The following is a 352,489-nucleotide window of genomic DNA, read 5'->3' on the forward strand; positions in this document are numbered from 1 at the left end:
GCTGCGCTTCATGCTCTGGTCCTCGTTGGGCCAGAACGAACTTCAAACTGGATTAAGCCCCAGGGGCAAGGTCACCGGCGATGACTCGCGGCGCGACCGAGGGCAGGCTGCGATGCTAGGATGACCACGCCGCATCGGTTCGCCTGTGCGGCCAACGTGATTGAATTGATCGAACGCGGTTGAATCGATCGAGAGGCGCGGATGGAAACGACCTCGGCAGCGCAGCCGCATCGCCTGAGCGCAATTGCGAGCTTTCATGCCCACATCTATTTCGATGATGCCACTCGAGCCGAAGCGGCACAGCTGCGGCAGTGGATGGCCGACCGCTTCCTCGTGACGCTCGGGCGTTGGCATGACGCGCTGGTCGGGCCTCACGAGCGGCCGATGTATCAAGTTGCCTTCGCGGTCGACGTGTTTCCAGCGCTGGTGCCATGGCTGATGCTCAATCATGGCCGCCCCAGCGTGCTCGTGCATCCGAATACGACGGAGCCGTTGGCCGATCACACCGCGCACGCGTTGTGGATCGGACCGCCGCTCGGCATCCGCGGTGAGAATCTTCCTTCGCACGGCGAGGCAGAGCTGCCGCGCGAACCGAACAGCACGCCGACGATCGCCGCCTGAGCTCGCGTGCCCACTGGTGACCGCTCCGTCTCGGCACGCTCGGAGCCTTCAGACTTGCCGGACTACAGCGTGCGCGCGAGATCGAACGCGCGGAGAATGACCTCGGCGGCATCGATGTCGAAATTGCTCGGGCCGAGCAGGCGCGGCGCCAGCGGGCGGCGGCCGGGCAGGGCATGTCCGCCACCTTCGACGCGATACAGCGACACGCCGCCGATCACCTGACAATCGCGCCAGCTGAGTTGCGTGACGGAGGTGTCGCCGGCGAGATCCCGATGCGGCAGCGCCACGGCCTGCCGTGCGCTGCAACCGTCGCGCCGCGCAAAGAACTCCGCCGTCTTTTCAGCGCTCCACACCCGCCCGCGCCCGCCGCGCAGCCCGACCTCGCCGCCGCGATAGGGCACCATGGGATCAGCCGTGCCGTTGATCATCACCACCGGCACCGGCCGCGCGGTGCAGGGCTCGATGCCTTCAGGCATGTTGGCGATCACCGTGCCGATGCCGGCAAACAGCTCCGGCGCCTTGCAGGCCAGGGTGAAGCTCATCATGCCGCCATTCGAGATGCCGGCGAGATAGATGCGCCGGGAATCGGCCGTGCCGTCGGCGACGAGCTGCCGGACCAAGTTGCGGATGAAGCCGATATCATCGGGACCGCCGGAGCGGCCGTCGCGGCCGTCATTCCATTGCCGGTCGACGCCGTCGGGAAAGACCGCGGCGAAGCCATGGGCTCTCGCGGCTTCGGCAAAGCCTGTCGTGCGGGCGGTGCCGGCGCCGCTGCCGAGCGCGCCATGGAGCACGATCACGGTCGGCTGTGGCGTCCTGCCCGTGGTCATCACCAGCGCATGACGCGGGCCGTCGCTTGTATCGAGGATGATGCCGCGCTCGGCGGCGAGCGCCGTGGTCGACACGAGCAGAGCGGCCGCCATGGCGGCCATGAACGATCGGCGATGTGACATCATGAGCATCCTTCTCGGCTGGCGGGGGACTCCCCTTGGTGGAGCTTCTCTCCGGGCGCGGCGGTGAGCACGCGCAGCCGCATGGCCCAGCTCCGGGCTGCCGCGAGATCGCGGGCGATCGCAAGCCATTCGCCAAATGCGATCCGCAACGGATTGACGCTCGGCGCAACGCCGACGAGGCCGTAGCGCAAGGTCTCGCCGGCCGGGGCCTCGGCGAAACTACCGAACAGCCGGTCGAAAATGATGAGCATGCCGCCATAATTGCGATCGAGACAGGACGCGTTGGCCGCGTGGTGAACGCGGTGATGTCGCGGCGTGTTCAGCACATATTCGAGCGGACCGAGACGCGGTGCGAGCTCGGTATGGATGAAGAATTGGTAGAGCAGATTGACGCCGAGCATGGCGATGATCGCGAGCGGATGGAAGCCGAGCAGCGCCAGCGGCAGATAGAACAGAAAATGTCCGGAGATCTCGCTTGTCCAGCCGAGACGAATGGCCGCCGTCAGGTTCAGATGCGTCGAAGAGTGATGCACGGCATGCGTGGCCCACAGCCAGCGAACCCGATGCGAGGCGCGATGGTGCCAATAATAGACGAACTCACTGGCGAGAAACAATGCGAGCAGGGCCAGCGGCCGGCTCGGATCGAAATCGAACATCCTGTGGCGATAGGCGATGATGAAGGGAACGGCTGCGACGAGCGCGACCATTGCGCGGATGAGGTGCTGTCCGACCGCGATGGCGAACGAGGCTGCGGTCTCGCGCAGGTCGTGAGTCTCGCGACCGGCGAGCCGGCCGAGCCCATATTCCAGCGTCATGAAGCCGACCGCCGTCAGCAGCACGATCATGCGGGTCGATGGGGGCAGGGACGGGAGGATGGGCATGGCGCGTGTCCGGCGTCATCGGATGGAGACGGCGTGCCGGTCCGCTCCGGAACAGCAAGCGGACCGGCGATGTCAATTGCTTCGGGAGGACCACGGCCAGCGGCGCCGCGGCGTCCGCTCAGCGCGTGACGGTGCGGCTGTAGCTGTAGGAATTGCCGCGCGGTCCCGTGCCCTGGCCCTGCCGGGTGCAGCTGCCGTCGCTGCAGCTCGCGGAGCCAGAGCGCGACCAGCTGCGGCCGGCGGGACCCGTGCCGCCACCCTGCCAGGCGCAGGCACCCCCGGAGCAACTGCCGGAGCCGCCAAATGAGGTGGTGCCGCGCGGTCCGGTGACCGAGCCGCTGCGGGTCCAGGCATTCGCGTCGACCGCCGCTGCCGCCGAAAGGACTGCCACGAGCAGAAATGTCGCGATGGATGTCTTCACGTCAGTCTCCCAATTCGTTCGCGCGGGCGATCGTGTCGCCTGCAGAGGGATACTGCGCGTTCGATGTCGCGGCCGGATGCACCGCCGGTGTCGTTTGGTCGCGGCGATTGGCTGGATTGTCACGGCTTGTCACACGACGGCCGTCCGATGCCGCAACCTTGAGCGGGGCGGACTCCGGCCCGCCGCTCCCGTTCAGGCCGCTACCGGCCCGCCGTTGCGCTTCACCACCGGGTCTTCGTCGCCGTGTTGACGTTGATCACCGCGGTGGCCGTGTTGGACGTCGTCGTTGCCGTGTTGTTGATCAGGGTCAGAAGCTTGTAGTAGTCGACGACCTTGGCATTGGCGACGTACATCACGTCCTTGCTGCGCATCTGGAAGCCCGAAGCCAGCAGCATGCCGGAGGGATCGCGCAGGTTGACGTGGTAGATGGTCGGAATGCGGTCGTAGATGAAGCGGCTGGTATCGATGCCGAGCTTCTGCAGCAGCGGGCGCTCCTCGTAGCGATAGAGGAAGACCTCGGCGGGATCCGATTGCTGGTCGTTCAGGCCGCCCGCCTTGCCGATCGCCTGGGCCAGCGTCAGCGTCTCCGTATCGAACGCAATCTCGGAATTGAAGCCGAAGACGTTCTGGTTGAGGGCGCCGAGGGCCGTAAACGTCGGGGATTCCCGCGTGATGTAGATGACGTCGTTCGGGCGGATGAAGATGTTCTCGCGCGGATCCTGCACCACGCGGCTGAGCAGCACGCGCACGCGCTTGCCGTCCCGCTGCAGCGTCACGTAGCTTTCGATCGCCTCGTGCCTCGGGCCGCCCGCACGCGCGATCACCGCCAGCAGGCGTTCACCCACGCTGTTGAGGGCCAGCACGCCCGGCGTGTTGACGTCGCCGAGCACGCTGACCACGCTGGAATGCTGCTGGTTCAGGCTGACCACGACCTGCGGCTCGAGGGCGCGCTTCTGCAGCCGGAGGACGATCTCCTGCTCGATCTGCGGCAGCGTCCGGCCGGCGGCGGCGATCTCGCCCGCATAGGGAACGCGGATATTGCCTTGCTGGTCCACCGCCTGCGCCGGCAGATCCACGAAGTTGCCAGGTCGGGCGCCGGCGGCGGTGGCCGGCGTGAACAGCCCGCCTGGGGCGGCTTCGAAAATGGACACGTTCAGCACGTCACCGATGCCGGCGAGCTGCACCGGCTTCGGCCGCTTGTCGGGAAACACGCCCTGGAACGTGACCATGTTGGGCTGCGACAGGAAGCCGATCGTCTCGGGGCTGACGTCGACCAGCGCATAGGGGAGCGCCGTATTCGACCGCACGCTGGCCGTGGCATTGTCGCTCACTGCGTCGCTGGTCGGCCCCGTCCCGGGAAGCAGGGAGCAGGCTGGCAGAAGCGCCAGGATCGCCAGAGTTAAGAGCGCGCGCGAGCCACGGCGAAGGCCACGAAAGCCCTTCGGGCCCGCTGCGCTCTTGCGCACAGCAGCCCCGCCACCGGTCGACCCGGGCGGCTTGAGCAAGGCTTTCAAACGCTTCCCCAAATACAGCAAAAATACGTTCCCCACGCTGCTCCCTCACCAAGAAGGGAGAACGTCCCACTTGTTTCAACCTACCCGGCGGCCATACCGGACGAAAGCGCACCGCCATTCCGGTTGGTCCGCTTTTGCCCGGCCGTGCCAATTAGGCCACAGTCTGACATTACCATATTACCACTCAAGGCTGTCAACGCCGCCGGAGGGTCCCGCGGTGGAGGGATGATCCATTCGACCTAACAGAACCCGAGCAATTTTAAGCACAAAGCCGTTGCGCAACGGTTAGCCTGAGTCGCTTCGCTCGAGCAGGCGCGACGACCTCGCAGTCCGCGCAGCGCGTCGGTGAGCCGAGGCAGCCGGACAGCCGAGGGAGGCGAACCCGCGCCGCCCAGGCGCCTCTGTAATCGGCGAGATTCGAAGGCCGTGCGGGCGGCGGGACCGCATGCGGGCGGCCGGTTGTCCTAGGCCGCCGATCAAGTCTATGCTGCTGCGCCAGCCTTTGAGGCTGTTTGCAACGGAGCACGCAATTGTCGAACGTGATCAGGATCGCCGCAGGCGCTTTCGCGATCGCCCTCACGGGCCTATCCGATCCCGCGTCGGCGCGCGGCCTCTATCCGCTGACGGAGTGCGGGCCGGATCTCAGCCGACTCTGCCGGCTGCACGGGGCATTCGAGGCCACTCCGTTTCATTACAATCTCGCGATTCATCCCGGATGCATTCGGCGCGTCGCCGTCGAGACGCCCCGGGGCGTGCTGTACCGCCGCGCGCTGGTGTGCGGGGCGCCGGCGCGGCCCATGTTGTGGTAACCTGGGCCCCTTCCTCGACGTCTCCGAACGGCGCTGGACGCTCCGCTCGGCCGAGTCATGGTCAAGCTCGGCGCAAGATGGCGGCCGCGATGGCCGATAAGGGCGGTGCTCGGCCGGTCCCGCCGCGTTCGGGGAGCGTCGATCATCGCGCAGACGATTAAATGGGCAGCTCCGCACCGTATTCTTACGTAATCTAGAATTAAATTAATTGTGTAGAGACGATTCTGCACGGTCGGAGACATAAAAGGGTAGACTGAACAAACTAAAGCTTCAATTGTACCGGACGAAAGGTACTTAAAAATACCTTTCTGGCAATGCGGTAGCATTTTACTGCAAACCGCAGCGAGCGCTAGAAGTATTTAATGTCTTGATGTCAAATGGTAAATTAACTTGTCGCGAGTGGTTAATTTAATGCCGAAAATCGAATTCGTGCATCGTTGCGATGACGGTTCGGCGGCATTCGGCGAAGAAGCCCTCGAAACTCGCCAACGAGTGGGGTCCGTCCTTGTGTGACGAGCTTGGTGCCGCGTTGATTGAGGATATTGAGATGGGTGGCGGCGGTAGCGCTTTGAAGGCCGTCCTGAAATCGCTGAATAAAATACGCCTTGCCAAATTACGTTTCGGCCGGCCAACGTCGGGCCGTTCGCAGCAATCCGCGCTGCGGTCGCAGATCGAGCTTTGTGATGCCTTGCTCGATGAGATCCAATCCATCAGCAGCAGCCTCGGCAAACGCGCGAAGAAGTCCACGGCTTCCAGGCGTCGCCCGATGGCCACGCGGCACGGCCGCGGGACGGCGCACTTGATTCCGCCCCGGCCGGCGGTGCCGGGTCGAACCAGGCAGCAGAAATAATCGCATCGGAATTTGATCGCCGCGCCGGCCGGCCGTCATGGCCGCGCCGGTTGCCGGCGCGAGGCGACAGCCGCTCGGCATTGACCCCTGATGACGCATCAGGTCGCCCAGTGCGGCTGTCGGTGGCGCTCGACGGCCGGATGTCATCTGGACGTTCTTCAGCCGTCGTGTCCCGCAAGACGGCGCTCCGAGACGGGCCGGAAACCATATCGCGGCGAACCATGCGATGCTGCCGCTTCACCTGGCGCACGGGCCTCTGACGTAGCCCCCACGAGCGATGACTTTGGACAACGGGTGCCGGGATCGGCCGCCGGGTGTCCGCAGCCGTCCTCAACCTCACGGCCGATCGCAGCGGCAGTTAGTTCCGCTGCCGATGGTGTGCCCGTCTGACGCCGCGCGCCCCCCGGATGCTGTCGGCGCGACGTGAGCGAGTCTGATTCGCGCGAACGCTCCTGAAGGGTTCAATATTTGGGGAAGGCGTTTGATTCGCCGGAACAATGTCGGCGGCTTTGCGGCATATTCACGATGGCGTGCTCAATTAAACTCGCTCGCGACATTTTGTGCGCATGCAAAAATATCTCGGTCCGGGTTATCAGGGTGCTCGCTCGAATAGGTTGTAAGTCCGCCGCGGCAGCTTTGAAAACCATGGCGTGGGGAGAATATCAGCTATCAAATACGCGCAAGTTCGATCATCGAAACTACGTCACTTTGACGCGGTCTTGCCGTAATATGCTGCGAATTCGTCGCAGAATCGTGTTGATTCGGCGACTTCTTCCGGTGTGCAGACGAATGCTGCCGCAATCTCGAAGGCGGCGCGACATCGTTTCGGAAACGGGGTTGCAGGTTGTACTTTATTTGAGTTACAACCATTTGGCTTGGCCGGGGTGGTATAACTCAAATATTCAGTTTTTCCGACCACGAGCCACTTGCGGAACGAAATACCGAATTATATGACGTTAATCCGGCAGGATAGAGATCACAGACAAAGGTCGCTGTATGTCCACCAAGAAGATCGATTTCGAGGCGATGTCCTTCGATGACCTCTGGTCTCTCCACGAGCAGATCAGTCAGATCCTCGCCGTGAGGATCACGTCGGAGAAGCGCGAGCTCGAACGTCGACTGGCGGTTCTCAACCGCAGCCGCGGTGCCATCGAAGGTGCCGGCAGCGAGAGTGGGCAGTCCTACACCACGAGCGGCAAGGCGCGGCGCAAATATCCCCGCGTGCTGCCGAAGTATCGCAATCCGCAGACCTCCGAGACCTGGTCCGGCCGAGGCAAGCAGCCGCGTTGGCTGGTGGCGGCGATCAAGACCGGGCATCGGATCGAGGAGTTTGCGATCAATGGGGCTGCCGCTTCGAAAAGTCGCCGTCAGCGCGCCTGATCGAGGTAGCTTCAGTCAGGCCCGTTCAGAGTTTGAGCGACGTGCCGCGTCGATGCGGCACCTGATTCGCACTGTCTGCATTGGGGAGCGACATGTGAGCGGTCTGACGCCCATGTTGCGATCCGCCGGCCAAAACCCTGAAATCGGTCCGATCTGCCCGCACGGCTCCGCCGATGGGCTCGCGATCATCATCCGTTGCGAATGCGCCTAATAGGCATTGTTGCCGCGGATCAGCTCGATCGGCGTCCTCAGCAGGATCGCGATGTCGAGCGACAGGCTCCAATTGTCGATGTACCAGAGATCGAATTCGACGCGCTGTTCGATCGACGCACGCGTGGGCGTCGGGCCGCGGCAGCCATGCACCTGCGCCCAGCCGGTCAGTCCGGGCTTGACGCGGCGACGGAACGCGTAGTTGCGCACGAGCTTGTCGAATTCGTTGTCGTGCGCCAATGCGTGGGGGCGGGGACCGACCAGGGACATGCTGCCGTCCAGGACGTTGAGCAGCTGCGGCAGCTCATCGATGCTGGTCCGGCGCAGCCAGGTCCCGAGCCGGGTGAACCGGCTGTCGCCGATCTGGGCCTGGACGATCGAAGGCCCGTCCTCGAGAACGGACATCGTGCGAAACTTGTAGATCTGAAAAGATCGGCCGTTGAATCCACAGCGCTGCTGCCGGAACAGCACTGGCCCGGCCGAGTCGAGCTTGATGGCGATCGCCACCAGCAGCAGCAGCGGCGACATCAATGCCAGCGCGATGCCCGCCAGCATGACATCCATGAGCCGCTTGGTGGCGTGTTCGAGCGGGCTCAGCAGGCCGCGCTGCAGCTCGATGCAGACCGCATTGCCGAGCTCGCGGCACGGCCGCTTGAAGAGGTCCGACGCCGTTCCGAGCGGCACGAAACTCACTGGAAACGGCAGGACTCTCAGCTCGGCGCCGAGCGTGCGCAGGTCGGACAAGGGTTCGGGATTGGCGCCGACGACGATCTCTTCGATGTCGGAGCCGCGCACATAGTCGATCACGCTGGAGACGATCCGCTGTCGCTGATCCGGATCCGCGTCGGGCTCGGGAAGCAGGAAGTGTCGCTGGACGCGAAAGCCGGTGTCGGTGAGCACCTGGGTCAGTCCAGGGTTGTCCTTGCTGGCTTCATCGGTGATCAGAACGATGTTGCGGCCCGAAAACCGTCTCTCCGCCAGCCCCTTTGCCAGCAGATAGGCGGTGGTCCGGCGATGCAGGATCAGCGCCACGAGCCCGAGCATCGCGAATACGATGCTGCTGCCGCGTGAGAATTCGCTCCCGATCTTGAGCGCGAACAGCGCGCCGGCCAACACGAGGAACGCCGTGACCCAGGTCAGGCAGGCCGCGCGGATCTGGCGCGGCAGGATCAGCAGCTCGGCCGGCCGGTACATCCCGCGGATCTTCATCAGCGAGACGAACAGTGCCGACACGAGGATCGCCAGGCCGAGCGATTTACTGACGTCGTTGGCGCCCGCCGCATCCTGCAGGTGATACAGAAACCCGGACAGGACGCTCGACATGGTGATCGTTGCGATGTCCGCCACGATCGCGAAGGGCTCCACCGAGTCGTAGTGGACGGGCCATTTGCGCCCTTGGAATTGCCGTTCCACGAGGACGGTCGGCATTCCGTTTCGGTCGAGAGTCTCGGGCTGATCCACGTAATGCATGGGATGTCGGTGTTCGAAACTCGGTTAAATAGCGGTTAGCCGTCATTATATGTTTTGGTATTTAATTTAAACAGTTAAAAATTGCCATTGGGATTTATTCGCGCCGCCGGATTATCTCCCGATACCGCGGATCATCTCCCGATACCGCGACGAGGTCGATGACACCGGAATGGCGGTTCTTGAAGCGCGGAAACGATGCCGAGCGCGCGCCCTCCAGGCGGTCCCGGCAAATGCCGGTGTGGCGGATTAATGTTCGTGCGGCGGATATTTCAATGCCGGACGCCAAGAACGGCATTTAAAAATAAATATAATTGGATTATTAATCCGGAGCCGGGCGCCCGCGACGCGGGTGACGTCCGCAGCAGACCGAATGCAGGGGAGGTTTTCCTCGCGCAGTCGGGAGGGCGAAACGGGGGCACGGCGAGCCGTCTCCGAGGCCGGCCGGCGAGATTGGAAGATAATGATGCTCATTTCAACGATCGAGAACCCGAAGGACGTCGCGCCATGAAGGTCGTATTGTTCTGTGGAGGACTCGGGACGCGGATCCGGGAATACTCCGACAGCATTCCGAAGCCGATGATCCCGATCGGCCATCAGCCGATCCTCTGGCATGTCATGCAGTATTACAGCCAGTACGGGCACCGGGATTTCGTTCTGTGCCTGGGCTACAAGGCCAATGTGGTGAAGGAGTATTTCCTGAACTACAATCAGGCGTCCACCACCGACTGTACGATCTCGCAGTTCGGCAGGAAGGTCGAGCTGCTGGGCGATCGCCCACCGGATTGGCGGGTCTCGCTGGTGGACACCGGCATCTGGCGCAACATCGGCCAGCGACTGCGGGCCGTCCGGCACATGGTCGAGGGCGAGGAGATCTTTCTCGCCAACTACAGCGACGGCCTGACGGACGCGCCGCTGCCGGAGATGATCGATCGTTTCAAGCGCAGCGGGAAGATCGGCTGCTTCATCGCCATCCATCCGCCGATCAGCTTCCACCTCGCCGAATTCGACGCCGACGGCACCGTGGGCCGCATGGCGGCGAGCAATGATTCCAACATCTGGATCAACGGCGGCTACTTCATCTTCCGCAAGGAGATCTTCGACTATATCGAGGAGGGGGATGAGCTGGTCGTGCAGCCGTTCAAGCGGCTGATCGACCGCGGCGAGCTGATGGCCTACCGCTACGAAGGGTTCTGGCGGGCCATGGACACGCTCCGCGACCGCCAGGTGCTCGAGGAGATGATCGAGCGCGGCGACACGCCTTGGCATCTCGGCTCCAGCCTTCCGGCTGTGGTGAACGGATGAGGGCGCTGCAGCTCGCCGGTCGCGGCGACCGGCTGTCGGTCCTGTGCCTCGGTGCGCATTCCGACGACATCGAGATCGGCGCCGGAGGCACGCTGCTGTCCTGGCTCGACCAGGGCATCCGCCTGGATGTTCATTGGTGCGTGCTCAGCGGCAATGGCGAGCGCGGCGTCGAGGCGCGGGCGTCTGCCGAGGATTTCCTCGCCGAGGCCGCCGGCCGCAATCTCGAGATCATGCAGTTCCGCGACGGCTTCTTCCCCGAGCAGGGCGAGGAGATCAAGGCCTGGTTCGAGCAGCTCAAGGGCCGCATCAATCCCGACGTCATCCTCGCCCACCGCCGCGACGACGCCCATCAGGACCATCGGCAGGTCAACCGCCTGGTCTGGAACACGTTCCGCGATCATCTCGTCCTGGAGTACGAGATTCCGAAATGGGATGGCGATCTCGGACGGCCCAATGTCTACATGCCCGTCTCCGAGCGGATCATGAAGCGGAAGGTCGCGCTGCTGATGGCGCATTTCGGCAGCCAGCGCTCCAAGCAATGGTTCGACCCGGAAACGTTCATGGGACTGGCGCGGTTGCGGGGCATGGAATGCCGCGCCGCCGAGCGCTATGCCGAGGCATTCGTCGCGCGCAAGCTGTCACTGGGGTGAACGGCGGCCGAAGGCGCTCGCCGCGAAGGGCGCATCGATATCCGATCGGCGAGGAGATGATCGGCGCTTGGCCGCGATGCGTCGCTGCGCCCGGCGGTCAGCCGGCCGCCCGTCGGGGAAGTTCGACGATCTCCTCTGCCGGCGGGCGCTCGATTGCGGTGGACGGCACCTTCTCCAGCCAGACCTCGCGCCACCACGCATAGATGCCGCGTGGGCAGAACAACCGGTTCTCGCTGTAGCGCGACTGGCAATAGACGCCGTCGAGGATGACGGCCGGCGTCTTCATCCGCCGGATGTAGCCGGTGCGTTCGTCGATGAACTTCTCGACCCGCGTTCGCACCCGGAACACCTTGCCGCAATAGGGCACCATCTCGGCGTCGAAGCCCATGCCGCGGTTGTTGGTCTGTTTGTCGATGGTGGCCAGGATGTCCTGGTGCGGGCGCACGCGGACAAGATCACCGGGCTGCAGCCCGAGATCGGCGATCGGCGCGTCCTTGTCCGTTAGGAGATCGCCGCGCTTGCGCGGAAACGGTACGCCGCCCCACAGCGACTGGACGCGGTCGTAGATCCAACGCGCGGGCCGGCCGAGCCGGGGACGACGCGCCATGGTGGCGCCGACATAGGCGAAGTAGAGGAAGCCCCGGAACATCTTCGCGAGCGAGACATTGCCGGACGCGATGTCCTCGGCGTATTGCCGGGCGTCCCACCATTTGAGCGGCTGGGTGTAGGTCGGCAGCTCGGTCGCCTGGCAGGCGTAGCGCGGGCCCTTTCCCGGCTGCTGGTCCGGCGACTTGGTCGCATCCCACACCGCGCGCACCGTGCAGCCGCCGGGCGGCGGAAGGGGAGCCGCGCGATCCGGGCCGGCCGACGCTGGTTTGGCCGGATCGACCGGGGTGAGCCACGCCTCCTTCCAGAAGATCAGGCAGGCCGCCTGGCAGCCGCCATAGGCCTCGCCGTCGCAGCGATGCTCGAGATGCACCGCGTCGGGGAGGCGCCGTCCGAGCCACTCTCCGGTGTTGTATCCGGTGACCGTGTCGCAGGTCTTGTGGGCGCGCTTGTAGACCTGGAAGCGCTGGCCGCACCATTTGAACATCTGCGGCATGAACGGCAACCCTTCGAGGCGTCCGTTGGCATCGAGCGTCGCCAGGATCTCTTCCTTGCTGCGCACTTCGACCCAGTCGCCGGCGGATAGTGTCATGCTCTGTCTTTCAATGCTTCAATCAATGCGTCATCGAGGCGGGCGGGGCATCCCGCGCGGGACGCCTCATTTGCAGGGATCGAATTAAAGCTGCCGAGGTCTGCGATCAACATTTGTTCGTTTTGCGGCATTATTTAATTGAGCGAATTAATTAAATCAAGAGGGGGCCTGATGCCGCGCCGGCCGGATGATCGCAACATCAGGCGGGTCGGGGTAAATACACGGGTTTTCCCGGAGTTTTGTGCGTCGTGCCGGAGAAATCGGCGGGCGGCGTCGCTTGCCGACGGATTCACTGGACGCTGGCTAGAATATTAAATTATAATCCACTACAGGATGATTTAAATTCTTGTTTTGGCTTGTGGCATAGAGGGTGCGATTTTGAAGGTACTGATCACCGGAAACATGGGCTATGTGGGTCCGGTCGTCGCGCGGCATCTGCGGGCGCAGCGCCCGGATGCGACGCTGCACGGCTTCGACAACGCCTATTTCGCGCACTGCCTGACCGGAGCGCCGGTTGTTCCGGAGCGATGTCTCGACGAGCAGATCCATGGCGACGTCCGCGACATGTCGCTCGACCTCCGCGGTTATGACGCCGTGGTCCAGTTGGCGGCGATCTCCAACGATCCGATGGGCAATCGCTTCCAGGATGTGACGCTCGACGTCAACCAGAATGCCACCGTATCGCTCGCCAGGAGGGCTGCGGCGGCCGGCGTGAAGAATTTCGTGTTCGCGTCGAGCTGCAGCGTCTACGGCATCGCCGACGGACCGCCGCGCAAGGAGAGCGATCCGCTCAATCCCATCACGGCCTACGCCAAGTCGAAGATCGGATCGGAGCAGGAACTCGCCGCGATCGACACCGGCATGACCATCACCTGTCTGCGCTTTGCGACGGCCTGCGGCATGTCGGATCGGCTGCGGCTCGACCTCGTCCTCAACGATTTCGTGGCCTGCGCGCTCACCCGTCGCCAGATCAGCGTGCTCTCCGACGGCACCCCGTGGCGTCCTCTGATCGACGTCGCCGACATGGCGCGGGCGATCGACTGGGCCATCGACAGGCCGGCGGCGACGGGCGGCCGCTTCCTCACCGTCAATGCCGGCTCGGACGACCGCAACTACCAGGTCAAGGATCTCGCCAACGCGGTGGCTGCGCGCGTGCCGGGGACCAGCGTGTCGATCAACACCTCCGCGCCGGTGGACAGCCGCTCCTACAAGGTCGATTTCGGCCTGTACCGCTCCCTCGCCCCTGATCATCAGCCGCAGGTCACCCTCGACCAGTCGATCCAGAACCTGGTCGATGGTCTCAAGAGAATGCAGTTCAAGGATGCCGAGTTTCGCTCGTCCGATCTGATCCGTCTCAAGGTCCTGCAGGAACACATGGAGACGGCCAGGATCAACGACAGGTTGCAATGGACGTGATCGCGCCGGGGCAGACGCTTCGCCTCAGCCGGCAAAGACAGTAGTGACGGAGACATCATGGAACTGACCCTTCCCACCGCCGTCGGCGTCGCGCCCAAGTGCCGGCACTGCGGCGACGACCTGACCCTCAAGCTGATCGACCTCGGCGCCTCGCCGGTTGCGAACGACTACATCGATCCGGCCAACTATATGCGCGCGGAGCCGTTCTATCCGCTGGAGACCTTCGTCTGCCGCGAGTGCCGTCTGGCGCAGACACGCGACCTCCTGGCCGCGTCCGAGATCTTCCGCGCCGACTATGCCTATTTCTCCTCGCACTCCACCTCGTGGCTCGAGCACGCGCGGTGCTACGTCGAAGCCATGGCCGATCGCTTCAAGCTCGGTCCGGCCTCGCGGCATGTCGAGATCGCGTCAAATGACGGGTATCTGCTGCAATACTCCCTCCAGAAGGGGATCGACTGCCTCGGCGTCGAACCCTGCGAAAGCGTTGCGCTGGCCGCGCGCGCCAAGGGCATCGAGACCCGGGTCGAGTTCTTCGGCCGCGACTATGCGGCCCGCCTCCGGGAGGAGGGCTGGTCGGCCGATCTCCTCACGGCCAACAACGTGCTCGCACATGTTCCCGACATCAACGACTTCGTCGGCGGCGTCAAAATCCTGCTGGCCCCCGAGGGCGTCGCGACCTTCGAGGTTCAGCACCTGCTGACCTTGATGCAGCGGCATCAGTTCGACACCATCTATCACGAGCATTTCTCCTATCTGTCGCTGATCGCGGGCCTGCGCATCTTCGCCCAAGCGGGCTTGCGGGTGTTCGACGTCGAGCTCCCGGAAACGCATGGCGGCTCGATCCGGTTCTTCGTCTGCCACGCGGGCGCCGCTCATGCGGAGAGCCCGAACGTCGCCGATGTTCTGGCACGAGAGCGGGCCTATGGGCTGCATGACGACGCGATCTACATGGCCTGGAACGAGCAGGTCAAAGAGACGAAGCGGGCGCTGCTCGAGCTGCTGACGGCGCTGAAGCGCGACAACAAGAAGATCGTCGGTTACGGAGCCCCGGCGAAGGGCGTGACGCTGCTCAATTATTGCGGGATCCGCACCGATTTTCTCGACTTCACGGTCGATCGCGCCCCGTCCAAGCAGGGCCGCTACATGCCGGGCGTGCGCATTCCGATCCTGCCGCCGGAAGCGATCTTCGAAGCCAGGCCCGACTACGTCCTGATCCTGCCGTGGAACATCAAGAGCGAGATCAAGGCGCAGATGGCGGCCATTCGCGATTGGGGCGGCCGCTTCATCGTGCCGGTCCCCAAGGCCACCATCGAGGAGTAGAGCAAGGCATTGCCGCACGATTGCGCGAAGAGTTTTGAGCCATGAGGTTTGTCCAGCTGGGACGTTCGGATGCGCGGCTGATCGAGCTGACCGTTCGGTCCGACGAGCGCGGCAGCTTCACGCGAACCTGGTGCGCGAAGACCTTTGCGGAGCAGGGCATCGCGTTTGTCCCGGTGCAGGGCAACAGCTCGGTGACCCGACGCCGCGGCACCGTCCGCGGAATGCATTTCCAGCGTGCGCCGAAGCCTGACGCCAAGATCGTCCGCTGCAGCGCCGGCTTGATCCACGACGTCATCGTCGACATCAGGCCGGAGTCTGCGACGCGCGGCGAGGTCTATGCTTGTGAGCTCGGTCCCTCGACGGCGCGGATGCTCTACGTCCCCGCGGGCTTTGCCCACGGATTCCAGACGCTGACCGACGACGTGACGGTCGAGTATCTGATGGGCGAGGATTATGTCGAGGAGCTCTCGGACGGTTTCCGGCACGACGATCCGATGATCGGCATCCGATGGCCGCAGCCGGTGACGGTGTTGTCGGCCAAGGATGCTGCCTGGCCTTCGCTTGCCGAACGGGGGCTGTGGTGAAGCAGCATGGCGGCGGCGCGGTGTCTTGGGGGAGGAATCTGGCGGCTCCGGAGCGGCCCGATCGCCTCGAAGGTTCTGACGATTTGTCGAGGAGGATCACGGAATGACGAACATTTTCGTTGATGCCATCATGCCCGATGACGAGCGGCGCCAGAAACTGTACGAGGGTGCGCTGTTCCTGTACTCGCCGACGCCTTCGCTCGATGCGCTGGTGGCGTTCGCCAGGGAGCTGATCGAGGAGGCGTTTCATCCTTACGATCCGCGGACGGCGCAATTCGAGCTTCCTGTCGAGCGCTACGTCGAGATTCTCGTCAGGCTGAAGCCATTCTTCATTCATCACGCCCGGTCGAAGGAGCTGGTGCAGGGAGCGCTCCGCGAGCTTGGCTGCGACCCCGAGCTGACCTATTTCGACGTGCCGCGGCTGCGGTCGGCAACGAGCGACGACTATCTCACCACCGGGATCGCATTCGCATTCCACCCTCATCGCGACACCTGGTACTCGGCGCCGCCGTGCCAGCTCAATTGGTGGCTGCCGGTGTATGACATTGCGCCGGACAACGGCCTTGCATTCCACCCGCGCTATTTCGACGAAGCGATCAAGAACGGCTCCAGAAACTATAACTATTACGAGTGGAACCGGACCTCACGCGCATCGGCGGCGCGGCACATCAAGACTGATACACGGGTGCAGCCGAAGCCGGAGCAGGAGATTGCACTGGATCCACAGATACGGGTGATCGCGCCGAGCGGCGGCGTCACGATCTTCTCCGGAGCGCATCTGCATTCGTCGGTGCCGAACACCTCGGGCGTGACGCGGTTCAGCATCGATTTCCGCACCGTGCATTTTGCCGACGTCAGCGGCCGGCGCGGCGCCATCAACGTCGATTCGGAGTCGACAGGCACGAGCCTGCGCGACTTCCTGCGGGTGACCGATCTTGCGCGGCTGCCTGAGGAGGTCGTCGCGCCATACGATCAGGTGGAAGCTCCCGCGGAGTATCTGGTCTACCAGCCGACGATCGTGCCGCTGCCGACCGGCGATCTCGCAGCCGATGCCGCCCAGGCGTCGGCCTGAATGATGGTGTAGGGTCGACGCGCCATGTTGGACATCCTCAAATCCACGGCTGGTCCGAGAATGCCGGCGATCGATCTCCACGATCTGGTCGCTGAGCTGTTTCCGATCAATCGCAGCCTCACCGGGGCGGGTGTCCGGCAGACGCTCGGCATTGTCGCGCGTCATGTGGGTCTTACGATTCACGAGGTACCCTCCGGGACGCCCGTCCTGGACTGGCATGTGCCGGCGGAGTGGAACATTCGTCGCGCGACGATCTCGACCCTGTCGGGTCGCGTTCTCGTCGACTTCGCCGACAACAATCTGCACGTGATGGGCTACAGCAAGCCGGTCCAGGCAGTGCTCAGCCGTGCCGAGCTTGCCAAGCACGTCCATAGCTTGCCGGATCAGCCTGATCTCATTCCATACCGGACCGGCTACTATGCCGACGATTGGGGCTTCTGCCTGCCGGACCGTCTGTGGCGGGAAATGACGGAGGACAGCTACCGCGTCGAGATCGACAGCGAGCTCTCGCAGGGATCGTTGACCTATGGCGAATTCGTCGTCCCTGGACGGACGGACAAGGAAGTCCTGATCACCTGTCACATCTGTCACCCGAGTCTCGCCAACGACAATCTCTCAGGGATTGCCGTCATGACGGCGCTGGCGATGCGGCAGGCGCAGCGGACACACCGGCTCGGGTACCGATTTCTGTTCCTGCCGGCAACGATCGGCGCGCTCGCATGGCTCGACCGCAACGAGCGGAATCTCGGCCATGTCGAACACGGCCTCGTCCTCACCTGTCTCGGCGATCCCAGTGGATTTCACTACAAGCAGAGCCGGAGCGGAGCGAGCATCGATCGCGCCGTCGCCCATGTCCTGAAGCACGCCGGCCATCCGCATGAGATTCTGCCATTCAGCCCCTATGGATATGACGAGCGGCAGTTCTGCTCACCGGGATTCGATCTGCCGGTCGGGTGCCTGATGCGCGGCGTGCACGGCACGTTCCCCGAATATCACACCTCGGCCGACAATCTGAATTTCGTCAAGCCGGACTGTCTCGACCAATCCTACGCGGTCATCGAGGAGGTGCTGGATCTGCTCGATCGCGACTGCATCTATGAGCGCGTCGATGGGCGAGGGGAGCCGCAACTGGGACGGCGCGGCCTGTATCGCGCGATTGCCGGCCAGCGCGAGGCAGGCGGTGCGACGCAGATGGACCTCCTGTGGGTCCTCAACCTTGCGGATGGCAAGCATAGCCTGCTCGACATGGCGGTCCGGGCCGACGTTCCGTTCGCGCGCATCGATGCCGCCGCACGGATCGCGCTGGACGCGGGTCTCATCCAAACGCCGGTTTCATCGTCGTGACGTCGCCGCCTTCTCCGCACAGCACCGTGCAAGTGATCCAACAACACCAGAGCGAGGCGTCATGAGTTCGCAGCCGGCCAAGCCCCGCATCGCCGTCTTCTCACTCCGAAACATCTTCGGCAAAGCCCTCAATCGCGGTCCTCACGTCGAGTTCGAGGACATCATCTGCGAGGTCGATTCAGCCGAGATGTTTGCACCCGTGCTCGACCCGTCGAGCCGACGGGCGAGCTTCGCCACCCGGCTGGGCTACCACGCGCCCGTGCTGTTGAATCCCGGGCTGGCGCGGATCGAGCCGCAACAGCAATACGACGTTCTGTTCGCGATCTGCGGATTCCCGCAGGACCTGATCATGTTCAATGCGATCGAGGATCTGAGAGGCGCGTGCAGGACCTCGGTGTGTCTGCTGGACGAGCTCTGGGTGAAGGAGATCGCCAAGCACCGGCATTTCCTGAAGATCCTCGCCAAGTTCGACGTCGTGATGCCGTTCCAGATCAGTACGGTGAAGCCGCTCAGCGAGGAGATCGGCAAGGCATGCGTGCATCTTCCGCTCGCCATCGATGCGATCCGGTTTTGTCCCTATCCCGATCCGCCCGCAAGGGTCATCGACGTCTTCAGCATGGGGCGCCGCTCCCGTGTCACGCACCAATCACTGCTCGCGATGGCGCGGGACAGCGGCCTGTTCTATCTCCACGACACGATCGGCGGCAGCCAGGCCATCGATCTCCGGGAGCACCGGACGCAGATGGCAAACCTCGCCAAGAGGAGCAGGTATTTTCTGGTCAATCCCGGCAAGTTCGACGAGCCGCAGGAGACCGGGCGGCAGGTCGAGTTCGGCTATCGGTATTTCGAGGGCGCGGCGGCGGGAGCCATCATGCTCGGCGAGCGTCCCGACAACGAGCTGTTTCCGCGGCTGTTCGATTGGCCCGAGGTGATGATCGACGTGCCGCATACATCGCCCGACATCGACCGGGTCATCAGGGAGCTGGACGACGATCCGGTCCGCCAGGACCGGATGCGGCGAACCGGCATGGCCCAGACGTTGATGCGGCATGACTGGGTGTATCGGTGGGAGACGATCTTGGAGGCCACGGGTCTGCAGCCGATGCCGGGCCTCGCTGCCCGCAAGGATCGGCTGAAGAGGCTGGCCGCGATGGCGGCCGGTCCGGCGATCACGCGCGAGCAGGAGTTAAATCGCAAGCCGGTATTGTTGGCGCAGTGACGTTTCAATCCTTTTCTCCGCCACAAGGAGACGTCATCGCTCCCCGCGGCCTCCGATCTCGGCCGCGAACGATTCTATACCGGCTGCATTTTCGATGGTCGGATTTTCATGGCCCTGGACGGATCTGTTTGGCCCGTGACTGGGAATCGGAAGGTTGGTTACGATGATTGAAAGCGATTGAACGGATGTCGGAAGCCGTCGCCGCCTATTTCGAGGAACATCGGGAGTCGAGCGATCTCGGACGCCGCGCGCTGCGCGGCGGCCTGATTTCCATCGTCATCCAATACGGCAATTCCGTGCTTCAGATCGGAGCGGCCATCGTTCTGGCCCGGCTGCTTGCGCCGGAGGATTTCGGGCTCGTCGCCATCGTCACCGTGCTGACGAGCTTCGCGCCGCTGCTGATCGACTTCGGCCTGCTCGATGCCACCGCCCAGCGCAGCAGGATCACTCCGGCCCAGGTCAGCGGTCTGTTCTGGGTCAGCACCGGCATCGGCGTTGCGGTGGCGATCGTCGTCGCGGCATCCAGCCCACTGATTGCCTGGATCTACGGTGATCCGCGACTGGAGCCGATCGCGCTCTGCGTCGCGATCACCTTCGTGCTGTCCGGGCTGACCAACCAGCACATGGCGCTGCTCCGGCGCACGCTGCAGTTCGGCCGCATCGGCCGGATCCAGCTGTTCGGCACGCTGGCCGGGACGGTTGCCGCCGTGGCCATGGCGTTCGAGGGCTACGGCTATTGGGCGCTGGTCATTCGCCCCGTCGTGACATCGATTTGCGTCGTGGTCGCCGCGTGGTCGGCCTGCCGTTGGCGGCCCAGCGCGCCGGTGTTCGACGCCGAGGTGCGATCGATGGTGCGTTTTGGCCTCCACGTCGTCGGATTCACGGTGGCCTATACGTTGTCGCGGGCGGTGGACCGGATCGCGCTCGGTCTGCTCTACCGGCCCGATCAGGTCGGGTACTACCAGAATGCGATGAACCTCTACGACAACTCGATCTATGCGGCGCTCAATCAGACGCATGCGGTGGGAAGCTCGGCGCTGAGCAAGTTCCAGGCAAATCCGGCCGCGCTTCGGCAGAAGTATGAGGCGGCACTGTCGATCCTGGCCTTCTTCCTGATGCCGGCGGCGGCGATCCTCTCCGTCACGGCGGAGGACCTCACCGTCGTGCTGTTGGGGCAGAAGTGGCAGGCTGCGGGAGCGCTGCTCAGCATCATCGCGCTGCGCGGCATTTCGCACGTCGTCGAGGGCTCGCAGGGCTGGCTGCATCTGTCGCTCGGGAGGGCGGACCGCTGGCAGACCTGGGGCATCATCTCTCTGGTCGCGCAGGTCGTCGCGGTGCTGGCCGGGCTGCCGTTTGGTCCGGTCGGCGTGGCCTGGGGCGTCGTGGCCGGATACTCGCTGATCGCTTTGCCGTCGGTGATGTATGCCGGACGTCCGATCGGGATCGGTGCGGAGCTCGTGGTCCGGGCCGTCGGAGCGCAGACCATCGGCGCCGTCGCGACCGCAGCGACCGGCTGGTGGCTGCAAGCGACGTTTCTCGGAGCCTACCCCGCGCTCGTGCGCATGATCCTGTCCGGCTGCTTCTGCGGCTGTCTCTATCTCGCGATCGTCGTCGGCGTGTTCCGGGTCCGCGAGCCGCTCAGGATCGCAGGTACGATCGTCCGGGACTTCATCGGCAAGCGTTGAGAGGGAGCGAAAGGAGCCCGGAACCCCGCCCTCGTGCCGCGATTAACTATCGCGATCGTTAAATGTTACATATAAAATATCCCGTGATTTAAATGTTTTAAATGGTCATGACCAGCGACAACCACCCAGGCTTGGATGTGATGGAGGCGGAGCCTGCGCCGTCGGCGCAGCGCGACCCCGAATGGTCCGCGTCCGGTTTCGCCGATCGCCGGCGGCTCAGCATCCTCAGCGTCTCGCACATGCCGGCGAGCCCGCCGCGGTTCGGGGCACAGGCGCGCATGCACGGGCTGATGACCCAGCTCGCGCGCCGCCACGACCTCACGGCGGTGATGATGGTCGATGACGCCTTCGACATCGAGGAGTGCCGGCGGGCCATGCAGGCCTATTGCCGCGACGTGGTGCTCGTGCCGAACCCTTACGGCCGTGACGGTCTTGCGAAGCGGCTGCTGCAACTGCGCTCGCTGGTCTCGGTGCGGAGCTTCGACCGGCTGCGCGTGGCCCTGCCGGAATTGCAGCGGGTGCTGGATCGGGTGCTGCGGACCACGCGGTTCGACGTCGTCAATCTCGAATTTCCCTATCTGGGCCACTGCCTGTTCCGTCAGGCGCCGGCCGGCGCGATGCCGCCGCGGCTGATCATCGACTCGCATGAGATCGCCTACGATCTGGCGCGGCAGTTCGCCGCCACGGGCGCAAGCCTGGGCCGTCGGCTCTACGCCGGTGCGAACTGGCGCAAGCTGCGCCGCGAGGAGATCGCGGCCTATCGAAAAGCCGATGGCGTCTATCTCTGCAGCGCGGACGACGAGAAGCGTCTGCATGACGACATTCCGAACGCCCGCACTGCGGTCATCCCCAACGCCGCCGATGTCGAGTTCTATCAGCCGCGCAGCACCGACCCCGCGCCCGACGGCCGTACGCTGGTCTATTTCGGCCTGCTGTCGACGGTGCCCAACATCGATGCGGTCACGCATTTCGTACACGACATCTGGCCTCGTATCGCCGCCCGGCACCCGGATGCGCGCTGCAAGATCATCGGCGGCCGGCCGCCGCCGGCGTTGACGGCGCTGGCCGGGCCGCGGATCGAACTGACCGGCTTCGTGCCGGACCTGCGGCCGCACCTCGCCGCGGCAGCGGCGGTGATCGTCCCGCTGCGGCTCGGTGGCGGCACGCGGCTGAAGATCGTCGAGGCCATGGCGATGGGCAAGGCGATCGTCTCGACCAGCCTGGGTGCCGAGGGCATCGAGGCGATGCCCGGACGCGACATCCTCATCGCAGACGAGCCCGACGCCTTTGCAGATGCGGTCAACGGGCTGCTCGCCGAGCCCGATCTTGCGGTGCGGATCGGCGGCGCGGCGCGGCAGGTCGCGGTCGAGAAATATGCCTGGAGCGCGGCCGCACAAGCGCTCGAAGACTTCTATTGCGAGATCCTGGAGACCCGTTCGTGATGAAGGCCGTGCTCATCGGGGCAGGGCAGATCGCCCGCCAGCATCTCGCCTGCCTCAACACCTTGCCGGGCGTTCAACTGGCCGGCATCTGCGACCTGTCGCCGGCAACGGCGGAGGCCGCGGCCGAGCGTTACGCGATCCCGTCCTGGTTCACCGATCATCGCACGATGCTGCAGACGGTGCGGCCCGATGTGGTGCACGTGACGACGCCACCGACCTCGCATTTTCGACTCGCGATGGACGCGCTCGAGGCCGGCGCGCATGTGATCGTCGAGAAGCCCGCGACCTCGACCTTCGACGAGCTGCAGACCCTGACCTTGCGCGCCAAGCAGACCGGCCGCCATGTCGTCGAGGACTACAACTACGTCTTCAACCGGGCGCCGCAGGAGATACTCCGTCGCATCGAGACCGGCGAGTTCGGTGCCGTGACCCATGTCGACGTGCTGATCTGCCTCGACATCCTCGGCCCCGACGGCTTTGCCGATCCGAATTCGCCGCATCCGGCGCTCAAATTGGCGGGTGGTGCGATCGCCGACTTCCTGCCGCATCTCGCCTCGCTGTCGCATGCCTTCGTCGGCCCACACCGCAAGGCGGAGACGGTCTGGAGCAAGCGCAAGGCCTCGCCGCTGCCGTTCGACGAGTTTCGCTGTGTGGTCGAGGCCGAGCGCGGCACGGCGACGCTCGGCTTCAGCGCGAGCGCGCAGCCCGATGCGTTCTGGCTGCGGGTCTATGGCGAGCGGATGCAGGCGACCGCCAATCTGTTCGAAACGCGGTTGACCTTCGATGGCCCGCGCAACGTGCCGAAGCCGCTGCGCCCGTTCTTCAGCGGACTGGAGGAGGGCCGCGACATCCGCCGCGCGGCGCTTTCGACCTTGCTGCGCAAGTTCAAGGGCCCAGGCGCCTATGAGGGGCTGTGGGAGTGCCTGGCGCGCACCTATCAGGCGCTCGGCTCGGGAACGGCCTTGCCGATCACGATCGAGGACGTCCTGGCCGTCAATCGGATGGTCGAAGCGATGAAGCCGACGGAGCAGGCGGACATGAGGAAGCTGGCGATATGAAAGCCCTGGTCACTGGCGCCAACGGGTTTCTCGGCCGGCATGTCGTCGATGCGCTGCTGGCCCGCGGCATCGAGGTTCGCGCCATGGTGCGTCCGGCGACGCGCGTTGACGCCCTTGGCTGGCCGTCGTCGGTCGACATCGTCAGGGCCGACCTGCGCACCTCGCGCGACCTTGCTCGCGCGTTCGAGAATGTGGATGTGCTGATCCATCTGGCGGCCGTGGTCGCCGGCGGCGAGGACGCGCAATTCGCCGGCACGGTAGGCGGCACCGAGCGGCTGCTCGAGGCGATGGCAGGCAGCGCCTGTCGCAGGCTCGTGCTGTGCAGCAGCTTCTCGGTCTACGACTACACTGCGACCCGCGACGTCCTCGACGAAAGCGCGCCGCTGCAGCAGACGCCCGACGTCTACACCCGTGGCGGCTACACCGTCGCCAAATGGTGGCAGGAGCGGGTGACGCGCCGCTACGTCGAGAAGAACGGCTGGGATCTCACCGTGCTGCGTCCCGGCTTCATCTGGGGACGCGGCCACGGCTATCTCGCCGCGCTCGGCCAGCAGATCGGACGCCACCACGTCGTCATCGGGCCGCTGACCCGCATCCCCATGACCCATGTCGAGAACTGCGCCGACGTCTTCGCGCTGGCGGCGACGGATTCGCGGGCGATCGGCCAGACGCTGAACATCGTCGACGGTCCCGGCGAGCGGGTCTGGACTTATCTGTCGGACTACATGCGCGGCACCGGCGAGCGCGGCCTCCGGTTGCCCATCCCGCATTGGCTCGCCAGCAGCATCGTACGGCTGGCGTTTGCGACCGTGTTCAGGCGGGCGACCAAAGTGCCGGCGATCCTGACGCCCAAGAAGTTCGACGCGATGCTCAAGCCGCTGCGCTTCGACAACCGCAAGCTGAGGGAGACGCTTGGCTGGACGCCGCCGCTCGACTACGAACAATGCCTGGCGCGGACCTACGGTCCGCTGCCGGCTGCGGCGCCAGCGCCGGCGTCCTGGTCGTCCGGAACGGCTGCTTCCATTTGAGGGCCGAGATGGTCCTGCGATGCCCGAGGTCTGGTCGCACGCGATCTCGCGCGCGAGGCCGTTCCGTGTCGTCGGTCATTTTGACGTCGCGCGTCTCAAACGGAATGTTCTGATGTGTGGCATCGCTGGGATCATCGGACGGGTTGACGACCACAACCGCGCAGCGCTGCAGCGGATGAACGATGCCATGCTCCATCGCGGTCCGGATGCCGGGGGAGTCTGGACCTCGCCCGCGGACGAGCGTGGCTGGGGCGCGCTGCTGGCGCACCGCCGGCTCGCGATCCTCGATCTGTCGCCCGCCGGTGTGCAGCCGATGACCGATCCGGTCACCGGGCATGTCATCGTCTTCAACGGCGAGATCTACAATTTTGCCGACCTGCGGCAGCGCCTCGTCGCCGGCGGCCAGCAGTTCAGCTCGACCGGCGATACGGCGGTGATGCTGCGCGCGCTCGGCCTGCATGGGCCGGAGGCGGTGGCATGGTTGCGCGGCATGTTCGCGTTCGCCTGCTGGGATCCGAAGGAGCGCCGGCTGCTGCTGGCGCGCGATCCCCTCGGCATCAAGCCGCTGTACGTCGCCCGCGCGTCGAAACCCGACGCGGGCTGGTCGGTGGCCTTCGCATCCGAGCTGCGTGCTCTCCTGGCATCCGGCCTTCTGGGCAGGGCCCAGCTCGATCCGCAGGCCGTCGCCAGCGGCGTCTGGAACGGCTTCGTGGTCGGTCCCGGCACGGCGGTGAAGGGCGTCGAACTGCTGCCTCCAGGCCATCTCACCACGTTCGACGGCGTCGGCAACATCATCCGCGATGAGGATTTCTGGTCGATCCCGGAGCGGGCTCCGGACCCGACGATGGACGAGGATCATCTTGCCGAGATCCTCGAGGAGGGGCTGAGGCTGCATCTCGCCAGCGACGTGCCGCTCGCAGTGTTTCTCTCGGGCGGCATCGATTCCTCGGTCATGGCCAATCTGGCGCAGCGCGCGGCCACGGGTCCGATCCACACCTTCACGCTTGCTTTCGAGGAGCAGGAGCTGAACGAGGGGCCGATCGCGCGCCAGATCGCCGCCGCCATCGGCACCGAGCATCACGAGGTGGTGCTGACGGAGCAGCACTTCGTCGACAACCTCGATGCCGCGCTCGACAGCCTGGACCAGCCGACCTTCGACGGCCTGAACTCATACTTCATGTCGCACGCCATCCGCGGCGCAGGCTTCACGGTGGCACTGTCGGGGACCGGCGGCGACGAGCTGTTCGGCGGCTATACGTCGTTTCGCGACCTGCCGATCCTGCAGCGATGGTCGGAGCGCACGGCCTGGGTGCCGGCCGGCGTCAAAGCCGCTGCGGCGAAGCTGGCCGCGCAGATGCTGTCGCCGTCGCGCGGAACGGTGGCGCCGCAGACGCGCTGGGCCAAGCTTCCGGAGATGGTTCGACGCGGCGACGATCTTCTGGCGCTCTACCAGATGGCCTATGCGCTGTTCCTGCCCGGTTTTCAGCGCGAGCTGCTCGCGCCTGATCTCGTCGATACGCTGACAGATGGGCTGCCGGCCGCGATGAGAGCGAAGATCACCGCGGAGACGCGCGCGCGCACTCCGCTGTCGGCGATCAGCGTCATGGAGCAGCGCCTGTTTCTCGGCGAGCGCCTGCTGCGCGACAATGACGTGGCGAGCATGGCGGCCTCGCTGGAGCAGCGGGTGCCGCTGGTCGATCAGGTGCTGTTCGAAAGCGTCGACCGGCTGCCCGATGCGACGCGCTACGCGCCGCTGCGAAGCAAGGCGATGCTCAGGCGGATCGGCCTGCGTGGCCTCGATCCGTCGCTGTTCGACCGGCCGAAGAGCGGCTTCGTGCTGCCGCTCGATCGCTGGATTCGGCGCGGCCTGCAGGATGCAATGGACCGGACCCTGCGGGACCCGCAGGCCGTTGCGCCGGTGGGGCTGGACCCCACGGCCGTGGAGCGCCTCTGGCGCGCCTTCCTCGATGGGGCGCCGGGGATCTATTGGTCGCGCATATGGTCGATCTACGTGTTCGTGCGTTGGTGCCACCGTCATCGCGTCTTCCGCTGACGCGCGATCGACATCACGAGAATCGGCCGCATCGAGGCGCGCGTGCTCAGGCCTCCGGCATGACGACTCCGCCGCACACCGGCACGCGAACGCCGGTCACGAAACCGGCGAGGTCCGAGGCCAGAAACGCGATCATGTTGGCGACGTCCTGATCGTAGCCGCGCCGTCCGAGCGGCACGGACCGCTCGTAGAGCGGCTGCACCTCGTCACGGTCACGACGGTCCTTGTCGGAGACGACCCAGCCCGGGGCGACCTGATTGACCGTGATGCCATGCGGTCCGAGCTCCCGCGCCAGGGACCGCAGCATGCCGTCCATGGCGCATTTGGCCGCCGTGTAGGGCGCGCGATTGGGCAAGGCCAGGCTCGTCATCTCCGTGCCGAGAGAAATCAGGCGTCCCCATTTTCGCTCGATCATCGGGCCGGAAAACACCCGCGCGGTCGCCCAGGCCTGCAGGACCGAGGAGCGAAACACCTTGTCGAACTGGTCGGGCGTCTGCTCGACGACGGGACGTTCGTCGTACCATGTCACCGCATTGTTCACGACGATGTCGACGGGGCCGAGCACACCCTCGGTGACGCGGCGCATGGCCTGCACATCCTCGAGCTCGGCAACGTCACCCGAAATGGTGCAGGCGTGCTGCGGCTGGAGCTCGTTCAGCTCCTCGCACAGCCTCTCCGCAGCAGCGCGCGCCGTCAGATAATGGATGGCGACCTTTGCACCACAGGCCGCCAGTGTCCGGGCGATCGGGCGGCCGAGCTCTCCCGCCGCTCCCGTGACCAGCGCGACCTTGCCCGAGAGATTGATCTGGAGCGGGGACCTCAACGGTCGCAGTGCCGGATCGTCCGGCAGGGGACCGAGCGTATGTCGTCGAATTCGTCGTGCAACTGCGCTCGCGATCCGCATCCACCCGTCCCCGAAAGTATTCATTGGTCGGGGTCGCAGTATTAAATGCGGGACTAATTATTTAAACTGCACAATTTGACGCATTTGTGCAGCAGGCGATGGAGCGGTGAAGGGGTGCCGATGCGCTCAGGATGCGCGCGGCGTCGGACTCTCGGCGAGACGGTTGCCGAGCCGCCAGTCTGCGCCGGACGCGTCCTGCGCTGCTCTCGCAGCAGGCGCCGGCCTGAACTTGCGCCGGAGCTGTCTGAAATACGGCTCGATGAAGCGCTCGATCGCCGCCGCGTAGATGACAGAGATCAGGAGCGCGAGCGGAAACAGCAGATAGGGCTTGGCAGCGATCGCGGGCAGGTTCTTGTCGATCGTCCGGATCACGACGTTGTGGATCAGATAGATCGCATAGGAATAGGTGCCGAGCGTCATCACCCAGGAGCGGTTGAGATGACGAAACAGCGGCGCGTCGGCGAAGCGGACTGCGAAGTAGAACAACGGCATCAGCGCCAGCCCCTGAAGGCTGTAGCGGGCGGTCTCCCGGAACACCGCATCACGGTAGACGAGCGAGACCAGCAGCGCCGCCGCGGCGACGGCCAGCAGCGCCCATTGCGCCGCCGACATCCGCCCCGAGGCAGAGCGCTGCCGCACCGGGTTCATGACCAGCGCCAGAATGCAGCCATAGGCGATCGAGTCGATGCGGGTGTCCGAGGCGTAATAGGTGCGGTCGGAGAAGAACCCAGGGGCATGCACGAGATGGATGCGCCAGGCGAGGACGCCGAGGCAGACGAGCCCGAGCAGCGCGCCGATGGTGCGCGGCCGCAGCGCCGATCCGAGCAGCAGCGTCATCAGCAGGGGATAGACGATGTAGAAGTGCTCCTCGACCGCGAGCGACCAGAGAATGCCGGTGCCGTCGGGCACCGTATTGCCGGGATCGAAGAACAGACCGTAATAGTTGGCGAAATACAGCACCTGGGCCGCCAGGCCCTTGACGGTCATTCCGCCGTCCAGCAGGCCGGCGGCGGTGAGGCCGTAGGCGATCGCCAACGACAGCAGCAGAGGCGGCATCAGCCGGAACACGCGCCGCGCATAGAAGCTGGGAACGTCGAGCGCGCCGGTGCGCTGATGCTCGGCCAGCATCAGCGTGGAGATCAGGAAGCCGCTCAGGAAGAAGAAGATGGTGACGCCGAAGCCGCCGGGGACCATGGCCTGAAGCCCGGAATGGCCCAGGACCACGATCAGCACCGACAGCGCGCGGATGCCGTCGAGTGATGGAATGAGCGGGGATGCGCTGCCATGGGCGTTCGTGCTGCGGGACGCTGCCGGCGCGGTCGCCTCGCCGCCAGGCGCCGTTATCGGCGGCACGGCGGAAGCGGCACGAAAGCGGCTGAGCTCGAGAATCTTGGCCATGTTGTCCAGACGGGGTCGGAGAAACACGTAGCTTCGTCGTCGTCGTGTCAATGCCGCGGCGATCGGCCGCCGAGCGTCATCGCGTGTCGGCCGCGGCGTGGCTGGCGCGCCAGAGTTGGGCCCGCTCCGCGTTGATCCGGGCCGTGGCGGCGCGCTTGCCCAGGCGCAGGCAGGCATGCTGATAGGCGCGGAGGAAGCGGCGGAATTCGAGATCGTCGTAGCGCGGCAGGCCCGTCAGCCAGCTCCGGAAATAGCCCCACAGCATCGCGGTGCTGCCGATCAGGGCGGGATAGGCCGGCAGGTGATAGACCGCCACCGCGAGCTGATACAGCGGCGACGTTCCCATGAAGTACTGGCCGAAACCCTTGCGCAGCCGTCCGGTCCAGATGCCCTTGTGACTGGCGCCCTGCGGCCGCAAATGGATGAAGCGCAGCGCTTCGGTGTCGATGCTCTCGGCGATCCAGCCGAGCATGCGGCAGCGGTGGCAGTCGATGCCGTCCCACATGACCTGGCGCACGAAGCCGCCGATCTCCTGGAAGCAGGCGACGCGGTAGAACTTGGTCATCCCGACCGACATCTCGTCGCCGCAGACCTCCGGCTCCAAGGCGCCGGTCTGCGGGTGGACGAACCACGGCTTGCCCGAGGTGGTCCCGACCCGCGGATCGCTCTCCATCCGCTCCATCAGCAGCTCGAAGTAGCGCGCGGGCAGATCGAGGTCCATGTCGAGCTTGCAGAGATAGTCGAAATCCTCCAGCCGCACGCTCTCCAGGCCGGCATAGAATGCCTCGATCACGCCGGGTCCGACCTTGCGTCCGCCGCGGTCGGCGCGGCGGATCACGCGCAGATAGGGCAGGCGCTGGGCGTACTCGTCGAGAATGGCCGGGGTGTCATCGGTCGATCCGTCATCCACCACGATCCACAGCGCCGGCGGCACCGATTGCGCAGCGACGCTGTCGAGAGTCCGGCGGAGATATTGGGCCTCGTCCCGGCAGGGCGAGATGAGCAGGTAGCGGCGCGATGGCGTCACGTATCAAATCCCTTGCCGAAGGCGGAAGATTGGGACGAAGCTCTGCCGAGCAGGGCGTCGCCGGCCGCCTTTCAATAAATTAAATCGTGATTTAATATTATGTCATGGCGCGTGTCAAAGTCATGGTGTTTTTAAATCGGCGCCCGTTTTGGCTGTGTGACCGGTCCTGCGAGAGGTTCTCATGGATGACATCGGCCTCGTGATCCCCGGCTGCACCCAGGCTTCGTCCCGGCCGGTCGCGCGCGTGACGCGCCGGATCGACGCCGCCTGCATCCGTGCGCTGTTCACGGCAGCGCTTGCCCTGCTGTTCCTTCGCGGCGTTGCCGCGGCCGCCGAGCCGACCGCGTCCACCGGGCCGTCACTGGCCGGCAATCTGCTGCCGGTGGAGCGTCTCGCCGCCTGGAATCCCGGGCTGATGTCAGCCGGCGGTATTCCGAACCGGACCATCATTTACCGCACGCTGTCTCCGAGTGGGAGAGACGACAGCAGCGCGATTCAGGCTGCCTTGACCGCTGCACCCGCCGGCCAGGTGGTGATGCTCGGCCCCGGGACGTTCATCGTCAACGAGCCGCTCCTGATCAGCCGGCCAGTGACGCTGCGCGGCGCCGGCGCAGGCGCGACCAGGCTGGTGAAAACCAACGGTGCGCGGGCACGAACGCCGGTCGTGATTGCCGGCACCAAGGGAATCCTGACGCCGGTCGACCCGAGCTCGTACAGCTACGACGCCAAGCCTGTCATCATCGTCGGACCTTCGCGCTGGAACAATGGCCCCGACAGCAGCGCGTCGCAGGACCTGTTGGCGGACGGCGATCAGGGGACGTCGACCGTCGCCCTCGCCAGTGCCGCGGCCTTGAAGCCGGGCGATTTCGTTCTGCTCGACGAGGTCTCAGGCGCATCGTGGCAGGCGACGCCGGCGGGTTTTCCAGCGGGAGCGAAGGTCTGGCAAGGCGACCGCGTCGCCTGGAACATGCACTATCCGGTTCAGCCGGGCGACGACAATGCCGGTGCCAATGCCGGAGGTCCCTATGACCAGGCTCCCGGCGTGTTGCCGAAGTCGATGTCGTGGTTTGCCCGGACCGACCGGGCGACCGCCGAGATCAAGGAGATCGCCTCGGTGACCGGCAGCACGGTGACATTCACCTCGCCGCTCACGATCAGCTATCGCCGGGATCACCAAGCGCAGCTCACGCCTTATAGCACCGACCCGAACAGCGGTCGCCACGCCGCCAACAATCGCGACATCCACGTTGCCAAGGTGGGCGTCGAAGATCTGAGCATCGTCGGCGGGGCGGACGGCGCGTTGCGGTTCGAAGCCGCTGCTTATTCCTGGGCCAGATCCGTCGAGGTGACGCAATGGCTCGGCGAGGGCGTGGCGATCGACAATTCGTTCCGGGTCGAGCTCCGCGACTCCTACATCCACGCCGGCTCGTGGCCGCAGCCGGGCGGCGCCGGATACGCGATCAGCCTGGCGACGGGCTCCTCGGAGGTCCTGATCGAGAACAACATCCTCGTCGACGTCTGCAAGAACATGGTGTTCCGGTCGTCCGGCGCCGGCAGCGTCGTCGGCTATAACTATGCCGACGACTCGTTCGATTTCGACAATCCCGGCTGGGTCGAGGTCGGCATCAACGCGTCGCACATGGCCGGCGCCCATCACGTCCTGTTCGAAGGCAATCTGTCCCACAATGCCGACAGCGACTACACCCATGGCAACGCGATCTATCTGACCTTTTTCCGCAACCATCTCACCGGCCAGCGCCAGCGCTTCGTCGATCGTTCGGGCGTTCGAGCCGTCGGTCTCGCCTATGGCTCGTGGTGGGATTCGTTCGCCGGCAATGTGCTGGGCCGACCTGGACGCATGAGCGGTTGGAGCTACGACGATCCATCGATGCGGGCCGGAACGGCGGTTTGGGGGCAGGGCGGTGTCGGCAACGTCTGGGTGCTTGGCTACGACCCGGAGCGATGGACCATGGCGCCTGATCCGAAGACGCTGGCCACGGTGATCCGCGGCGGCAATTTCGACTATCTCACCGGCAAGGTGGTCTGGACGGACGCTCTCGCGGCGCAGCCGCTGCCGGCGTCGCTGTATCTGAGAGCCAAGCCCGGCTTTTTCGGCAGTCATCCGTGGCCCTGGGTGGACCCAACCGGGGATACCAAGCTGCATACGTTACCGGCCAAGGCGAGATTCGATGCGGGCGCGCCATTCGCGGCGGCGCCGGGATCAACGCAATAGCGCTGGCGTGACGCTTCAACGGGCCTCCCGTCAGGTGCGGACGCCGAGCCGTGGCCGCCAAGCCGGCCGTGTACGGCTCCAACGAGCCGACCGCCTGTTCGCCGGCTGAGCGGCGGGCATGCTCTGTTGCGACCTCCGCCAGTATCGCGCGGCCTCGACCGTGACGAGCACGAATACCACCCAGGTCACGTCGAACGCGCGCAGCCACAGGGTTTCGAGCAGGTTATAGAGCATGACGAACAGCGCGACGGACAGCAGGATCCACGCCCGCTTGTAGTCGTGCTTCATCACGCGGCCGATGACGTGAACGGTGGCCGCCAGAAACACGAGGAGAAAGGCAAAACCGACATAGCCAAGTTCCAGCATCGCATCGTAGTAGCCGTTGTGGGAGTTCGGCATGGCCTTCACCCAGCCGGGTGCATCGGTGATGCTTGGTGCGTCGGCACCGACCAGCCAGAAGCTCTGATAGCCCCATCCCAGGAGCGGCCTCTTCGCGATCTCCAAGTTAGAGAAGGCCCATATGGTGGTTCGGCCGGTGAAGCTGGAATCACCCGTCAGCAGATAGGCGATGCGGCTGGTCGTGAAGCCCGCGAGCTCGCCGACCACGAAGTAGCCGAGGATGATCGCCACCAGGATCAGAAGCGGTGCAACCCGCAGCGTTCTCGCAAGCGCCAGCGTCAGGATGGCCAGGATCGGGGCGACCAGAGCGAGGCCGAGCGCGGTCTTCGAGCTCGAGAAGAAGATCAGGACGATGGCACCGACGGCAACGACGATCCCGAGCGCGCGGCGCGTTCCGGGATAGAGCAACTCGTGAACCGAGAGCAGGAACGCAATGGCGGCAAACTCGCCCAGCAGGTTCTTGCCCGAGAAGTAGCCCTGGTAACCGATGTCGACCAGCGCGTTGCCGTACTGCGCGTAGGTCGCGTAACCGCCGGGGATCAGCAGAACATTGAGGATCACCCCTGCTGCAAAGCAGAGGAACACGCCGCGCAGGATGTCGGCGCTCGGCCTCGATAGCAGGGCGGGCAGCACGATGGCGGTGAGGACCATCGCTTCCTGGACGAAACGGACGAAGGCGAATTCGGGTTTGAATGCCCACGCGATGCTGGCGCCGGCCAATCCAAAATAGACGCAGAGACTGATGATGTTGGGCGCAGCGGCAAGCCGCTCGCCGCGGGCGAGGCGTTGCATCGCAACGACGATGGCGATGGCCGCGAGGACAGGCCAGAAGATCCGGTTCTCGATCCGGCTCTCGAGCAGGCCCTGGAGCCCGGGCGACGGCGGGAAGCCAAAATAGATCAGCGGCTGAATGAGGGACGAGTAGGCGAAGGCGAGGACCGGAATCAGCGCGCAGACATCGAACGTCCCCGCGGAGGCGCGCGGCCCGGCCGACATCGACGTCGTCGCTGAAATTCTCGGCATCGATCTCACCAGGATATTCGAACGGCGCGGCCCCGGCAGCCGCCGGGAATACCGTCCGTGAACATTATCCGGAGATGCAATTAAATAAAAGGACTTCGACGTGCGCCGGGAAGATATTGCTGCAGCCGCGCCGCAAATCTGCCCTGGCATTTACAAATAAACCGTATTAAATAAATGGTATGATTTAAAATTAAATGGTGGCTTTTGGGTCGCACGTTATTCGGTCGGGGAGGTGCGGCAGGGATCCGCAACCCGGAATCCTCGTGCGGCGGGCAGATTGAGGGAGAGCGGCGGATGCTGACCACGCATGAATTGCAGGAGCCGGGATCCCCCCTTTATCGCGTGGGGCGCTCCGGGGCGGGTCGCGATCGGCCGGAGGTCGATGCTGCCGCCCTGGCCGACGCCGCGATTCCCGACGACCTCGCGCGCGACGTCTATTGCGTCCTCGGAATACCGGTCGATGCCATCGGCATGCGCGGCGTACTGCGCCGCATCCGCGACGCTGCCCGACGCAGGAGCCGGCTTCTCATCTCGACTCCCAATCTCAACTTCCTGGTCGCCAGCCAGTCGAACAGGAGCTTCAGGGAGTCGCTGATCCTGAGCGATCTTTGCACGGTGGACGGCATGCCGGTGGTCTGGATCGCTAGGCTGCTTGGGATTCCGATCAAGAGCCGGACGGCCGGCGCCGATATCTTCGACGCGCTGAAGTCGGAGGCCGCGCCGGCAAACGCGCTGAAGCTCTTTCTTTTCGGTGGCCCGGAGGGGGCCGCCGAACGGGCCGCCCGGACGCTGAACGGCCAGTCGGCGGGATTGCAGTGCGTGGGCTGGTTGAACCCCGGCTATTTGTCGGCCGAGGAGTTGAGCCGGGATCACATCATCGACGAGATCAATGCCAGCGGGGCGGACTTCCTGGTTGCCTCGCTCAGCAGCGTGAAGGGACAATCATGGCTGCAGCGCAATCATGAGTGCCTCGAGATTCCAGTTCGCGCCCACCTCGGCGCCGCGCTCAACTTCCAGGCCGGGACGGTGAAGCGCGCACCGGCGATCCTGCGCCAATCAGGCTTCGAGTGGCTGTGGCGCATCAAGGAGGAGCCCTATCTCTGGCGCCGCTATTGGAACGATGGCACGGCGATGCTCGGCCTCATGCTCACCCACGTGTTGCCGTTCGTGGTGTGGACCTGGTGGATGCGCCGCACGCATGAGCGGGGTGAGGCGCTGACCATCACGCAGGACTATGGGACGCGCGCGGTCACGCTCAGCCTGTCGGGGCCCGCCGATGCGCGCCACGTAGACCGGGCCATTCCGGTGTTCCGCGCCGCTTCGGCGTCCCGCAAGCCGGTCACGATCGATTTCTCGAACGTCTGCGCCATGGATGCGCGCTTCCTCGGATTGCTGCTGATGCTGAGGAAGCAATTGGAAGCCCAGGGCTGTACCGCGACCTTCGTGGGCGTTTCGCCGCTGATGGCCCGCATCTTCCGCTTCGGCGGTCTGGACCAGCAATGAGAGGGGGAGGCCTGTCATCGGTCGCATCACGGCTTCAGCAGTCGGTGGTTCGATGATCGCCGCCGCGACGCTTGCCCGCGTTGCGAAGGATTGCCTGAGCCGTCAGTCCGACCGGCGCCCATCGGCTGACCGTCGCCCATGGAGCGACGTGTATTCGGAGATTGAGCGGTGAGCGCAGCAGGCCAGAAGAGGCGCGAGCTTCTGATCGACTTCTATCGAAGCTGCGCGATGTTGTTCGTATTCTATCATCACACGGCCAACGTCTTTCCGGACTCCGTCGATCTGTTCACGAAATTCAACCCCTTCGCCGAACTGTTCGTCGTGATCTCGGGGTTCATGGTCGGGTACGTCTATCTGCACAAGGAGAGGCACGGAGAGCTCCTCGCCCGCGGCTTGAAGGTGCTCGCCGCCTATTTCGTCATCTCGGTGCCGGTCGCGGTCGGCATGGCTGTTCTGGGGAACAAGCGAGAGCCGGTGGGGCAGGCGATTTTCGACGTGCTGACGTTTCAGTCCGAGCCGACCGCCATCACAATCCTCAAGTTCTACGGGCTGATGTTCCTGCTGCTGCCGGTGATCCTGCCGATGTTCAAGCGCGGCAGGCTCCTGGTGCTCGCGTCGTCGGCTGCGATCTTCGTGGCCTCCACCTGGTTCAGCAACACGAGCACGGCAGCCAAGCTCGAGAGTCCCGCCATCATTCTGTTGCTGTTCTCGCTCCAAGCGCAGATGTTCTTCGTGATCGGTATCTGGCTCGGAGATCTCCATCGGTCCAACCGCTTGATCGGACCCGCGTTCTATACGGCGCTGGCGGGGATCTTCACCTTCGGGCTGCTGCTCGATTACAGCCTCGGCTTTCCCAGCAACGGCGAAAAATACCCCTATCGGTTCGACAAGCTCCTCAACCTGCTTTGGACATTGCCGCTGCTGTTGGCGCTGCTGTGGGCGGTGTTCGCGCGCACCCGGCGATCGCCGGCGGTCTCGCTCATCCTCAACGTCGGCCAGAACTCGCTGATCGCGTTCCTCGGGTCGGAGGTGGTGCGGCAATCGGTCAAGCTCGCGCTCCTCCTGGGCGGCGTCCACCCGCAGGTTTACGGCCAGACCGTGATGGGCCTGTTCGATGTCGTCCTGGTCACCGCGGTGCTTTGGCTCTACCGGGCGCACTGGCTGAACCGCCAGACAATGCTGCACCCGCTCAGCGGGCCGTAGCCGCATCTTTCGCCTGAAAGTGTTGCCCTGATGCGCTTGTTCGAATCCTCCCGGGCGGCTTAGCTCATCGCTAACCAATGGCCGCTAGCCTCTCGAAACGCCCGAGGAGGCATGAACTGATGTGGGTGATCGCGCTTCATTTTACAGCCGGGGTGGTTGCCGGGACGATGTTCACGGTTCGCACGCTGCTGGCGCTCGCCGCGATCGTCTTCATGGAGTGCATCGCGGCGTCGATCATCAGCGGGCTGCCGGCCGTGCTCTATGCCGGCGCCGGTCTGATTGCAGTCCAGGTGGGCTATCTCTCGGGCGTCTATGTCCGCAGCGCTCTGGAGCGTGCCGGCATCGCCCATCCCTCCATTCGCCCCGAGCACCAGCGCTGACCGTCGATCGATTTCCGTTGCCGGCCGCGGCCCATGGCGCGCACCGGCCGGCGCGCGCTGATCGACCTACTCGGCCATCACGCTCCCGTAACGGGCGTAATATTTGTGGTTGTAGTAGTCGCCGAAATGATTGGCGTAGCGCTTCAGCGCCTTCATGTTCGTCTTGTTGAGCACGACGCCGAACAGAGCATCGTAGACGTTGGGAGCCGTGTTCAGCGCGTGCTCGACCACCTCGGCCGGCGTGCGCCCCCATTCCACGACGAGGACGAAGCTGTCGAGCAGCGCGGAGATGGCGCGCGCGTCGACAACGGGCGCGAGCGGCGGAAGATCGACGATGACGTAGTCATAGGCTGCCCGCAGCTGCTCGAACAGCTTGCGCATCTGCTCGTTGCCGAGGATGTCGCTGGTGTCGCGCTGCATGGCACCCGTTCCCGGCAGGAAATCCAGGCGCGTCAGCGGGTCGGTCCAGACTGCGTCTGCGAGCTGGCATCCTCCCAGGACGATGTCGGCGATCCCAGTGCTGGCATCGGGGGCCAGCATGGCGGAAAGCGACGGATTCCTGAGGTCGCAATCGACCACGATCACACGCTTGCCTGAATTTGCGATGAGCTGAGCCAGCGACGCGGCGATGATCGACTTGCCTTCGTTGGGCAGGGCGGACGTCAGTCCGAAGACCTTCCGCGACGTCGGGCTTGGATCCTGGTCGATGGCGACTTTCAACGAGCGGATGGATTCGGCGAAGCGCGATGTGGGCATGGCGGATGCGGCCCAGCAGGTTCCGGGGCCTCTCGTCACCATTCGCGGGCTGGAATCGGGTTCGACCTTGGAAACGGCGTTGACTGTCGCCTTCTTGGTGAACCGGTCGACCTCGCCTCGTTTGAGCAGAGGGACGACCGAGAGGCAGGGCAGGCGCAGGCGATCCTCGACCTGGTCGGTCGTCCGAAAGCTGCGGTCCTTGACTTCTGCGAGCAGGCCGAGGCCGCCGCCGAGCGCCAGGCCCCCGAACAGGCCGAGCGCCATCAGCACGATGGACTTCGGCTTGATCTTCTTCTTCGGCGGCGTGGCCGCTGAGATCACCCGCGCCTTCGCAATCGGGAAGGAGCCCTGCTGGACTGAGCCCATGTAGCGCTGAAGAAAGGTGTCGTAGAGCGTGCGATAGCTCTTGGCGCTGGTCTCCAGCTCGCGGAGGCTGAGCTCGGCCGCCCTGGTATCCTGCGACCGGACAACGGCCTGTGCAAGCTGCTTCTCGATCTCCTGCTGCTGCTGCTTGGACTCCTCGTAATCGTGCTTGGCGACGTCGGCAAGGCGCCGCACCTCGTCGACGATAGCCTGGCGGATGCTCTTCATCGTCGCGCGAATATTGACGACCGCGATATGATCCTTGCCATATTTGGCGGAATACTCGTACTCGCGCTTGGCGTTATCGAGGTATTGCTGACGCAAGCTGTTGATGATGAGCGTGCTGTTCGAATTGCTCAAGGAGAGACCGTCGGGCGGATTGACATTGCCGCTGAGCTCTGCCGGGGAGAAGTCGGAGACCGCGGCTACGCGGTCGATCGTCATATCGGCACTGCTCGTCGCGAGCATGTCGTCGAACCGATTGAGCCGGGTCATCAGCGAGGCGGTACGCGTGCGCACTGCCACCAGACGGTTGGTGAGCTCGGTGACCTGCTGCTGGTCCATGAACCTGCCGTCGGCCGAGACGATGTTGTACCGGCTTTTCAGCTCGTTCACGGAACGTTCGGTCGCGGTCGCGTCGTTGCCGAGATCCTGCAGGCGGTCGTGAAGCCAGGCGGTGATTGTGCGGTGCTCGTTCGCGTCCGCCTTCAACTGCTGATCGAAATACTCCTTGACGATGGCGTTGGCGATCATCGCCGCCCGATTGGGGTCGCTGGCGCTGAAATCGACCTCGACGACCGTGCTCGTGCCAATTCTGAAGGCGTTCATTCTGCGCTGGAATTCGTCGAGGAGATCGTCCATCGAGGGCGCGTTCGGCTGCGGCGCCGAACCCACGAGACGGCGAACCGCATCAACCGCACCATGCAGCGGGCTGGCTTTGCCGTTGAAGTCGGGATCGTCCGCCAGATTGAGCTTGTCGATGACCGCTGTCGCGATCGACTTCGATTTGAGAATCTCGATCTGCGATTCCATGTCGAGCGGCGGCTCGTCCTGAACGGGCGGTTGCGGCTGGACGACTGCGGCCTTCGAGGTGGTGCCCAGCATGATCTTGACGTCGGCCGAGTAGGTGGGCGGCAGGATTTTCAGCAGGGCGAAGCTCGCCAGGAGCGAAAGCACGGTGGTGATCGCAATCACCAGATAGTGCCGGCGCAGGAATCCCAGCGCCATGTCGAACGGTCCGGGTCCGCTACGTTCCCAACCTTGCTCCTGTGGGGAGGGGTAGGTAACCGTGCTCGCGTTGGGATTGTGCAGCATGTTTGTGGGGCTTTTCAGTTGCGCTTCGGACGTCAGAGCCGCCCGGTTTGCCTGCGAGAACGAGGATCTTGTTTTATAACCATTAAATGATCTGGGAGTGCCGCGCGATTTAATTTATATTAAATCTGATTTTGCTCAGCAAGTGGCTCTGCAAAATTAAATGTCGCCGGCGTGCAGGACATGCCTTGCGCCTGCGGCGGCCTTCTCGGCCGGCCAATGCCGGCGCCGCGGTCGGCCGCATACCGGTATTTAGCTGCCGCGTAACGGCTTGTAACAGTCGCTCCCGGCCCATTGCCAAGCTACGGGTTTTGGGCATCAGTCCTGGCGATGAGCATGCCTGCGGCCACGCTTTTGATGGTGGAGGACGACCCGGAGATCAGCCGGCTCGTCAGCGATTTCATGCGCCGGGAAGGGTTCGAGATCGAGGTCGCCGCCACGGCGCCGGCGATGGATGCCGTGCTGCGGCGGCTGCGGCCCGATCTCATCATTCTCGACCTGATGCTGCCGGGAGAGGACGGGCTTTCGATCTGCCGCCGGCTGCGGCAGAGCGACGACATTCCCATCCTGATGCTGTCGGCCAAGAGCGACGAGATCGATCGCGTGGTCGGGCTGGAGCTCGGCGCCGATGATTACATGGTCAAGCCGTTCGGGCCGCGCGAGCTATTGGCCCGCGTTCGGGCGCTGCTGCGGCGCACCCAGGCGAGCCCACCGCGTGACGCGAGCCGGCGTTTCGGTTTCGACCGGTTCGTACTCGACGTCGATGCCCGCAGCATCGAGATCGTGGATGCGCAGGCCGCGCCGGTCCAGCTGACCTCGGCGGAGTTCGACCTGCTCGCCTGCTTCGTGCAGCGGCCACGGCGGGTGTTGAGCCGCGACCAGATCCTGGACTGGACGCGCGGCCGCTCCGCCGAGCCGTTCGACCGCACCGTCGACATGCTGATCTCGCGGCTGCGGCGCAAGCTCGATGCCGCAAGCCCGGGAACGAACCTGATCACCACCGTCCGCAACGGCGGATACCTGTTCACGGCGACGGTGAGGCCGGTGGCGTGATGATGCGGCTGACGCTTGCGATGCGTATCGGCCTCATCGTCATCATTGGTCTGCTCGCGATCTGGATCGTCACCCTGGCGCGATTCTACCGCGCCCGGACCGCGGACCTCGAAGGCGCGACGCCGCCGCCGACGCGGCTGGCCGCGCTCGCCGAACTGATCGAACGAACACCCGGGGCTGAGCGGGGCAGGGTCGTCGATGCCGTGTCCTCTGACCGCTTCGAGGTCCGGCTGGTCGGACCCGACGCGGCGGTCCGCCTTCCGCGCACCGAGCCCGCGCCGGTCCGGTCCGGATTGCGCGACGCCTATGCCGGTGCGCTCGGTGCGCGCCCGCTGACAATCACCTTCGTGCCGGAGCCGGAGGGACGGTGGTTGCCCAGGCTCGCGCGGACGCCGCAGAATGCCCTGGAGTTTCGCATTGGCCTGAACGGCGGCGATGTTCTCGTCGTGGACTCGCGCGCGTCGCTGGTGCTGACCCAGCAGGGGCTGCCGATCGGCTTCGGCGCGGGCCTGTTCGGTACGCTGGTCGCGCTGTTTGCGCTCCTGATCATGCAGCGTGAGACGCGGCCGCTGGCGCGCTTGGCGGCCGCCGTCGACCGGGTCGACCCCGGCGGGGCGGCGGTGCCGCTGCCGGACGTTCGCCGCAATGCGCCCGAGGTTCGCGCCGTGGTGACGGCGTTCGGGCGACTGCAGGACCGGCTTGCCGATCTGATGCAGGCGCGCATGGCGCTGGTCGGCGGCATTGCTCACGACGTTCGCACCTTTGCCACGCGGCTGCGGCTGCGCGTCGACCAGATCCCGGATGACGCCGAGCGGCAGCGCGCCGTGATCGATATCTCCGACATGATCCGCCTGCTCGACGACGCGCTGCTTGCGAGCCGGGCGGGTGCCGGCGAACTGCCGCAGGAGCTCGTTGCCTTCGACGAACTGGTGCGCGCGGAGGTCGAGGATCGCCGCGCGCATCAGGCGCGGGTGCGCTTCGACCATGCAGGCGACGGGCGCGAGCAGCTGATGCTGGGCGACCGCGTCGCGCTGCGTCGTATCGTCGCCAACATCATCGACAACGCGCTCAAATATGGCGAGGCGGCGCATGTCTCGCTGCAACGCCAGCCGGAGCACGCCGTGCTGACGGTCGACGACGAAGGGCCGGGGATTCCCCGCGACCAGCGCAAGGCCATGCTGGAGCCGTTCACGCGCCTGGACACGTCGCGCAATCGCGGCACCGGCGGAGCCGGGCTCGGACTGGCGGTGGTGCGGACGCTGGTGGAGGCCCATCGCGGCAGCATCGCGATCACCGACGCGCCGCGCGGCGCCCGCATCGTCGTGCGGCTGCCGCTGTTTCTCGACGGGCCCGGCGACGTGCATTCCGATCTGACGTGATCGACGGCAGCGTCGCGATCGGGGCGCTGTCTTTAAGCGGTGGCAGCCCGTCGTTCTTCTCGTAAAAGTTGAGACGACGACGTAGCCGGTGGGAACGATGCGGCGGCCTCGTCTTCGCCTGACGCGATGTCGACGATGCGCCCGCTTGATGATCGCGTGGAGATTGTGATAGGTATTCGATGCATCCTCATTCCATCGCCACGCGGATTGAACTGGGCGTGGCGCCGATTTTGTAAACCCATAGTACCGAATGTCATTCAACCGCACGGGCCGCGCGGATCGCGGACCCGTGCGCCGATGGACGACGTCGTTCCGGCTCGCCCGGGCGAGAACGTCCGAGGTCAGGGGATCATCGACATGGCAGCAACAAAGACCCGCGTGGCGATATTGGGCGGCGGCATCGGCGCGTTGAGCGCGGCCTTCGCCTTGAGCGAGATCGATCCGCGCGGCGAGCGCTACGAGATCACTCTCTATCAGCTCGGTTGGCGTCTCGGGGGCAAGACCGCCAGCGGACGCAACGCCAAGCAGGGCCAGCGCATCGAGGAGCACGGACTGCATATCTGGGCCGGCTTCTACGAGAATGCCTTCACCATCCTGCGTGCCGCGCTGAAGGCACTCGATGCACCGCCGAGCGATCCGATCAGGACGATCGATGATGCGTTCAAGCGGCAGAACGAGATCTTCTACGCCGAGTATACCGACGGCCAATGGCTGCCCTGGCCGTTCTGGTTTCAGCCGGATGTCGATGAATCGGTCTATCCCGGCAGGGATAGCCTGTGGGCGCCCGCCGACAACATCGTGCCACCGCTCTCGACCCTGCTGCTGCGGACCATCGCGAGCATCATCTTCAACCTGAACTACTATCTCGAGGACTGGCCGGGCGACCAGAATGCCGAACTGGCGAAGGCGATCGCCGCCATGCCCGCCGAGCGGCGGGCCCGGCTGGCGGCCGTCTCGCCTGATGGCAAGGGCCATCCGCTGCTGCTGCTGGCCCACCGCGTCGGCGAGAAGCTGCACAGTGACGTCGAAGCGATCCGCCGCGATGCCCAGGGCGACATGGCGGCGCTGCTCCATGCGTTCCGCGGCATCGTCAAGGAGCACCAGACGATCGACGGCCTCGAGGAAGGCCTGCGCCGGCTGTTGATCCTCGCCAATCTTGGCATCTGCATGCTGCTCGGCATCATCGAGAACGACTGCCTGACGGACGGGCTGGAGGTTCTCGACAGATACGAATTCCGCAGCTTTCTGGCGCAGCAGGATGAAGAGGCCGCCAACAACGCCATCGTGACCGCTCTCTATGAATACATCTTCGCCTTTCGCAACGGCTCCCGCGAGCCGTCGCAGCAGCAGGTGTCGGCCTGCTCGGCCGTTCAGGGACTGCTGCGGCTGTTCTTCACCTACAAGGGGGCGTTCTTCTATAAATCCGTCGTTGGAATGGGGGATACGATCTGCACGCCGATCTACCAGCTCCTGGCGCGGCGCGGCGTGAACTTCAAGTTCTTTCACAAGGTCACGAGTCTCGAGCCGACCGAGGACGGCAGCAACATCGCGACCATCCACATCGACAAGCAGGTCGAGTTCGTCGATGGCAGATATGATCCGCTGGTCCTGGTGAAGGACTACTGGTGCTGGCCGTCCGAGCCCAAATGGCAGGAGATCGAGAATGGCGAGTACTACGCGCTGAAGGGCTACAATTTCGAGAACGCCTATGGTCCCCCCAACCCGCCGCAGCCGCCCCCGGCGGCCCGGCTCAGCCTGCAGCTCGGCGAGGATTTCGACCAGGTGGTCCTCGGCATCTCGGTCGGCGCGCTCGATGAGATCTGCCGGCCATTGATGCAGCAGAAGCCGGCCTGGGCCGACATGGTCGGCAATCTCCCCACCGTGCGCACGATGGCGCTGCAGCTCTGGCTCGACTGCGCGGTCGGAGATCTCGGAGGTCCCTATGTGGCGCCTGGACCGTCGCTCGAGACGATGGGACCGATCGTCACCACCTGCAAGCCGCCGCTCGACACCTATTCCGACATGTCGCAATTGCTGCCGGCCGAGGACTGGCCGGCGCCGGGGCCACGTTCGATCGCTTATTACTGCGCCATCATGAGTGACGACAGCGCGCCGAACGACGAGCAGCTTGCCGCGGACTATGTGAAGAACGCATCCAAGGACTGGATGACGTCCTGGCTCGATACGCTGTGGACCAACATCGGCAGCGGCAGCACGTTCCGCTGGGATCTCCTGCACGCGCCGAGCGACATCAGCGGATCGGCGCGGCTCGACTTCCAGTTCTGGCGTGCCAACATCAATCCGAGCGAGCGCTATGTGCTGAGCCTGCCGGGCACGCTGCGGCATCGCATGGAGCCCGGCAAGTCCGGCTACGACAATCTCTTCCTCGCCGGCGACTGGACCCGTGTGCCCGAGATCAACGCCGGATGCGTGGAGGTCGCGGCGATGTCCGGCCTTGCCGCCGCCTCGGCGCTGTCCGGCGTCTACATTCCGATCGTCTCGACCAGCCCCGAGCCGTACATCACCAACGCCTACGTCAACTACGCCGGATGGATCACGCTTCCGCCAGCGCCCTATATCTGCAACGACTCCACCTTTTACGGCTTCGCCGTGCCGGCCGACCTCGGCGCCTGCCAGCGATTCCTCGACCGCTCCTTCAACCGCGTCGCGGGCCGCGACCAGTTCCGCGTGATGCTGGACATGGCCTTCGTCAACGTCATCCAGGTGCGCAAGAGCCAGGCGGCCACGCCGCCGTTCGCGGAGCAGGGCACCATGTCCGAGACCGATGTCGGGCTGTGGCTCCTGGTCGGCAGCTATGAGCGCGGCGCGGTGCTGCCGAAAACGATCGGCTTCGTGCCGGCCTATCTGTTCGTCGACAATGCCTGGTCGGTCGTTGCGGGGCAGGAGGTCTGGGGCTTTCCCAAATATCACGCGACGATCGCCCAGCCCGGCAGCGCGCCATCGAACGATCCGTTCGACGTCTCGGGACTGGCGATTGCCTGCTACGGGCCGGAGGCCCATGCCTCCCAGCAGCGCATCATCCGAATCGAAGGCACGGCGGGATCGACCCCCACCGCGGCGGGCTCTCCGGCGGATGCATTCCGGCAGCTCTGTGCCGGGGCCGACCAAGAGCGAATGAAGCAGCTCACGACCGGGCCGGGCATGGCGTCGTTCCTGGGCGGCGTCTGGGGCCTGCCGATCCCCGTGTTCTATCTCAAGCAGGCGCGGTCGGCGGACAGTCTCACCGCGGCGAGCTACAAGACGCTGTTGAACGGCGCGCTCGACCTGACGGGGCTGCGCAGCTGGCAATTGCAGTCGGGCAACTGGTCGATCGAGATGAGCGCGCTCGATAGCCTGCCGTTCATTCGCGATCTCGGGCTCGGCACGCCCGTCGACGGCAAGCTCGTCCTGACCGCGACCACGCGCATCTGGGCCGAGATCGATTTCACCGTCGCCAGGGCCTGCCCCATGGCCTGAGCAGGTCGTCACGCCGATTGTCGCCTCGGCGCGTCATCGTCGATGGCGGCGAGCCGCGCCGCCGCGCGGCGCAGGAACGCCGACGCGCCCTGCGCCTCGGCGACCGCGACGGCCTCGCGTAGCGCGGCCGTCACCTGGCCCGGTGCGGTGTCGGGGAGGGCGGCCAGGATCTCGGCGCGCCGCCGATGCAGCGGCGACAGGAAATAGCCGTCGCCATAGCGCCGCGCGGCGTCGATCGCCGCGTCGATCGTCTGCATCGCTTCGGCCGTCTTGCCGACGATCAGTTGCAGACCGGCGACCTCGCCGAGATAGAAGCAGGAGAAATGCATCATGCCGAGCGTCTGGAACGCCGGCAACGCCTCAGATGCCGCCGCCAGCGCCTCGTCTGGAGTCCTGCCGAGATGGCCGCGGGCATGCGCCTGCAGGCTGCCCGCCACCAGCTGATAGAGCGGATAGCCATGGTCACGGCAGATGCGCAGGGCCTCCTCGGTGGCGAGGAGGACATCCTCGTAGTCGCCGCGTGCGAGCTGATAGAAGGCGAGCCACGACAGCGCCCAGGCGAGGTCGAACGGACGTCCGAGCCGGCGCGCATGTGCGATGAGATCGCTGGCGACGGCGGCCGCGCCGGCATCGTCGCCCATCGCATGCAGCACCTGCAGCAGCGAGGCCTGGCCGGCGACCAGCGGATCCTGAGAGGACAGTTGCGGCAGCCGCGCGCCGTCCGATGCCTGATAGAGCTGCACCGCGGCGGCCAGCAGCCGGCGCGCGGCGGGGAGGTCGCCTCTGGCGAAGAGAATGTAGCCCAACGCAACGCCGCTCTCGATGCGATGCTCGGGAAGGCCGGTCTGCTCGCCGATTCCCAGGCACAGATGCGCCATCTCCTCGGCACCATCGAGATCGCCCGCGATGATCAGGAAACTGCAGATGCCGCGCAGCACGGCGAACAGGCCGGCGGTGTTGCCGAGTGCGTCGCAAATCGCCCGTGCCTCGGACAGCGCCTTGCCGACCTCGGGCACGGTGTAGCCGCGCGAGGCGGCGAGGCTGACGGCAAGCCCGATCAGGAGCTCGAGCTCCAAGTCGGCGCGCTCGCCGTCGGCGGATTGATGACGCAGCAGGTCGAGCGCCGTTTGCAGATGTCGCGCCGCTTCGACATGCGCGGCGCGCGAGGCGGCACGCCGGCCCGCGTCCGCCCATAGCGGGATGGCTTCGGCGATCGCGCCACTCTCGGTGAAATGGTAGGCCAGCAACTCCGGCTCGGTGTCCCGCGTCTCGGGAAAGCGATCGCGCAGCACCGCGGCGATCCTGCCGTGCAATGTCTGGCGTTCGCGCCGGAGCAGGGACTCGTAGGCGGCGTCGCGGATCAACGCGTGCTTGAACGTGTAGAGGCTGTCGGGCGGTGCGCCGCTGCTCTCCACGAGGCCGGACTTGACGAGCTGATCCAGGCTCTCGCCGAGCCTGGCTTCGGGCTCCGCCACGATGGCCGACAACAGATCGTAGCTGAAGCGGCGGCCGATGGCGGCACCGAGATTGGCAATCCGGCGTGCCGGCCCCAACCGGTCGAGCCGCGCAACCAGGGAGTCCTGCAGCGAGGCAGGAATGGCCACGCTCGCATGGCCGTCCCGTGCGGGCGCCGCGGAGGCTTCGACGACGTACTTCGCCAGCTCTTCCAGGAACAGCGGAATGCCTTCGCCCCGGTTGACGATCTGGCGTAGCGTCGCTGCCGGCAGCGCGGCCGAGGCGGCCACATGGGTGCAGATCCGCTCGGCGTCGCCGTGACTCAATCGCCCGAGCGGGAGCCGCGTGACCTTCGGGCTCGCGGCCCAGGGCGGCTCATATTCGAGCCGGGCCGTGACCACGATCAGCCAGCGGCGTTGCGCGGCGCGCTGGATCGCCCGATCGAGCAGCTCGAGCGTGGTCGTGTCGCTCCAATGCGCGTCTTCCAGCACCAGCAGCGCAGGCCCGGTCGGCACCATCATGTCGATCAGCCGGAGCAGCGTCTCCCGCGTGACCTCCGAGCGCTTCTCGACGGTCATCGTCTGCAGCGGATTGTCCGGTTCGGGCGCGACGCCAAGGACGTCGGCGAGCACGGCGCGCGCGGTGGTGTCGGTGACGCCGTGCGCGTTCATGAAGCGATCGAGCTTGTCGCGGCGCGTCGCCGCGCCGTCGGTGCGGTCGAAGCCGGCGATGAGCGCGAGCTGTTCCGAGATCGGATACAGCACGCTGTCACAACGGGTGGGGCTGCAGTGCCAGATCATCTGCAGCTGGGAGACGTCGGCCACGCGCCGCCGCAGCTCCTCGACCAGCCGCGACTTGCCGATGCCCGGCTCGCCATGGAGCAGCACCACCTGTCCGCTGCCGAACCGCGCCGCCGCCCAGCAATCGAACAGACGCGCCAGCTCCTGGTCGCGCCCGACCAGGGGGGAGCTTTCGCCGCGGATGCGGGCGTGGAAACGGCTCGCGACGGCGGCTTCTTCCAGCACCTCGAACGCCTCGACCGGTGCGGCGAAGCCCTTCAGCGCGAACGTGCCGAGATCGCGGAAGTCGAACATGCCGCGCGCGATGCGCTCGGTCGTCCGGGCCACGACGATGCTGTCGGGGGCGGCGATCGATTGCAGCCGCGCCGCGAGATTCGGCGTCTCGCCGACGATGTCGACCGGGCGGCCGTCGGCGCGGGGCATGAGGTCGCTGACCACGACGAGGCCGGTGGCAATGCCGATGCGCAGACGCAGTGGCTGGCCTTGCGGGGCATCGAGCCGGCCGACGGCGTCGCGCAGCGCGATGGCGGCGCGGATCGCGGTGGCCGCATCGTCTTCCCCCGCACGCGGATAGCCGAAATAAGCGAGCACGCCGTCGCCGGCATATTGCGTGATGGCGCCGCCATGCCGGCCGATGACGTTTTCGCAGGTCGTCAGGAAGGCGTCGATGACGCTGGTCATATCTTCCGGATCGAGCCTGACGGTGAGCGAGACGGAGCCGACGAGATCGCAGATCAGCGCCGTCACCTGCCGCCGCTCGGCGCGATGCATGCCGAGCAGGCGCGAACTCGTCGTCGTATCGGATGACGGTTGTCGCAACACCCCGCCACACCCGCCGCAGACATCCGAGCCCGGTGGATTGGGCCGGCCACAGGTTTCACAATCCATCTGCGTTCGGGCTCCCGGACACGGCTACGGAATGCGAATGAGCGCGAAGCGCGGAGCTGGCGATGCGGGCGCGATCGCGGCGCCCGTATCGACCGACGTCGCGCGCCGAGCGCGAAGCATCGGTTTGCGGTACTGGCATTTCGCGTGCGACCAGGACCGGCTGATCATACTCAACTCATAGCGCATTCGTGGCAGGGTAGCAACGGTGCCGCCATACTCGCGATGGCTCCGGGGAGCGGGGACGATATCGGACGGCTCCCCCGGGTGTCCTCGATGCTGGCGGGACCGTTCAAGCCTGCGACGATTTGACATCAATGTGAAACATCAGGTTGCCTCCCCTGCGGACAGGCGCGCGTGATCGCGCCATCCCGCGGCGGGCGACCCGTCCGGGTGATGCATCGTGAAGCCCTCGCGAAGCGTGAGGGCGCAGGGAGAGCCGGACCTCGACTGAGGCCCGTGGCCCGCCTGCGAAAAAAATGCAGGCGGCAGGTACCACAGGTCAGCCGGAAACCCGGCCCTCCCTGCGCGATGGCTTTAACGGCTGCTTCGCGTTCTCCCTGGTGCGCCGGGCTTTCTGGCCACCATCCCCACGCGAAGCGAAGCCTCAACGTGAGTTGATATCAGCATCGGGATATCAGGACCGCGCGACTTGACCGTGCGTGGCGAATTGTTCGTCGGCGCGAGCAACCCGCGCTGCAATCCACCACGCCCACCGCTCCCCGCCTCGCGTCTCGTGACGACCGCGATACGCCCCTCATCTCGAGACGGGATGCGGGAATAGAACCATGATTTCCGAAAAAACGAAAGAGAAATATTTTCGGCGCGGGGACTGGACAGGCCAAATCAGCTTGATCGCGCAGCGGAAATCAGTTTCCCGGCGCATTGAGCATCCAGGGTTGCGCCGCCCGTGCGAACTCGGGATTTGCTGGTCCGACGCTGACACGTCGTCCTGGACTGACAAAGAGGACGACCGAGGCATTTGGCTGCGCCGCGCCGTCACGGCCAGTCGGCGAAGTTGAGCATGGTCCGTGACTGGCCTTTGGTCCGCTGCGACGAAACACCCTTGCGCCAGGCGCCCGGTGATTGACCGGTGTGCCTGACGAAGAAGCGGTTGAAATAGGCGCTGTCCTTGAAGCCGAGCGCGAAGGCGATCTGCTTGATCGTCGCGGTGGTGGTTTCGAGCCGGGTCGCCGCCTCCTGAATGACGCGCTGCTGAATCAGCGCGCTCGGTGACCGTTGCAGCACCCGGGTGCACAGCGCGTGCAGGCGATCCGGCGTGACGCCGAGCAACGCAGCATAGTCGGCGACCCGCAACTGCTGATGCAAGCGTTCCTCGACGAGCCGGCGAAAGCGGCTCAGGATCTCGGCGCTGGAGCCTTGTGCCTCGCCGGCGCTCTCGTCGGCAAACAGCCGCCAGAAGCGCAGCACGCACAGGGTCAGCTCCGATGACATGATCGAGGCCGCGCCGCGCCGTGAGGGATTTTCGATCTCCGCTGCAATCGCCGCCATCGAGCGCGCGATGACCGCGGCGAACTCAGCCGTGACGGAGAAGGCCAGGACGGCCTCGGTGCCTGCGAGGTCGAGATAGGCGGGCTCGGCCGAGGAGGGCAGGTGGCGGTGCCAGAGCCCGGAGCGCAGCCGCAGGAGATGCCCGGCGGAACCTGCCGCGACGTCGAGATGCTCGGCCCCTCCCGCCGGTACCCAGACCAGCGCCGCACCGGCCCAGATCTGGATTTCGTCTTCGGCGAAGCGCACCGAGGCCGTTCCGGCGGTCAGGCAGAGCAGGTGGACGAACGGCCGCGCGGCATCCGAGCGCAGGGCCCAGCGCCGTGCCTCGAAATGCGAGGGAATGGCTTCGGCCCCGAGCGCTGCCGGGGTGGCACGGGCCGCCGGCGGCAGCGTTCGAGGCGCGGCATTACGCGCGGTCGTCGCCCCAGAAAAGTGCACTCTTTTACCGGAACTGTCCATTGCGCCACCCAAGCCTGCGGTGTTTCCCTCGTCAAGTCCCGACGACCGCAAACAAAAAACCGCGGACGACGCCGGGGCAGAGGAACGTCACCGATTCACCCGCGCGGTCCGCGCGCGTGAACATGGGAGGAGGACAGAGAGATGACTTCGACCAACCGTCGTCAGGTGTTGCGGATCGCGGGGGCGGCGATCGCAGCCGGCTTTGCCGTATCGGCCGCCCAGGCCCAGCAGGACAAGATCCGCATCGGTTATGCGATCTCGAAGACCGGCCCCTATGCCGGCGGCGCCGGCATCACGACGCTGCCCAACTATCAGCTCTGGGTGAAGGACGTGAACGCGGCCGGTGGCATCAAGCTCGGCGACAAGCGGCTGCCGATCGAGATCGTCGAATATGACGACCGCAGCTCGTCGGAAGAGGCGGTGAAGGCGATCGAGCGCCTCGCCAACCAGGACAAGGTCGACTTCATCCTGCCGCCCTGGGGCACCGGTCTCAACCTTGCGGTCGGTCCGACCTTGAACCGGCTCGGCTATCCGCATCTCGCGGTGACGTCGGTGACCGACAAGGCGCCAGAACTCGCCAAGCGCTGGGCCAATGCCACCTTCTGGCTCGGCACGTCGGCGCAGATCTCCAATGGGCTCGCCGAACTGCTCGGCAAGCTGAAGAGCGAAGGCAAGATCGGCGGCACCGTCGCGATGGTCAGCGTGGCCGACCAGTTCGGCATCGAGCTGGCCGCCGCCGGGCGCGAGGCTTTCAAGAAGGCCGGACTGACCGTCGCCTACGACAAGACCTATCCGATGGGCTCGCAGGACCTGCAGCCGCTGCTCAAGGATGCGATCGCGAGCAAAGCCGATGCCTTCGTCGCCTTCAGCTATCCGCCGGATACGATCGGGCTGACCGAGCAGGCGCAACTGCTCAAGTACAATCCGAAGGTCTTCTATGTCGGCGTCGGCACGGCGTTCCCGCTGTTCAAGGGCAAGTTCGGCGCAGGCAGCGACGGCGTGATGGGCATCGGCGGCTGGAACGCCGACTCGCCCGCGCTCAAGGACTATCTCGCCCGCCACATGGCGGCGACCGGGCAGGAGCCGGATCGCTGGGCGAGCCCGATCACCTATGCCAGCCTGCAGGTGCTGCAGCAGGCGATCGAGAAGGTCGGCAAGGTCGACCGTGCCGCGGTCGCCAAGGAGATCCGCGAGGGCTCTTTCGACACCATCATCGGCAAGGTGAAGCTGAAGGACGGCCTGCTGCAGGAGGTCTGGAGCGTCGGCCAGTGGCAGAACGGCGAGTTCTATGCCGTGGCGCCGGCCTCGCTGCCCGGCGCACGCGCCGCGGTCGTGCCGAAGCCCGAGTGGAAATAGCCGGAACGAGGTCGTGAGCTTGCGGACGCGCGTCAAGGCGCGCGCGTCCGCGGGCCTCGCGCAAGAGGCACCATCCCATGCTGCTGTTCGACATCCTGCTGCCCGGTCTGGTGCTGGGGGGCATGTATGCCCTGATCGCGCTCGGCCTGACGCTGCAATATGGCGTGGCGCGCATCATGAACCTGTCCTATGGCGAGTCGCTGGTCGCGGCCGCGTTCGGCACGCTGTCGCTCTATTCCGGGCTTCAACTGAGTCCGCTGCTGGCGCTGCTGCTCGCGATGCCCGCCGCGGGACTGCTGAACTGGCTGCTCTACAGGCTGTTGCTGCAGCGCCTGATCCGCCGCGGCAAGGACGCCGGCGCCCAGGAGGTCGACAGCATACTCGTCACCTTCGGCGTGCTGTTCGTGATCCAGGGCATCATGCTGGTCGCTTTCGGCGGGCAGTATTACAGCTACAGCTATCTCTCCATTCCCGTGACAGTGCTCGGCTCGACGCTCGCGGTGAACCGGCTGGTCGCGCTTGGTTTCGCCGCACTGATCGGCACCGGCGTCTATCTCGCGCTGACGCGGACAAGGATCGGCACGGCCGTGCGCGCCGTCGCGGTCGATGCCAATGCCGCGCGGCTGGTCGGCATCGATGTCGCTTGGCTCGCAGGACTGGCGTTTGCGTTCGGCGGCGGCCTGGTCGCGGCCGGCGGCGTGCTCGTCAGCATGTTCCTCACCTTCAACGCCTCGATGGGCGTCGTATTCACGATGAAGGCGCTGGTGGTCGTGATCATGGGGGGCGTCGGCAACGTCATGGGCGCGCTCGCCGCAGGGCTGCTGCTCGGCGTCGTCGAGACCGCGGTGGCGCGGCTGGTCGATCCCGGGCTGACCTTGGCCGCGACGTTTGCGATGTTTCTCGCCGTGCTGCTGATCCGGCCGACCGGACTGTTCGGAAAGGCGGCGTCGTGATCAGCCCCGGCAAGATTCTCGCCTGGTGCATCGGGCTCGTCGGCGTTGCCGCGGCGGTCACGCTGCCGCTCTATGCCAACGGCTACTATCTCGCGCTCGGCATCAGCATTCTCTATTTCACCGTGCTGGCAACCGCCTGGGCCATGTTCTCCGGGCCGACCCGCTACGTCTCGCTGGCGACGGCTGCGTTCTTCGGCATCGGCGCCTATACGGCGGCGGTGACCGGCGAGACGCTGAGCTGGCCGCTGCAACTGATGACCGCTGCGGGTGTCGGCGCTGTCGTCGCGGCCATCACCGGCCTGTCGACGCTGCGGCTGTCCGGCATCTACTTCATCATCTTCTCGTTCGGCCTGGCCGAGCTGATCCGCCAGCTCGTGATCTGGTACGAGGTCAACATCCACAAATCGGTCGGCCGCTATCTGTTCAGCGACATCACCCAGGAGATGCTGTACTGGCAACTCTGCGCGCTGACGGCGCTGGTCTTCCTCGCCGGCTTTCTGCTGACGCGCTCGCGCTATGGCCTCGCGCTGCGCGCGATCGGCGCCGACGAGACCGCCGCGCGCCATTCCGGCATCGATGCGACCGCGGTGAAGCTCGGGGTCTTCATCCTCAGCGCGGTGTTCATGTCGGTGACCGGCGCGATCATGGCGCCGCGCTGGACCTATATCGATCCGGCGATCGCGTTCAACCCGATGATCTCGTTCCAGGTCGTGATCATGGCGCTGCTCGGCGGTGCCGGCTCGCTGATCGGCCCGGTGCTCGGCGTCATCCCGCTTGTGCTGCTGTTCGAGGTGCTGACAGCCGCGCTGCCCAACCATTTCAGCATCGTGCTCGGCCTCATCTTCATCGGCATCGTGATGGTGCTGCCGAGGGGCGTGATCGGGTTGGTCGATCGGGTCTGGCGGCGCGAGCCCAAGGTGGTCGGCGCCAAACCGGAGCAGGGCGGAACGCTGCTCACGGCCGAGACCGTCGGCAAATCCTTCGGCGGCCTGCGCGCCGTCGACAAGGTCAGCCTGGACGTCCGCGCCGGCGAGATCCTCGGCGTCATCGGCCCCAACGGCTCCGGCAAGACGACGCTGCTCAACATGCTCTCGGGCGCGCTCGTGCCCTCGGCCGGCACGATCCGCTTCGGCGGCACCGTCATCAGCGGCCTCGCGGCGCACCGGATCGCGCGGCTCGGGCTTGCCCGCACCTTCCAGTTGGTGCGGGTGATGCCGGACCTGACGGTTGCCGAGAATGTCGCGGCGGCGGCGTTGTTCCGCATGCGCCAGACCGGTGCGGCCGCAGAAACGATCCATGAGCTGCTCGCCCTGGTCGGCCTCGATGGCATGGCGGAGATGCCGGCGGGCGATCTCACTTACATCGACCAGAAGCGGCTGGAGCTCGCCCGCGCGCTGGCGCTGCATCCGCGGCTTGTGCTGCTCGACGAATGGCTGGCTGGGCTCAATCCGACCGAGCTGGAGACCGGCATCAGGCTGATCGCCTCGCTGCGCGACCGCGGCATCACCATCGTGATGGTCGAGCATGTGATGGATGCGATCCGCGCGCTGTGCGACCGCTGCGTGGTCATGAGCGCGGGCGTCGTGATCGCGCGCGGCACGCCGGACGAGGTGCTCGCCGATCCCGCGGTGATCACAGCCTATCTCGGAGAGCCCGATGCTTGAGATCAAGCGGCTGTCGCACGCCTATGGCAAGCACCAGGCGCTCACCGATGTCGCGCTCGAGGTCGCGCGCGGCGAGATCGTCGCCATCCTCGGCGCCAATGGCGCCGGCAAGTCGACGTTGCTGAAGGCGATCGCGGGACTGATCCAGCCGTCGCCCGGAGCCGTGATCCGGCTCGGCGGGACGGACATCGGCTCGCTCGCGCCGCATCTGATCGTCGAGCGCGGCATCGCGCTGGTGCCAGAAGGCCGCGGCGTGTTCGGCGATCTCACCGTCGCCGAGAACCTCCAGCTCGGCGCCTATCCTTCGCGCGCCCGCGACGGCGAGGCCGCGCGGCTGGCGCACGTGCTCGCGCTGTTTCCGCGTCTCACCGAGCGCATGGGGCAGGCGGTGCGCACCATGAGCGGCGGCGAGCAGCAGATGGTCGCGATCGGCCGCGCGCTGATGTCGCGGCCCGACCTGCTGCTGCTCGACGAGCCGTCGCTCGGCCTGTCGCCGCTCTTGAGCCGCGAGGTGTTCCGGGCGCTGAGGACGATCCGCGGCGACGGCGTCGGCATCCTGATGGTCGAGCAGAACGCCCGCGCCAGCCTCGACATCGCCGACCGCGTCTACCTGATCGAGCAGGGACGCAATGCCGGCGAGGGGCCGGCGCCCGAGATGAAGAACAATCCCGACATCCAGCGCGCCTATCTCGGCCAGTCGCGCGCCCCGGCTTCCGCAACCGCAACAACCCCATCGACCTAGGAGCGCCCATGAACGCGATCAATCTCCTGATTGGCGGCAAGGACCAGTCCGCCACCAATCAGCGCACCTTCCAGCGGCTCAATCCGATCAGCGGCGAGATCGCAACCATCGTTGCGGCGGCGTCGATCGACGACGCGCTGCGCGCCGCCGATGCCGCCGCGGCGGCGTTTCCGGCGTGGTCCCGGCTCGGCCCGGGCGAGCGCCGCAAGCGGCTCAATGCGGCTGCGGATGCGCTGGCGCGCAACGCCCCGGAGTTCATCGCGCTGATGATGGCCGAGACCGGCGCCACCGCGGGCTGGGCCGGCTTCAACGTGCATCTCGCCGAGGGCATGCTGCGCGAGGCCGCGGCGATGACGACGCAGATCGCGGGCGAGGTGATCCCGACCGACGTGCCCGACAACATTGCGCTGGCGCATCGCCAGCCGGTCGGCGTCGTGCTCGGCATCGCGCCGTGGAATGCGCCGGTCATCCTCGGTGTCCGCTCGGTGGCGATGCCGCTCGCCTGCGGCAACACCGTGGTGCTGAAGGCCTCGGAGATGAGCCCTGGGGTGCACCGGCTGATCGGCGCGTGCCTGGCCGAAGGCGGTCTCGGTGACGGCGTCGTCAATGTCGTGACCAACGCGCCCGAGGATGCGCAGGCCGTGGTCGAGGCGCTGATCGCCCATCCCGCGATCCGGCGCGTCAACTTCACCGGCTCGACCCGCGTCGGCCGTCTCATCGCCATGGCCTGTGCCAGGCAATTGAAGCGCGCGCTGCTCGAGCTCGGCGGCAAGGCGCCGCTGGTCATTCTCGACGATGCCGATCTCGACGCCGCGGTGAATGCCGCCGCGTTCGGCGCCTTCATGAACCAGGGCCAGATCTGCATGTCGACCGAGCGCATCGTGGTCGACGACAAGGTGGCGGATGAATTCGTCGCAAAGTTCGCGGCCAAGGCCAACAGCCTGCCTTACGGAGATCCGCGCAAGGGCGATGTGGTGCTGGGCTCGCTGGTCAGCGCCGCCGCCTGCGACCGTGTCGGCGGCCTGATCGAGGACGCGGTGGCCAAGGGTGCCGTGTTGGCCGCCGGCGGCCGCGGCAGCGGGACGATCATGCCCGCGACCATCGTCGATCACGTCACGCCGGCGATGCGCATCTATGGCGAGGAGAGCTTCGGTCCCGTCGTCACCATCGTGCGCGTCAGCGGCGTCGACGAAGCCGTGCGCGTCGCCAACGACACCGAATATGGCCTGTCGTCGGCGGTGTTCGGCCGCGACATCGCCCGCGCGCTCGCTGTCGCCAAGCGAATCGAGTCCGGCATCTGCCACGTCAACGCGCCGACGGTGCATGATGAGCCGCAGATGCCGTTCGGCGGCGTCAAGGCCTCGGGCTATGGCCGCTTCGGCGGCAAGGCCGCGATCGACGAGTTCACCGAGCTGCGCTGGATCACGGTGCAGACCGGCGAACGGCACTATCCATTCTGAGACGGCGTTTGCGGCCCGGCACTGGCGCATCGTCGGATGCAGCCAGAGCCGGTCGTATTCCGCGCGGCCACGCGGAAGCGATTCCATATGTATCCGGAGCATCGCGCAAGGGCGACTTCGGCGCGCGCCCTCACGGCGGCGACACGCGCCGTCCGTGAGCACCGACGGTGCGAGGTGCGATCGAAATTCACGTTGCAGCTCCGCTGGTTGCGGCGGACAGGCGCGCTACCTTAAAGAAATTCCAACGGCTTTAGATCGATTCAGTTTGCTGCGGCCCTTCTCTTGCCGGACGTTCGGCTCATCACGTGCAACGTCGATGACGAAGGGTGGGTTCGGGCGCATGCGGCTGTGGGTTCAGGTTCACACGTGGACGTCGCTGATCAGCATGATCTTTCTGCTGATGCTGTGCCTGACCGGGCTTCCGCTGATCTTCCATGAGGAGATCGATCATCTCTTCGAGGATGAGATCGCCGCGCCGGCGATGCCGGCCGACACGCCGCTGCTGCCGCTCGACCGCCTGATCGCGGCGGCCAGGCAGCAATTGCCGGAGCAGCATGCGCTGTTCGTGAGCCTGAAGCAGGCGGAGCCGCTGATCGTGGTCGCGATGTCGCCGACCGCCATTCCGGTGCCTGGGCAGTTTCATCGGCTCACCGTGGATGCGCGCACCGGCGTCGTTCTCGGCGAGGAAGCGCCGCATCAGGACGTCATGGACGTGATCCTGCGCATCCACCGCGACATGTTCACCGGCCTGCCGGGCGAGCTCTTTCTCGGACTGATGGGACTGGTGTTCGCAGCGTCCATCGTCTCGGGCGTCGTCGTATACTGGCCGTTCATGCGTCGCCTGCAGTTCGGCACGGTGCGGGATCGCTCGGCGCGGCTCAAATGGCTCGACCTGCACAATCTGCTCGGTATCGTCACGGTGAGCTGGGCGCTCGCGGTCGGCTTGACCGGCACCATCAACACGCTGGCGGTGCCGCTGTTCGACCTTTGGCGCGCGAAGACCATGCCGGCACTGCTCGCGCCCTATCAGGGCAAGCCGCTGGCGGAAGCGAAATCGGTCGAGGCCGCCGTCGGCGCCGTCCGCACCGCGTTTCCGGACCGGCTGGTGACGTCCATCACCCTGCCGACGACGACGCGGTTCGGCAGCCCGCAGCATTTGATGATCTGGACCAAGGGCCGCACGCCGTTTACTGCGCGCATGTTCAAGCCGGTCCTGGTCGATGCCCAGGACAGCAGCAAGATGGTCGCGCCCGAGCTCGCCTGGTATCTCACCGCATTGCAGGTATCGCGGCCGCTGCATTTCGGTGACTACGGCGGGTTGCCGCTGAAGATCATCTGGGCCGTTCTCGATCTCATCACGATCGTCGTGCTGTGCAGCGGACTCTATCTGTGGGCCGCCAAGCGCTGGGGCGTCCGCAGGAAGGTGTCCGGCGTCGTGACATCGGCAGCGCCTGCGGTGGTGTCGCCATGAGCTCCTCGGCCGCATCGGCGACGCCATCTGCCCGCGTCGCGCAACTCTCGACCTGGCAGGTGTTTCGTGCGCCGCTGCTGATCGGCCTGGTTGCCGCAGCCGGGCTCGCCTTCGGACTGTTCGGCGACGGGCTCTGGGACGGCCTGTGCTGGCTCGGGCTGTCGATTCCGATTCTGCTGTCGCTCGCCTACGGGACGAGACGGAGCCGCGGCGCGAAGGCCGAAGCGCAAGGCGCTCGGGCCGGGACGCAGGATAGGCCGCTCTGAGCGCTGACGTCCGCCGCCGGTGGGCGGAAGATAGCCCGCATCATTGATCTCGATCCGCGCTGCTGGACTACGCGCTCGGCGCGATGACCCTGATGCGCTCGGCCGGCCAACGATCCCACATCTCTTGTCTTACGTGTCTTCTCTCGCGCGACGCGTCATCGCGATGGCAGCACGCTGCGTCGGCGGCGCGTGATCGGTCTCGCGCAGCGAGCGCCGACGCGAGCGGCGTTGCTCCGGCCTGGAAACAAGCAGATACAAATGTCTCGATGCCTTCTCCGATCTGCGCGTGGCGCGGCGGAGATGTGGCGCATTTGAAAGCAAAGATTGATTCAAAAGTGGCAATGTGATTAGTTATCATCGTACGATTGATCGAAATTGTTTCGATGAGTTCGAGACGATCGGTGTCGTGAGTTGTATCAGCCGACGCGATCGCATCGCTCTTCCCCGCGACATGCGCTTCTTTTGAAGGCTTCAAAGAAGCGGAGGGAAAAGAATCTCGTAGTAGCGACAATCTGTTGAGTCGATCGATTCGGCGAAGCTGTCGCTCGTTAGACGAGTTCTACGTCGCGCGGCGCCATCCTCAAATACCTGTGTGTTAGGACCACCGACGAGCCGAGTTGGAACTTGGAATGATCGGGGTGTCAGGATGGTCTGTCGCATTTGGGATAAAGACGTTGGATTGACGATGTCGTTGGGACTTGTGAGCTCATTGGCGCTCACGCTGAATGTCGGAGGCGTTCAATCGGCCTTTGCGCAGACCAAGCTCCCCGATGTGACCGTCGACGCGCCGAAGCCGAAAGTCCGGCAGACCGCCTCGAGACCGCAGACGACCGCGACGCGGACCGCTCAGCAGCGCCGCGTCGCTCCGCGCAACCTGCCGCCGACCGCCCCGGTGGCCTATGTGACGCCGTCGACGGGAACGGTCGGTGCGCCGCCGTCGCCCTATGCCGGCGGCCAGGTCGCGAGCGGCGGCGGCCTCGGACTCCTCGGCAACCGCGGCGTCATGAACACGCCCTTCAACCAGACGAGCTTCACCTCGCAGCTGATCCAGAACCAGCAGGCGCGCACGATCCGCGACGTGCTGATCAATGATCCCTCGGTGCGCACGATCCAAGCCGCCGGCGGCGGCGCCGACAGCCTGTTCATCCGCGGCTTCTACTACGACAGCGGCGACTACGCCCTGAACGGGCTGGCCGGAATCGCGCCATATTATTCGACGGGCGCCAATTTCATCGAACGGGTCGAATTGCTGAAGGGGCCGGCGGCTCTGCTCAACGGCATGACGGTCGGCGGCACTGGCGCCTCAAGCGGCGGCGCGGTCGGCGGCAGCGTCAATCTCGTCACCAAGCACGCGCTCGACACCGACATCACGCAGCTAACGGCGACCTATGCGTCCAAGACGCAATTCGGCGAGCAGATCGACGTCGGCCGCCGCTATGGCGAGCACAAGGAGTGGGGCGTACGGCTGAACAGCAAGTATTCGAACGGCGATACACCCTGGAACCGGCAGACCGACGAGTTCGGCAACGCCCATCTCGCCGTCGACTATCATGGCGAGAATGTCCGAATCGACGCCGATGTCGGCTATCAGGCGGACAAGCTGAATCCGCCGCTGCGATTCTTCGGCGTGGGTACTGCTGTCACCAGCATTCCGTCGCCACCGTCGTCCGGCACCAATTTCCAGGTGCCGTGGGCGTATTATGCGCCGACCGATTTCTTCTCGACGGTGAAAGGCGAAGTCGATCTCAACGATCGTATCACCGCCTATGCCGGATTCGGCTATCACGACAGCAACATCAACTACCGTTATCCGTCGCCGGTGCTCTCGAGCAACGCCGGCCTGTTGTCCGGGACTCCTGGAACGGGAAGCGAGACGTACAAGACGTACGCCGGGGAGGCTGGCCTGCGCATGACCGCCGATACCGGCCCGATCAACCATGCCGTCAATGTCGGCTATTCCATCACCGACCGCACCTATACCCAGCAGGTGGTCTCCGGCAAGATGCCCAACTGGAGCCTTTACAGCGAGCCGACCAACATCGCGTTGCCAAGCTTTCCGACGCTCCAGGCCAATCAGACCGTCGGCGCAAATCTCTGGAGCATCGGCGTCTCCGACACGATGTCGCTGCTGAACAAGCGGATTCAACTGACCGTCGGTGTGCGCAGACAAACGGCGGGAACGGAAGTCACGAATCTCGTTACTCCAGCATCGAGCCGCCCGTTCGAGGACACCTCGGTGTGGACGCCAGCCTATGCGCTCGTGGTCAAGCCCGTCGAGTTTGTGTCGCTGTATGCCAATTACATCGAGGGCCTGCAGACCCCGACCGTCGTTGCCGCCGGCTATGCCAACAGCGGCACGGTCTTCCCGCCAGGGCAGACCAAGCAGGTCGAGACCGGCATCAAGGTCGACTTCGGCCGAATCACGACCACGGTCAGCGCATTCGATATCTCACGCCCAAGCGTGATTACCACGAGTTCAGGGGGAGTGCTGACTCAAGAGCTGAATGGCCGGCAGCGCAATACGGGCGCCGAGTTCAACGTATTCGGCGAGGTCACGCCGACGCTGCGGCTGTTGGGGGGCGCGGCGTATATTCACGGCGTACAGGAGAAGACTTCGGGCGGCCTGACGGACGGCAAGCGGGCGATCGGCGTGCCCGAGCTCACCGTGAATCTCGGCGCCGAGTGGGATACACCCTTCGTGCGGGATCTGACGCTCACGGGGCGAGTCGTCTACACCGGTGCACAATATGTCGACGCGGCCAACAAACTCTCGCTGCCGGATTGGACGCGCGTCGATCTGGGCGCCCGCTACACCTTCACCTCGCCCTGGAACGGCAAGCCGATCGTGCTGCGGGCGAGCGTCGAGAATGTATTCGACAAGGCCTATTGGGCGTCGGCCTATAGCGGTGTGATCACCCTGGGGGCGCCGCGCACCTATCTCGTGTCCACGACGTTCAATTTCTAGGACGTCGATACGCGTTGGCGATGATGAGGCCGCCGCACGGCCATTGTGCGGCGGCCTTGTTAGTCTGCGCGATGCGGACGGCGTTCAATTCCAATCTGATAAAGATTTGCGTAACTCATCGATCGCGTTGAGGCGTGATCATCTCCGCGGTGACAACGCGATCGGGTCAGCAAATCATCTCGTTGGAGCCGATGCATCCTGATGTTGAATCGTCACCTACGTGTCACCTTGGAGAGATTAAAAACTTCGATCGGCGGTATCCTTTTGACTGTCATTATCAACTGCATTACTCGTAGTTCATCAACGTCGTTTGTTAGTAGGAGTAGCCGGGCATGATGGTCTTCGACAGAGATGACGTCACCTTCACCGTCGTCGTGAATCACGAAGAACAATATTCGATCTGGCCGACGTTCAAGGACATCCCGAACGGGTGGACGGCCGTCGGCGTGACCGGGAGCAAGAAGGAGTGTCTGGACCATATCGAACAGGTGTGGACCGACATGCGGCCGCTCTCGCTGCGGAAATTCATGCAGGAGAACGCCCAGGCCTCTGCCGAATCCTGAAGCGAAGGAGGCTGGCTGCCATGCGGCTGATCTGTTTGCCATATGCCGGCGGCAGCGCCATGGTCTATGCGCGCTGGAGGAGAGCTCTTCCGTCCTGGATCGAAATCGTGCCGCTGGAGCTGCCCGGACGGGGCGCGCGGATGGACGAGCCGCTGCAAACGGACGCGGCAGCATTGGCCGATCAGCTCGCGTCCGAACTGATCGGGACGCCGTTGGCGGAGCCTTACGTCCTGTTCGGGCACAGCCTCGGCGGCTTGCTCGCCTTCGAGCTGGCGCACAGGCTGCTCGCGCTCGGCGCGCCAAAGCCGCAGATGCTGCTCGTGTCCGGAACGGAGGCGCCGGCCGTGCGCGACGGCAGCCGCTGGCGCGAGCCGCTCGGTGACGACGCATTGCGCGAGGAGCTTCTCAGGCTGAACGGCACGCCGCCGGAGGCGTTGCAGAGCATGGAGATCATGCGCGGCACGCTGCCGATCCTGCGAGCCGATTTCCTGATGTGCGGAAACTACGTCTATCGGCGGCGCCGGCCCTTGCCGTGTCCGCTGCACGTGTTCGGCGGAGATCTCGACGAGACGCGTGCCGAGGCACTGGAGGCGTGGCGGGCCGAGACCTCCGGCGCGTTCGGTCGCGACATGCTGCCGGGCGACCACTTCTTCATCCATAGCCGACAGGCGGATCTGCTGAAGCTCGTTGCCGCATTGCTGGCACGTGGGGCATGGCCGGGACTCGCCGTTGCTCGCGCGGGGCCTTGAGCGGCGTGCCGAAAGCAGGACCCAGCCGGGAAGCCGGCTGGTGAAGAGACTTCGATGCTGAAATCGACGGAAGAGGGGGAGGAGTCATGTTCGCGACGCAATCTAAAATAGAACAGGAATCGCTGCCGTTCCTTCTGCGGGCCAGCCGCACGCAGCAGCCGCTGATGGAGGCCGTGAGCGAGGTCCGCGACATGATCGAGCGCCAGCTATATGCGTGCGGCGGAATTCTCTTCCGTGGCTTCCATCTCGACGGCGCCGAGGCGTTCAGGAGCTTCGCCGCGAGCTTCGGCCATCCGCTGCTGTCCTATGAATTCGGCTCGACGCCCCGATCGCAGGTCAGCGCCGGCGTCTACACCTCGACCGAATATCCGCCGCACCAGAGCATCCCGCTGCACAACGAGCAGGCCTATACGCGCGACTGGCCGATGAAGATCTGGTTCTATTGCCAGCAGGCGGCACAGCAGGGCGGTGAGACGCCGGTCGCCGACAGCCGGTCGATCCATCGCGACATGCCGGCCGCGATCCGTAACCGCTTCGCCGAGCGGGGCGTCATGTATGTCCGCAACTACGGCAGTGGACTCGATGTCGACTGGCGACAGGTGTTCGGCACGGAGTCGAAGGCCGAGGTCGAGGCCTATTGCGCCTCCCATGCAATCGCCTGCGAATGGAAGGATGGCGACGAGCTACGGACGCGGCAGGTCTGCCAGGGGACGGCGGTGCATCCCGTGACCGGGGACATGGTGTGGTTCAATCAGGCGCATCTGTTCCACGTCTCCAGCCTCGCGCCCGAGGTTCGGGAAAGTCTTCTCGACATCGTCGGCGATCCGCTCGAGCTGCCGCGCAATGCGTTCTACGGCGACGGCGCGCCGATCGAGGACGAGACGCTGGCCACGGTCAGAGCCGTGCTCGACCGGCACAAGATCGTCTTTCCCTGGCAGACCGGCGACGTCGTCATGCTCGACAACATGCTGACGGCGCACGCGCGCGAGCCGTTCAAGGGGCCGCGCAGGGTGATCGTCGCGATGGCGCAAGCCCATCGCGTCAATTGAATCCGCGCAGTCGACCAGCAGCCGCTATCGGACCCTTCGCAAGATGCCGACACAGACCCTCGTCGAACAACTCCGTGAACATGCCGCCTCGCGCGCCGGCCATCCGGCACTGCGCTTCATCGAAGGCGACGATGTCGTCGACGAACTGACATTCGCTGCGCTGGACCGGCGCATCCGCGCGCTTGCGGCGCATCTGCAGGAGCTCGCGCGTGCCGGCGAGCGTGCCGTGATCCTGCTGCCGAACGGGCCCGATTATGCGGTTGCGTTCTACGCCTGCCTCTATGCCGGGGTCATTGCCGTGCCGGCCTATCCGCCGGAGACCGGCAAGGAGCGCTACGCCAGCCGCCTCGATGGCATCCTGCGCGATGCGGCGCCACGACTCATTCTCACCCAGGCGCGGCTTCGCGACGCCGTCGTCGCTTCGGTCGGCGAGACCGATGCTCATGTTGTTGCCGTCGACGAGGTGCCGGTCGATGCCGCCGCATCCTGGCGCGAGACGGACTTGCACGGCGATGCGATCGCCTTCCTCCAGTATACGTCGGGTTCGACGTCGCAGCCGAAGGGGGTCTGCGTCACTCACCGGAACCTGGTCGCCAATGAGATCGCAATCGAAGCGGCGCTCGGCGGGACCAGGGACGACGTCTTCGTCAGCTGGCTGCCGCTCTATCACGACATGGGATTGATGGGCGGATTGCTGAATCCGCTGTTCACGGGCTTCACGGCGGTGCTGATGTCGCCGCGCAATTTCCTCGAGCAGCCGCGACGCTGGCTCGACGCCATCGATCGCCACGGCGGCACCTGCAGCGGCGGGCCGGACTTCGCGTTCGCGCTCTGTGCGGACCGGATCTCGGACGAAGCGATCGCGCGCCTGGACCTCAGCCGATGGCGGTTCGCGTTCTCCGGCTCGGAGTTCGTGCGCCGCGCGACGCTGGATCGATTTGCCGCGCGCTTCCGGCCGGCGGGCCTCGATCCTCGCGCACTGACGCCGTGCTACGGCCTTGCCGAGGCGACCTTGCTGGTGACGGCAGGCGACCGCGCGAGCCGGGCGGTTTGTCACACGCTCGATCCCGCGGCGCTCGCGGGTGGCCGCGTTGCGGAGGCCGGCGAGGGCACGGACCTGATGGCGTGCGGCGCCGTGGCTGACGGCCATGCCGTGCGCATCATGAGGGTCGATGCGTCCGCCGACGCCGGGATGAACGAGGTCGGCGAAATCTGGGTCGCAGGTCCGAGCGTCGCGCAGAGCTATTGGAACAATCCCGAGGCGACTCAGCAGACGTTCGTCCTTCGCGATGGCGCGCGCTGGCTGCGGACGGGCGATCTCGGCTTCGTCCGCGAAGGCGATCTCGTCGTCACCGGCAGGCTCAAGGATCTGCTGATCGTCCGCGGCCAGAACATCTATCCGTTCGATCTGGAGCAGGCCGTCGAGACCGAGGTGGCCTCGGTGCGGAAGGGACGTGTCGCGGCCTTCCCGGTCGAGATCGATGGCGTCGAAGGCATCGGCGTCGCTGCCGAGTTCAGCAGGGCGGTACTGCGGCGAACGCCGGCCGACGTGCTGATCAAGGCGATCGGCGATTCGGTCATGCGGCAGACGCAGGAATATCCGGCAGTGGTCGTGCTGCTGAACCCGCAAGGCATGCCGCTGACCACCAGCGGCAAGCTGCAGCGGTCCGCCTGTCGCGCCAGGTGGGCGCAGGGCACGCTCGACAGCTTCATGGTGTTCGAACGGCGACGTGAGGCGGCGGACCCCTCGCCGTCACCGGAGCTTGCGACGGCGACCGAACGCCGTCTTGCGCTGATCTGGCGGAATGTGCTGCGGCGCGCGACCGTCGACCGTGACGACGACTTTTTCATGCTCGGCGGCAATTCGGTCGCGGCCGCCCAGATCGCGGCGATGGTGCGCGAGCAGTTCGGGGTCGAGCTCGCGCTGCGCGGCTTCTTCGATGCGCCGACGCTCGCCGCGCTCGCAGCGCTCATCGATGCGGCCGGCGCGGACGCGACAATGCTCCCGCCGCTGCAGTCCGCACCGGCGGGGCTGCGCGAGCTGCTGTCGCCCGCGCAGGAGCGGCTGTGGTTTCTCTGGAGCATGGATCCGGCCGGCACGGCCTACACTATCGCTTGCACGGTTCATTTCGACGGCCCGCTCGATCAAGCACGGCTGGTGCAGGCGCTGACCGAAATCGTCGCCCGCCACGAGACGCTGCGCACCACCTTCTCTGCCCCGGATGGCCGCGTCGTGCAGGTCATCCATGCGTCGCCGGACATTCCCGTCGCGGTCGAGGATCTGCGGCGCAGCCCGGCGGCGGAGCGCGCGTCGCGCGTCGCGGCGCGGACACGCGAGGAGCTGGCGCGGCCGTTCGATCTCGTCAATGGCCCGCTGCTGCGCGCCGTGCTGATGCAGCTCGCGGACGACCGCCACGAACTGCTGGTGTCGGCGCATCACATCGTCGCCGACGGGCTCTCGCTCGACGTGCTGCTGGCCGAGATCGCCGCGCTCTATGACGGGCTCCGGCGCGGGGCAGGGGCGCTGCCGCCGCCGTCCGCGATCCAATATGCCGACTACGCCGCATGGCAGCGGGATTGGCTCTCCGGCCCCGAGGCCGCGCAGCAGCTCTCCTACTGGCGCGAGCGGCTCGGTGATGCGGATACGCCGCTTGCATTGCCGTTCGACCGGCCGCGGCCGCCCATACAGAGCTATCGCGGCGACACCATCCACGTGGAGATCGCGCCAGATCTGGTGCTGAGGCTCCGCGCGCTCGCCAGGGAGCATCGCGTCAGCATGTTCATGCTGCTGCTCGCCGCCTATCAGCTGCTGCTGTTCCGCTACTCCGGCCGCTCCGACCTGCGCGTCGGCGTGCCCGTCGCCGGGCGCCGCCAGGCCGAGCTGGCGTCGCTGATCGGCTGCTTCGTCAATACGCTGGTGCTGCGGGCCGACGTGACCGACGGCATGAGCTTCGCCGAGCTGCTGGCGCGGGCGAAGGAGGAGGTCATTTCCGGGCTGGCGCATCAGGATCTGCCGTTCGACCGTCTCGTCGACGCGCTGAAGCCGACTCGCTCCGGCGGCCACAATCCGCTGTTCCAGGTCAAGTTCAACTACATGGCCGCGCCTGACGGACTTGCGCTCGGCGATGGCCTGCACGCCCAGCCACGCATCGTCGATCTCGCCGGCTCGCATTTCGATCTCGCGCTCGACATCGTCGACGGCCCGACGGGCATGAATGCGAGCCTGAATTTCGCAACCGATCTGTTCGACGTGACGACGGTCGAGCGGATCGGGAACCAGCTCGTCGATTTCCTGCGGCAGATCGCGGCCGCCACCGACCGGCCGCTGCGCGACTTCGCGATCGCGCGCGGCGTCGAGCAGACCGTCGTGGCGGAGGCGACGAGCTTCCCCGCGACCGACATCCTCGATCTGATCGGTGTTGCGCTCGCGCGCCGCGATGATCGGATCGCGCTGCGCCAGGGACGGGACACCGTCAGCGCAGCCGAGCTCGTGCGCTGGTCGGACCACATCGCGGGTGTGCTCGTCGCGGCCGGCATCACGCGCGAGACGCCGGTGGCGCTGTGGATCGAGCGGTCGCCGGCCTTCGTCGCGGCGCTGCTCGGCGTCCTCAAGGCGGGCGGCTCCGCAGTGCCGCTCGATCCGGCATGGCCGGTGGCGCGCGTCGATCGCATCCTTCGCGGCGGCGGCATCGGCACGCTGGTCGCAACCGGCGAGCACTTGGCTGCGGCGAGGGCGCTGGAGTGTCATACGCTCGACGGTGAACTGCGCGGCGATGCGTCCTCCGGCGCGTTCGATGCCTCGCGGCCGCATCCGGCGCAGACCGCCTACATCATCTACACGTCGGGCTCGACCGGTGCGCCCAAGGGCGTCGCCGTGTCGCACGGCGCGCTCGCCAACTACGTTCAGGCGCTGTTGTCCCGGCTGCAGCCGCGCGCCGGCGCCGGCATGGCGATGGTCTCGACGGTCGCCGCCGATCTCGGCCATACCGTGCTGTTTGGCGCGCTTGCGAGCGGCGTGACCTTGAATCTGCTGCCGGCCGATGCCGCCTTCGATGCGGATGCGTTTGCGCAAGCGATGCGCGACGGCGAGGTCGGCGTCCTCAAGATCGTGCCGAGCCATCTGCGCGGCCTGTTGCGGGCGCGGCGCTCGGCCGACGTTCTGCCGCGCGACGTGCTGATCCTTGGCGGCGACGCCTGCGATCCCGGCTTGATCGAAGAGGTCCGCCGGCTGCGGCCGCACTGCCGGATCGTCAATCACTACGGCCCGACCGAGACGACAGTCGGCGTGACGACCCATGAGTGGACGGACGCCGAAGCCAAAGGTGTGCTGCCGGTCGGATTGCCGCTTGCGAACCTGCGCGCCTACGTTCTCGACGATGCGTTGAATATCGTCCCGGCCGGAGTGGCCGGTGAACTCTATGTGGGCGGCGCCGGGGTGGCGCGCGGCTATCGCGGTGCGCCTGGACAGACGGCCGAGCGCTTCATTCCCGATCCGTTCGGACCTGCAGGCGAACGCCTCTACCGGACCGGCGATTTGGTGCGCTGTGATCGAGCGGGCCGGATCGTGTTCCTGGGCCGACGCGATGATCAGGTGAAGCTGCGCGGCTACCGCGTCGAACCCGCCGAGATCAGCCGCGCCGTCTCCTCGTTGAACGGCGTCGCCGATGCCGCCGTCGTGGCCCGCGCCGTCGACGCCGAGCAGGAACGCCAGGAGCTCGTGGCTTATTGCGTCGCCGCGGCCGGCGTCGTGTTGCAGCCGGAGGCGCTGCGGCAGCAACTCTCGGCGATGCTGCCGGACTACATGGTGCCGTCGCGCATCGTCGTGCTCGAGCGGCTGCCGCTGACCGCCAATGGCAAGCTCGACCGCGCGGCGCTGCCGCAGCCGGACGAGGACGCCGTGCTGTCGTATGTCGCCCCGGTCGGCGCGGTGGAGCAGGCCATCGCCGCCGTCTGGCAGGACGTGCTGGGCCGCGAGCGGATCGGCCGCAATGACAATTTCTTCGAGCTCGGCGGCGACTCCATCCTCAGCCTGCAGATCATTGCACGGCTGCGCAAGCGCGGCGTCATGCTGACGCCGAAGCAGATGTTCGCGCAGCAGACGATAGCGGCGCTGGCCGGCGTGGTTGCGACCACCTCCGCGCCGGCCATGACGCCGCCGGCAGCAGCACGCAACGCAATGAACGCCTGCGCTGCGGAGCTGCTGCCGATCCAATTGCGCTTCTTTGCCGAGGAAATCTCCAACCGCGATCACTTCAACCAGGCGGTGCTGCTGATCCCGCGGGACCGGATCGACTGGAGCGTGCTGCAGCGGGCGCTCGCTGCCGTCGTGAGGCATCACGATGCGCTTCGCATGACGTATCGGCGGATCGCGGGTGAATGGCAGGCGGTGCCGGCCGACCTGCCTGCTGCGCCTGAGCTGCTTTGGCTCCGCACGGCAGTCGAGCCGGCCGACGTCAGCGCGATCGCGTCGGCGGCGCAGGCGAGCCTGTCATTGGCATCGGGATCTCTGCTGCGCGCCGTCGGATTCGACATGCGCGACGGCAGCCAGCGGCTGCTGGTCGCCATCCATCATCTCGCCGTCGATGGCGTGTCATGGCGGATCCTGCTCGAGGACATCGCGTCGGCCTACGAACAGGTGGCGGGGCAGGCGGCCGCCGTCAGCCTGCCGCCCACGAGCTCCGCGCCGTCTTCCTGGGCGCAGCGACTGCGCGCGCATGCGGCCTCCGATCGGCTCGCAGGCGAACTGCCGTTCTGGCTCGCGTCCTCCCGCGGCAGCGAGTTGCCCTGTGACGACGATCATGGTGGCACCGACGCCGAGGCCGACGCCGAGGAGGTCGTGCTGAACCTCGAGGCGGAGCTGACTGAACGGCTGCTCGATGCCGCGCCTGCGGCCTATCGCACGCAGGTCAACGACCTGCTGCTGGCCGCGCTGGCACGCGCGCTCTGGAGCTGGAGCGGGATCGAAGGCGTCGTGATCGAGCTGGAGGGCCACGGCCGCGAGGATGTCTTCGCGGACATCGATCTCACGCGGACGGTGGGCTGGTTCACGAGCGCATTCCCGGTGCGTCTCGACGGCGGCAGCGAGACCGATCGTGCGCTCATCACCCGCGTCAAGGAGACGCTGCGCGCCATGCCCGATCGCGGGCTCGGCTATGGCGTCCTGCGTTATCTCGGCGCGAAAGAACATCGCGACGCGCTGGCAGCGACGCCGAACCCCCGTATCGTCTTCAACTATCTCGGCCGCTTCGACGGCCAGCTCGGTGCGGCCGCGCCGTACCGGATCGCGGCGGAGAATCCGGGACCGATGCGGGCCGCCGACACGCCGTTGCGGGCCTGGCTCAGCATCAACGGCGAGGTGCGTGACGGGCGGTTGCGCCTCGGCTTCCGCTATGGAAGCCGGCGGTATCGGCGCGCGACCGTGGAACGGCTCGCCGAGCTCTATCGCGCGGCGCTGCATGGTCTCGTCGATCATTGCCTCGGCGGCGCCGGCGGTCTCACGCCGTCCGACGTTCCGCTCGCGGGGCTCGATCAGGCGGCGCTCGACCGGCTCTGCGCGACCATCGACTGTCGCTCCATCGAGGACATCTACCCGCTGTCGCCGATGCAGCAGGGCTTGCTGTTCCATGCGCTGCGCGACGGCGCTGATGACGTCTATGTCAACCAGCTCTCGATCGAGCTTCGAGGTGTGACGCCGGCGCGGTTGCGTGCGGCATGGCAGACGGCGAGTGCGCGGCATGCGGTGCTGCGGACCGGGTTCGCCTGGCAACAATTGTCCGGAGCAGCCCAGCAGATCGTCTACCGGCAGCTCGACGTGCCCGTCGTCGACGAGGATTGGCGCAGCCGTATCACGGGCGGGGCTGCGGCGGCGGAGATCGATGCGGCGCTTGCGCAGGCGGCACGGCGCGAGCGCGAACTCGGCTTCGACATTACCCGGCCGCCGCTGCAGCGGCTGCGGCTGATCCGGCTCGGCGAAGACAGGCTGTGGCTGATCTGGACGCATCATCACATCGTGATCGATGGCTGGAGCTCGGCGCGGCTGCTCGCCGATGTGCTGCAGCAGATCGGCGGCGCCGCGCCGTCGGCGGCGCAAGGCGGCTACCGCGACTACATCGCCTGGCTGCAGACGCGCGACCAGGCGGCAGCCGCTGATTTCTGGCGCGAGACGCTGCGCGATTTCGAGCCCACGCCGCTCGCCGACGCCTTGCGTGCGAGCCGCGCGATCGACGCTGCGAGCGGCCATGGCCGGCTGACGCTGCGCGTGGACGGTGATCTCGCGGCTCGCCTGCGGCGGTTCGCGACGCAGCAGCGCATCACGATGAATACGCTGCTGCAGGGGACCTGGGCCCAATTGCTGCGGCAATATACCGGGCAAAGCGCGGTCTGCTTTGGCGTCACGGTCTCGGGCCGTCCGGCCGAGCTTGCCGGCGCCGAGAACATGGTCGGCCTCTTCATCAACACGCTGCCGCTGATCGATCGCGCGCATCCGCAGACCGCGACCGGCGACTGGCTGCGCACCCTTCAGGCGCAGAGCGTCGCGGCGCGCGACTATGAGTGGCTGCCGCTGCACGAGATCCAGCGCCTGGCCGGCAGGGCCGGGCAGCCGCTGTTCGACAGCCTGATGGTGTTCGAGAACTATCCGATCGATCAGTCGCTCACCGCGCGCGACGGTGCCGGGCCGCAGATCGGGCGGGTCGAACACGTGACGCCGACCAACTATCCGATCGCGGTCATCGTGTTCGATGGACCCGAGGGCCTGCGCCTCGACTTCAACTACGATCGCGCGCAACTGGACGACCATGCGGTTCGCCGGGTGAGCGCGTCGTTGCGAGACTGGCTGACGCGGATTTCGGCGGATGCCACCCGTCCGACCGGCAGCCTTCGCACGGTCGACGGAGAGGCGCTGGCGTGCGTCCTGCGCTGGAGCGGAGCTGCGATCGGCGAGACGTCACCCCGACCGTTGTCGATCGGCGCGGCGCCTGGCCTCGTGGCGCAGATCGAGGCGCGGGCGAAGGCCGTCCCGGACGCGGTTGCGATCGTCTGCGGCGACCGCCGGATCAGCTACGGCGAACTCAACGCGCGGGCAAACCGGCTGGCGCGGCGACTGCGCGCGCGCGGGATCGGCGCCGATGTCGTGGTTGGACTGGCGCTGGAGCGCGATGCCGAGATGATTGTGGCGCTGCTCGCCGTGCTGAAGGCCGGCGCCGCCTACCTGCCGCTCGATCCGGACTATCCGGCCGAGCGTCTTGCCCACATGCTCGGCGACAGCGGCGCAAGACTGCTGCTCACGCAAGCCGAGCTGCAAGATCGGTTCACGCCCGCGCTGGCCGACAGCGGAGCCGAAGCCTGGCTGCTCGATCGCATCGACGATGGAGGCGACGCCGGCAACCTCGACCTCGCCATTCATCCGGAGAGCCTCGCCTACGTCATCTATACCTCGGGCTCGACCGGCCTGCCCAAGGGCGTGATGGTGCGTCACGGCGCAGTGACGAATTTCCTGGCGACGATGGCCGAGCAGCCGGGGATCGCATCGGACGACCGCGTGCTGGCATTGACCTCGCTGTCGTTCGACATCGCGGTGCTGGAGCTGTGGCTGCCGCTGACCCGGGGAGGCCGGATCGTGCTGGCCGACCGCGCCTCCGCGCACGATCCGACGGCGCTGAAGGCGATCGTGGCCAGGCACGGCGTGACCTTGATCCAGGCGACACCGTCGAGCTGGCGCATGCTGCTCGATCATGACGAGGCCGCCGCGCTGCCTCGTCGCTGTCGCGTGCTCAGCGGCGGCGAGGCGCTGGCTCCCGATCTGGCACGGCGGCTCGTCGCGCTGAGCGGCGAGGCCTGGAACATGTATGGGCCGACCGAGACCACGGTGTGGTCTGCGCGCCACCGGCTCGATGCCAATGATCCCATGCCGGTGCTCGGCGGTCCGATCGGCAATACCACGCTCTACGTGCTCGACGCCAATCTCAATCTGGCGCCGCCCGGCGTGGCCGGCGAACTGTTCATCGGCGGCGAGGGACTGGCGCGCGGCTATTGGAAGCGGCCCGGGCTCAGCGCGGAACGGTTCATCCCGGATCCGTTCGGCGGCCCCGGTGCACGGCTGTACCGGACCGGCGACCTGGCGCGCTGGCGTGCCGATGGCGCGCTCGACTATGTCGGCCGCGCCGATCACCAGGTCAAGATACGGGGGCATCGCATCGAGCTCGGCGAGATCGAGGCGCGGCTGCGCGCGCTGCCCGGCGTCCGCGACAGCGTCGTGGTCGCGCAGGATGTCGGTGGCGGTAGCAACCTGATCGGCTATGTCGGCAGTGAGTGCGCGCTCGATGGCGGCGAGCTGCGCGCGGCGCTCGCGACGGCGCTGCCGGACTACATGGTGCCGTTGCGCGTCATCGTGCTGCCGCGGCTGCCGCTGACGCCGAACGGCAAGGTCGACCGCAAGGCGCTGCCGCTGGCCTCACAAGGCGAAGCGGGGGCCGACTATCAAGCTCCGGTCGGCGAGATCGAGATCACGCTGGCCGGCATCTGGGCGGAGCTGCTCGGCCTCGACCGCGTCGGGCGGGGCGATCACTTCTTCAATCTCGGCGGCCACTCTCTGCTGGCGGTACGGCTGCTCAGCCGTGTCGCGCAGGAGTTCGGCACATCGATGCGATTGTCCGAGCTGTTCGCTCATCCGGAATTGGCGGAGTTCGCGCGCGTCCTCTCCATCAGCCTGATCGAGCAGCAGTTCGCCGAAGGTGAACTTGAGGACCTGATGACAGCGGAGCTATCATGAGCGGACAATCAGGACAGCCTCTTCTGCACAACCTCGATCCGGAGGCGCTGCGCCGGTTGGCATCGCGCGCGCGACAGCGCGGCCGCAATGTCCCCAGACGCGATACAAACACGATCCCGATCGCCGATCGCGGGGGCTCGCTGCCGCTCTCCTTCGCGCAGCAGCAGCTCTGGCTGCTGGCCCAGCTCGAGAATGGAAGTACCAACTATCACATCGATGTGGCGCTGCGGCTGCGCGGCCGGCTCGACATCGGCGCATGGCGCCGCAGCCTCGACCGGCTGTTCTCCCGCCACGAGGCGCTGCGGACGGTCTTCGTCGCCGAGCAGGGCGAGCCGCGGGTCGCGCTGTTGCCGCCGGACACCAGCCTGCCGCTGGAGGTGCACGATCTTCGCGGGCGGCCGGACCGCGAAACGCGGCTGGCCGATCTGCTGAATGAGTGTACGCGCGCGCCGTTCGATCTTGCGCGGGGTCCATTGATCCGCAGCCATTTGATCGACCTGGGCGATGATGATCATGTCCTTCTGCTCAGCCAGCATCACATCATCTCCGACGGATGGTCGATGGGCGTCATCGTCCGCGAGCTCTCGGCGCTGTATGCCGCCTTCGTTGCAGGCGGCAATGATCCGTTGCCGCCGCTGGCGATTCAGTATCCGGACTATGCAGCATGGCAGCGCCATTCGCTGACGGCAGATCGGCTGCAGCGGCAGCTCGATCATTGGACCGCCGTGCTGCGCGACGCGCCGTCCTTGCTGGCACTGCCGACGGACCGGGCGCGATCTGCACCGCGATCCAACGCCGGCGCCGCGGTGCCTGTCGAGATCGACGACGGTCTTTCGGCCGATATCAGGCAATTGAGCATCGCGCTCGGCGCCACCCCGTTCGTCATCGTGCTGGCCGCCTGGGCCCTCGTGCTGTCGCGGTTGGCCGGCCAGCAGGATCTCGTCATCGGCACGCCGACCGCCAATCGGATGCGTTCGGAGCTCGAAGGCCTGGCCGGCTTCTTCGTCAACATGCTGGCGCTGCGGCTCGACCTCTCGGGCGGTCCTGCTGTGGCCGAGTTGATCGAGCGGGTGAAGACGGCCGTCCTTGCGGCGCAGGATCATCAGGACCTGCCGTTCGAGCATCTTGTCGAGGCGCTCCAGCCCCCGCGGCATCCGGAATACACGCCCGTGTTCCAGGTGGTGTTCGCATGGCAGAGCGATGATATCGGCTCATTGGCGCTGCCCGGCCTGGCGGTCGAGCGCCTTGCGACCGAGCAGCACAAGATCAAGTTCGATCTCGAGCTCGATCTCAGTGAGAGCGGTGGACGCATCTCCGGCAAGATCAACTACGCGACGGCGCTGTTCGACGCCGAGACCGTGCAGCGCTATCGCACCTATCTGCTGGCGGTGCTGCGCGCCATGGTCGCCGACACCAGCCAGCCGGTCGATCGCATCGAGCTGCTGCCAGCCGAGGAACGTGCGCTGCTGCTGGATGACTGGAATCGCACGCGCTCGTTCACGCCGCCTGACTGCTGCATTCAGGATCTCGTTGCCGAGCAGGCGCGCCGCCGGCCGTCGGCGGTGGCGCTGGTCCATGACGAGGTCAACCTGACCTATCGCGAGCTCGAGCTGCGCGCCAATCGCCTCGCGCATCATCTCGTCGCGCTGGGCGCTGGTCCGGACCGGCTGATCGCGATCTGCCAGCAGCGCGGCATCGATGCGATCGTCAGCGTGCTCGCGGTCCTCAAAGCGGGAGCGGCCTATCTGCCGCTGGATCCCACCTATCCGCCGCAGCGGCTGCGCGAGACCGTGGCCGATGCCCGGCCGACGCTGCTGCTCTGTGACGGCGCGAGCGCCAGTACGCTCGGCAGCGTGGCATGTCCGGTCGTGGATGTGGAGAGCGATGCGCCGGCCTGGAGCGGGCTGCCGGAGGGCGCACCGGATGTTGTTGCCCGTGGCCTGACGCCGCGCAGCCTCGCCTATGTCATCTATACCTCGGGCTCGACCGGACAGCCGAAGGGCGTGATGATCGAGCACCACGGCCTGGTCAATCTCGCGCAGGCCCAGATCGGGCTGTTCGACACCGGTCCGCACAGCCGGATCGCCCAATTCGCCTCCTTCAGCTTCGACGCGAGCGTGTGGGACATCGTCATGGCGCTTTGCGCCGGCGCCGAACTGCATCTGCTCGGAAGCCGCGAGCACCGCGATGCGGCGGAGCTGGTGAACTATCTCGCCGAACATCGCATCACCCATGCCACGTTGCCGCCGGCGATGCTGCAGGGCCGCTCGGACCTCGCGCGGCTCTCCGGGCTCGACGTGCTCGTTCTCGCTGGCGAGTTGCCAAAGCCGGAGCTGTTCGAGGCCCTGCCGTCGGAGATCGCGGTCTTCAACGCCTACGGCCCGACGGAAACAACCGTCTGCGCCACCGCATGGCGCCGTCCGCCCGGCTTCGCCGGCGGTGTCGTCCCAATCGGTCGCCCGATCGCCAACGCGCGGATCTATCTGCTCGACGCCCAGGGCATGCCGGTGCCGCGCGGTGCCGTCGGCGAGATCTGGATCGGCGGGGCAGGGGTTGCCCGCGGCTATCTCAACCGTCCCGATTTGTCGGCGCAGCGCTTTGCCGTGGATCCGTTCGGGCTGTCGTCCGACGCGCGGATGTATCGAACCGGTGACCTCGGCCGCCATCTCGCCGACGGCAACATCGAATTCCTGGGCCGCAACGACCATCAGGTGAAGATCCGCGGCTTCCGCATCGAGCTCGGCGAGATCGAGCATCGGCTGAATGCGCAGGCCGGAGTGCGGGACTCGGCGGTGCTGGCGCGGCGCGATGCGCAGGGCGATCTCACGCTCGTCGCCTATGTGGTGCCGGCGGACGATGCAGGTGATCCCAGCGCATGGGCTGCGCGCCTGCGCACGCATTTGCAGGCGTGTCTTCCGGACTACATGGTTCCCTCGGCGATCGTTCGCCTCGATGCGTTTCCGCTGACACCCAACGGCAAGGTCGACCGGCAGGCGCTGCCGGCGCCGGACGACGAGGCGTTCGGCCGTGGCGCCTATGATCCGCCCCACGGCGAGATCGAGCAGGTCCTCGCTGCTATCTGGCGCGAGCTGCTGGGCATCGAGCGCGTCGGTCGCAACGATCATTTCTTCGAGCTCGGCGGCCATTCGCTGCTCGTCGTCCGCATGCTGGACCGGCTGAAGCGCCATGCGCTGACGATCGATGCGCAGATGGTGTTCGCCAAGCCGGTGCTGCGCGATCTCGCGGCCAGCCTGCGGCAAAGCGAGGAGACCGCAATTCCTGACAACCCGATCACGGCGCAGAGCCCGGTCATCACGCCGGACATGCTGCCGCTGATCGCGCTGAGCCAGGGCGAGATCGACCGCGTGGTGGGCCGTGTGCCGGGCGGCGTCGCCAACGTCCAGGACATCTACGCGCTGTCGCCGTTGCAGGAGGGAATCCTGTTCCATCATCTGCTCGCGACCGAGGGCGACCCCTACGTGCTGGTCGCGCAGATGGCATTTGCGGGCCGTGATCTGCTGGATCGCTATCTTGCGGCCGTTCAGGACGTGATCGACCGGCATGACGTCCTGCGGACGTCGTTCCTCTGGGATGGGCTGTCGGTGCCGGCGCAGGTGGTCTGGCGCCAGGCACCGCTAAGCGTCACCGAAGTTGAGCTCGAAGGCAACGAGCCGGCCCAGGTCGAGCTGGCGCGCCGCTTCGATCCGAGGTCCTGCCGGCTCGACCTGACCCAGGCGCCATTGCTGCGTCTCATTGTCGCCCGCGACCCACGAAATGATCGCCTGCTGCTGCTGGTCCTGCTGCATCACATGGTCGGCGACCATACCACTCTGCAGGCGCTGCACGAGGAAGTGCAACTGATCCTGGCGGGCCGCCGCAGCGCTCTCCCTCCACCGATTCCGTTCCGTAACCTCGTGGCCGAGACCCGCAAGGCCGGCGGGCAGGATGCGCAGCAGCGCTTCTTCCGCAGCATGCTCGCCGACATCGATGCGCCGACGGCACCATTCGGATTGATGGAGGTGCGCAGCAACGGCGACGGCGCGAGCGAGGCGAGGCTGCCCGTGCCGGCTACGCTCGACGCGCGGCTGCGCGCGCAGGCGCGGCGCCTTGGCGCGAGCCTCGCCAGCCTCTGTCATGTCGCCTGGGGCCAGGTGCTGGCGCGCAGCAGCGGACGTGATCAGGTCGTGTTCGGCACCGTGCTGCTCGGCCGCATGCAGGCCGGCCACGATACCGGCCGCAGCCTGGGCCTGTTCATCAACACGCTGCCGTTGCGGCTCGATCTCGACGGCACGTCGGTTGAGGACAGCGTTCGCGCAGCGCATGGGCGGCTGGCGGAGCTGATGGCGCATGAGCATGCCTCGCTGGCAATGGCCCAGCGCTGCAGCGGCGTCGCGCCGCCGACGCCGCTGTTCTCCGCGATCCTGAACTATCGGCACGGCCGGAGGCAGGATGCGCGGACAGATGCAGAGTCCCTGCAAGGCGTCGAATGGCTCGGTGGCGAGGAGCGCACCAACTATCCGCTGATGCTGGCGGTAGACGACGACGGCCATGGGCTTCACCTGACGGTCCAGGCCGTGGCGCCGGTCGCGCCCGAGCGGGTCGGCGCGATGATGCAGCACTCGCTCGAGCAGCTGGCGCTGGCGCTGGAAGCGGCGCCGCATACGCCGGTGCGCAGGATCGACGTCGTTCCGGACGAAGATCGCGCGCGGCTGCCGCAGGCCTGGAACGCGACGGCGACCAACGATGCAAATGCGCTCTGCGTGCACCGGCAGTTCGAGGTCCATGCGGCGCGAGCTCCCGATGCGGTCGCACTGGTGCATGGGCAGGAGATGATCAGCTACGGTGCGCTCAATGCGCGGGCGAACCGGCTGGCGCGGCGGCTCCGGGATCGCGGCGTCGGGCCGGATGTGGTGGTCGGGCTGGCGCTGGAGCGCGGCGTCACGATGATGGTGGCGCTGCTCGCGGTGCTCAAGGCTGGCGCGGCCTATCTGCCGCTCGATCCGGACTATCCGTCCGAGCGTCTCACGCACATGCTGAACGACAGCGGTGCCAAGCTGCTGTTGACACAGGCGACGCTGCACGACCGGTTCGCGCCGGCGCTGGACCGGAGCGAGGTGGAGACCTGGCTGCTCGACGTGGCGGCCGGCGATGGCCTCGGCCAGACCGACAATCTTTCCGTCGACGTGCACCCCGAGAACCTCGCCTACGTCATCTACACCTCCGGCTCGACCGGGCTCCCCAAGGGCGTGATGGTGCGCCACGCCGCGGTGACGAACTTCCTGGCGACGATGGCCGAACAGCCGGGCATCGCGGCCGACGACCGCGTGCTGGCGCTGACCTCGTTGTCCTTCGACATCGCCGTGCTGGAGCTGTGGCTGCCGCTGGCCCATGGCGCCCGGATCGTGCTCGCCGACCGCGCCGCGGCCCATGATCCGGCGGCGCTCAAGGCGCTGGTCGCACGGCACGGCGTGACCATGATCCAGGCGACGCCGTCGAGCTGGCGCATGCTGCTCGATCACGATGCGGCCAATACCAGCGAAACCGCTCCATGGCTTCCGAAAGGCTGCCGCCTGCTGTGCGGCGGGGAGGCGCTGGCCTCGGATCTGGCGCGGCGGCTCAGCGCGCTGAGCAGCGAGGTCTGGAACCTGTATGGGCCGACCGAGACCACGGTATGGTCGGCGCGTCGCCGCCTCGATGCGACGAATCCGGTGCCGTTGCTCGGCAGCCCGATCGGCAACACCCGGCTGTACGTGCTCGACGGCGAACTCAACCTGGCGCCGGTCGGCGTCACCGGCGAGCTCTTCATCGGCGGTGACGGACTCGCGCGCGGCTATTGGAAACGCGTTGCGCTGAGTGCCGAGCGCTTCATTCCGGATCCGTTCGGCAGCGACGGTGCGCGGCTGTACCGGACCGGCGACCTCGCGCGCTGGCGAGCCGACGGTGTGCTCGACTATGTCGGCCGCGCCGATCATCAGGTGAAGATCCGCGGACATCGGATCGAGCTCGGCGAGATCGAGGTGCGGCTGCGGGAGCTGCCGGGCGTGCGCGACAGCGTCGTCGTCGCGCAGGAGCTCGGCGGCGGCCGTCAGTTGGTCGGTTATGTCAGCGGCGAGGCATCGCTCGATGGCAGTGACCTCCGCGCCGCGCTCGCAACGGCGCTGCCGGACTACATGGTGCCGTCGCGCGTGATCGTGCTGCCGGAACTGCCGCTGAACCCGAACGGCAAGATCGACCGCAAGGCGCTGCCGCGGCCGGACGCGAAGCCGCCGGGGGCGCACCGAGTCGGCCCGCGCAATCCGACCGAGGCGGCGCTCGCGACGATCTGGGCCGAGCTGCTGCACAGGCCGGAGGTCGGCGTCACCGACAACTTCTTCGAGCTCGGCGGCGACTCGCTGGTGGCCGTCCAGCTCGTCGGCCGCATCAAGCGCGATCTTGCGCGGGAGCTGCCGCTGAAGCGGTTGTTCGAGCTGACCACGGTCGAGGCCATGGCGTCCGCGCTCGCCGCGGAACCGCCGACGAGCAGGCGCAGCGACGACATCGCCGCCATGTTCGATCTGCTTGAGGAAGTCGAGTTCGCCAATGAATGATCAGTCGGGACTTCAGACCCAGCAGCTCAGCGAGATCGCGCGCCGGTTGGCGCGTCTCGATGCGCCGAAGCAGCGCGCCTTCCTCACGCAGTTGGCGGCCAAGGGCATCGATCTGTCGATTTTGCCGATCGCGCGCCAGCATCTGCAGCGCGCGCCGTTGTCGTTCGCGCAGGCCCGCCTCTGGTTCCTGTGGCGGATGGATCCGGGCGGCTCCGCCTACAACATGCCGGTCGCGATCCGCCTGCGGGGTCGTCTCGACGCCGCTGCGCTCCACAAGGCGCTCGACGGACTCGTCATGCGCCATGCCGCGCTCCGCACCACGTTCCGGCAGGACGGCGGCGAGCCGGAGCAGATCGTAGGCAAGCCGGCGCCGGTCGCGCTTCGCCGTATCGAGATTGCGGGCGACGATCGCGAGCAGCAGGCGCGCCGGCTGCTGCGTGAGGAAGCGGCGCTGCCGTTCGATCTCGAATCCGGACCGCTGCTGCGCGCGGCGCTGCTCGGGCTCGGCGAGCACGAGCATATCCTCTCGGTCACGCTGCACCACATCGTCGCCGATGGCTGGTCGATGCAGGTTCTCACCGAGGAGTTCTGGCAGCTCTATCGCGCTGCCGTCCGCGGCGAGACCGCCTCACTGCCGGCGCTCGAGATCGACTACGCCGATTTCGCCGCCTGGCAGCGACTGCGGCTCGGTGCCGTCGAGGAGGAGCGGCAACTCCGGTACTGGACCGACCGGCTGCACGACACGGCCATGCTACAACTGCCGTTCGATCGCCCCCGATCGGCCCAGACCGACCAATCCGGCGATGCCATACGCCAGTCGCTCGGCGCCGAGCTTTCCGATCGTCTGCGCGGGCTCGCCCGACAGCATCACACGACGCTGTTCGTCGTGCTGCTCGCGGCGCTGAAGCTGGTGCTCTATCGTTACAGTGGGCAGGGCGACATCTGCGTCGGCGTTCCGCTCGCCAATCGCGACCGGTCGGAAACGCGGCGGCTGATCGGGCTGCTGGTCAACACCCAGGTGCTGCGCACGCGCATCGACAGCCGGAGCACGATCGCCGACGTCATTCACGCCCTGCGCGAGGCCTCGCTCGAGGCCCAGGATCACCGGGATCTTCCGTTCGAGCGGCTGCTGGACGTGCTGCAGCCGCAGCGCAGCCAGAGCCAGACGCCCCTGTTCCAGGTGCTCTACAACCATCAGCATCGGCGCGAGGCGGCACATGCGCCGGCTGCGTCCGAACTGCAGATCGAGACGATCGCGGCAGAGATCGAGACGGTGAAATTCGACCTCGCGCTCGATAGCGAGGAAGCGCCGTCGGGAGACGTCTCGGCGCTGTTCTCCTTTGCCACCGCGCTGTTCGACCGATCGACCATCGCACGGCTCGCCGGGCATTGGCTGACGATCCTGCGGGAAACGGTCGCGGATCCCATGCAGCGGATCGCGGCGCTGGAGCTGTTGTCGGACCGGCAGCGCGACGACGTCAGGCAGTGGAATGCCTGCGCGCCCGCACTCGCGGGGTTCCAGCCGGTGCACCGGATGCTCGCGCGGCACGCAAAGGAGAGGCCGGGCGTGACAGCCCTGGTGTTCGGGGCCGAGACGATCAGCTATCAGGCGCTCGATCGCCGCGCCAATGCCATCGCGCAGCATCTGTTGGCGCTCGACGTGCGACCCGGCGAGCTCGTCGGGCTCTCGATGCAGCGCTCGCCCGATCTCGTCGCAAGTCTTGTTGCCGTCCTGAAGGCCGGCGCGGCCTATCTGCCGCTCGATCCCGATCATCCGCCGGCGCGGCTCGCCGCCACCGTTCGGGATGCCGGCGCGCGCGTCGTGCTGGTCGATGCGGCGGGACGATCGCAATGGCCGCCGATGCCGGGCATCGCGGTCGTCGATCTCGGCGCGATGGCGGCTGAGACGACGGAGAGCGACCCGGCGGTCGATGTCCATCCCTCGAGCCTCGCCTACGTGATCTATACGTCCGGCTCCACCGGCGTGCCGAAGGGCGTCGCGGTCGCGCATGGACCGTTCGCGATGCATTGCGACGCCACCGCCGGTCTCTACGAGATGGACCGGCAGTCGCGCGAGCTGCACTTCCTCTCCTTCACCTTCGACGGCGCGCATGAGCGGTTGTGGACCGCGCTGAGCTGCGGCGCGACCTTGGTGATGCGTGACGCCGATCTCTGGTCGGCGGAGAAGACGCTCGACGTGATGGGCGCGGAGCGCGTGACCAATGCCGGCTTTCCGCCGGCCTATCTGCAGCAACTCGCCGACTTCGCGGCGTGGCGCGGCGATCCGCCGCCCGTGTCGTTGTATTCGTTCGGCGGCGAGGCCATGCCCAAATCGGGCTTCGACAAGGTCAGGCAGGCGCTGCGGCCGCGCAAGCTGATCAACGGCTATGGTCCGACGGAGACAGTGGTCACGCCGCTGGTCTGGAAGGTCGACGTCGATGCCGAGATCGACTGCGCCTATGCGCCGATCGGCCGCCCGGTCGGCCGGCGCTCGGCCTATGTTCTCGACGGCGATCTCAACATCGTTCCGGTCGGCGTCACCGGCGAGCTTCATATCGGCGGCGAGGGGCTCGCGGCCGGCTATTGGAATCGGCCGGCGTTGACGGCGGAGCGCTTCATCCCCGATCCGTTCGGCGCACCGGGCACGCGGCTGTATCGCACCGGCGATCTGGCGCGCTGGCGCGCCGATGGCGTCATCGACTATGTCGGCCGGTCCGACCACCAGCTCAAGATCCGCGGCTTCCGCATCGAGCCGGGCGAGGTCGAGGCGCGGCTGACGCGGCAGGCGGGTGTTCAGTCGGCGGTGGTGGTGGCACGCGAGATCGGCGGACGCCAGCAGCTCATCGGCTACGCCTGCGGCGAGGATGGCCTCGACGAGACCGGGCTGCGCGCGGCGTTGTCCGAGGAACTGCCGGACTACATGGTTCCGGCGCGCATCGTACTGATGTCGCGGATGCCGCTCACGGCGCATGGCAAGGTCGATCGCGACGCCTTGCCGGCGCCCGAGCAGTTGTCTGCTGAGGCCGACTACGTCGCACCGCAATCCCCGGCTGAACTGGAGCTGGCGGCGATCTGGGCTGAATTGCTCGGCCATTCGCGGGTCGGGCTGACCGACAACTTCTTCGAGCTCGGCGGCGATTCCATCATTTCATTGCAGGTGGTCGGACGTGCGCGCCAGCGCGGGCTTGCCATCGAGCCGCGCGACCTGTTCCGGCATCAGACGCTGCAAGGGCTGGCGCGGGTCGCGCGCCGCGATCGGGCGGCGGTCGTCTCCGCCGAGCCGCTCGCGCGCGATGGCGATCCGGTGCCGCTGTTGCCGATCCAGCGCCGCTTCTTTGCCGAGGACGCCGGCGAACGGCATCACTGGAATCAGGCGTTGATGCTGGTGCCGTCGGCACGGCTCGACTGGCGGGTGTTGGCGCCGGCGGTCGAGGCCGTGGTGGCGCATCACGAGTCCCTGCGACTGCAATTCCTCCAGAGCGACGGCGCGTGGCACGCGAGATATGGCGCGATGCCGGCGAGCGCCGATCTGCTCTGGACCCGCGCTGTTCAGGATGCGGCGGAGATCACCTCGGTTGCCGCCGCCGCGCAGGCAAGCCTGTCCCTGCAGGGGCCGTTGCTGCGCTTCGTCGGCATGGACGTCGCGGACGGCAGCCAGAGGCTTCTCATCGTCGTGCATCACCTCGTCGTCGACGGCGTATCCTGGCGTGTGCTGCTCGAAGACATCATGTCGGCGCATCGACAGGCGGCGCAGGGCGCGGTTGCGATTGCGTTGCCCCCCAAGAGCCAGTCCATGGCGTCGTGGAGCAGGAGGCTTGAAGACTACGCGGCGAGCGAGGAGCTGGCCGATCAGCTCGACTATTGGAGACAGCGCAGTGCCGCCGGCGGCCTGCCATGCGACGACGATCACGATGAGACCGACCGCGTCGCCGATGGCGAAGACGTCGCCGTGTCGTTCGATGCCGACATGACCGGGCAGCTGCTCAAGCAGGCACCCGCTGCCTACAGGACCCAGGTCAATGATCTGCTGTTGGCGGCGCTGGCCCGCGCCGTCAACCGCTGGTGCGGACTCGATGAATGCCTGGTCGAGCTCGAAGGCCATGGCCGTGAGGATCTGTTCGAAGGCATCGACCTGTCGCGCACGGTCGGCTGGTTCACGACCGCATTTCCGCTTCGCCTCTCCGGTGGCGCGAGCGACGATGCCACGCTCATCAAGTCGATCAAGGAGGAACTAAGGGCCATCCCGGCGCGTGGGCTCGGCTATGGCGTGCTGCGCTACTGCGGCAGCCCTGAGCAGCGCGCCGCCCTGGCGGGCGGCGCCGAGCCGCGGATCGTGTTCAACTATCTCGGCCAGTTCGGCGCCGGCCCTGACCCTGCCTTCGCGCTCGCGCCGGAAGGCGCGGGTCCGTCACGCAGCGCCGGCGCACCGCTTGGCCGCTGGCTCAGCATCAACGGCCAGGTGCTCGACGGCCAGCTGAGGCTGACATTCAGCTTCGGCCGCCGACGCTATCGCCGCGCGACGATCGAGCGGCTGGCCGCGTGCTATTCCGCGGCGCTGCGCGAACTCCTCGCGCATTGCACGAGCGGCGTATACGGCCTCACGCCGTCGGACGTTCCGCTGTCAGGCCTCAGCCAGCCGGAGCTCGACCTGCTCGGAGCCTCGCGCGATTGGCGCGATATCGAGGATATCTATCCGCTGTCACCGATGCAGCAGGGCATGCTGTTCCACGCGCTGCGCGACGGCGACAGCGGCAACTATGTCAGTCAGATCGCCGTCGACGTCAGCGGCGCCGATGCGGCGCGCTTGCGCGCGGCGTGGCAGGCGGTGACGGCTAGACACGCGGTGCTGCGGACCGCGTTCGTGTGGAAAGAATTATCGGGCGCACCGCAGCAGATCGTCCATCGGCAGGCTCCTGTCCCCTTCGTCGAAGAGGATTGGCGCGACCGTGTGGACTCGATGGATCAGGCCGCGCGTGACGCGGCGCTGGCCGAGGTGGCGGCAGCCGAATGGCGCGCCGGTTTCGACCTGTCACGGCTGCCGCTGCAGCGGGTCCGTCTCATCGATCTCGACGGCGGCGTTTTCCGCCTGATCTGGACCCATCATCACATCCTGCTCGACGGCTGGAGCGCAGCAAGGCTCATCGGCGAGATCATGCAGCATGTCGGCGGCGCATCGCTGGGCGCACCGCGCGGCCGCTATCGCGATTACATTGCCTGGCTGCAGCGGCAGGATCGAGAGGCGTCGAGCATGTTCTGGTCGCGCTCGCTCTCGACGGTCGGCGAGCCGAGCCTGCTGGCCGATGCGCTGGGCGGGCCGGCCGCACCTGCCGACGGCCATGCCGCGATCGATCTCGTGATCGATGCGGTGAAGACCGAGCGGCTGCAGGTCGTGGCACGGCGCGAGCGGGTGACGTTGAACACGCTTCTGCAGGGGGCGTGGGGCCAGCTGCTGCGACGCCTGACCGGCCAGGATGTCGTCTGCTTCGGCGCCACGATCTCCGGCCGGCCGCCCGAGATCGCAGGCGTGGAAGAGGCGGTCGGCCTGTTCATCAACACCGTGCCCGCGCTCGAGGACGCGAGACCTCAAACGCCGGTCGGCGAGTGGCTGCGCAGCCTGCAGGATCGCAACGTCGACCTGCGCGAGCAGGGCTGGATGCCGCTCCACGAGATCCAGCGCCTTGCCGGCCGCGCCGGCCGGCCGCTGTTCGACACCATCTTCGTGTTCGAGAACTATCCGGTCGACGCGGCGCTGCGCGATCAGGCCGGCGGGGGGCCGCGCGCCAGCCGCGCCGAGCAGATCTCGATCACCAACTATGCGCTGACGGTCGCGGTGTTCGTGACCGACGCCGGCATCCGGCTCGGCTTCCGTTACGATCGCAGCCGGTTCGACCAGGTGCAGATCGAGCGGATACAGGCGGCGTTCGCCTGTCTGCTCGGGCGCATCGCCGACGACAGCAGCCGCCCGGTCGCGGAGCTGCATGGCTTGGACGCCGCCGCTTTGCAACGGGTGCTCGGCTGGAGCTCGGGACCCACCGCGCCGACGGTGAAAGACGGCTTCGTCGACGTCGTGACGCAGATCGAACAGCAGGTCGCACGGGCGCCTGCGGCCATGGCCGTGATCTCCGATCAGGAGGGGATCAGCTACGCGGAACTGAATGCGCAGGCGAACCGCCTGGCGCGACAGATCATGCAGGCCGGCGTCGCTCTGGATGCTCCGGTCGGCTTGGCATTCGAGCGCAGCGCCGACCTGGTCGTGGCTGTGTTGGCCGTTCTGAAGGCCGGGGCCGGCTACCTGCCGCTCGATCCGGATTATCCCAGCCAGCGGCTCGCGGCGATGCTGGGCGACAGCGGCGCGCGGCTGGTGCTGACGCAGCCGCAGTTGCGTGATCGGCTGATGGAGATCACGGCAGGGGCGGGCGCCGAGTTGATCGCCGTCGGCGACAGACGCGCCTCGCAGGACACGGACACCGGCAGCTCGGATCTCCAGAGTCCGACCCACGCCGAGAGCCTCGCCTTTGTGATCTACACGTCCGGCTCGACCGGCGTGCCGAAGGGCGTGGCCTGCACGCGTGGCGCGCTGGCAGCGCGGCTCGCCTGGATGCAGCGGGAGTACGGGCTCGATCCCGGCGAAACCCTGTTGCAGAAGACGCCGTTCAGCTTCGACGTCGCGGTGTGGGAAATCCTGTGGCCGTTGACGGTCGGTGCGCGGCTTGCGATCGCGGCGCCGGGGGCCCATCGCGAGCCGAAGCGGCTGGTCGATGCGGTCACTGCGCATGGTGTGACCACGCTGCATTTCGTGCCGCAGATGCTCGCGCAATTCGTGGCTGAGCCGGAGGCTCGCCGATGCGTGAGCTTGAAGCGGCTGTTCTCCGGTGGCGAGGCCCTGCCGGTCCCGCTGAAGGACCAAGTCTACGCGGTATTCCCAGCAATCCGGTTCGACAACCGCTATGGGCCCACCGAAGCGCTGATCAATGCCAGCTTCTGGAACTGCCGCGCGGCGAGCGGGGCGCGCGTGCCGATCGGCTTTCCGATTCCAGGCACGATCCTGCGCATTCTCGACACCGACCTCAATCCGGTCGCCGAGGGCACGACGGGCGAGCTCCATATCGGCGGAGACGGGCTGGCGCGCGGCTATCTCGGGCGCGCGGCGCTGACGGCCGAGCGCTTCATTCCCGATCCTTTCGGACCTCCCGGCGCGCGGCTCTATCGAAGCGGCGATCTGGCGCGCTGGCGCAGCGACGGCGCCATCGACTATGTCGGCCGGGCCGATCACCAGGTGAAGGTTCGCGGCTTCCGCATCGAGCTCGGCGAGATCGAGGCGCGGCTGCTGCAGCAGCCATCGGTCACTGCGGCCGTCGTCATCGCGAGGGAGTTCGGGGCTGGCCGGCAACTGGTCGGCTATGTCTGCGGTGACGGCACGCTCGATGGCGAGGTGCTGCGCGACGCGTTGTCCGCGACGTTGCCGGACTACATGGTGCCGGCGCGGATCGTGGTCCTCGACCGCCTGCCGCTGATGGTGAATGGCAAGGTCGATCGCAACGCGCTGCCCGCGCCGGAGGCGCCCGCTGCAACGATGCGGATTGCGCCGCGGACGACGGCCGAGGCTGCGTTGGCAACCATCTGGGCCGAGCTGCTGCATCAGCCCGATGTCGGCATGACCGACAATTTCTTCGAGCTCGGCGGCGATTCGATCATCTCGCTGCAGATGGTCAGTCGTGCGCGGCGGGCCGGCCTTCTGATCGAGCCACGAGACGTCTTCAAGCATCAGACGCTGGAAGCCCTGGCGCGCGACGCGCGGCAGGTCGTCCGGTTGGAGACGACGGCGGAGCAGGGTCTCGTCTCCGGGCCACTCCCGTTGCTGCCGATTCAGCTCCGTTTCTTCGAGCAGGAGCTGGAGGCGCCCGATCACTGGAACCAGGCCTTGCTGCTGCGGCCGCAGCAGCGGCTCGACTGGGACGTGCTGCAGCGCGCGGCAGTGGCCGTCGTCACTCATCACGATGCGCTGAGACTGCGCTTCGAACGCATCGACGGCATCTGGCGCGCCGAGCACGGGCCGGCGCCGGCGGTCTCCGACCTGTTTCGGTCGTGCGAGCTGGCCGATGGCGAGGCGGTCACCGCGCTCGCCGCTGAGGTCCAGGCGAGCCTTTCGCTCGCGGAGGGACGTCTGGTGCGGCTGGTCGGCATCGATCTGCCGGAGGGCGGGCAGCGCCTCCTGATCGTGATTCATCACCTCGTGACCGACGGCGTGTCGTGGCGTGTGCTGCTGGAGGATCTCGCGGCTGCCTATGAGCAGCTCATGCGTAGACAAGAGGCGACGCTGCCGCCCAAGACGCACGCCTATGCCCAATGGGGCGCAGCGCTGCGCGCGCACGCGGCCTCGGATGTGCCGGCTGCAGAGTGGGATCATTGGTCCGGTCTCCGGCAGACGGAGGACGTGCCGTGCGATTTCGATCATGCGGATCGGGATACGATTGCAGACGCCGACGACGTGCCGCTCGCGATCGACGCTGAGCTGACCGCGCGTCTGCTGGGCACGGCGCACGGGGCGTACAGAACCCAGGTCAATGATCTGCTGCTGTCGGCGCTCGCGCGTGCGCTGTGGCTGTGGTCGGGCCGGGAGATCATGGCGATCGAACTCGAGGGTCACGGCCGCGAGGATCTCGGCGGCGGGCTCGACCTGTCGCGAACCATCGGCTGGTTCACGACCGCGTTCCCGGTACGACTGGCGGCTGGATCGCAGCCGCCCGCGGTGCTGATCAAGGCGACCAAGGAGATGCTGCGGTCCGTCCCCAGCCGGGGACTTGGCTACGGTGTCCTGCGCTACCTGGGTTCTGATGCCCAGCGCGCGGCGCTGACGACGGGCGTGCAGCCGCGCATCGGGTTCAATTATCTCGGACAGGTCGATGGCAGCGCGGACGAGACGGCGCTGTTCTCGATCGCGCCCGAGAGCGCCGGCCCGTCGCGCGCCGCATCGAGCCCGTTGCGCCACCATATCGCGATCAATGCGAGGGTGCTCGACGGTCGTCTGGAGCTGTCGTTCGGCTTCAGCGGGAAGCGTCAACGCCGCGAAACGATTGCGCGCCTGGCGGACTGTTTTGAGGCGGCGCTGCGTGAGCTGGTCGATCACTGCACGAGCGGCGTCCATGGCGTGACGCCGTCCGATGTGCCGTTGTCGAAGCTGAGCCAGGCCGAGCTCGATGCGCTGGCGCTGGATTGGCGCGAGGTCGAGGACATCTATCCGCTGTCGCCGATGCAGCAGGGCATGCTGTTCCACGCGTTGCACGACGACGGCACCGGGGTCTACGTCAACCAGGTTGCCGCCGAGACCCGCGGTCTCGACGCCGGCAAGCTGCAAGCCGCGTGGCAGGCGGTCAGCAATCGCCATACCGTGCTTCGCACCGGTTTCCTGTGGCGTGAATTGCCGGGACCACCGCAGCAGGTCGTCCATCGCAGTGCCGACGTTCCCTTCGTCGCGGAAGATTGGCGGGAACGTGCGGCGCAGCTCGCTCCGGCCGCTTTGGATGCTGCGCTCATGGCGGCGGCAGACCGCGAGCGCGCCGACGGCTTCGATCTCTCGCGGCCGCCGCTGCAGCGCGTAAGGCTGATCCGGATCGCCGACGACCGGCATTGGCTGATCTGGACTCATCATCACATTCTGATGGACGGCTGGAGCTCGGCCCGATTCATCGCCGAGGTGATGCAGCACGAGGGGCAGGGGGCGCTGCAAGGACAGCCGCCGCGCTACCGCGACTACATCGCATGGCTGCAGGCGCAGGACCACGGTGCTGCGGCCGAGTTCTGGCGAGCGGCGTTGGCCCGCCTCGACGAGCCGAGCCTGCTGTCGCGGCCTGCGGTCGACGCTCGCGTCGGCCATGGCTCGCTCACCATGGCGGTGGACGCCGATCTCAGCGAGCGGCTGCAACGCTTCGCGACCCGCGAACGGGTAACGCTGAATACGGTGGTGCAGGCGGCATGGGCGCAATTGCTCCGTCGGTTCACCGGGCAGGATACGGTCTGCTTCGGCGTGACGGTGTCGGACCGGCCCGCTGGGCTCGCTGGCGCCGAGGAGATGGTCGGCCTGTTCATCAACACCTTGCCCGTGGTCGATGCCGAGGATCCGCAGCGGCGGGTTGGTGCGTGGCTGCGCGACCTGCAGGATCGCAATCTCGCCCTGCGGGATCATGGCTGGATGCCGCTGGCCGACATTCAGCGGATCGCGGGTCAGGCAGGGCGTCCGCTGTTCGACAGCATCCTGGTGTTCGAGAACTATCCGGTGGACGAAGCCTTGAAGACCCGAGACGGCCGCGTGAGCGTCAGCCGGACGAGGATCCTCGAAACGAGCAACTACCCGCTGTTCGTGAGCGTCGGTCTCGAAGCAGAGCTGCGGCTGGTGTTCAATTTCCAGCAGCAACATTTCGACGAAGCCCAGATTCGGCGGCTGCAGAGGGCGTTCGTGCAACTGCTCGCGGCCATCACTGGCGATGCCGAGCAGGCGGTCGGCTGCCTTGCGGCTGATGATCCCGCGGACATCGCGCTGCTGGCGCGGGTCAACGCAACGGCCGGGGCCGTGATAGCGCCGGGTGTCGTCGCTCAGTTCGAGGCCCAAGCAGGGCGCGCGCCCGATGCGATTGCGCTCGTGCACAATGAGGAGACGATCAGTTACGGAGCGCTGAATGCGCGCGCGAACCGGCTGGGCCATAGGCTCAGGGAGCACGGCGTCGGTCCCGATGTGGTGGTGGGACTGGCGCTGGAGCGCAGTGTCACGATGATGGTGGCGCTGCTCGCGGTGCTCAAGGCGGGCGGAGCCTATCTGCCGCTCGATCCGGACTATCCGGCCGAGCGTCTCGCGCACATGCTGTCCGACAGCGGCGCGAAGCTGCTGCTGACGCAGGCGACGCTCCACGACCAGCTCGCGCCTGTGCTGGCGGACGGCCACGCCCAGGCCTGGCTGCTGGACGAGGAGTTTGGAGAAGATTCGGTCGGCGTCGGCAATCTCGACGTCGCCATCCATCCAGACAACCTGGCTTACGTCATCTACACCTCCGGTTCCACCGGCCTTCCCAAGGGCGTGATGGTGCGCCATGGCGCCGTGACGAATTTCCTGGCGACGATGGCTGAGCAACCGGGCATCGCGCGCGATGACCGCGTGCTCGCTTTGACCTCGCTGTCATTCGACATCGCGGTGCTTGAGCTCTGGCTACCGCTCATTCATGGCGCGCGGATCGTGCTGGCGGATCGCGCCTCGGCCCATGATCCGGCGAGATTGAAGGCGATCGTCGCCCGTCATGGCGTGACCATGATCCAGGCCACGCCGTCGAGCTGGCGCATGCTGCTCGATCATGACGATGGTGCGCGCGGCTGGCTGCCTCAAGGCTGCCGCTTGCTGAGCGGCGGCGAGGCGCTGGCGCCCGACCTGGCGCTTCGGCTGCTCGCGCTCGGAGGCGAGGCCTGGAACCTGTTCGGGCCGACCGAAACCACGGTGTGGTCGGCGCGCCATCGGCTCGACGCACGCGATCCCGCACCCGTCCTGGGCGGCCCGATCGGCAGCACCACGCTGCATGTGCTCGACGGCAATCTCAAACCCGCCCCCGTCGGCGTGACAGGCGAGCTCTTCATCGGCGGCGAGGGCCTGGCCCGCGGCTATTGGCGGCGAGCGGCGCTCAGCGCCGAGCGCTTCATTCCCGATCCATTCGGCGATCCCGGTGCGCGGCTGTACCGCACCGGCGATCTGGCGCGGTGGCGCGCCGACGGTTTGCTCGACTATGTCGGCCGTGCCGACCATCAGGTGAAGATCCGCGGCCACCGCATCGAGCTCGGCGAGATCGAGGCGCGGCTGCGCACGCAGACCGGCGTGCGCGACAGCGTCGTGGTGGCGCAAGAGCTCGGCGGCGGCCGGCAGCTCGTCGGCTATGTCAGCGGCGACGATGCGCTCGACGGAGCCGAGCTGCGCGCGACTCTCGCGTCAACGCTGCCGGACTACATGGTGCCGTCGCGCGTGATGGTGCTGCCGCGGCTGCCGCTGACACCGAACGGCAAGATCGATCGCAAGGCGTTGCCGTTGCCCGATACGCGGCTTGGGCAGGGACAGCGCGTCGCGCCACGCAATCCGACCGAGGCCGCACTTGCTGCGATCTGGGCCGAGCTGCTGCACCAGCCGGACGTCGGCGTCACCGACAATTTCTTCGAGCTCGGCGGCGACTCGATCATCTCGCTGCAGATGGTCAGTCGCGCACGCCGGGCTGGTCTCGAGCTGGAGCCGAGAGACGTGTTCCGGCTGCAGACGATCGAGCTGCTCGCGCCGGCCTGCGTGGCGGCGCGGAACGACCAGCCCGCAATCACTCGCGCGCGCGGCGCATTGTCCGGGCTGACGAGCGAGGAGCTCGCGCGGCTCGGTGTCGACTGGGACCGCATCGAGGACGTCTACCCGCTCTCGCCGATGCAGCAGGGCATGCTGTTCCATAGCCTGCGCGATGCCGGAAGTGGCGTCTATGTCAACCAAGTCAGCGTCGAGATCCGCGGGCTGGACGTCGAGCGGCTGCGCACCGCGTGGCAGGAGGTCTCTGCCTGTCATCCGATGCTGCGTACCGGATTTCTCTGGCGCGAGCTGTCCGGCGCACCGCTGCAGGCCGTCCATCGCGCGGCCAGTGTGCCGTTCGCAACGGAAGACTGGTGTGGGCAAGCTGTCGATGAGGCGCGGCTGTCGTCAGCGCTGGCCGCGGAGCGTGATGCCGAGTTCGATCTCGCGGTGCCGCCACTGCAGCGTGTCCGCTTGTTGCAGCTCGACCACGATCGTCATCGCCTGATCTGGACCTACCATCATATCCTGATGGATGGCTGGAGCTCGGCCCGCTTCATCGGCGAAATCCTAGGGTGCTATGCCGGGCGGGCGCTCCCGGCTCTTTCGGCGCACTATCGCGATTATGTTGCCTGGCTGCTGGCCCAGGACGCGCAGGCCGCCGAGCGCTTCTGGCGAGGACAACTCACGGCCTTCGACCAGCCGACGCAACTGGCCGATGCCTTCGGCGCGCGGCGCTACGACGCGCACGGACACCGGCGCTGCTACACCCGGCTCGACAAGGATGCGACCGCGGCATTGAAGGCGTTCGCCCGGCACGAGCGCATCACCCTGAACACGCTCATCCAGGGCGTCTGGGCGCTGCTGCTGCAACGCTACACCGGCCAGCAGACCGTTACATTTGGAGTCACCGTCGCCGGCCGTCCGGCTGGTCTCGACGGGGCCGAGCAGATGATCGGCCTGTTCATCAATACGCTGCCCGTGATCGAGACGCCTTCGCCGGCCGCAACGGTCGGTGACTGGCTGCGCGCCATGCAGGACCGCAACGCGGCGATGCGCAACTTCGAGCAGACGCCGCTCTACGACATCCAGAGCTGGGCCGGGCGTGCCGGCGAGACCATGTTCGACAGCATCATCGTGTTCGAGAACTATCCCGTCGACCGAGGCCTGCTGCAGGGGGACGGCTCGCTTCAATTCGGCGAGCTGCGCAACGTCGACGTCACGAACTATCCGATGGACCTGTCCGTCATGGTTGAGGATACGCTGCAGGTCGAATTCACCTATATGCCGAGCCACTTCACGCCGGAACAGGCGGAGCAGGTGAGGGCGCAATTCGAACATCTGCTCGCGGCCATGCTACGAGGTCCGGAAGCCAGGCTTGGCGCGATCGATGCGTCCACCGCTCAGGATGTGCAGCGCGCTGATGCCTGCAATGGCCGAGCGGCGTTTGCCGCGATGCGTCCACTCGTCCACGAGATGATCCGCGATCATGCAAAGCGCGATCCGGAACGTGTCGCCCTGACGATCGGCGGCCGGAACCTGTCCTACGGTGAGCTCGATCGTCGCGCCAACCGGATCGCGCACCACCTCGTCGAGGCCGGGCTCGGGCCCGACCAGCGCGTCGGCGTCGTCGTCGAGCGCAATGAAGCGACGATGGCCGCGCTGCTTGCCGTGCTGAAGGCGGGCGGAGCCTATGTCCCGCTCGATCCCGAGCTGCCGCCGGACCGCGTTGCTCATGTGATGCGCGATTCCGGGATGAGGATGCTGCTGTCCGGCGCGCGTGACATCTCTGTTATCGAAGGCGTTCAGGCGATCGATCTGGCCTCGTTCGATTTCGCCAGCGGTCCGAACCATGCGCCGGATCCACGCCTGCATCCGGAGAGTCTCGCTTATGTGATCTACACGTCCGGTTCGACCGGGCGGCCGAAAGGCGTCGCCGTCGCGCATGGACCGCTGGCGATGCATTGCCGAGCGACCGCTGCGCTCTACGAGCTCGACGAGCACGCAAGCGAGCTGCATTTCCTGTCGCTGGCCTTCGACGGCGCGCATGAACGGTGGCTCACGGTGCTGTCGCAGGGCGCTCGGCTGGTCATGCGCGATGCGGAGCTGTGGACGCCCGAACAGACCGTCGCCGAGCTTCATGCGCAGCGGATCACGCATATCGGCCTGCCGCCGGCCTATCTGCAGCAGGTCGCAGAGTGGGTGGAGCAGGCTGGCAATCCGCCGCCCGTTAGGCTGTATTCGTTCGGCGGCGAGGCGATGCCCAAGGCCGGCTTCGACAAGGTCAGGCGGACGCTGAAGCCGCAAATCCTGATCAACGGCTATGGACCGACCGAGACCGTCGTGACACCGCTCGTGTGGAAGGTCGACGGCAACACGGCGTGCGACAAGGCCTATGCGCCGATCGGGATTCCCGTCGGCCGCCGCACCGCCTACATCCTCGATGGCTCGCTGAATCTCGTTCCGGCAGGCGCAGCCGGCGAGCTCTACATCGGCGGGTTCGGGCTTGCGCGCGGGTACCACGCCAAGCCAGGCATGACGGCGGAACGCTTCGTGCCGGATCCATTTTCGGCGGACGAGGGCGCACGCCTCTACCGCACCGGCGACCTTGCGCGATGGGATGCGAGCGGCACGATCGAATATCTCGGACGCAGCGACGATCAGGTCAAGGTCAGCGGCTTCCGGATCGAGCTTGGCGAAATCCAATCGGCTCTGCTGAGCGACCCAGCGGTCGCGCAGGCTGCCGTGCTCGCCGTGGTGGGTGCGGGAGGAAATCAGCTCGTGGCCTATGTGGCGCCACGGGCGCCAGGCGACGCCGCCGCAGCTGCGGCCGAGCGGCTGTCTGCAACGCTGACTGCCGCGCTGCGCCGGACTTTGCCGGCCTACATGATTCCATCCCGCATCATCGTGCTCGAGCGTCTGCCGACGCTGTCGAGCGGCAAGGTCGATCGCAAGGCGTTGCCCGCACCTGATATCGCAGCCGGGCGCGCGTTCATCGCCCCGGAAAGTCCCGCCGAGGTCGCGATGGCGAAGCTGTGGGCGGAGATCCTCGGTGTTGCGCAAGTCGGCGTCACCGACAACTTCTTCGAGCTCGGCGGCAACTCGATCCTGAGCCTCAATGTGATCGCGCGCCTTCGCCGTGCCCCGATCCTCGATGGCGAGATCAAGCTGCGGGATCTTCTCCAGAAGCCGACCATTCGCGCCTTGCTCGGCACGCCCGCAGCATCATCCATGCGGCCGTCGGCGCTGCTGCCCCTGAGTTCGCCGATCGATGGCACGCCGCCGGTGTTCTGTCTTCACGGCGGCTTCGGCACGGTGTTCGACTACGCGCCGCTGGCGCGGCGTCTGGAGGGACGGAGGCAACTGATCGGACTGCAGTGCCGGACGCTGATCGAACCGTCCTTCACCGACGAGTCGCTGACGGCAATGGCCGTGGACTATGTTGATGAGATCGCGCGGAAGCAAAGCAAGGGACCCTATCATCTGATTGGCTGGTCGCTTGGCGGACTGGTCGCGTGCCTGGTTGCTGCCGAACTTGAGCGGCGCGGTGAGCGGGTCGAGCGCCTGGCGCTGATCGACAGCTTCGTTCCGCATGGTGACGAGCAGCCGTCGCCCGGGCGGCATTGGACCGACGACTTGCTGGCGCTGCTGTCGGTCGCGGCGCCGGGCGTGCAGCCTTCAGCCATTGCGTCGCAGGTGACGGCGATTCGTTCGGGCGATGCGCCGGTGACGGACGAGGTGATCCGGCGCCTGGTCGTCGATGCAATCGGCACGGCGCCGCTGCAGCCGCGCGACGGTCTTCTCGGCGTCGACGACATCGTCTCGGCCTTCAGGGTCGGGCGCCACCTCGCGCAACTGGCTCGGGCGGCCGAATGGCCGGCCGATCTCGTTGCAGCGCCCGGCTGCTGGTGGACCTCCGGCCGGCTTCGACAGCGCGATCGGCTCGCGGCGGGACTGCCGCAGGCGGCAGATTTGGGCGTGGTCGGCGACGACCACTTCTCGATCCTTGGCAACGAATCCTTCCTGGCGGCGCTCGGCGTGTGGCTGGAGCCGGACCAGGCGGCGCAGACATCACCGGCTCTGCAGCCGGAACCGGCTGAATGAGGTGACCATGGGCCTTCATCCTGATATCGCGGCACTGCTCGAGATGATCCAGCTCGGAACGGAATCGGGCGCGCGCATTCCGTTTCCGCAACTGACGCCAGCGCAGGCGCGTGCCGATTTCGACGCCTCCTCGCCGCTGCTGGATGTCGATCCGCCGCCGCTCGCCTTCGAGAGGCAGCTTGCGCTGCCGATGCGCGACGCGACGGAGATCGCCGGGCGCCTCTATGCAGCGCGGCCGTTGGACGTCGCCGATCCGATGCCCGTGCTGCTCTACATGCATGGCGGCGGCTTCGTCGTCGGCAGCCTCGACTCGCACCAGCCGTTGTGCCGGGGCCTTGCCGATGACAGCGGCGCGGCAGTGCTGTCGATCGCCTACCGGCTGGCGCCGGAGCACCGGTTTCCGACGGCATTCGAGGACTGCGTCGATGCCCTCGCCTGGATCGGGCGCGAGGGGCCTGCACTTGGCCTCGACCCGCGGCGGGTCGCGATCGGCGGCGACAGTGCGGGGGGCACGCTGGCCGCGGCGCTGGCGATCGCCGCGCGCGACGACCGGGCCTTACCGCAGCCTGTCCTTCAGGTCCTCGCCTATCCCGGGCTCAGCCCGCAGCAGGTCTCGGACTCCTACGAGAAATACGGTTCGGGTTATCTGCTTGAGCGCGAGACCGTGGACTGGTTCTTCGACCACTATCTCCGCCATGACGCCGATCGCCACGACTGGCGATTTGCGCCGCTGGCCGCGTCCGATCTCACGCGCGTCGCGCCCGCGCTGATCGTGCTCCCCGAGTTCGATCCGCTGGCGGACGAGGGAAGGGCCTATGCCGCACGCTTGCGCGCGGCCGGCGCCGCCGTGGATCTGAAGGTCTATCCCGGCATGATCCACGAGTTCCTGCGCATGGGCAACGTCGTTCCGGACGCTTTGCACGCCCGCGCCGACATCGGCGCCAAGCTCGCCGCTGTCTTCGCCACGCGAATGGGAGCCGGCAATCCATGATGACGCCATCCAATCCAGGCGTTGCCAGCGTCGGAAGCCTGCTGCGGCCCTATTGGCTGCTGCTCGCCGCAGCCATTCTGCTCGGTCTCCTCGGCGGCGCCAGCGTTGCGGGCCTGCTCGCCGTGGTGAACCGCGGCCTCTACGCAGGGGCAGGCGACGTCGGTGGCCTCGTCGCCTCGTTCGCGGGTCTCTGCATTCTGATCGTGATCGGGTCGGTCGGCTCTGACATCAGCGCGAATGTCGTCGGCCAGCGGATCGTGGCCTCGTTGCGCAAGTCGCTGGCCGCCAAGATACTGATGGCGCCGATCGACCAGCTCGAATCCTATCGGTCGCACCGCCTCATCCCGGTCTTGACCAAGGATGTCGACGCCATCAGCGATTTCGCGTTCTTCTTTCCGGCCTTCCTGGTGTCGGGCGTCATCGTCGCCGGCTGCCTGATCTACTTGGCGGTGCTATCGTGGCCGCTGTTCCTGGTCACGGCAGCCTTGATCGCGCTCGGGTCGTTCGTCCATTATCTCGCCCGCAAGCGCGGAATGATGGGCTTCACTCTCGCGCGCCAATACGAAGACGACCTGCAGAAGCATTACCGCGCGATCTCCGAAGGCGCCAAGGAGTTGCGCCTGCATCGCCCGCGCCGGCGCCACGTCCATGTCGATCTGATCGGGCGGACGGTCGACCGGATCGGCAACGTGCAGATCAAGGCCATCAATCTGCTCGTGACGGCGCGTGCGCTCGGGACGGTTCTCCTGTTCCTGGTGATCGGGACCGCTCTGGTGCTGCGTCCACTGCTGTGGCCCGACAGCCCGGCCTCGGTGTCCAGCGGCTTCGTTCTGGTGCTGCTGTTCATGCGCGGACCGATCGACCAGTTGATCGGCATGCTGCCGTCGCTCGGCCGCGCGCAGGTCGCGATGCGCCGGATCGCCGAGCTGTCGGACCGTTTCACCGCCGCAGAGGCGGGCCTGCTCGATGATCCGCAGGATCGAACCGCCGACCAGATCGAATCGATCGAACTGCGCGGCGTCTCCTACGCCTTCCCGGCGTCGTCGTCCGAACGCCCCTTCACCATCGGACCGATCGACCTTCGCATTCGCCGCGGCGAGATCGTCTTCATCGTCGGTGAAAACGGCAGCGGCAAGACGACGCTGATCAAGCTGCTGCTCGGCCTCTATGTGCCCGACCGCGGCGTGCTGCTGCGCGACGGCAGCCCGGTCGTCAACGAGACCCGCGACGACTATCGGCAGCTCTTCACCACAATATTCTCGGACTATTTCCTGTTCGACACCTTGGCGCAGCAGAGCAGTCAGCGGCCGGAGCTCGCGCAGCGCTATCTCGACCGTCTCGAGCTCGCCCACAAGGTCTCGATCGATGGCGGCGCATTCTCAACCACCGACCTGTCGACGGGCCAGCGCAAGCGGCTCGCCCTGATCAATGCCTGGATCGAGGGACGCCCGGTGCTGGTGTTCGACGAATGGGCGGCCGATCAGGACCCGGCGTTCCGTCAAATCTTCTACACCGAGCTGCTCGCCGACCTCAAACGTCTGGGCAAGACGATCATCGTGATCTCACACGACGATCGCTACTTCCACTGCGCCGATCGGATCGTGCGCCTGCGCGACGGTCGGATTGACGCCAGCGACGCCGCTGAACGCCGCGAGCCGGCACAAAGGCCACGCACGCTCACGACCGTTATGCAGGAGCCCGCTCCGTCGCTTGGAGCATCGAATCCGTGAGCCGCATCTTTGTAGTTAATCTAAAGACAGCGCTACAGACTTTGTTGTCTTCGTCGTGCCGGCCGATCTACATCCTGAGCGGGAGTGGACAGAGATGGCGCCCGTGCAGATCAATGAGAGGGAAGGAGTTCGCATGAGCGCGACTGCGAGCGCTAGGGGTAGTGTCCGGACATTCCCCGTCGCAACCGATGCGACAATGTCGGTCGTTCGCGACGATGACGGGCTCCGGGTGATCGCGGACGGCGCGCCGTTGCTGTCGCTTCGGCCGGATGGCGAACTGACGCGTCTGATCGTGCACGACGGGATCGATGATTGGCGCCGGGTGTCGCGCGGAGTGGCGGCAATGGCCGAAGCGGTCTTCGGCTGGGCGCCGTCGCTCGAGAGGCTCGTCATCACGCCTGACGACAACCCGGCAGCAGCATCGGCGTTGGCGAAAGACGGCGTTGCGGTCGTGACCGACGGCAGGCTGACGCTGTATCCGGACATGGTGATGCAGCTTCGCGAGAACTGGCTGACGGGCGCCGCGCGCCCGGCGTTTCCGCTGTCCTACGCGATGACCGACGGCAGGCGGCATCCGCGGCGGCCGCCCAAGCCGGTCGGCACCGTCTACGCCCGCTTCATTCCCTGGCTGTCCGACGTCGTCAGTTTTCGCGTCGTCGACATCGCTCACGATCTCCTGCTGGTCCACCGCTGGCTCAACGATCCGCGGGTGGACTCGTTCTGGAACGAAGCGGGGGACATCGACAAGCACCGACAGTATCTGTCGCGGATCATGTCGGACCCGCACATGGTGCCGCTGATCGGCTCCTTCGGTGATCAGCCGTTCGGCTATTTCGAGCTCTATTGGGCGAAGGAAAATCGCATCGCGCCGTTCTACGATGCGGCGGACTATGATCGCGGCTGGCACGTGATCGTTGGCGAGGACGGCTTCCGGGGCCGCCGCTTCATCACGGCCTGGCTTCCCTCGCTCATGCACTACATGTTCCTCGACGATTGCCGCACCGAGCGTATCGTCGGCGAGCCGGCGGCGGCGCATTCGCAGCAGCTGCGCAACCTGGATCTGGCTGGGTTTGCCCGGCTCAAGAACTTCGATTTCCCACACAAGCGGGCAACCCTGGTCATGTTGCTGCGCGAGCGCTTCTTCGGCGACCGGCTGTGGCAGCCGGCGACCAAGGAAGCACCCACAGAAGCCTAGCGCGGACGGAGCATCACCATGTCGTATCATCCTGCCCCTGACTATGATGTCGTCGGCATTGGCTTCGGGCCATCGAACCTCGCACTGGCGATCGCGCTCGACGATTGCGCGAGACAGCAGCGCTTGAAATGTCGGTCCCTGTTCCTGGAGAAGCAGCAGGACTTCAAGTGGCATGGCGGCATGCTGCTGCCCGGCAGCAACATGCAGATCTCCTTCCTCAAGGACCTCGTATCGCTTCGCGATCCGACCAGTCCGTTCACCTTCGTCAACTACCTGCACAAATCCGGGCGGCTGCTCGACTTCACCAACTGCAAGACGTTCTATCCGAGCCGGATCGAGTTCAACGACTACCTCCGTTGGGTCGCCGGTCAGTTCAGCGGCATGGTTGCGTATGGAGAGACGGTCGAGGCTGTCGAGCCCGTGCACGCCGGCCAGTCCGTCACCGCGCTCCGCGTGCTCACGCGCATGGCTGACGGGAAAGAACGGTCACGCGTCACGCGGCACCTCGTGGCCGCCGTCGGCGGCGTGCCGCACATCCCGTCGGTATTTCGAGCGGTCGCGATCGATCCGCGGGTCGTGCACACCAGCGGCTATCTCGGCTCGTCGCTTGCGGCAGGATCGAACAGCCGGTCGCCGCGGGTGGCGGTCGTCGGCGGCGGGCAAAGTGCGGCTGAAGTCACGCTCGATCTCAGCGAACGGGTTCCCGACGCCCACATCGATCTGGTCTTCCGCGGGCACGCCCTCAAGCCGGCCGATAGCAGCCCGTTCGTGAACGAGATCTTCAACCCGGACTACACCGATTATTTCCATTCGCGGTCCGACAGCCAGCGCGAGAAAATCGTCCGCAGCTTCCGCAATACCAATTATGCGGTGGTCGACCCCGACCTGCTCGATCAGCTCTACCGGATGACGTACCAACAGCGTGTCGCCGGGGCTCGGAAGCTGACGCTCCATCCGCGTAGCGAGATCGTCGCAGCTCATGCCGTCCCGGAGGGGATAGAGCTCGAGTTCGTCAACAAGGACGAGGAGGTCCGCCGCCGGGCAGTGTACGATGCCGTCGTGCTCGCCACCGGCTACGAGCGATCTCCGGTCCCGGCGTGTCTCGATCCGATCAGCCGCTACATCGAGTCGGCGTCGCTCGATCGCGACTATCGTCTGCGGACAAGCCCGGCGTTTTGTCCACAAGTCTATGTCCAAGGCTGCGCCGAAACCTCGCACGGCCTGAGCGACACGCTGCTCTCGGTGTTGCCGATGCGGGCTCAGGAGATCACGAAGTCGCTCGTGTCGACAACGGGGAGAGACCAGGATGCAGCGCCGTCTCGCGACCGGGCGGAGCGCGTGTACTCGTGATGGAAAGTCGAGTGCAGAGCGACGATGAGCGCGCCGCGCGCGGCGTCGTGGAATGAGGCGAAAGGATATCGTCGCGGCGACCGGGCCGTCCCTGGCGTGTCACGGTCGAATTGTGATCGGGGGGCGCCGTGCCTGCATTTGCCGGATTGCCGACCTTTCGGGTCGGCCGGCGGGCACGGTGGAGTGCAGGATTGGAAATGGGTGAGCCGCATCTGCCTGAGCGGGTCGTAACCTTGCTGGTATCGAGTGAATACGCGCGGCTCGTCGGCCGGACCATGTCGGAGCGGCTCGACTACATCGTCGACATCGCCTCGCTGCATACGCGTGAAGAGCTGGTGCGGCGGCTGGACCTCGGCCGCGTGGTCGTGCGGCAGGTCGAGAAATGGCTCGCGTTCCACGGGCGCCGCGTTCGGCGCCCGAATGAAAGCATCGATATCGTCATGTGCGGGTTGGAATTCCGGAAGCGGCGCGTCCGTCGCTCCCGGGTGACGGTACGATCGCGACGACTGAACGCCAAGACGAATCCGAGGGAGCCGGGCCGAGGCAGTTGAGTTGCTCGGGCTCTGCAGCGGGGCGAGGTCGCCGACCGCGCCTGCCGGGGACTGACGGGACCGCGACGCACGCGGAATGCATCACGCCCTTATCGCGTCGCATCATGGAAAATGAGACTCGTCGTCAAGGTCGAGGCCAGGCGGGTTGCACGCGCGCTCGGCTCATCCGGTAGCCTCCGCGGTCGATGGGGACTGACCGTCGCTCGTCAGAGATGACGCGAGGCGCCGGGAAGGTCCGCTGCCAACATGGCCAGAAAAACAGTGGCCGGCACACGCTCGTGTGCCCCGGCAATGGGCGACAAGGGAGGAGTTCGATGCACATGCGAAGTGTAGGTATCGCCGTGTTCACGGCGCTTTTGCTGTCCGGCACGGCATTCGCGCAGGAAAAGATCAAGGTCGGCGTCACGGCGACGCTGGAGGGCACCTATACCGTGCTCGGTGAGGACGGGATGCGCGGACACGTCACCGCGCTGAACGTGCTCGGCAAGAAGGTCGGCGACAAGGAGCTGGAATTCGTCGTCGCGTCGACCGACGCCACGCCGGACTCGGCCGTCCGTGCCGTGCGCAAGCTGATCGAGCAGGACAAGGTACAGATCCTGCTGTCGCCGCTGTCGGGCGACGAGGGCATCGCCGTCAAGAACTTCGCCAAGACACACCCTGAGCTGACCTTCGTGAACGCCGCGTCCGGCGCACAGGAGACGACCTATGTCGATCCCGCGCCGAACTTCTTCCGCTTCAACATGGACGGCGCCCAATGGCAGGTCGGCCTCGGCAAATATGCCTACGAGACCAAGGGCTATCGCAAGATCGCGACCGTCGGCGAAGACTATTCCTTCATCTACACCCAGGTGTTCGGCCTGGCGCTGGAGTTCTGCGGCCTGGGCGGCAAGATCACCAGCCGGCAATGGGTCCCGCTCGGCACCAAGGATTTCGCGTCGGTGATTGCGGCGCTGCCCGATGACGTCGATGCGATCTATCTCGGTCTCGGCGGCGCCGATGCCGTCAACTTCCTCAACCAGTATCAGCAGGCCGGCGGCAAGGCGCACCTGATGGGCGGCTCGATCATGATCGACCAGACCATCCTGTCGTCCAAGGGAAATGCCAAGAACGCCCTGATCGGTACGATTGCGGCGTCGGGTCAGGCCGATACCTGGGAGGATCCGCGCTGGCAGAAGTTCGTGAAGGCCTATCAGGACTCGTTCCCGCCGGAGAAGCGCTTCCCGAGCCCGTCGCTGCTCGCCACCAACTACTATGGCTCGACCATGGCGTTGATCCTGGCGCTGCGCGAGGTCAATGGCGATCTGTCGAACAACCAGGCCAAGCTCAAGGCGGCGCTGGCGAAGATCGAGATCGATGCCCCCAACGGCAAGATCAAGCTCGACGCCAACCGCCAAGCCATCGGCACCAACTTCGTCACCGAGGTCGTCGACGACGGCAAGGGCGCGCTGTTCAGCAAGGTGGTGAAGGTGATTCCCGACGTCAACCAGACGCTGGGATATGATGCCGCCACCTTCGCCAAGATCGGCCTGCCGAGCCGCACCGTGCCTGAATGTAAGAAGTACTGACCTTTCTGCAGAGGGCGACGCGGCTCGAGCGGGCTCGGGCCGCGTCGTCGCGTCCCTTGCTTTCTGCCAAGCGATGATCGACGCTGACGAATAATAAGAACCATTTCGGTGAGGAAGTGATGAGTAGGGCGCTCGCCGTCTTTCATGCTCGCTTCGGCCGTGCGACGGTTTATCAGCTCAATCGGCCATTCAATGTGCATGCCCATCGCGAGGGACATCTGATCTTTCACGTTGGCGGGACGCCGGCCGATATTGACGTCTGCGATCAGCATTATCAGATCGGCGAGAACTGGATCGTCGCGGTCAATCCGTGGGAACCGCATAATTTCCTGCCGAACGATGTCGGCAACGGCGCCATCTTCTTCGTGCTCTACGTCAATGCGGAGTGGTTCACGCCATCGGCCGCGCGCGAGCAGGGCTTGCGGTTTGGTCGTACCTGCTTCCGGCGGACCGCCGCGCTCGATCGCTGCATTCGCCGCGCCGCAGCGTTGGTATGTGGCGCGCCATCGCTCGGTTGCCTCGACGGCGAGCTGCGGCAGCTGATCGACAGTTGCTACGAGGAAAGCTGGCGCGTTTCGGAGCAGATGCCCGAACGGCCATGCGCGGAAGTGACGGATTTTCGTGTTCGCAAGTGCATCAAGCTGATGTCGGACAGTCCATGCGCCGAGATCGAGCTCGATCAGATCGCCCGCGAATCCGGACTATCGCGGCCGCATTTCTATCGGCTGTTCCGCAGCCAGACCGGAGTGACGCCCAATCTCTATCTGAATACGCTGCTGATGGAGCGGGCGCTCGATGCCGTCGTGGCAACGGAAGCACCGATTGCCGACATTGGGTTCGATCTCGGATTCACCTCCCAGAGCGGCTTCACGCGCTTCTTCGCCGGCAATGTCGGCATGGCGCCGACCGACTATCGCCGCGCTGCAAAGGTGCTGCGCGCCTGATGTGCTGCTGCGCGTCGCGCGAAAAGAGACTGTCGATCAAGTGCGCACTCTCGTCTGCCGCTACACTCTGGGCAACGTGATCCGCAAAAGGATCCGACGAGGGAGGACGAGCGATGGCCGGCAGACCCGGCGATCTTCGGCTGAATGCGCCTTTCCGCTGTGACGACGGATCCGTCCCTCTTGTCGTGAGGGAGGGACGATGAGCCGCTTCATCGAGCGTCACCCGATCTGGTCCCTCATCATTCTTCTCGTCTTGGCGCTGCTGGCGTGGCTGATTTTCGCCGTCTGGCCGCCGGGGCTCGAGGAGGCGATCGGCCGCAAGAAGGTGTTCCTGAGTGCGGTGTTCAACGGCATCACGCTGGGCGGGCTGTATTTCCTGGTCGCGAGCGGGTTCACGTTGATCTTCGGCCTGATGCGAAACGTCAACCTTGCGCACGGCTCGCTCTATCTGCTCGGCGGCTATGTGGGCTACGGCGTGTCCGCCGCGACCGGGTCATGGATCCTCGCCTTCGTCGCCGCCTTCATTGTCGTCGCGGCCATCGGCGTTCTCCTGCAGCTGCTCGTCTTTCGCCGCATGGAGGGCCAGGACCTGCGCCAGACCATGGTGACGATCGGCCTCTCGATCGTGTTCGCCGATCTGATGCTGTGGGCGTTCGGCGGCGACTTCTATCAGATCCAGACGCCAGCCTGGCTGATCGGGCCGGTACAGCTGCCGCTGATGACGGCGATGAAATCGTCGGGCGAGGCTGTGTTCCTGCAGTATCCGCTGGTGCGGCTGGTGATCTTCTGCGGCTCCGTCGTGATCGGCGTCGCGATGTGGCTCGCGCTCAACCGCACCCGCGTCGGCATGATCGTGCGCGCCGGCGTGGATGATCGCGAGATCCTGGCGGCGACCGGTGTGCAGATTCAGCTCGTCTTCGTGCTGGTGTTCGCACTGGGCGCGGGGCTGGCCGGCATTGCCGGCGTGGTCGGCGGAACCTTCCAGTCGATCTCACCCGGCGAGGACACGCGCTTTTTGCTGGCCTCGCTGGTCGTCGTCATCGTCGGCGGCATGGGATCGATCCCGGGAGCCGCGCTCGGCGCGCTGATCATTGGGCTTGCCGAGCAGCTCGGCTCGGTCTACATCCCGACCTATGCGATCGTCGTGACCTTCCTGATCATGGTGCTGGTGCTCGCGCTGCGGCCCCAGGGCCTCCTGGCGAGGCGATGAGATGTCGCTGATCCAGGAGGCACGTGCGCGGGAGAGCATGCTGGCAGGCGGCGCCGCACGGCAGCCGGCCGCATGGTCGGCCACCGAGCAGCCCTGGGCCTGGGCGGTCTCCGCGCTGCTGCTGATCATGCCGCTGATCGCCAACGGCTTCTTCCTGATCGAGATCTTCGGCACGACCCTGATCCTCGGAACCATCGCGTTGAGCCTGATGTTCCTCGCCGGCTATGGCGGCATGGTCAGCCTGATGCAGCTGACGATCGCGGGCTTTGCCGGCTACATGGTCGCCGTGTTCGGCGTCAGCGGCAACGCCAATATCAGCCTCGGATGGCCGTGGTGGTTGGCGCCGCCGATGGCCCTGGTGCTCGCGGTGCTGTTCGGCACGCTGGGCGGCGCGCTGGCGGTACGCACCGAGGGCATCTACACCATCATGATCACGCTCGCGATCGGCGCGGCGTTCTATTATTTCACCAATCAGAACTGGGCGATATTCAACGGCCACACCGGCATCAACACGATCGCCACGCCACATTTTCTCGGCGTCGATTGGCGCATGGACGTCGCGTTCTATTACCTGACGCTGGCGGTGGCCGCACTGTGCTATTTCGCTGTGCTCTATCTGTCGCGCGCGCCGTTCGGCCTGGCGCTGCAGGGCGTGCGCGACAATCCCAGGCGCATGGCCGCGCTCGGCTTCAACGTCAATGCACATCGCATCGCCGCCTATGCGTTCGCGGCCCTGATCGCCGGCATGGGCGGTGTGCTCCAGGTCTGGAACTATCGGCAGATCTCGCCCGGATCTGTCGCGGTCGAGCGCTGCATCGACATTCTCATCGTCGCCGTCGTCGGCGGCATCACCCGGCCGGTTGGGCCCTATATCGGCGCCTTCATCTTCGTCATCCTGCGCACTTTCGCGCTCGACTTCCTGGTGAAGGTCGGGCTCGACGGCAACCGGTTCCGGCTGCTGATCGGGCTCGGCTTTCTCGCTATCGTGTTCTGGTCCTCCGACGGAGTCATCGGCCTCTATGAGCGGTGGCGCCGTCGCAGCGAGGCTTCGGAGCCGCGGTCGCGCCCCGGAGGTCACGGCCATGGATAGGGTCGCTGACCGGCTCTCGGCGCTCGGCTCGACTGCAGCCCTCGAATTGCGCGGTGTCACGCGGATGTTCGGTGCGCTCGCCGCGCTGACCGACATCACGATCACGGTGCGGCCCGGCGAGCGGCGCGCGGTGCTCGGCTCGAACGGCGCCGGCAAGACCACCCTGTTCAACTGCGTGACCGGCGACTTCCTGCCGACCTCAGGCACGATCCGCTTCTTCGGCGAGGACATCACCGCCTTTCCGCCCTACGAGCGGATCCGCCGCGGGCTGCGCCGCACCTACCAGATCTCGGCGCTGTTCCTCGGCCTGTCGGTGCGCGACAATGTCTATCTGGCATGCCGTGGCGTCTCGCGAGCGCGCTTCTCGATGCTGCGTCCCAGCGCCAATGACGCCCTGATGCAGGCGGCCGAGCGCCTGATCGAGGCCGTGCATCTGACGTCCGTGCGTGATCAACTGGTTTCGGAGCTCGCCCATGGCCAGCAGCGGCAGCTCGAGATCGCGCTGGCGCTGGCCGGCGCGCCCCGATTCATCCTGTTCGACGAGCCGGCGGCGGGTCTGTCGCCGACCGAGCGGCGCGAGCTGGTCGAGATCCTGACGTCGCTGCCGCCGCACATCGGTTACATCATCATCGAGCACGACATGGACGTGGCGCTGCGCGTCGTCGAGAGCGTGACGATGATGCACAACGGCCGCATCTTCAAGGAAGGCGCACCGCAGGAGATCGAATCCGATCCGGAGGTGCAGGAGCTCTATCTCGGAGGCGGCCATGAATGACGTCCGCCGCTCCGCGCCTGCGCTCGAGGTCCGCGGCCTCGACGTGTACTACGGCCATTCGCATGCGCTGCAGGGCGTCGATCTCCGGCTCGACAGCGGCGTCTTCTCGCTGGTCGGCCGCAACGGCATGGGCAAGACGACGCTGTGCAAGGCCATCATGGGCCTGCTGCGGCCGTCCGCCGGCACGGTGCGTCTGCGCGGCAATGATATCACCGGGCTCAATCCGGCGCGCATCGCGCGGCTCGGCGTCGGCTATGTGCCGCAGGGGCGGCGTCTGTGGCGCTCGCTCAGCGTCGACGAGCATCTGCGACTCGCCGCCGGCCTGCGCCGCGGCGCCTGGACCGTCGAGCGCGTCTACGAAACATTTCCGCGGCTCGCCGAGCGCCGCAACAATGGCGGCGGCCAGTTGTCGGGCGGCGAGCAGCAGATGCTGGCGATCTCGCGCGCGCTGCTGACCAATCCGCAGCTCCTGATCATGGATGAGCCGACAGAGGGCTTGGCGCCGGTCATCGTCGCCCAGGTCGAGGAGATGCTGATCCGGCTCAGCCAGGACGGCGACATGGCGGTGCTCGTGATCGAGCAGAACATCGGCGTTGCGACCGCGATCTCGTCCCGCGTCGCGATCATGGTCAATGGCCGCATCAACCGTATCATCGACTCGGCCCGGCTCGCCGCCGACCGCGAACTGCAGCAGCGCCTGCTCGGTGTCGGCCAGCATGCCGGCGACGAGACCGATCTCGGGACGGGCGAAGTTCAGGAGAGGCCCGCCGCACGTGCGGCGGTGTCAACGACGCCGAAAGCTGCGCCCGTCAAGGTTTACGTCTCTAATCCCGTGCTGCCGACGCGCTGGTCGCAGCCGGTGCCGATCGCGCAGATCGAGGCCAAGGCGCGCACGCTCTCCACCAGCGTCAGCCGACTTGACGAGGCCGCGCGCCAGGGCCGCGAGCGCGCCGCGCCGATCACGTCAGGTCCGCCCGCGGTGATCGTCGCCGGCACGCTCGACACCAAGGGTGACGAACTGCGCTTCATCCGCGATCTCGTCGCGAGCCACGGGCTGCGCACCCGGCTGGTCGACCTCTCCACCAGCGGACGCCATACGAGCTGCGACGTCTCGGCCCAGGAGATCGCGCTCAATCATCCGCGCGGCGGTCCCGCCGTGTTCGGTGCCGACCGCGGCGCATCCGTCACCGCGATGGCGGAGGCGTTCGGGCGCTGGCTGCGCCGGCAGGACAATGTCGCAGGTATCATCTCGGCGGGCGGCTCCGGCGGAACGTCGCTGGTCGCGCCGGGCATGCGCGAGCTCCCCGTCGGCGTGCCCAAGCTGATCATCTCCTCTGTCGCATCCGGCGACGTCGGCGCCTATGTCGGGCCGGCCGACATCGCGATGATGTACTCGGTCACCGACGTCCAAGGACTCAATTCGATTTCGCGCGCGGTGCTGAGCAATGGCGCGCATGCGCTTGCCGGCATGGTGATGGCCCGCCAGCGGAAGCCCGCTATCGCTGACAGCACCCGACCGCAACGTCCCGCGATCGGCATCACCATGTTCGGCGTGACCACGCCGGCGGTGCAGAAGCTCACGGCCGAGCTGCGCGACGACTACGAGTGCCTCGTCTTCCACGCCACCGGCGTCGGCGGCCGCTCGATGGAGAAGCTGGTCGATTCCGGCATGCTCGCCGGCGTGATCGATCTCACCACGACCGAGGTCTGCGACCTGCTGATGGGCGGTGTGTTTCCGGCAACCGAGGATCGCTTCGGCGCGATCATCCGCAGCCGCGTGCCCTATGTCGGCTCGGTCGGCGCGCTCGACATGGTGAATTTCGGCGCGCCCGAGACCATTCCCGAGCGCTACCGCGGCCGCAAATTCCACGTGCACAATCCGCAGGTCACGCTGATGCGGACGACGGCCGCGGAGAACGCGCAGATGGGGCGCTGGATCGGCGAGCGGCTCAATCGCATGGATGGATCGGTCCGGTTTCTCCTGCCGGAAAAGGGCGTCTCCGCGCTCGATGCGCCCGGGCAGCCGTTCTTCGATCGCGAGGCGGATGAGGCGCTGTTCCGCAGTCTCGAGCAGACCGTACGGCAGACCTCGAGCCGGCGCCTGATCCGCGTGCCGCATCACATCAACGACAATGAGTTCGCAGCAGTGGTCGTCGGCGCCATCCGGCCGATGCTTGGGCGGCTGCCGGCGCGGCGCAGACAGGCGAGGTGATGGTCATGCCGAGATATGAGCGCGCACCGCTGCTGAAGAAGTTTCGCGACATGGTGCGCCGTGGCGTGCCGATCATCGGCGGCGGCGCCGGCACCGGCCTGTCGGCCAAATGCGAGGAGGCCGGCGGCATCGACCTGATCGTGATCTACAATTCCGGCCGTTATCGCATGGCCGGCCGCGGCTCGCTCGCCGGACTGATGGCCTATGGCGACGCCAATGCCATCGTGGTCGAGATGGCCAGCGAGGTGCTGCCGGTGGTGAAGTCGACCCCGGTGCTCGCGGGCGTCAACGGCACCGACCCGTTCCGCGACATGGATGTGTTCCTCGATGAGCTGAAGGCGCTCGGCTTCTCCGGTGTGCAGAACTTCCCGACCGTCGGCCTGATCGACGGCACTTTCCGCGCCAATCTCGAGGAGACGGGCATTTCCTACGCGCTGGAGATCGACATGATCGGGCGCGCGCATGACAAGGACCTGCTGACGACGCCTTACGTCTTCAATGAAGCCCAGGCCGCGGGCATGGCGATCGCGGGTGCGGACATCATCGTCTGCCATCTCGGTCTGACAACCGGCGGCTCGATCGGCGCGCAGACCGCGCCCAAGCTCGAAGACTGTCCCGGCCTGATCGACAGCTGGGCCTCGGCCGCGCTCAGTGTCAACCCCGAGATTCTAGTTCTGGCGCATGGCGGCCCGATCGCGGAGCCGTCCGACGCCGACTTCATCATGAAGCACACCAAGAACTGCCATGGCTTCTACGGCGCCTCCTCGATGGAGCGGCTGCCGGTGGAGCGCGCACTGACGGAGCAGGTACGACATTTCAAGGCAATCAGCGCGCGGCCACGCCGCGTCTGAGGCGACAACACGAGATCCGGCAGCAGCGGCGCTGAGGCGCCGCATTCGCCGGACGAGAGACTGAGGGAGAAATGAGATGTCCGGGGCTCTGATCGGTGAGCTGATTCTTTGGCTGATCATTGCGATCATCGTCATCGTGGTCGCGGTCTACATCGTCAACTGGCTGTATCACCGCTCCTCGAAGGAGGTGTCCTTCGTCCGCACGGGCTTCCTCGGGGAGCGCGTCGTGATCAATGGCGGCGCCTTCGTGCTGCCCTTCATTCACGACTATACGCCGGTGAACATGAACGTGCTGCCGATGGGTATCACGCGCGCGCGGCAGGACGCCGTCATCACGCGCGACCGCATGCGGGTCGACGTCGAGGCCGACTTCTACGTTCGTGTCCAGCCGACGCGCGAGGCGGTGTCGATCGCGGCGGCGACGCTCGGCCGTCGCACCCTCGAGCCGGAGCGGCTGCATGCGCTGCTGTCCGGCAAGTTCATCTCGGCCATGCGCTCGGTTGCCGCTGAAATGACCATGGAGCAGATGCACGAGCAGCGCGGTGACTACGTGTCCCGTCTCAAGGCGGCCGCGGCCGAGGCGCTGGCCCAGAACGGCCTGGAGCTGGAATCGGTGGCGATCACCGATTTGGACCAGACAGATCTCGAATTTTTCAACCCCTCGAACCGGTTCGATGCCGAGGGCCTGACGCGGCTGATGGAGGACATCGAGAGCAAGCGCAAGCTGCGCAACGATATCGAGCAGGACTCGATGATCAAGATTCGGACCCGCAACCTCGAAGCCGAGCGCGAGGCGCTCGATATCGAGCGCGAGAGCGAGACGGCGCGGCTGGAGCAGGAGCGCGACATCGAGATGCGCCGCGCCCTGCAGCGGACGGAGGTGGCGCGCGAGCGGGCGCTGCGCGAGACCGAGGCCGAGCAGGCACAGATCATGGCGCGCGAGGCGATCGAGAAGGCGCGGATCGCGAACGAACTGACGATTGCCGAGGCCCGAATCGCTGCCGAGCGCGACACGCGGCAGCGCGAGATCGAGCGGACGCGTGCCGTCGAAGAGAGGGAGCTGCTGGCGCGCGAGGACATCGAGAAGGCGCGGATCGCCAACCAGCGCGCGATCGACGCCGCGCGCATCGAATCTGAGCGCGAGGTGCGCCAACGCGATATCGAGCGGACCCGCACCATCGAGGAAGCCGAGATCGCCGCGCGCGAGGCGGTGGAGAAGGCCAGGATTCAGCAGGACCGCGTCGTCTCCGATGCGCGCATCGCCAATGACGAGGAGACACGCCGCCGCGAGATCGAACGCACCCGCGCGATCGAGCAGGCGGAGATCGCCGCGCGCGAGGCGACAGAGAAGGCGCGCATCGCGCAGACCATGATCGTCAATCTGGAGCGCATCAGCTCCGACGAGCGCACCCGCGCCACCGAGATTGCCCAAGTGCGCAACATCCAGGAGGCTGAGATCGAGGCGCAGAAAGCGGTCGAGGCCGCCCGGATCGCGCGCGAGCAGGCATTGTCGGCGGAACGGATCGCCGCCGAGCACGCCACGCGCAGGCTGGAGATTGAGCGCAACCAGGGCATCGAGATCGCCGGCATCGCCGCGCGCGAGGCCACCGAGGCCAGCCGCATCGCCCAGGAGGAACGCGTGCGTGCACTGGAGATCGCGCGCGTCAGGACCATCGAGGAGGCCGATATCGCCTCGCGCGAGGCGATCGAAGCGGCCCGCATCGCCCAGGAGCTGGCTGTAGCAGCCAAGCGGATCCAGTCGGAGAAGGAGACGCGTAGCCTGGAGATCGAGCGCACGGAGGCCGTCGAGGCCGCCGATCTGAAGCGTCGGGAGGCGGTCGAGCGGCGCCGCATCGAGGTCGAGCTGGCGCTGGAGGCCGAGCGCATTGCTTCGTCGCGGACGCGCGAGGTGCTCAACATCGACCACAAGAAGGCGATCGAGCTCGCCGACGAAACCCGCGTCATCGAGCTCGCCGCCAAGCGAGCCGAGCGCATCGATGCGGATCGTCAGGTCAAGGAAGCCGAGATCGTCGCGCGCAGGCAGGTCGAGACCGCCGATGTCTCGCGCGAGCAGGCGCTGGAGGCCGTCCGGTTGGAGCGTCGCCGGGCGATCGAGCAGCTCGAGGTCGCGCGCGTCCAGTCGCTGCAGGAGGCCGAGATCGCGGCCCGTGAGGAGGTCGAACGCGCCCGCATCGCCTCGGATCGTGGTCTCGACGAGGCCCGCATCGGCCGCGAGCGCGAGCTGCGTAAGCTCGAAGTGAACCGCGAGAAGGACGTCGAGACTGCGCTGATGGAGAAGGCCATCGCGCTGTATCAAAAATCGCTGGAGGAATCCGCGGCCAAGGTCGCGGCCGAAGAGGCGCGCTCGCGTGCAACGGAAGCGGCGGAGAAAGTCGTCACGGCGCGCGAGAGCGAGATTGCCCGCCGCCGTAAGACGGTCGAGGTGCTGCTGGCCGAGAAGCAGGCCGAGGAGACGCGGATCGCCGCAGAGGCCGAGCGGGTTCGTGCCGCGGTCGAAGCGGAGGCGCAGAAGCTGCTCAACGAGGCCGAGAACGTCCTGACCGACCAGGCACGCTACTCGCTGTTCCGGCGCAAGCTGCTCGACCGCATCGAGGGCATCGTGCGCGAGAGCGTCAAGCCGATGGAGAAGATCGAGGGCATCCGCATCCTGCAGGTCGACGGCTTGAACGGAAATGGCGGCAACGGCAATGGCGGCCGCAGCGCGACCGACGAGGTGATCGACTCCGCGCTGCGCTACCGCGTCCAGGCGCCGCTGATCGACTCCATTCTCTCCGATATCGGCGTCGAGGGCGGCAGCCTTGCCAAGATGCCGGGCCTGATCCGCGAGGCCAGGGACATGCAGGGAATCCGGAAAGAAACCTCGGCGCGCAAGGAGACAGGCGGCGGCGCCGGATCGGGCGAGGGCAGCCCGTCCGAGCCGCCGACCGATCGCGGTCCGCGCAAGAAGGGTTGATGCGAGATGGCGAGGGTTTACGTCTCCACCGTCGTGAGTGCCCGCAACGATCGGGTGTGGGCGCGCGTCCGCGACTTCAACGGCCTGCCGAACTGGCATCCGGCGATCGCCGAAAGCCGGATCGAGGGCGGCGAGCCCGCCGACAAGATCGGCTGCGTCAGGGATTTCCGGCTTCGCAACGGCGACCGCATTCGCGAGAAGCTGCTCGGCCTGTCGGACTACGACATGTTCTGCACCTACTCGATCCTGGAATCGCCGATGGGCGTATCGAACTACGTCGCGACCCTCAGGCTGACACCGGTCACGGACGGCGACAAGACGTTTCTGGAGTGGACCGCCGAGTTCGACTGCGCGCCGGAGCGCGAGGCTGATCTGGTGGCTTCGATCGGCGGCGGCGTGTTCCAGGGCGGCTTCGATGCGCTCAAGCGCGCGTTTGGGGGCTGACGCCGTGCCGCACGTGGTCAAGAGCACCATCATCGATGCGCCGACCGAGGCCGTGTGGGAGGTGCTGCGCGACTTCAACGGTCATGATCGCTGGCACCCGGCGGTGGCGACCTCTGCGATCGAGCGTTCGCAGACGTCCGACAAGATCGGTTGTGTCAGGCGCTTTCGTCTGAAGGACGGCTCCGAGCTGCGCGAGCAGTTGCTGGCGCTGTCCGATCTCGAGCAGAGCTTCAGCTACTGTCTGCTCGATACGCCGGTCCAGCTGTTCAACTACGTCGCCCATGTCCGGCTGCTGCCGGTCACCGATGGTGATCGCACCTTCTGGCACTGGGAGAGCCGCTTCACGACGCGGCCCGAGCTGGCCGAGGCGCTGTCGCGCATGGTGGCAGAAGACATCTACCAGGCCGGCTTTGAGGCGATCCGATCGCATCTGAAGCAGGCGGCATGAGGACGAGGTGAATCGATGCCAGTCACGGTGAAGACGTTTCAGGCCGCGAGCGAAGCTGCGTCTGCGCTGTCGTCGGACCGCGCGGCGCGCTACCTGGGCGGCGGCACGCTGGTCATGCGCGATCTCAATGAGGGCGACGTCTCGATTGCGACGGTCATCCGCGCCACCGACCGGACCTTGCAGGGCATCGATGCGGCAGGCGCGCGCATCAGGATCGGCGCCGGCGTCACCTTCGCCCGCGTGCTGGCCGAGCGCGATCTCGCCTTCCTGCATCCGGCGGCGCGCTCGATCGGCGGCCCGGCGGTGCGCAACATGGGGACCGTCGGTGGCAATCTGTTCGCTCCGGCGCCGTTCGGCGACTTCACGGTGGCGCTGCTGGCGCTCGACGGCATCGTCTCGCTGCAGGGCAGCTTCGGCGTCAGGGACATGCCGATCGAGGAGTTCCTGCAATCGCGCGACCGCCAGGCCGGTGCGCTGGTGGTCGGCGTGTCGTGCATCCGTCCTGCGTCGGCGGATGCGTTCCGCTATCGCAAGATCGCCCGGATCAAGCCGAAGGGCGGATCGGTGATCACGCTTGCGGCGCATCTTCCACAGAGTGGCGGCCGCGTGACCGGCGCGCGGATCGCGCTGGGATCGATGGCCCCGACCGCCATCCGCGCCAAGGCGGCCGAGCGCGCGCTCGAAGGGCGGCCGTTCGACGCCGGCGCGATCAGTGCCGCCGCTGCTGCGGCGGCCGAGGGAACGGCACCCACCGACAATTCGCTGGCCAGCGCGTGGTATCGCCGCGAAGTGGTCGGCGTCCATCTGCGGCGGCTGTTGTCGGGACAGGAGAGCTAGAGCATGGCCAAGACCCCACTTCAGTTCCGGCACAATGGTCGCGATGTCGCGCTGTTCGTCGACGGCGGCACCAATCTGCTGGTCGTGCTGCGCGAGATGATCGGCGACCTCACGCCGAAATTCGGTTGCGGCCAGGGCGGCTGCGGCGCGTGCACGGTCCTCATCGATGGCGACGCGCACCTGTCTTGTCTGACGCTCGCCGAAGCCGTCGAGGGCCGCGCGGTCGAGACGCTCGACGGCATCAAGAGCGGTCCGAATTTGCATCCGCTGCAGCGCGCCTTCGCCGAGGGTTTTGCCGCGCAATGCGGCTATTGCACGCCGGGCATGCTGATGGCGGCGAAGGCGCTGCTCGACAAGATCCCGCAGCCAAGCCGCGAGCAGGTGGTAGAGGCGATTTCGGGCAACATCTGCCGGTGTACCGGCTACGAGCCGATCATCAATGCGGTGCTGGCGGCGGCCGCGTCGCTGCGCGCGAGTGCGTGAGGAGAGATCGCCATGCTGGAACTGCGCAAGGACATCTTCGCCGACGAGCGCGACGACAATCTCAACGAGGTCGGCAAGGGCACCCAACGCCAGGACATGCTCGGCCATGTCACGGGGACCTCGACCTATTTCAACGATCACAAGCTGCAGGGCATGCTGCATCTGAAGGTCGTGAGGTCGACGCAGCCGCATGCCCGGCTGCGCCGCATCGAGACCAGCGAGGCCGAACGGAGCGAGGGCGTGCGGCGGATCATCCGCGGCAGCGACGTGCCGCGCAATCTCAACACGCTGCTCAGCCTGATCAATTTTGGCAAGGACGATGAGCCGACGCTTGCCGTCGACAAGGTACGCTACCGCGGCGAGCCGATCGTCGCCGTCGTCGCCGAGACGCCGCGCGCGGCGGCCGAGGCGGCGGCCAGGGTACGCGTCGACTATGAGATCTTGCCGGCGGTGTTCGACGTCGAGGAGGCGCTGAAGCCGGGCGCGCCCACCGTCAACGAGACCTATCCGAAGAATACGTTCACCTATCACGACCGCTACGACCACCAGAAGTTGCGCTTTGGCGACGTCGAGCGCGGCTTTGCCGGCGCCGATCATGTCTTGGAACAGCGCTACCAGATGTCGCCGATCGAGCACGCGCCGGTCGAAACCAACGGCTCGATCGCCGCGCCCGACACCAACGGCCGCTACGTGGTCTATACCTCGACCCAGGCGCTGTTCTTCTCGCTCGACACCTGCGCCAAGATCCTCGATCTGCCGTCGAACACATTCCACTTCATCGGCGGCACGGTCGGCGGCGGCTTCGGCGGCAAGGTCGACACGCTGACCGAGCCGCTCGCCATTCTCGCTGCGATGTTGACGGGGCGCCCGGTGCGCTACGTGCTCGGACGAGAGGAGGAGATGCAGTTCGGGCCGCCCCGCGGTGCCGAGCGCATCTACATCAAGGACGGAGTCATGCGTGACGGCCGCATCGTGGCGCGCCAGATCCGCGGCTATTTCGACTCTGGCGCTTATACGCGGCTGTCGAGCTACGCGGTGGTCAAATGCGCCGCGCACCTGCCGGGGCCCTACACGATCCCGAACGTCCATGGCGACATCTACTGCATCTTCACCAACCGCACGCCGGCCACCGCGATGCGCGGCTTCGGCATCACCGGCATGGACTTCGCGCTCGAATGCCAGATGGACAAGCTCGCGCATCTGATCGGCATGGACCCGATGGAGTTTCGTATCCTCAACGCCTATCGCGACGGCGACATGAAGGCGCATCGCCGCGAGGCCAAGAACACCGCGCTGATCGAATGCGTCCAGGTCGCGGCCGAGAAGGCCAAATGGCCGATCCGCGAGGAGTTCCGGCGCATGTCCTCGCGCAAGGATGGCGGCGGGGCGCGGGCGGCTGTTCCCTCCACGCCACGAGAGCCGGTGAGCGCGCGGCCTGCGCCGGCGCAGCAACGCACCAGCTACGATCGTGGTCTCTCGGCGCCGCCACAACCCGAGCCGCCACCACCTCCGCCAACGAGCCCGGCGCCTTCGCCGGGGCACGGCGCGACGCGGTTCTCGTCGGTGTTCGGCACGAGGAGGCGCTGACATGACGAGGCACCGCGGCCGCGGCATGGCGGCGATCAACTATCCCATCGGCATGAATCTCGGCGGCGATCCGAGCCAGGCGCTGGTGCATTCCAACCCCAGCGGCAAGTTCACGGTGGCGCTGTCGTCGATCGATCTCGGGCAGGGCATGAAGTCGGTGACGCGGCAGATCTGTGCCGAGACGCTCGGCGTGCCGGTCGAGGACGTCTATGTCGACACCGCCGATTCCGACACCGGCCCGCATTGCATGGGCTCGTTCGCTTCGCGCGGCACCCATCGCGTCGGCAATGCCGTGATGGCGGCGGCCAAGGAGGCGCGTGGCGTCATGATGGAGGCCGCGGCCGAGGAGCTCGAGGTCAACGCCAGCGATCTCGAAACGGATGGTCGCGGCAACATCCACGTCAAGGGCGCGCCGCATCGCTCGATCTCGGTGAAGGACGTCGCCATCGCCGCGCAGTTCCGCCAGGGCAAGACCATCTCCGGCCGTGGCATCTTCCTGGTGCCGCTGTCGGAGGTGGATCCCGAGACTGGCGAAATGTCCCCGGCGACCTGCTACGCGCATGCCTGTCTCGTCGCCGAGGTCGAGGTCGATGACGAGACCGGCGAGGTCGGCGTGGTCAGGATGGACAGCGCCTATGAGCTGGGACGCGCGCTCAATCCCCGCCTCGTCGAGCAGCAGCTGGTCGGCGGCGCCTGGATGGGCATGAGCCACGCGCTCTACGAGACGACGGAGCCGTACTACCCGGACCCGAAGCAAGGACCGCGCGACTTCGTGGAATACCTGATGCCGGGACCTGGCGACATCTGTCCGCACGACATCGCCGTGCTGGAGCGGCCGGCGCCCGACGGACCGTTCGGCGGCAAGGGCCCTGGCGAGATGTGCGCCAATCCTGTGCTTCCTGCCATCGCGAATGCGATTTTCAACGCCGTCGGCGTGCGCCTCGACGAACTGCCGATCACGCCAGAGAAAGTGCTGCGCGCGATCAAGGCCCAGGGCGGCGCCCGGCCGCAGACGCGGCGGTGACGCAGCATGGTGGTCCGCAGCAACATCGTCGGCATCGACTCGCCGCAGGCGCTGGAAAAGGCACTGCGCGCGGCGTACTATCTCGCCGATGACGGGCTCTCCACCGCGGCCTATCTCGCGCTCGCGCTGGGCAAGCCATTGCTCTTGGAAGGCGCGCCCGGCGTCGGAAAAACCGAGGCGGCGAAGGCAATCGCCGCGGTGCTCGGCCGCAAGCTGATCCGCCTGCAATGCTACGAAGGTATCGACGCTGCTGCGGCGCTCTACGAGTGGAACTATCCGCGCCAGATGCTCGCGATCCGCCAAGCCGGCGAGGAGAGCATCGACATCTATGGCGAGAGCTTTCTGATCGAGCGGCCGATGCTGGCCTGCCTGCGCGCGCCCGATGCGACCGTGCTGCTGATCGACGAGATCGATCGGGCCGACCAGGAGTTCGAGGCGTTCCTGCTCGAATTTCTCTCCGATTTCCAGATATCGATCCCCGAGCGCGGCACGGTGCGCGCCGCGGAGCGGCCGATCGTGGTGCTGACCTCGAATCGGACCCGTGACCTGCACGAAGCGCTGCGCCGACGCTGTGTCTATCATTGGATCGACTATCCCGATGCGGAGCGCGAGGCGCGCATCGTGATGATGCGGGCCTCCAGTGTTGCCGAAGCGACCGCGCGGGCCGTGGTGGCTGCAGTGGCGAAGCTGCGGCGCGAGCCGCTGAGCAAGGCGCCCGGGATTGCCGAGGCGGTCGATTGGGCGGAGGCGGCGACGCTGCTCAACCAGACCGGCGCGCGCTGGCCCGATGCGTTCAAGCGCGCGATTGGCGTCGCGCTGAAGGATGAGGAGGATCTGTCCTTCATCGCGCCGCGGCTCGACGCGCTGCTCGCGGAGGCGATGACATGAGCGAGCCCCGCCTGCCGCAGGCGACCGAGATCTTCGTGACATTCGCTGCGCTGTTGCGGCGAAACGGCTTCGCAATTGCGCCGGAGCAGACCACCGCCTTCCTCGCTGCGATCGAACTGCTGGGGCCTGTCAGCATCGAGGATATCCGTCGTGCCGGGACGGCGACCCTCGCGCCGCCTCCGGAGCGGCTCGCGACCTACAATCTGCTGTTCGACGTCCATTTTGGTGTCGCCGAGGCAACGGCCTTCAGCGAGAGCGACAGGCAGGACGATGTCGTGCGTCTCCAGGAGGAAGGGGACGGCGCTGTCGGTCCCGATCTCGCCGAGGAGCAGAACGAGTCAGGTCTGGCTGCGACGCGCGTTGAAGCGCTGGTCGCCCGCCGCTTGGCTGCGACGACGGGCGGCCATGCCCTGCAGCGCCTCGCGCGTCAGGCGCGTGCAAAACTGCCGAAACGGCGTGGCCACCGGCGCATGCGCGCGCGGCGCGGCAGCTTCGTGGACCTGCGCCGGACCCTGCGCGAGAGCATAAGGCGCGACGGTGAGGTGCTGTCGCTGCGGCGGCTGAAGCGGCGACCTCGATTGCGACGATTGCTGCTGCTGATCGACGTCTCCGGCTCGATGAAGGCGCGGACCGAGGATAACATGCGGCTCGCCCACGTGCTGGTGCAGGCCGTACCCCAGGCCGAGGTGTTCACGCTTGGCACACGGCTGACACGCGTGACGCGGCCCTTGCGGCTGAAGCGGCGCGAACAGGCGCTGCTCGCTGCCTCGCATCTCGTCAGCGACTGGGACGGTGGCACGCGCATCGGCGAGGCGCTGCAGGCCTTCCTCGCGGTGCCGCGGTTCTCGACCTACGCGCGGGGCGCCGTCGTGCTGGTCATCTCGGATGGGCTCGAGCGTGGTGACCATCATGTGCTCCGTGACGCCGTGTGGAGGCTGTCGCTGCGCGCCTGGCGCCTGAGCTGGCTGACGCCGCTCGCGACGGGGCCCGGCTTCAAGCCGCAGACCGAGGCGTTGCAGGCGATCGCGCCATTCGTCGACGACATCGCAGCCGGCGGGTCGGACGAGACCATCGTCGCGCATGTTCTGTCGCTGGCACAGAGGAGGGCGGCATGACCGGTTATGTCGATGCGCATCACCACATCTGGCGTCAGGCCGATCTGCCCTGGCTGGTCGGGCCGATGCAGCCGCGGATTTTCGGCCCCTATGAGCCGATCAGGCGCGACTACACGATCGAGGAGTATCTCGACGACATCGCCGGCAGCGGCGTCACGCAATCGGTCTACGTCCAGACCAACTGGGCCAAGGACGGCTTCGAGGACGAAGCCGCCTGGGTGCAGCGAACTTCTGAGCAGCACGGCTTTCCGCACGGGATCGTCGCCTATGCCGATCTGAGCGTCGAAGATGCGCGGCCGCAGTTCAACCGGCTGGCGCGCTATCCCCTGCTGCGCGGGGTCCGGATGCAGCTGCACTGGCATGAGAACCCGCTCTATCGTTTCGCTTCGTCCCCAGACCTTTGCAGAGATACCCATATCCGCGCCAACATCGCGCGGCTCGCCGACTACGGCTGGTCCTTCGACCTGCAGGTCTTCGGGCCGCAGATGGCGGGCGCCGCAGCGCTCGCCGAGAGCTGTCCGTCCGTGACCTTCATCCTCCAGCATGCCGGCATGCTGGAGGATCTGTCCACGCGCGGTCGCGATCGATGGCGAGCCGGCATGCAGCGGCTGGCGAGCTGCAGCAATGTCGTCAGCAAGCTCTCGGGCCTCGGCACCTTCATTCGCCGCAACGATCCGGCGCATGTCGCCGACGTGGTGCGGGAGACGGTCGGAATGTTCGGCCCCGAGCGCTGCCTGTTCGGCTCGAACTTTCCGATCGAGAAGCTCTGGACCGACTACCGCGTACTGGTGGGGGCCTATGAGGCTGCCATCCGGGACCTCGACGAGCATGCGCGCGCGCAGGTCATGGGAGGGACGGCGCAGCGCGTCTATCGGCTGGGATGATACCGCCTGCAACGACAACAAAAGCAACAGGGAACGCTCATGGCGCTGGAAATCAAGGTTCTCGACTATGGTGATATCGAATTGGAATCGAGCTTCCTTGTGCTCGGCCGTGATTGCGGCCGCACCCGCCGGGTGCTGACGCTCGGCTTCCTGATCCTGGGCGGGCCGTATCCGGTCGTGGTCGATACCGGCTACCGCTCCAACCAGATCATGGAGACGCTGGGCATGCGCGGGCTGCAGTACCATGAGAACATGATCGAGAACCAATTGGCGCGGCACGGCGTGCGCATGGGCGATGTCCGCTACGTCTGCCACACCCATCTGCACATCGATCACGCCGGGAAGGACGATCTGTTCCCGATGAACACGACGGTCGTGCTCAACCGCCGCGAGCTCGAATACTCGGTTTCCGGGCTGATGCATCCGCAATATCCGGCGCCCGACATCAAGCATCTGATCGACCGGCTGCACACCAAGAGTGCGCTGCGTTTCCTCGACCTCGAGCTCACCGGCCCGGTCGAGCTGATGCCGGGCGTCTATTGCGACGCTGCGAATGCCCATACCGAAGGCTCGATGAACATCCACGTCCACACTGCCGATGGCATCGCTACCATCTGCGGCGACGTCATCTACGACTTCAACGACCAGATCGTGACGCCGTTCAACGAGATCCAGGATGGCGAGCCGCGCACCACCGGCAATCACGGCACGACAAAACGCGCCGAGAAGGCAGCGATCAAGAAGCTGCTGTCAAGTTCGCGCTATCTGCTGCCGGTGCACGATCGTCCCGCCAAGATCGAAGGCGGTGTGGTGGTGGGACGGCTGCACGACCAAGTGCCGGGGCCGCTGGTGCAGTCGCTGCCGCAGCGGCACTGGTTTCCGGCGTGAGCAGCACAAGGTGCCCCCATGACCCACGTGACGTTGCGCAGTGAGTTCGAAACTCTGATCGATCCGTATGCGCCGGTGGCGCAGGTCGCGACCGGCTTCGAGTTCACCGAGGGGCCGATCTGGCATCCCGTCGAGCAGTTCCTGCTGTTCTCCGACATGCCGGCTGATGTCCGCCGCCGCTGGGACGCGAAGCGCGGCGTGGTGGAGATGCGGCGGCCGTCGAACAAGTGCAACGGCATGACCTATGATGCCGAGCTCAATCTGATCGTCTGCGAACACGCGACGTCGTCGCTGGTGCGCGAGCGTCCCGACGGCCGCCGCGAGATCCTGGCATCGCATTTCGAGAACCAGGAGCTGAACAGCCCCAACGACGTGTGCGTCCATTCCAGCGGGACGATCTACTTCTCCGACCCGTGGTATGGCCGCATGCCGGTCTACGGCGTGGAGCGGCCGCGCCAGCTCGGCTTCCAGGGCGTGTACCGGGTGCCGCCGGGCGGCGGTCCGCCGCGGCTGCTGGTTGACCGCCATCTGTTCGACCAGCCCAACGGGCTGTGCTTTTCCCCGGACGAGAAGCTGCTTTACGTCAACGATACGGTGCAGGCGGTGATCCGCGTGTTCGACGTCGGCGGCGATGGTGCGCTGGCGAACGGGCGCGTCTTTGCCAGCGGCATCCGCTCCGAGCTCGAGCCAGGCGTGCCCGACGGCATGAAATGCGACCAGCGCGGCAATGTCTGGGTCACCGCACCCGGTGGCGTCTGGGTCTATGCGCCTACGGGCGAACTGCTCGGCAAGGTGCGCGTGCCGGAGCTCGTCGCCAATCTCGCCTGGGGCGGTCCCGAGTTTCGCACGCTCTATCTCACCGCGACCCATTCGGTCTATGCGATCGCGACCAAGGTCGGTCCGCGCCACGAGCCGTATATGAGCGCGCGAAGTCGAGGGGCGTCAACGGCAGGTCTGGCGATGTCCAGCGCGACGTCCGCGCCATCGGCGCCGCAGCTGGCATCTGGTGACATGCAGCTCGATCCGCGCCGCTGCGCGATGATCATCCAGGATCTGCAGAACGACGTCATCATGGACGGTGGCGCCTTCGCGGATTCCGGCGCGCCCGGTCATGCCAAGCAGCAGCGCGTGGTCGACAATGTCCGGCGGCTCGCCGAGGTCGCGCGTGCGCGCGGCGTCGTCATCATTCATGTCTGGTTCGTGGTCGAGCCGGGCGCGCCCGGCGTGACCTTGAACGCACCGCTGTTCGAGGGGCTGGTCGACAGCAAGGCGATGGTGCGCGGCAGCTGGGGCGCGGCGCCTGTCGCCGGCCTGGAGCCGCGCAGCGGCGACTTCGTGGTCGAGAAGATGCGCATGAGCGCGTGGGAAGGCACGCGGCTCGAGACGATTCTCAAGGCCACCGGGCGCGACGTCCTCATCAATACCGGCGCCTGGACGAACATGTCGGTGGAGCACACCGCGCGCACCGGGGCCGACAAGGGCTATTTCATCGTGGTGCCGGAGGATTGCTGCTCGACCATGAACGCGGACTGGCACAATGCGTCGATCAACTTCGCCATGCAGAATGTTGCTGTCGTGACCACGGCCGACGCGGTGATCAGGGCGCTGGGGTGAGGCATGCCAAAGCTGCTGCATCTCGTCGCCTCGCCGCGGGCAGATTCGGAATCCAGCGCCGGCGCGCGCGCCTTCCTGGACCGCTTCAGGCAGGCGCGGCCGGGTTGGGACGTCGACGAGATGAATCTGTGGCGCGAGAGTCTGCCCGAGTTCGACGGCGAGATCCTGCAGGCGAAATATGCCCGCATGGGCGGCCGCGCCTTCACCGACGGCCAGCGCCGGGCGTTCGCTGTGGCCGAGCGCATGGCGGTGCGGCTCGATCTGGCCGAGCGCGTCGTGATCTCGACGCCGATGTGGAATTTCGGCGTTCCCTACAAACTCAAGCACTGGCTCGACATCATCAATCAGCCGGGCCTCACCTTTCGCTTCGATCCGTCGCGTGGCTACCTGCCGCTTCTGAAGGATCGTCCGACGCTGGTGATCCTCGCCAGCGGCGGCGACTTCACCACCGGCATCAGCCGGGGGCGTACTGACCTCGCGACGCCCTATTTGCGCGAGGCGCTGCGCTTCATGGGCCTTCGCGACCTGCACTTCGTGGCGATCGGGCCGACCAGCGGGCCGGCGGCGCACACCGGCGTGGCGCGTGAGCGGGCGCACAGGCGGCTCGTCGAGATGGCCGCGCGATTTTGACGAGGCAGCCGCGCGGCGCGCATCAGGTCCTAGCAGCAAGCGGTGCGGCCTTCGACCGGCGACCGTCGTCCTCTAGCCGCGCTCTCGACTGATTCGGCCGCGAATTCAAGCGACAAGCTCGACTGTCGCTCCGGTCGCGTCGATCAGGTGAACACGTTCGACCTCGGTGCGGGGCAGCAGGGCACGAATCTCAGGCTCCGACATCAGGCTGAAGGCGGTCGAGAGCGCGTCTGCCGCCGTTGCATTGCCGGCGACCGTGGTCACGCTGCGATAGCGCTGCGCACAGCCGCCGTCGTGCGGATCGAACAGATGATTGAAGCGGCCTCGCGGATCGAAGCGGAAGCCATAGGCGCCCGATGTCGATACGGCGCGATCGATGATCGGAAGCAGTGCAGCGGTCCGGTCGGGAATGTCCGGATCGGCGATTGCGATCTCCCAGGGCCGTGCATCCGGCCGTGCGCCGATGGCGCGGGCTTCGCCCATGTCGACCAGGCTGTGCTGCACGCCCTCGCTGCGCAGGAGCTCGACGATCCGGTCCGTGACATAGCCCTGCGCGATGCCATTGAGGGTGAGCGCCATGCCGCGCGGCATGACGATGCGATCGCGGCTGACGCTGAGCCGCTGATGGCCGACCCGCGCCAGCGCCTCTTGCACGGCCGCTTGCGGCGGCCCGTCGGGATTGGCATGCGGGCGCGAAAAATGATCGGCATAGAGCGTCCACAGCGGTTGCACCGTCGGGTCGAAGCGGCCGTCGGTCATCGCGGCGTAGCGCTGCGAGCGTGTGAGGATGTCGACCAGCTCGGGCGCGGGGTCCACCAGCACACCGGTGCGGTTCAGCGTCACCAGCGCCGATTGCTCCAGATACAGGCTGAACAGGCGCTCGAGCCGCCGGGCTTCGCCGATCGACACCGTGATCAGCCGTTCGGCTTCCTGCCGGTCGCGGTGATGAAGCTTGATCGTGGCGACGGCGCCGAGCAGCGTGCCGCGCCATTCGACCGATCCGCTTGTGCTGTCGGCCGCCTGCGCCCAGGAAGGAGCAACCGCGAGACCCGCCAATGCGGCGCTGATGCGGATGAAGCGCCGGCGCGAGAGGTAAAGTGTCATCGCTGGACTCCCGTGGTTTGCTTCGAACCCGGCTCGGCCAGACCGGCGTTGTCGTCGGCGGAGCTCAGCACGTAGTCGCGGGGCACCTCGGTGAAGCCGACGATGCGGCCGCCGTGCTCGGCAGCGAACCGCTCGGCCGCGGTCCGATCCGAGAACGGCACCGCCTCGTCGCTGCCCATGCCGCTCCTGACCCGGCTGCCGATCACGAACACCGCCTTGCGCGCCTCGACCCAATTGTCGGCGCCCGGATTGTCCCAGCTCGCGGCTTTGCCCATGTCGGAGACGTAGATCGCCTGGATGTCCTTGGGCTCGTCGGGCAGCATCGTGAAGGCGATGGCGTCACGCGCGGAGGAGAACCAGACCGGTTCGATCAGGCTGGCGGCGAAGATCTGTCCCTTGGGGCCAGAATGCTCGAGCAGATTCATGCCGCAATAATGCCCGATCGCCTCCGCCGTCAGCTTGATCGGCGGCGGCGGCGCGGCCGCCTGCCTGTCGTTGCAGGCGGCAAGCGCAAAGGCGGCGATGAGCAAGCCGGCGAAAGCGAGGCGTTTCATAGCTCCCTCCGGGAGAAGGCCAGCGCGGCGCCGGCGAGCGGCACCAACGTCCAAAGCACCAGCGCTGTGAGCAACACCTGCACCGACAGCGTGCTGCTGCCGGCGAGCCCGGCCATGCCGGAGAACAGGCTGACATTGGCGAAGCCGGTCAGGTTGAACAGCCGGTAGGCGTCGGTCGGGTTGAGCAGCAGCAGCGCGCTGAGCACGCCGCCGGAAACGTTGCGGCCCTGATCGATCACGAGAAGGCCGAGCAGCGCCATGTCGTAGATCAGGACGAGCACGAGCCACAGGCCGATGCTGACCCCCGCTGCGGTGCCGCGGTCGCGCACCACTGCACTGACGAGATAGCCGATCGCGACGAACACCGCGCCAAGCAGAACGGAGGAGCCGATCATCGCGGCGAAGGCCGCGAGCCCGTCACTGTCGAAGTGACTGCCGGCGATCAGCAGCGCTACGGCAGCGGCGCCATAGCCGAGGCAGGTCGCGAAGGCGAGCACCGCGAGATGACCGAGGAACTTGCCGAGCAGCACCTGCCAGCGCGCCACGGGATAGCTGAGCAGCAGCAGCATGGTGCCGCGCTCCATGTCTCCGACGATGGCGTCGTGCGAGATCAGAAGCGCGATCAGCGGGATCAGGAAGATGGTCAGGCTCGACAGGCTGACGATGACGACGTCGAGCGCGCGCGCGCCCACGGTGCCGGTCGGTGCGCTGCCGAGAAAGGTCAGCGACAGCGCGAGCCCCGCCAGCAGCAGGGTCGACGCCAGCACCCAGCGATTGCGGATCGCCTGCTGGATTTCCTTCGCGGCGATGGTGATCACGGCATTCATTGCGAACGCTCCGCGTGGCGCAGGAAATGCGCGTAGAGCTCGTCGAGATTGGGCGGGATGAGCTCGAGATCCTGCACGGCGGTGCCGTCGGCCGTCGCACGGCGCAGCAGAGCGATCTTCTCGTCCTGCGCTGCGTCGATCTCGACGATGTGGCCATTGACCCGACGATAGGAGGTCGCCTCCGGCAGCCAGGAGGGCCGGCCGGATGGCGGCAGCTCAGCGACCTTTACCCGGATCCGGGTCGGCAGTCGCGCGAGGCGGCGCAACTCGTCGAGCGTGCCGTCGGCGACCTTGAGTCCCTTGTTCATGATGATGACACGGCCGGCCCGCTCCTCCAGCTCGGTCAGCGCATGCGATGACAGCAGCACCGTCGTGCCCTCGGCGGCGAGCTTCTGGATCACCTCGTAGAACGTCTGGCGCAGCTCGGGATCGAGACCGGTGGTCGGCTCGTCCAGCAGCAGCACGCGTGGCCGGCCGATCAGCGCCTGTGCCAAGCCGAGGCGCTGGCGCATGCCCTTCGAGTAGGTATTGACGCGGCGTCCGGCAGCGTCGCCCAGCCCGACGACATCGAGCAGCGCCAGCGCGCCCTTCACAGGCTCGCGCTTGAGGCGGGCGTAGAAGCTCTGCGTCTCGCGGCCGGTGAGCGCGGCATCGAAGGCGACGTTCTCCGGCAGATAGCCGAGCCGACGCCGCGAGGAGAACTCGCCCGCGGCCGGGTTTTCGCCGAGCAGCGCGATCGCGCCCTTGGTCGGTCGGATCAGGCCGAGCATCATCTTCATCAGCGTGGTCTTGCCGGCGCCGTTGTGGCCGATCAGGGCCACCATCTCCCCGGCCGCGAGATCGAACGACACGCCCTTGACGGCTTCGACCTTGCCGTAGTGCTTGATCACGTCGGCGATATGGACGGTCGCGCTCATCGGGCGCTGCTCCTAGCGGCAGTGCGGCGCGCCGGCGGTGGCGACATCAGCGGATGGCTGTCGACCACGCCGCCGGGCAGGATCGCCGGGAACTGCGCCTGTGCCCAGCGGATCACCTGCACGGCCGGACTGTTGATCAGGACCTTGGCGGCCGGCGCGGTCCACAGCACGCGGTCGATCAGATCATTCGGCCGGTAGGCGGTGTCGGCAACGCCGTCGCCGTTGAGGTCGAAGCCCGGGTTGTCGCTCCAATAATTGCCGCGGCCGTCTTTCGACCAGTCGAGATGGCGGGTGCCGACATACTTGATCTGGCTGGCATTGTTGACGAAGGCATTGCCCCTGATGTCGTTGCCCTCGGAGCCGGCGGTAAAGTGAACGCCGATCTCGCACCCTTCGAACCAGTTGTCAGTGATATGGTTGTTGTTGGTGTTGTAGATGAACACGCATTTCTCGGGACCGGGACGGGCGCCGGCGGTCGGCGTGGCCGTGCTCGCATCGGCCTGCGGCACGCCTTCGTCGGTGCCGCGGTTCTCCGCGGTGGCCCAGCGCTCTGCCGGCTGCAGCCCACCGATCACGCTGTTGCCGGCGATCTGCGAGCCGTTGGCCGCGTTGAACAGCAAGCCGCGGTCGCGGTCGTGATCCGAGACGTTATCCCTCACGACGAGCGCCTTGGAGAACATCATCGCATAGCCGATGATGTTGCGGGTCGAGACGTTGCCGGAGATTTCGCTGTCGTTGGTGTACATGAAGTGGACCGCGAAGCGCAGGTCGCTGAAGCGATTGCCGCTGAAGACGTTGTTGCGGCTGGTGATGGCGAACACGCCATCGCGGCCGTACCGGAATTGGTTGTCGATCACCTTGGCGCCCGGCGCGTTCCAGACGGAGACGCCGTTGCCGGTGACGCCGCCGCGCGTCGCGCGCAGGCCGATGATGCTGTTGTGACGGACCATGGCGTTGGCTGATCCGTGCAGATAGACGCCGAACAGATTGCCCTCCATCTGGTTGTTCTCGATCAGCGTGTCGTGCGCGCCCTGGTCGACGAAGATGCCGGAATCCATCTGCTCAAGCGAGCGGCCGGAGCCTTTGATGACGAAACCTCGAATGACGGTACCCGGTGCCATGACGGTGATGACGCTCCCACGGCCGTCGCCGGTGATCACGGCGCCATGCGCGCCGGTCAGTGTCAGGCGACGGGTGATCCGCAGCGGCCCGTGATAGGTGCCTGCGGCCAGCGCGATCTCATCGCCCTCGGCCGCGCGATCGAGCACGTCCTGCAAGTCGGCAATGTCGGCCGCGACCGCTCGTGTCGCCGCTGTTGCGCGGAAGGGCAGGCTGGCGACGACGAGCGCCGCCAGCCCCAGAGTCTTGATATGGCGCATGCGCCGCATCGCTCACGCGTTCCGCGGCGAGACCAGCATGCGTCCGCGCATTTCCATGTGCATGGCGTGGCAGAACCATGTGCAGAAATACCAGTACACGCCGGGCTTGTCGGCGATGAACGTCACCGACGAGGTCTGCTGCGGATCGATCTCCATGTTGACGCCGTAGTTGACGATGCAGAAGCCGTGCACCAGATCCTCGACGTCGTCGATGTTGGTGACATAGACCGTCACCTCGTCGCCCTGCTTGACCTCGAACTTTTCGAGCGCGTAGGCGGGCGCGCTGGACCACATGTAGACGCGCACCTTGTTGCCGTCGCGGATCACCTTGGCGTCGCTCTCCAGCGTGACGCCGTCGGCTGCGGCCTGCTTGCGGGCGTCGGCGAAGAACGGGTCGTCGCGTTTCCAGATCGAGGTCACGCGGCCCTCGAGCTTGGAGCGGTGCACGATCACGGCGTCATGCGGCTCAGCGAAGCTCGGGCCGTCATGCACCAGCTCCATCTTGTCGCCGGAGATGTCGATCAGCTGGTCGTTCTCCGGCTTGAGCGGGCCGACATTCAGGAAGCGATCCTTGGAGAACTTGTTCAGCGACAGCAGCCATTTGCCGTCGGCTTCCTTGGTCTCGCCCATCGAGGCGTGGTTGTGGCCCGGCTGATAGTGGACGTCGAGCTTCTGGATGATGGGGTTGACCTTCTCGCCCTTGAAGGCGCGCTTGGCGAGATCGAGGCTCCATTTGCAGACCTGGCTGTCAAGGAACAGCGTGGTGTAGGCGTTGCCCCGGCCGTCGAAGGCGGTGTGCAGCGGCCCGAGGCCGAGCTCCGGCTCGGCCACGACGACGTCGCGCGGCTTGATCTTGTCGTCGAACAGGTTGTCGATCAGGCGGACGTCGATCACCGTGACCGTCGGCGCCAGCTTGCCATTGGCGACGACGTGGATGCCATCGGGGGCCGTGTTGAGGCCATGCGGACTGTTGGAGACCGGCACGTAGCGCGTGTAAGGCGATCCTTTGCGGCCGTCGATCACGGGAACGCCGTTCATCTCCTTGAAGTCGCCCTTCTTGACGGCCTCCTCGATGCGCTTGATGTTGAAGATCGTGACCCAGTCCTGTTCGCTTGCCGTCATCTCGGCCAGGGTGACGCCCTTCTCCGAGTTGTAGCAGGTCGAGAACGCATATTTGCCCTGGTAGTCGCAGTCGGTGTTGTCGAGATTGCCGTCGACGATCACCTGCCAGGCGACCTTCATGGTGTCGCCGTCGACGGCCGAGAACATCGACCAGTATTTCGACTTGTCGTCGAGCACCTTGCCGTCGTTCGGCAGCGGCACCTCATATTCGCCGTTGCAGAAAACGTAACCGGTGCGCGGGAACTTCTGCGGACGCATGCCGTGGATGGTGTACTGGTTCGGCAGCTCGATGATCTTGTCGCATTTCATCACGTCGGTGCGAATGCGGGCGAGCCGGGTGTTGGCCTTGTCGTTGATGAAGATGTAGCGGCCGTCATATGTGCCGTTGGTGAACGACATGTGCGGATGGTGGCAGTCGCCGTTCATCCAGATGCCGAGCCGGTCCTTGAGCCGTTCGCGCGTCTCGGGCAGCAGCCCCTCGGTCATGATCTTGCGGCTCTCGTTGGTCTGGCCCCAGCCGGTGGCGCTGCACCGGTTGAAGACCGGAATGCGCATCAGCTCGCGCATCGAGGGCATGCCAACGATCCGCAACTCGCCGGTCTGGCCGCTGGAGAAGAATACATAGTACTCGTCGAGCTGGCCGGGCGCGACCTCCGCCTTGCCGGCGCCTTGCGCCGGTCGCGACTGTGCGGCGGCCGGCGTGGTCTCGACGCTCTTGCCGAGGCCGATGCTGCCGGCAACGCCGGCCGCGCCGAGCGCGGCGGTGCCGACGATTTGTCGGCGGCTGAGTTTCGTCTGGTCGTCGTCGTGCGCCATCGTCGTCTCCTTATGATGGATGAGTGAGATCGTTGGATTGAGCCGGCGCCGTCGTCGGCCGACCGGCATGGGTGATCACGGTCTTTGGACCGGATTTGGCGGCGCGCATCGACGGCGATGACATCGCCTCGAACTTCTCGCGCTTGAGCCGGACCTGGATCATGTGCGGACAGCGCTGATCGTCGTAGTAGAGCTCCTGGCAATGCATGCAGTAGATGCATTCATTGACATTGATGTGTCCCTCGGGATGGATCGACTGCACCGGACATTCCTTGGCGCAGCGCTGGCAGGGCGAGCCGCACTCCTTCCAGCGACGCAGCCATTCGAAGGTGCGGATGCGTCCGGGAATCGCCAGCGCGGCGCCCAGCGGGCAGAGATAGCGGCAGAAGAAGCGTTCGATGAACAGGCCGATGCCGAGCAGCGCCGCGGCATACAGCACGAACGGCCAGCTGCGCGAGAATTTCAGGATGATCGCGGTCTTGAACGGCTCGACCTCCGCGACCTGCTCGGCGAGCGCGACCGAATACAGCGACAGCCCGAACAGGCCGAGGAAGATGATGTATTTGATCGGCCACAGCCGCTCATGCAGCCCCCAGGGCACCGTGATCTGCGGCACCTTGAGCCATTTTGCCACTGTGTTGGTCAGCTCCTGCAGCGCGCCGAACGGACAGAGCCAGCCGCAGAACGGCCCGCGGCCCCAGAACAGCAGTCCAGCCGCCGTTGCCGCCCACAGGATGAAGATCAAGGGCGCCGCGAGGAAGAACTCCCAATGGAAGCCGGTCAGCAGCGCGTTGACGAAGGTGACGACGTTGACGACCGAGAGCTGGGCGTTGGCGTACCAGCCGAGCCAGACCAGCACGAACAGCAGATAGGTGCGGCGCACCCAGGTGTAGAGCCGGGGACGGCGCACCAGAACGTTCTGGAAGAAGAAGATCCCTGTGAGCGCGGCCAGCGCCAGCGCGGTGATGCCGATGGAGACCGTCTGCGAGCGCCAGATGCGCATCCATAACGGCTCCTCGGTGTCGTCGGCGACCGGTTGCGCCGTGGTCGGGGCGGGACGTGCGGACGTCGCCTTCGCTGCCGACACAGCGGGGCGCGTCTGCTGCTTCAAGTAGGCGTCGGGCACCGTGTAGTCGACATCGAATGTCAGGAACGCCTTGTCGTGGCTGCCTGTGCTTCGTTGCACCAGGAGCTGGAGCTGCCATGGCTCGGTCGGGTCGAGCGTGAATTCGGGCGGCGTGACGAACAGTCCGATCTCGCGCAGGGCAGGGGCGCCGGCGGCGGCCAGCGCACCGAGTCGCATGTGGTTCTTGTCGCGGAACCGCGTGCTTCCGCCCTCCTGCAGCACCTCGATACGGTCGAAGATGCCGCCTCGGACATAAGCGGAGCCCTTGAACGAGTAGACGCCGTCGCCGGCGACGACGATCGCCTGCTGTCCGGGCTGCAATCGCTGCTTGAGTCGCTGATAGCCCTCGTCGCCGAGCAGGCTGCGGCCGATCGTGGGCACGCTGGCCATGGCCACATAGAGATCGATGAAGGTGTCGCCGGCATCGCCGGGCTCCGGATTTTGCGCGGCCGCCGCATTGCCCGACTTGGCGAACGCGTCGTTGACGTCGCCGATGCTGAGATGCAGGCGCCGCACCGAGCCGTCGCCGAGCAGGCTGCTCCAGTCGCGGATCTCGCTCTTGTCGGGATCGACCGTCTTGGTCACGCCGGGCTGCGCTGCGGCGGCGCTCGCCGCTGAGCCGGCGCCGATGCGGCCGCTGCGGATCAGGCGCGTGGCGGCGCGCACGATGCTGTCGTGCATCACCAGCACGGTGACCGTGGCACCTGAGACGATGTCGGCCTGCGGCGCATGTTCCGCGCCTTGCGCAATCGGCATCATGTCCTTGCCGAGCAGGCCGTTGAGTGCGGCAACGATGCGTGGCTGGGGAATGCCGATCAGCACGATGGGCTCTTTGTGATCGACCAGCTTCAGCCCGGTGATGACGCCCTTGGGATCGATGCCGACGAGGATGTGGATCGGCTTGCCCGAATAGCCGACGGAATTGGCGAAATCGGAGTTGAGATAGACGTAACCCTTGAGCTGATCGCCGCGATACACCGGCATGATCGGCGGCTCGCCTTGCGGCTCGCCGAAACGATCCGCATCCGGGAACAGCTCACCCGGCGTGATCTTCGAGAGGTAGGTTGCGAGATCGCCGGCCGCATGTGCTGCGCGCGGGGCCGCGATCGCGCAGAACCCGATGAGGATTGCTACCAGGATAGCAGGCATGCGCCACCGATTGGTGGCGACATCACTCGCAACCATGATCACCTCAAGCGGAACGGACGGCCCGCGAAGGGGCCGTATTCCAGTCAGGACTGTTTCGGGGAAGGAAGGATCGTCGCCATTGACAATCCCTGAGCAAATAGAGTCGGGTTAAATTGACTCCTTATCGTGCCGGTTGTCTAGTGGGTCGCAATCCGACGGACGTTGCGCTGGATCAAACAAGCCAGGACAATCAGGCGGACCATCATATGTTGTTGACACGCACGCTCTCGCTCAAGTCGGAACCGGCCGGGAACCTGCATTCGATCGACGAGCTGTTCGCGCTCGCCAATGCGATGGAGCAGGAGGCGGCCGATCGCTACGACGAGCTGTCCGGAGAGATGCAGCGTCAAGGCCGGCTCGATCTGGCCGCTGTCTTCGCGAGGCTGGCCGCGGCCGAGCGCGAGCATGTCGACAGTGTCGCGCAATGGTCGCAAGCGCGAACGGGGCGTGCCCCCGATGCGTCGCTGGTGCGCTGGCAACCACCGGAGACCTTTGAGCCTGGCGTGGCACGCGAAATCCAGGACTCGCGGCTGATGACGCCGTACCGCGCGCTGTCGATGGCGGTGCGCAACGAGGAGCGGGCCTTCGCGTTCTGGTCCTATCTTGCGGCATTTGCCGATGATCCCGAGGTCAAGAGGGCGTCCGAGGCGATGGCGCGAGAGGAACTCGGTCATGTCGCGACGCTGCGCAAGGAGCGGCGCCGTGCCTATCATCTTGAGACCGACGCCAGGCGCGCGGCGTCGGTGGCGTCGGACGCCGGCACGATCGACGCCGGCCGGCTGGAGCGTCGACTCGCCGAGTTGCTCGACGCGATGGCTGCGCGCGCCGCTGGCCGCCCGGCGGATCGCGTGCGCGAGCTTGCGCAGGAAGCCGCGGCAATGGCATCGGAGGTTGCGGACCTGTTGCGCCTGCCGGCTGGGCTCGCGCAAGCCGATGCAGCCGTGCTGGCGGAGGCGCTCGCGGACGCGTATCTGGAGCATGCGGAGCGAGCGACCGAACCGGACCGGCTCGATCTGATGCAGCGGCTGGCGTCGCAGGCGATCGCCCGGCTGGCCTGGCTGCGGTCGCTCGGTTGAGTCCGACTCCAGAACTCCGCGAAAGAGGCGAAAGACAAGGGTCGCCCAGCCAAGCTGGACGACCCGATCATCATGAGGCTCAGTTGCGGGTCGGCGCCGGCACGGCGGTGCGGTTCGCTGGCACCGTGACGGGCTGGAAGGAGAACACGTCGCGACTGAGCGGATCGACGGTCACCTTGAGCCAGCGCACGTCGTTGTTGCCGTTGCCCTGATTGTCGCCGAACGTTTCGACGCGAACGAAGTTCTCAAGCCGCTGGCCGGCACTGTTGAGGAAGGGCTGGTCGATCCGGAAGTAATGGGAATCGCCGTGGACGTAGGCGACCGGCTTGCGGAACGCCTCGACTTCGGTGCGCAAGGCGGTCAGAAAGCTGACGAAGCCATCGGGCTGCCCGTCGGCTTCGGCGAGCGTCCTGGGATCGCGGAGCGGCGCGCGCGTCGGATCGGCCTGGTCCCAGCCCGGGTTGCCCTGGGTGATGAACATCACCGCGGCGGAGTTGCGCCTCTTGGCTTCCGCGAAGGTCTGTTGCATCCACAGAATCACGGCCGCGTTGCGCGCGTTGTATTCGTCCGGATCGGGATTTGTGTCGCAGAGATTGTTGCAGGATCCCTGGATGTTGAGGGTCGCGTAGGTGACCCGGCCAACGGTCCAGCGGCGATTCTCGACGCAGCCGACCTTGGTGCCGTTGGCGCTCAGACACAGCGGATCGGTCTGCACCTCCTGGCGCAGCTTGCGCTGGCCGAGCGAAAACGGCGTCGAGAAGAACACCTTGCGCTCGTAATCGAGCCGGTCGCGCGAGTTGAAGCCGCCATTCGAGGGGCGATCGCAATCGACCCAGTCGTTGTCGCCCGGCGTGAACATCGCGGGCGCCTCGAGGCTGTTGAAGAAGGCGAGCGCCTGGGCGTAGAGGCCGGCGTCGCAGGCGGAATTGGAGCCCTGCTTCAGGTCGCCATCGTGCGCCGTAAATTTCAGCCGATGGGCGTTCATGTCGGCGATCAGGTTGGGGACGCCGACGGTGGCCTGCAGCGTGGAGTAGGGCAGGTCGCCCCACAGGCCGATGGCGTAGCTGTCGTCATCGTCGTCGAAGCCATGGTCGTGCGCGAGGCTCGGCGCGGCAGCGGAAAACGCCAGCAAAGACACCGTGACGGACAATGCGAGCAATTCATGAAAGGCAGATTTGAAAGATGATCGAAGTGACATTCTGCAAGATCCCCCAAGACCTCGGTTGCAACGCGCCGCTTCGTTCAAGCGGCGGCGGGATGATGCGGAGGCTCGATAACGGGGGCGTGACGATCGGCTGACAATCCGCTGACGGCGTCACGATGTTGCAAATCGGTGCACGATCAATCTCGTCGCCGCGCACAATGCGCAGATGGCCCGCCGCAACGTGTGCGGCGGGCTGTTCTTGACAGCGGCAGACTCCCGGTCGATCAGCGGTCGTCGCCGTATCCGTGCTCACCGTGGTCGTGATGATGCCAGCCGCCGTCGTGATCGTGATCGCCATCGTTATCGCCGAAGGCGAACAGATTCATCAGGTCGCCGATCGCAGGACGGTTCTTCGGCACATAGCGGTTGTCGTCCCGGTCATGGATCGGATTGGGGAGTCGGTCGCGGCTGACGGCGGAGATCGTGGGCAGCCGCCAGTTGCGCTCGATGAATTTCAGCAGCGAGACGTGATCGTAATAGGTGTGGTCGACATGACCCTTCTTGGCCAGCGGCGAGACCAGGATGAAGGGAATGCGGGTGCCGTCGCCGAGGAAGTCCACCGGCTGGACATAGCCGGAGTCATAGTAGCCACCGCCCTCGTCCGTCGTGATGAAGATCGCGGTCTTGGCCCAGAGCTGCGGGTTGGCCTTGACGCGATTGATCAGGGCCTCGAGGAATTTTTCGTAGAGGTCGGTGGTCGAATCGGCGGGATGCCCGGCGAGCGCCTCGAACGGACGCACGAATGACACTGCGGGCAGCGTGTTGTTCTGCACGTCCTTCACGAAGGCGCCGTAGTTCTGCAGCTTGGCTTCCTCGGCGGGGTTCTTCATGATGTTGTTGAAGCCGGTGAGCGGGTCGCAGATGCCGCAATAGGAGTGGAACAGCAGCGGCACGCCGTCGACGCTCTTGGCGAAGGTGGTGGCATCGTCACCGCGGTCGGCGCTGTAGTATTTCCAGGACACGCCTTTTGCGGTCATCACGTCGGCGATGGTCGGCGCGCTCTGCGGCGGCAGCACGAACTTGTCCGAGCCGAGGGCATTCGGCTTGGCGCTGGTCTGGTTCCAGAACATGCTGTAGTTGTTGACGAGATAATAGTGGTTCGGCGCGCAGTTGTTGCTATAGACGCCGTTCTTGAAAAGCTGCTCGTTGACGGCGGCGACGCCGGGCGCGCTGGGGTCCGAGCAATTGACGTAGGAGCCGCCGCTGTAACCGTCCTGCTTGTAGTAGTTGTTGGTGCCGGGAACCGGATCCGGGTTCTCGATCTGGTTGGCGTAGGGCACGGCGGGGGCGCCGTTCAGCGTCTCGGGATTGGTGAAGAACGCGGCGTGGCCGGTCACGAGCGCCTGGAAGTTGGCTCCGGTGCCGCCCATGATCGCCTGATGATAGTTGTCGCTGATCGCATACTCGTCGGCGAGCTGCTTGAAGAACGCTGCGTCACCGGGCTGGGCCTTGCCGGCGGCGTCGGTGAACGGGTTCATATTGTAGAAGCCCATCGAGATGGCGCCTTCCATCGGGTTGAACCCGCCGGCCGGATAGGGCTGACCGTTCGAGCCGGTGCCGATGGTCTGCTCGACCCACACGAATTTGTCGTGCTTGCCGCCGTCGATGTCCTGCCACATCTGGAAGAAGCGGTGCACCGGATCTCCGGTGTAGGCGGCATAGGAGACGTATTTCGAAATCTGGTACGGGCCGTTGGGAAGATTGGCCGGGAAGCGGGTGTCGAGGACGTTCTGCGGCAGGCCGATCCCGTAGGTGGTGTAGGGCTGCGGAAGTGTCGCATAGGCGCCGGTGGACGCGGTCTCGGCAGTGTAGCGAACCTCGTCGCGGCCGATCCGTTGCTCCGCTTTCTTGAAATGCCGGCCCGGCGTGCCGTCTTCGTTGACGATTCCCTTGCTGAGCAGATTGTCGATCGTCTGACCCGCCTTCGGCTTGTAGGTGCCGAACAGATTGTCGAAGGTGTGGTTCTCGCCGACGATGATGATGACGTGCTCGATCGGTGTGCTCGTCGCCGGTTCGGCGAGGGCTGGCGCGACGCTGGTCGCGGTGAAGACGGCGGTGGTCGCAAGGGCGAGCGCCTTGGACCGTGTGACTGTTCTGGTCATGAGATCTCCGGACGGAGGAGGGTGGTGGCGCGCGCATGCTGATGGCCGCTTGCCTGCGACGATCTATCGCGGCAACAAATTGCAACGTGGTGTCGGTCTTGCTTCGGTTTTGTGAAATGCGCCGAGCAGCGCGGATACTGGACACGCACGTCACAGCACCAGCTTGGCAGCGCGTGTGCCGCCAGGAGCTTGACTCCATTGCTGTCGGGAGCCAGCGCTCGCCGGGCTATGGACCGGTGATACTGGTCAGAGCTGGCCGGGCACCCAGCTCAGCGCGAGGGCTTGGCCTTGCGCGATCTGGCTGGCCGACATTTTGGATGCGACGGCGTTGCGAAGCCGCAGGAAGTAGCTGCGCTGGGTCGACTTGGCATGTCCGGCAGCAAGGTTCAGCCATTTGTAGGCGAGCACGACGTCCTGTGGAACGCCATGACCCTTGTCGTACATCAGGCCGAGCATCGCTTGGCCGAACGGATTGCCGGCTGCGGCGGCCTGACAATAGAGATCGCTCGCGACCTCGTAGGCCTGCGGGGTTCCAAAGCCGTTTTCATACATGAAGCCGAGCATCGCCTGAGCGCGTGGATCGCCGCGCAGGGCAGGCGGGGTCAGCACGCGCACGGCGCGGACGAAGTCGCCGCGCGCATAGGCGATGCGTGCGGTGCTGACCGAATCGGCGCGAACGGGCGAGGCGAGTGCTCCCAGCAGCAGGATGGCTGCGGTGCAGGCGATGGTGAGGCGCCCCATCGTCGGCCGGATCACGTGGCTGGGGTCAACGGGTGGTGCGGACACGCAAATCATCCGTGATGCTCGCTCCGACTGATCCGCGGAGCTTGGAACGGAGTTCTTCTGCCACCTGATGCGCATCGCTGCCGTCGCGAATGATCTGCGGCCGGATGAAGATGATGAGCTCGGTGCGTGTGCCCTTCTTGCCCTGATGCGAGAACGCATCGCCAAGAACCGGAATCTCGTCGAAGCCCGGAATGCCGTTGCGATTGCCGGTCTGCTGCTCGCTGATCAGGCCCGCCAGCAGCACGGTCTGGCCGTTGGCGACCGAGATGGCGCTCTTGACCTTGCGCTGCGACACCGTCGGCGTGAGACTCGTGGCGGTCTGGGCCGCGACGTTGCTGATCTCCTGCTCGACCTCGAGCCGCACATTGCCGTTGGCGGCGATGCGCGGCACGACGCGCAGGATGATGCCGGTGTTGCGATAGTCGATGGTGTTGACGACAGTATTGCTCGACGACAGTACGGTCGCGCTGCCGGTCGATACCGGCACGACGTCGCCGACCTGCAGGGTGGCGGTCTGGTTGTTGATCACGACCAGCGAGGGATTGGAGAGCACCTTGACGCTGGTGACAGTATGGAGTGCGTCGAGGATCATGTTGGGCGAGGCTTCGTGTCCGATCAGGAAGTTGAAGCCGGGCAGAGCGCGGTTGATCAAGGCCGTCGTCGCCGCGGATGTCGTCGCTGTGGCGACCGACGTGGCTTGCGTATTGGTGATCGATCCTTTGTCGGTCCCGAGGCCGAGCACCTTGCTCGAAAGATAGGCCTGCACGCCGTAGGACAGCTCGTTGGTGAGCGTCACTTCGGCAATCGTGGCGTCGATCCCGACCTGCAGCACCGGCTGGTCGAGCTGCTGCAGCGTGCTGGAGATGATGCGGTAGTTCTCGCGGTCGGCATAGATGAGCAGCGAGTTGTTCACCGTGTCCGGGGTGATCCGGACATTCGGCATGATGGCCTGGCCTCCGCCAGCACCACTGCTGCGTGGCTCCAGCCCGGTCGAGGACGGCGTACTGCTGGAGGACGATGTGCTCGAAGATGACATGCTCGAGAGACCACCGGCTTGGGACCGGCTCGTCGGATTGGCGCTCGAACCCGATGATCCCGCTGCATTTGTGTTGAAGGAGAGCCGATCGGCGACCGATGTCGTCGTGCCGTCGGACCCCGGCGCGGTCTGGCCGTCGGCGCCGTCGGTGGAGGACGAGCCGGCGCCGCCGAACATGTCGGTGAGCACCTTGGCGAGCTGGCGCGCGTCGCCGTAGCGGACCCGGTAGACGTGGACGCTGGTGCGCCCGGAGTCGGCCTGATCGAGCCGGCGGATCCAGGTTGCCGCGCTCTGCAGCAGCGCTGGCTTGCGCGTCACGACCATGATCGCGTTCAGGCGATTGACGACCTGCAGCTTGACGAGATTCTGGCTCAATCCGTTCTCACCGGAGTCCATGATCTTCTCCAGCTCCGCCATCAAAGGCTCTGGCGCCGAATTGCTGACCGGGAAGATGCCGACGGACTGGCCGCGCATCCAGTCGACGTCGAAGCTCATCACCGTTTCGATCGCGGAGCGTCGCTCGGCTCCTGTGCCCTGGATCAGAAGCAAGTTCCGGGTAGTGTCGGCGCGCACGCTGCCGGCGCGAGTCGCGAAGCTGTCCATCAGCTTGAGGATCGTCTGCGCACCGACATATTGCAGCGGCACGACGGAGACGCCGTAGCCGGGCTCGGCGCGGCCGGCCTCGCCGTCGACGCGTCCGGCGCCGATGGCGTCGCCGAGCGGGGTCAGCTTGTAGCCGCCGCCTTCGCGGACTAGCACGACGCCGGACAGGCGCAGCGCGCTCTCCAGCACGAACAGGATGTCGGATTTCGGCACCGGCCGCGCCGACACCAGGCTGACGCTGCCCTGCACGCGGGGATCGATCGAGTAGCCCGCGCCGAGGATGTCGCCGATCACGACCTTCGCAACCACTGCGATCGGCGTGTTCTCGAAATTGAGGTCATAGCCCTTGCCATCGGCCGCCGGAAGCGGCCTGACCTCGGCGACCTCCTGAACCGTGGTCCCCTGATATGTCCGCGCGCTCGCGCGCTCGACCTCGGGGCGTCCCTGGATCGATGCGACCGGTCCACTGTCGCGCGGCAGGATATCGAGCGAGCGCACCTTGTCGATGACGTCGACATCGGCCGGCGCGCTGGCCTGGGAATTGAGCGTTGCCATGTTGCAGGAGGCGAGCAGCACCGCAATCGCCAGCAGCGAGGCAGGTCTGACAACCGCAGCGGACTGGCTTCGATTGCCGATACGAAACATGGACTTACCGATCTACTCGTGTTGACCGGCCGAAACGCAGCAGCGCCTCGTTTAGACCGCGCAGCCTGCATAGCGGTCCAATATGACACTTATGTATAATTGGCGGCTGCCGCCCGACCTTTGCGCCGCATGTGTGTCGGAAATGTCGGCGCCTCCGGCATTCGTACAGCCGTCATGTTCGCGATCAATAACGTGGGTCACCAGTAGCGGCGTGCCGAGACGTTGGGCCCGGCACGGGCGCCACCCGGATCACGCCATGAGCGGTACACTGTCGACCCAATTTCATGCCTATCTTCGCGAGCGCCATCCCCAGCTGGCGGGCGAAGGCGGAGCTGCGGGCGAAACGCAGATCGCGCTCTGGGACAGGTTCGGCCTGACCGCTGACGTTTTCGCGGAGGAGGTCGCCGGCTTCACCGGACTGGAGCGCGTCGCGCTGCGCGAACTGATGGCGGCACTGCCCGCGGTGAGCGAGTTCTCCGACCGCTTCCTCCGCGAGGTGCTCGGCTATCCATACAAAGATTCTGACGGCGCCGCCGTGTTCGCGATGGCCGATCCGACCGATCAGGCGGTGCGGCGGGCCGCCGAACTGGTGCTCGGCCCGCAGACTCTCTTCAAGGTCGCCTCGCATGAGGATATCGCCGTCGTCCTCGACCAGCGGCTTGGCGATTCCGACGACGCCGAGATCTCGCCGGCACAGGAGATCCGTGACGACGACATCGAAAGTCTGCGCGATCTCGCCAGCGGCGCGCCGGTCGTCCGCGCGGTGAACGATCTGATCGAGAAGGCGGTGGAGATGCGCGCCAGCGACATCCACATCGAGCCGTTCTCGACCGGCCTCGTGGTCAGGCTGCGTGTCGACGGCCTGTTGCGTCCGATCGCGGCGCCCTCAGGCGTGCTGCCGCAGGCAGTGATCTCGCGCATCAAGATCGTCGCCGGTCTGAACATCGCCGAGCGGCGCCTGCCGCAGGACGGCGCGGCGCGCATTCGCGCCGGCCGGGCCGAGATCGACGTCCGCGTCGCGGTCATGCCGACCCAGCACGGGGAATCGGCGGTGCTGCGCATCCTGCCGAAGGATCGCTCGCAGCTGGTTGCGAGCCGCCTCGGCCTCGCGACCCGCGACGACGCTGCACTCCGGCGCCTGATCACGCTGCCGCACGGCATGATCGTGATCACGGGGCCCACCGGCAGCGGCAAGACCACGACCCTGGCGACGATCCTGTCCATGCTCAACACGCCGGAGCGCAAGATCCTCACTGTCGAGGATCCGGTGGAATATGAGATCCCCGGCATCAATCAGTCACAGATCAAGCCGGCGATCGGGCTGACATTTGCGAGCGCGCTGCGCTCCTTCGTGCGTCAGGATCCCGACGTCATCATGGTCGGCGAAATCCGAGACAGCGAGACGGCGCATGTCGCCGTCCATGCTGCGCTGACCGGCCATCTGGTGCTGACGACGCTGCACACGGAAACCGCCGCGGCGGCGGTGCCGCGCCTGCTCGACCTCGGCGTCGAAGGCTTCTTGTTGCGGTCGACCCTGCGCGCGGTGATCGCGCAGCGGTTGGTGCGCCAGCTCTGCGATCACTGCAAGACGCCGAAGCCGCTCGATGACGAGGCGTGTCGCGATGACCCGCGCTTCGGTCATCTCGGCCTCGTCCCCGGCGACATCACCTGGCACCCGAGGGGATGCGAGCGATGCGGCCAGAGCGGCTATCGCGGCCGGGTCGGCGTATTCGAGCTGCTCGAGCTGACAAGCAGCCTGCGCGAGCTGATCGCTGACAGTGCCGACGGCCTCGCGATCGATCGGCTGGCGATCCGGGAAGGCATGACGACCATGCTCGATGACGGTGTCGCCAAGTGCCGTGCGGGTGTCACGTCGGCCTCCGAGCTGCTTCGTGTCCTCGTGGCGCGGTGAGGTGGATCGTGCCGAGCTACCGCTATCGCGCCCTGACGCAGTCCGGTGAGATCGTCGTCGGCTCCCTCGTCGCGCCGTCGCGCGGCGAGGTCGAGCGGCGCATCTCCTATCTGCAACTGCTGCCGATCGAAACCGTGGAGGAGAAGGAGCGGACGGGGGCTGCGTCCGGGCTCTCGTTCGGCGCTCCGTCCGCGGCTGAAGTGACCACGTTCACGCGCGACCTGGCCCTGCTGCTCAAGGCCGGCGCGCGGCTCGACGACGCGCTCGACCTGCTGTCCGGCGACTCCGACGTCGGCCGCCTCCGTCCCGTGGTGGCGCGGCTGCGCGCGGCGATCATGGCCGGCGAAAGCTTCGCGGACGCGGCGGCTGCCCAGCCGCGGCTGTTCTCGCCGATGTATGTCGCGCTGATGCGCGTCGGCGAAGCGTCGGGAACGCTCGACCACGTGCTGACTGCGCTGGCCGGCGAACGCGAGCGTTCCGAGGCGACGCGACGCAAACTGACCGACGCGATGCAATACCCCGCCTTCGTCTTCCTCGCGGCGATCGGCGTGATGCTGTTCTTTCTCGTGGCCGTGCTGCCGAACTTCTCTGCCGTGCTGCGCGACTTCGGCGGCCGTGCCGATACCGCGCTCGGCTTCTTCATGACGATGTCGGATCTGCTGCGCGCCAATGCAGTTGCGATCACGCTCGGCTGTGCGGCGCTGCTTGCGGCAGGCTGGTGGCTGTTGCGTCAGCCCGCGGTTCGCGCCGGCCTGACCAGTGTGCTGGCGGTGACGCCCGGCATCGGCAGCCTCCTGCTGTTCTATCGGACCAGCCTGTTCTGTCGCAATCTCGGCCTGCTGCTCGGCTGCGGCGTCAATCTGAGCGCGGCCCTGCGCATCCTCGTTGACGTGATGGCGGTGACGTCGTCGCGCGCGCCATGGTCGGCGGCGGCGGATCGCGTCCGTCACGGTGGCAAGCTGTCCCAGGCGCTGTCGGCCGACAACATGCTGCCGCCGATGGCGCTGCGCATGCTGCGGCTCGGCGAGGAGACCGGCCAGTTGCCGACGCTGTCGACCCGGATCGCCGAATTCTACGAAGCCAAGCTGCAGCGGGGACTCGACCGTGTCGTCGGCATCGTCGGTCCCGCCGCCATTCTGCTGATCAGCGTGGTCGTCGGTGGCCTGATCGTCTCGATCATGACGGCCCTGCTTTCGGTGACGCAACTGGTCGGCTGACCGACATCAAGGAGAACGATATGAGATCAGATACGCAGATCGAGCCGGCCACGAGGGCCGGGCGCGAGCAGGAGCGCGGCTTCACGCTGGTCGAGATGCTGGTCGTGATCACGATCATCGGACTGATCATGGGGCTGATCGGTCCGCGCGTTCTGAACTATCTCAGTGAATCCAAGACCAAGGCGGCGCGGATCCAACTGCAGAGCTTCTCGGCGGCGCTCGATCTGTTCTATCTCGATGCCGGCCGCTACCCCTCGACCTCGGAAGGTCTCGGTGCGCTGGCGCAACGGCCGGCCGGACTGAGCGCCTGGAACGGCCCCTATCTCAAGGGCGGTGCCGTGCCGAAGGATCCGTGGAATACGGCCTATGTCTACCGCGCGCCGGGCGACCACGGCCCGTATGACATCCTGTCCTACGGTGCCGATGGCCAGGAGGGCGGCAGCGGAACGGCGGCGGACATCGTCCTGGGAACGCCGACGCAGACGAGCGCGCGCAGTGAGTGACGACGGCCAGCGCGGCTTCACGCTGCTCGAGATGGTCTGCGTGCTCGCGATCGTCGCGCTGCTGGCGTCCGTCGCGCTGCCTTATCTGCCGCGACAGACGTCGCGACCGCGGCTGCAGGCCTATGCGCTGCAGGCGGCGACGCTGTTGAAGTCGGATCGTGCCTCGTCGATGCGGACAGGTACGCGCGTCGACACTGAGATCGACACGTCGCGCCGCTTGATCCGCTCCGGTAGCGGCGCGGCTGCGTTGAAGCTGCCCGACGACGTCGCGTTCCTGGCGACGTTGCCGCGCAGCTGCCAGCATCGGCCGGTGCTGGCGACGATCAGCTTCTTTCCTGATGGCCTGTCCTGCGGCGGCGCGATTACCTTGTCGCGCGCCGATCTGAGCCTGGAGATCAGGGTGAACTGGCTGACGGGGAGGATCGACATTGTCTCGCGCGCGCTTGCCAATGGTTGATATAGGCGACCGGAGTGACGCAGGCTTCACGCTGATCGAGGTGCTCGTCGCGCTTGCCATCGTCAGCGTGTCGATCATCGCCATCGGCGCCGTGGTGTCGCGCAACGCGGCCAGTGTTCGCAAGCTCGAACAGCATGTCACCCTGGTCACCGACATGAGGCTGGCATTGGCAACGGTGCTGGCTGATCGCAGCCGGCTGCAGCCGGGCAGGATCGATCAGCGCTCCGGCTCTGGGGCGGTGGTGCTGCAAGTCAGGCCGCTCGGTGGTGATTGGAATGAGCCGGCCGGGCAGACCGGGTGGATTCCGGAGGCAGTGACCTTGCGTGTGAAGACCGGCTCGGGCGCGGTCGCCGATGTGCAGACGGTTCGCCTCGCGCGAGGAGCGCGCTGATGCGCGTCCCACCCGATCGACCGAAACAGCAGGGCTTTGCGCTGATCGAGGCGCTGGGCGCGCTCGCGATTGCCGGAATCGTGTTGTCGGCGCTGGCTGCGGTGACGTCGCAATGGCTGCCGGCATGGAAGCGCGGACTGGATCGCGTGCAGCGCGCCGAGATGGTGGCCGCCGCGCTGCGGCGGGTCGGCGATGATTTCGCTGCCGTGCAGTTTGTTTCGGCCAATCGCGAGCAGAAGGGACCGCTGTTCGTGGGCGACGAGGTCTCGGCGATGTTCGTGCGCGCCGAGTTTGGTCCGAATGCGGGACATGGCCTCGATATCGTGCGCATCGGCGAGGAAGGGGGCAGGGGCGAGCGCGCTCTGCGGCGATCGCGTGCCGCGTTCGAGCCCGTGTCGGTCGGCCAGCCCGTGACCGAGCATTTCAAATTCGTCGATCCCGTGGTGCTGCTGTCGGCGCCGTTCCGGATGTCGTTCGCCTATGCCGACAGGACGATGGCCTGGACGACGGAATGGCGCGATGCGACCAAGCTGCCGTCCGCCGTCCGCATGACGATCTACGACGACAGCCGTGGCGGCGCGGCCGTACTCGTCAGCGCAGTCCGTATTCAGGTCGATGCGCCGGGGGGCGGTTTTGCCGATACGGGAGCGGGCGGCACCGCGAACCAGCCAGCCGTGGCCGAGCCGGCCCAACCGAACAAGAGCGAGCCGGTCGACTGATGCCCGTTCGCTTCTTCAGCAATGGCTCTGCCGACCGGCGCGGCGCGCAGGATGGCTTCATCCTGATCGCGGCGCTGTGGATGCTCGCGGCGCTGGCGGCCCTCGTCGTGGTCGTCTCGCAGCAGCTGGGCAGCTCGGCGCGGTTGCTGCGGCTCGAAGACGAGGCGGTCGAGGCCGATGCGCTGATCTCGGCGGCCATCGAACTGTCGGCCTATCGCCTGCTGCTGTCCAAGGATGAGGAGCGGCCGCGGCAGGGCGGTTTCCGCCTGGCCCTTGCAGGCAACGACATCGCAGTCTCGTTCGTCAACGAAGCGGCGCGGATCGATCTCAACACGGCCTCGAAGGACATGCTCGAAAACCTCTTCGTCACGCTGGGCGTCGACCGGGATGCTGCCAAGGATCATGCTGAGCGGGTGGTCGCGTGGCGCTCCAAGCCGTCCGATGCAGCCAGGGCCCAGGCGGAGGAGGCGCGCTATGCGGTGGCCGGTCTCAAGCGTGTCCCGCGCCTGGCGCCGTTCGCACATGTCGGCGAGCTGTCGCTCGTCCTCGGCATTCCCGCATCGCTCGTCGATCGGGTCCTTCCGCTGGTGACCGTCTTCAACGGCTCTCCCGGAATCGATCCGACGATCGCTGCGCCGGAGGTCGTTGCAGCGTTGCCGGGAATGACGCCGCTGATCTTGAAGGATTTCCTCAACGCAAGGGCGTCGCTGTCACAGGATGCCGATACGCTGGCCAAGACGCTCGGTCCTGTTGCGAAGGATGCCGCCAAGGGCAAGAGCAAGGCCTATCGGCTGCGCATCGTCGTCAGTCCGGCGGGCGGGCTTCGTCATGCGGCGACGGCGGTGATCGTTCCCGGCGAAGGCGAGGAGCCTTATCGGGTGCTGGCGCGCCAGGACGAGGGGCCGCAACCGAGGGGAGCGCTTCAGGCGCGGGGAATGCCATGAAGCTGACCGAAGCGATCGAGCGCGGACTGACGGCGTGGACGGCCAGCGTCGCGACAGCGATCGAAGCCGTGGCCGATCGGCAGCTCAGACGTCCGCAGGTCCTGGTCCGCCATGACCGAACAGACAGCGTCGTCTTGACGATTCAGGCGCGACCGAAGGCGAAGCCGATGCCGGCGCCGGCAAGGGTGAATCCGGCGGCCGGCGCTGCGCAGGCCGGGCTCTCGCCGGAGTGGCTGCGAACGTTGCGCGGCGCCGCGCTGGAAATCCATCTGGCCGCCGAGAGCGTCCTGGTCCGCCCGCTCGACTTTCCGAAGCAGGCCGAGCCGTTTCTCGACGGCATGATCCGGACGCAGATCGGCAGGTTGACGCCGTGGAATCTCGATCAGGTCCTCTACGGTTGCAGCGCCCCGCGCGCAGTCGGGGATCGGATCGCGCTGACGCTCGCGGCGACGCCGCGCGCTCTGGTCCAGCCCTTGCTTGCCTTGGCCGATCAGGTCGGCGCCGCCAGGCTCGTCATCACCGCCGATGTCGACTCAGCCGATGGCGGCCAGATCCAGATCTTCAAGACGTCGCTGCGCTCGTCGCTTGCCGGCGGGCGCGATCTCGGGCGCGTGCTCAAGCTCGGCTGGCTGTCGGTTGCTGCGACCACGGCCGTGCTGCTGATCGCGACGACATTGATCGGCGGATATCTCGATGGCGAGCTCGAAGATGCGCAGGCGCAGGTCACGCGGCTGCGCGCGGCGCTGCGGCCCGCGATGGGCGCCACCGCCGCCGACGGGCTGCTCGCCAAGCGCAAGCAGACCAGTCCCGCCAGCGTCATCGTGCTCGACACGCTGTCGAAGATCCTGCCCGACGGGACGTATGTCGTCGAGATGCATGTCGAGAACGATCGGCTGCAGATCTCCGGCCTGACCCAGGACGCCCCCGCGCTGATCCGGCTGATCGAGCAGTCGCCGCAGTTCAGCCGCGCCACCTTCTATGCGCCGACGACGCGCACCGCGGGGGAAGCGGGCGAGCGTTTCCATATCGAGGCGCGCATCAACGCCTATTTCGGGGACCGGGCATGAACTGGTCGACATCGCTGCGCCGGATCTTCGTGAACTCGCCGGCCGCTTCTGCGATCCTCTATGCGGTGACCATCGTCGCACTGCTCTGGCTTGGTGCTGCAGCGGTCGCCGATCTCGTCGCCAAGCACGACCAGCTCAATGACACCAATGCGCAGCTGGCGCAGTTCTCCGGACGCAAACGGCCGGCCGGCAGTTCCTCCCCAGGCCACGCGACGGCTCCGGGCGGATCGGTGTTCGTCGAGGGACGAACGGTCACCATCGCGGGCGCGGCGCTGGTGCAGCGCCTCACGGAGGCGATCAGCAAGGCCGGCGGCAGCGTGCTGTCGACCCAGGTCGAGCTACCGGCGGCGCGCGGCAACGAGAACCTGATCAGCGTCGTCGCCAGCTGCGAGCTCGAACAGCCGGCGCTGCAGCAGTTGCTCTATGATCTCGAAGCGGGATTGCCGTTTCTCTTCGTCGATCAGCTGCACGTGCAGCAACCGCTGGCGGCCGCGGCCGGCGGTGTGGGGCGGCTGACGGTGCTGGTCACCGTGTCGGGCCAATGGCAGGGAAAAATGTGATGCGATCGTTCGTCGGTTCAGGTCTCGTCACCGTTGCTACCGTATGCGTGCTTGCAGCTTCGCTCGGCCGTGCCTGGGGTGAGACGGCGGATGGTCTCGAGCCCGCTGCGCCCGCGCAGGCCGCGCCCGGCGCCTCCGACCCGCCGGCCGTTTCCGAGGCGCCCAGCGCGCAAGTCCCGGGGCGCAGGAGTGCCAACCCGCTGTGGGATGTTCCGATCAGTGCTCTCTCGGCGACGCGCGACCGTCCGATCTTCTCGGCCTCGCGCCGGCCGCCACCGGTTGCCGCACCCGTCATGGTCATGCGAGCGCCGCCGCCTCCGCCGCAGCAAGAGCCGGAACGACCAAACCTGCAGCTCGTCGGCACGGTGATCGGCGACGAGGAGAGCTTCGGCATCTTCGTCGATGCCTCGTCGCAGGCGTCGCTGCGCTTGCGGGTCGGCGCCTCGCATGAGGGATGGGTGCTGCAGTCGCTGCGACCGCGTGAGGCCTCGCTGCTGAAGGCGCCGGAGACCGTCACGCTGCAAATGCCGCAGCTCGGCACAGCCGGCAGCGGCGACGTGCAGGCGGGACCGATGACCCCGCCTGCGCCGCCGGGCGGACGCGAGCGGATGGCGCGGCGGGCGCGTTGAGGTCACGGCTTACCGCATTCAGAAGGTCACGAGCAATTCGCTCCCGGTGGCCTGCAGAGCGAGTACGGCAAGCAGGCCGAGGACGAGGAACGGGCCGAACGGCAGCGCCGTTTGGCCTGTCAGCCGGCGGCCCATGATGAAGAGGACGAGCGCTGCGGCGAGTGCCGTCGTCGCGGCGATGAGCAGCAGGATCGGCATATTTGGCAGGCCGGCCCAAAGCGTCGCAGCCATCAGAAACTTGACGTCGCCGAGGCCCAATCCTTGGCGGCCGCGGGCCATTGCGTAGAGCAGCCGCAGCAGCAGCAGCGCCGAGCCGAGGGCGAGGGCTGCGGCGCAATTCCACAGTGCCTCGGGGAGATCGACAAGCGTCGCCAGTCTTGCGAAGCCGCTGGCGGCGACCAGCGCATTCATCCAGTCCGGCAGCAGCCCGCTGCGCAGATCTGTCCAGATCAGTCCGGCGCAGGTCAGCAGCAGCACGATGATCGTAACGATGTTGATGGCGTCGGTCACGCAGCCCTGGAATTTGCGGGGTCGGATCGCCCGAGCATAGGCCAGCTCAGGCTGCGAGCGATAGTCCCGCCATCATCATGCCGATTGCGGCGACCCAGCCACCGACTGCGCGCACCGCGATCCCGCGCCAGCTCGACACCGGCTCGGTCTCAGGACGCCTGAAGGTGACCGCCAGCGCCATCACGAGGGTGATGGTGACGTAGCCCGCACTGGCGAGACCGGCGGCGTAGAGGAGGCGGTCGGTCTGCGGCACGAACTCGCCGGCATTGGCGGCGCCGCGCATCACGCCGAGCACGAATGCAATCATGCTCAGCACGACCACGGGAATGCGCAAGGCCGCCGCCAGCAGCAGCCCGAGAATCAGAATGGTCGCGGCATCGCCGAGTGGAGACACCGCCGTTGCGCCAGAGCCGGCGGCGAGTGCAAGCCCCGTGCACAAGCCGAGCGGGAACACCACGACGAGCCAGCGTCCGCTCGCCGTACCGAGCGAGCCGGCCAGCAACCCGAGGGCGACCCAGACCACGACGTCCTGCAGCGCGAGCAGCGGGTGCAGGGCGCCGGCGTAGAAGTCGCCGAGCCGGGCCGACACGATATGGGCATCAGCGAGCTGCGCTTGCGTCAGCAGCAGCGCCGATGCGAGCAGGGCGGTCCGGCGGTACGTGCTCATGCCGCGACTCCGAGGCTCGCGACCAGGAAGTAGCCGCCGAGCGCGGCGATGGCTGCTCCGACGCCTTGGATGATGCGCTCGCCGCCGGGCCAGCGCGCGAGCGCGCCGATGGTGATGCCGCAGGCGTGGAGAAGACCGGTCGCGACCACGAAGCCGCAGCCATAGGCCAGGGGATTTGCCGCCGTCGGAAGCTCGACGCCGTGCGCGTGGCCGTGAAAGATGGCGAAGATCGCAACGATGATGGCCGCAACTGCAAACGGGACACGGATGCGGATCGCGACCGCGAGCCCGAGCACCAGCGCCGACAGCGCGATGATGAGCTCCGGGACGGGCAATCCGACCTTCAGGATTCCCAGGACGGCCCCGAACGCCATCACCAGCGGGAAGACGACCGGCAGGATCCAGATCGCCGCGCCGCCGAGCTGCGCGCCCCAGATGCCGACTGCAACCATCGCGATCAGATGATCCAGCCCCGTCAAGGGATGCAGCAGGCCGCCGGCGAGCCCGCCGCCGACGCCCGTCTGCTCGTGGGCAAGGCTCGGATTCGATGTCAGCAGCGAGAGCAGCGCCGCACCCAACACGGTGTGCAGGAGTTTGCGCGCGATCATGTTCGTCCCATTCGTCATCATGCGGCCGCCAGAACCCGCACCAGGCGGCCCAGGAACCAGAACATCGATACCGAGCCGATTGCATAGGCCGGCAGCTCGGCGCCCCAGCGCGGCAGCGCCGCGCCGAGGCGGCGATGTGCCCAGATCAGCGCCAGCACCAGCAGCACGAACAGGATCTGTCCGATCTCGACGCCGACATTGAAGAAGAGCAATGCCGCAGGCAGGATCCGTCGTTCGAGCCCGAGGCCTGCGAGCGCACTGGCGAAGCCGATGCCGTGCACCAGACCGAAGCTGGAAGCGACAGCCCATGGGTAGCGGGCGGTCAGCCCGGTCTCGCCGCGCTGCTGTTTGACGATCTCGACGCCGACAAACACGATGCTGAGCGCGATGCAGGCGTTGAGCGGCCCTTCGGCGACGCCGATCCATCCGAACGCTGTTGCGGCCAGCGAGGCGCTATGGCCGATCGTGAAAGCCGTGATCGTCTTGAGCAGGCGCCAGCCGCCCTGGACGATCCAGATCAGCCCGAGCACGAACAGCAGGTGATCGGCGCCGAGCAGGATGTGGTCAATGCCGAGATTGACGTATGTCTTGGCGAGCTCGAGCCAGGTGTCGAGCGTCGGCGCATCGGTGCCCAGCACGGTCACGACCGGATTGGCCGCAGAGATCGTGTAGCTGCGCGTCTCTCCAGCGAGCGACGTCACGCGGATGATGGCAGCCGACATGTCCTCGCCGAGATTGGCGATCGTCATCTGCCCGACGAGGCCCTTGTCGCCGCAATTGAGCTCCGGCAGGCGCAGGTAGCAATGCGGGGGCATCTTGAGATCGATGCGGTTGACGCCATCCTTCGGCAAGGTCGTCCATCGCCCGATATACGCGCCGGGGCGCATCTCGCGAAACTCGAGCACGGCGATCGTCGCCTGATGCGCAGCCGCCGGCCGCCCGGGCAGCAGCGCTGCGAGCGCGAGCACGATGGCGATCAGGGCGCGCGCGCCGGTCACGGCTCGTACCTGATCGTGTAGTTGGCCTTGAGCCGGCTCACCGCCTCCCAGGCCCGTTTCCGTGTCTCTTCGGTGTGCCAGATCTTGGCCGCCTCGGCGCGGATGTCCTCGAGCTTCGCCGGAGCGCCCGGCTTCCGGGCGTCGAGACGAACCACGTGCCACCCGTCCTTCGACTGCAGCAAGGTCCATTCCTGGAGGGGCGCCTTGAGCAGGCCGTCGCTGAAGCCGTCGCCGAAGCCGGCGGCCAGGCTCGGCACCGGTCGGTCGAGAATCGCGCGCGTCTGATCGCGCAGCTCCTCGGATTCGCGCTGCTCGCGAATGTCGTCCAGATAGCGCCGCGCCGTCGCCTCGTCGCTGGGTGGCGTCATGAAGAAGCTGACACGCTCGGGCTCGTCGAACCGGGCATGATTGTCGGCGAACCAGGCGCGCAACTGCTCCTCGCTCGGCTGTGGCACGCGCACCTGATCGAAGATCAGATATTGCAGCTTGAACGCGACACGGTCGCGGATCATCTCGTCGCCGCGGTCGACGCCGAGCGTCTTGCCTTCCCGATAGAGGATTTCGCTGGCGACCCAGGCCTCGACCATCTTCTGCAGCTCGGCCTCGCTCGGGGTCCGCTGCTTGTCCTCGTCGAACGTGTCGATGAAGGACTGGCGCAGGGCCTTGGTCACGGTGATGACCTTCTCGTCCTTCGCCGGCGGGTGGATGATGGCATCGGCCGCGAAGATCAGGCCACCGAGAACGAGGAAGTGCAGGAGTGGCTCCCTGCTGAGCCCGCGCAGGGCGGTCACGGATGATGATCGCGCAGGGGAAGAGCTGTTGCCATCTTGCTGATTGGAGCGTGCAGAGGCGCTCTCGAAGGTCTGCGCCGCATTCGACATGGCAGGGGCTGACATACGTTCTTTACAACTCGGACCGCGCTCGTTGCGCGGCGCGTATATGCAACGGCACACTTGCCGTTGTCACCGGGCAAACGTCAGTGTCACAAAAATTTCGCAACGACGGCCGACCGCGATGTTCGTGGGGAAGACGCCAGCAAAAATAAATCCTTCAACAAACTGTCTCCGAGTTTTGGTTTGGTCGCGCCGCGAATGACGACGGCGCATCGGTCGCGTTGTCATCTCGGTTTGGAGATCGATCGAATTCTTTAGGGGCGACGATAATGGTTCCATCTACCAAGACAATCCTGCTGACAGCGGCCTCGGTCTCGCTGGCCCTGTCACAGAGCGCCGACGCTGGGGAGCGTTGGGGGGAAACGACCAAGAACAATCCGTATGTCGCGGGCGACATGCACAACCACAACACCTGCACCGACGGTTCGGTTGCTGCCGGCTATGCGATCGACCGCTCGGTCGGCAAGGGCACCGCGGCGGCTGGCGGCAACAATTTCGATCTCGACTGGTTCACGCTCGGCAACCACGGCGGTTCGGGCAACCGCGATTGCCGCTTCAGCGATGCGAGCGCCAACATCCCCGGCGACAACACGACGACGTATTGGAGCCAGACGCTCGGGAAGACCATCGACGGCATTACGATCACCAGCCTGAAGGGCACGCCGAACGGCACCGATACCGGCGCCAAGATGTGGCGCTGGCAGTCGATCAAAGAGATCGAGTACCCAACCATCGTCAATCGCACCGCGACCTACAACAAGGTGCTGGTCGAGGGCCTGGAGTGGATCCTGCCCGGTCACGAGCATGGCGACGTCGCCGTGATCGCCGGCCAGAACCCGCGCGGTTACGGCAATGCCGACAAGATGGCCGAGTTCGAATATCGCTTCGACCGCGCCGACACCGACGCCATCGGTCCGGTCGATGCCAGCAACAACCCGGTCTGGGCCGGCAAGGACAATGTCAACAATTCCGGCACGGCCGGTCACCAGAAGGCCGTCGCCGGCATCGCCTGGCTGCAGGCGAACCACCCGCTGCAATCCTATGCTGTGCCGACCCATACCGAGCGGCAGGGACCGTTCAATCCGAACGGCTCGGCCGGCTACAACATCGAGCACTTCCGTGACTTCAACAACGCCGGCCCGACGGTCGCGTTCGGCATCGAAGCCCCGGGTCACATGGCCGAGGGCGGCGTGAACGGCGGCTCGGGCTCCTATGGCTCGGGCGCAGTCGGCGGCGGCACCTACGGCATGCAGGGCGTCTACACCGCCAAGGTTGGCGGGCTGTGGGACGGTCTGCTCGGCGAAGGCCGCAACTTCTTCCTGTTCCAGAGTTCGGACTGGCACAGCCGCGGCGTCTATGGCGCGCGCGATCCCGGCACGACGGCGGACTTCATCCCCGGCGAGTACACCAGGCTGTACGTGCCGAACGAGCGGCGCTTCTCCCAGCAGTCGATCATCGACGGCATGCGCTCGGGTAATTCCTACTCGGTCAACGCCGACATCATCGGCTCCGACATGGAGTTCCGTGCGAAGGGTGAGTGGGACGACGACTGGAAGACGATGGGCGAGACGCTCGTCGTGCGCCCGGGCGAGAAGGTCACGCTCGAGATGGAGATGACCGTTCCGGCCTCCAACAACAGCCCGTACGGCTTCAACAACCCGCTGCTGCTGCCGGTCGGCATCAAGCAGCCGTTGAACAAGCCCTATCTCGACCACGTCGATCTGATTACCGGCGACATCACCGGTCCGATCGCGCCGGGCGCCCCTGGCTATGCGGTGGCCAATGCCAAGGGTGTCGATGGTGCGGCCATCGTCTACAACCCGTCGGCCAAGATCGCGAAGCAGATCCCGGCGACCAAGATGCGGAGCCACAAGCTGCGCGACGGTTCGACCCGCCTCAGCTTCACGACCACCTTCATCGCCGGCCAGACACCGTTCTACATCCGCGCCCGCGGCACCAACATCCCGCCGGCGACTCCGAACGTGTCCGACAGCGCCGGCAATCCGCTGCTCGATGCCAACAACGCCACCGTCAGTTGCACAGATCCGGCATGTCCCTCGCACCTCGGCACGGTCGGCGGCGTCAAGAAGGTGACCAACGACGTGCAGGCCTGGTCGAACGTCTGGTTCTACGCGAACCCGATCTTCGTCCGAACCTACAGCACGCCCAAGCTGCTGGTCGAAAAGAATCAGGAGCTGGCCCGCAAGCTGGCTCACGAGCATCACCACTGGCACGATTGGGACCACTGGGGTCACTGGGGCCACTGGGGTCGCTGGGCGTTCAACCGCGACTGATTGATCGGCACCAATCCGGCGGGACATATCGTCCCGTCGGATCCTGCTCACTCCGAGCGCCAGTTTGCGAACCGGCGCTTCGTCTTTGAAACCTGCCTTTCCCTGGGGTTCGTCGAGGTGATGTCGCGTTTGTCCGCCGTGAGTCTCGCCGTTCTAGTCCTCACGATCGCAGTCGCATCGGCGCATGACGAGGAGCCGACGCAGGAGGTCTGCGACGCCGCAGTGGCGGAGGCCCGCGCACAGGCGGCGACCCTGCCGACGGACGACGTGTCGCGCTATTTCGCCGAGCGGGACATTCAGCAGGCGCTGGTCGAGGCCGGCAATGGCGAGTTCGATGATTGTGTCGAGAAGGCCGAGAGGGCCGTGCTGGAAGTGCGCGACCGGCCCCACAGCCTGAAGCCCGGCGAGCGGCTCAACATTCTCAGTGCCGACGAAATGCCGACGCGCTGACGGGCGCGCGCCGCGTCTCCACTCCCGTCATCCGGCTGTCATGCAAGTCGGCAAATTGTCGGTCCCGTTGCGGCGCGTGCAAGGCCTTGAGAGACATGGACCAGATCGAAGCTCTTTTCCCGATACCGTTGTTGCGTTCGCCAGGGCTCTTGAGCGCCGAGCTCAAGGACGCGGCCGTGGCCGCCATCCGCAATTCGAAGATCGAGAACAACCTGCGGTCCGGACAGTTGTTTCACACCGAGGTCGCCGATCCCCGCGCCAACAATCTGTTTCAGACCATCGCCGAGCTCGCCGTGCCCAAGCTGATCGATTTCGGCGAGCTGCTGTTCGGCGAGAAGCTGCGCTGGACGGTCAAGGAGATGTGGACGAACATGCTGGAGACCGGCGGCAACCAGACCCTGCACGCCCATGCCAACAGCTTCATCTCCGGCATCTTCTATCTGACGCCGTCTCACCCCGGCAGCCGCACCGTGTTCGTGCGGCCGCCCGGCGGCAGCGACTTCTCGTTCCGCCATCACACGCGCAGCGCCGCGGTCGGCCCGTTCAATGCCGGCAAATACGTGCTGCCGGAGGCGGAGCCCGGCGATCTCGTGCTGTTCCCAAGCTATCTCTACCACGAGGTGCCGCGCAATCAGGGCGACCAACGTATCACGATCGCTTTCAACGCGATTCCTGATCATCTGGATTGCTGGGGCTACCGCGTCAGCTTCGCGTCCTGACGCTCTATCGTTCGAACTCGCGCGACAGCAGGTCGCGCGCTTCGCGTCGCGACGGCGCGGCGGAGTCGATTGCCCGAAGCAGGCGTTCAGCAGCCGCGCGATCCGATGCAAGCAGCGCTTTTGCCATGCTCATCAGCGGCGCATAGGCCGGCTCGAACTCGGCGCTGGCGCGAATGGAATCGAGGAGGCCGGGTGCGGCGGCTGCGATGAGCGCCGGTCCGCGCGGTTCGCCGGTCAGCGCCGCGCCGACCTGGATGAATTGGTTGCGAGCCCGCCAATAGGCGCCGAGCCGTTGCTCCCACATTCCGCGTTTCGAGTCTTCCAGCAAATCGGCCGCGTCGGTCTTTGTCTGGCTCAGGACCGTCAGCAGCAATTGCCATGGGGCCGCCGAGAGAGCGTGAACGTTGCTGCGCGCGTCGAACGTGACGAACGGGAAATCGTCGGTGTTGCGCGGTCCCGGACCGGCGAAGCTCGCGAGCGCTTTCGCGCCGGCGACATACTGGCCCAGAAGATCGATCGGCTGATCGAAGCCGAGAGGTTGAATGACCGGGTGAAGCTTCCGGTCGGAGAACCGTGCGGCGACGAACTCGGGGTCGATCGGGCTCGGGGCGCCTGATCCGATCAGAGCCAGCATCGGCGTGCGCACGCTGTAATGGTTCAGCCAGGCGGACCCTTGTGGGAAGACTGCGAGAAAGCTTCTGACGATCGCGCGCAGTGACGGCGTATCGAGCTGATAGAGCGGCAGCCACTGGCAGAACATGCCCTCGGTCGCCAGTCGCCGCTTGACGGCCGCGAAATGTTCGACCGTGTACAGCGCGCCGCTGCCATCGAGCGCCGGGTGGAACAGGTCGGCCACGATCACGTCGTAGCGTCCGTCATCGGCGATGATGAAGCGCCGGGCATCGGCAACGGAGATCGGCGGCCTTTCCTTCTCGGCCGCGGGGTTGTCGAACCAGGGCAGCAGCGCGACGACCTCGGAGGACAGCTCGACCGCGCGCACGTCGATGCCCGGCATCTGCGCGGCGCCGAGCACGGTCGCGCCGGTGCCGACACCGAGGAAGAGGGCCTTGCGCGGCGCTGGGTGCAAGAGCAACGGCAGCACGGCCTGGCGGAAATCGGATCGCACCGAACTGGTGCCGCCCATGCGGAAGTGGCCGTTCACCTCGAGATAGCGTGCTCCTGAGGCGTCGTCGACGACGCTCGCGGTCGCCATCGGTCCCTCGCGCACGGCCAGAAGCTTGCCGCCCGGCGGGACCTTAATGAGCAGGGGGGCGGGAAGCCACAACAGCGCGAGTGCAAGTAGAGCGAGCGCCGCCGCCCAGCGCAGCGCAGCGCGTTGGGGCAGCAGCAGCAGAAGATATCCGACAGCAACGAGGACCAATGCTCTCCAAGTGCCGAAAGCGGGAATCAGCAGCTGTGCCGCGACCAGCGGCGCAATGGCTGCGCCGAGGCTGTTGATGCCGACGGCCCAGCCGACCGATCCTCTGACGTCGCGGACATCCTGCATGAGCTGGCCGAACAAGGCGCCCATCGCCATCGCAGGCAACAGGAACAGCGCCAGCGCAATGCCGAGCTCGCCGACGACGCCGAGGCTCGCAGCGCTGTCAGCGAGGCCGCCCAGCAAGGGCGTCACGAGCGCCGTGCCGAGGCAGACGAGCGCGGTGCCGCTGATCAACGCGGTTCTGCCGCGCGCAACCGTGTGCCCCACGCGCTGCCAGATCATGCCGCCCATCGCGGTGCCCAGCAGGTAGGCGGCCAACAGACAGGCGAAGCTATAGACCGTGTCCTGCATCATCTGCGCGGCCAGGCGCACGACCAGCACTTCGAACACGATGCCGAGCAGGCCGGTGACGAACAGGGTTCCTGTCAGGCGGAGGCCGGCGACAGCACGCCTGCGATCGTCGCGCGCGCGAGCGTCGACCTGCGGGGCTCGGCCGAGGCGAAGCGCTGCGAGCGCGCAGGCCGCGTTGACGGCTGCCAGGCAAAGCAGCGTCGCCGACAATCCGAGCGCGGGGATCAGCACGAAGGTGGACAGCAGCGTGCCGGCGACGGCGCCGGCGGTGTTCGCGGCGTAGACGCCGGCGCTGACGGGCCGCGTGCCATGCGCCGCGGACGTCATGCGTTCCAGCGCGGTCAGCGTGCCGCCCATCGCCACCGTCGCCGGCAACAGCACCAGCGTCGGCAGCAGGAAGCTCGCGCTCCACAACAACACGTTGGAAGGCGCCGTGCCGAGCAGCGGCGCGAGGGCGCGCGCGCACGCGGGAAGCAGCCAGACCGCACACAGCCCCCACACGCCGATGACCGTTTCGAGGACGGCATACACCCGGTGCGGATTGGCGGCGCGGCGGATCCGGCCATCGAGGACGAAGGCGCCCACCGCCAGCCCGGCGAAGAATCCTGCGATGGCGCCGAGCACGGCCATCATCTCCGTGCCCAAGGCGAGGGCGAGCTGGCGCGTCCAGACGATCTCATAGCCCAGCCCGGCGAGGCCGGATGCTGCAATCAGCAGCTTCAGCGTTCTCAGCTGAGCCATGCTCTGGCGGGCGACGAGATCGACGCCGGAAGACCGGGCGCCTTGCTTCTCCGCGACCAGATCATTGTCGCGCGGGTCTGCGTGGCGTGCCTCGGTCAAGATTTGGTACCTGCAATTCCCGTGATCGGTCTTCGGATGCAGCGCGCCGTGCGGGATACTGCTCCGGGCGCGGGATCAAGCTCGGCTGCATGGGCCGCCAAGGTCGAGATCGTTTCCTTGTGTTCGTGTTTCGTGACGGTGGTTTGACAGAAGCTGTGGGAGCACGCGGCTCGGCGCAGATGGTTGTATCGCATGAGACCCGTCAGGGAGCGATGACCAGACGCAGCCGCGATCTGCGGAACGTTGTGGTTGAATTCGGTAAACCATCGATCCTCTCCGATCCGACATTGTTGTGCTGCGCACGAAAAACGGGTCGAAATCGGTGGAAACCGGTGTAAATGCGCGGTGATCGGGTGGCTCTGGTACACTTCCAATGGCTGATGTCTCGAATAAAACAGTGGAATCAACGACTTGGCGCTTCTCCGTGGCGCCGATGATGGATTGGACAGAGAGCTTTTTGAAATCAAATAGTTAGGTGAAGGGCGTGTGCAAATCCTGTGCACGCGTGTTCTACTATTCTTTCGCTTTCGTTCTCACGAAATTGCCGCCGGCGCTCGCCGAAAACTGTCGGTCCTGCATTGAAGCTTTGTCGTGACGCTGCTCTTGGCCGTCATGGTGTCGCGGAAATGCCGAGTGGCTGGCGATGTGAACGAACGCCTTGTTCGTCTGCACATCCGTTTGCGACGTCGAGGGTCGCCGGCGGGGTTGTTGTGCATGAGCGCAACGGCGCAGCTAAATAATTGACAGAACGAGAATTTTGGAAGATCCCCCATCAACGGGGGACGGAGAGTGGGGACGGTAGCGCGCGACAAATCGTGATCATCACGCCTGATCATGCCCAGTCGCCGGCGACCGTCCTGGCGCACGGCAGGACACCGTGTTTCTCTTGTCCCACGCGTCGAGTTCACCAATCGGATATAGGACCGCTTTCCCGATTTTGACGAAGGCCGGCCCAACGCGCATTGCTCGCCAGTTCCGGAGTGTTCCGACGCTCACTGCGCCACGGTAGCGATCCGAGACTTCCTCCGGTGTCAGGTATTTTCGATCCTCCATTGCATCACTCCCGATCACGCGACCATGAATGCAGTATTTTCCGGTCCCAGCGGCGCTCGATAGCCAGACGTACTCGTGGATAGTGAAAGAGAAAGCGAACGGCGGTACAAAGGCGTATCGTCCACTTCGATCTAGCGTCGCGATGTCCGGTGTGCTCAAGAAACCGCATCTCATTTCGATGAGTGATATCGTCAGCTTCAGGCCAGAAGCACACCTCAGCGATCGATTGACGGGTCGTAAAGCTGCGCTCTCACTCCGGCAGGCCCGCCAGCCGCAGCCCCTTCTTGAACGTAGCCCGATGCTCAGGCCGCTGGATCGGTATCCAATTCTCCAGATTGGACATCCGAAACGCGGGATGCAGCTTGAGCAAATGCGCGGCTGCGTCTTTCGCCTGCTCCATCCGCCCGGCAAGCGCGTGCGACGCGATGATGATCAGCACGACGAACCCTGAACTCGGCAATTGCCGGAACGATCGTTCGGCCCAGGACAGAGCCAGCTCGAAACGCTCCGCGAACAAATGCGCCATCGCCATCCCGGCCTGCATCCGGAACATCTCTGGATCGAGCGGGCTGAATCGCATCGCACGTGTGAAGAAATCGATAGCGCTCTCGGGATCACCGCGCAAAACCCGCAGGAAGCCGCCCAAGAACCAGGCCGCCGCCAGATTGGGGTTGAGCAGCAGCGCCCTGTCGAGCAATGCAACCGCGCCCTCCAGATCACCGGCCAGATGGGCCAGCGTATGCCCCGCGCGGGTCAGCGCGACGGCGTCATCCCTGCCCAATTCGATCGCGGAATGAGCCAGCCGGATCCCTTCGGCGAACTCCAGGGACTGATCGGTCATCCAGCCGTTGATCTTTCGCAGGCAATAGCACCACGCCGCCATCGCATGGGCCGAGGCAAAACTGGGATCGAGCGAAAGCGCCTTCTGAAACAGAAGCGAAGCCTCGTCGATCGCGTCGCGCGTCCCGCGGTGCAGATGCGGCATCGCGCGCAAATAGTGATCATACGCGCTCAGATTCCCCGTCGGCTTTCGCCGGGCGCGGTCGATTTCCGCGCGCTCGAGTTGTGAGGCGATCACGCCGACGATGCTGGTTGCGATCTGGTCCTGAAGCTCGAAAAGGTCGTCGATCGTCTCTTCAAACCTATCCGCCCACAGATGAGTGCCGGTGGTCGCGTCCACGAGTTGCCCGGTGATGCGTACCCGGTTCGCGGACTGCCGCACACTGCCTTCGACGACGTAGCGCACGCCGAGCTCGCGGCCGACCTGCTGCTCATTCACGGTGCGTCCCTTGTAGGTGAAGCTCGAATTGCGGGCGATCACGAACAGCCAGCCGATCCGCGACAACGCGGTGATGATGTCTTCGACGACGCCGTCCGCAAAATAGTCCTGCCCGGGATCGCCGCTGAGGTTACGAAACGGCAGCACCGCGACGGAGGGAGCATCCGGGAGTGACAGCGTCGGCCGCTGGTCGCCCGCCGAAGAATGCGATCGGGCGTCTACGGTGGTGGCGGACACCTCGTCCTGCCGGACCTGCCCGATGAAGCGCATTCCCTTGCGCGAAATCGTCCGGATCAGGCGCTGCTCCTTGCCGCTATCTCCGACTGCCCGGCGCACGGCGTTGACGTGACTCGTCAATGTCGATTCGGAGACGATGCGACCCTGCCAGACGGCGGTCAGCAGATCGTCCCGTGTCACCACCTGATCCCTGTTGCGGACCAGGTAGAGCAGAAGGTCGAAAACTTTCGGCCCGACCGCGACGAGCTGCGAGCCACGGGTCAGCTCGCGCCGCTCCGCATCCAGGCAAAAATCTTCGAACAGGAAACGCAAAGCCGCTCCGCTTGGACGACAATCCAATGAGAATTGAAGGCCGATTCAGCCCGTCCGCAAGGCTTTCCTGCCCGCATCAGCTCATCCTCGCCGTCGCAATAAGGCCGTCTCCGGCTGGAAAAGTCGAGGAAAATCAGCATGAAGATCGTTGTCGTCGGGGGCACAGGCCGGATCGGGACCAAGCTTGCCGGCTTGCTGCGCCGCAAGGGGCACGATGTCGTTCAGGCCTCCCCCCGCACGGGTGTCGACGCCGTCACCGGTGACGGGCTCGACTTCGCGCTGTCGGGCGCGGACGTTGTCGTCGATGTCGCCAATTCACCGTCGTTCGAGGACGGCGCGGTTCTGGAATTCTTCACGAGGTCCACCCGCAATGTCCTTGCGGCCGAAATCGCCGCGCGCTTACAGCACCACGTCGCACTGTCCATCGTCGGGACCGATCGCCTTCCGGATTGCGGTTACTTCCGCGGCAAGCTCGCCCAAGAGCGTCTGATCCGGAATTCGGGGCGTCGTTACAGCATCCTCCGCGCCACACAGTTTTACGAATTTGCCGACGATATCGTCGCGACCTCCACGCATGGACAAGTCGCCCGGCTGTCGCCGGCGCTGTTTCAGCCGGTCGCCGCGGACGATGTCGCTGCCGCGCTGGCCGCCGTGACGCTGGCCCCGCCGATCGACGGCATCATCGAACTGGCCGGCCCGGAGCAGCTCAGCCTCGACGACTTCGGCCGCAGATACCTCGCCGCGATCAACGACCCGCGCAAGGTCGTCGCCGATATCCACGCCCGCTATTTCGGCGCGGAGCTGGACGACCGATCGCTCACGCCGGGCGACCATCCGCGCCTCGGCGTCATCCGCTTCGCCGATTGGCTTTCCTCCCTTCGCCAGTAACGCAGCGCGGCCGGCGGAGCTCTCCGGCAACCGCCACGCCGTCCTCGTGCGAGATGAACATGACCAAGGCCGTTCCACACGATCTTGAGGGAGAGGAGACGGCGGCAGCGCCCGAACCGCGCGAAGCCGTTCGCCCGTCGGCCAACCGCCCTCTCGCGGACGCCGAGATGGCCCGCGTGCTCGGCACCGAGCCATTTCGCATGGCACTGGACGCGACCGGCGGCGGGGTGACGCACTGGAAGCACGACCCGCTCCACGACGTCGTCGAGCCGATGACCCACCACGTCATCATGGCCTACAACGGCGTGGTTCAGCGCATGGAGCGGCGGTCGGGACGTTTCGTCTCGGCGGGCACGTTTCGTCCCGGCGTCGTGATCATCATTCCCGAGGGCGCGAGCTCGCGATGGGACATCCCGAAGCCGGTCGATGTCGTGCAGCTCTATCTTCCGCACAGCACGCTGGTTCGTGTGGCCGACGAAGCCGAAACCAACAGGCCGGCCGATCTCCTGGAACGGACCGCGCATCCCGACCCGATCACGTCCCGCCTGCTGCTGAGCGCGGCGGACGTCCTGGAAGGCAGCGAGGCCCTGGATTCGCTGTTCAGACAGCAACTCACCGACCTCCTCGCCACGCGTCTGCTGGCCGCGCACACCGGGGCGCCGACCGCGGTCCAGCCCATCGTCGGCGGTCTGGCGCCGAGAGTGCTGATGCGCGCCATCGAGCGGCTTCGCTCCGAGAGCGACGCGGACGTCTCGCTTGCGGCGCTCGCCGCGGACGCCGGCCTGTCGCGCTTCCATTTCTGCCGCGCCTTCAAGGAAAGCACCGGGCTCTCGCCGCACGCCTGGCTTCGCCAGCGCCGGCTCGAGCAGGCGATGCAGATGCTGCGCGACCCGGACGTGTCCGTCGTCACGGTCGCGGCCGCGCTCGGCTACGCCTCGCAGACCGCGTTTGCTGCTGCATTCAAGCGGCTGACCGGGGACACCCCTACCGATTGGCGCCGGCGGGCGCGTTAGCAGCAATTGCTCTTTAGTCGCCGCAACCGCGCTGGGGCACCAGCACACAGGGTTCGTTAGATCATCATCGTGTCCAAGCCCACCAATCGGAGATGACCAATGCCCTTGAACAAGCCGCTCAATCGGATTGTGAACACCACGCGCCGGAAGATCCTCGCGACCTCGGTGATGTCCGCGGTCTCGCTCAGCGTCCGTTCCACGACCGCGATCGGCGAGGAGTCAAGAAGCTCGACCTTCGCCGCGCAAGCGGTGGATCCGACGGCGTTCGTAACGACCAAAGACGGCGTGAAGATCTTCTACAAGGACTGGGGGCCGAAATCGGGTCAGCCGATCGTCTTCCATCACGGCTGGCCGCTCTCGTCCGACGACTGGGACACTCAGATACTGCATTTCGTCGGCAAGGGGTTTCGCGTGATCGCCCATGACCGCCGCGGTCACGGCCGTTCGAGCCAAGTCGGCGAAGGCCACGACATGGATCACTACGCGGCCGATGCTGCCGCGGTCGTCGACCATCTGGACCTGCGAAATGCGGTCCATGTCGGACATTCCACCGGCGGCGGCGAAGCCGCCCGCTACGTCGCGCGTCACGGCCGCGGCCGTGTCGCGAAGCTCGTGCTGATCAGCGCCGTGCCGCCGCTGATGGTCAAGACGGAGAACAATCCCGGCGGCTTGCCGATCGCCGTTCTCGACGATGTGCGCCGGCAGCTCGCCGCCGGCCGGGCGCAGTTCTATCTGGAATTCGCGAGCGGTCCGTTCTTTGGCTACAACCGCCCCGGTGCCACGGCGTCGCAGGCCGTGATCTGGAACTGGTGGCGTCAGGCCATGAGCGGCGGCGCCAAGGCGCATCTGGACGGCATCAAGGCGTTCTCCGAAACCGACTTCACCGAAGACCTCAAGGCCATCGCGGTGCCGACCCTCGTCCTGCACGGCAGCGACGACCAGATCGTGCCCGTCGCGGACTCGGCGCCGCTTTCGGCGAAATTGCTGAAGAACAGCTCGCTGAAAATCTACGACGGCCTGCCGCACGGCATCTGTACCACCCATGCAGCGATCGTGAATGCCGACCTGTCGGCCTTCATCGCCGGCTGATCCTCTGCATCGATCCAATCCAATCACAGGAGACACAAAATGCGACTGGTCGTCATCGGTGCCGGCTTCGCCGGTATGTATGCGGCATTGTCCGCCGCCCGGCTGCGCGACATCCACGGCGTTTCGCCCGAGGCGCTGGAGATCGCGCTGATCGCCCCGGAGCCGACCTTGGTTGTCCGTCCGCGGCTCTACGAACCAAACCCCGAAACGCTGACGGCGCCGCTGCTGGATGTGCTCAAGGCGATCGACGTGGTCTATGTGCAGGGCACCGCCGAGGCGATCGATGCTGCGGCGCGCGAAGTGAGCATAGCGGCACCCGGGGGCAGACGAACGCGGCTCGCCTACGATCGTCTGGTCGTGGCCACCGGCAGCCGGCTGTTTCGTCCGAGCATTCCCGGCCTTGCCGAGTACGGTTTCAGCGTCGACTCGCTGGACGACGCGGTGGCCCTCGACAGGCACCTGCACGGACTGGCCGGCCGGCCGGCCGGGAATGGCCGCGACACGGTCGTCGTCGCCGGCGGCGGGTTCACGGGCATCGAGGCAGCTACCGAGATGCCCGCGCGGCTCCGCGCCATTCTCGGCCCCGATGCGCGGCCGCGCGTCGTCATCGTCGAGCGCAATCCGGTCATCGCCCCCGACATGGGCGAAACCGCGCGTCCCGTCATCGAGAACGCATTGAAGCGGATCGGCGTGGAGACATGGCTGGGAGTCGGCGTTGCGTCGCTCGACCAGTCCGGCGTGACCTTGTCGGGTGGCGAGCGCATCGCAGCCGAGACCGTGATCTGGGCTGCCGGCATGCGTGCCGCGCCCCTGACCGCGCAGATTCCAGCCGAGCGCGACAGTTTCGGCCGGCTGCTGGTCGACCGCGACTTGCGCGTGCCGAGCGCGGCGGGCATCTTCGCGACCGGCGACGCTGCGCGTGCCGCCTGTGATGATGCCGGCAACTACGCGCTAATGTCGTGCCAGCACGCCACGCGGATGGGCGCTTTCGCCGGCAATAACGCCGCCGCCGAACTGCTCGGCGTTCCGACCGCGCCTTATCACCAGGCGGCCTACGTCACCTGCCTCGATCTCGGCGAGGCCGGCGCTTTGTTTACACGCGGCTGGGATCGGACGATCGAGATGGTCGGCGACCAGGCGAAGAAGACCAAACGCGAGATCAACACCGCCTGGATCTACCCGCCGCTTGCCGAACGTGCCGCCGCGCTCGCCTCCGCCGATCCGGAACGCGTCACCGATCTCTGACCGCCTCACCGAACGAGCCGGACGTCTTCAGGGATGAAACCAGCCTTCAATAACCTGCAACAGGAGACCAACATGAATCTGCAAAACACCTCACACCTCGTCACACCGAAGCCGGATGAACTGGTGCCGTCGCGCTATGCCCTGAAGGTCGGCGAGATCGACGTGCTGGTGATCAGCGACGGGGTGCTCCCGCTGCCGACCACGATGCTCGGGCACAACGCTGCGCCGTCGGCGCGGGCCGCTTGGTTCAAGGACATGTTCCTGCCGACCGACGCCTTCGATTGGGCCCTGAATGCCGTCGTCGTCCGGAGCGGCGGCAAGACCATCCTGATCGACGCAGGGCTCGGGTCGGATCCCGACCTGAACCTGCCGCGGGCCGGACAGCTGATCAAACGCCTCGACGCCGCCGGCATCGATCTCGCGTCCGTCACCGACGTCGTGCTGACCCATATGCACATGGATCACGTCGGCGGCCTGCTGGTCGAGGGCGTGAAAGACCGGCTGCGGCCGGACCTGCAGATCCATGTTGCGGCCGCCGAAGTCGAATTCTGGCGGGCGCCGGATTTCTCGCGAACGGCGATGCCGGAAGGCTTCCCGGACGCGCTGCGCGCAGCCGCGAAGCGCTTCGCGAGGGAGTACCACAACCAGATCCGGCAGTTCGACGAGGAGCACGAAGTCGCGCCGGGCGTCGTCGTCCGCCGCACCGGCGGTCACACCCCGGGACACAGCATCGTCCGCCTGACGTCCGGCGGCGAAGCGATGACCTTCGCGGGCGACGCCGTGTTCACGGTCGGCTTCGACCATCCCGACTGGCACAACGGCTTCGAGCACGACCCGGACGAGGCAACGCGCGTTCGCGAGGGATTGCTGCGGGACTTGGCGAAGACGGGCGAGCTACTGGTCGCCACCCATATGCCGTTCCCGTCCATCGGACGCGTCGGGCGCGAAGGTAACGTGTTTCGGTTCGTGCCGATCTACTGGGACTACTAATCGTTCACCGGATTGAAGCCGGGCTGCGGCGCAGGACATCACCAACGGAGTGTGCCTGCGCCGCAGTTTGCAAGGCTGGTCAGCCGGCTTCGCCGATCGCGCTTAGGCGCGAGCTCTAACTGGTTCCGGTGATCCGGCAGCGGTCCTCCATGGGCTCACGGCTAGGTCTTCCCAATTTTGCGAACCGGTTCGCTAGGCTGCGATTGGTGCCATCCGGCACGTTGATCTCTCAGGTCTTTCTTCTTCTAGCAACACTGTGGGTGTCGGAGCAGTGCCATACTGCAATAAGTGAGCAACAGAACTTACGACCGCCGAATCTACGCCGCGGAGAGGCGCTTTTATCTTGCCGGAGTAATCGGGCGTCTCTCCGCCTTCTTCTTCGACATGATCGTCTCCTCTGCTTCATACTATACGGCTGCACCCGAGCGGTCGACAACATGACAATGGTCCGGCTTTCGTCGTGATCTTGCGGTGATGACATCTGGTGGTCCATGCAGGAGTCCGTGCTCAGCCCCGCTCGCCATGCGGGCGCACATGTCGTCGTCAGGATCGCGGGGCAACACAGGCACTCACGCGCGCTCGCAGCCTCGATCGGGCTGTCGTCGCCGGCAAGATAGCGTGCTCTCCACATCCGCTTCGATCCACCAAACGCCTTTCCGCCGATCAGCGGAAACTCAGCCATTCTTCTGTCGTCGAGCTGTCTGCCAGACGGCGCTCGCCAGAGCTCTCACATTGCGGCGGCGAGCGCCGTCGGGTTGCTTAAATTCGGTTCAGCGGGGCTTTTATCTTCGGCTGCGAACCGGAACACAGATCCGTCGATCCACATGCGATGCATCACCACTGCCAGCTTGCGTGCAACGGCCACCACCGCGCGCTTGTGGCCTCGCTTAGCTGCGACCCGGACACCCCAGGCCTTGATGCCGCACCATTGCTTGGAGCGCACCAGCATCGCGCTCGCCGCCTCGTAGAGCACGGTGCGCACCTCCCCGTCGCCGCACTTCGAAATGTGCCCTTCGATGTCGATGGATGTGCCCGTCTGGATACGCCTGGATGTCAGTCCGAAATGCGCGCCGACGGTCTTCGACTTGCTGAACCTGTGCGGATCATCGATGGCCGCCTTGAAGGTCAGTGCCGTCACCGGGCCGACGCCGGGAATGGCGCAAAAGCGTCGACAGAGTTCGTCCCGGCCGACCATCTGCACCAGCAGATCATGCAGCTTTTTGTACTCGGCCCACAGTGCTTCCCACGCTCTCAACACGCAGTCTGTCACGCCGGCGATAAGCCGGTCACAAGCCACCAACTCGTGCACTCGCGCTACAAATGTCGCGCGCTGGACCCGCGGTCCGACCATCAATCCGAAGACCTTCAGGGACTGTCTGATCTCGTTCTCTATGTCGAGCAATTTTCGCTTCAGCGTTCGCCGGTGTCCCAGCAGAAGCCGTATCTTGTGACTCTCCTGACTCTTGACATGAACCGGTCGATACCAGCCCGCACGCACGAGGTGCGCCAATCCTCGCGCGTCATTTTTGTCAGTCTTGTTGCGCTGGGCTTCCAGCGCAGCCGCGGCCTGCCGCGTTTCCAACAGGACCATGGGCAGGCCAAGAGACACGAGCTCGCGGTGCAGCCACGGTGCTACACTTCCTGCTTCATGGCCGACCTTGTCGAGCCGTGGCAGGTACGGTGACAACGCTTCGAAGATGATCGCAGGATCGGTCGCCACGCTGGCTTCGAACACGACGGCGCCGTCACGGCTGTTCACAACGCAGATTGCGGTCTTGGTGCTGGATGTGTCGAGTGCTGCTGAGAGTTTCATCGGCGGACGTCCTCTTCGGCGAATCATTTTTGATTCCCCGCGATGCTGCGCCTTTGTTGCCGCGACTGTCTCATCTCGCACTCGCCCGATTACGCCGCCAGTCGAACCCGCTCTACGCTCGCTCCTCTCAAATCCAAGTCTGAACTGCGCTCAGACACCGTGCGGTGGCTACACGAGGAGTGAGTCTCAGGCAGCATCTCTGCTGCGGCTCTGGTCTGACCGTTGGCATACGGCCGCGGGGTCTTGGCGATCTATCGACAGAAACCAGAGCGATCGAACTGCATCGGCGATGCAATTCGTCCGCAGATCCGAGATGGAAAGTCGGACGGCCCGCTAGCATCAGTTCAACACGGACCGGTCCAGCATCGAGGAAAACTGGTGTTAAAGCCGCACGCAAATCGCCCACACGGATGGACCAGACTGAGTGTCGAGCGGCGGCAGCTCGGCAGCAACGGCGCGCATCGTGGCCGTTAAGGGCAGGGCTGTAGCGTGCGACGTCGCGCAATTCGGCCGTTCCGCTCTGGCCTCGGACGTGCCACCTTTGCGGGACACCTGCGCGGAGGGCGGGGCTCGCGAGCCTTGATCCGCTTTCGCCAACCGTCGGGCAGAATCGTCCGCCATCCGGCACCGCTACGCCCAGGCCTCTCCGTATTCTCTCCACGGGGCGAGCAGAAGAGATGACCGATCCCGGTCCGGGCAGGCAGCTCCCCGTTCCGGCCACTGAGTTCTGCGTTATCGTTTTGGAGCAGCCGGCCTTTGGCGTGCCTCCGAACGCGCGGGGCCGAGACGCAAGGAGCAGCATCTGATCATGACCGAGTCCGTTCCGCCCCATCCATTCGATGATATGGAGGCGCTGGCTTGGCTGCGCTCTCAGCCCGACGGACGCGTGACGGTCAGCGCCGCGGAGCTCGGACGTCAGTGGGGCTGGAACAGGATGCGGACCAGTCGTCGCCTGAAAGCCTGGGAGCACGCGGGCCTGATCAGTCGTAACGCTGAAGCGATCAATGTAACGGGGACCGCGACGTCGATCGTTACAGATGGTACTGCCGTCGCTACGGACGCCGCCGGCGTTACAGGGATGTCCGGAGCGGAGGAAGGCCGTCGTTCCCTGACACGCGTCAAGCTCGCTGCTTTGATTGTGGCTCTGGCGCTGGCTTGTGTATCGGCTGCCTTTTCTATCGACGGCCTGACCGCGATCTTCGCCGGGGCTTTCTGGCCTGTCATCATGATGGGCGCCGTGCTGGAGGCCGGAAAGCTCGTGGCGGCGGCCTGGCTGACGGAGCATTGGACGTCTGCGCCGTCCCTCTTGAGGTTCGTCCTCGTCCTGATGATTGGTGTGTTGATGGGCCTGAACGCCATTGGCGTATTCGGCTTCCTCACCCGCGCTCACCTCGACCATATGGCATCCAGAGATCTCACCCTTGCCGACAGAACCGCAGACGTCGAGGCCCGCCTCGGGATGCAGAGCCGAGTGGTCACCGACATTGACCGGTGTATTGCCCAGATCGACGCGGCCGTCGACGAGGCGACGCGCCTTGGCAGGCCAGTCGGAGCGATGACGATTGTTGACCAGAGGCGTCGCGAACGTGCCGACATCGCTGCGGAACGGCAGCGTGAGTCCCAGGCTCTCGCCAATCTACAGATCGAAAAAGCCAAGATTGACGCGCAGCGCCGGCGCGCCGAGGCTGAGGTCGGACCGATACGCTATCTCGCCGAGCTGATTGGCATACCCGCCACGGACTTCGAGCGAGCGGTCCGGCTGCTCACGCTGGCGCTGGTTGCCGTCCTTGATCCGATGGCAGTGGCGCTGCTGCTCGCTGCCGGAGTTCACAGCAGGCGCGCTGGTTCATTCTGACTTTGCCGTTTCGTCTAAGCAAGCTCATTGCGCGATACGGGTCTGCCCCAAATCGGTGAGCAGCAAACCTGCGTACGCGCAGACTTCCAGCCGAAGGCCAGAAGAACAAAGCAAGGCCTTCTCACACCCTATGCACCTGTGGTGCTGACGCTTCGCGGGCCGCATGCGGCTATCTCATTGGGTGAAGCCAGCAATTCCGCTGAACACGTATTTACATAAGACATCCTGAGTGAATACAGCAGTCTTGCCGATTGATCGACAAATCGAATATCGTCAATAACTTGCCGGCGTTTGGGCGCGCATACGAATGGAATTGCCCGTCTCGTTCTCGATCGGTGGTGAGTTTGCGTCGGTTTAGGGGCCCCGAAAGCTGTCGGCTCTCGCGATCTGAATTGAAGTTCTCGCTTCCTGAGGGCTGCAGATTCATTGCGAGGCGCGCAGGGGCTCTGCCAGCCGGCAATCCCGTTGCGCGATCCTTCGGCCTCCGCAGGCCCAGGAAGCAACGTCCACGCGGCATAGGCGGCTCAATTCCGTCTGATATTTCTCAAGCTCAAGGGCCGATGACAGGCCGGGTCCGTTTGGACGCATCGATCCGCGCGTGGTTCGTGCGGCTGATACCGCCCGGCCGGATTGAACGATGCGCATCCTGGTCACGGGAGCCGAGGGCCCGACGACCCCCGCTGCCGCTTCGCATCATGGCGGTTATCATCAGGCGTTGCTGACACAACGGGGCGGTGTGAGCTTACGCAGGTTGTTCGCGAATGATGAGGTGTTCGCAGCAGCTTATTTAGAACGCAACGGCAAAGCCGCATTGTCCTCGGTGAGATACGGACCGCGGTGGGGCCGGATGCGGCAAAGGTGGTTGGTGGCATGTGCTGCCATTCATCATGGGCAGTTCAGGCTCACTGTGGGCGCCGGCTCCAGACATGTCCCTTGCGCAATGTTTGTTTCGCATTGGTCACGACGGTCTCGGCCGCCACGATATCGATGCCCAGCACCCGCAGGATGGCCTGGGCCGCCATTGCTGGAATCGAGTCGTCTCTTTTGACCAATGCTTCGCGCATCGAGGCGCTGACGATGGCCAACAGCATCGCATACAGGGCCGGCGAATCGACCGTCTTAAAATAACCCTGGCGGATGCCGATGCCGACATCCTTGCGAATGCCCGCAAAGATCTGCTCACGAAATTCTCCGAGATCGGAGAGTGCGTGGACGATCAGGCGCCCCCATATCGGATCCTGCAGACCGCGTTCGATGAACAGCATCGTTGCGAGCGCAACCCGCTCGGTGCCCTGCTCAATTCCAGAAATCGCCTCGTCGACCTCGCGGACCAATGCGGCCGCGACGGCGCCGGCAACGGCCTCGACCAGCTCCGTCTTGTTTCGGAAGTGATAATAGAAGCTTCCGTTGGAGAGCCCGGCCTGCTCGGCGACTTCCATGACGGACGTGCGTTCGATTCCTTTTTTGGCCATGACCGCGATAGCCGTGTCCAGGATCAACGCTCGAGTCCGCAGGCGCTTGGTGTCGTCCTGACTTGCGTCCTGAAAGTGACGGCTCTTCTTCGTCCGGGGCGAGTACGTGCTCATGTCACGGCAATAGCACGGTCAGGCTGCGGCGGCACCGATTATCCCATCCAATGAGCGCTGAATCATCTCCGTATATTCCGCCGCAGACGGGTGGTAGCGTGCGGTCTGGTTGAAGGGGCTCGCATGTGCGCGCGAACCCAAAGCTGAGACGTCGGCCCCCCGGTAACCAAGTTCGGCCAAGGTCGCCGGCAGGTTCAAGGTCCGCATCAACACGGCGATTGCCGCGGAAAGCGACGCTCCGGGGGAGAGTCCCATCGCCCCCGCAATAGCCGCGGCCCGATCGGAGGCGTGACAGCAGACGGAGTCCAACGAGCAGACCAGGCCAATGCCGCTCAACAGTCCATGATGGAAGCCCTGGTCGCCGCAGGTGATCGCGATGGCGTGCGCCGGTCCTAGGCCCATGCTGATGGCTACGCCGCCTGCATAGGCCGCGGCCATCATCTCCGATCGTGCGCGAAGGTCGCCGCCGCGTTGGGTTGCGTCTCGGATGGCCGCCATTGCTCGTCGGATGCCGTCCAATGCAAGCGCGTCGGCAAAGGGTAACATTCGGCTGGAAAGATAACCTTCCACGCAGTGTGAGATCGCATCGATTCCGGTGGCCGCGGTGAGCCGGGGCGGCAGCGTCAACGACAGCTCCGGATCGAGCATCGCAAAATGCGGCACGATGGCGGGCGAACTCATTCCCGTCGAGGCGGTCGTGGCGTCCGGGTGGATGCCGGCATCGGGCGATGCCTCGCTTCCTGTCCCGGCAGTGGTCGGAATCACTGCAAGCGGGGCGCATCGCCGAGGCTTGGCCGTGGGATTGCCGGCATAGTTGGTTACGCTTCCAGGGTTGGTTGCGAGCAGCGCGATGTATTTGGCCGTGTCGATCACCGAGCCGCCGCCGAGCGCGATCACGCCATCGCAATTGCTTGTTCTGTAGAGCGCCGCACCCCGGTCAGCGTCCGAGAACAGGGGATTTTCGGTCACGTCGTTCAGGATCGCCGCGGCCGGGCCCCGTTTGAGCGCAGCGGTGACGCGATCGACCAGGCCGACCGTCGTGATCCCGTGGTCGGTCACCAGCATCGGCCGCCTCATGCCCAGACGATCGAGCTCCTCGTCGAGGCAGGACAGTGCACCGGCGCCGAACACGGTGCGGGGAAGTTGCAGTGATGCGACCATCTGCAATCCTGTGATCATTTTCCGGCGAGGACCATGCGCAATGCTCTCACAACGAGAGCCCAGCTCAGAAACCTGTAGCCGGCCCGCAGCTCGTTGCCGCGAAGGACGCCCTTCATCGGCATGGCGCCCATGATCGTGCCGCCGATGACAAGCCCGTCCTCCGTTGCATCGACGCTGGTGATCGTCATCAGCTCGGTCCCTTCCGGTGTGAAGATCCGCATCGCCTCACCCGATCAAGCTGTCGAAGTTGATCTTCAGATCCTGGCATGCCCTGATCGCGGTCGCGCGGCCTGCGCCGCTGACGCTCGATACGTTGATCGCGGTCCCCGTGAGATAGAGGTTCTCGATCCCCGGTATCTTCAGTTTCGCGAGCTCGGGATTGGGACGGTGGCCCCCGATCTGGTGCAGATATTCGCCGGCCCCGCTCACGTCGCCCTTCTGGAACATCGATGAATGCCGTGACACTTCCAATGGCGTATCGAACCGGCGGCCGATGATGTTCTCATGGGTGACGTTGGGCGCATATTCGCGGTAACGCTCCAGCAGCCAGTCGCCGATTTCCCATTGGCGCTCGTCCCAGGATGCCGCACCGGTCCGCAGGTCGAACGGACCGAAGCCATAGACGGTGATCGCGGCCTTGCCCGGGGGACATTGGGTCTCATCGAACTGGCACTGCATATGCGAGGCAAGAATGGTGTCGGTCGATCCTTCGCTCCACATATCGCCGTAGCGATAATTGTCGAAGACGCGCAGAAATCGCTCGAGCGTGGGCGGTGCATAATTGGCGAGGATCACCCGGCCGGCCTCGGCGCCGGCCTTGTATTTTGGGGGTTCGTTAAGCGCGAGATGCTGGGGCATGATGGAGAAGGCGCCGGTCTTGACTCGCCTGGCACGGGCGACGACATCCGGCGCCACTTTCTCGACCATATCGCCGATCAGCCAAGGATGAATTTGGCCGATAACAGCTGCACGCGCCTTGATCTCTTCGCCGGACGCCAGACGGACCGAGGTGGCGCGGCCGTTTTGGACCAGTACCTTTTCGACCGGTGCTTCCGTCCGAAGCTCCGCGCCATGATCCTCAAGGCAGGCGACCAATGCGTCGACCAGTGCGCCGCTGCCGCCGACCGGGACGCCGATCGGATACGTGTGAACCATCCCAGGCATGGTGTAGAGGATGAATCCAGTGCCCATGTCCTCTGGCGCGGTCAGCGTCTCCGCTGCGAACTTGAGCAGGTGAATGATCAGCTTGTCGCTCTCGAACCACTCGCGGCAGATGTCGAGCTTGCTCATCTGCAGAGCGCGGAAAATCTCCTGTCCCTCCACGCTCTGGTCGAGCAGGGCGTAAAACGGCCCTTGCTGCGGCGCGGGCGTGAACAGGCTCTGCGTCACCATCGGCACGATCTTCATGCTCATCGCCGCAAAGCGGCGGTAGGCCTCGGCGTCGCTGGGCGAAATCCTGGCAATGCTCTCGCAGGTCCGGTCAACATCCTTATAGGTGACGAGGGAGGAGCCGTCCTCGAACATCGTCGAATAGACGGCGTCCGGGTAAAGATATTTCAAGCCGTATTTGGACTGAAGCTTCAGCTCGTCATTCCTGATCAGTGGATTGGCCTGGATGTTGACGTGCAGCGACGAATGCAGGTCGAACTTGAAGCCGGGCGCCAAGATTTCCTTGGTCACCACGCCACCGCCGAGCCAGTCATTCTTTTCCAGTACGAGCACGCTCAGGCCTGCCTTGGCCAGATAGGCTGCGGTCGTCAGGCCGTTATGGCCGGACCCGATGACCACGATGTCGTAGCTCTTGGACATTGGATGTTCCTCGCGATCGCGGCAAAACGGTCAGATCGGATAGTGCTGGTTGGGATCCTCGACGGAGATCCACTGCACGTCGGTGAATTCATGGATGCCCGGGGCACCGCCGAACCGGCCATACCCGCTTGCCTTCATGCCGCCGAGCGGCATCTGAGCCTCGTCGTTGACGGTCGGTCCGTTGATATGGCAGCAGCCAAAATCGAGCCGCTGCGCGATCACCATCGCAAGACCGACATCCCTGGTGAAGATCGCGGAGGAAAGACCATATTCCGTGTCGTTGGCGACACGGATGGCGTCCTCGATGTCATTGACGCGCACAATCGTCGTGACCGGTCCAAAGGACTCCTCGTAGTAGATGTTCATGCCGGGCCTGACGTGATCGAGCAGCGCCGCATTCATGAGCGCGCCGTCCGCGTCGCCGCCGGCAAGCAGCTTTGCGCCTTTTCCAACCGCGTCCGCGATCAGTTCCTGCACGCGATGAACGGACTGGACGGAGATCAATCCGCCGAGCGGAACATCGCTGGTCAACGGATTGCCAGCGACCAGAGTCCTGGCCTTCGCCGCCAGCTTGTTGGCGAACTCGTCGGCGACGGCATGATCGATAACCACGCGCTCGGTCGACATGCAGATTTGACCCTGGTGCATGTAGGCGCCGAACGCGGTCGCTGCGACCGCGGCGTCGATATCAGCATCTCTCAACACCAGAATCGGAGCTTTGCCACCGAGTTCGAGCAGCGCCGGCTTCAGATAGCGGGCACAAGTTCCGGCGACGATCCTGCCCGTTCGCGTCGAACCGGTGAAGTTGACGCGGCGGACGGCCGGATGAGCGATCATCGCCTCGGCGACGGCTCCGGCATCCTGCGGCTTGTGAGTGATGAAGTTGAGGACGCCCGGTGGCAGCCCCGCATCGTGCATCACCTGCGCGAGCTTGAACTGGGTCCCGGGGCTAAGCTCGGAGGCCTTGAGAATTACCGTGTTGCCGCAAGCAATGGCCGTGCAGAACGCCCGCACGGCCAGGATCACGGGTGCATTCCACGGCGCAATCGCCAACACCACGCCAGCCGGGCGTCGTACCGCCATCGAGAACATTCCCGGCTTGTTGCTCGGAATGATCTCTCCCTTCACCTGGGTGGTAAGACCGGCGGCTTCCCGCAACATGCCGGCGGCAAGTTTCGCGTTGAATACATACCAGGGCTTCGATGCTCCGGTCTCGCCGATCATGACGTCCCTGAACTCGTCAGTGCGCGCTTCGAGCAAAGCGGCAGCTCGTAGGAGAATGTCGCGCTTGGCGGCGGGGGCCGTCGCGGCCCAGGCGGGAAAAGCCGCCGCGCAGGACTCGACCGCCTTGACGGCTTGTTCGGGTGTCGCTGCGGCTGCTTCCGTGACCAGATCGCCGCTGATGGGGCTGCGCCTTTCGAACCGTCCGGCGGCGCCGGGCCACTCCACGCCGTCGATGATCAATGATGCCTCGAGCACGCATTCCTCCCAAAACCGTCGGATGCCCTGGTTCAGTCCCCGGGCCCGCGCTTGTTGTTTTTCGAGACTACTCTCGAAATTGTCCGCAAGTCAAACTGAACATCGCATGAAGCGAAAAGCACGGACCGGATCTTTGATCCGAAGAGGAGGCAGAGGACCGCCGCACTGCGCGACGGGTGGGTATCGACAACGTCGATACATCTCATCGATACAATCTGTTATGTGATTTGAGGGCCCATCCATAAAGTACATATTCGGAAAATCAAAAAAAGAGTGGTTGATGGAGGGATGCTTCGCGTGGGTGGTGTCGACGCCGCTATCGCCAGCTCAACTGATGGGCTTTCGATTGCCGTCCTCAGGAGTTATCTCCCGCACGAGGGGCGGATAGACTTCGCGAAACCCAGCACTGCATTTCCACCGTGTTTGAGGGCCGGCCGTCCAGCCGTGCATCGGAAATCGCTCGCCCGATCATGGAGCGACGCCGGTTTCGATGATCCCATCGTGTCGTTCTCGTTGTGAAAGGAAATCGAAATGAACGAACATGTCGGGCCGGCGGAGGGGATGCAGTTTCCGGATGATATCGTCTTCCAGGGACACGCCGCACCCGTTCGCATCGAAGGCAGCGTTCACGACCTGGAAGTGGTCGGTGCCATTCCTCCCGAACTCGAAGGCGTCTATTACCGCAACAGCGCGGACCATGCCTATCCGCCGCTGCACGGCCGCGACATTTTCCTGAATGGCGACGGCATGGTGCACATGGTGCGGTTCGAGCGCGGGCACGCCGACCTCACCACGCGCTACGTGCGCACGCGCAAGTTCGAGTTGGAGCGGGCGGCCAGGCGAGCGTTATTCGGTGCATACCGCAATTCGTTTACCGACTCCTCCGAAGTTGCGGGCGAGGACGCCAACACGGCGAACACATCCGTGATGTGGCACCACGGCAAGCTGTACGCCTTGAAGGAATCCGGCAGGCCGTACGAACTGGATCCGATCACCTGGAGACTCGCGGGCAGAGCGACTTTGGCGGCCAGTTGAAGAGCCGTACCTTCACGGCTCACCCGAAGTTCGATCCTTTGACCGGCGAATGTATCGCGTTCGCCTACAATTGCGAGGGCGTGGCCAGCGACGAAATCGAGCTCTACCGAGTCGACCGCGAGGGCTGTTTCACTCGGACCGAACGCTTCAAGGCGCCGTACTGCTCCATGGTGCACGATTTCCTGGTCTCGCGAAACTACATCGCTTTCGTCATCTGTCCGATGGTTTGCGATTGGGAACGCGTCAAGCGCGGCGAGCCGTATTGGCATTGGGACAGCTATCGCAAGACCTATATCGGCGTGATTCCGCGTGAGCAGGGCGTCGACGCTATCCGCTGGTTCACCGCGCCCAAGCTGGCGATGCAGACGCACACGTTCAACGCCTGGGAAGACGGCAGCAGGCTGGTGCTCGATCATTTCGTGACGGAGTCCGGCTGGCTGAGCCAGTTTCCTGATCTGCACAATCCCAACGCCCATGAAATGCCGCCATTCGGCGAGCGCTGGATCGTGGATCTCGCAAGCGAAGCCGATCACGTCGAGATCAGGCGGTTCATCTCGCATATCGGCGAGATGCCGGTGATCGATCCGCGCTTTGCGATGGGCCGCGCCCGGCATTACTGGTTCGGGACCAACAATCCGAAGCTGGGACCCATGCTGCCGTCCGGCCCGAAGGGGCCGCCCTTTACCTGCTTGGGCCACTTCGACGAGAGGACCGGAGCCCTGGATTTCTATTACGCCGGCCCCGACTCGTCCCCCGAGGAGCCGTACTTCGTTCCCCGAAGCGCCGACGCAGCCGAAGGCGACGGATGGCTGCTGTCAATGGTCGGCCGGAGAGCCGAGAACCGGACCGACCTCGTGATCCTCGATGCTCTGCATCTGAGCCGTGGGCCCGGTGCCGTCGTGAAGTTTCCATGCCGGGTGCACGAGGGCTTTCACGGTACCTGGGTCAGCCAAAAAGTACTTGAGCGGTCGCTGTGATGCGCTCGCACCGATCTCAGCACGACGGAGGAATCTGGCAGTGATAAAGCTCTACGGATCGCTGCATTCGCGCGCCCTTCGGAATGGGTGGATGCTCAGAGAACTCGGGTTGGAATGGGAGAACGTGCCGACCAATTTTCAGGATGGCAGCACGCGTACACCGGAGTTTCTCGCCATCAACCCCAATGGCCGTGTCCCTGCGCTCGAGGACGACGGCCTGCGACTGTGCGAGTCGCTTGCGATCAATCTCTATCTCGCTCGCAAGTATGGCGGACCGCTCGCGCCGCGCACGAGGGAGGAGGAAGCGCTCGCAACCCAATGGAGCTTCTGGGTGATCGCCGAAATCGAGAAGCCCCTGCTGCTGGCTGCGGCCAACCGAGTTCTGTTCGAGCCCGCGAGTGCGCGACGCGAGGCTGAGTCGATATCGCGCTCGGCAAGCTCGCGCGGCCCTGGGGCGTCCTCGACGCTCATCTACAGAAGCAGGCTTATCTAGTGAATGAGGACTTCACCGTCGCCGACCTGAACGTTGCATCGGTCATGACGCTTCTACCGCTCGCCGGGATCGATATTGAGGCGTGGCCGGCCATGCGACGTTGGTTGCTTGAATGTTTGGAGCGCCCTGCGATCGCAGACTGGAAGGATGTCAGCTTCAGGATCCCTCGTTCGGAAACGCCGCTCGAGATGCTGCGGATGTTCGTTTGACGCGTGATGCTGCACTGGGCCGGTGAAACGCGGTCGTCACAGCGCCGTTCCGATCTGACTTGCGAGCTCTGACTTGCAAGACAGGGCGGGTCTCCGGGATCGGATGCGTGATCCCTGGAGATCAATGCAGATACATAAAAGCGATCGGGGAGCGAAAGATGAGAAGGGACCGGTGAGCAGGACGAGATCGTTGCGCTCAGTGCTGTGGCAACCCTGACTTAGGCCGAATCTCATCGACGATCCTGCGTTCGAATCACAACCGACCAGTTGTTGATTGCGCGTATCGCCTGTGCGACGCCTTGCAGGCGATCGCCTGCTGCAATCGAACAGAGGCGGGAGCAATCCGAAGCGCTACTATCAAAAACGACGATAGCTGATATCGATTGATTTTGTTTGTTTAGGAAGCGTCTGCTCTCCAGGATCGCGATGTTTGCGCCAAGCTCTTGAGAGAGCCCGTTCGGCCAAGGTTCCGAAGAGGATCGCAAGCCGCGGAAAACAAAGGGGGGATACATGGCATTTCGTTGCCACTTGCTTGCGTCTGTCATCATCGTTCAACTGAGCGCCGTTGCCAATGCCGCGGACTTGGCCGTCAAGGCCAATCCGCCGCCGGATCAGCCGTTCTTCTTCGTGGTCGACGATCGCGCGACTGTCTCATGGATGCCGAGCGGGACGACACCCGGCCAGTTCGGTGTCGGCCCCAATGGGACGGTCAACGGCACGACCGCCAAGCAGGTCTATGCGCTCACGCACTTCGACGCGTGGGCCTACGGTACCAACTTCGTCAATATCATGATGCTCAAGTCGGGTCACAATGACCCGGCGTCGCCCTGCATCAACGCGGGCGTCACGGTCAATTTCACAGCAGGAGATTGTGCGGGGGCGACCGAGTTCTACGGACTGTTTCGAAGCACCTTCGGATGGAATCAGATCTTCAACACCAATGCATTCAGCGCCGGGCCGTTGCATAACGTTTCCTTCGAAATCGGCGCGGATGCCGAGACCGCCAACATCTTTCTTGCGCCGGCCAAGCGACAGGTCGTCGCCGGCCTGCAATTTGCGTTTGACCTGCCGTACAAGGGATACTTCAACGTCGCGCCCCTGGTGTCCTGGGAGTTCTCCAACCACAACGCATTCACTCAATGCGGAACCGCTTTCGCAGGCGGGCCGATCGCGGGCGTTAGCTGTAACGCCAGCGGAAACATCAGCTTTCGGCCGACATGGGCAGTCGAGGTGAACTACTACATGGACCTGGGCGTCCTGCCTCTGTCCCTGCAATTCTTCTCGATCAGCGGACGCGCCGGATGGTATGGGGCCAAAGGGGACTCGAATGGCTTGCCCGCTCTCTCAGGCACGGGACGGTTCAGCACCGCGAGCGCGGTCGAGTTCAACAGCGAGCCCATCCGGCTGACGTTCGACGCCAGTAAGGCGGTGATGGGTCCTAAATACTCGCATCTTGTGGACGTCTGGGTTGCCTACCGATATTGGCAGAACAAGTTCGGCCTTGATCACAACGCGGCGCCTGGGGTGTGCACCATCGCCGCGACTGGCCAAAGCACGAATTCCTGCACGGAAAAGACCGTCTATAGTGGTATCACCGTGAAGTTCTAGCTGATTGCCCGTATGCCTGGCCTCGAAGCGGCGGTGCGATGCTCGCGTAGCGCCGCTCAGGACAGGGGGAGGCCGACAGGTTCCGAAAGGGACCATCGTGCCTCCACCTCGGCTGCCGACGCCTGGATCATGTCGCGCAGCCACATGTTGGCGGGATCCTTGTCGAGATGCACAGGCCACTGCAGCCTTTCGGTGATGGTCGGGAGCTCGAAATCAGTCCGCAGAATACGAAGCGGCAGGCGCTGCGCGCGAGACAGGACCAGGCGCAGCGGGAGAATCGCCATATATGGCGTGCCGACGATGAACTCGGGCACCAGGAGGAGGCTCTGTAGCCGGATCGTCTTGGTCCGGCTGATACCCATGGACTGAAAGAACTGATCGACGATCCGGACGTTCAGTCGCTCGTCGAGCGCAACGGAAACGTGGGTGAAGGTCGCAATCGTGTTCAGCGAGACAGCGGCCGACGCCGCCGTATTGCCGGACCAGACAACAGGAACGAACCGCTCCTCCCACAGCATGCTAGTATTGACGGCGGTTTCGAAGGGAACATTGGAGCCTATGAAGACATCGAATTGGGCGACCGAGGCACGCTCGCGTGACTCCGGAAGCGGCAGCTGGGAAATTGAAATACCAGGCGCCACCTGGGCGACCCGCCTGATGAGATTGGACAGGAGAAGGCCTGCCACGTAATCCAGTGCGACCACGGAAAAATCGTGCTCTGCGGTTTCCGGCGTGAACTCGGTGCGGGCCAGCGCGATCGTGCGGGCGCGCGCCACGAACTGATCAACCGCTTCCGCAATCTGAGCGGCGAACGGCGTCGCCAGCATCTCACGGCCGGATTGAATCAAGAGGTCGTCATCGAAGTGATTGCGCAATCGCGCCAGCGCGCTGCTGATCGTTGATTGTGTCAGGTTGAGCGTCTCGGCAACCCGGCTGACGCTCCTCATCTTGAGCAGCAGGTCCAGCACCAGAAGTAGGTTCAGGTCCAGTCTATGGCACCGCATGGGCCCTCCGGCGAAGACGCCGCATCGCGCGACATGTCTCGTGGGGTGGCGGCCAGCCGAGGTGCGTGGCCGATCCGCTCAGGACAGCGCAAACAGGCGCTCGGCATTTTGGTATGCAATCAGTTCTCGCTCGCGCTGCGTGAGCGCAGCTCCCTCGAGGAAGCGAACGGCTTCGGCGTCATCCTCGTAAGGAAAATCGGCGGCGAACAGGATGCGTTCAGCGCCGAGCGCGTCGATCGAAAGGCGAAGTGCGGGCATCGAGGTGACACCGGCCGTGGTGATCACGAAGTTGTCCAGGAAATATTCGCTCGGAAGTCGGGGCAGCTGTTCGACGGCGCCGATTTTCACCTGCAGCAGATAGCGGTTGTCGATGCGCTGCAGCCAGAACGGGATGCCTTCGCCCATATGGCCAAGAATGATCTTGAGCTTCGGATAGCGGGCAAAGGTGCCGGACATGATCAGCCGCATGGCGTGCAGTCCGGTCTCCGCCGCAAAGCCCCAGCCGGCGAAATACAGGCCATAGTCGAGAAACGGCTGGACCATTCCGGGTCCAGGTTCCCGCGGGTGCAAGTACATCGGCAGGCCGGTCGCCTCCATCGCCTCGAAGATCGGGGCGTAGCGTGACGCATCGAGATATTCGCCGAACGTGTGGGAATTGACGATCAGGCCGCGCAGGCCGAGCGCCTTGATCCGTTCGATCTCGCGCGCGGCAGCAACCGGATCCTGCGGCGCAATGGCGCCCAGGCCGGCCAGCCTTGTCGGTGCAGCGCGCACTGCTTCAGCTAGCGCATCGTTGGCTTCGGCGGCGAGCCGTACCGCGAGATCCGGCGCGAACACCTGGACGCCGGGGGACGTCAAGGAGAGCACCTGCACGTCGATACCGACTTTGTCCATATGGGCGATCCGGCCCTTGCCGATATCGATCAGGCGTCCGTGCAGCAGCGCGTTGCCGGGCGTGTCGGCCAGGATGCTTTCGCCCATCTTGGCAAAGCCGGGCTCGACGTCGGCGCGCGCTAGCACCTTTTTCCATTCCGCGGCGATCTCGGCGGTGACGAAGGCTTCCTCGACCGCAATCTTCTTCATTTCGATCTCCTTGCGGCCGTCGGCCGCTCACTCTTCAGACCCGAAGTAAAGATGACGCAGCCGCTCGTCCGCACGCAGGACGGCAGGCGGCCCGGATAGGGTAATCCGTCCCTTGTTGATGATATGCGCGACGTCGGCAAGGTCGAGCGCGCGCTCGATATCCTGCTCCACCACGAGCATGGTGAGGCCCTCGCGCTTGAGCTCGGCGAGTGCCGCGTACAGGCGGTCCATCATGACCGGTGCGAGGCCCAGGCTGATCTCGTCGAAGATGACGAGCCGCGGCTTGGCCATCAGCGCGCGACCGATCGCCAAGGTCTGCTGCTGGCCGCCGGACATCGAGGTGCCCGGCGCGTTGCGGCGATCGGCGAGCACCGGAAACAGGGCGTAGACGTGCGCCAGACGCGCCTTGCGCTCTGCTGCATCGGCGCCGCGTGCAGCGACCAGTAGATTTTCCTCAACCGACAGCGAGCCGAAGATGCGCCGCCCCTCCATGCAATGGGCGAGGCCGCGTGTCGCCACCGCATGCGCCGGCAAACGCGTGATGTCCTCGCCGTCAAATCGGATCCGGCCAGCGGTGATCGGCAAGGCGCGGCTGATGACATGGGCGACAGTAGTCTTGCCAGCACCGTTGCTGCCGAGAAGCCCGACGACCTGGCCCTGCATGACCGACAGGCTGAGGTCGTGGAGCACGCGGGCTTGGCCGTAGCCCGCGGACACGCCGTCAAGTGCAAGCAGCGGCTCGGTGCTTGCTATCGACGAAACGACATCGGCGCGCGGCGCAACTGAAGTGGAGGTCCTGGCCGCGGCGCCATGGCTGGTGCCGAGATAGATTGCAGCGACCTCGTCGCTCCCCAGCACGTCGGTCGTCGGCCCCCTAGCGAGCACCTTGCCGAAGTTGATGACCATGAGGTCCTCGCAGCACTCCTTCACGATCCGGATCACATGTTCGATGATGATGATCGAGCGTTCCGCGTCCTTCAGCGACTGGATCAGGGCGATCAATTCGCTGACTTCGCTGTCGATGAGACCGGCGCCGACCTCGTCGAGCAGCAACAGTTTGGGCTTGAGCGCAAGGGCGCGGGCGACTTCGAGGCGCTTGCGCCGCAGCAGCGGCAGATCGCGCGCCGTGACGTGTGCAGCATCGCCGAGGCCGCAGCGATCGAGGATCTCGCGCCGTTCAGCGGCGGCGGTGCCCGAGGCGATGAAGGGAGACAGCGAGAATTGCGCGACGGCCAGATTTTCTTCAACGGTCATGTCGAGGAAGGGGCGAGGAATCTGATAGGTCCGGCCAATGCCGCTGCGCGCCCGCTCGGAAGCGGGCAGGCTGGTGATGTCGTGGCCATCGAAATGGATTCGTCCTGCGCTTGCGGAAATGGCGCCGCCGAGCAGCCCTATCAGGGTCGACTTGCCGGCGCCGTTCGGCCCGATGACGCCGAGCACGCGGCCCTTGTCGAGGCGGATATCGAGGCTTTCGACTGCGACAAGGCCGCCATAGCGCTTGCCGAGGCCGACGGCGTCGAGCAGGGGAGGCGCGTCAGCGGCGATCATGAGCTCGCAACCTTGGTGAGGCCGGCGCGCCGAAGCGCGGTTTCCAGCAAGCCGCAAAGTCCGCGCGGGGCACAACGGATCAGGATGATGAGAATGACCCCGGTTATCGCGACATGAAGCTCGGGATATTCGGCGAGCAGCTCGCCGACCGCGACGAAGAAGATCGCGCCGACGATGGCGCCGAAGCGCATACCGAGGCCGCCGATGATCACGATCGCGAGCGGATCGACCGACCATTGCAGGCCGAAGCTGCCATAGGGCTCGATGGCGCCGAGCTTGATCGCCTGGAGGCCGCCCGCGATCGCGATCAATGCGCTGGCGACCATGAGAGCCGCAAGCTTCACCCGGAATGCGCGCACGCCGACTTGGCTTGCGGCGTCCTCGTCGTCGCGCACCGCTCGCAGCAGCACTGAGAACCGCGAGCCCGTGGCCAAGGTCATGACCAGGGAGGTGACGACGAGCAGCAGAGCGGCGTCCCGAAACAGCTCTGCGATTTCGGGCAAGTCGGCGCTGACGAACAGGCCGGAAGCACCGCCGAACCAGGGCACGTTGACGACGAGCAGCCGGAGCGCTTCGGCGAGCGCCAGGGTCCCGACGGTGAAATAGAGCCCGCGCAGCCGAAACAGACCGCGCGACATCACAAGCGCCAGCGCCATAGCCACAAGCGCCGAGGCGGCCAGCGCCAAGCCGATACCGCTATCCGTGTGATTGAGTAGCCCGACCGTGAGATAGGCGCCGAGGCCGAAGAAGGAGGAACTGCCCAGCGAAACCAGCCCGCAATAGCCGGCGAGCAGATTCCACGCTTCCGCCAGCACGATATAGAGCAGCAGCTTGAATCCGATCTCGACGAAATAGGCCGGAAGAAACGAAGGCGCCGCCATCAGCGCCGCGAAGGAGATGCCGGCAACCGCGACGCGGACGAACGGATGATACAGCAACAGGCTGCGTTCGGGGACGGACGTTGTCAGCACGGTCATGCGCGGCTCCCGAGGAAGCCTTGCGGCCTGAGCTGCAGCATCGCCAGGAACAGCACGAGGCCGACGAGGTCGCGATAGCCGTCGCCGAGGGTGAGCCCACCGACGCTCTGCAGCACCCCGAGCACGATGCCTCCGACCAGCGTCCCCAGCACGTTGCCGAGCCCGCCAAGCACGATCACCGCGAAATCCGTCAGCAGATAGGTGGCGCCGCTGGTCGGCGTGAACGATAGCGCCACACCAATCAGCGTACCGCCGATCCCGGCACAGGCAGTGCCGAGACAGAAGGTCAGGGCATGGACCCGGCTCACATTGATTCCGATAATGGCAGCCGCCAGCGGCTGGTCGGCGCTCGCGCGCAACTCGCTGCCGAACCGGCTGCGCGCAATCAACACGTGCACGGCCATGATCAGCGCGACCGAGATGGCAAAGCCGATTGCATAGATCTGCGGCACGCTGATTGGGCCGAGCGTCAGGGGAACTGTGGCGTAGTCCCGCTCGATGGCGCGGGTATCGGCGCTGAACAGCAGCACGAACAGGTTCTGCAGGATGATCGAGAGACCGAACATGGTCATCATCGCTGCTTCGGATCCCTTGCCTGCGAGCGGCGCCAGCAGGAAGCGATAGATTGGATACCCGATCAGCGCGAGAATGAGGCCGATCAGCAGGAGTCCAACGAGCGGATCGATGCCGGTTCGTTGCAGCAGAAAGAGACCGGCGTAGGCACCCGCAACGAGGAATTCGCCATGCGCGAGGTTCACCAGACGCATGACGCCGAGGATGATCGAGAGGCCGAGCGCCGTCAGCGCCAGCATGCCGCCGAGCAGCAGGCCAGAGATCAGTGCATTGACGATCACATCGAGACCGGGCATTCGCGTTCGCTCCGCATGAGATCATTGAAGACCGGCGCGATCGGCGCCGGCCTTGGGTCTGCGGTCAGGGCACCGGGAACAGGATCTTGCCGGTGGCGCGGTCCGCCGGCCAGACGATGCTCGTCTTGCCGCCCTGCCATTGCAGCATCGCCAGCGGCAGTTTGGCGGTATGGCTCTCGTCGAACTTGATGGGCCCGACCACATAGGTCTTGTCGGTCTTGGCTACCGCGGCATTTATCTTTTCGGGATCGAGCGAGCCGGCTGACGCGATCGCGTCGAGCAGGATCTGCGCCGCCGCATAACTGTCGGCGATGTGCTGGCTGAAGGTGAGCTTGGTCTCGCTTTCGAACGCGGTCGCGAGATCCTTGGCATCGGGATAGGGGAAGCTTGGATCCCAGTAGCCGCCAACCAGCACGCCGTCGGCGAGCTTGCCGAGCGCTTCGGCGAACTGCACCGGCTCGGCGCCTTTTTCGATGACGAGTAGCTTGGGTGCATAGCCTGCTGAGGCAATCTGCTTGCGGATCGAGACCGCCTGCGGCGTGATGGCATCGACCAGCACGACCTCTGCGCCCTTTGCTTTCGCCTCTGCAACGAGCGAGTTGAACTGGGTATTGTCGACCGGGAATGACGCGTTCTGCACGACCTCGTAGCCGGCGGCCTTGGCCATCTGCGGCCACAGCATGCCCCCGACGACTTGGCCGTCCGGGCCGTTGTCGTGGAAGATCGCAACCTTCTTGTTGGTCTCGAGCTTAAGATCGTCCAGCACCCTGAACGGAATCGCGGCGAGCTCGGGCTCGTGGAAGAACAGATCCCAGGCGTAATTCCATTTGCGAACCGACTTGAACGCTTCGAGCGGATTGCAGCCGGTGACCAGCGGGATCTTCTTGCGTTCGGCGACCAGCGCCCCGGCATTGACCAATGCCGGCGTGCAGGAGCCGAGCAGGGCTCGCGCCTGATCGCGCGACAGCAGGCTCTCCGTATTGGCCGCTGTGACATTGGGATCGGTCTTGTCGTCACGCAGCACGAGTCGGACCGGCATCTTCCTGCCGTCGATGGTGATGCCGCCGGCCTTGTTGACCTCGTCGACCGCCCGGCTGTAGCCCCATTTCTGGAAGCTGCCGAAACCAGCGAGCGGTCCGCTCAGCGGGATCGACGCGCCGATGACGATCTCGTCTGCTGCTTTGGCCGATGTTGATGTCCAGGCTGCTGCGATCGTGAGCAGCGCGACGGGAAGAAGTCGCTTCAGGACGGGAAGCGGCGCTGATAACGCCGCCTGCGACGTGCGAGTTGCCATGTTTTCCTCCATGATGGGTGAGGCCGTTTCGCCTCGTTTTATTGACGGTCGCTCCGTCGGGTCGGAGCGTTCCGCAGATGCGTCAGAACGCGTTGTCGCCGGTATAGCGCCGGTACAGCACCGGCAGAATCTCGGCGAGATAGCCCATCTCCTCGGTGGCGTGCTGATGCAGGCGACGGGTAAAATCGTCATTGAGCTGACGCTTGCGCCCTTCGACCGCGATGTGCTCAGGCACCGGCTCGCGTGTCTTCTTGTCGGCGAGAATGCCGAGCCAGAACCGCGAGCGCATCTCGCAGCCATAATCGGCGTCGCGCACGAAGTGGCACATCCGGCCGACATGGACGGGCGCGCCCTGATCGCCGATCCGCGCGCACACCGCGACCGCGCCGGAGGCGTCATAGCGTGTAGCGTCGAAGATCTCGTGCGGATGATGGAAGTCGATGGTCAGGTCATAGACGGGGCCTGTGGGACCAGCAAGATATTCGCTGACCACGTGGGACGCGCCGATGTAATTCCCGTCGACGCGGTTGAGCCAGGCGCTCGCGACATGATCGCGCGGATGCCAGAGCTTGTATTGTTCGATGCCGCCGAGCCATCCGAACCACCAATGGACCATCTTGGCGCGGCAGCCCGGCATGCGGGTCAAGGCGGCGACCAGCTTCTTGCCGCCGGTGAGGTCCTTGTACCCCGACTCGAACGGAAGATAGCCGGGATCAAGCAGCTGATTGCATTCCTCGAATTCCACCATTTCCTCCTGATGTAGTTATCGTCGATCTTGCTTATTGTCTTCGTCTCAAGCGCAAGATGCCGCTGCTACGCGGCGTGAGATGGTCGCCCCGAAAGGTTGAGAATCTCCCGCGCGCCGGGTGCGGTTGCAACGCTCCCGTTTGCCTCGCGAACGAGACGTGCAGCACGGGCAACAAACTCAGCATTGTTCTTGGCAAGGCGGCCCTTGGCGTAGAGGACGTTGTCCTCCATGCCGACCCTGATATGGCCTCCTAGCGAAAGGGTCGCGAACAAGATTGGCAGATGTCCAGCGCCGATGCCGAAAGCCGACCATTGCGCGTGAGGTGGCAAGAGGCTCTTGAGGAACACAAGGTTTTCGACCGTAGCGGCTATGCCTCCGGCTGCGCCAAGTACGAACTGAAAATAGCCGGGCCCGCGCAATACGTTTTTCTTCATGTAGTGGATGGCGTTGTAGAGCATGCCCGGATCGAATACCTCGATCTCCGGCCTGACGCCGTTCTCGTTCATAACGCCAGCAAGCCTCTCAAGGAATGCCGGATGATTGATGAACAGCGTCGAATGCATCCAATTCATAGAGCCTGCATCGAAGGAAGCGAGCTCGGGTTTCAGTTCGATCAAATGCGCCATGCGGGTCTCATCGGTCGCATTCAGGTCGCCGGACGTGGTGAGGTTCAGCACAATGTCGCAGCGTTGGCGGATGCGTCCGACGGTCTCGATAAATCGGCCTTTGTCCATCGTGCCCTTTCCGGCATCGTCGCGCATATGCAGATGCGCGATTGCTGCGCCTGCCTGCCAGCATTCATAGACGTCCTCGGCGATTTCGCGCGGCGTCAGCGGAACCGCGGGATTGTGCTCCTTGGTGGGCCAGGCGCCGGTTGGTGCGACGGTGATGATGGTATCGGCCATGGCTGTCGTTCCTCTTCTTACGGCGGCCCGCGTCTTTGCGCGTCCTGCAATCGTCAGGGATAGGTGCGTGATGCCTTCAGTTGCGTGATCAGCCGGCCGAGAAATGCGCGGCGCACCGATGAGGTCGATGTCGGGTCGTATTGATAGAAACCCTCGCCGCTCTTCACGCCGAGCTTGCCTTCGGCCACCTTGCGGCGGAGCAGGGCGCTTGCCTGTTTTGAAGCATCCATGACGGCGAGCAGATTGTCGCCGACCGTCAGCCAGATATCGAGGCCGCCGAAATCGGAGACTTCGAGCTGGCCGGTCGTGGCATAGCGAAACGCCGGACCGAATTTCAGCGCGGTGTCGATGTCGACGGCATCGGCGACGCCCTGCTCGATCAACGAGAATACCTCGCGTGCGATCGCCTGCTGAATGCGATTGGCGATCAGGCCAGGGACGTCCTTCGCCACCTTGGCGACGCGCTTGCCGATCTGCCGATGCAGGGTTACGACCTCTTCGAGCAGATCGGAAGGCATGTTGCCGAACGCGGAGATCTCGACGAGCGGCATCAGCAGCGGCGGATTGTACCAATGCGTCACCAGGGTGCGGACCTGTCGCGCCTCCGGCAAGGCCGCGACCATCGGAGCAAGCGGCAGGCTCGACGTGTTGGTGGCGAAGATGGCATCAGCTGGCGCCAGACCGTCGATCTCTGCCAACAGCGCCTGCTTCAGCTCCATCTTCTCGGGCGCGGCCTCCACGATAAAGTCGCGGTCTTGCACCGCCGGCGCCAGTGCTTCGAATAGAGCGATACGATCGAAGGCGGTCACAGCCGTGTCCGCGTCGACGAAGTTCTCATCCACCAGAAGTCGAAATCCGTCTGCGACCTCGGACCTGATGGTTGCGCGCTGTGCGGCCGAGGGTTCGACCAGATTCACCGAAAAACCGTGTAGCGCAAAGCAGGCCGCGATCCCGCGGCCCATCGTGCCGCCACCGATGACGCCAATCCGCTGCAACATTCCTTTCTCCAGATGTTAGGAGCTAGGCGGCGGGATCATCCCGCCGTATAGCCGCCGTCGGCGTCGAGGATGTGGCCGGTGTAGAAATCCGACGCCTTCGAGACCAGGAAGAGCAGGGGGCCTGCGAGATCCTGCGGCTCGCCCAGTCGTCCCTTGGGGACGCGGGCGAGGAAACCCTTGCGGACCTCGCGCGCCCGCTCGGTGTCCTCGAACATCCAGGCCGTCAGCGGCGAGCGGAAGACCGTCGGCGCGATCGCATTGACGGTGATTCCGGTATCGCCCCATTCGCAGCCCAGCGCACGGGTGATGCCGTCGATCGCCGATTTCGAGGCGCAATAGGCCGAATAGCCGGCAGGATGGCCGAGCTTGCCGCGCGCCGACGACATCAGCACGATCTTGCCGCCACGGCCTTGCGCCAGCATCTGCTTGCCGACGGCCTTGGCCATCAGCCAGGACTGCGTCACATTGGCGTCCATTACGTCGAGAAAACGCTCCGGCGCCATGTCGACGATCTTCGACACGTCGTTCTTGCCGGAGGCGACGACGAGGATATCGACGCCGTCGAACGCCGCGACGGTCTTTGCAACGATATCGTCGCAGGTCTTCTCATCGCTCGGGCGCGCCTGGATGCTCAGCATCTCGGCGCCGAGCGCCTTGGCGTCCGCGGCCGTTTTCTCCAGCGCCTCGAGATTGCCGGCGACGGCTGCGACCTTGGCGCCGGCACCGGCCAGCACCTGCACAGCCAGTGCGCCAAACGCACCTGAGGCGCCGGTTACGATCGCGACTTTGCCGCTAATGTCGAACAGAGACAGGGGATTTTTCAGGAAGTTTGCCCTCTCGCTCATGGTGTGACACCCGGCGGATAGGGGATGACGACCAGCATCGTGCAGACATCATTGCGACGATTGACGATCTCGCGAATCTCGTTCGGCGCGATGGTGCAGCTGTCGTAAGGCCCGAGCACGGTCTCCTTCCCGTCGACCATGACCGTCATCTCGCCGGCAAGGACGACATAGACCTTCTCGAACGGCGTCGAGTCCGGACCGGCGCCGCCGCCTGGCAGGAATTGCGAGAGGCCGACCCATTGGTTGGTCGGGCCGCCCGGCTCAAAGCCCTGCAGCCGCAAGCCAACCACGCCGCGGTGGTTGGGCGCGTCATAGGGCTTGGCTTCATGGAAGCGTTTCACACGCATCAGAACGCCTCGCCCTTCTCGATGCGGTAAGCTTGGTTCGGATCGGTGATGGCAACCAAGCGGATGATGCAGCCGTCGCCACGATCCCAATTCCAGGGGAAGAACGCGAATGTGCAGCGCTTGCCGGTGACCTCGTCGAGATCGCCGCCGACATTCTCGATGCCAAGGATGCCATGCTTGAACAGCTTGTTGTGCACCGGCTCCCATTCCGGGAAGTCCTCGGTCCAGTCGCGACCGCCCGACCAGGCACGATATTCCTCCCTCAGATGCGGCAGCAGCGGGCCATTGCGATGCTGGCCGATCGCGGTGGCGAGCGGGTGATCATTGGCCTGGGTATCGTGACCGACTACCTTCACCTGCTTGTCGACCATCCAATCTGCCGCTGACGGGACCAGCCCCGGGCAATAGGCGAAATAGTCGCCGTCCTCATAGACCTTGTGCCAGCCGGTGTTGATGATCAGAACGTCGTGGGGTCGGATAGCATGGCCACAGGCCCTTTCCAGATCATCTGCGGTGATGGATTCCCATTTCTTCTTCGGCAGCGAGACGACGAGGCCCGAGCCGAAGAAATGCGGCAGCGGCACTTCGTCGATGAAAGGCGTGCCCTGCACCACATGGGCCGGCGCATCGATATGTGTCGTTGAATGCATCGAGGTCGTGATGCGCTGCGACAGCACACCAGACTTTGCCATGTAGTGGATGCGCTCGATCTTGACGTCTTCGAAATAGGGCCAGTTCGGGCACTGGAAGCCCCAGCGATGGGAGAGGTTGGTGAACCTCAGGCCCATGGCGTTGTCAGTATTGCTCTGAAAATCGATGCCCCGAATCTTGATGGACATGCGCATCCTTCCCTTCTGAAACCGTTTTTCCTGGAGGCAAGTGATCCCGCTTGCCCCACGTTGCGATACACATGTACCATATAATGGAAAACGTCAATCGAAATTCGGAATGGACAACAGTTCACGCGAGGCGGCTACGTCCGTCGGTCAGGTGCATCGGTGTGATCCGCATACCCGACGTCGTCGGGCATCGGCCGCTGCGCTAAAGTGTTAGCGAAGAGATTCCAATCTCATGATCGATCAATGGAGGACAGGAGACTGATGTCGAAAGCCGCAGCGCGGGCGTTGAAAACGAGAGCCTCCGCGCCGCCACCGTCTGACGACCGTGGTGGCAATGGCATTCAAGTGCTGGCGCGAGCTGGCAGCATTCTGCGCACGCTTGAGAGCCATCCGAACGGCTTGAGCCTTGGCCAGATCGCGAAGTCGGTGGGGCTCGCCCGTTCGACCGTGCAACGAATCGTGGCGGCGCTGATGGCCGAGGACTTCGTCACGTCGAGCGGGCCTGGACAGGTCAGGATCGGCATGGGTCTGTTGCGGATCGCGGCTTCCATTGGTGCGAATTCCAGCGAGATGATCCGTCCGCACCTTCTCGCCTTGGGCGAGGAGGTCGGCGAAACCGTCGACCTGTCAGTTCTGGCGGGCGGCTCGGTGGTGTTTGTCGACCAGGTGCCGGGGCGGCGTCGACTAACGGCGTTGTCGGCCGTCGGCGAACGCTTCCCGCTGCATTGCACTGCCAACGGCAAGGCGGTGCTGTCCTGCTTTTCGCCTGAAGAAAGCGAGGAACTGATCGAGAAGAGCCTTGCCGAACATCCCGACTTTCCGCTGGCGAACCGCAGGCGCCTGATCGATGAACTCAACGACATCCGCCGCACCCATCTCGCTTATGATCTCGAAGAGCACGGTGCCGGCATCAGCGCGATCGGCACGGCCGTCATCGATCATTTTGGCCGACCCGTCGCCGTATCGATTCCGGTGCCGACCCAGCGCTTTCTCGAAAACCGCGACGCCTTTGCCGAAAAGCTGCTCGGCTTCCGGCGGAGGGTGGAAGGCATTCTGTCGCGCTGAGCGGTCGGAGCTGGCCCTTGCAGACGCAACCGTGATACGATACAGCTGAACCGAATAACAATACAGCGACAGAAGGTGTCCGATCGAGACACCCGCGCTGCAGCACTGGGGCGAACAAGCTCCGGGCGCAGGAGGCCAGGAGGGAAACGCCATGATCACACGTCGTTCGGCTCTGCTTGGAGCCATCTCGGGGGCTGCGATTGGGATGGTCGGCTCACGGTCCGCAAGGGCAGAGCCCATCGGGCTGAAGGTCTCGCATTATCTGCCGCCCAACCACACCTTCCACCGCGAGCTGACAAAATGGGGTGAGAGCCTTGCCGAGCAGTCGCAAGGGCAGCTCGCGCTCAATATCTTCCCGGCGTCGCAGCTGGGGCCGGTCAACCGCCAATTCGATCTGGTGCGCAACGGCGTCGTGGACATCGCGGTCGGTCTCCATGGCGCTACCCCCGGCCGTTTCCCAATGGCGGATCTGGTGGCGCTGCCCTATTCGGCGCCGAAGGCGGGCAACAATAGCGCCGTGACGTCACGCAGGCTCACGGAATTGGCGCCGACCTATCTCTATCCAGAACATCCGGGTATGAAGGTGTTATGGATGGCGGTGACCAATCCGCTCATGGTCCACACCAGCAAGCGTCCTGTCGCCAAGCTTGAAGATTTCAAGGGCTTGCGGGTGCGCTATGCAGGCGAACAGTTCGCGCAGATCATTCCGCTGCTCGGTGCAACGCCGCTCGCGGTGCCGCCGGCGGAGACAGCAGACAGCCTCTCCAAGGGCATCATCGATGCCGCCACATTTCCATATGAAGCGTGCCAGAGCTTCGATCTGGGCACCGTGATCAAATATTCGCTGGAGCCGGGCGTCAGCACAGCGACCTTCGCGGTGGCCATGAATCCAAATAAGTTCAAGTCGCTGCCGGCCGATCTGCAACAGCTGATCGACAAGACCACGGGGCCTGCAATGGCCGAACGTTTCGGCGCCGCGTTCGACGCCAGCGAGAAAGCGGGCCGTGCCTACATGACCGGCAAGGGCGTGCAGATTTCGCAGCTCGCCGATGCTGAGCTGTCCCGCGTGAAGGAGATTCTTGCGCCGCTGCGCGACAAGGCCCTTGGCGAGCTCGAAGGGGCAGGCAAACCGGGCAAGGCGTTTCTCGACGCCTACACGGCCTGAAGCGGAAGCCACCTGACACCTGCCGGAAGCTCGGCAGTGTCCTGCGACAGGATATCAGCATGGCCGCCGCGCCTCTCGAAACCTTCACCGCACGTCTGAAGACAACTCAGCTCCGGCTTGCGATGATCGCACTGGTCATCATGATGCTCAGCACATGCGTCGACGTGACCTTGCGTTTCCTCTTCAACCGCCCGATCCGCGGGGCCTATGACATCGTCGAGGCCTGCCTCGTCGTCTTTGTCTTTCACGGCATGTCGGCAAGTTTCTTTGCCCGCAAGAACATCGTGATCGACATCATCGATTCCTTGGTGAGCTCGCGGGTCGAGCGCGTGCTGGTGCGCCTCTCAGACATTATCTCGGTTGCGCTCCTCATCCTCGTCACCGCGGCGATGATCGCGCCCGCCCTGCAGGCCTATGATTACGGCGATCGCAAGCTGGAGCTGGGCCTGCAGCTCTGGGTGCTCTGGATTTTTGCGATCGTCGGCCTGATCGGCACGCTGCTGTGTGCGCTCGGACCCTTAGTGAGACCAGTGCCGACCTCGCGCAGGATATCTCATGCCGAAGGCGGGGAGGGGGCATGAGCGTCCAGTGGATCGGTGCGATCGGCGTTCTCGCGCTGTTTGCGCTGCTGTTCTTTCGCATTCCGGTCTGGGCGGCGTTGATCATCGTCGGCCTGACCGGCAACACCATCATAAATGGCTGGGCCGCGGCTTTCACCACTCTGGGCACGACGCCGTTCGACGTCGCGAATTCCTACCCGTTGTCGGTGATTCCGCTGTTCATCCTGATGGGGGACGTTGCTTCGAGCACGCGGCTGTCGGCCGATCTGTTCAACGCCGCGCGCCTGCTGTTGTCGGGCGTGCGCGGTGGCCTCGCGGTCGCGGCGATCGGGGCGTCCGCCTGTTTCGGCGCGGTCTGCGGTTCATCAATCGCGACCGCGGCCACCATGTCGCGTATTGCGCTGCCGGAGATGCGCAAGGCGGACTATGATGATGGTCTTGCCGCGGGCGCGATTGCGGCGGGAGGATCGATCGGCATTCTGGTCCCGCCATCGATCATCCTGGTGATCTACGGCGCCATCGCCGAGCAGTCGGTGCCAAAGCTGTTCGCAGCCGCGCTGTTTCCGGCGATCATCCTCACCGTGTCCTATGTCGCGCTGGCGCTGCTTGCGGCGAAGCTGAACCCGAAGCTGGCTCCGCTTGGCAAGCCCGTCAGTTGGCGCGAGCGTCTCGGCGCGCTGCGTCAGCCCTGGCAATTCGTGCTGCTGTTCACGCTGACCATCGGCGGCATCTATGGCGGCATTTTCAGTCCGACCGAAGCCGCAGCGCTTGGTGCATTCGGCGCGATCGTGCTCGGAGTGATCGGCCGCAGGCTGTCGGCGGCCCAGCTGTTTCAGGCGGTCGAGGGCGCGGTTTCGACCTCGGCCTTGCTTTTCGCCATCATCATCGGTGCGACCTATTTCGCAAATTTCGTCGTCCAGACGCAATTGCCGCAGCTGCTTGCCACGGCCGCGCAGTCGCTGCACCTGCCTGGCCTTGCGGTGATGGGCATCATCATCGTCGCCTATGTCGTGATCGGCTGCTTCCTCGAAGGCATCGGCATGGTCCTGATCACGGTCCCGGTGTTCCTGCCGTTGGTCACGCAGTATGGCTACGATCCGGTATGGTTCTCGATCATCGTGGTGATCGTGGTCGAGCTCGGCCTGATCCATCCGCCGGTTGGCATGAACCTGTTCGTCATCCAGGCGCAGGTGCCTGACATCAGCCTCGGCGCCATCTATCGCGGCATCCTGCCGTTCCTGATCGCGCCCTTCGTGCTGCTCGCTCTGCTCCTGATCTTTCCTGAACTCGCACTCTGGCTGCCGAGGATCCTGTATGGCTGATCGTCCTCTCGAGATCGTCGTTATCACGCACGACGTGCCGCGTCTGGCGGCCGGTCTCGCCGAGGCCTGTCCGGAGGTCATCATCCATGCCGGCGAGTCCGCGTCGGAGGTGCTGGCGCACGCAGCCTCGGCACAGGTTCTCATGGGACTCGCGCAGTCGATTACGCCCGGTCTGGTCACGGCGACCCCGCAGCTGCAATGGATTCAGGCCTTCACCACCGGGGTCGATCCCTTGCTGGCGCTTGGCTTGCCTCGCCACATCCTCGTCACTTCGGCGCGCGGCATTCACGGGCCGCAGATGTCGGAGATGGCGTTCATGCACATGCTGGCGCTGGGACGGGGATTGCCACGGATGGTCGACAACCAGCATCGCTCGGCATGGGAGCGCTGGCCACAGCGGCTTCTGCTCGGAAAAACCGCAGTATTGGTCGGTATCGGGACGATCAGCGAGGAGCTCGCGCTGCGCTGTCAGGCATTCGGCATGCGCGTGATCGGCATCAGCGCCGCGCGCAACGAGGCGGCTGGATTTGACGCGATCCGTCCCCGTGGCGAGCTGGTGCGCACAGCGCGAGAGGCGGATTTCCTGATCGTACTTGCAGCTTCTACGCCGGAGACGCGGCACCTGATCGACGGAGCGGTGTTCGACGCGCTGCCATCCCACGGCTTCCTGATCAATCTGGCGCGCGGGCCGGTCGTGGACGAAGCCGCGCTGATCGAAAGGCTGCAGCGGCGGACATTCGCGGGGGCAGGGCTCGACGTCTTCAACGTTGAACCGCTACCTGCCAGCAGCGCCCTCTGGCAGTTGGACAACGTGCTGATCACGCCGCATCTCGGCGGCATGAGCGACTGCTATGACGAGCAGCTGCTGCCGCTTGTCGTCGAGAACGTAAGGGCATTCGTGACCGGGGATCATGCGCGGATGCGCAACCGGATCATATTGGGTCAAGCTGGAGCTGCCGCATGAGCATGCAAGAACGAATCCCGGTCCGCATCAGCGATTCTGAACTCGCTCGGCGCTGGGCCGCGATGCGGGTAGCGATGAAGCGGCACGACATCGATGTCGTCATTGTGCAGGCCACCAATGATTGGCTCGGTGGAAATGTCAAATGGCTCACCGACATTCCCGCCAATAACGGCTATCCTCGGACGGTCTTGTTCTATGCTGACGACCTGATGACCGTGATCGAAATGGGGGTCTTTGATGGCCGACGTTCGCTCAAGGGCGAGGACCCTGTCCACCGCGGTGTCGGCACCATCCTGACGACGCCATCGTTTCCTTCGATCGACTACACGGTGCGCTATGATGCTGATTTGACCGTGAGGGATTTGCTGGCGCGGAATGTGCGGCGGGTCGGGCTCGCCAATGCCAGCGGATTTCTCGCGGGGTTCAGCGATACTCTGCGCGACGGACTTGCTAATATTGAGATCACCGACGTCACCGCGGATCTCGACGCGCTGAAGGCGATCAAGAGCGAGGAGGAGCAGAGCCTGATCCGGCGCACCGCGGCGCTGCAGGATGAGGTGTTCGCGCATGTCTGCCGCGTGATCCGTCCTGGCCTGCGCGACATCGATGTCACCTCGGCTGCGCAGATGAAGGCCCAGCAGCTCGGCAGCGAGCAGGGCATCTTCCTGGGTGCGTCAGCCAAGATCGGCATCCGCTCGCCCTTCATGGGCCGGCACTTCCAGGGCCGCACCCTGGCCGAGGGCGATCATCTGTCGCTGCTGATCGAGGTCAACGGCCCCGGCGGCTTCTTTTGCGAGATTGCGCGCACCTTAGCGCTGGGCAAGGCGAGTGCGCAATTGCGTGACGGCTTTGCGGCCGTGAAGGCGGCACAGGAGCATACGCTGTCGCTGCTCAAGCCGGGAATGTCGGCGCAGTCTATTGCGGCGGCTCACGATGCGTACATGACCTCACGCGGCCTGCCGCCGGAGGTGAGGCTCTATGCGCACAGCCAGGGCTATGACATGGTGGAGCGCCCGCTGATCCGGCGCGACGAGACGATGGCAGTCGCTTCAGGAATGAACCTCGCCGTGCATCCGGGATATGAGACCGAAGCGATCTTTGCGGTGATCTGCGATAACTACATCATCGGTCCCGAAGGACCGGGGTCATGCCTGCACCGGACCGAGAAGAGGATATTCGAGCTATAAGGGTTCGCATTGCCTACCGCTTGGGCGGCTTAGGTCGTCAAAGCTCAAAGGTTCCGCTGTCTTTGTTTGATGCCGACGCTGCACTTGAACCCAGACAGCTCTTCGTCGCAATCAACGGTGCGCCAGCGAACGGCTCAAGGATTCTGTGTGCCTGTTGCCCTAGAAGGCTTGAGGACCCGCGGCTCTGTTTGGGTGACTCTCTAGAATGACCTTGTAAAACAACGGAGCAATCTTTCCCCAAACGATGTTCTAGTCCGTTGATTTTGTTGGGGTTGCCCGCTTCCCTAGGGAGTGCCAGCCTGGGTGTCGTTCAAACGCAGGGCTGTTTTCTGACTTATGGCTCTCGGATGCTTAAGGGCGTGCTTGCGACGTTGCATATGGCTTCAACGAGCAGACGCACCGCTCGTCCTTCCCAACCTATTTGATCGATTGGGGCTTCCCAGTACTCCGACAGAACGTAGGCCAAGTGACGGGCCTTCACACTCAAGCCCGTCATCGTATAGGCGGGAGTCCCCATGATGGCTCGTTCAACGGGATCAAGGCGGGCCAGGAGGGCCTCATCCCGCGCCGTCAGGTACTCGTCGGACTGCATGAGGTTTTCACCGTCACGATTGAGTTCAGCTATCAACGCCAAGAACTGGTTTTCGAAGGCGACCAAAGGAGCGTCTAGGTCTCCGGTAGCTTCCTCGGGGCTGGTGCGTTCGGCGTGATCACGCATTTTTTCAGCTCGGTACACGGAAACCGATAATGTTAAACGGTTAGCGTTTAAATTCGCGGATGTCAACGCTTTTCGTGGCTGTTAAACGAAAATCGTGTCCCCATGAAATGGCGGTTGAATGACTCCCGATCAATCTCGGGCGGCTCGTGGTTTGCTCGACTGGTCTCAGGCTGAATTGGCTGCTCGGTCCAATTTGAGCGAGAGTACAATTCGTGATTTCGAAAAAGGCCGCCGTATTCCGTCAATCAACAATCTGGCGGCTGTCAGGCGCGCTCTTGAGGCCGCGGGCGTACAATTCATCGACGGCGATCATCCTGGAGTTCGCTTAGTGCGATGACAGACTGCTTCACGCGTTGGCACTCACTTACAGTTCAGGACGATTGCCGCGCCACCACGGGCTGCTTCTGGAGCCGAGCCTGAATTAAGACGGTTGACGACTTCGGCTGCTTCGTTCTGAATCGTGCTCTAGCCTGTTGAAGTTCAGAACCGGTGAATTCTGGCATACGTCAACGTCATGCCAAGCCAATTCCCATATCTACGATGCTCGTTGAGACTTCTTGACGAACCGTCGTGGGTCAGCCTTTTCAGCTGTCGATTGAGGCAAGATCGGTGCGCGGTCCGTCCGTTCGTGCATTGAGGCTATCCATTTTAGGCCCCTCGCAAACGGTTCCAGCTGCTGGAATTCGCTTGATGCTGGCCCCTTAATGCTCGGACTAGGTATCCTCTCCAACGAAAACGTCGCCTGATCGACACGATCTGGGCGGAGGGACGGAGCCGATTTCATGCCAGCAGTCACGCCCGTTCGCGTTGCTGTGCTCGACGATTTTCAGAACGTCGCGCGGTCGCTCGCCGACTGGAGCTCACTCGAACCCCGTGCCACGACGACGTTTTTCAATGACAACGTCACGGGGGACGCGCTCCTGGCGCGATTGCTGCCGTTCGACGTGATCATGCTCATCCGCGAGCGCACGAAATTGCCGGCGTCGCTGATCGGCGGTCTGCCAAACCTTAAGCTCGTGGTCACCGCGGGGATGCGCAATCTGGGCATCGATGTGGCCGCGTGCACGGCGCGCGGGATCCCGGTCTGCGGCACCGATACCGGGAGCAGCTCGACCGCCGAGCTGGCCTTCGGGATGCTTTTGGCGCTGTCGCGAAATATTGTGGTGGAGGACCGCGCGCTGCGCGAGGGACGCTGGCAGACGCGCATGGGCGTTGCCGTGAGGGGCTTAACACTCGGCATCCTCGGGCTCGGCCGGCTCGGCGCTCAGATGGCCGGTTACGGCAGGGCATTTGGCATGGACGTCATCGCCTGGAGCCAGAACTTGACCCCGCAGGATGCGGCAATGGCGGGCGCCGACTTTGTCGAAAAGGACGAGCTATTTTGGCGCTCGGACTTCATCAGTCTGCATGTCGTGTTGAGCGAGCGGACTCGCAACATCGTGGGCGCTGCGGAATTGGGGCAGATGAAGCCGTCGGCTTGTCTGATCAATACTTCGCGGGCCGGCCTTGTCGACGAGGTCGCCCTGATTGCCGCGCTGAGGGACGGGCGGATTGCCGGCGCAGCGCTTGATGTGTTCGACGTCGAGCCGTTGCCGCGGGATGCGCCGATCCTGTCGGCGCCCAACACTTTGCTGACGCCGCATCTCGGCTATGCCGCGCGCGACAGCTACAAGACCTATTTCAGCCAAGCCGTGGAGGACATCGCCGCCTGGCTCGACGGCAAGCCGATCCGGGTCCTGACCGCATGATCTCTGGACCCGCGCTATCCTCGAGCCTGATACGTCTCCGCGGGCGACACCGCCGGCGGCGCTATCCGTTCCGGCTCGTGGCTTGAACCCTTGTCCGGCCGGCGCCGCGCCAGCAGCCCCGACACGATCTGCCAAGCGAAGATCATGGCGACGATCCCGAGAATGGCCCCGCTGATCGGATGCTCGACGAACGTCATGAAGCTGCCGTGGCTGAGCAGCATCGCGCGCCGGAAATTTTCTTCCAGGATCGGTCCAAGGATGAAACCAAGCATCAACGGCGCAGGATCCAGGCTGAGCCGGAAGAAGATGTAGCCAAGCACGCCGAAGAGGGCCGTGGTGTAGATGTCGTCCAGGCTGTTGTTCACGCTGTAGGTGCCGACGCAGCAGAAGAACAGGATGGAAGGGAACAGCGCGCTGTAGGGAATCTTGAAGACCGTCAGCCAGTATCTGACCAGCGGAACGTTCAGGACGACTAGGAAGAGATTTCCGATCCACATGCTCGCGACCAGCCCCCAGAACAGATCCGGATGGTCCGCAATCATCGTGGGCCCTGGCTTGATGCCGTTGATGATGAAGGCCGCCATCATCAGCGCCATCACGGCATTCTCCGGAATACCGATGCTCATCAGCGGAATGAAGCTTGTTCGCGCGGCTGCTTCGTCTGCCGCCGCCTGGCCCGCAACGCCCTCGATCGCGCCCTGACCAATCTCGTCGCGGTACTTGCTGAATTTCTTGTCGATGGCGTAGGCCGCGAATTGAGCGATGACGGGACCGCCGCCCGGCAGAAGTCCGAGGAGCGATCCGGCGGCGCTGCCGCGGAGCGCGCTTGGAATGATGCGCTTGAACTCGGTCCAGTTGGGTATCAGCTTGATCTCACCGCGAAACGGCGACGTCTGCCGGTCCTTGTCCAGGTTCTTGGTGATCTCGGCAATGCCGAAGCAGCCGAGCGACAGGCTGACAAGCGCGATCCCGTCGTACAGCGACGGGAGGCCCATCGTGAATCGGAGCGTTCCGGTATTAACGTCGGTGCCGACGAGGCCGAGGAGGACGCCAACGAGGCACATCGACAGGCCGTCGAGCACGCTCCCGGTCGTCACGAGGCTAACGCAGAGGAAGCCGAGCAGCACGAGCGCGCAGTATTCGGTCGGGCCGAACATCAGGGCGACCTGGCTCAAGGGCGGCGCGAGCGATGCCAGAACGATCGTCGCGATCGTGCCGCCGATAAAGCTCGAAATGCCCGCCGTGAACAGCGCGAGGCCGGTCTTGCCCTTGAGCGTCATCTCATAGCCGTCGATGCAGGCGATGATGCTGGACGCGTGCGGCATCCTCATCGTAATGGCGCTGACATTGTCGCCGTACTGGGCGCCGTAATAGATCCCGGCCAGCATAATCAGCGCGCCGTCTGTCGGCAATGAGTAGGTGAGAGGCAGCAGAAGACTGATCGTCGCCAGCGGCCCCAGCCCCGGGAGCAGGCCCACCAGCGTGCCAATGGTGCAGCCCGCGGCGCAGAACAGCAGGTTGTTGAGCGTCAGGGCGTGACTGAAGCCGAACGAGAGGTTGGACAGGATATCCATGGTGACGACTCAATAGAGCGGGAGCTGCAGTCCGAGGCCGAGCTTCATCGCCAGCGCGACGGACGCGAGCACGGCGCTCAGCGCCAGAGCGCGCGACAGCTTGAAGTCGGAGGCTGCGTAGGAGGTGATGAGCACCATCACGACGAGGCCGACCAGCATGTTCACGTATTCGGAGAGCAGCACGAAGCTGAGCAGGCCGGCGGCCACCAGTGCGATGTTCCTCGCCTTGAATGCGAGTGCGTCGCCATTGATGATGCGGGCGCGCACGACGATCGCGAGGCCCACGAGGAAGAGCAGGGCAGAAACGACGAGCGGAAACATGCCAGGTCCCGCACGGCCCAGCGTACCCAAGGAATAGCCGCGGGCCTGCAGGCCGAAGAACAGGGCTATAGCGAGCAGGCTCAGCCCTTTTGCCAGATCTCGGTTGATTGTCATGTTTCCTCCGGGGGCGTGCACTTGAGATCGGCACATTGTCCCATGAGGAGGCAGCCCAGCCTGTGACGGACTTAGTCACGCGCATAGTCGTCTGGTCGGCTTCGATTTAATCAGAGCCGAGCCGGAACAGACCTGATGGGCTTCCTCCACTCGCATCCAGGATAGCTGCCGTGCTAGGGTCGAGATGCACCCGAATTCCATCTGCTGGAACGCGAGAAAATGGCGGCGGACCACAGCTACGACAGCCTGAATCGCTCGCTGGAGCGAGGCATCGCGATATTGCGGGCGTTCAAGCCGGGGGTTGCCGATCTCGGCAACGCCGAGATCGCGGAACGCACGGGGCTTGCCAAGGCGACCGTCAGCCGGCTGACGCAGACGCTGGTGAGCGGAGGGCTGCTACAGAGGGATGCGGGCCGCCGGGTCTACAGGCTGGCGCCGGCGGTCCTCAGTCTGGCGCACGCCATGCGCCTCAGCTCGCCGATGCTGTCGGTGGTTGCGCCCTTGATGCGGACCGAAGCATCGCGGCGTCGCGTCAATGTCGGGCTGGCCGCGGCGGACCAGGATATGATGGTTTACCTGGAGTCGTTTCGCTATCACCCACGATTGACCCATCGAACGGTGGTATCGGGCCAGCGTATTCCTGTCGAGCTCACCTCGCTGGGGCGCGCCTATCTATGGGCGCTAGAGCCCTCCGCCCGCGAACGGGAGTATGCCGCGATCGCAAAGCGGCGTCCAAAGACGTACAAGCGGCTCATTCGCGAGATCGAGCGATCCTTCACCGAACTGGACAAGCTCGGCTATTGCGCGGTCGGCTGGCAGCCCGGAGTGGTGGCCGTTGCGACGACACTGCCTTACGGCGCTGGTGAGCCGCATCTGATGAACATGAGCATCGGGAGCGTCGAGCCACTCGAAGAGGCCTCGCACAGGCTGGCGCCATGGCTGCTCGATCTGAAACGCCGCTGCCTCAATCGGCTCGAGCATGCAGCGACATCCGAGCTGAGCTGAGCTCGCGTCCCGCGCAGCTCAATTCCAATAGGTGGAATTGGGGTCGTCCCGGACGCGCCGTCGCATCGTAGTCTCCTCTGCAACAAGGTTCGGCGGCCTACGCCGGATGCGACGGAGGAAACCTGCAATGGCAGATCATCGCGTAGGACGACAAGTCATAATGCTGGCGAGCCTGGGCTTGGCCATCGTCGGCGCAATCCCGGGGGCGGCCCGGGCCGAGTATCCCGATCGACCGATCAAGCTCGTGGTTCCCTTCTCGCCCGGCGGCGGGACGGATCTGATCGCGCGAACGCTGGCGAAGCCGATGGCTGCGAAGCTCGGGCAATCGATCGTGGTGGAGAACAAGGCCGGCGCGGGCACCATCATCGGCTCGGATGCCGTCGCTCGAAGCCAGCCGGATGGCTACACGTTCCTGATCGCGACGCTCGCCCATTCAGTCAATCCGAGCCTTCACGCCAAGTTGCCCTACGACACGGAGAAGGCGTTCGCCCCGGTCACGCTCATCGGCACCTACCAGAACATTCTGGTCGTCAAGCCGGAGAGCCCGTTCAAGACCGTCGAAGACGTTATCAAGGCAGCCAAGGCAAGTCCTGGGAAGTACACCTATGCCTCGCAGGGCATTGGGACGTCGGCGCATCTGGCGGGCGAGCTTTTGAACAATCTTGCTCATATCGAGCTGACCCACATCCCCTACAAGGGCGCGGGCCCAGCACTGACCGATGTGCTCGGCGGTCAGGTCGATATGATGTTCGCGAGCAGCGCCGCAGTGTCCGGCTTCATCGCGAGCAAGAGCCTGCGGCCGATTGCCGTGACGGGCGCCAAGGGGCAGACCCAAGTGCCGGGCGTTCCCAGCGTCGAGGAGACCGTGCCCGGCTATGTGTTCGACAGCTGGTACGGCCTGTACGTGCCCGCGAAGACGCCGAAGCCCGTCGTCGACAAGCTGCTCGAGGCCGTCAAGTTCGCCGCGCAGGATCCGGACTTTCTCAAGCGGGCGCAGGATGAAGGCCTCCTGATGCGGGTCGGGACTCCCGAAGAACTCGACGCCTACGTCAAGGCGGACACCGTTCGCTGGCGCAAGGTCGTGACCGAAAACAAGATCAAACCGGAATAGGCACTATGGGCTCGGATATCGTTCTGAAGACTGTCAGCAGCGGCATTGCGACCGTGACGCTGAACCGCCCCGACAAGCGCAATGCCATGAGCGACGAGATGCGCTCGTTGCTGATCGAGGTGCTCGAGGAGATCGCTGCAGACAAATCGGTTCGCGCGCTCGTGCTCACCGGGGCCGGCAAGGGGTTCTGTGCCGGCGGCGATGTCGCCGGCATGAAGCGACGGATGGAGGCGCCGGCCGGGGAGGTTGGGTTCAATGGCTGGGCGCGTCAGCAGCGGGTGCACCAAGCCCAGATGTTGCTCCATACCATGCCCAAGCCGACCATCGCTGCCGTGAACGGGGCGGCGGCGGGGCTCGGAGCGGACACCGCGCTGGCGTGCGACTTCATCATCGCGAGCCCGTTTGCGAAGTTCGCGTGGTCATACATCCTGCGAGGTCTCATCCCGGACGGCGGAGGCATGTACTTCCTGCCGCGACGCGTCGGGCTTCCGAAGGCGAAGGAACTGATCTTCACCGGTCGGCAGGTCGGTGCCGACGAGGCCGTTCAACTCGGCCTCGTCGATCGCATGAGTTCGCCCGAGACGTTGCTTCAGGATGCGCAAGCTTGGGCACGCGAACTCTCCGCCGGGTCGAGCACTGCGATCGCTCTCGGAAAAGCCATTCTCAATCGGTCGTTCGAGACTGAGGCCAACAACATCTTTGCGAGCGGAAGCCAGGCGCAGGGTATCTGCTATACCAGCACCGAGCATCGCGAGTCGGTCCTCGCATTCCTCGCCAAGTCGAGCAACTGACGAGCGCAGCCGATGTCCCTGGATGCTTTGTTCAATCCCCGCAGCATTGCCATCGTCGGCGCCTCCGCGGACGCCACCAAGACGGCCGGTCTGCCGGTCCGGTTCTTGCGGCAGCAGACGTACGAGGGTGAGATTTTCCCGGTCAATCCGCGCGTGGCCGAAATCGACGGTCTTCGGTGTTACAAAAACATCGAGGCTCTGCCGGTCTCGCCTGATGTCGCGATGGTGCTGCTGGGGTCGGCTCACGCGGTGCAGGCGGTGCGCGAACTGGCCGCCAAGGGGACGAAGTACGCGATCGTCCTGGCAGGCGGATTTGGCGAGAGCGGAGAAGACGGACTTGAGCGCCAGCAGCAGCTTCGTGATGCGGCAGGCGACATGCGCATTCTCGGACCGAACACGATTGGCCTCGTGAACGTCTCGAACGCCGTGCCACTGTCGGCAAGCGGTGCGCTGTCGGCCGGCACGCTGCTGAAGGGCTCCGTCAGCGTAGTCTCCCAGAGCGGCGGAATTCTCGGCGCATTGCTCTCGCGGTTGACCGCGAATGGCGTCGGGCTTTCCAAGCTGATTGCGACCGGCAACGAGGCGGATCTCGAAATTTCCGACTTTGTGGAGCATCTTGCCCATGACCCGGACACAAGGGTGATCGCTCTCTACATCGAGGCGATCCGGCATCCCGCGAAGTTCCGTCGCGCGGCGCGCCGGGCGCGAGAGGCGGGCAAGACGATCGTTGCCTTGAAGATCGGCCGGTCGGCAGCCGGCGCACGCGCCGCCGCCTCGCACACCGGCGCGATGGCCGGCACGGACCGGACCTATGATGCGTTCTTCCGTGATCTCGGCATCATCCGAGCGCAGACCTTCGGCGACCTTGTCGACATCCCCGCTGCGTTGGCGACGCAGCCGGCATTGAGGGGACGCCGTGTCGCGATCCTGACGTCGACCGGCGGGGCAGGGACCCTCATCGTCGACAGCTTAGGCCTGAACGGATTCGAAGCGCCTGATCCGGACACGAGGACCGCGGCGCAGCTCGCCGCCCTCATGCCCGATGGTCCATTGTCATTGAGGACCAATCCGATCGACGTCACCCTCGCAGGACTGCAGCCGGCGATCCTGAAGGGCTGCATCGAAACGCTGCTGGACAGCGCTGCCTACGACGCCCTGGTGGTGATCGTCGGGGCTACGAGCGTGCGCAATCCCGAGTTGATCAGCAACGCCATCCGCGAAGCAAAGTCGGTGGGCCTGAAGCCTTTGCTGGCCTATGTGAGCCCGCATGCGCCGGAAGCCGCGTCGCGATTGACCGCCCAGGGCGTTCCGACCTTCAGCACGCCCGAAGCGGTCACCGTTGCTCTCAATGCGCTGTGGACCGTTGGACGCCCGCTCCGTCGGCTTGAAGGAGCTCAGCCGCGCCCGGCCGTCGACATTCCCCACGATTGGATTGGTTCGCTCGACGAGCATAGGGCCAAAGCGCTGTTCGCAAGGTTTGGCATTCCCGTCGTGCGCGAAAAGATCGTCGCAAATGAGTCCGAGGCCCGGGAGGCGGCGCAAGCGTTTGGTGGCTCTGTCGTCCTGAAGATTCTCTCATCGACGATCACCCACAAGAGCGATGTCGGGGGCGTGGCCGTCGGGCTCGATGCCGCCACGGTCGGGGCTGCTCTCGATCGGATGCGGGAGGTCGTCACGGCCAAAGCGGGACGCGCGCCGGAAGCGTTCATTGTGCAGGAGATGGTCCAAGACGGCGGATTGGAGCTGATCCTCGGCTGCCACCGCGATCCACTCGGTCCGGTCTTGCTGCTCGGTATGGGAGGCGTCACGGCCGAGCTCATGAACGACACGGTCATCCGGCTGCTGACCTCCGAGGCTTCGTTTTCGCACGACCTCGCGCTGGAGATGGTTCAAGAACTCAGGTGCTGGCCCTTGCTCGATGGATATCGAGGCCGCCTCAAACTCGACGTCGATGCGCTGGTCAGCGCGGTCGTCAATTTCGCCGCGATGGCCGTCGCGCTCGACGGGCGCATCGTCGAGGCCGAAATCAATCCAGTGTTTGTTCTTCCGGCAGGCGCGGGCGTTCGCGCCGCCGACGCGGTGGCCGTATTGACGGGCCGTCGGAAGTCGCAAGAATGATCTTTCCGAGGGGATTCCTTGTTTGGAAATGCCTGTTAAGCAATTGATATTACTAGAGGTTAATTCAGCCATTTTTGCAGGCTGAAATCACTCCATGATCAAGCATGTTGCGATTCCGCCATTCGTAGGACTGATCCCGCCCGTGCATGCGCACAACCGAAGGGCGCCGCGGCCGGCCTGATTTCGGGATTTTGTCTGGATCAGAGATATGGGACTGAGGCAGCGATATCAGGCGGATTTTCTTTTCCTCTCGAATGATAATGAATAGATCTCGGGGGGAGGGGGAGACGCGTGAATCGCCCCCCCGCTACCAACGGTCACCCCCCCACCCGAACGTTTCAGCAACGGTCCCGGCAACGTCAAATCAGACAAGGATGTCTTGATCTCGATTGCGAGTTCGTCGGTCCCCGGAGGTGCAAAAACCGTAACGGCTTGGACCAGTTGGCGCAGCGTTGTCACGAGTTCGGGCTATTTCCGCCTATCTGCTGACTATCACAGCTATGAACGTCGCTGTCGGAACTGCGACTGCCGTTGCGACATATTTATGTGGGCTTGGAGACCCCTTGTTGTGGGGCGCCGCCGCTTTCCTGCTCAACTACGTGCCAATTCTGGGGCCGCTGTTGGGCACGCTCATATTCCTACTGGTCGGGATATTGAGCTTCGACAGCTTGTGGTGGGCCTTGCTGCCGGCGACCCTCTACTTCCTTATCCACCTCGCCGAAGGCGAAACCCTGACCCCTATGCTGCTTGCGCGTCGCTTCACCCTGAACCCCGTGCTCGTGATCTTGTCCCTGGTGTTCTGGTTCTGGATGTGGGGCGTGCCGGGTGCGATCCTGGCCGTTCCGATGCTGGCCATCCTGAAGATCGTGAGCGATCGCGTGCGTCCGCTCAAGGCCTTGGGTCACGTGCTCGAAGGATGGTCGGTCGCAAATCCGGTGTAATCGAAGATTTCAGGAAGGCCGCTTGGCGTCGGCCGCGCTGGCTTGCAGGGGAACGCTGGAGGCATCGAAGGCTTGCATTGCATGCAAGTCTACGCTGACGCGCACCATGCGTGAATGGCTCACGAAGGGCGACGTTACGGTCGTCTGACGGCCGGAGCAACGCGTCTAAGGCGCTAGGCGGTCATCTCGTCCGTCCACACTTTGAAGCTGATCAAGGTATTGATGAAGCGAGCCGCGAATCCCAAGCTGCGGACGGCTTGAAGCATCAGGACCGCAAAGTCCCGACACGTGCCTTTCCCCAGTTGAAGTGTTGTGGTGGGAGGCTGGGCCCAGGCGCGGTGCTGCGGTCGTAAGCGAAGCCATCAGAAGCGAGCTCGCATTTCGAAGGACGGCTGGTCAGCCGTCCTTCGGTGTCTCGTAATCGCCTGCCCTGCGGCCGGCCAAATCGCTCAATCTTCGATGATATAGACGATCTCGTGGGTGCGCGGGCGCAGAACGATGTACTTGCCGTGCACCAAAATGAAATCATATCCACGCCATTCCGGATAGATTTCGACGATCCGTGTTGGCATAGGGTGATAACGGACACCCGCAGGTACAGCCGTTCCGATCGAGATATTGAAGTTTACGTTTGTTACCTCGTCGACCTTCTCTTGCTTCATCGCCGAGGTAATCTGAGTACGCTTTTCCGCAGGAGGCGCTGCTGTCGCCGAGGTTGCCGCATTGCCGGTCGTTCGATTGTCCGAGCTTGAGGGCTTGGTCTCGGCAGTCGGCGACGTAGAGGCCTTCGAGCTCGCAGCCGAATCGGAGGAGTTCGTCTTGCTGTCGGCCTTCTCGCTCGCCGTCTTGTTGGTGGGACGCGATGTCGTTTCAGTGGTCGGACTCTTCATGTCCTTTGACGTCGTGGCCGGCGCTATGGCCTCCGAGGCCTTCGAACGGCCATCAGCTTTCATCTCGCCAGTCGTCTTTGCATCCGGTTTGCCTTGCGCATGCTGAGGCGTCAACTCTTTTGACCCCGCCCCGGAGGGGGGCGTCTCGGCGCCCTTTACAGGAGGTGCATTCATCGTCCCGGCGGCGTCAGTTTTCGGCGAAGCAGCCGTCGGAGAGTCCTTCGGTGCTGCTTGACCGGCGCCTTGTGCTGACGCAAGCCCGGTCGTAGCCAAGAGGGCCGCAACGGCCGCAGAGACCATTAATGACTTCCTCATTTGATTTTTTCCAATGCAAATTCAAGATATGCCGACGACGGTCGGCCATAGAGTGCAACGACCCCAACACTCTATAGTTCCGAATCCTACAAGTTGGATCCAAGACTGGAAAATGGCTCGAGTGAAAGCGCATTGCTCTACAATGATCACTTTCAGCTTCGACCCTCACGTCGCCAGGACCTGCAATGCAGAGGGGGCGTCTGCCTTCAAGTCCCGAATCCCCCCTGTTCGTCATCTGCGGCGAGCGATGGCGATTCCCAGCAGGAAGGCGACGAGTAACGATCCAAGAGGGGCTTCGCGCGCTATATTGCTCAAGATGCTAAGCGGCATCCCTGGTTTCCGGCCTGCTTCGATCGCGCCTTCAACCCGATTGGCGGCGCCTTTCACAGCTTCGGAGACCTCCGCCATGGTGGACTTCTGCTCCACAGCAGGATCCACGCCGGCTTGGGGAGGTGGGGCAAGCGGGATATCATCACTCATGATTCAATCTCCAAACCAACATTCAGGCGTGAGCTGAGCGAATGCGGTCGCTTTGGCAGCCGCGCGGGCAAGAACCATCAATGGGTGGAGACCTAACAGGCAGGATCGGGCGTTGTTCCGGCCCTGTATGAAAGCTCGATGTGCGATCGTAACGGGCGAGCCAAGGGAGGCCACCTTGAAAGGGCGCGGGCTGAAGTTTCATCAGCAGGGGCTCGCGCAGCGCTCACGACTCCCTGGTAGAGGCCCAGTCGGAGCGACATCCTAAGCGTCTTACTGCCCCGAGGTTGGTGGCACCACGTTTTACGCAGGCGGAGCGCCTGTTTTGGTACCACGCTCCTGCGTTCCTGAATTCGGACCTGCAGGACCGTCATCCGGTGCTGCAGTCCGCAAATACGACCCGGCGTCGAGGGATGAGCTAAACCGATCCCTAGGCGCGCCGGCGAGAAAATGGTTTTCAAGTTCGATTTCGATCGGCTTTGCCGCGCCGGCCGGATAGATCTTGCCAAGGAGATGGAGTGGCCCGCCGATCGCGGTGAAGACCATCGGGGTTATGACATTCGGTCACTCGAAACGGACGGCGAGGAGCGACTGATGGAGATCAAAACCACCAACGGCACGCGCGGAGTCGATTCTGGTTGTCACGTAATCAGTACGAAGTTGCCGCTCAGAACCCGTCGAATTACCGCGTCCGGAAAGTCTTCCATTTCCAAAACGGCGCTCAGATGTTTGAAATCAAACCACCGCTCGACGCCAGCCGACGACTCATCCCGGACAAGTACGTGGCTATGCCCAGGTAAACTATTTCGCGGTGCCGTAGGCTCGAACCTGTTTGGACAAGCCGTCAGCCAATGGAGCTATGGCTCTCTGCCCCCGGAGGTTGTCAGAGAAGGCTATTCATTCAGGAAATTCATTGAGTCTGCTTCTCTCGCATGCTCTCAGACCGCCCCTCGGCTACGTTGATCGGCAACTGTCACGATCAAGAGATCGCATGCCAATGCTTTGGCATGCTCTGCGGCCACATCAATTGCGCGACATGCGCCCCCGGGATCGGTTGCCACTATGATGTTCGTCATCAGAGTGTTCCCTGGGCAATTTCACGATTCCGCCGGCGATGAACGACTCAGTGATCTGACCCAGGCATGCTGGGCAACAGGACAGGCCCCGGGTGAAAGTCTTAGGGCACATTCGGCCGGTAGCGATCGGCGTCTCGCACGCGACTATCTATGATACAGGCCGACCAGGGTGGCCTCGGCAAGGGTGAACTTGCGCGCCTCGCGTTCGACGTCGCGGCACGAAGCATTCGTCCGTACATTCAGATGATCCGTCGAGAGCGCAAGGAGCCGGAAATGATAGTGGTGGACACCGTGTCCCGGCGGAGGACACGGTCCTCCATATCCAATCTTCCGGAAATCGTTGGTGGCCTGCTTCAGCCTTGCGCTCTGAGCTGCGCCGTCCACAAGCCCGGTCTGCGTGGGTGGAATGTCGTAGGCCGCCCAGTGATGCCAGGTACCGCCGGGGGCATCGGGATCGTCGCAGAGCAGGACATAACTCCGGGTTCCCTCGGGGGCGTTGGCCCACTGCAGGTGTGGGGAGAGGTTTTCGCCGTCACAGGTGAAGCGTCGCGGAATGATCGATCGATCGACAAAAGCGCCGGATAGGAGTTCCATGGTTCTCTCCTAGCTTGAGGTGGGGATAGGCGCCGCGGTGCGCAGATATCGGCCGAACCACTGGCCGGCATAGTCGATGACAGCGTTCATCGCGCCCGGCTCTGGAAACAGGTGCGTTGCGCCAGGAATGATTTCCAGCGCCGTTGGCCCGCCAAGCCGGGTGAGCGCCCCCTCGTTCAGCTCGATCACGCCGGAGTCGGCGCCGCCCACGATCAGCAGGGTTGGCGCATGGATATGGAGCAAGGCCTCGCCAGCCAAATCCGGACGGCCGCCGCGGGAGACCACGGCGGCAATTCGATGAGGCAATTGAGCCGCTGCGACAAGGGCGGCCGCGGCGCCGGTGCTGGCGCCGAACAATCCGATCGGGAGGCCGGCAATCGCTGGTTTAAGGCCTTGAAGCCAGTCGACGGCTGCGACCAGCCGTTTTCCAAGCATTCCGATATCGAAAACGTTCGAGCGGTCATGCTCTTCTTCCGGCGTGAGAAGATCGAATAGCAGCGTCGCAAAGCCGCGCTCGTTCAGCCCCTGCGCGACTGCAATGTTCCGGATACTGAATCGGCTTGAGCCGCTGCCGTGTGCAAAGACGACCAGACCACGTGCATTTTCCGGCAGGGTCAGCGTCCCTGCCAGCCCATACGGCGGAATGACAACGTCGAACGCCTGATCGATCTTCATGACGCGTCCGCTCTGGGTCAACCCTGGAGGTTTCTGAGTTGGGCCGGAAAATGGGCCATCAATTTCTCGAATTCGCCGGGATCCAGCTTTTCCCATAGCACTTCGTAGATTCCACGCGCGGCCGCGAGAGGATCGATGGGAAACCGCGGTGGAAGCTCTCTGCCAACATGCGCGACAAATTCGTCGAGGTGCCGTTCCTTGGTCGGAGTCGTCGCCATATGCCAGCCCTCGTAGTAAATGCCGCGCACTATGATCGGTAGCTGCGCGCCGAGCTTAGCTGCGACCTCCGGCGGCAGGCGGTCGCGCAGTGCGTGCAGGACGGCTCGCAACGCATTGTAGGCATGGTGGCGGCTTTCCAGAGCCAACTGCTCATCGATCGCTTTGAGCCATACATTGGTTTCCTGAACCGAATGATCCAACGCAGTCACACCCATTGATGTGCTCATGGTGTTGCTCCCGGGACAGAGACGAATGGTCGATTAGTGGCAGCCTGACCTGGGCCTGCTTTGACGTGCCGCAAAGTTCCCCGCGGGCGGGCAACAAAATGAGCGCCACCGGGCGTTCAGGACTGGCGGTTGAAGTGAAGGCATCGGGCGGGTTGATTTCGCTCAAGGCCGTGCGCGCGCGGCGGGCTCAGATTGGCCACCTTTCGAGAACCTGACGCCGTCTCCGGAGCTGCAGCACATTTCCGAGCTGGAGAGGCGCTTCGGTCGAGCAACCGCAGGGCGCGTCATCGTGCGAGGCCCTGGCGAGCATCACAGGACGGGTGGTCAGTACAGGTAGGCATCCGGCTCGCTCTTCCCGACGGGCGCGAAGTCAACGTGGGACGGACGCCCAAGGAGGATGAAAGGTATGCCGACCCCGACCGTTGCAGTGGACGACGCATTCAAGCGGGCGCGGCAGCAACTGCAGGATCGGGTGCTTTTGATGCAGACGAAGCACCACCAAGGAGAGCCGGTCGGCACCGTGCTACGGATCGATCCTGGCGGTGAATCCGGGTTCCTTGAGGCGGATGACGGCCACGAGATTTATTTCAATTGCAACAGTGTTCTGGAAGGCCGCGCTAACATCGCCGTCGGTGCGCGTGTCAGCTATGTCGAGGAGATCGGAGACAAGGGGCCTCAGGCCAGCACGGTCAAGCTCTTAAGCAAACACGGCATGCGGACGTAGGTGGTACCTCATCTCAATTGGTGGGGCGCCAATAATGGAGAGTAGCTTTCCTATCGCATTGACGCGGAGCGATCGGTTGCGCCTGTTTGCCTTGAATGGCAGCACGGAGCTGGGCGAGCAGATTGCGTCGTCATTGGGCTGCAAGCTGCCGGCCCAGGAAGAGCGCAGCTTTGAAGACGCCGGGCAGCGCTATCTCGTTCGGTTAGTCCCAGCCTAAATGGAGAGCACCTTCTGCCAGAAATTCCTGACAATTGCAGTCTTTGGCTTCCGGCGGTACAATCCAACTACCCAGCCGAGGGTTTGCGCGATGGAGCGTTTCATTCACAATGAGAATATCCGCCTTTACCGAAAGCTCCTCGAAGAAGAAAAGAACGAGGACAAGCGGGCCATCATTCGAAAGCTCTTAGCCGAGGAAGAAGCCAAAGACGTGCCGGCGAGCCAGAGAGGCCAGAACGACAAGTCAAAACACACATAGTGTCACACGCCCGCCTCATCAACGGACGCCATTCTTCCATCGCTGGCGCGCGCAGCAGGGTCTCCTGCACCAGATCATCGGCGCGGTCGGCATTTCGGCACAGTGAAATTGCGAAAGCACGAAGACTTGGGATTGCAGCCAGCATTGGATCGTGGGACGCCGACACTGGACTTGGAGGGACGCTGTTTCGCCGGTCGAGCTGCAGAGCTAAGAAAACCGGTCGCGGGATGGAGGGGATAGACAAGGCGGGTGCTGGTTGAGTTACGACGAGGCCGATTGCGAGCAACTCCGCAGAGCCGGTCGAACGAACGGCAATCATAAAATATGCTCCAGGTGTCCTCATCCGGCGGGCACCGCGTCTTTTTGGCAGGTAGTTGATTGAGTTCCCGTAGGGTACGCCGACCCCAAATAACCATGCGTAAGCTCAGGCACGTCGGTAGACACTCGATGTGGCGGCTCAGCAATACCGATAGCCGATGACTAGGCCGGGCGATCGTGTCCCCAAGCGTGGTGTAGCTGGCGGCCCACCGCGTTCGCCGGCTGGAGCCGGGCCTGTCAGCTGGCGATAGCCGTGAGGCTGACGTTCGGATCATCGCTCAATGGCGCGATGGTTTCCAGCGTCATGTAGCGGGCGCGTTGGACCGCCCATTCATCGTTCTGTTCGAGCAGGACAGCTCCGATGAGGCGGACGATAGCGTCCTCATTGGGGAAGATGCCGACCACCTCGGTGCGCCGTTTGATCTCGCCGTTGAGGCGTTCGATCGGATTGGTGGAGTGCAACTTGGTCCGATGCTGCGGCGGGAACGTCATGTAGGCAAGCACGTCGGTCTCGGCCTCGTCGAGGAAGCCGGCAAGCTTGGGCAGCTTGGGACGGAGCTGATCGGCGACCTTGCGCCATTGGGTGCGAGCGGCCTCGGCATCGTCCTGGGCAAAGGCCGTGGCGATGAAGGCGGAGACCACGCGCCGTCCGCTCTTGCCGGCATGAGCCAGCACGTTCCGCATGAAGTGGACGCGGCAGCGTTGCCAGCTGGCGTTGAGCACCTTGGTCACGGTGGCCTTGATGCCCTCGTGGGCGTCGGACACCACCAGCTTGACGCCGCGCAAGCCGCGGCGGGCCAGCTTGCGCAGGAAGGCGGTCCAGAACGTCTCGGCCTCGGACGGCCCGATGTCCATGCCGAGAACCTCGCGCCGGCCGTCGCTGTTGACGCCGACTGCAACGATCACCGCGACGGAGACGATGCGCCCCTGCTGGCGCACCTTCACATAGGTGGCGTCGATCCAAAGATAGGGCCAGTCACCCTCGATTGGACGGCCGAGGAAGGCCTTCACTTTGTCGTCGATCTCGCCGCACAACCGACTGACCTGGCTCTTGGAGATGCCGGTCATGCCCATCGCCTGCACCAGATCGTCGACCGAACGGGTCGAGACGCCCTGAACGTAAGCCTCCTGAACCACGGCGGTGAGCGCCTTCTCGGCCATGCGCCGCGGCTCCAGGAAGCCGGGGAAATAGGAGCCCTTGCGCAGCTTTGGGATGCGCAGCTCCACCGCACCGGCGCGGGTCTCCCAGATCCGGTCGCGGTAGCCATTGCGCTGGGCCAGACGTTCGGGGCTCTTCTCGCCATAGGCAGCCCCGGTCTGGCTCTCGACCTCCAGCTCCATCAGGCGCTGGGCCGCAAAGCCGATCATCTCGCGCAGCAGATCGGCGTCTGGGGTCTTCTCTACCAGCGTGCGCAGGTTCATCATGTCTTCGGTCATCGGTGGTTCCTCGGTTGCGTTGGCGTGTCGCAACCCGATCCTACCGGAGAACTGCCGGTGACCACCGCAAAGCCGCCCGCCCGCTACGGCGCTATTTGGGAGCGCGCGTCCGGGCGGCTTTGCTCCACCGAGCTACACCACCTCCGGGGACACGACCGGCCGGGCTTAGCGCCCCCGTCGGCACGTTCAATTCAGTCGAAGGCGATTGCAGCGCCGGCAGCATCCTTGAACGCCCAACTCAAACGGTGGCGGCGAGCTCGTGACGGTGACACACACAGAGCCGATTGACCCAGATCCATATTGCATCTTCAGATTGCCGATCTGATCTCGATGCCTCGAAGCGGGTCAAGTCCGCGGTCGTCAGAGATGGAGCGCAGCGATGAATTTCGTGCCGGCTTCGTTGCCGCAGCAACGTCAGCGCTCGCGGCCGATGTCACCGATGCAGGCGCAACGTTTCCGTTTCCGCTGTATTCCAAATGGGCCGACGCCTATCACAAGGAGACCGGAAACAATCTTAACTACCAGTCGATCGGGTCCGGCGGTGGTATCAAGCAGATCCAGGCCAAGACCGTTACATTTGGCGCCACCGACATGCCACTAAAGGCGGAGCAGCTTGAGAAGGATGGGCTGACGCAGTAGCCGATGGTGATGGGGGCAATCGTTCCCGTGGTCAATCTCGAGTCTGTAAAGCCTAGTGAGCTGGTGTTCAACGGCGAAACGCTGGCCGGCATCTATATCGGCAAAATCACGAAGTGGAATGACCCGGCGATCAAAAAGCTCAATCCCAATCTGAAGTCGCCGAACAAAGCCATCGCGGTGGTGCATCGTTCGGATGGTTCGGGCACGACCTTCAATTTCACCAACTACCTGTCCAAGGTCAGCGCGGACTGGAAGTCCAAGGTGGGCGAGGGGGCCGCCGTTGAGTGGCCGATCGGCGTCGGCGCCAAGGATAACGAGGGTGTCTCCGGGAACGTAGGCCAAACCAGGAATTCGATCGGCTATGTGGAGTACGCCTATGCCAAGCAGAATGGGATGACCTACACCGGAATGGTCCATTGGGCTGGCGCTGTCGCGCAGCCGAACATGGAATCCGTCCAAGCTGCCGCCTCAAATGCCGACTGGACCAGGGCCCAAGGCTACTACCTCGTCCTCACGGACCAGCCTGGCGAGAAGTCGTGGCCCATTACCGCATCCATCTTCATCCTAATGCGCAAGGAACCGTTTGACAAAATGGCTTCTGCGGAGGTCATCAAGTTCTTTAGATGGGCATTCGCGAAGAGCTCCAAGACCGCCGAGGACCTCGACTATATTCCTATGCCTGACAATGTGATAAAGTTAATCGAGCAGACTTGGTTGGTCGATATCAGGAGTTGAATGCAATCGCCGTCGGTCCCAAATGCGTCAAATACGACGCATTGATCAAGTCCGAATTGAACGCTATCCGAGCCCGCCGATCGACGGACGATCGTGACGACTAAGACTACTGCCTTCTCTTGTTGAGAACAATCCGGCAGATACACAGGGCCGACGACCCGAATGCATTGCTGCGGGACGTCGATAGGCAGTTGGATCGCGTAGCCGTCGCTCGCCATATCCACTTGCGAGACCAACGAGCAATCACCATATGCAGTCTATCGAGTTTCGCCGAACGACTTGGCCTCGCCGCTTAAAGCGCGCCTGACTGACGACCCTCCCTCCAGATCTCGAGTTCGCATGCTGCGCCAGTGCGCGGCACTAAACATCTATCTTAAAGGACGATCACCCATGAATACGGGAACTGTGAAGTGGTTTAACGGCCAAAAAGGCTTCGGCTTCATTCAGCCAGACCAAGGAAGCCAGGATGTCTTCGTTCATATCAGCGCGGTCGAACGTGCCGGCATGAGCACCCTTGATGAGGGACAGAAGGTTTCTTTCGACGTCGTTGCTGACCGCCGGACCGGCAAGTCTGCCGCAGAAAACCTGCGCGCTGCCTAAGCTCGCAACCGATGCTATCCTGCTTTGACCACGGATGTAATGGCAGAGCCTCTGGTTTCGCAACCCCGCGACCGGTTTCCGGCCGCGGGGTTTCTATTGATACCCGTCTATAAACGCGGCCCCATTGGCGCTTGATCCATTCTGTAGTGCGACCGTCGGTCAATGCGGCCGGAAGAGCGTTTGCCGACGTTGATCCAGGTCAGGAACACGAGCGCATCGTCTGCCCGCAGCCTGCAGTGATTGCGATGTGCGTTGTTCTGTATTGATTGCATATATTCGCGATCATTGCCGGGTATCATGTTCATGAAATAGAGCAAACAACTGTTGGTCGGTTCGCTCAAGAGCATCGCGCTGGCGATCAGACGGACCGGTGCAGTCGCGCCTAATCGATCTACATCTTCGTAGGACGTCGTGCATCTCGAGGGTGAGCAAAAAAGTGGCATTCGCCGTGAGCGCCCCCATATAAGATGGATGGCAAAATGGCAAAAATCGAGCGCGCGGCAACCGCACAAGACGAAGGCTGAGCTTCGTGAGATGCTAACCGATGCGGTCCGCAATACGCCCAGTTCGGGCCGGCGACCGGAGCCCCTGGTTAAACGCAACGGCATTGCGGATCGGGCGCCGGCTTGCGTCGATTAGTCGAACGCGGTCGCCGCAATAGTCCGTTCAACCGAGCAGAGTCTTTCGAAAATCCGCAAAGGAAAGGATCAGAATGCGCAAGCTGCCCGAACCCACCCAACAGGAGACCGGCGAGGGATCCCAAGAAGTTTTCTTTCAGATCGCGAATGGGAACGCGCGCCAGACTTGCGTTTTGCAAACCGCTTTTCCGACCAAATTGCAGGCGCATAAGTACCCTATGGCGAACTGGCCGACCATCGGAAAGATGGCGCGCGACGCTCTCGCGGCCGGGGCTATTGAAGACGGCGAGATCAGGCTCTTGGCGAGCTGAGCAGTCTGAAACGGAAGTGCGCGACGTCATATCTCAGAAGAAGACGCGGCGCTGTCGCTGGCTTCATTGAAGAGCGCTCTCAGCAAGCGCCACAGCTCGCGGTGGCCGGCGGTTTGGCCGCCTTGCATTAGATAGTCCGCAATATCCATGGTCGCTGTTTGGTACTCGACAGTACTCCCGGAGCCCGTGTCCGAATGCGCCACCTCTCGCTCGACATACAAGCGTTTGGTGTCTGTATCGAACACAAGGCTACAACGATCCTCCTGCGTGGTTTCGGGATCGGTTAGGCGACGATAAAGTAGTCTTCTTAGGAAGGCCATTTGCTGCTCCCGATGAGGACGGTGGGATAGTTGAGTGTCTTAGCCCAATAATGTTCGGTTCCCGTAAGGGCGTCACAAATCTCGATCTTGAGCATCGGGCAAGTGGATTTGAGTTTAAGACCCGATGTTTCGGCAGCTTCAGCTGTGTCGAACTCAGAGTTGAAGTGCCCGTCGACAATGATCACAGATCCTACCATCGGCGGCCTGTCCGCACGTGGCGCCGTTCGCTCGGGCTCGTCAATCAAGTGAACTGGCTTTTCACCCTCATCGTATCGCGGAAGTGCAGCAGGCGGCTCTTTCAGAGCCGACAGCGCAATCAGCCGCGGGATCTCATCACCGCGTCGGAAGAACGGGAATGACAAAACCCGGAGGCCGCAACCAGCTCCCCTGGTCCGGCTCTCCGGTTTGTCGCGAAGACTGTACAGGACTAGGCGGCCTTGCCGGCCGCGGTAGTCTTATCCGATAGGCTCGCGCTCGGTGGCCGCGACCTTCTCCGTCGGAGCGGTAGCGCCGCTTGCGCTTGTCCTGGTCTCGCCGTCCAATGTGTTGATACCGGCCGTTGCTGCGGGGGCGTTGCTCTTTCTCTCACTGCTCGGCGCGATCGGTGCCAAGGCAGGAGGCGCCGGCCTGTTGAAGCCAACGATACGAGTGGCATTCTGGGGCGCCTGCGATGGCACTGGCGGCCGGAATTGGTGCGGTTGTTGGCAAGGTTGCGTAAGCGCCCCTTTGCGGAGCCTTTGCCACAGCGGGGCAGCGCCCTGCGAAGCCTCTTGGCCTGCGTGCGGCGAAACCATGTGGTCCTGGTCGTCGTTGCTAGGGTCAAGCCTTGGCGAAGGCCTCAATCGCGTCAACCGGCGCGCGAAGCGAGTATTTCCGCGAGGCGCATCACATATCGCGCGTTCGAACCCGGGAAGCTTGCAGTCGTAGACATGGTCGTCTCCAAAAAGCCTTGCAGAATAATGATGCCGTTTCTCCCCAAACGGTTCTCATCCCGGTGATTTTTTTTGGCCTTCCCACTTCCCTAGCGACTGCGACCAACCAGCAGAGCCTGGCTACCAGGATGCGGAGCTCGCGAGTTGGGGCGGCACGCACCCGGCTCGACCTAGGCGAAGGATTGGATGAGATATCGTATGTTTAATTGGTGTGGGGAAAGGCGGTAGCGTTCCCCTGACTCGAACCCCCGATACCTCAGGATGGCGGCTCCTAATGTTGGATCGCAGGCGCGCCGACCTGCAGCGAGTTTTCAGCAGAGAAACTAAATCCAACCCGTGGGTGAGGGAGTGATCTTTGGGCCCGCTTCAAGTCGGACAGTCCAGAAAAGCGATTTCAGTTCGATCACGCCTGGAGCTGCCGTTGTTCGAACCCGCCTTTAAGTGTTCAACTGTCGAAACCCTTCGAAGCTGATTACCGTGTTCGCCCCACTCCAGATGAACTTATCACTTTCTTTTTTGTTTTCGGTTCCTGTCAGGCAACCCGCACCGAACGAATGGAATGAAGAGTTTCTGGCTTTAGATGCGTGTAGCGACGCAGCATTTTCCAATCTTTGTGCCCGGTGACAAGTGCAACCTGTTCAATGGAAAACCCTGCCTCGAAAAGACGACTCGTTCCCTCATGGCGCAGATCGTGAAAATGTAGGTCATCGATCTTCAATTGTTGGCACTGGCGGCGAAATGCCGTTCCAACGGATCGTCCGTTGTAAGGAAAAAAAGCCGGCCTTCTCGACTGTTCGAGAAGCGACCTTGCTCCTCAAGAATTTTGCACGCGTCATAGCCTGAGACATCTAGCAGGGAATTCGCTGATCGTTGCCATTCTTCCTTCGGGGATCTTTCCGATTTCGAATGAGGAGCATTCGATTGTCGGCGTCGAAGTCGCGCCATTCGACTCTCGCAATCTCATCTTGCCGCATAGCCGTTGCGATCGCGAATCGGATTACACGACCGACTGGAATTTGTTGCCGATTGTTTGATTCGAACGCTGAGATGATACGATCGAGTTCGTCTTGCGTGGGACGGCGGTTGCGCTCATCGCCTTTTCCGACGAGCCCGAGACGTCGAAGAGCTATTCGGGCGTGGTCGAGTGGTTCGGTTGACACAATGATGCCGTGTACTGCGGCGGCGTGAGACAGAATCGTTTTGATATATCCGAGATTGATCCCGACCGTCACCGGGCCGGCCCCCTCCAGCGCGCGCTCCTTTCCAAATTTGATGAACCGCTCTCGATCAAGCTCTGAAAGACGAAGATGCCCAAGTCTTTCGTCCAGGGAGATGAGGCTCGCAGTCTTGGAGCGACCAATGTTCTTTCCCACCTCGGCTAGATCTTGACGATGAAGCGTGACGAGATCGCCGAAGAGTTGGACGTCGCGGGACCTTTGCGTCGATGTCGGTTCTTGGCGGTCGATCCGCCGCTCGATATCGATGGCCCATTCGTCGGCGTCCTTTCGGCGGAGAAACGTCCCGTTGACATATTTTCCCTTTCGTCGGACTTGGGCTCTCCAAGAGCCGGATTTCAGTCTGGTGAAAGTTGCCACGTGTGTGCGCTCCGTGTGCACTGAGGCGGCGAAAAGCCGGAAAAAACATCGCGCTGTGGCGTAGGATAGAGTGCACACAAGGCGACCTAACGAATTGAATATGCTCGAAAAATGAAGCGATATCAATTACATAGATTTGCCGTGGCGCCTATGATGGATTGGACCGACCGGCATTGCCGGGTGTTCCATCGGCTGCTGTCGCGCCGGGCGCTGCTCTATACCGAGATGGTCACGACCAGTGCCGTGATACATGGCGACCGCCAGCGGCTGCTCGGCTTCGATCGAAGCGAGCATCCGGTGGCGCTGCAGCTCGGCGGCTCCGATCCCGGCGATCTCGCGACGTCAGCCAAGATCGGCGAGGAGTTCGGCTACGATGAGATCAATCTCAATGTCGGCTGCCCGTCGGACCGGGTGAAGGACGGCCGCTTCGGGGCCTGTTTGATGGCCGAGCCTGCGCTCGTCGGCGCCTGCGTCGCCGCGATGAAGCACGCCGTTCGCATTCCCGTCACGGTGAAGTGCCGCATCGGCATCGACGATCAGGATCCGGAAATCGCACTCGATATGCTGGCGGACGCGGTCGTCGACAGCGGCGCAGACGCGCTGATCGTGCACGCGCGCAAGGCGTGGCTGGACGGCTTGTCGCCGAAGGAGAACCGTGACGTCCCGCCGCTCGACTACGACAGGGTGTACCGGCTGAAGGCGAGGCTGCCGCACGTGCCCGTCATCATCAATGGTGGCATCGGCAGCATCGAAGCTGCGCAAGGTCATCTCGCGCATGTCGATGGCGTGATGCTCGGGCGAGCGGCCTATCAGGAGCCGTGGCGGCTGCTCGATGTCGATCCCGTCCTGTTCGGCGACGTCGCGCCGCATCGAACCATGAAGGGCGCATTGGCGGCGTTCGAGCCGTACATCGCGCGCCAGCTCGGGCAGGGCACGCGGCTGCACGCGATCACGCGGCATCTCGTCGGCGCCTATCACGCGGTGCCCGGCGCACGCGCGTTCCGCCGCCATCTCGCCGAGCGCGGCGTCAAGCCGGGCGCCGGCATCGAGGTGCTGCGCGAGGCGGTCGCGATGGTCGAGGAGCGCCCTGCGGTTGCTGCGCTGGCCTGAGCGGCTCAGGCCAGCGGCGGCAGTTCGACAACGGCCTGTCGCGCGACCGGATTGCAGGCTGCCACGAGGCTCAGCCCCTCAGCTGCGATCGGGAAAGCCGTGCAGCATCAGCCGGTCGGAGCGCACTTCCCAGCGCTCCAGCCGGTCGAGGAAGCTCATGCCGAGCAAGTTGGTCTTCATCTGGCCGTGCGGTACCACCAGCGCCGGAACCGAGCGTTCCACCAGTTTGCCGATCGCGAGCCGGTCCAAGGTCAATCGCGCCGCCTTGGTGTGGCCGCCAGCGGTCTCGACGTCGACGTCGTAGGCGAGCAGTTCGAGCGGCAGGCCTGCGGCCTTGGCGGTCTCGTAGGTCAGAACCACCGATGTGGCGCCGGTGTCGACCACCATCGGCGCGGTGACGCCGTTGATCTTGGCGCGCAACGCGAACTCGCCGCCTCTGGTGCGCTCGATCTCGACCGCGTTGGTCGGAGGACTCGCCTTGGCCCTCAGCGCGCGGCTGCGCAGAACCTCCGACACTGTGTCGCTCGCGAGCGCCGCCTGCTCGGGATCCTTGTAGACGATCACGGCGCCCGCGGTGAGCACCATGGTGACGAAAACGAGCACGACCTTGTTCATGCCGCGCCTCCCGTCGGCACGGAGGCGCTCAGCCGCGCCGACGCGCCAGCGCGGGCAGACCGGCGTCGTGCATGCGGGACGGCAGCCCGTCCATCAGCGCCAGCCGCTCGTCGGTCGACATGCGGCCCCAGCGGGCGATCTCCGGCAGCGTGCGTCCGCAGCCGAAGCAGAGTTTCGTCTTGGGGTCGATCATGCAGACGGCGATGCAGGGCGTATCCTGGCTCATGGCGCGAGTTTGAAAGGTTCTGACACTGTCGTGCAAGTGCAATCATCTCACAGTCCCGTTCCGGCATTCATGATCGGCTTGCGCACCCGGCGCTTCTCCTGAGCGGGGGCGATCGCATGCTCCGGCTGCAATGGCGGTGCCTCGTCCGACAGCGGAGCGAGCGCCGACATCACCCGCTCCGGCGGGAAGGTGACGATCACCTCGGTGCCGATGCGGACCTTCGATTTCAGCGTGAACGTGCCACCATGCATCTCGATCAGATTCTTGGCGATGGGCAAGCCTAATCCCGCGCCCTGTTCGGCCGACTTGATCGAGTTGGAGCCCTGGCCGAACGACGCGAGCACGATCGGAATCTCGTTCTCGGGGATGCCCGAGCCGGTGTCCTTGACGCTGAGATATTGTCCGCCCGAGGCCGTCCAGCCAGCCTTCAGCCAGATGTCGCCACCCTGCGGCGTGAACTTGATGGCGTTGGAGAGCAGGTTGAGCACGACCTGGCGGATCGCGCGCTCGTCGGCCCACAGCCGCGGCATCTTCTGCTCGAACACCTCGTGAATGGTGATGCCGCGGCTCGTTGCGCGCAGCTTCAGCAAATGGTGGCAGTCGGCGATCACGTGCACCAGCGCCACGGCTTCCTCGTTCAGCTCGTAGCGGCCGGCCTCGATGCGCGAGAGATCGAGGATCTCGTTGATGAGGTTGAGCAGGTGGACGCCCGAATTGTGGATGTCGGCCGAATATTCCTTGTAGACCGGCACCGCATGGACGCCGAAGATCTCGCTCTTCATCACCTCGGAAAAGCCGAGGATGGCGTTCAGCGGCGTCCGCAGCTCATGGCTCATCTGCGCAAGGAAGCGCGACTTGGCGACGTTGGCGGCCTCCGCGCGGTAGCGTGCCTCGTCGGAGATCGCCTTGGCCTGCTCGAGTTCGCCGATCAAGGCGTCCTTCTCGGCGCGCGCTTCGAGCGTGGCCAGCGTCGTCGCATGCAGCTGATGGGCGAGCAGCACGAAGTAGCCTTCGGCGGCGACGGCGAACCCGGCGAGCAGGTAGTTGTCGAACGTGCCCGACAGCGCGAGGCTGAGGGTGATGGCGACCGTCATCGGTGCGGTGACGGCGACGGCGGCGACGGGCAGGTTGGCGGCGAGCATGCTCGAGACCGCGATCACCAGCAGCATCAGGAACATCATCAGCGTGCCCGACACCGCCGCGAGCGCCGGATGGATCAGGATCGCCATCCAGCAAACGCCGTAGAGCAAGTCGAGCAGCACGAAGCGCGTGCGCCAGCGCCGCGTCGCCGCCAGCGACGGCTGGTCGGCGAGGAAGTTCGAGCAGTTGCGCACGATCGCGGCATGAATGCAGAGCACGCCGAGCGTCCATGCGCCAGCCGCGATCGTATGCAGCCAGACGCTGAGCATCAGGCCGGTTGCGACCACCAGCAGCACGACGATGTAGGAGGCGGAGATGCGGGTCTGTGCGTATTGGCGCAGCAGCTCGCGATCGAAGGCCGGACGTGTTCCCGACGTCGACGTTAACCGGTCGCGCGCCTCGCGCACCCGCTGCTGCGCGGCCCGGCGCTGGCTTGCTGGTGCAAGCGCCGGCGGATCTGCCGGAAGCTCGACGACCTCAGGCTTTTCAGCGGGTTTACTCATCAAACAACACAAATCCTGCCCGCGAGGTACGGGCTGCTTTCTGCATTGTCTATAACTGGGCCCAAATCCTTAAGACGGATTATAGACAACGAAAAATTTGCGTTAACCGCGCGTTAAATTAACGATTGTGGCGAGGCTCAGCGGAGCTGCATTCGCAGGCGGCGCCAGCCGATCACCACGCCCGTGACGCTGAAGACGAGGCCGATCGCGCAGAGGCCGACGATGAAAACCGTGCGCAGCGCCGCATGGGCGAGCAGGGCCGGAAAGTCGAGCGTGTGCAGCGCCTGATAGAGCCACCGATAGGCGCGTCGGGACGGATCGAGCTTCTCGAGCACCGCGCCGGAGGCGGCGTCGACATGATACCAGGTGTCGCCGCAGATCACGCGATGGACCGGCGCGCCCGGCACATCGGAGACGAACGGATAGTCGTCGCCCGGCTCGACTTCGGTCGAGCGCCCGCAATCGCCGCGCAGGCGCGACACCGCGGCATTGACGTCGGCCGGCTGCAGGAAACGGCCGACGATGCGTGCTGATGCGCCGTCCAGCACCGAAATCTGCTGCTGGCTCGGCGCGCGCCGGATGCGCTGATAGAGGCGGCCGCCGAAGGCGAACCACTCGATCTCGCGGACCTCGCCATGCACCGCCGCGAGCGCCGCCGTCGCCAGGCCGGTCCAATCCGGTGCGCCGACGAGAATGGCTTGCTCGGACGGCGTCAGATGGCCGGTCGCAAATAGCCTGCCATGGTCCATCGACAGCCAGCCGCTGACCATCCAGGTCAGCACGAACTGCATGCAGATCAGGCTGGCCCAATGATGCCAGAGGTGCCAGCCGTGGTAGCGCGAGCACAGCCGCGCCTTCCGATATCTCAGCCGCATCGGGCCGAGCAGCGCGCCGCTCACGGCGGCGATGACCGCCACGAGCGACAGCCACCACACGACGGCGTTCCAGGCCGCCCAGTCCTTGCGCAGGACGGTCGGATAGATCCAATGGACGACGCTGCCGACGTAGTTCCAGGCGCGTTCGGACCGTGTCGTGTCGAGCACGACCTCGCCGGTGATCGAGGACACGTAGAGTTCGGTGCCATTGGGATCGTTGAGCGCGATCCGGTGCAGCGGACGATGCACGTCGAAACGGTTCGGCACCGTCCATTGGTCGTAGTGCTCCAGTGAGGCGATGGTGGCGCCATCGGCCTCGAGCCCGCGCCGCCGGGCTGCCGTGCGCGCGATCGACAGCACGAGGTCGGGGGCGCTCACATCGGCCGCGGCCAGCGTGTCTGCACGAATGGCCGCGCTGCGGCCGGCGGCCGAGATGACATAGACCGGACCATCCACGCGCTGCATCAACCGGATGCGGTCGGGATGATCGATGCCACCTGCGACGAGGGCCTCCGCGGGACCGTGCAGCGACAGGGCGGTGTCGAGCACGGGCAGCGCGGCGAAGCGCTCGCTCTCGGTCTGCGCCGGGAACGGCACGTAGTGCATCACGATCCCGGTCGCGAACCACAGCACGAACAGCGGACCCAGCGGGATGCTCAGCCAGCGGTGCGTGAGGATCAGCGCCCGGATCATGCGGCCATCAGAACTTGAACGAGGCTTCGACCTCGTAGGTGCGGGGCGCGCCGAGGAAGATCTGGTCGGGATAGAACGGATCGCTCCAAGCCGCATAACGTTTGTCGGCAACGTTGCGGACGCGGAAGGCGAGCCGCGTGCTGGTCGCGGTGGCGAACAGCGGCACCCTCGGCAGGTCGACGAACGCGAACAGATCGGCGGTGGTGTAGGCGAGCAGTTTCACCGTGTTGGCATCGGTGCTCCAGCGATCGCCCACGTGGCGCACGGAGAAACCAAGCTCGACCGGCCACCAGCCGGGATTGAGGAAGCGGTAGGAGCCGCCGCCATTGACGATGACGGCGGGAATGTTGGGCGGCGTGTTGCCCGAGAACGAGCCGCCGCCGGCGAGATCATAATCGGCATAGCGGGCGCGGACATAGGCGACGTTGCCCCAGAGCCTGCTCTCGGGTGTCGGCCGCACGGCGGCTGCGACCTCGATGCCCTGAGATTTCACCTTGCCGGCCAGGTTGAGCTGCTGGCCGGCCTGGGCGCTGTAGACGTTGTTGCGTTCGATATCGAAGGCGGAGAAGGTCCACTCCGCACGGCCGTTCCACGCGAGCTGCTTGACGCCGGTCTCATAGCTGCGGGAGTCCGAGAGCGTAAGGTTCTGGGTCGGACTCAGCAGGAAGATGCTGTCGGCGGAGATGTCGGTGGCGGTCGCATATTGGCTGTAGAAGGTGGTGCCCGGCAGCGCTTCCCAGGTGTAGCCGATGCGGCCGGTGACCGGCTGCCAGCTCTTGGAATAGGGGAAGCCGCTCTTCACGACGCCGTTCTTGTCGATCGAGTTGCGGTCGAGCGAGAACGGGTTGTAGCGCAGGCCGCCGACCAGCGCGAAATTGTTGGTGAGCTTCAGCCGGTCTTCGAGATTGAGTGCCACGCTGTCGATGGTGGCGGTCTGCAACTGCGTTCCGAGCGGGCCGTAGACGCCTCGGTCGAAGCCGGTCAGCGGAACGCTGTCACCCGGGAAGATCGCCGCGCCAGGCCGCGTGAAGTCGGTATGCGAGCTTTCCACCGCTGTCACGAGCCGGTTGGCCAGACCGAACAGGTTGGCGTTCCAGGTGAGGTCGGTGGTGTTGCCGACCATGTTGTGGTTGTGGTGGACGAAGAACCGCTCGCGATCGACGGTGTTGGTGGTCGCGTTGAACGCCGAGACCTCGTTGTTGTACCAGTCGCGGCTGGCGTTGTAGTTGTAGACTTGGCTCCGCAGCCTGACGTCGTTGCTCAGGTCCCATTCGAACCCGCTGCGGACCCACGATTCCTTGATCGTCTTGTGGCCGTCGACCACGTTGTAGTTGGTCGACAGCGTGCGGCCGTCGATCGTGACGGCGCCGAGATCGGTGCCGTTGTAGGCCGACACCTTGGTGCCTGAGACGATGCCGCTGGTCGCGTTGGCGCCGCTGAAGGTGACCGGCACCAGCGGCGTGCCCTCATAGGGCTTGGCCTTGTAGTCCTTGAACTCGGCGGCAAAGAAGGTCTTGAAGCTGTCGGACAGCCGGTAGTCGAGCTGGCCTGAGACATGGATATTCTTGAACTCGGTGTCGTCGATGAAGCCGACCTCCCTGGTCCGGCTGATGTCGAAGCGATAGTCCAGGCCCTTGACGGTCGTGCTGCCGCCCGAGCCGAAGCCGCTGCGGAACGTGCCGCGCTGGTCGAAGCCGACGAAGGCTTCGCTCTCGATCGGGCCGGTGTGCGGGGTCTTGGTCACGAAATTGACGGTGCCGCCGACCGCGCCCTGGCCCGAGATCAGCGAGGAGGGGCCCTTGAGAAACTCGACGCGGTCGAGGTTGAACGTCTCCATCGTCAGCGCGGTGAAGCCGGTCGGGCCGATGTTGATGCCGTTGTAGAGCACGTTGACCTGATTGCCCTGGAAGCCGCGCATCGCGAAGCCGACATCGTTCGGGGCATCACCCGCGCTGACGCCGGCGGCGCCTTTCACCGCGTCGACGGTCGTGTGGTAGCCCTGCTCACGCAGCGTCTCGGCGCCGACCACCTCGATCGAGGCCGGCAGCTCGCGTACGGTGAGGCCGAGCCGGCTGCCGCTCGCGGGCGTCGCATTGCCGTTGAGCGGCGTGGTGGCCGCCGTGTTGGACGAAGGCCGCGTCGGCGCTGCTGCGGGCGTGGGCGCGGCCATGCGCCGGGACGCCCGAGGTGTGGTCCGACGGGCGGCTTGGGTCGAGGAGGGCGCGCGGCCGGCCGCCGGGCGCTGCCGCGGCGCATCGACCGTCACGTCCGGCAGCAGGGTGTCTGCGGCGGCCTGCCTCCCGTCCGGAGGGGAGGTCTGTTGGGCATAAGCCGCCGGCACCGCCGACCAGCCTGCCACCAGCAGCCCCGCAAGCGATATCGAACCCCAGACGTCGCGCACGCTCATTCCGCTCCCCATCGCAGCAGCCGGCTTCCCGGCCATCTGCGCCCCCAGCCAACGTTCATGATCACCACGACGAGAGTTAGCCCAGCCCAACGGATATGTAATGTTATAACATTACATATCCATCTTTCTCTGAGTGGGTGTCTCGATCGGGCAACACATGCGAACGATTAGCGATTGCAAGGGGTATCAGCGAGTCGCAGATGGCGCAATGGCGCCCGTCCGCGGCGGACGTATCCCGCCGCGTGTCTGCGGCAATACATGGGGGAAGGCAGATGAGCCGGGGCCCGCAAGGTCCCGGATCGGAAATCTGCCGCCGCAGCACACGCGCAGCGGCAGATTGATCAGTCGGAGAGCGGCGGGATCACTTCTCCAGGCGGGCCAGCAGGCTCGACGTGTCCCAGCGCTTGCCGCCGAGCTTTTCGACCTCGGAATAGAACTGGTCGACCAGCGCGGTCACCGGCAGATGGGCGCCGTTGCGGCGCGCTTCGCTGAGGCAGATCGACAGGTCCTTGCGCATCCATTCCACCGCAAAACCAAAGTCGTATTTGCCGTCGTTCATGGTCTTGTAGCGGTTCTCCATCTGCCAGGACTGGGCGGCGCCCTTGGAGATGGTCTCGATGACAGCGGGAACGTCGAGGCCGGACTTCTTCGCGAAATGGATACCCTCGGACAGGCCCTGCACGAGGCCGGCGATGCAGATCTGGTTGACCATCTTGGTCAGCTGGCCGCTGCCGGCCGGTCCCAGCAGCTTGCACATCCGGGCATAGGCCGCGATCACCGGCTCGGCGCCGGCATAGGCGTCGGCGGTGCCGCCGCACATCACCGTCAGCACGCCGTTCTCGGCGCCGGCCTGGCCGCCGGACACTGGCGCGTCGATGAATTTGAAGCCGGCCTTGGTGGCTGCGGCGTCGAGTTCACGTGCCACTTCAGCCGAGGCGGTGGTGTGGTCGACGAAGGTCGCGCCCTTCGCCATGCCGGCAAATGCGCCGTCCGGGCCGATCGTGACCGCGCGCAGGTCGTTGTCGTTGCCGACGCAGCACATCACGAAGTCCTGGCCTTCCGCGGCCTGCTTCGGCGTGGGGGCTGCCTTGCCGCCGAACTTGTCGGCCCATTCCTTCGCCTTGGCCGCGGTACGGTTGTAGACCGTGACCTCGTGACCGCCCTTCTTCACGAGATGTCCTGCCATGGGGAAACCCATGACGCCGAGACCGATGAAAGCGACTTTAGCCATATGAGCTACCTTGACCTTGGGGTTCTGCCGACAGCCTTGAGAGGGCCGGGCTGTTCTTGAAAGGAACACATCAGCATCCGGCGCGGGTCGCGGCGGTGCTGGACGCCGCACCATAACGGCTTGAGAGGCGGGGGCAACGGCTTCGTGACGGATGCGAAAGCGGCGCCGCGTGCTAAAGAGGCATCATCATGACGGCTTGCAAAGCCGTCATCGCGCAACGAAATCCAGTCAACCAACGAACCAGCCAGGGGAGTGTCTCGCATGGGCGTCAGCGTCGGCGTGCTCGATCATTTCAACATCCGGACCCGCAACCTCGCCGAGACGGTCCGCTTCTATGAAGACGTGCTCGGGCTGGAGAACGGCGCCCGGCCGAACTTCGCCTTTCCTGGCGCCTGGATGTACAGCGAGGGCCGCCCGGTGGTGCACCTGGTCGACATCTCGCCGACCTCAGAGGCACAGAAGCCGGACTCCGGCGTCGTCCACCACGTCGCCTTCGTCAGCCGCGGCTTCGCCGGCATGAAGGCGCGGCTCGCCGCCAAGGGCATGCCGTTCGAGGCGCGGCAGGTGCCGGGCGGGGAGCTGTGGCAGATCTTCGTGCGCGACCCCAACGGCGTGATGATCGAGCTCAATTACGAGGCAGCGAAGGAGCGGGCCGAGGATGCGCCGGTCGAGACCGCCTCCGACATCGGAACCATGGTGGCGTTTTGAGCCGGTCGGCCTTATGAAGCAGCGCAACGCAGGGCCGGAGCGGTACCGTCGCAGACGACGGAAGATCATGTCCGGCCAACGGGATAGGGCGCGACGATGTGGCGCGTTCTGAACTTCTTCAGGAGACGCGCCGTGAGCGTGACGCAGCAGCAGGTTATCGAGGCACTCAAGCGGGTCCGCTCGCCACGTGGCGTGGCGCTGCCGGACGCCGGCGTGCTGTCGCCGATCACGGCCAATGACGGCAAGGTGTTCTTCTCGATCAATGTCGAGGCCAGCGAGGCCCGCGCCTGGGAAGACACCCGCGCGAAAGCCGAAGCCGCCGTGCGCGCCATACCCGGCGTGACCATGGCGATGATCGCGCTGACCGCGGAGCGCAAGGCGGGCGCTGCCGCCCCGCCGCCGCGACAGGGCGGCGTGCAGCCGGTCGCGGCGCATCGTCCGCATCAGCACCAGCATCCGGCGGACTCGCCGATGTCCCGGCAGGCCGCGATCCCGGGTATCGCGGCCGTCATCGCGGTGGCCTCGGGCAAGGGCGGTGTCGGCAAGTCGACCACCGCGATCAATCTCGCGCTGGGCTTGCGCGATCTCGGCCTCAAGGTCGGGCTGCTCGACGCCGACATCTACGGCCCGTCGGTGCCGCGGCTGACCGGGCTGCAGGAAAAGCCCAAGCTCACCGACGACAAGAAGATGATTCCGCTGTCGCGGTTCGGCCTGTCGATCATGTCCATCGGCTTTCTCGTCGACGAGGACAGCCCGATGATCTGGCGCGGCCCGATGGTGATGTCGGCGATCAACCAGATGCTGCGCGACGTCGCGTGGGGCACGCTCGACGTGCTCGTCGTCGACATGCCGCCGGGCACCGGCGACGCCCAGCTGACCCTGGCGCAGAACGTGCCGCTGAAGGGCGCCGTGATCGTGTCGACGCCGCAGGACCTGTCGCTGATCGACGCCCGCCGCGGGCTTGCGATGTTCCGCAAGGTCAACGTGCCCGTGCTCGGCATCATCGAGAACATGAGCTACTTCCAGTGCCCGCAATGCGGCACCCGCTCCGACATCTTCGGCCATGGCGGCGCGCGCCACGAGGCCGAGCGGCTCGGCGTGCCGTTCCTTGGTGAAATCCCGCTGCACATGGACATCCGCTCGACGTCGGACGCCGGCAACCCGGTGGTCGAGAGCGAGCCGAAGGGTCCGCATGCCGCGATCTACCGGGCCATCGCCGCGTCGGTGCGGGATCAGCTCAAGGACGCGATCGCCGCTGCTTGATGCACTGCAGCGAAGCGTGTGCGACTATTGGACCGTTTGTCATTCCAACGTCGCGTTTTCGCTTAACCGGTTCCGTGCTAAAGCCCGGCCCGGATCGCCTTCGACCGTGTGCGGCCAATCGCATCGGCGGATAAATGATTTTTCAACGGGAAAACGCCCCCAACAAGGAGATGCCTTAATATGAAGCGTCGTGATTTTCTGAAGGTCTCGGCCGCCGGTGCCGCCGCGTCGGCAGCGGTGGCCTCGCCTGCGATCGCGCAGTCGATGCCCGAGATCAAATGGCGGTTGACCTCCAGCTTCCCGAAGTCGCTCGACACGATCTATGGCGGCGCCGAATATATGGCGAAGCAGGTTGCCGAGATGACCGACAACAAGTTCCAGATCCAGGTCTTCCAGGCTGGTGAGCTGGTGCCGGGCCTGCAGGCGCTCGACGCGACCTCCAAGAACACCGTCGAGATGTGCCATACGGTGTCGTATTATTACGTCGGCAAGGACCCGACCTTCGCGATCTTCGCCTCGGTGCCGTTCGGCCTGAACGCCCGGCAGCAGAACTCCTGGCTATATCAGGGCGGCGGCAACGAGCTCGCCAACGAGTTCTTCAAGAAGGCCGCCAACGTCATTGGCTTCCCCTGCGGCAACACCGGCACCCAGATGGGCGGCTGGTTCCGCAAGGAGATCAAGACCGTCGCCGACCTTTCGGGCTTGAAGTTCCGCATCGGTGGCATCGCCGGCCAGGTGCTGCAGAAGCTCGGCGTCGTGCCGCAGCAGCTCGCGGGCGGCGACATCTACCCGTCGCTCGAGAAGGGCACCATCGACGCCGCCGAGTGGGTCGGTCCGTATGACGACGAGAAGCTCGGCTTCCAGAAGGTGGCGAAGTACTACTACTACCCGGGCTTCTGGGAGGGCGGTCCGACCGTCCACGCCTTCGCCAATCTCGACAAGTGGAACGAGCTGCCGAAGCACTATCAGTCGATCCTCGCCAACGCGACGGTCAATGCCAACACCTGGATGGCCGCGCGCTACGACCAGGTGAACCCGGCGGCGCTGAAGCGCCTGGTCGCCGGCGGCACGCAGCTGCGGCCGTTCACCAACGAGGTGCTCGAGGCCTGCCTCAAGGCGACCAACGAGTTGTGGGGCGAGATCTCGGCCAAGAACGCCGACTTCAAGAAGGTCATCGACGCGATGCAGGCCTACCGCTCGGATGAATATCTGTGGTGGCAGGTTGCCGAGTATACCTACGACAGCTTCATGATCCGCTCGCGTACCCGCGGCTGATCGCAAACTTCAGATCGGCGGATCGACGTCAGCCCGGCCTCGCGAGAGGCCGGGCTTTTGCGTTGCGACAACGTTTCGCAATGGCACTCCGACGCACTTTGATCCACACTGGAACTGAAGCCTCACAAAGAAGGCTGCTCAGGAAACGAACACAATGACCCCCAGGGAGGGAAGAACTATGAAGCGGAGAGACTTCATCAAGGTGACCGGGCTTGGCGCCGCTGGCGCGGCCGCGATCGCAGCGCCGGCCATCGCACAATCGATGCCGGAGCTGAAATGGCGCATGCCGACGAGCTGGCCGAAATCGCTCGACACCTTGTATGGCGGCGCCGAGATCATGGCCAAGGTGGTCGGTGAGGCCACCGACAACAAATTCCAGATCCAGCCCTTCGCCGCCGGCGAAATCGTGCCCGGCCTGCAGGTCCTCGACGCCGTGCAGAACGGCACCGTCGAAATCGGCCACACTGCGTCGTACTACTATTTCGGCAAGGACCCGACGTTCACCTTCGGCTCGTCGGTCCCGTTCGGGCCGAACATGCGCATCAACCAGGCCTGGTACATGCTCGGCGGAGGACGTGAGATCCTCAACGAGTTCTACGCGAAGTACAATGTCGTCTCGCTGCTTGCCGGCAACACCGGTTGCCAGATGGGCGGCTGGTTCCGCAAGGAGCTCACCGGCGTCAACGATCTCAAGGGGCTGAAATTCCGCGTCGGGGGCTTTGCCGGCCGCGTGCTGCAGAAGCTCGGCGCGGTGCCGCAGCAGATCGCCGGCGGCGACATCTATCCGGCGTTGGAGAAAGGCACGATCGATGCGGCCGAGTGGGTCGGACCCTACGACGACGAGAAGCTCGGCTTCGTCAAGGTCGCGCCCCACTACTACTATCCGGGCTGGTGGGAGGGCGGACCGATACTGCTTTCCTTCGTCAACCAGGATCGTTGGAATGCGCTGCCCAAGAACTATCAGAAGATCCTCGAGCATGCCGGCCATTATGCCAACAACTGGATGATGGCGAAGTACGACCAGAGCAATCCGGCGGCGCTGCGCCGGCTGCTCGCCGCCGGTGCCAAGCTGCATGCGTTCTCGCCGGAGATCATGCAGGCCTGCCTGAAGGCTGCCCGCGAGCTGCACAACGAGGTCGCGGCCACCAACCCCGACTTCAAGAAGACCTATGAGTCGCTGTCGGCCTTCGCCGGCAATGGCTACTCCTGGTTCCAGGTCGCCGAGATCGGCTACGACGCCTTCATGGCGCGCAATCCGCTGAGCTGAGACCGGCGCCGTATCGCGTCAGGAGCCAGCGACAAAACAAAACCCCGGCGCGTTGCGCCGGGGTTTTTCGTGGGCGGAGCGATCGCGCGTCGCGGCCATCACTGCTTCGTCGGTCCGACATCGATCTGAGGCGGGCCGAAATCGAGCGGCGGCGCGTCGATCTGCGGGATCTCGATCTTGATCGAGTTCGGATCAACGGTGGAGAGCGAGCCCTTGTAGTGCATGACCATCGAGGGGAACAGGATCACCAGCATCACCATGATCAACTGGATCACCACGAACGGCACCGCGCCCCAGTAGATCTGTCCCGTGGTCACCGGCTCCATCCTCTTGCCGGTGACACGGTCGAGATAGGACTCCTTCGGTGCCACTGATCGCAAATAGAACAAGGCAAAGCCGAACGGCGGATGCATGAACGAGGTCTGCATGTTGACGCCGAGGATGACGCCGAACCAGATCAGGTCGATGCCGAGCTTTTCGGCCGCGGGTCCGAGCAGCGGGATGATGATGAAGGCGAGCTCGAAGAAGTCGAGGAAGAAGGCCAGCACGAACACGAAGGCGTTGACGAAGATCAGGAAGCCGACCTGACCGCCGGGCAGCGAAGTCAGCAGGTGCTCGACCCAGACATGGCCGTTGACGCCGTAGAAGGTCAGCGAGAACACGCGCGCGCCGACCAGGATGAAGACCACGAAGGCCGACAGCTTGGCGGTGGATTCCACCGCCTGGCGGACCAGGTCGAAGCTGAGCCGCCGCTTGATCGCACCAAGGATGATCGCGCCGGCGGCGCCCATCGCGCCGCCTTCCGTCGGCGTCGCGAGCCCGATGAAGATCGTGCCGAGCACCAGGAAGATCAGGAACAGCGGCGGCACCATCACGAAGGTGGTCTGCTGCGCCATGCGGGACAGGAAGCGGTATCCGGTGGTGCGCTCCAGCACCCAGTTCACGACGGCGACGGCGAAGGCGAACACGATGCCGTAGAACATGCTCAGCACGACGAAGTCGGCGCCGTGATATTCCGAGCCGCGCATCATGAACCAGCCGAACACACAGCTCGCCAGAAACAGCACGCCCAGCGATTTCAGGCCGCGGTCGCCTGAGTCCTCCCGAAAGCCGATCGCATCGGCCGGCAGGCCGGGGGCCGATTTCGGGAAGATCATGCTGGTGAGGAAGGCATAGGCTGCATAGATCGCCGACAGCACGAGGCCAGGGATGAAGGCGCCTTCGTACATGTCGCCGACGGACTTGCCGAGCTGGTCGGCCATGACGATCAGGACCAGCGACGGCGGGATGATCTGCGCAAGCGTGCCGGAGGCGGCGATGATGCCCGAGGCAAGCCGGCGGTCGTAGCCGTAGCGCAGCATGATCGGCAGCGAGATCAGGCCCATCGAGATCACCGAGGCGGCGACCACGCCGGTGGTGGCCGCGAGCAGCGCGCCGACGAACACGACCGCATAAGCGAGGCCGCCGCGGATGGTGCCGAACAGCTGTCCGATGGTGTCGAGCAGATCCTCGGCCATGCCGGATCGTTCCAGCACCAGGCCCATGAAGGTGAAGAACGGAATCGCCAGCAGCGTGTCGTTGTTCATCACGCCGTAGACACGTTCCGGTAGCGCCTGCAGGAAGTCCGGCCGGAATTCGCCGAGCCCGATGCCGACGAGGGCGTAGAACAGGCCGACGGCGCCGAGCGAGAACGCTGCCGGATAGCCGAGCAGCAGCATCACGACCAGCGACCCGAACATGATCGGCGCCATATTGGCGATCAGAAACGCTTCCATTGGATGATCCCCCAGCCCGCCGCTTACTTCTTCTCGATCGCTTCGACGAGGTGCTCGACCTCGGCCTCGATGCCGTGGGGCTTCGAAGCGTGGGGATCCGGGATCAGCCCGCGCATGACCGCGATGCGCTTGATCAGCTCGGACACGCCCTGCGCCAGCAGGAAGGCGAAGCCAAGCATGATGAGGGACTTCGCCGGCCATTGCGGCAGGCCGCCAGCGTTGCTCGATTGCTCGTTGATCTCGATGGAGCGCAGGAAGAAGGGCACGCTGGTGATGATCATCACGATGCAGAGCGGGATGAGGAAGAGCACGTGACCGACGACGTCGATGGTGTCACGCAGCCATTTGGGCATCATGGCGTTGACGATGTCGATGCGGATGTGCTCGTTGTCGAGCAGGGTCCAGGGGGAGCACAGCAGGAAGACGGCTGAGAACAGCACCCATTGCAGCTCAAGCCAGGAATTCGACGAGGTGTCGAGCGTCTTGCGGACGATGGCGTTGATCGTCGAGATGATGACAGCGAGCAGGATCAGCCACGCCAGCCGCTTGCCGGTCCAGGTCGTGAACGCATCGATCCCACGGCTCAATTTCAGCAACGCTTGCAACGCAATCCTCCCCCAAATGTCTTGCGACGTCCCATGGCCCGTTCTGGCTGCGCAGCACATGGCGCAACGGCCTATCCGGCCCGGCAGGCTCAAAAACGGGGGCACCATTTCAGCGCCTCGTGTTGCCGTCAATCGGAAAAATGGGCAAAAATGAGCGTTGCCGCAACATGTTGCAGCAGTGGCGACGCCGCGCCACAGCTGTCGCAGGTCGCCGGGGCCTGGCGATCGCCGGCCGGCGAATGAAGGTCAACGGGCCGAGCGTGAGGGCGGGGGACTCTCGGGTGCGGCCGACGGACCACGTCCGGTGCGCAGCGGTCTTACAGCACCACCACGCCGGAATGCTTGGCCTTGTTTTCGGGTTCGACGTGGATGGTGATCCAGCTGTGCTCGTCGTCCTCGCGCAAGGCTGCCTCGATCCGGTCGCAGATTTCGTGCGCCTGGTTGACCGACATCTCGCCAGGCACCACGAGGTGGAACTCGATGAAGGTCAGCTTGCCGGCATGGCGGGTCCGGACATCATGCGCCTCCAGCGCGCCGCCGGCATGCTGACTGATGATCAGGCGAATGCGCGCCAGCGTGGCGTCCGGGACCGCTTCATCCATCAGCCCGCTGGTGGATTCCTTCAGCACCTGCCATCCCGACCACAGGATGTTCACGGCGACCAGCACGGCCAGTGCCGGATCTAGGATCGGCAGCTGCAACATCACCGCGAGGCCGAGGCCGACCACGACGCCGCCCGAGGACACGACGTCCGTCAGCAGGTGCCGGCCGTCTGCCACCAGCGCCGGCGACCGCAACCGCTTGCCCCGCGTGATCAACAGCCAGCACCAGACCGCATTGATCGCGCTCGCCAGCGCATTCACCGCGAGCCCCTCGACGGGTGCGGAAAACGCCCGCGGATCGAAGAAATTCCCGTAGGCCTCGTGGATGATGAGCAGCGCCGCCACGACGATCATGACGCCCTCGATCACCGCGCTGAAATACTCGACCTTGTGGTGGCCGAACGGATGGTTGGCATCCGCGGGCTTGGCGGCGATGCGCACCGCGACGAGCGCGACCACGGCGGTGACGACGTTGACGATGCTCTCGACGGCATCGGAGTAGAGCGCGACCGAGCCGGTGATCCAATAGGCGAGATACTTCAGGCCGAGCACGATCGTTCCGACCACGAGGCTGCCGATGGCGAGCTTGAGCGATTGCGAGGCCATGATGTCCTGATCCGATCCCGCGCTGGGGTACCCAACGCTGCGGCGGAACGCAACCAGGGTGGACGCGGTTCGGTGTCGGGAAGGGACTGATAACCCCGGTTTTCTGTGGCCGCCGCGACTGCGTCTATCGGCGGCGTGGCCCCGATCGAAAACTGATCTGTGGACAACAGAAAGCCGCGCCCACGGACATGGGCGCGACCGTGTCGCGGCAAACGCCGATCGCAATGACGCCGCCGACTACTTCTCTTTGATGACCGTGGTGGTGCTGGTCGAGCTGCCGACCGTGCCTTCGTCCTCACAGACCTTGGTCTGGCGGATGCGGTCCTCGGCTTCCACGCGGCTGGTGAACGCCATCGGTCCGATTTGCGTGACGACCTCGCGGTCGGCGGGGCGCGTGGTGGTGATGGTGCAGCGATGGCTCGGTCCCTGCACGATGTAGTATTCGTCAGCGAGCACTGGCGCGACCGATCCGATGATCACTGCGCCGGCAAGAAGAAGGGGTGCTTTCATCGTCGCCTCTCTTTTCAAGAACAGCCAAAAGGGGAGCGGGATTGATGAGGAGTTTTCTGCCTCGTCGTTCGATGCTCCGTGTTTGCAACTCGGCCGGCTGGTCGCAGTTCCGGCGGTTCAAGCGGAGCCTGTATTGACGCGGTGCAGTGTCGGCGGCGATGGACGCGAGATCTCGTCAGGGCGCAGCGACACGCGCGCGGTGGCGCGCTTGCCACTGCCCCAAGCGGTCGCGCCGCGGTTGGCAGGCGAACCGTCGATCATGACCTCGTCTCCGCCTGGTGGCGTCGGCGGTTCAGAGCAGCCTGACGGTCACCTTCGCCTTGCCGGTGTTGTTCGGATAGAATGCATCGTACACCCAGGGCAGCCCGATCACCGCGTCATTGACGTAGAGGAACAGCTCACCGCCGCGCTCGGCCTTGAAGCGCGCTTTGTAGGCTTGAGGTGTCGTGTTGGGGGCGGGAACGGGGTCGAGGAAATATTCGTCGACGCCGGTCTCGCCGACCCTGGCGATCAGCCGATACCAGGGACGGAAGAGAACGCGGCGCAGCAGGATGCCTGCGCGGAACGTCCAGCGGGCGTAGCCCCGGACCGTCGAGGTGCGATAGCCGGCGGGGGTGACCGGACGCCCGGCATCCTCCCACGGGTCGGTCATGGTGACGACGATCTCGTAGGAGAAGCCGGGACGGACGCTCAACCCGGTGGGAGCGCAAACCGCATCGGTCGAGAAATCCCTGGCATCCTGCGGAATGCCCTTGTCGACCGCGACGAGCTCGCGGGCAGGGGTGCCATGGCAAAAGGCGCCCATCGAATCCGCGGCGTTGAACAGGAAATGGCTGATCAGCGTGGCTGCGAGCCAGACGGTGCCGATAGCGAGCAAGAACGGGCCGACATGCCGCTTGCCGTTCCTGATGGCAAACTGATAGGCGCGATTGGTCCGGAGCGCGTAGATGGCCCGATGCAGCGGGCCGGACGGCATCGGGGGCGATGCCCGTTCGCGCCAGATCACGCGCATCCGGTCGCCGATGCGGTCGCTGAGGAATGTCCCGAGCGCGGTCAGCATGACAAGGATGATGATCCCGCCGGCGAACCATTCGGGGTTGGCGGCGTACCAGTCCGTCCACCAGTGCAGCGATGTCGGCAGGAACGATTCGATCAGCCTGACTGCTTCGGAGACCATCCTGATGCGCGAGTCGTATTCGTGCGTGCGATCGAGGTCGTGGAACAGCCAGAAGGCCGCGAGGTGCAGCGAGGCCGCCAGGGTTGCGAAATAGGCGAGGCGCCTGAACCACACCAGATTCCACAGCTTCTCCTGAGCCGCGAACCGGGCGGCCGCGCCGGCCGGCGTTTCGAACGTGGTCGGCCCGAGCGGCGTCAGCGTGCCGTCGTAGCGGACGATCATGTAGTTGTCGGGCAGCCCGATGGGCGCATAGGCATTGCAGCCGCTGTCGATGCGGTCGAAGACGCTTTCGTGAATCTTCGGCATCGACACCTGGACGCCCGCCGCCGGGTCGTTGCAGAGCTCCGACACCTTGCGCGGGCCGTATCGATAATAGGACCCGAGCCCGGAGCGCGAGTTGTAGAGGCGTCCGTCCTTGTCCTGCGACGTGACGATCGACTTGATCGCATCCGGATCGGCCTCGGGCGCGGTCTTGAAGATCAAGCCCCGTTTGACGGCCTCGCCGACGAGCCAGGTCAGGGGGACGTAGGAGACGGAATCGTCCGGATAGCCGCCGCCGACATTGGCGTGCATGCCGACGAACCAGACCTGCACCAGCCTCTCGTCATCGATCGTCCTGGCATCCTGCGGCTTGGTCTCGCCCGCCTCGGTCCAGAGCACCGGGTGGAAGGTCGTCCTCTCGTCGTCGAGCGCGAGCGCGTGGCGCGCGCATGTCACCCGCGGACTGAGCACGCGATTGGGAAGCTCGAGCGGCCACACCCAGTTGGAGATGCCCCGCGTCATCTCGTCGATCGGTAGCCCATAGGCTGCGACGGTGTCCCACAGCCCGATGAACTCGATCGCCGGGAGGCTTTTTCGCTCGATGAGGTCGAGAGATTTACGGCCCATGATGCGGTCGATCACCGGCACCAGCACATGATCGCGAATCCAGCGGAGCGGCACTTCGATCCGCCAGATCGAATGGTACCCCTTGGCGCGATAGGCGCGATAGGCCTTCACGGCGCCGTCGTGCAGCTCAGCCTCGGTGTCGGCAACGATCAGCCCCTGATCGAGCATCAGCGCGGCGAGCACCCGCACGGTGAACGCGCCGCGGCTGAAGCCGAACAGATAGATCTTCGAGCCGTTCGCGTGGTCGTAGTTGCGGCAGACGAACTTATAGGCATCCAGGATGTTGCGCTTGAGGCCGAAGCCGAACGCGCCGCCGAGCAGGGCGAGCGGAACGAACGACGATGTGCCGACGCCGTCGTCATACTTGGCCGCCTGGGCGTTGCCCTGCAGGTCGAGCGCCTGGAACATGCGCCAGACGTTGGTTCGCCACACGCTCGAGGCGGCGTTGCCGGTCCCGTCGGACAGGATGATGATCTTGGGACTCGCCATGCAAAGGACCCCGCTCGACATTGAGAGCCGAGGAGCGGAAGGGTAAACTGAAGGAGAGAGAAATCAACCTGAGATGGTGTGAGGCTTTCGGCGGCGTGGCCGGATGATGCGGAGGGCGCCGCTGCAGCGACGCGGCGACCCGAGGACGAGAAATGCACTGCCCTGCTACCGAAATGCCGCCGTCACCGAAATGCGGTTGCCGTGGCCGTTCGTCGCCCTTCAGGCCGAGTTGATGCGCTCGACGAGATGCGCGCGCGAGGGCGCCGGGTCGAAGCGATCGCCGAAATATTGGGTCTCGTGCGCTACTCCGCCGTCCCGGAATTCCATGACGCTCACCACGTAAGACGGCACGCCATCATAGGTCAGGACCAGTTCGGTCACCCACAGATCGCCGCTCCCGATGATTCGGCGCACTGCGAAGCGCTTCCTGCTGGGCTGCACGAAGCGGCTCTCCTGAATGTTGCGCCGGCCGTGGATGCGTTCGCCCGATTGCGGATAATCCAGCACGGCATCGTCGCGATAGATGTCGTGCTCGGCTTCGAAATCATTCACGTCCGATGCATCCCAATGGTGCTGCAAGGCAGCGCGCTTCGCTCTGTCATCCATGGCAATTCTCCCATTCAGGGGCGCGTCCTCATTGCATAGCGTGCCCCTGGCCACTACGGTCTACAAGCCGGAGAATGGAGCATCCCTCGTCGCCGCCGACGCATCATAGGACGATGTCCGACGCGTCACTACGCTGATCCAAACGGGCGTGGAGAATATCAGCGCTGGTAGTACAGCCGGTGGAGAAAGTTCTCAGGACAGAGAGCTCCGCGCGCGACGAGGCGCAATCACGCCGGCCGCGTCGCGATCCAGATCACGTGACGGGCGCCGCCGCCGCGGCCGGTGGCGCGGATGTTGATCTCCTCGGCGGCGAAGCCTGCCTTGCGCAGGCGCGGGGCAAAGCGATCGTCGGGGTGGGACGACCATACCGCCAGCACGCCGCCGGGGCGCAGGGCGGTGAAGGCGGTGCGCAAACCCGAGGGGTCATACAGCGCGTCGTTGGATTGCCGCGTCAGCCCCTGCGGGCCGTTGTCGACGTCGAGCAGGATCGCATCATAGGTGCCGCGCCCTGCGGCGATCAGCTTCACGACGTCGCCCTCGTGGATGTCGACGCGCGGATCGGAAAGGCTTGCGCCGGACAATTCGGCCATCGGCCCGCGCGCCCAGGCGATCACCGCCGGCACCAGCTCGGCGACGGTGATACGGGCCTGCGGACCAAGCACCTTCAGTGCCGCCCGCAAGGTGAAGCCCATGCCGAGGCCGCCGATCAGCAGCCGTGGAGCCGGCTCGGCCTTGATGCGGGCGCAGCTCAGGGTTGCCAGGGCCTCCTCGGATCCGTGCAGCCGGCTGTTCATCAGCTCGTTCGAACCGAGCTTGATCGAGAACTCCTTGCCGCGCTGCATCAGCCGCAGCGGCTCGCCGCCGCCGGGCACGTCTGCGGTGTCGATCAGCTTCCAGGGAATCACGGGCGTCTCGCGTCAGTTCGGTTGCGGCATTCCAGGCGACAGAGTCGCCACGCTGGAGCCTGCTTACCATGTTGCCCGCATCCCATGCCAAGGGGCAGTCGCCACTCTCGCGACGACCTGCATCGCGTCGTTGCGCGTCATTGCGGTGGGGACACCAGCATCCAGGCGCCCGCGGCACTGCAAGCAATGCCGGCCGCGCGCGCGATCCATCGTCCGACCGGAGTCAGTTTCTCAAACAGCACGAGCAGGGTCAGAATGGCAATCCACATCACGCTCATCACCCCGCCGACGAACAGCAGCGCCATCAGAGCCCAGCAGCAGCCCACGCAATAGCCGCCGTGTCGAAGCCCCAGCAGCACGCAGCCCTGCAGGTCGCCGCGAAAGCCGTCGTGACGCATCAGGAACAGAAGCGGCGACTGGCATTGGGCAAGGCAGGCGCTCTTCAGCGGCGTCCACTGATAGATGCCTGCCGCGATCAGCACGATGGCGCCGAGCAGATGGTTGTCGATCGCCATCCGCGAATCCAGCAGCGCAGTCCGCTCCACAACCCATTGCAGGCCGGTCGCCACGAGCGAAAAGCCGCTCCAGGCGAGCAGATAGCCGGCCGCAAACCAGCCGGTCGCCGCGAACGGCTGGCCCTGCGCGCGGCCGTGTCGACCCACACGGGCGTACATCAGGATCATGGGCGCCGCCGAAGGCGCCATCATCCCGACCATCATCGCCGCCCACATCAGGAACACATAGGCGAACTCGATCGCGCGCCACGGCTCGCTGGCCGGCAACATGATTCCGATGCCGGCCGGGATCATGCGGAAGCCGGTCATGTCCATGCCGCCCATGTCCATGTCGTTGGCAAGCCAGAGAACATAGGCCCACGACAGGGCGACCATGATCGTGATCGCGCCGCCGACGATCCAGCGATCGCGCCGCAGCACGGCTTCCAGGGCGCTGCCGGTCATCTGCAAGGCGGGTTGCCGGCCTTGCGCCACGTCGAATTAGGCCTGGTTGGACCAACTGATCGACGCGTACAGGCCGTTCTTGCCGGAATTGTCCCAACGCATGCCGTGATCGTTGTAGGTGTTGCCCGCCGCGCCGACGGCGAGCGCCATCCTGTCCGGGCTGACGGGATGGCCGATGTTCACCCACATCTCTCCGCTCGGGTGCATGGTCGGCAGCGGATCGACGGACATGTGCAGAATGTCGGCGATGTCGGCGGACCGCGTCTTGCCGTCGATCCGGAAGGTGATGGCGACTTTGCGCACGCCGAGATTGGTGCTGATCAGCGGCGTGAACGCAGCCATCGGGCCGCCGGCAGCTCCGGTGAAGATCGCGGCCATCGCCTCCGTCTGCGGATCGTCGGCGCGCTGATCGACATAGGCGGCGATCGACCAGTCTCCATCCGCCATCACGCCGGGCGCATGCAGCATCACCGCCGCGTTGAGGCCATCGAGCGCGACATCGCCATAGCGGCCGGTTTCGATGTGGAACAGCAATGGTACGTTGCAGAACCCCTCGGTCGGTTGCGCGGTCAGGGGAGGGGCGGCCGACATGAGGCACGGACACAGCAGGCTGCAGCTGCAATTCTCGAAATAGTCACCGGACAGGTGCCATGCGACTGGGTCTGCCATCGCTGTCTCCCGCTAGGCCGAACCGACAAATTGCTTTCGAATGCGCGATCTGCAGCTGAAAGCTACGCCGCGTGGGGACGTGCCGCAAGCCGATAAATGATCAGTCTCCGCGTCGTGACTGCGCCTCGGGCCGCTCCGCTCATACGGTATGCGTGATCGTCGGCTGAATGGCCGGCCAACAGGCCGGCTCCGATTGCGATTGATCGCAGGGCCCGATGGTTATGGACTCCGACTACCCGCCCGTCACGCTCATGTGCCGGCTGACGCTCGGACGGTTGTGGCGGCGGTCGATGATGAAGTCGTGGCCCTTCGGCTTGAGGCCGATGGCGCGGTCGATCGCGGCGCTGAGCTCCTCGTCGCTGGCCGAGGCACGCAGCGGCTTGCGCAGGTCGGAGGCGTCCTCGTGGCCGAGGCAGGTGTGCAGGGTGCCGGTGCAGGTGACGCGGACGCGATTGCAGCTCTCGCAGAAATTATGCGTCATCGGCGTGATGAAGCCGATCGTGCCGCCGGTCTCGGCGACGCGGACGTAGCGGGCCGGGCCGCCGGTGGTCTCGTCGAGGTCGGTCATGGTGTAGGTCTGCGCCAGACGCGCGCGCAGCAGCGACAACGGCAGATACTGGTCGAGGCGGCCCTCGCCGATCTCGCCCATCGGCATCACCTCGATCAAGGTCAACGCCATGCCCTTGCCGTGCGCCCAGTCGATCAGCGAGGGGATCTCGTCCTCGTTCATGTTCTTCAGCGCGACGGCGTTGATCTTCACGGCGAGACCTGCGGCGCGCGCCGCCTCGATGCCGGCCAGCACGCGCTCGAGATCGCCCCAGCGGGTGATGGCGCGGAACTTGTCCGGGTCGAGCGTGTCGAGCGAGACGTTGATGCGACGGACGCCGCAATCGGCGAGCTCGGCGGCATATTTGGCGAGCTGCGTCGCGTTGGTCGTCATCGTCAGCTCGTTGAGCGCGCCGCTCTTCAGATGTCGCGACAGCGAGCGGACCAGGCCGATCACGTTGCGCCGGACCAGCGGCTCCCCGCCGGTGAGCCTGAGCTTTTTGACGCCCTTGTGGATGAACGCCGAGCACAGCCGGTCGAGCTCTTCGAGCGTCAGCAGGTCGGCCTTCGGCAGGAAGGTCATGTCCTCGGACATGCAATAGAAGCAGCGCAAGTCGCAGCGGTCGGTCACCGAGACGCGCAGATAGCTGATGCGGCGACCGAACGGGTCGGTCATCGGGCGCGTCAGGGCGGTGTCACTCAACGTCTCTGCGGTCATGGAAAGCCTTGGCTGGTGGCGGCCCAGGTGGCGGCGATGCCACGCGGCGGCCGCGCAAGCGCGGCCGGATGTCGGTCTCACGACAATCTAATCATGATCGCCGCGCCCCACAATCATCGACGTGGATCCGTCGATGCTGCAATGCAGCTTCGCCTTGGCAAGGGGACGCGCGGGACGACGGTCCGCTATTGGCGTCCCGGCGCGGGGGCGGGGAAGGCGGACCCGGTGGCCGCCGGTGCGTCCGGCGCAGCGGCGGACTTCTGCGGCTTCGGCTTCTTCGGCCGCATGCGCTTGACGGCCTTCGGCGGCGCGCCGGGCATCGGCTGCAGCTCGGCGACGACCGGGCTCGGGTCCATCACCACCGGCGGCGAGGTGTTGAAATCGCCGGAGTTGCGGATCACCTGCACCGGGATGGTCGCGGGCTGGTACTTGTCCATCGTGAAGGTGACGCTGAAGCCCGCATCGGGCGCCGGCACCGAGACGGTGCACGGCGTCTTGCAGCCCGGTCCGAGCGAGGTCTTGGCGTCGGCGCCCGGCGGCACGGAGTCGAGCTGCACCGGAACCTCGGGCGCTGCCATCTTGAAGCTGTCCATGGAGAAGGACGAGCAACCGGCCAAGCCGGCTCCCGCAACCGCAATTGCGATGACACGCCGCATCATGATGTCCGCCCCACAACCCTGCGGCCATCGGCCGCAATCCCAGGGCGACCATAGGAGCGTCAGAACAGCGGCGCAACTGCGGTCAACCCTATTCTCAACAGAACGTTAACGCACCGCAAGGTGCGGATTCAGGTCGACAGGGCAGTGGGTTAGGGTGCGATGCGGCAGTGGAATCGCAAGTTGGCTCAGGCGATCCTGAGCGATGGGCTGAGGGCGGCAACGGCGGCTGGCAGCTCGCGCATGTGGTCGATCAGGTGGTCCGGATTGAGCTCCGCGATCGGTACGTCGGTATAGCCGAAGGTGCAGCCGATCACCGGCACGCCGGCGCGGCGGGCGGCGCCGACGTCGGTGCCGGCATCGCCGACCATGATCGCGGCCCCGACCTCGCCGCCGGCCTGCGCGATGGTCTGGCGCAGGATCGCCGGATCCGGCTTGGCGACCCCGAACGTGTCGGCACCGCAGATCGCGGCGAAGCGGGAGGACAGGCCGAGCTGGTCGAGCAGCCGCTTCGACAGCCATTCCAGCTTGTTGGTGCACACCGCGAACTGGCAGCCGCGGCCGGCAAGCTCGTCGAGCGCCGCCTCCAGCCCCTCGAAGGGGCGCGATTCGATGGCGATGTTCTCAGCGTAGAAATCGATGAAATCGGTGGTGAGGCGGCCGATGTCATCGGTGCTGGCGAAGCGACCCTCCGCCTCCAGACCGCGCTCGATCAGCTTGCGGGCGCCGTGGCCGATCATCTTGCGGGCCGAGGCCAGCGGCACCGGCCGCAGACCCTCGCGCTGCAGGACGTGATTGAGCGCGCTGATGAGATCCGGCGCCGTGTCGACCAGGGTGCCGTCGAGATCGAAGACGATGGTGCTGGAGATGGGCATCGGTATCCGCTAGCGGCCGGCTCATGTCCTTGCAAGAGGCCCGCAATGGCATTTTGTCCGATTTCGTGGCCGGCGAGAGCTAGGCCCCGCGTCAAAACATCGCTAGATATGCGCCGGCTTTCGGCCCCCGCCCGTGGGGGCCCTGGGTGCGAAGGGCGGGTTCCTTGGTCGACATGGATGCATTGAAGCGGCAGGCAGCGGCGCGTGCGCTGGAGGAGGTCGAGAGCGGCATGAAGCTCGGTCTCGGCACCGGATCGACTGCCAAGCATTTCGTCGATCTGCTCGGAGAAAAGGTGCGCGCCGGCCTCAAGATCGTGGGCGTGCCGACCTCGGAGGCGACAAGGGCGCAGGCGCAAGCGTGCGGCGTGCCGCTGACCACGCTCGATGAGATCGACCGGCTCGACATCACCATCGACGGCGCAGACGAGATCAATCCGGCGCTCGACCTGATCAAGGGCGGCGGCGGCGCGCTGCTGCGCGAGAAGATCGTCGCCAGCGCTTCGGATCGCATGATCGTGATCGCCGACGACAGTAAATGGGTGGCGCAACTCGGCCGCTACCCGCTGCCGGTCGAGGTGGTTCCGTTCGGCCTCGCCGCGACTCAGCGCGAGATGAGTGACGCCTTCGCCACGGCCGGCGTGTCCGGGCCGATGAGCCTGCGCAAGTCCGCAGACGGCCACGTTTTCGTCACCGATAGCGGCCACTGGATTATCGACGTCCGCCTTGGGGAGATCATGGATCCCCCGCGCCTGGCGGGTCTTTTGAGCGCAATTCCGGGCGTGGTCGAGCATGGGCTGTTCATCGGCCTCGGCAGCACGGCGATCCTGGCAGGCGCACAGGGAATTCGCGTTATCCAGCGGCCCTGAGCGCGGCACGAGGCTGCGCTCATGGCGGCAACTCACAGGAGACTTGGAATGAAGAGCGTGTTCAGAATCTTGCCGGCCGCCGGAATCGTGCTGGCCTTGGCCTCGGCAAGCCCGGTTGCGGCGCAGGGCCAGGCACCTGCGCTGAAGCCGGCCTCGCCCGCCTGCATGGCCGGCGCGCGCGAGATTCTGGGGATGAAGAACGCGGCTGCGATGTACGCCAATGCCGTCCCCGGCATCGTGCAGCAGACCAAGCAGGCGCTGCTGCAGTCCAATCTCAACTACCAGAAGGACCTCGACGAGGTCGCCGTGGTGGTCGCGCAGACCTACGCCGGCAAGGAGAAGGAGATCGGCGAGAAGATGGCGCAGATCTACTGCAACGAGTTCTCCGACCAGGAGATCGCCAACCTCGTCGCCTTCTACAAGTCTGCCATCGGCCAGAAGCTGCTTGCGGCGGAGCCGAAGGCGATCCAGATGAGCATGCAGGCGATGAACCTGTGGGCGGCGGAATTTTCCGACACTGTCACCGCGCAGTTCCGCGCCGAGATGCGCAAACGCAACAAGCCGATCTGAGGCTTGCGGCCGAAAGGCCAGGTCGGGGGAGAGATGGCTGAATTCGACGTCGACCTGTTCGTGATCGGTGGCGGCTCGGGCGGCGTGCGCGCCGCCCGCATCGCGAGCGGCTATGGCGCCCGCGTGATGGTCGCCGAGGAATATCGCATGGGCGGCACCTGCGTGATCCGCGGCTGTGTCCCTAAGAAGCTGTTCGTGATCGGCTCGCATGTCCGTCAGGAGATCGCCGATGCCGCCGGCTTCGGCTGGACCATCCCGACCGCGACCTTCGACTGGCCGACGCTGATCAGGAACAAGGACAAGGAGATCGCCCGGCTCGAGGCGGCCTACACCAGCAACGTCGAGAAGTCTGGCGCCAGGATCGTCAAGACCCGCGCGGTGCTCGAGGACGCCCACACCGTGCGGCTGATGACCGGCGAGACCGTCCGCGCCAAATACATTCTCATCGCGACCGGCGGCGCGCCCAACCACGGCACGCCGATTCCCGGCATCGAGCACGTCATCTCCTCCAACGAGGCGTTTCATCTCGACGAGCTGCCGCGCCGCATCGTGATCCAGGGTGGCGGCTACATCGCGCTCGAATTCGCCTGCATCTTCGCCAATTTCGGCTCCGACGTGACCGTCGTCTATCGCGGCGACAACATCCTGCGCGGTTTCGACGAGGACGTCCGCAAACATGTCCGCTCCGAGATGGAGAAGGAAGGCATCACCATCCTGACCGGCTGCACGGTCACCAGCGTCGACAGGCACGGCCAGGACTACACCACGCATCTGTCGAACGGCTCCAGCATCGCCTCCGACAAGGTGATGTTCGCGATCGGCCGCCATCCGGCGGTGGCCAATCTCGGCCTGGAGAAGGCCGGGGTCGCCATCAATCCAAGGAACGGCGGCATCGCGGTGGACGCGTTCTCGCAGAGCTCGGTGCCGAGCATCTACGCGATCGGCGACGTCACCCATCGCTTCAACCTGACGCCGGTCGCGATCCGCGAGGGCCACGCTTTTGCCGACACCGTGTTCGGCGGCAAGACCGTGCGCGTCGACCACGCTGACATTCCGACGGCCGTGTTCTGCCAGCCTGAAGTGGGCACCGTCGGTCTCACCGAGACGCAGGCGCGCGAGCTGTACGACCGCGTCGACATCTACAAGACGAACTTCCGCCCGATCAAGGCGACGATGTCCGGCCGCGACACCCGCGTTCTGATGAAGCTCGTCGTCGATGGCGCGACCGACCGCGTGCTCGGCTGCCACATCGTCGGCGACATGGCCGCCGAGATCACGCAAGCGGTGGCCATCGCCATCAAGATGAAGGCGACCAAGGCCGATTTCGACGCCACCATCGCGCTGCATCCCTCCGCCGCCGAGGAGCTGGTGACGATGCGCACGGTGACCGAGCGCCACGTGCGGCCGGCGGCGGAGTAGGGCGTCAACCGCTTTTGGGGCTCGTGCCCGGCCGGCGTCCGTAGCGACTGCGGTGGGCCAGTGCTCACGGTCTGACGACGGTCCACACCGTGGCCGATCGGACTTGCTGCCGTTGGAACCGTTCAGCGGTTGGAGAGCGACCAGCATGTCCCAGGATGATTGCCTTGCGACCTATCCGCCGCTGAACACCCTGAAGCCCGTTGCCGAGAACATCTGGATCGTCGACGGGCCCGTGATCCGCTTCGGCATTCCCGGGCTGAAATTTCCGTTTCCCACCCGCATGACCGTGGTGCGATGCGCCTCCGGCGATCTGTTCATCCACTCGCCCACGCCGTTGACGCCGGCGCTGCGGGCCGAGATCGACCGGGAAGGCCGGGTGCGCGACATCATCGGTCCGAATCGCATCCACTATTGGTGGATCCCCGACTGGCAGGCGGCCTTTCCCGACGCGGCGATCTATCTTGCGCCGGGCATTCGCGCGCAGGCGAAGGGCCGCATCGAATTCCAGGGCAGGCCACTGGATCGCAGCGGTGGCTATCCCTGGGATGATGAGATCGCGACCTTGCCCGTCCTCGGCAGCTATATGACGGAGGTCGTGTTCTTCCATCGCCCTTCGCGCACGCTGATCCTGACCGATCTGATGGAGAATTTCGAGCCGGCCAAGATCGGTGCCGGCTTGGCGCGCTACCTGAGTTGGATCGGGGGCGTCGGTCCGCCGCATGGCGGCCTGCCGCGCGATCTCCGGCTGACATTTACCTGGCGGCACCGACCCGAGTTGCGGGCCGCGGTCGAGACCATGCTGGCGTGGCATCCCGAGCGGATCGTGATCGCCCATGGCGCCTGGCACCGGACGAACGGCACCGAGATCCTGCGCGAGGCATTCTGCTGGTTGCTGCGGCCTTGAACCGCCGGCTGGGCTTCACGAGACCGGCCTTCGTGATGCCGTGCTTTTCTCTTCCCGCGACGGACGTATAAGCTCGTGCGATTGAGGTTGGCGCCAGGCATCCCTCGGCCGCGGAGGAGCTGGTGACGATGCGCACGGTGACCGAGCGCCACATGCGGCGGTCGGCGGAGTAGGTGGACGACCGCGACGCGCGGCCGGGTCAGGGGCCGGCTCGCCGGTAAAGCGCAAGGGCGCCGGCAAGGCTCAGCAGCGCGCCGCCGCAGATGCGATCGAGCCAGAGGGCACCGGAGCGCTTGAGGAAACGCATCGCTTGCGAGCCCGCGCTCGCGTAGGCGAGCATGATCAGGACATCGAGCATCGCGAAGGTGAGGGCCAGCGTGAGATATTGCGGCAGCTGCGGCGCGGACGGCACCACGAACTGCGGCAGGAATGCCGAGAAGAACAGATAGCCCTTTGGATTGGTGATCGCGACGAGGAAGCTTTTCAGAAACAGCGCGTGCGGCTGTCGTGACCCGTCCTTGCCGTCTGCGGACGCCGCAAGGTCGATCGACCCGCTGGACCGCAGCAGCATCAGCCCGAGATAGGCGAGGTAGGCCACGCCGGTCCACTTCACGACCGAGAACCAGAATTCGGAAGCGGCCAGCAGCGCGCCCAGGCCGACCGCGACGGCGCCGATGAGGATGAAGTCCGAAGCCACCGCGCCGGCGATGCCGGCCCAGGCGCGGCGTACACCGACACGCGAGCCGTTGGTGAGGGCCAGCAGCACCGTCGGACCGGGGGTCGCGATCCCGATGAAGGCGACGATGGCGAAGCTGAAGAGCGTAAGAGCGTTCACGTCAGAATAGCCTCGTTGGCGGAAGACGCGCCAGTAGGGCGCGGTTCGGCCGCGAACGCAAGACGTTCCTTGGAGGCGGCCAGCGATCGTCTTCGCTGACGCACGCTCGACCTGCCGGATCGCCAAGAGGCTTGACTCCCTCCCGGAAAACGCCGCTGGGCGCGATTGCCCGTTCAGCGCTCCACCCGCGAGGCGGTCAACTTCGTCGCGACGTAGGGCAGCGCGAACAGATACAGCCCCGTGCCGAGCAGCACGATGAGCGGAATCAGCGCCAGCAGGCCGACCCACAGCGGGGCTTGCGTCTGCGTCATCGCGGCGATGTTGACGATGACGGCGACCGTGAAGGCGATCGATACCCAGCGATGGACCTGCCGGACGGTGTTGTTCCAGTTCAAGTGCTTCTCCCCTGATGACGTCGTGATGCGCACGCCTCAGCCGAGGCGCGCGACGCTCTGTTCGAGCGCATCGAAGAATTTCGGCCAGCCGTAGCGTGCGCCCTGATAGGCGCGGGTCTGGTCGGCTGCGAAGCCGGTCTGCTCCATGCGCAGGTGCGTGCCCAAGGCGGTCGGCGTCAGCGTCCAGGTCACGACGCTGTCGAGGCCGGCCGCCGCCCAGGTGTAGGACAACGTCTTGTGCGGCTCGATGGTCACGACCTGGCAGTCGACGACGCCCCAGTCGGCCTTCAGCTTGAAGCGATGATCGACCGACGGCGCAAAGTCGTTGGTCATCAGCCACTCCGCGATCAGATGCGGCTGCGTCAGCGCGCGCCAGAGTTTTTCGGGCGGATGCGCGAATTCGCGCTCGACGACGACGGTGCGGGTTTCTGGCGCGGGTGAGCTCATTGATCCATCCTGTTGAGCAGAGTGTCGAGCTGGTCGAACCGGCTCTCCCAGAACGCAGCCATCCGGCTCGTCCAGTCGAGCAGCGGCGCCAGCGCCTTGGGTTGCGCGCGGTAATGCGTCTGGCGGCCTTCGTGACGCTCCCGCACCAGGCCCGCCTGCTTGAGCAGGCCGAGATGCTTCGACACCGCCGGCTGCGATACGCCGGCCTTGGCCGTCAGCGCCCCGACGGTCTGCTCGCCATGCCGGCACAGGCCTTCGAAGATGGCGCGCCGCGTCGGGTCGGCAAGCGTTCGGAACAGCATGTCGGGAGAGCGCGGCATTCGATCCATAACTCATTGGTTATGGATTGACGCATAACCGGTTGGTTATGGATTAGTCAAGCGGAATCCTTCGCCGGTCAGGCGCGATGGCGTAGCGCCTCGCACAGAACCGCGAAGGCGGGTGTGGTCTGCCCGACGAGCTCGCTTTCGATCTTCTCGGACCGCGGCCCGATCCGGTGCAGCAGACGCTCGCCGGCCTCGGTGGGAGCGACCGATCGCGTCGTGCGCGACAGCAGCCGCACGGCGAGCAAACAAGACTCCGCCGCCGAACACGCCTTCGTGACGAGCTCCGGGATCACGGCACAAGGGACGGCCAGGGGACGTCGCGGTGCTACCAGCCTGACAGCAGTAGCTGGAGGTGACGGAGATGCAGGCCAACGAGACCCCGCCGCGGCGCAAGCTGTCGATCACGCCGCAGGCGGCGCTGGCGGCGAGCGTCCTCGCCATCTTTCTGCTCCTGCACGTTGTCGCCGGTGCGATCCTGCGAGGTGCTGCCATGCGGGACGGCACGCAGGCGCAGCCGGTTTCGACGCTCCCATCCCACGATTGAAGCTCGCTCATTTCAACCCTCATCAGCCGGAGATATTCATGCCCGGGCTCGCCTCTTTCTTGTTGCTCAGCGCCGCCGTGTTCTCTGGCGCCTTCGTTTCCGGATTGGCCGGATTTGCCTTCTCGGCCGTGGCCGGCGCGATCCTGCTGCATGGTCTGCAGCCGTTGGAGGCGGTGCCGCTGATGATGGCGTGCAGCGTCGGCGTGCAGGCGACGAATCTGTGGGCGTTGCGCAACAGCATCCGATGGAAGGAAAGCCTGGTCCTGATCCTGGGCGGGCTGCTTGGCGTGCCCTTGGCGCTCTGGCTGCTGCGCAACGCCGACGCCCGGCTGTTCCAACAGATGTTCGGACCGACGATCGCGGTCTACGCCGCCACCATGCTGTTCAAGCCCGGCCTCGGCAGCGTTCGACGCATGAGCAGACATCGCACGGCGATCGTCGGATTCGGCGGCGGTCTGATCGGTGGCCTGACCGCGATGCCCGGAGCACTGCCGACCATTTGGTGCGAGATGCACGGCCTGCCGAACACCGACCAGCGCGGCCTGGTGCAGCCCTTCATTGCCGTGATGCAGATCGCCTCGCTGGGGATGATGCTGGCCCGGCAGGACCTGTCGTCGAGGGTGATCGTCGATCTCGCGCTGAGCATTCCGGCTCTGCTCGCCGGCACGGCGCTCGGCATCTTCGCCTTCCGCAGGGTCAACGACACCTTGTTCAGGAGGCTCATCCTGAGCATTCTGCTGCTGTCCGGTGTGCTGCTTGTTGTCTGACCCCCGGCCGGCTCAATCGCGCCGGCGCCAACACGCCCTGCGATGAGGGCCGGCGACGGCCGTCACCCGACCCAGCCGGTCGCGATGGCATTCGCCCAGTCGTGCATGCCCTTGCGTCGTGCGAGTGCCGCCATCCGCGCGGGATCGTACGGCACATAGCGGATTGTCAGCGACCACCGTCCAAGCCGTTGCTCCGCGATCGCATAGCAGGCATCGGGCGTCCCGGTCTCGACGTGGTAGCCGTGCGGAGGGCGGCCGCGATAGCCGGGTAGCCCGACGCTGCCGGGATTGACGACGAGCCGGCCATCGCTGAGCCGGACAATGCGCGGAATGTGGCTGTGTCCGCACAGGATCAGCGAGGCATCGATGCCGGCGGCCCGTGCTTCGATACGCGCAAGGGGGCTCTGACGCAGCGTGCCATAGGCGGTGACCTCATCGAGCCAGAACACGGCGTCGTCGTCCGGCGCGGCATGGCACAGGAAGACGTCGTCGTGATAGATCAGCGTCGCCGGCTGCGCCGCCAACCAGCCGACATGCACCTGATCGAGGGCGCGGACGTCGCTGCGCCCCGTGTCTCCCGCACGATAGAGATCGATCATGTGCCGGTCCTGATCGCCCCGGATCGACGGAAAGTCGCGTGCCATCAGCATCTCCGCCGTTCGAACCGGTTCGAGCGGGCCGCTGAGATGATCACCGAGATTGACGACCTCATCGATGCCGAGCGCCGCAATGTCCTTCAGGACCGCGGCCAGCGCGTCGGAATTTCCGTGAATGTCGGCAATGGCCGCAAACCGCATGGGAGCCTCCGTTCAGAGAACGGCCGGCAGGGATTTTCCATGCGGGACCCGTTCGCTTTAGCTGCATTTTGAGACGCGCCCGCAAGCTGATGGTCAAATCGGCGCTTGACGGTGTTGATAGCATGGGCCGTCGGGGGCGAACAACCTGTAGGCAGCAGTCGTGCAGCTCGAGCCGTGTTGCCGCTGATCTCTGAAACGCTATTCTCCGGCGCCGCCCTTGTTGTCGTGCGGTAGCGACCGCAAAGCGGTTTGGAATATCTCGGCTGCTTCGTTGGAGCGGTTCAGCAAGCACTATTCCAGCCCAAAGATTTCTCTTTACGAATATCAGAAATCATGCTCTATTGTGCGTATCCCGCCTCGGTACGGAGGGGCGTAGCGCGCGATCGTCACGACACGCGGGGCGGGGAGCGATGGCCGTGGTTTTGCCGCAGCGTGTCCCTGGATGCGCGGACGAACGGCGAGGCCGCGGACGCGAAGTCGCAGCGTGCTGGCACCCCGACGCTGGTGCTACGTTCGCGACGGCGCTTGCGCGCCGCGCGGGCAATGGTGGCCAACAAGCCCGGCGCACCAGGCAGACTGCGTATAAGCGTGAAGACCATCGCGCAGGGAAGGCCGGGTGGCGGGCTCAATCGGTGGTCGCAACACCAAGTGTTTTCATTCGTGACAGCAGCTCGTCAAGCGCTTCTGCTGGAGTTTTCCATCCTAGCGTCTTTCTCGGTCGGGAATTGAGCGCTGCGGCCACGGCGGCGATCTCGTCAGCATCGTAGACGCTCAGATCGGTACCTTTCGGGAAGTACTGCCGCAGCAGGCCATTCGTGTTCTCGTTCGTGCCACGTTGCCAGGGGCTTCTTGGATCGCAGAAGTAGATCTGAAGGTCTGTATCGATCTTGAGGTCACTGTGTTGAGCCATTTCGGTCCCCTGATCCCAGGTTAGCGAGCGGCGGAGTTCTTTGGGCAAGGTGACGATGGTGCGCGTGATCGCATCGCGTACCGCTTCAGCTCCGTGTCCGGAGAGCGCAGGCCCATCCTTCGTACGTGGGCCATCGTCAAACCCCGGCAGCCGTGGAAGGTGCAGGAGCATTGTAAACCGCGTGCTGCGTTCGACCAGCGTGCCGATTGCCGAGCTGGCGGAGCCGACGATCAGATCTCCTTCCCAATGTCCCGGCACAGCTCGATCCGCGACTTCGGCCGGACGCTCACTGATCATGATCTCTGGCGATATGAAGCCTTTGCTGCGCTTCCGCGTACGCGCTCGGGGCACGCGCAGCGCACGTCCCGTTCGCAAACAGGACGACAACTCGCGTTTCAGCGCTCCTCGGCCCTGAACAAAAAGCGCCTGGTAAATGGCTTCGTGGCTGATGCGCATCGCCTCGTCATCCGGGAAGTCGATCGGTAAGCGCCGGGCAATCTGCTCGGGACTCCACGCTTTCGTCCACCCCTGATCCTGGCTAGAGCCCGCACGACCGGCCTTCCGCCGAACGCCGCCTGGAGGTGCGACAAACCCTGCAAGCCGCTCTTCAACATAAGCGCGCAAGGCGGCGTTGCTTGCAAGCTTGCTCGGCTTAGGACGCCGGGCCGATCGATCTGCATGCCACTGGGCGGCCGTCGCCCGATAGGCCATCTTGCCGCCGTGCGTGGCCGCATTGCGATCGAGTTCACGGGAGATGGTCGAGGGAGATCGATTGAGACGCCGCGCTATCTCTCGTACAGAATGGCGCTGCGCATTCAGCAGCGCAATCTCTTCGCGCTCAGAAAAAGAGAGGTGCCGTCCGGAGAGCGGCTTCGCTGAAGGTCGGAACATTGCCGGTGCCACGCCGCCCGCTTTTCGAAATAATCGGGGGCCGACAGCATCCGATAATCCAGCAGCCAGCGCAGCATTCTCGCTGTTCAACCCAGCGGCAATCCCACGCCAAAATTTCTGCTGTTCCGCACGCCCCGCAACTGGTGGGCGCCCCAATGATCCCAGCTTGCCCCGCGTTGACCGTTTCTTTCGAATGCCCATCGCAACCTCCTCATCGAGTGTTGCGACGACCAATTGAATCCGCCGGTTGTTCGGCCAGACCTGTGGTGACTGCCGCCTGCATTTTTTTCGCAGGCGGGCCGCAGGCGTCAGCCGACGCCTGGCCTTCCCTGCGCCCTCCGACTTGACGAGGGTGAACGAGATGAGCATGACCCGGGCAGTGTCTGTCGCGGGATTGCGATGGTGTGGCTTGTGCGAGAATCCCACCACGCACTCCGCTGTCATCGCCCGGCTTGAACCGGGCGATCCAGTACGCCGCGGCGTCTCGATCCAATCATTGCGATCCCTGGACGACGGGACGTCCGGTCAGCCGGAGGATGACAGCGTGGGCGCTGTCGCGTGCAACATCGAAATATGTCGCTTGGGTGCGACCATCTCCACCCCGCGGAATATTTTCCACGCTTGCCAAGCTCTATCCAACGGTCCAAAAATTTCCAACCACCCGGGACGAAACGACAGGAAGCGGAGACGGAGTTGACCATCAAGGGCAAGGCCTACATTGCCGGGATCTATGAGCATCCGACCCGGCATGCACCCGACAAATCCACCGCGCAGCTGCATGCCGAGGTCGCCAAGGGCGCGCTCGAGGATGCGGGTCTCAGCGCGAAGGATGTCGACGGCTATTTCTGCGCCGGCGACGCGCCGGGCGGCGCGTGGCCGATGGTCGACTATCTCGGGCTGAAGGTCCGGCACATCGACTCCACCGAGACCGGCGGCTGCTCCTATCTCATCCATGTTGGCCATGCCGCCGAGGCCATCGCCGCCGGTAAATGCTCGATCGCGCTGATCACCTTGGCCGGCAAGCCGCGCACCGGGCCGATGCCGCCGCGTGCCGCTGGCGCCGAGGCCGATTTCGAGATGGCCTATGGCGCCACCACCCACAACGCCTATGGCATGTGCGCGATGCGCCACATGCACGATTACGGCACCACGTCGGAGCAGCTCGCCTGGATCAAGGTCGCGGCCTCGCATCACGCGCAGTACAATCCGCATGCGATGCTGAAGGAGGTCGTCACGGTCGAGGACGTGATCAACTCGCCGATGATTTCCGATCCGCTGCACCGCATGGATTGCTGCGTCGTCACCGACGGCGGCGGCGCGCTGATCGTGACCACGCCGGAGATCGCCAGGAGTCTGAAGAAGCCGCTGGTGCGTCTCATCGGCCATGGCGAGGCGATGAAGGGGCCGCGCGGCGGCAAGAACCTCGATCTCACTTATTCCGCCGGTGTGTGGTCCGGCCCGCGCGCCTTCGCGGAAGCGGGCGTGACCCCCAAGGACATCAAATACGCCTCGATCTATGACAGCTTCACCATCACCGTGCTGATGCAGCTCGAGGATCTCGGCTTCTGCAAGAAGGGTGAGGGCGGCAAGTTCGTCGCCGACGGCAATCTCATCTCCGGTGTCGGCAAGCTGCCGTTCAACACCGATGGCGGCGGCCTCTGCAGCAACCATCCCGTCAACCGCGGCGGCATGACCAAGGTGATCGAGGCCGTGCGCCAGCTGCGCGGCGAAGCCCATCCCAAGGTGCAGGTGCAAAACTGCGATCTCGCCATCGCCCATGGCACCGGCGGCCTGCTCGGCGTGCGCCACGCCGCCTCGACCTGCATTCTGGAGCGCGTCTGATGTCCGAAGCGAAGAAACTGCCGGCCCCCATCACCAATCCCGAGACCAAGGCGTTCTGGGATGCCGCGGCCGAGGGCAAGTTCATGATCAAGCGCTGCACGGCCTGTGGCGAGGCGCATTATTTTCCGCGCTCGATCTGTCCGTTCTGCTTCTCGGACCAGACGGTGTGGGAGCAGAGCGCGGGCGAGGGGGAAATCTACACGTTCTCGATCATGCGGAAGTCGCCGACCGACCCTTACGCGATCGGCTACGTCACCTTGAAGGAGGGCCCGTCGCTGCAGACCAATTTCGTCGATTGCGATTTCGACGCGTTGAAGATCGGCCAGAAGGTGAAGGTGGTGTTCAAGCCGACCGACGGCGCCCCGCTGCCGTTCTTCACGCCGGTTTAGGAGAGGGAGCAAAGATGCATCCACGCGTCATTGCGAGGAGCGAAGCGACGAAGCAATCCAGAGTCCTTGCGCAGCCCTGGATTGCTTCGCTCCGCTCGCAATGACGGATGCGGAACGAGCGGTGTGCTCCACGACGAGTGCGTAGGGTGGGCAAAGGTGCAGAGCGCCGTGCCCACCGTTCTACCAAGAAAGGCGGTGGGCACGCTTCGCTTTCCCCACCCTACAAAGAACGAGGTTTGGGGAGGCAACATGCCGATCAACTACGATGAGCTGATGGCGATGAAGGCGATCGGGCAGAACTACGCCTACACCGATCGCGAGGTGATGCTCTACGCCTACGGCATCGGCATGGGGGCCGATCCGATGGACGAGAAGGAGCTTGCCTTCGTCAACGAGGCCACGGCCGAGCCGCGTCCACTGAAGGTGGTGCCGACCTTTGCCTCCGTCGCCGCCTGGGGCGCAGGCCCCGGCGACATGAAGCTGAACCGCGTGCTGGTCGTCGACGGCGAGCGCGACATCACCTTTCACAAGCCGCTGGCGGTGGCGGCGAAGATCACCGCGGATTCCTCCGTGCTCGCGGTGTCCGACAAGGGCAAGGACAAGGGTGCCGTGATCCGCCACCAGACCATCCTGCGCGACGAGAGCGGCGCGCCGCTGGCGACCCTGGTGGCCTCGCGCTTCGCCCGCGGCGACGGCGGCTTCGGCGGTCCCTCCGGCGGCATCCCCGACCCGCATCCGGTGCCGTCGCGTGCACCCGACCGCAGCGTCGAGATTTCGACGCGGCCCGACCAGGCGCTGATCTACCGCCTCTGCGGCGACCGCAACCCGCTACACTCGGATCCCGAATTCGCGCGCCGCGCGGGCTTCCCGCGGCCGATTCTGCACGGCATGTGCACCTACGGCCTGACCTGCCGCGCCGTGCTGCAGACCTACGCCGACTACGATGCGTCAGCCTTCCGCCAGCACGCCGCGCGATTCTCCTCGCCGGTGTTTCCCGGCGAGACCGTGACGGTCGATCTGTGGAAGGACGGCGACGTGATCTCGTTCGAGGCGCGGGTGAAGGAGCGGAACGTCACCGTGATCAAGAACGGCAAGACCGTGCTGGGTTGATTATTGCCATGTGAGGCACGTCTGTTAGTTGCCGTCATGGCCGGCCATGACGGGCAACAAAAGACACGGCGCAGGAGGAGACATCCATGGGACTGCTCGACGGCAAGGTGGCGCTGATCACCGGCGCAGGTGGCGGTCTCGGCGAGGCCTACGCCAAACTGTTTGCACGCGAGGGCGCGGCGGTGGTCGTGAACGATCTCGGTGGCCCGCGCGACGGCTCCGGCTCGGACCTGTCGATGGCCGAGCAGGTGGTGGCGGCCATCACCGCTGAAGGCGGCCGCGCCGTCGCCAACGGCGCCGACATCTCGACCATGGCCGGCGGCCAGTCGGTGTTCGACGATGCCATCCGCCATTTCGGCCGCGCCGACATCCTGGTCAACAATGCCGGCATCCTGCGCGACCAGACCTTCGCCAAGTCGAGCGAGGCCGACTGGGACAAGGTGATCCAGGTGCACCTCAAGGGCACCTTCTGCTGCACGCTTCCCGTGTTCCGCTGGATGCGCGACAATGGCGGCGGCGTCATCGTCAACACCTCCTCGACCTCGGGCCTGATCGGCAACTTCGGCCAATCCAATTACGGGGCCGCGAAGGGCGGTATCTGGGGCCTGTCGAACGTGCTGGCGATCGAGGGCCGCAAGTACAACATCCGGGTGTGGACGCTCGCGCCGGGCGCGCTGACCCGCATGACCGCGGACCTGCCGCGCTACAAGGAAAACCCGGGCGCGGCGCTGACGCCCGAGGGCATCGCGCCAGCCGTGCTCTACATGGTCAGCAGACTCTCGGGGGATCAGACCGGCAAGGTGCTCGGCGTGTCCGGTCCGCGCGGCGTGCGCGAGTTGCGTATGATGGAAATGGACGGCTGGAAACCGCCGTCGTCGGCGTGGAAAGCGGAGGACATCGCCGCCCATGCAGAGGAGATATTCTTTTCGGAGGCCGATATAGCCAAGTCCGCACGGCGGTTTTGATGTATTCAGGTCGTCATTCCGGGCCTGCGCCTGGCGCGTCCGGAATGACGCCAGAGAGATTGGAGACCAGACGAGATGAAGCTCACCGCCGCCGCCAAAGGCACCTTCGCGATCGCGCCGACGCCGTTCCATGATGACGGTCGCATCGACGAGGCCTCGATCGACCGGCTGGTCGATTTCTATGCCGAGGCCGGCTGCGACGGCATCACCGTGCTGGGCATCATGGGCGAGGCGCCGAAACTGGACGCCGCTGAATCCGAGCAGGTTGCAGTGCGCTTTGCCAAGCGGGCCAAGAACCTGCAGATCATCGTCGGTGTCTCCGCGCCGGGTTTTGCCACCATGCGCGCACTGGCGCGCGCCTCGATGGATGCGGGCGCTGCCGGCGTGATGATCGCGCCGCCGCCGAGCCTGCGCACCGATGATCAGATCACGGGCTATTTCAAGCAGGCCCAGGAGGCCATCGGCGAGGACATTCCGTGGGTGCTGCAGGACTACCCGCTGACGCTGAGCGTCCAGTTCACGCCGGCCGTCATCCGCAAGATCGTCATGGACAGCCCCTCCTGCGTGATGCTCAAGCATGAGGACTGGCCGGGCCTGGAGAAGATCTCGACGCTGCGCGCGTTCCAGAAGGACGGCTCGCTGAGGCCGCTGTCGATCCTGTGCGGCAATGGCGGCCTGTTCCTCGACTTCGAGATGGAGCGCGGCGCCGACGGTGCCATGACCGGCTACGCCTTCCCTGAAATGCTGGTCGACGTGGTCAAGCTGTCGCAGGCGGGCAAGCGCGACGCCGCGCATGACCTGTTCGACGCGCATCTGCCGCTCGTGCGCTACGAGCAGCAGCCGGGGGCAGGGCTCGCCGTGCGCAAATACGTGCTGCAGAAGCGCGGCGCGATCGCCTCCAGCGCGCAGCGCAAGCCGGCCTCCGCGATCACGGCCGCGGCCAGGGCCGAGGTCGACTATCTCTTGTCGCGCGTGGCGCGTTACGACGCGCGTGCCAATCTGCAACCTCGTGCCACCGCCGCGGAGTGACCATGGCTGACGCTGCCGCCGTCCGTCCCGCCTCGACCGTGCTGCTGCTGCGCGACAGCGCAGTCGCACGCGAGATCGAGGTGTTCATGATGGTGCGTCACCATCAGATCGAGTTCAACTCGGGCGCCCTGGTGTTTCCCGGCGGTAGCGTCGACAGAGGCGATCAGGAGATCGCCGGCAGGCCGGAGCTCTATGCCGGCGACGAGGGTCTTGAAGCCGAGGCGCTCGGCTTCCGCATCGCCGGGGTGCGCGAGACCTTCGAGGAGAGCGGCATCCTGCTGGCGCGGCTGCGCCGATCGGACGCGCTGATCGATGCCGCTGCCGCTCGCGACATCGAGGCGGCGCATCGTCTGGCACTGTGCGAGGGCAAGATCAGCTTTCTCCAGGTTCTGGAAGCTCACGGTCTGGTGCTGGCGCTCGATGCGCTCGTTCCCTACGCCCATTGGATCACGCCCGAGGGCATGCCGAAACGCTTCGACACCTGGTTCTTTCTGGCGGCGGCGCCGCCGGACCAACTCGGCGCCCATGACGGCCGGGAATCGACCGACTCCGTCTGGGTCTCGCCGCGCGAGGCGCTGGCCGGCGGCGAGGACGGCCGGTTCAAGCTGCCGTTCCCGACCACGCGCAACCTGATCCGGCTCGGCAAGCAGCGCGCGGTGGCCGACGCCCTGGCGGCGGCGCGGGACATGGACATCGTCACCGTGATGCCGGTCATGACCAAGACCGCCGAGGGCGGTCGCCAGCTGCGCATTCCGCGCGAGGCGGGCTATGATGGGGAGGTGTTCGAGTTCGGTGCGGCCGGTTAACCGCACAGGCTATTTTTCGTCCGGCGGATGATGCGCGGACGAAAATTGTTCTCTATATGTTCATTTGGCCGCCCAGCGGCTCGTATATAGTGCGGTTCCGACCATCGGATCCCATGAGTAGATTACCGGACCTCGACACGGCCTGCAGCAGCCTCCGATCGATGACGATCGGGCGGATGATCTTTGGCAGCTTTTTGCTGCTGCTTGCCGTCATCACCGCGACCAGCATGGCGAGCGTGATCGCCATTCGGCATATCGATTCGACCTTTGCCGAGTTGCAGCGGCTGCAGGGCGTCGGCGATCTCGCCGAGGAGATCGACCAGCGCATGAACGAGCTGCGGCTCGCGGCGCGCGATTTCGTCACCGATCCCGGCTCGCGCTCCGACCGTGCCATGGAGGCGGCGACGGAGCTCAGCGCGCTCCTGAAGAAGACGCGCCTGCAGCTCGCACCGGAGCAGCAGGCGACCATCGACGGCGTTGCCCAGCGGCTCGCCAATTACCGCGAAGGCATCGACCGCATCAGCGCGCTGATCGCGCGGCGTGCCGAGCTGCTGTCGGGTTTGCCGACGGCGCGCGAGAGCTTCGAGGACGCCATCGCCGGCCTGACTGATCGCGCCACGGCGCGGGCCTTGTTCCAGGTGCAGAATCAGGTCGGCGCGGCGCTGCTGGCGCGCGACCCGGCCGGCGCCGAGCAGGCCGCCCGCAGCATGCGCGCAATGCCGATCGAGGACAGCGCGCTTCGTGCGGCCGCGGACCGCTATGCCGAGGCGATCATCGCCATTGCCGGCACCGAGGACGAGATCGCGCGCCTCGACAAGGAGGTGCTGGGCATCGAGGGGCGGCTGATCGGCCGGGTCACCGAGTTGCTGCGCGCCCTGAGCGCAAGCCAGGGCAAGGTACTGTCGCGCGACTTCGCCCGCACCTTGGCGGAGACGAAATGGCAAAGCATCATCTTCGGCACGGCGGGCGTTCTGATCGGCATCTTCGCTGCGTCCTTCGTGGTCCGGCGCACCGTGCGGCCGCTGGCCTCGATCGCGCGCTCGATCAGGGCGCTGGCGGCGGGCGAAAAGGCGGCGTCGATCCCGCAGACCGACGTTCAGAACGAGATCGGCGACATCGCGCGGGCGGCGGAAGTCTTCCGGCAGACTTTGCAGGATGCCGACGCGGCGCGTGAGGCGGCGGTCCGCGCGCTGGCCGAGCAGCGGCTGGCCGAGGAGAGCTATCGCAAGCTGTTCGAAGCTTCGATCGACGGCATCTATGTGACCACACCGAGTGGTCTCGTGCTCAATGCCAATCCGGCGCTCGCGCGCATCATGGGCTACGAATCCGCGAGCGAGCTGATCCAGAGCGTGAACGACATCGCGGATACGATCTATGTCCATCCCCTGGCGCGCGAACGCTATCAGCGGCTGATGCGGCGCGACGGCATGGTGCGCGAGTTCGAATACCAGGTGCGGCGGCGCACCGGCGAGATCCGCTGGCTTTCCGACAGCGGCACGGTGGTGCGGGATGAGAACGGCGAGGTGGTTCGCTACGAAGGCGTGGTCCGCGACATCACGGATCAGAAGCGCGCCGAGGACGCGATCGCTGAAGGCCGGCGATTGCTGCAGCAGGTCATCGACACGGTGCCGGCGGTGATCAACGTCAAGGATCGCGAGCTGCGCTATGTCCTGATGAACCGCTACATGGCCGGCATCTTCAACGTCGAGCCCGAGGATGCGCTCGGCCGCACCACGGGCGAGCTGATGTCGCGCTACGGCGCGAACAAGACGGACTCGAACGACAAGCGCGTGCTGGCGACGAAGGCCGGCCTCGGGTTCTACGAGGAGGAATACCTCGATTCATGCAACGTCATGCGGCAATGGCTGGTCAACAAGCTGCCGCTTCTCGACGCCGACGGCGAGGTCGACAAGATCGTCACGGTGGCGCTCGACATCGGCGAGCGCAAGAAGAGCGAACTGGAGATGCGCAAGGCCAAGGAGGCCGCCGAGACGGCGCTCCGGAACCTGCGCGACACCCAGGCCTCGCTGATCGAAGCCGAGAAGCTCGCGGCGCTCGGGCGCATGGTCGCCGGCGTTGCCCACGAGGTCAACAACCCCGTCGGCATCAGCCTGACGGTCGCCTCCGCGCTCGAGCGCAAGACCGAGCGCTTCAGCGAGGCGGTCACGCGGGGTGAGCTGCGGCGGTCGAGCCTCAACGAGTTCATCGAGATGAGCCGCAGCGCCGCGGGGCAGCTCGTCGCCAATCTCAATCGCGCGGCCGAACTGATCCAGTCGTTCAAGCAGGTCGCAGCGGACCGCAACTACTCCGACCAGCGTACCTTCGATCTCGCCGATCTCACCGAGCAGGTGGTGATGAGCCTGCGCCCGGGTGTGCGCAGACAGAACCTGACGGTGAACGTGGATTGCCAGCCCGATCTGGTGATGAACAGCTACCCCGGGCCTTACGGGCAGGTCCTGACCAATCTGTTCCTCAATGCGGTCGCGCACGCGTTTCCGGACGGCAGGAGCGGTGTGATCGAAATCAGGGCGCGGGAGTCCGGCCGCGACAATGTCGAGATCGTCTTTTCCGACAATGGCTGCGGCATGTCGCTCGACGTCCGCCGCCGCGCCTTCGATCCTTTCTTCACGACGCGCCGCGACCAGGGCGGCACCGGCCTGGGCCTTCACATCGTCTACAGCATCGTGACCAGCCGGCTTGGCGGGCGGCTCGATCTGGACTCCGAGCCTGGCGCGGGCACGCGCATCCAGATCATTCTGCCGCGGGTCGCACCTCTCGAGCAGGCGGCCGAGTAGGGAGATCTGCGTAACCCCCCGGATTGACTCTCACGAAGCCGAGATCGAATCGAAATCTGGCCCGGTTGATGCATTTCCATCCCGCGCACCCTGGGGTGGTGCAGGAGCCAGATGGAAATGAGCAGATGGATCGTGTCCCGCGGCCATGGGCCGCATCGCGCTGATCGTGCCGACATCAGCAACACGGGTTCGAGGCGGCAGGCGGTCGCGCGATGGAAGCCGCCTGTCCAAGTCAGCAGTGCGGCGCTGTTGATCGCACTCGCCGCGCCACCGTCACTGGCGCGTGATCGCGGCCAGTATGCGAACTCGTCGCCGGAGATCAAGGCATGGTTCGACGGTCTGCGCAGCGGCAAGGGCCCATGCTGCTCTGACGCCGACGGCAGCGCCGTCAGCGATGTCGACTGGGAGAGCAGGGGCGGTCACTACCGCGTCCGTATCGAGGGGGAATGGCTCGATGTTCCCGACGACGCAGTCATCACCGAGCCCAACCGTGTCGGCCGCACCATGGTATGGCCGATGCGCGGCTATCAGGGCCTTCAGATTCGCTGCTTCATGCCGGGCAGCATGACGTAGCCGTGCGGGGCGGCGGTCAGACGTATTTCTTGTCGCGCTCCAGGAGCTCGATGGAAATGCCCTGCGGCCCGCGGATGAAGCAGATGCGAACACCGGGGCGGATCGTGGTCGGCTCGGTCGTGAAGGTGACGCCTTTGGCCTTGAGCTCGGCGGCCGCGGCGTCGATGTCCTTCACGGTGAGGCCGAAATGATCGAGGCCCTGGTGCGGCGTCACAGGCGGCGCGTTGACGCCGTCGCCCGGCTCGACCTTGGCGATGAACACGCTGGCACCGCCGAGCCTGACGTCGATGCGGCCGGGATTGCGGATGATCTCGCCGCCGAGAATGTCGCGAAGCCAGCTGGCGGTGGCTTCCGGGTCCGGGCTGCGGAGATGGATGTGGTCCCACGTGACATTCAACATCGTCGAGATCTTTCGAAAGAGTGAACCGCCCGCGGCGGGGCGGCGTTTCTTGAGGTGTCGGCAACTGTGCGGATGTCTACCGGTCTGTCAGCGGCCGCGCCAGCCCGGCCGACCGACCGGTATCCGGGCCTGCCCTCCAATTGTCGGCTTTGCATGCAACCCTATCGATGCTTGCCGATTGAAGCTTCCAGATGCCCCCGCCGGGCAGCCGATGGTGCAGACATGAGCGCGGGTCTCTCTCGTTTATTGGGACGCAAGCCCGATGCCGCGGCGTCGCTGGCCATGCGCCGAAGCGACGGAGCGTCCATCCCTTTGGGGGCCGCCGTGTCGGGGTTGGCGATCTTCGCGCTGGTCATGTTCAGCACAGTCGGGTGGCTGATCATGTCGGTCGAAGAGGAGGAGGTGGCCGACCCCAGCCTCACGCGGGTCGGATCGGCCCCCCCGAGCAGCGGCTACGAAGGAGACGAAGACGGGACTGAGACGTCGCGTCGGCTCTCGCCCGTGGTGCCCAGTCTGGCGGATGCATCCAATCCGCACCCCGATTCGTCCCCCGTGGTCGGCTCCGGCCGGAACGTCATGGACGCGAATGCCAGCCTGTCGCCGACGATGCCGCCTGCGTCATCCCCTGCGCTCGACCCGGCGGCTCTGTCCGGCCTGCGGATCAGTTCCCAGTCCTGGCGGCGCGGCGGTCTTGGATCGAAGGCGCTGGTGACCTTCACGCTACGGAATGCCAACAGTTTCGCAATCAAGGACATCGAAATCACCTGCGCCTTCAGCCGGCGGGACGGTGGTCACGTCACCGACCGCCGACGGATCGTGCCCGGCCAAGTCGGGTCGCGCAGCCGGAAGACCTTCGTGGCGGTCCATGTCGGATTCGTCAACGTTAACGTCAGCGCGGCCAAATGCGCGCTGGTTGCAGCGACGAAAATCTAATTATGTCGCGCTAGTCTCCCGCGGTCTTTGAACCCGAGCGTTCGACGCGGGAACATACTGTCATGATCCTCCGTTAGGTGGATGTCGGCGCAGGTGCCGACGGAGCGGTAAATTATGCCCATTCTGCGTTACTTTATGTTCGTCGGTGGAACTCTGCTGGCGCTGCTCGTCCTGGCGGATGCCGTGCTTCCCAGCGTGCCATTGCCTGCAAGCCTGTCGTCTGCGTCGGATCTTCCCCCGGTGCGCATTCAGTCCACGAGAAAGTGGCCGGAGCGGATCGTGATGGACACCTCGATCGCCACGCCAGCTCCGGTGAAGCTCGCGAAGGCGGAGCAGCCTGCAGCAGAAGTCGCCAAGAGCAGTCCCCGCGACGCCTTCGCGCAGATGAGCGCCGTCGAGGCCAACCCGCAGGTTGCGGCAGTGAAGGCCGCCGAGAAGCCTCGCGCGACGCGGATTGCCGACACAGGCAAGCCGGCTGCAGAGGTGAAGAAGCGAAGGACCGCAAGAGCTCATCCGGGCAGACCGATGATCCTGGTCGCGCAGCAGCCGCGTGTCGGCTCTTTCGATTGGACCTGGTAGTATCGATCGCCCGCAGCCCCTGGTCGATCCAAGCAGTCCCGCTGCAATCGCGCCACGGGGCGGTTGAACTCGCGCGGGCTGTTGCGCCGTTTTTCACGCCGCCACGCTGCCTTGATCTTGCGCAAAGTGCGCTCCTTCCGGAACGCCTAGCGTCTCTGCATGGGACCTGGGAGCGTTTGCCCGGGGACCCAGGAGACGCTGAATGACGACTACCACGCCCACCCTCTCAATCTCGCCGGAGAAGGTCGCCTTCGTCGTGACCAAGATCCACAAGCACGAAATGGAAGCGACCGAACCCGAATTGCTGGCAGATTTGGCAGATGACGACGCGGCGCCCGGTACCGCTGGGCGAGGCCTGAACACTGACAGGTCGGAGCTCGTCAGCTTCATCAGGGGCCTCAATGTCGACGAACAGATCGATCTGGTCACGCTGATGTGGCTGGGCCGGGGCGACGGCTCGCTGGACAATTGGGATGAGCTTCGTGCGCAGGCCGCTCAGGCACACAACAATCGCACCGCGACGTACCTGATCGAAACTCCGATGCTCGGCGACTATCTGGAGGAGGCTCTCTCGGAGTTCGGCCTTTCCTTGGAAGATTTCGAAGAAGGCATATAGCTGGAGCAGTTTCTCCCGATGGGCTCGCCAGCACATTCTTCGCTGCAATTCGGATGATGGAGTAATCTCATGGACAAGATGAAGGTCGGAACCGGTGATTGGATCGTCGTATGCGACGGGCGCAAGGCGCTGATCCTCGAGAACGTCGGTGACAGCATGTTTCCGAACCTGCACACCAAAGAGGTCCGTGAGCAGGAGAACGACCGCACGAGCGCTCAGGGCACCGACGCTCCCGGCTCGGTGCAGCAGTCATTCGGCAATGCTCGGAGTTCAGTGGATCAGACGGATTGGCATGATCAGGCTGAGCGCGCCTTTCTCAAGCAGCTTGCTGATCGCCTGCATCATGCTGTCATTTCAGGCGAAACCAAAGCCGTCACGATGGTGGCGTCGCCGCGCGCGCTCGGGATCATCCGCGCCGACTATTCCGACGCGGTACGAAAGGCGCTGCATGGCGAGGTCCACAAGGATCTGGTCAAGCTTCCGGTCTACGAAATCGAAAAACAACTGCTCGCCTGAGTCGGGCTTTCTCATGCCAATGACTGTCCGGAGACCCTGTTCGCGGTCTCGGTGACCGCGACGGGATCAATGTGTGCTTTCATGCGACGGTGTCGATTCCGGCGCAGCAGGCACCAAGCTTGCGCCCAGGTGCGCAGCTCCTTTTTCGACGATCTCGTAACCGCAATCATCCAGCCAGGCGATCAGGCGATCGGCCATGGCGTAATCCCAGGTCGGGTAGGAGCGTGCGATGACCTGGCGTGGTGTGAGCTTGCGAGACATTGGTAATCCTTCCCTGATCTCATGCTGCTCGATGAAACGTCGAGCGTTGGTCTTGTCATCTTGAACCCCAGAACGGGATGCGCAGTTCCTGCGCCGCCCGAGCGCTGCCACTTGAGGAGCGCTGATCGTTCACAGCGCCCCGGCGGAAGGGGCTCCATTCATCGAGCGCCGATCAGGTGTGGCCGCGCGTCATCGGTCACGAGAGCCGCGGTGCGCTCCGGCTTCTTCTCCACGATCTCGTAACCGCAATGATCGAGCCATGCGATCAACCGGTCCGCCATGGCATAGTCCCAACTGGGATAGGATCTGGCGATGACTTCGCGGACTGAAAGCTTTCGTGTCATGATGTCGATCTATCGCTCCCTGCATTCGCCACGGCCCGTCCGGCACGCATCCGGACGATCCAAGGCTGGCCGGCAGTTCGTGCCGCCGGCTCCTGATGTTGTTTGGCTCGTCACGTTTCTAAGCGCGCGCGCCCCAACGCCTTGATCAACTGGCGTGGAGAGGTGACTTTTTCGCTTCCGGCTCGCCCAGGCTGCGCAATCATCGCCCAACATGGTGAAAACCTTCTCGCTACATGGTTTCCCATTCCCGTGCACGGATATGGCGCAGTCGTGCGCGTAGTAGGGCTGGAGTGTGGTGGCGGCGCGGTGTTTCGTCACAGGCTGGCGGCGACGATCTCCGACGAAATCTCAGCCCGAGCAGGCGGGGACAGTCGGAGGAACGGTTTGGCACCTTCATGGTTTCCGCTGGGGCGCGGTCGCAGGGGCTCGTCGCCTCAGAGCCAATGGAGCGAAGCGATGAGGCTGATGTTTTGGGTTGTGCTGCTGACCGGCCTTGCGGCAGGGGCGGGCCGGTTGGTCGCCAATGAGTCCTGCGGCCCTGGGTGCCACGTCGCGCCGAATGGCGGCTGCGTCGTGAATGGCTGGGAGGTAGGAGCGCCGGTGTGGAACGAATGCCCTGCGGGCGCTCGGCCAAGGCCGCCGTGCGGAACCGCGTTCAAATGGAGCAAACAGGCGAAGGCCTGTGTCAGCAGGTGAACATACGATGGCTGATCATCGGCGCGGGAGCGTGGATCGGACTGCCGGCTGCCGCGAGCCTTGCCGTGCCTTGTATCAGGAGGCAGACGAAGCTGCTGCCGTTGGCGACACGGGCGAGACGTCCAAAGTGAACAGGCGCTGATCCCCAGCGGTCTCCGAATGCGCCAGCACCTGTTCGAGCAGGGCGATGACCGCGACCGCCCGCGCCCGTTCGTTGGTATCGTCGTAGCTCGTTGTCGCAAGGACGGTCCCGTTGGCTTCGCACATCGCCTTGATCTCAACAATCATCGTTGCATCCCTTGCCGTTCCGGAGGCCTGAGATTGGCGGCAATCATGTTAAATTGGTGCAAAATGGTCCGAATAAACCGCTGGTAGAAAGGCACCGCGAAGCACGGGCCGGCCGATGAGCCGGCGCGCTCAGACCGGGCTCGCATGGATCACGTCGCGCGGTGCGCTCGTGCCGAAGGCTCTCCGTAACCATGTTCGCGAGGGCGCCTCGATGAGCATGTAGGTGACCCAGGCCATCGCCGTCGCAATCGCAACGAACAGACCGAGCCGCAGTGCGAGCTCAAGAGCGCCAGGAGCATCTGACTTTCCGATCATCGCAAGCCGAATGAGAAAGGGATGCAGCAGATAGATCGAATAGCTGCATTCGCCACCAATGATCAGGGCTCTGGACGACAGCCAAGCGGCATGACCGTACCGACTGGCTGCGACGAAGACGATCGAAAATCCCGAGATCTCGATGAGACGTACGGCAAGTTCGATCGCGAACGACCAGCCGGGCAGACGAGGCTGCAGAAACAGCAGCACAGGCGCACAGATGAGGCTCGCCAGCGAAAGCCAGAACAGGAGTCTCACGCAGCGTCGCTCCCGATCACCGACGCCGGCATCCGCGCGGTTCCTGTAGATCATGGCGGCAAGGCAGCCGGCCAGGAACTGAGCGATGTGAAGATAGGGAGAGTAGTAGGTGAGCCACTGCATCCCGTTTTGCGTAAGACTCGGCGCGGCGGCCCGTAGCAACGCATCGCCGAAGGTGAAGGCGGCCGCGATCGTCAGCGCGAACGTCACGATGTTCGCCAGCGCGATCCAGATGATCGTGGGCAGCCGGACGACGGCTGCAAACAGCAGGCAGACGAATGGAAACAGCAGGTAGAAGAACAGCTCCACGCTGATGGACCAGAGGTGCTGCAGCGACGGCACGACTGCGACCAGCATGGTGCCGTTCTGCACGGGAAACCAGGCTTGCGTCATCGTGAGGAGGAAGCCGAGCGACGGGGCCGAGAGACCTCGCGCGATCACGACGTATGCGACGACTGCGAGCGTAATCACGGCGTACATGGGGTAGAGCCGGGCGAAGCGCGCGATGGCAAATTCGCGAAGAGCGCTTCCGAGCGGTTGCGACTGGAAGCGCGCGGCATAGTTGAGCCACAGGACGAATCCGCTCAGCACGAAGAACATTGTCATTCCGATGCTGCTGACTTGTGCGATGAGCTCGGGCAGCAGGCCTTGCGCCAACGACGGGGCGCCATGGCCGACGGCGACCGTTGCGGCCGCGACGAAGCGTAAGCCGGTCAGCGAGCCGATGAAGCGTTGCTCGTTCACTTTGAGGGATGGTCCTGATGCTTGGGAGGCGCTCCGGCTGTTGTAGAAACAGCAGGGCCTGGAGGCAACCCGACGCCGGCCGGAGACGGGATTGCCGCCCGCTCGAGCGACGATCTGGCGTTCAGGCCAGAGATGACTCTGCACCGTGATCGCTCCGACGTCCGCCGTGGCGGCGTTGCACTTGCTGTCAACGAACTGAAAAATAAAGAAAAAATAGCCTTGGCATCGGCGGCCAACGGTCGAGGCGTTTCCCGGCGCGGCACGCGATCGGCGAGAGGGCTGGGCAACAGGCCGACAGAGTTTGAAGAAATCCGGGTAGAGCAGCTCCTGCAGCGGATCGTGCCTGTTGCGAAAAGCCGCCGGGACTCCTCGATCCGCGGGAGGTGACGGCCAGGGCCATGGTCGCACCTGCGTGGGATGCGGAGCCCCCGTCCGGGCGGGGGCCGGGACCGGATTGCAAATGGACTCGCAAACCGGCGGCGGCTAGTTATTTGTCACCCTCCGGCTGGTCATTTTGCATGACGCTGAGCGCTTGAATGAGGACGGAAGCCGCCTTGCCCGCTGCGCCATCTCAGCTCACCGATCAAACCGTCAACACCCAGCTGACGACGAATTGCAATGCGCAGGTGGCTGCAACGTTCGACACGAATGACAGCACCTGGGTGACCTTCTTTTTCAACGGTACGATCCCGTGCTGGAGAGCGCTGGTGTCGATTGGCGAAGTAGAGGTCGAACTGACCGAGGACATTGCAATTGCAGGCATTGTCCTGCGCAAGGGGCTGACGGTGACCATGCACCCGATGGGTCGCTACTACACGGTCACGATGAGCGGGGAGATTGTCGATTCCGGAAAGGAGAGCAGCTTTACCGGATTCGTGCTCGGCTCGTTCATCCGGTCCGCAGCGATGAAGCGTGCGATGCAGATGCTTCGGAAACAAGTCAGCCGCTGAGCGGCGCCCGGCTTCGCCTGAAATGTAAACACCAGAATGTGACCGGGCGTTGGGGGAAGACTGTGATCTGGCCCGATTGACCACCGTCGCGAACCCTGTTACACGCCACAACCTCTGATAGATTTCAATCATTGGTAGCTTATTCGATTTTCCATTCGTTTCAGCCGTGCCGGCAGTTGCGTACTGCGGGTTTTGATCTGTGTTTTATAAAAGGAGATAGCCATGGCTCATCATGAAGGCGTTCGTTTTTCGGCTCCTGCTGTCGTTACTACTCCCACAAGCCCCAACACGGAGGTCGTCGCGACGCCGACGGGCGATCAAAACAACACGACGCAGCTCGTGTTCGAGTATCAGGGGCGCATTCCGGTCTGGACGCCGGTGGTCTCGCAGGCACAACCTCAGGTCGTTTTGGCGGCTGACATCACGATCGGCGCAACGACTTGGCGCAAGGGCATTACGATCCAGTATGCGGCGCTGGGATCGACCCAGTACACCGTGACCATCATCTCGGGCGAGATCGTGGACGATCGTGGGCTCTACTTGCTCCAGGGCGTGACGCTCGGCATCTTCCCGATCGGTTTGGATGTCAAGGCAGCGCCATCCGCGACCGCGCGGACCGAGGAATATCCGCGCGCGGCCTTCACGGCGCTGCCGACGGTGAACACCCCGACCAGCCCGAACAGCAACGTGGTGACGACGCCGAGCGGCGACACCAACAACACGACCTACGTCTCATTCCAGTATCAGGGACGAATTCCGGTCTGGACGCCGATCGTCTCGCAGTCCCAGATCACTGCGGTCCTCGCCGCTGATATCACGATCGGCGCGACGACGTGGAAGGCGGGCATCACGGTGCAATATGCTGCGCTGGGCTCGGCGCAATATACGGTGACCATCATCAAGGGCGACATCATCGACGATCGCGCCCTCTATTCACTGGCGGGCACCTTGCTCGGCATTTTCCCGATCGGGTGATACGAGCATGGACGCGTCTGCGTCAGCGCAGTTCGAGCAGGTCGGCTCCTCTGCGATTTACGAGACCAGGGTTGCCGGCTCGGTTGGCTGGGCCGGCTACCTTCTCGGCACGGGCTCGTCTCTGCCACCGTTCATCAATTACGACGACTCGCTGAAGAAGTACGGTGGCAGTTATCTGTTTGCGACACAGCGGCCCGCCGATCTCGATCGGGATCCCGGCGGGTTCGCCGGGCGTGTCCGGGCCTATATCAGCAAGGCGACGCGCAATCGTGCTGTCGTCTGGCTCGCGTCGGCCAACCCGGTCGCGTTCGGCGACTTCGAGCGCTATGGCGTCTCCTTCATCAATCTGCCGCCGGTCTACCAGGTCTCGGGCAACCTGAACCTGTGGTTTGCCAGCAACGCCAAATTCTACATCCTCGACCAGAGCCGGATCGATATCGAGGGTGGGGCGCTGCGCCTGTCGGGCTCGGCGCTGAGTTCACCTCCGTTCATCGGCTTTTCGGGCAAGGGCGACAACCCGCTCGGCATTCGGCTTGCGCCGACCTCCAACAATCGCATCTACGCCTATGTGCCGTTCGGCGGCGCCAACACCGGTTGCGTAACCTTCGATGGGCTGCTCGATTCGAAGCAGGCGTTCGTCAGCCAGGGCTTGGAGCAGGGCATCCGCTACGTCATCAACAACAGCGCGACGACGTCGCTGCAAGCTGCGCAATATGCAGCCATGACGGTGGCGGCGTTGCCGTCGCAGCTTTCGATCGCAGGTGCCTTCGACCTCGGCGATCCGGCCAACCGCGTGATCGGCCGAGAGCAGCTCGAGCAGGGGTATCTGCGTTCGGGGTTCGCCATCAAGGGGGGGCCTGCGCTGACGAGCGAATTCCGCACGACCGGCGGGCGTGTCGTGCAACTGACGCCGCTCGGGGCTAGCAGTACGGATACGGCGCCGGCGCTCGGAGCAGGGGGCTTCGCCTTTGCGACCAGCGCCGCGAAGACGGCCGCGGTCGACACTGGCACGACCTATCTCAGCCTGGCCGGCCACTATGCGCTCGGCGCCGATGGCAGTTCGGCGGGGCAGCTTGCGAAGCTGATGGGTGGACTATTCGGATCGGAGGCGCTCAGCTTCAAGGCGTACGACGCCAGCCAGCCCGCAGCGCAGAACGATCGTCTCAACGCCATTCCCTCGAAGCCCGGCTACGCGCCGGTGTTCCCATTCGAGACGGCGGATCTCAACCGTCCCGCGAGCGGTGCCGTTGCGCCGCGCCTGACCGACGACCACCAGACCTCCTGGGTGACCATCGTCGCCGGCAGCGGGACCGTCGACTATCTGGCCGAGCCCGAGGGCAGCGCGATCTACGGTGCGGCCGCGGCCGGCGCCGCGAATGCGGAGATACTCCAATCCGCGCCGCCGTTCATGCCGCTCGCCCAGGGCAACGACAAGACGTTCCCGCTGGCGCCTTATGGAGCTGCTGCGAGTAGCGGCCTCGATGGCGCGACGCTCGTCCAGTTCGAGAGCCAGATCGTGGCCGCAACCCGCAAGTCGCTGATCTCGAGCTATGGCAGCAAGACGTGGTCGGCGCGGGTGCAGGCGGCGCGGGCTCACGCGTTGCGCGGCACGCTGCCGGACGGCCCGAGCGCCGATGGGACGACGCCGCAGGGCTTCATCATCGAGCGAGATCCGACGACGGGGGCCTATCTGAAGGTCAGTATGGCGCAGTCGATCGACCGCGACGGCAACACCCTGCCATTCGCGCTATCCGCTCCCTCCCAGGCGATGCAGGACGCCTTGCAGACCAACCAGCTCTTTCTGGTCGCCGTCAATCCGGAGCCGTTCGGCACAGGCGCCCAGTTCGCCAACACCGTCAATATTGCGGGCTGGACCATGACCGCGGCGGTCGGCGCCGGCGCCTCGGCCACCGCCTACCGCAACGTGATGATCATGAAGTTCTGCTCTGGCTCGTTGCTGGAGCGGGTCACGAATGCCAATCGCTGGACGTCCGCGGAGCAGTTCTCTTTGTTGCCCGGCACACCGCCGGTGACCGCTGCGCTGTCCTACACCGGCCTGTCGCAATGGCTACAGGACTACATCGCGGACGCCATCGCACGCTCGAAGGGACCGTCCGGCCCATTCTACGAGAATTTCGCGCGCATCGCCCAGGATCCGAACTGGACCGGCGTCATCGTGCTCGCGGCCGACCTCGGCCAGCGCGACATGCCGCCGGAGATTGCGGGGCTTGCCGCCGGCATCGACTTCACCCGCTTCAACGCTCATCATTTCGGCTTCACCGTCAGCCGCGTCACGGTCGACGGCCGGAGCGGTCGGATCACGATGCCCCAGGGCAATTCGAGCCTGTTCGGGCTGATCGACTACGAAGATCCGCGCTATGCGATGAACATCTCCAACGGCGTTGCGCCTGACGTGCCGGTGGCGGTGCAGATGAGCGGCGAGTTCGATTTCACCGTGCTGCAGCTGCAGTCGTTGTTCGAGAACGCCAGGCTGACGCGGTTCGACAGCCACGTCCAGCTCTCGGTCGCGGCGCTGTTCGGCGCGCCGGTGTCGCGGCTGTACTCGCGCGGCAAGCCGCAGCCCTTCACGGGAATCGTGCTCAAGGGCAGCTATGTCGATCAGGGCGGCCGCGGCGCCTATGTCTTCGAGCAGAACACGACCAACGTGCTGACCAGCCCGTCGAACGTGCTGCCGGCCGTGGCCTTCGACCGGGTGCAGTTCAACACGATTGGCACCCAGGACCAGGGCGCCACGGTGGCGAGCAACTTCCTCGTCTGGGGGCAGCTCGATTTCACGGCGCTTCAGAGCACCATCGGAGAGACGCTCGACCTGCTGTCGTTCGGCAGTCCGCCGGATACGCCCGAGGAGGCGCTCGGTGTCGGGCTCGCCTTCTCCGGCCTCGTCATCGGCATGACCTATCCGCAGGCGACGCCCGGAGCCAAGAGGTTTGGGGTCGCGACCGGCAACCTGGCCTGGAATCTCAACGGCTCGACGATGCGCGACACCAGCCTGTTCCGCGGCTTCGCGCTGCAACTGAAGAGCTTCGTCAACGCGACCGGTGATCAGAAGCCGTCCGATCTCGGCTTCCTGCCGGTGACGTCGCAGCTCAACCTCACCGAACTCGAGGGGCCCTGGTTCGGGGTGGTCTACGACATCACGCTGGGCGGTCCGGGGGCGCTCGCCTCTGGCGTCGGCTTCCAGTCGCAGCTGCTCGCGGCATGGTCACCGGTCACCACCGGGTCGGATGCGCAGCACGCGGTCTTCATCGGCATGAGCCTGCCGGGCGCGGCGCCCGGCGCCAGCCTGTTCAGCATCCAGGGCGTCATCAAGGTTGCGGTCGGTGCGATCTCGATCCTGCGCCAGCCGGTTCCGACCGCAAAAGGGCGCATGCTGGCCGAGGACGGTCCGAAGTGGTTCTACTGCCTGCGGATCGACGATATCGCCATCAAGATATTCGGCATCGCCAAGCTGCCGCCGTCCGCCAACATCCAGTTCTTCCTGTTCGGCGATCCCGACAACACCGGCAGCCTCGGCTGGTACGCCGCCTATGTCGCCGACGACAATCCGGGCTGCGAGCAGTCGCTCGCATTCGCCGCACGCAAGCCCGAGCTTCAGGAGCCGTCATCATGACGCGGATCCTGTTCTGGAATATCGAAAACTTCTCGGTCAACAAGATCTTTTCGGCCTCGATCAAGCGACAACGCGGGCATGGCGGTCTCAACGACATGCAGAGCGCGATCCAGCGCCGCGCGGTGATCAATGCCGTGCTGGCGGCCGTGCAGCCGGACATCATCGTCATCATCGAGGTGAGCTCGGGCGACAATGCGCCCAACGCTCTGGCGAGCCAGACCGGCGGCATCAATGCGCTCGCCATGGTGCAGTTCGGGCTCAACAACCCCGCCACGATGGTGGCGGGCGGATGGAACGCCGTGCCGCCGCTCTACACCGGGGTCGGTGGGCGCTCAGAGACGGTCGGCATTCTCTATCGCCGCACCAACACCGCTGGCACCCTCAACCGCTACTTCACCGGGCCCAACATCTGGACCGGCGGGCATGGCGGCGTGTCGGTGCCGCCGGGCGGCGGCGTCGCCATGCCGTACAATGGCATGGTGGTGCCCCTCGGTGCCGTCAACGTCAATGGAATGCTGGTGCCTCCGGGCCTGGGCGGAGTGCGCCAGATCCCTGCGGGTGCCCAGCACAATGGCGGCCTCAACGAGGACGTCGTCGCGGCGCGGATCGCCTTCACGACCACGCTCGGCGCTCCTGTTGCCTTTGCCGGGCTGCGCGAGCCGTTCATGGCGACGTTCACCGAGGCCGATAATCTCGGCGTCGTGCAGCGAGACCTCACCATCTTCGGCATCCATTCCCCGCCGAACAATCCGGCGGCGGCGAACTACATCACCACGCTGTCGACGATCAACGACGTCGTCGGCGCTCTGGGCGTAAACGAGACGCGGGTGATCGGCGGCGATTTCAACGTCAACCTGTTCGCCGTCAATGGTACCGCCTCGGGCCTCTATAATCCGCTCACCGGCGGTCCCGGTGCCTACACGCTGCTCGTCAGTCCGACGGCGGTGGGCGTTCCTGTCAATCTCGACCAGTACAAGGGTTATTTCTCCACCCATATCCGCGGCAAGGACAAGACGGCGGCGTCCAAGTTCCTCTGGTCCAACGGCGGCGGGCCGGGACAGAGCTTCTATCCCGGCTACGGCTATGTCGGCTCGAACTTCGTCGCCGCGCCGTTCTACTCGATCGACAACGTCCTGGTCTGGCCGCACAACGGCATGCACAACTATCAGACCACGATCATGAACACGGTGACCGGCACGCCGATGAACGGGGTCATGGCGCCGCCGGACAATCCTCCCCCCGGTGCGATCGCTTTGGCCAACCAGTTCACCGCGCCGCCGATGGGGTGGCCGGGCGCACCGACGGCGGCGAACTATCCGGGGATCGGCGGTGCCGGAAATCTGACCGGCTGGAGCAACTACGGACGCGTTCGCAACACCAGCGATCACTTCGGCATCTCTGCCGACATCTGAGGGAGCGCCGGCTGATGAGCGCTATCGACAATCTCCGCGCCGCTGTCGAAGCCGCCGCCGGCGACACCGCCTTCGCGCTCGATGCCGCCTTCCTGACGGCGGGCCTCGCCGATCCCGCCGTGAAGGTCCCCGCCGACTACGACGCCTGGCTGAGCCAGGCCTTCTTCCTCAAGGCCGCGGCCGACTTCAAGGTGACGGTGGCAAAATCCGATGTCGGGCCCGTCGAAGGGACGGCGTTCACGGTGCAGTCGGCGACGATCCCGTTCATCGGCGCCGCGACCCCGCTGGCCGCGAAGGCCACGCTTGTGTTCACCGTGGACGGCGACCAACTGATCGTGCAGGCCGAGGCGACGCCGTCGAACTGGACCTGGACCAGCAGCTTCGCCTTCATGGGCGGCTTCCCGTTCAATCAGTTCGGCACCCTGAAGAACGTCAGCTTCGTGTTCTCGACGGCGACCGGCACCTACCCGTATGGCGACTCCGCGGGGCGTGCCGTGAGCGGCGGCGCGGTGCAGAATTTCGTTGCCAAGGTCGCTCTGCCGGATGTCGCCAAGCCGTTCCTGCTGCTGTTTCCCGGCCTCAACGCGCCGACCGGCGATCTGCTGCTGAGCGGCGCGCTCAACATGGGCATCTTCAACGGCGAGACGGTGCTGTTCCCGCCGGGGCAGTTGCGGGCCGCGATCCAGGACGGCACGTTCAAGCTCGCATCGCAGTTCACGGTCAGGGATCCGAGCCTGGCTCTGACCATTCCCGCGCCCGATGGCGCCGATGAGGTCGACGGCGTGCTGGTGCTGGCCGATCCCGCCGATCCGGATGCCGGAGATCAGGCGCCGACGCTCGCGATCTCCTCGCAGTTCGACGTCGGCAGCACCGGCTCCTATCAGCTCGACGTCGAGATCACACCCGGCGCCGATGCCAACTATTCGGTGGCACTTGCCGTCGTCGAAGGCGGCGCGCCGCTGACGCCGGCCACGGTGATCGAGGTGATGGGCGGCAATGGCGGCTATCTCGCCGCGACTCCCGATGTGCTGCAGCAGTTCCTCGCCTTTGTCGGTCTCAACGGCTTCTCGATCGCCGGCACGCTCGGCCGCTCGCCGACGATCACGGCGGTCTCGATCGAGATCGGCAGCTCGAAGGATACGAGCTGGCAAATCCTGCCGCCGACCGGGGTGCTCGACTTCAAGATCACGAGCTTCGCGCTGCAATGGTCGATGGCCTATCCGTTCGACGGCACCAAGCGGCAACAGACCTACGACTTCACGACCGAATTCGTACTGGCGCCGAGCGTCTTCAAGGGGCCCGACGGCGAGGGCGACGGCGTGTTCACCGTCCAGTTCACCTCCGCGAAGCAGTTCTTCGCATCCTTCGCCGGGACCGCGAAGCTGAGCGACTTCCTGACGGCACTGTCCGGCGGTGCCGTCGTGCTCGACGTCGAGAATGTCGGCGATTTCGAACTTGGCGACATCGCGGTCGCGGTCGACTACGGCGCGCAGAGCTTTCAGTTCGACGCCGGCTTCAGCCTCACGCTCAATCTGCTCAAGATCAACAACCAGCCGATCCTTGCCGTGCGAGAGGGGACGGTCTCGATCGCGGCGCAGACTCCGACGCAGACGCCAGACGGGGGCAATGCGACGACGCTGCTGCGGGCGGCGCCGCTGCCGATGCTCCGGACCTCGCGAGGGGGCGCGCTGCAAACCGCCTCGCAGACGCAATGGAAGTCGAGCGTCGGAGGCTTCCTCGATGTCGGCCCGTTGCACACCAAGGTCAGCGTGACCTATGACGGGTTCGAAACGCCGAAGCGGTGGGACCTCGCCGCCTCGCTGGAGGAATCGCTCGAGGTCTCGGACCTGATCAACCAGTTCTTTTCGCCCGGCAGCGCCTACGGTTTCCCGAGCTTCCTGCCCGGCGACCTCATCATCTCCGAATTCGCGATCACCGCGACCATTCCGGCCGAGCAGGGCGAGCTGAAGACGAGCTACGACATCACCGTCGGCTTCAGCTGGACGTTCGCCTTCGGCGATCAGACCGTCGGCATCGATCCGGCGCGGCTCGGCGTCAGCTATGACGGCCAGAAGCCGGCCCAGCAGCAGTTCTCCGGCTTCGCGCAAGGCACCTGGATCTACTCGGCGATCAACCTCAAGCTCACGATGGGCTATGAGTTCAGGACGACGGAGGCGGGCTCCAACAACATTCTGTTCGTCGAGTGGGAGGGTTTTCGAGCGGATTGGGAGAGCGGCAAGGAGCTGGTCACGTTCAGCCTCAAGGGCTGGAGCATCGGCTCGCTGGTGCAGGCGCTGGTGCGTACGCTCGGCAATCCTTACTTCACGCTGGATTCGCCATGGGACCTGCTCAACCAGATCTCGCTCGATGCGCTGCGTGTCAACGTCTCGCTCAAGAGCGGCGAGAGCTTCTCGCAGCGCCTGTCGGCCAGCTACGAGCTGTCGAGCCCGATCAATCTCGGCTTCATCAGCATCACCGCGCTGACCTTCCGTCGCGGCACCGACGGAAAGGTGACGCTCGCCATCGAGGGCTCGAGCCCACTGGTCGCCGACGATCCGGCGTTCAAGAATCTGCTCGATCCCGCCAAGGGGCAGGACGTGCAGAACCTGCCGTCGGTGCCCGGCCGGGGCGAGGAATGGTTCAAGCTCTTCCTGCTGGTGCTTGGGCAGCGCATCGGCATCACCGGCCATTCCAGCTTCAACAGTACCAAGGAGGTGATCTGCGCACTGCAGTCTGTCCCCAGCACGACGGGCAAGATGAATCCGGTCGATCCCAATGCGGACGACGGCGGGACGCCCGGACTGCCCTATTACGACCAGTCCAACGACTGGCTCATTGCCGGGCATCTCGGCCTGATGAAGGTGGCCGGCGCCTGGTCGATCGATGCCATGCTGGTGTTCAATGACCCGAATCTCTACGGCCTGCGGCTGGCACTCGCCGGCGAGAAGATGGGCGGGCTCGCCAACCTCGTCGTCGACATCCTCTACAAGAAGATCACCGACGACATCGGCGTCTACCAGATCGACTTCACCTTCCCGGACATCATCCGCAACCTCAATTTCGGTGCGGTGTCGATCACGCTGCCGCAGCTCGGGATCAAGGTCTACACCAACGGCGATTTCTTCATCGACATCGGCTTCCCGTACAATCTCGATTTCCGTCGCTCCTTCTCGATCTCGGTGATCGTGTACGGCGTGCCGGTGCTGGGCGCGGGCGGCTTCTACATCGGAAAACTGTCTAACGCGACCTCGACCAAGATCCCGAAGACCAACCTCGGCACTTTCGATCCGGTCATCGAGTTCGGCATCGGGTTGCAGCTCGGCCTGGGCTACAATTTCGAGAAGGGGCCGCTGAAGGCGGGCTTTGCGCTCACCGTCTTCGGCATCGTCGAAGGCGTCGTGGCGCCGTGGCATCCCTATGACCCCGCGCGCACGCTGGCATCGCGCGCCAGCAGCAGCGCGCTGCAGAGCGACTATTATTTCAAGCTGTCGGGAACGGTCGGCATCATTGGCCTGCTGTACGGCAGCGTCGATTTCGCGATCATTTCAGCCTCGGTCAATGTCAAGATCGTGCTGTCGATCCAGCTCACCTATGAGAGCTATCGCGAGATTCCGGTGGTCGCCAACGCGAGCGTGACGATCAGCCTCAAGGTCAAGATCAATCTCGGCCTGTTCTCGATCTCCATCAGCCTGTCGTTCTCGGCCCAGGTCTCTGCGACCTTCGTGATCGGACAGACCAGCACGGCGCCATGGGAGGTTCAGGGGGCACGCGCCGACGCGCTGCTGATGCAGCGGGCTCACGCGCGCGGACCGGACGCGGCCATGCGGCTGGCGCGCAGCTTGAAGCCGCGACCGAAGCGGCTCGGGCCCGCTAGCGCCCGCCGGATGGGCCTTGCCGCCGCAGATGGCAACAAGCCGAAGCTGTCGCTGATGGCGGGCGCGCAGTACACCGTGCTTGCTCCGGAGGCAGCCACCGATGCAGCCTCGAACCAGGGGGCATTCGTGCTCCTGCTCGCAATGGACGCGCCGGATGCCGCGGCGAGCGCGCCGTCCACCACCAAGACGTCCTTCGACGTGCTGGCCGAGGTCTACTTCCCCTGGATCATCGACGCACTGGGAAACGAGAGCGGGGATGCGGCCGAGCTCGCCGAGACGCTGGCCATGTCGGTGACGCTCACCCAGCTCGAGGCCTATGTCGCGCGTCTCGCCGACACGGCCGATCCGTTCCTGTCGATCAAGGGCCTGCTGCAGTTCCTGGCCGACGGTTTCACGCTCGACATCTTCAATCCGGCGACGGCGCAATCGTCGGGGCTGAAGACCAAGCTCGATGCCGGTTCGGTACTGTTTCCGGTGTTCGACGGATTGAAGCTGCAGGTCCCCGGCATGTCCGGTGGCGAGACCGCGCCGATTGCGTTCGAGACCTACACCACGGCCACGCCCGGCTATGCGACCGCGGTCAGCAAGATATTCGCGCAGGTCGCCGCGAACATCGAGGCCCAGAACAAGGAAACGCGCCGGCTTGCCGCGGAGACCGATACGAGCTCGGCGGAGTCGATGGCGGCCCTGGTGTTCGTCGACACCTTCACGCTGATCGCGCGCCAACTGCTCCAGGCCGCGGCCGACGCGCTGCAGAGCTATGCCTATCCGCTGACCCCGACGAGCAGCATCGGTGCCATTCTCGATGAGCTCAACGGGATCGCCGGCAACGCCTTGACGATTGCGGATATCGTACAGCCCAACGTCGACCATGCCTTGGGGGCCGGGCTGTCGCTGCATATCGACGGCCTCGAATATGTGGTGCAGAGCGGGGACACCCTGCAAGGCATCGCCGGCCGCTATTCCGATGCGGCGTTGCCGCCGCGCTGGACCACGACGCCAGACCGCCTGATCGTGTCCAACCGGGCCCGTCACATGCTGCAGGGCGGCGTCGTCCTGCTGCTCACCAACAGCCATGGCCAGGAGCAGATCTGTGTGACGCGGCAGGGCGACAGCTTCGACGACATCGCGCTGCAGCTTGGCGCGATCTCGATCGACGCGCTCGCTGCACAGAGCGTGCTCTACGGCGTCGCCGGCCTGCTGCAGCCGACCTTGCCGCTCGCGATCTGGCCGATCGCCTACAGGACCGCAGGGACCTCCGGCCCGTCATCCGATACCTTGTCGACGGTCGCGAGCCTGTTCCAGACCACTGCGGTTGCAGTGGCGGACGCCAATCGCGGCGTCGCCGGCCTGTTCTCGGTGCAGGCGGAGCGCGGCCTGCTCACGGTCGGCAGTCTTCAGGCCCTGTCGGTCGGCGCGTTGTGGTCGGCCATCGCGGCCACGGGCCAGGTCGGGCAGACCGCCGGCATGGTCTCGCGCTTCCTGGTCTATGGATTGCGGCTGCCGGTCCGGGACGGACTGACCCTGTCGCCTGCGTTCCTCTATCCGAGGACGCAATCGGGCTACGGCGTCTATCAGCTCACGGGCCAGCAATTCCCGACGCCCAGTTCTGCCACGAGCTACAAGGTCGGCTTCGCACGCGAGACTCAGAGCCACGGCGTCCCGCTCGATTTCATCTTGCTGAACGACACCACCGACCTCAGCATGGACGTCGATCTGAGCCAGGCCTATGCCGCGCTGAACGTCGTCGTCAGCTGGGCCAGGGCGCCGGGCAATTTCGTCCCGAGCCCGACGTTTGCGGCGCTGCCGCTCGCCGAGCGTCAGCCGCGGCCGTTTACCGCCAGCGGCTACGCGCGCTGGTCGAGCGGATCCGTCGCGAGCCTGTTGGCTCTGACGAACCGCAGCGGCGTGGCCGCGGCGGCCGATGCCGGCGCGCAGGTGCAGCCGACGCTGTGGAGCCTGCCGCCGGCGCAGACCAATCTGGTCGCCACGCGGGAGCAGTCGATCCGCGCCGTCATGCCGGATCTCCGCTCGACCTTCGCGCTGCTGCCGAAGTTCCAGCCGCAGACCGGGCGCAGCAATCCCGCGACCGGACGCACCGACTATGCGGACCTGGGGCGCTGGGCCTGGTGCACGCGGCTCGATATTGAGATCAAGCGTCTGCCGGACGCGGCGGCGCTGGCTGCTCAGGGCACCGGCGCAGGCGATCTGCCGAGCGGTCCGGCATCGGCGCCGTCGCTGCCGTTCGTCTATGAGCTCGTCGGACCCAGCTCGGAGGACGCGGTGCGGCTGCAGCGCATCCTGACCGCCATGGATGCGCTGGGCGAAGGCATCGCCTCCGCCGTCTTCCTGCTCTACAACCAGTCCGGACCCGGCGCGCCGATGCTGGTGACGCCTGCGGACGCCGACTTCCTCGCCTTTATCACCCAGACCAACCTGTCGACCGAGACCAATCCTGCGGCGGCGCTGCGCCTGATGCTGAGCGCCGAGGACGCTCCGCCGCGCGGCATTGCCAATTCGCCGGCGCAGTTCATCCGCCTGATGTGGGAGCTCAGCACGGTCCGCAGCGGCGGCTACTATCTCTACTACGAGAACGTCGAAAGCGAGGAAGGCCTGCCGGCGGCCGTCTTCGATTCCTCCGGCTCTGGCATCGTGACAATGGTCGTGACGTTCGCGGCGCAGGGCAGCGAGTCCTTCGGCACCACGCTTCCCGACTTCGTCAACGCCTTCGTGACGACCGACGCTGTCGATCCGCAGAGCGATCTGGTACAGACGGTGTCGCTCGCCTCGACCGCCCAGACGGCACCGGTTGCGGCGGGAGCATCGCTCGATGCGCTCGCGGCGATCTACGGCCCCGGGCCCGGGCGGATCGCCGAGGTCAACGCGACCAAGCCGCTCGCCGCGGGCGCGCTGGTGCCGATCGTGGGCGCGGTGCGCCAACTGACCGACGCGGATCTGGTTCGCGGCACCGGGGGGGCCATCGACGCGCAGGCCACGCTCGACAAGCTCGCCAGACTGTTCTCAGCCGGTGCAGTCCATCCGATCACCGGCCAGGACATCGCCACATTCAATCCACAAGTCGCTGTTGCGCTGGCCGCCGTGTTCTACATCCCGCCGCTGGCCTATCAGGTCAGTTCCTCGGCCGCGCCCGGGATGAGCTTTGCCAGCATGGCCTCCTATTACGGGTTGGATGTCGACCTGATCGCCCGTGGCGCCAGCGCAGCGCCCGGGCTGTTCCCGGTCAATGCCGTGCTCGATCTCGATCCGCAGCTGTTCTCCCTGCGCGACCAGTTGCCACCGCAGAACATCGGGTTCTCGTTGACGCGCGACAATCTCGGCCTTCCGCCGGACGATCCAGCGGCGCCGGACTTTGCCAAGAAGACGATGTATCAGCTCTACACCTCGCTGGCCGCGGGACTCGCGGGCAACGTCTTCTACAAGGCTACTCCGCTGGGCATGCCGTTCGGTCCCCAAGACCATGACGACGATGAGTCCAGCGCGTTCGAGAGCCATGCGCGCTCGGCGCGGACGCGCGGCGACCGCCTGGCGCAGGTCGCGATCGCCGATCTCGACTATCGCCAGTCCATCGGCATTGGGGCGCAGTTCGCGCTGGTCAACGCCGCGCCGGACCCGTTTGATCCGGATCTGCCGCCGAAGGCGGCCAATCCCTATCTCGGCGTCGGCACCATGGCGCAGGTCGCGCTGCAATGGCGCGATATCTTCGGCAACACCACGGTGACACCGTTCGAGGCGCCGCCGCAAGGGTACCGCGGCGCGCTCAACGGGGCTGCGGTGTCGATGCTGTACCGCGATGAGCTGATCGGGCTGGGGTCCTGGATCAATACCAATGCCAGCTACAGCTATGACGCGGCGGGCGGTGCCGCGTTCAAGCTCGCATTGTCCCTCAACGCCGCCGCCTATGCCGGACCGGACGGAGCGGCGCGGGCCGCCGACGATCTCTCGCTCTACACCCGAATCTACTATCAGCTGCATCAGGATTATTCCGCCGATGTCGCCGTTCCCGTGCCGGGCGTCTCCGGTAACGCGGTGGCGATGCGGCTGTCGAATTCGCTGATGGCAAAGCCCGATGTGGATCTTGGCGATGCGCAGGCGGACATCATTCGCGGCTATGTGCGCGCGTGCGTGCTGTATCTGAAGCTCGTGACGCGCGGCCAGGCGCCCGCAGCCCCGGCTGTGACCTTGTCGCTTCCGGTCGACGTCAATGCGATCGCCGCCGGCAACATCCTCGAGCTCGATGTCACGCTCACGTTCAGCCGCAATCCGCTGCTGGTCGACCCGGCGGTGGCGGCGTTGCAGGGCGGCACCGGCGTGGCCGCGGCGATCCTGCCGCGTGCCGACGGCGACGGCAATGTATCCTACACGGAGTTCAGCAAGATCGTCGAAACGGTCTTCGTCACCGCCGACTGGTATCTCAAGGTCGGGCAGGGCCTGTCCCGCGACGGTGAGGATGCGGCCGACGGCGCTCAGCAGCTCTGGGCCGTCCGCTTCGGCAAGGCGGCCGGGCAGGGCATCCATTTCAAGCTGGGCACGTCACCGAGCTATTTCGCGCCGAAGCCGATCGCCAAGGCGCTTGCCAGCGGCGATGCGACGATCACGCGCTATGACAGCGGCGACACCGACACGCTGCATCTCGACGGTGTCGATCTGAACCAATGGTTCCAGAGCGCGCTGGATGCCATCGATCAGTTCCTGTCGGCCGACTACGCGCCGCACGCGTTCATCCTCGACCGGATCGACGGGGTGACCGATCCGCTCAAGGACGGTTCGCTGGGAAGCGTGCTGTCGACCAAGGAATCGCTGGCCGATACGATCAGCCTGAAGACGCTGCCGGTGCTGTCGACCAGCGCGGGCGATCCTTCAACCGGATTCGCCGCCAGCGAGAAGCTGCGCCAGCAGCTGCTCAATCAGCTTGGCGCAGCCTATCGGGCCGGTGCGGCCGTCGTGTTCGGATTGACCGAGGTGACCGGCGGAGGCGATAGCAACCCGGCCGGTCCGCCGAACCTCTACGGTCAGCCGGGCGGCAGCATCAAGGGCGCCGCGGACAATCAGAATTTCACGCTGACGCCGACGCGCGTCCCGCTCGGCGAAGTCTACGATCCCGCCAGCAAGACCTGGTACGATTCGCGGCTGGCCTTCGTGTTCGCCACCAAGAACGTCGTCGACCAGGCCTATGTGCCGCTCGAGCTCACGCTCTCGCTCACTCATCTCGAATTCGAGCGGCGTACCGTCCCCGGAATCGACGGCTATGTCGATTCGCGATGGCTCGCCTTCGTCAACGGGCCGTTCAGCTATCCGCTGGGGACGCAGGTCACCAACATTCCCGTGGTCAACCGCGATCTGCCGACGCCGCCGACGGTCTCCGCGCAGCAGGCGCGGCAGCTCACCGGCGAGGGCACGACCGATCCATCGAAGCTGAATGCCTGGGGTTATTCGTTCGACTACCTCTATCAGCAGGCGGCAGCCGACGCAGTGTCCTGCACGATGGAGTTCAACCGGCCGACCGAGCCGACGCTGCGCGGCTCGGCCAGGTTGAGCGGCGAGCCCGACCTGTTCACCGCGCTCGCTCAATTCGTCACCAACTATCCGGCGATCCTGCGCGACCTCAACCAGTATCTGGTCGGCATCGATGGCGCTGAGCCGGATCCGGCGACACTGGCCGCCGCGCGCAAGGCGACCGCCGCCTTTGCGCTGGAGACCAGGCAGATCGCGGATGCCTATGTGCGGGAGACGGTTGGAGCCGCCAAGCTCGCGACGGCGCCCGCGCATGTGATCGTGAAGTTTCTGTCGACGCTCGACAGCACCAGCGACGGGCACGCGCGCACCAATCTCGTCAACATCACCATCGATGGAACGGCGGCGAGCTGGAATGCGGCGGCCAACACGATCTCGAACGGCACCACCACGCTTCCGGCGCCTGCGATCGCGATTGCACCCGAGCTCTATACGCCCCAGGCCGTGCCTCCGGCAGAGCTGCCCGTCGGCGTGCAGATCGCCTACGTCTATGCGCGTCAGGTCGACGGCAAGACGGTTTATCTTGGCGAAGAGGAGGCACGTGGGTTGCCGGCCCGAACCGTTTCGATCGCTCCGCTCGACGTGCTGCTATACCAGAGCGGCTGGGCGTCGGTGTTCGTGCAGCGCAATCTCGCGCTGTTCCCGCTGGCAGATCTCAAGACCACCAGCACCAACCCGGCGTTCCTGTTCCAGACGCCGGAGGTGCGGTTTGCGTCCACGGTGGTTCCGCAGCTGAACTACACGGCGTTCTCGCTCGACGCGATGTCGGGGGCGACCGGTGACCTCGATGCGCGCCTGACGACGTTCTTCGCGGGGCTCTATGCCGGCGGCAATGGCGGCACCAGCGACGAGGTCGCGATGCAGGGCATGTACAGCTATGAGATCGTGGCCGGCCAGCCGTCGATCCCGCGCGTACGGCTGCCGATCAACCTGCTGACGCCGACCCCGTCAGCGGTCGATCCGGGCGTGAAGCCGCCCTTCGTGGCCCCGTTCGCGCAGATGATCGATACGTGGCGGGCGACGACGAAGCCAACGACGTCGGGCCGTGCCCGCGTCGAGATCGAGCTGAAGGTCTTCGGTGGGGTCGGCGATGCGACGCAGCCGTTGATCCAGGTCGGCCGGCTCACTCACGAGGTCACGACCGCTTGAGGCCGTCGGTCCCGGCATCGAGACTGCGGCGGTCGCCGGAGATGATCTCGACATGCCGCCCGCAGCGTCGGGTGGTACGGGCTCAAGGGTCGAGTGCTGGGTCGGGTGATGACTGGCGCGCTCGGAGAGATTCGAACTCCCGACCCTCGGAATCGAAATCCGATGCTCTATCCAGCTGAGCTACGAGCGCGCGATGCGGGCCAAATCTCCCGCGTCACCGGGATACCAGACTTGGATGGCCAAGGCCAGCCTCCGCAGGACATGAACGGTCGTGCGCCGAAGCTGGCGGGGCGTCCATGGATGGCGTCAGAAGCAGGGATGCCGGCGTCGGTCCTGGCCGATATAGGCCGCCGAGCTCTGGTAGCAGTGGTTGGTGGAAGGACCGTCATAGAACGCAAAGGTGCCGGGCAGCGGGCCGGGGCCATAATTGTGCAGAAAGCTGATGGCGTAGGGCAGCCCGTGGTGGTGGCGATGATGCCGATGATGGCTGCGCGCCTCGGACGTGGCCGGCACCAGGGCGGCAATTGACACGATCAAGGCGGCGGCGAGGGATGCGAGCTTGCTCATGACTTTTCTTCTCCGGAAAACGACGTCAAGGCCGGCCGTCTGGCTGATAGCCTAACGCGGAAGTGGCGGAAAGGGTGCGCAAAAGGCGATAACCCGTCAAAATTTTGGCCTTTTCCGCGTGCTTAAGAAGATCATGACAAGGTCCGGCAAGTGCCGTCGTGCATTGGGCCCGAGCCGTTGTCGCGACAGCGCCAGAAAAGACCGGGTTTGCCGTCCGATCCATGAATCGCCTGATCCCAAGCGTCGTGCTCCTGCTGGTCGCCGCTAGCCCGGCGTGTGCGGATTTGCACATTACGCGCGACCATGGTGGCTACATCGAAGAGTACAAGGCCAAGTACAGGCACGTCAGGGAAACGCGTCAGCGCGTCATCATCGACGGCATCTGCAATTCCGCCTGCACGCTCGTCTTCGGCTTCGTGCCGCTCAACAGGATCTGCGTCACGCCGAGGGCCAGCCTCGGCTTCCACCAGGCCTATTACGACAAGGCGTTCACGTTCGGCATCAAGGTCACCAGCATGGAGGGGACGTCCGAGCTGATGTCCTATTACCCCGATTCGGTGAAGGACTGGATCCGGCGCAACGGCGGGCTCACCACCGAGATGAAGCGGATCAAGAACGGCATCGAGCTCTGGAAGATCGTCGACCCCTGTCCCGACGTCTGGTGAGGGCACCGCCCGCACAGAATCTCTGTCCCAGCAGACCTCTGCCGGCAATCCGATCGCAAGCCGGCCCGGCGTCCGCGAGGCATCACCGGTCGCTGCGTCGCGCCGCGGATGCCAGGTCCCGGCTCCCAACCGCACGGCGACAAACGAAACAATCCAGCGCCAGATCGTCCCCACTACCGGGCACTGGATTGTTTCGCCAAGACCATCAGCGAAGGTGACGAGTCGCCTTCGGTCCCGAGCCAGGCAGAATCAGCGCTTGGCCTTCTTCGTCTTCTTCGCCGCTTTCTTGGTGGCCTTCTTGGCCGTCTTCTTCGCAGCTTTCTTGGCCGCCTTCTTCACGGTCTTCTTGGCGGACTTCTTGGTCGCGACCTTCTTGGCCTTGGCGGCGGCCCGCTTGGGTGCAGCCCTCTTGGAGGTCTTCTTCGCGGTCTTCTTGGCCGCTCGTCGGGCCTTAGGCGCCGTCGTGATCACCGGATCCTTCGGCACCTCGGCGGGCATGCTGGTCTCGGTCGCGGTCGGATCAGAGAGTGGAGTGTCGTCCATATCGGGTCCCCCGATTTGTTGGAAACCCTGCGACGATAGCTGGATTCTCTGTACTGTCAAAGCGCGCCCCAACTAATCACTTGTGCGCAAGCTTGCGTAGGCTGCCAGCGCGCGCTCCCGCCCGGGCTTGTGATCCACGATCGGCGCCGGGTAGGTGCGGCCGAGTTCAACCCCGGCCTCGGCGAGCTCGAGCGGCTTCGCCGCCCAGGGCTGGTGGATCAGCGTGGCCGGCAGGCGCGCCAGCTCCGGCACCCAGCGGCGGACATAGGTCCCGCGAGAATCGAATTTTTCGCCCTGCAGCACGGGATTGAAGACGCGGAAGTAGGGCGCGGCGTCGGCGCCCGATCCCGCAACCCATTGCCAACTTGCCGGATTGCTGCCCGGGTCGGCGTCGACCAGCGTGTCCCAGAACCACTGTTCGCCGAGCCGCCAGTCGATCAGAAGGTGCTTCACGAGCAGCGAGGCGACCACCATGCGGACGCGGTTGTGCATGCTCCCGGTATGCCAGAGCTCGCGCATCCCGGCATCGACGATCGGATAACCGGTTCGCCCGCGCTGCCAGGCCTGCAGCGCTGAATGATCCTGCGCCCAGGGAAAGGCATCGAAGGCCGGCTGCAGATTGCTGGTTGCGAGGTCGGGATTGTTGTAGAGCAGGTGGCGGCTGAACTCGCGCCAGCCGAGCTCACTCAGGAACTTGTCGATGCCGGCGGCGGAAGCTGGACGCTCGGCGGCGGCAAATCGCGCCGCATGCCAGACCTGGCGCGGGCTGATCTCGCCGAAACGCAGATGCGGCGACAGCCGGGAGGTCGCCTCGATGTCGGGCCGGTCGCGATCGGCGGCATAGGTCTGCACGGCCGTTTCGAGAAAGCTGGCGAGGCGCGCCTGTGCCGCGCGCTCGCCGGCTTGCCATGACGCTCGCAGGCCGCCGGCCCAGTCGGGCTTGCGCGGCTCGAGCGCGAGCTCACCGATCGGCAAGCTTGCGCCGCCGGGGGCGTGCGACAGCCGGGCCGGCCGCGGCAGTGGCTTCGGCGGATCACCCAGAGCGAGCACACGCTTCCAGAACGGTGTGAACACGCGCGGGCCGCGCCCATCCTTGCCGCGCAACTCGGCCGGATCGACCAGAAGGTCATCGGGAAACACGCGTGAAGAGACGCCGATCTCGGCGAGCGCTGCTTCGACGCGGGCAGCCACGGCGCGGGGGCCGGCCTGCGCGACATCGTTCCAATACACCGCGCTGGCCCTGGTTTGGCGCGCCAGCTCGCCGAGCACCTTGGCCGCGGAGCCGCGCCGGATCACGAGCTCGGCGCCGAGCGCATGTAGTTCGGCCTGGAGTGCACGCAACGATTGCGCGAGCCACCAGCGCGCCGCGCCGCCGAGCGGACGCAACCCAGGGCTTTCCTGATCGTGGACGTAACTACAAACGATCCGCGTGCCCGACTTCGCTGCTTCATGCAACGCGGGGTGGTCGGACAGCCGCAGGCTCTCGCGAAACCATACGATGATGGGGGAGGAGGACATGATCGGGTATCTTATTGCCGTCTTTATCGAGAGTTCCGGTATTCTACGCTCCGGAAAATAACCGCTTTGAAACCAACTACGGGCAGTTTGAGATTCAGTTGCAGTTCCCCTGGAAGGTTTATCTCGTGTCCGTCAAATTGAAGCTCGGCACCAAGGCGCTGATCGGCGCCGTTGTCGTGATCGCTCTGAACACAGCTCTCGTGGTCGGCGCGGCGTACTGGTCGCTGTCCTCCGATTTCACGGATCGTGCCAAACGCGACATCGAAGGCAATCTGCGCACCTTCGCGCTGACGTTCACCGAAACGTTCGGCGACGCGAAAGTCAGCGTGCAGAACGGCGTCGTTACGCGCATCGAGATTCCGGCGATTCCCGAGATCAAGGATCACGCGATCGTCGATCGCGCGGTGTCCTATGTCGGCGGCAGCGCCACGCTGTTCGTGGTTGATGACAGCGGCCAGTTCGTCCGCCGTTCGACCAATGTGAAGAAGGAGAATGGCGACCGCGCCGTGGGCACCCAGCTTGCCGCGGATCATCCGGCGCAGGCGCTGCTGCGCCGCGGCGAGGCCTACAAGGGCCCCGCGACGCTGTTCGGCAAGTCGTTCATGACCGCTTATTTTCCTGTCACCAATCCGGCTGGAAAGGTGATCGGCATTCTCTATGTCGGCGTGCCCATGGCCGAGCTCGACGCCATGCTGTCGCAGGCGATGCGGACCATGGTCGTCGCCGCTGCGATCGCCGCGCTGCTGGTGCTCGGCTTGACCATGCTGGCGGTACGCCGCGTCACCAAGCCTCTCGCCGCGGTGACCGATGCGCTCACCGCCATCGCCGAGGGCCGCGAGGACGTTGCGATCAAGTCCGATGACCGCAGCGACGAGATCGGTGAGATCGCCCGCAGCCTGGTCGTGTTCCGCAGTGCCGCGAGCGAGCGGCGCCGGATGCGCGAGGAGCAGACCGCTGCGGCCGCAGCGGCTGTCGAGCAGTGCAAGGCCGAGCTGCAGCGTTTCGTCGATTCGTTCCAGGCCAGCATCGGCGGCATCATCGAGAACGTCTTGACCTCGTCGGGCGAGTTCGAGCGCGAGGCGCGCCAGCTCACCCAGACGGCGCGCACCACCGCCGACCTGTCCGGCCACTCGGCCGGCGCGTCGGAGACCGCATCCGAGCACGTCCGCACTGCGGCTGCTGCATCGGACGAGCTGTCCGGCTCGATCGCCGAGATCATCCGCCGCGTGCAGGAGTCCAACGCCATCGCCGCTGAGGCGGTCAACCAGGCGACCGCGACCGACCAGCGCATCAAGGAGCTGTCCGACGCCGGCAACCGCATCGGCGACGTCGTCAAGCTGATCACCTCGATCGCCGAGCAGACCAACCTGCTGGCGCTCAACGCCACCATCGAGGCCGCCCGTGCCGGTGATGCCGGCCGCGGCTTCGCGGTGGTCGCTCAGGAGGTCAAGACCCTGGCCGGCCAGACTGCCAAGGCGACGGAGGAGATCTCCAGCCAGATCGCCAACATGCAGACCGTGACCCAGGAATCGGTCGACGCCATCAAGGCGATCGGCTCGACCATCGAGCGCATCAACGGGATCGCCGCCTCGATCTCCGCCGCCGTCGAACAGCAGCGCGCCGCTACGCAGAACATCACCCAGAGCGTCCGCTCGGCCGCAACCGGCACCGCAGAGGTCGTCGAGAACATCCGCAGCGCGGCGCGCGGGGCAGGCGAGACCGGCGAAAGCTCCAACCGGATGTTCGCCTCGGCCCAGGCGCTGTCCGGCGAGAGCCTGCGGCTGAAGGCCGAGGTGCAGAAGTTCCTCGACGGCATGCGCGCGGCCTGACACGGCTGCTCACCCGTAGAGCAATCGTGGCAGGATGGTCACGATGCCCGGAAACAGCGTGAGCAGAAGCACGAAGCCGATCATGATGACGAGGTAGGGGGCGGTCCCGCGCGCGATGTAGCCGAGACCGTCCTCCGTCAGGCCCAGGATCACGAACAGTGCCCGGGACGACAACAGAGATCTGCGCAAGCGTCTCAAGACATGACCTCGCATTCCCGCGGCATGAGCAGCCCGAGTTCTGCGGCCTGTTTACCCTCCGCAAAACGAGAGGGCGCAGGGAATGCCGGGTGAAGGCCTCACCCATGGCCCGCCTGCGAAAAAAATGCAGGCGGCAGGTACCACAGGCAAAGCCGATCAACCGGCATTCCCTGCGCGATGTCTTCACGCTTATACGCAGTCTCCCTGGTGCGCCGAGCGTGTTGGCCACCATGATCCGCGCGGCGCGTTAGCGCCGTCGCGAACGTGACACCAGCTTCGGGGTGTCAGGACGCTGCGACTTCACGTCCGCGATCATGCCGGTCGTCTGCGCGAAACGCGCGTCCGGCATGGTTCGCGGCCACCGCATCCCGCACCGACGTTCGTGACGACGCGTACGTCCCTCTGCATGGGGCAGGACGACGCGGATCATACACGATTTACGAGAAAACGAAAGAGAAGAATTCGGCCTTTTCGAAATTGGCCGGGCGACCTCCCGGCGACGGTCAGGCGTGATTGCTGTCTCCGCGGCCAGGCTCGATCTTCTGATCCGGTCTCTGCAGGGCCGCATACACGGCGCCCAGCACGACGCTATACGCCTCGACCATCGCCAGCGAAAGCAGCGCCGGGCCGGCGCCCAGGCCGAGCGACGTTGCGAACGGTCCAAGGCCGATGGCGGGAAACAACCCGATTCCGAGCAGCAGCCAGCCGGCAAGCCCGAGCAGGAAGCCTTTGGCGACACCGCTGCCGCCGGGCAGGCGGTGGAAGAAGCGCCCGAACAGCAGGCCGATCAGGAAGGCTCCGTTGAGCTGCGAGAGCAACCACAGCGGCGCCCCATCATGCATCGCTCGGGCGAACAGGGGCGAGAGCGTGTCGAGAAGCGCCGTGGCGGGATCGAACTGCGGCAACAGGTGAAGCCCGCTCTTGAGCTCCATCAGGCCGATATGCGCCAGCGTCCCGCAGCCCGATGCGACCGTCGATGTCCATATCCAGCGATAGCTGCGTATCGTTGTCATCTCCTCAGTTCGCCATGGCTCTGCAGTGATCCGTTGATCTTGCTCAAGCACGAAAGCTCGCCGCGCGCTTAGTTTGCGCAAACTCATCGGTGCCACGTCAAGGAGTTCTGCCATGCGATTAGATCCACGCGCGCTGGTCTTCGCGGCCGCAATCGTGACCGTCACCGCCGCACCGGCCTTTGCCCAGCCGGGCGCGGGCGGACCAGGGTGGGGCCCGGGCATGATGATGGGGCCGGGGATGATGGGCGGTCGGGGCTTCGGCTTCCTGTGCAATCCCCGCATGGCCGGATTTGCCGAATGGCGGATGTCGCAGATCGAGGCCGCCATCAAGCCGAACGACACGCAGCGGGCGCGGCTCGATGATCTCAAGGCGGCATCGGCCAAGGCCGCGGAGCTGATCACGAAGGACTGCCCGGCGACGCCGCCGGTCAAGGCGACCGACCGCCTCGCACTGGCGGAACAGCGCCTCGACACGATGCAGCAGGCGATCAAGATCGTCCGCCCGGCGTTTCAGGCGCTGTACGACTCGCTCGATGACAAGCAGAAGGCGGCCATGGACGCCAGCGGTCCGCGCAACTGGGGCTGGCATCACTGGCATTGGCCGTGGAGCGACGAGTAGCCGAGACCTGGCGCGGCAGTGGCCGCGCGTCTCGCCGTCCCGGCCGCGCGGCCGTCGACCATCGGTGTCGTCCGGGCGGGCTGGGCGCACTGAGCAGGACGGCATTTGACCGTTCACGGCCCTCGTGTTCCGGCGCGGCATGGCGTAAAGCAGCCGGATCGAAACGAGGTTTCCCGTCACTTGTCCTTTCCCACGACGAATCCGCCGCTCGCCCGCGCCCTGGCCGAGCGCAATTATGAGACTCCGACGCCCGTACAGCTCGCCGTGCTTGCACATGACGCCGTCGACCGTGACCTGCTGGTTTCGGCGCAGACCGGCTCGGGCAAGACCGTGGCCTATGGGCTGGCGCTTGCGAAGAACCTGCTCGGCGAGACCGAGCGGTTTGCGCGGGCGACCGCGCCGCTGGCGCTGATCGTGGCGCCGACGCGCGAGCTTGCCTTGCAGGTGCAGCGCGAGCTCGCATGGCTCTATCAGCACGCCGGCGCGCGCGTCGTCTCCTGCGTCGGCGGCATGGATCCGCGCCGCGAGCAGCGCGAGCTCGAGGCGGGCGCCCATATCGTGGTCGGCACGCCCGGGCGGCTGTGCGACCATCTGCGGCGCGGGCGTCTCGACATCTCGGAATTGAAGGCCGTGGTGCTCGACGAGGCCGACGAGATGCTCAATCTCGGCTTTCGCGAGGACCTCGAGTTCATCCTCGAGACCACGCCGGAAACGCGCCGGACCCTGCTGTTCTCGGCGACCTTCCCGCGCGGCATCGTGGCGCTGGCCAAGCAGTATCAGGACGACGCGTTCCGGATCGAGGTCGAGGGCGACGAAGGCGGGCATGCCGACATCGAGTACCGCGCCATCCGCATCGCCGCCGACGATGTCGAGCACGCGGTCGTCAACGTGCTGCGCTTCTACGAGTCGCCGAGCGCGATCGTATTCTGCAACACCCGCGAGAAGGTGCGCCATCTGCAGGCGGCGTTGCTGGAACGCGGTTTTTCCGTCGTCGCGCTGTCGGGTGAGCTGACCCAGAACGAGCGGACCACGGCGCTGCAGTCGCTGCGCGACGGGCGCGCGCGGGTGTGCGTGGCAACCGACGTCGCAGCACGCGGCATCGATCTCGCCAAGCTCGACCTCGTGGTCCACGCCGAGCTGCCGAACGATCCCGAGGTGATGCAGCATCGCTCAGGCCGCACCGGCCGCGCCGGCCGCAAGGGCGTGAGCGTGCTGCTGGTGCCGCCGGCGCGGCGGCGGCGGGCGGAAACGCTGCTGAACCTCGCCGGCATCGAGGCCGCGTGGGGCGCGGCGCCGCAAGCTGATGAGATCCGCAAGCTCGATCAGGAGCGCATGCTCCACGACCAGGTGTTCACCGAGGAGACGACGGCGGAGGATCTGGCGCTCGCGCAGGCGCTGCTGGCGGAGCGGTCGGCCGAGGACATCGCCGCCGCATTGGCGCGGCTCTATCGCGCGCGGCTGCCGTCGCCCGAGGACATTCTCGACCCGGGCCAGGATCGCGGCCGTGCGCGGGAGGATCGCGGTCGCGACACCGCCAGGCCGGCGCGCGGCGAGGAGCGGCCGCCGGCGCCCCGAACGAAGACAGGAAAGCCGTCGGCGCGCCACGGCATGGGCGAGCCGAGCGTCTGGTTCCGGGCGGCGATCGGGCGCAGGAAGAATGCGGAAGCGCGCTGGCTGCTGCCGATGATCTGCCGCCGCGGCGGCATCGACAAGCACGACATCGGCGCCATCAAGATCCAGGACACGACGACCGAGTTCGAGATCGCCGCGCGCGTCGCCGACGCTTTCACTGCGAACATCCGCCGTCCCGACAAGGAGGACAATATTCGGATCGAGCCGCTGGCGGGCGCGCCCTCGGGGCAGGCGTCGCCGGACAAGCCGCGCGCCGACAAGCGGCCGCCGCGGCGCGAGGCGGACGAGACGGCCTACCATCCGCTGCAGCGCGATGAGCCGCGCGGGGGAAGGGACGCCAAGCCGCGCGGCAAGCCGCATCGCGAGGGGCCGGCGAAACCCGGCCAACAGCCGGCGTTCGCGAACAAAAAGCAGCATCGCGACAAGTCCAGCCACGGCGGACAGACGTATTCAGACAGACCCTCGCGGGCGAAGGCGCCGGGTGGAAAGAAGGCCAAGGCCAAGCGCCGCGGCTGATCGGCCCGGCCCGGGCGGGGGGGCTGCCGTCGCTCCGCGTTATCGGCAGGTGAGCCACCAGGGAGGAGCCGCGCATGAGCCGGTACGCCGTTCTGTATTTCGCGACACTGGCCGTGCTGCTCGGCTTCGACATCCCGTTCCTGAGCGTCGTCGCCAGGGGCTTCTTCCAGTCGCAGGTCGGCGAGATGCTGGGCGAGATCCGCCCCGTGCCGGCGGTGCTGTTCTATCTGCTCTATGTCGTGGGCGTGCTGATCTTCGTCAGCGGGACGGCCGACGCGACATGGCGCTCGACCTTGCTCTACGGCGCGCTGTTCGGGCTGTTCTGCTATGCGACCTTCGAGCTGACGTCGCTGGCGATGCTCAAGCAATGGACCTGGGCGGTGGTGGCGGTCGACATCAGCTGGGGCGTGTTCGTCACTGCGGTGTCGGCGACACTCGGGCTGCTGATCGCGGACTGGGCGACGCCACGGGGCTGAAGTGGCGTCGGCCCGAAGCGCTCAGAGTTCGAGCCCAGTCTATCGAGATCCCGGGTCCGCCTCTGCGAGGCGTCCCGGGATGACGTCGTTAAACGTCGTTTGCCGCCGTCACTTCGGCTGCGGCACCACGCGCAGATACGGCTTCGGCGCCTTCCAGCCATTCGGATAGATCGTCTTGGCCTCGTCGTCGGACACCGAGCCGGCGATGATGACGTCCTCACCCTGCTTCCAGTCGGCCGGGGTGGCGACGCGGTGCTTGGAGGTGAGCTGCAGCGAGTCGATGACGCGGAGAATTTCCTGGAAGTTGCGCCCGGTCGTCATCGGGTAGACCAGGATCAGCTTGATCTTCTTGTCGGGCCCGATGATGAAGACGTTGCGGACGGTCTGGTTGTCGGCCGCGCTGCGCTTGGACGGGTCCCCGGAGATCGCCGCCGGCAGCATGTCGTAGAGCTTGGAGACGTTGTAGTCGGTGTCGCCGATCATCGGGTAGTTCGGCGCGGCACCCTGCGTCTCGCGAATGTCCTCGGACCACTTGGCGTGGTTCTCCACCGGGTCGACCGACAGGCCCATCAGCTTGACGCCGCGCTTGTCGAACTCCGGTTTCAGCCGCGCCAGCGCGCCGAGCTCGGTGGTGCAGACCGGGGTGAAATCCTTCGGATGCGAGAACAAGAGGGCCCAGCTGTCGCCGATCCAGTCGTGGAATTTGATCTTGCCTTCGGTGGTTTGCGCCTCGAAGTCCGGGGCAGTGGAGCCGATCTGGAGAGCCATGGCAGTCCTCAATTCATTGCAGTGGCGGAAATAAATTCTTCTAAACACTATAGGAAATACTGCTCCTCAAGGGAACTGTCTCACGAGAAAGAGAAAAAGATTTCCCTGGAACTCACGGAGCCAACAACTTCTTTTGAGTTTCCTGGCTGCGACGAAACATCCGTGAGACGACCGGTTGCCCAGATTTCGCCATCTGGCGGTCGCAACACGCCGCCCCCTGACGCCCCTCGGCATTGAACCGTGATCGAGGTCACTGCGGCAAATCGGCAACCGATACAAAAACCCACAGCACCGTTTCGAACCGTTAACCACTCGTTCAGACGCGCGCCGACAAGGTGGGTCAACACAGCAACTGAGAAGAGAACATGGCTACCTCTGCACCAAAAACCATCGGCATCGATGGTCTCGAACCGTCCTCCTGTGAGACCGCTGCTTTCGCGCTCGGCATCGTGCGCGACGGCGTGATCACCGGCGAGGGCCCGACCACCGCGGGACGCGTGCATTTCTCCCGGGTGCTCGATGCCGATGACGCGGCCTGGTGCGCGCGCATCCTCACCGCCGCTGCGGTGAACGATGCCCCGGTGAGCCGTGCCGAAGCCGAGGCCCTGTTCGCGATCGACCAGGCCGCGACCGAACGCAACGATAACGGCCGGTTCGAGGACCTGCTCGCCAAGGCGATTGCGCATCACACCGCCTCCGCATCCGGCCTGCCGGTGCCGCCGCGCAGCGTCGCGCTGGCCGCCGAGACCGACATCGCGAGCTGGGCGCCGGCCAATGCGCGCGGCGTCCGCACCGACGTGCTGGAATGGGTCGCCAAGCAGATGCGCGGCAAGCGCCAGGGCAACCGCGTCCTGAGAGCCATGGTCGCGACGCTCGTCGGCGTCACCGTGCTGCCGCTGGCGCAACTGCCGTCGATGATCGACATCGGGATGTAAGCGCGTCGCGTTCATCCCACGGCACGAGTTAGACGAGCGCGATGATCTCATCGCGCTCTTTTCGTTTTGACCGGCGGCGGTCGCATCACGGCTCTTGATGGCGCCGCCCGGCCGGTGAATCAATCGGCGGTGATGCGACCGAACACGGAGATGTCGAAGATGAGCCGATGGAGCTTCGCCGCGCGTCTGTTCGCGGTGGCGGCGACGGCGCTGCTGCTCATGATGGCCTGGCAGACCTTTCCGCTGATCCAGGCCGAGCTGCTCGGCCTCCGCGCCAAGCCGCGCGAGATCACGCCGCGCGGCGACCTCGCCGCCGACGAGAAGAGTACGATCGCACTGTTCGAGAGCCGCAGCGGCTCGGTCGTGTTCATCACGACCGTCCAACAATCGGTCAACCCGTGGACCGGCAACGCGCAGCAGGAGCGCTCCGGCACCGGCTCCGGTTTCGTGTGGGACGACCTTGGCCACGTCGTCACCAATTATCACGTCATCGAGGGCGCGACCGAGGCGCTGGTCAGCCTGACCGATGGACGCTCGTTCCGCGCAGCGCTGGTCGGCGCCAGTCCGGAAAACGATCTGGCGGTGCTGGTGATCGGCGTCGGCGTCGACCGGCCTAAGCCGCTGCCGATCGGCACCAGCGCCGACCTCAAGGTCGGGCAGAAGGTGTTCGCGATCGGCAATCCCTTCGGCCTCAGCAGCACGCTGACCACAGGCATCGTCTCGGCGCTCAATCGGAACCTGCAGGTCACACAGGACCGGGTCTTGAATGGACTGATCCAGACCGATGCCGCGATCAATCCCGGCAATTCCGGCGGACCGCTGCTCGACAGCGCGGGGCGGCTGATCGGCGTCAACACCGCGATCTACAGCCCCTCGGGCGCGTCCGCCGGCATCGGCTTCGCGGTGCCCGTCGACAAGGTCAACCGCATCGTGCCGCGCCTGATCGCCAGCGGCCGCTACGTCACGCCGAGCCTCGGCATCCGCACCGATCCGAAGGCCAACGAGGCGCTGTCGGCGCGTCTCGGCCTGTCCGGTGTGTTCGTGCTCGACGTCGAACAGGATTCCGCGGCCGACAAGGCCGGGTTGGTCCCGGCGCGGCTGACCCGCGACGGCGGCTTTGCGCTCGGCGACGTCGTGCTGGCGATCGATGGACAGGCGGTGGAGTCGCCCGAGGACATGACGCGCGCACTGGAGAACAAGAACCCGGGCGATCGGGTGGTGCTGCGCGTGCTCCGCGGCGGCAAGACGATCGAGGTCCGGGTGACGCTCGATGTCGCGCGGTGAGGTGGTCGTGAAGCAGCGGGATGTTTCCACGCGTCATTGCGAGCGCAGCGAAGCAATCCAGAGTGGTGGGCGGGACTCTGGATTGCTTCGCTGCGCTCGCAATGACGTGGAGAAAGTAGTGGCTCGCAAGGCGAAACAGTATGCGGGACGACGTCCCCGGGTTTGCTTCCGCTCGCCCGGGGAGGAATGTATTCGCGTTGTCTGACTACCTCATCACCGCCGTCTTCTTCGGCGCCTCGTCGTCGAGCCCCACGGTGCGGCCGGGGAAGCCGGCGACGTCGAAATAGCGCTGGGCGCCGACGCGCTGCAGCTTCAGCACGGTGCGCAGGCCGCCGGCGGCCGGGTCCGACTTGATGACGTCCGACGTCGCCTTCGGCGTTGTGCCGTTCGGCATCGCCTCGGTCATGATGCGGCCGATCAGTCTTCCCTTCGGCGCGACCTTGAGGTCGAGCAGCCTGGCCGCGGTGATGCCGACATCGGCATTGCTGACGGGCAGGGGATCGACGAAGCCGGCCTTGAAGTCGGGTCCGATGGCCGCCATGAAGTTGTAGGTGTCGCCGCGGCCGAACGAGCCGTGCATGCCCTGGCCCTGGCGCAGCACGGTGTCGGCGACCTCGACCTGGCAGTTGGACGGCTGGTCGCAGCCCGGCGCGACGTAGGAGCGGAAATTGACCACGATCGCCGGGTGCGGCGTCACCGCCTTGCCCTGCAGGTTGATCCGCGACAGCGGCAGCGTGCCGGGAATCTCGCCAAGCTTGTCGTCGACGAAGATGCCGGAGACGTAGTCCTGCGCCAGCAGCGCCTTGACGGTGCGGCGGGCGAGCTTCCTGTCGTTGTTGGGCAGATAGATCAGGTCGGAGCCGCCATTGGTGGCGACGACGAGGTCGGGCTTGGCGGGATCCTTGCCGAGTACGCCGTTGCCGGCCTTCGGGTGCTTGCCCTCAGGTACGGCCGCGTTCTTGTCGTTGGGATCGAACAGCGGCAGGTCGAGCGCCTTGGCGAGGTCGATCGCCAGGAAGCCCATCGGCAGGAAATCCTTCGGCGTGTCGTCGTAGCTGACCTTGGCCGATGGCGAGGTCTTGCTCTCCTTGGAGATGGTCGAGAAGCCGTGGTCGGCCTGGACCATGATGTTGGTCGAGGCGGCGAGCCCGAGATCGTCGAGCGCCTTGCGCAGCGCCGCCAGATTGTCGTCGGCATTCCTGATGCCGGCCATCGACGTCGGGCCATTGATGCCCGGCGTGATGGTGTTGAGGCTGTCGCCGTGATTGTGCTGGCTGCCGTCCGGGTCGCGCGACCAGAACACCAGAACGAACGGCTTGTTGCGGGCCTTGAACATCGGCAGCACCGCCTTGGTGGCGACGTCGACCATGTAGGCCTGCTGCGCGACGTTGGCCGAGGTCGTGCCCGGCGTCTTGGCGTCGCCCGCCTTTCCGTTGTCGCCGCGCGACGGCGTCGCCAGCGGCAGGCCGGCCTTGGTCATGGCGTCCTTGACCTCGTCGGTCACCGGCACGCCATTCTTGTTGCCGGTGGAGTCGTCGATCACGATCGAGGAGGTCGCGCCGGGCTTGCAAGGGCAGCCGGTGTGGTCGAACAGATAGGTCGGGCCGAGCTTGCCGATCGCGGCGGTCGAATAACCGGCCTTGCGGGCAAGCTTCAGGATCGTGTCCTCGTTGAGGTAGTCGCCGTTGAAATGCTCGTCGATGTCGCCGAGCACGGCGTCGTTCTCGATGAAGGGCACGACGGTATCGCCGGCCGGCGCCGAGGTGTAGCCCGTGAAGATCGTGTTCGAGAATGTGCCGGTGTCGCCGAGATAGTGGCCGGTCGCCATGGCCGAGCCGTTGGCCATCGTGAAGGTCGGAAACAGCGAGTGCGAATTCTTGAAGTTGACGCCCTTGTCGCGGACGGCGGCCATGGCCGGGGCGGTCTCCGGCGTCACCTTGAGCGCACGCAGGCCGTCGGGAATGAACAGGATGAGATTATGGGGGGTGGCGTTCTGCGCAAATGCGGCTCCAGACGACAGCAAGGTCAGTCCGGCGCACAGCAGCACGAGCGGGCGGCGCATTGAAAACTCCTGAAGGCAATCGGCGGAATCGCGGCGTCTCGCCGCAGGGAAGAGCTTTAGTTTTGCCGGGTGACAGTTTTGTTACAAGAGGCTCGGAGGCCGCCGACAGCGCTCCGGGCAGGATTTTCTTGCGGCGGGCTCGTCGGTGGCAGGAACTAGGGTATGGCTTTCTGGTTGTCGGCTCACAATCAACAGGAGCACACCATGCCTGCCGACAAAGACCTCAACGAGCTCTTCCTCGATACCCTCAAGGACATCTACTACGCCGAGAAGCAGATCCTGAAGACGCTGCCGAAAATGGCCAAGGCGGCGCAGTCGGAGAAGCTGGCGGCGGCGTTCGAGAAGCACCAGGAGGAGACCGAAGGCCAGATCGAGCGGCTCGAGCAGATTTTCGAGCTGATCGGCAAGCCCGCCCGCGGCAAGAAGTGCGATGCGATCGAGGGCATCATCGATGAGGGCAAGGAGATCATGGACGAGTACAAGGGGACCCAGGCGCTCGACGCCGGCCTTCTTGCTGCAGCGCAGGCGGTCGAGCACTACGAGATGTCGCGCTATGGCACCCTGAAGGCCTGGGCCCTCAAGCTCAACCTGCCGAAAGCCGCCAAGCTGCTCGACCAGACGCTGAATGAAGAGCGGAAGACCGACGAGACGCTGACCAAGATCGCTGAGACCGCGGTCAACTACGAAGCTGCGGCCTGATCGTCAGGTCGATCGTGACCCCAACGCCGCCGCCAGCGTGCCACCAGCGCCGGCGGCGTCGTCACGAGTCGCACCTTTGGAGGCTGGTTGGAGCCTGCCAAGGTGCCGACCTCGATCTTCTCCCGCCGGTTTGCGTCTTTCCCTGCGTTCTGACGAGACAGGGGTGCGAGTCAGCCGCTGCCTATCGGATGGTCCCGATCCCGGCCAGGATGAGGTCGATGCCGGCAAGAAACTGCTCGCGGTCGTCGTGCTCGCGCAGGTCCGTCGCCACGCGATGGACGAACGGGTACTCGGCGGAATCGAGCTGCGCCCATTGCGCGGCGACCGATCCGAGGAACGCCGCGCGGTCCGTCTCGCGCGGCAGCAGGCGGGCGTTCGCGGCGTTCTGCCCGGCCACGCCGAGGATGTAGTTCACGAGCGCAGACGCGGCATCGAACAGGGCTCTTTCGGGGACACCGAGCGTCTGGAGCCGTCCGCCGACGCTTTCGACGATCTGCAGCATCGCGGACCGCCACGGTTCACGGAAAAGCTGGGCACCCACCCACGGGTGGGCGTCGATCGCATCGAACACCCCGAGCGCAACGACACGGATCGCCTGTCGCGGCTCGGCATCGCCGCCGACGCCGGTCATGACACGGGCAATGACGTCATCGGTGGCCGCTGCGAGCAAGTCGCTCTTGTTGGCGACGTGCCAGTAGATCGCCCCGCTCCCGGTTGCCAGCCGAGCCGCGAGCGCGCGGAAGGTCAGAGCGCTTTCGCCGCCGGCGTCCAGGATCTCGATCGCCGCCTCGACGATCTTCTCCTTCGAGAGCGCGTCCGCGCGCCGTTCCGTCCGTATTGATCTGGTCGCCATGACCATCATCTTGACATGATTGGAACGTTGTTCCAATCCACTTCTATGGAACGGTGTTCCAGGCCGATTGAAAGGCAGATGATGACGACACCCGTCACGATCGTCGGTGCGGGCCTCGGTGGCCTCACGCTCGCACGCGTCCTCCATGTCCACGGCGTCCCGGTGACGATCTATGAGGCGGAGCCGTCCGCGGAAGCTCGGACGCAAGGCGGCCAGCTCGATATTCACGAGCACGACGGGCAACGTGCCCTCGCAGACGCCGGCCTCATCGACGCGTTCCGTGCGATCATCCATGAGGGCGGCGCGGCTTCGCGCGTGCTCGACCCGCATGGCACGGTGCTGCTCGCACAGGCCGATGACGGTCGACGCCCCGAGGTGTTGCGCGGCGATCTGCGGCGGCTTCTTCTCGATTCCCTTCCAGATGAGACGATCCGGTGGGGCAAGAAGCTGACCGGCGCCGTGCCCCTCGGCGACCACAGGCATGAACTGAGATTCGCGGACGGGTCGAGCGTGGTCACGAGCCTCCTGGTCGGCGCCGACGGCGCCTGGTCGAAGGTTCGGCCGCTGTTGTCGGCCGCCAAGCCGGAATATGTCGGCACGACGTTCATTGAGACCTACCTGCATGACGCCGACGAGCGGCACACCGCGGCGGCCGAGGCGGTCGGCGGCGGCGCATTGTTCGCGCTCGCTCCGGGACAGGGGATCTTCGCGCACCGCGAGGCGGATCGCGTTCTTCACGCCTACGTCGCGCTGAACCGCTCCGCCGCGTGGATCGCCGGCATCGACTTCACGGACGCTGCCGCTGCGACCGCCCGGATCGCGGCCGAGTTCGACGGATGGGCGCCCGCGCTCACCGCGCTGATCACCGACGGCGAAACCCCGCCGGTCCCGCGTATGATCCACACGCTTCCGAACGACCATCGATGGGACCGTGTGCCCGGAGTGACGCTTCTCGGTGATGCCGCGCACCTGGCGCCGCCGGCGGGCGAGGGCGCGAACCTGGCGATGTTTGACGGCGCCGAGCTCGGCAAGGCAATTGCCGCCCACCCCGGCGACATCGAAGCGGCACTCACCGTCTACGAAGAGGCGTTATTCCCGCGCAGCGAGTCGGCGGCCGCGGGCGCGCACATGATCCTCGAACTCTGCCTCGGCGACAGCGCGCCATTCGGGCTCGTCGACTTCTTCAACGGAGCCCTGGAGCGGTAGGGGCGGGCTCCCACACTCATCAACGTGCCCATCGCAAATCAATCGATGTCAGATCGCTGCCGCCAGCGCCGCGATCAGCGCCGGCGGCGTTGCGACGAGTCCGATCTTGAGAAACTGCCAGGCGGTTACCTCGATCTTCTCGCGCCGTAACGCCGTCAGCCAAAGGATGGTGGCAAGCGAGCCTGTGACCGAGATGTTCGGGCCGAGATCGACCCCGATCAGGATGGCCCGGATGACCTCATGCGGCAGGTGGTCGCTGGCGGCGACGGAGCCCGCAACCAGGCCGACCGGCAGGTTGTTGGCGATGTTGTCGGCCACCGCGGTGATCAGGCCTGCGGCCCACGCCGTGCCGTGCGGCGACGACGTCACGCCCTGGTGCAACCAGGCGCTGAGCTGTCCGGTCGCGCCGGCGCGGCTTAGACCCTCCACCATCACGAACAGGCCGCCGACCAGTGGCAGCACACCCCATGAGATGCCGCGGATCACTGGCCAAGGCGATTGCCGGCTGACCAGCAGGATCGCGGTCGCCGTGACGACGCCACAGACGAAGGTCGGCAGGCCGAGTTGCACGTCGAGCGCCGAGGCAGTCAGAAGCACCGCTGCGATGGCGCCGATCCCGAACGCGGCGAGCCGGCCCTCGCGGCTCAGGTGCGGCTTCTCGACATCGGTGCGCAGCGTCTCCTCACGGAGCGCGCGGCGCTGGGTCAGCCACAGCGCGACATAGGTCAGGGCGATCGCGGCCATCGAGGGCAGGGTGAACTGGCGCAGCCATTCGGTGAGATGCGGCATGCGTTCGCCGAACACGACCAGATTGGCCGGATTGGAGATCGGCAGCACGAAGCTCGCGGCATTGGCGATGAAGGCGCAGACGTACAGATAAGGCAGCGGCGAGGCGCCGGCGGCGCGGGTGGCGGCATAGACGGCCGGCGTCAGCACGATCGCGGTGGCATCGTTGGAGAGCAGCACGGTGACCAGGGTGCCGACCGCATAGACCAGCAGGAACAGGAGCTGCGGCGAGCCGCGCGCATGCTCCACCGCATAGGCCGCCAGATAGTCGAACAGGCCCTCGCGGCGCGCCAGCTCGGCAATCAGCATCATGCCGATCAGGAACAGATAGACGTCGACGCCCTTGCGGATGCCGGTGAGCGCTTCAGCGACAGGCAGCAGGCCGAGCGCGACCAGCAGGATCGCGCCGGCGACGGCCCACACGGCCTCGGGCAGCCGGAAGGGGCGGATGATGACGCCAGCGGTGGCGGGAATGATAATGGCGTAGGCGAGCCAGGTATCGTGCAGGAACATGATCAGGGATCGATAGAGCAAATCATTCGGCGGGGATAGCGGGCGAGGGCGCCGCATTCGAGTGCGCGGCCTCTGCTCCACCGGTCTCGGGAAGCAGCAGCCAGCATACGATCACGGCGAGCGCGGCCGCCGCGCCGAGCACCAGGAATGCGGCGCTGTAGCCGCTATGGACGACGACCAGGCCCGCCAGCGCGGTCGACAGCGCCGCGCCAATGCTCTGCGCTGTGATCACAGCGCCCTGGGCGATGTTGAAGCGTCCGGTGCCGCGCATCAGGTCCGCGACGATCACCGGCATGATCGCGCCGAAGATGCCGGCGCCGACGCCGTCCAGCAGCTGCACGCCGACCAGCCACGCCTTGTCGTCCGATAGCGTATAGAGCACCGCGCGCAGCGGCAGGATCAGCAGCGCCGTCAGGAAGAAGCGCTTGTGGCCCCAGCGGTCGGCGCGGACGCCGACCAGCAGCGCCATCGGTACCATCACGAGCTGGGCCGCGGCGATGCAGGCCGACATCAGGCTGGTGCCGAGATTCTTGTCCTGCAGCGCCAGCTTCTGGCCGACCAGCGGCAGCATGGCGGCGTTGGCGAGGTGAAACAGCGCGACGCAGACCGCGAAGATCAGCAGCGGACGGCAGGTCAGGAGAATGCTGAGGCCCGAGGGCTGCTCGCCCCGCTTCGGGCGATTGCCCTCCGCCTGATGCGCCAGTCCGCGCGCGACGTCATGGTCGATGGCGCGTTCGGGGATGGCGAGCACGCTGATGAGGCTACCGGCCGACGTCACCGCCATCAGATAGAACACCGCCGACGGTCCGAGCGCGTAGGCGGCAGCGCCGGCGATGACGGCGCCGACCGTGTTGCCGGCATGGTTGAAGGTCTCGTTGCGGCCGACCCGCGCGGTGAAGGCTTTGGCGCCGACGATCCCGAGCGACACCGCCGCGATCGCCGGCGCGAAGATCACGCCGGCGGCATAGGCGATGCTCTGCGAGATCGCGACCGGCCAGAAGCTGGTCATGAGAGGTAACAGCAGCGAAGCGGCCGTGACGACGATCGCGGCTGATATCATGACCAGCCGTTTTGCCCTGGTGGCGTCGACCAGCGCGCCGGCGGGCGTCTGCGCGACGATGCCCGCGATCGTTGCGAGCGACATCACGACGCCGATCGAGGCCTCGTCCCATTTCTGCTCGGTCAGGAGATAGATCGCGAGATAAGGGCCGAGCCCGTCACGCACATCGGCCAGGAAGAAATTGGTGGTGTCGAGTGCATGGCCGGCGCGGGCCAGGTCCTTGCCGCTATCGAAGTCCGCCATGCCGCCTCGTTGCGCGTGATCCATCGCAACAGCGGTGTACGCCATTTGGTTCCGCAGGGCCCTCGGTGTGACCCACTCCGTCCACGTGGCATTCCGGGGCGCGCGAAGCGCGCACTACCTACTCAGCGCGGCAGCGGCGCCTTCTCGGCCATCGCCTTGCGCAGGATGCGCGACAGCGACTCCACCGAATAGGGCTTCTTGATCAGCTCGAAGCCGTGATGGGCGTTCTCCGCGAGCACGTGGCTGTAGCCGGATGTCAGCACCACCGGCAGGCCGGGATAGCGGTCGCGGATGATGCCGGCGAGCTCCAGGCCGTTGATGCCGGGCATGATGACGTCGGAGAACACGAGGTCGACCGCGAATTCGTCGTTCGCCAGGATTGCCAGCGCATCGGCGGCATTGGCGACGCGGCGCGTCACATAGCCGAGATCCTCGAGCAGCTCGGTCGAGAACTGCCCCACCTCGTCATTGTCCTCGACCACGAGCACGCGGTAGCCGCGCCCGATGGTCGCCGGCTCGATGCGCGCGGAGCCGGCTTCCGTGCCGGATTGCGGAGCCGTGGCCTGCGGCAGATAGATCGTGAAGGTCGCGCCGTCGCCGATGCGGCTGTCGACCGCGATGTCGCCTTCGGACTGCTTGGCGAAGCCGAACGCCTGGCTGAGGCCGAGACCCGTGCCCTTGCCGACCTCCTTGGTGGTGAAGAAGGGTTCGAAGATTGCGTTGAGATGTTGAGGCGCGATGCCGCCCCCGGTGTCGGCGACCGAAATCGCGATGAAGGCACCGGGCCGGGTGCTCTGGCCACGCAAGGCCGGGATGCTCTCGGTCCGCTGCACGCCGATCTTCAGATGTCCTTCACCGTTCATGGCGTCGCGCGCATTGACGGCGAGATTGATGAGCGCGGTCTGGAATTGCGCGACGTCGGCGAGGGTGAACAGCCCGCTGTCCGTGACCGCGAGCTCGATCTGGATGCGGCTGCCGACGAGAGGACGGATCAGTTGCACGACGCTCTCGACCTGCTCGCCAACATTGAACACCTGCGGCGCCAAGGGTTGTCGCCGCGCGAAGGCCAGGAGCTGCGCGGTCAGCTTCGAGGCGCGCTCCACCGTCTCCGAGATCGCATCGACATAGCGCCGGCGCCGCTCCTCGGGAAGATCGCGGCGGCGCAGGAAGTCGGTGGCCGAGCGGATGATGGTGAGCAGGTTGTTGAAGTCGTGTGCGACGCCGCCGGTGAGCTGGCCGATCGCCTCCATCTTCTGCGACTGCCGCAACAGCTCCTCACCCTGGATGCGCTCGGTCACGTCGATCGCCTCGGCGACCGCGCCGGTCACGACATCATGCTGGTCGAACAGCGGCCGCATCGAAAGCTCGAAATGCCGCTGGCCGCTGGCGAAGTCGAGCCGCATCTCGGTCCGAAAGCTCTCGCCGGCGAGAACGCGGGCGAACGCCTTGCGCAGCATCTCGGTCACGCCCGGCGTATGGGTGAACCAGGGCGCATCCCAGAGCGGCTGGCCGATGACGTTCACTTCACCGGCGCGCATGCCGGCGACCGCGATGCGGTTGGCATGCATCACGCGGCCCTCGACGTCGAGGATGGCCTGATACTGATTGCTGGTGTCGAAGATCGCGCGCATGCGCGCTTCATTGGCCTCGAGCTGGGCGGTGCGCTCCCTGATCCGCTCTTCGAGGGTCTCGTTGATGCGGCGCAGCTCGATCTCGGCCTGCTTGGCGGCCGTGACGTCGTGAGCGACGCCGATGAAACCGACATGTTTGCCGTTCGCATCCCAGCGCGGCTGCGATTCCGATCGCAGCCAGCGCCATTCCCCGTCGGCGCGCCGGTAGCGTGCCTCGAGGAAGAACGGCTTCAGCGAGCGCTCTCCCGACTGCTGCTGCTCGAGGATGCGCGGAAGGTCCTCGGGATGCAGCACCTTGCGCCAGTCGAAGGCCAGCGCCTCGTCAGGGGACATGCCGAGGAAATCGATATAGGCGCGATTGACGAAGGAGCGGGTGCGGTCGAGCTTCGTCACCCAGATCGGCACCGGCGCGCTGTCGGCGATCAGCCGGAAGCGTTCCTCGCTCTCGCGCAGCTTGGCTTGCGCCAGCATCTGGTCGGTGACATCGATATGCGCGCCGACCAGACGGATCGCGCGGCCGTTCCAGTCACGCTCGATGCGGGCGATGACGCGGACCCAGCGGATCTCGCCGTCGCTGGGACGGATGATGCGGTATTCGGTGGTGTAGTCCTCCTGCTTACTCTTGACTGCAGCAATGAAGTCCTGCTCGGCCTTGACGCGGTCGTCGGGATGCACGCGTCTGACCCAGTCTTCGTGAGTCTCGTGGACAGCCTCCGGCGGCAGGCCGTGAATGATCAGGTATTCGGGGGAGCGGCGGTTGCGGTAGCCTTCGCGCAGGTCGACCTCGACGCCGCCGACCCGGGCGATCCGCTGGATGCGCGCGAGCTCCGCCTCGCGTTCCTGCAGCGCGCGATAGGCCTCATCGCGATCGCGCGCAATCTCCTCGATATGCTGGCGCAGCGCATCGGCGGCAGCCTCCGGCCTCACTTCGTCTCTGGGCGCATCCGCGCTGTTCATGCTGACCTGCACTGATGTGGCGAGCAGTCGCCCGAGCATTCCATCGCGGGTGTTCGGAAGCGTGGCGACATTGGGACCAAGGAAAGCAAACTGACCAGAGATTATGGCGGGCAAACGCCGGCATGACGTGAACGTGAGGGCAGATAAAAAGTTCCGTGCTCCCGGAACGGACTGTTACTGTCGTGCGTCGTCAGGCCCTGAACACCGCAACACGAAGGTCCACGCTGTGAAGCTCTTCGTCTGTCAGGCCTGCAAGAACATCCTGTATTTCGAGAATCGCAGCTGCGGGCGCTGCGGCCACCGCCTCGCCTTCATGCCGGAGCGCCAGATCCTGTCGGCGATCGAGCCGGCGGAGGAGGGCTTTCGGACGCTCGCCGACCACGGGACGGGGCGCTTCTTCTGCGCCAATGCCGAGCACGACGCCTGCAACTGGCTGCTCGAGATCGGCGAGACTTCGGGCTTCTGCCGCGCCTGCCGGCACAACGGTACGATTCCCAATCTGTCTGATCCCGCGCAACTCGCCGGATGGCGAGAGCTGGAGGTGGCCAAGCACCGGCTGTTCTATTCGCTGATCCGCTGGAAACTCCCTGTGAAGACACGGATCGAGGATCCTGGGCACGGGTTGATCTTCAACTTCCTTGCCGATGACCCCGCGGGCCAACAGAAGGTCCTGACCGGCCACGACAACGGCCTCATCACCATCGCTCTGGCCGAGGCCGACGATTTCGAGCGCGAGCGGCGCCGGCTCGAAATGGGCGAGCCGTACCGGACCTTGCTCGGTCATTTTCGCCACGAGGTCGGGCACTACTTCTGGGACGTGCTGGTGCGCGATGCCGGCAGGCTCGAGGAATGCCGGGCCATGTTCGGCGACGATACCCAGGACTACGGCGCGGCGCTGAGGCGGCATTACGAGCAGGGGCCGCCGGTGGACTGGCAGGACAGTTTCGTTTCGGCCTACGCCACCACACATCCGTGGGAGGATTTTGCCGAGACCTGGGCGCACTACCTCCACATCGTCGATACGCTGGAGATGGCCTCCGAGTTCGGTATCGAGATCGATCCGCCCGCCGACCAGATCGGCGGGCTGACGGCGCGCGTCACCTTCGATCCGTACGTCGCGGAGGACTTCGACACCATCGTCAACGCCTGGCTGCCGTTCACCTTTGCGATGAACAGCGTCGCGCGAGCGATGGGCGCGCGGGAGCTCTATCCCTTCATCCTGACGCCGCCGGTCATCGGCAAGCTGGGCTTCATCCACCGCCTGGTGCGGCAGGGTGCACAGCAAGAGTCTGTCGCTCTGGCTCCCGAAAAGCCACAGGCCGAGCCGCAGCAGGAAGAGATCGGGGCGGCGTGATCCGCCTTGACTCTTGAGAACATAAAGTGAACATGAAGGCGTGACCGGAGCGAGGACCGTCATCGCGCATGCAGCCCAGATCGCAATCCAAGACCGATGCGCAAGCCGCGGACAGCGAAGACCTCGCGCTGGAGGCCGCCGTGGACCAGGCCATCGCTGCCTGCGAAGGCGATCCGCGGGCGGCCATTCGTGCCCTGATCGTTGCGAACGATTTCCTCGAGACCGAGGTCGGCGAGCTGATGAAGGCGGTGTCGCACGCCTATGCCCGCGGACGTTTCCACAGCTATTCCGGCTGACGGCTGGGGACACGGCTGGCATGCCTCGCCGGACGGCAGGGGCGGAAACGAGAGGCGGGTTGCGCGCGGGCGATTTTGGTATAGACGAACCGGTCAAGCTCGCGGTGTTACGCCTGTGCCACGAGCGGGGAGCCCGCCCAAAGGTATCAAGCAAGAAATGTTCAAAACCATTCTGATCGCGAACCGCGGCGAGATCGCCTGCCGGGTCATCAAGACCGCCCGCCGCATGGGAATCCGAACCGTTGCGGTCTATTCGGAAGCCGACCGCGATGCGCTTCATGTCGAGATGGCAGATGATGCCGTGCTGATCGGCCCGCCCGCCGCAGCCGAGAGCTATCTCCTGATCGACCGCATCGTCGAGGCCTGCCGCAAGACCGGCGCCGAGGCGGTGCATCCGGGCTACGGCTTCCTGTCCGAGCGCGAGGCTTTCCCGCGGGCATTGGCCGAGGCCGGCATCGTCTTCATCGGCCCCAATCCCGGCGCCATCGCCGCCATGGGCGACAAGATCGAATCCAAGAAGGCGGCCGCCAAGGCCAAGGTCTCGACCGTGCCCGGCTTCCTCGGCGTCATCGAGGACGACAAGCACGCCGTGCGCATCGCCGACGAGATCGGCTACCCCGTGATGATCAAGGCCTCCGCCGGCGGCGGCGGCAAGGGCATGCGCATCGCGCGTTCGACTGCCGAGGTCGCCGAGGGTTTCAATCTCGCCAAGGCCGAGGCCAAGGCCTCGTTCGGCGACGACCGCGTCTTCATCGAGAAGTTCATCGTCGATCCCCGCCACATCGAGATCCAGGTGCTCGGCGACAAGCATGGCAACGTGATCTATCTCGGCGAGCGCGAGTGCTCGATCCAGCGCCGCAACCAGAAGGTCATCGAGGAGGCGCCGTCGCCGCTGCTCGATGAGGAGACGCGGCGCAAGATGGGCGAGCAGGCGGTCGCGCTCGCCAAGGCCGTGCACTACGACTCCGCCGGCACCGTCGAGTTCGTCGCCGGCCAGGACAAGAGCTTCTACTTCCTCGAGATGAACACCCGCCTGCAGGTCGAGCATCCCGTGACCGAGCTCGTCACCGGCATCGATCTCGTCGAGCAGATGATCCGCGTCGCCGCCGGCGAGAAGCTTTCGCTTGCGCAGAAGGACGTGACGCTGACCGGCTGGGCGGTGGAATCGCGCGTCTATGCGGAAGATCCGTTCCGCAGCTTCCTGCCGTCGATCGGCCGCCTCGTGAAGTATCGCCCGCCGGCCGAGAGCAAGGCTGACGGCATCACCGTGCGCAACGACACCGGCGTGCAGGAGGGCGGCGAGATCTCGATCTACTACGATCCGATGATCGCCAAGCTCGTCACCCATGCGGAGTCGCGGGCTGCCGCGATTGAGGCGCAGTCGACCGCGCTCGATGCGTTCTATGTCGATGGCATCCGCCACAACATCCCGTTCCTGTCGGCGCTGATGAACCATCCGCGCTGGCGCGAGGGCAGGCTGTCCACCGGCTTCATCGCCGAGGAGTTTCCCAAGGGCTTTGCCGCGCGTGCGCCGGAAGGCGAGATCGCGCGCCGGCTGGCGGCGGTGGGCGCTGCGATCGACCACGTGCTCGGCGAGCGCAAGCGGCAGATCTCGCAGCAGATGATCGGCCGTCCGGTGAAGCGCCAGGGCCGCCGCGCGGTGTGGCTCGGGCGTGACGAGATCCTGCTCGACATCACCAGGGAGAACGGCGCGATCACGGTCCGCTTCGTCGGGGCCGACGGCAAGGTCGGCCCGGCGCATCAGTTGGTGTCGGACTGGAAACCGGGCGATGCGGTCTGGCACGGCACCATCGATGGCGCGGCCATCGCCGTGCAGACGCGCCTCATTGCGAACGGTGTGCGGCTCGCGCATCAGGGCGTCGAAGCGCCGGTCTACGTCTACACGGAAGCCGAGGCGACCGCGGCGCGGCTGATGCCGGTCGTCACCGCAGGTGATAGCGGCAAGAAGCTCCTGTGCCCGATGCCCGGCCTCGTGGTCTCGATCGCCGTGACCGAAGGGCAGGAGGTCAAGGCCGGCGAGACGCTCGCCGTGGTCGAAGCCATGAAGATGCAGAACGTGCTGCGCGCCGAGCAGGACGGTACGGTGAAGAAGATCCACGCGACAGCCGGTGCTACGCTCGCAGTGGACGCGCTGATCCTGGAGTTTGCGTAAGCTCAGAAGTCGACGTCGTTGCGAACGAAGCGACTTTGTCCGACGAAGCCTGTAGGCGAAGGCGGAAGCAATCCGGGGGCGGCAGATAACTCTGGATTGCTTGGTCGCGGAGCCTGTCATCCGGGCCGCGCTTTGCGCGGACCCGTTGGCTCTTCGCAATGACGGGAGAGAGGAGGCGAGGATGACTTTCCGTGCACGTCGAGAGGCGCTCCGTGCGATCCTCGCCGGCGATCGCTGCATCCATCCGGGATCGGTATACGACGCGATTTCGATCCGGATCGCCGAGGACCTCGGCTTCGAGCTCGGCATGTTCGGCGGCTCGGCTGCTTCGCTCGCCGTGCTCGGCGACCCCGACATTGCCTTAATCACCTTGACCGAGCTCGCCGAGCAGATGCGGCGAATGTCGCGCGCTGCCGCGCTGCCGGTGCTGGTCGATGCCGATCACGGCTACGGCAACGCGATGAACGTGCGCCGCACGGTGCAGGAACTGGAAGCGGCCGGTGCCGCGGGTCTCACCATCGAGGATACGCTGCTGCCGCAGGCTTTCGGCGAAGCGAAGCCGCAACTGATCTCGCTTGCCGAAGGGGTCGGCAAGGTGAAGGCCGCGCTCGATCGCCGCGACGATCCCGCGCTGGTCATCCTGGGACGGACGGGCGCCGTTTCCATCACCTCGCTCGACGACGCGATCGCGCGAGCCAGGGCGTATGAGGCCTGCGGCGTCGACGGCCTGTTCTTCACCGGCATTGCCGCGCGCGACCAACTCGATGCGGTCGCGGCAGCGACGACGCTGCCGATCGTGCTCGGCGGCGCGCCGGAGGAGATGTCCGATCCCGGCTATCTCGCCTCGCGCCGTGTCCGCGTCGCGCTACAGGGCCATGCGCCGATCGCCGCGGCGGCGCAGGCGGTGTATGAGACGCTGAAGGCGCTCCGCGACGGCGCCTCGCCGAAGCAGCTCAAGGGGCTGCCGTCGGCGGAGCTGACGGCACGCGTGATGCGCGAGGCGGATGTGAAGAAGCGCCTGCGCGATTTTCTGGGGCTCGGATCATGATCGATCGCGCCATCGTCCACGTCTTGGTGCGCGGCCGCGTCCAGGGAGTGGGTTATCGCGCCTGGGTCGAGGACCAGGCCATCCTGAACGGCCTCGAAGGCTGGGTCCGCAACCGCACCGATGGCAGTGTCGAGGCGTTGTTCGCGGGTCCCTCGGACGACGTTGCCGCCGTGTTGGCAGCTTGCCGCGAGGGACCGCCAGCAGCGCATGTCGATGCCGTGATGGAAAACCCGGCGACGGCCGATCAGCTCAAACCGCGCCGGCCGGGCGAGGCGTTCTCCGTGTTGCCGACGCTCTAACGACACGGCGCGCGAGCCCGCCGCTCACCCCGCCGAGATCACCAGCGCCTGGATGCGGCCCTCGATCGGTCCGTTGCCGAACCGGCGCGCCAGCGCGTCCGCGGTCGCCTGCGTCACGGCGGCGAGGCCGGGCGTGCCGCGTGCTTCGATCTCGCCGCGCATCGGTGTGCCCTGGCAAAATGCCGTGGCCGGGTCCTGAGGCGACGCCGCGCGGCTGCGATGCGTCACCGTCTCGATCGCGATGTCGGTGAAGCCCGCTGCGGTCAGATCGGCCTCGATCCGCCCGGCATCGAAATAGCCGTGCGGAGTCCGGGTGAAGAACTGCGGCGGGCTTTCGGGGAAGACCTGCTGCAACGTCTCGTGAACGACGTGAGGGATTTCATTCTCCTCGATCCGGTCCCAGACGTTGAAGACGAAACGTCCGCCGGGCCTGAGCACGCGGCGGGCCTCCGCATAGCCCTTGACGCGATCGGGGAAGAACATCGCGCCGAACTGACATGCGACGGCATCGAAGCTCGCGTCGGCAAAGGGCAGGGCCAGCGCATCGGCTTGATGAAATGCGATGCGGTCCGCAGCGGCGAGATGGGTCTTCGCCTGCGCGAGCATCGGCTCGTTGAGGTCGGTGGCGGTGATCCGGACCTCCGGCGGCAGTTGAGCATGCAGGGCCCGCGTAACCACGCCGGTGCCCGCCGCCGTCTCCAGCACGTCGCGCGGCAGGTACGCCGCGATGCGCCGCGCGAGGTCCAGCGCATAGGGCACGAAGATCAAGGGGACCATCAGTTGATCGTAGATCTGTGGGATCGATCCAGTGAACGCCTTGTCGGATGCCGTCATGGCTTGCTCCTGTTGCAGAGGGGGCAGGCGGGGAACCGGGCGGTCGGCAGGCGCAAAATGGGCGCCGTAACATCCGTCGGGCCAGCCCCCAGCCCGGTTCAAGAGCGGGTCTCTTGACATTCATCCTCGTACGTCAGATATTTCTGTCATGACAGAAATTACAGGTCATCGAAAACTTCCGCCCGCCGTCGAGCGTTTCATCCTCAACTGGGGCGACATGGGCGACCGGTGGGGCGTGAACCGCTCGGTGAGCCAGATCCACGGGCTGCTGTACCTCGCCGAGAAGCCGATGACGGCGGAGGACATCGCCGACACGCTCGGCATGGCCCGCTCCAATGTCTCGAACTCGCTGAAGGAGCTGCTCGCCTGGGGCTTGATCCGGCGCGTGCCGATCCTCGGCGACCGCCGCGATCATTTCGAGGCCGAGACCGACATCTGGGAGGTCGCACAGCGGATCGCGGCCGGCCGCAAGGAGCGCGAGATCGATCCCGCGATCGCTGCGCTGCGCGCCTGCGTCGCGGAAGCGACCGGCGATCTCGCGATCAGCACGGTCGCAGCCAGGCGGCTGAAAGACATGCTGGCGTTCACCGAGCTGGTCGACCGCTGGTACGTGCAGATGCTGAAGGTGCCGCGGCCGCGTCTCGTCGCGCTGATCAAGCTCGGCGAGAAGATCGCAAATCTGCTGCCGTCGGGAAGATCAAGGTCGTAGATGAGCGGAGGGCGTCATGGTGACCATGGGACATCTCGGACTTTCAACGCCCTCCAACGCCCGGCTTCATGACGATCACAGGTTTCGTGCGCTGTTGTCCGCCGAGGATTGGGGGCGGCTGCCGGTGTCGATCTGGCGCCGCTTCTCCAAGAAACTCGCCGACGGCGCGACCGTCGTCTATGTCGGCGAGGTCGATCAGGCCGAGATCAGTCGTGCCGGCTTCTGGTTCGCGCATCTGGCGCGGCTGATCGGCGGGCCGCTGCCGACGCACGCAGACATCGGTGTGCCGATGATCGTCGCGGTGACGGAGGACGCGGCGAGAGGCGGCCAGATCTGGACGCGCATCTGCGGACGCCCGCATGGCTTCCCGCAGGTGATCCATTCCGCCAAGCGCTTCGCCGGTCCGACGGGGCTCGAGGAATATCTCGGCTGGGGCCTTAGCATGAGCCTGCGCGTCGGCGTCGCCGATGGCGCGCTTCATTTCCATAGCGCCGGCTACACGTTCGACTTCGCGGGCCGGCGCTGGGCGCTGCCGGCATGGCTCACGCCCGGCGACCTCACCGTCACCCATTCAGATCTCGGCAGCGGCGTCTTTCGCTTCTCGCTCGAGATCATCCATCCGCGCTTCGGGCGCATCATCCGCCAGAGCGCAATGTTCCGGGAGTCCGCACCATGACGCCGCTGCTCTGGTCCCTGATTGCGCTTCAGATCGTGATGGGCGTGTTCGACACCGTCTATCACCATGAGTTCACCGAGCGCCTGGCCTGGCGCCCGTCACAGCAGGGCGAGCTCAAGCTGCACGGCGTCCGCAATATGCTCTATGCGCTGCTGTTCGCCGTCATCGGCTGGTGCGAGGTGCATGGATTGTTCGCAATCCTCGTGCTCGCGGTGCTCGTGGCCGAGATCGGCATCACCCTGACCGATTTCGTCGAGGAGGATCTGACGCGCAAGCTGCCGCCGAGCGAACGCGTGAATCACACGCTGCTCGCCATCAACTACGGCGCGATCCTCATGCTGCTGGTGCCGCTGCTGATCGGCTGGGCGATGCAGCCCTCGGCGATCGTGCCGGCCTTTGCCGGCTTGCTGAGCTGGATTGCGGCTGCCGCCGCGGTTGGCGCTGCCCTGTGCGGCCTGCGCGACTTCACCGCGGCACGGCGCCTTGCGCGGATGTCGCAGCCGGATGCGGCCGGGCTGGTCGCGGCGCTGCCGCCGGCGCAGACCATCCTCATCACCGGCGCGACCGGCTTCATCGGCGCGCGGCTGACGGCCGGTCTCGCCGCGGCCGGTCATCACGTCGTCGCCCTGGTCCGCGATCCGGCCAAGGCCGCAATGTTGCCGGCGCCGCTGACCTTGATCACCAATCTCGATCAGCTCGCGTCCGACACCCGTATCGACGCGATCGTCAATCTTGCCGGTGAACCGATCGGCAATGCGCCGTGGACCGCGGCCAGGCGCGCGACGATCCTGCAGTCCCGGCTGGCTACGACGGAAGCCGTCTTATCCCTGATTGCGCGGCTCGACCGTAAGCCGAAGGTCTTGGTCAACGGTTCGGCGATCGGCTGGTACGGCCTGTGGCAGGACCAGCCGCTGACCGAATCCGCCAAGTCGCATGCCTGCTTCAGCCATGACCTCTGCGACGCCTGGGAGCAAGCGGCTCGCGGTGCCGAAGCGCACGGCGTCCGCGTCGCACTGCTGAGGATCGGGCTCGTGGTCGGCCGCGACGGCGGCTTCCTGGCGCGGATGCTGACGCCGTTCGAATTCGGCCTCGGCGGGCCATTCGGCTCCGGTCTGCAATGGATGTCCTGGATCGAGCGCGACGATCTCGTTCGGCTGATCGCGCATGTGATCGCGACCGAGGCCATCACCGGGCCGGTCAATGCGACGGCGCCGCTGCCGGTGCGCAATCTCGCCTTCACCGCCGAACTCGCGCGCTGCCTGCGGCGTCCGGCGCTGCTGCGCGTCCCCGCCGGCCTGCTGCGCCGGATCGGCGGCGACTTCGCCGAGGAGCTTTTGCTCGGCGGCCAGCGCGTGGTGCCGAACAAGGCGCTGTCGAGCGGCTTCGTGTTCCGGCATCAGAGCCTGCGTAGCGCGCTCGAAGCCATCCTGTGAGCGGTCGAAAAAAGCGTCACGGTTGCTCGGCGCGTGCCATCGTCGCCGATGGCAGCTCGCCGAACGTGGCGCGGTAGTAGCGGGCGAAGTGTCCGGCATTGGCAAAGTTGCAGGCGGCGGCGGCCGCTGCCACCGTGATGTCGGGATCGCCGGAGCGCAGCATCTCGCGGGCGCGCCGCAGGCGCACCGATTTGGCGAAGGCCATCGGCGAATAGCCGCGCACGCGCTCGAACAGACGGAAGATCGAGCGGGCGCTGACGCCGGCTTCGCGCGCCAGGTGCTCGATCGTGATCGGCTCGCGCCAGTTCGCCTCGATGTAGTCCTCGAGCCGCTTGACCAGGCCGAAATCCGGCATCGGAGAGGGATCCAGGAGCGTGTCGCGGAAACGATGACGGCTGGCGCAGAGGAAGGCGACATGCACCGCATCCTCCAGCTCGCGATAGACCGCGGCGGGGAACGCCGCATCCTGCTCGTTGAGCTGGGTCGTCAGGAAATCCAGCAGCCGCATCAGGTTGCGGGCCTGCGGATCGGCGGCCGGAATGGCAGGGTCGATCGTAAAGTCGGCGCGCGGCTGCACGCCGACCAGCGCCGTCAGGCGCCGTCGCAGCGCCTGCGGATCGAGCCGCAGAGTCAGTCGCCGATGGCCACCCTGGCACGCCATCTGCCATGGCACGCCGGCCGGCGCGACTGCGAACTGATGCTCATTGACGTCGGTCGCCTCGCCGGGAGTGCAACTGACCGCGCGTCCCTTCAGGGCGATCTGCACTCTCATGAGATCGGCGGCGCGATGGTCGCAGACCATGTCGCAGGTCGTGGTGCCGAACGCGAGGCCGATGGTCTCGAGCTCGATCAGGTTGACGATCGCCTCGAAGCGCTCGGCGTTCCTGAAGTCGACGCGCTCGGCGCCGAGCCGGCGCCCCGCGAGGTCGCGCAGCACGTCGGCGTTCGAGGTTCGGATCAGCGCGTGGCGATGCAATGGTTCGAGGCCGGTCGCGCCGGTCGAGGCCGGGCTCGGCTTTGCTGGGGCGCTGACGAGGTCAGCTGCGGTCAAGAGACGGTTCAAGCCGCTGCTCCTGAACTCCGATTATTCATCCATGCTACATCAGGCTCCGCGGGCGTCAATTACTTCGAGATCGCGGCGCTTCGGAATGCTGCGGCCAGCGTGCGCAAGGCTGCGCGCTTGGCCGCATCGCCCGCCTTCGCATGCAGCATCACCTTGGAGCGGCCGAGCTTGGGCAGGCCGAGATCCGTTCCGACATCGATCAGTCCGCTGGGCGCGATCCGGCGGGCCAGCGGCGCAATCGCAAGACCGGCCCGCGCGGCGGCCGCAACGGCCGTCACTCCGCCGCCGACGAACGTCTCGCTGAAGCTGATTCGGGCGCGCTCGAGCGCGCGGACCGCGATGCTGCGCACGCCACAGGGCGGCGCGAGCGTGGCGAGCGGCAGCGTGCCGGCCGCCGGCAGACGAAATCTGGGAGCTGCGAACCAGCCGAACTCGTCCGTGATCAACGCCTCGCCACCGCGGCGGCTCGCCTCCTGGCGGACGATCACGGCGTCGAGCTTGCCGGCATCGTAGCGGTCGAGCAGGTCGCGCGAGAAGCCGATGCTGACCGACAGGACGAGGTCCGCAATGGCAGCATGCAACTGCTCGAGCATCGGCACCAGCTCGGGGCCGGCGACGTGATCGCTGATCCCCAGCGACAACAGCGGCCGGGCACGAGGAGCGCCGGTCAGCGCGAGGTCATGTGCGGCAACCAGCGCGCGGGCGTTCTCGGCGAAGGCCGCGCCGTCGGCGGTGAGCCGGACCGCGCGCGGCGAGCGTTCGACCAGCCGCTTTCCGAGCAGCGCTTCCAGGCGCTGCAGCTTCAGGCTGACCGCGGCCTGCGTGGTGCCGAGCGTCTCGGCCGCCCGGGTGAAGCTGTGCAGCTCGCTCACCAGCAGAAAGGCGCGGACGGTCGCGATGTCGAGCGTGGCTGTCATATGCGATCGTTATCATTGATATCCATCCCGATAAGATACCAAAATGGCAGGCGCGCGGCTAGCTTTGCTGTCGAGGCGCAGTCACGCGCTGGATACCGGGAGCCAACCATGCCGTTGATCAACATCGTCTATGCCAGCCAGCGCCGCTCGCCGTCGCTGAAAAAGGCCATCGCGGACGCCGTCACCGAATTGACGGCGCGGATCCTGCGCAAGGATCCCAAGGTCACCGCCGTCATCGTCTCGGAAGCGGATGCCGCGGACTGGTTCGCCGGCGGCGCCTCGCTGGCGGAGCAGGGGCTTGCCAGCTACTGGATCGACGTTCACGTCAGCGAGGGCACCAACACCAAGGACGAGAAGGCCGCCTATCTGGCCGCGGTGTTCGCGCGCATGGCCGAGCTGATCGGCCCGCTGCATCACGAGACCTACCTTCATGTCGACGAGGTCAAGGCGGATGCCTACGGCTTCGGTGGCTTGAGCCAGGAGCGCCGCTATGTCGCGGCGAAGCTCGACGTGCCGCCGCAGCAGGGCGGCGCGTGAGCTCATGCCGTCTCCGGCTGCGCGACGCTGACGGCGCCGAAGACGCTCTCGAACGCCTGCCGGAACGCGATGTCGACATCGGCGAGCGTCACCGGCAGGCCGAGATCAACCAGGCTGGTGACGCCGTAGCGCGGATCGGTCACGCCGCAGGGCACGATGGCCTGAAAGTGCGACAGGTCCGGCTCGACATTGATGGCGATGCCGTGAAAGGTGACCCAGCGCTTCAGCCGCACGCCGATCGCGGCGATCTTGTCCTCATGGCCCTCGCCCTTGTCGGGCCGTTTGACCCAGACGCCGACGCGATCCTCGCGCCGCTCGCCGCGCACGTTGAAGGCATCGAGGGTGCGGATGATGGTCTCCTCGAGCGCCGCGACATAGGCTCGCACATCCGGCCGGCGCCGCTTGAGGTCGAGCATGACATAGGCCACCCGCTGGCCGGGCCCATGATAGGTGACCTGGCCGCCGCGCCCGGTCGGCACCAGCGGAAAGCGCGGATCGCGCAGGTCTTCGGCCTTGCCCGACGTACCGGAGGTGTAGACCGGCGGGTGCTCGAGCAGCCAGACCATCTCCGCGGCCTCGTGAGCGGCGATCGCGGCCGCCCGCGCCTCCATGAACTCGGTGGCCTGGGCGTAGTCGATCAGCGAATCGGAGATGCGCCACGCCACGGCGTTGCCGGGGGGGCCAGCAAAGGTGGTCAGGTCGAGTGTTTCGCGGCTGTTAACCATTGGCTAACCACAACATGGTGATGTCTGGGCAACGAAAATCCAGTCGTGACTTCGGTGGTCCTGCAGTGTCAACCCTCGATAAAGTGACAGTCGACCTGATGGTCGTTCTCGGCACCTGCTCCATGCCCATCCACCAGGTTCTGCGCCTGTCCCGCGGCGCCATCATCGAGCTGGACGCCACCGAGGCCGACGACGTCAAGGTGCTCGCCAACAATCTGCCGATCGCAAATGGGGTGGTGCTGGTCGACCGCAACCGCATCGCGGTCGAGGTCAAGCAGATGCTGCCGCGCTCGCCGACGCCGACGTCGCGATAGCGCGCCCCGGCCAAGCCAAAACCGTCCACAATCCGGTATTTTAGGGCAGGGCGGGCCTTGTCCCCCCGACATCGATTTGATACACGGGCGCCACTGATCCGGTGCCGCCCTTCCTCTGGCTCCGGCTTCTTCTTCGCGCTCGTGGCGGAATTGGTAGACGCGCTGCCTTGAGGTGGCAGTGGGTAACACCGTGGGGGTTCGAGTCCCTCCGAGCGCACCATCCCTCTCTCCCCAAAACTTCAAATCTGTTTGCGGTTTGTTCCGGCCTCGCGCCCTTTGTTCGGGCGATGGGCTGCGATCCCGCGGCGCGATGGCGTCCGAGTTGTGCCGGTCGTTCCGCCCTCGAGAATGAGAGGGCGCAGGGAATGCCGGGCGCTGGCCGCACCCATGGCCCGCCTGCGAAAAAAATGCAGGCGGCAGGAACCACGGGTTCAGCCGAGACATCCCGGCATTCCCCGCGCGATGGTTTTCACGCTTATGTCGCGATCTCCCCGGTGTCCGGCTCTTTAGCCACCGTCGCCCTCGGGATCATCGCCCGACGACTTGGCGCCAGCATCGGGGCGCCAGGACCACGCGTCTTCACGTCCGCAAACCTGCCGTTCGTCGGCGAGCCCGTGAGCCCGCTGCAGCACGCCTGCGGCCACCGCATCCCCAGACCCCACGTCTCGTGACGATCGCGAAGCGCCCCTCTCGGCGGGTCCAGGATGGCGATACACAAACACGTATTCGGAAAAATAGCAACAAGATTATTTTCTTCAGAAGGTCTGGACGGGGCCAAATCAGCTTGATGACGCTGACGGAGTCCGTCGCGCCGTGCACCCCGACTCCGCCGCACGTGACGCTGCCATGGGACGGCAAAGCGACGCCGAAGGCGACGCGTGCCACCATTGGCGCCAGTGGGGCGGGCGGTGGGCACGGCTCGTGCGAGATCGTGCACGACACCATCGTTGTTGGCGCGCCTTTGCCCGCCCTGCGGCGCCTGCGTGGCGTCATCGCTCAACCATGATCACCAGATGAGCGGGGGCGTGCCGCTATCACGTCTGATGGAGTTCGGCCGTCAAATCAGCAAGCCTGAGTTCGTGCAGCTCACGACTGGGCCGGCTTGGTTGCGGCCGCAGCTTCCCAGTCGGGCTCGACCGGGACCATGTACCAGGTCGTCAGTACGACTTTCGAGAACAGCCAACGGCCGCTTTCTCTGACATATTCATCATCGAACCGGCCGCCGACCATGAGGCTCTTGCCGTTGAGAACGGGACGGCCGTCGAGATGGCTGTAGCCTCTGCCGCGGTCGCCATCGATTTCGACGACGTGCGCGTGGATGAACTGGCGCGCCCATTTGATCGGGAAATTGAGGAAGAAGTCGCGGATCGCCTCGCGGCCGGTGACCGGTGGCCGTCCGCCATAGGACACCGTGGCGTTCTCCGCGAAAAGATCGGCCAGATCGGCGACGCGCTCCTGGTTGACGTATTCGTGGTACGTGCAGCGCAGTGTCCGGATCGCCTCGCGATCGTCATGTTCGGCGAGGCGCTTCTCGAGCGCCTCGATCCTGGCTCTGAGATCGACGTTGTCGTCTGAGTTGCTCATGGTTCATCCGTCTCGGCAGGGAGGCCGTCTGGCTGGAGGTGCTGGTGATCACCGATGATGTTGCGGAGCCGCTCCTCGACGCGGAGCCGTACCGCTGGATGCGGAAGGACGTAGAATTCGTCGTCGTGGATGGCCTGGATCGTCATCCGGGCCACATCGGCGGCGCTGACCTCGGATGCCGCCATTCCCGCTCTGACGCGCAGATCATACGCTGCAGTGTCGGGGTTTGTTGAAGCCAGATGTATGGGGCGATGTCGGCCTGAGTCGGCGATGGCAGTCTTGACGAGCGAGGGGCACAGCACGTTGACCTTGAGAGGAGAGCCGGCGAGCTGAAGGTCCTTCAAGAGGCACTCGGACAAGGCGACGACCGCGTGCTTGCTGGCGCAGTAGACGCCGGAGCCCGCAACGGCGGTCAACCCCGCGGCTGACGCCGTGTTGACGATGTGGCCCTCGTCGCCTGCAGCCATCATGCGCGGCACGAAGCTGCGAATGCCGTTGGCGACGCCCAGGAGGTTGACTCCGAGCACCCATTTCCAGTCCTCGGGAGTTGCGGACCAGAGCGGGCCAAGCGCCGCGACACCGGCGTTGTTGAAGAGCAGGTGAACGTTGCCGAACTCCTCAAATGCAAGGTCGGCGAGGCGCTGAACCGCCTCGACGCTGGACACGTCGCACTGTGCGGTGCGCACGGCGATCCCGCTCGGCATCAGGTCTTTCGTGGCTGATAGTCCGTCGCGATCGACGTCGGCGACAACGAGCTTCATTCCTTGCGCGGCGCAGGCCGCAGCCAGCTCGCGGCCGATGCCGCTCGCAGCTCCCGTGATCACCGCGACCTTGCCCCCGAGCTGCTTCATGCCGCGCTGATTCCGCCGTCCACGGTGAACACCGATCCGGTGATATAGCTCGCGGCCGGCGATGCCAGCAGCAGGCTGACGCCGGCAATCTCGTCGGGCATCCCAAGCCGGTTCATCGGCACCATGGCCTGGAGCGGCGCTGTCGCGGCCTCGTCCAGCAGGCGGCCACCGCCGAGCCCTGTCCGGAAGAAGCCGGGCGCAATGGCGTTGACCTTGACGTCGAATGTGGCGAGCTCGAGCGCGGCTTGCCTGACCAGGTTCACGACCGCGGCCTTGGCGGCCGCATACGCATAGGCGGTCGCTGCCGAGCCTCGCAATCCTCCGACCGATGCCGTTACCACGATCCGGCCGCTGCGCTGCACCTTCATGTGTCGCGCCGCAGCCTGGATGGTCGCGAATGCACCGGTCTGGTTGATGGCGAGAACCTCGCTCCATGCAGCGAAATCGACGTTCTCGATGTGGCCCTGCGGCAATCGAATTCCGGCTCCCCCGCTGATTCCGGCGTTCGCGAACATCACGTCGAGCCGGCCCTTGCGCGTGACGACGTCATCGACCGTCCGCCGGATGGCGTCTGGATCTGCGACATCGACCGTCGCGATATCTGCCCCCGGGATGATCTCCTCGCCGATCCGCCTCAGTTCCTTCTCGTTCCTGTCAACCAGGATCAAATCGGCGCCGTTGGCCGCCATGGTCCGGGAAATGGCCAGGCCAAGTCCGCTCGCGGCCCCGGTCACAATGGTGACGAGGCCGTTGACTGCGAAGAGGCGTTCGGCCGTCAGCGACATGAGGGGCTCCTCGTTTCGACATGGCCGCCCGTTGCGCCTCCGGCCGAGCCGCGTCGTGACGCCGCCAAGAGACAAGCGCAGATCATGGCCGAGACTGTCGCAATCGCGACAATCGATGCACAAAATCACCCTAGCTTTGAGCCGGCGAGGGGGCCGGGACGCAGGTCGCCGCGCGCAAGAACATCAACAATTTCGAGGGGGACGGGCGGTCCATGACAACCGAGGCAACGAATGTTGTGGTGTCCATCCCAGGCGTCGAGTCTCGACGTCCGGACGATCCCGCTCATGCCATTCGCCGAGGGCAGCCATCCGGCGCCTGCTGAAGAAGACAAAGTGAGAGGATGAGAGCCGATGATCATCGTTGTGGGATCTGTGGATGGGCTTGGCGAAAGCTTTGATCGTCTGATGAAGATCTGCCTGGCGCATGTGCATCGTTCGCGTGCGGAAGACGGCTGCGTGGAGCACACCGTGCAGGTTGATTGCGAAAACTCCCTCCGTCTGCGCTTCTTCGAGCGCTGGCGTGACGCCGTCGCGCTCAAGGCGCATTTCGCCCGACCCGAGTCACGGGCGTTCGTGCAGGAGGTCGCCAAGCTGTGCGCGAGACCGCCAGTCATGACCATCTATGAGGCCGAGGAAAAATCGTTCTAGCGCCAGCCGGCCCACAGGTCTGACGCGCATCATTTTACCCCACCCGGCGACTCGCGCTGGGGTGGGCCTGCACCGCAGCGAACCCGACCGCCTCGATTGATCTCCGCTAGACTGATATGGGATCACAGATGTCGCGACAGCGACAAAGCCCGTCTTCATGTGTGGCGACGAATGAACAAAGCGGTGCTCAAGGCTGTTCTGCGCAGGAACAAGTGGTTTGCCGGCCTTCCTTCGTCATTGGCGGACAGCATTCTTCGTCTGGGTCGCATCCGAAACGTGGACAACTCCCTGATCTATTCCGCGAGCGACTCCCGGGACGGATTGATTGCCCTGGTGTCGGGGCAGGTGCGACTGACCAGCTTTTCGCTGTCCGGCAATCCCTCCTTCCTGCTGATCTCTTCGCCTGGATCTTGGATCGGCGTCACCTCGGCCCTCGACGGGCGCCCCTATGGCTACGATGCGTTCGCCGTTGGCAGGGCGGTGCTGTTTCACGTGAGCCAGGAGCGGTTCGAGGCGCTCATCAGCGAGAGCAATGAGTATTATTCTGCGTTCGTCCGAATGGTCTGCGATCATCTGCGCGTCTCGATGCAGAACCTGATCATTCTGCGCAATCGGCGTCCACTTCACCGGCTTGCGCAGGAATTGCAGAGGCTCGCAGAGAGTCACGGGCGCCAGACCGAGAAGGGGATGATCATCGATTTGCGATTGTCGCAGGAGGACCTCGCGGTGATGATCGGGGTCGGCCGGCAGACGATCAATCGACTGCTCAAGAGTCTCGAGCAGGATGGAATTGCGACGGCAAAGTACGCGTCGGTCACGATTCACGACCTGGAGGCGATCGAACGTCTCAGTTCGAGCGACCCCGCGGAGAGCTAGGCATCACCAGGCCAAAGGCGAGCTTTGCGCTCGGGTCCTGTCTGGCGCCGAGCCCTGCGTATTCCAGCGGGCGGCGCGTCTGAACTAAAAGATGCCGCCGTTCGGTCCGGGTTGTTCAAGGCGTCATCTCGAGAGCGACGGCTTCCCTCGCTGTGGCGACCGCGAGGACGCCGGGCGGCCACGAGACCGCACAGCAGAAGCGCGCCTCGTTCATCATGGCGATAACGATCCTTCCGCCCGCAGGTCATGGAATTCCGGTAAGTCGCTGAAAGGGCGCGATAATCGGCGTTCAACCCCGATCCCCTGCGCCTACTACCTTCCGCCTATGAGAGCCGGGCGGAGCTGATGCTGTAATCGCCCCGTTGCTTGCAGCGCGACTGCTCATCTTGGGGCTGGCGCACGCGCCATACGACCACAACAAAGACATAAGCGGAGGGAACTGATGAACTTCACAAGCAGGAGATTCTTGGCTGGCATCTCGACGGTTGCCTTCCTTGTCGCCGGCACGTTAGGCGTCCGCGCCAACGACTCGGCGCTGAAGGCCGCCAGCGAGCCCGGCGCCTGGGCGATGGCCGGGCATGACTACGGCAACACCCGGTTCAGCCCGCTCAAGGAGATCAACACCGAGAACGCCAGCAAGCTGTCGCTGGTCTATTCGTTCTCGCTGGCCTCGCTACGCTCGAACGAGGCCTCGCCGATCGTGATCGGCAACACGCTCTACGTCTCGACGTCGTGGGGGCCGAAATACGTCTATGCGCTGGATGCCGCGACCGGCGCGCGCAAATGGACCTATGAGCCGGACATTCCGGACGATACGCTGCAATATGCCTGCTGCGACGTGAACAGCCGCGGCATCTCCTATGCCGACGGCAAGCTGTTCGTCGGCCGGCTCGACGGCAAGCTGACCGCGCTCGATGCCGCCACCGGCAAGGAGCTGTGGACGTCCAAGGTGGTGGACTACAAGCAGGGCTCGGTGATCACCTCGCCGCCGCTGGTCGTGCGCGACAAGGTCATCACCGGCTTCGGCGGCGGCGAGTACGGCGTGCGCGGCTCGCTGCAGGCCTACGACATCAACTCCGGCAAGATGGTCTGGCAGACCTACACGGTGCCTGCGCCCGGCGAGCCCGGCAGCGAGACCTGGAAGGGTGACACCGGCCTGCATGGTGGCGGCGCGGCCTGGCTGGTCGGCTCCTACGATCCGAAGAGCGACACGGTCTATTGGGGCACCAGCAATCCAGGTCCCTGGAACACCGCCGTGCGCTCGACCGGCAATGGCGATTTCGGCAAGCTGACCAATCTGTATACGGCATCCACGCTGGCGCTCGATCCGAACACCGGCAAGATCAAGTGGCACATCCAGACCACGCCTGCCGATGCCTGGGACTATGACGGCGTCAACGAGGCTATTCTCGCCGATCTCAAGGTTGGCGGTGCGGCTGTCCCGACGCTGATGAAGGCCGACCGCAATGGCTTCTTCTTCGTGGCCAACCGCGAGACCGGCAAGGTGATCTCGGCCGAGAAATACGTCTTCGCCAACTGGGCGCAGAAATGGGACACCTCGACGTTGCGCGCGGTCGAGGATCCGGACAAACGGCCGGGCCCCGGACATCCCGTCAAGGACGTCTGCCCGAACCTGATCGGCGGCAAGAACTGGCAGCCGATGTCGTACAATCCGGACACCGGCCTGGTCTACATCCCGGCGAACAATGTCTGCATGGACTGGTCGGTCAGCGACGTCTCGTACAAGCGCGGCGTGTTCTATCTCGGTGCGGAATTCCCGACCAAGGAAGGCCCCGGCGGGTTCCTCGGTGAACTCATCGCCTGGGATCCCGTGAACAACAAGAAGGTCTGGTCGATCCAGGAAGACCTTCCGTTCAACGGCGGCACGCTGAGCACCGCCGGCGGCTTGGTGTTCTCCGGCAATCTTCACGGCGACTTCCGCGCCATCGACGCCAAGACCGGCAAGATCCTGTGGAAGAAGAATCTCGGCTCCGGCATCGGCGCCGGTCCGGTGACCTATTCGGTCGACGGCAAGCAATACGTCGCCGTCGTCGTCGGCCGCACCGCCTCGATCCCGGCGTTCCTGGGCGAGATCGGCAAGAAGATGACGAACGCTGCTCCCGAAGGCGGCGCTCTGTTCGTGTTCGCGGTCCAATAACCGCAACGCTCGCGACGGCTGCGCGTGGCCCCGGCCGCGGGGACACGCGCGGCGTTCAGCCAATCCGCATCAAGCGGACGAAGACGGCCCGGCCGCGAGACCGAGCCGTACAAGCAGATAAACAAGACCTGAGGGATCGAGGATGCGCCTGAATCGCCGTCAGACTGGCTCGAATTGGCGGGCCGCCGCCGAACTGGCAGCAAGCGCGACGGCTCTCGTCGCCTTGGTGGCCTCCACCGTGCTGGCCGCGTCGGCGGCGGGCCTGGCCAACGAGGCGGAGCCGCTGCGGCTTTGTGCGGATCCGACCAATCTTCCGTTTTCGAGCGACAATCCAACGCAGCCGGGATTCTATCTCGAGGTCGGCCAGGCGCTGTCGCGTGAGCTCGGCCGCCCCGTGACGTATGATTGGTACAAATCCTATTTCGGCAAGCGAACCGTGCGCGTGACGCTGCTGGGCAAGCAGTGCGACGCGATGATCGGCCTGCCGCTGTCAGCGGACTTCATGGGACCGGCAGTGATCTTCTCGCAGAAGATCGCAACCGAAACCTACGCGCTCGTCAGCCGCGGAACGTTGGTCGTCCATGGCATCGACGACCTCCGAGGCAAGCGGGTCGCGGTGCAATACCAGACCACGCCGCAAAATCTGCTGGCCCAGCGCGACGACATCGAGAAGGTGACGGTGCTGACACCGGACGAAGGCTTGGCGGCGCTGGCCCACGGCAGGGCCGACATCGCCTTCGTCTGGGGGCCGGTTGCAGGCTGGCTGAACAAGACGATCTACCAGAGCAGCTTCCGGATCCAGCCGGTCGAGGGCGACGGTCTGTCCTGGGATGCCGCGATCGGCCTTGCCAAGAGCTCCACGCAATTGCGCGATCAGATCGACGCCGCGCTGCCGCAGCTCGCACCGCGGATCGCCGAGCTGGCGGTCAAATACGGGCTGCCGCGCGAGCCGTCGATCAGGCTCGGCGCCGTGCCGCGCCCGATCAGGCTGGCGTCGGCGACTGACCCTGCTCAGCTTCTCCGCCAGCCGGTCGCCGAGGCCGCCGTGATGAGGGTTTCGGACTCGACTGCGAGCGAGTCGAAGACCGAGGCGGTGACGCTGGGCAAAGAGATCTTCAACGGCACCTGCGCGCATTGTCACGGACCAGACGCCGTGCAGGCGGAACGGCGCATCGACCTGCGACGGCTGCGGACCCGCTACGGCGAGGACATGCGCGACAAATTTTGGACCACCGTGCATGAAGGCCGTCCCTCCAAGGGCATGCCCGCCTGGAAGGAGGTCTTTACCGACGACCAGTTCGAGAGCATCTATACGTTCCTGCTGACCGTGCAGTCGTCAGAAACGGCAAATTGAAGGAGGGGCACCGGCCGACACGATCTGCCGGATCCACCCGGCACGTGCTGGCGGCGAGTGAAGGTCGGACATGACGCGCTTTCTGATCATCGACGATCATCCGCTATTTCGCGAAGCTCTCGGCAATGCGGTGCGTCTGGCGCATCCCGACGCCGAGATCTTCGAGGCGCTGTCGATTGCCGATGCGCTCACCACCCTCGCAATGAAACCCGACATCGACCTGGCGCTGCTCGACCTGACGCTGCCCGATGCCATGGGCTTCTCGGGATTCCAGCGGCTTCGCGCCGCGTATCCGCGGCTTCCGGTCGCGATCGTCTCGAGTGAAGAGGACCAGAACGTCGTGCGCGAGGCGCTTTCGCTCGGCGCGGCCGGCTATCTGCCGAAGTCGACCTCGAAGCGTGAGCTGACGTCCGCGATCGAGCGCGTGCTCAGCGGCTCGATCTCGGTCCCGAAAGACTTCGTGCCCGTCGTCGAGCGCCACGGGAAGGGGTCATCTCGCGCGCTGCAGGCGCGTCTCGAGGAGCTGACGCCACAACAGCTTCGCGTCCTCGACCTGATCAGGCGTGGCTATCAGAACCGGGAAATCGCCAGCGAGCTTCAGCTTGCGGAGTCGACCGTCAAGGCGCACATCACCGAGATCCTGAGAAAACTCCGTCTGTTCAGCCGCAACAAGGCCGTCATCGAGATCGGCAAGATCGCGCTGAACGTGCCGGCCGACCGGCAGGGATCGCGCACCGCTTCGAGTCGAAAGCACCCGTAGCGAATTGTTGCGCCGCACGACTCCACGGCCACCGCAGGCGTGGCGACGTCGATGGCGTCGTGGTCGTTGATTGATGCCAACCAACGCGGTATCGCTGATGCTCCGGTTCTGACGTTCCTTCGAAGACGCAGCCCGCACGCTGGTTGAATGTCGGATCCGCGACACTGAATGATCCGGATCTTCGATCCGGCCGGGGGAGGCAGGCACGTGGCTCGATTGCTCATCGTCGAGGACCATCCGCTGTTTCGGGAGGCGCTGGAGAGCGCGATCCGCGCCGCTCTGGCTGATGCCGAGATGTGCGAGGCGACGTCCGTCGACATGGCCGTCGGGCTTCTTTCATCTCCGCCGAGATTCGACCTGATCCTGCTCGACCTCTCGACACCCGGAACGACCGGACTCTCCGGCGTCATCCGCATCCGCAAGACCGCGCCGCGCACACCGATCCTGGTGGTTTCCGCGCATCGGGACCCGGACCTCGTCGCCCATGTTCTCGCGCTGGGTGTCTCCGGCTACATCTCGAAGTCGACTTCGAAGCAGCAACTTGCCGACGCGATCAAGGCCGTGCTGCGGGGCGAGGTCCATGTTGAAGGCGGCTCCCTCTGCGCCAGTGCGCGCCGTGGCCGACTTCCTGCTCAGGACCTCCTGAAGCGTCTTCACGAGCTGACGCCGCAGCAACTGCGCGTGCTCGACCTGATCCGCCGCGGACTGCAGAACAAGCAGATCGCCTATGAGCTCGGGATCTGCGAGACGACGGTGAAGGTCCACGTCTCGGAGATCCTGCGCAAGCTTCGCGTCATGAGCAGGACCAAGGCCATCATCGAGATGGAAAAGATCGACTTCGTGAACCTCATCGGCGAGCCGCGCACGCCGGCTCGGGCAAACGGCGCTGAGGCGCTCAAGACAGCAAGAACGACAACAGCGCGCGAAGCTCCGCAGGCCTGACCGGCTTGGTCAAGATCTCGAGCCCGTATTGGCTTGCTTCCCTGGCTGCGTCTTCGGAATAGTCGGCGGTCACGATCATGGCCGCAACATCTCGGCCGAGGAATTGCCTGATGTCCCGGATGGCGGCAAGCCCGCTCTCGTCGCCATCCAGGTGGAGATCCGCGATGATCGTCTCGGGGACCGCCCCGAGCGCACTCAAACGCTGCAAAGCGTCATTCAACGACGCCGTCGCCACGACGTCGCAGCCCCATTTTTCCAACAGACTGACCATGGCCTCGGCGGTGGCCAGGTCGTTTTCGATCAGCAGGATCTTGGCGCCTTCGAGCCCGCCATAGTCGTGGTCGACGTGATCCGCAGGATGCGGATCCGGCAGTACGGCTGCCGGGTCGGCGCGGTCGAGCTCGAGCTTGAACGTGGACCCATGTCCAACCCGCGAAGCCAGCCCGACCTCATGGTCCAATGCCTTGGCGAAGCGACGGACGATCGACAGGCCCAGCCCGAAGCCGGCTTGATCCTCGGCGCTCGGCTGACCGCGCTGGAATTCGAGAAAGATCGCTTCTTGTTGCGGTTTGGGAATACCCGGGCCGGTGTCGTGGACCTCGATGCGAACCCGGCCTGCTCCCGGCCCCGGCCGGCATCCCATGACGACGCCGCCTCGCCGCGTGTAGCGCAGAGAGTTGGCGAGGAGGTTCTGCAAGATGCGCCGCAACATCATGGCATCCGAGACCACGGCGATCGAGCACGGACAAATGCGCAGGGACAACCCGCGTTTGGCCGCGATCGGGGCGAATTCGCGTTCGAGCGGCTCGAACAGGGTCGAGAGCAGAACGGGCCTGACATCGGGGCGCAGGGCTCCGGCATCGAGCTTGGCAATCTCCAGCAGGGACCGCAGTAGATCCTCGAGCATGGCCAGCGAATGGTCGACCTGGCCGACCATGGCCGTTCCGCGATCGGACGAGACTTCGTCCGCCAAGGTCGAGAGCGTGAGCCGCGCGGCGTTGAGCGGCTGAAGCAGATCATGCGTAACGGAGATGAGAACCGAGGATTTCAGGGAGCTGGCCGCTTCAGCCTGCTGCTTGGCCCGAAAGAGGTCCTTGTTGGCGGTTTCGATCGAACGCAGCGCATCACGCAGCTGGCGCGTCCGCTCGCGCACCTGCTGATCGAGCGCGATCGCCGTTTCGAACAGCGAGAACGCATTGAACTGCTGGTCCATCGAGCGTTCGACCCGGGACATCAGCGCGGCGTTGATCTTCCTGAGCTTGGCCGCCTCGCGCTGCAGGTCTTCCGGAGACCCCGCGGCGGTCATGGCTGCGCCGCTCCACGTTTGCCGATCGCGACCCCGGTCAGCGTCTGATTGACGTGCATTGAACCGTACTGCTCGCCATAGGTATGGAATCCGACGATCCGGTTGTCGCGATAGAGATCGGACATTTCCCGCGCAAACTGATGCTGCTCTGCGTCAAGACGCCTGAGGATGCACTCGAAACCGATGAAGATCGAGACCTCGCCGATCTCGTCGCGGACCTCGGCCAGCATCTCGCGGGCGGCCGCCACGGAGTTGCGTGACCTCGCCGCCGTCAGCACCATTCCTTCGTCGATCGCGCAGAAGAACCGGAGCGAGCCGTCAGGGCTGACGCGCTGAATCGAGCGCGCGAAATAGGAGCCTCCCACGCGCACCAGGACCGGATGGGCCGCAAACAGGAACGGGTCGAGCTCGGAATCGGCTATTCCGATCGCGCGACAATATTCCTCCGCCGCCGGCTCGGCATTGAGCTGCTTGACGATACGCTGCTCGAGATCGGCCTCCGTCACCACCATCTTGGTCGAGGTCGGCTCGAAATTGTCGCATTTGAACAGCCGGAACGGCAATGACGTCCTGATCAGGATCAGCACGGCCATGTCCGTGTGGGCCTTGCCGTCGTGAAAGACCCAGGTGCGCTCGAACCGCAGACCGTCGCCGGCCGACCCGCCAACCAGGGGAATATTGTCGAGCGAGGCGTAGATCGCCGACATGATCGCCTCTTCGCGCTGGCACATGCCGTCGATCAGGACGAGCCCGAATACGCCGTCGTCGTCGCGACCACCGTGCCGCGACAGGTCCTGCCTCATCTGGTTGCCGAGGCGACGTCCTTCATCGACGCGAAAGCCCGACAACCCGAAGATGGGCTGTGCGAATACCGTGAAATCCTCGGCGGCAAATCCGAGAGCGACGACGCTGTTGTCGTCCCAGCCATCGGGCGACAGCTCTCCGGCCGTCGTACAGCCGTATACGGGGACGTCCGCAAGACGGGTCGTCACCTCCACCATGAACTCGTTTGGATCGTAGTGGGGCGACAGGAAGATCAGCACCATCGCCAACCCCTCGGCCGGCAACTGGCCGCAGATGTCGGCCGCCGCAGCGGCCTCCGTCGCAGCCTTGGACTTTGCAGCAGTCACGCCAGACGGACGCGGGGGCCGAGGATCGGCGTCTCCCATCGGGCACCTCCCAGAACGACACTTTGGTTTGTTGGCGATCGTTCGTTTTTTTAGAAGATTAAGCCAATTGAGCAGCAACGGCAACCGCGCGGCTTGATCCAGGACAAGGACTTGGGCCGGGCTGTCGTCCGATCATCCGCGCGGATCTGCTCACCGCGCCTGGCCCGGGGGGCTAGCCCGCGCCCGCTCCGGATCGAAAAGGGAAAGATTTCGCATGCTCCGCCGCATCGCTCTTGTCGCCGTTCTCGCCTGCCTGGCACCGAGCGCCCGCGCGCTCGACGGAAATCCGGCCGCCGGGAAAAGCATCTTCCAGCGCATCTGCCAGAACTGCCACTCTGCCGAGATCGGCGTCAACAAGGTCGGCCCGAGCCTCTGGAACATCGTTGGACGGCAGCCAGCGGCTGTGCCGGACTACGCCTATTCGGAGAGCATGAAAAAGAACAATGCGCCTTGGACCGCGACGGCACTGGATGCCTATATCGCCGATCCTCGCGGGGACGTTCACGGCGTCAAGATGTATTTCAAAGGATTGGCGGACGCGAAGGAGCGGGCCGACGTCGTCGCCTATCTGTCGACTCTGAAATAGCGTAGCCGGGGAAGCTGGCGACTTTGCCGACGCTGCAGGCCGCGCCGTTGGAAAAGAGCCGCTCACCGATTACGACTGGCATCGTTGGCGCGCTGGCCCAGGGCATCATCGCTATGAGCGGGTTGGGTGTCGGGCCGGCGTTTCTGCAAGCGGTTTCGAGGCTGCGGGTACCAGGCATGTCACGATGAGCTTGGATCACCCTTCTTTCGAAGCGAAAGCTTCAGGGCGGCGCCTCCAATTCGCGAATCCTCGATCCATAGTCGGCCATCATAGAGGCTGGTCAGGTCGCGGGCGATCGCCAGACCGAGCCCAGTGCCGGGCTTCGCGTCGTCAAGTCTCGTGCCCACGTCGAACACGCGCATTCGATGCTCGACTGGAATGCCGGGCCCGTCGTCCTCAACCGTGATCAAGACGGTGCTGTCGAGATCCTCGATCGAAATCACGACGCGGTCACGTGCCCATTTTGCCGCATTGTCGAGCAGGTTGCCGAAGAGTTCGGTCAGATCGTTGGTATCGCAGGCAACGACGACGTCGGTTGCTCCTTCGACTTCGAACCGCCGGTCGTGCCCCGGGCTGAATCGCGAGTAGGTATTGATGACGCTCCTCAAGACGTCTGCGACGACCGTAAACGCACCTGCATTCGCGATCGTGGAGGCCTTTGCGCGCGCCGTCTGGTAGTCGATGAGCAGCGCCATTCGCGAGCACTGCTCCGACAGAATCTGAGCGTGGATCTCCTGACCGGACGCTTTCAGCCGTGCTGCCTCCTCGTCGAGAATTGCCAGAGGTGTCTTCAGCGCGTGTGCAAAACTTCCTGCGAGTACGCGAGCGCGATCGACCATGTTGAGATTTGCCGCAATCATTCCGTTCAGCTCGGTGACGAGCGGCATGATTTCCTCCGGCAGGTCCTCAGGCAGCCTTGAGGTCTTGCCGCTACGCACGTCCACGATGGCGCGACTCATGCGCTGGAGCGGCCGCAGGCCGTAAACGACCTGAGCGTAGGCGGTGCCAACCATGGCGAGGGCCATGATACCAAGCGTCGCTATCAGCGTCAGATTGAGGTGCTGCATCTCGTCACTAATCAGTCGCTCGTCTGCACCGACACGGATTTCGACGGGTTGCCCGAGGCGAGACGGCTCGCTGATGTTTCGGACCATGCGCATCGGCCCAGTCGGTCCCTCCACACTAAGCGCCGTGGAGGAGGGCAGGGAACCCTCGCGACTCTGGTCGGGCGTGAATGAAAGGAAAAGGTCATCCTGCAACGACGGCGAGCGCGCGCTTTCGCCGTTCTGCAGGATGACCTGCCAATACATTCCGGACCGGGCAGGGGAGAAACGCGGATCGCTCAGATCGCGGGCGATGAACAGCCGCTGCGTGGCGTCGAGTTCCACGAGATCGGCGAGCTCGCGGGCGTGATCCAGCAGGTCATGATCGAAGTGGGCCTCGACGACACGGCGAATGACGATCGAGAGCCCGAGCCCGCTGGCGAACAAGACGATGGAAATCCAGATCGCGGCGACCGCGAGCATCCGGGCTCGGAAGTTGCGGCTGAACATTGCTCTACCCGAAGCGATATCCCATGCCTCTGACGGTGCGAATGCAGTCACGCCCCAGCTTCCTCCTGAGCCGGGCAATGTAGACTTCGACCGTATTGGAGTCGCGATGGTCGCTGCTCGGATAGATGTGCTCCAGCAGCTCGGTCTGCGACACGATATGATCGGCGCGGCGCATGAGGAGTTCGAGAACGCGCAACTCGAGTGCAGTCAGGTCGACGATCTCCCCGTCCTTCTTGACCAGGCCGGCCGCCGCGTTGAATTCGATCTGCCGGAGGCGGAGCACGGCGTCCGGTCTGCTGGAGACCCGACGGAGCAGCGATTTGACCCGCGCGACGAGCTCCTGCGCCTTGAAGGGCTTTTCGAGATAGTCGTCCGCGCCTGCGTTCAGGCCGTTCACACGCTCGACCCAGCCGCTGCGGGCGGACAGGATCAGCACCGGCAGCGTGTGCCCGGTATGACGCCAGCGTTGCAGCACGTCGAGGCCCGAAATGCACGGCAGGCCGAGGTCGAGCACCGCGGCATCATAGGGCTGGCTGTTGCCCAGCATCCAGCCCTGCTTGCCATCGGTGGCGAGATCCGCCTCGAAACCGGCATCGGCCAGGCTTTCCCTGATGCGCTCCGCGTAGATGGGCTCGTCCTCTATGAGCAGAATGCGCATTGCCATTCCTCCGGTTGCCGAACGGGTTCCGACGATGCGGACACGCTGATCGGGCCTCGAACGCTATGGATTGATCCCGAGCTCTCTGGCTGCGTCAGCGATGCGCGTGCGCTCCGGGACGTCCTCCGCAAAGACCGACAGTGCGCGTTGCAGCGACTGTTTCGCCGCCTCGACATCGCCCAACACCACCCGCGAGCGGATCAACTTGATCCAGCCTTCTGCATCGCGCGGTGATTGCTCGAGTCGGCTCGCAAGGCCATCCACCATGCCCCGGATCATGAGGTTGCGGTCCTGTGTGGACATGCTTTCCGCCTTGCGGATGTCCTCGGCGCGGGGGCCGCGCGGCTCCGCCGGCTCGGTCGCGGAGGTCTTGCCGGAGCGCAGGAGTTCCTGCATGCGCTCGGCGGACAGGTTCGGCCGGGCAGGCGATGGCGAGCCGCCGTCCTCTCCGAGCTCGCGACGAAGCGCGCCGAGCCGCTGCTTGAGATCGGGCAGCCACGGCTCGTTCGGATCGGCCTCCGATACGATCGCCGCCCAGTCGGCCATCGCACCCCGTTTGTCTCCCTCCTGTTCTTTCACGACGCCGATGAAGAAGCGGGCGCGCGCGTCCTTGGGATCCAGTTTGAGTGCTTCGTCGAAGTCCGCGCGGGCTTCGGACGTGACGGTGCCGTCCGCCGCCCGCACCAGCGCTTCGCCGCGTGCGCTGCGGTATTCTGCCGAGCTTGGCCGCAGCTCCATTGCGCGCGCATAGGCCTGTGCCGCCTCTGCAAAGCGCTCGATGTTGAACAGCGACCAGCCCAGCAGCCGCCATCCGTCGGCATCCTTGGGATTCCGCTCCAGTCTCGTCTGCACACGCTGGATCATCTCTTCGACCGGCGGCAGTCCGCTGCTCTGCTGCGGTCGGTCGCGACCGTCCTGGCTGGTCATCTGCTCCAGCGAGGCAATGGCCTGGGTGCCGGCGTCGGATCGCGCCTCGCCAACCGACCTCGCCGTGGTGCTGCTGGCGGTCTGGCCCGGTCCGGCCGCGGGGACATCCGGATTTCCGACAACCGCATACAGACCGACGGAGCCGAACACCACCGTCAGCGTGACGACACTGAGCGCAAATTTTCGTTCGGAGCTGGCGAGGGAGGGCGCCGGCGGCTGTTCGGCGGCCGCTGCGGCGAGAATGCGCCGCTTGATCTCGCTGGCCGCGTTCTCGCCATCCGACTTGTCGATCAGGCCGCGTGCGGTTTCGTTCTCGATCTCGCGGAGCTGGTCGTGGTGGACGGCAAGTCCCTGAGCCGAAGCCAACCGTCTCCGCTCGTAGCTGCGGATGAATGGCGTCGATATGAGCACGGCGGCCACGGAAATCATCGCCGTCAGGATCAGCCACAGCATCATGAAAGGCTCCGTCGATCGAGGATCGCCTCGATGGCTTCGAGTTCGTCGGCGCTGAGCGGAGCGACGTGCTCCGCCTCGGGCGCACTCGCATTGGCTGCCGCCCGGCGCACGTAGCGGCCGAAGCCGACGGCGGCCGTGAGCAGGGCGAGCAGGGGACCGATCCACAGCGCGATGGTATTCCACTGCAAGGGAGGCTTGAGCAGGACGAAGTTGCCGTAGCGTGCGACCAGGAAGTCCACCGCCTGCCGGTCGCTGTCGCCGGCCTGCAGGCGATCGCGCAGCAGCACCCTCAGATCATGCGCCAATGGAGCGTTGGAGTCGTCAATGCTCTGATTTTGACAAACGACGCAGCGCAGCTCCTGGCCCAGCGCGCGCGCGCGGGCCTCCAGTCCCTCGTCGCGCAACATTTCGTCGGGAAGCACCGCACGAGATGGCGACCATGTCGCCGTCAGCACGAGCGAGCTGACGAGCAGCGCTTCGGCCGCGCGCTTGATCCGCCGGCAGTTCATGACTCGCTCCTGAGTGCCTTCAGCAGAGGTTCGAAATCGTCACGCCATACATCTTCGGTCAGCGGGCCGGGATAGCGGAAGCGGATGCGGCCGGCCCGATCGATCACGAAGGTTTCGGGAACGCCGGTCACGCCAAGATCGATGCCGGCCCGGCCGGACTCATCGGAGCCGACACGGGCATAGGGACTGCCATGCTTGGCAAGCCAACGTTTGCCGTCGTTCCGATCGTCCTTCCAGTTCAGCCCATAGATCGGGATCGCGGAGCTCTCTGCGAGCTTGAGCAGCATGGGATGCTCGACGCGGCATCCAGGGCACCAGGATGCGAAAACGTTGAGCAGGACCACGTCGCCCTGCAGGTCGGTATTGGCAAGACCGCCGCCCTTGCCGTCGAGCGACGCGAGCTGGAAACGCGGCGTCGGCTTGTCGATCAGGGTCGAGGGCATTCGCTGCGGATCGTTGGTCAGGCTGAAAGCCAGTCCAGCGGCCAGTGCGGCGAAAGCCACGAGAGGTATGAGATAGGGGAGGCGCGGCATATCTCGTCCTATTCAGCAGGAACGGCAGTCGGTACGGCCCGCATCGCCCGTCGCGGAGCACCGACACGAAATCTCCGGTCGGCCAGCGAGATGAAGCCGCCGAAAGCCATCATCAGTGCGCCGATCCAGACCAGCGGCACCAGAGGGTGATAGTAGCAGCGCACCGCCCACGCGCCCTTGTCGTCGGGATCACCGAGCGTCACGTAGACGTTCCAGATCAGGTTGGTTCGAATGCCAGCGGCGGTCGTCTGCTGCTGTCTGACGGGATAGAAGCGGCGCTCGCTGGAAAGCTGCGTGAACGGCTTGCCGTTCCGCGTGATGTCGAACGTGCCACGCTCGGCTTCGTAGTTGGGGCCTGGAAATTTTCCGATCGAGCGCAGCTTAATGTCGTAGCCCGCGAGCTGCAGGCTCTGGCCCGGCCGCAGCATTTGCACCTTCTCGCTGGCCCACGCGGTCATCCCGGTAATGCCTGCGACGGTGACGCCCATTCCCGCATGGGCCAGCACCAGGCCGTAGACCGCGAGCGGGGTGGTGCGCGCGAGGTTGAGCGAGGTCGCCAAGGGAGTCGTCATGCCGAGGCGGACGCGATGAGCCAGCACCATTAGCGAGCCGATCACGAGCCAGACGGCGATGCCGAAGAAGAACGCAACCAGGAAACGCTGTCCGAACGTCGCGACGAGGATCGCGACGGCAATGAATGCCGCAAGTCCCCCGGCCAGGCGGAGTCGTTGCAGGGCCGCAACGAGGAGATCGCGCTTCCATTTCAGAACCGGGCCGATCACCATGGCAAGCAGCAGCGGAACCATGATCGGAACGAACGTCAAGTTGTAGTAGGGAGGACCGACGGAGATCTTGTCGTTTCCGAGCATGTCGACGAGGAGCGGGTAGAACGTGCCGAGAAACACGGTGGCCACGGCTGCCGTGAGCAGCACATTGTTGAGGACGAGGCCGCTCTCCCGGCTGACGGCTGCGAACAGCGCACCGTGCTTCAGGCTTGGGGCTCTGATCGCATACAGCGTCAACGCCCCGCCGGTCGCCACCAGGATGAGCGCCAGGATGAATGCGCCACGCGACGGGTCCTGTGCGAAGGCATGAACGCTGGTGAGCACGCCGGACCTCACCAGGAAAGTCCCGATCAGGCTCAATGAGAAGGTCACGATCCCCAGCAGGATCGTCCAGCTCTGGAGGGCGCTCCGACGTTCGACCACCAGGGCGGAATGCAGGAGCGCAGTCCCCGCAAGCCACGGCATGAAGGAGGCGTTCTCGACGGGGTCCCAGAACCACCAGCCGCCCCAGCCGAGCGTGTAGTACGCCCATGCGCTGCCCAGCGTGATTCCAATCGTGAGAAAGCACCAGGCCGCGAGCACCCACGGTCGGACCCAGCGGGCCCAGCTGGCATCGACCTTTCCCTCGATCAGCGCGGCGACCGAGAACGAGAACGCCATCGAGAAGCCGACGTAACCCAGATACAGAAACGGTGGATGAAAGGCGAGGCCAGGATCCTGCAAAATCGGATTCAGTCCGTTGCCTTCGAGGGGAGCATCGACCAGCCGCGCGAACGGATTCGACGTCGAGACGATGAACGCCAGAAAGCCGAGGCCGATCATGCCGTGCACGCCGAGAACGTTGCTCTGCAGCCGCTCCGGAAGGTTCGTTCCGAACAATGCAACTGCCGCGCCGAACAAGGAGAGGATCAGGACCCACAGCAGCATGGATCCCTCATGGTTTCCCCAGACTCCGGAGACCTTGTAAAGCAGCGGCTTCAGCGTGTGCGAATTCGCTGCGACGACCTGGACCGAAAAGTCGGAGTGGACGAACAGCGACGTCAGGCATGCGAATGCGATCGCGACAAACAGAAACTGAGTCAAGGCAGCGTGACGAACGAAGCCGGCGATCATCGCGGATTGGCGGCGCAGCGCTGCGAACGGAACGATCGACTGCACCAGCGATACGAGGAGCGCGAGAATGAGCGCAAACGATCCGACCTCCGCTGTCATTTGGTATCTCCGACTGCAGCGGATATTCCTGCAGCTAACTATCAAGTGTCTGTGATGCGCCGACAATCAATGCGCCGAATGAGGCATCATTCGTACGGAATGATGATGATCCATCGACGTGCATCGTAGTGTAACTGCAACTCATTCGCACCCACGGCCGGAGAGCGGTATCATCGGGGCGTCTTGGTACTTAGTGTTATATTCATTGAGATATAGCGCGCGAATCATCTGCCGCGCCGTCGAGCGGCGAACGCGAGGTCGACGGCATGATAGGCAGAAAGGCGAGACGAAATCGTCCGCTATTCCAGAAGCTTGGCGATATCGCCGTGACCGCTGGCAGCGGCGATGTCCGTGGCACGTTCGCGGCGCTTGTTCCTCAACTGCTTTTCGGCACCGGCGGCGAGAAGGCTGTGCGCAATGCCGATGTTCCCCTCATGGGCCGCCATCATCAGCGCGCTCATGCCCTGGCCGTTGCGCATGTTCGGGTCGGCCTTGCGCCTGAGAAGCTCACTGACGACATCCGCAAGCCCGGCACGCGCGGCGAGGATGAGAGCGGTATTTCCGCCTCTTGTCGCGCGTTTCGGGTCGGCCCCATGGTCCAACAGAAGCAGCGAGGCCGCGGCGCTGCGGCCCTCGATGGCATTCAGCAACGGCGTCTTGTCGTCGGTGTCCGCGCGGTTGACGTCCGCACCTGCGCGGATCAGTTGTCCGATCGCGTGCGTATTGCCATTGCCGGCCGCGTGCCAGAGTGCGGTGCGGCCCTGCCCATCGGCGGCGTTGAGGTCGGATCTCTGAACGAGTTGCCGATCGAGCGGGCCATTGGGGCACGACGCGACCGCGACCATGAGTGGGGTCCGGCCGTCTGCCAACGCGGGCAGACTGCCGGAGGCGCCGTCGAGGAGCGCGGCGATAGCGGCGCCGTTGCAGCGGCTGAGCGCCATCAGTAGTGCGGTCGCGCCATCTGCACGCGCTGCAGACGGGTCGGCCGCCTTGGTCAGCAGCAGTCTGATGATGTCTCCATGATCCTTGTCCGCTGCCAGCATCAATGGCGTGTCGCCGCGCCGGTTGCTGGTGTTCGGATTGGCTCCCGAGGCGAGCAGGAGCTCCACCAGCCGAAGATGCCCGGCGGCCGCAGCGATCGCCAGAGGCGTATCGCCGTCCTCGTTGACCGCGTTGACGTCAGCCTTCGCAGCGATGAGCTGGCGCATCGGATCGAACTGGCCGCGCAGGGCGGCGTCGATGATGGCCGGATGGCCGTTTCGCATGGCTGCCTGCGCATCGAGCGTCGGGGGCGGCCTGCGCGCAGCTTCGCGCGCCGGCTCCCCGGCGCGCGGGCGCACATTTCGGTTGACCATGTCGGCCAGCAACTGCTCGGCGGGCTGATAGCCGGCCGCCGCCGACTTGCGTAGCCAGTCCCGCGCCCGGTCGGGATCGGCCGGCGTTCCGCGGCCCGCAAGCCACATCGCTGCGACATTATACTGCGCCTTGACGTGTCCCTTCCTTGCGCTTGCCTCCATCCATTTGAACGCCAGCGTGTCGTCTGCTCTGGTGCCGAGACCGGCGCGGTAAAGTGATGCAAGCCGGTACTGCGCCTCCGGATTGCCGGCGCTGGCGGCGCGCTCGAGCAGCTTCAGTGCGTCCTCGGGATGTCCGGCGCGGATCGCGGCATCGGCCGCCTGGCTCGCGGATGCTTCGGAGCTCACGCCGGCCGGCGTTTCGCCGGCCGGGGCGACCGACGGCACGGTCGAGCCGACGAGACAGATCAGGGGGATGATGACGTGAGAGGACTTAAGCCGTGCCATATTTCGTCTCGACCTCGATACCCATGCTCTTCAGGAATGCGGTGGGCAGAATGCCGCCGACACACACGATGACGGCATCGTTTGGGATCGTGCTCGTGCTGCCATTGGCATCGATCTCGACGTCGTCATCGCCGATCCGTTTGACTGACGAATTGTAGATGACGCGGAGCCGGCCCGATTGCGCGGCTGCTTCCGTCCGTTGACGGTTCTTCAGCTTGGCGCGACCGAACGACTCGCTGCGATGCGACAGGGTCACCGTCGTTCCAGGCTCATCGGCGATGGAGCATGCGGCCTCCAATGCAGCGTCGCCGCCGCCGACGACGAGCACGTGCTGGCCGCGATACTGCTCGGGGTCGACCAGTCGATAGACGACCTTGGTCTGCTCTTCGCCTGGAGCCTCCAGCTTGCGCGGCGTTCCGCGGCGCCCGATCGCCAGGAGCACGGCATGCGTTCTGTAGCTGCCGCGGTTCGTCCTGACGTCGAAGCCTTCTCCGACTCGCGTGACGGCCTCGACGCGCTCGCCGACGTTCACCTTGAGGCGGGATTTGCGCACGATGCTCATGAAGAAGGCGATCAACTGCTCCTTGCTGAGCTCTCTGAAGTTGAACTTGCCCGCGAGCGGCAGCGTGAAAGGTGCCGTCATCACCAGCTTGCCGCGGGGAAAGTGCGCGACGGTGCCGCCGAGCGAGTCCTGCTCGAGCGTGACGAAGCGCAGCCGATGCTGCAGGCAGGCGAGACTGGCGGAGAGTCCGGCCGGACCGCAGCCGACGACCACGACGTCGAGCATATCGGACTTGCCGATGTTCTTGACCTTGCGGACGGAGTCGATCGCCTGGCGTCCCTGCTCGATGGCGTTGCGGACCAGCCCCATCCCGCCGAGCTCTCCGGCGATGAAGATGCCGGGCACGTTGGTCTGGAACGCCTCGTCCACGTTCGGAATGTCGATGCCGCGCGTTTCGGTGCCGAACACCAGCGTGATGGCGTTCACGGGGCACACCGCCTTGCAGGCGCCGTGTCCGATGCAATGCGAAGGCTCGACCAGCGACGCCTTGCCGCCGATCAGGCCGAGAATGTCGCCCTCCGGACACGCCCTGACGCATGAGCCACAGCCGATGCACAAGGCAGGATCGATGATGGGATGGAGCGATGCCGGCTCGAGAAGACCGGCGTCCTTGGCGGCCGAGAGCTTCGCGACGCTCTTTATTTCCTTCCGCTTGCGCACGGCCATGTAAGTGGCCCAGACGCCGAGCATTGGCGCGGCGTAGACAATCAGGAGATCGATCGCCATGTCGTCTCTCTCTTTCTTACGAACTAACAGCGGAAGATAGAGAGTCGCCGACCGCGAACTCCGCGTGAAAAGGTCGGATGCGGTGCTAGATGCAAATTCCTCTCAAGAGATGCCGACATAGAAATTCCAGAATGATCTGACGTCTTGGAGACCAGGATTGGATCATTCGTTGAACAGATGCCGTCGGCGGAAATATGGCTCGCACTGATTTCGGACTAATGACGTCGGTGTCGGAAGACGGAGAGGGTTGTTGCAAGTGGTTATCACTAAGTTCTCTCTCGACTGAGATCCGGGGCTCCGCGAACGGGTCTGGCTTCCGCCGATCCGGCATTCGGGATTCACAGGAAACGTCGAGGTCATGAGCAGAGCAGCGGTCGCTCGCGCGAGCGGCAATCCTCTTCGAGGAACCATTCCGGTCGTCATCACGGTCATCGTCCTCGGAGCGATTGCCGTCGGGTGGCTGCAGAAGGAGGAGGAGTATATTACGCCGGGCTCCGGCACCGGATACTGGCTCGGGATCTACGGCAGCGTCGCCATGCTGTCGCTGCTGGCCTATTCGATGCGTAAGCGCTTCAAGTCGCTGCGCGGCATCGGCTCGGTGCCGTTCTGGTTCAGGACCCACATGCTGCTCGGCGTCATTGGTCCCGTGCTCATCCTATTCCATGCGAATTTCCAACTGGGGGCGCTCAACAGCAACGTGGCATTCTTCACCATGCTGATCGTGGCGATCAGCGGCGTGATCGGCCGTTACATCTATGGCAAGATCCATATGGGCCTCCATGGCGGGAGAGCGCGTGTCAAGGAGCTGCTCGCCGAGGCCGAGGCAATGCGAACGGAGCTCGGTGAGGAGATGCAGGCCGTCTCGTTCGTGTCGCGGGAGCTGGCTGCCTTCAGCAAGGGGCTCGACAACAAGGTGCCGCGAACTGCGCTGGGCAGCCTGCGAACCGGCGCGGTCATCGCAGCGCGGACGAGGCGGCTGCGCGCCAATGTGGTTGCGGAAGCGCGCCGCCTCATTCGCGCCGAAGCCAAGCGCGCGCGATGGTCGTGGTCCGAGCGACGGCGTCGCGAGAAGCGAATCGAGGAGGTGGTGCGGCGCTACGCCGCCGCAGTGCGCAAGGCCGCTGAGCTGACGTTCTTCGAACGATTGTTTTCGCTGTGGCATGTGCTTCATCTGCCGCTGTTTTTTCTCATGCTGCTGGCGGGCGTCGTTCATGTCTGGGCCGTCCATCACTATTGACGGAGTTGCGTGATGCGGTGGCGTGTTGCGGTCGTTGTCGCCGTCCTGGCCGGCGTTGCCATGCTGTCGGCCGGAGTTCGAGCACAGACGTTGCTGGAAAAGCTGGTCATGCCCGGCCCGCTGGCCGAGAAGCATGCCAAGCTCGAGAGCGAATGCGGAAAGTGCCACGAAGCCTATACCCGGAAGGCACAGTCGGGCCTCTGCCTCGATTGCCACAAGGAGATTGCCGTCGATCGCAGGCAGCGTGAGCGCCTGCACGGACGCGACCAGGCGGCGCTGAGCCAGGAGTGCAGGCAGTGTCACACCGACCACAAGGGGCGTGGAACCGACATCGTCCAGCTCGACAAGGAAACCTTCAACCACGATATGACGAACTACCGGCTGGTCGATGCGCACAAGACCGTGCCTTGTGCGGGATGTCACGTCGCGAAGGTGAAGTTCCGCAACACGCCCTCGACCTGCTTCGAGTGTCACAAGGCGCTCGATCCGCATCGCGGCCGGCTTGGTGAACGCTGCGAGAACTGCCACACGGCGGTGAAATGGCGCGCGACCAAGGAGTTCGACCACACGAAGACCCGGTTTCCCCTCGTGGGCGCTCACAAGTCGGTCGCTTGTGCGACGTGCCACTCCGGCGAGCAATACAAGGATCTGCAGACGTCGTGCGGCTCATGCCACCGTCTTCAGGACGTCCATGGCGGCCGCTTCGGCGACAAGTGCGAGACGTGTCACGATCAGGAGAAATGGAAGACGGTCCGCTTCAATCACGACAAGACCCGCTTCCCGCTGCGAAATGCGCATGCCAAGGTGAAGTGTGAGAGCTGCCATACGGGTGATCTCTATCGGGACAAGCTCGCGACGTCATGCGTGTCCTGTCACCGCAAGCAGGATCCGCATCAGGGCAAGCTCGGCGAACGCTGCGAGACGTGCCATAGCGATGCGGGCTGGCGGAAGAAGCTCACCTTCGATCATGAGATTACGCGTTTTCCGTTGATAGGTCTGCACAAGTCGGTGCCTTGCGAGGAGTGCCACCGGACGCCGACCTACAAGAATACGCCGATGGCCTGCGAAAGCTGCCACAAGGATTTCCACCAGGGGAAGCTTGGAGGGCGGTGCGCCAGCTGTCACAATCCGAATGGGTGGCGGCTTTGGCGTTTCGATCACGCGCGGCAGACACGATTCCCGCTGGTCGGTGTCCACCAGAAGATCACGTGCGAGGCCTGTCACAAGGCCAAGTCGCCGCCGGATCTGAAGTTGCCGATGGATTGCTTCAGCTGTCATCGCAGCTCGGACGTGCACAATGGCACCTTCGGTCAGACGTGCGAGCGCTGCCATGTCGCAACGGGATGGCGCAACGTTCAGATCAGGAACTGATTCGAACGGCTGCGTTGGCCGCACACGGCGTCTGAGATCGTGTCGAGCTGACATCGGCTCGCAGCGGCTATCAGTTCGCATGCAGATCAATAGCTTGCGTGATGAGCTTGCGGGACCATTGCGCGCGCGCGACGTCAGAAACCTTAACCTCCATTCAGCTTGAGTTCAGCTTGGCCCAGTTTTGGGCCAGCTTTGCGCGTCTCTGGAAGCCCTGTCGTAGGCGTAGCGAAGGCTGCGTGATCTGGCCGATGACGCCGTCGTCGCCCGATCGATGCAGCGCTCGATCAAGGGAGCACGGAGCGTTCCGAGTATTCGGTGGCTGGGGAAGACGTGCCGCCGGGCCGTAGGGGAAATCCGCAAGGGTGTCTTGGATTTGTCGGGGCGACCGCCGAGCAGCGGACGCTCAACGGTCTCGGCTGGATTGGGGTCGGCCGGTCTCCGTCGGATGTCCGGCTGGCGATCGAGTCGAGAGTGAAGAGCGGAGTTGGAGTTGAGCAGCTGCTACAGCAAGCTGGGGCTGGTGGCGCGAGCCTCGCACCGTATGGTGCAGTGGCTGCTCGCCTGTATGCTGCTCGCTCTCGTGTTGGCAGGGCATGCTGCCGCGCAGAGCTCATTCGACCATGCCTCGACAGGTTTTCCGCTGACCGGAAGCCATGTCGGGGTGGAGTGCTCGTCCTGTCACGTCGGCGGGCGGTTCAAGGGCACGCAGACGCAGTGCGCCAGTTGCCACAACGGCGCGCAGACGGCGGGCATGTCGGTCAACCACCCGATGTCCACGAGGCGATGTGAGAGCTGCCACCAGACCTCGACATGGAAGGACGTTCGGGCGATCGATCATACCCAGGCGAAGGCGTCATGTACGACCTGCCATAACGGCGTGATGGCACGAGGCAAGTCGAAGAATCACATCACGACGACGGCGCCATGCGATGTGTGCCACAGGTCGACGGCGAGCTTTCGCATCAGAATGAAGATGGACCACGCCGGCATTGTCGCCGGTTGCGCCAACTGCCACAACGGGACGACGGCGCGCGGCAAGTCCAGCAACCATCTCCAGACCAATCTGCCGTGCGAGTCCTGTCACACCAGCACGGCGAGCTTCGGCGGTGCGGCGTTCAAGCACGCCGCGACCGACACCAATTGCGCGACCTGCCACAACGGCAAGACCGCGCAGGGCATGACCACGCCGCCGCACATCCCGACCGGGACGCTGCAGTG

The 352,489-nt window shown here is 65.2% G+C and carries 280 protein-coding genes, 2 tRNA genes and 9 pseudogenes; 166 read left to right on the plus strand and 125 right to left on the minus strand.

Going from position 1 to position 352,489, the window contains the following annotated elements; translation table 11 throughout:
- Positions 1 to 201 precede the first annotated feature (201 nt).
- Positions 202 to 621 carry a DOPA 4,5-dioxygenase family protein gene (locus QX094_RS32070; protein ID WP_316184461.1) on the plus strand — a complete coding sequence of 140 codons (420 nt, stop codon included), beginning with the start codon at positions 202 to 204 and terminating at the stop codon, positions 619 to 621.
- Between the two features lie 62 nt (positions 622 to 683).
- Here the strand turns inward: QX094_RS32070 and QX094_RS32075 are convergent, their stop codons facing one another.
- The 4 genes from QX094_RS32075 to QX094_RS32090 all read right to left on the minus strand — a co-directional run bounded on the left by QX094_RS32075 (position 684) and on the right by QX094_RS32090 (position 4,207).
- Positions 684 to 1,574: an alpha/beta hydrolase family esterase gene (locus tag QX094_RS32075; RefSeq protein WP_316184460.1), complete on the minus strand. Its 891-nt coding sequence runs from the start codon at positions 1,572 to 1,574 to the stop codon at positions 684 to 686.
- Positions 1,574 to 2,455, minus strand: a complete 882-nt coding sequence (locus QX094_RS32080) for a sterol desaturase family protein (RefSeq protein WP_315717380.1) — start codon at positions 2,453 to 2,455, stop codon at positions 1,574 to 1,576. Before QX094_RS32080 ends, QX094_RS32075 begins: the two co-directional genes overlap by 1 nt.
- A gap of 118 nt (positions 2,456 to 2,573) precedes the next feature.
- Complete coding sequence (locus QX094_RS32085) at positions 2,574 to 2,876, minus strand: hypothetical protein (RefSeq protein ID WP_315717381.1); 303 nt, start codon at positions 2,874 to 2,876, stop codon at positions 2,574 to 2,576.
- Between the two features lie 221 nt (positions 2,877 to 3,097).
- Positions 3,098 to 4,207, minus strand: coding sequence for a polysaccharide biosynthesis/export family protein (locus QX094_RS32090; protein WP_315717382.1), 1,110 nt, complete (start codon positions 4,205 to 4,207; stop codon positions 3,098 to 3,100).
- 722 nt (positions 4,208 to 4,929) lie between these two features.
- On the opposite strand from QX094_RS32090, the gene QX094_RS32095 reads away from it, so the two are divergent.
- From QX094_RS32095 to QX094_RS32105, 3 genes are all read left to right on the plus strand, one after another.
- Entirely contained in the window at positions 4,930 to 5,199 is a 270-nt protein-coding gene (locus QX094_RS32095; protein ID WP_409977967.1) for a hypothetical protein, read from the plus strand.
- A 442-nt stretch (positions 5,200 to 5,641) separates the two neighbouring features.
- Positions 5,642 to 6,049: a hypothetical protein gene (locus QX094_RS32100; RefSeq protein ID WP_315717384.1), complete on the plus strand. Its 408-nt coding sequence runs from the start codon at positions 5,642 to 5,644 to the stop codon at positions 6,047 to 6,049.
- Positions 6,050 to 7,045: 996 nt separating this feature from the next.
- Positions 7,046 to 7,429 carry an H-NS histone family protein gene (locus tag QX094_RS32105; protein WP_315717385.1) on the plus strand — a complete coding sequence of 128 codons (384 nt, stop codon included), beginning with the start codon at positions 7,046 to 7,048 and terminating at the stop codon, positions 7,427 to 7,429.
- A gap of 207 nt (positions 7,430 to 7,636) precedes the next feature.
- Here the strand turns inward: QX094_RS32105 and QX094_RS32110 are convergent, their stop codons facing one another.
- Positions 7,637 to 9,109 carry an undecaprenyl-phosphate glucose phosphotransferase gene (locus QX094_RS32110; RefSeq protein ID WP_315752488.1) on the minus strand — a complete coding sequence of 491 codons (1,473 nt, stop codon included), beginning with the start codon at positions 9,107 to 9,109 and terminating at the stop codon, positions 7,637 to 7,639.
- Between the two features lie 504 nt (positions 9,110 to 9,613).
- Between QX094_RS32110 and QX094_RS32115 the strand changes: the two genes are divergently transcribed.
- Entirely contained in the window at positions 9,614 to 10,411 is a 798-nt protein-coding gene (locus QX094_RS32115; RefSeq protein ID WP_315717387.1) for a glucose-1-phosphate cytidylyltransferase, read from the plus strand.
- Entirely contained in the window at positions 10,408 to 11,061 is a 654-nt protein-coding gene (locus QX094_RS32120) for a PIG-L deacetylase family protein (protein WP_316164857.1), read from the plus strand. The genes QX094_RS32115 and QX094_RS32120 overlap by 4 nt, the downstream gene beginning before the upstream one ends.
- A gap of 97 nt (positions 11,062 to 11,158) precedes the next feature.
- Here QX094_RS32120 and QX094_RS32125 read toward each other — a convergent pair whose 3' ends face one another.
- The gene (locus QX094_RS32125) at positions 11,159 to 12,259 is read right to left on the minus strand and encodes a hypothetical protein (protein ID WP_316164858.1); all 1,101 of its coding nucleotides are present in this window, start codon (positions 12,257 to 12,259) and stop codon (positions 11,159 to 11,161) included.
- Positions 12,260 to 12,637: 378 nt separating this feature from the next.
- On the opposite strand from QX094_RS32125, the gene QX094_RS32130 reads away from it, so the two are divergent.
- From QX094_RS32130 to asnB, 11 genes are all read left to right on the plus strand, one after another.
- Positions 12,638 to 13,675, plus strand: coding sequence for an SDR family oxidoreductase (locus QX094_RS32130; protein WP_315752491.1), 1,038 nt, complete (start codon positions 12,638 to 12,640; stop codon positions 13,673 to 13,675).
- 57 nt (positions 13,676 to 13,732) lie between these two features.
- The gene (locus QX094_RS32135; RefSeq protein WP_315752492.1) at positions 13,733 to 14,995 is read left to right on the plus strand and encodes a class I SAM-dependent methyltransferase; all 1,263 of its coding nucleotides are present in this window, start codon (positions 13,733 to 13,735) and stop codon (positions 14,993 to 14,995) included.
- 41 nt (positions 14,996 to 15,036) lie between these two features.
- Positions 15,037 to 15,579 carry a dTDP-4-dehydrorhamnose 3,5-epimerase gene (locus QX094_RS32140; protein WP_315752493.1) on the plus strand — a complete coding sequence of 181 codons (543 nt, stop codon included), beginning with the start codon at positions 15,037 to 15,039 and terminating at the stop codon, positions 15,577 to 15,579.
- A 103-nt stretch (positions 15,580 to 15,682) separates the two neighbouring features.
- Positions 15,683 to 16,651 (plus strand): phytanoyl-CoA dioxygenase family protein, encoded by a 969-nt coding sequence (locus QX094_RS32145; RefSeq protein WP_315752494.1) that lies wholly within the window; start codon positions 15,683 to 15,685, stop codon positions 16,649 to 16,651.
- A 24-nt stretch (positions 16,652 to 16,675) separates the two neighbouring features.
- Positions 16,676 to 17,995 (plus strand): DUF4910 domain-containing protein, encoded by a 1,320-nt coding sequence (locus QX094_RS32150; protein ID WP_316188451.1) that lies wholly within the window; start codon positions 16,676 to 16,678, stop codon positions 17,993 to 17,995.
- Between the two features lie 61 nt (positions 17,996 to 18,056).
- A complete protein-coding gene (locus QX094_RS32155) occupies positions 18,057 to 19,214 on the plus strand; it encodes a glycosyltransferase (protein WP_316188452.1) in 1,158 nt (385 codons plus the stop codon).
- Positions 19,215 to 19,399: 185 nt separating this feature from the next.
- Positions 19,400 to 20,899 (plus strand): lipopolysaccharide biosynthesis protein, encoded by a 1,500-nt coding sequence (locus tag QX094_RS32160; protein WP_315752497.1) that lies wholly within the window; start codon positions 19,400 to 19,402, stop codon positions 20,897 to 20,899.
- Between the two features lie 101 nt (positions 20,900 to 21,000).
- A complete protein-coding gene (locus QX094_RS32165) occupies positions 21,001 to 22,341 on the plus strand; it encodes a glycosyltransferase family 4 protein (RefSeq protein WP_316175884.1) in 1,341 nt (446 codons plus the stop codon).
- On the plus strand, positions 22,341 to 23,399 hold the full coding sequence (locus QX094_RS32170) for a Gfo/Idh/MocA family oxidoreductase (protein ID WP_315717398.1): 1,059 nt from the start codon (positions 22,341 to 22,343) through the stop codon (positions 23,397 to 23,399). Before QX094_RS32165 ends, QX094_RS32170 begins: the two co-directional genes overlap by 1 nt.
- Entirely contained in the window at positions 23,396 to 24,427 is a 1,032-nt protein-coding gene (locus QX094_RS32175) for an NAD(P)-dependent oxidoreductase (RefSeq protein WP_315717399.1), read from the plus strand. Before QX094_RS32170 ends, QX094_RS32175 begins: the two co-directional genes overlap by 4 nt.
- Before the next feature lie 112 nt (positions 24,428 to 24,539).
- Positions 24,540 to 26,480 carry an asparagine synthase (glutamine-hydrolyzing) gene (gene asnB / locus QX094_RS32180; RefSeq protein WP_315717400.1) on the plus strand — a complete coding sequence of 647 codons (1,941 nt, stop codon included), beginning with the start codon at positions 24,540 to 24,542 and terminating at the stop codon, positions 26,478 to 26,480.
- Between the two features lie 46 nt (positions 26,481 to 26,526).
- On the opposite strand, the gene QX094_RS32185 is transcribed toward asnB, so the two are convergent.
- From QX094_RS32185 to QX094_RS32195, 3 genes are all read right to left on the minus strand, one after another.
- On the minus strand, positions 26,527 to 27,303 hold the full coding sequence (locus tag QX094_RS32185) for an SDR family NAD(P)-dependent oxidoreductase (RefSeq protein ID WP_315717401.1): 777 nt from the start codon (positions 27,301 to 27,303) through the stop codon (positions 26,527 to 26,529).
- A 207-nt stretch (positions 27,304 to 27,510) separates the two neighbouring features.
- Positions 27,511 to 28,782: an acyltransferase gene (locus QX094_RS32190; RefSeq protein WP_315717402.1), complete on the minus strand. Its 1,272-nt coding sequence runs from the start codon at positions 28,780 to 28,782 to the stop codon at positions 27,511 to 27,513.
- Between the two features lie 76 nt (positions 28,783 to 28,858).
- A complete protein-coding gene (locus tag QX094_RS32195; RefSeq protein ID WP_315717403.1) occupies positions 28,859 to 29,809 on the minus strand; it encodes a glycosyltransferase in 951 nt (316 codons plus the stop codon).
- Between the two features lie 181 nt (positions 29,810 to 29,990).
- Here QX094_RS32195 and QX094_RS32200 point away from each other — a divergent pair, with 181 nt between their 5' ends.
- On the plus strand, positions 29,991 to 32,042 hold the full coding sequence (locus QX094_RS32200) for a glycosyl hydrolase family 28-related protein (RefSeq protein WP_315717404.1): 2,052 nt from the start codon (positions 29,991 to 29,993) through the stop codon (positions 32,040 to 32,042).
- Between the two features lie 30 nt (positions 32,043 to 32,072).
- On the opposite strand, the gene QX094_RS32205 is transcribed toward QX094_RS32200, so the two are convergent.
- A complete protein-coding gene (locus tag QX094_RS32205; protein WP_315717405.1) occupies positions 32,073 to 33,614 on the minus strand; it encodes an O-antigen ligase family protein in 1,542 nt (513 codons plus the stop codon).
- Positions 33,615 to 33,758: 144 nt separating this feature from the next.
- Here QX094_RS32205 and QX094_RS32210 point away from each other — a divergent pair, with 144 nt between their 5' ends.
- The 3 genes from QX094_RS32210 to QX094_RS32220 all read left to right on the plus strand — a co-directional run bounded on the left by QX094_RS32210 (position 33,759) and on the right by QX094_RS32220 (position 36,550).
- A complete protein-coding gene (locus QX094_RS32210) occupies positions 33,759 to 34,967 on the plus strand; it encodes a WecB/TagA/CpsF family glycosyltransferase (protein WP_315717406.1) in 1,209 nt (402 codons plus the stop codon).
- Positions 34,968 to 35,135: 168 nt separating this feature from the next.
- Positions 35,136 to 36,170 carry an OpgC domain-containing protein gene (opgC, locus tag QX094_RS32215; RefSeq protein ID WP_315717407.1) on the plus strand — a complete coding sequence of 345 codons (1,035 nt, stop codon included), beginning with the start codon at positions 35,136 to 35,138 and terminating at the stop codon, positions 36,168 to 36,170.
- A 119-nt stretch (positions 36,171 to 36,289) separates the two neighbouring features.
- Positions 36,290 to 36,550 carry a hypothetical protein gene (locus QX094_RS32220; protein ID WP_315717408.1) on the plus strand — a complete coding sequence of 87 codons (261 nt, stop codon included), beginning with the start codon at positions 36,290 to 36,292 and terminating at the stop codon, positions 36,548 to 36,550.
- A gap of 66 nt (positions 36,551 to 36,616) precedes the next feature.
- Here the strand turns inward: QX094_RS32220 and QX094_RS32225 are convergent, their stop codons facing one another.
- Positions 36,617 to 38,896 (minus strand): polysaccharide biosynthesis tyrosine autokinase, encoded by a 2,280-nt coding sequence (locus tag QX094_RS32225; RefSeq protein WP_315717409.1) that lies wholly within the window; start codon positions 38,894 to 38,896, stop codon positions 36,617 to 36,619.
- 414 nt (positions 38,897 to 39,310) lie between these two features.
- Between QX094_RS32225 and QX094_RS32230 the strand changes: the two genes are divergently transcribed.
- The 3 genes from QX094_RS32230 to QX094_RS32240 all read left to right on the plus strand — a co-directional run bounded on the left by QX094_RS32230 (position 39,311) and on the right by QX094_RS32240 (position 44,889).
- Entirely contained in the window at positions 39,311 to 40,033 is a 723-nt protein-coding gene (locus QX094_RS32230; protein ID WP_316175882.1) for a response regulator transcription factor, read from the plus strand.
- Positions 40,033 to 41,412: an ATP-binding protein gene (locus tag QX094_RS32235; protein WP_315752601.1), complete on the plus strand. Its 1,380-nt coding sequence runs from the start codon at positions 40,033 to 40,035 to the stop codon at positions 41,410 to 41,412. The genes QX094_RS32230 and QX094_RS32235 overlap by 1 nt, the downstream gene beginning before the upstream one ends.
- Positions 41,413 to 41,769: 357 nt before the next feature.
- Positions 41,770 to 44,889, plus strand: a complete 3,120-nt coding sequence (locus tag QX094_RS32240) for an NAD(P)-binding protein (RefSeq protein ID WP_316184440.1) — start codon at positions 41,770 to 41,772, stop codon at positions 44,887 to 44,889.
- Between the two features lie 8 nt (positions 44,890 to 44,897).
- Here QX094_RS32240 and QX094_RS32245 read toward each other — a convergent pair whose 3' ends face one another.
- Both QX094_RS32245 and QX094_RS32250 read right to left on the minus strand, forming a co-directional pair.
- Positions 44,898 to 47,966, minus strand: coding sequence for an ATP-binding protein (locus QX094_RS32245; protein WP_315827768.1), 3,069 nt, complete (start codon positions 47,964 to 47,966; stop codon positions 44,898 to 44,900).
- Positions 47,967 to 49,028: 1,062 nt separating this feature from the next.
- Positions 49,029 to 49,979: a helix-turn-helix domain-containing protein gene (locus QX094_RS32250; RefSeq protein WP_316188453.1), complete on the minus strand. Its 951-nt coding sequence runs from the start codon at positions 49,977 to 49,979 to the stop codon at positions 49,029 to 49,031.
- Between the two features lie 162 nt (positions 49,980 to 50,141).
- On the opposite strand from QX094_RS32250, the gene QX094_RS32255 reads away from it, so the two are divergent.
- The 39 genes from QX094_RS32255 (at position 50,142) to QX094_RS32445 (ending at position 124,273) form a co-directional block, all read left to right on the plus strand.
- Complete coding sequence (locus QX094_RS32255) at positions 50,142 to 51,356, plus strand: amino acid ABC transporter substrate-binding protein (RefSeq protein ID WP_316188454.1); 1,215 nt, start codon at positions 50,142 to 50,144, stop codon at positions 51,354 to 51,356.
- A gap of 77 nt (positions 51,357 to 51,433) precedes the next feature.
- Positions 51,434 to 52,309: a branched-chain amino acid ABC transporter permease gene (locus QX094_RS32260; RefSeq protein ID WP_315752511.1), complete on the plus strand. Its 876-nt coding sequence runs from the start codon at positions 51,434 to 51,436 to the stop codon at positions 52,307 to 52,309.
- A complete protein-coding gene (locus tag QX094_RS32265) occupies positions 52,306 to 53,973 on the plus strand; it encodes a branched-chain amino acid ABC transporter ATP-binding protein/permease (protein ID WP_316188455.1) in 1,668 nt (555 codons plus the stop codon). The genes QX094_RS32260 and QX094_RS32265 overlap by 4 nt, the downstream gene beginning before the upstream one ends.
- Complete coding sequence (locus tag QX094_RS32270; protein ID WP_315717418.1) at positions 53,966 to 54,715, plus strand: ABC transporter ATP-binding protein; 750 nt, start codon at positions 53,966 to 53,968, stop codon at positions 54,713 to 54,715. Before QX094_RS32265 ends, QX094_RS32270 begins: the two co-directional genes overlap by 8 nt.
- Positions 54,716 to 54,723: 8 nt before the next feature.
- On the plus strand, positions 54,724 to 56,175 hold the full coding sequence (locus tag QX094_RS32275; RefSeq protein ID WP_316164874.1) for an aldehyde dehydrogenase: 1,452 nt from the start codon (positions 54,724 to 54,726) through the stop codon (positions 56,173 to 56,175).
- Positions 56,176 to 56,515: 340 nt separating this feature from the next.
- Entirely contained in the window at positions 56,516 to 57,646 is a 1,131-nt protein-coding gene (locus tag QX094_RS32280; protein ID WP_316184739.1) for a PepSY-associated TM helix domain-containing protein, read from the plus strand.
- Positions 57,643 to 57,912: a hypothetical protein gene (locus QX094_RS32285; RefSeq protein WP_316184435.1), complete on the plus strand. Its 270-nt coding sequence runs from the start codon at positions 57,643 to 57,645 to the stop codon at positions 57,910 to 57,912. Before QX094_RS32280 ends, QX094_RS32285 begins: the two co-directional genes overlap by 4 nt.
- 685 nt (positions 57,913 to 58,597) lie before the next feature.
- Positions 58,598 to 60,877 (plus strand): TonB-dependent receptor, encoded by a 2,280-nt coding sequence (locus QX094_RS32290; protein ID WP_316184434.1) that lies wholly within the window; start codon positions 58,598 to 58,600, stop codon positions 60,875 to 60,877.
- Between the two features lie 332 nt (positions 60,878 to 61,209).
- Complete coding sequence (locus QX094_RS32295) at positions 61,210 to 61,440, plus strand: MbtH family protein (RefSeq protein ID WP_315717422.1); 231 nt, start codon at positions 61,210 to 61,212, stop codon at positions 61,438 to 61,440.
- Between the two features lie 20 nt (positions 61,441 to 61,460).
- Positions 61,461 to 62,189, plus strand: coding sequence for a thioesterase II family protein (locus QX094_RS32300; protein ID WP_315717423.1), 729 nt, complete (start codon positions 61,461 to 61,463; stop codon positions 62,187 to 62,189).
- A gap of 86 nt (positions 62,190 to 62,275) precedes the next feature.
- Positions 62,276 to 63,238 carry a TauD/TfdA family dioxygenase gene (locus tag QX094_RS32305; protein ID WP_315717424.1) on the plus strand — a complete coding sequence of 321 codons (963 nt, stop codon included), beginning with the start codon at positions 62,276 to 62,278 and terminating at the stop codon, positions 63,236 to 63,238.
- A 43-nt stretch (positions 63,239 to 63,281) separates the two neighbouring features.
- Complete coding sequence (locus tag QX094_RS32310) at positions 63,282 to 73,007, plus strand: non-ribosomal peptide synthetase (RefSeq protein WP_316184433.1); 9,726 nt, start codon at positions 63,282 to 63,284, stop codon at positions 73,005 to 73,007.
- Positions 73,004 to 79,594 carry a non-ribosomal peptide synthetase gene (locus QX094_RS32315; protein ID WP_316188456.1) on the plus strand — a complete coding sequence of 2,197 codons (6,591 nt, stop codon included), beginning with the start codon at positions 73,004 to 73,006 and terminating at the stop codon, positions 79,592 to 79,594. The genes QX094_RS32310 and QX094_RS32315 overlap by 4 nt, the downstream gene beginning before the upstream one ends.
- Positions 79,587 to 95,993 (plus strand): non-ribosomal peptide synthase/polyketide synthase, encoded by a 16,407-nt coding sequence (locus QX094_RS32320; RefSeq protein WP_316188457.1) that lies wholly within the window; start codon positions 79,587 to 79,589, stop codon positions 95,991 to 95,993. The genes QX094_RS32315 and QX094_RS32320 overlap by 8 nt, the downstream gene beginning before the upstream one ends.
- A gap of 7 nt (positions 95,994 to 96,000) precedes the next feature.
- Positions 96,001 to 96,984: an alpha/beta hydrolase gene (locus QX094_RS32325; RefSeq protein ID WP_316164880.1), complete on the plus strand. Its 984-nt coding sequence runs from the start codon at positions 96,001 to 96,003 to the stop codon at positions 96,982 to 96,984.
- Positions 96,981 to 98,714: a cyclic peptide export ABC transporter gene (locus QX094_RS32330; RefSeq protein ID WP_316175869.1), complete on the plus strand. Its 1,734-nt coding sequence runs from the start codon at positions 96,981 to 96,983 to the stop codon at positions 98,712 to 98,714. Before QX094_RS32325 ends, QX094_RS32330 begins: the two co-directional genes overlap by 4 nt.
- 133 nt (positions 98,715 to 98,847) lie before the next feature.
- Positions 98,848 to 99,909, plus strand: coding sequence for a GNAT family N-acetyltransferase (locus QX094_RS32335; RefSeq protein ID WP_410052619.1), 1,062 nt, complete (start codon positions 98,848 to 98,850; stop codon positions 99,907 to 99,909).
- Positions 99,910 to 99,927: 18 nt separating this feature from the next.
- On the plus strand, positions 99,928 to 101,259 hold the full coding sequence (locus QX094_RS32340) for a lysine N(6)-hydroxylase/L-ornithine N(5)-oxygenase family protein (protein ID WP_316175867.1): 1,332 nt from the start codon (positions 99,928 to 99,930) through the stop codon (positions 101,257 to 101,259).
- A 197-nt stretch (positions 101,260 to 101,456) separates the two neighbouring features.
- Positions 101,457 to 101,810 (plus strand): hypothetical protein, encoded by a 354-nt coding sequence (locus tag QX094_RS32345; RefSeq protein ID WP_316175866.1) that lies wholly within the window; start codon positions 101,457 to 101,459, stop codon positions 101,808 to 101,810.
- A 314-nt stretch (positions 101,811 to 102,124) separates the two neighbouring features.
- Entirely contained in the window at positions 102,125 to 103,375 is a 1,251-nt protein-coding gene (locus QX094_RS32350; RefSeq protein ID WP_315752524.1) for an ABC transporter substrate-binding protein, read from the plus strand.
- A 119-nt stretch (positions 103,376 to 103,494) separates the two neighbouring features.
- The gene (locus QX094_RS32355) at positions 103,495 to 104,319 is read left to right on the plus strand and encodes an AraC family transcriptional regulator (protein WP_315827785.1); all 825 of its coding nucleotides are present in this window, start codon (positions 103,495 to 103,497) and stop codon (positions 104,317 to 104,319) included.
- A gap of 199 nt (positions 104,320 to 104,518) precedes the next feature.
- Positions 104,519 to 105,529 (plus strand): branched-chain amino acid ABC transporter permease, encoded by a 1,011-nt coding sequence (locus tag QX094_RS32360; protein WP_316175865.1) that lies wholly within the window; start codon positions 104,519 to 104,521, stop codon positions 105,527 to 105,529.
- Position 105,530: 1 nt separating this feature from the next.
- On the plus strand, positions 105,531 to 106,619 hold the full coding sequence (locus tag QX094_RS32365; RefSeq protein ID WP_315717436.1) for a branched-chain amino acid ABC transporter permease: 1,089 nt from the start codon (positions 105,531 to 105,533) through the stop codon (positions 106,617 to 106,619).
- Entirely contained in the window at positions 106,612 to 107,394 is a 783-nt protein-coding gene (locus QX094_RS32370) for an ABC transporter ATP-binding protein (protein WP_315717437.1), read from the plus strand. The genes QX094_RS32365 and QX094_RS32370 overlap by 8 nt, the downstream gene beginning before the upstream one ends.
- Positions 107,387 to 109,606: an ABC transporter permease gene (locus tag QX094_RS32375; RefSeq protein WP_315717438.1), complete on the plus strand. Its 2,220-nt coding sequence runs from the start codon at positions 107,387 to 107,389 to the stop codon at positions 109,604 to 109,606. Before QX094_RS32370 ends, QX094_RS32375 begins: the two co-directional genes overlap by 8 nt.
- A 5-nt stretch (positions 109,607 to 109,611) precedes the next feature.
- Complete coding sequence (locus QX094_RS32380) at positions 109,612 to 110,457, plus strand: phosphoenolpyruvate hydrolase family protein (protein ID WP_315717439.1); 846 nt, start codon at positions 109,612 to 109,614, stop codon at positions 110,455 to 110,457.
- A gap of 76 nt (positions 110,458 to 110,533) precedes the next feature.
- The gene (locus QX094_RS32385; RefSeq protein ID WP_315717440.1) at positions 110,534 to 113,431 is read left to right on the plus strand and encodes a flotillin family protein; all 2,898 of its coding nucleotides are present in this window, start codon (positions 110,534 to 110,536) and stop codon (positions 113,429 to 113,431) included.
- A gap of 6 nt (positions 113,432 to 113,437) precedes the next feature.
- Complete coding sequence (locus tag QX094_RS32390) at positions 113,438 to 113,875, plus strand: SRPBCC family protein (RefSeq protein WP_315717441.1); 438 nt, start codon at positions 113,438 to 113,440, stop codon at positions 113,873 to 113,875.
- Between the two features lie 4 nt (positions 113,876 to 113,879).
- Positions 113,880 to 114,323: an SRPBCC family protein gene (locus QX094_RS32395; protein ID WP_315717442.1), complete on the plus strand. Its 444-nt coding sequence runs from the start codon at positions 113,880 to 113,882 to the stop codon at positions 114,321 to 114,323.
- 15 nt (positions 114,324 to 114,338) lie between these two features.
- The gene (locus QX094_RS32400) at positions 114,339 to 115,160 is read left to right on the plus strand and encodes an FAD binding domain-containing protein (RefSeq protein ID WP_315717443.1); all 822 of its coding nucleotides are present in this window, start codon (positions 114,339 to 114,341) and stop codon (positions 115,158 to 115,160) included.
- A gap of 3 nt (positions 115,161 to 115,163) precedes the next feature.
- Positions 115,164 to 115,643, plus strand: a complete 480-nt coding sequence (locus QX094_RS32405) for a (2Fe-2S)-binding protein (RefSeq protein ID WP_315717444.1) — start codon at positions 115,164 to 115,166, stop codon at positions 115,641 to 115,643.
- A gap of 12 nt (positions 115,644 to 115,655) precedes the next feature.
- Complete coding sequence (locus tag QX094_RS32410) at positions 115,656 to 117,230, plus strand: xanthine dehydrogenase family protein molybdopterin-binding subunit (protein ID WP_315717445.1); 1,575 nt, start codon at positions 115,656 to 115,658, stop codon at positions 117,228 to 117,230.
- Position 117,231: 1 nt separating this feature from the next.
- Positions 117,232 to 118,254, plus strand: coding sequence for a xanthine dehydrogenase family protein molybdopterin-binding subunit (locus tag QX094_RS32415; protein WP_315717446.1), 1,023 nt, complete (start codon positions 117,232 to 117,234; stop codon positions 118,252 to 118,254).
- A 6-nt stretch (positions 118,255 to 118,260) separates the two neighbouring features.
- Positions 118,261 to 119,142, plus strand: coding sequence for a MoxR family ATPase (locus tag QX094_RS32420; protein ID WP_315717447.1), 882 nt, complete (start codon positions 118,261 to 118,263; stop codon positions 119,140 to 119,142).
- On the plus strand, positions 119,139 to 120,257 hold the full coding sequence (locus QX094_RS32425; RefSeq protein WP_315717448.1) for a VWA domain-containing protein: 1,119 nt from the start codon (positions 119,139 to 119,141) through the stop codon (positions 120,255 to 120,257). Before QX094_RS32420 ends, QX094_RS32425 begins: the two co-directional genes overlap by 4 nt.
- Positions 120,254 to 121,141, plus strand: a complete 888-nt coding sequence (locus QX094_RS32430) for an amidohydrolase family protein (RefSeq protein WP_315717449.1) — start codon at positions 120,254 to 120,256, stop codon at positions 121,139 to 121,141. The genes QX094_RS32425 and QX094_RS32430 overlap by 4 nt, the downstream gene beginning before the upstream one ends.
- A gap of 39 nt (positions 121,142 to 121,180) precedes the next feature.
- The gene (locus tag QX094_RS32435) at positions 121,181 to 122,029 is read left to right on the plus strand and encodes an MBL fold metallo-hydrolase (protein WP_315717450.1); all 849 of its coding nucleotides are present in this window, start codon (positions 121,181 to 121,183) and stop codon (positions 122,027 to 122,029) included.
- An 18-nt stretch (positions 122,030 to 122,047) separates the two neighbouring features.
- Positions 122,048 to 123,643, plus strand: coding sequence for an isochorismatase family protein (locus tag QX094_RS32440; RefSeq protein ID WP_315717451.1), 1,596 nt, complete (start codon positions 122,048 to 122,050; stop codon positions 123,641 to 123,643).
- A gap of 3 nt (positions 123,644 to 123,646) precedes the next feature.
- Positions 123,647 to 124,273 carry an NAD(P)H-dependent oxidoreductase gene (locus tag QX094_RS32445; protein WP_315717452.1) on the plus strand — a complete coding sequence of 209 codons (627 nt, stop codon included), beginning with the start codon at positions 123,647 to 123,649 and terminating at the stop codon, positions 124,271 to 124,273.
- 105 nt (positions 124,274 to 124,378) lie between these two features.
- Here the strand turns inward: QX094_RS32445 and QX094_RS32450 are convergent, their stop codons facing one another.
- Genes QX094_RS32450 through QX094_RS32480 form a run of 7 tightly spaced genes read right to left on the minus strand, consistent with a single transcriptional unit; the run spans position 124,379 to position 133,303 of the window.
- Complete coding sequence (locus QX094_RS32450) at positions 124,379 to 125,377, minus strand: FAD:protein FMN transferase (RefSeq protein WP_315717453.1); 999 nt, start codon at positions 125,375 to 125,377, stop codon at positions 124,379 to 124,381.
- The gene (locus tag QX094_RS32455; RefSeq protein WP_315717454.1) at positions 125,374 to 125,931 is read right to left on the minus strand and encodes a nitrous oxide reductase accessory protein NosL; all 558 of its coding nucleotides are present in this window, start codon (positions 125,929 to 125,931) and stop codon (positions 125,374 to 125,376) included. The genes QX094_RS32450 and QX094_RS32455 overlap by 4 nt, the downstream gene beginning before the upstream one ends.
- Positions 125,928 to 126,758 carry an ABC transporter permease gene (locus QX094_RS32460; protein WP_315717455.1) on the minus strand — a complete coding sequence of 277 codons (831 nt, stop codon included), beginning with the start codon at positions 126,756 to 126,758 and terminating at the stop codon, positions 125,928 to 125,930. The genes QX094_RS32455 and QX094_RS32460 overlap by 4 nt, the downstream gene beginning before the upstream one ends.
- Entirely contained in the window at positions 126,755 to 127,675 is a 921-nt protein-coding gene (locus tag QX094_RS32465; protein ID WP_315717456.1) for an ABC transporter ATP-binding protein, read from the minus strand. Before QX094_RS32465 ends, QX094_RS32460 begins: the two co-directional genes overlap by 4 nt.
- The gene (locus QX094_RS32470) at positions 127,672 to 129,063 is read right to left on the minus strand and encodes a nitrous oxide reductase family maturation protein NosD (RefSeq protein ID WP_315717459.1); all 1,392 of its coding nucleotides are present in this window, start codon (positions 129,061 to 129,063) and stop codon (positions 127,672 to 127,674) included. The genes QX094_RS32465 and QX094_RS32470 overlap by 4 nt, the downstream gene beginning before the upstream one ends.
- A 3-nt stretch (positions 129,064 to 129,066) precedes the next feature.
- On the minus strand, positions 129,067 to 130,992 hold the full coding sequence (gene nosZ, locus QX094_RS32475) for a TAT-dependent nitrous-oxide reductase (protein WP_315717460.1): 1,926 nt from the start codon (positions 130,990 to 130,992) through the stop codon (positions 129,067 to 129,069).
- Positions 130,993 to 131,002: 10 nt separating this feature from the next.
- Positions 131,003 to 133,303, minus strand: a complete 2,301-nt coding sequence (locus QX094_RS32480) for a 4Fe-4S binding protein (RefSeq protein ID WP_410052198.1) — start codon at positions 133,301 to 133,303, stop codon at positions 131,003 to 131,005.
- Between the two features lie 209 nt (positions 133,304 to 133,512).
- Here QX094_RS32480 and QX094_RS32485 point away from each other — a divergent pair, with 209 nt between their 5' ends.
- Positions 133,513 to 134,382 (plus strand): ferritin family protein, encoded by an 870-nt coding sequence (locus tag QX094_RS32485; protein WP_316184733.1) that lies wholly within the window; start codon positions 133,513 to 133,515, stop codon positions 134,380 to 134,382.
- A 79-nt stretch (positions 134,383 to 134,461) separates the two neighbouring features.
- On the opposite strand, the gene QX094_RS32490 is transcribed toward QX094_RS32485, so the two are convergent.
- The 5 genes from QX094_RS32490 to gspD all read right to left on the minus strand — a co-directional run bounded on the left by QX094_RS32490 (position 134,462) and on the right by gspD (position 140,758).
- The gene (locus QX094_RS32490; RefSeq protein ID WP_316184407.1) at positions 134,462 to 135,580 is read right to left on the minus strand and encodes a hypothetical protein; all 1,119 of its coding nucleotides are present in this window, start codon (positions 135,578 to 135,580) and stop codon (positions 134,462 to 134,464) included.
- Complete coding sequence (locus QX094_RS32495; RefSeq protein WP_316188488.1) at positions 135,543 to 135,884, minus strand: hypothetical protein; 342 nt, start codon at positions 135,882 to 135,884, stop codon at positions 135,543 to 135,545. The genes QX094_RS32490 and QX094_RS32495 overlap by 38 nt, the downstream gene beginning before the upstream one ends.
- Positions 135,811 to 137,688 (minus strand): alkaline phosphatase family protein, encoded by a 1,878-nt coding sequence (locus QX094_RS32500; RefSeq protein ID WP_316184405.1) that lies wholly within the window; start codon positions 137,686 to 137,688, stop codon positions 135,811 to 135,813. Before QX094_RS32500 ends, QX094_RS32495 begins: the two co-directional genes overlap by 74 nt.
- Positions 137,689 to 137,934: 246 nt before the next feature.
- Entirely contained in the window at positions 137,935 to 138,483 is a 549-nt protein-coding gene (locus tag QX094_RS32505; protein ID WP_315717464.1) for a tetratricopeptide repeat protein, read from the minus strand.
- On the minus strand, positions 138,455 to 140,758 hold the full coding sequence (gene gspD / locus QX094_RS32510) for a type II secretion system secretin GspD (RefSeq protein ID WP_315717465.1): 2,304 nt from the start codon (positions 140,756 to 140,758) through the stop codon (positions 138,455 to 138,457). The genes QX094_RS32505 and gspD overlap by 29 nt, the downstream gene beginning before the upstream one ends.
- A gap of 256 nt (positions 140,759 to 141,014) precedes the next feature.
- On the opposite strand from gspD, the gene QX094_RS32515 reads away from it, so the two are divergent.
- The 10 genes from QX094_RS32515 to QX094_RS32560 are packed head-to-tail and all read left to right on the plus strand — an operon-like array spanning position 141,015 to position 149,157.
- Entirely contained in the window at positions 141,015 to 142,670 is a 1,656-nt protein-coding gene (locus tag QX094_RS32515) for a GspE/PulE family protein (RefSeq protein WP_316184403.1), read from the plus strand.
- Positions 142,671 to 142,678: 8 nt separating this feature from the next.
- Entirely contained in the window at positions 142,679 to 143,887 is a 1,209-nt protein-coding gene (locus tag QX094_RS32520) for a type II secretion system F family protein (RefSeq protein WP_315717467.1), read from the plus strand.
- Positions 143,888 to 143,907: 20 nt separating this feature from the next.
- The gene (gspG, locus tag QX094_RS32525; RefSeq protein WP_315717468.1) at positions 143,908 to 144,390 is read left to right on the plus strand and encodes a type II secretion system major pseudopilin GspG; all 483 of its coding nucleotides are present in this window, start codon (positions 143,908 to 143,910) and stop codon (positions 144,388 to 144,390) included.
- On the plus strand, positions 144,383 to 144,847 hold the full coding sequence (locus tag QX094_RS32530) for a prepilin-type N-terminal cleavage/methylation domain-containing protein (protein WP_315717469.1): 465 nt from the start codon (positions 144,383 to 144,385) through the stop codon (positions 144,845 to 144,847). The genes gspG and QX094_RS32530 overlap by 8 nt, the downstream gene beginning before the upstream one ends.
- On the plus strand, positions 144,840 to 145,238 hold the full coding sequence (locus QX094_RS32535; protein WP_315717470.1) for a type II secretion system protein J: 399 nt from the start codon (positions 144,840 to 144,842) through the stop codon (positions 145,236 to 145,238). Before QX094_RS32530 ends, QX094_RS32535 begins: the two co-directional genes overlap by 8 nt.
- The gene (locus QX094_RS32540) at positions 145,238 to 145,957 is read left to right on the plus strand and encodes a type II secretion system protein (RefSeq protein ID WP_315717471.1); all 720 of its coding nucleotides are present in this window, start codon (positions 145,238 to 145,240) and stop codon (positions 145,955 to 145,957) included. The genes QX094_RS32535 and QX094_RS32540 overlap by 1 nt, the downstream gene beginning before the upstream one ends.
- Positions 145,957 to 146,901 carry a type II secretion system protein GspK gene (locus tag QX094_RS32545; protein WP_316184401.1) on the plus strand — a complete coding sequence of 315 codons (945 nt, stop codon included), beginning with the start codon at positions 145,957 to 145,959 and terminating at the stop codon, positions 146,899 to 146,901. Before QX094_RS32540 ends, QX094_RS32545 begins: the two co-directional genes overlap by 1 nt.
- On the plus strand, positions 146,898 to 147,968 hold the full coding sequence (locus QX094_RS32550; RefSeq protein ID WP_316184399.1) for a PilN domain-containing protein: 1,071 nt from the start codon (positions 146,898 to 146,900) through the stop codon (positions 147,966 to 147,968). The genes QX094_RS32545 and QX094_RS32550 overlap by 4 nt, the downstream gene beginning before the upstream one ends.
- Positions 147,965 to 148,528 carry a type II secretion system protein GspM gene (gene gspM / locus QX094_RS32555; protein ID WP_316184398.1) on the plus strand — a complete coding sequence of 188 codons (564 nt, stop codon included), beginning with the start codon at positions 147,965 to 147,967 and terminating at the stop codon, positions 148,526 to 148,528. The genes QX094_RS32550 and gspM overlap by 4 nt, the downstream gene beginning before the upstream one ends.
- Positions 148,528 to 149,157, plus strand: coding sequence for a hypothetical protein (locus QX094_RS32560; RefSeq protein WP_315717475.1), 630 nt, complete (start codon positions 148,528 to 148,530; stop codon positions 149,155 to 149,157). The genes gspM and QX094_RS32560 overlap by 1 nt, the downstream gene beginning before the upstream one ends.
- A gap of 18 nt (positions 149,158 to 149,175) precedes the next feature.
- Here QX094_RS32560 and QX094_RS32565 read toward each other — a convergent pair whose 3' ends face one another.
- Genes QX094_RS32565 through QX094_RS32585 form a run of 5 tightly spaced genes read right to left on the minus strand, consistent with a single transcriptional unit; the run spans position 149,176 to position 152,821 of the window.
- Complete coding sequence (locus QX094_RS32565) at positions 149,176 to 149,667, minus strand: A24 family peptidase (protein WP_316184397.1); 492 nt, start codon at positions 149,665 to 149,667, stop codon at positions 149,176 to 149,178.
- Positions 149,668 to 149,713: 46 nt separating this feature from the next.
- On the minus strand, positions 149,714 to 150,334 hold the full coding sequence (locus tag QX094_RS32570) for a HupE/UreJ family protein (RefSeq protein ID WP_316184395.1): 621 nt from the start codon (positions 150,332 to 150,334) through the stop codon (positions 149,714 to 149,716).
- Positions 150,331 to 150,942 carry a HupE/UreJ family protein gene (locus QX094_RS32575; protein WP_316184393.1) on the minus strand — a complete coding sequence of 204 codons (612 nt, stop codon included), beginning with the start codon at positions 150,940 to 150,942 and terminating at the stop codon, positions 150,331 to 150,333. The genes QX094_RS32570 and QX094_RS32575 overlap by 4 nt, the downstream gene beginning before the upstream one ends.
- 17 nt (positions 150,943 to 150,959) lie before the next feature.
- Positions 150,960 to 151,940: a HupE/UreJ family protein gene (locus tag QX094_RS32580; RefSeq protein ID WP_316184391.1), complete on the minus strand. Its 981-nt coding sequence runs from the start codon at positions 151,938 to 151,940 to the stop codon at positions 150,960 to 150,962.
- A complete protein-coding gene (locus QX094_RS32585; RefSeq protein WP_315717486.1) occupies positions 151,937 to 152,821 on the minus strand; it encodes a peptidylprolyl isomerase in 885 nt (294 codons plus the stop codon). Before QX094_RS32585 ends, QX094_RS32580 begins: the two co-directional genes overlap by 4 nt.
- Before the next feature lie 281 nt (positions 152,822 to 153,102).
- Here QX094_RS32585 and QX094_RS32590 point away from each other — a divergent pair, with 281 nt between their 5' ends.
- The 3 genes from QX094_RS32590 to QX094_RS32600 all read left to right on the plus strand — a co-directional run bounded on the left by QX094_RS32590 (position 153,103) and on the right by QX094_RS32600 (position 156,296).
- The gene (locus QX094_RS32590) at positions 153,103 to 155,127 is read left to right on the plus strand and encodes a hypothetical protein (protein ID WP_316184389.1); all 2,025 of its coding nucleotides are present in this window, start codon (positions 153,103 to 153,105) and stop codon (positions 155,125 to 155,127) included.
- 120 nt (positions 155,128 to 155,247) lie between these two features.
- Positions 155,248 to 155,577 carry a hypothetical protein gene (locus QX094_RS32595; protein WP_316184731.1) on the plus strand — a complete coding sequence of 110 codons (330 nt, stop codon included), beginning with the start codon at positions 155,248 to 155,250 and terminating at the stop codon, positions 155,575 to 155,577.
- A gap of 95 nt (positions 155,578 to 155,672) precedes the next feature.
- Positions 155,673 to 156,296 carry a 2OG-Fe(II) oxygenase family protein gene (locus QX094_RS32600; RefSeq protein WP_315752560.1) on the plus strand — a complete coding sequence of 208 codons (624 nt, stop codon included), beginning with the start codon at positions 155,673 to 155,675 and terminating at the stop codon, positions 156,294 to 156,296.
- A gap of 4 nt (positions 156,297 to 156,300) precedes the next feature.
- Here QX094_RS32600 and QX094_RS32605 read toward each other — a convergent pair whose 3' ends face one another.
- The 3 genes from QX094_RS32605 to QX094_RS32615 all read right to left on the minus strand — a co-directional run bounded on the left by QX094_RS32605 (position 156,301) and on the right by QX094_RS32615 (position 161,809).
- On the minus strand, positions 156,301 to 158,928 hold the full coding sequence (locus QX094_RS32605) for a spermidine synthase (RefSeq protein ID WP_316184386.1): 2,628 nt from the start codon (positions 158,926 to 158,928) through the stop codon (positions 156,301 to 156,303).
- Between the two features lie 822 nt (positions 158,929 to 159,750).
- The gene (locus QX094_RS32610; protein WP_316170950.1) at positions 159,751 to 159,981 is read right to left on the minus strand and encodes a helix-turn-helix domain-containing protein; all 231 of its coding nucleotides are present in this window, start codon (positions 159,979 to 159,981) and stop codon (positions 159,751 to 159,753) included.
- A gap of 250 nt (positions 159,982 to 160,231) precedes the next feature.
- A complete protein-coding gene (locus tag QX094_RS32615) occupies positions 160,232 to 161,809 on the minus strand; it encodes a winged helix-turn-helix domain-containing tetratricopeptide repeat protein (protein WP_316170892.1) in 1,578 nt (525 codons plus the stop codon).
- A 138-nt stretch (positions 161,810 to 161,947) separates the two neighbouring features.
- On the opposite strand from QX094_RS32615, the gene QX094_RS32620 reads away from it, so the two are divergent.
- The 5 genes from QX094_RS32620 to QX094_RS32640 all read left to right on the plus strand — a co-directional run bounded on the left by QX094_RS32620 (position 161,948) and on the right by QX094_RS32640 (position 167,034).
- Positions 161,948 to 162,697, plus strand: coding sequence for an SDR family oxidoreductase (locus QX094_RS32620; protein ID WP_316170891.1), 750 nt, complete (start codon positions 161,948 to 161,950; stop codon positions 162,695 to 162,697).
- A gap of 59 nt (positions 162,698 to 162,756) precedes the next feature.
- Positions 162,757 to 163,710: an AraC family transcriptional regulator gene (locus tag QX094_RS32625; RefSeq protein ID WP_316164908.1), complete on the plus strand. Its 954-nt coding sequence runs from the start codon at positions 162,757 to 162,759 to the stop codon at positions 163,708 to 163,710.
- Positions 163,711 to 163,809: 99 nt separating this feature from the next.
- Positions 163,810 to 164,799, plus strand: a complete 990-nt coding sequence (locus QX094_RS32630; RefSeq protein WP_315724106.1) for an alpha/beta hydrolase — start codon at positions 163,810 to 163,812, stop codon at positions 164,797 to 164,799.
- Between the two features lie 39 nt (positions 164,800 to 164,838).
- Positions 164,839 to 166,044, plus strand: coding sequence for an NAD(P)/FAD-dependent oxidoreductase (locus QX094_RS32635; RefSeq protein WP_316170890.1), 1,206 nt, complete (start codon positions 164,839 to 164,841; stop codon positions 166,042 to 166,044).
- Between the two features lie 72 nt (positions 166,045 to 166,116).
- Positions 166,117 to 167,034 (plus strand): MBL fold metallo-hydrolase, encoded by a 918-nt coding sequence (locus QX094_RS32640; RefSeq protein WP_315724110.1) that lies wholly within the window; start codon positions 166,117 to 166,119, stop codon positions 167,032 to 167,034.
- A 727-nt stretch (positions 167,035 to 167,761) separates the two neighbouring features.
- On the opposite strand, the gene QX094_RS32645 is transcribed toward QX094_RS32640, so the two are convergent.
- Complete coding sequence (locus tag QX094_RS32645) at positions 167,762 to 168,847, minus strand: IS110 family transposase (protein WP_316187958.1); 1,086 nt, start codon at positions 168,845 to 168,847, stop codon at positions 167,762 to 167,764.
- 808 nt (positions 168,848 to 169,655) lie between these two features.
- Here QX094_RS32645 and QX094_RS32650 point away from each other — a divergent pair.
- The gene (locus QX094_RS32650; RefSeq protein WP_316175859.1) at positions 169,656 to 170,702 is read left to right on the plus strand and encodes a hypothetical protein; all 1,047 of its coding nucleotides are present in this window, start codon (positions 169,656 to 169,658) and stop codon (positions 170,700 to 170,702) included.
- A gap of 902 nt (positions 170,703 to 171,604) precedes the next feature.
- On the opposite strand, the gene QX094_RS32655 is transcribed toward QX094_RS32650, so the two are convergent.
- The 5 genes from QX094_RS32655 to QX094_RS32675 all read right to left on the minus strand — a co-directional run bounded on the left by QX094_RS32655 (position 171,605) and on the right by QX094_RS32675 (position 176,737).
- The gene (locus QX094_RS32655) at positions 171,605 to 172,201 is read right to left on the minus strand and encodes a helix-turn-helix domain-containing protein (protein WP_316164911.1); all 597 of its coding nucleotides are present in this window, start codon (positions 172,199 to 172,201) and stop codon (positions 171,605 to 171,607) included.
- A gap of 105 nt (positions 172,202 to 172,306) precedes the next feature.
- Positions 172,307 to 173,449: an iron-containing alcohol dehydrogenase gene (locus QX094_RS32660; protein ID WP_316164912.1), complete on the minus strand. Its 1,143-nt coding sequence runs from the start codon at positions 173,447 to 173,449 to the stop codon at positions 172,307 to 172,309.
- 14 nt (positions 173,450 to 173,463) lie between these two features.
- Positions 173,464 to 173,670 (minus strand): hypothetical protein, encoded by a 207-nt coding sequence (locus tag QX094_RS32665; protein ID WP_316170887.1) that lies wholly within the window; start codon positions 173,668 to 173,670, stop codon positions 173,464 to 173,466.
- Between the two features lie 4 nt (positions 173,671 to 173,674).
- The gene (locus tag QX094_RS32670) at positions 173,675 to 175,258 is read right to left on the minus strand and encodes an NAD(P)/FAD-dependent oxidoreductase (protein WP_316164914.1); all 1,584 of its coding nucleotides are present in this window, start codon (positions 175,256 to 175,258) and stop codon (positions 173,675 to 173,677) included.
- A 30-nt stretch (positions 175,259 to 175,288) separates the two neighbouring features.
- On the minus strand, positions 175,289 to 176,737 hold the full coding sequence (locus QX094_RS32675) for an aldehyde dehydrogenase family protein (RefSeq protein WP_316164915.1): 1,449 nt from the start codon (positions 176,735 to 176,737) through the stop codon (positions 175,289 to 175,291).
- A 561-nt stretch (positions 176,738 to 177,298) separates the two neighbouring features.
- Here QX094_RS32675 and QX094_RS32680 point away from each other — a divergent pair.
- From QX094_RS32680 to QX094_RS32695, 4 genes and pseudogenes are all read left to right on the plus strand, one after another.
- A pseudogene (locus QX094_RS32680) lies at positions 177,299 to 178,749 on the plus strand (carotenoid oxygenase family protein).
- 40 nt (positions 178,750 to 178,789) lie between these two features.
- The gene (locus QX094_RS32685) at positions 178,790 to 179,242 is read left to right on the plus strand and encodes a glutathione S-transferase N-terminal domain-containing protein (RefSeq protein WP_316170884.1); all 453 of its coding nucleotides are present in this window, start codon (positions 178,790 to 178,792) and stop codon (positions 179,240 to 179,242) included.
- Positions 179,173 to 179,451: a glutathione S-transferase family protein gene (locus QX094_RS32690; RefSeq protein WP_316170949.1), complete on the plus strand. Its 279-nt coding sequence runs from the start codon at positions 179,173 to 179,175 to the stop codon at positions 179,449 to 179,451. The genes QX094_RS32685 and QX094_RS32690 overlap by 70 nt, the downstream gene beginning before the upstream one ends.
- A gap of 510 nt (positions 179,452 to 179,961) precedes the next feature.
- Positions 179,962 to 181,059 carry a hypothetical protein gene (locus QX094_RS32695; protein ID WP_316184378.1) on the plus strand — a complete coding sequence of 366 codons (1,098 nt, stop codon included), beginning with the start codon at positions 179,962 to 179,964 and terminating at the stop codon, positions 181,057 to 181,059.
- Between the two features lie 56 nt (positions 181,060 to 181,115).
- Here QX094_RS32695 and QX094_RS32700 read toward each other — a convergent pair whose 3' ends face one another.
- The 12 genes from QX094_RS32700 to QX094_RS32755 form a co-directional block, all read right to left on the minus strand.
- On the minus strand, positions 181,116 to 182,063 hold the full coding sequence (locus tag QX094_RS32700) for a LysR family transcriptional regulator (RefSeq protein WP_316170882.1): 948 nt from the start codon (positions 182,061 to 182,063) through the stop codon (positions 181,116 to 181,118).
- Positions 182,064 to 182,141: 78 nt separating this feature from the next.
- Positions 182,142 to 183,146 (minus strand): amidohydrolase family protein, encoded by a 1,005-nt coding sequence (locus QX094_RS32705; RefSeq protein ID WP_316170881.1) that lies wholly within the window; start codon positions 183,144 to 183,146, stop codon positions 182,142 to 182,144.
- Between the two features lie 27 nt (positions 183,147 to 183,173).
- Positions 183,174 to 184,769, minus strand: a complete 1,596-nt coding sequence (locus tag QX094_RS32710) for an ATP-binding cassette domain-containing protein (protein ID WP_316184376.1) — start codon at positions 184,767 to 184,769, stop codon at positions 183,174 to 183,176.
- Positions 184,691 to 185,671 (minus strand): branched-chain amino acid ABC transporter permease, encoded by a 981-nt coding sequence (locus tag QX094_RS32715; protein ID WP_316170880.1) that lies wholly within the window; start codon positions 185,669 to 185,671, stop codon positions 184,691 to 184,693. The genes QX094_RS32710 and QX094_RS32715 overlap by 79 nt, the downstream gene beginning before the upstream one ends.
- Entirely contained in the window at positions 185,668 to 186,540 is an 873-nt protein-coding gene (locus QX094_RS32720) for a branched-chain amino acid ABC transporter permease (protein ID WP_316175858.1), read from the minus strand. Before QX094_RS32720 ends, QX094_RS32715 begins: the two co-directional genes overlap by 4 nt.
- A 64-nt stretch (positions 186,541 to 186,604) precedes the next feature.
- Positions 186,605 to 187,834, minus strand: coding sequence for an amino acid ABC transporter substrate-binding protein (locus QX094_RS32725; RefSeq protein ID WP_316170878.1), 1,230 nt, complete (start codon positions 187,832 to 187,834; stop codon positions 186,605 to 186,607).
- A gap of 82 nt (positions 187,835 to 187,916) precedes the next feature.
- Positions 187,917 to 188,579, minus strand: a complete 663-nt coding sequence (locus QX094_RS32730; protein WP_316170877.1) for a DAPG hydrolase family protein — start codon at positions 188,577 to 188,579, stop codon at positions 187,917 to 187,919.
- Positions 188,580 to 188,647: 68 nt separating this feature from the next.
- Positions 188,648 to 189,487 (minus strand): 3-keto-5-aminohexanoate cleavage protein, encoded by an 840-nt coding sequence (locus QX094_RS32735; RefSeq protein WP_316170876.1) that lies wholly within the window; start codon positions 189,485 to 189,487, stop codon positions 188,648 to 188,650.
- Positions 189,488 to 189,540: 53 nt separating this feature from the next.
- Positions 189,541 to 190,485: a 3-hydroxyacyl-CoA dehydrogenase family protein gene (locus tag QX094_RS32740; protein WP_316170875.1), complete on the minus strand. Its 945-nt coding sequence runs from the start codon at positions 190,483 to 190,485 to the stop codon at positions 189,541 to 189,543.
- Positions 190,486 to 190,520: 35 nt separating this feature from the next.
- Entirely contained in the window at positions 190,521 to 191,330 is an 810-nt protein-coding gene (locus tag QX094_RS32745; protein ID WP_316164928.1) for an SDR family NAD(P)-dependent oxidoreductase, read from the minus strand.
- A complete protein-coding gene (locus QX094_RS32750) occupies positions 191,327 to 191,677 on the minus strand; it encodes a cupin domain-containing protein (RefSeq protein ID WP_315718701.1) in 351 nt (116 codons plus the stop codon). Before QX094_RS32750 ends, QX094_RS32745 begins: the two co-directional genes overlap by 4 nt.
- Positions 191,677 to 192,516, minus strand: coding sequence for a cyclase family protein (locus QX094_RS32755; RefSeq protein ID WP_316170874.1), 840 nt, complete (start codon positions 192,514 to 192,516; stop codon positions 191,677 to 191,679). The genes QX094_RS32750 and QX094_RS32755 overlap by 1 nt, the downstream gene beginning before the upstream one ends.
- A 261-nt stretch (positions 192,517 to 192,777) precedes the next feature.
- On the opposite strand from QX094_RS32755, the gene QX094_RS32760 reads away from it, so the two are divergent.
- The 6 genes from QX094_RS32760 (at position 192,778) to QX094_RS32785 (ending at position 198,779) form a co-directional block, all read left to right on the plus strand.
- Positions 192,778 to 193,581, plus strand: coding sequence for an IclR family transcriptional regulator (locus QX094_RS32760; RefSeq protein ID WP_316164930.1), 804 nt, complete (start codon positions 192,778 to 192,780; stop codon positions 193,579 to 193,581).
- Positions 193,582 to 193,786: 205 nt separating this feature from the next.
- The gene (locus tag QX094_RS32765) at positions 193,787 to 194,746 is read left to right on the plus strand and encodes a TRAP transporter substrate-binding protein (protein ID WP_316165435.1); all 960 of its coding nucleotides are present in this window, start codon (positions 193,787 to 193,789) and stop codon (positions 194,744 to 194,746) included.
- A 59-nt stretch (positions 194,747 to 194,805) separates the two neighbouring features.
- On the plus strand, positions 194,806 to 195,327 hold the full coding sequence (locus tag QX094_RS32770) for a TRAP transporter small permease (RefSeq protein ID WP_316164932.1): 522 nt from the start codon (positions 194,806 to 194,808) through the stop codon (positions 195,325 to 195,327).
- On the plus strand, positions 195,324 to 196,628 hold the full coding sequence (locus QX094_RS32775; RefSeq protein ID WP_316164934.1) for a TRAP transporter large permease: 1,305 nt from the start codon (positions 195,324 to 195,326) through the stop codon (positions 196,626 to 196,628). Before QX094_RS32770 ends, QX094_RS32775 begins: the two co-directional genes overlap by 4 nt.
- A 34-nt stretch (positions 196,629 to 196,662) precedes the next feature.
- Entirely contained in the window at positions 196,663 to 197,592 is a 930-nt protein-coding gene (locus QX094_RS32780) for a D-2-hydroxyacid dehydrogenase (protein ID WP_316188458.1), read from the plus strand.
- Positions 197,589 to 198,779, plus strand: coding sequence for a M24 family metallopeptidase (locus QX094_RS32785; protein WP_316164937.1), 1,191 nt, complete (start codon positions 197,589 to 197,591; stop codon positions 198,777 to 198,779). The genes QX094_RS32780 and QX094_RS32785 overlap by 4 nt, the downstream gene beginning before the upstream one ends.
- Positions 198,780 to 199,113: 334 nt before the next feature.
- On the opposite strand, the gene QX094_RS32790 is transcribed toward QX094_RS32785, so the two are convergent.
- On the minus strand, positions 199,114 to 199,497 hold the full coding sequence (locus QX094_RS32790; RefSeq protein ID WP_316164939.1) for a hypothetical protein: 384 nt from the start codon (positions 199,495 to 199,497) through the stop codon (positions 199,114 to 199,116).
- Positions 199,498 to 199,615: 118 nt separating this feature from the next.
- Here QX094_RS32790 and QX094_RS32795 point away from each other — a divergent pair, with 118 nt between their 5' ends.
- Positions 199,616 to 199,834 (plus strand): multiprotein-bridging factor 1 family protein, encoded by a 219-nt coding sequence (locus QX094_RS32795; RefSeq protein ID WP_042340407.1) that lies wholly within the window; start codon positions 199,616 to 199,618, stop codon positions 199,832 to 199,834.
- A gap of 445 nt (positions 199,835 to 200,279) precedes the next feature.
- On the plus strand, positions 200,280 to 201,245 hold the full coding sequence (locus tag QX094_RS32800; RefSeq protein ID WP_316164940.1) for a D-2-hydroxyacid dehydrogenase family protein: 966 nt from the start codon (positions 200,280 to 200,282) through the stop codon (positions 201,243 to 201,245).
- Positions 201,246 to 201,259: 14 nt separating this feature from the next.
- Here the strand turns inward: QX094_RS32800 and QX094_RS32805 are convergent, their stop codons facing one another.
- Together QX094_RS32805 and QX094_RS32810 are read right to left on the minus strand one after the other, a co-directional pair.
- The gene (locus tag QX094_RS32805) at positions 201,260 to 202,819 is read right to left on the minus strand and encodes a tripartite tricarboxylate transporter permease (RefSeq protein WP_316164941.1); all 1,560 of its coding nucleotides are present in this window, start codon (positions 202,817 to 202,819) and stop codon (positions 201,260 to 201,262) included.
- Positions 202,820 to 202,828: 9 nt separating this feature from the next.
- Positions 202,829 to 203,254 (minus strand): tripartite tricarboxylate transporter TctB family protein, encoded by a 426-nt coding sequence (locus QX094_RS32810; protein ID WP_316164943.1) that lies wholly within the window; start codon positions 203,252 to 203,254, stop codon positions 202,829 to 202,831.
- Between the two features lie 219 nt (positions 203,255 to 203,473).
- Here QX094_RS32810 and QX094_RS32815 point away from each other — a divergent pair, with 219 nt between their 5' ends.
- The 5 genes and pseudogenes from QX094_RS32815 to QX094_RS32835 all read left to right on the plus strand — a co-directional run.
- Positions 203,474 to 204,259: an IclR family transcriptional regulator gene (locus tag QX094_RS32815; RefSeq protein ID WP_316164945.1), complete on the plus strand. Its 786-nt coding sequence runs from the start codon at positions 203,474 to 203,476 to the stop codon at positions 204,257 to 204,259.
- Between the two features lie 160 nt (positions 204,260 to 204,419).
- Positions 204,420 to 205,370, plus strand: coding sequence for a tripartite tricarboxylate transporter substrate binding protein (locus tag QX094_RS32820; RefSeq protein WP_316164946.1), 951 nt, complete (start codon positions 204,420 to 204,422; stop codon positions 205,368 to 205,370).
- Positions 205,371 to 205,375: 5 nt separating this feature from the next.
- Positions 205,376 to 206,161 carry an enoyl-CoA hydratase/isomerase family protein gene (locus QX094_RS32825; RefSeq protein ID WP_316164947.1) on the plus strand — a complete coding sequence of 262 codons (786 nt, stop codon included), beginning with the start codon at positions 205,376 to 205,378 and terminating at the stop codon, positions 206,159 to 206,161.
- 12 nt (positions 206,162 to 206,173) lie between these two features.
- Positions 206,174 to 208,279 carry an acetate--CoA ligase family protein gene (locus QX094_RS32830; protein WP_316184370.1) on the plus strand — a complete coding sequence of 702 codons (2,106 nt, stop codon included), beginning with the start codon at positions 206,174 to 206,176 and terminating at the stop codon, positions 208,277 to 208,279.
- Between the two features lie 470 nt (positions 208,280 to 208,749).
- Positions 208,750 to 209,220 (plus strand): annotated as a pseudogene (locus QX094_RS32835) (AI-2E family transporter); the annotation flags it as partial.
- Between the two features lie 209 nt (positions 209,221 to 209,429).
- Here the strand turns inward: QX094_RS32835 and QX094_RS32840 are convergent.
- The 3 genes and pseudogenes from QX094_RS32840 to QX094_RS32850 all read right to left on the minus strand — a co-directional run.
- Positions 209,430 to 209,551, minus strand: a pseudogene (locus tag QX094_RS32840) (transglutaminase domain-containing protein); the annotation flags it as partial.
- Positions 209,552 to 209,669: 118 nt separating this feature from the next.
- A complete protein-coding gene (locus QX094_RS32845) occupies positions 209,670 to 210,410 on the minus strand; it encodes a DUF1236 domain-containing protein (RefSeq protein ID WP_316184368.1) in 741 nt (246 codons plus the stop codon).
- 246 nt (positions 210,411 to 210,656) lie between these two features.
- Positions 210,657 to 210,905: a hypothetical protein gene (locus tag QX094_RS32850; RefSeq protein WP_316170864.1), complete on the minus strand. Its 249-nt coding sequence runs from the start codon at positions 210,903 to 210,905 to the stop codon at positions 210,657 to 210,659.
- Between the two features lie 447 nt (positions 210,906 to 211,352).
- Here QX094_RS32850 and QX094_RS32855 point away from each other — a divergent pair, with 447 nt between their 5' ends.
- Positions 211,353 to 211,865 (plus strand): protein NO VEIN domain-containing protein, encoded by a 513-nt coding sequence (locus QX094_RS32855; protein WP_316184366.1) that lies wholly within the window; start codon positions 211,353 to 211,355, stop codon positions 211,863 to 211,865.
- A 257-nt stretch (positions 211,866 to 212,122) separates the two neighbouring features.
- On the opposite strand, the gene QX094_RS32860 is transcribed toward QX094_RS32855, so the two are convergent.
- From QX094_RS32860 to QX094_RS32870, 3 genes are read right to left on the minus strand one after another with little or no spacing between them, the layout of a single operon-like run.
- Positions 212,123 to 212,572: a YbhB/YbcL family Raf kinase inhibitor-like protein gene (locus tag QX094_RS32860; RefSeq protein ID WP_316164954.1), complete on the minus strand. Its 450-nt coding sequence runs from the start codon at positions 212,570 to 212,572 to the stop codon at positions 212,123 to 212,125.
- A 9-nt stretch (positions 212,573 to 212,581) separates the two neighbouring features.
- Positions 212,582 to 213,247 (minus strand): dienelactone hydrolase family protein, encoded by a 666-nt coding sequence (locus QX094_RS32865; RefSeq protein ID WP_316184365.1) that lies wholly within the window; start codon positions 213,245 to 213,247, stop codon positions 212,582 to 212,584.
- 17 nt (positions 213,248 to 213,264) lie between these two features.
- A complete protein-coding gene (locus tag QX094_RS32870) occupies positions 213,265 to 213,693 on the minus strand; it encodes a DUF2267 domain-containing protein (protein ID WP_316184363.1) in 429 nt (142 codons plus the stop codon).
- Positions 213,694 to 214,099: 406 nt separating this feature from the next.
- On the opposite strand from QX094_RS32870, the gene QX094_RS32875 reads away from it, so the two are divergent.
- Together QX094_RS32875 and QX094_RS32880 are read left to right on the plus strand one after the other, a co-directional pair.
- Positions 214,100 to 214,417: a hypothetical protein gene (locus QX094_RS32875; protein WP_316184361.1), complete on the plus strand. Its 318-nt coding sequence runs from the start codon at positions 214,100 to 214,102 to the stop codon at positions 214,415 to 214,417.
- A 217-nt stretch (positions 214,418 to 214,634) separates the two neighbouring features.
- The gene (locus tag QX094_RS32880) at positions 214,635 to 214,892 is read left to right on the plus strand and encodes a hypothetical protein (RefSeq protein ID WP_316164959.1); all 258 of its coding nucleotides are present in this window, start codon (positions 214,635 to 214,637) and stop codon (positions 214,890 to 214,892) included.
- A gap of 40 nt (positions 214,893 to 214,932) precedes the next feature.
- Here the strand turns inward: QX094_RS32880 and QX094_RS32885 are convergent.
- Together QX094_RS32885 and QX094_RS32890 are read right to left on the minus strand one after the other, a co-directional pair.
- Positions 214,933 to 215,037: pseudogene (locus tag QX094_RS32885) on the minus strand (sigma factor); the annotation flags it as partial.
- Positions 215,038 to 215,447: 410 nt separating this feature from the next.
- The gene (locus QX094_RS32890; protein ID WP_315714240.1) at positions 215,448 to 216,647 is read right to left on the minus strand and encodes an IS256 family transposase; all 1,200 of its coding nucleotides are present in this window, start codon (positions 216,645 to 216,647) and stop codon (positions 215,448 to 215,450) included.
- Between the two features lie 366 nt (positions 216,648 to 217,013).
- Here QX094_RS32890 and pstS point away from each other — a divergent pair.
- The 3 genes and pseudogenes from pstS (at position 217,014) to QX094_RS32905 (ending at position 219,570) form a co-directional block, all read left to right on the plus strand.
- A pseudogene (gene pstS, locus QX094_RS32895) lies at positions 217,014 to 218,021 on the plus strand (phosphate ABC transporter substrate-binding protein PstS).
- A 390-nt stretch (positions 218,022 to 218,411) separates the two neighbouring features.
- Positions 218,412 to 218,621, plus strand: coding sequence for a cold-shock protein (locus tag QX094_RS32900; protein ID WP_271568181.1), 210 nt, complete (start codon positions 218,412 to 218,414; stop codon positions 218,619 to 218,621).
- A gap of 712 nt (positions 218,622 to 219,333) precedes the next feature.
- Entirely contained in the window at positions 219,334 to 219,570 is a 237-nt protein-coding gene (locus QX094_RS32905) for a hypothetical protein (RefSeq protein WP_315758976.1), read from the plus strand.
- 26 nt (positions 219,571 to 219,596) lie between these two features.
- Here the strand turns inward: QX094_RS32905 and QX094_RS32910 are convergent, their stop codons facing one another.
- Entirely contained in the window at positions 219,597 to 219,890 is a 294-nt protein-coding gene (locus QX094_RS32910; protein ID WP_316170862.1) for a hypothetical protein, read from the minus strand.
- Between the two features lie 480 nt (positions 219,891 to 220,370).
- On the opposite strand from QX094_RS32910, the pseudogene QX094_RS32915 reads away from it, so the two are divergent.
- Positions 220,371 to 220,608: pseudogene (locus QX094_RS32915) on the plus strand (VIT1/CCC1 transporter family protein); the annotation flags it as partial.
- A gap of 746 nt (positions 220,609 to 221,354) precedes the next feature.
- Here the strand turns inward: QX094_RS32915 and QX094_RS32920 are convergent.
- Together QX094_RS32920 and QX094_RS32925 are read right to left on the minus strand one after the other, a co-directional pair.
- Positions 221,355 to 221,540 (minus strand): tyrosine-type recombinase/integrase, encoded by a 186-nt coding sequence (locus QX094_RS32920; RefSeq protein ID WP_315776922.1) that lies wholly within the window; start codon positions 221,538 to 221,540, stop codon positions 221,355 to 221,357.
- A gap of 130 nt (positions 221,541 to 221,670) precedes the next feature.
- On the minus strand, positions 221,671 to 222,417 hold the full coding sequence (locus QX094_RS32925; protein WP_316188459.1) for a tyrosine-type recombinase/integrase: 747 nt from the start codon (positions 222,415 to 222,417) through the stop codon (positions 221,671 to 221,673).
- 111 nt (positions 222,418 to 222,528) lie between these two features.
- On the opposite strand from QX094_RS32925, the gene dusA reads away from it, so the two are divergent.
- Positions 222,529 to 223,527, plus strand: a complete 999-nt coding sequence (gene dusA / locus QX094_RS32930) for a tRNA dihydrouridine(20/20a) synthase DusA (protein ID WP_316184354.1) — start codon at positions 222,529 to 222,531, stop codon at positions 223,525 to 223,527.
- 78 nt (positions 223,528 to 223,605) lie between these two features.
- Here the strand turns inward: dusA and QX094_RS32935 are convergent, their stop codons facing one another.
- The 6 genes from QX094_RS32935 to QX094_RS32960 all read right to left on the minus strand — a co-directional run bounded on the left by QX094_RS32935 (position 223,606) and on the right by QX094_RS32960 (position 231,217).
- The gene (locus QX094_RS32935) at positions 223,606 to 224,142 is read right to left on the minus strand and encodes a TIGR02281 family clan AA aspartic protease (RefSeq protein WP_315717625.1); all 537 of its coding nucleotides are present in this window, start codon (positions 224,140 to 224,142) and stop codon (positions 223,606 to 223,608) included.
- 28 nt (positions 224,143 to 224,170) lie between these two features.
- Positions 224,171 to 224,368, minus strand: a complete 198-nt coding sequence (locus QX094_RS32940; RefSeq protein WP_316184352.1) for a DUF1289 domain-containing protein — start codon at positions 224,366 to 224,368, stop codon at positions 224,171 to 224,173.
- 47 nt (positions 224,369 to 224,415) lie between these two features.
- Complete coding sequence (locus tag QX094_RS32945) at positions 224,416 to 226,011, minus strand: HAMP domain-containing sensor histidine kinase (RefSeq protein WP_315717627.1); 1,596 nt, start codon at positions 226,009 to 226,011, stop codon at positions 224,416 to 224,418.
- 137 nt (positions 226,012 to 226,148) lie between these two features.
- Positions 226,149 to 227,579 carry a PepSY domain-containing protein gene (locus tag QX094_RS32950; protein ID WP_316188460.1) on the minus strand — a complete coding sequence of 477 codons (1,431 nt, stop codon included), beginning with the start codon at positions 227,577 to 227,579 and terminating at the stop codon, positions 226,149 to 226,151.
- Between the two features lie 7 nt (positions 227,580 to 227,586).
- Entirely contained in the window at positions 227,587 to 229,986 is a 2,400-nt protein-coding gene (locus QX094_RS32955; protein ID WP_316184348.1) for a TonB-dependent receptor domain-containing protein, read from the minus strand.
- Positions 229,987 to 230,347: 361 nt separating this feature from the next.
- Complete coding sequence (locus QX094_RS32960; protein WP_315717630.1) at positions 230,348 to 231,217, minus strand: NAD(P)-dependent oxidoreductase; 870 nt, start codon at positions 231,215 to 231,217, stop codon at positions 230,348 to 230,350.
- Between the two features lie 261 nt (positions 231,218 to 231,478).
- On the opposite strand from QX094_RS32960, the gene QX094_RS32965 reads away from it, so the two are divergent.
- The 4 genes from QX094_RS32965 (at position 231,479) to QX094_RS32980 (ending at position 235,730) form a co-directional block, all read left to right on the plus strand.
- Entirely contained in the window at positions 231,479 to 231,925 is a 447-nt protein-coding gene (locus QX094_RS32965; RefSeq protein WP_315827817.1) for a VOC family protein, read from the plus strand.
- 132 nt (positions 231,926 to 232,057) lie between these two features.
- Positions 232,058 to 233,188: an Mrp/NBP35 family ATP-binding protein gene (locus QX094_RS32970; RefSeq protein WP_315752566.1), complete on the plus strand. Its 1,131-nt coding sequence runs from the start codon at positions 232,058 to 232,060 to the stop codon at positions 233,186 to 233,188.
- A 180-nt stretch (positions 233,189 to 233,368) separates the two neighbouring features.
- The gene (locus tag QX094_RS32975) at positions 233,369 to 234,463 is read left to right on the plus strand and encodes a TRAP transporter substrate-binding protein (protein ID WP_316165001.1); all 1,095 of its coding nucleotides are present in this window, start codon (positions 233,369 to 233,371) and stop codon (positions 234,461 to 234,463) included.
- 178 nt (positions 234,464 to 234,641) lie between these two features.
- The gene (locus tag QX094_RS32980; RefSeq protein ID WP_315752568.1) at positions 234,642 to 235,730 is read left to right on the plus strand and encodes a TRAP transporter substrate-binding protein; all 1,089 of its coding nucleotides are present in this window, start codon (positions 234,642 to 234,644) and stop codon (positions 235,728 to 235,730) included.
- A gap of 98 nt (positions 235,731 to 235,828) precedes the next feature.
- Here QX094_RS32980 and QX094_RS32985 read toward each other — a convergent pair whose 3' ends face one another.
- The 13 genes from QX094_RS32985 to QX094_RS33045 form a co-directional block, all read right to left on the minus strand.
- Positions 235,829 to 237,505 carry a TRAP transporter large permease subunit gene (locus tag QX094_RS32985; protein ID WP_316188461.1) on the minus strand — a complete coding sequence of 559 codons (1,677 nt, stop codon included), beginning with the start codon at positions 237,503 to 237,505 and terminating at the stop codon, positions 235,829 to 235,831.
- A gap of 23 nt (positions 237,506 to 237,528) precedes the next feature.
- A complete protein-coding gene (locus QX094_RS32990) occupies positions 237,529 to 238,110 on the minus strand; it encodes a TRAP transporter small permease subunit (protein ID WP_315752570.1) in 582 nt (193 codons plus the stop codon).
- Positions 238,111 to 238,427: 317 nt separating this feature from the next.
- Positions 238,428 to 239,318 (minus strand): cation diffusion facilitator family transporter, encoded by an 891-nt coding sequence (locus tag QX094_RS32995; protein ID WP_315752571.1) that lies wholly within the window; start codon positions 239,316 to 239,318, stop codon positions 238,428 to 238,430.
- 237 nt (positions 239,319 to 239,555) lie between these two features.
- Positions 239,556 to 239,828 (minus strand): hypothetical protein, encoded by a 273-nt coding sequence (locus QX094_RS33000; protein WP_315717640.1) that lies wholly within the window; start codon positions 239,826 to 239,828, stop codon positions 239,556 to 239,558.
- A 117-nt stretch (positions 239,829 to 239,945) separates the two neighbouring features.
- A complete protein-coding gene (locus tag QX094_RS33005) occupies positions 239,946 to 240,089 on the minus strand; it encodes a hypothetical protein (RefSeq protein WP_316188462.1) in 144 nt (47 codons plus the stop codon).
- A 31-nt stretch (positions 240,090 to 240,120) separates the two neighbouring features.
- Entirely contained in the window at positions 240,121 to 242,382 is a 2,262-nt protein-coding gene (locus QX094_RS33010; RefSeq protein ID WP_316187170.1) for a DUF2235 domain-containing protein, read from the minus strand.
- 219 nt (positions 242,383 to 242,601) lie between these two features.
- Positions 242,602 to 242,988: a nuclear transport factor 2 family protein gene (locus QX094_RS33015; RefSeq protein ID WP_315752573.1), complete on the minus strand. Its 387-nt coding sequence runs from the start codon at positions 242,986 to 242,988 to the stop codon at positions 242,602 to 242,604.
- Between the two features lie 227 nt (positions 242,989 to 243,215).
- Positions 243,216 to 243,893: a spermidine synthase gene (locus QX094_RS33020; RefSeq protein WP_316188463.1), complete on the minus strand. Its 678-nt coding sequence runs from the start codon at positions 243,891 to 243,893 to the stop codon at positions 243,216 to 243,218.
- 137 nt (positions 243,894 to 244,030) lie between these two features.
- Complete coding sequence (locus QX094_RS33025; RefSeq protein ID WP_316184341.1) at positions 244,031 to 244,852, minus strand: DUF2182 domain-containing protein; 822 nt, start codon at positions 244,850 to 244,852, stop codon at positions 244,031 to 244,033.
- Between the two features lie 36 nt (positions 244,853 to 244,888).
- Positions 244,889 to 245,521 carry a DUF1326 domain-containing protein gene (locus QX094_RS33030; RefSeq protein WP_316184340.1) on the minus strand — a complete coding sequence of 211 codons (633 nt, stop codon included), beginning with the start codon at positions 245,519 to 245,521 and terminating at the stop codon, positions 244,889 to 244,891.
- 232 nt (positions 245,522 to 245,753) lie between these two features.
- Positions 245,754 to 246,785: a GTP 3',8-cyclase MoaA gene (moaA, locus tag QX094_RS33035; protein ID WP_316184338.1), complete on the minus strand. Its 1,032-nt coding sequence runs from the start codon at positions 246,783 to 246,785 to the stop codon at positions 245,754 to 245,756.
- 185 nt (positions 246,786 to 246,970) lie between these two features.
- The gene (locus QX094_RS33040) at positions 246,971 to 247,363 is read right to left on the minus strand and encodes a hypothetical protein (protein ID WP_315717649.1); all 393 of its coding nucleotides are present in this window, start codon (positions 247,361 to 247,363) and stop codon (positions 246,971 to 246,973) included.
- A 266-nt stretch (positions 247,364 to 247,629) separates the two neighbouring features.
- Complete coding sequence (locus QX094_RS33045) at positions 247,630 to 248,316, minus strand: HAD family hydrolase (RefSeq protein ID WP_315717650.1); 687 nt, start codon at positions 248,314 to 248,316, stop codon at positions 247,630 to 247,632.
- 173 nt (positions 248,317 to 248,489) lie between these two features.
- Here QX094_RS33045 and rpiA point away from each other — a divergent pair, with 173 nt between their 5' ends.
- From rpiA to QX094_RS33065, 4 genes are all read left to right on the plus strand, one after another.
- Positions 248,490 to 249,182: a ribose-5-phosphate isomerase RpiA gene (rpiA, locus tag QX094_RS33050; protein ID WP_316184725.1), complete on the plus strand. Its 693-nt coding sequence runs from the start codon at positions 248,490 to 248,492 to the stop codon at positions 249,180 to 249,182.
- A gap of 48 nt (positions 249,183 to 249,230) precedes the next feature.
- Positions 249,231 to 249,752 carry a DUF2059 domain-containing protein gene (locus QX094_RS33055; protein WP_315717652.1) on the plus strand — a complete coding sequence of 174 codons (522 nt, stop codon included), beginning with the start codon at positions 249,231 to 249,233 and terminating at the stop codon, positions 249,750 to 249,752.
- Positions 249,753 to 249,785: 33 nt separating this feature from the next.
- Positions 249,786 to 251,171 (plus strand): glutathione-disulfide reductase, encoded by a 1,386-nt coding sequence (gene gorA / locus QX094_RS33060; protein ID WP_316184337.1) that lies wholly within the window; start codon positions 249,786 to 249,788, stop codon positions 251,169 to 251,171.
- A gap of 145 nt (positions 251,172 to 251,316) precedes the next feature.
- Complete coding sequence (locus QX094_RS33065) at positions 251,317 to 252,075, plus strand: DUF4336 domain-containing protein (protein WP_316175971.1); 759 nt, start codon at positions 251,317 to 251,319, stop codon at positions 252,073 to 252,075.
- Positions 252,076 to 252,274: 199 nt separating this feature from the next.
- Here QX094_RS33065 and QX094_RS33070 read toward each other — a convergent pair whose 3' ends face one another.
- The 5 genes and pseudogenes from QX094_RS33070 to QX094_RS33090 form a co-directional block, all read right to left on the minus strand.
- Positions 252,275 to 252,910 (minus strand): LysE family translocator, encoded by a 636-nt coding sequence (locus QX094_RS33070; protein WP_315717655.1) that lies wholly within the window; start codon positions 252,908 to 252,910, stop codon positions 252,275 to 252,277.
- 173 nt (positions 252,911 to 253,083) lie between these two features.
- Complete coding sequence (locus tag QX094_RS33075) at positions 253,084 to 253,305, minus strand: hypothetical protein (protein WP_315739639.1); 222 nt, start codon at positions 253,303 to 253,305, stop codon at positions 253,084 to 253,086.
- Between the two features lie 36 nt (positions 253,306 to 253,341).
- Positions 253,342 to 253,752, minus strand: coding sequence for an SRPBCC domain-containing protein (locus QX094_RS33080; RefSeq protein WP_315717657.1), 411 nt, complete (start codon positions 253,750 to 253,752; stop codon positions 253,342 to 253,344).
- Positions 253,749 to 254,072 (minus strand): metalloregulator ArsR/SmtB family transcription factor, encoded by a 324-nt coding sequence (locus tag QX094_RS33085; RefSeq protein ID WP_315717658.1) that lies wholly within the window; start codon positions 254,070 to 254,072, stop codon positions 253,749 to 253,751. The genes QX094_RS33080 and QX094_RS33085 overlap by 4 nt, the downstream gene beginning before the upstream one ends.
- Positions 254,073 to 254,206: 134 nt before the next feature.
- A pseudogene (locus QX094_RS33090) lies at positions 254,207 to 254,320 on the minus strand (LysR family transcriptional regulator); the annotation flags it as partial.
- 119 nt (positions 254,321 to 254,439) lie between these two features.
- On the opposite strand from QX094_RS33090, the gene QX094_RS33095 reads away from it, so the two are divergent.
- Both QX094_RS33095 and QX094_RS33100 read left to right on the plus strand, forming a co-directional pair.
- Entirely contained in the window at positions 254,440 to 254,622 is a 183-nt protein-coding gene (locus QX094_RS33095; protein ID WP_316165022.1) for a hypothetical protein, read from the plus strand.
- A 38-nt stretch (positions 254,623 to 254,660) separates the two neighbouring features.
- The gene (locus QX094_RS33100) at positions 254,661 to 255,389 is read left to right on the plus strand and encodes a TSUP family transporter (protein WP_316184336.1); all 729 of its coding nucleotides are present in this window, start codon (positions 254,661 to 254,663) and stop codon (positions 255,387 to 255,389) included.
- Positions 255,390 to 255,451: 62 nt separating this feature from the next.
- Here the strand turns inward: QX094_RS33100 and QX094_RS33105 are convergent, their stop codons facing one another.
- The gene (locus QX094_RS33105; protein ID WP_316165023.1) at positions 255,452 to 256,186 is read right to left on the minus strand and encodes a metallophosphoesterase family protein; all 735 of its coding nucleotides are present in this window, start codon (positions 256,184 to 256,186) and stop codon (positions 255,452 to 255,454) included.
- 625 nt (positions 256,187 to 256,811) lie between these two features.
- Positions 256,812 to 258,188: an IS30 family transposase gene (locus QX094_RS33110; protein WP_315712037.1), complete on the minus strand. Its 1,377-nt coding sequence runs from the start codon at positions 258,186 to 258,188 to the stop codon at positions 256,812 to 256,814.
- Between the two features lie 492 nt (positions 258,189 to 258,680).
- Here QX094_RS33110 and QX094_RS33115 point away from each other — a divergent pair, with 492 nt between their 5' ends.
- The 8 genes from QX094_RS33115 to QX094_RS33150 all read left to right on the plus strand — a co-directional run bounded on the left by QX094_RS33115 (position 258,681) and on the right by QX094_RS33150 (position 267,496).
- Positions 258,681 to 259,829, plus strand: coding sequence for a thiolase domain-containing protein (locus tag QX094_RS33115; protein WP_316175969.1), 1,149 nt, complete (start codon positions 258,681 to 258,683; stop codon positions 259,827 to 259,829).
- Positions 259,829 to 260,218 carry a Zn-ribbon domain-containing OB-fold protein gene (locus QX094_RS33120; RefSeq protein WP_316175968.1) on the plus strand — a complete coding sequence of 130 codons (390 nt, stop codon included), beginning with the start codon at positions 259,829 to 259,831 and terminating at the stop codon, positions 260,216 to 260,218. The genes QX094_RS33115 and QX094_RS33120 overlap by 1 nt, the downstream gene beginning before the upstream one ends.
- Before the next feature lie 249 nt (positions 260,219 to 260,467).
- Positions 260,468 to 261,328, plus strand: coding sequence for a MaoC family dehydratase (locus QX094_RS33125; protein WP_316170852.1), 861 nt, complete (start codon positions 260,468 to 260,470; stop codon positions 261,326 to 261,328).
- An 86-nt stretch (positions 261,329 to 261,414) separates the two neighbouring features.
- Positions 261,415 to 262,293: an SDR family oxidoreductase gene (locus QX094_RS33130; RefSeq protein WP_316170851.1), complete on the plus strand. Its 879-nt coding sequence runs from the start codon at positions 261,415 to 261,417 to the stop codon at positions 262,291 to 262,293.
- A gap of 75 nt (positions 262,294 to 262,368) precedes the next feature.
- Positions 262,369 to 263,322 carry a dihydrodipicolinate synthase family protein gene (locus QX094_RS33135; RefSeq protein WP_315717666.1) on the plus strand — a complete coding sequence of 318 codons (954 nt, stop codon included), beginning with the start codon at positions 262,369 to 262,371 and terminating at the stop codon, positions 263,320 to 263,322.
- A gap of 2 nt (positions 263,323 to 263,324) precedes the next feature.
- Positions 263,325 to 264,128: an NUDIX hydrolase gene (locus QX094_RS33140; protein ID WP_316175967.1), complete on the plus strand. Its 804-nt coding sequence runs from the start codon at positions 263,325 to 263,327 to the stop codon at positions 264,126 to 264,128.
- A 113-nt stretch (positions 264,129 to 264,241) separates the two neighbouring features.
- Positions 264,242 to 266,923 carry a PAS domain S-box protein gene (locus QX094_RS33145; RefSeq protein WP_316165437.1) on the plus strand — a complete coding sequence of 894 codons (2,682 nt, stop codon included), beginning with the start codon at positions 264,242 to 264,244 and terminating at the stop codon, positions 266,921 to 266,923.
- A 117-nt stretch (positions 266,924 to 267,040) separates the two neighbouring features.
- Positions 267,041 to 267,496, plus strand: a complete 456-nt coding sequence (locus QX094_RS33150; protein ID WP_409977965.1) for a hypothetical protein — start codon at positions 267,041 to 267,043, stop codon at positions 267,494 to 267,496.
- Between the two features lie 16 nt (positions 267,497 to 267,512).
- Here QX094_RS33150 and QX094_RS33155 read toward each other — a convergent pair whose 3' ends face one another.
- Entirely contained in the window at positions 267,513 to 267,896 is a 384-nt protein-coding gene (locus QX094_RS33155) for a VOC family protein (RefSeq protein ID WP_316175966.1), read from the minus strand.
- A 222-nt stretch (positions 267,897 to 268,118) separates the two neighbouring features.
- Between QX094_RS33155 and QX094_RS33160 the strand changes: the two genes are divergently transcribed.
- The 4 genes from QX094_RS33160 (at position 268,119) to QX094_RS33175 (ending at position 270,540) form a co-directional block, all read left to right on the plus strand.
- Entirely contained in the window at positions 268,119 to 268,829 is a 711-nt protein-coding gene (locus tag QX094_RS33160; RefSeq protein ID WP_316175965.1) for a hypothetical protein, read from the plus strand.
- Positions 268,830 to 268,943: 114 nt separating this feature from the next.
- Entirely contained in the window at positions 268,944 to 269,408 is a 465-nt protein-coding gene (locus tag QX094_RS33165; protein ID WP_315752591.1) for a hypothetical protein, read from the plus strand.
- Between the two features lie 202 nt (positions 269,409 to 269,610).
- Positions 269,611 to 270,024 (plus strand): DUF3775 domain-containing protein, encoded by a 414-nt coding sequence (locus QX094_RS33170; RefSeq protein WP_315752592.1) that lies wholly within the window; start codon positions 269,611 to 269,613, stop codon positions 270,022 to 270,024.
- Positions 270,025 to 270,093: 69 nt separating this feature from the next.
- Positions 270,094 to 270,540, plus strand: coding sequence for a host attachment protein (locus tag QX094_RS33175; RefSeq protein ID WP_315827830.1), 447 nt, complete (start codon positions 270,094 to 270,096; stop codon positions 270,538 to 270,540).
- Positions 270,541 to 270,606: 66 nt separating this feature from the next.
- Here the strand turns inward: QX094_RS33175 and QX094_RS33180 are convergent, their stop codons facing one another.
- Complete coding sequence (locus QX094_RS33180; protein WP_315827831.1) at positions 270,607 to 270,801, minus strand: hypothetical protein; 195 nt, start codon at positions 270,799 to 270,801, stop codon at positions 270,607 to 270,609.
- A 158-nt stretch (positions 270,802 to 270,959) separates the two neighbouring features.
- A complete protein-coding gene (locus tag QX094_RS33185) occupies positions 270,960 to 271,145 on the minus strand; it encodes a hypothetical protein (protein ID WP_315752594.1) in 186 nt (61 codons plus the stop codon).
- 456 nt (positions 271,146 to 271,601) lie between these two features.
- Here QX094_RS33185 and QX094_RS34635 point away from each other — a divergent pair, with 456 nt between their 5' ends.
- Positions 271,602 to 271,841 (plus strand): hypothetical protein, encoded by a 240-nt coding sequence (locus QX094_RS34635; RefSeq protein ID WP_409999270.1) that lies wholly within the window; start codon positions 271,602 to 271,604, stop codon positions 271,839 to 271,841.
- A gap of 75 nt (positions 271,842 to 271,916) precedes the next feature.
- Here QX094_RS34635 and QX094_RS33190 read toward each other — a convergent pair whose 3' ends face one another.
- The gene (locus tag QX094_RS33190) at positions 271,917 to 272,129 is read right to left on the minus strand and encodes a hypothetical protein (RefSeq protein WP_315717677.1); all 213 of its coding nucleotides are present in this window, start codon (positions 272,127 to 272,129) and stop codon (positions 271,917 to 271,919) included.
- A gap of 129 nt (positions 272,130 to 272,258) precedes the next feature.
- Positions 272,259 to 273,854 carry an acyltransferase gene (locus QX094_RS33195; RefSeq protein ID WP_316175964.1) on the minus strand — a complete coding sequence of 532 codons (1,596 nt, stop codon included), beginning with the start codon at positions 273,852 to 273,854 and terminating at the stop codon, positions 272,259 to 272,261.
- Positions 273,855 to 273,982: 128 nt separating this feature from the next.
- Between QX094_RS33195 and QX094_RS33200 the strand changes: the two genes are divergently transcribed.
- The 5 genes from QX094_RS33200 (at position 273,983) to QX094_RS33220 (ending at position 290,970) form a co-directional block, all read left to right on the plus strand.
- Positions 273,983 to 274,396 carry a hypothetical protein gene (locus QX094_RS33200; protein WP_316175963.1) on the plus strand — a complete coding sequence of 138 codons (414 nt, stop codon included), beginning with the start codon at positions 273,983 to 273,985 and terminating at the stop codon, positions 274,394 to 274,396.
- 222 nt (positions 274,397 to 274,618) lie between these two features.
- Positions 274,619 to 275,371 (plus strand): hypothetical protein, encoded by a 753-nt coding sequence (locus tag QX094_RS33205; RefSeq protein WP_315717680.1) that lies wholly within the window; start codon positions 274,619 to 274,621, stop codon positions 275,369 to 275,371.
- A 7-nt stretch (positions 275,372 to 275,378) separates the two neighbouring features.
- Entirely contained in the window at positions 275,379 to 279,002 is a 3,624-nt protein-coding gene (locus QX094_RS33210; RefSeq protein WP_316175962.1) for a hypothetical protein, read from the plus strand.
- On the plus strand, positions 278,999 to 280,414 hold the full coding sequence (locus tag QX094_RS33215; protein ID WP_316188464.1) for a hypothetical protein: 1,416 nt from the start codon (positions 278,999 to 279,001) through the stop codon (positions 280,412 to 280,414). Before QX094_RS33210 ends, QX094_RS33215 begins: the two co-directional genes overlap by 4 nt.
- A 14-nt stretch (positions 280,415 to 280,428) precedes the next feature.
- Complete coding sequence (locus QX094_RS33220; RefSeq protein ID WP_316188465.1) at positions 280,429 to 290,970, plus strand: LysM peptidoglycan-binding domain-containing protein; 10,542 nt, start codon at positions 280,429 to 280,431, stop codon at positions 290,968 to 290,970.
- A 113-nt stretch (positions 290,971 to 291,083) separates the two neighbouring features.
- Here the strand turns inward: QX094_RS33220 and QX094_RS33225 are convergent.
- Both QX094_RS33225 and QX094_RS33230 read right to left on the minus strand, forming a co-directional pair.
- A tRNA-Arg gene (locus QX094_RS33225) sits at positions 291,084 to 291,160 on the minus strand.
- Positions 291,161 to 291,276: 116 nt separating this feature from the next.
- Entirely contained in the window at positions 291,277 to 291,537 is a 261-nt protein-coding gene (locus QX094_RS33230) for a hypothetical protein (RefSeq protein WP_315827860.1), read from the minus strand.
- A gap of 221 nt (positions 291,538 to 291,758) precedes the next feature.
- Between QX094_RS33230 and QX094_RS33235 the strand changes: the two genes are divergently transcribed.
- Positions 291,759 to 292,202, plus strand: coding sequence for a hypothetical protein (locus tag QX094_RS33235; protein WP_315827861.1), 444 nt, complete (start codon positions 291,759 to 291,761; stop codon positions 292,200 to 292,202).
- Positions 292,203 to 292,451: 249 nt separating this feature from the next.
- On the opposite strand, the gene QX094_RS33240 is transcribed toward QX094_RS33235, so the two are convergent.
- On the minus strand, positions 292,452 to 292,745 hold the full coding sequence (locus QX094_RS33240) for a histone (protein WP_316188466.1): 294 nt from the start codon (positions 292,743 to 292,745) through the stop codon (positions 292,452 to 292,454).
- A gap of 72 nt (positions 292,746 to 292,817) precedes the next feature.
- Positions 292,818 to 294,263, minus strand: coding sequence for a deoxyribodipyrimidine photo-lyase (locus tag QX094_RS33245; protein ID WP_315717687.1), 1,446 nt, complete (start codon positions 294,261 to 294,263; stop codon positions 292,818 to 292,820).
- Positions 294,264 to 294,388: 125 nt separating this feature from the next.
- Between QX094_RS33245 and QX094_RS33250 the strand changes: the two genes are divergently transcribed.
- Complete coding sequence (locus QX094_RS33250) at positions 294,389 to 296,092, plus strand: methyl-accepting chemotaxis protein (protein ID WP_316188467.1); 1,704 nt, start codon at positions 294,389 to 294,391, stop codon at positions 296,090 to 296,092.
- Between the two features lie 9 nt (positions 296,093 to 296,101).
- On the opposite strand, the pseudogene QX094_RS33255 reads toward QX094_RS33250, so the two are convergent.
- Together QX094_RS33255 and QX094_RS33260 are read right to left on the minus strand one after the other, a co-directional pair.
- Positions 296,102 to 296,251, minus strand: a pseudogene (locus QX094_RS33255) (C4-dicarboxylate ABC transporter permease); the annotation flags it as partial.
- Positions 296,252 to 296,793: 542 nt separating this feature from the next.
- Complete coding sequence (locus QX094_RS33260) at positions 296,794 to 297,417, minus strand: hypothetical protein (RefSeq protein ID WP_316188468.1); 624 nt, start codon at positions 297,415 to 297,417, stop codon at positions 296,794 to 296,796.
- Between QX094_RS33260 and QX094_RS33265 the strand changes: the two genes are divergently transcribed.
- From QX094_RS33265 to QX094_RS33275, 3 genes are all read left to right on the plus strand, one after another.
- Entirely contained in the window at positions 297,416 to 297,922 is a 507-nt protein-coding gene (locus QX094_RS33265; RefSeq protein ID WP_315754798.1) for a Spy/CpxP family protein refolding chaperone, read from the plus strand. The genes QX094_RS33260 and QX094_RS33265 overlap by 2 nt on opposite strands.
- A 180-nt stretch (positions 297,923 to 298,102) precedes the next feature.
- Positions 298,103 to 300,070 carry a DEAD/DEAH box helicase gene (locus QX094_RS33270; protein WP_316188469.1) on the plus strand — a complete coding sequence of 656 codons (1,968 nt, stop codon included), beginning with the start codon at positions 298,103 to 298,105 and terminating at the stop codon, positions 300,068 to 300,070.
- A gap of 74 nt (positions 300,071 to 300,144) precedes the next feature.
- Positions 300,145 to 300,546, plus strand: coding sequence for a DUF2177 family protein (locus tag QX094_RS33275; RefSeq protein WP_315717693.1), 402 nt, complete (start codon positions 300,145 to 300,147; stop codon positions 300,544 to 300,546).
- Between the two features lie 108 nt (positions 300,547 to 300,654).
- Here QX094_RS33275 and QX094_RS33280 read toward each other — a convergent pair whose 3' ends face one another.
- Positions 300,655 to 301,314: a peroxiredoxin gene (locus QX094_RS33280; protein ID WP_315717694.1), complete on the minus strand. Its 660-nt coding sequence runs from the start codon at positions 301,312 to 301,314 to the stop codon at positions 300,655 to 300,657.
- Between the two features lie 365 nt (positions 301,315 to 301,679).
- Between QX094_RS33280 and QX094_RS33285 the strand changes: the two genes are divergently transcribed.
- Together QX094_RS33285 and QX094_RS33290 are read left to right on the plus strand one after the other, a co-directional pair.
- Complete coding sequence (locus tag QX094_RS33285; RefSeq protein ID WP_316188470.1) at positions 301,680 to 302,249, plus strand: hypothetical protein; 570 nt, start codon at positions 301,680 to 301,682, stop codon at positions 302,247 to 302,249.
- A 159-nt stretch (positions 302,250 to 302,408) separates the two neighbouring features.
- Positions 302,409 to 303,533 (plus strand): S1C family serine protease, encoded by a 1,125-nt coding sequence (locus QX094_RS33290; RefSeq protein ID WP_316188471.1) that lies wholly within the window; start codon positions 302,409 to 302,411, stop codon positions 303,531 to 303,533.
- 205 nt (positions 303,534 to 303,738) lie between these two features.
- On the opposite strand, the gene QX094_RS33295 is transcribed toward QX094_RS33290, so the two are convergent.
- Complete coding sequence (locus QX094_RS33295) at positions 303,739 to 305,595, minus strand: alkaline phosphatase family protein (RefSeq protein ID WP_316188472.1); 1,857 nt, start codon at positions 305,593 to 305,595, stop codon at positions 303,739 to 303,741.
- Between the two features lie 204 nt (positions 305,596 to 305,799).
- Between QX094_RS33295 and QX094_RS33300 the strand changes: the two genes are divergently transcribed.
- Positions 305,800 to 306,294, plus strand: coding sequence for a ferritin-like domain-containing protein (locus tag QX094_RS33300; RefSeq protein WP_315776574.1), 495 nt, complete (start codon positions 305,800 to 305,802; stop codon positions 306,292 to 306,294).
- Between the two features lie 181 nt (positions 306,295 to 306,475).
- Here the strand turns inward: QX094_RS33300 and QX094_RS33305 are convergent, their stop codons facing one another.
- Positions 306,476 to 307,156: a TetR/AcrR family transcriptional regulator gene (locus QX094_RS33305; RefSeq protein WP_316188473.1), complete on the minus strand. Its 681-nt coding sequence runs from the start codon at positions 307,154 to 307,156 to the stop codon at positions 306,476 to 306,478.
- A gap of 72 nt (positions 307,157 to 307,228) precedes the next feature.
- Here QX094_RS33305 and QX094_RS33310 point away from each other — a divergent pair, with 72 nt between their 5' ends.
- Positions 307,229 to 308,353 carry an NAD(P)/FAD-dependent oxidoreductase gene (locus QX094_RS33310; protein ID WP_316188487.1) on the plus strand — a complete coding sequence of 375 codons (1,125 nt, stop codon included), beginning with the start codon at positions 307,229 to 307,231 and terminating at the stop codon, positions 308,351 to 308,353.
- A gap of 48 nt (positions 308,354 to 308,401) precedes the next feature.
- Here the strand turns inward: QX094_RS33310 and QX094_RS33315 are convergent, their stop codons facing one another.
- The 3 genes from QX094_RS33315 to QX094_RS33325 form a co-directional block, all read right to left on the minus strand.
- Positions 308,402 to 309,652 carry an arsenic transporter gene (locus tag QX094_RS33315; RefSeq protein ID WP_316188474.1) on the minus strand — a complete coding sequence of 417 codons (1,251 nt, stop codon included), beginning with the start codon at positions 309,650 to 309,652 and terminating at the stop codon, positions 308,402 to 308,404.
- Positions 309,653 to 309,674: 22 nt separating this feature from the next.
- Positions 309,675 to 310,955 carry an MFS transporter gene (locus QX094_RS33320; protein WP_316188475.1) on the minus strand — a complete coding sequence of 427 codons (1,281 nt, stop codon included), beginning with the start codon at positions 310,953 to 310,955 and terminating at the stop codon, positions 309,675 to 309,677.
- Positions 310,956 to 311,077: 122 nt separating this feature from the next.
- Entirely contained in the window at positions 311,078 to 313,543 is a 2,466-nt protein-coding gene (locus tag QX094_RS33325; protein ID WP_315717704.1) for a PAS domain S-box protein, read from the minus strand.
- A 226-nt stretch (positions 313,544 to 313,769) separates the two neighbouring features.
- On the opposite strand from QX094_RS33325, the gene QX094_RS33330 reads away from it, so the two are divergent.
- The 5 genes from QX094_RS33330 (at position 313,770) to QX094_RS33350 (ending at position 318,713) form a co-directional block, all read left to right on the plus strand.
- Positions 313,770 to 314,897: a putative zinc-binding peptidase gene (locus QX094_RS33330; protein WP_316188476.1), complete on the plus strand. Its 1,128-nt coding sequence runs from the start codon at positions 313,770 to 313,772 to the stop codon at positions 314,895 to 314,897.
- 68 nt (positions 314,898 to 314,965) lie between these two features.
- Complete coding sequence (locus QX094_RS33335; RefSeq protein ID WP_316188477.1) at positions 314,966 to 315,193, plus strand: hypothetical protein; 228 nt, start codon at positions 314,966 to 314,968, stop codon at positions 315,191 to 315,193.
- Positions 315,194 to 315,350: 157 nt separating this feature from the next.
- Positions 315,351 to 317,366, plus strand: a complete 2,016-nt coding sequence (locus QX094_RS33340; RefSeq protein WP_316188478.1) for an acetyl/propionyl/methylcrotonyl-CoA carboxylase subunit alpha — start codon at positions 315,351 to 315,353, stop codon at positions 317,364 to 317,366.
- A gap of 181 nt (positions 317,367 to 317,547) precedes the next feature.
- Complete coding sequence (locus tag QX094_RS33345) at positions 317,548 to 318,414, plus strand: isocitrate lyase/PEP mutase family protein (RefSeq protein WP_316188479.1); 867 nt, start codon at positions 317,548 to 317,550, stop codon at positions 318,412 to 318,414.
- Positions 318,411 to 318,713 (plus strand): acylphosphatase, encoded by a 303-nt coding sequence (locus QX094_RS33350; RefSeq protein ID WP_315717709.1) that lies wholly within the window; start codon positions 318,411 to 318,413, stop codon positions 318,711 to 318,713. The genes QX094_RS33345 and QX094_RS33350 overlap by 4 nt, the downstream gene beginning before the upstream one ends.
- 24 nt (positions 318,714 to 318,737) lie before the next feature.
- Here the strand turns inward: QX094_RS33350 and QX094_RS33355 are convergent, their stop codons facing one another.
- Complete coding sequence (locus tag QX094_RS33355; RefSeq protein ID WP_315717710.1) at positions 318,738 to 319,547, minus strand: class I SAM-dependent methyltransferase; 810 nt, start codon at positions 319,545 to 319,547, stop codon at positions 318,738 to 318,740.
- Positions 319,548 to 319,695: 148 nt separating this feature from the next.
- Here QX094_RS33355 and QX094_RS33360 point away from each other — a divergent pair, with 148 nt between their 5' ends.
- Genes QX094_RS33360 through QX094_RS33370 form a run of 3 tightly spaced genes read left to right on the plus strand, consistent with a single transcriptional unit; the run spans position 319,696 to position 322,365 of the window.
- Positions 319,696 to 320,256, plus strand: a complete 561-nt coding sequence (locus tag QX094_RS33360) for a GbsR/MarR family transcriptional regulator (protein ID WP_316175951.1) — start codon at positions 319,696 to 319,698, stop codon at positions 320,254 to 320,256.
- A gap of 16 nt (positions 320,257 to 320,272) precedes the next feature.
- A complete protein-coding gene (locus tag QX094_RS33365) occupies positions 320,273 to 320,932 on the plus strand; it encodes a DUF4166 domain-containing protein (protein WP_315827875.1) in 660 nt (219 codons plus the stop codon).
- On the plus strand, positions 320,929 to 322,365 hold the full coding sequence (locus QX094_RS33370) for a TIGR01777 family oxidoreductase (RefSeq protein WP_316175950.1): 1,437 nt from the start codon (positions 320,929 to 320,931) through the stop codon (positions 322,363 to 322,365). The genes QX094_RS33365 and QX094_RS33370 overlap by 4 nt, the downstream gene beginning before the upstream one ends.
- A gap of 16 nt (positions 322,366 to 322,381) precedes the next feature.
- Here the strand turns inward: QX094_RS33370 and QX094_RS33375 are convergent, their stop codons facing one another.
- The gene (locus QX094_RS33375) at positions 322,382 to 323,428 is read right to left on the minus strand and encodes an AraC family transcriptional regulator (protein WP_315717714.1); all 1,047 of its coding nucleotides are present in this window, start codon (positions 323,426 to 323,428) and stop codon (positions 322,382 to 322,384) included.
- A 59-nt stretch (positions 323,429 to 323,487) separates the two neighbouring features.
- A complete protein-coding gene (locus QX094_RS33380; protein WP_316188480.1) occupies positions 323,488 to 324,345 on the minus strand; it encodes a LysR family transcriptional regulator in 858 nt (285 codons plus the stop codon).
- Between the two features lie 108 nt (positions 324,346 to 324,453).
- On the opposite strand from QX094_RS33380, the gene QX094_RS33385 reads away from it, so the two are divergent.
- Positions 324,454 to 324,882: a 4-oxalocrotonate tautomerase family protein gene (locus QX094_RS33385; RefSeq protein WP_316170833.1), complete on the plus strand. Its 429-nt coding sequence runs from the start codon at positions 324,454 to 324,456 to the stop codon at positions 324,880 to 324,882.
- A gap of 2 nt (positions 324,883 to 324,884) precedes the next feature.
- Here the strand turns inward: QX094_RS33385 and lipB are convergent, their stop codons facing one another.
- Positions 324,885 to 325,607, minus strand: coding sequence for a lipoyl(octanoyl) transferase LipB (gene lipB, locus QX094_RS33390; RefSeq protein ID WP_315754767.1), 723 nt, complete (start codon positions 325,605 to 325,607; stop codon positions 324,885 to 324,887).
- 20 nt (positions 325,608 to 325,627) lie between these two features.
- Between lipB and QX094_RS33395 the strand changes: the two genes are divergently transcribed.
- Both QX094_RS33395 and QX094_RS33400 read left to right on the plus strand, forming a co-directional pair.
- Positions 325,628 to 325,921, plus strand: coding sequence for a FliM/FliN family flagellar motor switch protein (locus QX094_RS33395; protein ID WP_409997775.1), 294 nt, complete (start codon positions 325,628 to 325,630; stop codon positions 325,919 to 325,921).
- Between the two features lie 135 nt (positions 325,922 to 326,056).
- A tRNA-Leu gene (locus QX094_RS33400) sits at positions 326,057 to 326,141 on the plus strand.
- Between the two features lie 866 nt (positions 326,142 to 327,007).
- Here QX094_RS33400 and QX094_RS33405 read toward each other — a convergent pair.
- The 3 genes from QX094_RS33405 to QX094_RS33415 are packed head-to-tail and all read right to left on the minus strand — an operon-like array spanning position 327,008 to position 329,141.
- Positions 327,008 to 327,505, minus strand: a complete 498-nt coding sequence (locus tag QX094_RS33405; RefSeq protein WP_316188481.1) for a nuclear transport factor 2 family protein — start codon at positions 327,503 to 327,505, stop codon at positions 327,008 to 327,010.
- A complete protein-coding gene (locus tag QX094_RS33410; protein WP_316188482.1) occupies positions 327,502 to 328,356 on the minus strand; it encodes an SDR family NAD(P)-dependent oxidoreductase in 855 nt (284 codons plus the stop codon). The genes QX094_RS33405 and QX094_RS33410 overlap by 4 nt, the downstream gene beginning before the upstream one ends.
- Entirely contained in the window at positions 328,353 to 329,141 is a 789-nt protein-coding gene (locus tag QX094_RS33415) for an SDR family NAD(P)-dependent oxidoreductase (RefSeq protein ID WP_316188483.1), read from the minus strand. The genes QX094_RS33410 and QX094_RS33415 overlap by 4 nt, the downstream gene beginning before the upstream one ends.
- A gap of 351 nt (positions 329,142 to 329,492) precedes the next feature.
- Here QX094_RS33415 and QX094_RS33420 point away from each other — a divergent pair, with 351 nt between their 5' ends.
- From QX094_RS33420 to QX094_RS33445, 6 genes are all read left to right on the plus strand, one after another.
- A complete protein-coding gene (locus QX094_RS33420; RefSeq protein WP_315717722.1) occupies positions 329,493 to 329,789 on the plus strand; it encodes a putative quinol monooxygenase in 297 nt (98 codons plus the stop codon).
- 171 nt (positions 329,790 to 329,960) lie between these two features.
- Positions 329,961 to 330,665, plus strand: coding sequence for a Crp/Fnr family transcriptional regulator (locus QX094_RS33425; RefSeq protein ID WP_315717723.1), 705 nt, complete (start codon positions 329,961 to 329,963; stop codon positions 330,663 to 330,665).
- A 466-nt stretch (positions 330,666 to 331,131) separates the two neighbouring features.
- Complete coding sequence (locus QX094_RS33430; protein ID WP_316204566.1) at positions 331,132 to 332,823, plus strand: PQQ-dependent methanol/ethanol family dehydrogenase; 1,692 nt, start codon at positions 331,132 to 331,134, stop codon at positions 332,821 to 332,823.
- A 142-nt stretch (positions 332,824 to 332,965) separates the two neighbouring features.
- Positions 332,966 to 334,177, plus strand: a complete 1,212-nt coding sequence (locus QX094_RS33435; RefSeq protein ID WP_316188484.1) for a c-type cytochrome — start codon at positions 332,966 to 332,968, stop codon at positions 334,175 to 334,177.
- A gap of 70 nt (positions 334,178 to 334,247) precedes the next feature.
- Positions 334,248 to 334,937 (plus strand): response regulator transcription factor, encoded by a 690-nt coding sequence (locus tag QX094_RS33440; RefSeq protein WP_316165067.1) that lies wholly within the window; start codon positions 334,248 to 334,250, stop codon positions 334,935 to 334,937.
- Between the two features lie 207 nt (positions 334,938 to 335,144).
- A complete protein-coding gene (locus QX094_RS33445; RefSeq protein ID WP_315717727.1) occupies positions 335,145 to 335,879 on the plus strand; it encodes a response regulator transcription factor in 735 nt (244 codons plus the stop codon).
- Here the strand turns inward: QX094_RS33445 and QX094_RS33450 are convergent.
- A complete protein-coding gene (locus tag QX094_RS33450; RefSeq protein ID WP_315717728.1) occupies positions 335,833 to 337,185 on the minus strand; it encodes a hybrid sensor histidine kinase/response regulator in 1,353 nt (450 codons plus the stop codon). The genes QX094_RS33445 and QX094_RS33450 overlap by 47 nt on opposite strands.
- Positions 337,182 to 338,354: an FIST N-terminal domain-containing protein gene (locus QX094_RS33455; RefSeq protein ID WP_315717729.1), complete on the minus strand. Its 1,173-nt coding sequence runs from the start codon at positions 338,352 to 338,354 to the stop codon at positions 337,182 to 337,184. Before QX094_RS33455 ends, QX094_RS33450 begins: the two co-directional genes overlap by 4 nt.
- Positions 338,355 to 338,568: 214 nt before the next feature.
- Here QX094_RS33455 and QX094_RS33460 point away from each other — a divergent pair, with 214 nt between their 5' ends.
- Entirely contained in the window at positions 338,569 to 338,940 is a 372-nt protein-coding gene (locus tag QX094_RS33460; RefSeq protein ID WP_315717730.1) for a c-type cytochrome, read from the plus strand.
- 179 nt (positions 338,941 to 339,119) lie between these two features.
- Here the strand turns inward: QX094_RS33460 and QX094_RS33465 are convergent, their stop codons facing one another.
- From QX094_RS33465 to QX094_RS33500, 8 genes are all read right to left on the minus strand, one after another.
- On the minus strand, positions 339,120 to 340,493 hold the full coding sequence (locus QX094_RS33465; RefSeq protein ID WP_315769966.1) for a HAMP domain-containing sensor histidine kinase: 1,374 nt from the start codon (positions 340,491 to 340,493) through the stop codon (positions 339,120 to 339,122).
- 4 nt (positions 340,494 to 340,497) lie between these two features.
- The gene (locus QX094_RS33470) at positions 340,498 to 341,151 is read right to left on the minus strand and encodes a response regulator transcription factor (RefSeq protein ID WP_315717732.1); all 654 of its coding nucleotides are present in this window, start codon (positions 341,149 to 341,151) and stop codon (positions 340,498 to 340,500) included.
- A 63-nt stretch (positions 341,152 to 341,214) separates the two neighbouring features.
- Complete coding sequence (ccmI, locus tag QX094_RS33475) at positions 341,215 to 342,534, minus strand: c-type cytochrome biogenesis protein CcmI (RefSeq protein WP_316188485.1); 1,320 nt, start codon at positions 342,532 to 342,534, stop codon at positions 341,215 to 341,217.
- Positions 342,531 to 343,043, minus strand: a complete 513-nt coding sequence (locus tag QX094_RS33480) for a cytochrome c-type biogenesis protein (protein WP_315769962.1) — start codon at positions 343,041 to 343,043, stop codon at positions 342,531 to 342,533. The genes ccmI and QX094_RS33480 overlap by 4 nt, the downstream gene beginning before the upstream one ends.
- A complete protein-coding gene (locus QX094_RS33485; RefSeq protein ID WP_315717735.1) occupies positions 343,040 to 343,576 on the minus strand; it encodes a DsbE family thiol:disulfide interchange protein in 537 nt (178 codons plus the stop codon). The genes QX094_RS33480 and QX094_RS33485 overlap by 4 nt, the downstream gene beginning before the upstream one ends.
- An 8-nt stretch (positions 343,577 to 343,584) precedes the next feature.
- Positions 343,585 to 345,573, minus strand: coding sequence for a heme lyase CcmF/NrfE family subunit (locus QX094_RS33490; protein WP_315717736.1), 1,989 nt, complete (start codon positions 345,571 to 345,573; stop codon positions 343,585 to 343,587).
- Positions 345,574 to 345,872: 299 nt separating this feature from the next.
- Positions 345,873 to 347,375, minus strand: coding sequence for an ankyrin repeat domain-containing protein (locus QX094_RS33495; protein ID WP_315769961.1), 1,503 nt, complete (start codon positions 347,373 to 347,375; stop codon positions 345,873 to 345,875).
- Positions 347,362 to 348,663: an NAD(P)-binding domain-containing protein gene (locus tag QX094_RS33500; RefSeq protein ID WP_315717738.1), complete on the minus strand. Its 1,302-nt coding sequence runs from the start codon at positions 348,661 to 348,663 to the stop codon at positions 347,362 to 347,364. The genes QX094_RS33495 and QX094_RS33500 overlap by 14 nt, the downstream gene beginning before the upstream one ends.
- A gap of 358 nt (positions 348,664 to 349,021) precedes the next feature.
- On the opposite strand from QX094_RS33500, the gene QX094_RS33505 reads away from it, so the two are divergent.
- The 3 genes and pseudogenes from QX094_RS33505 to QX094_RS33515 form a co-directional block, all read left to right on the plus strand.
- A complete protein-coding gene (locus QX094_RS33505) occupies positions 349,022 to 349,900 on the plus strand; it encodes a pyridine nucleotide-disulfide oxidoreductase (protein WP_316165079.1) in 879 nt (292 codons plus the stop codon).
- Positions 349,901 to 349,912: 12 nt separating this feature from the next.
- A complete protein-coding gene (locus QX094_RS33510; protein WP_316175942.1) occupies positions 349,913 to 351,271 on the plus strand; it encodes a cytochrome c3 family protein in 1,359 nt (452 codons plus the stop codon).
- Positions 351,272 to 351,761: 490 nt separating this feature from the next.
- Positions 351,762 to 352,489: pseudogene (locus QX094_RS33515) on the plus strand (cytochrome c3 family protein); the annotation flags it as partial.

This window comes from Bradyrhizobium sp. SZCCHNS1050, assembly GCF_032484785.1.
In the GTDB taxonomy this organism is placed as follows: Bacteria; Pseudomonadota; Alphaproteobacteria; order Rhizobiales; family Xanthobacteraceae; genus Bradyrhizobium.

Coding starts and splice junctions, on each gene's coding strand:
- QX094_RS32735 (WP_316170876.1), bottom strand. CDS start 189,487: ATGGCCGATACCATCATCACCGTCGCACCAACCGGCGCCTGGCCCACC.
- QX094_RS33495 (WP_315769961.1), bottom strand. CDS start 347,375: ATGGCACGGCTTAAGTCCTCTCACGTCATCATCCCCCTGATCTGTCTC.
- QX094_RS32420 (WP_315717447.1), top strand. CDS start 118,261: ATGGTGGTCCGCAGCAACATCGTCGGCATCGACTCGCCGCAGGCGCTG.
- QX094_RS33335 (WP_316188477.1), top strand. CDS start 314,966: ATGCAGCCCAGATCGCAATCCAAGACCGATGCGCAAGCCGCGGACAGC.
- QX094_RS33275 (WP_315717693.1), top strand. CDS start 300,145: ATGAGCCGGTACGCCGTTCTGTATTTCGCGACACTGGCCGTGCTGCTC.
- QX094_RS33510 (WP_316175942.1), top strand. CDS start 349,913: ATGCGGTGGCGTGTTGCGGTCGTTGTCGCCGTCCTGGCCGGCGTTGCC.
- QX094_RS32340 (WP_316175867.1), top strand. CDS start 99,928: ATGTCGTATCATCCTGCCCCTGACTATGATGTCGTCGGCATTGGCTTC.
- QX094_RS32255 (WP_316188454.1), top strand. CDS start 50,142: ATGACTTCGACCAACCGTCGTCAGGTGTTGCGGATCGCGGGGGCGGCG.
- moaA (WP_316184338.1), bottom strand. CDS start 246,785: ATGACCGCAGAGACGTTGAGTGACACCGCCCTGACGCGCCCGATGACC.
- QX094_RS33135 (WP_315717666.1), top strand. CDS start 262,369: ATGAAGCTCACCGCCGCCGCCAAAGGCACCTTCGCGATCGCGCCGACG.
- QX094_RS33235 (WP_315827861.1), top strand. CDS start 291,759: ATGAATCGCCTGATCCCAAGCGTCGTGCTCCTGCTGGTCGCCGCTAGC.
- QX094_RS33210 (WP_316175962.1), top strand. CDS start 275,379: ATGGACGCGTCTGCGTCAGCGCAGTTCGAGCAGGTCGGCTCCTCTGCG.
- QX094_RS33190 (WP_315717677.1), bottom strand. CDS start 272,129: ATGATTGTTGAGATCAAGGCGATGTGCGAAGCCAACGGGACCGTCCTT.
- QX094_RS33220 (WP_316188465.1), top strand. CDS start 280,429: ATGAGCGCTATCGACAATCTCCGCGCCGCTGTCGAAGCCGCCGCCGGC.
- QX094_RS33415 (WP_316188483.1), bottom strand. CDS start 329,141: ATGTCGCTGACGGCCGAACGCCTCTTCGCAGTCAACGGCCTCGTCACC.
- QX094_RS32240 (WP_316184440.1), top strand. CDS start 41,770: ATGGCAGCAACAAAGACCCGCGTGGCGATATTGGGCGGCGGCATCGGC.
- QX094_RS32145 (WP_315752494.1), top strand. CDS start 15,683: ATGACGAACATTTTCGTTGATGCCATCATGCCCGATGACGAGCGGCGC.
- QX094_RS32740 (WP_316170875.1), bottom strand. CDS start 190,485: ATGTTGCAGCGGATTGGCGTCATCGGTGGCGGCACGATGGGCCGCGGG.
- QX094_RS32505 (WP_315717464.1), bottom strand. CDS start 138,483: ATGATTTGCGTGTCCGCACCACCCGTTGACCCCAGCCACGTGATCCGG.
- QX094_RS32935 (WP_315717625.1), bottom strand. CDS start 224,142: ATGAACAAGGTCGTGCTCGTTTTCGTCACCATGGTGCTCACCGCGGGC.
- QX094_RS32290 (WP_316184434.1), top strand. CDS start 58,598: ATGTCGTTGGGACTTGTGAGCTCATTGGCGCTCACGCTGAATGTCGGA.
- gspD (WP_315717465.1), bottom strand. CDS start 140,758: ATGTTTCGTATCGGCAATCGAAGCCAGTCCGCTGCGGTTGTCAGACCT.
- QX094_RS33165 (WP_315752591.1), top strand. CDS start 268,944: ATGCCCATTCTGCGTTACTTTATGTTCGTCGGTGGAACTCTGCTGGCG.
- QX094_RS32595 (WP_316184731.1), top strand. CDS start 155,248: ATGTCGCGTTTGTCCGCCGTGAGTCTCGCCGTTCTAGTCCTCACGATC.
- QX094_RS33140 (WP_316175967.1), top strand. CDS start 263,325: ATGGCTGACGCTGCCGCCGTCCGTCCCGCCTCGACCGTGCTGCTGCTG.
- QX094_RS33300 (WP_315776574.1), top strand. CDS start 305,800: ATGCCTGCCGACAAAGACCTCAACGAGCTCTTCCTCGATACCCTCAAG.
- QX094_RS32080 (WP_315717380.1), bottom strand. CDS start 2,455: ATGCCCATCCTCCCGTCCCTGCCCCCATCGACCCGCATGATCGTGCTG.
- QX094_RS33155 (WP_316175966.1), bottom strand. CDS start 267,896: ATGTTGAATGTCACGTGGGACCACATCCATCTCCGCAGCCCGGACCCG.
- QX094_RS32385 (WP_315717440.1), top strand. CDS start 110,534: ATGTCCGGGGCTCTGATCGGTGAGCTGATTCTTTGGCTGATCATTGCG.
- QX094_RS33315 (WP_316188474.1), bottom strand. CDS start 309,652: ATGTTCCTGCACGATACCTGGCTCGCCTACGCCATTATCATTCCCGCC.
- QX094_RS32295 (WP_315717422.1), top strand. CDS start 61,210: ATGATGGTCTTCGACAGAGATGACGTCACCTTCACCGTCGTCGTGAAT.
- QX094_RS33005 (WP_316188462.1), bottom strand. CDS start 240,089: ATGATCGACGGTTCGCCTGCCAACCGCGGCGCGACCGCTTGGGGCAGT.
- QX094_RS32725 (WP_316170878.1), bottom strand. CDS start 187,834: ATGGCAACTCGCACGTCGCAGGCGGCGTTATCAGCGCCGCTTCCCGTC.
- QX094_RS32545 (WP_316184401.1), top strand. CDS start 145,957: ATGCCCGTTCGCTTCTTCAGCAATGGCTCTGCCGACCGGCGCGGCGCG.
- QX094_RS32405 (WP_315717444.1), top strand. CDS start 115,164: ATGGCCAAGACCCCACTTCAGTTCCGGCACAATGGTCGCGATGTCGCG.
- QX094_RS32120 (WP_316164857.1), top strand. CDS start 10,408: ATGAGGGCGCTGCAGCTCGCCGGTCGCGGCGACCGGCTGTCGGTCCTG.
- QX094_RS32855 (WP_316184366.1), top strand. CDS start 211,353: ATGGTTTTCAAGTTCGATTTCGATCGGCTTTGCCGCGCCGGCCGGATA.
- QX094_RS33175 (WP_315827830.1), top strand. CDS start 270,094: ATGGACAAGATGAAGGTCGGAACCGGTGATTGGATCGTCGTATGCGAC.
- QX094_RS33465 (WP_315769966.1), bottom strand. CDS start 340,493: ATGTTCAGCCGCAACTTCCGAGCCCGGATGCTCGCGGTCGCCGCGATC.
- QX094_RS33320 (WP_316188475.1), bottom strand. CDS start 310,955: ATGGCGGACTTCGATAGCGGCAAGGACCTGGCCCGCGCCGGCCATGCA.
- QX094_RS33065 (WP_316175971.1), top strand. CDS start 251,317: ATGTCCCAGGATGATTGCCTTGCGACCTATCCGCCGCTGAACACCCTG.
- QX094_RS32785 (WP_316164937.1), top strand. CDS start 197,589: ATGAGCATGCAAGAACGAATCCCGGTCCGCATCAGCGATTCTGAACTC.
- QX094_RS32755 (WP_316170874.1), bottom strand. CDS start 192,516: ATGTCCATCAAGATTCGGGGCATCGATTTTCAGAGCAATACTGACAAC.
- QX094_RS32760 (WP_316164930.1), top strand. CDS start 192,778: ATGTCGAAAGCCGCAGCGCGGGCGTTGAAAACGAGAGCCTCCGCGCCG.
- QX094_RS32805 (WP_316164941.1), bottom strand. CDS start 202,819: ATGGATATCCTGTCCAACCTCTCGTTCGGCTTCAGTCACGCCCTGACG.
- QX094_RS33360 (WP_316175951.1), top strand. CDS start 319,696: ATGACAGAAATTACAGGTCATCGAAAACTTCCGCCCGCCGTCGAGCGT.
- QX094_RS32445 (WP_315717452.1), top strand. CDS start 123,647: ATGCCAAAGCTGCTGCATCTCGTCGCCTCGCCGCGGGCAGATTCGGAA.
- nosZ (WP_315717460.1), bottom strand. CDS start 130,992: ATGGCGCACGACGACGACCAGACGAAACTCAGCCGCCGACAAATCGTC.
- QX094_RS33055 (WP_315717652.1), top strand. CDS start 249,231: ATGAAGAGCGTGTTCAGAATCTTGCCGGCCGCCGGAATCGTGCTGGCC.
- QX094_RS32495 (WP_316188488.1), bottom strand. CDS start 135,884: ATGGCGATCACGATCACGACGGCGGCTGGCATCATCACGACCACGGTG.
- QX094_RS32865 (WP_316184365.1), bottom strand. CDS start 213,247: ATGAAGATCGATCAGGCGTTCGACGTTGTCATTCCGCCGTATGGGCTG.
- QX094_RS32550 (WP_316184399.1), top strand. CDS start 146,898: ATGAAGCTGACCGAAGCGATCGAGCGCGGACTGACGGCGTGGACGGCC.
- QX094_RS32490 (WP_316184407.1), bottom strand. CDS start 135,580: ATGTCACTTCGATCATCTTTCAAATCTGCCTTTCATGAATTGCTCGCA.
- QX094_RS33450 (WP_315717728.1), bottom strand. CDS start 337,185: ATGACCGCCGCGGGGTCTCCGGAAGACCTGCAGCGCGAGGCGGCCAAG.
- QX094_RS32270 (WP_315717418.1), top strand. CDS start 53,966: ATGCTTGAGATCAAGCGGCTGTCGCACGCCTATGGCAAGCACCAGGCG.
- QX094_RS33200 (WP_316175963.1), top strand. CDS start 273,983: ATGAGGACGGAAGCCGCCTTGCCCGCTGCGCCATCTCAGCTCACCGAT.
- QX094_RS32315 (WP_316188456.1), top strand. CDS start 73,004: ATGAGCGGACAATCAGGACAGCCTCTTCTGCACAACCTCGATCCGGAG.
- QX094_RS32460 (WP_315717455.1), bottom strand. CDS start 126,758: ATGAATGCCGTGATCACCATCGCCGCGAAGGAAATCCAGCAGGCGATC.
- QX094_RS32800 (WP_316164940.1), top strand. CDS start 200,280: ATGCCAGCAGTCACGCCCGTTCGCGTTGCTGTGCTCGACGATTTTCAG.
- QX094_RS32560 (WP_315717475.1), top strand. CDS start 148,528: ATGCGATCGTTCGTCGGTTCAGGTCTCGTCACCGTTGCTACCGTATGC.
- QX094_RS32485 (WP_316184733.1), top strand. CDS start 133,513: ATGTTGTTGACACGCACGCTCTCGCTCAAGTCGGAACCGGCCGGGAAC.
- QX094_RS33040 (WP_315717649.1), bottom strand. CDS start 247,363: ATGGCAGCGCCCGAGGTTCCGGTGCAGCTCGACTCCGTGCCGCCGGGC.
- QX094_RS33095 (WP_316165022.1), top strand. CDS start 254,440: ATGCAGGCCAACGAGACCCCGCCGCGGCGCAAGCTGTCGATCACGCCG.
- QX094_RS32600 (WP_315752560.1), top strand. CDS start 155,673: ATGGACCAGATCGAAGCTCTTTTCCCGATACCGTTGTTGCGTTCGCCA.
- QX094_RS32815 (WP_316164945.1), top strand. CDS start 203,474: ATGGCGGCGGACCACAGCTACGACAGCCTGAATCGCTCGCTGGAGCGA.
- QX094_RS33215 (WP_316188464.1), top strand. CDS start 278,999: ATGACGCGGATCCTGTTCTGGAATATCGAAAACTTCTCGGTCAACAAG.
- QX094_RS32165 (WP_316175884.1), top strand. CDS start 21,001: ATGGTCATGACCAGCGACAACCACCCAGGCTTGGATGTGATGGAGGCG.
- QX094_RS32890 (WP_315714240.1), bottom strand. CDS start 216,647: ATGACCGAAGACATGATGAACCTGCGCACGCTGGTAGAGAAGACCCCA.
- QX094_RS32355 (WP_315827785.1), top strand. CDS start 103,495: ATGAGTAGGGCGCTCGCCGTCTTTCATGCTCGCTTCGGCCGTGCGACG.
- QX094_RS32810 (WP_316164943.1), bottom strand. CDS start 203,254: ATGACAATCAACCGAGATCTGGCAAAAGGGCTGAGCCTGCTCGCTATA.
- QX094_RS32880 (WP_316164959.1), top strand. CDS start 214,635: ATGGAGAGCACCTTCTGCCAGAAATTCCTGACAATTGCAGTCTTTGGC.
- QX094_RS33485 (WP_315717735.1), bottom strand. CDS start 343,576: ATGCCGCGCCTCCCCTATCTCATACCTCTCGTGGCTTTCGCCGCACTG.
- QX094_RS32695 (WP_316184378.1), top strand. CDS start 179,962: ATGGCATTTCGTTGCCACTTGCTTGCGTCTGTCATCATCGTTCAACTG.
- QX094_RS32975 (WP_316165001.1), top strand. CDS start 233,369: ATGAAGCGTCGTGATTTTCTGAAGGTCTCGGCCGCCGGTGCCGCCGCG.
- QX094_RS32225 (WP_315717409.1), bottom strand. CDS start 38,896: ATGGCGCTGGGATTCCTGCGCCGGCACTATCTGGTGATTGCGATCACC.
- QX094_RS33310 (WP_316188487.1), top strand. CDS start 307,229: ATGACGACACCCGTCACGATCGTCGGTGCGGGCCTCGGTGGCCTCACG.
- QX094_RS32480 (WP_410052198.1), bottom strand. CDS start 133,303: ATGGTTGCGAGTGATGTCGCCACCAATCGGTGGCGCATGCCTGCTATC.
- QX094_RS32645 (WP_316187958.1), bottom strand. CDS start 168,847: ATGAAACTCTCAGCAGCACTCGACACATCCAGCACCAAGACCGCAATC.
- QX094_RS32875 (WP_316184361.1), top strand. CDS start 214,100: ATGCCGACCCCGACCGTTGCAGTGGACGACGCATTCAAGCGGGCGCGG.
- QX094_RS33440 (WP_316165067.1), top strand. CDS start 334,248: ATGACGCGCTTTCTGATCATCGACGATCATCCGCTATTTCGCGAAGCT.
- QX094_RS32380 (WP_315717439.1), top strand. CDS start 109,612: ATGCCGAGATATGAGCGCGCACCGCTGCTGAAGAAGTTTCGCGACATG.
- QX094_RS32665 (WP_316170887.1), bottom strand. CDS start 173,670: ATGCGGATCTTCACACCGGAAGGGACCGAGCTGATGACGATCACCAGC.
- QX094_RS32415 (WP_315717446.1), top strand. CDS start 117,232: ATGACGAGGCACCGCGGCCGCGGCATGGCGGCGATCAACTATCCCATC.
- QX094_RS32190 (WP_315717402.1), bottom strand. CDS start 28,782: ATGGCCAAGATTCTCGAGCTCAGCCGCTTTCGTGCCGCTTCCGCCGTG.
- QX094_RS33150 (WP_409977965.1), top strand. CDS start 267,041: ATGAGCAGATGGATCGTGTCCCGCGGCCATGGGCCGCATCGCGCTGAT.
- QX094_RS33170 (WP_315752592.1), top strand. CDS start 269,611: ATGACGACTACCACGCCCACCCTCTCAATCTCGCCGGAGAAGGTCGCC.
- QX094_RS33420 (WP_315717722.1), top strand. CDS start 329,493: ATGATCATCGTTGTGGGATCTGTGGATGGGCTTGGCGAAAGCTTTGAT.
- QX094_RS33080 (WP_315717657.1), bottom strand. CDS start 253,752: ATGAGCTCACCCGCGCCAGAAACCCGCACCGTCGTCGTCGAGCGCGAA.
- QX094_RS32345 (WP_316175866.1), top strand. CDS start 101,457: ATGGGTGAGCCGCATCTGCCTGAGCGGGTCGTAACCTTGCTGGTATCG.
- QX094_RS33380 (WP_316188480.1), bottom strand. CDS start 324,345: ATGACAGCCACGCTCGACATCGCGACCGTCCGCGCCTTTCTGCTGGTG.
- QX094_RS33305 (WP_316188473.1), bottom strand. CDS start 307,156: ATGATGGTCATGGCGACCAGATCAATACGGACGGAACGGCGCGCGGAC.
- QX094_RS32955 (WP_316184348.1), bottom strand. CDS start 229,986: ATGAGCGTGCGCGACGTCTGGGGTTCGATATCGCTTGCGGGGCTGCTG.
- QX094_RS32985 (WP_316188461.1), bottom strand. CDS start 237,505: ATGGAAGCGTTTCTGATCGCCAATATGGCGCCGATCATGTTCGGGTCG.
- QX094_RS32945 (WP_315717627.1), bottom strand. CDS start 226,011: ATGAGTAAACCCGCTGAAAAGCCTGAGGTCGTCGAGCTTCCGGCAGAT.
- QX094_RS32940 (WP_316184352.1), bottom strand. CDS start 224,368: ATGAGCCAGGATACGCCCTGCATCGCCGTCTGCATGATCGACCCCAAG.
- QX094_RS33325 (WP_315717704.1), bottom strand. CDS start 313,543: ATGAACAGCGCGGATGCGCCCAGAGACGAAGTGAGGCCGGAGGCTGCC.
- QX094_RS32900 (WP_271568181.1), top strand. CDS start 218,412: ATGAATACGGGAACTGTGAAGTGGTTTAACGGCCAAAAAGGCTTCGGC.
- QX094_RS32820 (WP_316164946.1), top strand. CDS start 204,420: ATGCTGGCGAGCCTGGGCTTGGCCATCGTCGGCGCAATCCCGGGGGCG.
- QX094_RS33260 (WP_316188468.1), bottom strand. CDS start 297,417: ATGGCAGAACTCCTTGACGTGGCACCGATGAGTTTGCGCAAACTAAGC.
- QX094_RS34635 (WP_409999270.1), top strand. CDS start 271,602: ATGAGGCTGATGTTTTGGGTTGTGCTGCTGACCGGCCTTGCGGCAGGG.
- QX094_RS32775 (WP_316164934.1), top strand. CDS start 195,324: ATGAGCGTCCAGTGGATCGGTGCGATCGGCGTTCTCGCGCTGTTTGCG.
- QX094_RS32150 (WP_316188451.1), top strand. CDS start 16,676: ATGTTGGACATCCTCAAATCCACGGCTGGTCCGAGAATGCCGGCGATC.
- QX094_RS32630 (WP_315724106.1), top strand. CDS start 163,810: ATGCCCTTGAACAAGCCGCTCAATCGGATTGTGAACACCACGCGCCGG.
- QX094_RS32660 (WP_316164912.1), bottom strand. CDS start 173,449: ATGGTCGCATCACTGCAACTTCCCCGCACCGTGTTCGGCGCCGGTGCA.
- QX094_RS32745 (WP_316164928.1), bottom strand. CDS start 191,330: ATGAGCGAGAGGGCAAACTTCCTGAAAAATCCCCTGTCTCTGTTCGAC.
- QX094_RS33100 (WP_316184336.1), top strand. CDS start 254,661: ATGCCCGGGCTCGCCTCTTTCTTGTTGCTCAGCGCCGCCGTGTTCTCT.
- QX094_RS32965 (WP_315827817.1), top strand. CDS start 231,479: ATGGGCGTCAGCGTCGGCGTGCTCGATCATTTCAACATCCGGACCCGC.
- QX094_RS33230 (WP_315827860.1), bottom strand. CDS start 291,537: ATGAGCAAGCTCGCATCCCTCGCCGCCGCCTTGATCGTGTCAATTGCC.
- QX094_RS33345 (WP_316188479.1), top strand. CDS start 317,548: ATGACTTTCCGTGCACGTCGAGAGGCGCTCCGTGCGATCCTCGCCGGC.
- QX094_RS33460 (WP_315717730.1), top strand. CDS start 338,569: ATGCTCCGCCGCATCGCTCTTGTCGCCGTTCTCGCCTGCCTGGCACCG.
- QX094_RS32115 (WP_315717387.1), top strand. CDS start 9,614: ATGAAGGTCGTATTGTTCTGTGGAGGACTCGGGACGCGGATCCGGGAA.
- QX094_RS33455 (WP_315717729.1), bottom strand. CDS start 338,354: ATGGGAGACGCCGATCCTCGGCCCCCGCGTCCGTCTGGCGTGACTGCT.
- QX094_RS33120 (WP_316175968.1), top strand. CDS start 259,829: ATGTCCGAAGCGAAGAAACTGCCGGCCCCCATCACCAATCCCGAGACC.
- QX094_RS33350 (WP_315717709.1), top strand. CDS start 318,411: ATGATCGATCGCGCCATCGTCCACGTCTTGGTGCGCGGCCGCGTCCAG.
- QX094_RS32830 (WP_316184370.1), top strand. CDS start 206,174: ATGTCCCTGGATGCTTTGTTCAATCCCCGCAGCATTGCCATCGTCGGC.
- QX094_RS32360 (WP_316175865.1), top strand. CDS start 104,519: ATGAGCCGCTTCATCGAGCGTCACCCGATCTGGTCCCTCATCATTCTT.
- QX094_RS32260 (WP_315752511.1), top strand. CDS start 51,434: ATGCTGCTGTTCGACATCCTGCTGCCCGGTCTGGTGCTGGGGGGCATG.
- QX094_RS33000 (WP_315717640.1), bottom strand. CDS start 239,828: ATGAAAGCACCCCTTCTTCTTGCCGGCGCAGTGATCATCGGATCGGTC.
- QX094_RS32905 (WP_315758976.1), top strand. CDS start 219,334: ATGCGCAAGCTGCCCGAACCCACCCAACAGGAGACCGGCGAGGGATCC.
- QX094_RS33355 (WP_315717710.1), bottom strand. CDS start 319,547: ATGACGGCATCCGACAAGGCGTTCACTGGATCGATCCCACAGATCTAC.
- QX094_RS32720 (WP_316175858.1), bottom strand. CDS start 186,540: ATGCCCGGTCTCGATGTGATCGTCAATGCACTGATCTCTGGCCTGCTG.
- QX094_RS32235 (WP_315752601.1), top strand. CDS start 40,033: ATGATGCGGCTGACGCTTGCGATGCGTATCGGCCTCATCGTCATCATT.
- QX094_RS33085 (WP_315717658.1), bottom strand. CDS start 254,072: ATGCCGCGCTCTCCCGACATGCTGTTCCGAACGCTTGCCGACCCGACG.
- QX094_RS32500 (WP_316184405.1), bottom strand. CDS start 137,688: ATGACCAGAACAGTCACACGGTCCAAGGCGCTCGCCCTTGCGACCACC.
- QX094_RS32570 (WP_316184395.1), bottom strand. CDS start 150,334: ATGAGCACGTACCGCCGGACCGCCCTGCTCGCATCGGCGCTGCTGCTG.
- QX094_RS32980 (WP_315752568.1), top strand. CDS start 234,642: ATGAAGCGGAGAGACTTCATCAAGGTGACCGGGCTTGGCGCCGCTGGC.
- ccmI (WP_316188485.1), bottom strand. CDS start 342,534: ATGATGCTGTGGCTGATCCTGACGGCGATGATTTCCGTGGCCGCCGTG.
- QX094_RS33405 (WP_316188481.1), bottom strand. CDS start 327,505: ATGAGCAACTCAGACGACAACGTCGATCTCAGAGCCAGGATCGAGGCG.
- lipB (WP_315754767.1), bottom strand. CDS start 325,607: ATGGTTAACAGCCGCGAAACACTCGACCTGACCACCTTTGCTGGCCCC.
- QX094_RS32160 (WP_315752497.1), top strand. CDS start 19,400: ATGTCGGAAGCCGTCGCCGCCTATTTCGAGGAACATCGGGAGTCGAGC.
- QX094_RS33290 (WP_316188471.1), top strand. CDS start 302,409: ATGAGCCGATGGAGCTTCGCCGCGCGTCTGTTCGCGGTGGCGGCGACG.
- QX094_RS33280 (WP_315717694.1), bottom strand. CDS start 301,314: ATGGCTCTCCAGATCGGCTCCACTGCCCCGGACTTCGAGGCGCAAACC.
- QX094_RS32845 (WP_316184368.1), bottom strand. CDS start 210,410: ATGGTCTCTGCGGCCGTTGCGGCCCTCTTGGCTACGACCGGGCTTGCG.
- QX094_RS33500 (WP_315717738.1), bottom strand. CDS start 348,663: ATGGCGATCGATCTCCTGATTGTCTACGCCGCGCCAATGCTCGGCGTC.
- QX094_RS32365 (WP_315717436.1), top strand. CDS start 105,531: ATGTCGCTGATCCAGGAGGCACGTGCGCGGGAGAGCATGCTGGCAGGC.
- QX094_RS32070 (WP_316184461.1), top strand. CDS start 202: ATGGAAACGACCTCGGCAGCGCAGCCGCATCGCCTGAGCGCAATTGCG.
- QX094_RS32960 (WP_315717630.1), bottom strand. CDS start 231,217: ATGGCTAAAGTCGCTTTCATCGGTCTCGGCGTCATGGGTTTCCCCATG.
- QX094_RS33180 (WP_315827831.1), bottom strand. CDS start 270,801: ATGTCTCGCAAGCTCACACCACGCCAGGTCATCGCACGCTCCTACCCG.
- QX094_RS32590 (WP_316184389.1), top strand. CDS start 153,103: ATGGTTCCATCTACCAAGACAATCCTGCTGACAGCGGCCTCGGTCTCG.
- QX094_RS32370 (WP_315717437.1), top strand. CDS start 106,612: ATGGATAGGGTCGCTGACCGGCTCTCGGCGCTCGGCTCGACTGCAGCC.
- QX094_RS32790 (WP_316164939.1), bottom strand. CDS start 199,497: ATGCGTGATCACGCCGAACGCACCAGCCCCGAGGAAGCTACCGGAGAC.
- QX094_RS32870 (WP_316184363.1), bottom strand. CDS start 213,693: ATGAGCACATCAATGGGTGTGACTGCGTTGGATCATTCGGTTCAGGAA.
- QX094_RS32470 (WP_315717459.1), bottom strand. CDS start 129,063: ATGCGGCGCATGCGCCATATCAAGACTCTGGGGCTGGCGGCGCTCGTC.
- QX094_RS33110 (WP_315712037.1), bottom strand. CDS start 258,188: ATGGGCATTCGAAAGAAACGGTCAACGCGGGGCAAGCTGGGATCATTG.
- QX094_RS32770 (WP_316164932.1), top strand. CDS start 194,806: ATGGCCGCCGCGCCTCTCGAAACCTTCACCGCACGTCTGAAGACAACT.
- QX094_RS32205 (WP_315717405.1), bottom strand. CDS start 33,614: ATGCCAGGGCAGATTTGCGGCGCGGCTGCAGCAATATCTTCCCGGCGC.
- QX094_RS32465 (WP_315717456.1), bottom strand. CDS start 127,675: ATGAGCGCGACCGTCCATATCGCCGACGTGATCAAGCACTACGGCAAG.
- QX094_RS32860 (WP_316164954.1), bottom strand. CDS start 212,572: ATGGAACTCCTATCCGGCGCTTTTGTCGATCGATCGATCATTCCGCGA.
- QX094_RS32335 (WP_410052619.1), top strand. CDS start 98,848: ATGAGCGCGACTGCGAGCGCTAGGGGTAGTGTCCGGACATTCCCCGTC.
- QX094_RS32700 (WP_316170882.1), bottom strand. CDS start 182,063: ATGCGGTGCCATAGACTGGACCTGAACCTACTTCTGGTGCTGGACCTG.
- QX094_RS33370 (WP_316175950.1), top strand. CDS start 320,929: ATGACGCCGCTGCTCTGGTCCCTGATTGCGCTTCAGATCGTGATGGGC.
- QX094_RS32140 (WP_315752493.1), top strand. CDS start 15,037: ATGAGGTTTGTCCAGCTGGGACGTTCGGATGCGCGGCTGATCGAGCTG.
- QX094_RS33425 (WP_315717723.1), top strand. CDS start 329,961: ATGAACAAAGCGGTGCTCAAGGCTGTTCTGCGCAGGAACAAGTGGTTT.
- QX094_RS32135 (WP_315752492.1), top strand. CDS start 13,733: ATGGAACTGACCCTTCCCACCGCCGTCGGCGTCGCGCCCAAGTGCCGG.
- rpiA (WP_316184725.1), top strand. CDS start 248,490: ATGGATGCATTGAAGCGGCAGGCAGCGGCGCGTGCGCTGGAGGAGGTC.
- QX094_RS33185 (WP_315752594.1), bottom strand. CDS start 271,145: ATGACACGAAAGCTTTCAGTCCGCGAAGTCATCGCCAGATCCTATCCC.
- QX094_RS32100 (WP_315717384.1), top strand. CDS start 5,642: ATGACGGTTCGGCGGCATTCGGCGAAGAAGCCCTCGAAACTCGCCAAC.
- QX094_RS32175 (WP_315717399.1), top strand. CDS start 23,396: ATGAAAGCCCTGGTCACTGGCGCCAACGGGTTTCTCGGCCGGCATGTC.
- QX094_RS32765 (WP_316165435.1), top strand. CDS start 193,787: ATGGTCGGCTCACGGTCCGCAAGGGCAGAGCCCATCGGGCTGAAGGTC.
- QX094_RS32585 (WP_315717486.1), bottom strand. CDS start 152,821: ATGTCGAATGCGGCGCAGACCTTCGAGAGCGCCTCTGCACGCTCCAAT.
- QX094_RS32105 (WP_315717385.1), top strand. CDS start 7,046: ATGTCCACCAAGAAGATCGATTTCGAGGCGATGTCCTTCGATGACCTC.
- QX094_RS33385 (WP_316170833.1), top strand. CDS start 324,454: ATGCCGTTGATCAACATCGTCTATGCCAGCCAGCGCCGCTCGCCGTCG.
- QX094_RS32155 (WP_316188452.1), top strand. CDS start 18,057: ATGAGTTCGCAGCCGGCCAAGCCCCGCATCGCCGTCTTCTCACTCCGA.
- QX094_RS33435 (WP_316188484.1), top strand. CDS start 332,966: ATGCGCCTGAATCGCCGTCAGACTGGCTCGAATTGGCGGGCCGCCGCC.
- QX094_RS32515 (WP_316184403.1), top strand. CDS start 141,015: ATGAGCGGTACACTGTCGACCCAATTTCATGCCTATCTTCGCGAGCGC.
- QX094_RS32625 (WP_316164908.1), top strand. CDS start 162,757: ATGACCAAGGCCGTTCCACACGATCTTGAGGGAGAGGAGACGGCGGCA.
- QX094_RS33105 (WP_316165023.1), bottom strand. CDS start 256,186: ATGCGGTTTGCGGCCATTGCCGACATTCACGGAAATTCCGACGCGCTG.
- gspM (WP_316184398.1), top strand. CDS start 147,965: ATGAACTGGTCGACATCGCTGCGCCGGATCTTCGTGAACTCGCCGGCC.
- QX094_RS33265 (WP_315754798.1), top strand. CDS start 297,416: ATGCGATTAGATCCACGCGCGCTGGTCTTCGCGGCCGCAATCGTGACC.
- QX094_RS32540 (WP_315717471.1), top strand. CDS start 145,238: ATGCGCGTCCCACCCGATCGACCGAAACAGCAGGGCTTTGCGCTGATC.
- QX094_RS33240 (WP_316188466.1), bottom strand. CDS start 292,745: ATGGACGACACTCCACTCTCTGATCCGACCGCGACCGAGACCAGCATG.
- QX094_RS32910 (WP_316170862.1), bottom strand. CDS start 219,890: ATGGCCTTCCTAAGAAGACTACTTTATCGTCGCCTAACCGATCCCGAA.
- gspG (WP_315717468.1), top strand. CDS start 143,908: ATGAGATCAGATACGCAGATCGAGCCGGCCACGAGGGCCGGGCGCGAG.
- QX094_RS33015 (WP_315752573.1), bottom strand. CDS start 242,988: ATGGATGACAGAGCGAAGCGCGCTGCCTTGCAGCACCATTGGGATGCA.
- QX094_RS32575 (WP_316184393.1), bottom strand. CDS start 150,942: ATGATCGCGCGCAAACTCCTGCACACCGTGTTGGGTGCGGCGCTGCTC.
- QX094_RS32950 (WP_316188460.1), bottom strand. CDS start 227,579: ATGATCCGGGCGCTGATCCTCACGCACCGCTGGCTGAGCATCCCGCTG.
- QX094_RS32450 (WP_315717453.1), bottom strand. CDS start 125,377: ATGACACTTTACCTCTCGCGCCGGCGCTTCATCCGCATCAGCGCCGCA.
- QX094_RS33205 (WP_315717680.1), top strand. CDS start 274,619: ATGGCTCATCATGAAGGCGTTCGTTTTTCGGCTCCTGCTGTCGTTACT.
- QX094_RS32825 (WP_316164947.1), top strand. CDS start 205,376: ATGGGCTCGGATATCGTTCTGAAGACTGTCAGCAGCGGCATTGCGACC.
- QX094_RS32430 (WP_315717449.1), top strand. CDS start 120,254: ATGACCGGTTATGTCGATGCGCATCACCACATCTGGCGTCAGGCCGAT.
- QX094_RS32300 (WP_315717423.1), top strand. CDS start 61,461: ATGCGGCTGATCTGTTTGCCATATGCCGGCGGCAGCGCCATGGTCTAT.
- QX094_RS33340 (WP_316188478.1), top strand. CDS start 315,351: ATGTTCAAAACCATTCTGATCGCGAACCGCGGCGAGATCGCCTGCCGG.
- QX094_RS33505 (WP_316165079.1), top strand. CDS start 349,022: ATGAGCAGAGCAGCGGTCGCTCGCGCGAGCGGCAATCCTCTTCGAGGA.
- QX094_RS32795 (WP_042340407.1), top strand. CDS start 199,616: ATGACTCCCGATCAATCTCGGGCGGCTCGTGGTTTGCTCGACTGGTCT.
- QX094_RS32440 (WP_315717451.1), top strand. CDS start 122,048: ATGACCCACGTGACGTTGCGCAGTGAGTTCGAAACTCTGATCGATCCG.
- QX094_RS32425 (WP_315717448.1), top strand. CDS start 119,139: ATGAGCGAGCCCCGCCTGCCGCAGGCGACCGAGATCTTCGTGACATTC.
- QX094_RS33125 (WP_316170852.1), top strand. CDS start 260,468: ATGCCGATCAACTACGATGAGCTGATGGCGATGAAGGCGATCGGGCAG.
- QX094_RS32610 (WP_316170950.1), bottom strand. CDS start 159,981: ATGGAGGATCGAAAATACCTGACACCGGAGGAAGTCTCGGATCGCTAC.
- QX094_RS32285 (WP_316184435.1), top strand. CDS start 57,643: ATGAGCTCCTCGGCCGCATCGGCGACGCCATCTGCCCGCGTCGCGCAA.
- QX094_RS32410 (WP_315717445.1), top strand. CDS start 115,656: ATGCTGGAACTGCGCAAGGACATCTTCGCCGACGAGCGCGACGACAAT.
- QX094_RS32280 (WP_316184739.1), top strand. CDS start 56,516: ATGCGGCTGTGGGTTCAGGTTCACACGTGGACGTCGCTGATCAGCATG.
- QX094_RS32850 (WP_316170864.1), bottom strand. CDS start 210,905: ATGAGTGATGATATCCCGCTTGCCCCACCTCCCCAAGCCGGCGTGGAT.
- QX094_RS32075 (WP_316184460.1), bottom strand. CDS start 1,574: ATGTCACATCGCCGATCGTTCATGGCCGCCATGGCGGCCGCTCTGCTC.
- QX094_RS32375 (WP_315717438.1), top strand. CDS start 107,387: ATGAATGACGTCCGCCGCTCCGCGCCTGCGCTCGAGGTCCGCGGCCTC.
- QX094_RS32230 (WP_316175882.1), top strand. CDS start 39,311: ATGAGCATGCCTGCGGCCACGCTTTTGATGGTGGAGGACGACCCGGAG.
- QX094_RS33410 (WP_316188482.1), bottom strand. CDS start 328,356: ATGAAGCAGCTCGGGGGCAAGGTCGCGGTGATCACGGGAGCTGCGAGC.
- QX094_RS32110 (WP_315752488.1), bottom strand. CDS start 9,109: ATGCATTACGTGGATCAGCCCGAGACTCTCGACCGAAACGGAATGCCG.
- QX094_RS32650 (WP_316175859.1), top strand. CDS start 169,656: ATGACCGAGTCCGTTCCGCCCCATCCATTCGATGATATGGAGGCGCTG.
- QX094_RS33145 (WP_316165437.1), top strand. CDS start 264,242: ATGAGTAGATTACCGGACCTCGACACGGCCTGCAGCAGCCTCCGATCG.
- QX094_RS32400 (WP_315717443.1), top strand. CDS start 114,339: ATGCCAGTCACGGTGAAGACGTTTCAGGCCGCGAGCGAAGCTGCGTCT.
- QX094_RS32350 (WP_315752524.1), top strand. CDS start 102,125: ATGCACATGCGAAGTGTAGGTATCGCCGTGTTCACGGCGCTTTTGCTG.
- QX094_RS33285 (WP_316188470.1), top strand. CDS start 301,680: ATGGCTACCTCTGCACCAAAAACCATCGGCATCGATGGTCTCGAACCG.
- QX094_RS33295 (WP_316188472.1), bottom strand. CDS start 305,595: ATGCGCCGCCCGCTCGTGCTGCTGTGCGCCGGACTGACCTTGCTGTCG.
- QX094_RS32535 (WP_315717470.1), top strand. CDS start 144,840: ATGGTTGATATAGGCGACCGGAGTGACGCAGGCTTCACGCTGATCGAG.
- QX094_RS32635 (WP_316170890.1), top strand. CDS start 164,839: ATGCGACTGGTCGTCATCGGTGCCGGCTTCGCCGGTATGTATGCGGCA.
- QX094_RS32210 (WP_315717406.1), top strand. CDS start 33,759: ATGCTGACCACGCATGAATTGCAGGAGCCGGGATCCCCCCTTTATCGC.
- QX094_RS32320 (WP_316188457.1), top strand. CDS start 79,587: ATGAATGATCAGTCGGGACTTCAGACCCAGCAGCTCAGCGAGATCGCG.
- QX094_RS32750 (WP_315718701.1), bottom strand. CDS start 191,677: ATGCGTGTGAAACGCTTCCATGAAGCCAAGCCCTATGACGCGCCCAAC.
- QX094_RS32275 (WP_316164874.1), top strand. CDS start 54,724: ATGAACGCGATCAATCTCCTGATTGGCGGCAAGGACCAGTCCGCCACC.
- QX094_RS32435 (WP_315717450.1), top strand. CDS start 121,181: ATGGCGCTGGAAATCAAGGTTCTCGACTATGGTGATATCGAATTGGAA.
- QX094_RS32200 (WP_315717404.1), top strand. CDS start 29,991: ATGGATGACATCGGCCTCGTGATCCCCGGCTGCACCCAGGCTTCGTCC.
- QX094_RS33470 (WP_315717732.1), bottom strand. CDS start 341,151: ATGCGCATTCTGCTCATAGAGGACGAGCCCATCTACGCGGAGCGCATC.
- QX094_RS32995 (WP_315752571.1), bottom strand. CDS start 239,318: ATGGCCTCGCAATCGCTCAAGCTCGCCATCGGCAGCCTCGTGGTCGGA.
- QX094_RS32330 (WP_316175869.1), top strand. CDS start 96,981: ATGATGACGCCATCCAATCCAGGCGTTGCCAGCGTCGGAAGCCTGCTG.
- QX094_RS32715 (WP_316170880.1), bottom strand. CDS start 185,671: ATGACCGTGCTGACAACGTCCGTCCCCGAACGCAGCCTGTTGCTGTAT.
- QX094_RS32390 (WP_315717441.1), top strand. CDS start 113,438: ATGGCGAGGGTTTACGTCTCCACCGTCGTGAGTGCCCGCAACGATCGG.
- QX094_RS33130 (WP_316170851.1), top strand. CDS start 261,415: ATGGGACTGCTCGACGGCAAGGTGGCGCTGATCACCGGCGCAGGTGGC.
- QX094_RS32170 (WP_315717398.1), top strand. CDS start 22,341: ATGAAGGCCGTGCTCATCGGGGCAGGGCAGATCGCCCGCCAGCATCTC.
- QX094_RS33395 (WP_409997775.1), top strand. CDS start 325,628: ATGTCTGGGCAACGAAAATCCAGTCGTGACTTCGGTGGTCCTGCAGTG.
- QX094_RS32705 (WP_316170881.1), bottom strand. CDS start 183,146: ATGAAGAAGATTGCGGTCGAGGAAGCCTTCGTCACCGCCGAGATCGCC.
- QX094_RS32220 (WP_315717408.1), top strand. CDS start 36,290: ATGTGGGTGATCGCGCTTCATTTTACAGCCGGGGTGGTTGCCGGGACG.
- QX094_RS33010 (WP_316187170.1), bottom strand. CDS start 242,382: ATGGCGAGTCCCAAGATCATCATCCTGTCCGACGGGACCGGCAACGCC.
- QX094_RS33030 (WP_316184340.1), bottom strand. CDS start 245,521: ATGGCAGACCCAGTCGCATGGCACCTGTCCGGTGACTATTTCGAGAAT.
- gorA (WP_316184337.1), top strand. CDS start 249,786: ATGGCTGAATTCGACGTCGACCTGTTCGTGATCGGTGGCGGCTCGGGC.
- QX094_RS33245 (WP_315717687.1), bottom strand. CDS start 294,263: ATGTCCTCCTCCCCCATCATCGTATGGTTTCGCGAGAGCCTGCGGCTG.
- QX094_RS32670 (WP_316164914.1), bottom strand. CDS start 175,258: ATGTCCAAGAGCTACGACATCGTGGTCATCGGGTCCGGCCATAACGGC.
- QX094_RS33480 (WP_315769962.1), bottom strand. CDS start 343,043: ATGAACTGCCGGCGGATCAAGCGCGCGGCCGAAGCGCTGCTCGTCAGC.
- QX094_RS32620 (WP_316170891.1), top strand. CDS start 161,948: ATGAAGATCGTTGTCGTCGGGGGCACAGGCCGGATCGGGACCAAGCTT.
- QX094_RS32125 (WP_316164858.1), bottom strand. CDS start 12,259: ATGACACTATCCGCCGGCGACTGGGTCGAAGTGCGCAGCAAGGAAGAG.
- asnB (WP_315717400.1), top strand. CDS start 24,540: ATGTGTGGCATCGCTGGGATCATCGGACGGGTTGACGACCACAACCGC.
- QX094_RS33365 (WP_315827875.1), top strand. CDS start 320,273: ATGGTGACCATGGGACATCTCGGACTTTCAACGCCCTCCAACGCCCGG.
- QX094_RS33025 (WP_316184341.1), bottom strand. CDS start 244,852: ATGACCGGCAGCGCCCTGGAAGCCGTGCTGCGGCGCGATCGCTGGATC.
- QX094_RS32325 (WP_316164880.1), top strand. CDS start 96,001: ATGGGCCTTCATCCTGATATCGCGGCACTGCTCGAGATGATCCAGCTC.
- QX094_RS32455 (WP_315717454.1), bottom strand. CDS start 125,931: ATGAAACGCCTCGCTTTCGCCGGCTTGCTCATCGCCGCCTTTGCGCTT.
- dusA (WP_316184354.1), top strand. CDS start 222,529: ATGAAGCGATATCAATTACATAGATTTGCCGTGGCGCCTATGATGGAT.
- QX094_RS33160 (WP_316175965.1), top strand. CDS start 268,119: ATGAGCGCGGGTCTCTCTCGTTTATTGGGACGCAAGCCCGATGCCGCG.
- QX094_RS33045 (WP_315717650.1), bottom strand. CDS start 248,316: ATGCCCATCTCCAGCACCATCGTCTTCGATCTCGACGGCACCCTGGTC.
- QX094_RS33490 (WP_315717736.1), bottom strand. CDS start 345,573: ATGACAGCGGAGGTCGGATCGTTTGCGCTCATTCTCGCGCTCCTCGTA.
- QX094_RS32640 (WP_315724110.1), top strand. CDS start 166,117: ATGAATCTGCAAAACACCTCACACCTCGTCACACCGAAGCCGGATGAA.
- QX094_RS32310 (WP_316184433.1), top strand. CDS start 63,282: ATGCCGACACAGACCCTCGTCGAACAACTCCGTGAACATGCCGCCTCG.
- QX094_RS32305 (WP_315717424.1), top strand. CDS start 62,276: ATGTTCGCGACGCAATCTAAAATAGAACAGGAATCGCTGCCGTTCCTT.